The sequence below is a fragment of the Vibrio sp. 2CM40D genome, assembly GCF_023161825.1.
Classification (GTDB): Bacteria; Pseudomonadota; Gammaproteobacteria; order Enterobacterales; family Vibrionaceae; genus Vibrio; species Vibrio alginolyticus.
Map to the genome: position 1 here is coordinate 1 of NZ_JALNTL010000003.1, position 461,373 is coordinate 461,373.

397 protein-coding genes, 1 tRNA gene, 6 pseudogenes and 2 riboswitches (1 of these 406 only partly in view) are annotated in these 461,373 nt (G+C 44.5%); of the genes and pseudogenes, 212 read left to right on the forward strand and 192 right to left on the reverse strand.

Annotation, left to right across the window (positions count from 1 at the left end; all coding sequences use genetic code 11):
* The first annotated feature begins 348 nt into the window (after positions 1-348).
* Together MTF70_RS06580 and MTF70_RS06585 are read left to right on the forward strand one after the other, a co-directional pair.
* A complete protein-coding gene (locus tag MTF70_RS06580; protein WP_205461115.1) occupies positions 349-1,152 on the forward strand; it encodes a cytosolic protein in 804 nt (267 codons plus the stop codon).
* A 60-nt stretch (positions 1,153-1,212) separates the two neighbouring features.
* Entirely contained in the window at positions 1,213-2,244 is a 1,032-nt protein-coding gene (locus tag MTF70_RS06585; protein ID WP_205461114.1) for a cytosolic protein, read from the forward strand.
* Positions 2,245-2,407: 163 nt separating this feature from the next.
* On the opposite strand, the gene MTF70_RS06590 is transcribed toward MTF70_RS06585, so the two are convergent.
* Complete coding sequence (locus MTF70_RS06590; protein WP_005374274.1) at positions 2,408-2,764, reverse strand: YibL family ribosome-associated protein; 357 nt, start codon at positions 2,762-2,764, stop codon at positions 2,408-2,410.
* Positions 2,765-2,849: 85 nt separating this feature from the next.
* Positions 2,850-3,875, reverse strand: a complete 1,026-nt coding sequence (locus MTF70_RS06595) for a 2-hydroxyacid dehydrogenase (RefSeq protein ID WP_205461113.1) — start codon at positions 3,873-3,875, stop codon at positions 2,850-2,852.
* 242 nt (positions 3,876-4,117) lie between these two features.
* On the opposite strand from MTF70_RS06595, the gene MTF70_RS06600 reads away from it, so the two are divergent.
* Positions 4,118-4,600 (forward strand): L,D-transpeptidase family protein, encoded by a 483-nt coding sequence (locus tag MTF70_RS06600; RefSeq protein ID WP_005374271.1) that lies wholly within the window; start codon positions 4,118-4,120, stop codon positions 4,598-4,600.
* Positions 4,601-4,635: 35 nt separating this feature from the next.
* Here the strand turns inward: MTF70_RS06600 and MTF70_RS06605 are convergent, their stop codons facing one another.
* Complete coding sequence (locus MTF70_RS06605) at positions 4,636-5,346, reverse strand: glycerophosphodiester phosphodiesterase family protein (protein WP_017819703.1); 711 nt, start codon at positions 5,344-5,346, stop codon at positions 4,636-4,638.
* A gap of 229 nt (positions 5,347-5,575) precedes the next feature.
* Between MTF70_RS06605 and MTF70_RS06610 the strand changes: the two genes are divergently transcribed.
* From MTF70_RS06610 to MTF70_RS06650, 9 genes are all read left to right on the forward strand, one after another.
* Complete coding sequence (locus tag MTF70_RS06610) at positions 5,576-6,241, forward strand: response regulator transcription factor (protein ID WP_017635544.1); 666 nt, start codon at positions 5,576-5,578, stop codon at positions 6,239-6,241.
* On the forward strand, positions 6,241-7,614 hold the full coding sequence (locus MTF70_RS06615) for a sensor histidine kinase (protein WP_025768074.1): 1,374 nt from the start codon (positions 6,241-6,243) through the stop codon (positions 7,612-7,614). The genes MTF70_RS06610 and MTF70_RS06615 overlap by 1 nt, the downstream gene beginning before the upstream one ends.
* A 207-nt stretch (positions 7,615-7,821) precedes the next feature.
* Positions 7,822-9,915, forward strand: a complete 2,094-nt coding sequence (locus tag MTF70_RS06620; RefSeq protein ID WP_205461112.1) for a TonB-dependent siderophore receptor — start codon at positions 7,822-7,824, stop codon at positions 9,913-9,915.
* Between the two features lie 74 nt (positions 9,916-9,989).
* Positions 9,990-10,757 carry a DUF3450 domain-containing protein gene (locus MTF70_RS06625; protein WP_005374260.1) on the forward strand — a complete coding sequence of 256 codons (768 nt, stop codon included), beginning with the start codon at positions 9,990-9,992 and terminating at the stop codon, positions 10,755-10,757.
* Positions 10,758-12,125 (forward strand): MotA/TolQ/ExbB proton channel family protein, encoded by a 1,368-nt coding sequence (locus tag MTF70_RS06630; protein ID WP_025768072.1) that lies wholly within the window; start codon positions 10,758-10,760, stop codon positions 12,123-12,125.
* On the forward strand, positions 12,125-12,679 hold the full coding sequence (locus MTF70_RS06635) for a MotA/TolQ/ExbB proton channel family protein (RefSeq protein WP_017635540.1): 555 nt from the start codon (positions 12,125-12,127) through the stop codon (positions 12,677-12,679). The genes MTF70_RS06630 and MTF70_RS06635 overlap by 1 nt, the downstream gene beginning before the upstream one ends.
* On the forward strand, positions 12,676-13,080 hold the full coding sequence (locus MTF70_RS06640) for a biopolymer transporter ExbD (protein WP_005374257.1): 405 nt from the start codon (positions 12,676-12,678) through the stop codon (positions 13,078-13,080). Before MTF70_RS06635 ends, MTF70_RS06640 begins: the two co-directional genes overlap by 4 nt.
* Positions 13,080-13,700: an energy transducer TonB gene (locus MTF70_RS06645; protein ID WP_005374256.1), complete on the forward strand. Its 621-nt coding sequence runs from the start codon at positions 13,080-13,082 to the stop codon at positions 13,698-13,700. Before MTF70_RS06640 ends, MTF70_RS06645 begins: the two co-directional genes overlap by 1 nt.
* The gene (locus MTF70_RS06650) at positions 13,697-14,869 is read left to right on the forward strand and encodes a hypothetical protein (protein WP_017635539.1); all 1,173 of its coding nucleotides are present in this window, start codon (positions 13,697-13,699) and stop codon (positions 14,867-14,869) included. The genes MTF70_RS06645 and MTF70_RS06650 overlap by 4 nt, the downstream gene beginning before the upstream one ends.
* Positions 14,870-14,935: 66 nt before the next feature.
* On the opposite strand, the gene MTF70_RS06655 is transcribed toward MTF70_RS06650, so the two are convergent.
* Positions 14,936-15,424, reverse strand: a complete 489-nt coding sequence (locus MTF70_RS06655; RefSeq protein WP_042523421.1) for a hypothetical protein — start codon at positions 15,422-15,424, stop codon at positions 14,936-14,938.
* A gap of 379 nt (positions 15,425-15,803) precedes the next feature.
* On the opposite strand from MTF70_RS06655, the gene MTF70_RS06660 reads away from it, so the two are divergent.
* The 10 genes from MTF70_RS06660 (at position 15,804) to MTF70_RS06705 (ending at position 23,406) form a co-directional block, all read left to right on the forward strand.
* Positions 15,804-16,433 carry a PepSY-associated TM helix domain-containing protein gene (locus tag MTF70_RS06660; protein ID WP_021035904.1) on the forward strand — a complete coding sequence of 210 codons (630 nt, stop codon included), beginning with the start codon at positions 15,804-15,806 and terminating at the stop codon, positions 16,431-16,433.
* Between the two features lie 21 nt (positions 16,434-16,454).
* Positions 16,455-16,994, forward strand: coding sequence for a DUF2271 domain-containing protein (locus MTF70_RS06665; RefSeq protein WP_054576196.1), 540 nt, complete (start codon positions 16,455-16,457; stop codon positions 16,992-16,994).
* A 15-nt stretch (positions 16,995-17,009) separates the two neighbouring features.
* Positions 17,010-17,840 (forward strand): DUF4198 domain-containing protein, encoded by an 831-nt coding sequence (locus MTF70_RS06670; RefSeq protein ID WP_025768070.1) that lies wholly within the window; start codon positions 17,010-17,012, stop codon positions 17,838-17,840.
* A 42-nt stretch (positions 17,841-17,882) separates the two neighbouring features.
* The gene (locus MTF70_RS06675) at positions 17,883-18,203 is read left to right on the forward strand and encodes a hypothetical protein (RefSeq protein WP_005374251.1); all 321 of its coding nucleotides are present in this window, start codon (positions 17,883-17,885) and stop codon (positions 18,201-18,203) included.
* A complete protein-coding gene (locus MTF70_RS06680) occupies positions 18,200-18,751 on the forward strand; it encodes a hypothetical protein (RefSeq protein ID WP_248393886.1) in 552 nt (183 codons plus the stop codon). The genes MTF70_RS06675 and MTF70_RS06680 overlap by 4 nt, the downstream gene beginning before the upstream one ends.
* Before the next feature lie 22 nt (positions 18,752-18,773).
* Positions 18,774-19,700 carry a zinc ABC transporter substrate-binding protein gene (locus tag MTF70_RS06685; protein WP_130546497.1) on the forward strand — a complete coding sequence of 309 codons (927 nt, stop codon included), beginning with the start codon at positions 18,774-18,776 and terminating at the stop codon, positions 19,698-19,700.
* Positions 19,700-20,428, forward strand: a complete 729-nt coding sequence (locus MTF70_RS06690; RefSeq protein WP_017635536.1) for a metal ABC transporter ATP-binding protein — start codon at positions 19,700-19,702, stop codon at positions 20,426-20,428. Before MTF70_RS06685 ends, MTF70_RS06690 begins: the two co-directional genes overlap by 1 nt.
* Positions 20,428-21,303, forward strand: coding sequence for a metal ABC transporter permease (locus MTF70_RS06695; RefSeq protein WP_005393560.1), 876 nt, complete (start codon positions 20,428-20,430; stop codon positions 21,301-21,303). Before MTF70_RS06690 ends, MTF70_RS06695 begins: the two co-directional genes overlap by 1 nt.
* Positions 21,304-21,325: 22 nt before the next feature.
* Positions 21,326-22,195, forward strand: a complete 870-nt coding sequence (locus MTF70_RS06700) for a zinc ABC transporter substrate-binding protein (RefSeq protein WP_053307119.1) — start codon at positions 21,326-21,328, stop codon at positions 22,193-22,195.
* Positions 22,196-22,410: 215 nt separating this feature from the next.
* A complete protein-coding gene (locus MTF70_RS06705; protein WP_017635534.1) occupies positions 22,411-23,406 on the forward strand; it encodes a porin in 996 nt (331 codons plus the stop codon).
* Positions 23,407-23,624: 218 nt separating this feature from the next.
* On the opposite strand, the gene MTF70_RS06710 is transcribed toward MTF70_RS06705, so the two are convergent.
* The 4 genes from MTF70_RS06710 to speA form a co-directional block, all read right to left on the reverse strand.
* Complete coding sequence (locus tag MTF70_RS06710) at positions 23,625-25,790, reverse strand: S9 family peptidase (RefSeq protein ID WP_205461111.1); 2,166 nt, start codon at positions 25,788-25,790, stop codon at positions 23,625-23,627.
* 311 nt (positions 25,791-26,101) lie between these two features.
* Positions 26,102-27,307: a multidrug efflux MFS transporter EmrD gene (emrD, locus tag MTF70_RS06715; RefSeq protein ID WP_005374234.1), complete on the reverse strand. Its 1,206-nt coding sequence runs from the start codon at positions 27,305-27,307 to the stop codon at positions 26,102-26,104.
* Positions 27,308-27,716: 409 nt separating this feature from the next.
* Positions 27,717-28,637, reverse strand: a complete 921-nt coding sequence (gene speB / locus MTF70_RS06720) for an agmatinase (protein WP_053307121.1) — start codon at positions 28,635-28,637, stop codon at positions 27,717-27,719.
* 1 nt (position 28,638) lies between these two features.
* A complete protein-coding gene (gene speA / locus MTF70_RS06725; RefSeq protein WP_005374230.1) occupies positions 28,639-30,561 on the reverse strand; it encodes an arginine decarboxylase in 1,923 nt (640 codons plus the stop codon).
* Positions 30,562-30,872: 311 nt separating this feature from the next.
* Here speA and MTF70_RS06730 point away from each other — a divergent pair, with 311 nt between their 5' ends.
* Positions 30,873-31,598, forward strand: coding sequence for an MBL fold metallo-hydrolase (locus MTF70_RS06730; RefSeq protein ID WP_005384195.1), 726 nt, complete (start codon positions 30,873-30,875; stop codon positions 31,596-31,598).
* A gap of 66 nt (positions 31,599-31,664) precedes the next feature.
* Here the strand turns inward: MTF70_RS06730 and MTF70_RS06735 are convergent, their stop codons facing one another.
* The 3 genes from MTF70_RS06735 to MTF70_RS06745 all read right to left on the reverse strand — a co-directional run bounded on the left by MTF70_RS06735 (position 31,665) and on the right by MTF70_RS06745 (position 34,008).
* Positions 31,665-32,093, reverse strand: a complete 429-nt coding sequence (locus tag MTF70_RS06735; RefSeq protein WP_005384193.1) for a RimK/LysX family protein — start codon at positions 32,091-32,093, stop codon at positions 31,665-31,667.
* 65 nt (positions 32,094-32,158) lie between these two features.
* Positions 32,159-33,064, reverse strand: a complete 906-nt coding sequence (rimK, locus tag MTF70_RS06740; protein WP_005374224.1) for a 30S ribosomal protein S6--L-glutamate ligase — start codon at positions 33,062-33,064, stop codon at positions 32,159-32,161.
* A 329-nt stretch (positions 33,065-33,393) separates the two neighbouring features.
* The gene (locus MTF70_RS06745) at positions 33,394-34,008 is read right to left on the reverse strand and encodes a TetR/AcrR family transcriptional regulator (protein ID WP_025768062.1); all 615 of its coding nucleotides are present in this window, start codon (positions 34,006-34,008) and stop codon (positions 33,394-33,396) included.
* A 155-nt stretch (positions 34,009-34,163) separates the two neighbouring features.
* Between MTF70_RS06745 and MTF70_RS06750 the strand changes: the two genes are divergently transcribed.
* Both MTF70_RS06750 and MTF70_RS06755 read left to right on the forward strand, forming a co-directional pair.
* Entirely contained in the window at positions 34,164-35,177 is a 1,014-nt protein-coding gene (locus tag MTF70_RS06750; protein ID WP_031780877.1) for an MBL fold metallo-hydrolase, read from the forward strand.
* A gap of 95 nt (positions 35,178-35,272) precedes the next feature.
* Positions 35,273-35,617: a DUF5329 family protein gene (locus MTF70_RS06755; protein ID WP_085569254.1), complete on the forward strand. Its 345-nt coding sequence runs from the start codon at positions 35,273-35,275 to the stop codon at positions 35,615-35,617.
* On the opposite strand, the gene MTF70_RS06760 is transcribed toward MTF70_RS06755, so the two are convergent.
* Positions 35,585-36,484 (reverse strand): LysR family transcriptional regulator, encoded by a 900-nt coding sequence (locus MTF70_RS06760; RefSeq protein WP_248393888.1) that lies wholly within the window; start codon positions 36,482-36,484, stop codon positions 35,585-35,587. The genes MTF70_RS06755 and MTF70_RS06760 overlap by 33 nt on opposite strands.
* A 1,331-nt stretch (positions 36,485-37,815) precedes the next feature.
* A complete protein-coding gene (locus MTF70_RS06765) occupies positions 37,816-38,154 on the reverse strand; it encodes a 50S ribosome-binding protein YggL (protein ID WP_005374208.1) in 339 nt (112 codons plus the stop codon).
* Between the two features lie 266 nt (positions 38,155-38,420).
* On the opposite strand from MTF70_RS06765, the gene MTF70_RS06770 reads away from it, so the two are divergent.
* Positions 38,421-40,457, forward strand: coding sequence for a PhoX family phosphatase (locus MTF70_RS06770; RefSeq protein WP_248393890.1), 2,037 nt, complete (start codon positions 38,421-38,423; stop codon positions 40,455-40,457).
* A 118-nt stretch (positions 40,458-40,575) separates the two neighbouring features.
* Here MTF70_RS06770 and ascB read toward each other — a convergent pair.
* Together ascB and MTF70_RS06780 are read right to left on the reverse strand one after the other, a co-directional pair.
* A pseudogene (gene ascB / locus MTF70_RS06775) lies at positions 40,576-41,968 on the reverse strand (6-phospho-beta-glucosidase).
* A 146-nt stretch (positions 41,969-42,114) separates the two neighbouring features.
* Positions 42,115-44,175 carry an ATP-binding protein gene (locus MTF70_RS06780; RefSeq protein ID WP_248393892.1) on the reverse strand — a complete coding sequence of 687 codons (2,061 nt, stop codon included), beginning with the start codon at positions 44,173-44,175 and terminating at the stop codon, positions 42,115-42,117.
* 178 nt (positions 44,176-44,353) lie between these two features.
* Here MTF70_RS06780 and MTF70_RS06785 point away from each other — a divergent pair, with 178 nt between their 5' ends.
* Positions 44,354-45,703: a sigma-54 dependent transcriptional regulator gene (locus MTF70_RS06785; protein ID WP_248393895.1), complete on the forward strand. Its 1,350-nt coding sequence runs from the start codon at positions 44,354-44,356 to the stop codon at positions 45,701-45,703.
* 64 nt (positions 45,704-45,767) lie between these two features.
* Here MTF70_RS06785 and brnQ read toward each other — a convergent pair whose 3' ends face one another.
* Complete coding sequence (gene brnQ, locus MTF70_RS06790) at positions 45,768-47,078, reverse strand: branched-chain amino acid transport system II carrier protein (RefSeq protein ID WP_248393897.1); 1,311 nt, start codon at positions 47,076-47,078, stop codon at positions 45,768-45,770.
* A gap of 836 nt (positions 47,079-47,914) precedes the next feature.
* Here brnQ and MTF70_RS06795 point away from each other — a divergent pair.
* The 5 genes from MTF70_RS06795 to MTF70_RS06815 all read left to right on the forward strand — a co-directional run bounded on the left by MTF70_RS06795 (position 47,915) and on the right by MTF70_RS06815 (position 53,741).
* Complete coding sequence (locus tag MTF70_RS06795) at positions 47,915-48,925, forward strand: TAXI family TRAP transporter solute-binding subunit (protein ID WP_248393899.1); 1,011 nt, start codon at positions 47,915-47,917, stop codon at positions 48,923-48,925.
* Between the two features lie 88 nt (positions 48,926-49,013).
* Complete coding sequence (locus MTF70_RS06800; RefSeq protein ID WP_009705104.1) at positions 49,014-51,137, forward strand: TRAP transporter permease; 2,124 nt, start codon at positions 49,014-49,016, stop codon at positions 51,135-51,137.
* 8 nt (positions 51,138-51,145) lie between these two features.
* The gene (gene lhgO, locus MTF70_RS06805) at positions 51,146-52,378 is read left to right on the forward strand and encodes an L-2-hydroxyglutarate oxidase (protein WP_205461110.1); all 1,233 of its coding nucleotides are present in this window, start codon (positions 51,146-51,148) and stop codon (positions 52,376-52,378) included.
* 195 nt (positions 52,379-52,573) lie between these two features.
* Positions 52,574-53,269 carry a hypothetical protein gene (locus tag MTF70_RS06810; protein ID WP_053307132.1) on the forward strand — a complete coding sequence of 232 codons (696 nt, stop codon included), beginning with the start codon at positions 52,574-52,576 and terminating at the stop codon, positions 53,267-53,269.
* Positions 53,214-53,741 carry a hypothetical protein gene (locus MTF70_RS06815; RefSeq protein ID WP_231970768.1) on the forward strand — a complete coding sequence of 176 codons (528 nt, stop codon included), beginning with the start codon at positions 53,214-53,216 and terminating at the stop codon, positions 53,739-53,741. Before MTF70_RS06810 ends, MTF70_RS06815 begins: the two co-directional genes overlap by 56 nt.
* 42 nt (positions 53,742-53,783) lie before the next feature.
* Here MTF70_RS06815 and MTF70_RS06820 read toward each other — a convergent pair whose 3' ends face one another.
* The 3 genes from MTF70_RS06820 to MTF70_RS06830 all read right to left on the reverse strand — a co-directional run bounded on the left by MTF70_RS06820 (position 53,784) and on the right by MTF70_RS06830 (position 56,748).
* Complete coding sequence (locus MTF70_RS06820; RefSeq protein WP_054728604.1) at positions 53,784-54,176, reverse strand: hypothetical protein; 393 nt, start codon at positions 54,174-54,176, stop codon at positions 53,784-53,786.
* Between the two features lie 174 nt (positions 54,177-54,350).
* Positions 54,351-55,349 carry a cytochrome d ubiquinol oxidase subunit II gene (gene cydB / locus MTF70_RS06825; RefSeq protein ID WP_065275106.1) on the reverse strand — a complete coding sequence of 333 codons (999 nt, stop codon included), beginning with the start codon at positions 55,347-55,349 and terminating at the stop codon, positions 54,351-54,353.
* 10 nt (positions 55,350-55,359) lie between these two features.
* The gene (locus tag MTF70_RS06830) at positions 55,360-56,748 is read right to left on the reverse strand and encodes a cytochrome ubiquinol oxidase subunit I (RefSeq protein ID WP_017635517.1); all 1,389 of its coding nucleotides are present in this window, start codon (positions 56,746-56,748) and stop codon (positions 55,360-55,362) included.
* A 159-nt stretch (positions 56,749-56,907) separates the two neighbouring features.
* On the opposite strand from MTF70_RS06830, the gene MTF70_RS06835 reads away from it, so the two are divergent.
* Both MTF70_RS06835 and MTF70_RS06840 read left to right on the forward strand, forming a co-directional pair.
* A complete protein-coding gene (locus tag MTF70_RS06835; protein WP_205461109.1) occupies positions 56,908-58,152 on the forward strand; it encodes an NADH:ubiquinone reductase (Na(+)-transporting) subunit B in 1,245 nt (414 codons plus the stop codon).
* Positions 58,153-58,449: 297 nt separating this feature from the next.
* On the forward strand, positions 58,450-59,850 hold the full coding sequence (locus tag MTF70_RS06840) for a tryptophanase (RefSeq protein ID WP_205461108.1): 1,401 nt from the start codon (positions 58,450-58,452) through the stop codon (positions 59,848-59,850).
* Between the two features lie 78 nt (positions 59,851-59,928).
* Here the strand turns inward: MTF70_RS06840 and MTF70_RS06845 are convergent, their stop codons facing one another.
* The 3 genes from MTF70_RS06845 to MTF70_RS06855 all read right to left on the reverse strand — a co-directional run bounded on the left by MTF70_RS06845 (position 59,929) and on the right by MTF70_RS06855 (position 60,803).
* Positions 59,929-60,540, reverse strand: a complete 612-nt coding sequence (locus tag MTF70_RS06845; RefSeq protein ID WP_005384170.1) for a DUF2913 family protein — start codon at positions 60,538-60,540, stop codon at positions 59,929-59,931.
* 32 nt (positions 60,541-60,572) lie between these two features.
* Positions 60,573-60,656 (reverse strand) — tRNA-Leu (locus MTF70_RS06850).
* Positions 60,621-60,803: a hypothetical protein gene (locus MTF70_RS06855; protein WP_021035910.1), complete on the reverse strand. Its 183-nt coding sequence runs from the start codon at positions 60,801-60,803 to the stop codon at positions 60,621-60,623. Before MTF70_RS06855 ends, MTF70_RS06850 begins: the two co-directional genes overlap by 36 nt.
* A gap of 412 nt (positions 60,804-61,215) precedes the next feature.
* On the opposite strand from MTF70_RS06855, the gene MTF70_RS06860 reads away from it, so the two are divergent.
* Positions 61,216-62,424, forward strand: coding sequence for a NupC/NupG family nucleoside CNT transporter (locus MTF70_RS06860; protein WP_017635515.1), 1,209 nt, complete (start codon positions 61,216-61,218; stop codon positions 62,422-62,424).
* Between the two features lie 54 nt (positions 62,425-62,478).
* On the opposite strand, the gene MTF70_RS06865 is transcribed toward MTF70_RS06860, so the two are convergent.
* Both MTF70_RS06865 and MTF70_RS06870 read right to left on the reverse strand, forming a co-directional pair.
* Positions 62,479-63,567: a DUF3541 domain-containing protein gene (locus MTF70_RS06865; protein WP_017635514.1), complete on the reverse strand. Its 1,089-nt coding sequence runs from the start codon at positions 63,565-63,567 to the stop codon at positions 62,479-62,481.
* A 69-nt stretch (positions 63,568-63,636) separates the two neighbouring features.
* Positions 63,637-64,242 (reverse strand): alpha-ketoglutarate-dependent dioxygenase AlkB, encoded by a 606-nt coding sequence (locus tag MTF70_RS06870; protein ID WP_025768047.1) that lies wholly within the window; start codon positions 64,240-64,242, stop codon positions 63,637-63,639.
* Between the two features lie 132 nt (positions 64,243-64,374).
* Between MTF70_RS06870 and MTF70_RS06875 the strand changes: the two genes are divergently transcribed.
* Positions 64,375-65,730 carry a diguanylate cyclase gene (locus MTF70_RS06875; RefSeq protein ID WP_005374160.1) on the forward strand — a complete coding sequence of 452 codons (1,356 nt, stop codon included), beginning with the start codon at positions 64,375-64,377 and terminating at the stop codon, positions 65,728-65,730.
* A gap of 387 nt (positions 65,731-66,117) precedes the next feature.
* Here MTF70_RS06875 and MTF70_RS06880 read toward each other — a convergent pair whose 3' ends face one another.
* Positions 66,118-67,674 carry a DUF3612 domain-containing protein gene (locus MTF70_RS06880; RefSeq protein WP_005384164.1) on the reverse strand — a complete coding sequence of 519 codons (1,557 nt, stop codon included), beginning with the start codon at positions 67,672-67,674 and terminating at the stop codon, positions 66,118-66,120.
* Between the two features lie 174 nt (positions 67,675-67,848).
* On the opposite strand from MTF70_RS06880, the gene MTF70_RS06885 reads away from it, so the two are divergent.
* The gene (locus MTF70_RS06885; RefSeq protein ID WP_005374156.1) at positions 67,849-68,427 is read left to right on the forward strand and encodes a malate synthase; all 579 of its coding nucleotides are present in this window, start codon (positions 67,849-67,851) and stop codon (positions 68,425-68,427) included.
* A 90-nt stretch (positions 68,428-68,517) separates the two neighbouring features.
* On the opposite strand, the gene MTF70_RS06890 is transcribed toward MTF70_RS06885, so the two are convergent.
* Positions 68,518-69,531 carry a GGDEF domain-containing protein gene (locus MTF70_RS06890; protein ID WP_005374150.1) on the reverse strand — a complete coding sequence of 338 codons (1,014 nt, stop codon included), beginning with the start codon at positions 69,529-69,531 and terminating at the stop codon, positions 68,518-68,520.
* Between the two features lie 349 nt (positions 69,532-69,880).
* Between MTF70_RS06890 and MTF70_RS06895 the strand changes: the two genes are divergently transcribed.
* Genes MTF70_RS06895 through MTF70_RS06905 form a run of 3 tightly spaced genes read left to right on the forward strand, consistent with a single transcriptional unit; the run spans position 69,881 to position 73,484 of the window.
* Entirely contained in the window at positions 69,881-71,233 is a 1,353-nt protein-coding gene (locus MTF70_RS06895; RefSeq protein WP_025768046.1) for a DASH family cryptochrome, read from the forward strand.
* On the forward strand, positions 71,233-72,777 hold the full coding sequence (locus MTF70_RS06900) for a cryptochrome/photolyase family protein (RefSeq protein WP_005374147.1): 1,545 nt from the start codon (positions 71,233-71,235) through the stop codon (positions 72,775-72,777). Before MTF70_RS06895 ends, MTF70_RS06900 begins: the two co-directional genes overlap by 1 nt.
* Entirely contained in the window at positions 72,777-73,484 is a 708-nt protein-coding gene (locus MTF70_RS06905; protein ID WP_017819732.1) for an SDR family oxidoreductase, read from the forward strand. Before MTF70_RS06900 ends, MTF70_RS06905 begins: the two co-directional genes overlap by 1 nt.
* Before the next feature lie 61 nt (positions 73,485-73,545).
* Here the strand turns inward: MTF70_RS06905 and MTF70_RS06910 are convergent, their stop codons facing one another.
* Entirely contained in the window at positions 73,546-73,692 is a 147-nt protein-coding gene (locus MTF70_RS06910) for a DUF2256 domain-containing protein (RefSeq protein WP_005374142.1), read from the reverse strand.
* 33 nt (positions 73,693-73,725) lie between these two features.
* Complete coding sequence (gene msrB / locus MTF70_RS06915; protein ID WP_005374134.1) at positions 73,726-74,868, reverse strand: peptide-methionine (R)-S-oxide reductase MsrB; 1,143 nt, start codon at positions 74,866-74,868, stop codon at positions 73,726-73,728.
* Between the two features lie 202 nt (positions 74,869-75,070).
* Here msrB and MTF70_RS06920 point away from each other — a divergent pair.
* Positions 75,071-75,187 (forward strand): annotated as a pseudogene (locus MTF70_RS06920) (osmotically inducible protein OsmC); the annotation flags it as partial.
* A 778-nt stretch (positions 75,188-75,965) separates the two neighbouring features.
* Positions 75,966-78,878 (forward strand): NACHT domain-containing protein, encoded by a 2,913-nt coding sequence (locus MTF70_RS06925; protein ID WP_248393908.1) that lies wholly within the window; start codon positions 75,966-75,968, stop codon positions 78,876-78,878.
* Positions 78,879-79,044: 166 nt separating this feature from the next.
* On the opposite strand, the gene MTF70_RS06930 is transcribed toward MTF70_RS06925, so the two are convergent.
* From MTF70_RS06930 to MTF70_RS06950, 5 genes are all read right to left on the reverse strand, one after another.
* Entirely contained in the window at positions 79,045-80,202 is a 1,158-nt protein-coding gene (locus MTF70_RS06930; protein WP_248393910.1) for a DUF6035 family protein, read from the reverse strand.
* Between the two features lie 648 nt (positions 80,203-80,850).
* The gene (locus tag MTF70_RS06935; RefSeq protein ID WP_248393919.1) at positions 80,851-82,740 is read right to left on the reverse strand and encodes an ATP-binding protein; all 1,890 of its coding nucleotides are present in this window, start codon (positions 82,738-82,740) and stop codon (positions 80,851-80,853) included.
* Complete coding sequence (locus MTF70_RS06940) at positions 82,737-83,252, reverse strand: ABC-three component system middle component 5 (protein WP_069540689.1); 516 nt, start codon at positions 83,250-83,252, stop codon at positions 82,737-82,739. Before MTF70_RS06940 ends, MTF70_RS06935 begins: the two co-directional genes overlap by 4 nt.
* The gene (locus tag MTF70_RS06945; RefSeq protein WP_248393921.1) at positions 83,246-83,791 is read right to left on the reverse strand and encodes an ABC-three component system protein; all 546 of its coding nucleotides are present in this window, start codon (positions 83,789-83,791) and stop codon (positions 83,246-83,248) included. Before MTF70_RS06945 ends, MTF70_RS06940 begins: the two co-directional genes overlap by 7 nt.
* Positions 83,792-83,793: 2 nt before the next feature.
* Positions 83,794-84,093 carry a hypothetical protein gene (locus tag MTF70_RS06950; protein WP_038151902.1) on the reverse strand — a complete coding sequence of 100 codons (300 nt, stop codon included), beginning with the start codon at positions 84,091-84,093 and terminating at the stop codon, positions 83,794-83,796.
* Between the two features lie 307 nt (positions 84,094-84,400).
* Between MTF70_RS06950 and MTF70_RS06955 the strand changes: the two genes are divergently transcribed.
* From MTF70_RS06955 to MTF70_RS06975, 5 genes are all read left to right on the forward strand, one after another.
* Positions 84,401-84,796: an OsmC family protein gene (locus MTF70_RS06955; protein ID WP_137282854.1), complete on the forward strand. Its 396-nt coding sequence runs from the start codon at positions 84,401-84,403 to the stop codon at positions 84,794-84,796.
* 129 nt (positions 84,797-84,925) lie between these two features.
* Positions 84,926-85,480 (forward strand): sugar O-acetyltransferase, encoded by a 555-nt coding sequence (locus MTF70_RS06960; RefSeq protein ID WP_042523386.1) that lies wholly within the window; start codon positions 84,926-84,928, stop codon positions 85,478-85,480.
* A gap of 87 nt (positions 85,481-85,567) precedes the next feature.
* Positions 85,568-85,801 (forward strand): hypothetical protein, encoded by a 234-nt coding sequence (locus MTF70_RS06965; protein WP_005497910.1) that lies wholly within the window; start codon positions 85,568-85,570, stop codon positions 85,799-85,801.
* 1,030 nt (positions 85,802-86,831) lie between these two features.
* Complete coding sequence (locus MTF70_RS06970) at positions 86,832-87,701, forward strand: hypothetical protein (RefSeq protein ID WP_025768043.1); 870 nt, start codon at positions 86,832-86,834, stop codon at positions 87,699-87,701.
* A gap of 31 nt (positions 87,702-87,732) precedes the next feature.
* Complete coding sequence (locus MTF70_RS06975) at positions 87,733-91,851, forward strand: M66 family metalloprotease (RefSeq protein ID WP_025768042.1); 4,119 nt, start codon at positions 87,733-87,735, stop codon at positions 91,849-91,851.
* Between the two features lie 70 nt (positions 91,852-91,921).
* On the opposite strand, the gene MTF70_RS06980 is transcribed toward MTF70_RS06975, so the two are convergent.
* The 4 genes from MTF70_RS06980 to MTF70_RS06995 form a co-directional block, all read right to left on the reverse strand.
* Positions 91,922-92,104, reverse strand: a complete 183-nt coding sequence (locus MTF70_RS06980) for a hypothetical protein (protein WP_005393690.1) — start codon at positions 92,102-92,104, stop codon at positions 91,922-91,924.
* Between the two features lie 164 nt (positions 92,105-92,268).
* Positions 92,269-92,955, reverse strand: a complete 687-nt coding sequence (locus MTF70_RS06985; protein WP_005374113.1) for a YafY family protein — start codon at positions 92,953-92,955, stop codon at positions 92,269-92,271.
* A 47-nt stretch (positions 92,956-93,002) separates the two neighbouring features.
* Positions 93,003-93,317, reverse strand: coding sequence for a hypothetical protein (locus tag MTF70_RS06990; protein ID WP_005497913.1), 315 nt, complete (start codon positions 93,315-93,317; stop codon positions 93,003-93,005).
* A 114-nt stretch (positions 93,318-93,431) separates the two neighbouring features.
* Positions 93,432-94,355, reverse strand: coding sequence for a LysR family transcriptional regulator (locus MTF70_RS06995; RefSeq protein WP_005384329.1), 924 nt, complete (start codon positions 94,353-94,355; stop codon positions 93,432-93,434).
* 138 nt (positions 94,356-94,493) lie between these two features.
* Here MTF70_RS06995 and yjjG point away from each other — a divergent pair, with 138 nt between their 5' ends.
* Together yjjG and MTF70_RS07005 are read left to right on the forward strand one after the other, a co-directional pair.
* Positions 94,494-95,168: a pyrimidine 5'-nucleotidase gene (gene yjjG / locus MTF70_RS07000; protein ID WP_005374109.1), complete on the forward strand. Its 675-nt coding sequence runs from the start codon at positions 94,494-94,496 to the stop codon at positions 95,166-95,168.
* A gap of 51 nt (positions 95,169-95,219) precedes the next feature.
* Entirely contained in the window at positions 95,220-95,759 is a 540-nt protein-coding gene (locus MTF70_RS07005; RefSeq protein WP_020834877.1) for an NUDIX hydrolase, read from the forward strand.
* A gap of 80 nt (positions 95,760-95,839) precedes the next feature.
* Here the strand turns inward: MTF70_RS07005 and MTF70_RS07010 are convergent, their stop codons facing one another.
* The 4 genes from MTF70_RS07010 to MTF70_RS07025 form a co-directional block, all read right to left on the reverse strand.
* Positions 95,840-96,274: a hypothetical protein gene (locus MTF70_RS07010; protein WP_005374106.1), complete on the reverse strand. Its 435-nt coding sequence runs from the start codon at positions 96,272-96,274 to the stop codon at positions 95,840-95,842.
* A 20-nt stretch (positions 96,275-96,294) separates the two neighbouring features.
* Positions 96,295-96,846, reverse strand: coding sequence for a YtfJ family protein (locus MTF70_RS07015; RefSeq protein WP_025768041.1), 552 nt, complete (start codon positions 96,844-96,846; stop codon positions 96,295-96,297).
* Between the two features lie 79 nt (positions 96,847-96,925).
* Positions 96,926-97,645: a carbonic anhydrase family protein gene (locus MTF70_RS07020; protein ID WP_025768040.1), complete on the reverse strand. Its 720-nt coding sequence runs from the start codon at positions 97,643-97,645 to the stop codon at positions 96,926-96,928.
* Positions 97,646-97,723: 78 nt separating this feature from the next.
* On the reverse strand, positions 97,724-99,067 hold the full coding sequence (locus MTF70_RS07025) for a porin (protein WP_025768039.1): 1,344 nt from the start codon (positions 99,065-99,067) through the stop codon (positions 97,724-97,726).
* Positions 99,068-99,838: 771 nt separating this feature from the next.
* On the opposite strand from MTF70_RS07025, the gene MTF70_RS07030 reads away from it, so the two are divergent.
* Genes MTF70_RS07030 through MTF70_RS07040 form a run of 3 tightly spaced genes read left to right on the forward strand, consistent with a single transcriptional unit; the run spans position 99,839 to position 104,371 of the window.
* Positions 99,839-101,014 (forward strand): efflux RND transporter periplasmic adaptor subunit, encoded by a 1,176-nt coding sequence (locus MTF70_RS07030; protein ID WP_005384341.1) that lies wholly within the window; start codon positions 99,839-99,841, stop codon positions 101,012-101,014.
* A gap of 1 nt (position 101,015) precedes the next feature.
* A complete protein-coding gene (locus MTF70_RS07035) occupies positions 101,016-102,980 on the forward strand; it encodes a MacB family efflux pump subunit (protein WP_025768038.1) in 1,965 nt (654 codons plus the stop codon).
* 14 nt (positions 102,981-102,994) lie between these two features.
* On the forward strand, positions 102,995-104,371 hold the full coding sequence (locus MTF70_RS07040) for an efflux transporter outer membrane subunit (RefSeq protein ID WP_205461107.1): 1,377 nt from the start codon (positions 102,995-102,997) through the stop codon (positions 104,369-104,371).
* 96 nt (positions 104,372-104,467) lie between these two features.
* Here the strand turns inward: MTF70_RS07040 and MTF70_RS07045 are convergent, their stop codons facing one another.
* Complete coding sequence (locus MTF70_RS07045; RefSeq protein ID WP_005374097.1) at positions 104,468-105,010, reverse strand: carboxymuconolactone decarboxylase family protein; 543 nt, start codon at positions 105,008-105,010, stop codon at positions 104,468-104,470.
* Positions 105,011-105,121: 111 nt separating this feature from the next.
* On the opposite strand from MTF70_RS07045, the gene MTF70_RS07050 reads away from it, so the two are divergent.
* On the forward strand, positions 105,122-105,724 hold the full coding sequence (locus tag MTF70_RS07050; protein WP_005384344.1) for a TetR/AcrR family transcriptional regulator: 603 nt from the start codon (positions 105,122-105,124) through the stop codon (positions 105,722-105,724).
* 151 nt (positions 105,725-105,875) lie between these two features.
* Here MTF70_RS07050 and MTF70_RS07055 read toward each other — a convergent pair whose 3' ends face one another.
* Positions 105,876-107,132, reverse strand: coding sequence for a type 2 secretion system lipase (locus MTF70_RS07055; protein ID WP_104980377.1), 1,257 nt, complete (start codon positions 107,130-107,132; stop codon positions 105,876-105,878).
* A 466-nt stretch (positions 107,133-107,598) separates the two neighbouring features.
* Here MTF70_RS07055 and MTF70_RS07060 point away from each other — a divergent pair, with 466 nt between their 5' ends.
* A complete protein-coding gene (locus MTF70_RS07060; protein WP_025768035.1) occupies positions 107,599-109,629 on the forward strand; it encodes a S8 family serine peptidase in 2,031 nt (676 codons plus the stop codon).
* 9 nt (positions 109,630-109,638) lie between these two features.
* On the forward strand, positions 109,639-110,001 hold the full coding sequence (locus MTF70_RS07065) for a hypothetical protein (protein ID WP_017635087.1): 363 nt from the start codon (positions 109,639-109,641) through the stop codon (positions 109,999-110,001).
* 205 nt (positions 110,002-110,206) lie between these two features.
* On the opposite strand, the gene MTF70_RS07070 is transcribed toward MTF70_RS07065, so the two are convergent.
* From MTF70_RS07070 to MTF70_RS07080, 3 genes are read right to left on the reverse strand one after another with little or no spacing between them, the layout of a single operon-like run.
* On the reverse strand, positions 110,207-111,463 hold the full coding sequence (locus MTF70_RS07070) for a PTS ascorbate transporter subunit IIC (protein WP_005384349.1): 1,257 nt from the start codon (positions 111,461-111,463) through the stop codon (positions 110,207-110,209).
* A gap of 9 nt (positions 111,464-111,472) precedes the next feature.
* Positions 111,473-111,760 carry a PTS sugar transporter subunit IIB gene (locus tag MTF70_RS07075; RefSeq protein WP_005374080.1) on the reverse strand — a complete coding sequence of 96 codons (288 nt, stop codon included), beginning with the start codon at positions 111,758-111,760 and terminating at the stop codon, positions 111,473-111,475.
* Between the two features lie 58 nt (positions 111,761-111,818).
* Entirely contained in the window at positions 111,819-112,262 is a 444-nt protein-coding gene (locus MTF70_RS07080; RefSeq protein ID WP_025768034.1) for a PTS sugar transporter subunit IIA, read from the reverse strand.
* A 248-nt stretch (positions 112,263-112,510) separates the two neighbouring features.
* Here MTF70_RS07080 and MTF70_RS07085 point away from each other — a divergent pair, with 248 nt between their 5' ends.
* Positions 112,511-113,539 (forward strand): LacI family DNA-binding transcriptional regulator, encoded by a 1,029-nt coding sequence (locus MTF70_RS07085; protein WP_025768033.1) that lies wholly within the window; start codon positions 112,511-112,513, stop codon positions 113,537-113,539.
* Between the two features lie 84 nt (positions 113,540-113,623).
* On the opposite strand, the gene phnX is transcribed toward MTF70_RS07085, so the two are convergent.
* The 3 genes from phnX to phnW form a co-directional block, all read right to left on the reverse strand.
* Positions 113,624-114,439: a phosphonoacetaldehyde hydrolase gene (gene phnX / locus MTF70_RS07090; protein WP_025768032.1), complete on the reverse strand. Its 816-nt coding sequence runs from the start codon at positions 114,437-114,439 to the stop codon at positions 113,624-113,626.
* Positions 114,440-114,528: 89 nt separating this feature from the next.
* On the reverse strand, positions 114,529-115,908 hold the full coding sequence (locus tag MTF70_RS07095) for an aspartate aminotransferase family protein (RefSeq protein ID WP_025768031.1): 1,380 nt from the start codon (positions 115,906-115,908) through the stop codon (positions 114,529-114,531).
* A gap of 26 nt (positions 115,909-115,934) precedes the next feature.
* On the reverse strand, positions 115,935-117,038 hold the full coding sequence (gene phnW / locus MTF70_RS07100) for a 2-aminoethylphosphonate--pyruvate transaminase (RefSeq protein ID WP_025768030.1): 1,104 nt from the start codon (positions 117,036-117,038) through the stop codon (positions 115,935-115,937).
* Positions 117,039-117,304: 266 nt separating this feature from the next.
* Between phnW and MTF70_RS07105 the strand changes: the two genes are divergently transcribed.
* The 6 genes from MTF70_RS07105 to tnpA all read left to right on the forward strand — a co-directional run bounded on the left by MTF70_RS07105 (position 117,305) and on the right by tnpA (position 123,703).
* Entirely contained in the window at positions 117,305-118,315 is a 1,011-nt protein-coding gene (locus MTF70_RS07105) for a putative 2-aminoethylphosphonate ABC transporter substrate-binding protein (protein ID WP_005384363.1), read from the forward strand.
* A gap of 260 nt (positions 118,316-118,575) precedes the next feature.
* On the forward strand, positions 118,576-119,682 hold the full coding sequence (locus tag MTF70_RS07110) for a putative 2-aminoethylphosphonate ABC transporter ATP-binding protein (protein ID WP_025768029.1): 1,107 nt from the start codon (positions 118,576-118,578) through the stop codon (positions 119,680-119,682).
* 8 nt (positions 119,683-119,690) lie between these two features.
* On the forward strand, positions 119,691-121,415 hold the full coding sequence (locus MTF70_RS07115) for a putative 2-aminoethylphosphonate ABC transporter permease subunit (protein WP_205461106.1): 1,725 nt from the start codon (positions 119,691-119,693) through the stop codon (positions 121,413-121,415).
* Positions 121,416-121,424: 9 nt separating this feature from the next.
* Entirely contained in the window at positions 121,425-122,129 is a 705-nt protein-coding gene (gene phnR, locus MTF70_RS07120) for a phosphonate utilization transcriptional regulator PhnR (protein ID WP_005442366.1), read from the forward strand.
* A gap of 66 nt (positions 122,130-122,195) precedes the next feature.
* On the forward strand, positions 122,196-123,101 hold the full coding sequence (locus MTF70_RS07125) for an EamA family transporter (protein ID WP_193838042.1): 906 nt from the start codon (positions 122,196-122,198) through the stop codon (positions 123,099-123,101).
* A 167-nt stretch (positions 123,102-123,268) separates the two neighbouring features.
* Complete coding sequence (gene tnpA / locus MTF70_RS07130) at positions 123,269-123,703, forward strand: IS200/IS605 family transposase (RefSeq protein WP_205461105.1); 435 nt, start codon at positions 123,269-123,271, stop codon at positions 123,701-123,703.
* Between the two features lie 80 nt (positions 123,704-123,783).
* Here the strand turns inward: tnpA and MTF70_RS07135 are convergent, their stop codons facing one another.
* Both MTF70_RS07135 and MTF70_RS07140 read right to left on the reverse strand, forming a co-directional pair.
* Positions 123,784-124,335, reverse strand: coding sequence for an outer membrane beta-barrel protein (locus MTF70_RS07135; RefSeq protein WP_005374044.1), 552 nt, complete (start codon positions 124,333-124,335; stop codon positions 123,784-123,786).
* A 12-nt stretch (positions 124,336-124,347) separates the two neighbouring features.
* A complete protein-coding gene (locus MTF70_RS07140) occupies positions 124,348-125,274 on the reverse strand; it encodes a VirK/YbjX family protein (protein WP_005374042.1) in 927 nt (308 codons plus the stop codon).
* A gap of 412 nt (positions 125,275-125,686) precedes the next feature.
* Between MTF70_RS07140 and MTF70_RS07145 the strand changes: the two genes are divergently transcribed.
* The 5 genes from MTF70_RS07145 to MTF70_RS07165 all read left to right on the forward strand — a co-directional run bounded on the left by MTF70_RS07145 (position 125,687) and on the right by MTF70_RS07165 (position 131,409).
* A complete protein-coding gene (locus tag MTF70_RS07145) occupies positions 125,687-126,046 on the forward strand; it encodes a DUF3316 domain-containing protein (RefSeq protein WP_064369428.1) in 360 nt (119 codons plus the stop codon).
* Between the two features lie 218 nt (positions 126,047-126,264).
* Positions 126,265-127,665: an FAD-dependent oxidoreductase gene (locus tag MTF70_RS07150; protein ID WP_115386471.1), complete on the forward strand. Its 1,401-nt coding sequence runs from the start codon at positions 126,265-126,267 to the stop codon at positions 127,663-127,665.
* 113 nt (positions 127,666-127,778) lie between these two features.
* Positions 127,779-128,903, forward strand: coding sequence for a M14-type cytosolic carboxypeptidase (locus MTF70_RS07155; protein WP_017819760.1), 1,125 nt, complete (start codon positions 127,779-127,781; stop codon positions 128,901-128,903).
* Between the two features lie 455 nt (positions 128,904-129,358).
* Positions 129,359-130,339, forward strand: a complete 981-nt coding sequence (locus tag MTF70_RS07160) for an outer membrane beta-barrel protein (RefSeq protein ID WP_054579230.1) — start codon at positions 129,359-129,361, stop codon at positions 130,337-130,339.
* 200 nt (positions 130,340-130,539) lie between these two features.
* Positions 130,540-131,409, forward strand: coding sequence for a LysR substrate-binding domain-containing protein (locus MTF70_RS07165; RefSeq protein ID WP_205461104.1), 870 nt, complete (start codon positions 130,540-130,542; stop codon positions 131,407-131,409).
* Between the two features lie 68 nt (positions 131,410-131,477).
* Here MTF70_RS07165 and MTF70_RS07170 read toward each other — a convergent pair whose 3' ends face one another.
* Positions 131,478-132,353 (reverse strand): LysR family transcriptional regulator, encoded by an 876-nt coding sequence (locus tag MTF70_RS07170; RefSeq protein ID WP_205461103.1) that lies wholly within the window; start codon positions 132,351-132,353, stop codon positions 131,478-131,480.
* A 248-nt stretch (positions 132,354-132,601) separates the two neighbouring features.
* Between MTF70_RS07170 and MTF70_RS07175 the strand changes: the two genes are divergently transcribed.
* Positions 132,602-132,838, forward strand: coding sequence for a hypothetical protein (locus MTF70_RS07175; RefSeq protein WP_005374030.1), 237 nt, complete (start codon positions 132,602-132,604; stop codon positions 132,836-132,838).
* A 121-nt stretch (positions 132,839-132,959) separates the two neighbouring features.
* Here the strand turns inward: MTF70_RS07175 and MTF70_RS07180 are convergent, their stop codons facing one another.
* Positions 132,960-134,330, reverse strand: a complete 1,371-nt coding sequence (locus tag MTF70_RS07180) for an L-serine ammonia-lyase (RefSeq protein WP_065275129.1) — start codon at positions 134,328-134,330, stop codon at positions 132,960-132,962.
* Positions 134,331-134,461: 131 nt separating this feature from the next.
* On the opposite strand from MTF70_RS07180, the gene MTF70_RS07185 reads away from it, so the two are divergent.
* Positions 134,462-135,304 carry a YdcF family protein gene (locus MTF70_RS07185; RefSeq protein ID WP_065275130.1) on the forward strand — a complete coding sequence of 281 codons (843 nt, stop codon included), beginning with the start codon at positions 134,462-134,464 and terminating at the stop codon, positions 135,302-135,304.
* On the opposite strand, the gene MTF70_RS07190 is transcribed toward MTF70_RS07185, so the two are convergent.
* Positions 135,294-135,950: a hypothetical protein gene (locus MTF70_RS07190; RefSeq protein ID WP_005374025.1), complete on the reverse strand. Its 657-nt coding sequence runs from the start codon at positions 135,948-135,950 to the stop codon at positions 135,294-135,296. The genes MTF70_RS07185 and MTF70_RS07190 overlap by 11 nt on opposite strands.
* Positions 135,951-136,199: 249 nt before the next feature.
* On the reverse strand, positions 136,200-136,466 hold the full coding sequence (locus MTF70_RS07195) for a DUF333 domain-containing protein (RefSeq protein ID WP_065275131.1): 267 nt from the start codon (positions 136,464-136,466) through the stop codon (positions 136,200-136,202).
* 277 nt (positions 136,467-136,743) lie between these two features.
* Here MTF70_RS07195 and MTF70_RS07200 point away from each other — a divergent pair, with 277 nt between their 5' ends.
* A complete protein-coding gene (locus MTF70_RS07200; protein WP_005374021.1) occupies positions 136,744-137,262 on the forward strand; it encodes an NUDIX hydrolase in 519 nt (172 codons plus the stop codon).
* 434 nt (positions 137,263-137,696) lie between these two features.
* On the opposite strand, the gene MTF70_RS07205 is transcribed toward MTF70_RS07200, so the two are convergent.
* From MTF70_RS07205 to flgA, 4 genes are all read right to left on the reverse strand, one after another.
* Positions 137,697-138,443 carry a lytic transglycosylase domain-containing protein gene (locus MTF70_RS07205; RefSeq protein WP_025768021.1) on the reverse strand — a complete coding sequence of 249 codons (747 nt, stop codon included), beginning with the start codon at positions 138,441-138,443 and terminating at the stop codon, positions 137,697-137,699.
* Entirely contained in the window at positions 138,424-138,861 is a 438-nt protein-coding gene (flgN, locus tag MTF70_RS07210) for a flagellar export chaperone FlgN (protein WP_005374018.1), read from the reverse strand. The genes MTF70_RS07205 and flgN overlap by 20 nt, the downstream gene beginning before the upstream one ends.
* Before the next feature lie 20 nt (positions 138,862-138,881).
* Positions 138,882-139,163, reverse strand: coding sequence for a flagellar biosynthesis anti-sigma factor FlgM (gene flgM / locus MTF70_RS07215; protein ID WP_054865453.1), 282 nt, complete (start codon positions 139,161-139,163; stop codon positions 138,882-138,884).
* A 136-nt stretch (positions 139,164-139,299) separates the two neighbouring features.
* Positions 139,300-140,097, reverse strand: a complete 798-nt coding sequence (flgA, locus tag MTF70_RS07220; RefSeq protein WP_031777223.1) for a flagellar basal body P-ring formation chaperone FlgA — start codon at positions 140,095-140,097, stop codon at positions 139,300-139,302.
* Between the two features lie 77 nt (positions 140,098-140,174).
* Here flgA and flgB point away from each other — a divergent pair, with 77 nt between their 5' ends.
* The 12 genes from flgB to MTF70_RS07280 are packed head-to-tail and all read left to right on the forward strand — an operon-like array spanning position 140,175 to position 150,165.
* The gene (gene flgB / locus MTF70_RS07225; protein ID WP_005374013.1) at positions 140,175-140,537 is read left to right on the forward strand and encodes a flagellar basal body rod protein FlgB; all 363 of its coding nucleotides are present in this window, start codon (positions 140,175-140,177) and stop codon (positions 140,535-140,537) included.
* A 2-nt stretch (positions 140,538-140,539) separates the two neighbouring features.
* Complete coding sequence (gene flgC, locus MTF70_RS07230; RefSeq protein ID WP_005374012.1) at positions 140,540-140,974, forward strand: flagellar basal body rod protein FlgC; 435 nt, start codon at positions 140,540-140,542, stop codon at positions 140,972-140,974.
* Positions 140,974-141,657 carry a flagellar hook assembly protein FlgD gene (flgD, locus tag MTF70_RS07235; protein WP_054865454.1) on the forward strand — a complete coding sequence of 228 codons (684 nt, stop codon included), beginning with the start codon at positions 140,974-140,976 and terminating at the stop codon, positions 141,655-141,657. The genes flgC and flgD overlap by 1 nt, the downstream gene beginning before the upstream one ends.
* Positions 141,658-141,684: 27 nt before the next feature.
* Positions 141,685-142,881, forward strand: coding sequence for a flagellar hook protein FlgE (gene flgE, locus MTF70_RS07240; RefSeq protein WP_005374010.1), 1,197 nt, complete (start codon positions 141,685-141,687; stop codon positions 142,879-142,881).
* Positions 142,882-142,893: 12 nt separating this feature from the next.
* On the forward strand, positions 142,894-143,625 hold the full coding sequence (gene flgF, locus MTF70_RS07245; RefSeq protein WP_005374009.1) for a flagellar basal-body rod protein FlgF: 732 nt from the start codon (positions 142,894-142,896) through the stop codon (positions 143,623-143,625).
* Positions 143,626-143,649: 24 nt separating this feature from the next.
* Complete coding sequence (gene flgG / locus MTF70_RS07250) at positions 143,650-144,435, forward strand: flagellar basal-body rod protein FlgG (protein WP_005374008.1); 786 nt, start codon at positions 143,650-143,652, stop codon at positions 144,433-144,435.
* Between the two features lie 32 nt (positions 144,436-144,467).
* A complete protein-coding gene (gene flgH / locus MTF70_RS07255) occupies positions 144,468-145,139 on the forward strand; it encodes a flagellar basal body L-ring protein FlgH (protein ID WP_017635111.1) in 672 nt (223 codons plus the stop codon).
* On the forward strand, positions 145,139-146,260 hold the full coding sequence (locus MTF70_RS07260) for a flagellar basal body P-ring protein FlgI (RefSeq protein WP_017819770.1): 1,122 nt from the start codon (positions 145,139-145,141) through the stop codon (positions 146,258-146,260). The genes flgH and MTF70_RS07260 overlap by 1 nt, the downstream gene beginning before the upstream one ends.
* A 10-nt stretch (positions 146,261-146,270) precedes the next feature.
* Complete coding sequence (locus MTF70_RS07265) at positions 146,271-146,819, forward strand: rod-binding protein (RefSeq protein WP_005374002.1); 549 nt, start codon at positions 146,271-146,273, stop codon at positions 146,817-146,819.
* A complete protein-coding gene (gene flgK / locus MTF70_RS07270) occupies positions 146,820-148,193 on the forward strand; it encodes a flagellar hook-associated protein FlgK (RefSeq protein ID WP_005374000.1) in 1,374 nt (457 codons plus the stop codon). It abuts the gene before it with no gap.
* A gap of 13 nt (positions 148,194-148,206) precedes the next feature.
* Positions 148,207-149,106 (forward strand): flagellar hook-associated protein FlgL, encoded by a 900-nt coding sequence (gene flgL / locus MTF70_RS07275; protein ID WP_005373998.1) that lies wholly within the window; start codon positions 148,207-148,209, stop codon positions 149,104-149,106.
* 18 nt (positions 149,107-149,124) lie between these two features.
* Positions 149,125-150,165 carry a flagellin gene (locus tag MTF70_RS07280; protein ID WP_136976308.1) on the forward strand — a complete coding sequence of 347 codons (1,041 nt, stop codon included), beginning with the start codon at positions 149,125-149,127 and terminating at the stop codon, positions 150,163-150,165.
* 94 nt (positions 150,166-150,259) lie between these two features.
* On the opposite strand, the pseudogene MTF70_RS07285 reads toward MTF70_RS07280, so the two are convergent.
* Positions 150,260-152,906: pseudogene (locus tag MTF70_RS07285) on the reverse strand (DUF2339 domain-containing protein).
* 440 nt (positions 152,907-153,346) lie between these two features.
* Here MTF70_RS07285 and MTF70_RS07290 point away from each other — a divergent pair.
* The 4 genes from MTF70_RS07290 (at position 153,347) to MTF70_RS07305 (ending at position 157,512) form a co-directional block, all read left to right on the forward strand.
* A complete protein-coding gene (locus MTF70_RS07290; protein ID WP_005373994.1) occupies positions 153,347-155,146 on the forward strand; it encodes a sodium:proton antiporter in 1,800 nt (599 codons plus the stop codon).
* Positions 155,147-155,384: 238 nt separating this feature from the next.
* On the forward strand, positions 155,385-156,404 hold the full coding sequence (fni, locus tag MTF70_RS07295) for a type 2 isopentenyl-diphosphate Delta-isomerase (RefSeq protein WP_054576170.1): 1,020 nt from the start codon (positions 155,385-155,387) through the stop codon (positions 156,402-156,404).
* Between the two features lie 194 nt (positions 156,405-156,598).
* Positions 156,599-156,862 carry a DUF3012 domain-containing protein gene (locus tag MTF70_RS07300; RefSeq protein WP_005373992.1) on the forward strand — a complete coding sequence of 88 codons (264 nt, stop codon included), beginning with the start codon at positions 156,599-156,601 and terminating at the stop codon, positions 156,860-156,862.
* Between the two features lie 251 nt (positions 156,863-157,113).
* Positions 157,114-157,512, forward strand: a complete 399-nt coding sequence (locus tag MTF70_RS07305; RefSeq protein WP_005388696.1) for a GFA family protein — start codon at positions 157,114-157,116, stop codon at positions 157,510-157,512.
* Between the two features lie 93 nt (positions 157,513-157,605).
* On the opposite strand, the gene MTF70_RS07310 is transcribed toward MTF70_RS07305, so the two are convergent.
* The gene (locus tag MTF70_RS07310; RefSeq protein WP_054865459.1) at positions 157,606-157,956 is read right to left on the reverse strand and encodes a rhodanese-like domain-containing protein; all 351 of its coding nucleotides are present in this window, start codon (positions 157,954-157,956) and stop codon (positions 157,606-157,608) included.
* A 267-nt stretch (positions 157,957-158,223) separates the two neighbouring features.
* Here MTF70_RS07310 and MTF70_RS07315 point away from each other — a divergent pair, with 267 nt between their 5' ends.
* The 3 genes from MTF70_RS07315 (at position 158,224) to MTF70_RS07325 (ending at position 160,461) form a co-directional block, all read left to right on the forward strand.
* Complete coding sequence (locus MTF70_RS07315) at positions 158,224-158,514, forward strand: co-chaperone GroES (RefSeq protein ID WP_005373989.1); 291 nt, start codon at positions 158,224-158,226, stop codon at positions 158,512-158,514.
* A 33-nt stretch (positions 158,515-158,547) separates the two neighbouring features.
* Positions 158,548-160,146, forward strand: a complete 1,599-nt coding sequence (groL, locus tag MTF70_RS07320) for a chaperonin GroEL (RefSeq protein WP_053304624.1) — start codon at positions 158,548-158,550, stop codon at positions 160,144-160,146.
* A 105-nt stretch (positions 160,147-160,251) separates the two neighbouring features.
* Positions 160,252-160,461 carry a hypothetical protein gene (locus MTF70_RS07325; protein ID WP_082240179.1) on the forward strand — a complete coding sequence of 70 codons (210 nt, stop codon included), beginning with the start codon at positions 160,252-160,254 and terminating at the stop codon, positions 160,459-160,461.
* 131 nt (positions 160,462-160,592) lie between these two features.
* Here the strand turns inward: MTF70_RS07325 and MTF70_RS07330 are convergent, their stop codons facing one another.
* Positions 160,593-161,204 (reverse strand): LysE family translocator, encoded by a 612-nt coding sequence (locus MTF70_RS07330; protein WP_033906294.1) that lies wholly within the window; start codon positions 161,202-161,204, stop codon positions 160,593-160,595.
* A gap of 109 nt (positions 161,205-161,313) precedes the next feature.
* On the opposite strand from MTF70_RS07330, the gene MTF70_RS07335 reads away from it, so the two are divergent.
* Both MTF70_RS07335 and MTF70_RS07340 read left to right on the forward strand, forming a co-directional pair.
* Positions 161,314-162,204 (forward strand): LysR family transcriptional regulator, encoded by an 891-nt coding sequence (locus tag MTF70_RS07335; RefSeq protein WP_205461102.1) that lies wholly within the window; start codon positions 161,314-161,316, stop codon positions 162,202-162,204.
* A gap of 59 nt (positions 162,205-162,263) precedes the next feature.
* Complete coding sequence (locus tag MTF70_RS07340) at positions 162,264-162,635, forward strand: VOC family protein (RefSeq protein ID WP_005373979.1); 372 nt, start codon at positions 162,264-162,266, stop codon at positions 162,633-162,635.
* Positions 162,636-162,733: 98 nt separating this feature from the next.
* Here MTF70_RS07340 and MTF70_RS07345 read toward each other — a convergent pair whose 3' ends face one another.
* Positions 162,734-162,955 (reverse strand): hypothetical protein, encoded by a 222-nt coding sequence (locus MTF70_RS07345; protein WP_017635120.1) that lies wholly within the window; start codon positions 162,953-162,955, stop codon positions 162,734-162,736.
* A 122-nt stretch (positions 162,956-163,077) separates the two neighbouring features.
* Between MTF70_RS07345 and MTF70_RS07350 the strand changes: the two genes are divergently transcribed.
* A complete protein-coding gene (locus MTF70_RS07350) occupies positions 163,078-163,605 on the forward strand; it encodes a TetR/AcrR family transcriptional regulator (protein WP_005373975.1) in 528 nt (175 codons plus the stop codon).
* 44 nt (positions 163,606-163,649) lie between these two features.
* On the opposite strand, the gene MTF70_RS07355 is transcribed toward MTF70_RS07350, so the two are convergent.
* Positions 163,650-164,600: a helix-turn-helix domain-containing protein gene (locus MTF70_RS07355; protein WP_064354512.1), complete on the reverse strand. Its 951-nt coding sequence runs from the start codon at positions 164,598-164,600 to the stop codon at positions 163,650-163,652.
* Positions 164,601-164,784: 184 nt separating this feature from the next.
* On the opposite strand from MTF70_RS07355, the gene MTF70_RS07360 reads away from it, so the two are divergent.
* From MTF70_RS07360 to MTF70_RS07375, 4 genes are all read left to right on the forward strand, one after another.
* Positions 164,785-166,197 carry an ethanolamine ammonia-lyase subunit EutB gene (locus tag MTF70_RS07360; protein WP_205461101.1) on the forward strand — a complete coding sequence of 471 codons (1,413 nt, stop codon included), beginning with the start codon at positions 164,785-164,787 and terminating at the stop codon, positions 166,195-166,197.
* Entirely contained in the window at positions 166,190-167,074 is an 885-nt protein-coding gene (gene eutC, locus MTF70_RS07365) for an ethanolamine ammonia-lyase subunit EutC (protein WP_205461100.1), read from the forward strand. The genes MTF70_RS07360 and eutC overlap by 8 nt, the downstream gene beginning before the upstream one ends.
* 11 nt (positions 167,075-167,085) lie before the next feature.
* Complete coding sequence (gene eat / locus MTF70_RS07370; RefSeq protein ID WP_005373969.1) at positions 167,086-168,489, forward strand: ethanolamine permease; 1,404 nt, start codon at positions 167,086-167,088, stop codon at positions 168,487-168,489.
* A 187-nt stretch (positions 168,490-168,676) separates the two neighbouring features.
* Entirely contained in the window at positions 168,677-169,732 is a 1,056-nt protein-coding gene (locus MTF70_RS07375) for a nitronate monooxygenase (RefSeq protein ID WP_033906298.1), read from the forward strand.
* Positions 169,733-169,770: 38 nt separating this feature from the next.
* Here the strand turns inward: MTF70_RS07375 and MTF70_RS07380 are convergent, their stop codons facing one another.
* On the reverse strand, positions 169,771-170,250 hold the full coding sequence (locus tag MTF70_RS07380; RefSeq protein ID WP_005388723.1) for a peptide-methionine (S)-S-oxide reductase: 480 nt from the start codon (positions 170,248-170,250) through the stop codon (positions 169,771-169,773).
* A gap of 217 nt (positions 170,251-170,467) precedes the next feature.
* On the opposite strand from MTF70_RS07380, the gene MTF70_RS07385 reads away from it, so the two are divergent.
* Entirely contained in the window at positions 170,468-171,208 is a 741-nt protein-coding gene (locus MTF70_RS07385; RefSeq protein WP_054576166.1) for a DNA-binding transcriptional regulator YciT, read from the forward strand.
* Here the strand turns inward: MTF70_RS07385 and MTF70_RS07390 are convergent, their stop codons facing one another.
* The 4 genes from MTF70_RS07390 to MTF70_RS07405 form a co-directional block, all read right to left on the reverse strand.
* Positions 171,209-172,102: a DMT family transporter gene (locus tag MTF70_RS07390; protein WP_005373960.1), complete on the reverse strand. Its 894-nt coding sequence runs from the start codon at positions 172,100-172,102 to the stop codon at positions 171,209-171,211.
* A 154-nt stretch (positions 172,103-172,256) separates the two neighbouring features.
* On the reverse strand, positions 172,257-172,613 hold the full coding sequence (locus MTF70_RS07395) for a VOC family protein (protein ID WP_033906300.1): 357 nt from the start codon (positions 172,611-172,613) through the stop codon (positions 172,257-172,259).
* Positions 172,614-172,642: 29 nt separating this feature from the next.
* Positions 172,643-173,296, reverse strand: coding sequence for an isochorismatase family protein (locus tag MTF70_RS07400; RefSeq protein ID WP_033906301.1), 654 nt, complete (start codon positions 173,294-173,296; stop codon positions 172,643-172,645).
* Positions 173,297-173,328: 32 nt separating this feature from the next.
* Positions 173,329-174,054 carry an NUDIX domain-containing protein gene (locus tag MTF70_RS07405; RefSeq protein WP_005373953.1) on the reverse strand — a complete coding sequence of 242 codons (726 nt, stop codon included), beginning with the start codon at positions 174,052-174,054 and terminating at the stop codon, positions 173,329-173,331.
* Positions 174,055-174,352: 298 nt separating this feature from the next.
* Here MTF70_RS07405 and pncB point away from each other — a divergent pair, with 298 nt between their 5' ends.
* The 4 genes from pncB to MTF70_RS07425 all read left to right on the forward strand — a co-directional run bounded on the left by pncB (position 174,353) and on the right by MTF70_RS07425 (position 178,026).
* Positions 174,353-175,663, forward strand: coding sequence for a nicotinate phosphoribosyltransferase (pncB, locus tag MTF70_RS07410; RefSeq protein WP_205461099.1), 1,311 nt, complete (start codon positions 174,353-174,355; stop codon positions 175,661-175,663).
* Positions 175,664-175,983: 320 nt separating this feature from the next.
* A complete protein-coding gene (locus MTF70_RS07415; protein ID WP_033906302.1) occupies positions 175,984-176,343 on the forward strand; it encodes a hypothetical protein in 360 nt (119 codons plus the stop codon).
* Between the two features lie 214 nt (positions 176,344-176,557).
* Positions 176,558-177,076: a glycine zipper 2TM domain-containing protein gene (locus MTF70_RS07420; RefSeq protein ID WP_005373945.1), complete on the forward strand. Its 519-nt coding sequence runs from the start codon at positions 176,558-176,560 to the stop codon at positions 177,074-177,076.
* Positions 177,077-177,246: 170 nt separating this feature from the next.
* The gene (locus MTF70_RS07425) at positions 177,247-178,026 is read left to right on the forward strand and encodes a methyltransferase domain-containing protein (protein WP_033906303.1); all 780 of its coding nucleotides are present in this window, start codon (positions 177,247-177,249) and stop codon (positions 178,024-178,026) included.
* Between the two features lie 63 nt (positions 178,027-178,089).
* Here MTF70_RS07425 and MTF70_RS07430 read toward each other — a convergent pair whose 3' ends face one another.
* Positions 178,090-178,971, reverse strand: coding sequence for a DMT family transporter (locus MTF70_RS07430; protein WP_005373940.1), 882 nt, complete (start codon positions 178,969-178,971; stop codon positions 178,090-178,092).
* A gap of 93 nt (positions 178,972-179,064) precedes the next feature.
* On the opposite strand from MTF70_RS07430, the gene MTF70_RS07435 reads away from it, so the two are divergent.
* The 3 genes from MTF70_RS07435 to MTF70_RS07445 all read left to right on the forward strand — a co-directional run bounded on the left by MTF70_RS07435 (position 179,065) and on the right by MTF70_RS07445 (position 182,572).
* Positions 179,065-179,949, forward strand: a complete 885-nt coding sequence (locus MTF70_RS07435) for a LysR family transcriptional regulator (RefSeq protein WP_005387224.1) — start codon at positions 179,065-179,067, stop codon at positions 179,947-179,949.
* A 180-nt stretch (positions 179,950-180,129) separates the two neighbouring features.
* A complete protein-coding gene (locus MTF70_RS07440; protein WP_005373936.1) occupies positions 180,130-180,744 on the forward strand; it encodes an outer membrane beta-barrel protein in 615 nt (204 codons plus the stop codon).
* Positions 180,745-180,904: 160 nt separating this feature from the next.
* Positions 180,905-182,572 carry an ABC transporter substrate-binding protein gene (locus tag MTF70_RS07445; RefSeq protein ID WP_017635133.1) on the forward strand — a complete coding sequence of 556 codons (1,668 nt, stop codon included), beginning with the start codon at positions 180,905-180,907 and terminating at the stop codon, positions 182,570-182,572.
* A 75-nt stretch (positions 182,573-182,647) separates the two neighbouring features.
* Here the strand turns inward: MTF70_RS07445 and ompV are convergent, their stop codons facing one another.
* The 4 genes from ompV to MTF70_RS07465 form a co-directional block, all read right to left on the reverse strand.
* On the reverse strand, positions 182,648-183,424 hold the full coding sequence (ompV, locus tag MTF70_RS07450) for an outer membrane protein OmpV (protein WP_017635134.1): 777 nt from the start codon (positions 183,422-183,424) through the stop codon (positions 182,648-182,650).
* A 221-nt stretch (positions 183,425-183,645) separates the two neighbouring features.
* Positions 183,646-184,179, reverse strand: coding sequence for a copper resistance protein NlpE (locus MTF70_RS07455; protein WP_005373930.1), 534 nt, complete (start codon positions 184,177-184,179; stop codon positions 183,646-183,648).
* A 261-nt stretch (positions 184,180-184,440) separates the two neighbouring features.
* Entirely contained in the window at positions 184,441-185,670 is a 1,230-nt protein-coding gene (locus MTF70_RS07460; RefSeq protein WP_191115942.1) for a glycine betaine/L-proline ABC transporter ATP-binding protein, read from the reverse strand.
* Positions 185,663-186,562: a proline/glycine betaine ABC transporter permease gene (locus MTF70_RS07465; RefSeq protein ID WP_053304614.1), complete on the reverse strand. Its 900-nt coding sequence runs from the start codon at positions 186,560-186,562 to the stop codon at positions 185,663-185,665. Before MTF70_RS07465 ends, MTF70_RS07460 begins: the two co-directional genes overlap by 8 nt.
* Before the next feature lie 500 nt (positions 186,563-187,062).
* Between MTF70_RS07465 and MTF70_RS07470 the strand changes: the two genes are divergently transcribed.
* Genes MTF70_RS07470 through nqrM form a run of 3 tightly spaced genes read left to right on the forward strand, consistent with a single transcriptional unit; the run spans position 187,063 to position 188,067 of the window.
* Complete coding sequence (locus MTF70_RS07470; RefSeq protein ID WP_205461123.1) at positions 187,063-187,353, forward strand: DUF134 domain-containing protein; 291 nt, start codon at positions 187,063-187,065, stop codon at positions 187,351-187,353.
* Positions 187,350-187,856, forward strand: coding sequence for a NifB/NifX family molybdenum-iron cluster-binding protein (locus MTF70_RS07475; RefSeq protein ID WP_005373923.1), 507 nt, complete (start codon positions 187,350-187,352; stop codon positions 187,854-187,856). Before MTF70_RS07470 ends, MTF70_RS07475 begins: the two co-directional genes overlap by 4 nt.
* 1 nt (position 187,857) lies before the next feature.
* Positions 187,858-188,067 (forward strand): (Na+)-NQR maturation NqrM, encoded by a 210-nt coding sequence (gene nqrM, locus MTF70_RS07480; protein WP_005373922.1) that lies wholly within the window; start codon positions 187,858-187,860, stop codon positions 188,065-188,067.
* Here the strand turns inward: nqrM and MTF70_RS07485 are convergent.
* On the reverse strand, positions 188,045-188,857 hold the full coding sequence (locus MTF70_RS07485; RefSeq protein WP_205461098.1) for an aminoglycoside phosphotransferase family protein: 813 nt from the start codon (positions 188,855-188,857) through the stop codon (positions 188,045-188,047). The two genes, nqrM and MTF70_RS07485, sit on opposite strands and share 23 nt — an antisense overlap.
* A 187-nt stretch (positions 188,858-189,044) precedes the next feature.
* Here MTF70_RS07485 and MTF70_RS07490 point away from each other — a divergent pair, with 187 nt between their 5' ends.
* Positions 189,045-189,239: a hypothetical protein gene (locus MTF70_RS07490; RefSeq protein ID WP_005373920.1), complete on the forward strand. Its 195-nt coding sequence runs from the start codon at positions 189,045-189,047 to the stop codon at positions 189,237-189,239.
* 75 nt (positions 189,240-189,314) lie between these two features.
* Here MTF70_RS07490 and fusA read toward each other — a convergent pair whose 3' ends face one another.
* From fusA to MTF70_RS07515, 5 genes are all read right to left on the reverse strand, one after another.
* Positions 189,315-191,339 (reverse strand): elongation factor G, encoded by a 2,025-nt coding sequence (gene fusA / locus MTF70_RS07495; RefSeq protein WP_205461097.1) that lies wholly within the window; start codon positions 191,337-191,339, stop codon positions 189,315-189,317.
* Between the two features lie 293 nt (positions 191,340-191,632).
* Positions 191,633-192,625 (reverse strand): N-acetyl-D-Glu racemase DgcA, encoded by a 993-nt coding sequence (gene dgcA / locus MTF70_RS07500; protein ID WP_169628773.1) that lies wholly within the window; start codon positions 192,623-192,625, stop codon positions 191,633-191,635.
* 50 nt (positions 192,626-192,675) lie between these two features.
* On the reverse strand, positions 192,676-193,680 hold the full coding sequence (dgcN, locus tag MTF70_RS07505; RefSeq protein ID WP_191115971.1) for an N-acetyltransferase DgcN: 1,005 nt from the start codon (positions 193,678-193,680) through the stop codon (positions 192,676-192,678).
* A 101-nt stretch (positions 193,681-193,781) separates the two neighbouring features.
* Positions 193,782-194,663: a LysR family transcriptional regulator gene (locus MTF70_RS07510; RefSeq protein WP_042523297.1), complete on the reverse strand. Its 882-nt coding sequence runs from the start codon at positions 194,661-194,663 to the stop codon at positions 193,782-193,784.
* A 154-nt stretch (positions 194,664-194,817) separates the two neighbouring features.
* Positions 194,818-196,026, reverse strand: a complete 1,209-nt coding sequence (locus tag MTF70_RS07515) for an MFS transporter (protein WP_042523295.1) — start codon at positions 196,024-196,026, stop codon at positions 194,818-194,820.
* A gap of 201 nt (positions 196,027-196,227) precedes the next feature.
* On the opposite strand from MTF70_RS07515, the gene soxR reads away from it, so the two are divergent.
* Positions 196,228-196,662 (forward strand): redox-sensitive transcriptional activator SoxR, encoded by a 435-nt coding sequence (gene soxR / locus MTF70_RS07520; protein WP_042523293.1) that lies wholly within the window; start codon positions 196,228-196,230, stop codon positions 196,660-196,662.
* 9 nt (positions 196,663-196,671) lie between these two features.
* On the opposite strand, the gene MTF70_RS07525 is transcribed toward soxR, so the two are convergent.
* Positions 196,672-197,067, reverse strand: coding sequence for a DUF2391 family protein (locus tag MTF70_RS07525; RefSeq protein WP_005373896.1), 396 nt, complete (start codon positions 197,065-197,067; stop codon positions 196,672-196,674).
* A gap of 13 nt (positions 197,068-197,080) precedes the next feature.
* A complete protein-coding gene (locus MTF70_RS07530; protein ID WP_005373890.1) occupies positions 197,081-197,926 on the reverse strand; it encodes a tetratricopeptide repeat protein in 846 nt (281 codons plus the stop codon).
* Positions 197,927-198,126: 200 nt separating this feature from the next.
* On the opposite strand from MTF70_RS07530, the gene MTF70_RS07535 reads away from it, so the two are divergent.
* Positions 198,127-198,597 carry an ASCH domain-containing protein gene (locus MTF70_RS07535; RefSeq protein WP_017635141.1) on the forward strand — a complete coding sequence of 157 codons (471 nt, stop codon included), beginning with the start codon at positions 198,127-198,129 and terminating at the stop codon, positions 198,595-198,597.
* A gap of 54 nt (positions 198,598-198,651) precedes the next feature.
* On the opposite strand, the gene MTF70_RS07540 is transcribed toward MTF70_RS07535, so the two are convergent.
* Both MTF70_RS07540 and MTF70_RS07545 read right to left on the reverse strand, forming a co-directional pair.
* Positions 198,652-199,239, reverse strand: a complete 588-nt coding sequence (locus tag MTF70_RS07540; RefSeq protein WP_005373885.1) for a class I SAM-dependent methyltransferase — start codon at positions 199,237-199,239, stop codon at positions 198,652-198,654.
* A 90-nt stretch (positions 199,240-199,329) separates the two neighbouring features.
* A complete protein-coding gene (locus MTF70_RS07545; RefSeq protein WP_169628774.1) occupies positions 199,330-200,847 on the reverse strand; it encodes a phospholipase D family protein in 1,518 nt (505 codons plus the stop codon).
* A 518-nt stretch (positions 200,848-201,365) separates the two neighbouring features.
* On the opposite strand from MTF70_RS07545, the gene MTF70_RS07550 reads away from it, so the two are divergent.
* The 5 genes from MTF70_RS07550 (at position 201,366) to MTF70_RS07570 (ending at position 208,563) form a co-directional block, all read left to right on the forward strand.
* Positions 201,366-202,523: an efflux RND transporter periplasmic adaptor subunit gene (locus MTF70_RS07550; RefSeq protein WP_025767993.1), complete on the forward strand. Its 1,158-nt coding sequence runs from the start codon at positions 201,366-201,368 to the stop codon at positions 202,521-202,523.
* A 13-nt stretch (positions 202,524-202,536) separates the two neighbouring features.
* Complete coding sequence (locus MTF70_RS07555) at positions 202,537-205,695, forward strand: efflux RND transporter permease subunit (protein ID WP_042523289.1); 3,159 nt, start codon at positions 202,537-202,539, stop codon at positions 205,693-205,695.
* Positions 205,696-206,019: 324 nt separating this feature from the next.
* Positions 206,020-206,286, forward strand: coding sequence for a hypothetical protein (locus tag MTF70_RS07560; protein ID WP_005373876.1), 267 nt, complete (start codon positions 206,020-206,022; stop codon positions 206,284-206,286).
* A gap of 395 nt (positions 206,287-206,681) precedes the next feature.
* The gene (locus MTF70_RS07565) at positions 206,682-207,530 is read left to right on the forward strand and encodes a DNAase (RefSeq protein ID WP_169628775.1); all 849 of its coding nucleotides are present in this window, start codon (positions 206,682-206,684) and stop codon (positions 207,528-207,530) included.
* A 169-nt stretch (positions 207,531-207,699) separates the two neighbouring features.
* Positions 207,700-208,563 (forward strand): hypothetical protein, encoded by an 864-nt coding sequence (locus tag MTF70_RS07570; RefSeq protein ID WP_042523285.1) that lies wholly within the window; start codon positions 207,700-207,702, stop codon positions 208,561-208,563.
* 482 nt (positions 208,564-209,045) lie between these two features.
* Here MTF70_RS07570 and MTF70_RS07575 read toward each other — a convergent pair whose 3' ends face one another.
* The 9 genes from MTF70_RS07575 to MTF70_RS07615 all read right to left on the reverse strand — a co-directional run bounded on the left by MTF70_RS07575 (position 209,046) and on the right by MTF70_RS07615 (position 219,568).
* The gene (locus MTF70_RS07575; RefSeq protein ID WP_149192153.1) at positions 209,046-212,147 is read right to left on the reverse strand and encodes an efflux RND transporter permease subunit; all 3,102 of its coding nucleotides are present in this window, start codon (positions 212,145-212,147) and stop codon (positions 209,046-209,048) included.
* A complete protein-coding gene (locus MTF70_RS07580) occupies positions 212,144-213,472 on the reverse strand; it encodes an acriflavin resistance protein (protein ID WP_042523281.1) in 1,329 nt (442 codons plus the stop codon). The genes MTF70_RS07575 and MTF70_RS07580 overlap by 4 nt, the downstream gene beginning before the upstream one ends.
* Complete coding sequence (locus MTF70_RS07585; RefSeq protein ID WP_021707693.1) at positions 213,459-214,115, reverse strand: TetR/AcrR family transcriptional regulator; 657 nt, start codon at positions 214,113-214,115, stop codon at positions 213,459-213,461. Before MTF70_RS07585 ends, MTF70_RS07580 begins: the two co-directional genes overlap by 14 nt.
* A gap of 192 nt (positions 214,116-214,307) precedes the next feature.
* Entirely contained in the window at positions 214,308-214,967 is a 660-nt protein-coding gene (locus tag MTF70_RS07590; RefSeq protein ID WP_005373864.1) for an HAD family hydrolase, read from the reverse strand.
* Between the two features lie 2 nt (positions 214,968-214,969).
* On the reverse strand, positions 214,970-215,989 hold the full coding sequence (locus MTF70_RS07595) for an ABC transporter ATP-binding protein (protein WP_085569185.1): 1,020 nt from the start codon (positions 215,987-215,989) through the stop codon (positions 214,970-214,972).
* Positions 215,986-216,774, reverse strand: coding sequence for an ABC transporter permease (locus MTF70_RS07600; RefSeq protein ID WP_086047537.1), 789 nt, complete (start codon positions 216,772-216,774; stop codon positions 215,986-215,988). Before MTF70_RS07600 ends, MTF70_RS07595 begins: the two co-directional genes overlap by 4 nt.
* A 2-nt stretch (positions 216,775-216,776) precedes the next feature.
* Positions 216,777-217,667 (reverse strand): ABC transporter permease subunit, encoded by an 891-nt coding sequence (locus MTF70_RS07605; protein ID WP_085569183.1) that lies wholly within the window; start codon positions 217,665-217,667, stop codon positions 216,777-216,779.
* Positions 217,664-218,488: an alkaline phosphatase family protein gene (locus tag MTF70_RS07610; protein WP_005373854.1), complete on the reverse strand. Its 825-nt coding sequence runs from the start codon at positions 218,486-218,488 to the stop codon at positions 217,664-217,666. Before MTF70_RS07610 ends, MTF70_RS07605 begins: the two co-directional genes overlap by 4 nt.
* A 12-nt stretch (positions 218,489-218,500) precedes the next feature.
* Complete coding sequence (locus tag MTF70_RS07615) at positions 218,501-219,568, reverse strand: ABC transporter substrate-binding protein (protein ID WP_005373851.1); 1,068 nt, start codon at positions 219,566-219,568, stop codon at positions 218,501-218,503.
* A 210-nt stretch (positions 219,569-219,778) separates the two neighbouring features.
* Between MTF70_RS07615 and MTF70_RS07620 the strand changes: the two genes are divergently transcribed.
* Positions 219,779-220,507, forward strand: a complete 729-nt coding sequence (locus tag MTF70_RS07620) for a UTRA domain-containing protein (protein ID WP_085569182.1) — start codon at positions 219,779-219,781, stop codon at positions 220,505-220,507.
* 62 nt (positions 220,508-220,569) lie between these two features.
* On the opposite strand, the gene MTF70_RS07625 is transcribed toward MTF70_RS07620, so the two are convergent.
* Positions 220,570-222,156: a BCCT family transporter gene (locus MTF70_RS07625; protein ID WP_005373846.1), complete on the reverse strand. Its 1,587-nt coding sequence runs from the start codon at positions 222,154-222,156 to the stop codon at positions 220,570-220,572.
* Positions 222,157-222,459: 303 nt separating this feature from the next.
* Between MTF70_RS07625 and MTF70_RS07630 the strand changes: the two genes are divergently transcribed.
* A complete protein-coding gene (locus MTF70_RS07630; protein ID WP_205461096.1) occupies positions 222,460-224,868 on the forward strand; it encodes a glycoside hydrolase family 2 protein in 2,409 nt (802 codons plus the stop codon).
* 101 nt (positions 224,869-224,969) lie between these two features.
* Here the strand turns inward: MTF70_RS07630 and MTF70_RS07635 are convergent, their stop codons facing one another.
* Positions 224,970-225,224 carry a hypothetical protein gene (locus MTF70_RS07635; protein ID WP_005387084.1) on the reverse strand — a complete coding sequence of 85 codons (255 nt, stop codon included), beginning with the start codon at positions 225,222-225,224 and terminating at the stop codon, positions 224,970-224,972.
* A 166-nt stretch (positions 225,225-225,390) separates the two neighbouring features.
* On the opposite strand from MTF70_RS07635, the gene MTF70_RS07640 reads away from it, so the two are divergent.
* Positions 225,391-225,750 (forward strand): DUF6559 family protein, encoded by a 360-nt coding sequence (locus tag MTF70_RS07640; RefSeq protein WP_054865478.1) that lies wholly within the window; start codon positions 225,391-225,393, stop codon positions 225,748-225,750.
* Between the two features lie 137 nt (positions 225,751-225,887).
* The gene (locus MTF70_RS07645; RefSeq protein WP_054730624.1) at positions 225,888-226,922 is read left to right on the forward strand and encodes a spermidine/putrescine ABC transporter substrate-binding protein; all 1,035 of its coding nucleotides are present in this window, start codon (positions 225,888-225,890) and stop codon (positions 226,920-226,922) included.
* Between the two features lie 107 nt (positions 226,923-227,029).
* Here the strand turns inward: MTF70_RS07645 and tyrS are convergent, their stop codons facing one another.
* The 4 genes from tyrS to ppsA all read right to left on the reverse strand — a co-directional run bounded on the left by tyrS (position 227,030) and on the right by ppsA (position 232,709).
* Complete coding sequence (gene tyrS, locus MTF70_RS07650; RefSeq protein ID WP_248393923.1) at positions 227,030-228,304, reverse strand: tyrosine--tRNA ligase; 1,275 nt, start codon at positions 228,302-228,304, stop codon at positions 227,030-227,032.
* A gap of 82 nt (positions 228,305-228,386) precedes the next feature.
* On the reverse strand, positions 228,387-229,193 hold the full coding sequence (locus MTF70_RS07655) for a helix-turn-helix transcriptional regulator (RefSeq protein ID WP_025767978.1): 807 nt from the start codon (positions 229,191-229,193) through the stop codon (positions 228,387-228,389).
* Positions 229,194-229,386: 193 nt separating this feature from the next.
* Entirely contained in the window at positions 229,387-230,166 is a 780-nt protein-coding gene (locus MTF70_RS07660; protein WP_005373824.1) for a hypothetical protein, read from the reverse strand.
* Between the two features lie 170 nt (positions 230,167-230,336).
* Complete coding sequence (ppsA, locus tag MTF70_RS07665; RefSeq protein ID WP_005373822.1) at positions 230,337-232,709, reverse strand: phosphoenolpyruvate synthase; 2,373 nt, start codon at positions 232,707-232,709, stop codon at positions 230,337-230,339.
* A gap of 251 nt (positions 232,710-232,960) precedes the next feature.
* Here ppsA and MTF70_RS07670 point away from each other — a divergent pair, with 251 nt between their 5' ends.
* Positions 232,961-233,797 carry a pyruvate, water dikinase regulatory protein gene (locus MTF70_RS07670; protein WP_005373820.1) on the forward strand — a complete coding sequence of 279 codons (837 nt, stop codon included), beginning with the start codon at positions 232,961-232,963 and terminating at the stop codon, positions 233,795-233,797.
* 76 nt (positions 233,798-233,873) lie between these two features.
* Here MTF70_RS07670 and ansB read toward each other — a convergent pair whose 3' ends face one another.
* The gene (gene ansB / locus MTF70_RS07675) at positions 233,874-234,938 is read right to left on the reverse strand and encodes an L-asparaginase 2 (RefSeq protein WP_017633573.1); all 1,065 of its coding nucleotides are present in this window, start codon (positions 234,936-234,938) and stop codon (positions 233,874-233,876) included.
* Between the two features lie 370 nt (positions 234,939-235,308).
* Positions 235,309-236,565, reverse strand: a complete 1,257-nt coding sequence (locus MTF70_RS07680) for an adenylosuccinate synthase (RefSeq protein WP_005373814.1) — start codon at positions 236,563-236,565, stop codon at positions 235,309-235,311.
* Positions 236,566-236,670: 105 nt separating this feature from the next.
* Here MTF70_RS07680 and MTF70_RS07685 point away from each other — a divergent pair, with 105 nt between their 5' ends.
* From MTF70_RS07685 to MTF70_RS07695, 3 genes are all read left to right on the forward strand, one after another.
* The gene (locus tag MTF70_RS07685) at positions 236,671-237,540 is read left to right on the forward strand and encodes a LysR family transcriptional regulator (protein ID WP_005373812.1); all 870 of its coding nucleotides are present in this window, start codon (positions 236,671-236,673) and stop codon (positions 237,538-237,540) included.
* Positions 237,541-237,559: 19 nt separating this feature from the next.
* The gene (locus MTF70_RS07690; RefSeq protein WP_017633574.1) at positions 237,560-237,952 is read left to right on the forward strand and encodes a ribosome recycling factor family protein; all 393 of its coding nucleotides are present in this window, start codon (positions 237,560-237,562) and stop codon (positions 237,950-237,952) included.
* Positions 237,953-238,029: 77 nt separating this feature from the next.
* A complete protein-coding gene (locus MTF70_RS07695; protein WP_017633575.1) occupies positions 238,030-238,644 on the forward strand; it encodes a LysE family translocator in 615 nt (204 codons plus the stop codon).
* A 92-nt stretch (positions 238,645-238,736) separates the two neighbouring features.
* On the opposite strand, the gene MTF70_RS07700 is transcribed toward MTF70_RS07695, so the two are convergent.
* The 6 genes from MTF70_RS07700 to doeA form a co-directional block, all read right to left on the reverse strand.
* Complete coding sequence (locus MTF70_RS07700) at positions 238,737-239,258, reverse strand: DUF2058 domain-containing protein (RefSeq protein WP_017633576.1); 522 nt, start codon at positions 239,256-239,258, stop codon at positions 238,737-238,739.
* A gap of 172 nt (positions 239,259-239,430) precedes the next feature.
* On the reverse strand, positions 239,431-240,834 hold the full coding sequence (locus MTF70_RS07705; protein ID WP_205461095.1) for an aspartate aminotransferase family protein: 1,404 nt from the start codon (positions 240,832-240,834) through the stop codon (positions 239,431-239,433).
* 41 nt (positions 240,835-240,875) lie between these two features.
* Complete coding sequence (locus MTF70_RS07710; protein WP_017633578.1) at positions 240,876-242,396, reverse strand: NAD-dependent succinate-semialdehyde dehydrogenase; 1,521 nt, start codon at positions 242,394-242,396, stop codon at positions 240,876-240,878.
* 155 nt (positions 242,397-242,551) lie between these two features.
* Positions 242,552-243,031 (reverse strand): Lrp/AsnC family transcriptional regulator, encoded by a 480-nt coding sequence (locus tag MTF70_RS07715; protein WP_017633579.1) that lies wholly within the window; start codon positions 243,029-243,031, stop codon positions 242,552-242,554.
* Between the two features lie 124 nt (positions 243,032-243,155).
* A complete protein-coding gene (gene doeB / locus MTF70_RS07720; protein ID WP_017633580.1) occupies positions 243,156-244,163 on the reverse strand; it encodes a N(2)-acetyl-L-2,4-diaminobutanoate deacetylase DoeB in 1,008 nt (335 codons plus the stop codon).
* 54 nt (positions 244,164-244,217) lie between these two features.
* Positions 244,218-245,405, reverse strand: a complete 1,188-nt coding sequence (gene doeA / locus MTF70_RS07725) for an ectoine hydrolase DoeA (protein ID WP_005373780.1) — start codon at positions 245,403-245,405, stop codon at positions 244,218-244,220.
* 271 nt (positions 245,406-245,676) lie between these two features.
* On the opposite strand from doeA, the gene MTF70_RS07730 reads away from it, so the two are divergent.
* A complete protein-coding gene (locus tag MTF70_RS07730; RefSeq protein WP_080996739.1) occupies positions 245,677-247,110 on the forward strand; it encodes a PLP-dependent aminotransferase family protein in 1,434 nt (477 codons plus the stop codon).
* Positions 247,111-247,130: 20 nt separating this feature from the next.
* Here the strand turns inward: MTF70_RS07730 and MTF70_RS07735 are convergent, their stop codons facing one another.
* Positions 247,131-248,153: an AraC family transcriptional regulator gene (locus tag MTF70_RS07735; protein ID WP_025767975.1), complete on the reverse strand. Its 1,023-nt coding sequence runs from the start codon at positions 248,151-248,153 to the stop codon at positions 247,131-247,133.
* 131 nt (positions 248,154-248,284) lie between these two features.
* On the opposite strand from MTF70_RS07735, the gene MTF70_RS07740 reads away from it, so the two are divergent.
* From MTF70_RS07740 to MTF70_RS07750, 3 genes are read left to right on the forward strand one after another with little or no spacing between them, the layout of a single operon-like run.
* Positions 248,285-249,046: an SDR family oxidoreductase gene (locus MTF70_RS07740; RefSeq protein ID WP_025767974.1), complete on the forward strand. Its 762-nt coding sequence runs from the start codon at positions 248,285-248,287 to the stop codon at positions 249,044-249,046.
* Between the two features lie 40 nt (positions 249,047-249,086).
* Positions 249,087-249,599, forward strand: a complete 513-nt coding sequence (locus MTF70_RS07745) for a 2,4'-dihydroxyacetophenone dioxygenase family protein (RefSeq protein ID WP_025767973.1) — start codon at positions 249,087-249,089, stop codon at positions 249,597-249,599.
* A 4-nt stretch (positions 249,600-249,603) separates the two neighbouring features.
* Positions 249,604-250,662 carry a zinc-binding dehydrogenase gene (locus MTF70_RS07750; protein ID WP_205461093.1) on the forward strand — a complete coding sequence of 353 codons (1,059 nt, stop codon included), beginning with the start codon at positions 249,604-249,606 and terminating at the stop codon, positions 250,660-250,662.
* A gap of 82 nt (positions 250,663-250,744) precedes the next feature.
* Here the strand turns inward: MTF70_RS07750 and MTF70_RS07755 are convergent, their stop codons facing one another.
* The gene (locus MTF70_RS07755) at positions 250,745-251,869 is read right to left on the reverse strand and encodes an alkene reductase (protein ID WP_171342634.1); all 1,125 of its coding nucleotides are present in this window, start codon (positions 251,867-251,869) and stop codon (positions 250,745-250,747) included.
* Between the two features lie 10 nt (positions 251,870-251,879).
* Complete coding sequence (gene grxB / locus MTF70_RS07760) at positions 251,880-252,509, reverse strand: glutaredoxin 2 (RefSeq protein WP_054729335.1); 630 nt, start codon at positions 252,507-252,509, stop codon at positions 251,880-251,882.
* Between the two features lie 199 nt (positions 252,510-252,708).
* Between grxB and MTF70_RS07765 the strand changes: the two genes are divergently transcribed.
* Positions 252,709-253,644 (forward strand): LysR family transcriptional regulator, encoded by a 936-nt coding sequence (locus MTF70_RS07765; RefSeq protein ID WP_053304585.1) that lies wholly within the window; start codon positions 252,709-252,711, stop codon positions 253,642-253,644.
* Here the strand turns inward: MTF70_RS07765 and MTF70_RS07770 are convergent.
* A complete protein-coding gene (locus MTF70_RS07770) occupies positions 253,597-254,508 on the reverse strand; it encodes a LysR family transcriptional regulator (protein WP_158173387.1) in 912 nt (303 codons plus the stop codon). The two genes, MTF70_RS07765 and MTF70_RS07770, sit on opposite strands and share 48 nt — an antisense overlap.
* A 220-nt stretch (positions 254,509-254,728) precedes the next feature.
* On the opposite strand from MTF70_RS07770, the gene MTF70_RS07775 reads away from it, so the two are divergent.
* Positions 254,729-257,608 carry an amylo-alpha-1,6-glucosidase gene (locus MTF70_RS07775; RefSeq protein ID WP_205461092.1) on the forward strand — a complete coding sequence of 960 codons (2,880 nt, stop codon included), beginning with the start codon at positions 254,729-254,731 and terminating at the stop codon, positions 257,606-257,608.
* 106 nt (positions 257,609-257,714) lie between these two features.
* Here MTF70_RS07775 and MTF70_RS07780 read toward each other — a convergent pair whose 3' ends face one another.
* Positions 257,715-259,283 carry a DEAD/DEAH box helicase gene (locus tag MTF70_RS07780; protein ID WP_065275163.1) on the reverse strand — a complete coding sequence of 523 codons (1,569 nt, stop codon included), beginning with the start codon at positions 259,281-259,283 and terminating at the stop codon, positions 257,715-257,717.
* 285 nt (positions 259,284-259,568) lie between these two features.
* Positions 259,569-260,279 carry a lipoate--protein ligase A gene (locus tag MTF70_RS07785; protein ID WP_005373753.1) on the reverse strand — a complete coding sequence of 237 codons (711 nt, stop codon included), beginning with the start codon at positions 260,277-260,279 and terminating at the stop codon, positions 259,569-259,571.
* A 275-nt stretch (positions 260,280-260,554) separates the two neighbouring features.
* Here MTF70_RS07785 and MTF70_RS07790 point away from each other — a divergent pair, with 275 nt between their 5' ends.
* Entirely contained in the window at positions 260,555-260,830 is a 276-nt protein-coding gene (locus MTF70_RS07790) for a DUF4156 domain-containing protein (protein ID WP_238970527.1), read from the forward strand.
* Positions 260,831-260,909: 79 nt separating this feature from the next.
* Here the strand turns inward: MTF70_RS07790 and MTF70_RS07795 are convergent, their stop codons facing one another.
* Together MTF70_RS07795 and MTF70_RS07800 are read right to left on the reverse strand one after the other, a co-directional pair.
* Positions 260,910-261,938 carry a hypothetical protein gene (locus MTF70_RS07795; RefSeq protein ID WP_054574562.1) on the reverse strand — a complete coding sequence of 343 codons (1,029 nt, stop codon included), beginning with the start codon at positions 261,936-261,938 and terminating at the stop codon, positions 260,910-260,912.
* 411 nt (positions 261,939-262,349) lie between these two features.
* Complete coding sequence (locus tag MTF70_RS07800; RefSeq protein ID WP_017819834.1) at positions 262,350-263,498, reverse strand: PLP-dependent aminotransferase family protein; 1,149 nt, start codon at positions 263,496-263,498, stop codon at positions 262,350-262,352.
* Positions 263,499-263,622: 124 nt separating this feature from the next.
* Here MTF70_RS07800 and MTF70_RS07805 point away from each other — a divergent pair, with 124 nt between their 5' ends.
* Positions 263,623-264,492 carry a helix-turn-helix domain-containing protein gene (locus MTF70_RS07805; RefSeq protein WP_005387011.1) on the forward strand — a complete coding sequence of 290 codons (870 nt, stop codon included), beginning with the start codon at positions 263,623-263,625 and terminating at the stop codon, positions 264,490-264,492.
* Between the two features lie 80 nt (positions 264,493-264,572).
* Complete coding sequence (locus tag MTF70_RS07810; RefSeq protein ID WP_017633593.1) at positions 264,573-265,475, forward strand: LysR family transcriptional regulator; 903 nt, start codon at positions 264,573-264,575, stop codon at positions 265,473-265,475.
* Positions 265,476-265,552: 77 nt separating this feature from the next.
* Here MTF70_RS07810 and MTF70_RS07815 read toward each other — a convergent pair whose 3' ends face one another.
* The gene (locus tag MTF70_RS07815) at positions 265,553-266,356 is read right to left on the reverse strand and encodes an SDR family NAD(P)-dependent oxidoreductase (RefSeq protein WP_025767963.1); all 804 of its coding nucleotides are present in this window, start codon (positions 266,354-266,356) and stop codon (positions 265,553-265,555) included.
* 228 nt (positions 266,357-266,584) lie between these two features.
* Here MTF70_RS07815 and MTF70_RS07820 point away from each other — a divergent pair, with 228 nt between their 5' ends.
* Positions 266,585-266,824, forward strand: a complete 240-nt coding sequence (locus MTF70_RS07820) for a YdcH family protein (protein WP_005373737.1) — start codon at positions 266,585-266,587, stop codon at positions 266,822-266,824.
* Between the two features lie 73 nt (positions 266,825-266,897).
* Here the strand turns inward: MTF70_RS07820 and MTF70_RS07825 are convergent.
* Positions 266,898-267,569: pseudogene (locus tag MTF70_RS07825) on the reverse strand (cupin domain-containing protein).
* 208 nt (positions 267,570-267,777) lie between these two features.
* Between MTF70_RS07825 and MTF70_RS07830 the strand changes: the two are divergent.
* The 4 genes from MTF70_RS07830 to fabG all read left to right on the forward strand — a co-directional run bounded on the left by MTF70_RS07830 (position 267,778) and on the right by fabG (position 271,653).
* Positions 267,778-268,920, forward strand: a complete 1,143-nt coding sequence (locus MTF70_RS07830) for a hypothetical protein (protein WP_205461091.1) — start codon at positions 267,778-267,780, stop codon at positions 268,918-268,920.
* Complete coding sequence (locus MTF70_RS07835; protein ID WP_205461090.1) at positions 268,910-269,836, forward strand: zinc ABC transporter substrate-binding protein; 927 nt, start codon at positions 268,910-268,912, stop codon at positions 269,834-269,836. The genes MTF70_RS07830 and MTF70_RS07835 overlap by 11 nt, the downstream gene beginning before the upstream one ends.
* A gap of 3 nt (positions 269,837-269,839) precedes the next feature.
* Positions 269,840-270,634, forward strand: a complete 795-nt coding sequence (locus MTF70_RS07840; protein ID WP_005373725.1) for a metal ABC transporter permease — start codon at positions 269,840-269,842, stop codon at positions 270,632-270,634.
* Positions 270,635-270,933: 299 nt separating this feature from the next.
* Positions 270,934-271,653 carry a 3-oxoacyl-ACP reductase FabG gene (gene fabG, locus MTF70_RS07845; RefSeq protein WP_017633598.1) on the forward strand — a complete coding sequence of 240 codons (720 nt, stop codon included), beginning with the start codon at positions 270,934-270,936 and terminating at the stop codon, positions 271,651-271,653.
* 260 nt (positions 271,654-271,913) lie between these two features.
* On the opposite strand, the gene MTF70_RS07850 is transcribed toward fabG, so the two are convergent.
* The gene (locus tag MTF70_RS07850; protein WP_205461089.1) at positions 271,914-273,518 is read right to left on the reverse strand and encodes a S8 family peptidase; all 1,605 of its coding nucleotides are present in this window, start codon (positions 273,516-273,518) and stop codon (positions 271,914-271,916) included.
* A gap of 395 nt (positions 273,519-273,913) precedes the next feature.
* Between MTF70_RS07850 and MTF70_RS07855 the strand changes: the two are divergent.
* The 5 genes and pseudogenes from MTF70_RS07855 to MTF70_RS07875 form a co-directional block, all read left to right on the forward strand.
* Positions 273,914-274,183 (forward strand): annotated as a pseudogene (locus tag MTF70_RS07855) (IS1-like element transposase); the annotation flags it as partial.
* Positions 274,184-274,436: 253 nt separating this feature from the next.
* Positions 274,437-275,390, forward strand: a complete 954-nt coding sequence (locus MTF70_RS07860; RefSeq protein ID WP_017819843.1) for a LysR family transcriptional regulator — start codon at positions 274,437-274,439, stop codon at positions 275,388-275,390.
* A 151-nt stretch (positions 275,391-275,541) separates the two neighbouring features.
* The gene (locus MTF70_RS07865; protein WP_205461088.1) at positions 275,542-277,485 is read left to right on the forward strand and encodes a TonB-dependent receptor; all 1,944 of its coding nucleotides are present in this window, start codon (positions 275,542-275,544) and stop codon (positions 277,483-277,485) included.
* A 32-nt stretch (positions 277,486-277,517) separates the two neighbouring features.
* Positions 277,518-278,396 carry an alpha/beta hydrolase gene (locus MTF70_RS07870; RefSeq protein ID WP_017819845.1) on the forward strand — a complete coding sequence of 293 codons (879 nt, stop codon included), beginning with the start codon at positions 277,518-277,520 and terminating at the stop codon, positions 278,394-278,396.
* 742 nt (positions 278,397-279,138) lie between these two features.
* The gene (locus MTF70_RS07875) at positions 279,139-280,512 is read left to right on the forward strand and encodes a carbohydrate porin (protein WP_248393950.1); all 1,374 of its coding nucleotides are present in this window, start codon (positions 279,139-279,141) and stop codon (positions 280,510-280,512) included.
* A 63-nt stretch (positions 280,513-280,575) separates the two neighbouring features.
* On the opposite strand, the gene MTF70_RS07880 is transcribed toward MTF70_RS07875, so the two are convergent.
* Positions 280,576-281,562 carry a LacI family DNA-binding transcriptional regulator gene (locus tag MTF70_RS07880; protein WP_005373712.1) on the reverse strand — a complete coding sequence of 329 codons (987 nt, stop codon included), beginning with the start codon at positions 281,560-281,562 and terminating at the stop codon, positions 280,576-280,578.
* A 235-nt stretch (positions 281,563-281,797) separates the two neighbouring features.
* Here MTF70_RS07880 and MTF70_RS07885 point away from each other — a divergent pair, with 235 nt between their 5' ends.
* The 3 genes from MTF70_RS07885 (at position 281,798) to MTF70_RS07895 (ending at position 285,812) form a co-directional block, all read left to right on the forward strand.
* Positions 281,798-283,237, forward strand: a complete 1,440-nt coding sequence (locus tag MTF70_RS07885; RefSeq protein ID WP_062731055.1) for a sucrose-specific PTS transporter subunit IIBC — start codon at positions 281,798-281,800, stop codon at positions 283,235-283,237.
* Between the two features lie 165 nt (positions 283,238-283,402).
* Complete coding sequence (locus MTF70_RS07890; protein WP_053349293.1) at positions 283,403-284,326, forward strand: aminoimidazole riboside kinase; 924 nt, start codon at positions 283,403-283,405, stop codon at positions 284,324-284,326.
* A gap of 31 nt (positions 284,327-284,357) precedes the next feature.
* Positions 284,358-285,812: a sucrose-6-phosphate hydrolase gene (locus MTF70_RS07895; protein WP_205461087.1), complete on the forward strand. Its 1,455-nt coding sequence runs from the start codon at positions 284,358-284,360 to the stop codon at positions 285,810-285,812.
* A 64-nt stretch (positions 285,813-285,876) separates the two neighbouring features.
* Here the strand turns inward: MTF70_RS07895 and MTF70_RS24425 are convergent.
* Positions 285,877-285,996, reverse strand: a pseudogene (locus MTF70_RS24425) (dihydrofolate reductase); the annotation flags it as partial.
* A 253-nt stretch (positions 285,997-286,249) separates the two neighbouring features.
* Here MTF70_RS24425 and yghU point away from each other — a divergent pair.
* The 3 genes from yghU (at position 286,250) to MTF70_RS07910 (ending at position 290,079) form a co-directional block, all read left to right on the forward strand.
* Entirely contained in the window at positions 286,250-287,107 is an 858-nt protein-coding gene (gene yghU, locus MTF70_RS07900) for a glutathione-dependent disulfide-bond oxidoreductase (RefSeq protein WP_005373705.1), read from the forward strand.
* 1,183 nt (positions 287,108-288,290) lie between these two features.
* Complete coding sequence (locus MTF70_RS07905) at positions 288,291-289,460, forward strand: D-alanyl-D-alanine carboxypeptidase family protein (protein ID WP_248393952.1); 1,170 nt, start codon at positions 288,291-288,293, stop codon at positions 289,458-289,460.
* A gap of 211 nt (positions 289,461-289,671) precedes the next feature.
* Positions 289,672-290,079, forward strand: a complete 408-nt coding sequence (locus MTF70_RS07910; RefSeq protein ID WP_005373701.1) for an SPOR domain-containing protein — start codon at positions 289,672-289,674, stop codon at positions 290,077-290,079.
* Between the two features lie 50 nt (positions 290,080-290,129).
* On the opposite strand, the gene MTF70_RS07915 is transcribed toward MTF70_RS07910, so the two are convergent.
* From MTF70_RS07915 to MTF70_RS07935, 5 genes are all read right to left on the reverse strand, one after another.
* On the reverse strand, positions 290,130-290,603 hold the full coding sequence (locus MTF70_RS07915) for a peroxiredoxin (RefSeq protein WP_005373699.1): 474 nt from the start codon (positions 290,601-290,603) through the stop codon (positions 290,130-290,132).
* 125 nt (positions 290,604-290,728) lie between these two features.
* A complete protein-coding gene (locus MTF70_RS07920; protein WP_205461086.1) occupies positions 290,729-291,745 on the reverse strand; it encodes an adenosine deaminase in 1,017 nt (338 codons plus the stop codon).
* 89 nt (positions 291,746-291,834) lie between these two features.
* Positions 291,835-291,934: riboswitch (purine riboswitch) on the reverse strand.
* Between the two features lie 237 nt (positions 291,935-292,171).
* Positions 292,172-292,312 carry a hypothetical protein gene (locus tag MTF70_RS07925; protein ID WP_017633782.1) on the reverse strand — a complete coding sequence of 47 codons (141 nt, stop codon included), beginning with the start codon at positions 292,310-292,312 and terminating at the stop codon, positions 292,172-292,174.
* Between the two features lie 50 nt (positions 292,313-292,362).
* Entirely contained in the window at positions 292,363-292,572 is a 210-nt protein-coding gene (locus tag MTF70_RS07930) for a hypothetical protein (RefSeq protein WP_005373692.1), read from the reverse strand.
* Between the two features lie 240 nt (positions 292,573-292,812).
* Positions 292,813-293,022 carry a cold-shock protein gene (locus tag MTF70_RS07935; RefSeq protein ID WP_005373691.1) on the reverse strand — a complete coding sequence of 70 codons (210 nt, stop codon included), beginning with the start codon at positions 293,020-293,022 and terminating at the stop codon, positions 292,813-292,815.
* 401 nt (positions 293,023-293,423) lie between these two features.
* Between MTF70_RS07935 and MTF70_RS07940 the strand changes: the two genes are divergently transcribed.
* Positions 293,424-294,272: a pirin family protein gene (locus MTF70_RS07940; RefSeq protein WP_213904411.1), complete on the forward strand. Its 849-nt coding sequence runs from the start codon at positions 293,424-293,426 to the stop codon at positions 294,270-294,272.
* 142 nt (positions 294,273-294,414) lie between these two features.
* Here the strand turns inward: MTF70_RS07940 and MTF70_RS07945 are convergent, their stop codons facing one another.
* The 10 genes from MTF70_RS07945 to MTF70_RS07990 all read right to left on the reverse strand — a co-directional run bounded on the left by MTF70_RS07945 (position 294,415) and on the right by MTF70_RS07990 (position 303,452).
* Positions 294,415-295,263 (reverse strand): patatin family protein, encoded by an 849-nt coding sequence (locus MTF70_RS07945; protein WP_042522690.1) that lies wholly within the window; start codon positions 295,261-295,263, stop codon positions 294,415-294,417.
* Between the two features lie 259 nt (positions 295,264-295,522).
* Positions 295,523-295,861 (reverse strand): hypothetical protein, encoded by a 339-nt coding sequence (locus MTF70_RS07950; RefSeq protein ID WP_017635147.1) that lies wholly within the window; start codon positions 295,859-295,861, stop codon positions 295,523-295,525.
* Positions 295,862-296,551: 690 nt separating this feature from the next.
* Positions 296,552-296,983 (reverse strand): YccF domain-containing protein, encoded by a 432-nt coding sequence (locus tag MTF70_RS07955; RefSeq protein ID WP_005373685.1) that lies wholly within the window; start codon positions 296,981-296,983, stop codon positions 296,552-296,554.
* Between the two features lie 218 nt (positions 296,984-297,201).
* The gene (locus tag MTF70_RS07960) at positions 297,202-298,134 is read right to left on the reverse strand and encodes a Gfo/Idh/MocA family oxidoreductase (protein WP_205461084.1); all 933 of its coding nucleotides are present in this window, start codon (positions 298,132-298,134) and stop codon (positions 297,202-297,204) included.
* Between the two features lie 123 nt (positions 298,135-298,257).
* Positions 298,258-299,913, reverse strand: coding sequence for a phosphoethanolamine--lipid A transferase (locus MTF70_RS07965; protein ID WP_205461083.1), 1,656 nt, complete (start codon positions 299,911-299,913; stop codon positions 298,258-298,260).
* A gap of 21 nt (positions 299,914-299,934) precedes the next feature.
* Complete coding sequence (locus tag MTF70_RS07970) at positions 299,935-300,291, reverse strand: diacylglycerol kinase (RefSeq protein WP_017635149.1); 357 nt, start codon at positions 300,289-300,291, stop codon at positions 299,935-299,937.
* 127 nt (positions 300,292-300,418) lie between these two features.
* Positions 300,419-300,811 carry a glycine zipper family protein gene (locus MTF70_RS07975; protein ID WP_005373677.1) on the reverse strand — a complete coding sequence of 131 codons (393 nt, stop codon included), beginning with the start codon at positions 300,809-300,811 and terminating at the stop codon, positions 300,419-300,421.
* Between the two features lie 119 nt (positions 300,812-300,930).
* Positions 300,931-302,229: an ATP-binding protein gene (locus MTF70_RS07980; protein WP_042522686.1), complete on the reverse strand. Its 1,299-nt coding sequence runs from the start codon at positions 302,227-302,229 to the stop codon at positions 300,931-300,933.
* Positions 302,229-302,942, reverse strand: a complete 714-nt coding sequence (locus MTF70_RS07985; RefSeq protein ID WP_005373673.1) for a response regulator — start codon at positions 302,940-302,942, stop codon at positions 302,229-302,231. The genes MTF70_RS07980 and MTF70_RS07985 overlap by 1 nt, the downstream gene beginning before the upstream one ends.
* A gap of 213 nt (positions 302,943-303,155) precedes the next feature.
* The gene (locus tag MTF70_RS07990) at positions 303,156-303,452 is read right to left on the reverse strand and encodes an isoamylase early set domain-containing protein (protein ID WP_205461082.1); all 297 of its coding nucleotides are present in this window, start codon (positions 303,450-303,452) and stop codon (positions 303,156-303,158) included.
* Positions 303,453-303,730: 278 nt separating this feature from the next.
* Between MTF70_RS07990 and MTF70_RS07995 the strand changes: the two genes are divergently transcribed.
* Both MTF70_RS07995 and MTF70_RS08000 read left to right on the forward strand, forming a co-directional pair.
* Positions 303,731-304,111, forward strand: coding sequence for a hypothetical protein (locus MTF70_RS07995; RefSeq protein ID WP_005373669.1), 381 nt, complete (start codon positions 303,731-303,733; stop codon positions 304,109-304,111).
* A gap of 82 nt (positions 304,112-304,193) precedes the next feature.
* Positions 304,194-304,793, forward strand: a complete 600-nt coding sequence (locus MTF70_RS08000) for a thiol:disulfide interchange protein DsbA/DsbL (protein WP_005373667.1) — start codon at positions 304,194-304,196, stop codon at positions 304,791-304,793.
* 70 nt (positions 304,794-304,863) lie between these two features.
* Here MTF70_RS08000 and MTF70_RS08005 read toward each other — a convergent pair whose 3' ends face one another.
* The 14 genes from MTF70_RS08005 to MTF70_RS08070 all read right to left on the reverse strand — a co-directional run bounded on the left by MTF70_RS08005 (position 304,864) and on the right by MTF70_RS08070 (position 319,525).
* A complete protein-coding gene (locus MTF70_RS08005; RefSeq protein ID WP_005373664.1) occupies positions 304,864-305,109 on the reverse strand; it encodes a hypothetical protein in 246 nt (81 codons plus the stop codon).
* 152 nt (positions 305,110-305,261) lie between these two features.
* Positions 305,262-305,705, reverse strand: a complete 444-nt coding sequence (locus MTF70_RS08010) for a DUF3429 domain-containing protein (RefSeq protein ID WP_005396352.1) — start codon at positions 305,703-305,705, stop codon at positions 305,262-305,264.
* Positions 305,706-305,715: 10 nt separating this feature from the next.
* On the reverse strand, positions 305,716-306,261 hold the full coding sequence (locus tag MTF70_RS08015) for a glutathione peroxidase (protein WP_054577749.1): 546 nt from the start codon (positions 306,259-306,261) through the stop codon (positions 305,716-305,718).
* Positions 306,262-306,365: 104 nt separating this feature from the next.
* Entirely contained in the window at positions 306,366-307,022 is a 657-nt protein-coding gene (gene ribB / locus MTF70_RS08020) for a 3,4-dihydroxy-2-butanone-4-phosphate synthase (protein WP_005385579.1), read from the reverse strand.
* Between the two features lie 113 nt (positions 307,023-307,135).
* Positions 307,136-307,276: riboswitch (FMN riboswitch) on the reverse strand.
* Between the two features lie 104 nt (positions 307,277-307,380).
* A complete protein-coding gene (locus MTF70_RS08025; RefSeq protein WP_064354868.1) occupies positions 307,381-307,998 on the reverse strand; it encodes a hypothetical protein in 618 nt (205 codons plus the stop codon).
* 117 nt (positions 307,999-308,115) lie between these two features.
* Complete coding sequence (locus MTF70_RS08030; RefSeq protein WP_171344211.1) at positions 308,116-309,969, reverse strand: MFS transporter; 1,854 nt, start codon at positions 309,967-309,969, stop codon at positions 308,116-308,118.
* Between the two features lie 146 nt (positions 309,970-310,115).
* The gene (locus MTF70_RS08035) at positions 310,116-310,874 is read right to left on the reverse strand and encodes a helix-turn-helix transcriptional regulator (RefSeq protein WP_171344210.1); all 759 of its coding nucleotides are present in this window, start codon (positions 310,872-310,874) and stop codon (positions 310,116-310,118) included.
* Positions 310,875-311,513, reverse strand: a complete 639-nt coding sequence (locus MTF70_RS08040) for an HD domain-containing protein (protein WP_017819864.1) — start codon at positions 311,511-311,513, stop codon at positions 310,875-310,877.
* Between the two features lie 248 nt (positions 311,514-311,761).
* Entirely contained in the window at positions 311,762-313,039 is a 1,278-nt protein-coding gene (locus MTF70_RS08045; RefSeq protein WP_205461081.1) for a cytosine deaminase, read from the reverse strand.
* A 9-nt stretch (positions 313,040-313,048) separates the two neighbouring features.
* The gene (codB, locus tag MTF70_RS08050; RefSeq protein WP_171344209.1) at positions 313,049-314,287 is read right to left on the reverse strand and encodes a cytosine permease; all 1,239 of its coding nucleotides are present in this window, start codon (positions 314,285-314,287) and stop codon (positions 313,049-313,051) included.
* Positions 314,288-315,092: 805 nt separating this feature from the next.
* On the reverse strand, positions 315,093-316,439 hold the full coding sequence (locus MTF70_RS08055; protein WP_158173403.1) for a magnesium transporter: 1,347 nt from the start codon (positions 316,437-316,439) through the stop codon (positions 315,093-315,095).
* A 112-nt stretch (positions 316,440-316,551) separates the two neighbouring features.
* The gene (locus MTF70_RS08060; RefSeq protein WP_205461080.1) at positions 316,552-317,874 is read right to left on the reverse strand and encodes an AarF/ABC1/UbiB kinase family protein; all 1,323 of its coding nucleotides are present in this window, start codon (positions 317,872-317,874) and stop codon (positions 316,552-316,554) included.
* Positions 317,875-317,975: 101 nt separating this feature from the next.
* Positions 317,976-319,199 (reverse strand): biotin/lipoyl-binding protein, encoded by a 1,224-nt coding sequence (locus MTF70_RS08065; protein ID WP_025767944.1) that lies wholly within the window; start codon positions 319,197-319,199, stop codon positions 317,976-317,978.
* Positions 319,199-319,525, reverse strand: a complete 327-nt coding sequence (locus MTF70_RS08070) for an MFS transporter (protein ID WP_025767943.1) — start codon at positions 319,523-319,525, stop codon at positions 319,199-319,201. Before MTF70_RS08070 ends, MTF70_RS08065 begins: the two co-directional genes overlap by 1 nt.
* Positions 319,526-319,632: 107 nt before the next feature.
* Between MTF70_RS08070 and MTF70_RS08075 the strand changes: the two genes are divergently transcribed.
* A complete protein-coding gene (locus MTF70_RS08075; RefSeq protein ID WP_053304538.1) occupies positions 319,633-320,634 on the forward strand; it encodes an AraC family transcriptional regulator in 1,002 nt (333 codons plus the stop codon).
* 86 nt (positions 320,635-320,720) lie between these two features.
* Here MTF70_RS08075 and MTF70_RS08080 read toward each other — a convergent pair whose 3' ends face one another.
* Positions 320,721-321,410 carry a hypothetical protein gene (locus MTF70_RS08080; protein ID WP_080276951.1) on the reverse strand — a complete coding sequence of 230 codons (690 nt, stop codon included), beginning with the start codon at positions 321,408-321,410 and terminating at the stop codon, positions 320,721-320,723.
* Between the two features lie 12 nt (positions 321,411-321,422).
* On the reverse strand, positions 321,423-322,964 hold the full coding sequence (locus MTF70_RS08085; protein ID WP_025767940.1) for a hypothetical protein: 1,542 nt from the start codon (positions 322,962-322,964) through the stop codon (positions 321,423-321,425).
* A 366-nt stretch (positions 322,965-323,330) separates the two neighbouring features.
* On the opposite strand from MTF70_RS08085, the gene MTF70_RS08090 reads away from it, so the two are divergent.
* Positions 323,331-324,023 (forward strand): response regulator transcription factor, encoded by a 693-nt coding sequence (locus MTF70_RS08090; RefSeq protein ID WP_005373624.1) that lies wholly within the window; start codon positions 323,331-323,333, stop codon positions 324,021-324,023.
* A gap of 3 nt (positions 324,024-324,026) precedes the next feature.
* Positions 324,027-325,349: an ATP-binding protein gene (locus MTF70_RS08095; RefSeq protein ID WP_025767939.1), complete on the forward strand. Its 1,323-nt coding sequence runs from the start codon at positions 324,027-324,029 to the stop codon at positions 325,347-325,349.
* Here MTF70_RS08095 and MTF70_RS08100 read toward each other — a convergent pair.
* Positions 325,330-326,001 (reverse strand): pyridoxamine 5'-phosphate oxidase family protein, encoded by a 672-nt coding sequence (locus tag MTF70_RS08100; protein ID WP_054866652.1) that lies wholly within the window; start codon positions 325,999-326,001, stop codon positions 325,330-325,332. The genes MTF70_RS08095 and MTF70_RS08100 overlap by 20 nt on opposite strands.
* A 100-nt stretch (positions 326,002-326,101) precedes the next feature.
* Here MTF70_RS08100 and MTF70_RS08105 point away from each other — a divergent pair, with 100 nt between their 5' ends.
* Positions 326,102-327,547, forward strand: a complete 1,446-nt coding sequence (locus MTF70_RS08105; protein ID WP_017635167.1) for a PLP-dependent aminotransferase family protein — start codon at positions 326,102-326,104, stop codon at positions 327,545-327,547.
* On the opposite strand, the gene yjeH is transcribed toward MTF70_RS08105, so the two are convergent.
* Positions 327,548-328,810 (reverse strand): L-methionine/branched-chain amino acid transporter, encoded by a 1,263-nt coding sequence (gene yjeH, locus MTF70_RS08110; RefSeq protein WP_017635168.1) that lies wholly within the window; start codon positions 328,808-328,810, stop codon positions 327,548-327,550.
* Between the two features lie 327 nt (positions 328,811-329,137).
* Between yjeH and MTF70_RS08115 the strand changes: the two genes are divergently transcribed.
* From MTF70_RS08115 to MTF70_RS08130, 4 genes are all read left to right on the forward strand, one after another.
* Complete coding sequence (locus tag MTF70_RS08115; protein ID WP_005373615.1) at positions 329,138-329,593, forward strand: Lrp/AsnC family transcriptional regulator; 456 nt, start codon at positions 329,138-329,140, stop codon at positions 329,591-329,593.
* Between the two features lie 40 nt (positions 329,594-329,633).
* Complete coding sequence (locus MTF70_RS08120; protein ID WP_017819875.1) at positions 329,634-330,548, forward strand: LysR family transcriptional regulator; 915 nt, start codon at positions 329,634-329,636, stop codon at positions 330,546-330,548.
* Between the two features lie 109 nt (positions 330,549-330,657).
* The gene (locus MTF70_RS08125) at positions 330,658-331,272 is read left to right on the forward strand and encodes a LysE family translocator (protein WP_005373611.1); all 615 of its coding nucleotides are present in this window, start codon (positions 330,658-330,660) and stop codon (positions 331,270-331,272) included.
* A gap of 329 nt (positions 331,273-331,601) precedes the next feature.
* Complete coding sequence (locus MTF70_RS08130) at positions 331,602-331,931, forward strand: hypothetical protein (RefSeq protein ID WP_005373609.1); 330 nt, start codon at positions 331,602-331,604, stop codon at positions 331,929-331,931.
* A 125-nt stretch (positions 331,932-332,056) separates the two neighbouring features.
* Here the strand turns inward: MTF70_RS08130 and MTF70_RS08135 are convergent, their stop codons facing one another.
* Positions 332,057-332,278, reverse strand: a complete 222-nt coding sequence (locus MTF70_RS08135) for a hypothetical protein (protein WP_005373607.1) — start codon at positions 332,276-332,278, stop codon at positions 332,057-332,059.
* Positions 332,279-332,518: 240 nt separating this feature from the next.
* Entirely contained in the window at positions 332,519-333,952 is a 1,434-nt protein-coding gene (locus tag MTF70_RS08140; RefSeq protein ID WP_025767937.1) for a glyceraldehyde-3-phosphate dehydrogenase, read from the reverse strand.
* A gap of 615 nt (positions 333,953-334,567) precedes the next feature.
* Between MTF70_RS08140 and MTF70_RS08145 the strand changes: the two genes are divergently transcribed.
* A complete protein-coding gene (locus tag MTF70_RS08145; RefSeq protein ID WP_025767936.1) occupies positions 334,568-337,204 on the forward strand; it encodes an ATP-binding protein in 2,637 nt (878 codons plus the stop codon).
* Positions 337,205-337,272: 68 nt separating this feature from the next.
* Here the strand turns inward: MTF70_RS08145 and MTF70_RS08150 are convergent, their stop codons facing one another.
* Both MTF70_RS08150 and MTF70_RS08155 read right to left on the reverse strand, forming a co-directional pair.
* Positions 337,273-338,616, reverse strand: coding sequence for an MATE family efflux transporter (locus MTF70_RS08150; protein WP_025767935.1), 1,344 nt, complete (start codon positions 338,614-338,616; stop codon positions 337,273-337,275).
* Between the two features lie 121 nt (positions 338,617-338,737).
* Entirely contained in the window at positions 338,738-339,052 is a 315-nt protein-coding gene (locus MTF70_RS08155; RefSeq protein WP_005373603.1) for a DUF496 family protein, read from the reverse strand.
* Between the two features lie 220 nt (positions 339,053-339,272).
* Here MTF70_RS08155 and MTF70_RS08160 point away from each other — a divergent pair, with 220 nt between their 5' ends.
* From MTF70_RS08160 to MTF70_RS08195, 8 genes are all read left to right on the forward strand, one after another.
* On the forward strand, positions 339,273-339,497 hold the full coding sequence (locus MTF70_RS08160) for a hypothetical protein (RefSeq protein WP_005385630.1): 225 nt from the start codon (positions 339,273-339,275) through the stop codon (positions 339,495-339,497).
* A 165-nt stretch (positions 339,498-339,662) separates the two neighbouring features.
* Positions 339,663-340,313 carry a YceH family protein gene (locus tag MTF70_RS08165; protein ID WP_005373594.1) on the forward strand — a complete coding sequence of 217 codons (651 nt, stop codon included), beginning with the start codon at positions 339,663-339,665 and terminating at the stop codon, positions 340,311-340,313.
* Positions 340,310-340,627 (forward strand): GIY-YIG nuclease family protein, encoded by a 318-nt coding sequence (locus MTF70_RS08170; protein ID WP_005373593.1) that lies wholly within the window; start codon positions 340,310-340,312, stop codon positions 340,625-340,627. The genes MTF70_RS08165 and MTF70_RS08170 overlap by 4 nt, the downstream gene beginning before the upstream one ends.
* Positions 340,628-340,957: 330 nt before the next feature.
* Positions 340,958-342,055 (forward strand): autoinducer 2-binding periplasmic protein LuxP, encoded by a 1,098-nt coding sequence (locus MTF70_RS08175; protein WP_025767933.1) that lies wholly within the window; start codon positions 340,958-340,960, stop codon positions 342,053-342,055.
* Complete coding sequence (luxQ, locus tag MTF70_RS08180; protein ID WP_017635176.1) at positions 342,055-344,631, forward strand: quorum-sensing autoinducer 2 sensor kinase/phosphatase LuxQ; 2,577 nt, start codon at positions 342,055-342,057, stop codon at positions 344,629-344,631. The genes MTF70_RS08175 and luxQ overlap by 1 nt, the downstream gene beginning before the upstream one ends.
* 295 nt (positions 344,632-344,926) lie before the next feature.
* A complete protein-coding gene (slyA, locus tag MTF70_RS08185; protein ID WP_017635177.1) occupies positions 344,927-345,382 on the forward strand; it encodes a transcriptional regulator SlyA in 456 nt (151 codons plus the stop codon).
* A gap of 35 nt (positions 345,383-345,417) precedes the next feature.
* Positions 345,418-346,476: an HlyD family secretion protein gene (locus tag MTF70_RS08190; protein ID WP_005373588.1), complete on the forward strand. Its 1,059-nt coding sequence runs from the start codon at positions 345,418-345,420 to the stop codon at positions 346,474-346,476.
* 12 nt (positions 346,477-346,488) lie between these two features.
* On the forward strand, positions 346,489-347,526 hold the full coding sequence (locus MTF70_RS08195; protein WP_017635179.1) for a DUF2955 domain-containing protein: 1,038 nt from the start codon (positions 346,489-346,491) through the stop codon (positions 347,524-347,526).
* Positions 347,527-347,528: 2 nt separating this feature from the next.
* Here MTF70_RS08195 and MTF70_RS08200 read toward each other — a convergent pair whose 3' ends face one another.
* Entirely contained in the window at positions 347,529-348,191 is a 663-nt protein-coding gene (locus MTF70_RS08200; RefSeq protein WP_005373585.1) for a flagellar brake protein, read from the reverse strand.
* A 95-nt stretch (positions 348,192-348,286) separates the two neighbouring features.
* Complete coding sequence (locus tag MTF70_RS08205; RefSeq protein ID WP_205461121.1) at positions 348,287-349,213, reverse strand: DMT family transporter; 927 nt, start codon at positions 349,211-349,213, stop codon at positions 348,287-348,289.
* A gap of 148 nt (positions 349,214-349,361) precedes the next feature.
* Between MTF70_RS08205 and MTF70_RS08210 the strand changes: the two genes are divergently transcribed.
* Both MTF70_RS08210 and MTF70_RS08215 read left to right on the forward strand, forming a co-directional pair.
* A complete protein-coding gene (locus MTF70_RS08210; RefSeq protein WP_005373581.1) occupies positions 349,362-349,817 on the forward strand; it encodes an Lrp/AsnC family transcriptional regulator in 456 nt (151 codons plus the stop codon).
* 5 nt (positions 349,818-349,822) lie between these two features.
* Entirely contained in the window at positions 349,823-350,446 is a 624-nt protein-coding gene (locus MTF70_RS08215) for a class I SAM-dependent methyltransferase (RefSeq protein WP_170893131.1), read from the forward strand.
* Positions 350,447-350,470: 24 nt separating this feature from the next.
* On the opposite strand, the gene MTF70_RS24430 is transcribed toward MTF70_RS08215, so the two are convergent.
* Both MTF70_RS24430 and MTF70_RS08220 read right to left on the reverse strand, forming a co-directional pair.
* The gene (locus MTF70_RS24430) at positions 350,471-350,701 is read right to left on the reverse strand and encodes a hypothetical protein (RefSeq protein WP_080276950.1); all 231 of its coding nucleotides are present in this window, start codon (positions 350,699-350,701) and stop codon (positions 350,471-350,473) included.
* Between the two features lie 271 nt (positions 350,702-350,972).
* The gene (locus MTF70_RS08220; RefSeq protein ID WP_017635183.1) at positions 350,973-351,521 is read right to left on the reverse strand and encodes a hypothetical protein; all 549 of its coding nucleotides are present in this window, start codon (positions 351,519-351,521) and stop codon (positions 350,973-350,975) included.
* Positions 351,522-351,617: 96 nt separating this feature from the next.
* Here MTF70_RS08220 and MTF70_RS08225 point away from each other — a divergent pair, with 96 nt between their 5' ends.
* The 4 genes from MTF70_RS08225 to secF all read left to right on the forward strand — a co-directional run bounded on the left by MTF70_RS08225 (position 351,618) and on the right by secF (position 355,842).
* Complete coding sequence (locus tag MTF70_RS08225; RefSeq protein WP_205461079.1) at positions 351,618-352,286, forward strand: SH3 domain-containing protein; 669 nt, start codon at positions 351,618-351,620, stop codon at positions 352,284-352,286.
* Between the two features lie 168 nt (positions 352,287-352,454).
* Positions 352,455-352,934 carry a hypothetical protein gene (locus MTF70_RS08230; protein ID WP_005373572.1) on the forward strand — a complete coding sequence of 160 codons (480 nt, stop codon included), beginning with the start codon at positions 352,455-352,457 and terminating at the stop codon, positions 352,932-352,934.
* A gap of 164 nt (positions 352,935-353,098) precedes the next feature.
* Positions 353,099-354,937 carry a protein translocase subunit SecD gene (secD, locus tag MTF70_RS08235; protein WP_005373570.1) on the forward strand — a complete coding sequence of 613 codons (1,839 nt, stop codon included), beginning with the start codon at positions 353,099-353,101 and terminating at the stop codon, positions 354,935-354,937.
* Between the two features lie 2 nt (positions 354,938-354,939).
* Positions 354,940-355,842, forward strand: coding sequence for a protein translocase subunit SecF (gene secF / locus MTF70_RS08240; RefSeq protein ID WP_005373567.1), 903 nt, complete (start codon positions 354,940-354,942; stop codon positions 355,840-355,842).
* A gap of 58 nt (positions 355,843-355,900) precedes the next feature.
* On the opposite strand, the gene MTF70_RS08245 is transcribed toward secF, so the two are convergent.
* On the reverse strand, positions 355,901-356,167 hold the full coding sequence (locus MTF70_RS08245; protein WP_005389279.1) for a hypothetical protein: 267 nt from the start codon (positions 356,165-356,167) through the stop codon (positions 355,901-355,903).
* A 15-nt stretch (positions 356,168-356,182) separates the two neighbouring features.
* Positions 356,183-356,803: a LysE family translocator gene (locus MTF70_RS08250; protein ID WP_021035942.1), complete on the reverse strand. Its 621-nt coding sequence runs from the start codon at positions 356,801-356,803 to the stop codon at positions 356,183-356,185.
* Positions 356,804-357,542: 739 nt separating this feature from the next.
* Here MTF70_RS08250 and MTF70_RS08255 point away from each other — a divergent pair.
* The 4 genes from MTF70_RS08255 (at position 357,543) to phaC (ending at position 361,738) form a co-directional block, all read left to right on the forward strand.
* Positions 357,543-358,283, forward strand: coding sequence for an SDR family oxidoreductase (locus tag MTF70_RS08255; RefSeq protein ID WP_005373555.1), 741 nt, complete (start codon positions 357,543-357,545; stop codon positions 358,281-358,283).
* 12 nt (positions 358,284-358,295) lie between these two features.
* A complete protein-coding gene (locus tag MTF70_RS08260; RefSeq protein WP_031777157.1) occupies positions 358,296-359,504 on the forward strand; it encodes an acetyl-CoA C-acetyltransferase in 1,209 nt (402 codons plus the stop codon).
* Positions 359,505-359,548: 44 nt separating this feature from the next.
* Complete coding sequence (locus MTF70_RS08265) at positions 359,549-359,896, forward strand: phasin family protein (RefSeq protein WP_005373550.1); 348 nt, start codon at positions 359,549-359,551, stop codon at positions 359,894-359,896.
* A gap of 66 nt (positions 359,897-359,962) precedes the next feature.
* A complete protein-coding gene (gene phaC, locus MTF70_RS08270; protein WP_205461078.1) occupies positions 359,963-361,738 on the forward strand; it encodes a class I poly(R)-hydroxyalkanoic acid synthase in 1,776 nt (591 codons plus the stop codon).
* A gap of 170 nt (positions 361,739-361,908) precedes the next feature.
* Here the strand turns inward: phaC and MTF70_RS08275 are convergent, their stop codons facing one another.
* The 6 genes from MTF70_RS08275 to napF all read right to left on the reverse strand — a co-directional run bounded on the left by MTF70_RS08275 (position 361,909) and on the right by napF (position 366,523).
* Positions 361,909-362,043, reverse strand: a complete 135-nt coding sequence (locus MTF70_RS08275) for a TIGR02808 family protein (RefSeq protein ID WP_005373546.1) — start codon at positions 362,041-362,043, stop codon at positions 361,909-361,911.
* A gap of 11 nt (positions 362,044-362,054) precedes the next feature.
* Positions 362,055-362,633: a NapC/NirT family cytochrome c gene (locus tag MTF70_RS08280; protein ID WP_005373542.1), complete on the reverse strand. Its 579-nt coding sequence runs from the start codon at positions 362,631-362,633 to the stop codon at positions 362,055-362,057.
* A 28-nt stretch (positions 362,634-362,661) separates the two neighbouring features.
* Complete coding sequence (locus tag MTF70_RS08285) at positions 362,662-363,117, reverse strand: nitrate reductase cytochrome c-type subunit (protein ID WP_005389061.1); 456 nt, start codon at positions 363,115-363,117, stop codon at positions 362,662-362,664.
* A 78-nt stretch (positions 363,118-363,195) separates the two neighbouring features.
* The gene (napA, locus tag MTF70_RS08290) at positions 363,196-365,685 is read right to left on the reverse strand and encodes a periplasmic nitrate reductase subunit alpha (RefSeq protein WP_205461077.1); all 2,490 of its coding nucleotides are present in this window, start codon (positions 365,683-365,685) and stop codon (positions 363,196-363,198) included.
* Entirely contained in the window at positions 365,682-365,990 is a 309-nt protein-coding gene (locus MTF70_RS08295) for a chaperone NapD (protein ID WP_005373535.1), read from the reverse strand. Before MTF70_RS08295 ends, napA begins: the two co-directional genes overlap by 4 nt.
* 47 nt (positions 365,991-366,037) lie before the next feature.
* Positions 366,038-366,523 carry a ferredoxin-type protein NapF gene (gene napF, locus MTF70_RS08300; RefSeq protein ID WP_005373529.1) on the reverse strand — a complete coding sequence of 162 codons (486 nt, stop codon included), beginning with the start codon at positions 366,521-366,523 and terminating at the stop codon, positions 366,038-366,040.
* A 247-nt stretch (positions 366,524-366,770) separates the two neighbouring features.
* On the opposite strand from napF, the gene narQ reads away from it, so the two are divergent.
* Positions 366,771-368,507: a nitrate/nitrite two-component system sensor histidine kinase NarQ gene (gene narQ / locus MTF70_RS08305; RefSeq protein WP_025767926.1), complete on the forward strand. Its 1,737-nt coding sequence runs from the start codon at positions 366,771-366,773 to the stop codon at positions 368,505-368,507.
* 4 nt (positions 368,508-368,511) lie between these two features.
* Positions 368,512-369,126, forward strand: coding sequence for a response regulator (locus MTF70_RS08310; protein ID WP_031777156.1), 615 nt, complete (start codon positions 368,512-368,514; stop codon positions 369,124-369,126).
* A gap of 90 nt (positions 369,127-369,216) precedes the next feature.
* Here the strand turns inward: MTF70_RS08310 and MTF70_RS08315 are convergent, their stop codons facing one another.
* The gene (locus tag MTF70_RS08315) at positions 369,217-369,390 is read right to left on the reverse strand and encodes a hypothetical protein (protein ID WP_005373524.1); all 174 of its coding nucleotides are present in this window, start codon (positions 369,388-369,390) and stop codon (positions 369,217-369,219) included.
* Between the two features lie 261 nt (positions 369,391-369,651).
* Here MTF70_RS08315 and MTF70_RS08320 point away from each other — a divergent pair, with 261 nt between their 5' ends.
* Both MTF70_RS08320 and pepT read left to right on the forward strand, forming a co-directional pair.
* Entirely contained in the window at positions 369,652-370,515 is an 864-nt protein-coding gene (locus MTF70_RS08320) for a DUF6279 family lipoprotein (protein WP_085569143.1), read from the forward strand.
* 170 nt (positions 370,516-370,685) lie between these two features.
* Positions 370,686-371,915, forward strand: a complete 1,230-nt coding sequence (pepT, locus tag MTF70_RS08325) for a peptidase T (RefSeq protein WP_031781280.1) — start codon at positions 370,686-370,688, stop codon at positions 371,913-371,915.
* Between the two features lie 82 nt (positions 371,916-371,997).
* Here pepT and MTF70_RS08330 read toward each other — a convergent pair whose 3' ends face one another.
* Positions 371,998-372,462: a cytidine/deoxycytidylate deaminase family protein gene (locus MTF70_RS08330; protein WP_005373515.1), complete on the reverse strand. Its 465-nt coding sequence runs from the start codon at positions 372,460-372,462 to the stop codon at positions 371,998-372,000.
* Positions 372,463-372,881: 419 nt separating this feature from the next.
* Between MTF70_RS08330 and vmeY the strand changes: the two genes are divergently transcribed.
* Both vmeY and vmeZ read left to right on the forward strand, forming a co-directional pair.
* On the forward strand, positions 372,882-374,009 hold the full coding sequence (gene vmeY / locus MTF70_RS08335; protein WP_017635193.1) for a multidrug efflux RND transporter periplasmic adaptor subunit VmeY: 1,128 nt from the start codon (positions 372,882-372,884) through the stop codon (positions 374,007-374,009).
* A gap of 8 nt (positions 374,010-374,017) precedes the next feature.
* Positions 374,018-377,170: an efflux RND transporter permease subunit gene (gene vmeZ / locus MTF70_RS08340; protein WP_248393925.1), complete on the forward strand. Its 3,153-nt coding sequence runs from the start codon at positions 374,018-374,020 to the stop codon at positions 377,168-377,170.
* An 89-nt stretch (positions 377,171-377,259) separates the two neighbouring features.
* Here vmeZ and MTF70_RS08345 read toward each other — a convergent pair whose 3' ends face one another.
* Together MTF70_RS08345 and arfB are read right to left on the reverse strand one after the other, a co-directional pair.
* Positions 377,260-379,029, reverse strand: a complete 1,770-nt coding sequence (locus MTF70_RS08345; RefSeq protein WP_025767924.1) for a methyl-accepting chemotaxis protein — start codon at positions 379,027-379,029, stop codon at positions 377,260-377,262.
* Between the two features lie 100 nt (positions 379,030-379,129).
* Positions 379,130-379,543, reverse strand: a complete 414-nt coding sequence (gene arfB / locus MTF70_RS08350) for an alternative ribosome rescue aminoacyl-tRNA hydrolase ArfB (protein ID WP_017635196.1) — start codon at positions 379,541-379,543, stop codon at positions 379,130-379,132.
* Between the two features lie 76 nt (positions 379,544-379,619).
* Between arfB and MTF70_RS08355 the strand changes: the two genes are divergently transcribed.
* Positions 379,620-380,222, forward strand: a complete 603-nt coding sequence (locus tag MTF70_RS08355) for a beta-phosphoglucomutase family hydrolase (RefSeq protein ID WP_205461075.1) — start codon at positions 379,620-379,622, stop codon at positions 380,220-380,222.
* 88 nt (positions 380,223-380,310) lie between these two features.
* Here MTF70_RS08355 and MTF70_RS08360 read toward each other — a convergent pair whose 3' ends face one another.
* Positions 380,311-381,303 carry an OmpA family protein gene (locus MTF70_RS08360; protein ID WP_017635198.1) on the reverse strand — a complete coding sequence of 331 codons (993 nt, stop codon included), beginning with the start codon at positions 381,301-381,303 and terminating at the stop codon, positions 380,311-380,313.
* 202 nt (positions 381,304-381,505) lie between these two features.
* Between MTF70_RS08360 and MTF70_RS08365 the strand changes: the two genes are divergently transcribed.
* From MTF70_RS08365 to MTF70_RS08380, 4 genes are all read left to right on the forward strand, one after another.
* Positions 381,506-381,757: a hypothetical protein gene (locus MTF70_RS08365; protein ID WP_017819898.1), complete on the forward strand. Its 252-nt coding sequence runs from the start codon at positions 381,506-381,508 to the stop codon at positions 381,755-381,757.
* Positions 381,758-381,762: 5 nt separating this feature from the next.
* A complete protein-coding gene (gene aroG, locus MTF70_RS08370) occupies positions 381,763-382,815 on the forward strand; it encodes a 3-deoxy-7-phosphoheptulonate synthase AroG (RefSeq protein ID WP_017635200.1) in 1,053 nt (350 codons plus the stop codon).
* A gap of 153 nt (positions 382,816-382,968) precedes the next feature.
* On the forward strand, positions 382,969-384,141 hold the full coding sequence (locus MTF70_RS08375; protein ID WP_021035943.1) for an MFS transporter: 1,173 nt from the start codon (positions 382,969-382,971) through the stop codon (positions 384,139-384,141).
* A gap of 209 nt (positions 384,142-384,350) precedes the next feature.
* Complete coding sequence (locus MTF70_RS08380; RefSeq protein WP_005389027.1) at positions 384,351-385,913, forward strand: PAS domain-containing methyl-accepting chemotaxis protein; 1,563 nt, start codon at positions 384,351-384,353, stop codon at positions 385,911-385,913.
* A 141-nt stretch (positions 385,914-386,054) separates the two neighbouring features.
* Here MTF70_RS08380 and tkt read toward each other — a convergent pair whose 3' ends face one another.
* The gene (gene tkt / locus MTF70_RS08385; RefSeq protein ID WP_042522667.1) at positions 386,055-388,046 is read right to left on the reverse strand and encodes a transketolase; all 1,992 of its coding nucleotides are present in this window, start codon (positions 388,044-388,046) and stop codon (positions 386,055-386,057) included.
* A 125-nt stretch (positions 388,047-388,171) separates the two neighbouring features.
* Positions 388,172-389,122, reverse strand: a complete 951-nt coding sequence (tal, locus tag MTF70_RS08390) for a transaldolase (RefSeq protein ID WP_005373488.1) — start codon at positions 389,120-389,122, stop codon at positions 388,172-388,174.
* Positions 389,123-389,588: 466 nt separating this feature from the next.
* Here tal and MTF70_RS08395 point away from each other — a divergent pair, with 466 nt between their 5' ends.
* Positions 389,589-390,590: a sugar-binding transcriptional regulator gene (locus tag MTF70_RS08395; RefSeq protein WP_005387670.1), complete on the forward strand. Its 1,002-nt coding sequence runs from the start codon at positions 389,589-389,591 to the stop codon at positions 390,588-390,590.
* Between the two features lie 165 nt (positions 390,591-390,755).
* On the opposite strand, the gene MTF70_RS08400 is transcribed toward MTF70_RS08395, so the two are convergent.
* The 5 genes from MTF70_RS08400 to moeA form a co-directional block, all read right to left on the reverse strand.
* A complete protein-coding gene (locus MTF70_RS08400; RefSeq protein WP_054701847.1) occupies positions 390,756-391,586 on the reverse strand; it encodes a sulfurtransferase in 831 nt (276 codons plus the stop codon).
* Positions 391,587-391,726: 140 nt separating this feature from the next.
* Positions 391,727-392,221 carry a hypothetical protein gene (locus MTF70_RS08405; RefSeq protein WP_205461074.1) on the reverse strand — a complete coding sequence of 165 codons (495 nt, stop codon included), beginning with the start codon at positions 392,219-392,221 and terminating at the stop codon, positions 391,727-391,729.
* 12 nt (positions 392,222-392,233) lie between these two features.
* Positions 392,234-394,339 carry an LruC domain-containing protein gene (locus MTF70_RS08410; RefSeq protein WP_205461073.1) on the reverse strand — a complete coding sequence of 702 codons (2,106 nt, stop codon included), beginning with the start codon at positions 394,337-394,339 and terminating at the stop codon, positions 392,234-392,236.
* A gap of 175 nt (positions 394,340-394,514) precedes the next feature.
* Positions 394,515-395,264, reverse strand: a complete 750-nt coding sequence (gene moeB / locus MTF70_RS08415) for a molybdopterin-synthase adenylyltransferase MoeB (RefSeq protein WP_053349250.1) — start codon at positions 395,262-395,264, stop codon at positions 394,515-394,517.
* 9 nt (positions 395,265-395,273) lie between these two features.
* Positions 395,274-396,509: a molybdopterin molybdotransferase MoeA gene (moeA, locus tag MTF70_RS08420; protein ID WP_017635208.1), complete on the reverse strand. Its 1,236-nt coding sequence runs from the start codon at positions 396,507-396,509 to the stop codon at positions 395,274-395,276.
* Positions 396,510-396,796: 287 nt separating this feature from the next.
* Here moeA and folE point away from each other — a divergent pair, with 287 nt between their 5' ends.
* A complete protein-coding gene (folE, locus tag MTF70_RS08425) occupies positions 396,797-397,450 on the forward strand; it encodes a GTP cyclohydrolase I FolE (RefSeq protein ID WP_005373478.1) in 654 nt (217 codons plus the stop codon).
* 45 nt (positions 397,451-397,495) lie between these two features.
* Here the strand turns inward: folE and MTF70_RS08430 are convergent, their stop codons facing one another.
* Positions 397,496-398,443 (reverse strand): TDT family transporter, encoded by a 948-nt coding sequence (locus tag MTF70_RS08430; protein ID WP_017819907.1) that lies wholly within the window; start codon positions 398,441-398,443, stop codon positions 397,496-397,498.
* 261 nt (positions 398,444-398,704) lie between these two features.
* A complete protein-coding gene (clcA, locus tag MTF70_RS08435; protein ID WP_005373473.1) occupies positions 398,705-400,108 on the reverse strand; it encodes a H(+)/Cl(-) exchange transporter ClcA in 1,404 nt (467 codons plus the stop codon).
* A gap of 472 nt (positions 400,109-400,580) precedes the next feature.
* Between clcA and MTF70_RS08440 the strand changes: the two genes are divergently transcribed.
* Entirely contained in the window at positions 400,581-401,195 is a 615-nt protein-coding gene (locus tag MTF70_RS08440; protein WP_240354697.1) for a hypothetical protein, read from the forward strand.
* Here the strand turns inward: MTF70_RS08440 and MTF70_RS08445 are convergent.
* The gene (locus MTF70_RS08445; protein ID WP_005373470.1) at positions 401,176-401,589 is read right to left on the reverse strand and encodes a helix-turn-helix transcriptional regulator; all 414 of its coding nucleotides are present in this window, start codon (positions 401,587-401,589) and stop codon (positions 401,176-401,178) included. The genes MTF70_RS08440 and MTF70_RS08445 overlap by 20 nt on opposite strands.
* 95 nt (positions 401,590-401,684) lie before the next feature.
* Here MTF70_RS08445 and MTF70_RS08450 point away from each other — a divergent pair, with 95 nt between their 5' ends.
* The 5 genes from MTF70_RS08450 to MTF70_RS08470 all read left to right on the forward strand — a co-directional run bounded on the left by MTF70_RS08450 (position 401,685) and on the right by MTF70_RS08470 (position 407,510).
* Complete coding sequence (locus MTF70_RS08450; RefSeq protein ID WP_005387688.1) at positions 401,685-402,593, forward strand: aldo/keto reductase family oxidoreductase; 909 nt, start codon at positions 401,685-401,687, stop codon at positions 402,591-402,593.
* A gap of 367 nt (positions 402,594-402,960) precedes the next feature.
* The gene (locus MTF70_RS08455; protein ID WP_005373466.1) at positions 402,961-403,965 is read left to right on the forward strand and encodes a response regulator; all 1,005 of its coding nucleotides are present in this window, start codon (positions 402,961-402,963) and stop codon (positions 403,963-403,965) included.
* On the forward strand, positions 403,965-404,402 hold the full coding sequence (locus MTF70_RS08460) for a PAS domain-containing protein (RefSeq protein WP_005373463.1): 438 nt from the start codon (positions 403,965-403,967) through the stop codon (positions 404,400-404,402). Before MTF70_RS08455 ends, MTF70_RS08460 begins: the two co-directional genes overlap by 1 nt.
* Positions 404,403-404,488: 86 nt before the next feature.
* Positions 404,489-406,030 (forward strand): bifunctional ADP-dependent NAD(P)H-hydrate dehydratase/NAD(P)H-hydrate epimerase, encoded by a 1,542-nt coding sequence (locus MTF70_RS08465; RefSeq protein ID WP_005387691.1) that lies wholly within the window; start codon positions 404,489-404,491, stop codon positions 406,028-406,030.
* Between the two features lie 436 nt (positions 406,031-406,466).
* Positions 406,467-407,510, forward strand: coding sequence for a GMP reductase (locus MTF70_RS08470; RefSeq protein WP_005373458.1), 1,044 nt, complete (start codon positions 406,467-406,469; stop codon positions 407,508-407,510).
* A gap of 146 nt (positions 407,511-407,656) precedes the next feature.
* On the opposite strand, the gene MTF70_RS08475 is transcribed toward MTF70_RS08470, so the two are convergent.
* The 3 genes from MTF70_RS08475 to MTF70_RS08485 form a co-directional block, all read right to left on the reverse strand.
* On the reverse strand, positions 407,657-408,946 hold the full coding sequence (locus MTF70_RS08475; protein WP_017635214.1) for a linear amide C-N hydrolase: 1,290 nt from the start codon (positions 408,944-408,946) through the stop codon (positions 407,657-407,659).
* Positions 408,947-409,417: 471 nt separating this feature from the next.
* On the reverse strand, positions 409,418-409,744 hold the full coding sequence (locus MTF70_RS08480; protein ID WP_005373454.1) for a hypothetical protein: 327 nt from the start codon (positions 409,742-409,744) through the stop codon (positions 409,418-409,420).
* 87 nt (positions 409,745-409,831) lie between these two features.
* On the reverse strand, positions 409,832-411,523 hold the full coding sequence (locus MTF70_RS08485; protein ID WP_005373452.1) for an FAD-dependent oxidoreductase: 1,692 nt from the start codon (positions 411,521-411,523) through the stop codon (positions 409,832-409,834).
* A 283-nt stretch (positions 411,524-411,806) separates the two neighbouring features.
* Here MTF70_RS08485 and MTF70_RS08490 point away from each other — a divergent pair, with 283 nt between their 5' ends.
* Positions 411,807-412,280 (forward strand): DUF1842 domain-containing protein, encoded by a 474-nt coding sequence (locus MTF70_RS08490; RefSeq protein ID WP_005373450.1) that lies wholly within the window; start codon positions 411,807-411,809, stop codon positions 412,278-412,280.
* A 134-nt stretch (positions 412,281-412,414) separates the two neighbouring features.
* On the opposite strand, the gene MTF70_RS08495 is transcribed toward MTF70_RS08490, so the two are convergent.
* Positions 412,415-415,588 carry an AAA family ATPase gene (locus MTF70_RS08495; RefSeq protein ID WP_017819913.1) on the reverse strand — a complete coding sequence of 1,058 codons (3,174 nt, stop codon included), beginning with the start codon at positions 415,586-415,588 and terminating at the stop codon, positions 412,415-412,417.
* A gap of 495 nt (positions 415,589-416,083) precedes the next feature.
* Between MTF70_RS08495 and MTF70_RS08500 the strand changes: the two genes are divergently transcribed.
* The 5 genes from MTF70_RS08500 (at position 416,084) to MTF70_RS08520 (ending at position 428,931) form a co-directional block, all read left to right on the forward strand.
* Positions 416,084-416,371 carry a hypothetical protein gene (locus tag MTF70_RS08500; protein ID WP_248393927.1) on the forward strand — a complete coding sequence of 96 codons (288 nt, stop codon included), beginning with the start codon at positions 416,084-416,086 and terminating at the stop codon, positions 416,369-416,371.
* Positions 416,372-416,457: 86 nt separating this feature from the next.
* A complete protein-coding gene (locus MTF70_RS08505; RefSeq protein WP_205461072.1) occupies positions 416,458-417,756 on the forward strand; it encodes a hypothetical protein in 1,299 nt (432 codons plus the stop codon).
* A 7-nt stretch (positions 417,757-417,763) separates the two neighbouring features.
* Positions 417,764-418,711, forward strand: a complete 948-nt coding sequence (locus tag MTF70_RS08510; protein WP_224721233.1) for a formyltransferase family protein — start codon at positions 417,764-417,766, stop codon at positions 418,709-418,711.
* A 146-nt stretch (positions 418,712-418,857) separates the two neighbouring features.
* Positions 418,858-419,472, forward strand: coding sequence for a tail fiber protein (locus MTF70_RS08515; protein WP_005373442.1), 615 nt, complete (start codon positions 418,858-418,860; stop codon positions 419,470-419,472).
* Positions 419,473-419,592: 120 nt separating this feature from the next.
* Positions 419,593-428,931, forward strand: coding sequence for an Ig-like domain-containing protein (locus MTF70_RS08520; RefSeq protein WP_205461071.1), 9,339 nt, complete (start codon positions 419,593-419,595; stop codon positions 428,929-428,931).
* 514 nt (positions 428,932-429,445) lie between these two features.
* On the opposite strand, the gene MTF70_RS08525 is transcribed toward MTF70_RS08520, so the two are convergent.
* Positions 429,446-430,849, reverse strand: a complete 1,404-nt coding sequence (locus MTF70_RS08525; protein ID WP_205461070.1) for a PLP-dependent aminotransferase family protein — start codon at positions 430,847-430,849, stop codon at positions 429,446-429,448.
* Positions 430,850-431,209: 360 nt separating this feature from the next.
* Here MTF70_RS08525 and ampC point away from each other — a divergent pair, with 360 nt between their 5' ends.
* Positions 431,210-432,361 carry a class C beta-lactamase gene (gene ampC / locus MTF70_RS08530; protein ID WP_205461069.1) on the forward strand — a complete coding sequence of 384 codons (1,152 nt, stop codon included), beginning with the start codon at positions 431,210-431,212 and terminating at the stop codon, positions 432,359-432,361.
* Between the two features lie 94 nt (positions 432,362-432,455).
* The gene (locus MTF70_RS08535; RefSeq protein WP_005373432.1) at positions 432,456-433,094 is read left to right on the forward strand and encodes a CatB-related O-acetyltransferase; all 639 of its coding nucleotides are present in this window, start codon (positions 432,456-432,458) and stop codon (positions 433,092-433,094) included.
* Between the two features lie 339 nt (positions 433,095-433,433).
* Here the strand turns inward: MTF70_RS08535 and MTF70_RS08540 are convergent, their stop codons facing one another.
* Positions 433,434-434,408: a peptidoglycan DD-metalloendopeptidase family protein gene (locus MTF70_RS08540; protein ID WP_054865523.1), complete on the reverse strand. Its 975-nt coding sequence runs from the start codon at positions 434,406-434,408 to the stop codon at positions 433,434-433,436.
* A gap of 253 nt (positions 434,409-434,661) precedes the next feature.
* On the opposite strand from MTF70_RS08540, the gene MTF70_RS08545 reads away from it, so the two are divergent.
* From MTF70_RS08545 to MTF70_RS08560, 4 genes are all read left to right on the forward strand, one after another.
* A complete protein-coding gene (locus MTF70_RS08545) occupies positions 434,662-445,149 on the forward strand; it encodes a tandem large repeat (RefSeq protein WP_248393929.1) in 10,488 nt (3,495 codons plus the stop codon).
* Positions 445,150-445,899: 750 nt separating this feature from the next.
* Positions 445,900-447,618: a hypothetical protein gene (locus tag MTF70_RS08550; RefSeq protein WP_248393930.1), complete on the forward strand. Its 1,719-nt coding sequence runs from the start codon at positions 445,900-445,902 to the stop codon at positions 447,616-447,618.
* Position 447,619: 1 nt separating this feature from the next.
* Positions 447,620-448,855, forward strand: a complete 1,236-nt coding sequence (locus MTF70_RS08555) for a hypothetical protein (RefSeq protein ID WP_042522645.1) — start codon at positions 447,620-447,622, stop codon at positions 448,853-448,855.
* On the forward strand, positions 448,848-453,539 hold the full coding sequence (locus MTF70_RS08560) for an OmpA family protein (protein ID WP_176311472.1): 4,692 nt from the start codon (positions 448,848-448,850) through the stop codon (positions 453,537-453,539). Before MTF70_RS08555 ends, MTF70_RS08560 begins: the two co-directional genes overlap by 8 nt.
* A gap of 118 nt (positions 453,540-453,657) precedes the next feature.
* Here the strand turns inward: MTF70_RS08560 and MTF70_RS08565 are convergent, their stop codons facing one another.
* Positions 453,658-455,289 (reverse strand): sigma-54-dependent Fis family transcriptional regulator, encoded by a 1,632-nt coding sequence (locus tag MTF70_RS08565; protein WP_054574684.1) that lies wholly within the window; start codon positions 455,287-455,289, stop codon positions 453,658-453,660.
* Positions 455,276-457,954: a type VI secretion system ATPase TssH gene (gene tssH / locus MTF70_RS08570; RefSeq protein WP_042523611.1), complete on the reverse strand. Its 2,679-nt coding sequence runs from the start codon at positions 457,952-457,954 to the stop codon at positions 455,276-455,278. The genes MTF70_RS08565 and tssH overlap by 14 nt, the downstream gene beginning before the upstream one ends.
* 456 nt (positions 457,955-458,410) lie before the next feature.
* Here tssH and MTF70_RS08575 point away from each other — a divergent pair, with 456 nt between their 5' ends.
* The 3 genes from MTF70_RS08575 to MTF70_RS08585 form a co-directional block, all read left to right on the forward strand.
* Positions 458,411-458,929: an Hcp family type VI secretion system effector gene (locus MTF70_RS08575; RefSeq protein ID WP_005373415.1), complete on the forward strand. Its 519-nt coding sequence runs from the start codon at positions 458,411-458,413 to the stop codon at positions 458,927-458,929.
* Between the two features lie 72 nt (positions 458,930-459,001).
* The gene (tssI, locus tag MTF70_RS08580; RefSeq protein ID WP_042523523.1) at positions 459,002-461,080 is read left to right on the forward strand and encodes a type VI secretion system tip protein VgrG; all 2,079 of its coding nucleotides are present in this window, start codon (positions 459,002-459,004) and stop codon (positions 461,078-461,080) included.
* Between the two features lie 2 nt (positions 461,081-461,082).
* A protein-coding gene (locus MTF70_RS08585) for a hypothetical protein (RefSeq protein WP_025767908.1) crosses the window boundary here: on the forward strand, positions 461,083-461,373 show its 5' portion. 192 nt of this gene lie beyond the right edge of the window; the window shows 291 of its 483 coding nt (coding positions 1-291); the start codon lies at positions 461,083-461,085; its stop codon lies beyond the right edge, outside the window.

The following is a 461,373-nucleotide window of genomic DNA, read 5'->3' on the forward strand; positions in this document are numbered from 1 at the left end:
GAAAGCACCGGTCTTGAAAACCGGCATACGTTAATAGCGTATCTAGGGTTCAAATCCCTATCTCTCCGCCACTTTTAAAAAAACCGCTGTTCTTACAGCGGTTTTTTTGTATCTGCTGTTTTTTAACCGCTGTTATCGAAACTTCTAATTGATTTTTCTCTAGCTCTTTCTCCAAGTTTTTGCGTACCTACTTTGGGTTTAGTTTACGCAGTAATACCTTCAATCGAAGACATTTCCATACGTCTCATTTGGGCTTCAAATAGAGCTTTCTTAAGTCTCAACGTGGGATGCTTAAACGCATTTTGATAGAGTTCCAGTCTAAATACTGCGGATGCACTTGGAGAAAAAATGAAGCTACTTTACTGGTTAGATGAATGGCAAGCTCTTACTCAACAAGAACAAGAGATGGCTTTACCTATCTCTGGCTACGATTTACTTGATGATGTGTTTGTGAAGTATGAACTCGTCGATCTTAACAAGCCATTGTTGTTTACATTTTCTCCTTCCGGTACTGATGTGCAGGTACAAGATTTAACTCCGGATTTTTCTCCTTGGGGCTACGAGCTCGGAATACAACAACAAGTAAACATTATTGCCTTTCAACATTTAGGACAAAGTAATTGGTTCCGTAGTCGGAATTTGATTTTCTTTCTGGAGCAGCTATCTGAGTTGCTTCACCCCTTCAAATGTCGTTTGGGTTATGGGCAAAGTCGAGGTGGCTTTGCAATTGGCGCGTTTGCTAACTTGCTGAAACTAGAACATCTTTTGTTGTTTTATCCTGTTAGCACAAAAAATAAAGCGTTGGTGCCTTGGGATGATCGGCTGAGTACTGAGCTTGCTCAGCAGTTTGCTTGGGAAAGCGGCTACCATGATCGAGATTTGGGCAATGCCAAAGGTTATATTATTTATGACCCATCCAATCGCATTGATTGTCTTCATGCTGAACGTTATCCAGAGCTTACCCATTTAAAAGTCGTCGGTATGGGACACGGCACTCAATCCACACAATTAGATAAATTAGAATTTTTTAATCTGGTGGCGCAGGAGTTTGTTCGCCATCAAACCTTAGATATTGACCAATTTAATAAGCAAATTCACGCTTTGTTTAAAAGAGGACTGATATCAGAGTCCCCTGTAACCAGGGGGAGATGATCACACACTAAAAACTAGATTTTTAACACAATTGCTAGGCGCAATTTAGATGGAGGATTAATGAAGTTACTGTACTGGTTGGATGAATGGCTGGTTCTTTCTCGTGAAGAACAGCAAACCAGGCTACCGATGTCCGGGGAGGACTTACTTGATGATGTATTTGTTAAGTATGAGTTTGTCGACCGCAATAAACCGTTGTTGTTTACCTTTTCCCCTGCTGGTACGAATCTACAAGTACAGGACTTACACTCAGACTTTGCGCCTTGGGGCTATCGCTTAGCCCAGAAACAAAAAGTAAATATTATTTCATTTCAGCACCTTGGGAAAAGTAACTGGTTTCGTAGCCGTAATTTAATTTTCTTTCTAGAGCAACTGTCGACTTTACTTGAGCCCTTTGAATGTCGTTTAGGCTATGGACTTAGCCGCGGTGGTTTTGCTATTGGTGCCTTTTCCAATCTATTAAAGTTGGATCAAGTATTGATGTTTCACCCGGTCAGCACAAAAAACAAAGTTTTGGTGCCATGGGATGATAGGCCAAGTACTGAACTAGCCCAACAATTTGATTGGAAAGGAAAGTATCACGACCTCGACCTTGGCGATGCAAAAGGCTATATCATTTATGATCCAACTAATGAAATCGACCGCCTTCACGCCAAACGCTACCCAGAGCTCACTCACTTGAGAGTCTTTGGGATGGGACATGGTACCCACGCGACGTATTTGAATAAATTCGGTTTTTATAAGCAAGTGGCCGTAGACTTTATACGTTATCAGAAGATAGATATAGCGCAGTTTCGTCATCAGACCAAAACGCTGCGCTTAAAAGAAGATTACTATCAGTGCCTTAACAAGGCGAATGCGAGTTCACAGCATCGTTTAAACTTACTGAGTACCGCTCATAATGTACTAATTGAAGAAAAGAAAGAACATGTGAAGGAGCATCAAGCGCAAATCGATATTCAGCCACTTGTTGATATTGCACTTAAGCATGAGTATGACAACCCGAAAGATGCAGTACAGCTTTTGGAAGTCGCTCAGCAGTTGGTTCCGAATGATCCTGTTGTGGAGCACAAGTTGCAGCAACTGTCGTAACGTTGAGATGTAATGCGTACGATATTGGTCGAAATAGGTCAGTGGCTTTTGTCGCTGGCCTTTTTAATAGCTTATGGATTGATATGTCGATGAAATCTAATGAAGCAGTACAAAATAAAAAGCCCAAGCAAATGCTTAGGCTCCATAAATGTTAATGCGAGTTTTAAAACTCTTTTGGCGCAAAGCCTGTCATCACATCAAGGCGAAGTTCTTTACCAACTTTTGTTAATGGGTGAACGATTACTAAGCCGCGTACGCGTTTTTTCAGTTTGCCGATGTCCGCTTGTTCTGCTTTGGTGATTTCACGAGAGAAAGGCATATCAAGTAAGCTTTTACGTTCTTTGTTCAGCTCATAGTTTTGCTTGTGCTTTAACTGGTTAAGCTTTTTGGTAAGCTGTTCTACTTCATCCGTGAACTTTGTAATCATTTCGTGATCACCACGAGAACGTGCCGCATCAAGTTTACGTTGGCATGTATCTAAACGGTTGTGCAGCTTTTGAATATCAGTTTTTATGCTCATGGTAATTTGGCTCAAATTTTAAATAGTCGAGAAGTATAGCATAGCTGAGATCACACGCTCTACTATACTTCTCGATTGTCTGGCTTTAGTTAATCAGTTCATTGCCCGATACGTTACCAGTAATCAGTTCATTGCCCGATACGTTACCAGAGAAAAAGGCTTCGACGTTATCAAGCGTCACAGAGGCAATATTATTAAGTGCTTCGTGAGTCAAGAATGCTTGGTGGCCAGTAAACAGCACGTTATGACAAGCCGATAAACGGCGGAAAACATCATCTACAATGACATCGTTAGATTTATCTTGGAAGAATAAGTCTTTTTCATTGTCATACACGTCTAGGCCAAGCGCACCAATCTTACCTTGTTTCAACGCTTCTATCGCTGCTAGTGAATCTAGCAACTCGCCTCGACTGGTGTTAATGATCATCACGCCATCTTTCATTTGCGCGAAGGCTTTTTCGTTCAGTAAGTGATAGTTTTCTTCACTCATTGGGCAATGGAGAGAGATAACATCCGCATTAGCGTAGATTTCTTCAAGCGAACAGTAACGGGCTCCCATTTCTAGCGCTAATGGGTTTTCGTAGGGGTCGTAGCAAAGCAGCTCCATGCCAAGCCCTTTGAAGATACGCATCGTCGCGATACCAATCTTACCCGTACCAATAACACCAACGGTTTTTCCGAAAAAGTTAAAGCCAACAAGACCTTCTAGCGAGAAGTTGGCGTCACGTGTCCGTTGGTAGGCCTTGTGAAGACGGCGGTTTAGGCACATCATTAAACCAACCGTGTGCTCTGCCACTGCTTCTGGTGAGTAAGCAGGAACTCGAACCACTTGTAAGCCTAGTTCTTTGGCTGCTTGTTGATCAACTTTATCATATCCCGCGCAGCGCATAGCAATAAGCTTGGTCCCGCCCAGAGAAAGCTGTTTAAGGACAGGAGCTGAAAGATCATCATTAACAAACGCACATACGACATCACTGCCGTGCGCCATCTTGGCTGTTTTTTCGGTTAGTCGGAAGTCGTGATAGTGAAATTCAAAATCGCGGTTATTTTTAATTTTATTAAAAGAGGCTTCGTCGTAGGATTTTGCACTAAAAAAAGCAATGTTAATCATGGTTCCCTCTCAAAAAGTGCGGACTTTATAAATAAATATGCTTATAAAGTAATGCAACTTAGCCGCAATGAATAGAGAAATCTTCTCTTTGACTTTTGTTGTATCAAACAACAACAAGAAGTACGCCTTTCAGCGAGTGCTATCTTACGGTTCCGCATTAGATACTGTTTGCTTTACGAGCATTAACTGACTAGCATTATCGCTCTTCTCTTGTTCACTTTATTAGCTTAGGCGTTACGACAATGTCAGTAAAATGGTTCTCTATGTTCTTGTGTTGTGTGTTTGCTTCGGGCACTCACGCAGCTGTTGACCTTGTTAAAGTCGACAAGTCTAAGCGTCGAATGTATTTGATGGAACAAGGAGCAGTGCTAAAAGAATACCGAATTGCTTTAGGAGCGAACCCGCAAGGACATAAACAAGAAGAGGGAGACAATCGCACGCCAGAGGGCGAATACACTCTAGATTATGTTATAGAGGACTCTGCTTTTTATCGTTCTGTGCATATCAGTTACCCTGATGCGATTGATACGTTGGAAGCGAAGCGCCGAGGTGTGTCCCCTGGAGGGAACATCAAAATTCATGGCTTAAAAAACGGTGAGAGTCAGTTGCCGATTTACATCCAAAGTTTTGATTGGACTAATGGGTGTATTGCGATTACCAACGAGGAGATGGACGAATTTATCCAGCTTGTCGAGATGGGGACACCAATTCAGATTGAGTGGTAATAAAAGGTCCCCTTTAATGTTCTGGCTCTTATAGGCTATGGCATAAAGCGCTGTGGATGATCACTAAAAATACCGTCTAATTGAGGTAGGTATTTCAGTTTATTTGGATTGTTCACCGTATAGCACATCACTTTGTAACCGGCTTGTTGGAGTTTGTTTATCTGGCGAGTACGAACCCAGTTAATATTTAGGTTGCAGCTATAGGCACTAACTTCTTCCAAAAGGCGTTTATCTTTTCTCGTAAAGAATTCACTTAACACACCCAATCGGTAGCCACTGCAGTATTTGTGCATCGCTCTAATGACGTCATGACTAAAGCTCGATAGGAGTACATTCTCTTGCGGCATTGGACTTTTTGTTAACGCATTGGCGAGAGTCTGCGCCACTTCTTCCGCTGGATGGTTGTCTACTTTAACTTCGATATTCAAGTTAAGCTTATTCTCAGTAGCTAAAGTGAGCAGTTCATCTAGTGTCACGATCTTCTCGCCTGAAAAGTCTGTGCTAAACCAACTACCGAAATCTAATGCTTTTAAGTCTTCCAGGGTGAGCTCATCAACACGCCCTTGTCCATTGCTGCATCGATTGACGGTATGATCATGGCAAACCACTAAAACATTATCTTTGGTAGGCTGTATATCCACTTCCACCCACTTCAACCCCAGGTCAATGGCTGCCTGAATGCTTATTTTTGTATTCTCAGGGTATGAACCTGCCACGCCACGGTGACCAATTAATAACGTTTCCATTCGCTTTATCTTTTGCTTTGCGGTTGCCAGATTGTACTCGTTTTTTCTATGAAGATATATCTAGGTGCATATTGTTAGGAACCTTTAGTAAAAGTGAACATTAAACTCTAATGGCACGTTGCTGCTTCTTGGACTGAGTCCTGTGGACTTAAAGCATTAGAGTGTTAGTTGTTTAATTGGTAAATGAGTAATAAAATGCGAACCATTTTTATTTGAATGGTGAGTGGTAATGTCACGAGTTTTGATAGTCGATGATGACGTTCCTTTGTGTGAGCTGTTAGAAGCGGTTTTGCAAGAGGAGGGCTACATCGTCTCTTCTGTACATTGCGGTGAAAGTGCGCTGCAATATATGGAAAAAACGCCTGTAGATCTTGTATTGCTTGATGTCATGTTACCAAACCTTAACGGTATGCAAGTTGCTCGTAGGATCTGTCAGCGCTTCGCGACACCTATCCTAATGCTTACCGCTCTCAACGATGAAAACTCGATGCTTGATGGTTACCAAGCGGGGGCCGATCAGTATATCGGAAAGCCCTTTAATGTCGCTGAGCTTCTAATGCGCATCAAAGCGATTCTTCGTCGTGTTGGCTTGGAACGTCAACGTCAGACGATGTGTAGTACCGTTCAAACGATCAGTGACCAGCTTAATAGCTTACCCCTCACAAGTACGGAAGCTGAACTATTGAGCTACTTGGTAAAAAACCAAGGAGTCGTGATTTCAAAAGCAGAGCTTCAAACTGAAGTGTTAAAGAAAGAGCTGAGTCCTTTTGATCGCAACCTTGATATGCACATCAGTAACATACGTCGCAAGTTAGTTGAAGCGGGGCTTTCCAAGCAACATATCAAAACCTTCCGTGGCAAAGGTTACAGTTATTTAGAGGCTGTAAACTGTTAATGAAGCTCCGGTGTCCACCTTTTATTGCAAAACGTAAAGACAGCTTAGCGTTCAAGTTATTTAGTTGCATGACCGCAATTGTCATTAGCATTTTGGTCGTGCAATCCTTAGCGGAACAAGCTCTGGTGAAAGCCATGTTGAAAGTGCCCGATAGTGTGCGAGAAGAAATGCTAGACCTTGCACATCAAGCTAACGTATTGATTGAGCACGGAGACATGGACGAACTTGCTGACTGGGCAAATGCGCAAAACTTTTATTTATTTGTGTTGAATGAACATCAGCAACCAGTTACGCACCGTCTGATGCATCCGCACTTCGAGTTCAAACTTCAATTTAAGAGAAGCATCGATGATCAACTTGAGGGGAAAGTGAATCGCCCCATCATCAATATTCCTTTAGTTCATGGCAATACTTTAGTGATTCAGTTGCCACATCGACTGCACCCTGCAAATGACTTCATTCTGTATTTCTCTATTCTCAAAGTCGTGATTGCAGTGGTTATTTTGGCGCTCTTTTCGCTGCTAATGGCACGTAACTTACAGCAACCATTGGATCGATTGAGAGAAGCAAGCAAAAAGCTATCTAATGGCGATTTTAATGTTAGTGTCGTGAAAGAGCTGAAGTCGAGCACGCGTGAGTTTAACGAGTTAGCGCAAGATTTCGATCACATGACGCAACAGATTCATTCTCTCGCTGAAAAGCAGCGACTGCTTATAAGAGATGTCTCTCACGAATTGAGAACGCCGTTAGCGAGGCAGAACTTGGTTCTGCATCTTTTGCGAAAGCGTGTTGGAGAAAGTGAGCAAAGCCTAGTGACAAGGCTAGAAGATGAAGCAAAAGAGCTGAACCATTTGATCAGCGATATATTGGAGTTCAGTCGCTTGGAAAATGCGCGCTTCGACAAAGCCACGAAACGCTGTGATTTAGAAGTTTTGCTCTCCCCGCAAGTAGAGCGTTGCAAAATAGATTTGAAGTCAGAACAGACGTTGTCTTTCCGCTCAGAAGCTGTATGTGCTAAAGCTTTTTGTGAAGAAACGCTCGTCATTCGTTGTTTGAACAATCTTATTGGTAATGCCATTAAATATTCAGGACAAGCAGCTCAGATAGAAGTTTCTCTGGAAAATTATGTCAAAGAAGGGCAGCAGTTCACCACCATGTCAGTATCTGATGATGGGCCTGGTATTCCAGAGAACAAGCTGGTCGATATTTTTGATCCGTTTACACGCTTAGATGCTTCTAGAGATAAAAAGCTTGGTGGCTACGGTTTAGGTCTTGCGATTGTCAAAGAATCCATGCGTATTATGGGTGGAGCAGTTACGGCGAAAAACCGTGAGCAAGGTGGTCTGAGGGTTACTTTAGTGTTCAAGCAATAAGTATGATTAAGTCGTAATTTTTGTGACTAAAGTCACATTATAATGGCGCATCATCAGAGAGTACTTTACAAAAGTTTGCAAATGCAAAGAATGTAAATTTAATGCAAATGGTAATACTTATCACTTATATTCACCCGCGAAATAATTAAGAGGGAATCGCATTCAACAAGTATGTGACCCGAAAAATAATAATCGGAGTGAAAGGATATGTTTACTAAGAGCCATTTGGCGTTAGTGATCGGTGCAGTGTTAGCAACACCTGCAGTGGCGGAAGTTCAAACAGACGAACATGTAGTTGTAGAAGGTCGAGAGTTCGGCTACAAGGCAGATACAAACAGTACAGCAATGCGCATGGAAATGACGCAGCTGGAAACGCCGGGACAAGTAGCGGTTATCGATGAAACGGTAATTGATGAGCAGCGTGCAAGTACACTTGGTGAAGTGCTACGTAACGATGCAAGTGTTAGCGCGGGTGGCACAAGCCGTAACCGCGAACGTTTCTCTCTACGTGGTTTTGAACTTAGCAGTTCAGACGGTTTTCTTCGTGATGGTCGTCAACACTGGTCACACTACCGTCAGCCAATTGAGCTTTTAGAGCGTGTTGAAGTGCTTAAAGGTCCATCAGGTCTGCTATACGGTAAATCTGAGCCGGGTGGTTTGGTAAACATGGTTTCGAAAAAACCAACAACTCAAACACAAGCAAGTTTGAGTCAAGATCTAGGTTCGAATGATCACTCACGCACTGTGCTTGATGTGAGTGGCGCGCTAAATGATGCAGAGACACTGCGAGCGCGCGCAATTTTTGCCAAAGAAAGCTACGGCTCTTGGCGCAGGTACGGTGATGGCACTGAGCCTAAAACAGATCGTACGGTAGCTGGCCTAGTGGTTGAGTACGATATCACCGACAACTTTATGGTATCGGCTCATTACGATCGCACGAAAGACGACGGTAGCGTGGACTCTGGCGCATACATTGTTGATGGCAAAGCGGTTCGCGGTGATAAGTACATTTGGGATGCGCAGTGGTCTGAAATTGATAACGAAGTAGAAAACTACGGTGTCGATATTAATGCGCAAGTCACGGATAACGTGAACGTAAAAGCAGGTTACAACCGCCAAGACTTTAAGCGTTTTGATGTAGAGTCTTACCCTAAGTTTGATCAGTATGAAGATTTAAATACGATTAAGCATCGAGGCAACGATCGCTCCGATAATTGGGTATTTGATACTGCATATATAGATGTGACGACGGACTTTACTTTGTTCGGTACGGAAAACACGTTGTTAGTGGGCGCTAACTACTTAGATTACAGTTATGATCGCTTTATGGCATTTCATAATGAGGCGAGTATTGCGCCAGGAGAAACGGTGCCTAAGCCTAGCTATAGTAGTTCGAGGAAATCACCAACAGCTGAGTACGATACTTGGGGTATCTACGCGCAAAATATGATGACGATTAATGATTACTGGCAAGTGCTTGCAGGTGTTCGTTATGACGAAAAGCGTGATGATGAACTGACCGAAAACCAAGTTTCTCCAAAGTTAGGTGTGATATTCCACCCATCGACGAATGGCTCGGTTTACGTTCAGTATTCTGAAAGCTTCATGCCTCAAGGTGAAGTCAGCAACGGTAGTCGTACCTACATCAATGAAGGTGAGAAACTCGACGCTGAGCGTGGTATTTCTTATGAAATCGGTACGAAGTGGGAACTGTTTGATCAGCGTTTATTTGTATCTGGTGCTGTGTTTGATATCACGTTAGAGAACATCTCGCTGGATGTTGAAAGCGGCAAAGACGCGGGCGGCAATCTCCTACACAAGAAAACGCAAGGTGGTGAGCAAGTTCACAAAGGCGCTGAGTTAATGGCTCAAGGTTTTGTGACCCCAGAGTTGTCGTTAACCGCTTCTGCAATGTATTTGGATGCAGAGCTTAAGAAGGCAGAAAGATATGAAGGTAACCGCCCTGTAGACGTGCCAGAGTTCTCGGCAAGTCTATGGTCTAGCTACAAGGTTCAAGACAACACTAACTTAAACCTTGGTTTGATTTATGAAGGTGATCGCTACGGTGATGCAAAGAACACCTTCAAGAAAGATGGCTACGCTCGCGTTGATATGGGCGTGTCATACAAACATAAGTACGATGAAAACTTGGATATTATTGCTCGATTCAATGTCGAGAATTTATTCGATACCGACTACTTCGCAGGTGGTGGTAGCACGAATGGCGAGCAAAAAGGTGCGAGTGGGGTTGTGGTTGGAGAAGGCCGCAACTACATGGCAACAATCCAGTTCAAGTACTGATAACAATTTGATTATTAAAGGGGAAGGGTAGTCTTCCCCTTTGGTCGTTTTTGGAACACAGAAATATAACTCGTATGAATCTAATGAAATCAAGTATCGCTCTGTTGATATCATCGGTTTTGATTCCCGCTCACGCGGCGAACTTAAACGATGCACAAGCTGTGCAGAGTAAAACAAACCAGTCGTCGGCGGTAAGCCAAAAACGTATTGATGCAAGCGCAGAAAAATCACTTACTCTAGAAGCTGAAATTGAGCAGCTGCAAGAGGAAGTCGGTAACTTGAAGATTTATCGCGATCATCTTGCAAGCCTTGTTGAAAGTCAAAATCAAGAAGTTGATAGCTTGAACGAGCAAATTGAGCAGATTGCTCAAACTCGTCAAGGTGTCGTGCCTTTGATGTATCACATGCTTGAGGGCTTAAAAGTGCTCGTCGCTAACGACAAGCCTATACGCAAAGCGCAACGTGAGGAGCGAATTGCAAAGCTGGATTCCATGATGACGCGTGCAGACGTTGCGGATGCAGAGAAGTTTCGTCGTATTTTAGAAGCGTACCAAATTGAAATGGATTACGGCACCAAGCTTGGCGTTTACCAAGGCAAGATTAACCTAGGTGACAATGAAGCTGTGGAGGCGGACATTCTCTATTTAGGGCGTTTGTCTTTGGTAGCGCGTAGCTTATCTGGTGACACATTTTGGAGCTGGTCACAGCAACAACAAGCATGGCAACAAGTGGGTTCTGAGCAAAAATCAGAGCTAGACAAAGCGTTCGCTATGGCGAATAAACAGATCGCGCCGAGCATGTTAACTCTACCAGTGTCGTTAACCGCTGCGGAGGGCAAATAAATGATGAAAAAATGGTTATCGGTTGCATTAATCTCGACAGCCGCATTAATGCCTTATACAACTTTTGCTAGTGATGCGTTGTTACAAAAGGCGCAGCAAGAAAATCGTCAACAGCAATCGCACAATGTCGCGCGTGAATCAGGTTTTAAGCAAACAGAGCAAGACCTACAGGCTATAAAGAATAAATTGGTGGCAGAGCGTGCTGCTCTTCAAGCAGAGGCGGACTCATTAAGTGTTACCTTCGGTGAAAATGAAGCAGAACTGGCACAGCTAGAAGAAAAGTTGCGTCTAGAAACCGGGAGCCTAGGTGAGTTATTTGGCGTCGTTCGCCAGAACGCAAAAGAGCTAGAGTCTGAGCTAAAAAGCTCAGTAACCGGTGTAGATGCAAACTCATATCAGAAAGATATCGATGCTATTGTTGCGGCTAAATCACTGCCAACGTTGACCCAACTTCAGGCGATGTGGCGCAGCATGGAAGAACAAATCAAAGCAAGCGGTGAAATGGCAAACGTCTCTTTCACACTGCTAAATGGCGAAGGTCGTGAACAAACGGTTAATGGTGTTCGTCTTGGTTCTATGGCGCTGCTGGATGAGACTGGCTACGTTAAGTGGAATGGTCAACGCGGAGACGCGGTAAACTATCTTCGTCAGCCTGAGAACGGTCCAACAGCGAATACTATTTCCTCTGGTGACATTGATGCACTTGTCATTGATCCGTCACGTGGCATTCTTCTTGAACAGCTTGCAAACTCACCGACTTTGGCTGATCGCCTAAATGCGGGTGGCGTTGTCGGCAAAATCATCCTTGGCTTATTGGCTATCGGCCTATTGATTGCGCTCGTACGTGGTGCATCACTGATGATTTCGCGCCAGAAAATCATGAAGCAACTGAAAACCCCAGCGCAGCCAGGAAACAACCCTTTGGGTCGCGTGCTTGCGGTATACCAGAAAGACAAGCATCGCAGCGTAGAAGCGTTAGAACTACGTCTTTTGGAAGCTGTTGTTGATGAGCAAACCCACCTAGAAAAAGGGTTGTCGATGCTTAAGCTTCTTGCTGCTCTAGCTCCTATGCTTGGCCTACTAGGCACGGTAACGGGTATGATCGAAACCTTCCAAGTCATCACTCAATTTGGTAATGGTGATCCGAAAGTAATGGCGGGTGGTATTTCAATGGCACTTGTGACTACCGTACTTGGCCTTGTTTCAGCCATGCCTTTGCTATTAGCGCACAACGTATTGAGCTCTCAAGCAGAAAATATTCGCAGTATCTTAGAAAAACAAGGCATCGGTTTAGTTGCAGAACAAGCTGAGCGTGATATGCCGAGTAACAAAAGTCACTCTAACACCTTAGCGGAGAACGCAGCGTAATGGAGCAGATCCTACTCAGCACATTGGGTTTGATCAGTGAGGATTGGGCCACAACCTTGATGAGCTTTATGCAGCAAGGTGGTCAAATCCTATGGTGGCTGGCCGCCGTCGTGGCGGTGTGCTGGCTGTTGGTTATGGAGCGAGTTATTTATCTCACAACGGTTTTCCCTGGGGTAAAAAAACAGCTTTGTGAGCAGTGGCAAGCAAGATCAGAGCACCACTCTTGGTACGCGCATCAAATCCGTGAAGGATGGATTGCAAAAGCGCAAATCGAACTGCGCCAAAACCTATCGACTATTAAGCTACTTGTGGCGGTTTGCCCAATGCTAGGGTTGTTAGGGACGGTGACAGGCATGATTACGGTGTTTGACGTAATGGCATCGCAAGGCAGCAGCAATCCGAAATTGATGGCTTCTGGTATCTCACTTGCTACGCTGCCAACCATGGCGGGTATGGTAGCAGCGCTTGCGGGCATGTTTATTCATGCTCGCCTTAGCAAAGTGTGTGAACGAAAAGCTATCCAGTTAGAACAATCTTTAAGGAGTCAAAAGTGAGACTCGGACGCAGACCTAACCAACAAGATGAAGCTCAAGTCGATTTAACCTCGATGCTTGATATCGTCTTCATCATGTTGATCTTCTTCATTGTGACCAGTTCGTTTGTACGTGAATCCGGTGTAGAAGTGAATCGCCCCCAGGCTTCTAATGTAGTAAGTCAAAAAGACGCGGGCATTTTTATCGCAGTAACGGCAGCGAATGATGTGTACATTGACAAACGAGTGGTTGATATTGAGCGTGTTGAGGCCTCTATTGAGCACCTGTTACTTGATCAACCTGATGCCTCGTTAGTTATCCAAGCTGACGAGCATGCTTACAATGGCACTGTCGTGAAAGTGATGGACGCTGCAAAGGCGGCGGGTGTGAAGAACATTGCATTGGCGGCGGAGAAACCTTAATGGGCAGGCTGTTACTTGCACTACCAGCATCACTGTTAATTTCTGTGAGCTTGTTTAGCTTTATGGCGTGGATGGTTGATAAAGGCAACCAGCGTGCACCAGAAGCTTCAGAAGCCGTTCGTTTTGATATGGTGATGGTAGAGAATGAAGCAGACGTGCAGCGTCGTCAACGTTCAGTGCCGGAGCAACCAGAACCACCTCAAGCGCCGGAGCCAATGGATCTGTCTCAAGCTGACACTCAAATGGAACCAATGAGTCAGATGACGCCAGTCAGTGCTTTAGGTTTAAACACAGCCCTTGAAGGCATCGCGATTAGCGCCCCAAACTTGAAGGGAACAATGGGCAACCAGCAAGCACTGCCGTTGTATCGTGTTGATCCTCGTTATCCAAGTAAGGCGCTGAAACGTAGAGTGGAAGGTTATGTCATTATGCGTTTCACGATCGATGCAACTGGACGACCAAAAGATATTGAAGTGATCGAGGCTGAGCCCGAGCGCATGTTTGAAAGGGAAGCAATCCGTGCGCTTAAAAAATGGAAGTATCAGCCAAAAGTTGAGGATGGTGTGTCAATTGAGCAGTTCGGACAAACCGCTAAAGTGGAGTTCAAGTTAGCCAAATGATGAAAAAATTCTTAATCGGTACGGTATTAAGCCTGAGTGCACTCTCAACCATTGCCAGTGAGTTAAGCCAATACACCGCAGCGAGAGTTCAACGAGCACACAACTTGGCTCAAGAGGAGAAACTAAAAGAAGCGATTTCATCTCTTGAAGCTATGGAGCTTTCTCGTGGATATGACCAAGCTTATGTCGCTCGAATGTTGGGTATTTTTTACTGGCAGAACGAGCAAACTCAAGCGGCGATTAAGCAACTTGAGTTGGCAGTCAATAGTGGTTTGCTACAAGATGAGCAAGCATGGCAAACCCGAAAAATGTTGGCTGATATACTGCTGAACGAGCAACGTTTTTCTAAGGCTTTACCTCATTACTATGCCTTGAGCAAAAACATTCCTAAAGGTCAAAAAGCGCATGAACTATGGCTGCGTATTTCCCAATCTCATTATCAACTGAGTCAGTGGCAAAAAGTGCTTTCAGCAATGGCTCGTTATGAGAAGTTTGGTCAGCCAGACAAGCTTGGCGCATTGTCGATAAAGCTTTCTGCTGAGCTAGAACTGAAAAAGTGGAAGCCGGCAATCTCGACCATCAAACGCTTAATCGTGATTGAACCTGAGCGAATTGAATGGTGGCGTCAGCTTGTTGCTCTATACCTACGGGTTGATGACAACAAACGTGCCCTAGACTCTTTGGCGTTGGCAAAACTGAAAGGGTTACAACTTAGCCAAGATGACTTAAAGCTGCTGGCACAATTGTACGCGAAACGAGGTATTCCTGAGAGAGCTGCGTTGGTGATGAACGAGCTAGAGGATGTAAACTCGAATAGTAAGCTAAAAGCTCAGCAAGCAACGTATTGGCAAATGGCAAAAGAGTGGGAAGAGTCTATTGATAGCTGGCGTATTGCAGCTCAGCTAGATAGGCAGTATTACTGGAACTATTCTCAACTGTTGGTGCAAGAAGGCCATTATAAAGATGCCATTGCCGCGCTCGATAAGGTCAGAGGTCGTAAAGCGGATGTTGCACTTATCAAAACTCGCGCTTACTACAAACTTAAGCGGTTTGACGATGCGCTCGCTAATGCCAAAAGAGCGAATGAGATTAAGCCATCGAATCAGGCAAAGAGTTGGGTTAAGTATCTATCACAGCTACGCAAAGTAGAATCGACGCAGAACTCATAGCGAACATTTTTATTAAATACCCGAGCTCAGTCTCGGGTATTTTTTGTCTAAAGTCATAAAGGCTATTTATTGTATGAGCTTTTCATAAAAAGCTAATGCATCAAATGGTCGGGAGAAAAAAGGGCTTTTCTCTATATATTCTTGATGTACCTTGCTCAGTGTTTCAAACTTTTCTCTCGATGTAGGTTCGATATGAAAAGTTAGGCTTTCAGTCGATTCTACAAGCTTTAATGTTGAGGTTCTTGAAGCGTTATTTTTTGCTATTAATAGATAATATGCTAGCTCTTGCTTCTCTTTTAATACACAAGCCTCAAAAGCTTTCTCGCTTAAAAACGGCAGAACAGGAGTTAATGCTTCTATATGCTTCTTTGAATACTCTAGGGTTTGTTTGTCAGGTGTATTCTGGTCTGCCATAGATTCGCACAGCTTTATCTTAGCACCATAATTATCGATAGATTGGCTTACGTTGTTAAACAAACTGGCTTCAAACTTTTCACTTGCGAAAGTGACACTTGAGAAAAGTGATAAGAGAATTATTCCAACATTCTTGTTCATATTTTTCCTTCTGAACTACACCATAACGTTTGGCTAGCATCAGAAAATCTTCTCTATCTAACCCTACACTAACTTCTTAGCTTACCTTTTTTATCTAGTTTATGGATAGCTTTTAAGCTTTTCATTAAATATACATAAAGGCGCATTTTGGTGGAGTCTATCCCACTTTTTAGTATTGGAAATATCATTAAATTTTGAGTCATTAAAATTGATAGGGTTATTATCTAGAGGGTAGGCAATCGGTAACTCGCATTGGGCCAAATAGCTAAAACATGTGCAAGCCAAGCTGAATTGAAAAAGTAAACAATGTAAATTAAATGCCAATACGAATGATTATCACCTAAATTATGCCCCACATTTATTGGTGATGATTGTTTCTATGTTGCTTAAAAGCAAAGGTGTTCAAACTTGGGCTCGCCGCCTACATATCTATATTTCGATGGCTCTTCTCTTAGTTACGCTGTTTTTTGCAGTAACTGGTATTACCCTCAATCGCCCCGAATTGTTTGAACGCAGTGAACCTATCATTCAACAACATACTCTGACGGTTCCGCACTCAGTTCTATTCTCACATTCAGATACCTTTCAACCTAATCGTGAAGAACTGGTAGCTTTCTTGACTAAAGAAACCGAGCTTCGCGGCACTCCCTCCGCACTAGATGTGTATACCGAAGTTGAGCAAGGTGAGTTGTTACTCGGAGAGCTTTCTATGGATTTTAAAGGCCCGGGTTATAACGCTACGGTCTTTATTGATATGACTACTGGTGCAGCAGACGTCGAAACGACGCACTACGGTATTGTTGCGCTGCTGAACGATCTACATAAAGGACGCAACAGTGGTGGGATTTGGAAGTGGTTTATCGACGTCACTGCGCTTTTGATGGTGTTTTTTGTTCTTACAGGCGTGTGCTTGTTACTGCCTAAGAAGAAGACGCTCAGAACGTCAATGCAATGGATGAGCTTTGGTACGTTACTGTCGCTCGTAATTTATTTTGTTGCTGTTCCATAACAGCTTTTTTAGAGAACACTTATGTTGAACACAGGAAGATTTTTCCGCCGTAATCACTTTTGTAAAGCCGCTTTGATCGCGGCTTTTACTCCTTTCTCTCTTTCCGCGGCGCCTCTACCAGATAACGCGAAGGTCGACTTCGAACTCGAACTTCCAAAGATAGATACCTCAATGTATGCACGCCCTTATGTGGCGGTTTGGGTTGAAAACGATCAGCGTAAACCGGTTAAAACCATTCAGTTATGGGTAGGGAAAGACGAATGGTTAAAAGATCTACGCAGCTGGTGGAGAAAAGCGGGTCGTTATGATCGTGAACTTGTTGATGCGGTGACTTCTGCAACACGTCCTGCTGGTCAATACCGCTTTGTCTGGGATGGAACCAATGACTCAGGGGAGCGTTTGGAACAAGGAAATTACACGTTGTACGTCGAAGTCGTTCGTGAACACGGTGGGCGAAACTACTTACGTCAAAAAATAACGCTAGCGGACAGTGACGTGCGCTATGAGCTTAAACCAACACAAGAGACGGGTGTCATCACCGTCAATTATCAAGTTAAGTGATTAAAGGACACAACAATGAAAACCAAAATGAAAGCAGTGGCATTGGCGAGTGTAATGGCAATGGGATTGGCTGTAACCACCACCGCACAAGCACATCCACGTTGGGTTCTGCCCTCTCACTTTACGGTTTCTAAAGAAGGCGGTGACTGGCTGACATTTGATGTTACTGCCTCTCACGGAACGTTTGTTTTTGATAAGCCTGCGGGTAGTGACCAGGCGTTTGTGGTGATGCCGGATGGCCGCTCTGAGCGTCCTAACTTTGTTGTTCGTGGCAAGCGTCGCTCTATGTTTGATTTCTTTTTTACAGAAGAAGGCACGCACAAAGTTGCGATTAATAATCAGCCGAGCTACTACACACAATACAAAGCGGGCCGTCGTGATACGGTGAAATGGGCGCGAGCAAGCAAAGCTGAGCGTGGTGATGTGCTTCCCGAGCAAGCGCGTGATGTGGTTACTCAACTAAGTTACACCCGAGCAGAAAGCTACATTACGGTTGGTATGCCAACGGACAAAGCGTTGGAGATTGAAGGCAAAATGCTAGAGATGAAACCGATCACGCATCCATCGGACATCATTGAAGGTGAGCCTGTGACTTTCCAGTTTTTCTTTAACGGAGAGCCACAAGAGGGCGTTACTGCTGAGATTACACGTGAAGGGACCATGTACCGAAACCATCAAGAACAAATCGATGTGGTGAGCGATAAAGATGGCAAAGTGATTTTCACGCCAGAAGTCGCCGGGCGCTACTTAATGAAAGCGAACTACAAAGGTGAATTGAAAGATAATCCATTGGCGGATAAAGCGAGTGCCAATGTTCACCTAACGTTTGAAACTCAACTTAACTAATCGAATTAGGCTCAGCAATTGCTGGGCCATTTTGGAATTATCATGAATAACACTTCTCTTCTAAAAGCGGTTTTGCTTTTTTCTGGATTTGCGTCCTTTCACGCTGCTGCACATTTTCCTCTGATGAGCTGTCACTTGGCGCAAGATAAAGTGATTTGTGAAGCGGGCTACTCGGATGGATCCACAGCGGTCGACTACGATGTCGAAATGTACGATTACGACGACAATCTGATCGCCAAAGAAAAAACAGATAAGCGTTCCATCGCAGAATTTACTCACCCTGAAACAGATTTCTATTTGGTATTTGATGCCGGACATGAAAGCCCGGTGGAAGTGGATATCGTTGAGCTGAAAGAGAAATGAGTGTACAGAAAGTTCGCCCTGATGATGGTAACCGAGAAGGAAAGTGGGTCGCACTGACAATCGCAGCAATTCTCAGTTCAGCAGCCATACTTATGCCCTACCATCAGGTCGCGACTGAAAAGCCAGACATGCAGTCTCATCAAGTGTTAATCACGGATTTACATCAAAATGAGTTGAGGTTGATCGCTGAACTTAAGCTCGCTCATGAAGAGATTCGTGATTTGCAGTTAGATACCGGAACTTGGCCTGAGATCTCTGATATGGAGGCGCTTTGGATTGCTCCTTTCGTGAAAGACCAAAATTGGAAGCGTAAAGGTTCTCATCAGTGGCAACGAATTGATGACGGTGTCTACATTGGCGTGAAGACCAGTGCCCAAGGCTCTGCTTCCATGCTGTTGGATAGCCGCAGTTCTCAAGCTGATATTTGGTTTAATGATTCTAGCCGTTCGTTAAATGTGGAGGGACTAAGCGAGCTAGCAAAACGCCACGATTTCGGTTGGAAACAAATCGTTGTGTCAGGCTCTTCCTCTCACTCTCACGCCCATTAAGACAACATAATTGATAAGTACTATGATCAAACGCTCTCTTTTACGTCGTATTCTTACAGCCACCGCGTTATTGACGGTGTCTTCTACTGGCTTTGCTGCCGAAAAACTCAGTATTGGTATTACGCTACAACCTTATTACAGCTATGTTAAAGCCGTTGTTGGTGAGAAGGCGGACATCATTCCTTTGGTTGATGCTGGTTTTAATCCTCACAACTATTTGCCACAACCTAATGATCTTAAGCGCTTAAATGAAATGGACGTAATAGTGATCAATGGTATTGGTCATGACGATTTTGCACTGAAAGTGATCAAGGCTTCTCAGCGTGATGATCTCGTGGTTATCGAAGCGAACAAAGAAGTGCCTTTATTGCCCGCTATGGGGCAGTCTGTTGGTCAAGGAGCAGTGAACCCTCACACCTTTGTCGGTCTATCAACAACCATTCAAAAGGTTTACACCATCGCGAGTGAGCTAAGCCAATTGGACCCAGACAATGCTACGTTCTATCGCCAAAATGCTCGTAAATACGCGAAAACATTTCGCCTGATGAAGCGTGATGCAATGTTGTCTCTTGGTGAGTTGGACACGGCTGGTATGAAGGTGGCGACAACCCACAATGCTTACGGATATATCCTTCAGGAGTTTGGTGTTGACGTTGCCGCTGTCATTGAGCCTGCTCATGGCGTTGAACCAAGTGCAAGTCAGCTACAGGAAACGATAGAGAAAATTCGTGAATCGGGCATTGATGTTCTGTTTTATGAGCTCAATATGCCGAATCGCTTTGTTGATACCATCGAAGAGGCGACTGGGGTGCAGCTTTATCGCTTTTCTCACATGACTCACGGTGAGTATGAGGCTGATAAAGTCGAGGTTGAGATGCGAGATAATGTGGAAACACTAATCGAAGCCATGAAATTTGTGGCGAGTAAGCGAGCAGGGGAAAAGGCGTAATGACTGGACCTTCCGTTTCCTTAAGTAACGTGGGCCTAAAATACGCCGACAATATCATTTTGCAGAACATCAGCGCCGAATTCGAGAACGCGAAATGTCACGTGATTATGGGACCGAACGGCGGTGGTAAAACCTCTTTGCTTCGTTCGGTACTTGGACTCACGCCATTTTCGGGAAACATAGCGCTCAATTGGCCAGAACCATCAGCTGCATCGGGGAAGATAGGGTATGTGCCACAAAAAGCGATGTTTGAAGCAAGCCTCCCGTTAACCGTGATGGATTTTGTACTGCTTAACCAAACTCGTATCCCTCTATTTTGGCGACGTAAAACGAAACAAACTCAACATGCCCTGGCCCAGCTGGATCGCGTGGGTATGGCAACGCGTAGCGACCGTCGTATGGGGCAACTCTCTGGCGGTGAGCAACAGCGTGTTTTGTTTGCGCAAGCTTTACTGGATGAGCCCAATTTATTGGTTTTAGACGAACCTACAACTGGCATGGATGAGCAAGGTGTTCGATATCTTGAAGGTTTGATTCATGAAGTCGTTGGAGAAGGCAAAACGGTGCTGGCAGTACATCATGACGTGACCGCAGTGCGCCGTTTAGATGCGCAGGTCCATGTCGTAAATCGTCAAATTGTGGCGTCAGGTCACCATTCAGATGTGCTAAGCCCTGATCGTATAGAAACATTATTTAAGCACTACACAGCAAAAGTGGAGGCTGCATAATGGATTGGTTGCGAGAGTTAGCGGTTAGCGGCGTTGAAGCTGGATGGTTAAGCGATAGCTTTTCTTATGCTTTCATGGTGAACGCAATTGTGGCAGCGCTGATATTAGGGCCATTACTTGGTGGTCTTGGTACATTAGTCATCGCCAAGCGACTGGCTTTTTTCTCTGAAGCGGTTGGGCATGCTGCGCTTACCGGAATCGCGATTGGTGTGTTGCTCGGTGAGCCGCCAGAGAATCCGATCATCGGATTGTTTAGCTTTTGTATGATTTTTGCGCTGTTGCTTCACTTTGTTCGTAATCGTACGAATGTACCTTACGACACACTGGTTGGGGTTTTTCTTGCACTAGCGTTAGCGGTTGGTGCTGCGCTGTTAATGTACGTTGCTCGCAAGATCAACATTCACATGTTGGAGAACGTGTTGTTTGGCTCGATCTTGACTGTGACGGACAACGATATCCTTATTTTAGCGATCAGTTGTTTGATCATATTACTGCTTCTTATTCCAACGTTTAACCGCATTTTGCTGACTTGTATTAGCCCGGATATTGCACGTGTACGCGGCTTTAATACCAGCTTTTATGATTACTTATTTGTCATGATGATCACCTTGGTCACCATCGCCGCGGTAAAGATTATTGGCGCTGTATTGGTTGGTGCATTGCTACTGATTCCTGGTGCAACGGCTCGGTTATTGACTAAACGCATGGGCAGTTTTGTTCTCCTTTCTTCTTTATTGGCAACCATTGCGTGTTTAGTAGGAACCATACTGCCGATGGAGCTTGAGCTACCAGTGCCATCAGGCGCATCCATCATCATTGTTTCTGCGGCATTTTTCCTAACAGCAACGGTTTACCGAATTATCCAAAAAGCGTAACCCTTTTTATAAAGTAATGAACATGAAGATAAAAAAATTAGCGATAACTTTTGGTTTGGTTATAGCGACGACACTTCCATCGTTGGCAAGCGCCAAAGACATTTTAACCAGCACTCCCGTCACGTACATGTTGTCTGAGCAACTCATGAAAGGTACAGGGATAGAGACTCAGTATCTGCCTCCAAAGCGTTACGGCGTTGAGCGTCTTGAGAACTGGTTCGCAAATAAAGGTACAGAGCAAGTTAAGCAAGCGGGTCAAGCCGCGACGGTTGCTGTTACTCTTGGTGCGATTTGGAAACAAGACCCGACTTATGTTTACGCTCGACAGGGCAACATTCACTTGATTGAAATCGATGCATCGCAGGCCATTTCTCCTAGAGCTCAAGGAGTTGCAGTACTGACATTGGAAAACGGGTCAACATCGAAGTACGCATGGCTGAACCCTACAAACTTAATCCGAATGGCGGGCATTGTTGGAGAGGATCTACAACGTGTATATCCTGAACACCAAAAGGCGATTCAAACGAATCAACAGGCTCTTATGCTCAATGTGCGTGAACTGATCAACCAACAACAGGCAGAGATCTTCGATAAAGGCATCGATTCAGTGGTACTGATGAGTGAGTCATTAGAGGACTTTGCCTCTGGCAACCAATTGTTTGTGGTTGGGCGCGAATTTAAGCCGGAACTCGAGTGGACAGAAGAAGACAAATTATCTTTAAAAGCTCAGTTTGAACAAGATAAAACGCTATGGTTAGTGACGGATAAACGACCGTCGAAAACCTTGACATCGCTTATTAAACCGAGCCGCATACTGCAAATTGATGTTATTGACCGCTGGGGCAGTAAGGGTATCAAAACTGAGAAGCCACTCGCACGTTGGGAGATGTGACACGTAAAAAGCCACAGATTTTATGATGGGGAATGAAAAGTTCCCTATTTTTTTGTGACTCAGTTCAAAATGTGAGCATTAATACCACTGGTTGCATAAGAAAGTGTTTGTTTCATTTCTATTTCATTACTACTTTGTTATGTGTTCGTTGCGATTGATTCGGATTTAATCTGTTTCTAAGCGAACCGGTACAAACAACTATACGGATGTTAACAATGAAAATGAAAACTCTAGCCGTTGCAGTGGCGGCACTAGCATGTGGTTCACAGGCCTTCGCAGCAGAAGTTTACAACAGCGATGGTACATCTTTATCGATCGGCGGTCACGTTTCAGTTGGCGTGGGTGAGTATTTCGAAGAAGATGTAAAAGTTCACCAAGTGTCTCCACGTATTAACGTTGCGGGTAAGAAAGACATTGGCAACGGTATTACTATCGACGCTAAAGGTGAATGGGCGCTTAACTACCTAAACGGTGGCGAGCAATCGTTCAAAACTCGTCTAGGTTACATCGGTGCTACTCATGAGCAGTTTGGCCGTTTAGTAGCAGGTACTCAATGGTCACCTTACTACGATGTCGCTGGCGTTGCGGATCTACCAATCGCGTTTGCGAACGACTTTTTGTACGACAACCACGGCAACCTAGGCTCAGCTCGTGCTGATAAAATGCTTAGCTACCGTAAAGGTTTTGAATTTGGTGAAGGTTTTGCTTTCAACCTAGGTCTAGGTTGGCAAGGTGAGCAAACTTCAGATGCAACAACATACGAGCAACGTGGTCAAGTTGCATTGAGCGGTTCTGTAGCTGGCTTTGGTCTAGGCTACGTATACAGCGGTGGTGATGTTAAAAACGCGACTCTAGGTACTAAGAACGCTGAATCACACCTATTCTCTGTAAACTACGGTCAGTACGGTTCAGGTCTATACGCAGCAGTAGTATACGGTATGAACGAGTACTTCTACCAAATGCGTAAAGACACTTCTCAACTTGAAGCTCTTTTGGCATACGGCGTAAACGATTGGACATTCAGCGTTAACTACGAAGGCGTAGAAGACGAAGAAGACAATAAGACAGTTTCAAGCGAAACTGCGCTACAAGCAGAGTACGCTGTAACTCCTGCTTTCGTAACGTTTGCAGCTTACCAGTTTGATCTAGGTAACGACTACAACAATGAAGAGAACGACTACTGGACTCTAGGTGCTCGTTACTACTTCTAGTAAATAGGCCAGTTTCTACTGCCTAAACACATTTATTGTGTTAACGCCTACTCGTTGTGAGTAGGCGTTTTTCTTTCTGCTATCCTTTGGCTATAAGAGACGCTAGTCATTCTGTGCTTAGGTAACCCCACTCTTTGTTTAGAGAGTGCGTCTATAAAAAATGCCCGCAACTTGCGGGCATTTTTGTTGTTAGAAGAGATGCAGTTCTATTAATACGCTTATTTTTTATCGAGTAAATCGAGGAAGAAGGCATACTCTAGCGCATCTTCTTTTAAGCGTTTAAATCGACCAGATGCGCCGCCGTGTCCGGCTTCCATATCGGTTTTGAACAACAAGACGTTATCGTCTGTCTTCATTTCACGAAGTTTGGCGACCCACTTCATTGGTTCAAAGTACTGTACTTGAGAGTCGTGCAAGCCAGTCGTTACCAACATGTTCGGGTAGTTTTGCGCCTTGATGTTGTCGTAAGGCGAGTAACTCAACATATAGTCATAGTATGTTTTGTTATTTGGGTTACCCCATTCATCATACTCGTTGGTGGTCAATGGAATTGATTCATCGAGCATAGTGGTTACCACGTCCACAAACGGAACATGAGCGCCGATACCGCGATACAGTTCTGGTGCTTGGTTGATGATAGCCCCCATTAAGAGGCCTCCTGCAGAGCCACCAACAGCGAAGACTTTATCTTTCGCGCCATAGCCTTGTTCAACCAAACCTTTAGTCACATCAATAAAGTCGTTGAATGTGTTTTGCTTGGTTAGTTTTTTACCGTCTTCATACCAAGGGCGGCCAAGCATTTCAGATCCACGAATATGAGCAATGGCGTAAACAAAGCCGCGATCCAATAGACTCAAACGTGTCGAGCGGAAAGTTGGCTCAATGGTTGCGCCATAAGATCCATAACCATATTGGTAGAGTGGATTCGTACCATCTTTCTTAAATAAGTCTTTACGATACACCAAAGAAACGGGTACTTCTTTACCGTCACGGGCTGTGACCATGATGCGTTCTGATTGGTAATTGTCAGGATTAAAATCACCAAGTACAGGTGTTTGCTTCATGATTTCTGACCCGCCCGTTTTTAGATCGAAATCGTAGTAGGTTCCTGGAGTGGTTAAACTGCTGTAATAAATACGAACTTTCTCGTTATCCAGCTCTAGGTTACCTGTCAAATAGGCAGCAAACGCATCGTCATTAAATGTGAGGGGGAATTCTTTTCCTGTTGAAAGCTGACGTACAGTGACGCTTGCTAGGCCGTTAGAGCGCTGCTCATAGACGATGTGATCATCGAATAACTCGAAGTCGACAAGTTGAGTATTGTCGTCTGCGGCAATCACATCTTGCCATTTAGAGCGGTCATGCATGTCATTTTGATGAACTTTCATCAAACGGAAGTTGACGGCTTGATAGTTAGTATAAATGTAGTACCAATCGCCTAGCTTAGAAATACTGTATTCAATGCCATCTTCGCGAGGATAGAACGGTTTCGCCTTTGCTTTAGGGTTGTTCGCATCAATGATAGAGACCCCACTGGTTTCTGTACTCGAATGCCAGATATAAATATCTTCGCCATCTTTGCTTTTGCTTAGTGAGGTGTAATAGGCGCTGTCGGTTTCCTCAAAAATCAGCTCATCGTTGCTTTGTGGTGTGCCCAATACATGACGATAAACTTGGTAGCCCAATAAGGTCTGAGGATCTTTTTTGATGTAGTAAAAGGCGTTGTTATCGTTCTGCCATGCGACAGCGCTTGAGGCCCCTTCGATTTCATCTTGTAGGTAATTGCCTGTTGTCAGGTCTTTGATCTTAAGGGTGTACACGCGGCGGCTTAATGTGTCTTCGCCATACGCCAATAAGTTTTCATTCGGACTAACGTATAGGCCGCCGATACTGAAAAATTCATGTTCTTTTGCTAGTTCATTGACATCTAAAATGATTTGTTTGTCTTTGCCTGCAAAGTCTTTAGCTCGCAAATGGACTTCGTACTCGTTATCTCCGGTCACTTCACTGGAGTAGAAGTAGTTGCCTTTACGAACCGGTACTGAGTTGTCGTCTTTTGCGACGCGCCCTTTAATTTCTTCAAATAGCGTATCTTGAAGTGTTTCAGTGTGCTTTAGAACGGTTTCTGCGTACTGATTTTCTTTCTCTAGGTGCTGTAAAATTTCAGGGTCTTTACGTTCGTCGTCACGCATCCAGTAGTAGTTATCAACGCGGGTATCGCCATGAATAGTCATCGCGTGAGGGACTTTTTTCGCAACCGGAGCTTGAGTTTGTTGAGCAACGATCTGTGTTTGGGAGTATTGAGTCATGCTGGGGATTCCTTGATTGCTGCATCCGGCGACAAGCGCGACCGAGACGGCCAACGTAGTTAAAGTGAAACGCATCTGATTTTATCCTTATTGTACACCCAAGTGGCCTCATCCTGAGGGCTGGGCTTTCATTTTGTTAGTGGTTTTCAGTTGTCCATTCTTTGTTATGGGGTATACCGAAAAAGTGAGAATCCTCAATATTTCCGAGTTGGATACTCAATTTGAAGGGAGCTGAAAACACATTGTGTAAGCAGCTGTTATTTTTAACAAATATCAATTCGAAAGTTAAATCATTCTCATCGGGAAATCGATATAGTGTGATATGAAAAAAGGGACACACTTGTTGAGTGTGTCCCTTTTGGATTTTGAAAGTAAGCTGATAATGATCAGATAACTTGCGGTACTTCGTTTGAGTGATTGTGTGCTCGATTCACCCACATTAACCCAAGCATTGCAATTACCGACATTGCCATCATCAAAATGCCCAAAGGCATCTGGTTATGCGCTGGAAATAGTGACGCGAGCAAAGTTGCGACACCTGCCCCCAAGTTTTGCATGCCACCCAATGTCGCGCCTGCTGTTCCTGCATGGTATGGGAATGGCGCAATCGCTCCAGTTGTTGCTGCTGGGAAGAGAATACCCGCACCCAAAAAGTACACGGTTGCGCCTCCAACCAGCGTTAACGCCGTGGTCAAACCAAACAAGCCTGGGATGAGCACAATAGCAGAGCCCACAAAAATAGAGACCAAGCCTACGTTTAAAGCACGACGCTCAGAGCGACGTCTTGCGATGTAGCTAGATAAGCCCGCACCCACCAAGTAACCTGGGATCGGCAATATAAACAGCAAACTTACCGTTGTTGCAGGTAATTCTAATACCCCACCTAACAACACCCCAGCCGCTGCTTCGAATACACCCACACCAGCGAATGTTGCAACCAGGCAAATCAAAAAGCCTTGAAAGCGACGGTCAGACAAAACGTGTTTGTAGCTTTTGGCTACTGGTTCGAATTTGCGTTTCTCTTTTGGTAGCGTCTCCATCATGCTTGTCATCATAGTGATCACAACCGCGATAGCAAATAGCGCTAAGAACAAGTAGCTCGACCGCCATCCGAAAGCTTCTGTTAGGTAGCCGCCTAATACTGGTGCCATTAATGGTGAGAAAATCACACACATGCTAATTAAGCTGTTTGCTCTGTGTAGATCAGAGCCTTCAAAGCAATCGCGAGTCAGAGTGCGTGACATCGCACCGCCGCAGCCAATACCTAAGCCTTGGATAAAGCTACCAATCAAGAACCATTCAAATTGATGTGCAAATAATGCTACCAGTGTACCCGCGATGTAGATAAGCAGCCCGACGATGATGATCGGTTTGCGTCCCAAGCGGTCCGATAGTGTGCCATACGCAAATTGCGACAAGCCATATGGGATTAGGTAACAAGCCATCACAGCTTGAAGTGATGACGCAGATACCAAAAACTCGCCCGCCATATGACCGATTGAAGGCACGTACATTGTCTGGGTCATTTGACCCACGGCAGTCAATATAGCGATTAAAAAGGTAAGTTTCGCTAATGGAAACGAAGCAGACATTTGCGTATCTCTCCAAAAAATTTAAGACGTAAAAACCCTTAGCGCTCTTTTACAGAGTGCCGACTGAATTCTTGTGTTGCGGGGGTATTTGCGCGAGATAATAGTGCTTGCTTGTATAATTAGCAATCGAAAAGTGTGAAGTTGAGCAAGATAAAAATCTATGATTTCAATTAGAAAAACTAATCCGATTTTGTTTTCAAAAAGCGGTGCATTTCTTTGTCTAATTACGTTAAATCTTTTACTTTTCGTGAATAGAATGAGTCTTATAGATAACTGGTTTTAATGGTTAAAGTGCAAAAATAAAGCGTCTGCTCGGTTGAGCTGAGCTCAAGATGAAACGAGTGAATAAAAGGTAGAGGAAAGCATCAGAAAGAAAAGGGAGCCGAAGCTCCCTTAGAAATGATTATGTCTATTCGCGCTCAGATGCGTATGCGTAAAGCATTTCTAGTGCGATGGTTGCTCCCGCTAGTGCGGTAACATCACTGTGGTCGTATGGAGGCGATACTTCGACAACATCCATACCCACGATATTCATGCCGGCTAAACCACGAATAATTTTCAGCGCTTTGTCTGAGTTCAAGCCACCACAAACTGGTGTACCAGTTCCCGGTGCGAAGGCCGGGTCTAAGCAGTCGATGTCAAAAGTGACATATATTGGCTTGTCTGCGACGGTGCGACGAATTTCTTCTAGGATCTCGTTCACCGACATGTCATTCGCTTGCATCGCATTAATCACATTGAAGCCGTGATCTTGCTGTTTGTACTCCGTACGAATGCCGATTTGTATTGAGTTCTTCGCTGAGATCAAACCTTCTTTCGGCGCATGGTAGAACATCGTACCGTGGTCGTATGAACTGCCATTTGCATAGGTGTCCGTATGAGCATCAAAGTGAATCAACGCCATTTGGCCATGATGCTTCGCATAGGCACGCAGGATAGGTAGCGTAATGAAGTGGTCACCGCCCAATCCCAACATGGTTTTACCACTTTTTAGAATTTCACTGGTTGCCGCTTCAAGGCGGTAAGTAAAATCTTCCGCATCACCGCAATCGAACACGAGATCACCTGCGTCGATCACTTTCAGTTTATCCAATACGTTGAAGCTCCAAGGGAACTTCTTACCTTCCCATGCCAAGTTGACTGAGGCACGGCGAATTGCATCTGGACCCATACGCGCACCTGGACGACCAGATGTTGCCATGTCCAGAGGGACTCCCAACACCACAACGTCTGCGTCTGCCGATACCGGGTTACGAATGTACGGCAGACGTAAAAACGACATAGAGTTGGAGTAAAGCGAATAATCAGTTTTAGTAAACAAATCATTCATATCAGAAGTCCTCTAAATAGGTGTATCCTGCTAGACCTTGTTCTAGTTCTGCTAGGATTTGTGCTTGTTCATTGGCTTCAACTCGCTGTGAAACCAATTGTTTATAATTGTCACGAATCGCATCCACGTCGATATGAACGTAGCGCATCATGTCTTCTACACTATCACCTTCGTTGATGTAACTGATCTCAAATTGACCGTGTTCATCAACATTGACTACAGCACTGTGGGTATCACCAAATAGGTTGTGCATGTCACCAAGGATTTCTTGGTATGCGCCTACTAGGAAAAAGCCCATTAAGTACGGTTTGTCTTTGCTCCAAGCTGGTACAGGTAGCGTGCTCTCGATGCCTTGACCATCAACGTAGTGATCGATCGCGCCATCAGAGTCACATGTGATGTCCAACATCACTGCACGACGCTCTTCCGCCTCGCCCAGACCAGAAAGTGGCAGAACAGGGAACACCTGATCAATACCCCAAGCATCTGGTAGAGATTGGAAGAGAGAGAAGTTCACGAAGAACTTATCCGCAAGACGTTCGCTCAACTCGTCCAGAATCGGACGGTGGAAGCGATTCTTAGTGCTCATCTTGCGGCTTAATTCGAAGTAAATGCGCAGTGACAATTGTTCTGCCCACGCACGTTGTTCCAAGTTAAGCACGCCTGTAGCAAATTGAGAGTGCACTTCTGCCAAATCACTTTGGGTATCATTGTAAATCTCAATTAACGCACGAGCGTCTGTACCATCTTGTAAGTTTTCCCAGTTTCGCCACATGTTTTGTAGCAACAGCGGAGCGTCCTCATCAAGCTCATGTACTTCTTCCGGTAGGTACGACTCGGTACCAATTACGTTAGAAATCAATACAGCGTGGTGCGCTGTTAGCGAGCGACCCGATTCCGAAATGATCACTGGCATTGGTTGTTCGTATTGCAGACACACATCGCCCACAGTGTTGACGATATTACGTGCGTATTCTGCAAGTCCGTAGTTCATCGAATTCGATGATTGGCTGCGTGTGCCGTCATAATCCACTGCCAAGCCGCCGCCCACATCGAAGTACTCGATGTTTGCACCGAGTGCGCGTAGTTCGCAGTAGAAACGTGCAGACTCGTTCACACCATTGCGTACATCACGGATGTTTGCCATCTGTGAACCAAGGTGGAAGTGAACCAGTTGCATCGCGTCTAGGTTGCCTTCGCGTTTAAGACGTTCAATAACGCTAAGCACTTGCGATGCTGATAAACCAAACTTCGATTTTTCACCGCCACTTGCTTGCCATTTCCCTGCGCCTTGAGAGGCGAGGCGAATGCGTAAACCAAGGCGCGGTTTTACGCCCAAACTTTTCGCTTCTTCTAGTACCAGATCCAGCTCAGAAAGCTTCTCTAATACGATGAATACCTTGTGACCCAGCTTTTCACCGATCAGTGCAAGACGCACATACTCACGGTCTTTGTAGCCATTACACACGATCACGGAGCTACCTTGTTGAGCCAATGCAAGTACCGCCAACAATTCTGGCTTGCTACCCGCTTCAAGACCAAGCTGCTTGGTTTCTAGTTGAGCTTGGCTCGCTAGAATTTCATCCACCACTTCACGTTGTTGGTTTACTTTAATTGGGTACACCAACAAGTATTTGTTTGGATATTGGTATTCTTCAATTGCTTGGTTGAATGCGTGGCAAATACCATGCACACGTTGGTGCACGATTTGCGGGAAGCGTACTAATACAGGCAGATTTAACTGCTTCGCTTCTAGCTCATTTACAATAGCGCTGAAAGGGATTTGATGTGCACGATCACTACGTGGTGATACATATACTTCGCCTTGGTCATCAATGCCGTAGAAACCTTGGCTCCAGTAGTGAACGTTGTAGTCCGCGCGGATGCGGTCTAATTTAGTTGCTTTTTCCAACTCGATTCTCACAAAAATGTACTTAACTCCTTAATTAATTAGAAGGAAAAGTACAAAAAAGCAAATCATGAGGTATTTACCTCATACCCTGACACGAACTCCGTGTGCGCGCATTAACGGATAAAAGGGCCCTTGAGTCTAATGATTAAAATCTATCATCTCGATTATGATTTGTTGTCGTCGCTACGTGTGAATATTTGTTTACCGAAGCGTCCATTCTGCTGTTATAGTTGGTCTGACCAGTAAGGATTCGGTCATGAAGCATCTCACTAAAATAAGGACATATTTTGCAGCTGCACAGAATTCAGGGGTACATTCAGACCATGTATCTCGCCGAATATCCCGATAAATTATTGTTGCTTGATGGTGCCAGTCGAGCAGACATTCCTCATCTTAAAGACTTTATTGAACATCAACTCCATCGTCCTTTTTCTGACCTAAAGTTGGTTGTTGTGACCCACATGCATCCAGACCATGCTGGTGGTGCGCACAAACTACGTGATTTAACAGGATGTAAGCTATTGGCCGCAAAGCGAGAGAGCCAGTGGTATAGCGGTGTAGACGGTTGGCTAATGCATTTGACCGATTTAATGTTAGCACGCTGGATGGCGAATCGGATGCGTAAACCAAAGCAAAACCTTTGGTATTCCCGCAAGTTAAATCCAGATATTGAACTTATTGATGGAGAGTTTATTCCTGGATTTGATGATTGGCAGGTGCTAGAAACGCTTGGGCATACCGACCGAGATCTGTCGGTTTATCATTCTGAACAAGATGTGCTGTATGTGGCGGATTTAATGGTGCAGGTGAAAAAGCATCTGATTGCGCCGTTTCCCATATTTCATCCGAATCAATATCGGCAATCATTAAAGCGTGTGTTTGAGATGAATCCGCAATGTTTGCTTCTGGCACATGGGGGAGAGGTGACTTTGGATGAAAAAGCGTATCAGCACATTTTGAATACAGCGCCGACTAAGCCAATGACGCACTGGCGAGTGACAAAAGTTAAAGCGAAGGGATTGTTGTTTGCGTTATTTCGTAGGAAGTAGGCTAAGATAAAGCCAGACGAGTGATGCTCAACAAAAACGTTCGATCACTCATCTGAAGCTACGGGGTTAAGATGCCAATAAGTGAGATTGGCTAGGATCAACGAGCACTTTGTCTGCCATACCCTGACGACCTAACAACATCATGTAAGTCATTTTTTCACGGTTAGTCAACGTAATGTCGATTGGCCATTGTTGGTCGCCCATACGCAGCATCGTTGTGATCACGCAGCGGTGCTCAAAAGTACCGTTAGAAGATTTAACCTTACGGTTTGCTTTTAGTTTCGCTGTGCAGCGAACCACTTGTTCTAAATGGTATACATCTGGGTGCAAATCGAATGCAACATAAGACTGACCATCTTTTTCAAAGCAATCAATATTGTCTACATGTAATGAAGAGGTTTGAGCGCCTGTATCAATACGCGCTTCAAGGTGAGTAATCCCTAACTCTGGCAAGCAAATAGCTTCGGCATTCCCAATGATCATTTTCTGATTCATAGTGTCATCCTAGCGACGAGTAACAAGAGAGCCGGTTTTTGGCTCTCTTGTGCGTTAAACAAAAATCAACCTTTACCGCGAGTACGGTTTGAATTTGGCTTAGCGTTTTTCTCGATAAAATCGAAGATCATACCTGCAATGTTTTTACCAGTTGCTAGTTCGATGCCTTCTAGACCAGGGGAAGAGTTCACTTCCATTACCACTGGGCCATTTTTAGATTGAAGGATATCCACACCACAAAGGTTCAAGCCCATCACTTTCGCTGCATTTACAGCGGTCGCACGCTCTTCTTTGCTCAAACGCACGAGTTGTGCAGAGCCACCACGGTGAAGGTTAGAACGGAACTCGCCTTCTTTTGCTTGGCGCTTCATTGCGGCAATCACCTTATTACCGACAACAAAACAACGGATGTCCGCGCCTTTTGCTTCTTCGATAAATTCTTGCACCATGATGTTAGCTTTCAAACCCATGAAAGCTTCAATCACGCTTTCTGCCGCTTTATTTGTTTCAGCAAGTACAACACCAATGCCTTGAGTGCCTTCTAGCAATTTAATCACTAGAGGTGCGCCACCAACGTTTTTGATCACGTCCTGAATGTTGTCAGGATGGTGAGCAAAGCCAGTGCGTGGCAAACCGATGCCTTTACGTGATAGCAGTTGTAATGAGCGCAACTTGTCACGAGAGCGGCTGATCGCGACAGATTCGTTGACACAAAATGTACCCATCATTTCAAACTGACGTACAACAGCAGTGCCGTAAAACGTAATAGATGCCCCAATACGTGGAATAACAGCATCGTATTGCGGTAATTCTTCACCCTTGTAGCGGATCTTAGGGTTGTTGCTCGTAATGTCCATATAACAGTGAAGCGTGTCGATCACATCGATTTGATGCCCACGTTCTTCACCCGCCTGTTTTAGGCGCATGGTTGAATATAAATTCTCATTACGAGAGAGAATAGCAATACGCATGGCAATTCCTTAGTAAGTCAGTACCAAATTAAAATATAAGTATAGAGCATAGAATGCAGTAGGCAGGTGATCATGTTATGACATAACCTACTTACTTCAACGATTTAGAATTGTGGTTGAACAACCACGTCGTCAGAGGTGCGCACCTTAGGGCGTTTTTTTGTGAGATGAAAACGAAAAAGCATCGTCGACACGACAAAAATATTTTATCGAACGCTCACGCCTTGCGGTATGAGACTGTCAAGGGTGAGATAAATAAAATTGAGCAAAAATTTCATCGCTTTGTCACGAATTATCGCTTAAAAAAGCGGCCAATTTGACCGCTGTTTTTAGCTGTTTTGATAGTGACTTAAAAAAAGTTCCGCCGTTTGGGTAGCTAACAGCCTAGATTCTTCATTCGACAAAGAGGGGCGAATTCCCATTAACTGCGGCCAGAATGCACTGCCTTTAAGTAAGTTGTGCAATTGAGTGCTTGCTATATGTACATCATCAATTTGCAAAGCGCCACTGTTCGATTTCTCAGTAAGCCAGCGGTACAGGGCGGTTTCCTGTTTCGACATTTGTTCTGCTTGTTCTTTGAGATCTTCCGGCTTAAATAAGAAGTGCCCAAATGCCACTTTTGCCAGCTCAATATAGTTTGGTTCCGTTACCACAATGATCTCGCTGTAGAGTAATTCAATCAATTGATCTTTGAGTGGCAGAGTGGCCAAGCGTTTAATATCGCTTTCCATCATTGACGAACGCCAAAGCTCAGTCAGCAACTCCGTCACGATCGCTTCCTTAGAAGGGAAGTGATTATATACCGTGCGCTTAGAGACTTGTGCGATTGCAGAGAGCTTATCCATGCTGGTGTTTTGCACCCCAAACTCTTGGAACGCTTGCCTTGCCGCGCACAAGATGGCTTCTCTTTTGGTTTCGCTACGACTTTTTCTTTTTACATTCATAAGCTTGCTAAGTTAAGAAGATCATTTCTTGATCTATTTTACACTAAGTAGTTTACTTTTGATAATTAGAATGTAAACTGCACCGTGTAGTTTACTTTTGTTCGGGTTAACTTTTTATGAAAAAAACTTTGCTAGCCACAGTAGGAGCGTTCGCGATGGGTACATCAATGATTTCTTGTTCTAATGTTGATACTGAAAAAGCGCCAACATACCCGGACAAATTTGCAAATACAGAGTTGGAATACAAAAGCGGTTTGGGCGACATGTTCGAAATCATGAAAGCGTATTTTACGACTGAGCGCCTTAACCCAACACCAACGATTGAAATTCCAGTGCATGCGATCACAGCGCGGCAACTGTTAGAAGAGCAAGATGACGTCATCTATCGTCTGGGTCACTCAAGCGTATTAATGAAGCTCGATGGAAAACTGGTGATGACCGACCCTGTATTCAGTGATCGCGCGTCTCCTGTACAATGGGCAGGGCCAAAACGCTTTCACCAAACCCCCATCACGATAGAAGATTTGCCAACTATCGATGTGGTGGTGATCAGTCATGACCATTACGATCACCTAGATAAAGCTTCTATTAAAGTGCTAGGCGACAAGGTGGGCACTTTCTTGGTGCCGTTAAAAGTTGGCCAATTACTGGTGAATTGGGGTGTGCCGAAGGAGAAAGTGATCGAGCTAGATTGGTGGGAGTCACATTCTGTCGACGGCATTGAATATACATTGACTCCGACTCAGCATTTCTCTGGTCGAGGTTTGACAGACCGCGATACGACGCTGTGGGGCAGTTGGGTTATTAATGCACAACAACACAAAGTGTTCTTCAGTGGTGACTCTGGTTACTTCAATGGCTTTAAAGAGATTGGCGAAAAGTACGGTCCGTTTGACTTCACCATGATTGAAACAGGTGCGTACAATGAACTCTGGTCAGACATTCACATGTTCCCAGAGCAAAGCGTTCAAGCACACATTGATGTGCAGGGCAAAGTGATGATGCCGATCCATAACAGCACGTTTGATTTATCAATGCACGATTGGAATGAGCCAATGCAACGCGCGTTAGACATCAGTGAAGAGCGCGGTGTAACGTTGGTGAGCCCTGAGATTGGTCAACGCTTGGCGATTGCGGAGCCTCAGCCTGCTAAGGCATGGTGGCAATAATTGCTGAGCTAAACAGCCAAACACCAGAATAGTTAAGTCACTTATCAGTAGTTACTATTAGTAGTTACGTGGTCAGGGATAAGGATAAAGGTGCGATGAAAGCAAAGTGGACGTTGTTACTTACATTAAGCATTCTGCCTACCTTTGCACTAGCAGGGGTAGAGCAAGATATCTCGACGTTGATAAAACGAGTTGAGCAATCCTCTTGCACCTTTATCCGCAACGGCAAGGCGTACACTAATCAAGAAGCGGCAGAACACATGCGCAATAAATGGGATTACGCCAAAGATGACGTTGATTCCGTGGATGTGTTTATAAAAGAAGTTGCGTCGAAAAGTTGGTTATCTGGCAAACCATATTGGGTGGATTGCCAAGAGGAACGCATTACCAGCGAAGAGTGGCTAACATCATTGATGCGCACCACCAATCACATCCAATAACACTTCTTTGATGGTCTGATAGCGCAGAGGTAGAGCACGACTGCGCTTACGAACTAGAAATAGCTCTTCACATACAGTGTTTTTCAATTGAGCAATGTGTAACGTGTCTTTTAGCGGAAAATTGTCGACCGCACTTTGAGGCAGCACGGTGAAGCCAAGTCCTTTGCTGACAGGTAGCAAAATTTGGCTCAATTGATTTACGTAGCCGGATAATGGTAAATCGCTCATCTTAATTTCTTGGAGCTGTGGTTCTTCACACTGGTCAAAAAACAGCGTCATGTAATGCTCGGCATCAGGGTGGCTAATGACACCACAGTCATGCAAGAGTTGTGGCGTTATCTGCTTATTTTGATAATGCTTTGGCAGAACCAAGCACAACCTCTCTTTACCAATTCGCTCACTGTGAAACAGACCTTTGTTGGGAACATCAGTCACGATACCAATATCGATGTGCCCTTGCGTTATGGCGTTGAGAATAGATTGATTTGGCGCGGCTTCTAAATGTAACGATAAGCTCGGGTGCTGTTTTTGCTTCTCCAAAATGGGCCCATACAACATTAACGCCATTGCACCAGAACAAGCCAGTTTACAGTGGCCTGAAAACGCATCATCAAAACTGAGCTCTTCGAGCAGCTTCTTCTCTCTATCTTCTAACTCGAGCGCATATGCGTAGACAACCCTGCCTTGTTCGGTTAATTCGAAGCTTTTGTTTTCGCGCTTGATCAAGGTATGCTGACAACTTTGCTCTAATTTTTTGATGTGTTGGCTGACGCCAGGCTGAGTCATAAAAAGTTTTTCTGCCGTTTGCGTAAAATGACCGACTTCAATCAATGTCTTAAATGTATGTAACCAAACAGGATTAAGCATAGTGTGTGATTTTCTGAGAGCTTTGTTGGGAGACGTAAAGAAAATGATAGCACGGTGTTTTATGAAAACAGAGAAGACTTAAACGATAAAGATGAATCGCTATCAATACATTACAGACAAAATAAAACCCCGCCTGGTTTCCCAGACGGGGCTTATTCTTTTTCGCAGCAATCCAGCTACTAATAGGTGCTCCCTGCATCTATCCTTGATTGTGGCTAAGTCCTTTAACCGAGTTCCTTGTTCATCGCCTTCCTAGCGGTGTCCATTCTTGCCTATCATCCTGACGGGCGAACTCTATCCTAGAGCTTAACTACATCCTTGCTGACAACTCATCCTAAGCTATCAAATCTTCATCCTGAAGATACCCAATCCTTTAGGCTTTTTTCCTGTTCCCGCCAACATCCTGTCGACAAATTGAGTATTGATGTTTTGCTGATTTGACTCAATTAACTTTTCTAAATTATTTTTACTTATTATTTTAAGTGAATTTAAATATTACTTTTAAATCATATATTTAATGTTTTTTCTGGCATTGCTCTTAGAGGTGATTAATCTATTTGCTTACAACTCTTGTAAGAGATCTCGCACAAGTTTGGTGGTGAATGTATTAATGTGCGCTTTTTGTTCCGAGTTCTGTGGATTGAACTGGATCACAATGCGTTAAAAGGGAGACGATAAAGATGAAAGTGAATTGATCTTGAGTAGAGATTTGTTTGAAAAGAAATAAAAATTCTTGCGGTTTTTATAAACAGTATGGTAAATCTGAAATACCCACCTTGTTAATCCTTATTAAGATTCAATGACAGTATAAGTAGGGAACTTGATTGCCATTTTTCTGTCATATCTGGTGAGTAAGTTAACTGTGTCAGATAGATAATATGCCGTTTGCCAGTAAAAACAGGCTGCAAGAAATCGGTAATTATCATTATGTTGTGAAATTGGTCACGGTTAAATGATTGATTCCCTTATAGATTGAAGGGGATACGACCTTAGACAATAAGCTCCATGAGGAGCGTTACTTATATAAGATGAGGGACTTTACTATGAAAAAGACTAGAAGAGCTCAGCTACATCGTGTGCGTATTCAATACTGGAAAGACACGAAAGACGCACCAGCTAAAAAATCATAGTTAATTATACCTAAAGGCACGAGCTGGCTGTGGAACGCAGTTTCCCGTTGATTGCCAGCTCAAAAACGCCACAATCACTCCGCGCAACTTCCCAAGCACCCTATTTTTAATATCGCATTCTTCCAAAAATAAAAAAGCCAGTCTTAAGACCAGCTTTCTCTACCATTTATCGAGCTCTGCGTATTACAGGTTGCCCTTTAGTTACAGGTAGTTGGCGTCAACTAGTTCGCCCGCTTGCGCGCTTTTCACTTCTGGGCGTGCTTCTAACCATTTGATAACTTGCGCTTTCTGTTCTTCAGTCGCACTGCCGTAACGGTCAGTAGAACATAGGAAGCCTTCAAACAGTTCTAGACCACCGCCACCGAAGCAAAGACCAAGCTCGTCAATGTAGTCGATAAAGTCATCAACGAATGCATCGTAACGGTCGAAGTCGTTAATGTCTGTTTCACAGCTGATCTCGAAACCTAGGATTGCGAACTCACCTAAGAACAGCTTTTTACGGATACGACGGCTCTTGTTATCGATCTTGTCTAATTTCATGATTATCTCTCGTAGATGATTTGATTTCGTACACCTTATACCTTCTATCACACTTTAGCCCAAGTAAAATCAGAATGAAGCGATACAGTTGGTGATTATGTAACCAGAATTTAATTGCTTCGTTAGCTGTGTTGGTTGGTTTGCAGTATTGTTGAAACACAAGTTTCATATGTTTTAAGCACTTTTGTCATTTTTCTTATCCAAACTTCTTGCCGTTCAACTAATCACTTATTTATTAATTAAACTATAAGATCGGGAAAGTAAAAATGAGCAAGGAAACCTTTGACGCGACGCGTTATAACCAAAGTGAAAACAAACCATTTGAAGAAGTATTAGAAGCGAGCCTATCTCGACGCAGCATTCTGAAAGGTGGTTTAGGTATCAGTGCGATGACAGCGTTTGGTGCTTTCGGATTGGCTGGTTGTAACTCGTCTGACTCAGGGAGTACAGTAAGCAGTGGTTCGGGCGCATCTAAAGCCGTTCTTAACTTTGAATCTATCCCTGGCTCACTCACTGACGCAGTTTCAATTCCACAAGGCTACACCGCACAAGTACTAGTACCTTGGGGAACACCACTTAATGCACAAGGCAGCGCATGGCAAAATGATGGTACCAACACCAGTACCGATCAGTTAAATGCGCTAGGCATGCACCATGACGGCATGCATTTTTTCCCATTGAACGATAGCACTACAGATGGCTTGCTATGTATTAACCACGAGTACATCGACACATCAGCACTGCATCCAAACGGTCCGACGGTTGAAAATGGCGTACGTACCATTGTAGATGAAGTGCGCAAAGAGATTAACGCGCACGGTGTATCAGTGGTTCGCATTCAACTGGAAGATAACATGTGGAAGTTGGTTGATACCGACCCACTAAACCGTCGTTATACTGGTGCGACAGTCATGGATTTGTCTGGCCCGGTAGCCCACACATCTTTAACTGTCACTCGTTTCTCACCAGATGGCAGCCAAGCGCGTGGTACGTTAAACAACTGTGGCAACGGCTACACGCCGTGGGGCACTTACTTAACGTGTGAAGAGAACTGGCCTGGTTACTTTGTTAACGCCGGGACTCGTACAGAAGAGCAAGATCGCATTGGTGTTGATGACCAAAGCACACGCTACTTGTGGGAGACATTAGCAGGTAATGCAGAAGAGCGTCTTGATGAGTTCTCTCGCTTTAATGTGGCTCCAACAGGAGCAAGTGCGATGGATGATTACCGTAATGAAGCCAATGGTCACGGTTACATTGTCGAGATTGACCCTTACACGCAAAACTCACGTGCGAAGAAACGTACTGCGCTAGGTCGTTTCCGTCACGAGGGCTGTACTTTCGGTAAGCTTGAAGAAGGCAAACCAGTGGTATTTTATTCTGGTCACGATTCTCGCTTTGAATACCTATACAAATTTGAATCTGCGGCAGCGTGGGATCCAGCAGATGCTAACCCTGATAACCGCTTGGCGATGGGTGACAAGTACATGGACGAAGGCACACTGTATGTGGCGCGCTTCAATGAAGACAGCACAGGTACTTGGTTACCATTAACGCTTGATAGCGTAACAACCGCTGGTGGTACGTTAGCGGATCACTTTAACTCACTGGCTGAAATTATCATCAATACTGCTGGCGCGGCGGATTTAGTTGGGGCAACACCAATGGATCGACCTGAGTGGTGTACGGTTGATCCATTCACGGGTTCAGTATATTTAACATTGACGAACAATACGCGCCGTACAGATGAAACCAATCCTGCGAATCCACGTTTGAATAATAAGTTTGGTCATGTTATTCGTTGGGATGAAGGTGCTTCAGCAACTGACTTTACTTGGGATATCTTCGTGTTTGGCTCTCCGGCAAACGGTGATGCGGACACTAACCGTTCGAGCTTGACCGAGCTTAACCAGTTTGCGAGCCCAGACGGCTTAGCGTTTGATCCTCGCGGCATTCTGTGGATTCAAACGGACAACGGCGCAGATGAAGTGACGTCTTACACCAATGACCAAATGCTTGCGGTTGTACCTTCTAAGCTGACGGATGAAAACGGCACACAAGAAGTGATCGGTGCAGAAAACCAAGCTGAGTTGAAACGTTTCTTTGTTGGCCCTAACGGCTGTGAAGTTACGGGCTTTACCATTAGCCCAGATTACAAGTCTCTGTTCGTGAACATTCAGCACCCAGGCAACTGGCCTTACAGCGACAATGCAGCAGAAGAAACACCTGCGGGGATGACACTGCGTCCACGTGCAGCAACGGTGGTTATTCGCCGTGAAGACGGTGGTGAAATTGGTGTTTAACCAATAGGTCATACGACTGAATATCGGGAATAAGAAAAGCCCTGCGTTTGCAGGGCTTTGTTTTTTCTATCTAAATACACATGCACTTTGTATCTAGGCTTGTATCTAGATAATAAGCTTAGTTTTTCAGCGAGCCGCCCGCAGTGCGAATCACATCTTGATACCAGAAGAAGCTCTTCTTACGTTTACGTTCTAACGTACCTTGACCATCGTTGTGGCGATCAACGTAGATGTAACCGTAACGTTTGCTCATTTCAGCAGTTGAGTTCGCGACCAAATCGATTGGCCCCCAACTGGTGAAGCCCATCAGCTCAACGCCATCCAAAATTGCTTCATGTGCTTGTACAAGATGGTCGTTCAAGTAAGCGATGCGGTAATCATCTTGAATCTCACCGTTTTCGTCGATTTCATCACGTGCACCTAAGCCGTTTTCTACGACGAACAGTGGTTTTTGGTAGCGATCGTGAAGGAAGTTCAGCAGAACGCGCAGGCCTTTTGGATCGATCAGCCAGCCCCATTGGCTCTTCTCAAGATATGGGTTTGGTACGCTATCGACAATGTTACCCACTTCTTTCTGTTTCGGATCCGCACTTGCACAGCCACTTGCGTAGTAGCTGAATGAGATGAAATCGACACTTGCCGATGCGATCTCTTCTAAGTCGCCTGCTTCCATCTGAATTTCAATGCCATTTTCACTGAAGTAACGCTTCATGTAGCCAGGGTACTGACCACGTGTTTGCACATCACCGAAGAACAACCACTTGTTGTTTTCGTGCATGGCAGCAAGCACGTCATCAGGGTTACAAGTGTACGGGTAGTTGATTGCGCCAAGCAGCATGTTACCAATCTTGCCGTTTGGTACGATTTGCTGACACAGTTTTACCGCTTTTGCGTTTGCGACTAGCTGGTGGTGAATCGCTTGGTAAATCTCTTGTTCACTGGCGTCTTCTTGCAAACCAACACCAGTAAATGGTGCGTGCAGTGACATGTTGATTTCGTTGAACGTTAACCACAGCTTCACTTTGTCTTTGTAGCGTTCCAGCACAGTGCGAGCATAACGCTCGAAGAATTCGATGACGCGACGATCGCCCCAGCCGCCATAGTTTTCAACCAGTGCGTAAGGCATTTCGTAGTGAGATAAGGTCACGAAAGGTTGGATGTTATGCTTGGCAAGTTCGTCAAAGATTTTATCGTAGAACGCCAAACCTTCTTCGTTAGGTTCTAGCTCGTCTCCGTTCGGGAAGATGCGGCTCCACGCTAAAGACAGGCGCAGACAGTTAAAGCCCATCTCTTTAAACAGCGCAATGTCTTCTGGGTAGCGATTGTAGAAGTCGATCGCCACGTCTTTTATACCCGGCGTACGTTCTTCACGGGTTTGATGCGGACTCAAAATACCGTTTGGCAGCATGTCTGATGTCGATAACCCTTTCCCCCCCCAGGTTGTACGACCCTTCTACTTGGTTTGCAGCAATGGCACCGCCCCAAAGAAAATGTTCAGGAAACTTAATCATGTTTCTCACTCTTTATCGTTCGGAAGTTATTCGTTTATTTGCTTGAGAATAGTGTAGGTCAAGGAGGGATTCTTGTATCGAGATCGTGTTTTTCTCAAACAGCGGGGATGCCTAGTTCTAATGATGATTTTGTAATCAATATAAACTTAAGCTGATTTGAACAATAAAGTGAAAGTCAGCCCATTTTGTTCATTCTTTTGCACGGTAATTTGTCCGTTCATATCACGCATATTGTTGGCCGTAATCGCTAAACCCAGCCCTAGCCCCTCACCAATTTTCTTTGAGGTTTGGAAGGGTTCAAACATCGATTCGAGCATCTCATCCGACACGCCGCAGCCATTGTCACTCACCGTTAGTTCTACCTGATTTGCCGTTGGGTTGACGATCAAGTTGAGCTGAGGGTTGGTGGTGTTGTTCATTGCGTCTAGCGCATTCGAGACAAGATTACCGAGCACCTGAAGCAATCGTTGTTCTTCGCCCATGATGTTAGGTAAGTCATGAGGAACTCGAACACGCACATCCACCTTGTCTAATTGGGATTGATAAACGCGTAAGGTCTCTTCGAGTGCGGAGGTAAGAGAAATCGCCTGTAGGCTTTCTGGTTTGTTGTAGGCGAACGTCTTTAACTGACTAGTCATGCTTGCCATGCGATCAATGAGCTTTTGCACCAAAACATTGTTGGCTTTCATCATCTCGGTTTCACCGCGTTCCGCTAGTAGCTCGTTCGTGGTGAGCAGGGTGCGCAAGCCCGTCAGTGGCTGATTGAGCTCATGAGTAATCGCGCTCGACATGCGACCCAAAGCGGCCATTTTGCTCGATTCAATTAATTGGCTTTGTGCTTCTTTTAGCGCTTGAGTACGCTCTTCTACCCGTTGCGCCAGTTCTTGGTTGACCTGTTGCAGTGATTGCTCGGCTTTTTTCCGCTTGCTGATGTCGATGATAGTCGCAAGGAAATACTGCTCGCCATGCCAAGAGAAACTGGTCAGTGAGAACAAGACAGGGAAGACGCTACCGTCACTGCGTCTGGCAATGGTTTCGACCGTACTGATCTCTGCGAGCTCTTTATGTTTAGGTAAATCCTTAAGCAACTTGAGTGTGGTGGAATTGGGATTGCCAGCGTCGAATAACTCCCAAGCAAAAGCGTGTCGATTGACGCTTTCTGGCAAACAGAACAAGCGCTTCGCCATTGGGTTGAGATCGAACAGTTGACCTTGTTCATCAATCAATAGCAAACCTACGTGGGTCTTATTGATCATCTGTTTCAAGCGGCGTTGGGACTCTTCCAACAGGGCTTGAATTCTTTGTTGGTTAATGTGTTTTTGGCGGCGTTGTAGACCAATGATGACGAGTAATACAACCAATAAGAGCAGCGCTGCTACGCTCCAACCAATCACATTGATGGTTTGTTGAATCGGCTTAGAAGGGGTGAGGTAGCTGACGTACCAATTCAAATCATCCAATTTAACGGTGTGCGCAAAATAGTGTTGCTGGTTGAGCGTCCACACACTGATATTGGTGTTGTCGTATAAGCGCTGCGTTTCTAACTGAACGGTGTTGCTCGGTTCGTTAAACCAGTCAGCGTTATAGAGCGAGCTGCTTGATAGGAAAAAGCGTTGCTGGCGATTTTGCAACGTAATGATGTCTTGGCTAGTAATGGTCTGTTCGGTTAATAGGCTAAGGTTGATTTGCACCACCACAATGCCTGCAATATCTAAACCGTCGTAGATAGGGGCTGCAAGATAATACAACGGGCTCGAACCTTTGGTTTTGTTTACTAAGGAAACACCGCCGCCTTGATTGTGAATTTGTTCCACAATCGCTTTTCGGTCAGACAGGCTAAAGCGCTCTTCGATTAAACTCGAGACCAATACTTCGCCGGAGTTAGATAGGATTAGCCAGCCTTCCGTATTGGCGGCTTTATCTAGTTGAGTTAGTTGGGTTTGCAACGGTTCGTAATAAGTCAGATTCCCTTTCACAAAAGCGATGGTTTCTGGGTTATTGGTGACGAGGTAAGGCAGATGGTAGAAGCGTTTAAGTGCACGGCGAACTTCACCAATATAGTCGAGCAGTTTTTGTTGAGCTTCGGTTTGAGTTTGTACACTCAACCACTGACGGGCAACTTCTCTACTGGCGCTATAACAAGACAACATCAGCACTGCCGCAATTGCGACCACAAGCCATGTTTTGCCATTCCTTTTGCGCTGCATACCGACTCCATTCAGCTAGTGTGTTCTCACCAACAGTCATTAAAGAGTGCGCCTAACTGGTTGGATGTTAAAGACTTGTAAGCAAGAAGTGAGATCTAGCTCCTTTTCTCCTCAGTGGTTTTTGCTACCGTTAATAAAGAGCGATTTCTTTCCCACCCCATAAAGCAGGCAGTAACTCATGGCTTTTGATGACACCCCTAAAATTGCACTTATCGAAGACGATGACATTGTTCGTCAGGCTACCAGCCAATGGCTGCAACTGGCGGGGTTTGATGTGACCGCATTCAGTTTAGGCGAAGAGGGCAAAGCGGCCATTCTTAGCCAAGAATTTGATGCGATTGTCAGTGATGTTCGCCTGCCAGACACCGATGGTTTGTCGATACTAGAAAGCCTGATTGCCAATCACATTCCAATGCCGGTTATCTTGATCACCGGACATGGTGACGTTGATATGGCGGTAGGCGCATTACAAAACGGTGCGTTCGATTTTATCGAGAAACCTTTCCAACCGGAGCGCTTATCCCAACGAGTGACCGAAGCGGTAGAAAGCTATCGCGCGCAAACGTCTACTCAAGATCGCCAAGAGTACCTATCTAGCGTTAGCGGCTTAGAAGAAGTGTTGATTGGGCGAAGCCGAGTGATGCAACAGCTTAGAGAACAAGTTGCCAAGTTAGCGCGCATTGATACCAATGTGATCATTTACGGTGAAACGGGTTGTGGTAAGGAGCTGGTGGCGACCAGTTTGCACAATGAAAGCCAACGTAGAACCCATCATTTTGTGCCAATCAACTGTGGCGCAATTCCTGAGAACCTGTTTGAAAGTGAGCTGTTTGGACACGAAGCTGGAGCATTTACTGGAGCGGGTAAAAAGCGCATTGGTAAATTGGAATACGCGGATAAAGGCACCTTATTCTTTGATGAAATCGAGAGTATGCCGCTGTCTATGCAGGTGAAAGTGTTGCGTTCATTACAGGAACATACAGTTGAGCGCGTTGGAGGCAATCAACAGATCTCAGTTGATTTGAGAGTGATCGCCGCCGCGAAAGAAGATCTCAATGATCATGATGAGTTTCGTCAGGATTTGTACTATCGCCTCAATGTCGCGCAGATCTATTTGCCACCACTACGTGAGCGAGAAGAAGACGCGTTGATCTTGTTCGAACACTTTGCCCTGAAAAGTAACCCTGAGAGTCGTCCGCTTAGTGAAGCCGATAGAAAAGCCATTCTTGCTTACGCTTGGCCCGGTAACGTGCGTGAGCTAAGGAATGTCGCGATGCGTTTTGCACTGGATGAAACCGTCTCCGTGATGGAAATTCTCTCCAGTCGACCATCTTCTACAACCGAAGAGACACAAGCAGGCGTTCCATTGGCGATTCAGCTACACAACTTTGAACGTAAAGTGCTGCATGACTCGCTAGTTCGACATCAAGGACGAATTACGGATGTGATGGTCGAGCTAGATTTACCGCGCCGAACCCTCAACCAAAAGATGCAGAAGTTTGGTTTAAATCGCTCTGACTATACATAGAAAAAACGGCTTCTGAGGAAGCCGTTTTTTGTTGAAGTACTTATTTGTTAAGGTACTTGCCAATCTAGGCTTGGTTTGCCAACTCGGTGTGTTGTTGGTTTGCCTTGCGGGTAAAGACGACCCCCACAATCACCATGACAATCGTCGGAACAATCCAGCTTGCAAAGTAGTGGTACAGCGGCATGTTGCTGTCTAACCATTGGTTTGCGGCTTCTGGCATGTAACCTAGGATGTGCAGCGCATCAACACAACCAAACGTTAGAGCAGTGAACGCCGTCGCGACGACCATGATTTGCGACATCTTGTTGCGCACTGGTGCCATGATCATCAATGCAATCGCTACTGGGTGAAGCGCCACAACCGCTGGCAATGTGATAGCCAATAGTTGCTCCAGACCTACGTTGGCGATCAAACCTGCCAATACCATGGTCGTGATCACGCAGCCTTTGTAGTTCACTTTGCTGAAAGTGTTGTCGTAAAACTCACTGCCTGCTGTGGTTACGCCGATAGCAGTAGTCAAACACGCCAATACCATCACGGCACCAAGTAATAGTGAACCAAATGCGCCGAAGTGGCTGAAGGTGAACGCCGTTAAAATGTCGCCACCATTGCTGAACTCAGAACCCAAGTATGAGCTTGTTGAGCCAATGTAAGCCAATGAGATGTAAACAAACGCCATGGCAACCGCGTACATCAAAGCTGCGATTAGCGTGTATTTTGCGGTGGCTTTCGGACAATCCACACCCATGCTACGAATCGCGCGGAAGATAATCCAACCAAAACCGATAGAACCTAGCGCATCCATCGTCATGTAGCCTTGGGTCAAGCCTTCAGCAAATGCGCCAGATACGTATGGTCCCGTTGCGGCAGTTAGCTCTCCTGCAGGAGAAACCAAAGCAGTCACAGACATGATGATTAAGATAGCCATTAATGCAGGCGTTAAGATCTTGCCTAGGTTGTCGACCAATTTACCCGGATATAGGGCAAATAGAATGGTGATAGCACAGAAGGCAATAGTGAAAGGCACCAAAGCGGCATCACCAAACATTGGTGCAAAGCTAAATTGGTAAGCGACGGTAATCGCACGTGGGATTACGAACGCAGGGCCAATCACGATAAATACCATTACCCAAAAACTGGTCGCCAAAGGTTTAGGTAGGGCAGCGGTTAATTTGTCTGAACCGTTTACGATAGCCACCATCACCAGTGCCATCGCAGGCAGACCTACGCCCGTTAAGAGGAAGCCAGACATCCCGCTCAGAAAATTTTCACCTGCTTGGTAACCCAAAAATGGAGGGAAGATCAGGTTACCCGCGCCTAAGTACATGGCGAAAGTCATGAAGCCCAAAGCGGCGATATTGCGTGCGCTTAACATTGTTATTCCTCTTATGTTTCGCTTGGAAGAAACTGAAAGGAATGGGAGGAGTATGTGGTGTTCCCGTCAGCTTCTTCTCAAGCTGACAGAAAGTTTAGATATAGCCTGTCAGCTCTGAATCAGTTTCAGAGAGAGCAGGAGGATCGCAGCAGCAACGCCAGATGGGCGTTTTAAAGCGAATTGTAATTGCGCAGTTGCTGACATGGGTGATCCTTAATGGCGAAAAAATACCAAGGAATACGTTTGCCTTGGCGTGTTGTTACCCTAACGAACATAGGGCTATCGGCACAACCCCGAAGTAGAAAATAAGTTGATACGGTCAATGTTTGTTTCTGAACTGGTGGATCGAACTGCTTTTTAAATTCAAAATTAGAATAAATGACTTTTCATTTCTGTAACATGGCTTGTTTTGCTGTATTTTTGTGCTATTTGTAGTCGTTTAGGCTATAAACCTCCGCTGATAAAGTGAGCAGTTTAGAATGATGCGCTTTTTCTTCTTATTGTTAAGACGCTCATTAGTTGCAGTTCAATCCAAAATTGCATCGGCAAAATATTGCTTATTAGTGAATCATGCATTTATTTTGTCTTGATCACATTTTATTAACCTTTTGCGATCTAGGCGTGCAACCTTCTTCTCTTCAATGAGCAAGATCTTGCTCATTACTTTGCTATCAAATCAGCATGATTTTGCTCATTTTTGATGTCTTTCAGCACTTAGTTCAATAAATACAAAGGGTTAAAAGTTGGCATTTCAATTGCTCTAGGGAATGTGTTGTTAATAAAGATTTAACATGATGTAAATCCCCAATCATGAAACGACTACACGGAGAGTAATAATGAAAATGAATAAGCTGGTAAAAGCTTTGGCTGTCGCTGTAACTTCTTTTGGTATTGCTGCTAACGCTGCGGCAGAGGACCGTAGCTATATTCTTGCAACGGCATCGACAGGTGGTACTTACTACCCTGTGGGCGTAGCGTTGGCGACGTTAAGCAAAGTGAAATTGGCACCAAAGCACCACTTCTCCCTTTCTGCAATCAGCTCTGCGGGCTCTGGTGAAAACGTCAAACTGCTGAACGAAAACGAAGCACAGTTCGCGATTCTACAAGGTCTTTACGGTGCATGGGCTTGGTCTGGCGAAGGTCCTTATGAGAAAAGCGGTCGCCAAGAACAACTGCGTTCAGTCTCTATGCTGTGGCAAAACGTTGAGCACTTTATTGTTCGTTCTGACTTAGCAAAAACGGGCACAGTGATTGACCTGAACAACCTAGATGGCAAGAAGTTTTCTATCGGTAAGAAGAACTCAGGTACAGAGAACTCTGGTCGCCAAATCATGAAAGGTCTGAAGGTAGACCCTGATAAATTCAATCTTGCTTACATGGGTTACGGCGGCAGTGCGAGCGCACTTCAAAACGGCACCATTGACGGCATGAACACGCCTGCGGGTGTACCTGTTGGTGCGGTCACTCAAGCTTTTGCTGCGCTGGGTAAAGACATTTCGATTCTTTCGTTTACTGACGAGCAAATCAAAGAGGCGAACGGCAACTACAACCTATGGACGAAGTACGAAATTCCTGCGAACACGTATCCAGGTCTAGATAAGCCGATCACTACCATTGCACAGCCAAACTTCTTGGCAGTTCGTGAAGATATCTCGGAAGAAGACGTTTACCAGCTAACCAAAGCAATTTACGAGAACCTGCCGTTCTTACAAGGTATCCACAAAGCAACAAAAGCAATGGCGATTGAGAAAGCGATTGCTGGCTTGCCAGTGCCTCTTCACCCAGGCGCGGCGCGTTACTACAAAGAAATGGGCATCGAAATCCCATCAGACCTAATGGCGAAATAACGCCTACTTGGCCCCGAGTTTTGGCTCGGGGCATTTTATCCCTACCGATTTCAAAGATGGAAAAAGCCGCCAGAGCTTGGAGTATGAGATGAGCGACTCAATAGAAAAGGAATTGCAGAAGTTTGAGCTGCCCACGCGCACTGATTTTCCGTGGGTAACCACCACAATTACAGTGTTTGGCGTGGTGTTGTCTGCTTTGCACATTTGGTTTAATACCTTATCGACGTTACCAGAGTTATGGATTTCCGCGACCCACTTTGCTGGCTTTGCGGTGATTTGTGCGCTTTGGTATCCGGCTCATATCTCTCTCAAGCAGAGTAAGATTGCACTCGGCATCGATGTGTTGATTGCCATGGGCGCGGTCGCGTGTTTGCTCTACATTCCCTATGCCGAAGATGCGCTCTACGAACGTGGTGTGAAGTTCGTGACCAGCGATTGGGTCTTCGCCATCATGGCAATCCTGATTGTGATTGAGCTTATCCGACGCACCATGGGTTGGTTTATTCCAGTGCTGATTGTGGTGTGTCTGAGCTACGTTGTGCTTTGGGGTAAGTGGGCGACAGGTATTTTCCACTTCCCGGGTTTGAGCATGGAAACCTTGCTCTACCGTAGCTTCTATTCTTCTGAGGGCATGTTTGGCTCTATCTCGCGCATCAGTTGGACTTTCGTATTCATGTTCATTCTGTTTGGTGCGTTTCTTGTGCGCTCTGGTGTCGGTGATTACATCATCAATGTGGCACGTGCTGCGGCTGGCAAAATCATTGGTGGTCCGGGTTTTATCGCAGTGATTGGCTCCGGTTTGATGGGTTCAGTATCGGGCTCTAGTGTGGCAAATACGGTTTCAACCGGTGTTATCAGTATTCCTTTAATGCAAAAAGCAGGTTTCCCTTCGCGCTTTGCGGCGGGTGTTGAAGCTGCAGCGTCAACAGGTGGTCAGTTGATGCCACCAGTGATGGGGGCGGGTGCTTTCATCATGGCGTCTTACACGCAAATTCCTTATGTTGATATCATTGCGGTTTCTTTCATTCCTGCTCTTATCTATTTCTTGTCTGTTGCGTTCTTTGTGCGTATCGAAGCCAAACGCAGCGGCGTTCAAAAAATCACGACCAGCGATGAATCTCTATTAAAAGTGTTGATCAGCGGTTGGCACAATCTTATCCCACTGGCGGTATTGGTTACTTTGTTGGTTCAAGGTTTTACACCGACTTACGCTGCGGGCTTGTCGATCATCTCAGTGGTGGTGGCGTCTTGGTTCTCGAAAGATCATAAGATGGGACCAAAAGCGATCATCGAAGCACTTTCGCAAGGCGCGAAAAACATGGCGACAACCGCGGTATTGCTGGTGGGTATTGGTTTGGTGATCAACGTGATCAGTACAACAGGCATCGGCAACACGTTCTCATTGATGATCGATGGTTGGGCGAATGGTGACTTGTTCATCATGATCGTTTTGATTGCACTCGCTTCTCTTGTTTTGGGTATGGGTTTACCTGTAACAGCGGCGTATATTGTATTGGGCACACTGTCTGCCCCTGCGCTTTACAAGTTGATTGCAGAAAACCAATTGCTTGAATTGATGGTATCGGGTCAATTGCCTGAACAAGCAAAAGCCATCTTTATGTTGGCGGCGCCAGAAAAGCTGGAACTGCTTAATGCACCAATGGCGTTGGAAACGGCGAAAGAAATGGTGGCGCTAGTGCCTGCGGACTTTATGGAAACCCTACTAGAACAAAGTTTGGGTATGGAAGCGGTAGGCTTGGCATTGCTGGCTGCTCATCTCATCATCTTCTGGTTATCGCAAGACAGTAACGTTACGCCCCCAGTGTGTTTGACCGCATTCGCTGCGGCAACCATCGCGAAAACACCGCCAATGCGCACTGGTTTGATGGCATGGAAAATCGCCAAAGGTTTGTATCTTGTACCGCTACTTATTGCCTATACAGGCTTGGTCAGTTGGGATGTGACGTCGGTAATTACCGTAGGCTTCTTTGCCATCATCGGTACCTATGCATTGATTGGTGCGATTGAAGGCTACTTGGAAGGTCCTCTAAACATTCTGACGCGTCTCTTGTTGGTAGTGGTGGGTACATTGCTAGTTTGGCACGATATCCCAATGTTGGTTCGTGTGGCAAGCTGCGCGGTATTTGTCGCGGTGTTCATTTACAGTGGTCGCAAGTTCAAATTGCAACAATCTCAACTATCGGTTTTATAAGAGGTCGTATGAAATCAGTCTATGACTACATCATTGTTGGTGGCGGTATCGTTGGTGTGTCGACAGCATGGCAACTACAGCAACGTCATCCAGACAAATCCATTTTATTGGTTGAGAAAGAGTCCGGTTTTGCCCAGCACCAAACCGGACACAATAGCGGCGTGATTCATGCCGGGGTGTACTACGCACCGGGCAGCTTAAAAGCGGATTTTTGTAAGCGTGGGGTAGAGCGAACCATTTCGTTCTGCGCCGAGCACGATATTCCGGTGGAGAACTGTGGCAAGTTACTGGTTGCGACCAATGAGCAAGAAGTCGAACGCATGAATGCCCTCTATGAGCGCTGCCATGTCAACGGCATCGACGTAAAGCTACTCGATGAAGTTCAACTTAAACTGGCTGAACCAAACATCACGGGATTGGGCGCGATTTATGTCAAAACCACCAGTATTGTGGACTATCGTTTGGTCACTGAGCAGATGGCGGAAGAGTTCAAAAAGCTCGGCGGTCAAATCAGCTTGAGAACCAAAATGGTGGCTGCCGAAGAGAAGGACGAAGAAGTTCAACTGACCTGTATTTCAGACGGTCAAACCATGCAGCTCAATGCTAAGTTCTTGGTTACTTGCAGCGGCTTGATGGCGGATCGCATGACGAAGATGATGTCTATTCCGACCGATTTCCAAATCATCCCTTATCGTGGTGAATACTACCGCTTAGATAGCAAACACGACCAAGTGGTGAATCATCTTATTTATCCAATTCCCGACCCTGACTTGCCATTCTTGGGCGTCCACCTGACTCGCATGATTGATGGCAGTGTGACCGTAGGTCCAAATGCGGTGCAAGGCTGGAAGCGAGAAGGGTACGACAAGGTTAACTTCAGCTTGCAAGATACCATGCAAATGCTGAGCTTCTCCGGTTTCTGGAAGGTGACACAAAAGCATCTAAAAACCGGATTGGATGAGTTTAAGAACTCGTGGTGGAAGCCGGGCTATCTCAAGCTGGTCAATAAATACTGCCCAAGCATCAAGGTAGACGATCTCAAACCATATCCTGCGGGTATTCGTGCGCAAGCGGTGTTATCCGACGGAACCTTGGTTCATGACTTCTTGTTTGCCGAAAGCGCCAGAAGCCTGCACGTTTGCAACGCCCCCTCTCCAGCAGCGACATCTGCAATGCCTATTGGAGAGTACATTTGCGATAAAGTAAATGAGAAGATAGAGGCGAAAACCGAGACGGTTTAACAGTAAAAAGCCATGTTAAAATATATGAGCGAAAAGAATGCTTTTCTAGAATATTGACTGGTATGTTATTTGCCGCACAATAATGTAATTAGTATGTAAGAAATGGTTTTAAAATGTCGTAATACAATGTCAACTTCAAATTTTATAGGTGATTTTTTGTTCTTTCAGTTTTAATCTTCATCAGATGGAGGGACTATGATTACAAAACAGCACCTTAGAAAAGTATGGAAGAATGAAACTAAAGTTTCAGAAGACTATTTAGTGATTATAAGCAAAGAACTTTCTATGAAGATCTCTGAATGTAAGTTAGACAGTGAACTGAGACTGTCACACTTTGTCGCTCAATTAGCAAAAGAGGTTGGTCCTGGAATGAGAATGGAGGAAAACCTGAATTATTCAGTTCAAGGATTGAAAAGCACTTTCAGAGTCTATCGGAATAGGCCGGCGTTAGCTGAAAAGCACGGGAGAAAAAATGCCATCAATCAAAAAGCAAACCAAGAAGCGATAGCAAATAATGCCTATGCCATGAAAATAGGCAATGGTGATGCAACTACCGGAGATGGATGGAAATATCGCGGTAGAGGAATGATACAGTTAACAGGGAAAGGAAACTATTTAGCGACAGAAAGCATACACGCAAATATTTGGAACGAAAATACGAGTTTCTCTTCTTCGCCTCAGTTAGTTGCTCAACCTAAATATGCCATCAGGACTGCTATGATTTTTTGGCTGAAGAATAAGCTATATTTAAAAGCCGATAAGGGAGCATCTAGAACGGTGACTGATAGTATTACTAGGGTTATTAATAAAAATACAGATTCATATGGACAACGACATGAGATATTTACCGAACTGTATAAAAAAGGCATTTTCAAAGAAATTTTTAAGTAGGGCTTTTGGAGCTTGTTTGATAGTACATTACCCTGCATTTTCCTTTCAGTTAACTAGTGTCGACGATGGTTATTTGCTGACTGATAATAAGTTTGAATCGGATTATATGGTATATACTCCGGGCGCGAAGGAAGCGGAAATTACTGATGCATATGACTTCACTTGTGTTGGTAGCAAAATCGAAGTGGTTAAAATTAGAAGTGAAATTAACAATGCCGTGACTCATGGAGAGCAGCTCCAATATTACTTTTTTCTTGTTACTGAGAATAAAGCTTACTGGCCACTTAGAATTGTTGAATCTTTCCAGACCGTGGACAAAGATTCCCAGGAATTAGTGTCAGAACATTTACCTTTCACAAAAAATGATGACCTTGGGTTAGCTTGTGATTTAGTTAGGCCTCAGGTTGAAAGCTATTACTTTTCCCAAGCTTTTGAAGCGATACCTAAACATACCAACAATAAAGGCGACTGAATCAGTCGACTTTATTGTGTCGTAAAGTTGTAGTGTCTATTGCTATTTAGGGCAGAGTTCCCCTTTCTTGGCGTGTCTTTCTATCATGTAATCGCCTCGGGCACTGTGCAATACAATTGCATTCCAGACCTGACCATCTTGCAACTCGAACTCAAACGCATAATGGGTGCCGCCGACCATTTTGGTTCTCACCTCATGAATTGCTTTCAATTTATCATCGGCATTCATTTGATAAAGCACCATGTTGAGTGAGCGTCTGGCGTCAGGAGTTGCCTCAGCAAGTTGCCAACGGCCCTGCTCGTTTGTTGCGGAGCAAATAGACCGCATTTTACTTTTCATGGCGGATGACATCTGCTTGTCTACGGCCAAAGCATTTGGTGAAAACAGTGGAACCGTCAAAGGAATCAAAGTTACCAGAAACCGCTTTAAGGTCATAAAAACACTCCGTTGTTTTACTCTTGCTTGAGTATAGACCTCAATGGCTTCAGATGTGGTGCAGTAGACTCTGGGCCTACAATATCGCAGTTCGTATCAACGAACTGATGATAAACAAGGCGACCACGCTTACCAGCCAAATGCCAATGAACCACAAAATGGGTTTTAGTTTCATCAGTGATATCCTTCTCCACGTTTAATCTTGCCGCGGAAAACCCAGTACGAATAAGCCGTGTAGGCTATGATCAGAGGAAGTAATACCACCGCACCGGCAAGTAAAAATGCCAAACTCTTATCTGGCGCGGCGACGTCTTGATAAGTGAGTGCGAATGGGACCAAGTAAGGGAATGTACTGACACCGAAACCCATCGCGGACAAAAGAAACAGGCCGATCGCAAGAACGTAGGCTCGGACGGCTTTGTGATCGAGTAAGGCTTTGAATAGCTGCCAAATAAGTGCCGCAGCAATAATTGGTAAAATGAAAAACAGTAGCGAGTTTGGTAATGAGAACCAACGTTCAAAGACGATATTTTGGCTCAATGGCAGCCACAAACTGGCGATGAATATACAGGCTACCATCGCTAGTCCCCATCGTCGCGCGACCACGTAATAGCGCCCCATCAGCTCTTCTGGAAGCTTGATTAATAACCAGCATGAACCGAGCAGAATATAAGCACAAACAAGCGCCAGGCCACAAAATACGCTAAATGGTGAAAGCCAATCAAACCATCCACCTGCGTATGCTCGTTCACTAACCTCTATACCTTGGAGCAGGGTTCCGAGCATAATGCCTTGCATCAATGCCGCGGTGAGTGAACCAATGAAAAAAGCGCTATCCCATAAAAACTTTCCGCGTTGTGTTCGGAAGCGATACTCAAAAGAAACCCCGCGCAGAATTAACCCGAGCAGCATTAAAATCAGGGGAGCATAGAGTGCTGGCATAATGACCGCGTAGGCGAGGGGGAACACGGCAAAAAGCCCACCTCCGCCAAGAACTAGCCAAGTTTCATTCCCATCCCAAACAGGAGCGATGCTGTTCATCATCATGTCGCGCTCTTCATCATCATTAGCGCTGAGGAATAGGATACCAATACCGAGATCAAAGCCATCTAACACGACATAAATCAGAACAGCGAGCCCAATCAAAGCGTACCAAATTAATGCGTAATCCATGAGTAAGCTCCTAGGTTAGATGGTTAGAATGTGTGATGGCATCGGTTTTCGTGCCATCAGGAAGTCGGCTATCTAGACCTTCTTCATATCGAGTTGGAGACTTGCGCATCAAACGTAGGAGATAGAAGAAGCCAGCTCCAAAAACCACAAAGTAAACCACGATGAACGCCGTCAGGGAGACGCTCACCGCGGCGGCATCAATAGGCGATGCCGAATTGGCTGTGGTTAAAAGACCGTATACGGTGTAAGGCTGTCGACCGACTTCGGTAGTTATCCAGCCTGCTAAAACTGCAATGAACCCCGCTGGGGCAAACAGCACACAAATACGTTGAAGTGCCCTCGAATCAAAAAGTTTGCGACGTTTTCTTAGCCAAAGGCTCCACAAACCAATAACAAGCATGCCAAAACCAAGCGCGACCATTACTCGGAAAGACCAGAAAACGATAGAGACAGGAGGGTGTTCCTCCTCTGGAAAAGCATCTAATCCCTTCACTTCACCGTTGAGGTCATGAGTTAAAATCAAACTACCGAGTTTGGGGATTTCCAGTGCGTATTCCATGCGTTTTTCTTCATCGTTAGGGATACCGAAGAGGATCAATGGCGCGCCTTGGTGAGACTCATAGTGCCCTTCCATCGCGGCAACTTTGGCGGGTTGATGTTCAAGGGTGTTTAATCCATGCATGTCTCCAGCAACGATTTGAATTGGTGTCACGATGGCAGCCATCCACATTGCCATCGAGAACATAATTCTGGCTAGAGGGTTATGGTTTGCTTTTAGCAAGTGATAAGCGGCAACGCCGGCTACAACAAAGGCAGTAGTAAGGTAAGCGGCGAGCAACATATGAACGAGCCGGTAAGGGAAGGAAGGGTTGAAGACAATCGCCCACCAGTCTTCTGGGATAAACTGTCCGGCTTCGTTGATACTATAGCCCGCTGGTGTTTGCATCCAACTATTAACCGAAAGTATCCAAAACGCAGACAAAAACGTCCCGAATGCAACAATACAAGTCGCGGCGAAGTGAAGCTTCTTACCTACCTTATCCATACCGAAAAGCATCACGCCTAAAAACCCAGCTTCGAGGAAAAACGCAGTAAAAACTTCATAACCCATTAGCGGGCCTAGGATTGGGCCTGTTTTGTCGGCAAACACGCTCCAGTTAGTACCGAATTGATAGCTCAACACGATGCCACTCACCACACCCATACCAAAACTGATGGCAAAGATTTTGAGCCAGTACTTATAGATTTGCATGTACTGTTTGTTGCCCGTTTTTAAGTACAAGCCCTCTAATACAGCGAGATAACTTGCCAAACCAATCGTAAACGCTGGAAAAATAATGTGGAAAGAGACAGTAAAGGCAAATTGGAATCTAGCTAGGTCAATGGCGAGTGTGTCCATGAGCGGTCCCTTTTTCGTTGGATAAACTGTTCGCCGGATTTAAAGAGGAGACAGAAGAGTGGCGAACAAGGTGAAATACGAAGAAGGAAGACGAAGAGATTAAAAAACGATCGCTTTTTACACATGTGCGTACCATCTTTTAGATAAAGGAGGAGTGTTATGAGCCTTAAAGATTACTTTGAAAAAGCGACACCTAAGTTTGGTCCAGGTGGGAAGTATCACAAGTTCTACCCACTTTTCGAAGCTGTCGAAACCATTTTTTACACGCCTGGTAAGGTAAACCAGGGCATGACTCACGTTCGAGATAGCATCGATTTAAAACGTATTATGATCATGGTGTGGTTGGCGGTCTTCCCTGCCATGTTCTGGGGTATGTACAACATAGGCCAGCAAGCGAGTGATGCCTTGTTGTATGGAATGGATCAAGCCTCAGCTCAGCAAGCGCTTGTTTCTTCATGGCAACTGAGTTGGGTATGGGGCTCGTTAGATGCGGTTTCACAAGCGGGGTGGGGAAGTAAAATGTGGCTTGGTGCTACTTACTTTCTCCCGGTTTATGCGACGGTGTTTATCGTTGGTGGTTTCTGGGAAGTTCTGTTTGCTATTGTGCGAAAGCATGAGGTAAATGAAGGTTTTTTTGTCAGCTCTATACTCTTTGCGCTGATCCTTCCCCCGACAATTCCACTATGGCAAGCGGCTTTAGGTATCACTTTCGGTATTGTTGTGGCGAAGGAGATTTTCGGTGGTACTGGACGAAACTTCCTAAATCCAGCTTTAGCAGGGCGAGCGTTCTTATACTTTGCCTATCCTGCCAACATGTCCGGTGGTGCTGTGTGGGTCGCGGCTGATGGTTACTCTGGCGCTACTCCACTTAGTCAATGGTATGAAGGCGGGCAAAGTGCTTTGATAAATAATATGACAGGACAAACAATTTCATGGGGAGATGCTTTTGTTGGTAATTTACCAGGCTCGATGGGTGAAGTCTCCACGTTGTTGATCGCACTAACAGGCTTGGTTCTCATCTTTATGAAGATTGCATCGTGGAGAATTGTTGCGGGCGTGTTGGTCGGTTTAATCGGAGCTTCATTACTATTGAATGCGATCGGTTCAGACTCTAACCCCATGTTCTCCATGCCGTTCTACTGGCACTTCGTGATTGGTGGGGTTGCGTTTGGTACCTTCTTTATGGCGACAGACCCTGTCTCGGCAGCTTTTACCAATAACGGGAAATGGGCATACGGACTATTAATCGGTGTGATGACGATTTTTATCCGAGTGCTGAACCCGGCTTATCCAGAAGGCATCATGTTAGCGATTCTATTTGCTAACTTATTCGCGCCACTTTTCGATTACTTAGTCAAAGAAAGTAATATCAAACGCAGAATGAAAAGGGCGAGACCTTCTTAAAATGAGGGTGACCTCACTGAAAATTGATTGAAAACTACACTATATTGAAAAGGTCAGAGACATGGGGTTTCTGACTTTTTATTTTTATCAGGAGGACGAAGACGATGAGAATAAAGGATATTCTCGATAGCCGTTTGGTGCTGTCGTTCTGGTATAACCTAGACTACTGCTTGTCTCTTCTTAGTAAAATCTCTTCTCGTTGATTTCCTCAATGCAATTGCATGAAAAGCATTCTATCTATTTGTTTTTTAGTCTTACGTGAAACTGCGTAGGGCAATGCGTATAAGGAAATTAACAATGAAACGTATTCCAGAACCTTTCCGTATCAAAATGGTTGAGCCAATCAAAATGACGACTTTGGCAGACCGTGAAGTCGCGTTAAAAGAAGCGGGCTATAATCCATTTCTTCTTCGTAGTGATGATGTTTATATCGATTTGCTGACTGACTCTGGCACTGGTGCCATGAGTGATAATCAGTGGGCTGGCATCATGATGGGGGATGAATCCTATGCGGGGAGTCGAAATTACTACAACCTGTGTGATGCAGTGGAGCACTTCTTCGGTTATAAGCTCACCGTGCCTGCACACCAAGGGCGTGGTGCCGAGCAAATTTTGTTCCCCGCTTTGATTGAGCGTATGCGTCAGGTGCGTGGTGGCGAAACGCCAGTATTTATCTCGAACTACCATTTTGATACCACAGCGGGTCACATTGAACTCAATGGCGGTAAAGCGATTAACGTGGTAACGGAAGAAGCATTCGACACCACTACGCCTTATGATTGGAAGGGCAATTTTGATATCGATAAGCTGGTGGCAACAATTGAAGCGCACGGTTCGCATAACATCTGTGCAATTATCACCACGATTACTTGTAATAGCTCCGGTGGTCAGCCTGTGTCGATGGAAAACATGCGCAGTGTGTACGAGATTGCAACCAAGTACGATATTCCAGTGGTGATTGACTCGGCTCGTTACTGTGAGAACGCCTACTTTATCAAGCAGCGTGAAGCGGGTTACGAGAATAAATCGATTCTGGAAATCATCCGTGAGATGTACCAGTACGGTGATATGCTCACCATGTCAGCTAAGAAAGACCCGATGGTAAACATTGGTGGCATGTGTTGTATTCGTGATCATAAGGAGTTGTTCCAGGCGGTGCAGACGCGCTGCGTACCCATGGAAGGATTTGTAACATACGGCGGCATGGCTGGGCGTGATATGGAAGCGCTCGCTCGCGGTTTGTATGAAGCCGCGGATGAGGATTTTCTTCACTATAGAATTAGCCAAGTTCAATACTTAGGTGAGCGCTTACGTGAATGCGGTATTCCGATTCAATACCCAACGGGTGGTCATGCGGTTTTTGTGGATGCCGCTAAGATTTTGCCACATATTCCAGCGGATCAGTTTCCTGCGCAGGTATTGTGTAATGCTTTGTACTTGGAAGCGGGTATTCGAGCAGTAGAGATAGGATCGTTGCTGCTTGGTCGAGATCCGGAAACGGGTAAACAAAAAGCGTCAGAGCTTGAGTTGATGCGTTTGACCATTCCACGTCGTGTCTACACAAACGATCATATGGATTACATTGCGGATGCGATTATCGAACTGAAAAATCGTGCACATGAGTTAAAAGGGCTCACTTTCGAGTACGAGCCACCAGTGCTGCGCCACTTTACTGCTCGATTTAAAGAGATCGATTAACTCAAGTTTAAATCTAGATAAGCAAAAGGCCGCGAGTTTCACGGCCTTTTTCGATTCGTTTATTTCTTAGCGTTACAGTTACGCTAACTCTAATGTGATGCGAACGAACTGGTCGTCTTGATACTGCACTTCATAATTGAAGGTACCACTGGCGTAAATGCTGCCAAGGAAAAGTGAGCGTTGACTCATTGGTCCGCGGAACAGCATCGAAATAGGAGCGATTAGGGCGTTATTATCATCGAAGTGCTGATTTAAGTTCTCAGAAAGCACACACAGCAAACAGCCGTGTTGGTCGTGAGATAAGTCGACGTCTTCCGGTCGCGATAATAACACGGTAGTCCCCAGTTTCTTCTCAATCTCGTTGATCAGCAGCAAGTAGCTATCTAGATCGGGTTGAGGATTTCTGGGTTTGTCTGCACCGACGCAGCGCTCGAGTAATTCTTCCAGATTTCCGTTCTCACCTTTTGCCTGCTGAGTCAAAGACTTTAACGGCTTTTTAATCAGCTTATAGCGATTACTCTTCAGTTTTGGTTTCAGCCATTTCTGAAGTAAGTCATTACGTTCTTTAAGGGAGAGGCCATGCGAGGACGCGTGAATTTTAAAGTGCAGGTGTAATAAAGCGTGAACCGCAAGCTCACTCAGAAGTTGGTTAGCATCTGTAGACTGTCTTGCCTGCTTAGAACTTTGCATTACACTCGAACAAAATTAGGGAAGAAGGATAATGGTGCCGAGAGAGGGACTCGAACCCTCACACCAAAGGCACTAGCACCTCATGCTAGCGTGTCTACCAATTTCACCATCTCGGCATCATGATGCTCTGAATACTCAGAGGCCTCGAAAGAAGCAACGCGAATTATAACCAAAATCCACCTGTTGGCGAGAGCAAAATGACGAATTTTGGCTCTTTCGAGTTTGATTGCGTATTTATTGGTCACTTTTATGTTTTTTACCATCAACGCCTATCCTTATGCCCTTGCTTTTATTAATGGTATGACGACAAAAGAGTACTTTTGCCTAAATTTTGAACGCTTGAACGTTTGCGTAAATAAATGTGATGAATATCTCTTTTTGTTGGCTATACTTGCGTCCCGTTTAAGCGGGAATTAGGGTTTAGTTGTTCAGGACCCTTACCCATACAAGCCGTCACATGGAGCAGGCCAAGCAACATGCTCGCCAGCAGTGAATGACCCCACGGACCGGACCAGCTACGTTCAATTGCTTGTATAAGGTAAAAATAAGATGTCGAACTATTCGTTCTGTCTACATTCTGGATCTAAAAGTGAGTTATCACTCGCTGCGTTGTCCCTTTCTTCTGCCAATTCCTTTGGCTCTTTTTTCTTTTTCAACGTTTAGTAGGTCCAGCTCATGAGTGTTCTATTTAGTCTATTTGGTATTGTTGCACTGCTAGGTTGTGCTTTCCTACTTTCTGAGGGTCGTTCTTCCATTAATTGGAAAACTGTATCTCGCGCCTTGATGCTACAAATGGGGTTTGCTGCTTTGGTGCTCTATTTCCCGTTGGGTCAAGCGGCGCTGGCGAGTTTAAGTAATGGTGTCGCGGGGCTACTCAGCTTTGCTGATGAAGGGATTAAATTCCTCTTTGGTGACCTCGCTTCTTCTGGCTTTATCTTCGCTATCCGTGTCCTTCCTATCATCATCTTCTTCAGTGCTCTTATCTCCGCCCTTTACTATTTGGGCATTATGCAAAAAGTGATTCAATTTATTGGCGGCGCTATCCAGAAGTTCTTGGGTACGAGTAAAGCAGAGTCTTTGGTTGCAACAGGGAACATTTTCTTATCTCAAGGCGAGTCACCACTTCTTATTCGTCCATTTCTTTCTAACATGACTCGCTCTGAACTGTTTGCCGTGATGGCTGGTGGTATGGCTTCAGTGGCGGGCAGTGTGCTTGGTGGTTATGCTGGTTTGGGTGTCGACCTCAAATACTTGATCGCGGCAAGCTTTATGGCAGCACCAGGTAGTTTGATGATGGCAAAAATCATCGTTCCTGAGCGTCAAACGCCAAGCGATTACAACAATATTGAGCTAGATAAATCAGAAGAAAGTAACGTTATTGATGCGCTAGCAAGCGGTGCCATGGGCGGTATGAAAGTTGCCGTTGCTGTTGGTACCATGCTTATCGCTTTCGTGAGTGTTATCGCGATGGTGAACACGGGGCTAGAAAACTTGGGCGAGATACTTGGTTTCTCTGGCGTAACGCTACAAGCGATTTTTGGTTATTTGTTTGCACCTCTCGCATGGTTGATTGGTGTGCCAAGCCACGAAATTCTAGCTGCGGGTTCATACATTGGTCAGAAAGTGGTGATGAATGAGTTTGTTGCGTTTATCGATTTTGTGCAGCACAAAGCGACACTGTCTGAGCATACTCAAATTATTATCACTTTTGCGTTGTGTGGTTTTGCGAACATTGGCTCAATTGCGATTCAGTTGGGTTCTATCGGCGTGATGGCACCTGAGCGCCGCAAAGATGTTGCAAGTCTAGGCCTAAAAGCGGTTGCTGCTGGTACACTCGCTAACCTGATGAGTGCGTGCTTAGCGGGCATTTTTATCTCTCTCTAATTTAGATTGAAGATACACACTAAAAACCCGCCTAAATGGCGGGTTTTGTTATTTCTAAGGCTTGGGCATTAAGCCGTAAGGTATCGATTTAAAAGCCTCTGGGTGCTCTTGATAAGTTGGCGCTTTATGTACCCCTTTCCAATCGAGCAGCATGATGGCTAGCACGTTACGGTGTTCGCCGTACTTGAGATCAAAGTTACCGTCGACCGACGGAATCATCCCTTTTTCTGCGTTGATTGCGTGACGAATGGCTTGGCGGGTTTTCTTTACGACCGGATCATGGTCCAAGCCTGCTAACAAAAACGAAATGCCGACTTCCGCAATCACGTCTTCTTTGGCGCGCAGTAGGATAGTGTCGATGTTGTTGCGAAAGTAATCATAAATCCATTGGTGTTTCTTCTCGCTTACTCGCTCCTGATAATACTTTGAATCGGCAAAGATGATGTGCGTCATACCATAGAGTTTGTTCCAATACTGCTGAGCTGAAAGCATCTTATCTTTATCGTCGGGGTAGGTGTTCCGGAAGGTTTGAGTGAATTCCTCGACCACATCTTGCTCTCCTAGCTGACGAAGCCAGTAGACTTGGTTTGCAAGCTGAGCTGCCCATGCCTCTATCATCTCTTTGTCCGTAACGTAACGCGAGAAATCGTAGCGCCTAATAATTTTTCTCAGCGTTTTGTCTTGTTTATGTTGTAGGCCATATTCGTTTGCTCTTGCCATTGCGCCAAGCAAATCCACACCAAGATAAAGGTACTCAGGATGGTGTTTAGTCACGGTATAGCGTCGCTGACCTCGTTCGGTTTCTTTCTCTTGATACGTGGTCAGCCTTTGAGATGAATAGAGAATGATGTCTTCTGGTTCAACGACTTCATTAGCAAATTGGTTTAACCGGCTGGCTACTTGTGCCATGTCGGTCCAAATGGCAGCGTGATATTTCTCATCTAATGTTTGGCGGTACATGCGTAAGCCAAAATGGCCCTCTTTAAACGCCGGGAAAGTGAACAGTTCCTGTTCGTAGGTACTACGAATCAACTGCGCTGATTGAGTATTATCGAGAAGCGGTACCTCTTCCTGTGATGCCTGAGCTGCAAAGGTAAGTGAGCAAGAGAGTAAGACCGCTAAGCTAAGAGGTTTAATACGCATAAATCCATTCCCTATGAAGTCCTGAACCTAAACCTACCATCAATATTAATTGAGAATGTAAAAGCTGAGTCAATAGTTAAAAATTTGCCTAAAAGTCAGGTTGATACGTTCATCTTTGGTTTTCGCGGTTTTTGGTACGCAGTGCTTCCAGTGATGCTGTAGCTCGCCAGCCATAATCAGTAAGGAGCCGTGAGAAAGCTCATATTCAATCTCAGTTTTACAATGTAAATTTCTAAGCAAAAATCGACGTGTTTCACCTAAGTTCAAAGATGCGATAACAGGGTTTCTACCTAACTCTGGTTCATTATCTTGGTGCCAGCCCATTGAGTCTTGACCGTGTCGATATAAGTTAGCGAGAACAGAATTAAAAGTGACATCAGCAACTGATTCACAACGCACTTTGAGCTGAGTTAACTCAGGAGTCCAAGGGTGAGGCTGCATGGTTAAGCCTGAGTAAGTATATGCTGCATCACCGTGCCACGCTTGTAAGCGAGGTTGAAGTACTGACTTGCCGAACATAGTAATGTGTTCTTGGTGCCATGGCAGTGTCTTTCGAAGTTGGTCAAAGTAATTATCCGCCTCAAGATGGTTAAGAAAATGAGGATCATAATAAAGTTTTCCTCTTTCTACTTCTTGCCATAGATCGCCGCCAAATAAATCGCCTTGTTGATGCATCATCTCACACCTAAAACATAAAAGTTGTCAATCACTGTTACCTTTCTGATTATGATTGGTTATTCTTGTGATAATAAGAATTTTAACAATAAATAAAAAATCTCGTAGTTGTATACGAGTTGTGGGGAGAAAATGCGTTATTTACCCAGAAAGCGATGCTATTTTGCATTGTTCTTCCTCACCTTTTTCGCTTTGTGTATTGGGGTTATTGAGCTGTTAAATCGAAACCAGCAAGAGCTTCACAAAGAGCGAGTTCAAGTTGAGGCCAAAGAACAACTTTCCATTCTCCGTTCCAATTTGGAAGCGGTACTTATGGCGGATATCTACAAAGCCAGTACTTTAGCGACACTCATTACGTTACTTCCTAAAAATCAAGAAGAAGAATTGAGTATCGCCGCTCACCGAATCCTAAATAAAAGTAAACATATTACAATCATCGGTATCGCGAAAAATGATGTAATTAGTCATGTATTTCCACGCCAAGGTAATGAGCGCCTAATCGGCCTTGATTACCGCGCAGTGCCACAGCAGTGGGTACAGGTGCAAAAAGCCAAGGATGTACAAGAAATTTTCATCGCAGGGCCAGTGACTTTGATTCAAGGTGGCCGAGGTTTGATCGTGCGTGTGCCTGTTTTTCTTGATCCTCCAATGAATCAGGACTACTGGGGAGTGATCAGTGCGGTGATTGATTTCGATGCTCTGATGAGAGAAACCGGCGTAATTGATTTCTCGTATCGTTACCCTTTAATGATCCGTGGTTACGATAGCGGTGGCTCATTTGGTGATGCTTTCTTTGGCGCGCAAAGTGTAAATAGCATGGTATATGCAAAAGAGATGGTTCATTTTCCTTATGGTGGGTGGAGTATGGTGGTTTTCTCTGGAGGTAAAGCTGATCGCCAAATCTCTTGGCATCAGTTGCATTTAGCTAGAGTAATCGGCTATCCCATTATATTCGCACTTAGCCTCGCGCTGTTCGCCATTTATCGACTGTATACCATTGCAGATGACAGAGCTTTACACGATGAACTCACGAATTTACCAAACCGTCGCTATTTTATGAAGTTTTACAAGCAGCAGTTTGAAATAGCGAAACGTTATAAAAAGCGTTATAGCTTCGCCTTAATTAATATTGACCTAGATAGGTTTAAACACATTAACGATACCTATGGTCACGACGCAGGTGACAAAGTTTTAATCGCTACGGCTGAAAGGGTAAAAAGCTCTCTGCGTAAATCAGACATCGTGGCCAGAATGGGCGGTGATGAGTTCTTAGTTGTAGTTCATCACCCAGGAACGGAAGAAAATGTTCAGTCTCTTCTACAAAAACTTCGATTAGCGCTATGCTCTACGCCCGTCATTTACGATGAAACGCTTATCTATTTGAAAGCCAGTATTGGGTACGCGATATTTGACCCGCAAATGTCATCTCCTGAGCAAATGATGAAAATAGCCGATGAGAGAATGTATCAACAAAAGCATGGCGGATGAGCCTGAACCCAGTTTCAATAAGGGGTTAGAAGAATGGTAAAGTTGGGAGTCCGAAATCTCATCATCATTGAGGTGCAAGAATATGTGACTTCATATGTTCACAGACACTTTGCTGAGAGAGTCGTTATTAGCAGTGCATTAAGTGGCATATTTGCATAACTTTGCATTTTGCAAATGCAGTTTGCGAAATTAATGGTTAATAAAGCAACGATATGCATCTGGATCTACTAAAAAACGGCTTTTTTAAAGTTGGCACGCATCGTGCTTTACTTAGAGTGACCCTTATTAAGCCGAGGGTCACCTAGCCAACTGACGTTGTTAGTGAATACAAATTGTTCACAAGTATATACCGCCAATCACGTTTATTGTGATTGGCGTTTTTTCTTTCTAAAGACCGATGATATTCACGTCGTTGCCCGTCTCATCAGCTTCTCCGCACTTGCTGTAACAACTAGGTTGTCTTGGACAAACCGCCCCTCTGGAGCAGATTAACCTTGCTTGGGTTTGAATCCCGCGCTCTATCCAGTTGATGTTTAATATCTTAGCGATAGTCGTTAAGTCTTTTTTGATGTGGGGAGGAATAACACTACTTCCGCCGGAAGCGACACAAAGGGACTTAAGTTCTTCCGCTATGGAAACGGCATCGCCACCTTGTGCAGAAATGGCAGGGTTAAGATCAATACCGGCACATAGCACGCGATTATTCCCCGCAGGATCAAATACGTTGACCGATTCGCAGCAGTAGATACGTGGCTCGTCACCAACATTTAAAATCGAAATTTGCGCTGAACTTGTATCCAAAGGCTGGGAAAGGCGTCGGAATACCGCCCAGTGCTGGCAAGGGTCGTTTACTTTGCGCATGTTGCCCCAAGGCAATGGAATACCATTTCCTCGATACACTGCTTTTAACTTGCCGGGGCCATAGGCATCAAAATAGTGCCAATGCGGGTAAGGCGAGACCACCGTCATGCGACGCATTGCAACGGAAGGAGAAACCCCCGCCTTTTTGTGAACATCAATCTCGTAACCAGAACGGTCAAGCAACTGACGAAAGGGTACTTTGGGGCAGAGTAGGGCACCGGCAAAGAAGCTGGACTCAAAATCACGCCAAGCTTGCAGGATATCTTGCGAATTGAGTTCAGAGTTCGACACAGGGCTGTCCATTTGCTCCCAATTGTTTTGATGCCCGATAGATAAAACGTTATTCATTGCATCGCTGCTATGGAGCACTCGATGACCAATATATACCGCCAAGTCATACTTCAATCGGGTTGGATAGTCACGCATTCGTTTATTGAGATAAATAGTCCCAGGTGGCTCCATGAAAGACGTAATCAACTGTTTGGCGCTGACGCCCAGTTCATCAATCACATCTTGTGGCGCTCGATCTACCCAGCGGATATCCAATCCCATACTCTTTGCAATGTCTACGAGATCTTCTACAGATAGATTCAGCCGCTTCAAGCCGACCTCTTCGGCGGCGCGCTCTAAATCAGGAAAATGGTTTTGATGGTTTTCTTGGTGTGCTCGAATCAAGAGATGAGCAAACTGACGCCCCGTGATACCTGTTTGGGAGAGCATTTCTGGTATCGCGATTTGAAGAATATCATTGGAGAACAGAAAGCTCGGCTCCAACGCCATGCCACTAATCCCGCCACGATTTCCTTTGTTGGGTGTGATGGCTTCTAATTCGGGTTCATCATCTAAAAACCAAGCAGGATCTTTTTGAAAAACTTCCGCGATCACTTCGAGCATATCGATACTCGGTACGCGTTTTCCGCGCTCAATCATTGAAAGGTAAGAAACCGACGGAGCGTACTCTGGATTAATTCTTACACAACGGGCAGACAAATCTTCCATCGTTAAATGGTTGTTTTTTCTTAGGTTACGAATTTTCGTACCAAGAAAATGAGACTGACGAATAAGGCTTTTTGACACAGACATTTTGTAAAATTCACATTGTAAAATTTTTGTTGTGAAATTGTAGTCAATATTTCGCTAGTCTACATAATGAGCAGGCAAGGAAATTAACCATCCACTTCACAGAATTGCCTGAAACTTAAATAAAGGATTTAAGTTTTTACTCTAGGACGAGTTTTTAAGTGCGAGGATATGACGATGAATATGCTGAACTTCGATAAAAAAGAGATGCAACAACAACAACGCCCATTTATCGCTGAAGCCGTATTTGCCGTCGAAGCGGTAAGTGCTGAGCAGCAGAGTGAGAAACAAGTAAAAGCGAAGCAACTACTAGACCGCATGTTTCCATTGGAGAATGGGTCGCACCAAGATGTATCAAGTTACGTGATTGATTACCGCCATGTTTTGGCTTATTTCAAAGACGGTACACACAGCGGCCTGAAAAGCCCAAAACACTTCGTGGCGTACACTGGTGAAAAGGAAGATCCAAAATCGATTTTGTTTAAAGATGATTCGGGTAATCATGTAGAAGTGCTGTTTGGCTGTCACAAAGGTACTGGTTGCGTGGAATTAGTGGACATTGACGATATTCAATTGGAAACTCGCACGACGTTTCATCCTGAACTAACTGGCAATGCACCAACCGCGATGCGCCATTGGATAAGTCTAATCAAAGGCGACAAAAAAGGTAAGCCGATGGCATGCAGTGAAGATAAAGAATATACCGCAAAAAATGGTGACGACTACATTCTAAGTTACTGTTACAGCGTCGATTAAGATACTCATGATTGGATACAAAAACCCCGCACTTTACGTCGCGGGGTTTTCTTTTTCATCGTAAAAGTCGTTTTCGCTTAGTCAGTTTATTTAAATTGGCATCACGCGGTTACGACCGAGTTGTTTTGCTTCATAAAGCTGTTTATCGGCTTTATTGATTAAGGCTTCAGGCGTATCACCCGGCTCAAATTCTGCTACCCCAAAAGAAGCGGTAATGCTGTGAACTTGTGTGCCTGAGCGCTTATCTCTGATACGCAGTTTTTCTATCATCCGGCGTAGTGTGTCTGCATATTGGCGAGCAATTCGCAGAGATTTGTTAGGTACAATTAACGCGAATTCTTCACCACCAAAACGGTACGCACATATCCCATCTCGACAGCTTTGTTGTAGCCGGCGGGCAATGGCTTTTAACACTGTATCGCCAAAAAGGTGCCCGTAATTGTCGTTAAATGATTTGAAATGATCGATATCAAGCATGATTAAGGTCATTGCCTGATTTGATGCGATAAGTGAAGAGAGATCTTTGTCAAATGCTCGGCGGTTGTATAGGTTTGACAAACCATCGAACAACGCATCTTGCTGTACTTCAGCCAGTTGGTTTTTGAGGCGAGAAATTTCTTCACTCGCGTTAGTCAATTGGCTATTCAAAAACTTTGTTGAGTGACGAATTTCGTGTGACTCTGCGACAAGTTGACGAATCACCACCATCACTTCTTCAATGCTTAGGCTATTGTCCTCAACTTTTTCCAGTTTATTAAAGCTTTTGTCTACCATCTCAGAAAAGGAGGAAGTATCTGAAATCGTATCGCTCATTGAACTGGATACTTCATGTAGCAGAACTTCTACATTGGTTCTAAGATCTTCAAGGCTGGTTTCTGCTTTGCTGGCCACATAGTTGTTGTAAAGCTGTTTATTGGTTGCTGGCGGGCAAATACCGTAGTTTTCTAACACCGTGTCTAACTCAAAGTTGAGTTCTGGAATGGTCTTGTCAACGTAGGTATACCAAAGCGCGTAGTTGGCTGGCGTGGCAGCAACATGGTTTTTGATCATCAGTGGGACCGCTTTTTTTAAATTAGCGGTTGATTTCTTAAACTCGTCGGTCATTTCTGCGATGGTACTAGCAAAATGGGATTGGGCTTAGATTAACGGATATTAACTAATGTCGCTTTAATTTTTATCACTTTTGCATGGTTTATATAGAAAATGAGTGATTAAGATCGTGATCAATACCGTTGGATTCAAATTTTATAAAATATCAGTATGAAACATGTACAGGAATTTGGTGGTATTGCGTGTTTTGAGATATCCAGCAAATGGATTCCGTGTGAACGTTAGTAACCTAATGATCGTCAAACTCTCGTTTTCGTATAAAAGCAAGTAAATCAAAAGGCTTAACGTCAGGGTCTCCGTGAAAAGAACTCGTAGACGAAGAATTAACATCTGAGGGTGCGAATTGAAAAAGAAAATAGGACTTTATTGGTTCACGAACGACTTGCGATTGCACGACAACCCACTGTTGAAAAGCGCCAGTGTAGAAATGGACGAGTTAATTTGCTTGTATTGCTACCCTTCAATGACGCCTTACTTGCATCACTTTGCGCAGGAAGCCTCTTTCGGGCGCGCGAAATTGCAGTTTCTCGACTCATCGCTTAGTGAACTCAATCAATCTTTGAATCACCTTGGTCAGCGATTATGGGCGGTTGAACTAACGCCCGATCAAGCAATCAAGTATGCTGTTAATCGCTTCGGCGTCACACATATATATGCTGACGCCTTTCCCGGTTCGGATGAGCAACAAGCGTTAGATCGCGCAGTTGAAGGCGCGTCTCATGTAAAAATAAAACAGCAAGCAATCCGGACCCTGTTAAGGGAAGAACAACTGCCATTTGACTTGAGCAATCTGCCTACCACTTTCACGCAGTTTAGAAAGCAAGTTGAAGGTTTAGACATCTCTCGGCCCCACGAGAGTGTCCGTTCGTTACCTCCAATTCCCTTAGGTGTGAATCTTCCTTCCGTTACTGCATATTACTTTGACACAAAAGCTGCGTTTCATGGTGGAGAAAGCCGCGGGCTTGAACATTGTCGCCAGTATTTTGCTTCCACACTAGCCAGTGAATACAAACAAACACGCAATGGTTTAGATGGCATGGATTACTCCACCAAGTTCTCTCCTTGGCTAGCTCATGGGTGCGTTTCTCCGAAAACTATTTATGCCATGTTGAAACGTTATGAAGCCGCGAATGGCGCAAATGATTCAACCTATTGGATTTACTTCGAACTGCTTTGGCGTGAATACTTTTATTGGTATGCCCGTCGATACAAGCGGCAGCTGTTCCGATTCGGTGGCATCCAAAATCAAGCACCACTCACCAGCTTTTATGCGCACCGTTTTCAACAATGGAAGAAAGGTGAAACGCCATTTCCTATCGTGAACGCGTGTATGCACCAGCTTAATGAAACCGGTTATATGTCGAATCGTGGCAGACAGTTAGTCGCCAGTTGTTTAGTGCATGAGCTTGGCCTCGATTGGCGTTATGGCGCGGCGTACTTTGAGTCACAACTGGTTGATTACGATGTGGCATCAAACTGGGGAAATTGGCAATACCTAGCGGGCGTTGGTGCTGATCCGCGTGGTTCACGACAATTCAACCTCGAAAAGCAAACCGAAATGTACGACCCGCACATGGAGTTCATCGATAGGTGGCAAGGTCGTTGTCCTGGCGCGCATTTGGATAGTGTAGACATGGTCGATTGGCCGATTGTGATGGGCAGCAGTGACAAAGCTTCGTCATCGGAGAAACCGTAATGCAATTTGAAACCGTACGATTGATCTTGGGCGATCAACTTAACAGTGAGCACTCTTGGTTTCAGCAACCGGATGAGCAAGTGCTTTACCTGATTGCGGAGCTCAAGCAAGAGAATACTTACGTCACGCATCATATTCAGAAAGTGTGTGCGTTCTTTTCCGCAATGGAACAGTTTGCGAAAGAGCGTCAGAGTGAAGGTCACCAAGTTCTGCACCTCACGTTGGATGACACACAATCCTTCGACGATCTTGAGCAAGTCTTGCAACACTACGCGAGTGAAGTTGGTGCAAGTAAGTTTGAATATCAACGCCCGGATGAATACCGTCTTCTGGAGCAGTTAGCCAAACTAAAGCTTGATGGGGTCGTGACGCGTTGTGTCGACTCGGAACATTTTTTGTTGCCGTTTGAGGAAATAGAATCGCAGTTTCCTCAAGGTAAACACATCATGATGGAGCACTTTTACCGCCGTATGCGCAAGCGCTTCGACATCTTGATGCAAGACGGAAAGCCCGTCGGCGGAAAATGGAATTACGATGCCAATAATCGTAACAAGCTCAAAGCCAAAGACATTGAACAACTGCCACAACCTTTGATGTTCAGTACTGACATCCACGGCATTATTGAGCGGCTGGCACGACATGACATCAAAACCATCGGAAATCTCGAAGGGGACTTGTTGTGGCCGATTAATCGCGCGCAAAGCCTCTCTTTACTCGCGCATTTCTGCCAAGTCTGTCTGCCGTTATTCGGACGTTTTCAAGATGCCATGACAGGCCAGCACGACGCTAAGTGGAGCTTGTATCACAGCCGAATTTCATTCTCGCTTAACAGCAAATTACTGCACCCGAGAGAAGTCATTGATGCTTCACTCAAGGCATTTCATTCCAACGCGGACATCGACATTTCTCAAGTTGAAGGGTTTATTCGCCAAATCTTAGGATGGCGAGAGTACATTCGAGGGGTCTATTGGGCGAACATGCCTCATTACCCGAAAAACAACGAATTGGGCGCAGAAAGAAAGCTGCCAGATTTCTTCTGGAATGGTGAAACTAAAATGGCTTGTATGCGCAATGCGATTGGGCAGTCCCTCGATTACGCCTACGCACACCACATCCAACGATTGATGGTCACTGGTAACTTTTGCTTGCTAACCGAGATCGACCCAGATCAAGTGGATGAGTGGTATCTCGGTATCTATGTTGATGCGATTGAATGGGTCGAAATGCCGAACACACGTGGCATGGCATTGTTTGCGGATGGCGGCATTGTTGGCACCAAACCTTACGCGGCGAGTGGTTCTTACATCAACAAAATGAGCGACTACTGTAAGGGTTGCCATTACGACAATAAGGCGAGGAGTGGGGAAGGATCGTGTCCGTTTAACAGCCTTTATTGGCGCTTTATGAACAAACACGACAAGCGCCTCGCAGCCAATCCACGAATCGGGATGATTTTCCGCTCTTGGGACAACATGGAAGAACAACAACGCCAAGCGATTCTTGATACCGCAGAGCACTACATAGAAAACGTGGAGAACTTGTGATGGAAATACTCATCGTCGGTGGCAATGGTGGAATTGGTTTGGCGATGGTGAGAGAAGCCGCAGCTCGGTTTCCTCAAGCTCGCGTGCATGCCACTTATCGTAAGCAGCAACCAGATTGGCAACACCCAAATGTCGTTTGGCATCAAGTGGATGTATCGCAAGACGAGCAGGTAAAAGCGTTCAGTGAGCAGATTGAACACGTCGATTGGTTGGTGAACTGTGTTGGTATGTTGCACACCCAAGAGAAAGGTCCTGAGAAGAATCTTAGCTCGCTCGACGCAGACTTCTTTCAGCAAACCATCACGGTTAATACTTTGCCAAGTTTGCTGTTGGCGAAATACTTCACGCCCAAGCTAAAGCGCAGTACTGCACCCAAGTTTGCGACCATTTCGGCCAAAGTTGGCAGCATTAGCGATAATCAGTTAGGTGGTTGGTACAGCTATCGAGCATCGAAAGCCGCATTAAACATGTTCCTAAAAACCATGTCGATCGAATGGCAAAGAGTGGTCAAACATGGCACGGTGCTTTCACTTCACCCTGGCACCACAGATACCGCTTTGTCGGCACCTTTTCAAACCAATGTCCCAGAGGGAAAGTTGTTCACGCCAGAGCGAGTTGCTAAGGATTTATTAGGCTTGATAGAAAAAGCAACCCCGCAAGATAGCGGGGCGTTTTGGGCTTATGATGGGACGTTATTACCTTGGTAAGAGAACGCGTACAAACGTTAATACAAATGAAATAACATACTCCAGAGAGGGTCGGAGTGACCTACGTTTTCGTTGATTTATTTCTTCGGCAACGCTCAGAACAATAAACGATTTCCTCCCAATTTCGCGCCCACTTCTTTCTCCAAGAAAATGGGCGCTGACAGACCGGACAGACTTTCATGGGAAGGTTGGATTTAAAACCTTTCATCGCGCTGAATGTTCACTCCTAATTTGGTTAAAACTACTTATCAAATAGGTACAGGTAATCGCCGTAGCCTAAACTCGCCATCTTGTTCACAGGTACAAATTTCATCGCAGCAGAGTTCATACAATAGCGTAATCCCGTCGGCTTCGGACCATCTTTAAACACATGACCTAGGTGTGAATCACCAAACTTACTGCGGATCTCCGTTCTAGGGTAGAGCAGTTTATAATCGGTTTTCTCCACGATGTAACCCGGGTTAATTGGTCGAGTAAAGCTTGGCCAACCTGTGCCAGATTTGTATTTATCAGTAGAAGAAAATAGCGGTTCACCGGTCACAATATCCACATAAATTCCCGCTTCTTTGTTGTCCCAGTATTCATTATCAAACGGACGCTCCGTGCCTTCTTCTTGCGTCACGTAATACTGTAGCTCTGTTAAGTTTGATTTGATTTCAGACTGAGCAGGTTTACTGTACGCTTTCACTTTCGAAAGCAGCTTTTTTTCTTCAATCAACTGTCGAAGTGTTTTAGGACTTTCTTTTCGATCTTCACCAAATACTTCGTCGAGATATTTATCGCGACCTGATGCGTAGCGGTAGTATTTGTACTTCAAGCTACTCTTCTTGTAGTAATCCTGATGGTACGACTCCGCAGGGTAAAACTTTTCAAACTCGATCAGCTCTGTTTTCAACGGTTTTGGATAGATCATCGCCTTGTCGATTTCCATCATAAACTGCTTAGCAATCTGCTTTTGCTCCGCATTATGGTAGAAGATCGCTGGACGGTATTGAGGACCACGGTCAACAAATGAACCTTTATCGTCGGTAGGGTCGATATGACGGAAGAAGTAGTCCAGCACTTGCTCGTAGTTCACGACAGCAGGATCGTACTTCACCTCAATCACTTCAATATGACCAGATTTACCAGAAGAGACTTGGCGGTAAGTCGGGTTTTCAATATGACCACCTGAATAACCTGATACAACATCGATTACGCCGGGCAGTTGCTCTAAATCCGATTCTGTACACCAGAAACAACCGCCAGCTAGCGTTGCGATTCTTGTATTCTCTGAAGCCTTCAGCTTATCCATCGTATCGGCGGTACCTGTTTTACTCAATAGTAGAAACAAGACTGGAAGTGCGAAGGAGAAACCGGCCAATAACTTAGACATATTCTTCATAGCTACCTCATCGTTATTTTTGTAGAAAGTGTTACTTAAATAAAAAGTGTTACGTATAGAGAAAGGTAACCGAGCGAAAAAATTACAGTAATGTTGAAAATTCCGTTGCCCTTTTATGCGATAGAGCTAAAGTATCGACAAGAAACACACCGCTAGTAAGGGCAACGATGCCTTGAATAAGCGATGCTAAATGAGGTAAATCATGCAAGCTGAAGTTAAATGGATAGAAGATTTTAAATTCCTTGGGCAATCTCAGTCGGGCCACTCCGTAGTGATGGATGGCAATGGTGGTGCAACCGCACCAAGCCCAATGGAAATTGGCGGGTAGAGCCAAGAATTAACATTTCGACAAGAAGTGAAAAGTAGGGCAAAGCAATATTCTCACTCATCACATTGATAATAAATGATTTTAAGCGTATTCATTGGTTTTTAATAACTTGAGATAAATGTCTACTATCGCGTAATCTGGCTCAGGAACTAACTTATTTTGAAACAACCTTTATAGCCAGATCTTCAGCTTCATCTAACAAGTTTTTGAATCTTTTGTGTCTTCCGTTTCATGAAGGATTTCAGACAACTCAGCAAGTCTTAAATAATCTTTATCTCGTGGGTCGTATAGTGGCAGTTCAAGATCTTTGAAAATATTGCCGACTTTTATACTGATAGTATGGCTTTCAATATAGCTTTTAACTATTGAACAGTTAAGTAACCCAAACATGAAATGTGCTTCATTTTAATTGTCAAAATCTACAAAATAGACTTTTTGATCAAGAACATAAGATCTATCTCCAACTAACGAAACATTCATTGTTGAACATACTGCTGCTTGAAAGTTTTTTCGTTGTTCAGGGGAGAGGGACAGTGACCGTTACCGGAAAATGTCTCAGATATAGAATCACGATGAGCAGACTGTAATTAGGGGTAGATACACCGCGCGATTTGAACAAAAAAGTTTATAAAGCTTCTACATACTTATTGTCAACTTCGCAATTTTCACTTAGTAAATATCTGATTTTCCATGAATCAGTAGCAGCTATAATGCAATCGATTGATTAATGATGTAAAGTGTAAATACTTCAACTTTTAAGGCCTTTGCAATGTTACTAAAGAAGCTTCTTACTCATGATGAGTCTCCATCTATAGAATTTAAATCTTATTGGTATTGGGGGAGTAACGATAGTAGAAAATTGCAAAAAGGTTGGGGGGAATTACAGAAGGACCTTGTAGCTTTGTTGAACACAAAAACTCAAGAGAACTTTAAGTATCTCATAGCTGGTTTCGATGAAAAAACTAAAAAGTACAATGATTTTCACGTTGATGCTGGCGGGAATGAGATCGATGAACTTCGAGATCCTGAAAGCTTTTTAGAAGATCTTATATCAAAATTAAGACGAAACTTTAGAGCCAAGTTTAAAGATACTTATAGAGATTTGAATCTGTTAGATCTTAAAAATTACATTGAGTTTGATATCCAGGAGATAGATGGATATAAGCTTCTTATTGTTAAAGTCTCGAAAACTCCATTTGTACTTGAATTGACGAAAGTTCTTCCTGCGAATGAAGCTTATAAAGCTGGCAATATCTTGATTAGAAAACTACGAAAAAATAGTAATGATCCTGAAAATGTCGTAGCTAATGCAGAAGATATGGAAGAGTTAATCGCACAGTGTAAGAACTCTAATGAGATATCAACCAGTGAGCGAAAGTATACAGTTTCGAAACTGGTTGAGTGTTTTAAATCTGTTCAGTCTCCTAAATCTATAGTTGTTGACTTAAATGAAGATAATGCAAATAAATATGAACATTACAGCCTAACGGGAGGCGTGTTAGATTATCCAATTCATATAGTATATTTTAATAAGTACACAGTTCAAACAAGAGCGGTTAGCTCTATTTCGCATTCTAACTCTATTGATAAAAAGTCTAAAGTTTATCTTGTTACTGACAACAAAAACCGAGCTGGTAATAATTTTAATGAGTCAAAAATTAAAAATGAATTCCTTGAAGTAGGTATCAAGGCGCAGGTCTATACCATTGAACAGTTCTCTTTAAAACATATTTATGACAATGCATTTAATAGTGACATTCTACATGATGGTGATTTCTCAATATCTGACTATATTACTCCCAAAACGACAGGTAGTGATAAAGATGCAGATGTTTTGATATCTGAATGGATCGATATAGAAGATTCACCATTAATGACGATTAAAGGCATTGGTGGAATAGGAAAGACTACAGTTGTAAAACACTACTTGGATCAAGTTTATAAAAGATATAAAGAAGTAAATATCATATTTATTAGTTCTCATGAAATAATCAATACTCTAAGTAAGAATGAAGAAATAAATGATATATATGATTTCTACAAAGCATTTATTTCAGAGGAAGACTCAGAGCTTGAATACTTGGATAAGCGTATATTTGAACTTACGATTGACCACGGGAATTTGATATTTGTTATCGATGGGATTGACGAGGTACTTGCAAAGTTAGGCAATAAATTTGATATCAATAGGTTAATATCTTCTATATTCAGTGAATATACAAGCACGTTAGCAAAAGCCAAGGTTATTCTTACATGTCGAGAGGAATTTTGGTCAGCTGGTGATTTCGAAGATAAAATTTACTCTTTAACATTGTCTCCTTTTACTAAAGAATTAGCTACTGAGTATTTTAATCGTAAATTCGATAATCACCAATCCAAAGTCAAAAAGGCTCTGAAACTTGCCGAACAGTTTGCATTAGACAAAGAAACTAATCAATATATACCTTATATCCTTGATATGGTGAAGGAAAATCTTCTGGAGGAGTCTTGTGAGGGTGTGCCAAACTCTTCTTTTATAGTTGAGAAACTTACAAATGACTATTTAATTGGGAAAGTTTGTGATCGAGAGGTATTCAAACTTGGTCACAATGATATTGATGAGCAAATTAAGTTTTTTATCAATCTTTCAGTTGTATATGAAGGAGAAGCTGTAATTGATGGATTTGTGAAAAATGAAACTATTTCACAAAAACAGGCGGATATATATAAAGCTCATCCTTTATTAAGCTATGACGGTGACCGTTTAATCTCTTTTCGATATGATTTCTTTTTGGAATATTTTAAAACTATATATGTATATAAACTGCTTCTGGATGATATTGAGTTTCATAACCTCAATGAGAGTGACAAGAGAATCTTAACACAAGTGTTATCTATTGGCTTACCAAGCGTAACTAATATCTTGGAAAGAGTCGATAATACTGAAAGTATGGCATCGAAATTAAAAGAGGCATTATTTCTATTTGTTGCAGATGAAGCTAATAGTTCTTATGTAGATAAGAAACTTTCTTCTGCAATTTTATATTTCATTTTTTGTATTTACCCTGATAAAGATAAGTCAGAAAAGATGAATGTCGTGAATGAGCTTTACGGCATGGATGGTGTTATTAAAAACCTTTCTTTGATTAATTTTTATTCATCAAAGCTCTTGAAAGTAGTATTTGATTTCTCCGGGTACGAATTACAGCGATCTTATATAGAAAACTACCCAGACTTCAGCAGGTGTACGTTCGATGACAATACTATTTTTAAATCTACAGTTCTGAAAAAGCCATTATGTAGTGAAAGTAAAGTGAACTTTCGAAGAAAACATTTCTCAAGTTGTTGCGATACAAATGATATTGAACATATCTTGGAAGAGTTAGAAGATTCCGAACTTGGAGAAGAGCAAGTATTAGAAAAAGGGATTAAAAAGTGTCTTACGCATTTTTGGTCAAATGGAAAGTTCAGAACTAAGACTGCAGATTTTATCAATAGGAAAATGAATAAATCTCATGACATTTTGACGAAGTTAGTGGCTGTCGGTGTTGTTGTTGAAACAAAAAAAACAACTTCTGACAAACGCATGGAAAAGTGTTTTGAGATAGCAAAAGAGTTCAGAAACGATCTGTCAAAAATAATGGAACAAAATTCGACAAACTCAGTTTTTAGAAGTGTCTTAAATGATATAAAATCATTATAATCTCTAATGTTAATATATCTTTTAAATAAGGCTGTACTTTAAAAGCACAGCCATTATTTTTTAATTTCTTATTTTGGGATAAAATACTAATAATCAAATCGACGGTTGGTTGATTTTTAGCGTATATTAATTTTTAATACTGATTGGGTAAAGTTTAAACGAGAATTTAAGAAATTTCATGACCACATCGCCCACAAACAGTAAGTCTACCAACTTTCTTCGGTTTTCCTATGTTCATGCATTTTCTGCATATCAAGGTTCCACCCAATGACTTGGCAGAAGAGGGGATTTGGGAAAGATGTTTACTTCTATGAGCCTTCTCTTTGTAATGATTTGGAGTCTGAAAGTGAGAGTATGATCGTGCAAGTTTATCCAGTCGTTTCTGTTCTTCTCGTTCTTGTCTCAGTGCTTCTTGTTTAGCTCTCTTTCTTGCTTCTTGTTCGAGGTGTTGCCTACGCTTTTCGTCGTTTATATTGTTGATGATTTCTGCTCTGAGAGCATCAGTATCGACAAAATATGTTTTCTTATTTAACTCATCAAAGTTGAGCATTGAGAAGTCAACGAGTTCATGAACCCACTTATGAGAAATGTTTAAGTCTTCGGTCATAAATGGTTGACGGTAATAGCATTTTAAAACAAGTTTGCCGTTCAAATCTGACTCATGTTTTGCTTCGTTATCCAATACAAAAACATTGGCTTTGTTGGCATAAGCAATATCAAGAGTCGTAAACTTCTCTGCGTCAAAGTCAAGGAACACCCACGTAATATAGGCATCATTTTCTTTGTAAAACTGCTCACGGCTAATAATGACATCGAGAAAGGTTGTTGATACTTGAAGCTCAAAAACTACCTCACGAGAGTCTTTGGATAACGTTGCTGAGATATCAGGTCTACGCCAGCGTTTGGCTATACCAGTTGGATGTTTTTCTCTGAACGTCTTTTCAACATGAATATCATTATGGAACAGACTATCCGCTCTAAGGTATTGAGCTATAGTTTCTTTTCCTTCCCTATGAAGCCGACCTTCCTTTTGACCGTTATACTTGATAGCGAGGATTTCCTCTGCTGTGAGATTGGTTGTGGTCTTTACGGGACAGTCTTCAGAATCTTTTACATGAGCAAAGTATTTGGTTCTTTGTGGTGTGCCTTTAAGTAGCACTGGTTGGAAGCAAGTACTGCAGAGAGCGATTGGAGAAGTCTTACGGTTCTTTGCAATTTTTGTTCTTAATTCAAAAAGTACTTTTTCATCTGAATTATCTAAGAACTCATTTGTATCAATAACTTCGTTTTCTTCTGTCATGAAAACATAAGTCATGTTTCTCATACTCAATACCCCCACAGACTGTGACTACAAATTCATTATGCAACAAAGGGATACTGTCTAAATGAACATGATTTGATTTTGTGATGCATCACCACATAGCAAAAGAATTTTCGCTGCCCAGTTATCTTCCAAGTTTGCTGAAAAGGTGCACAATGTATATGTCTTATTGGTTTATAACGAGAACAGTAAAGGAGTAGTTCAGTGCGTAAGGTGCAATACTACATCCCTATATTTTTTATAATCAATGGCAAGAAGATCTGTTATCTGATTGAATATCATAGGTGTGTAGAGCTTCGTTCATTATCGAAAAATAATAGAAATTAGCCACCTCTGGTTAATTTAAAGAAGTCATGAATTTGCTTCTAATGTTAAAATGATAACTATCATTATGTGTTGTAGGTTCAGGCAAGATGAAAGCAGAAGTAACGTGGATTGAAGATCTAAAATTCATTGGTAAAGTTGATAAAACAAGAAATTACCTTTGGCGCAGGCGATAGTACAATTGTTTCATCAATGGAGATCGTTACTCTTTAGTAATTTAACATAGGCTTGTTAATGTTGTATTTCAAAAAGTGATTGCAGTTACAGTAAGATCATCGTTTATCTAATCGTGCTACTCAGATTTTTCTAAGTAGCACTCTACCGTAATCAGAACTCAAGCGTATGAGAGCCTTTTTCATAAAAAGGACCTACACACATTGTTGTACCTTCTAATTCGCTGGCGATCATAGAAGTGGTATATATCAACTGGAAGTCATTTTTGATGGTATTACATACCTCGACCATTTGGCGTTGAAAGTTCTGACTTCGCTCAACAACCATTCCTTTATCCTCTATATTATCCATGAGGATTAGGTTAGGAAAGCGAGAGTAAGAATCATCGGCAGATTGAGAGAATATGGAGAATCTTATACTGTTCTTCAGCACTACCATTGAACTTGCAGAAAATTTGTTTCTTCCATTCACATACATTTTGTCTTTAGAAAAATCAAAAACGATGTCATCTGGATCATCAAAAGCACCTTCGTAGCCACCGTCAGCTTTTAGTAACTCTTTGGCCTTTGATTCAATACCCTCATAAACAGAGACATATCTTTGCTCTTGCCGAGCCGATATCGTATCTAATTTTTCTTGAAGCTCATTGATCTTATTCTGTGCTAATACTTTTTTACGTTGTAGGTTATCTACATTAGATACTTGTTCTCGCTTCTCTTCTAATGAAATGACTTGGCTTTGTTTAAAGCCTATTTCGGTTGATATTTTAAGGAGTTCTGCCTCTTTTTCATCAGTTGATGAGTTTATTTCTTTTAACTCTGATTTTAGTGCATTTAGTTCTTGTTTTATTAAAGGAGTTTGAGAGTCAATTGTTAATAAATCATCCTCAAAGCTTTTAATTAACTTTTTACTTTCACTGATTTGAAAGTTGAGTTCATTAAGTAGTTGTGAATATGCAAAGTCTTTTTCTGAATTATGTTTTGGTGATTTGCAAAGACCACAATTATCACTACCTGCACTTTCCAATGGTTCAAGGCAGGAAGGACAGTATTTAAAAGTGATAGTACCAAGGGAGTTATATGTTACCTGAGACTCGCCAAGAGCCGATTTACGTTGTTCCAATGAGCGAAGGAATAGCGTTGTTTCATTAAGCTCTACTTGTGTTTCCAATCTATTAGCTGAATATTTACTCAATTTATTCGATAGTTCTTCAATTTTAGATACAAGCTCTCTAATTCGTTTGGATGTGTCTATCGAAACCTCGGCTGATGGTGTGCTCTTTATTTCTAAGCGTTTATTTTCTAAATCGACAATGTTTTGTTTTACCGCTTCAATATCGCTATTTAGCGACGATAAGTTAACTAAGTTCTCTTTATGACCAAACATTCTATAAATGGAATTTAACTCGGCATTGAATTTTTCAAATTCTCTGTTTGCTTCAATTAATTCCTGTCTTAAGTTATATGCGTCAAGAGTATCAATGCCTAAAAGATATTCACCAATAGCTCTTCGAATCGTCAAATTGTCAAACTTAGTGTCTTCTTTTAAAAGCTTTTGTGGAGCAGAAAGTTGGTCAACGTAGATTAATCGAAGAATCTGATGCATGGTTAAATTTTTACTGTCATCAGTTTGATGGCGAGGCATATTTAACAATTCAAACATGTGCTGAGAGAAGCTATGTGTGTCGCCGCTTCTACGCATTCCGTATCTGGTCCAACGTTCATGGTCTTTAAGAGCAGATGCCATTTCTCCATCAAAGAACAGTACCTTTTCTTGACCTGTAGGGGTTATATCTCTTTTTAAGGTCACAATATGACCATTAACAGTTACTTCCAGTGCAACCCAATCACATTGTATTTGATGTTCAGTCCATTCTGTAATTTCAGCGCCAAGTCCATAATTGAGCAAATCCATAATCGTAGATTTACCTGTGCCATTTTTCCCTCTAATAATATTGACGCCAAGGTGAAACTTTTGATCGTAGACAATTTTCCCAGAACCATGTACCACTAATCTATTTATAAATAGCTTTGATAAACTCATGATTTCTCCAAATCATATCTAAATTCCATAAGTCCTGAACGAGCTTTCAATCCTTTTTTTCCATTGAATGAAATATCAGGAAGGTGATTTATTATGGCCTTGAACCAACATTCATCGGATAACTTTGAATTGTTAATTGAATCTTTTAAGGATTTTGGTATGTTTGCGCTATTAATCTTTAACTGACCATCTGTGAAAGATTTTTTATCCAGTAACCCTTTTGCGATCAGGTTTTGAATACAAATTGACTGGAAGTTTTCCAACTCAAACATTACTCTCTTTGTGTTTTTTATCGCTTCAAAAGGTTCTTTGATTTTATTGAAAGCTTCTCGATATGAACGTAATTCATTGGGTAATGGTTTTATCATCTTTAATAGGTGAGGGAAAAGTGTATAAAAATCCATGACACGATATGTTTCGATGTTGATTGAGTCTTTCTCGGATAATTCCAATATTAATATTAATCGATATAAACAGTGGTTTATATCTTGAGCTGGATGATACATTAACATTGCTTGCTCCACTGAATATGACACTTTCCAGTCAGGAAGTAGAGCATACCACTAACTAAATCGGTTGTTATTAGCGTATCATATCTCACAATTGCTTTGTGTATTGGTTCTACCAATTCATCAAATATAGTCTGATCTATTTGGTTTGTAGCAGCGTTGTTCTCTATTAATGGAGCTATTTTTGAGTGCCAAATAGTGCTAATAGCAGAAAGAATTTGTATGTAAACGTGTTGTTCGGATAAAGACATCTGATTTTTAGCAACTCTCCGTTCGAAGCGACTTTTGAGTAGAACAGCGCGGTCTTTCAATTCTTTTCGTCCGCCATTATCAAGTTTCTTCTCAAGACCGATAACTTCACGAGAAGGAAAATCCGTGATGTAATCAGCTAAATCCTCAATAATTGCAACAGATTCAGTACAATCGCCTAAGTTAGTTTTGATTTGCTCAATAGCTTGCTCCAACGATGTAAGTTGAACAAAAATATTATTGCCATTGTGTTGAGCTTCATTTTCATAAGTGACACTAATCGATTGAGCCATAATTAGAACTTATTGTCTCCGTTGTGATTAGCATTGTCTCTGTATGTGACAATTACCTCTTTCTTGGTCGGACTCGTAGTGTTGTTTGGTTCATTTACTGAACTTGAACGATTCAATAGAGCAATTATCATTAAAATAAAGAATATAGCTACAAGTGCTATGATTATGAAGAAAACTCTGTCCGAACCGAGTAAAGATATAATTTGCTCACTAAAGAAGTGTCGCATTAACAGGGCGAATAACAACCCTACTAAACCAACAGCTCCAGTGACTTTGATTATTCCTTCCCATTCTTTGATCATAGATGCGACACCCTGATTTTTTCAGCAATGATGCACTAAGTTGCATTTATTTTCCAGAATCTTGCTCAAGTTTGCCAAAGTTCATACAAGCTTTCCTGCTCGATTTGTTGCTCAATGCCAGACGCGGTTTAGTAGCAATCTGCTACCGATTTGTTCAATAGGCTTTCCTTTCTAAGTTTCAATAGTAGTTACACGTCTTCTTACTACCAAACATGAAAAGCTATTCCTCGGTATGGCTTTTTCTTATCTGTCATATACGGATATAATCAGATTGTTAAAAAATGCATTTTATCGAGATTATTGAGTTATGAAAGCAGAAGTTAAGTGGATTGAAGATTTAAAATTTGTTGGTAAAACAGATAAAAATCAAGAGATTATAATGGCAAGTGGTGACAGTACTTATTTCTCACCAATGGAAATGGTACTAATGGCTGCTGGTGGCTGTAGCTCTGTCGATGTTGTTGATGGTTTGAAAACAGCAGGCCAAAAGGTTTCGTCAGTTAATGCCAAGCTAACCACAGAGCGTCGTGAAACCGCGCCGCGTATCTTTACGCAAGTGAATATCCACTTTGAAGTGTCAGGTGACGAGCTTGACCCAGAAGTCGTAGCAAAAGTGGCGGCTGACTCGCTAGAAAAATACTGCTCGGTTTGCTTAATGCTAGGTGAAGGTGTTGAGATGACCCACAGCTGGGAAATTGTGTAAGCCGACAGACTCCACAAAATATAAAAACAGGAAAGAGAAAAGTCCGGGCTTTTCTCTTTTTTTATTTCGCAGTTCACGTACGTTGTGAAGAATCTGAAAGCAGTAATTGCAGGTTGTAGGAGTCTTCCAGTGACAGAACTAGAAAAAATGATGTCTGGCCAGGTCTTTGATGGCATGGACAAAGAAATTGACGCCATTAGAAGCCATGCTCTTCAAGCACTTAGAGCGCTCAATAATAACACCGACGAAAGTCAGCGCGACGAATTGCAAAAGCAGCTATTTGGCAAGGTAGGCCGTTGTATTGTCCAGGCCCCTTTTCATTGTGAATTTGGTAAGACCATCGAAATAGGTGAAGAAACCTTTATCAACATGAACGTGGTCATGCTCGATGGTGCCAAAATTACCATCGGGAACCACGTGCTCATTGGACCGAGCGTGCAATTTTATACCGCTTCTCATTCTGTTGATTACCGCAGTCGCCGACGTTGGGAAACGTTTTGTAAACCCATCACGATTGAAGATGATGTGTGGATTGGCGGTAACTCCGTTATTAACCAAGGTGTAACAGTTGGCGCTCGCTCGGTGATTGCAGCGAACTCGGTAGTCAACCATGATGTGCCGCCAGATTGTCTATACGGAGGCACGCCAGCTAAGTTGATTCGTCGTCTCAACGAAGAAGAGTAAGAATCGATAGTGATGGCATGATGACTCGCTTTACGGGCGTAAGAGAATCATGCCATCAGAAAGGGATAATTCGTCAAGGAGTCCAAGATGTCGAACAAGACAGAAGTCCTCATGTGCCCTACATGTGGGGTAGAAACGCATCATGTCGTGGTGTTAGTTAGAAAGAAAAGTGGCTATGAAGGCGATAAAAATCGCAACAAGAAAGAGTTCATCGCTGGCTTTCTCAAAAGTGTAGTGTTCGGCGCCTTCCTTGCTTCTATGGATGAATTTGAACGTCACTTGATCTGCGAAAACTGTGGTCATAAAACCATTCAACAGTAACTGATAGTCTTTCTTTCTCTGCATAAGTTCATAAGTGCGGTTTGAAGCACTGGTTATTCAAATCGCATTATCCTCTTTTAGTGCTTTTGCTCTTCTTATGTTCCTCTCTCAAAAGTGAGTCACATCAGTACGCATTTTAACCGCTTGGATGCAGGTAACTCACTGCTATGTATAATAAATTTTGGTGGGAAATACGTGTTTCAGCTCGATGTTTAACCTCTGTTCTATCGACACGTTTTGAGTCAGTAAACACTTAAATTTCGTTTACTTTATGTTGTACGCAGTTCAATTGTGTGAAACTGGTCACATTAATGTTTAATTTATGAAAAAATAATTAATGAATAGTAATTCACAAATATGCTGACCGTATGTGCTATTTAGTTTTGACTTATCTTTTGAATATTCACTTGGTGAATGTTTTGTTGTTTTTAGATTGACTGAAAGTTTGGTTTTCTATTCAAACTTGTGAAAGGTTGAATCGATATATTAGAAAACATGAATTTGATCTTGTTTCTATCTTTTGTTTTAAATGCGAAATTCATTATTAACAACGGATGGTTTTGATGATTTCTCTTATGTGTATCCCACCAATTTTAGAAATTGAAAATTAAACTTTCTCAATACAATAACGACTAAAATTAAACGGAATGATGTTCTTATATTTTTATTGTATTTTAACTTATACATTTTGACTCATTCATTTTAACTGTTTTTGTTGATTTTAAATTGTTGATAATAATTGTCTTTTAACTTTTTTTAATGGCGTTGCTTTGCTGCTTCTTTAATGTTGTGGTGAGTGGCTTTGTTTATAAAAAGTCATTTTAAAGTGCGTTTTTAAGCAAAGTAGAACGCGACAATACTCAGATAAATAGTATTAAAAAATTAAATAAGGATTTAACCATAAGAGTAATTTTATGGTTGATAGGTTTATTGGGGTTGATTATCTGAATTTTTATGGAATTTCATCCCAATAATCTGTTTGTCTTTAAGTTTATTCTAATAAACTTAATTCTCATGGAAGTTTCAAAACATGCAGCACACAACAAAGTGGATGATGACGCCGCTTGCAATGTTGTTGGGTACGCTGTTTTCAGCGCCATCATTCGCGTTGGAAACGAGTGTAATTGATAGCACCAGCACGCCTGAATCTACACAAAATGAAGGAGACACGTCCTGTATTGTTTGTAAGTTTAGTGGGGCCGTTTACCTATCTTACGATACAAACATTTACGATAAAGACGACTACCGTTCTGTCCGCAATTTCTCGTGGGGAGGCGATCTCGTTTATTCCTTTTCGAGCGACACAAAAGCCTATTTTTCTACGGGGGGCTATCGTGCCCTAGAAGATGAAGTCGGCACCTACGCGACAGATTCGGTGTTGGGCTTGCAATACACGAACCTATATCGCTTTGGAGATACAGGGAAAATCGGCGTTGCGGGTCAGCTCACCATTCCAACTTCAGAAACATCTCGTAAAGATGAACTGCACACCGCGGTTCGTTTAGATGTGCCGATCTCTTTTTCAGCTTGGAGCGTCGATTTTTCGGTTTCGCCAAGACTGAGAAAAAATTTCCACGAATACAAAACCATGGGTGGACGCTCGCTGACTGAGTGGACTTACTCGTTGTTTGCTGTTGCGGAAAAGTCGTGGGAATCGTTCGCAGTGGGGATTACGGCGTTAGGTGGTAACAGCATCAGTTATCAAGGTACGCGCAGAAGCAGTTGGCAGTATGAGGGGGCGTTGTACGGCACATACGAGTTTGATGAAAGCTGGTCATTGCTACTCGCGGCATCATCAACGGGTTTCTATCAAGATGCAGAGCGAGGCACCTTGGGCAACATCGATTTGTTGGATCAAGAGAAAGCGTCTTACATCGTGACAGTGACTTACTCCTTCTAGGAAAATAACAACAATTAAGGATATCCAAATAATGTTTAAAAAATTGACTCTGGTGTCAGCAATAACGGCCGCACTTGCAGGCTGTGGCGCAGATGATCAGGCGTATGACTATGTCGAAAGAGATGCAAAAGAAGTCGCAGTAAAAGATCTTAAAGACGGTCGTTGGTTTTACGTTCCGACGACTGGTGCCGCTCCACGCTTTGCTCTTAACCAATTCCCATTCTTGCAAGGTTCACCTCGTTACGTTGAGCTTTGTTTTACCAAAGAAGGTCTGGAAGTTCGCAGTTACGATAAAAACTACCCAGACGCACATCTAAGCAAAGATGCTAATAACTACTGCGGTGAAGAGAAATTTGTCGCAGACGACGACGGCGTTAACTTCGCGCAAGTGCTGACGATTCCGGGTGACTTTGCGGCGTATCGCTGTCAAGAAGACGCGCATGGTGATTGCACCAACAAAGAAGAAACCAACGAAGACGCAAGCCTAAACTACAAGAAGAAAACCCACTTCACTCCTCGTCCTGAAGATCTCGAAATTGCAGAATTCAATATGGAAGATCTGTATGGCATTACCGAAGGCATTGATGAAATTGGCGCACCACGATTGATCTCGTGGGACTTTGACCCTAAAAACGGTCTTCTCAATTTCGAGCTAGAGCGCACGTTCCGTATCGATTTAGATAATATTTCTGACTACATCAACTTTGCAACGAAAGCGAGCTTGGATGAAGCGCTTGTGGATGGCGCGTTTAAATCTCGGTTCTACTATTCGTTAGTGCACGAAAGTGAAGTGGCAACCGAAGGTTACCAACCGATCTTGTACCCAGTGGGTGATGAGAACGACATTGGTTTCTTCACCACGTCGACGAAAAAGCTTAACCCAGTCACGAATAAATACGACCGTGATGTGGTTTACCTCAATCGTTTCAACCCAGATCAAGGCTCTATCAAATATTACTTGAGCGACAATTTCTTTGAAGAGAAGAACAAGTTGTTCTTGGATGCAACGCTGCAATCGATCGACAAGATGAACCACGCGCTGAATGTATTTGGGGCGGATGCAGGCAAGCCTGAAATCGAGATTGTGAACAAAACCAAAGCGGCTGGTATTCACCCAGGTGATCTGCGTTACAACGTGATTAACCTGATTGACGAGCCTCTAGCGAACGGTCTGCTTGGCTATGGCCCGTCGGTTTCTAACCCGATGACGGGGGAAATCATCAAAGGCCACGTGAACCAATACGCAGGCGTTGCAAGAACGGGTGTGCCTTTCTATTGGGATAACCTGGCGCGTTTCTATAATCGTAATCAACTGGACTTAGATGGCTTAGATCCATTGCCAACCAGCAGCGAATCTGTGAAAACAGAAGTTGCGGATAGAATTGAAGCGCTTTCTACAATGGCGGCGATGGCGAGCCTGAAATCGGATGAAAACATTCATGCGCCGCTCGTTTCAAAAGAAGACATCGTTTCTGGAAAAGCAGCGACGAAGAGCCCAACTCAGCTAATGAAAAACTTCAATGATGACATGGAGTTTGAAAAGGTGGTTGAAGCTGAAGAGAACCGTTTGTCTTTCTGGGCAGAGAACAACGTTTATCCAATCGAAGCGTCGTGGGTTTCTTCAACCAACAAGGCCATGTTGGACAACTTGAAGTTGGATGACGAGCGTTACTTTGAGATCAAACTCGATGACGCAGGTAACGAAGTATCGCGTCAGCTTAAGCGTTGGAAATACCTACCAAAAGAGTTGCAAGTGAAAGCCGCAGATGCGATTACGGTTGCGACTTACAGCAATACGCTTGTTCACGAGCTTGGTCATAACATGGGTCTGCGCCATAACTTTAAAGGCTCAAATGACAAAGCGAACTACTACACGCTAGAGCAAGCGCATCAACTTGGTTTGAACAACATTCCTGCTTACAGTTCGACGATGGACTACGCACCAAGCATGTTGGATGAAACGCCAACTTGGGGTCTGTACGACATTGCGGCGTTTAAGTTCGGCTACGGCCGTAAAGTCGAGACGATTCAAGATTCTTCAGGTTCAGCTCCTGCACCTGTTGCGAAACCGGCAGACAGTGCGAGCGATGAAGACAAAGCGGCATATGCTCGTTACCTCGCTGATCAGCAAGCCTACCAACAAAGCTTTGCATACAAGTTTGGCAACAATCCAGACAACACATCGCTGATGGTGTGTTCTGAAGTGAAGGCGCTAACGGGGGACGAGAAAGGCAAATCACTCTACAACTGTGACTTTAGCCGATTCGATATCGCTGCGTTGTCTGATGATCCAGAACTGAATGCGAAAACTCGTTATGGCGCACTTTACTACCTAGATAAAGTGAATGAAATTGAGCGTAAGTCTTACGATTTCTGTACCGATGGGAACGTTTCTCTAAACAGCGACTGTAACCGTTTTGACGAAGGTACAAACCTAGAAGAAATTGTTTCTTACGAGTGGCAGAACTATCTCGATAGCTATGATCGACGCAACTTGGAGTTATATGGGACTACGGGATTATTCTCGTCCGATTATCCTGGTTACTTAGTGCGCCGTTACATGGAAATGAGCGCTATCCGTGACAAGATGGAAGATCTTGAGCGCATCGATAACCTGTACACCAATCTGGGTTACACTTCGTCAACGGATAAGCCGGGTGACTTCTTATTGCGCATTGCTTCAAACCCTCAATACTGTAGCGAAGGCAAAGCCGATAACTCATGGTTCTGTGATTATGCGAATGGGGCGAAAAAATCCGCGGCGTTCTTCCTTGATATCTTGCGCACACCAGAGCATCAATGTGTGATAGAAAATGCGGCAGGCAACCAAAAAGTGATTTCTTTTGGTCAACTGTTAGACAACAACTCACACCAAATTCCGGCTGATTACGATCTTTCAACAGCCAGCTGTTTTGATGATTTGGCAGCACGCTTTATCGAAGATTCAGATGAGGGCTATATAGCTGTTGCGGAAACTGCGAATGGACGCTTCCTAAACTCAATTGGTAGCTTTGACCCGGATTACCCTTGGTCAAATGCGGTGTCTGTGTTGGGTAACTGGCCAGACAAAGCGCTTGCGAGCCACTTCTTAGCACGTCGATTCTCGAACCGTTTTACCGATGAGGTGAGCTTTGCATCGCTGCTTGATATCCCTGGGGTGCAAGCTGAATACGAAGACATCATGGGCAACATCGTGGCAAATGATGCGTTAAATACGCCAGTTAAATTGGTGGGTAAAGACGGTAAGGAATACACCAATCTAAAAGGTGTTACCGTGAACCTACACATCACTGAGCAAATGGAGTCCCTACCACCAATGCCTCGTGGTATTGCAAGATTCCTTGATATTGGCGCAGAAGGTCGCGGACGTGTTGGCGATGTCATCTTGAGAATGGGTGTGCGCCAAATGAAGTCTTACGACTACACAGTGAAGACTCGTGGTCAATCTCAGTTTGATACGTTTACGAAGCAACAAGACCGCTACGGTATTATCGCGGGTGACAAGGTTGAGTTTGTTATCGACGGCGAGAAGTTTGTGGCAACAAAAGCAAACAAGCTGGCTTACGACTACGCAAATCAACTGGTGACGTCCAAAGGTTACGATCTAAAAACGTACCTAGATAGCTATGAGCATGCAACACTAAACAAGGTTGCAGAGAGCATCGATAGCGCTTGGGGGCCATTCCGAACAGCGATTGTCCCAGCGTTCCACGATCCTGTATTGCTGCTGGATGCGCCAATGGTCAACGCAATGAAGCGAACCATTGATGCGGATATCGCGGCAGGTGTGCTGTCGTTCAGCCAGTCTTTCATCAACTTTACGACAGCGAATGTGACTTCGGGTGATTTGGTCATCGATGCAACTTCGGGCACATTGAGCTACAAAGGTGGTAAAGCGCACGATGAGCTGAAAGCGTTCGAAGCTTACACTGATGCGATGCTTTTGATTTACAACGATCACGCCGAAGACATGATGTTCGCGGTCGACAATGTGTACGCAGGGTACATGGCGTCTTCAGATGCTGACAAAGAACTTTGGCTGAAAGATCTCAATATGATTCAAGCGTATTTGCGTGGTGATATTGGCGCTGTAGCTGGTGATTACTACAAGATGCTTGATCGCCTACCAACGGCAGTGAGTTTCCAGTAAATAACTCTTAATTCACTCATACAAAGGCCTGCAGCAATGCAGGCCTTTTTCGTCATAGGATTGATGGAATTTAGGAGTGAAAGATGATCTGTCCGTCTTCTGTCATCACAAGTGTCGCTTTGCTTTGTTCGATAAGTTGGGCAGCATAAGAAGGGGTAACGGCCTGCATATCACCTTTAGATCGAAGAGTTAAAGACTCCCACGCTTGATCTCGATATTTCCCTGCTTGGGTGTATTGAATCAGTACTTTCATAGCTTCACGCTCCGGTGTGGTTGACGTGCTACTTAAGTTAACGATCTTAGGTTGGTTGCGCATCTGTTAAAAATGAAACATTAGTTTAACTAAATGTGCCTTTCCAAATATCTCGCATTGAGCAGAGCAATGTAGAATCCTTGTGATGGAAGGATGAAGAACACTCAATCTTTCGATTCATACTGCGCAATATAATGTTTGAGAGATTTGGTTTCCGCACTCTGAAACTCTTCATCGTGCATACGCAGTGCTTGGATACGGTCGAGGCGGAACTGGCGATAGTCATCGCGCAATTCGCACCAGGCGACCAGCGTCCAGACTTTGCCCCAAAAGAACTGGCCTAACGGTTGGATTTTTCTCTCGGTCACCTGTCCGCTTTCATCTTGGTAATCCAAACTGACCTTAAACTGATGATCAATCGCGTGGCGCAGAAGCTGCCCTCGTTTGGCAGTCTCGGATTGGGTGTGATAATCGGGCACAATCAGCGGACAATCTTCCACTTGTTGTTTGAGCTTATCGGGCAATACCGAAAGTATTTTGGTGGACGCAGAGTGAGACGCTTCGGCGAGTTCAACATCCGACCAGGCTCGAACCATCCGCATACCCAGTTCAAGCGCCATCATCTCTTTTTCTGAGAACATCAAAGGCGGCAGATGAGAGCCAGCTTGCAACAGGTAGCCGACACCTGCTTCACCTTGAATCGGAACACCAGAACTGAGCAACGACTGAATATCGCGATAAATCGTACGTTCGCTAACTTCCATTCTTTCTGCGAGCTCTTTCGCTGTCACGGCGTAACGCTTTGCGCGCAAAAGCGTCAGTAGCTCAAACAGTCGTTCTGATTTGCTCATGATGTTCCTTATCTAGACCTACTGGTTGTTAGTGGTAGTGTGGCTGATTACTTCTCTAGCTCACTGCACATTTTTAAGTTGTGATGTTTAAGCTCGAAGCTTTCGCAGTCAATCATTGATAACAGAGGCTGAAATTCAACGGCTTGCTTAATCTGTTTTCCCGCCTGTTTTGCATCGTCCATTGAACGCCAGTAAATGATGTCTGTCCACACATCGTCCGTCGCTTCGTGACTGAGTGAGCGATACAAAAAGCCCGGCAGATTCTTCACAAACGTTTGTGACTGTTTGGCAGCAGCGATCACGTCTTGCTCTGTTGTGCCTGCGGTTAGACGAAATTGCACAGTTTCGATAACGGTTTCCATATTGTGATTCCTTATTGGTTTGGCGGATTGCCTGTTGAGTTCCAAATAAGGTTACGCGGATGGAATGTCAGAACATGTCAGTAGTGAAATCTCACTCACTTATCATCAATATGGTTATTTTTCTGGGCTGTTGTAACGATCCCAATAAGGTAAATCTGTGCCGAGTTTTTCGCTGATAAAATCGATAAAGGCTCTTACTTTCAACGGCATGTGCTTGCGCTCAGGAAAAACCGCATAAATGGCGTGTTCTGGTAGAGAATACTCTTCCATCACCGGTTTTAGATTTCCTGCGGCAAAGTCTCTCCCTGCAATAAATGTTGGCAGCTGCGCAATGCCCGAACCTCTTAACAGCAACTGGCGAATGGCTTCGCTGTTATTGACGATAAAGTTTCCTTTTGGAAGTACCTTGTATTCGCTGCCGTTGTTGATGAACATCCATTCGACGCCGCCACGGAAATAGGAGTAGCGCAGGCAGTTGTGACTGACTAAATCACTTGGTTTTTGTGGTGTGCCGAACTCCGCTAAGTAATCTGGCGAGGCACAAAGCACACTTTTACAAGGGGCGAGACGTTTTGCGATTAGATTGGAAGAGGTGAGTTCACCAATACGGATCCCCAAATCAAAACCGTCTTTAACCAAATCGACCATTTTGTCTTCGAGGTTTAAATCCACTTCAATTTTCGGGTAACGAGCGAGAAACTCGCTGATCAAAGGCGCGATATGCAGCACACCGAAAGACATCGGCACGGTAATTTTGAGCCGACCTTGTGGAGATCCTTGCAGCTCCGATACCGCGTCCACGCCTTGCTGGGCCAGATTGAGCGCTTGAGAAGCGTACTCAAAATAGCGTTCTCCTGCTTCGGTCAGGCTCAGCTTACGCGTAGTTCGATTAAGGAGACGAATGCCCAAATCGTCTTCTAGTTGGTTGATGCGTTTGCTGATCGCCGATTTCGTCAGATTCAGCTGTTTGGCCGCAAGGGAAAAGCTGCCGCATTCGACAACAGCAACAAAAACGGGCAGGGAGGCAATCGCGTTCACATCAATCTCCTATTATCGTGAAGCATTTATTGTTGAGCACAAGGATACAATTAATTTCCAATTATAGAGATTATCTTCAAGAAGAAAACAATCTAGACTATGCACCAGTATTACGACCTTGATTTTGGGAAGAAGAAAATGAAGTACGATTGGATCCTGTTTGACGCTGACGAAACCTTATTCCACTTTGATGCTTTCAAAGGTTTGCAGCTTATGTTTTCTCGCAAAGGCGTAGATTTTACTGAACAAGATTTTGCTCATTACCAAACCGTAAACAAACCGCTTTGGGTGGATTACCAAGACGGCAAAGTAACGGCAGATGAGCTAAAACATAAGCGTTTTACCGAGTGGGCTGAGAAGTTGAATACCACAACAGCAGATCTCAATAGCGCATTTTTAGAAGCAATGGCCGATATTTGCAGCTTGTTGCCAGGTGCAAAAGAGCTGATGGAAGCGCTGCAAGGCAAAGCTAAAATGGGCATCATCACCAACGGTTTTACAGAGTTGCAAGCGATTCGCCTTGAGCGTACAGGGATGACTGAGTACTTCGATAAAGTAGTGATCTCTGAACAAGTGGGCGTAGCAAAACCGGACTTAGGTATTTTTGAATACGCGATGCAGCAAATGGGCAACCCATGCAAAACGCGCGTACTGATGGTGGGTGACAACCTGCATTCCGATATTCTGGGTGGTAATAATTTTGGTATTGAAACTTGCTGGTTAAATACCACAGGCGCAAGCGTCGATGAGCGTATCGCACCAAATTACACCGTTGAGTCTTTGAGTGAACTAAAGAACATTTTGGTGGCGTAACCGAATCGGGTATTATTCCGCAGTAACCCTCAGAAAAATCAAGGAATAACCATGTCAGACATCAAACAGTTAGACAGCAAAGTCGTTTACCAGAATAAGTGGATGACGGTGCGTGAGGACAAAATTTTACGTCCGAGCGGCGCAGAGGGCATCTATGGTGTGGTCGACAAACCTGATTGTGCTGCGATTCTGGCTATCGATAACGGGATGATTCACTTGGTTCAGCAGTACCGTTACACCGTAGGTCAACGTTGTTGGGAGATCCCACAAGGGGCGTGGGAATCAAACCCAGATGCGGATCATCTTGAGCTTGCCAAAGGCGAGCTGCGTGAAGAAACGGGCATGCAGGCGAGCGCAATGGCGTATGTCGGCGCGCAGTTTATCGCATACGGCTTTTTGAATCAGACATGTCACGTCTACTTCGCCAGTGATTTAACGGACGTGGGCAATCAACTCGACAGTGAAGAAGAGGATTTGATCACTCGCGCTTTTTCTGTTGAGGAGTTCGAACAGATGATGATCGACGGTACGATCAAAGATTGTGTCACCATCGCTGCTTATGGTTTGGCGAAGCTGAAGAAATTCATTTAGTTATTCATGACGATTTTTTTAATGAAAACAGCGGCCTAGTGCCGCTGTTTTTAGTTTGGGTGAGTTCGTTGAGCCATCGCTTACTCGTCGATTTTCTTACCTAAGATTTCCACTTGCGCTTTTTTGGTCACCCCCGCGACTTGCAGCGCAGTGCTGCCAACCGATTCATAGTTCAACTCGATTTTGTCTAACTTCGCGTTATCTTTTGTTGGTAGGCTTAAGCTTCTTGATGACATGCCTTTAGTCAGAACCCCTAAACTGTCGAACGTCTTTTCCTGACCATCTTTCATGATTACTTTAACGCTTTTCAGATCGACCGTACCTTGCGTACATTTGATTTTTATGTGGCTGAAACGAGCGTTAGCAAATGGTGACAGTGGATTGACTGTGTCGGTTTCCGATTTAAAACTGACGGTTTTATCTGCAATCTTGTCCCAATCGTTGTCTCCAGCAATCGATTGGAAAGAGGCTACAGCCGCTAAAAGACAGAGCGCGATGGTGTTGAACAGTTTCATAACTTTTCCTTACCTTAGGTTTAGATATTCTGTTTAATCAGTTCGATGACGTGTGTGACTTCGTCTTGAGTTAAAGCCCCTTCTTTCACGAATAAAATTTCACCTTGTTTATTTTGTACGATAATCGCAGAACTTTCTTGCTGCAGATCCCAAGTTGTTGCTAATACGCCATTTTTGTCTAACACCATGGAAGACCAAGAGAATGTCTTTTTGCTGTCCTCTGCCGACGATTTAACAAATGTACCGGTTCCCCAAATGGTGTCTTCTTGGTTGATCACGGTTGTGGTCTGATACTGATCTTCAGGAAAGTGAGCGGCAGTGATTGCTGACATCAGCGGCGCGTTCATCTCTTTGGCTTTACTACGACCTGCAATGGCTTGTATCACATGGACTTTGCCTAACATCTGCTGAGTTTCCCAAGGTTGATAAGCCACATCGTCTCCTTGCAGCGTCATTTCGCCATAGGTATCAATGCTGACGGAAGGGGTGGTTTGACCGACAGAAAGGTTATGAGAGAAGGCGAATGTCGGGGCGAGTGCGAGTAAGAGTGACAGAACAGATGGAGTTTTCATTGGGGGGGCCTGTAACGAAGTGAGGTTAGAGCGAATCAAAATAAGGGGCAAATACGATGCCCCTTATCGGATGTGGCGATTAGTTAGAAAGTACAACGCGCGCATTTAGCGGTTGCAGCGGACGATTGTTTTGTCCCATGACTTCCATCAGTTTCGCGGCTTGATCTTTGGATAAGGTTTGAGTGTCTTTAAGCACAAACCAGCGCACACCTTCTGAACATGGCGGTGTGGTTAAAGAGCCGTTAAATCGATAGTGGTTTGCAGTTTTTGGCAGTAAGTCGTTAATCTCAAACGTATCTTTGAAGAACGTGGTTTGATTCTCTTGTGGGATTGCGTTGATCAGTTTAGACAGTGCTGCGTTTTGATCGCCAGCATCAAACATCACCGAAATTACCGCCAACTCGCCGTCTGCGTTGGCGTGCACAAAGTGCGCTTCAAGTGGATATTGGCGGCCTTTGATTTGGTTTTCTGAAGGTGTGTGGAAATGGAACTGTTGCAGCTCGAACGTCTCGCCATCGATGGTGAAGCTGTTACGTCCGTTCACTTGCGCTTGCAGCGTATGACCATTGTTGGTTAAACCAATGACCTGACCAGTGTACGAAAGGTTCAGTGCTTCCAGTTTTGCGTCGGCTGGGTTGTCGATGTTGATTGGGCTTTGGTTTTTCGTGGTTGCGCAGTCTTTGGCGATTTCTCCCCAGTGTTCTGGCCCGTGTTTGTCATTGCCATAGCCCCATTCCGAAGCCTGAGCCGCGCCTAGAGTGAGAAGTGAGAGTGAAAAAGCAAGTAGTGTTTTGTTCATAATAATGTCTCTGTTCGGTCGCCTTGATAAGCGTTGTTACAAGGCAATGACCTAGAGGTTTGATCACTGCCTGACAAATTAGAAACGGTGGCTGAGCTGGGCACCAATTAGGAACGCATTTGAATGGGTCACGCCCGTCACCATCGGTGCAGGAACACCTTCATACGCGTACTCTTCTACGTTGACATCTTCACCAATCAAGTACGTCATGCCGATGTCAACCGTGGTATCTGATGACCATTGGTAAGAGGCCCCCGCAGATAACCAGTGACGGTTCGAATCTGGAATAGAAAGCGAAGTCAGCTCATCGACAGGTGTTTTGTCGAACATGTAACCCGTGCGAAGTGTCCAACGTTCATTGGCGTACCAAGTCGCACCGATGGAGTAGTGCGCGGAGTCTTGCCACTGAAAATCTTTTAGCAACTGATCATCAGCTTTCAAGCTGTCAAATGCTGACCAACCAATCCACTGCACAGAATAGTGCAGGGCAAATTTAGGTAAGACGCGGTGATAACCGGAAAACTCCGCAATATCCGGTAGCGGCATAGCAAGCGAGTCGTACGATTCGCCCGCAAAGTGGATGTCGCCCTTGGCATCTATGTTAGGGCTGTGCTTGTAGCTTAAACCTAAGCGATGACGTTCGTTAAACTCGTACATCATGCCAATATTCGCACCAAGCCCAATGCCGCCTGCTTCCACATCAAGTGCGTTGCCTTTTACGGATCCACAGCGTTGTTCTAGTTCGTTTCCAAGTATGTTCCCACCAACGCAAACACCCACGTCCATATCGCGGTACAGCTCACCAGAGCCGTAAATCACATCAATACCACCACCGATACTAAAACGGTCGTTCACCTTGTATGCCAAGCTTGCGCCAAGGTTGACACTCGCTACGCTGGTGACACCGCCAAAAACAGGTGCGCCATAGTTTGGTTTAAACTCCATGTCGGTTCCGAAGTTGGAATATGCCGATAAGCCTAGATACCAGTCGTCGTTGATAGGGTGAATAAAGTAAAAATTGGGTACAACGGCTGGTTGACCAACGCCATCGACGTCATCAATGTCGGTCACGGTTTGAGAGAAGGACGGGGTAATGTCAACTTGAGGGGACGGAGGAAAACCACCCATACCAACATTGACATCCGCATTAATGTTAGCTCGATGATATTGCGCATTTTTAACGGTAACGTCAGGTTTGACGTAAGTGACACCGAACGATAAGGCATTTTGTTTAAACAGCGTCATCGCTGCGGCGTTGCGGCTGATTACAGACGCATTATCACCAATGACGGCATCACCAGCAAAAGCACGACCAAGACCCGTCGCAGAATGTTCGTTAATTTGAAAACCACCGGCATACGCCGTCGAGGAGGCTAACCCGATTAATAAATAAATCGGTGAAAGAGTTAATTGTCGCTGCATGTTTTTCTCATGAATTAATTAGAAGTTGTATTGCAACGAAAATCAGTAAAATAAACAAATCTGACCAGTGCATTTAAGAGTAAAACTAACAGTGTGCTGACAATAAGTAAATTTAACTTAATAAATATTTATTGTTTAATTTATTAATGCTTCATGGCGTGAATATAGTGGTTATTTTACGTGTAAATTAAATCCTGAACCTCTATTTTTATTTTTGCGGTATTACTTCTCTATTTTTATTGTACTGACTGTTCCCTAACAAATAGAGGGAAATCCAGCGATAAAGTGTCCGTGATGGAAACTCTGAGTCATTTGTATTTCCATTGCATCCCAACGTTGGTAGTTCGAATCAGCAAGAGAACTATCGTTTAAACCCACATGACACACTCCTCTCGGTCTTACCTGTGTTATGTGGGTATTTTTTATTTAACTTGCCACTTAACTCCTCTTGAAATTCAATAATTAAAAATGGCCATAATGAAATTTTGATGGATTGCATATTGAATAAGTTAAGATTTTTACTGGTTTGTTGGTATTTAAAAGTTTTGTTTATAATACTTATAACTTGAATTTCTATATTAAAAATGGTCTTTGCTATACGTATTGAATAATAAATTTTTGAAGTGACTATAATATCTCTGATTTTTCACGTTAGTGAAGTTATTCATTCAGTTTCTTGACGTTAATTTACCTATCTTTACGTCTCGTACCCTGTACGGCTAAGACAAATAGCAGTATAAAATCAAAACGATTATTTACTTCACTCCTGCTATGAAACTCAATAAAAAATGGCTCGTTTTGTGTGGCCTACTTGCTATTGGTGCTGGTGGTTATCATTATCTGCAACGTCCAGAACCCATTTCTCCTTACGCGACAGAAGTCGTTCGCAAAGGCAATATCGAAAAGGCGGTATTAGCTAACGGCATGTTGCAAGCGTCCAAATTGGTGAATGTAGGTGCGCAAGTATCTGGGCAAATTCAACGCCTCGCTGTGAACTTAGGGGATGAGATAAAACAGGGGGACTTGATTGCACAGATTGACAGCCTGACTCAGCAAAACAGCCTCAAAGAAGCCCAAGCGTCTCTTAATAGTCTCAACGCTCAGTACCAGGCTAAGCAAGCGCAGATTAAACAAGCAAACTATGAATACGTGCGCCAAAAAGGCATGTTGGCAGCGAAAGCGAGCTCACGAGCTGATTACGAGAATGCCGAAGCGACGCTCGCCATCTACAAAGCCGAGTTAGCGCAACTGGATGCCGAAATCGAGAAAGCCAAAATCAACGTCGACAATGCGCAGTTAGATCTCGGTTACACCACCATCAACGCACCGATGGATGGCACGGTGGTCTACACCGCGGTGGAAGAAGGACAAACCGTAAACGCCAATCAAACCACGCCAACGATTATCGAGTTAGCCAAGTTAGATACGATGACGGTGAAAGCCGAAATTTCGGAAGCCGATGTGATTTTTGTTCACCCAGGCCAAACGGCGCTGTTCACCATTTTAGGCAAACCGAATCAGCAGTTTAAAGGTACATTGCGCGCCATTGAGCCGGGGCCAACCATCATGGATGGCGATGACAGCGATTTGAGCATTTCAGATAGCGATGCCATTTACTACAACGCTGTATTTGACGTGAAGAACCCGCAAGGTATTTTGCGTATCGGCATGACTGCGCAAGTTTCGATTGTCCTTGAGCAATCGGAAAATACCTTGATTGTCCCTTCACAAGTGCTGCAAAAATCTGGCGGCAAAGGCAACTATACCGTACCAGTGCTTGAACAGGGCCAAGTGGTGCAAAAGCCCGTGACAGTGGGTATCAACAACAAAGTGAACGCAGAAATTCTCTCAGGTTTGAAGGAGGGCGACCAAGTTGTTCTTGGCAATGCTATGGATGGAGAATCATCAAGCCGAGGTGATCGTCGTCGACCTCCAATGAGGTTCTAATATGAGTGACGTGCTTTTAAAAGTTGAGGATTTAACTCGACGATTTGTCTCTGGCGACGAGTCGCTTACCGTGTTGAACCACATTAATTTAGAGATAAAACGCGGTGAAATGGTCGCGATCGTGGGGGCATCAGGCTCAGGTAAATCGACGCTGATGAATGTGCTCGGCTGCTTGGATAAACCGTCCAGCGGTCGATACTTCATTAATGGGCAAGATGTCTCGACGTTGGAATCTGATCAACTGGCGGAACTGCGCCGCGAGTATTTTGGCTTTATATTCCAGCGTTACCATCTGCTGGGGGATTTAACCGCGGTGGCAAACGTGGAAGTACCGGCGGTTTACGCGGGAGTTCCTCATCGTCAAAGAACGGATCGAGCGCAGTCGTTATTGGCTCGCTTAGGGCTGGAAGATCGTTTCACTCACAAGCCCAGCCAACTGAGTGGTGGCCAGCAACAGCGCGTGAGTGTTGCTCGTGCACTGATGAACGGCGGTGAGGTGATTCTCGCTGATGAGCCCACTGGCGCATTAGACAGTCACAGTGGGCAAGAGATGATGGCACTGCTTAAAGAGTTGCATCAACTTGGGCATACGGTCATCTTAGTGACTCATGATATGAACGTGGCGAACTTTGCGGATCGCATCATTGAAATCAAAGATGGTGAAATCATTGCAGATACGCCAAATGCACAAGTTGTAATCAATGAGCAAGCAGTACAGACACCGAGCACGTCTTTTCATCGCCCAGCGCAAGTCGCCAGTAAGTGGTGGAAGTGGGACAGTTTTATTGACGCGCTCAAAATGGCGCTGCTGGCGATGTCTAGCCACAGAATGCGCACGTTTTTGACCATGCTCGGCATCATTATTGGTATAGCCTCGGTGGTTTCCGTGGTGGCACTAGGTAATGGTTCACAACAGCAAATTTTGTCGAATATTTCATCCATGGGAACAAACACCATTGATGTCAGGCCGGGCAAAGGGTTTGGTGACCGCCGCTCCGGACGAGTGAAAACGCTAACCGCCGACGATGCTAAATCGTTGGAGAGTCTACCTTTTGTCGACAGTGTCACGCCGTCTTTATCCAACAGCTTAACCGTGCGTTACGCCAATCAGGATGCAACCGCGTCTGTGGAAGGGGTTGGGGAAGATTATTTCCGTGTGCGCGGTTATGAGATCGCCAAAGGTCAGTTTTGGGATGAAGAGAGCGTGAACTCACTCGCCCAAGAAGCAGTGATTGATGACAACACCAGAAAGGAAATGTTTGCGGATAGAAATCCGATTGGTGAAGTGATTTTTCTTGGTTCATTGCCAGTGCGTATTGTGGGTGTCACGCAGAAAAAAGAAGACGCGTTTGGCAACAGCGACGCGCTGAAAATTTGGGTGCCATACACCACCATGTCGGGACGAATGATGGGACAACGCTACCTCAACGGCATTACTGTACGGATTGATGAGAACGCCCCAAGCGCAGCGGTAGAACAGAGCATCATCAACTTGTTAAAAATGCGCCACGGTACAGAAGATTTCTTCACGATTAACACTGACACCATTCGTCAGAGCATCGAGAAAACCACCGCCACCATGACGTTACTGATCTCAGCGATTGCGGTGATCTCCCTAATTGTCGGCGGAATTGGCGTAATGAACATCATGTTGGTGTCGGTGACAGAGCGCACGAAAGAGATCGGTGTACGAATGGCTGTGGGTGCGCGGCAAGCGGATATTTTGCGTCAGTTTTTGATTGAAGCGGTACTAGTGTGTTTGTGTGGTGGCATTGCTGGTATTGGCTTGGCGTTTTTGATTGGTTTTGCATTCAGTACATCTGGCAGCAGCTTCCAAATGATTTACTCAATGAACTCGATCATCTGGGCGTTTATTTGCTCAACGTTGATTGGCATCGCTTTCGGCTTTTTACCCGCTCGCAATGCCGCCAAACTCGATCCGATAGAAGCGCTAGCGAGAGACTAAAAATGAGTAACACAATGAAATTCAAAACTCGATTGGTCGCGGCTGCCTTAAGTGCAGTGTGGTTGTCAGGTTGTGGGTCGCTTATGCGTAGCAACTATCAAGCTCCTGAGGTGCAAGTGCCTGCAAATTGGCAACAGATGCATGTTGCGGGTGATGTCAGCATGGATCCTTGGTGGTTGGCGTTTAACGACCCAACGCTTAATCAATACATTGCTCAGGTGTTGGCTCAAAACAACGATTTGACGCTGGCAACGCTAACGCTAAAGAAAGCGCGTTTACAGCTGGGTTTAACGCAAGATGACCTTTTCCCTACGTTGAGTTCTTCCACATCAGGACAAGTTCAAAAATCTCTTGATAGCGGGGAATCGGCAGATAGCTACAGCACTAACTTGTCCGTCAATTACGAGTTGGATTTGTGGGGAAAAATCTCGGCAGACGTTGACCAAGCCAAGTGGACGGCGATTGCAAGTCAACAAGATCGCGAGGCGACCGCACAAAGTTTGGTGGCAACGACGGCATCGTTATATTGGCAAATCGGCTATCTAAAACAGCGCTTAAACCTCAGTCAGCGTAATGTGGAAGACGCAGCTCAAACGCTACAATTGATTAAAAAACAGTACCAACTTGGCGCTGTGGATCAGTTAGATGTGCTTGAAGCCAAACGTACGTTGGCAAGCTTACAAGCGCAGCAAAGTGAGTTTGAACAGAGTTTACTTGAGGCAAACCACGCCTTTGCGATTTTGTTCAATCAACCGCCGAAGAGCATCAGTGCAAACATCCAAATGCTGCCTGAAGGCGATATGCCATCGTTGAGTGTTGGTGCTCCGTCTGATTTATTGATCCGCAGACCCGACATTAAAGCAGCGCTTTATGAAGTCAAAGCCGCGCTAGCAAATAAAGACGCAGCAGATTTAGACTACTTGCCCAAGCTGACGCTCACTGGGGCTTTGGGTGGATCGTCACAAGCGCTCAAAGACCTGCTTTCCAACCCGATCGGCAGTTTAGGTGCGGATATGACGTTGCCGTTTTTGCAGTGGAATGAGATGAAAAATAGCCAAGCCATTGCCGATTTAGACTATCAATCGGCTATTGTGAGTTATCGCCAAGTGTTGTACGCCGCATTCCAAGATGTCGAAAATGCCTTGTCAGCACGCGAGAAATTGAAGTATCAGGCGGCGCGTTTACAAGAGCAATATGATGCCGCAAGTGCCGCTGAGTCCATTTATGCTGCGCGGTATCAGTATGGCTCGACGTCGATCATGGACTATTTGAATGCACAAGAAGACACCAGAAACGCGCAAGCTTCTTTGTTGGAAAACCGCTACAACCAGTTTCTCACTCAGGTTACGCTTTACCAGTCTTTAGGAGGAACCGACGTTGCGCCGTTGTAATTAGGGATCAGCGCACACTAGCGAAGCGTCATGCAACAAAGCCTTTTTTGAAGGTATTACTGGTCCCATTGATGGGGCCAGTAATAAAAGCTTAAGTTACTTGGCGAACTTCTTGAAAGGTGCATCAACCGGAGTGTCAGCTAGGTGATTGGTGTAGTTACTCATCACTTTTTGCGCTAGACCAAGTACAATTTCAAGCAGTTGCTGCTGTCCGTAACCCGCCGCAAAGAACTTCTCTATCTGAGACTCTTCCACTACACCACGTTGGCGCACCATTTGAAGCGTTGTTTCTCGTAGTGTTTCAAGTTTTTCGTCTGCCAATGGTGTTTGGTTGACGAGAGCATCAACAATCTCCTGATCCACTTTCATTGACGCCGCGATCGCACTATGAGCAGGAACGCAATAGTGACAACCATGTTCAACGTTGATGGTTTGCCATACGACGGTCAATTCTTCTGCGTTAAATGATGTTTGTTGAAAGAGCTCATGCACAACTTGATAACCCTCAAGCAAGGTTGGCGCTTCAGCCATAACAGCATGAAGATTTGGTAGCATGCCAAACGCTTTGACTGAATTTTCAATCAGATGCTTTGATCCTTCGGGTGCGTTTTCTGCGGTATACAGTTTAAATTCTGCCATGTTTAAATCTCCTGTAATTGGATATGAGCGGATTAGGCAAGAACAGGATAGTTGATTTTGAGCGGTCGCTCAATATAAAATTGAGCATATGTTCAAAATTGATAATTGCTCATGGCGAATACAAAGAAATTCCAACGTGATGAAGTGGTGAAAGCTGCCTCGGATCTATTCTGGAAGAAAGGTTTTCATGCAACATCTACACGTGATTTACAAGATAGCGTTAATCTGCGTCCTGGAAGTATCTATGCGACGTTTGGGTCAAAAGAGGGGCTATATTGTGAAGCGCTAAAAATGTACGTTGCGAACTTACAAGCCCTGTTTGAGTTGCATTTAGCTCAGAACACAACGGTTCTAGATGCAATAGAAGCTTTCGCGATTGATGTGGTTATCAATCAGCGAGACTCCAATCCCAGTGAAGTGTGCATGTTAGTCAAATCAGCAAGTGAATTTGCTGAGGATTTTAATGCGCTGCGCAATCAAACAAACAGCTTAGCAAACCAATTTGAATCTTTTCTTGCAAAGCTGTTTGAGCGAGCAATCGAGAATGGCGAAATTGAAGCCCAGGATACATTGCTTCTTGCTCAGTTGTTCCAGGTTCAGTTTACGGGTATACGAGCCTACTCATACCGCAGTGATGATGAAACCTTAAAGACGTTGATCTCTATTATGGTGAACAGCTTCCGCGGTAACGTACCAAAACAGAACGCTGAATGAGACTGCTCAAAGTCAACGTCTCTAAATCAACGGCTTGAAGTAAGCGAGCTCAAATAAACCCGTTATCGGGGGTCGATGTCGATAAAAAATGACCACGAAGCATCGTGGTCATTTTTATGCAGATTAACTTGCAATGAACAACAACGGCTTATTAAAAGCGAAACTCTTCTAAGTTATTGCTGCTTTCTAACATTTTTTCAGCCACATAACGATGCGTTGCTGTGGTTGGGTGAGTCACATCCCAGAACACGAACTTATCTGCGCCAGATGCTGCACATTCAGAACGTAATGAGTGAGTGTACATGTAGTCAACAGAGGATGAACGGTTGATGTCTAAGCAAGGGTCGCTTGCATTTACGAAACCGTGTTCTTCTGGTGCCGAGGTTAACTTCTCAAACAGTGCGTGTGTATCAAACAATGCGATGTTGTAGCCTTGGGCTTTGTAGTACATCGCTTGTGCTTTGATGAACTCGTTCATCTTCAATACTTTCGCACGAATCGTTTCAATTTCTTCCTGTGTTGAGTATTTGAACTGTGGTGCTTTGGTTGCATCTGGCAGTGTCATCAACATGAAGTTCTTCGCGCCAGCGTCTGTTAAACGAATCAGAGCTTCAGCGTAATCCGCTTTTACTTCCGGCACGCTACGGTTGTAGTTCATGAAATCATTTAAACCAAACTCTAACGTAAACAATGTGTTAGCAGGGTTGTAGTTCTTCGCCAGCTTTGTGTAGGTTAAGTAAGAAGAAACTTGTTCGCCGACACCAGTTAGCGCGATGTATTGGTTTTCACCTGCTGCGCCACCAACTGCCCAGTTGTATAGCGGTAAGTTTTTGGCTTTAGCAACGTATTCCGTCCAAACAAAACCGTTTGAGAAGTGACCCAAGAACCAGCTATTCGGGTTAGGAAAGCGCCATTGGGACGCGTTAAAGATGTTGCCTGTATCAGACAAGCTATCGCCTAAAGCCACTACTTTGTTTATCTGATCTGGTTGCATTGCAGCATCATTGCTCCAGATCGTGTGGTTATAAGAATAACGATTGTCGGCAGCAAAAAATGTAATGTCTGCGTTCTCGTTCGCTAGATCTAGTGTTTCTTCACAACGCTGGCGAATTACGTTTTGTGAGGTATTGGTGTAGAACATGTTTTTAAATGAAACAGAGCTCCACCAATAACCATCGATAGTGAAGTCACTACCATCTTTGTTTTTTGCCCATTTCCAATCGGTAGCCGCATCGTCCTTAGAGTGGCTCGTACGATACCAGCATCGAACGTACGTATAAGTTTGATTTTCTTGCGCGCTAACCACTTCAGCCGCAGAAACCATTGCTGGTGATAAAGTTGGCTCCTCTGCAATGGCGGAGGCAAGCGGAAGTAATGCAGTTAATAGTGTGATTGTTTTTTTCATCATTCACTCTTCTTGTAATGGTTATTGTTCCGAATGCGTGAATACGCTCGGCTATAACAGTATTTAGATGAGAATTTTTCTCACTAAACCTTCTAATTCTGAGTAAATGCTCAAGACAGTCAACAACTAAATATTCAATATTTCAGTTTTGGCACCACGGTCAAAAAATCCATTCAGCATAGCAATCGATTAAATGGGTGATATTTAGAATAATTACTCACTAACATTAATTTAACATTCACTTTTTGTTAATTAAGTAATTGCTTTATAAGGTTTTGTCGATGATTTTTAATGTTAACTTAAAGTGTTTATTGAATGATCTTTTGTACAAATTTGTATATTCATGAAACAAATTGTTTGGCATTTTTGCTCTGTAAACTATAGCTGAAGCTCTCATGTAAACATCATGATGATGACTTTTCATGAGAATATAGTGAATAAAAATTAGCTCAAATAAGGAATAGGGCAAATGCACTACACAACAAGTAAAAAACAAGGCTTATTTTCGTTGTCTGCCGTAGCAATAGCACTGACCACTTCGATGTCAGCGTTTGCGGCTCCACCAATGGGATTTGATGAATCTAAGTTACCGACGAAGTACATCGTCAAATTCAAAGAAGATGCAGTCAGCCGTTCTTCAATGGGTGGTAACTCATTCTGGGGGCCACGAATCGCGCAGGAGTCTGTTCTAGAACAGGTGAAGGCACGTAAGGTGGAAAAACTAGGCAATCGCGCCATTTACAGCGTTGAATTGGATGGCGATGACTTAGAGCCGCTTCGCAATCGTAGTGATGTGGAATACGTGGAAGTCGATCCACCTCGCTATTTGCTCAGCGAAACGACCCCATGGGGATATGAAGCGGTTAATGCTCAACTGCTAGCTGACTTCAATGCGGGTAATCGCACTGTATGTATTATCGATTCAGGGTACGACATTTCGCACAACGACCTAAGCGGTAACCGCGTTGCTGGTACTAACGATAGTGGTACGGGATCATGGAGTGATCCGGGTAACAACAATGCCCACGGTACTCACGTCGCGGGTACGATTGCTGCGATTGCCAACACCGAAGGTGTAAAGGGTGTGATGCCAAACCAGAATGTGAATTTGCACATCGTGAAAGTATTTAACGAATCGGGTTGGGGTTACTCATCTGGGCTTGTTAAAGCAATCCAGACCTGTGCCGATAATGGTGCTAACGTTGTGAACATGAGCCTTGGTGGTAGTCAATCAAGCCGAACTGAGCAAAATGCACTGCAAAATATTTACGATCAAGGCGTTCTATTGATCGCCGCAGCGGGTAATGATGGCAATACAGCGCACAGCTATCCAGCTTCTTATGACTCAGTGATGTCTGTTGCGGCTGTTGATAATCAAAATGATCATGCAGCGTTCTCACAATCTACTAATCAAGTTGAGATCTCAGGCCCGGGTGTGGCGATCTTATCAACGGTTACGGTAGGTGAAGGTAAACTTTCTGATATTACCTTGAATGGTGTCAGTCAGTTTGATCGTGGGATTGTTCCTCACAATCGTTTGATCAATAACGGTTCTTCGTATGTTCCGGATCCAATCGCGGGTTCAGTAACGGCAACGCTAGATAGCTGTGATGTATCTGGCGGTAACTTTAACTGTGGTGATATGTCGGGCAAAATTTGTTTGACTGAGCGTATTGGCAACCAGTCTTCAGGAAACTACCCTGAAGTGGATGCGGTTCAGGCTTGTTACAATGCGGGTGCGCGAGCTGCAATCGTATACAGCAACTCTGAACTACCTGGTTTACAAAACCCATTCTTGGTAGACACAAACAACGCTTATCGTATGGTTTCGGTAACGGTTGATCGTGCATTTGGTCAAGAGCTGTTGGGGTATGTTGGTCAGGAAATTACTGTTGCAACAACCTCTGGTGAAGATTACGAATACTACAATGGTACATCAATGGCGACACCGCACGTAACGGGCGTAGCTGGCTTGGTGTGGAGTTACCACCCAACCTGTACAGCAGCGCAAGTGCGTAATGCCCTAGTGAAAACTGCAACAGATATTGATGTTGCTGGTCGAGACAACCGTACTGGCCACGGCCTAGTTAATGCTGAAGCGGCGAAGCTGTTCTTGGACGCTGGCTGTAATGGACCTGATGGTGGTAGCTCTTCGGATTCTAGCTTCTCAAATACCAGCCCTGTTGCGATTCCAGATAATAAATCTTCTGGCGCAATCAGTGCAGTAGAAGTCGATCGCTCTGGTGATTCAGGCACAGTAAGTATTGACGTTGATATTAGCCACACTTACATCGGTGATCTACGAGTGACTTTAACGTCACCGACTGGTGGAGAAGTTGTACTTCACAATAATACTGGCGGCAGCGCTAACGATATAAAAAACACGTTCCAAGCGGATTTTTCTGGTTTTGAATCGCAAGGTACATGGGAACTAAAAGCGGTAGACAGTGCCAGAAGAGACACAGGCACCATCAACAGTTGGACTCTGACCTTTCAATAAGGAGTGACTATGAAGAAGTTGACCTTACTTTCTTTGTCTGCGGTAGGCGCTACCGCACTATTGGCAATCGGACTGAGCTCAAGCAGCTTGGCAAACAATCAAGGATTTCCTCTCGTGGATGAACGCCAAGATCAAGCCGAGCAGCAACCTGAACGTTACTTTATTAAGTATCATGAAGGAAAAGAGAGCGAAGTGAGAGCGCTTCTTCGTCAGCACAACATTGAAGTAGTCGACGCTCTGGTGAAACAACATGTGTTGATTGTGGTGGGTGAACAGGCGGAAGTCGATAAGCTCGCCGCTCACGATGCGGTCGAATACACCGAGCAAGAGCCGACAAGGAAGCTGCTATCTAACGGAACTACGCTTCAATAAGCCAAACCTCCTTAAGATAGTGCCAAAAAGAAAAACGCCCCTCACGTAAGGGGCGTTTGTTTTCTTTCTATGATTGCTTTTTATGACTGGTTTCTTCTAAAGCCAGTCGTTTGCTATGACTAGAGATTCTTGAAGATTGATGCCGATGAGCCTATTCCCGCATTAATCACGCCAGTTCTCAGCTCGTCATATTCAGACTAACTACTTAGCGAACAATCAGACCCAGTAGGATACCTACAGCGCCGAAGTCTGCGTCACTAAAGGTTGTGTTAGCAAAGCCTAGGTCACCAAGCACTGGCATTAGGAATACTGGTAGGAAGGTAATCAGTAGACCTTGTGCAAAAGCACCCAAGATTGCACCGCGACGACCACCTGTAGCGTTACCAAATACACCTGCCGCTGCACCTACAAAGAAGTGTGGAACGACACCAGGGATAATCACAGTAAGCCCCATCACGTAAAGTAGGAACATACCCAAAAGACCCGCCGCAAAGCTCGATAGGAAGCCAACTAATACTGCGTTTGGTGCGTATGGGAATACAACCGGACAATCAAGCGCAGGTTTTGCGTTTGGTACTAGTTTGTCTGAGATGCCTTTAAACGCTGGAACGATTTCTGCGATAACCATACGTACACCTTGAAGGATAACGTACACACCACCGGCGAATGTGATGGATTGCATCAGTGCGAACATGAACCAGTGTTTACCACCGCTAACTTCGCGTACAAAGTCACCGCCAGCGAAGATACACGTCACCATAAAGATGATGCCCATGGTGAATGAGATTGCCACTGGCGTATCACGTAGGAACAACAAGCTCTTAGGTACGTTCATCTCTTCAGTAGAGTGTTCTTTATTACCGAACTTGCTGCCAATAAAGCCCGCTAGTACGTAAGAAAGGGTAGAGAAGTGACCAATCGCAACGTCGTCAGAACCTGTTACTTGCTTCATGTACTTGTGAGCAATCGCAGGGAAGAACACCATCACAGAGCCCACAACTAGAGAGCCAAGCGCGATCAGTGGAACACCTTTCATGCCGCTAGAAGCAAGGATCGCCGCTACCATCATTGACATAAATAACGTGTGGTGACCCGTTAGGAAGATGAATTTCCATGGCGTGAAGCGAGCGATCAAGATGTTCACTAACATACCGAAGAACATGATCATCGCCATCTCTTTACCAAACGCTTCTTGCGCGATAGAGACGATAGCTTCGTTGTTTGGAACCACGCCAGTGATGCCGAACGCGTGTTGGAAAATCGTCGCAAAGTCACCCAGAGAAGTTACAACCAGACCCGCACCCGCACCAAGCACGATGAAACCAAGAATGGTTTTTACCGTGCCTTTAATGCACTCGGTGACCGGTTTTTTCTGGGCAATTAAGCCGATTAGGGCGATAAGACCTACCAGAACCGCCGGCTCTGATAGGACATCGTTCATTAAGAAACTGAAAAATTCCATAACGCCACCTTATAGAGCGCCAAGCTCTTGAAGTGCCACAGATAGACGCTCTTTCATTGCCACTTTGTCGACCATGTTATCAAGCGCAACGATGCGTGGTTCAACGCCCAGTGCGTTCAACTGCTCAACGATGTCGTTAGTACCGATGAAGATGTCACAATCCGTACCTTTTGCAGAACCTAGATCGATATGATCCACTTCTGCGTTTACATTCAATTCTTTCACGATGCCTTTGATGCTCATTTCCATCATTAGGCTAGTACCAAGACCGTGACCGCAAACAACCATAATTTTCATAATTCAGACCTTTTCTTTTTATAGGGGTGTATGCCCATTTTGAAGGGCACATCAGGAGTTAGTATTTTTCGATGATCGCGAGAACATCTTGTGTGTTTTGAGCGGAGCAGATGGCTTCTACATGCTCTTCATTCATAAACAACTCAGCCAGTTTAGAAATCGCATCCACGTGCGAGTTACTGTCTGTCGCGGCTAGCGTAACCAGCATTTTCACTGGGTCGTTACCTTCAGAATCGAAGTTCACGCCGTTTTGAATCACCGTGATAGCAAGAGACAAACGGTTAACGCCATCTTCAGGGCGAGCGTGTGGCATTGCCATACCAGGACCTACCACGTAGTAAGGACCGAGCTCTTCGTGTGAGCGGTAAATAGCGTCCACGTAGCTTGGCTCAATCGCGCCATTTTCAATCAGTGCTTCACAGGATTTGCTCACCGCATCTTTCCAGTCAGTAGCATCAGAATGGATGCGAATCACATCAGAGGTAATCAGTTCACGTAGCATTGGATCTTTCCGGTTTGTTGTTTTGTTGATGGGTACTTTATCGATCAATTTGTCAGAAAAACCTGAGAATGATCACAAATGGTAGCGCTATCTGATAGCGCTATCATAAATTGTGATAGCGCTACCATTTTTATCAGTCATCCGAGTTTCATATGCTTGTGATCGACTTCTAATGCGCTAATATCAAAACCACTAAAACGCTGTGGTAAGATGTCGCGGCAGAAAATAGAGAACACTAAATAAGAACAATGAGCGAACCTCGCAAACGAAGAAGTACTGGCAATGTCACCTTGGCGGACGTCGCTAAAAAAGCCGGCGTAGGCACCATGACGGTGTCGAGAGCATTACGAACGCCCGAGCTAGTATCTGACAAGCTGAGAGAAAAGATTCAACAAGTGGTTGATGAGCTCGGCTATATCCCGAATAAAGCGGCAGGGGCTTTGGCGTCTGCTGAAAGTTACTCCATCGCTCTTATCATTCCTTCCCTGTTTGAAAAAGCGTGCGCGCTTTTCTTACCGAGCTTTCAACAAGCGTTGAACAAAGCGGGTTATCAGTTGCTGCTTGGTTACAGTGACTACTCGGTAGAGCAAGAAGAGAAACTGCTTTCGACATTTCTTGAGAGCCGTCCAGCCGGAGTGGTGCTGTTTGGTAATGAACACAGCCAACGTACTAATCAGCTTTTGGAAGCCTCGAACACACCCGTATTGGAAATTGCTGAGCTAAGTTCGAAAGCCAGTTATCTCAATATCGGTGTTGACCATTTTGAGGTGGGTAAAGCCTGTACCAAGCATGTGATTGAGCAAGGCTTCAAGAACGTGGGCTTCATTGGGGCACGTGGGGATCACTCCACTTTGCAACGTAAGCTACACGGCTGGCAAAGCGCGATGATTGAGAACTACCTTGCACCGGACCATTTTTTAACCACGCACGAAGCACCATCGTCACAATTAGGTGCGGAAGGGTTGGCAAAGTTATTGCTGCGCGATTCAAGTTTGAATGCTCTGGTATGTAGCCATGAAGAGATTGCGATTGGCGCGTTGTTTGAGTGTCACCGCCGAGTGCTGAAAGTCCCGACCGACATTGCGATTATCTGTTTGGAAGGCTCTTCCATGGGTGAGCACGCCTACCCAAGTTTGACCTGTGCGGAATTCGATTACGAACGTATGGGGACGAAAGCCGCAGACAAGTTACTGCAAGCCATTAAAGGTGAGCCTGTAGAGCACGTAACGGACATGGGCTTTAAGCTAAAACGCCGAGCAAGTACTGCGATCAACTAATTTGATTTGGTTAGCGACAAACGCGATACAAAAAACCTCTCGATGCTGAGAGGTTTTTTTATGCGTGAGAATAGTGATTGTCGACTAAGGACGCTCACCTGCCGCTAGGCGACGTTCGATATCTGCAACCACTTCAGGGAAGTCAGCAATGGTGTCGATAAGGTAGTGCGGCGAGCTCTTGAGCAATTTTGCACGCGCTTTTTCACGAGCAGCATTAAGCGTTGCTTCGTCCGCAGCTTGGTATTCTTCAAACGTTAGACCTGCTTCGTTACCAGAAAGCAGCAAACCAACGGTCCACATACCGGCGTTGTGACCTTCATCGATGCCCGGTGCGGCGTCATCCACTTTGATACACGCATTAACGTCCGTTACATTCAGCTCAATCACGTTTTTCAGTGCCATAAATGGTGCTGGGCGACCACCTTGCGGCAGGTCATCCGTTGCTACTACGTAATCCGGTTTGTAGCCGTAATCCGCAGCCACAGGAATCAGCACATCCATCACTTCGCGAGGGTAACCAGAACAAGAACCGATCTTGATGCCTTTGTCTTTCAGACCGTTCACAACTTCAATCGCATTAAGGATTGGCTCTGCGTGGTCAGCCACTTTTGCTTTTTGCAGAGGCATGAATGCTGCGTAGATAGCGTCGATGTCTTCGCTGGTCATTGAGCGACCAAACTTCTCATTCCAACGCTTATCAACTGCAGGGATGCGACCCACAGCTTGGATGTGATCCCACTTACCAAGCCCCATTGGTTCCCGCGCTTCTTCAAGATCGATATCAAAATCAAAGCCTTGTTTGAACGCTTCCACAAAGATGCTGGTTGGCGCAAAAGAGCCGAAATCGACGATAGTGCCAGCCCAGTCAAAGATCACTGCTTGAATTGGTGAGTTGCTCATGTTCAATCCTTTTTCTTGCTTGCCAGAGCGCTGCCTACACGTTGGAACCGCGCTCTGGATAAATTGGTTTTTGTTGAGGTCTATCGACCCTAAATGTAGTTAAAGTCTTTACACACTTTGGCGATGGCTTCTTCGAAGATCGCCAACGCTTCTGTCAGTTGTTCGCGAGTGATGATCAGCGGTGGGCTGAGTTGAATCACATTGCCTTGCGATACCTTGAAGCTCACGCCGTTATTGAGGCATTGGTACAGCACGGCTTCTGCTTCGTCATAGGCGCGCGCTTTGCTCTCTTGGTCAGTGACCAACTCAATACCCCACAACATGCCGATGCCACGCACATCGCCAATCACTGGGTACTTGGCTTTCATCTCTAGCAGCTTTTCACGCATGAACTGGCTGTCGGCTTTGGCTTTATCTAGCAAGCCGTCTTGCTCAATGGCTTCCATGGTTGCCAATGCTGCAGCACAACCGATAGGGCTTTTCTCATGAGTGTAATGACCCATGGAGATTTGCTCAGCAGTGTTGTATTTGTCTTTGGTCACCATGGCTGCGATAGGCACTAAGCCTCCGCCCAAACCTTTACCGATGCAGAGCATATCTGGCTCGATGTCATAGGCTTGGTAGGTAAACCATTCACCGCTGCGACCCATGCCGTTAGGGATGTCGTCGATGATCAACATGACATTGTGTTTGTCACAGATTTCACGGATGCGTTTCCAGTAGGCTTTGCTCGGCACTTGTACATCCGTGTTGCGAACCGCTTCTGCGATAAACGCGCCCACGCCACCTTCTTTCTCAATCACGTACTCAAGGTAGTCGGCGTAATGTACGTCGCTGCCGTCCGCGACTGGAAAAGCGCCTCGGTAAGACACTGCTGGTGGAATGCGTTCAACACCTGCCATTAATGGTCCCATTCCTTGACGAAAACACGCTTCGCCGCCCACTGAGATGGCATCCAATGATGCGCCGTGGAAGGAATCCCACAGAGACACCACCTTGTAGTTGCCCGTGATATGGCGCGCTAGTTTAAGTGCCATGCCCACTGCAGATGTGCCACCCGGCGCAAACAGCACGCGATTCAATTCGCCGCCACATATTTGGGTAAGTTTTTCGGCACACTCAATCGCGGTCTCGTTGGTAAAACGACGTGGTGAAAACGGCAGTTTGGCAATTTGCTCTTGCACACGTTTAATCACATGCGGATGACCGTAGCCCAACTGATGGACGTTATTGCCATGGAAGTCCATGTACTTTTTGCCGGTGGCGTTTTGGATGTAGATGCCTTCTGCTGCTTCCAAGGTATCTAAGCAAGGCGTTGACATGGCTTGATGAAGAAAGACCTCCGAATCACGCTTCAACAAAGCTTGCGTGCGTTCGTCGTCCATCGATGCATTCCAAGCTTGGCGCGCTGGTGTCGTGTTGACATCACCTTCGCTGCGGAAATGGGTCGGTTTGATATTCTGAGTCATAACGCTCTCTCAATCAGAAGGCTGCTTTAAGCAACTTGCCAGTACATTGCTTTTTCAATCGCACCGATTAAGCGCTCGATATCTGCTGGGTAAACTTCGCCAATGTTGCCGATGCGGAAGCAATCTGCGTTCGATACTTTACCCGGATAAATCACGAAGCCCTGCTCTTTCAAACGTGTGTAGAACGCTTTGAACTGGTAATCACTGTGCGTCGGAGAGTAGAAAGAAGTGATGATTGGCGAATGAAGGTCATCACTCAGTAGTGGTTCGAACCCCAGAGAACGCATTCCTGCAACCAGTGTTTTCTGGTTAGTTTGGTAACGGTGATGACGAGCCTCAATGCCGCCTTCTTGTTCCAGTTCTAGCAATGCTTGATAGAAAGCGCGAACTGTGTGCGTTGGAGAAGTAAAACGCCATTTACCGTGGTTCACTTCCATGCAGTGCCACTGGTCGTAAAGATCAAGGCTCAAAGAACGTGCCTGACCTTGGCACTTTTCTAGCTCAGTTTGTTTTGCAATCACAAAGCCAAAGCCCGGCACGCCTTGAATACATTTGTTTGCAGAGCTGATCATAAAATCGATGCCTAGCTCTGCGATATCGATAGGAATGCCACCAAAGCTCGACATGGCATCGAGAATCACTACTTTACCGTGAGCTTTTGCCGCAGAAGCAAATGCCTCAATTGGGTTAAGCATGCCAGTGGTTGTCTCGCAATGAACAATCGCCACGTGTGTGATCGCAGGATCCGATGCCAATGCAGTTTCCACCTCGTTCAAGTGTGGCTGTGATGTTTCGCCTGGGGAAACTACATGGCATGGAATATTTAGGTAATCAGCGATCTGAGCGATACGCGCACCGTAAGCGCCGTTGTCGACAACCAACAATTTTCCATTTTTGCCAATGGCGCTGCCAATCGTCGCTTCTACTGATGCGGTGCCGCTACCTTGCATTAGTACGCTGGTGTAGCCGTCTTGCTCCGTCGCCAGTTTTACAAGCTTAGTGCGGATCACTTCTACAATGTCTTTGTTGTATTCATCATCCCAAGTACACCAGTCTTTAAGCATGGCTTCACGTACCGTTTCAGAAGTAGATAGAGGACCTGGAGTCAGTAGTAGGTATTCGTTTTTCATCTCGATTTCCATCAGAATAGGCTAATTGGTCTACACCAAATTTCGAGTTCACTCTAGCGAGGAAGAAGAGGGCAGTAAATAGGCGAATCTCCAATTTCATAAAACTTTAATATCCAGAAAATGGTGGATCAATTGAACGATTATTCATCGAAAATTTTCGTAAAACTGCCATTTAATGGTCATGAATTCGTCACAAAGGCTCAGTAGGGTGTACATCGTCAACTGGTACAGACCAAATTAAAACTTAGCCAAATTAACTGGAGAAAATGATGAAAAACCGTTTGATGAAAGGATCGCTGGCTGCACTTGTCTCTCTGCTAGCTACGAATGCAATGGCAGCACAGGAAGTCACGGTTTACACCGCTTTCGAAACTGACATTCTTGCGAAATACAAGTCTGCGTTTGAGAAAGATAACCCAGATATCAAGATTAAGTGGGTTCGCGATTCCACCGGTATCATGACGGCGAAATTGCTGGCAGAAAAGAACAACCCTCAAGCGGAAGTGGTTTGGGGTCTTGCTGGCTCGTCAATGGCACTGCTTAAAGATGAAGGTCTCCTTAAGCCTTACACACCAAAAGGTTTGGAAGAGCTGCACGCGAACCTAAACGACCCTCAATCAAACCAAGCTTGGTTCGGTAACGATGCGTTCTTTAACGCAGTTTGTTTCAACGAAGCGGTAGCGAAACAACTTAACCTACCGAAACCAACATCTTGGGAAGACCTAACGAAGCCGGTTTACAAAGGTCACATTGCAATGCCGAACCCAGCGTCTTCAGGCACTGGCTATATGCAGGTTTCTGCCTGGCTACAAAACATGGGTGAAGATCAGGCATGGAACTACATGCGTGACTTAGACAAGAACATTGCACACTACACGCACTCGGGTTCTAAGCCATGTGTTCAAGCGGGCATGGGTGAAGTGGCTATTGGTATTTCTATGGCAAGCCGCGGCGCGAAGCTGAAAACACAAGGTGCACCACTAGCGGTTATCACACCAAAAGGCATCGGCTGGGAATCAGAAGCTGTTGGTCTAGTAAAAGAGTCTGATGCAGCGAAACGTGTTGTCGACTGGTCAATCTCTAAAGCAGCAAACGAGCTTTACGTAGAAATGTACCCAGTGGTTGCACATAAAGAAGTGAAAGCGACCGTGTCTAACTTCCCGAACGTTCAAGAGAACATGGCGAAGATGGACTTCGCGCAAATGGGCAGCAAGCGTGCAGAGATTCTAGCGGCATGGTCTGAGAAGTTCGACGCGAAATCAGAGCCAAAGTCTTAATCGAATTTGCTTTGAGTTGAATACTGAAATCCACCTCGGTTGAGGTGGATTTTTTGTTTTCTCTGTTATTTCAGAGTTTGCTGCAAGTAGATTCCTAGTCTCACCTAGGTTCGCTGGAACGACGGACTTAAGAAAGTCGGGAATCTCTAATTACCACTCTCATCTCCCTTCATCTATTTGTCATCTTCTGGCTATAAATTTGTCATTGGAACGTAACACTCCAAAACTAAAGTTGGTATATACCATTTGGAGCGTGTGTTATGTCAACTAACCAACATTACCTAAATATCGAAAATGTAGTGAAGCAATTCGGACAGTTCACAGCATTAAAGAAAATCTCGCTAGCGATTGAGAAGGGCGAGTTTGTTTGTTTTCTTGGTCCTTCTGGCTGCGGTAAAACCACTCTGCTACGTGCTATTGCAGGTTTAGACTTGCCAACGTCTGGTGCGATTTTTCAAAACGGTCAAGAGACCACATTCCTACCACCAGAGAAGCGCGATTTCGGCATTGTATTCCAATCTTACGCGCTGTTTCCGAACCTAACTGTGCAAGAGAATATTGCAGTGGGTTTGAAGAACCAAGGCATGTCGACCAAAGAAGCGTTAGAGAAGGTGGATTACTGGTTAGAAACCATTGGTCTTCCAACCTCTGGCGAGAAATTCCCTAACCAGCTTTCTGGTGGTCAGCAGCAGCGTGTTGCTTTGGCTCGTGCATTGGCGTTGTCTCCGGGTTTATTGTTATTGGATGAGCCGCTGTCAGCGCTGGATGCAAAAGTACGTGTTCACTTACGTGACGAGATTTGCAAGCTGCAACGTAAGCTTGGCATCACCACCATCATGGTTACGCACGATCAGGACGAAGCGCTGTCGATGGCGGATCGTATCGTGGTAATGAACCATGGCGTGATTGAGCAAGTCGGTACACCTCAAGAGATCTACCAACAACCAGCAACGCGCTTTGTCGCTGAGTTTGTCGGCAGCATGAACTTTATTGAAACCTCAGTAGCTACGGACTCCCAAGTGCGCATTGCAGAAACCCTAATGCCAGCGCCAAGCTTGACCAATCGTGAGATCCAACGTGGTGACCGCTTCGACCTTGCGGTGCGCCCTGAAAGCATCAAGTTCGTTGAAAACTACAACAACTCTTTACCTGTGCGAGTTACCGCAACCGAGTTTCTAGGGGCGTTTTTCCGCATTGATTGCGTATTGCAAAACGACAGCTCAACGAAAACCATCGTCGTGGATGTGCCTGTGGAAACGGTTCAAAAACTCAATATCAAGGCGGGCGATGTACGTTACATCCAGTTTGCTGAAGAAGGGCTGCATGGTTACGCCGTGCCCTCGGTTGATAAAGCGCTAGCGGCGTAGGTGTAAACATGGATGCGAAGACAATGACGATGAATAGCCTGACCACGCAAGACAAAGCAAAATCCCTACTCGGACGTGTTAGCCGCGACAACCTTGTGTTGTTTGGTTTGCTCGCTGGCTTGTCGACCATGATGGTGTTGTTCATCTTAATGCCGCTTTGGGCTATGTTGACCAAGAGTGTGCAAAATGCCAATGGCGAATTTGTCGGATTGGCAAACTTTGCGACGTACTTTTCCTCTTCAAGCTTGTGGGTGTCGGTGGGCAACACCTTCACTTTGGGCGTGATAGTGACCTCGTTAGTCGGTGTGCTTGCATTTGGCTATGCCTACGCGCTGACTCGTTCATGCATGCCGTTTAAAGGTTTGTTCCAAATCCTAGGTACTGCGCCAATTCTTGCGCCTTCGCTGTTACCAGCGATCAGTTTGATCTTCCTTTTCGGTAATCAAGGCATTGCCAAAGAGATGTTGTTAGGAAACTCGATTTACGGCGTGATTGGTATCTCGATGGGTTTGATTTTCTGGACCTTCCCTCATGCATTGATGATTTTGACTACTTCGCTGCGCACTTCAGATGCCCGTTTGTATGAAGCTGCCCGCGCACTTAAAACATCGCCCATCAAAACCTTCTTTATGGTGACGCTACCTGCGGCGAAATACGGTTTGATCAGTACGCTTATCGTCGTCTTTACACTGGTTATCACGGACTTTGGTGTGCCGAAAGTGATTGGTGGCAGCTACAACGTTCTGGCGACTGACATCTTCAAGCAAGTCGTGGGGCAACAAAACTTTGCCATGGGGGCGGTGACCAGCATTATGCTTTTATTCCCTGCGGTAATGGCATTTGGAGCAGACCGCTGGGTACAGAAAAAGCAAAAGAGCTTATTTGACACTCGCTCGGTGCCTTATCAGCCAGAACCTAACAAAGCGCGCGACAGCATTTGTTTGGTTTACTGCAGCATCATTTCTATTGCAGTGTTGGCAGTGCTTGGTATGGCGGTGTATGGCTCGTTAGTTACGTTCTGGCCTTGGAACAAAGCTCTAACGTTAAACAACTACAACTTTGCCGAAATGAGCACTTACGGTTGGAGCCCATTCTTCAACTCGCTAACGCTGGCAGGTTGGACAGCGGTTATTGGTACAGCCATCATCTTTGTCGGTGCTTACTGCATTGAGAAAGGGCGTGCGTTTGGTCCAATTCGTCAAGTGATGCAAATGCTCAGCGTGGTGCCAATGGCGGTTCCGGGTATGGTGCTTGGCTTGGGTTACATCTTTTACTTCAATGATGCGAACAATCCTCTGAACGTGCTTTATGGCACCATGGCATTCTTGGTGATTAACACGGTAGTGCATTACTACACAGTGGGTCACATGACCGCCCTGACAGCGCTAAAGCAGTTGCCATCGGAGATTGAAGCCACGGCGGCATCGGTGAAGCTTCCTCAATACAAGTTGTTCTTTAAAGTGACATTACCTGTGTGTTTACCTGCGATTTTGGACATTGCGACTTACTTGTTTGTTAATGCATTGACCACCACTTCTGCGGTAGTATTCCTTTACTCAACCGATACGATTCCGGCTTCGGTCTCAATTCTGAATATGGACGATGCAGGTCAAACTGGCGCTGCAGCAGCTATGGCTGTGATGATCATGATTGCTGCCGCAATTGCGAAGATTGTTCAGATGACTTTGGGTAAATTGTTAGAAAATCGCACACAAGCTTGGCGCAAAAGATAAGGACACTTCGTGCAATACGTAAAAATTAAAGATTCGATTGTTGAACAGATTGAAGCGGGCATGCTATCGCCGCGTCAAAAACTGCCAGCAGAGCGTAAGTTGGCGGAGTCGTTCGATACTACACGCGTTACTTTGCGTGAAGCTTTATCACTGCTAGAAGCAGAAGGTCGAATCTATCGCGAAGATCGCCGAGGTTGGTTTATCTCACCCGAGCCATTGCGTTACGACCCAACCCAAACGCTAAACTTCCCGAACATGGCGAAAGCGCAAAATCGTGTGCCAAAAACGGAGTTGGTTGCAGCAAAAGGGACGTTGGCAAACAAACAAGCGGCGCGTTTGCTGGACTTGCAGCCTTTCTCGGATGTGTATCGAGTCGACCGTGTGCGATACCTTGAAGATAGACCTGTGGTATTCGTAACAAACTACATTCGCCCAGAGCTGTTTCCGAACCTGTTGGACTACGATTTATCAAATTCGCTGACGGACATTTATCGCGATCATTATGGCGTTACATATCAAAAGATTCGCTACCGCATTTCAACCAGCACTTTGTTGGGTGAAATGGCTCAAGCATTGCGCGCGACAGCCGGTACGCCAGCGATGGTAGTGGAGCGCATCAACTACAATCAGCACGGTGAATTGATTGATTGCGATATCGAGTATTGGCGACACGATGCCATCAGCATTGAATCTCTGGCGGAACTCAATCGCTAAGTGGATTTTCTCATCATCTAAGGCTCCATATCGGGGCCTTTATTTTATTCAAACAGGAACATTGAAATGGATTTGTTGGCGATTGGTCTCGTCGTTTTTTCTGCTGTTCTCCATGCGGGTTGGAATATTCTTGGTAAAAGCAACTCAGGCTCTGGACTCGCGTTTACCATGGCCGCCAGCTTTTCTGCCTGTGCCATTCTTACCCCTTATTTGATTTGGTATTTGGCGACCATTGGCTGGACATCATTACCGAGTGAATTTTGGGGATTGCTGTTCATTAGCGGCATTTCACAAATGGTCTATCTGGTCGGCTTGATTGTCGCTTATAAGCACGCAGACGTGGGCGTGGTTTATCCGATTGCTCGGGCACTGCCTGTGATGATGGTTGGCGCAATCAGTGTGGCATTGGGGCATGAATTATCCAGTCAGCAGTGGCTTGGATTCTTGCTGATAACCCTTGGTTGTATGCTGGTACCACTGACGAACTTTCGTCAGATGACGCTGAGCTCTTATTTGAATGTCGGTGTGTTCTGGGCATTAATTGCCGCAATAGGCACAACGGGTTACTCCGTGGTTGATAAAGAAGCGCTGAGTTTACTCACAGGGCAAGCGCCAGAGATCTTGAATGATCAGTACAGTGCAATCTTCTATTTGGGCGTGCAGTTTTGGGCAATTGGTATTCCTGCCCTTGTGTGGTGCTTGGTTACAGGCAAGCCAGATGAGATTAAGACTGCGTGGCAGATCCGCAAAACAGCCAGCATGGCAGGGGTAATGATGGCATCCACCTACGGCTTGGTGCTGTTTGCGATGACCATGACAGACAACGTGAGTTTGGTGGTGGCACTAAGGCAAATCAGCATTGTGTTTGGATTGTTTATGGGGATTTGGTTTCTGTCTGAGAAATGGTATCTCACCCGAGGGCTTGGCGTTACTTCTATCGTGGCGGGGATCATTCTCGCGCTTGCGTATTGACCTATATTCACGAAAAAAGGCAGCGAATGAGCCTCTCGCTGCCTTTTGTTTTCAGCCCTAAACCACCTACTTCAGTAGGTGGTTATCATCCGTTTCGGCTTTGCCTGTAAAACTACTCATGTTAAATGCGTCTTTGATTTTTCCAGAAGTCAAAGAGGACAAATAACATGAGTAGATACAATCAAGCTTCCCACGTATTTTGGCGTTGTCAATACCATATAGTGTGGACGCCAAAGTATCGATTTAGGATCTTGAAGAACAATATAGGTAAAGAAGTTTATCGATGTATTTATGTTTACTGTAATCAACTTGGATGTGAAGTCGTAGAGCTAAACGTACAAGTTGACCACGTACATTTAGTTGTAAAGGTCCCACCAAAGCTTTCGATATCCAAGTTGATGGGGGTATTGAAAGGCAAAATAGCCTTAAAGCTATTTAGCAAGTTTCCTCACCTTAGGAAGAACAGGCTTTGGGGTAATCACTTTTGGCAAAGAGGCTATTTTGTCGATAGTGTTGGAATCAATGAAGAAATAAAACGCCGATATGTAAGACATCAAGAGAAGCAAGAGCGAGTAGAGCAGCAGCAATTGGCGCTGGACTAAACAAAGGCCCCCTTTTAGGGGGCTCACACAAAGCCACCTTCTTTAGAAGGTGGTAATTTACATTAACTTGTAAGCCTTGTTTAAAAACGCAGTTGCGCACCAAACATCACGCCGCTAGAGTCAAAATCGCTGTTTTTTGAGTACACATATTCTGCATTCAAACCAAAGTGTTTATAGCTCCAGCCGATACCGCCAGCCGCTTCACCTCCGACACTTGAGTGTTCGATGTTCTTGCTCTGACCGTTCACTTTATAAGTGTATTCGAGAGTGTAGAGAGTGACACCTGCCTTGCCGTACAGTTCGAAACCTGAACCCAGAGGATAGCTAGCATAGCCACTCAAGCGAGGTCCGGAGAAGCTCGTATCGGTGACTTCTGAAATCGGACTCACGAGTATCGAGCCGATACCGTCAAACGCGCCTTTATAACCTGCTTCGATACCAAAGTTATGTGTTGGCATGTAGCGGTAATATATTTCACCTAAGAACATGTCGCCTGATTCTTTGCTTGTCGGAGCATCGTAGTTCACATCGCCATAGCCAATGTTTGTACCTATGATGTGCTCACTGGTTTCTGCATTGGCTGACAAAGAAAAAGCCGACAACACTAAAGCAGTAATGAATGAATAACGCATGAACGCTTCTCCTTAGCTTTTAGCTTGCTCGCCTTTTAATATTTGTTCGAAAGTGACCTTGGTGTTGTCTAGCCATTCATAACGGCGACGATACATCGAACGCTTAGAGCGCGACATGCCTTCGATATCTCTACGGGGTGCATTTACATCAATTGAGTAAAAATGACGATTGTATTCGGTGCCGCCCAATTCTTGCCAGAGTGCATCGTAATCCGTTTTTATTCGCCCTTTGCTGTAACGTTTAGCTGCGTAAGTATGGGACTGCGTTTTCACCGCTAGAATCGTATTTACTTCCCAAATTTGTGCGAGCAAAGTGAGCAAGCTCACCATCAAGCTTTTTGGTCTCTGTCCGTAAAGCTTACGAGTTAGCTTTTTAATTTTCGCGTTGTTTTCTTCACTGCTTCGCGGTCCTTGTAAGCCTCCAATCATAATGCTGCGTCCAGATTCGATGTGACCTAGCGTAAAAGAGAGCGTGTAGAAGTTGCCATCTTCAGCGCTGTGCAGCACTAGGCTCATGTCGCCTTCTTTTTGATAACGTGCTTCGTATACTAATCTCACCGAGTACAGTATTTCGTCAATTTCAAAAGAGGCTAATGTTAGGCCTTTCGAGTCTGTGTAGATTTCTTCGATTGTTTGTTTAGAAAACAGTTCTGAAATAGTTTTATAGTGATCAACTACCAAGTTAGAACGATCGAACGCTGAGTTGTTTTTGATGATATACGGACGAAACGGTTTCTCTAAAAACCGATGCGTACGTGTACAAAGCAACTCTAACAATGACGATTCAATATTGTCTGAAAGGTGCTTAAATGCACGTTTGTAATAAAGCGCACGTAAGATGAACTTAGCTCTGTAGGTCCAAATTGGCTTGTAGACATCAGCATAATCATCTGAGTAAATCGATTTGCTATGGTAAAAAATAGATTTGTTCGCGGTCATTTTCACTCCAGATTAACTTGTGCTCAATAGCGACAATTAAGAACCGACGGACGAGCAGCGAAGAACCCGAAAAGGAGGAATGCAAAGCACGACTGAAAAGAGGTGGTTTTTGCTGTGTCCGACGTTTTTGTAAGGTTTTGAACACTGTTCTTTTGCTGGAATTCTAAGAGAAAATTGACCTTAGGTATTGTATGGTTTGGTAAGGAAATGTCAGGTTGAAACCCATTGTTCAAAAGGAAGAAAATGCGAATGTCGGCTGAATATGACGTTGAGTTGCTAAGTTAATGTGAAATAAGTTGAACGAAAATTGAACATTATTTGAAATTGTTTTGACGTGTTTTAGGTCTTTATACGTACCTTATAAGTATCGAGCCAATTTTGGCCCGATGTAAAGGTAAGTAAGGAGAGGTTTATGAAACGCTTAACAACTTTAGCAAGTACGATTGCTCTGATTGCTGCACCTTCTATGGCTCTTGCTGGTGGTTATCATTGGACAAACGATACCGAAACTATCCATGGCGACGTAATGGATAGCAAACAAGCGGCTTATGAAATGGGCCGAGACATGATCCAAAGCTACCAAAATAAATCATCTGGACAACTCCGTGATGAGTTTACGAGCCTTACAACGTATGTTGATCGCCAATCGTTTTCTATCACTGACTCAAAAGTCATGGTAAATGAGTTCTTGCAAAGTGACGGGCAAGTTGTTTACCAGCCTATTCTCAATGTTCAATACGAGTACCGCATGCGTGATACCGGTAAATATTAACCAGTAAGACGGACTCGAATTGTTTACCACTAATATTTTTGCTGTTTGTTTTGGGGAGCCACGAGCTCCCCATTTTGTTTTTGTTGGAAGCGAAAATTCGCACACTCTCAGTGCAACATTTTCTATCGCTCAGCGTTAGATTTTCTTGCTCGTTGATTGTCATCATCGTTTGTAAAGTGTTTGCGGAAATGGATGTAACGCACTAACGAGGATACCCGATGACACATCATTCATATTGGTTCAAGCAGGCAATTGAAGCTGAGCAACCAGAAACGCCACAACCGTTACAGCAGAACATTAATACTGACGTTGCGATTGTTGGTGGCGGATACACCGGACTTTGGACCGCGATTATGATTAAGCAGCAATCTCCGGAAAAAAAGGTAGTCGTGATTGAAAAAGGCCTTTGTGGCAGTGGTGCATCGGGCGCAAACGGCGGTTGTATGCTGACTTGGTCGACAAAGTTTCCGACATTGAAACGGTTATTCGGTGAAGAACATGCTGCTTGGTTGGTAAAAGAGTCGGAACAAGCAGTGCTAGAGATTGACGACTTTTGTCAGCAGCACAACATCGATGCGCAATTATCGTTGAAAGGGGTTTATTACACTGCAACCAATCAGGCTCAAACTGGGGGAATGCAGCCAGTTGTGGACGAGTTAAAGCGATTAGAAGTGAACAGTTGGCGTCGTTGCTCGGTGGAGGAACTGCGTGCCAATGCGGGATCGCCGCGCAATATAGAAGGCTTTCACTCTCCAGTTGCAGCCAGCGTTCAACCTGCTTTATTGGCGAGAGGATTAAGACGCGTCGCAATGGAGTTGGATGTTGAAATCTATGAGAATACGCCGATGACGCGTCTAGATTATGGAAAACCTGCCACTGTCTGTACACCTAAAGGAAATGTTCAAGCGCAGCAGGTGGTGTTGGCATTGAACGCATGGATGGTGGAGCAGTTTAAACAGTTTAAAAACAGTATCGTGGTGGTCTCTTCCGACATGGTGATCACCAAGCCGCTTGGTGACGCACTACCTCAATCTGGTTGGCAGGCAGGTTCTAGTGTGTTGGATTCTCGTATTTTTGTACACTATTACCGAGATACGCCAGATGGCCGTTTGATGTTGGGGAAAGGCGGCAATCAGTTTTCTTTCAATAACCAAGTTGACGCAATGTTTAACAAGCCAACACGCTACCAAGGTCTACTGCGTAAGTCGTTCGATAAGTTGTTTCCTCGTTTGAGAGGCGAGGAGTTTGCTTATTCATGGACGGGGGGCTCTGATCGTTCTGCTACTGGTTTCCCTTTTTTCGGCGATCTAGATAAACAGAGCAATATCTTTTACGGATTTGGTTATTCAGGCAATGGTGTAGCGCAGACTCGCATGGGCGGAAAGATCCTATCTTCATTGATATTGGGAATCGATAACGAGTGGACGAACAGTGGTTTAGCCAAAGGACCGTTGGGGTGTTTCCCACCAGAACCGCTTCGCTGGACCGGGGCTATGATAGTGCGCAACGCGGTACGTCGAAAAGAGGAAGCAGAAGATAACGAGAAAACGCCGTTTATCTGGGATAAGTGGCTAGCAAAACTTGCAGGACCAGCAGGCAAAGCGGATAAGCTTGACTAAACTGAAGACTTTAGCCACAAACGAGACAGTTTGCAGTGAAAGTCATTGGGGCGCGATGAAGCCTTGTGTTAGCCTCTGTCTTTCAAGCTCAGATTTAAAAGGTGAGTCATAAAATGAAAGTATTCAGCAACTTCGATAGCGGCAGCATTCACGTAGTGAAAGCGGACGACAAAAACGACATCCAACTCAAAATTCCTAACGACAATATGTCGGAATTCTACCAGTGGTTCCACTTCCGTCTTGAGACAGAAGCCGAGCAATCACACACCATCAAATTGCTTGATTTGGCTAAATCGGCTTATCCAGAAGGATGGCAAGGTTACGATGTGGTTGCGTCTTACGATCGTGAAGAATGGTTCCGAGTACCGGCAGAGTTCGATGGCGACACGCTGACTTTCACTGTAATCCCTGAGCGCAGCTCAATTTACTTCGCGTACTTTGCGCCATACACGTACGATCGCCATTTAGACTTGTTACACATGGCACAAAGCGCGCACCACTGCCAACTTGAAACACTAGGCCACACATTAGACGGCAATGATATGAGCCTGCTTACTTTCGGTGAGCCAGAAGAAGGTAAAAAGAAAATCTGGATGATTGCACGTCAGCACCCAGGTGAGACAATGGCGGAATGGTTCATGGAAGGTATGATCCAACGTCTGTTAGATGAAAACGACACGGTTGCGCGTGCATTGCTTGAAAAAGCGGTGCTTTACGTCGTACCAAATATGAACCCAGACGGTGGTATTCGCGGTCACTTGCGTACCAACGCAGTAGGCGTAAACCTAAATCGTGAATGGCAAACGCCATCAATGGAAAAGAGCCCAGAAGTCTACCTTGTGCGTCAGCGCATGCTGGAAACGGGTGTTGACATGTTTTTAGATATCCATGGCGATGAAGCGATTCCTTATAACTTCGTCGCTGGCTCAGAAGGTATTCCTTCTTACGATGAAAATCTTGCCGCTTTAGAGACATCATTTAAGCAAGCGTTATTGACTATTACGCCAGAGTTCCAAGATGAGATTGGTTACGATAAAGATGAGCCTGGTAAAGCGAATTTGACTGTGGGTTCAAATTGGGTTGCAGAGCAGTTCAAATGCTTGTCTTACACAATCGAAATGCCATTTAAAGATAACAACAATCACCCAGATCCACTTTACGGTTGGTCTCCTGAGCGTAGTGTCTTGTTTGGACAAGATGTATTAGCTGCAACGTTAACCGTAGCGGATAAAATTTAGCGCGACGAGTTAACGCTTTTTCATTATTTCGAAAACAGCTCATTTTAAATGAGCTGTTTTTTTGTGCTCTCCATATCCACGCTCCCCTGTAAAAATTTGTTGCCATTCACAAGCTTAAATGATGATTCTTAAATTTGAGAAAGTGGCTTTTTATGGTGATTTGCGTCACAGAAAGTTGGCTTCTTTGTGATATTCTCCGCAACGAATTGACTATGGCTAAACCAACGCAACGAACTTTATTTTTCGGTTGGGTATGCGGATGAAGCTCATGAATAGATGGTCTTGAGGTTACCTTTTTCCGTTTTACGTCATTGGCGTTTGAATATCATTTTTGATTCTTTCCTACGCTATTTAGCTATTTCTATTCGAAGAAAAGAGAAAGTTACGGCTTCATATTTTACGGCAGTATGCTGCCGCGATGTGTTGCTTTGTGTACAAGAAAAAGGAAAAGAATAATGAAAAAAATCGCTATAGCAGTGGCTACTGTACTTGCTGGTGGTGTGATCTCAAACGTTGCACTTGCTGACACTTACATGGGCGGTAAAATAGGTTACAACTCTCTAAACGATGCGTGTTACCTAAACGAACCTTGTGACGACGACAGTTTTGCAGCATCTATGCACTTAGGCTACAGCTTCAACAAGTACGTTGCAGCAGAGTATGGTGTTGATTACCTTGGTGACTTCACTGCAAACTTCAAAAAGCCAGGCCTAAACACCGTTGATGGTGATCTTTGGGCGTTGACGCTTGCTCCTAAATTTAACCTACCGCTAACGGATTCTTGGAATCTATTCGCGAAAGTTGGTGCTGCATACATGATGGCTGGTGACGAGAAAGATTTCGTACCAACTGGCTCTCTGGGTGCTGAATACCAAATCAACTACAACTGGAGCCTACGTGCTGAATACCAACGCTACCAAGATATGTCTGATGATGTAATTGAAGACATGGATTCAGATTTCTTCGGTATCGGTTTCAACTACAAGTTTGGTTCTGAGCCAGTCGTTCAAGAAAAAGCCGTTGAAGAGGTGGTAGAAGCACGTCCTGCAACACGCATTGTAGATCACGTTTACCCTGCTCAAACAACAGCGACAGTACAATTCGACTTAGAAAGTGCAGAAGTGAAAGACACGTCGAACCTTTCTGGTACCGTTGATTTGATGAATACTTACCCACAAGCTCAAGTTGAGATCACGGGTTACAGCGATACGACAGGTTCTGCTGCTTACAACAAACAACTCACAGAAAAACGTGCGAAAGCCGTTGCTGACGAGTTCCAAGCAAAAGGTATTGCGGCTGAGCGTATGACAGTGAAAGGCATGGGTGAAGCTAACCCAGTGGCAAGCAACGAGACACGTCAAGGTCGTCAAATGAACCGTCGTGTTGAAGTGGTTGTTCCTGCGTTTGAATACCAAACAACTGAAAAAGCAGAATAATTCCTGCTTAAGATAAAGTTCCAAAAGCCAGCGTGTATCACGCTGGCTTTTTTGATCCCGCTTAACTAACTAAGTAGTTGTGTAGAAACATAGTTATATCGGGACGCTTTGACATGTGCTCAACATACGTAAACTCAGCACCTTCATCAATTTGTCATCACCAGTTCATAGCATGACAGCCAAGTGTTTGGGAGAATGATATGCAAAGTTTACCGCCGCTCAATTTGCTCCGAGCTTTTGAAGCCACGGCTCGACTACAGAGTTTTACAAAAGCTGCAGAGGAGCTAAATGTGACTCGTGCGGCCGTCAGCCAACAGGTGAAATCGCTAGAGTCACAGCTTAATGCGACGTTATTCGAGCGCAAGGGCACTCACCTTACGCTGACCTGCTCCGCACAAGAATACTGGCCTGTGGTTAATCATGTGCTTCAAACATTATCGACCACGACGCAGCATTTATTTACTCGTCCCAAGAATACGCAAGTTAACTTACATGTCGCTCACAGCTTTTGCTCTCAGTGGTTAATGCCAAGATTGGCTGATTTTCAGCGACAATTCCCAGACATTTCCTTTAAAGTCTCGACAACTGCTAATACAGTTCCAAACGCCAGTGCGATTGCGGATATCGAAATTATTAACGGAGATGGAGATTGGCAAGAGCAAGAAGCCATACGATTAACCCAAGAAAACTGGATTGTTGTCGCAAGCCCCGGCTTTATGCATTTAAACCCGATAAATGACCTCTCGCAGTTAGCTAAAGCGCCTAAAATCTGTACTAGCGGTTATCATGAATCTTGGCAAGAGTGGCTTACGCACCAAGGTTATCAAGGGAAGGTGAGCAAAGTCGTCGCCGAGTTTGAACACTCATTGCTTGCTATTCATGCTGCGATTAATCAACTTGGCGTGTTGCTGGTAAGAGACTTTCTTGTTGAGGATGAGCTGCAACAGGGCGTATTAGTCCAGGCTGGAAATTGGCATATGCCAAGTTCTGGTGCACATTATATGATGGTTCGAGCATCCGAAAAATCACACGTAAACACCTTTGCTCAATGGTTAATACAGAGTCTCTAATGTTCGTTCAGCGAGTAAGTAGAGCGCATGTGTGGTTTGGCTATTATTAGCAGTAGCAAGTCATCAGTCTAGGACTGAGCGACATGCTTAATGACATCTAATAACCACTGATTTACCGGAGCTTGCTGTTGAGAGCGACGACAGCTCATCACGTAGCGAACATCAAGCTCTAGCCCAGCAGGAAGCGCGATACTCCGGCAACCCTTAGGAACATGTCCACTCATCGTTATGCCAAAATGATTCGTTTGCAGAAGCACTTTTTTAATCATCGCTGGATGCTCAATTTCCACTTTAGGCGTGGTTCTAAAACCCATATGTTTGAGCCTTTCTAACACTGGGTATCGGTAGTCGTTCCATCCCGGCGTTTTAAAAAGTATAAAAGGGTATTCTTCTAGTTCTTGGGAGTTTTGAGCGGGATGATCTTCTCGAACAAAAAATACCGCTTTTCCTCGCCCTAGTTCGGTCTGAACAATTGACTGTGGCAGATCTTCATCAAAGTAATGAATCGCAATGGCGTTTTCACCGTCAATTAATCGTTTTTTTGCTTCGCTACCCCAGCGCAAACATGAGAATTTTGCGTTTGGGGCGTGCTTTAGTAACTCCAAGTAAAACTTGTCACCAAAGTACTCCCAAAACAATGTGTTGGCATAAATAGTGATTGAACCGTCAAAATGAGCTGGTGAAAAATGCTGTGGTTTGATGGAATCAATACTGTTGATTATTTGCTCAAAATGCGCAATGTTCGCTTCCACAAAAGCTGTTGGTTCAAAGCCACTTTTGGTCTGAACGAATAGCGGATCATTGAGCTGAGTTTTCATCTTAGTCAGATTTTTGCTGATTGCTCCTGACGTTTTACCGAGTGATTCTGCGACTAACCGGACGTTACGTAGCTCATACATCCGTTTTAATACCAAAATGTTTTGAATATCCAGATTAACGCTCATACATTCTCTCGCTTGGCTTTTGTCGACAAATCATATCGCTGAATTTCTTAAGAAAAGACAACGCTCGGTCAATTTAAGTTGCTGCCTTATCCCTGATTTATTGAAGGTAACGATAAGTTATTCTTGGTTACATCAGTTTATTAGCATGGATTTCCATTTGGTAAATAATGGCTTTCCTCGTATGAGCGCGTTTCTGTTGTTACAGTTTTTCCACCGACAGAAAGTAAGAACGATAATAGAGGTGATGTATGAAAAAACTAATCGCACTTGTTTTGATGGTTTGCTCAACAAACGTAGCATTTGCTGGCGATGGGTCATACACGGGCACGATTGATATGACGATGGCAACGAAAAATCAGGTTGACGTAGAGCGTGCAGATTCTCAATTGACGCTGAAGGGTCGCAATGAAATGGCCTATGGCGGTGTAACAATCCATTCGGATGCTGCAACTCAAAAAATTGAACTTCGTGGTCGACGTGATTAATCGAATAGTTTCTTGTTAAGAAAATGCCGCGAAGAACGCGGCATTTCTATATGTAATATCATCAGATCATAATTACCAGATAAGCGTATGGTGAGAAGCTAAGCGCAATGACCACTTGCCATTATTCGCATGGCGGTGCCATATGAATGACAGCTAAGCCCCCCAAAGAGGTTTCACGGTATTTTTTATTCATATCTTTACCAGTCTGATACATGGTTTCGATAACTTTATCTAACGAAATTAAACATTTACTTGTGCGCTTTAATGCCATACGCGATGCATTAATCGCTTTCATTGCTCCCATGGCATTTCTTTCAATACAAGGTACTTGAACCAAGCCGCCAATCGGGTCACAAGTCATACCCAATGAATGCTCCATCGCAATTTCCGCAGCAATACAAATCTGCTCGTTACTGCCCCCTCTTAGCGCTGTTAAGCCAGCGGCAGCCATGGATGAAGAAACCCCAACTTCTCCCTGACACCCCACTTCTGCACCAGAAATTGACGCGTTAGTTTTATATAAGATGCCGATAGCGCCGGCGACTGCGAGAAAGTCTTTTAGCTGTTTAACATCGAGCTCTTTGATGAAGCGATGGTAGTACATCAATACCGCCGGAATCACCCCTGCTGCACCATTCGTTGGAGAAGTGACGACTTGCCCTCCTGCTGCATTTTCTTCACTAACCGCAAAGGCGAAGAGATTGATCCAATCCATGATCTCCATCGGATCGTTTTCAATTGCAGCGTTGGCTTCGAGCTTTTTCAAAAGGTTTGGTGCTCGACGAGTGACATTTAGACCACCTTCCAAAATCCCTTCCGTATCGAAGCCACGTTGCATGCAGAGCGACATCACTTTCCAAATTTGCTCTGCTCTTTGGTTAATTTCTTCGTCTGAGCGAAATGCGAGTTCGTTTTGGAGGATCATGCCTCCCAAGCTGAAACCGTTCGTCTCGGCTTTTTCCAGCATCTCATCTGCGGATGTAAACGGAAATGGTACTGCGACCTCATCTTGTTGCGTGCCGTTCTCTAGTTCGTCGGCGGTGGCGATGAATCCGCCCCCAATGGAGTAATAAATTTCAAACGCTACTTGATCTCCAGCAGCGTCTAATGCCGTAATCGTCATGCCATTTTCATGCAAGGGAAGGTTGTCGCTATGAAAGACGATGTCATGGTCGTAGCTAAACTCAATTTGGTGTGTACCGGCGAGCATGAGCGTATTATTGTCTATGGTATTTTGTAGCGCACTTTTGGCACTGCTCATTTTGATGGTATCAGGTTTATTTCCCATCAAACCAAGGACCGTGGCTCGGTCTGTATGGTGCCCTCGACCTGTCAGTGACAATGAGCCATAAAGGTCCACTTGCACCCGATGCACTTTCGCCATAGAGTCGCTAACTAGCTGAGTGAAATGGAATCCGGCAAGCATAGGACCATTAGTATGGGAGCTGGATGGCCCGACACCAATTTTAAATATATCGAAAATCGACAGCATAATTGACTTCCTTTAGCAGTGAACCTTTATAAAGGTCTCTAGAACAGTGTTGTTAACTAGATGTTAAAGCTTGTGGGTCGGGAGTGAAAGAAGATTTTTGTAACACTGCCAACTAAGCGCGAGATTTTAAAATGAAGTTAGACAACATCGTCATCGTTTTAGGTAAACGTCTCGTCAATAACAGGTTGACCTCTGAGGGCATAACAAGAGTCGAAGCTTTGTCTTGTAGGACTGCATCACTACCGACAGAGCGAACGGCGATTATTTTTTGTGGCGGAGTAACGCAAGGACAAAGTGTTTCTGAAGCAGAGGCGATGTACGCGTATTTTAGAACCCTAAACGCAGACTCTGTGAATCCGTTCCCTGAACGTCATATACTCTTAGAAACGGAGTCGTTGAACACGTTTCAAAACATGCGTTATGTTTCCCAAGTTTTGTGCAAAAGTGGGTTGTTCGAGTTATGGTCGGGGCATCCGGTTGAGGTTATCTTGCTGTCTAATGACTACCACCTCGAACGAATCATTGATATCCAGAATTTGATGGATGAGCAAGGCTTATTACGAGTACTTAAATCCGATTGCGAATCCATGGGGGTGACCCTCAATATTCCACTGGATATCAGCAAACATATTAGCGTGCCATACCCACATAAAGGGCTTATGGCGGAGACATTCTTGCTACTCGATGAACTCACAACCTACCGAGTTTATTTAGAAGGGATCAAGCATGGCGCATTTTTCCGAGATTTATCAATTGTCCGAAAAAAGCCACTTATGATCGCAAGAGATGCTATTCACAAATTGCTCTCTTTACCGCTCGATAAAGAGGCTTTGCAACATATTGAAGAAATGAAAAAGGCCGTCGAAATGACGGCCTTGGATGAATCTGTAGGTGCTGCGGAAAAGGCATTAAGTATCTTCCATCCGATACTGACGGCATTGAACCGTCTCTTTGACCCAGAGTCTATTCATTAAGCTCGCGTTTTGTGCGGACGGCGCTTAATGCGATCAAACAGTAGCAAAGCAGTTCTATACCTTCTTCTGAGATATTTTTAACATCACGGATGTAATTTTCGTCCATCACTTGTTGCCAAAAACTACCCATACCATACAAACGAGAGAAGACTAATAATAGCATTACAGCACCAACTAATAGCTTCATATGTGGTACCGTTAAAATGGTCGCCATTTCGTTCATGGTACCTTTACCACCTTGGTAAGCTTTGGCGCAAGCCAGTGCGGTGACAGCAAGTGCTGGGAAAACCCAAGAGCCATGATGAATCATGTCTGTCCAATAGTCCGTTTCGCGAATAATCAGTACTGCAAAAAATCCTGCAATCAAAATAGCCGCATGCTTTAGCTGAGGCTGTTGTTTCGATAAGCTGAAAAACGACCATGATGCAATAGCAAGCATCACAAGCTGGAGCGTTTCTGTAACGGAAAGCTCGCCAAGGCTTGATCCCAACACGACATAATCAAGACGAAGACTAAGGTTAACGAGAATACTTATAGCGACAATCATCAAGGCGTTTAAACTCGATTTATAAATAATGCGCTTTGATTTTTCAGTAACAACGTTGCTTGGGGCTGACTCGGCTTCTTTTACTATTTGTGTTTTCATCTTGCTCACCTGTCCCAGAAAATGTGGAAGAAATGTGAATTAGTGTGATCTGTGTTTGGAATTTTATTGTCCAAGTGGAAAGTTATGTCAGGAGAATGTCAAGAATAGAACACTGTTCGATATAGGGTCGGTGTGCGGTAAAGTCAGAGATATGTAAAAACAACGTAAGAACACTTTGATAAATCAAATAAAAAAGGAGCCCAAAGGCTCCTAAGTGATAGAGGGAAGGTGACGTATCGATAAAAATAATTAGTAGTTGTCACCCTCATTTTCTTTGTGATTCTCGCGATAGTATTCCCATTGCTCGACGCGTTCATTGTCCGACAGCACACAGTAAGTGACACGTTCGCCGTTTTCCGACACGGTATCCAGCTCACCACCTTTCTGAACACAGTATACGGCTGCGGGATTTGCAACGGAGGTATACTCAGTTGATCGGGTCGCTCCCTCGTAAGTTGAACAACCAGCCAGTACCAATGTTGCAGCCATAGCCATCATTAAATTTGTCTTTTTCATTCTTTATCTCCGCATGGGGTGGGCGAGTATTGTATTGATTATAGGCAACTTTAAGAGATTATTGTCTTATCGATGTTAAAAGTAAGAGGGACGTATAAGAATTTAGATATTCTCATTTATTGCTGATTAGCACGTCACACTTCTGTTCTAGGCGTATTGTTGTGAAGGTCATATCAATCACTTCCTGACAAGCGCTCGAACGTACCTGGTCTACAACAATGATTTAAAGTGTGAAATTCGGTAATATGCGCACAAAACATTGACCGTGGTATTTTCGATGAGACATTTAAAATCGACCGTTCATCCAGACATAGAGCATTTGGATGACAAAATTGTTTTTCAGCGCAATGCAGCGCGAGCCATTGTACTTGATGGTGAAGATGTGCTGTTGCTCTATACAGAACGTTACCATGACTACACGCTACCAGGCGGTGGTATTGATGATGGTGAAGATGTCATTGCTGGATTAGTCCGTGAATTAGAGGAAGAAACGGGCGCCCAAAATATACATGGTATTAAGCCTTTCGGAATCTTTGAGGAGTTTCGTCCGTGGTACAAGGATGACGCTGACGTGATGCACATGGTGTCGTATTGTTATACATGTAAAATCGAACGTGAGCTAGGCGAAACGGCGTATGAAGATTACGAAGTTAAAAATGGAATGCGCCCGGTATGGATGAACATACACGAAGCAATTGCACACAATGAAAAAACGATGGCAGAAAGCCCGAAAAAAGGCATGAGCATTGAGCGCGAAACGTTTTTGCTTCAGTTGATTTCTAAAGAATTACTATAAACAGCTAGCTTGCATCATTACGACTTAGCTTCTGTTGGCGCTATTGTTGGTAAAGATTTTAGAGCAATAAAAAAGTCCGGACTCCCCCCCGGAACCCGGACTTATTCCAGACGCGCAAGCGAAGCGTCATCTTGATATGTTAGATTTGTTTCGAACTATGAAAACAATAGCTGTTTTACATTTAGTGTGTAAATAATTATTAGGTCTGACCATTGGTTTTAATGTTTTTTGCAAACGCAATGTGACGCATATCTACCCAATTGCCAAGCGCAATTGGGGCGCTTTTTAGTAAACCACTACTCTTTCTTATCTTTGAGATACCTTACCTCAACTTTTTTGCACACGTTTGCATAGAGATCACGAGTTTTCAAATTCGCCGAACAGGATCTTGTAATTTTACGTTTCTCTGACATTGAGCTCTGTCGTAGCTTTTATCACAAATTAACTAGCGGAGGCAGTCGGCTAAAGTCGACCAGCGGTTGTGAAATCATAGGAGTGTCTGGAGCAAACAAGAGTAAAGGTTGAAATGATGAGGATTGTAACTGACCGATATCTATCAACTTTTCCAATGCATAGAAGCGGCTGACATATTGGCGAGTCTCGTTAGGCAGCGTGAGTTGTTGGAAATCTCGACTTCCTGCTCGCTGAATAGCACGTGCAACACGTCCTTCTCCGGCATTGTATGCAGCTAAAGTGAGAGCCATATTTTGATCGAATTTGTTGTATAAAAACGCCAGGTACTTGAGCGCGGCCGTTGTGCTAGCTTCTGTGTCAAAGCGATCGTCTTGTTTTGTATTTATCGTTAATCCGAAACGTTTCGCTGTGGCTGGTATCAGTTGCCAAAGTCCGGCGGCGTTAGCGTGAGAAACGGCTTTGGGGTTGTAAGAAGATTCTAACATTGGCACTAAGGCTAGGCTATTTGGTAATGAGTGGTTTTGAAGCTGTTTGAAAATGTGGTTAATTACCGGTTTGGATGAATCGAGACGCTTGGCAATTTGTGGTTTGTATGGGGCTAATACTTGATACTGCGTTTGAATATCGACAGCATTTGGTTTTGCCTGGCATGTGAATGGAAGGTAGGACAGAAAGGCAATAAAAATAAAAAGGCCTACAGTACTCAGCCGAGATGGCGACTGAATCTGTAGGCAAGACGAACATCGTTTAGAACGATTTATCTTCATAAGTGTGTTGCACAGGTTGTTTGAGTTGACTGACCAACTCATGGAACGCCGCAGAGCTGTGGCCATTGCTCTGATTGTATTGTTGGCACTGACTTACCAACGTTTCCAATAGCGCCCATTGTTTTCTAGCTTGCATACCTATTTGGGCAGGCAAAGCATTGAAAATTCGTTTTACGCTGGCGTCATTACACGCTAACCCCAGCGCTCGCATACACTGGCTTCTGTCATTGGCGGAGCGGCTGAGTTTATTGAGTATCGGCATTTGTTTCTGAACATTGTCGTTCAGTGCCTCTCCATCAAACTTTAAGTACAATACCTTTTGCTGCTGAAGCAAAGGAAGCAGTTGTTGATAAAGCTTAATATCCTCAGATATAGAGCGAACAAATTGTTGAATTCGCTGCGATACTGCGCTTGCCATGATGTCTTCCTAGCGTTTTATTACTCGTGACCTGTATGGAACTGCATGATTGCCTTGGATAGCACTTTTGTATCTAGGCTAAGTTCACCACGCGCTAATGCGTTGCGTACTTGTTCTACTTTTTCCATATCAACATCAGGTAGTGATGCCATTTCAGCTTGAGCGCGATCTATCGCTAAGGTATTCGCTTGAAATGCAGGCTCGTGTACTTTGCTCTGTTCGACGACGTCGACAGGCTGTTTGCTTGCTTGCTGTAATTTTGTTTGTGGGACATGACCGCCCGCGACTTTGTCGATTTTCATGCTGTGGTCCTCATCATCATGTTCTAAATTAAGTAGGCGGTTAGAATGTGATAAACATTAAATATTTTTTTTGTACTCGAAGTTCAGTGTTACTGACGAGAGCCAAAATTAAAAAATGTTACCCCGAGTCAAAAAATCAAAATTGAGTATGAACCTGGTTTAATCCAGTTACGACTGCTCTTATGACCTTGCCCGAACTTGGGTTTTCCACGTCAATTTGTTGCCCTTTCGCTCCATCTTCTAAGGCGACTCCTTTTGTGCTGGCACTAAATCCATTTTTGCTCGCAATGACTATGACTTCATTGCCTTTCTCGATTAGAGGTGGGGCCGACAAATTGGATGGATTAACCACTTGTCCAGCCCTCAAACGACGAGAGGTTTCTAAGCCTACTGCTTGCTCGGGGCGAGTATAAAAATCGTCTTGGCGAGAGATGGTTCGGGTTTCAAGCTTTATGTGTTTAGCCGTTACGACTTCATTTCGGCCAACCGTGGTTGTCGCGACTAAAACAGGCAGAGTCAGCGAAGACTTTATCGTAACGTTAATTCGCCATGGTGATGCGATATTGTCGCAGCTGACTGAGCGCTTGAGGTTACCGACTGGCAACGTGTTGTTGTCACGACCTGTGATAACTAAAGGCGATTGACATTCTGGCAAGTGATTGGCAGAACCGGGCACCCACATGTCGAAGTCCAGTTTGTACTCCCCCCACTGATTGGAGAGCGCTACGCGATCCACCTCTTGTTCGAAATCCGTTGCTACAACGGATTTTATCTCTTCAACGCTGAGGGTTTTGTCATTGGTGTTGGCGAATGCTTGTTCTGATGTCAAAGCGAGTAACGTCAGCATTATTGTTGAGGAAGTGGACACTTTCCTCTTGTTTTTAATGCTTTCCGAGAACCGGAAGTTTGGCTTCCATCCTTGTTTATAAGTCATTGATATATATAGCTATTTTTTATGGCACGTATCTTGTTTGTATGTTGGCGTATTCGAGCCAACTGTAAGGAAGATGCATGGCGATCACATTTGAAAATGCTTTAGGAGTACATCCAGAGGCACTTAATTTTCGCGTTCAGCGTACCAAAGTCCTCGCCAGTAACCTAGCAAATGTTGACACCCCTGGGTATTTGGCGAAAGACCTAAGTTTCACCACCGTAATGAACCAAGTAACGGCAGGTGGTGTGAACAAACCGGTGCCAAAGTTCCAGGTTCAGGCCCAATACTCGGTGCCTTACCAGAATAGCAAAAATGGCAACACCGTAGAGCTTGGTGTTGAACAAGCAAAATTCACGCAAAACAACATGGACTTTCAAACTAGCCTGACGTTTCTCAACATGAAATTTAATGGCTTAGCGAAAGCGATTGAGGGACGTTAATTATGTCATTCACTGATATTTACTCGATCACTGGTTCCGCGATGACAGCACAAACTGTGCGTCTGAATACGGTAGCCAGTAACTTAGCAAACGCAGATGCAGTATCTGCAAATCCAGAAGATGCTTATAAAGCGCTTAAGCCAGTATTTGCGACTGTGTACCAAAAAACGCAAATGACAACAGAAAATGGAGCTTATCCCAATGCAGAAGTTCGCATTGTTGACGTTGTTAAAAATGCTGGAGATGCAGAGAAGCGTTTTGAGCCGAACAACCCACTGGCTAATGATGAAGGCTATGTGTTTTACCCAGATATTGATGTAGTTGCTGAAATGGCAGACATGATGTCCGCAACACGCAGCTTCGAAACGAATGTTGAAGTATTAGCCAATGTAAAAAGTATGCAGCAAGGTCTGCTTAGATTAGGGCAGGGCAGCTAATGAGTATTGCACAATACACCCCTTTATCGTCTGACGCTCCAGTAAATACAAAAGCAAAAGACAGCAACGGTATCTCACCAAACCCTAAAGACATGAACAGCGCTTCTTCATTGGAGAATGAGTTTATTTCTTTGATGGTGGCTCAAATTCAAAACCAAGACCCACTTAATCCCCTTGATGGTACGGAATACGTTGGTCAATTGGCTCAGTTCTCGCAGGTACAAAGTACCGAGAATATGTCTAAGACAATGCAACAGAGCATGGTGTTACTGGACAACATGCAAGTGCTATCAACAGCGGGCCTTGTTGGGCAAACGGTTTACGTCAATGCGGATGAATTTCAGCTTGGTGACGACGTACAAAACGGAAAAATCGAACTCGCTCATAGCTCAAACCAAGTCACGTTAGTTGTTAAAGATGAATTTGGTCAATCAACTAAAGTGCCACTAGGTGCTCACGGCAAAGGTGACGTCGACTTTTCAATTAATCCTGAAGAACTTGGTCTTAAACCAGGCAAATACTCAGTGGCCGTAGAAGTGCAAGAAGGGCAAGCAAGTCCAAATGTGCTGATGGCAGGCACTGTTGAGCAAGTGCGCATTCCTAATACCGGTGGCGCAGCATTAGTCAATGTCCATGGCGTTGGCAACGTTCCTTTCTATCAAATCACTCAGTTTGGTGCTTAACCAAATACGGAAATCAGAGGTCTATTTATGAGTTTTAACATCGCACTAAGTGGTCTGGACGCGACCAACACAGAGCTAAACACAATCAGTCACAACATTGCCAACGCATCAACGTATGGTTTTAAAGGTGGCCGCACAGAATTCTCCGCTGTATATAACGGCATGCAACCTGGTGGTGTGGAAGTCGCGTCAATTTCACAGAACTTCGACAAAGACGGCAGTATCACAGGAACTGGCCGTGCGATGGACCTAGCTATTAATGGCGGTGGCTTTTTTGTTACTAAAGATAATATGGGTCAAATGTTGTACACACGTTCAGGTGTGTTCTCAACGGATAAGAACAACTTTGTTACGGCTAACAGCGGTGCAAAGCTTCAAGGTTACAGTGTCGATAGCAACAACAACCTAATGACAGGTTCTGTGGGTAATATTCAGGTATCGACTTCCTCACTGAATGCTAAAGCAACAGACAGCTTAGATTTTGTTGCGAACTTCGACGCAAGCGCGTCTGTTATTGATAAAGCCGTAACGCCATTCAATCCAAAAGATCCAAGCTCATTTAACTCGTCTTACACAACAAAAGTCTACGACTCACTGGGTAACTCGCACACGGTAACTCAGTACTTTACTAAGACTGCTTCTAACTCGTGGGAAGTGAACGTTCAAGTAGATGGCGGTACGACGCCAGTAGCAACTGTGCCTGTAACGTTTGGTAAAGACGGCTCGCTTTCAGCACCAACTGCGCCGTTTAATGTTTCATTCCCTGCTGCAGGCGCGAACGCGATGAGTGTAGACATTAACCTGAAAGGCAGCACGCAATTTGGTGCAGCTTTTGGCGTAAGTACTAATAGTCCTAACGGTTACACATCAGGTGAACTTGCAGGTGTACGCGTTGAAGGTAACGGCATGGTTTACGCGACTTACACTAACGGCCAATCACAGCTACAAGGTCAGGTTGTTCTTGCTGATTTTGCAAACACACAAGGCTTAGCGAAAGTGAGTGGAACATCATGGACTCAAAGCTTTAGCTCAGGTGCTCCAATTATGGGTGTTCCGGGTTCAGGTACGATGGGTGACCTAACTCCGGGTGCATTAGAAGGTTCTAACGTTGACTTAACCAGCGAGCTTGTTGCTCTAATGACTGCACAACGCAACTACCAAGCAAACGCAAAGACAATTTCTACCAGCGACAAGCTTACTCAAGCTTTGTTTAACGCGGTGTAATGGGAGTTTTGCATGGATAGTTTGTTATTTACGGCAACGTCGGGTGCCAGCCGAGTTCTTAAAGCGCAGCACGTTCGTTCAAACAACTTATCAAATGCTGATACTGCGGGTTTTCGAGCGGATATGGAGCGTGTGCGTAGTGTAGAGATGCAAGGCCCAGGTTTTGATGGTCGCACTATGGTTGTGACCAACTCTGCCTCAACACGTTTCGACGCTGGCGATATTGTGAAAACAGGACGTCCGTTGGACGTTGCGGTTATGGGGGAGGGATATCTCTCTGTAGAAACCCCAGCGGGTAACGAAGCTTACACCCGTGCAGGCAATATTCAGGTCGATACTTTTGGCGCTCTAACAATCAATGGGTTCCCTGTCCTCGGTGACAATGGTCCTTTGGTTGTGCCGGATTATCAAAAGATTGAAATCAGCGAGCGTGGTCAAGTCTCAGTGATCCCACCAGGTGGCGGCGCAGAAATTGTGGCAGGCACTTTGAAGTTGGTTAAACCGGAAATTAATCAACTGCAAAAAGAGAGCGATAGCTTGCTGCACAGCGTAGATGGCGTGCCATTCGCGGCAGATGAAACCGTGCAACTCTCTCCTGAGCACATTGAGGGCAGTAACGTATCTGCTATTGATGAATTGGTTAGTGTGATGTCGCTGACGCGCAACTTTGAAATGCAAGTTCGCATGATGAAAACGGCGGAAACTCTAGCAAAAGCTGGTAACAAATTAATGGCGGCGAGCTAAGTCTCGCCCCGCAAGGAGTAAAAAATGCATTCAGCATTATGGGTAAGTAAGACAGGCATGGCAGCGCAAGACACGAAGATGACTGCCATTTCTAACAACCTAGCAAACGTAAACACGGTTGGCTTTAAGCGTGACCGAGTCGTATTTGAAGATCTTTTCTACAGCATTCAGCGTCAACCAGGCGCACAAGTAGACCAAGTTAACGAACTACCAAGTGGTATTCAGCTAGGTAGCGGTGTTCGCGTTGTTGGCACACAAAAAGTGTTCACGCAAGGTAATACCCAAAACACAACGCAAGAGTTGGATCTTGCTGTAATGGGTCAGGGTTTCTTCCAAATAGAAAACTCGGACGGACAGATCATGTATACACGTAATGGTCAGTTCCATCGAAACTCAGAAGGCTTAATGGTGAACAGTCAGGGCCTGCCTTTAGAGCCTCAAATCCAGATCCCAGACAATGCGGTCTCTTTCTCTGTGGGTGTTGATGGCACAGTGACTACAACAACAGCAGACGATCCAACACCTCAGCAGCTTGGTCAAATTACACTTGCAAAATTCATCAATCCAGCCGGCTTAGAGGCCATGGGTGGCAACTTATTCCGTGAAACGGAAGCCAGCGGTCCAGCTGATGAGCTGATTGCAGGAGCTGATGGCGCCGGCATTATCAAGCAAGGTGCACTGGAAGGGTCAAACGTACAAGTAGTAGAAGAGATGGTCGACATGATCACCACTCAACGTGCGTATGAGATGAATGCGAAAGTGGTCTCTGCTGCAGATGACATGCTGAAGTTTGTTTCGCAATCAATGTAAGTATGAAATTGGTGATGATGAAGGAAAAAGCAATGAAATGGCTTTCTAAGAGTTGGGCAGTAGCCGCCGTGTTGCTGGTGGGATGTGCTGGCCGTCAGGAATTTATTCCGCCTGAGCCGAATGCTGAGGAATATGCACCACCAACGCTCGATTACACGCTGCCGGAAACCCAATCTGGTAGCCTTTATCGTCACCAATACACGATGACTCTGTTCCAGGATCGTCGTGCTTACCGAGTTGGCGATGTATTAACGGTTCAATTATCAGAAGAAACCTCATCGAGTAAAAATGCGGGTACTAAGTTCGGTAAAAGTTCAGCAATTAACTTTGTGGCGCCGACCATAGGCACGAAAACTATCGATGAGTTAGGGGTTAGCGTGGATGGCAAACGTAACTTCGATGGCAGTGCATCAAGTTCACAAGGCAACAAGCTTCAAGGTGCCATTACGGTAACGGTACACGAAGTATTACCTAATGGCGTATTGCGTATCAGCGGTGAAAAATGGCTTCGTCTGAATCAAGGCGACGAGTTTATTCGTCTAACCGGTATCGTCCGTGTGGATGATATTAACCGCAGTAACCAAGTTTCTTCTCAACGAATTGCTGATGCAAGAATTACCTACGCAGGTCGCGGAGCGCTAGCTGACAGCAACGCAGCCGGGTGGCTAACTCAGTTCTTCAACAGCCCATGGGTACCTTTCTAATGAAGACAATGCAATCTTTCTTTATGTCTCTCCTATTGGTGTTGACCTTGGGACTACCAGGCACTTCACGTGCTGAAGCGGAAATTCCGATCATGGACTTGGTCGATGTTCGCGGCATTCGAGAAAACCAACTGGTTGGTTATGGTTTGGTAGTTGGCTTAGCCGGCCAAGGTGACCGAAACCAAGTGAAATTTACCTCTCAATCTATTACCAACATGCTACGTCAGTTTGGGGTTCAAATTGATGACAGTATGAACCCTAAGCTACGAAATGTGGCTTCTGTGAGTGTGACAGCGTCCGTTGACCCAATGGCAGGCCCAGGACAAACGTTGGATGTGGTTGTGTCTTCAATCGGTGATGCAAAGAGCCTTCGCGGTGGTACGTTATTGCTAACGCCTTTACGTGGTATTGATGGCGAAGTGTACGCGATTGCGCAAGGTAACGTGGTTGTGGGCGGCTTATCTGCAGAGGGGCGAAGTGGCTCCAAAGTAGAAGTAAACACACCAACGGCGGGTCGCGTTCCGAATGGTGCGACTTTAGAGAGAGAAATCAAAACCGATTTCAACCAACGTGATGAAATCACCCTAAACCTGCGCAAGCCTAGCTTCACTACAGCAAAAAATATTGCGCGTGAAATTAACAACACTTTTGGACCTAACGTTGCAGTTGCGATCAATAAAGCGCGCATTGATATGCGTGCACCAAAAGATACACAGCAGCGTGTCGTCATGATGTCGATGCTTGAAGAAATGAGCGTCGTTGAAGGCCGTAAACCTGCTCGTATTGTCTTTAACTCTCGCACTGGCACCGTAGTGATCGGTAAGAGTGTCAAAGTGAGTGAAGCAGCAGTAAGTCACGGTAACTTGACCGTGCGAATTTCTGAATCACAACAAGTTAGTCAGCCTAATGCGTTTGCAAATGGCGATACGAAAGTCGTTAACCAAACGGACCTTGATGTGAATGAAGATCTCGCTCAGATGGTGATTTGGCCTCCAGGCACGGAACTTAACACCATAGTTAATGCGGTAAATAGTTTAGGTGCCACGCCTACAGACTTGATGTCTATCCTGCAAGCTTTGAGTGAAGCAGGTGCATTGAACGCTGAATTGGTCGTGATATAAGGAGTTAAGGATGAAGCTAGACAGTACCAATGAACAAACTCAGTTAAATTCGATGCTTTATCACGACAATAGTGCATTGGCTAACATCAAGCATAGTCGTGATCAAGAAGGCGCACTTGAAGTCGTCGCAGGTCAATTTGAGGCAATGTTCCTACAAATGGTGTTACGCCAAATGCGCAGCAGTAGTGATGCTCTTGCTGATAAAGACAGCCCGTTCGCCAGTCAGCAACAAGGGGTATTCCGTGATATGTATGACGGTCAGCTGGCGATGGAACTAGCAAAGAAACAGAGCTCAGGCATTGCCAATATGCTCATCCAGCAGCTGAGCCCGTCTATGCGTGAGGTTGCTTTCGATGCTGCGCGCAACATCTCATCCGCTAACGATGGTAAAGCTTCGAATTCTGAATCTATCTCACAAGTAGATTCTAAAGAGGTGGAGAAGAATTCAAGCCTATTTAATACCGCTTCTCAAGCCGTCGCCTCTGTTAAACAGGTATTCGGTGAGGCCGGTATGACTACCGCGTTTTCTCAGCCGTTGATCAGAAAAATGGAGCTGTAAATGAACCTAGTTAATATTGCCCTTTCAGGTTTAGGCGCGAACCGTGTGGCCCTAGACGTAACCGCGCAAAACGTGGCAAACGTGAATACCGTGGGTTACAGTCGTCAACAAGCGTTGATGGCGTCTGTCGATGATGGTAAAGCCAATCGCTTAAGTCCAGGTTTAGGGGTAGAAGTCACTAGCATTCGCCGCGTTACTGATCAATTTCTGATTAAGCAAACGTGGTCGACTAACAGTATGGCGGCATACGCATCTGGATACACCAGTAACATGAGTCAGCTGGAGAATACGCTTGGTGCCGATGGTTTCAGTATATCGGCTGGCTTGGACTCACTAAACGCCGCGCTTAACGATGCGACCGTTAAGCCAGAATCCATACCCTACCGCCAGCAGATCATTAACGAATCTGAAGCTTTGGCCCGCCGTTTTAATACGCTTACCGAGTCTTTATACAATCAACATAAAGACATGAGCGACCAACGTAATGCAGCGCTTAACCACGCGAATAGCCTTATGGAAAATATCGCGAAGGTGAACAAGCAACTGGTAGAGATGCAAGGTACAGGTGGTAACCCATCACAGTTAATGGATGAACGAGATAGGTTAATCGGTGAGTTATCTCAAACCATTGAAATCAAAACAACACAGCAGCATGACGGCAGTGTTCAGGTCACACTAACCTCTGGTCAACCGCTTGTGATGGGTACGGACCATGGCAAACTGGAAGCCATTCCTGACCCGAGTGATCCTTACTTGGCGGACTTACACGTCACGTTCTCGAATCAAAGCTTTGCGATTGGTGACTCGCTTGGTGGCAAATTAGGTGCGATTAATGACTATCAAACCGAAGTGTTGAAACCAAACCAACTGGCTCTGAATGACATGGCGAAAGCTCTCGCGGATGAATACAACGCCGTGCTTGCGACTGGCAAAGACTTAAATGGCAACCCAGGTAAACCTTTGTTCAGCTATGACCCAGCAAACCCTGCAGCCAGTTTGGATATTACCAAGCTAACTCCAGATGAGCTTGCGTTCTCAAGTGATGGAACACCTGGTAACGCAGATGCGTTGCAATCATTGATCGAGTTAAGCAACAAGCCAGTGGCGGTATCAGGTTACGGCTCAGTAAGCTTGAACGATGCCTTTAGTTCAATGGTGGGTCAAACCGCAATTAAAGCACGCCAAGCTAATGCTGATTATCAAGCGAAGTTAGCCATGAACAAGCAAGCGCACGCAGCTCGCGATAATGTTAGTTCCGTAAACAGCGATGAAGAAGCGGCTAACCTAATGATGTTTGCTAATGCGCACAATGCCAACATGAAAGTGATCAGCACAGCAAATCAACTGCTCGATTCTATTCTGCAGTTATTCTAAGAGGAAAGTTTAGATGCGAATTAGTGACAATCAATTTAGTCAAATGATGTTGCACAGCTTGCAGAGCAATAGCGCGGGATTAGGCGAAGCTCTGCAACAGATGTCTACTGGCAAGCGCTTAACCAAGCTGTCTGATGATCCAATGGCTTCGATCAAGTTGCTTAACTTAGACCGAGAAACCAGTGCGATTGCTCAGTACAAAAACAACATTGAAAACGTAAAAACGACGCTATCGAGTCAAGAAACCCATTTAGATTCGATCAAAGAAAGCTTAAAAAGCATGCGAGACATCGCGCTTTGGGGTGCGAACGGCTCTCTTACTGACGAAAGTCGTGGCGGTATGATTACAGAGCTTAAGAGTTACCGTGACTCTATTGAGTCGTCTTTTAACGCGCAGGATGAAGAAGGGCACTACCTTTTCTCTGGTACTAAAACGGATACTGCGGCTGTAAGTAAAGCGAGCGGCAGCTACGTAATTGAAGGTAATAGTGACAAGCGCGTAGTAACAATTGCTAAAGGTGTCACGATGGATTCCAATATGACTGCAAAAGAAATATTGGACCTTGGGGGAGGCCATAACGTGCTTAACCAAATTGATGCGCTGATCAAAGAGTTTGAGAGCCCTACCGCCAACTTCAGAGCTGAAGTTGAGGCGAGTATCAGCGCTATCGACGATACTTTTTCAAACGTACTAGGGACCATGACTGAGATTGGTGGTCGACACAACAACTTAGATCTTGTTGGTGGCGCGCACAGTGAAAACAAGCTGTTCGTTGACAAAGTATCTGGAGACCTCTCTGCTCTGGACTATGGTGAAGCGTCGGTACGATTGAGTAATTACATGGCCGCTTTGCAAGCAACGCAAGCAAGCTATGTGAAGATCGATGGTTTGTCGCTGTTTGACCGTTTATAAGGTTAGGAAGTTCTTTTTATGGTAATGAGTACAGTAGAGGTTAGACCCCATAGCATACGCTTAGGTGGACAAGAACAAGCCTCTATCATGCCGACCCGTTCTGCAGACTCAAGTACGGCAATTAAACCGCGCCCGGCGCAAATTCAGGCTGACACTGCGTCAGCCTACTCTGTATCTGGTATTCAGCTTACGCAGGGTCAGCAGCAAGCCACGGCGGTTCAGATCGCGTCCAAATCGCTGCAGGTGATTGGCAAAGAGCTCACGCAAATTAAACGTGGTTTGACGCAAGCTGTTAATCAAGGCGTACAAAATGTTCCTGGTTTGCAGGATACATTGGTTCGCTCTAAAGCCACCATCCAAAAAGTCGTTGAGCAAGCACGTTTCGATGGCCAGAAAGTCCTAAATAACGAACTGCACTTAAAACTGGATAAAGCGGATATTCGTCGCTTTTCTATTCCAGGTTTGAATGTTCATCGCTTAAGCGACAAGGCCGAGCAAATCCGTTTGGATTTTCCTCAAGGTCAAGCGGTGATGATTCAGTTTGATGGACAATCAGACGGTGAGCGAACGGTCAAAATGCTGGATCGCAGCTTGATTGCGTTAGGAATGCGAGCCTCATTAGCCGATGATGGCAGCATTTTATTTGAAGCCAGAGACAACGCTTATCAACAAATGCAGCAAAAGGTGATGGTAACGGGGGAAGGGCACCGATTCCCTGCGGGACAGCCTAACGTTTTGAACTTAAAGTCTGAGCCAGATGGTATTGCGGAGCTCGGGTTTGATCTAGGCTCACGCGATGGCATCAAGCAGACGATTGCCAAAGTAAATCAGCATCTGAAACAAGTTCAAACGAGCTTGCAGGAAGCGAAAGCTTTTCATGGTGAACTGAATACTCAAATGCGTTCTATCCAAACCAAAACCGCACAGCTTTCAGTCAATGAGGTGAATGCAAAACTGGATGGATTCATGCAAAAGTCTGGCGAGTTTACTTCGACTTTTCAGGCATTGAATGCGCAAGCAAACGTGCGTCGTCATACCGTGGTCGCTTTACTGAAGTAACGAACACTCCAATGATTCCCGGCTTTACACTGTTATCGTCCCCCAATAACGAAAACAGCGCACTGTCGGGAATCTCTCTTCGACTCGTCTAGGGCTAGAGTGCTTTTGCCACCGAACGATTCAATTTCTGGAATAGCCATCCAAGTGCTATCAAAGACGCACCTAAGCCTAAGAAGCTTATTGCTCGCCAGAACCCATCCAGAGAGCTCACATCCCATAAGAATACTTTCAGTGCGACACAGGCAAGGACCACTAGACCGACACGCTGCATCATCAGCCCCTGTTGGGTCACGCCGCGCCAAGTCAGTAATCCGCCTACGAGCAAGCCAGCCACTGAATAACTAAACAACTCTGCCATGCTGGTTGGCTGATACAGCATCATCGATGTGGTTTGCCAGAATTGACGGATAGACATCCCCAACCAAATGGCTGCAAGTAAAAAGCCTAGACTAGCAATCGCAAATCGATGAACTTGCAACGTATTCCAGCGTTTAAATGTTGCGATAAGCAGGATGCAAGCTGGTAACAGCCAGCCGATACTCAGCATGTTAAAGATGGGAAGTGCTTGTGCCGAGACGTTATCAGTCACCAACGGCGATTCTGCCGTATTAAGCAAAATAATCAATATAGCGAACGCGCACCAAAGCAAGTAACTATAGATTTCGTAGATACGACTTAAGCGTTGCGCAAATTGGCTGCGGTAGCTGTATACCAAACCCATAACTAATGCTTGATTGGCAAAGACTGCCGCACTTGTGAAGTCGATGTGCCCCAAGTAACCATATTGCCCCGTTAACCAGTAGTTAGTTTGGGTGAACAATGCCATTAAGAATACATGTAAAAATGCCCCTTCAAACCAGTTGGTCAGTTCTCGGTCCGCTTGCTTTAGTGTTGAACGAGCATAAGACAAGATGAAGAGAGAAGGCAGATAACTCACAAGAACCCAAGCCCAATGCCCAGCTTCTACTGGTTGCCATTCGGGGATGAAAGGTAGCAGCGTGAGTCGGATAACCAGTATTCCCATTGCCACTTTAATCGCCCAACTCGCAGGTCGAAATAACCCGACTTGAGACTGTAAGGCCATTATCGCAACTTGTATTGAGATTGCTGTTGTTAACCAAGTATCGCTCAACCAAACAAAAGCGATACCTACGATTAAAGCATGCATAACGGCAGAGCATTCTAATGCCAACGAACGTGCACGCTGACCAAGCACAACGTAGTAAGTGGCCATCAATGCGCAGAATGCAGTCCAATACCACAGGTAGCCTTGCATAAATTCGTCAATATAAAACAACGTAATTAAGCTCATCGCGGGAGCCAGTACCAGCAGAAGCAGCCCACTGAGTTGCGAACGGTCACTAAGTGATTGGCAATATGTTCGATAGCAGATCAGCGCAATACTCACCGCCAATGCGAATAGGATGCTAGCTTCTCGCTCTAACATATACAGCGCATCAAAAGCGATAGTAAGAACAATCAGCGCGGTTGCCGAGACGAGAATGGATGGCAAAAATACACGTAATGACCAGCCTGTACGAAGTGCTGGTAGCCAGATGATCGCAACAAGCAGCATATAACAGTACGCCATTTGTAGAGTGTTCAGCTCCGGCATTCTGGTGACGGCAGAAAAGGTCAATAAAGCAGTTGCGAGAGCGGTAGCGGTCGGCGAGTTTGTCCACTTGCTTTGATAGTGACGAAAGCGAGGATTGAGCATCCAACCCATTCTCGGAACCGCGAAAATGAGATACAAAGTGATGGAGAGATAAATCGCGAGCCACGAGAACAACAGTTCTGTTGGTACACTCTCAATTAACAGCAACATCCAAATGACATGTGGAATCGCGATACTTGGCGTAATCCATGCCCTACGCACTTTTTGCATCAATAAGGTCGCCGCGAACGAAATCGCGCAGATGTATCCGGCTAACAAAAAGTAGTTGGGTTCACTACCTCCAATCCACAGTGGTGCTGTGTAGCCACCAATTAAGCCAAGCACGGCCATTAACGGCCCTTGTCGCAATGATAATGCTAAACTGAAAAATGCGGCTGAAGCCAAAATGATCAACGAGATACTCGGCGTTAACATTTGATAAACCACAAAGGCAAAAATGACGGTGCAGTAAATGCCCGTTAATCCCGTACCGGTAACGGCAGCAGGAACATACGTAAAGCCTTGGGCTCGTGCTGCCCGTTGCGGATTCTGTTGTTCTTTACGGTGAAACCACTCGCCAACAAGCACCATAAGTAATGAGAGCACAAAGGCAAAGGATACTCGCATAAATGGCGAAAACTGGATGTGGCTACCAATCACCTGTACGAGATAACCTCCACCGATCAGCATGGCCAATGCGCCTACCCAAACCAACCAATTTTCTTGAATGTTGCTAAGCAGGCTCTGAACTTTACTCTGAAGGAATGACTCATTTTCTTGACTAAAAACATCCAGTTGCACTTCTCTTGTCTGGGCGTACCCTTGATTCGCAGCGCTCTGGTCCAAGTCTAGGTTGGCAGCTGGATCATGTTCCCCAGAGGATGAGACATTTTTCTGTTGTGATTCTATGTGAGGTGGCGTCGCTACAGATGGTGTGTCTTTTTCGATGCTGGATTGTTGGTGCACTTGTGGGTTTGAGCCCCCATGGACACTGGCTCGTAGTGATGTGACTTCCTGCTAGTTCTTTTTCTAAAAGTGCAGCTCGGTTGGCGGCTTTCACTCCGATGAGGATGGCGAGACACGCCATGAACAGTGCTAGTATTACGTACAATCCATTTCTCCTTGCGTACGTCGCGTGACCCACGATTCTTAACTTTGAGCACTTACGCTAAAGCTTAGTTCATGCTCTATGCCTTAGCCTCATATAGTGCTAGGTTCCGCGCTTTCTTTAGAAATCATTCTACATAATGAAACTCAATGCGTAATGATGAATTCGACAAAGTCGCACACTTGTGTGCCACTTTAATACCTGATGAACAAAAATGAGTCGTTAAGTCATTGGGGGTCAACTATATTCATAATTCTGATGCGATCGCCAAATGACTTCAAACATGTGCGTTTCGTAGCGATGTCATCGAAGGTCAGTCGTTTGATTTGCACGTTCGGTTGTTTCTATTTGACCGTAAGGCTGAATGTATTCGGGTATAGCGCATTTACGCGAAAAAAGACAAAAACAGGTAATTATTGATGCAAGTGGGTAATGAAGCGCTGGTGCTGTCAGCGGTTGGGGTTATTGGTTTAGGTTGCCAATGGTTAGCTTGGCGATTGCGTTTGCCAGCGATTTTATTTTTGTTGTTGGCAGGGCTGATCGTCGGGCCATTTATGCAGTGGTTAAATCCTGATGAGATATTAGGTAATTTGCTCTTTCCGTTGGTTTCTTTAGCGGTGGCAGTGATTTTATTTGAAGGCAGTTTGACCTTAAACTTTAAAGAAATTCGTGGCGTGAGTGGTTCGGTATGGAGCATTGTTTCCATCGGGGCGATCATTTCGTGGGCAGCGACCAGTATCGCAACACACTATTTCCTCGGCTTTACTTGGGAGCTTGCCATGTTGTTCGGCAGCTTAACCGTAGTAACAGGGCCGACGGTCATCGTGCCACTTCTACGAACCGTAAGACCTAACAGTACGCTTGCTAACATTTTGCGATGGGAAGGGATTTTGATTGACCCGCTCGGTGCGCTTTTTGTTGTGATGGTTTACGAGTTTATCGTATCTCACAGCGCGATAAATAGCGTCGAAGTGTTTGGGACGATCATTGCTGTCGGCGTCATGCTAGGTGCGGCCTCAGGCTATGCAGTTGCGACGATCATGCGTCGCTCTTGGCTACCGGAATATTTGCAGCCATTTGCGGTTTTGATGGTGGTTCTAGGTGTATTTTCGGTCTCTAACCACATTGAGTCTGAAGCTGGGTTACTAACCGTCACCGTAATGGGTATGTGGCTCGCAAACGCTAAAGACATCAATATTCAGCAAATTCTGCACTTTAAAGAGCATTTAACCATTTTACTGATCACCGGATTGTTCATCTTCCTTGCGGCTCGAATCAGTCTGGATGATTTTGCTGCGCTAGGTAGCGGTGCGTTATTGTTGTTTGTATTTATGCAGTTAGTGTCGCGTCCGTTATCGATTTTTCTTTCAACCTTCCGCAGCAACTTGCGTCTTAAAGATAAGCTGTTTTTGTCTTGGGTTGCACCGCGCGGTATTGTTGCTGCTTCGATTTCGTCTCTTTTCGCGATCAAATTGACCGAATACGGCATTGATGAAGCGATTTTACTGGTCCCTATGACCTTCATGGTGATTATAGGAACGGTCGTGTTACAAAGTGCGACGGCACGTCCTGTAGCGCTGACGTTGGGCGTTGCAGAGCCAGCACCACGCGGCTTCTTGTTGATTGGTGCTAACCGAGTAGCAAGAGAAATAGGGCAGGCGCTGGCGCGTTATGACCGCCGCGTATTAATGACTGACTCAAACTGGGAGTACATCAGTCAGGTTCGTATGTTGGGGTTGGATTACTATTACGGCAACCCTATTTCTAGTCACGCGGACGACAACTTGAACTTGATAGGAGTTGGACAAGTGGTTGCATTAACGCCCGATCAGCATTTCAACATTATGGCTTGCATGCAATTCGTCGACGAGTTTGGGGAAGATAAAGTTCACTGCTTACAAAAAGTGAAAACCAACGGCAATGGCAGCGAGAAGCACTCCGTGGCTCAGGAGTACCATGGTAAATTGCTGATGGGCGGCAATGTAAGCTATACCCAGCTAGCCAGTATGTTAAGTCGTGGTGCAGAGGTTAAACACACGAAATTGAGCGATAACTTCACGTATCAAGATTATTTAGCGCATCACAAAGGTAGTTCAGTTGTACCGCTGTTCCATGTAGAAGAAAAAGGAAAAATTCAATTCTGTGATGATCCCGAACAGTTTGAACCAACGACGACAAGCACTGTTGTGTCGCTAATTCTGTCGGACAGCGTAAAGTAAACTACAGAGCAATGTGATCCATTTTCATCATGGGTATCGTACGCTGATTATCTCAATTTGAAGAGAAACTTGCCGGCTTGTTTAAAACGGAAAGCGAGTTTCTTTTCTTATAATGTCAGGGGCAGTCGAGATTCATTACTCGTTTCGGAAAAGTAATCCGGCAAATTCACAAAATTCGCATTGACGTTACTGATAAGGATCGCAATACTGCGCGACTGTTTTACTTTAGGGTGACATTATGGCTCCGCAAACTAACCGAAAAGATTTACACCTAGATGCTGTTTTACATCATGATATGAGCATGAAGCATAAAACGGCGGGTTTTGAGTCTGTCGAGTTTGAACACTGTGCGCTGCCAGAATGTGACTTTCACGCGATCGATTTATCGACAGAGTTTCTTGGTCATCAATTAGCGCTACCGTTTTTGATTAGCTCGATGACTGGCGGAGCAAAAGACGCAGAAACGATCAATTGTCGTTTGGCTGAAGCCGCAAGTGAATTAGGTATTGCCATGGGTGTGGGCTCGCAACGGATTAGCTTAGAAGAAAGTCAGCATTCGGGCTTGGGTAAAACCATTCGTGAGTTGGCGAAAGAAGTACCGTTGTATTCCAATCTTGGAGCCGCTCAATTGCTCGATAAAGGTAAACTCGATAATGCGCAACGTGCGGTAGAGGCGATTCAAGCAGATGCCTTGTTTGTGCACGTTAATCCAATGCAGGAAGCGTTTCAGAAAAATGGCGACCACAATTGGGTTGGTGTTTTCCAGGCAATTGAGATGCTTAAATCTCGCGTGAAGGTTCCTATCATTATCAAAGAAGTCGGTTTTGGTATTAGCGGACACATTGCGCAGCGATTAATTGATGCTGGTGTGGATGCAATTGACGTTGCGGGCGCGGGTGGTACAAGCTGGAGTGCGGTTGAAGGGTATTGCCAAGACAATCCGAAAATGCAGCGTGCAGCCGAGCTTTTCCGCGATTGGGGTGTCCCTACAGCAACATGTTTGGCTCAAATCCGCGCACTGCATCCTACATTACCGTTGATCGCCTCGGGAGGTGTTCATAACGGACTTGAAGCGGCGAAAGCCATTCATTTGGGTGCTAATCTCATTGGGCAAGCTGGTGCGGTATTAAAAGCTGCGACGATCAGCACGCAGTCTGTCGTCGAACACTTTGAACAAATGGCATTAGAGCTGCGTTTAGCGTGCTTTGGTACTGGCTCTTCTAAGGTTGGTGAGCTAACGAAAGCGCGCTGCCTATAGCTTTTAGAATGGCGCGCTTTACACAGAGTCGCTCAATAATTTTTCGATGTCTTAACACGTAGACTGATAATTTCGTTATAGTTGATACAAAAGTCACTTCAGCTAGTGACGCCTTTATTCAGACACTTGAATGGGCACGTGTTGAAGAGATTGAGTTTAATTTTACTATTGTTTGCAACTGGAACCTTAAATTTATGAAAAAACTAGTCATGCTGATGTTGGCGGCTTCTGCTTTGACCGCTTGTAGTGATGAAGTGGGCACTGAAGGCTGGTGTAACGACATGCGCGATAAGCCAAAAACAGAATGGACAGCAGACAACGCGGTAGACTTTGCAAAGCATTGTGTTCTGCAAGATGGTGTCGGCAGCGAGCAATGGTGTGAAAACCTGAAAGATAAGCCGAAAGGTGACTGGACTGCAAACGAAGCGACCAGCTTTACTAAACACTGCATTTTTTAAGCACAGCGGAAAGCGCCTTTTCTGAGGCGACATTCTGTGAGGTAAACACCAAGCGTTATTGCTTGGTGTTTTTGTATCTAAAATAGCTCGATTTTTCACGTGTCAGCGCACCTCCCTCTGAATGGAATGTTTTACATTTTCGTTTCATTTTTGAAAACCTGTATTGCCTGTCTTTAATTTTTCGTATTGCAATGGCATGGTGTCGAGGTAGCCATCTAATTCAATTAGATTCATAACAAAAAGGAATTCAAATGGAAGTACTAAAAGGCTCATGTCTGTGCGGCAAGGTAAAGTTGGAAGTGGCAGATGAATTTAAGTACATGGGAAATTGCCATTGCTCTGAATGCCGCAAGTTCACAGGTTCTGACTATTCATCTGCCGGTGGTATTGCGTTGGATAAACTGCTTATTATCCAAGGGAAAGAAGATATTCAAACTTATCAGAAAAGCGAAAATACCATGCTATGCTTTTGTCGCCACTGCGGATCGAGCCTGTATTCGAAAAAGAACAATGGGATCGTCAATATTCGCCTTGGTATCTTGGATGACACACCTTCTCACAAGCCTGATTTCCATATTTTTGTCGCGTCGAAAGCGCCGTGGCTCGAGATATCGGATAACCTGACTCAATTTGATGCAGGGCCAAAATAGAGTTGTTGTAGATAAGTATTTAGAAACAGAGCGCGTTACAATACGCTTGCGACACGCTCTGTGCTTTTACTTTGTATATTAGAACGGAGACGACTATTTGGCGTCTTGTAGTTCTTCAAAGCCACCTGCATTGTGCAGATTCGTAAAGCCTTGCGATTTTAAGTATTGATACGCTTTGCCAGAGCGGTTACCACTGCGACAGTACAACACGATAGCTTGATCTTTATCGACGTCTTGAAAATGTTTATCAAGTTCAGATAAAGGGAAGTTGACGGCATTATCCAAATGCCCTTCAGAAAATTCTTGCGGCGTGCGCACATCGACAATCATCGCGCCCTTGTCAATCAATTGCCACCCTTGTTCAGCGCGTTCAGAAGCCGACACGTTGGGTGAGAGGAAGCCCACGCATAACGTTGCAAGAAATAGAGATACGGCCTTTTTCATTGTTTGATTATCCTTTTTAAGAGTACGTAACCACTCTAGATTTGATTGAGCACATTTTCCATCATAAAGAGATGCTAAGTGGTTGTGAATACGATAATTCGATAGAAAATTTTATTTAATTTAATAAAAATTTTTTATCAAATTCACCTCTTGAACTCTCATTTTTCGACCTTATTATTTTCATCGAAAGCGAGCTGTCGACTCGCAAATCCATCTTGATGTTTATTTTGTCTTTTATTTTTGGTTCCAAGTAGGAGGCACTTAAAAATGAAAATTCGTCCTTTAAATGACAAGCTAATTGTTGAAAGACAAGAGGTGGAAAATAAATCTGAAGGGGGAATCGTTTTAACTTCTCAGTCGGTGAAAAAATCAAACCGCGGGAAAGTCATTGCTGTTGGTTTAGGTAAACGTCTTGAAAATGGCGAACGCGCTGCGATGGAAGTCAAAGTGGGCGACCAAATCATTTTCAATGACGGTTACGGCGTGAAAACCGAGAAAATTGACGGCGCAGAATACTTAATTCTGTCCGAATCTGATGTGTTAGCAATCGTTGAGTAATTATTTTTGTAGTAGTTTTTTGAGGAGATAACCATGGCTGCAAAAGACGTATTATTTGCTAATGACGCACGTCAAAAAATGCTGAAAGGTGTGAACTTACTGGCGGACGCAGTAAAAGTGACACTAGGCCCGAAAGGCCGCAACGTTGTGCTTGATAAATCTTACGGCGCGCCAACCATCACCAAAGATGGCGTGTCTGTAGCGAAAGAAATCGAACTGAAAGATAAGTTCGAAAACATGGGCGCACAAATGGTGAAACAAGTGGCGTCCAAAGCGAATGATGAAGCGGGGGACGGTACAACGACCGCTACCGTACTGGCGCAATCTTTCATCAATGAAGGTCTTAAAGCGGTAGCCTCTGGCATGAACCCAATGGACCTAAAACGTGGTATCGACAAGGCCACTGAAGCGGCGGTTGAGAAACTACGTGAAATGTCTAAGCCATGCAGCGACAAAGAATCTATCACCCAAGTGGGTAGCATTTCTGCAAACAGCGATCGCGCGATCGGTGAAATCATTGCAGAAGCGATGGAGAAAGTGGGTCGCAATGGCGTGATTACGGTTGAAGAAGGCCAAGGTCTAAACAACGAATTGTCTGTGGTTGAAGGTATGCAATTTGACCGCGGTTACTTGTCGCCATACTTCATCACTAACCAAGAAAATGGCAGCGTCGAGCTAGACAACCCATACATCTTATTGGTGGACAAAAAAGTCAGCAGCATCCGCGAGCTATTGCCTGTACTAGAAGAAGTAGCGAAATCTTCTCGCTCGCTATTGATCATTGCTGAAGACATCGAAGGTGAAGCGTTAGCGACATTGGTTGTGAACAACATGCGCGGCATCGTGCGTGCGACCGCGGTGAAAGCGCCTGGCTTTGGTGACAACCGTAAAGCGATGATGGAAGACATTGCGGTACTAACTGCTGGTACGGTCATCTCTGAAGAAATCGGCCTAGAGCTCGAAAAAGCAACGTTAGAGCAACTAGGTAGTGCGAAGAAAGTGACCATTACCAAAGACACAACAACCATTGTGGGTGGCGCAGCAGAAGCAAGCGCGATTGCTGATCGTGTGGCTTCGATTGAAAAACAAATCGAAACAACCACTTCTCAATACGACAAAGATAAGCTTCAACAACGTGTTGCGAAGCTATCTGGCGGCGTAGCGGTGATCAAGATCGGCGCTGCAACCGAAGTTGAGATGAAAGAGAAGAAAGATCGCGTGGACGATGCGCTACACGCTACTCGCGCAGCGGTTGAAGAAGGTATTGTTGCTGGTGGTGGTGTAGCTCTAACTAAGATCGCGAAAGAATTGGCGGATCTAAAAGGCGACAATGATGACCAAAACGTGGGTATCCGAGTTGCGCTACGTGCAATGGAAGAGCCTCTTCGTCAAATCGCAACTAACGCAGGTGACGAAGCTTCTGTTGTGGCGAACGCTGTCAAAGCTGGTGATTCCGATTACGGTTACAACGCTGCAACAGGTGAATACGGCAACATGATCGAAATGGGCATCTTGGACCCTGCGAAGGTAACACGTTCAGCGCTTCAATTCGCAGCGTCTGTTGCTGGCTTGATGATCACCACTGAAGCGATGATCACCAACCACGTTGAAGACAAAGAACTTGATATCTAACGTCATCAACCGTTAGTGATTAAGTAAGCGTTAAAATAACAATAACATTGCAAAACCTAAGCGGGCTCGCTTGAGCCCGCTAATCAGTCATTTGAGGTAAGTGTTATGACCCGTTTACCTGCGTTTTCTTTCTCAATATCTGAGCCGGGCGGTAATGAAGCTTCGTCAACGTGGCCGACTGCTATTCACTTCCCCCTCGTTCCAGCTGGGCCAGAGTTTTCGATCGAAAATGCTCTGCCTAAACGTCCGATAGTGACGATATTCACTATCGATCTGTCTCAGTTATTTAAAGGGGACGCTCGGGTCATCCATTAACTGTATCGAAACAGCCAGCGCACGTTGGCTGTTTTTTTCTAATTTAAAGTATTGAAAATGTAGATTTTTAATTGATTACTGCCACTTGTTCAATGATCAATTTGAACTGGGGTAATCGGACCGCAAGCGCACTACACCTTTAAGCCCAGCATTGCGCCGAAAATGATTAATCCCGCCCCACATGCTTGATTGAGTCGATGCTTAATCTTCAACAAGAAAGCTTGTAGCTGGGATGACGTGAATAAAACAGCAACGATAGAAAACCAAATACCATGCAGCGCAATCATATAAATCCCGTAAAAAAAGGCGATGTGTTGCTGACTAGAGTCGGGAGAAATCACTTGGCTAAAAATACTCAGAAAAAACAGCATCGTCTTGGGATTGAGTAAATTACACAGAAATCCCTGCATGAAAAATCGCCACATTGAATACTCGCTCTGTTGAATGGTTTCTGAGTTTGATGCAGGTTGCGAGGAGAATATTCCTTTAATCCCAAGGTAGACAAGATAAGCGGCCCCAAGATAGCGCACGAGATTAAACAACCATTCATTTTGTGAAATTAAGTAACTGATCCCTAGCATGGAGTAAGCGATGTGGATGCTGATCGCCATGCTGATACCAATCGCACTGTATACGCCTGCTTTTCGTCCTTGATTTAAGCTATTTCTTAATACCAAAACAAAGTCTGCGCCAGGGCTAATGACAATAAGCACACCTAATAACGCAAGAGTTACAAATTCCATATCGGTTTCCTGTTTGAATGATGAAGTCTGGGATGTAGCGGAATTGTAGGCGTCTTTATTACTGACTATAATCGAAAAACATTCCCATATTGGTGAGAAAAACTCACAGATGCGTCACCTGAAATCTTTTTATGTCTTCCACGTTGCGGCGAGTTCTTCAAGCTACACTGAAGCGGCTGACAAACTGAACATTACCCACGGAGCCGTGAGTAAGCAGATCAAGCAACTTGAGCAATATCTGTCTCAACCTTTGTTCTTCAAAGAGGGCAGGAAAGTCGTGTTGACGGCAGAAGGCGAATTACTCAAGACATACACAGAAACGGCATTCCAAACGCTAGAAACAGGCGTGAATACGCTTATTCAAGAGAAGCATCAGCATCTTGAAGTGTCTTGTGAACCGACATTAACCATGCGCTGGTTGATGCCAAGGTTGGCCGCGTTTAATGATGAACACCGTGCTGATGTTCGTTTGTCGACGGCTGGTGGCCCGGTAACATTAGGATCAACTGGGCGTTCGATGGCGATTCGTCGAGACGATTTTGCGCAGCATCACGATTACGACAAAACCATTCTTGTGGAAGAGTGGGTGGGGCCGGTATTTTCTCCTGAGTATTGGCAATCCATTAAAGACAATTTGAAAGCAGCTCGATTGTTGAATAGCCAAACCAGATCGAATGCTTGGGCGGATTGGCAGCAATCAACACGTTGTGAAACTTTCAACGGCAACACTCAGCAATCATTCGCGCATTTTTATTTTTGCATACAAGCCGCAGTGGATGGCTTAGGCGTCGCAATGGGATCGTATCCTTTTGTCATGGACGATATTAAGCGTGGTAATTTGGTCGCACCATTTGGGTTTTCTCCATCAAGTTGTAATTACGTTTTATTGAGTCAAGATAAAAAGCGTACAGAACTCGAACATAAATTTATCACGTGGTTACAAACGCAAATGGCAGAGTGTGTGCCACTGTCATCACAGCAGATTACGCAAGGCGAATAGAAGGCATAGAGCGAGATTACGTCAGTCAGTTTTATGGAAAAAGGCTTAGGAAATTGGAAATGGAAAACCTCAATATTGTTGAAATCAAATCATTTGTTCCGGCGAAAGATTACGCGCTATCAAAACGCTTTTATGAGGCGATTGGCTTTGAAATGGCATCGGACTTCGGTGATGTAGCATACTTCTCTCAAGGTAGCTGCGCGTTTCTTTTACAGAATTTTTATGAGCCAGAACACGGCAATAACTTTATGATGCACTTGCTCGTAGAAGACGCAGAAAGCTGGCATCAGCACTTATCCAAAGTGGGTCATGAAGAATTTGGTTCGCGTTTGACTGAGCTGGTCGAGCAACCTTGGGGCATGCGCGAATGTTGTTTGTTTGACCCTAGCGGCGTTTTATGGCGAATTGGTCAGAACATGAATACTGACTAACGCCAGTCTTATTTTCACCACATCTACGCGCAGGTATTGAGATCTCGATATCTGCGCGTTTTCTTTTTTACTTAGCCTTGCCAACGTTTGTAGCGCACTCACGCCTTTTTCGAGGTGGTGTGCGATGGGCTAACGCCAAAAAACTCCTCAAGCAGCATGGCTTTGAGTTCCGCTCTGACTTCTGCGCCACCGATTAACGCCAAAAGTGCGAGTCCTCCTGGAATAAGGATGACCATTAATATCGGTCTTAAAATATACGAAAAGCAGAAGATGGTCGGGAAGAAAATCAATCCTTGGCCTAGTTTGTTTAATACGTACATGAGCGATTCCTTTTGTTTTTATATAAAATGAGCATGCTCAATTTTATAAATGAGCGCGCTCAATTTGTCAATCTCAACCACGCAAGGTATGATCCTTTCAGGCTCATTAAGCAGACACATCAATGACGAAGCGACAACAAACCAGAGATAAAATTCTAAAAGCCGCATGGGCATCTTTTGCTCAAAATGGCTATGACATGACGACCACAAGGCAGATAGCGAGAGAAGCAGGAGTAGCCGATGGCACAGTGTTTAGCCATTTCCCGACTAAACTGTCGATTTTGCGCGAAGGGATGCTGGCGCAACTGCAACAGATCAGCCAAGAAACGCTAGTCAGTGTGGAAGGTAAAACCGATATCGACATTGGTTTGGCGCTGACGGAGAAATACTATCGCTACTATTTTGCGAACGTTGAGCTGAGCCGAGCCTTGTTGAAAGAGGTGATTTGGGATTTGGATTATTATCAGTCGTTTAACCAAGCTTTGTTTCAATCTGTAAACGGAAGCTCCGTCCTTGAGGGAAAAATACCGCTGATTTTTGACTGCTATTTTATGACGTTAATCTCGCACTTGAGCCGTGCAGAACCGGATGTTGAAGCGGCACTTGAAGAGCTTCATGCTAAGTTTCAGCAAATCATTGCGACTGCATAACATGGCCCCAACGCAGGATCTGAAAGAATATACTGCCTGTCATTTTATTTGCTGGACTCCCATTTTCTCGTTTCAGTTGGCGTCTCACCAAATAGCCGCTTGTAGCTTTGACTGAACTGCCCGAGATGGAAAAAACCAAAGTCAAAAGCGATTTCTGCAATTGTTCGATTATCTTCAGGGCTTTGTAGCACTCTACGTACTTGATTCAAGCGCATTCGATGTATGAACTGCTTTGGGGAAGTATTACAGCAATGTTCAAAGGTGTACTGTAGTGTGCGACGACTGACGTGTACTGCGTCACACAGTTCACTGACGGTTATCGGTGTACGGTAGTCTAGATCCTGTAGCTGTTGTTTTATACGGTGCATCACGTGTTGACGATGAGAGATTGATATCGGATGGCTCGTGTGCAGTGAACTGAGTGAGAACAACTCCAGCACAATATCTTTTAAGATTGCTTGATGTGTGGTTTCAGACCATCTTGGCTCGGCGGAACCAAGTAACGTGCCTAAGTAGTATTTAAGTTGTTGAATGTGTTTTTCCGTCAAACCCGTTAAGTGTAATGTGTTGTTTTGGATACTCCCAAGCTCAAGTTGATTTTCTATGATGTGAACGAAGTTTTTGTCGAGCACTATTCCATAGATAGAAAACTGCTCCGGTGTCATTAACTCAAAATCAGCGCCACCTTGCCTAAGCAAAAGTTGGCTTGAATTAAACTGACTGTGATTTAGGTGTAGCGGCTTATTTTCCGTACTCAAACCCAACCAAATACCTCCCTGTTCAACCCTGCATTGCTGTCTTAGCGAGCGGTTACTGTCTTCACGAAATACATGGAAATTGGGAAATCGTCGTTCTCGAATTTGACCTAAAAATCGACCATCGCTGAGTTGGTCATATTCCTGTTGCCAGTTTATCAGACTCGCAGCTTGTTGGTTTGCATCCTTAGTGTGATGGATGCACAGCATTGGTGCAGTTTGGGGCATTTGGTTACTCATCCTTGTGATGCTCATTCCTTTTTTGTGAGTCATGTTGGAGCAGTATTTACATAACTCATTGTTTATTATTGGTTTATAAATGTTGCCAGTTTTTGATAACGCTACGGAACACATTTGGCAATACTTTCTTAAAGCTTATTGATAGTTCAGCAAAAAGCGAACCAAATAGTGAAGAGGAAGAGCAATGACGGCAACTTATCGTCGGCAACAAGGAAGTAAAGTCTATACCTTTAAGTCATTAGCTGACTTGATGGCGAAAGCGACACCGGAGCGCTCAGGCGATGCGTTAGCCGGGGTTTGTGCTCAGTCAGCGGCAGAACGTGTAGTCGCACAAATGGCGCTGTCTGAGTTACCACTTAAAACGTTTCTTAACGAGGCGGTTATTCCATACGAAAGCGACGATATCACTCGCCTAATTATCGATACGCATGACCTTGAAGCCTTTAAGCCGATTGAGCACTTGACGGTCGGAGATTTTCGAAATTGGCTGCTGAGTGAAGAAGCCGATGGTGAAACGTTGGCTAAAATTCGTCAAGGTTTAACACCAGAAATGGTGGCCGCAGTCAGTAAGATTATGCGCAACCAGGATTTGATTCTCGTTGCTAAAAAATGCCAAGTTGTCACGGCTTTTCGGAATACGATAGGTTTGCCGAGTCGCCTGTCTACTCGCTTACAGCCGAATCATCCCACTGATTCTCTCAACGGTATCGCAGCGACCATTTTTGATGGTCTGATGTACGGAAATGGCGATGCGGTTATCGGTATCAATCCGGCAACAGATAATGTACCTCAAGCTATTAAGTTAATGAACTTAATGGATGAGGTGATTCAACACTATCAAATACCGACTCAGTCTTGTGTGTTAACTCATGTCACGAACACGATCGAAGCCATTGAAATGGGTGCACCAGTCGATCTCGTTTTTCAGTCGATAGGCGGCACGCAAGGGACGAATGATACCTTCGGAATCGACTTGTCGATTTTGAAAGAGGCCCATGAAGCCGCGTTGTCTTTGAATCGAGGTAGTGTAGGAAACAATGTGATGTATTTTGAAACCGGACAAGGTACAGCGCTGTCTGCGAATGCATTTCATGGGGTCGATCAGCAGACTTGTGAAGCCCGCGCTTATGCTGTCGCGAAACAGTTCGATCCTTTGTTGGTTAATACTGTCGTTGGGTTTATTGGCCCTGAGTATCTGTTTGATGGCAAACAGATCATTCGTGCTGGGCTTGAAGATCATTTCTGTGGGAAGTTGCTTGGTTTACCTATGGGTTGCGATATCTGTTACACCAATCATGCCTATGCCGATCAGAATGACATGGATAACTTGCTGACACTATTAGGTGTGGCCGAGTGCTCGTTCATCATGGGTATTCCAGGGTCTGATGACATCATGCTCAACTATCAAACTACCTCATTTCACGATGCCCTTTACGCAAGAAAAGTACTCGGTTTGAAGCCAGCACCAGAGTTTGAAAAATGGTTAATGGAGATGCAGATTTTCGAGAGCGTGCAAGACGTTCGGTTAAGTGAGCAAATCTCTCGCTCGTTTTCGGGAGCAATTAACCAACTGAATAAGGGGTATGCTCATGGGTAAAGTAATCACCATTGCTCAGTCCCCACAAGATGAGTCTGGAGTTGTCACACACAACCCTTGGGGCAAGTTACGCGACTTCACCTCTGCTCGGATCGCTCTGGGTCGCAGCGGAAACAGTGTACCAACCAACGAGTTACTCTCATTTCAGCTGGATCATGCCCAAGCTATGGATGCAGTGCATTGCAGTTTGAATATTGAGTCTCTCGTTGCTGGTTTGTCGGACTCTTACTCGATTCTTGAAAATACCTTAGAGCCTCCAGTGGTAGTGAGCAGCCAAGTGAGTGATCGGCTTATGTACCTGCAAAGGCCCGATTTAGGAAGGCAACTCGATGAATCTTCTTGGCAAACGCTCAACTTGATAGCAAATGAGCATAACACTGACATTGATCTTGCGATTGTTATTGCTGATGGACTTTCTTCCGTCGCAATTCAAAACCATGCCGTGCCTGTTGTTACTCGATTGATTTCTCTTTTAAGCGCTGATGATGAACATCAATGGAAATTCGCACCTATCACAGTCGTAAAGCAAGGAAGAGTAGCGGTAGGGGATGATGTTGGTGAATGTTTTAACGCCAAGGCCGTGCTGGTTTTAATTGGAGAGAGACCCGGTCTAACTTCTCCGGATAGCATGGGTATGTATCTCACTTGGGGGGCTAAACGAGGCTCTAAAGATTCCCAAAGAAACTGCATTTCCAATGTGCGCCCTCAGGGGCTCAACTATGACGATGCCTGTGAACGCGCATTTTACTTGCTCAAGGAAGCTCGAAAATTACAACTGTCAGGAGTGAATCTGAAAGATCGCTCAGATATCAATGAGCCAAGTGGCGCAAGCGTTGAAGATAAACACAGCGACAACTTTTTAATTTCATCAAAGTAGAAGGATTTACTATGTCTAAACATCAGGAGTACTTGGCCAAAAGGCAGCTAAAAAGAGGCACCGCAGGTTGGATTTTACTTGCTGGCTTAGGTGTCTCGTATGTTATATCTGGTGACTTCGCCGGTTGGAACTTTGGCATCGCTCAAGCAGGATGGGGAGGCTTTCTTATTGCTGCTATCGCGATGGCAGTAATGTATTTCACGCTAGTATTGTCTTTAGCTGAAATGTCTGCGGCTATTCCTGCTGCGGGTGGTGGTTACAGCTTCGCAAGACAGGCGATGGGGCCGACAGGCGGCTTTTTCACTGGCTTATCAGTTTTGATTGAATATGCGCTCGCGCCTGCTGCGATAGTGATTTTTATTGGCTCAGCCGTGAATGAATTGGTTGGTATCGATGGCCCTGTTGTTTACGCACTTTTCTACGCCGTCTTTATCGCTATTCATATGGCAGGTGTTGGCGAAGCTCTCAAAGTGATGATGGTCATCAGCGGTTTGGCTGTGCTAGCTATTCTCATTACTGCTGCTGTGCTTATTGGTCACTTTGATGTTAATAACTTATTCGATATTGCTCCGGCGACGGCTCAGGCAACAGAAATCTTGCCGTTTGGGTGGTATGGCGTATGGGCTGCGTTGCCATTTGCAATGTGGTTGTTTCTTGCGGTTGAAGGTGTGCCTTTAGCGGCAGAGGAGGCAAAAAATCCGGCAAAAGATGTTCCCAAAGGCATCATTGGTGCGATGCTGTTTTTATTGCTAACCGCAACTCTCGTAGTCGTCCTTTTGGCTGGTGCGGTTGGCTCAAAGGTCATAGGCGATAGCGCGGTGCCATTAGTTGACGCCCTAAAGCTTACGGGCAATTCAACGGTAGCAATGGCCGTGAACTTACTTGGATTGGCTGGCCTTATCGCTTCTTTCTTTTCAATCATTTATGGTTACAGTCGCTTGGTGTTTGCGCTTTCCCGCGCGGGTTATTTACCGCAAACTTTGTCATTAACCAGTGACAAAAAAGTGCCTTCTCGTGCGCTTTTGGTTCCGGGCGTTTTTGGGTTCTTGGTTTCACTTACGGGTGAGGGGGACTTAATCTTGGCGATGGCTGTTGTCGGTGCGACTGTATCGTACGCATTAATGTCCTTGAGCCATATTTTATTGCGAATTAAACAGCCGGAATTAACTCGTCCATATAAAACGCCTGGTGGGATAATTACTTCGAGTATTTCTCTGGTGCTTTCTTTGATCGCAATGACAGGTGTTTATGCTTTTGATCCCTCAGCCTTTTTCATGACAATGGGATTGTTTCTTATCGGTGGTGTTTATTATGGGTTATACAGCCGCAACAAACTGGTGGCAGCAACCGCCGAGGAAGAGTTTGCCATGCTGTCTGTAGCAGAGCTAGAGCTTGAATCAGATGTCGTACGATAGTCACTTTGATTCTTGTTATTCAGCATATTAAGGGAGCCATAGGCTCCCTTTGTCATTTCTATCAAAAGTGCATAGCGCACAAATGCATCACTTTAACTTTATAAGTGTTTAATCATGTGAAAGTCTAGTCTGGATAACGATGGCGCAGATCCATCACAGGTAAAGGTTAAGTTTTCAAGGAAAGATCATGATAAACAAGGTATTTAATACACTTTTGGGAACAGAGTTACCGATTATTCAAGCGCCAATGGCCGGTGTGCAAGACAGCCAAATGACCATCGCCGTCAGTAATGTTGGCGGGCTTGGCTCGTTACCTTGTGGAATGCTGAACAAAGACGCCATCGTAAAAGAACTTCAACTTATCAAGCAGGCAACTAACCGACCGTTTAACCTCAATTTCTTTTGCCATGAAATGCCGGAGTATGACGCCAACAAGCACGAAAAGTGGCAAAAAACGCTGCAACCGTATTTTTCCGAGGTTGATGCAACCGTTCAGGCTCAGCCAAACGCTCCGACAAGGATGCCTTTCAATCATGATATTGCTGACGCGATTGAACCATTTGCACCGCCAGTGATCAGTTTCCACTTTGGTTTGCCAGACGATGATCTGTTAGCTCGAATTAGAGGGTGGGGAGGGAAGATCCTTTCGTCAGCGACCACGGTGGACGAAGCACTTTGGCTAGAAGCAAAAGGCGTTGACGGTATTATCGCCCAAGGCTTGGAGGCTGGTGGACACCGAGGTATGTTTTTATCGGATGATTTAACTACTCAATTAAGTTTGATGGCGTTATTACCACAAATCGCCAAACGGGTGAATTTGCCCGTTATTGCTGCAGGCGGAATCGCTGATAGAAGTGGGGTGGAAGCCGCGTTGAGATTAGGAGCGAGTGCCGTTCAAGTTGGCAGCGTCTATTTGTTGTGTGATGAGGCGAAAACATCGTCTTTACATCGATATGCCATTGCCAGTGAACGCGCGCAACATACCGCAGTGACCAATGTTTTCTCGGGCCGACCAGCGAGAGGCATTGTGAATCGCGCGATGTCGGAGCTAGGCTACATCAGTGAGTTTGCGCCGAAATTCCCATACGCCTCCATTGAAATGGCTCAACTAAGAGCGCTTATGGAAAAGCAAAACCGAGATGAATTCACACCGTTGTGGTGCGGACAAAACTCGTCGGGTTGTAAGGAAATATCGGCGGCAGAAATGACATTGTCATTAGTGGAAGGCATCGATTTAAACTGATATGCATCTTGCCTTTTAAAGCGATGCTGACCGAATGGTTACGAGTTATCCCTGTATTTATGTAGTAAATCTAATGGGATGTGGCAGTAATCATTCGGAAAGTTTGTGAGTCTGTCTTGGTGCTCATCATCACTTGGCACATAATTTGTGAGTGGCAGTACTTCTACGGCGATCTTGTCGGCGTCCGGTCGTGCTGCGATAAACGCTTTCGCGATGGTGAGATGCTGTTCGTTTTGGCTATAAACACCAGTACGGTACTTCTCACCTACGTCTTCACCTTGCTTGTTAACGCTGTAAGGGTCGATTATCTCAAACAAATACCCCATTAAAGTTTCAACCGAAACTTGCTCAGCATCGAACTGGGTTTTCACGCACTCTGCGTAGCCATCGTATTCGGATTGAGTGTTATCCGTTGTGCCATTTGCTCGCCCGGCTTCTGTGTTGATTACGCCCGGAAGGTGGCGCATAAATTCTTGCACGCCCCAAAGGCAGCCGCCTGCGAAGTAAATTTCTTCCATTACTTTTATCCTAGTCTCTATCGTTGTTGGGATGTAGGGAGTTAACCCCTCTTCTTCCATCCCATTTTCGTTGCCCTATTATCTGTTGATGGGAGCGATATTCGCAAGGTACAGCTTGGCTAATCAGACCACGCGTTTTTTCCTTTTTACTTTCAAGTTCTTTTCTTATGAAACATCAGGTGAGTATACTGTAAGCTCATCAATAAGGAGCGAACCTGTGAACCCAAGACAAAATGAAATCCTGCAATTAGTGAACGACCGTAAACGCGTTCAAGTCACAGAGCTTTCTGACATCATTGGCGTGTCGGGTGTGACCATCAGACAGGATTTGAACTTTCTGGAGCAACAGGGCTACCTAAAGCGCGTTCACGGCGCAGCTACCGCGTTGCAAAGTGATGACATTGATGCCCGCCTAGAAGTACGTTTCGATATTAAACAATCGCTCGCAAACCAAGCTGCGGATTTGGTCGCACCGAATGAGACAGTGCTGATTGAAGGAGGCAGTGCCAATGCGTTGTTGGCTCGGACATTGGCTGAGCGCGGCGATGTGACCATCATTACGCCATCGGCGTATATCGCCCATCTCATCCGTAACACTTCTGCCAACATTATCTTGCTTGGTGGCGTGTATCAGCACCAAGGCGAGAGCTTGGTCGGACCGCTGACTAAGTTGTGTATTGAGAACATTCATTTCAGCACGGCCTTCTTGGGTATTGACGGCTTCCATCAAGACACTGGCTTTACTAGCCGCGACATGATGCGTGCTGAGATCGCAGAAACCATCATTGCGAAAAAAAGGCGCAATATTGTTCTAACGGATTCTAGTAAATTTGGGCAAATTTATCCCTCATCAATTGGTAATACTGACGAAATATCAGTGCTGCTGACTGACAAAGCCGCTCCGAAAAGCGACCTTGAACAAATCAAAAAGCGAGGTGTGGAAGTTATATTAGGCTGATTAAGCCACGCTTCGTTTTCGCTTCGCGAGCATTGCTGTTGGGGAGAAACCGGTGACTAGCATAGTGCCGCTAAGCACTAGAATTGTTCCTATGATGGTGTTAGAACCGACGGGCTCATCTAGCACCAAGTAGCCCCATAAGATACCAAAAACAGGAACAAGAAAAGTGACAGTCAGTGCTGACGCTGGGCCGATATCAGAAACTAAGCGGAAATAGAGCAAATAAGCGAACCCTGTGCATACAACGCCGAGCGTGACAACAGAGCTCCATTCGAAATGACTTGGTTCTGCACGCATTGGTAAGAATGGTAGCAGCGGCAGTACCCAAATAACCGCCGCCCACATGCTGCCGTGAGCATTGTCAAAAGCAGGTACTTGTGGCGCATTTTTAGTGTAGTTGGTAGCAATGCCATAGCTGAAAGAAGCCATCAAACTGGCGGCAATAGGGAGCATGGCTTCTTCACCTATGGTTGAAGTATCTAAGCCGACCAAGACTGCAACGCCTCCAATGCCTATTAGCATACCGAGAACAGATTTCGCTGTGAGTGGGCTGCGGTACCAAACAAAGCCAACTAGTGCTCCCCATATTGGGGCGGTTGAGTTCAATATTGCTAAAGTTGATGCATTCAGTGTCTGGGCTGCGTACGCAAAGAGTAAAAATGGAACTGCGCTATTGAATAAGCCAATAATAAAGAAGTGTTTAGTATGCGCAGTTAACGTGAGTTTCTTCTTCAAATATACGGCGATCAATAACAAAGCGACGGCGGCAAATGTAACTCGAAATTCGATTAAGTAAGCCGGCCCGAATGTGTTGGCGGCGACTCGCATAAACAGAAACGAGCCACCCCAAATAGCAGCGAGGCAGAGTAAGCGAAAAAAACTGACGGCAGTCATTTGACATCCTTGGTCGAGGGCTAGCGCCTCATCGATTAATTGTTGCGCTAACAGTGAATTAAACCAAGGATGAGGTCAACCAGAAATGTAATGCCAGTTCCGGATCTGGCTAGCTTGGGCTCACGTTGATGGTGTGTTGTTGATTTGTGATCACTTAATGGCTCTCTGACCATACTGCGAATTCATTTCCACTCGGTTCAGTGAAGTGGAATCGACAGCCGCCGGGGAATTCGAAAATAGGGCGGATAATTTTTCCACCATGCTGCTCTACTTTTGTCTGAGTGGCCTGAATGTCTGAGCTATAAAATACTAAAAGTGCGCCACCATTTGCGATTTGGTTTATAAACTCAGATTTGAAGAATCCGCCATCCAATCCTTGTCCTGAAAATGCAGAATATTCTGGACCATAATCGGTAAAGCTCCAGTCAAAAGCACGCTCAAAAAATTGTTTAGTCGCACTGACATTAGTGGAACCAAATTCAACGTAATTCAATTTTTCATGTTGATGCATGGTGAAATCCTTCTCGGTTACTATCGTTTCTAGGCGAACTTTTCTACGATGATGTCGTCCGCTTTTTCGACAAATAATGCGCCATTATCTCTGAGCTCTGTCAGCACATTCTCTACATTATCAGGCAGCACCGCACGAGTTGAAGCAAGATTAACTACCACATTGTAGCCAAGTTCCAGCGCTTGCATGACGGATTTTTTCACACAAAAGTCTAAGGCAAGGCCACCGATAACTAAGGTATCAATCCCGTTGAACTTTAGAAATTCATGCGCGCCTGTCGTTTTTGTGTCGGCAATATCATGGAAAAAAATACCGTAAGGGTGCGCGTCAGGATCCATACCTTTATTAACTTGAAAATCGTAGTCCAACACGGGTGGTAAGCCATCTAGCAGCTCAGAACCTGTTGTGCCAAGCACACAGTGACGGTTCCACTTTATATCCACATTCGGTAAACCAACGGGCTCAAGCATATTGGCTGGCGATTCTGCATCCCATTTTGCTTTCGGTGGGTGCAAGTCACGACTGACCAGTTTTAATCGGCCTTTGGCATGATTGTTCAAAAGCTCCGGTACGATTTCCAACGCACCTGCAACGGGCAGTTCATTTGGACATAACTCACTAAAGCCTTTCTCTGGATCAACGTCGATCACTGCTGTAGTTTGATAGTTTACTCGAACAGTCATGGCAGACTCCTTGTCTGTCTGATTGTCTGCGTTTATCCACGCAAACAGTTTTGAAAAAAGGTTACTTCGTCGCTAGTCAGCGTATATACCATTGCGGGTTTTCCACCTTTGCCTTTGTTGGTTGAAGCGACTTTATTAGTGGGTTTTAGTACGCCTGAATCTATCAAGCGGCGCTTAATCGTCATTCGGCTGATATCAATACCAAACTCTTGATAAGCAGAAATGATGTCCGCAACCAAAAACTCTTTGTCTAATGCAAACAAAAGAACCGATGTGTATTCAATGGATGCACGAAGCTTTTGCCACGCTTTTTCAATGGTTTTTTGATGATCAAATGCGAGGGTTTCTTCTCCATTGAGAATAGCCTGTAGCGAAAACCATTTAAGTTGGCATTCCGGTACACCTGCATTATTTATTTGCTCTACATTGTTACGATCAACTAAGGCGTAGTGCGTAATGTTTAAGCTCCAGTCTTCTGGATCGCGCTTTGGATCACCGTCGATAAATGCTTCGCTAAAATGGCGAGGGTAGGTATGGATTTTCTCACGGCAAATTCGGCGACGCGCCGCTTCAAAGTTTTCATCGGCCGGGCGTCCGCCTTCACTGGTTAAGTCTTTATCAAAGACAAATCCGCCCGGTAGTGCCCAGACTCCATGGTATGGCCGATTTGGATTTGAACGTTTAATCAACAACACTTCCAATCCCTTATCGGCACAGCCAGATAGCCTGAATGGAATAATGTCGACAGATACGATCATGGTTGGGTCCTAATATTGATTTGTAAGTAATCTAGCGCATAACAAGTGGTCAATCAATGGGTAAGTAACGAGTTGTTAGAAACGTTTTCGGTAGTGTTCTTAATACGGTTTGAGCATAAATTTACGGATGACTCTGACTTATTCACAATGCTTGCTCGAATTCTAGACAAAAAAACCTTATAAAAATGAGTGGTTAGTAACAAAAGTTGACAAACTATAGATGGGTGTTTATTGTTTACGCAAATTAGTTAGTAACAAAAAGTTATATACCCAGGAAGGGCATGTAGAAGGGCACCTAATGACCACCAAACTATTTTCTTCCCGCATCATTCAAAGCGCTTTGGATTTCGATGTCTACAAAGTCAATATGATGAGCGCTGTAACAGCGCTTTACCCTGATGCGATGGTGTCATATAAGTTTATCGTGCGCAGTGAGGAAGACCTCTCTGAGCTTTTGCCCGAGGTAAAAGCCGAAGTCCTTAAACTGCAAGATATTCAATTTACGCAAGAAGAAATTGAATATATTAAGCGTGTCGCGCCTTACCTGAATCCTGACTTTGTTGATGCACTGCGCCATTTCCGTTTCAACCCACAAAGTGATGTCTCTTTCCATAATAAAGCCATGGCTGATGGCTCAAGCCAGTTAAGAATTACCATTAACGGTTTGTGGCGAGATACCATCTTGTACGAAACGATCATCATGAGCATCGTGTCTGAAGTTCGTAGCCGTCAGCGTTGGTCAGATATCCCTGTTGCGCAATTTACCACTGTTTTAGAAGAGAAAGTTCGACACCTAAAGTCGGAACTAAAACGTCGTAACATTACTAACTTTAAATTTTCTGACATGTCGACGCGTCGACGTTTTTCCTTCCAAGCTCAGCGCACTATGCTGGAATATTTGTGCCAGGAAGTGACGGAATGTTTGACAGGAACAAGCAACTATCACTTAGCAAAAGAGCTAAACTTGACGCCTATCGGCACCGTTGCTCATGAATGGTTTATGGGACACCAAGCTCTGGTGAATGTGCGAGATTCGCAAAAAGTGGCGTTGCAACGTTGGCAAAAAATGTTTAATGGTGCACTAGGTATTGCACTGACCGACACGATTGGTATCGATGCTTTCCTTAAAGACTTTGATGAAGAACTAAGTAACGCGTACTTCGGCGTACGTCACGATAGTGGTTGCCCTTATCGCTGGGGTGAAAAAATGATTGCACACTACCAGTCGCTGAATATAGACCCATTAACAAAAACACTGGTGTTTACCGACGGACTTAACTTCGAACAAGCGTTAGATATTTGCGAGTATTTCCAAGGACGTATTCAGGTGAGTTTTGGTATCGGTACTTTTCTTGCCAATGATATGGGTGATTATGTCAATAAAGATGGTGAAGCCTACCAGCCACTTTCTATCGTGATAAAAATGGTCACGTGCAATGGTTCACCGGTCGCCAAAATCAGTGACGAACCTGAGAAAGCCATGTGTGAAGATATCTTCTTTTTGATGAATCTCAAGCGCCGCTTTGAACAACCTCTTGATTTAAATGAGTGTCGTAAAATGATTGATCGTTTAGAAACTGAAGGTCAAAATTATCTCATCGACGCGTAGGCGTTATCCTCTCTCCATGATAAGCACCCTCTATCGTTACGACAAATTTATATAGGTAAACGTGGAGGGTGATTTCGTTATAGTAATATACAGAAGTAACCAGATACAGCGCAGGAAAGCACTCAAAAGTTGATGTGTTATCTGCCTTTGATTGGTGTAAATCGATACGTTACAGCATCGTGGACGGTGTATCTCATCCGACACTAAACTCAGTCTAATCACGTAGTTTATTCCCACGTACCATGAGCTCACTCGGGTATAGACGTCTATCTGCTTTTATGACTTTGGGCTTCACGTAGTTGCTTGAATCAGGAGTCAAAATGAACCTAGTAGTACATTTGCAAAAGAAAGCGATCCGAAAATATGGCTATGAGATGGCCACTCGCCAAGCATGGAAGTGTGGTATCAAGGCAAATCTTGTAAAGCGCGTGATTGGCCTTTTTAAAGGACAAATTGTTTGTGTGGTTGAAGGTTGCCGAGCAGAGTTTTCTTCTCCTCTTAATAACCCCCTTCACGAAGATGGCAAGCAGGGGCGATATGTGTTTGTTGGCGGTGTATGCTGGGAACCAAATAACATTATAGCGCCTGGTTTCCCTGATTTTATGTTTATGCACGTGCGTAATCTAAGCCACCGTCATAAGTATTTAACGGATGACGAACTATTTTTGAGCTTGGCTTAAAAATAAATCTCATAGACTAGTCCAGTCCAATCATAATCAGTAGTGATACAGTTTTAGCTCTGTTGACATTCTGCTGAGTGTTTCTTGACGTATCTCTTATAAAACAGTGTTTCTTTACTTGTTAATAACAGAGGGTTTGTTTTCGTCTGATGTGATTTCCCTTTTGCGATTTACCATAACGCTCATCAAAGCAAACCATACTGGGATGTAAATCATGAATATGAAATCTATCGCAATTGCAACGGCAGTTGTTGCTGTACTAGCAGGCTGTAAAGACAAAACGCCACCAGCTCCAACTCAAGCAAACATTACTTTGGTTGAAGCGGTGACTGAAACGGTGAAAAAGCCGCACCAAGTATGTAAAGATGTGGTAGTAACCGAGCAAGTTGCCCCTGCGGATGACAATAAAATTATTGGTACGGTTGGTGGCGCAGCAGCTGGAGCTGCGCTGGGCAACCAAATCGGTGGTGGCTCAGGTAAAGTGATTGCAACTGCAGCTGGTACGATTGCTGGTGCACTGACAGGTCGTAAGATCCAGGAAAATGTGCAAAAAGGTGATGTAGTAACAACGACGAAAAAACAGTGTCATACAGAATATACGACATCTGATAAAGTAGTGGGTTACGACGTCACTTACGAAGTTTCAGGTGCACCAACGACGGTTCGTTTGGCGAGCAAGCCAGCGACAAAAACGTTCCCAATTCAAGATGGTAACGTTGTTCTACCACAATAGTTAGCGACTTAACCGAAGCGATTAACAAGCCCTTTTATCTTTGAGATGAAAGGGCTTTTTCACATAAGCGGCGTTTTCATCTGTTTTCCCATTGGAATGTGCGGCCAGAAATACCCGTTAATTTCCGCGTTCGATACAATCACTTTTCTTAAAGTACGAACGGAAAAAACATGGAAGATTTTTACCTGACCGAGCACGGTTTGGCTGGTTATTTCGAGGCGCAATGGTTCGACAAGTTCATTGAGGAGCAACAGATTGAGATGATAACCAGTCGCTCAAAACAAGTCCCACTTTCTTTTTTGTCATCACCTCACTGCTCCCAAGTTGCTGATTTTATTGCGCAGGCGGTAATCGAAAGCAGCGTTCAGCCGTATTCCCTACTTGAGGTTGGGGCGGCGCTGGGAAGAAATTATTATGAGTTAGTGCAACGCTTACCTAACCTTAAAGAAGCGACGCTTGTGGAGCCTTCAAATAGGTTAATGGATGGCTTGAAGCAACTATTAATAGAAGAACAACGCGTCGAGCTTACTTACCTTCACGATGTGAACACCTTAAACACTTTAGAGGTAGAGAATAGAGATATCGTACAGAAATGTGCTCATGTTGATTTGACGCTAATTAACCAGCCTTTTGAGCTCGATACTCTCCAATCTCGCTTTGATTTAGTCGTATGTTTAAATGTGATTGATCAATGTGAGTCGCCACTTAGCGTGATCAATGCTCTAAAAAAAACCACCAAGGTGGGTGGGCTGATCGTTGTCTCTTGCACTTATCAGTGGAACGCGAAACACATCAAAAATAAAGAAGAGGCGGTTGATGATATCAAAGAATACTTTGCTGAAGGCTGGCGTCTAGTGTCGGAAGCCGAGCATGAATATCGCATCCGGTTTAATGATCGCTTTGCAAGGCAGTTTTTATCTCACGTAGTCGCTTACGTAAAAACCGATTAGAGCCACATAAAAAAACCGAGCACTTACGGCTCGGTTTTTTAGTCTTTGGGTTAGAGCACAACTTTAAGTAACGTGCGCTTCTTGTTGCTCTTGCAACTTTTTCTTACGACGTTCTCGTTTAGAAAGCCAAACCAGAGGCACAACAATCATAATGGTTCCTATTGCCATAAATATATCTGGCACTTCTCCAAACCAAATCAATCCCACAAACACGGCACCAATTAAGCCACTGTATTCAGCGCTGGCAATTTTGTTGCTATCGATCGAGCGGTAAGCGATGACACATGTTGCTGCATAAATCATGATGAACAGACTTGAGCCAGCAGCAACAGGGAAAGCACTCCAGTCCCAAGGTTCTGCTTCGATCAGAACAAGCAAGAAGGCTACTGGAATACCTGCCAAGTTTGTCATCAATAATGTTTGCATCACAGACTGATTTTTTGGCAGTTTTCGAATGAGCAAGTTATTGATTGCTAAAGTAATTGCAACAACTAAAGCTGAAATCGCTGCCCAATCGATTTGGTCTGGACGAATGATGACCAATACACCGGCAAAGCCCATTATCGCTGCGGCGACCGATTGTTTAGATAGCTGTTCGCCAAAAAAGATTGCTGCAAGCGGCAACATGATCAATGGCGCGGCGTAAAAGATCGCGTTCGCAGTTGCGAGCGGTAAAGATGAGATCGCCAAAACCATGAATATTGCACCAAGTAACCATACGTGAGCGCGAACAGCATGCCACTTAAACCCTTCAAGAAAAGGCGCATTTTTTGTTAGCAAGTAGACTGGCAGCAGGAAAAGCACCGCTGAAATTTGTCGGAAAAAGACAAATTGAAAAATAGGCACTTCATTTCCGACACTTTTAATTAAAGAGTCCGAAAGCACCGCAATGAGATTTCCAACAATTAATAGCAGCATCGCTGCTCCGACCGATGTAACTTTCACTTTTTCCTCTCCTCTTTCTTTGCCAAAGAGTAGGTGATGTCATAGGATGAAGTGAAGTGATATTTATTAGTTTAAGTATGAGATTTTTAGATAATGAAATTGCCACCACTCAGAGCGGTTCACTGTTTTGAATCTGTTGCCAGAAACTCTAGCTTTTCGCTTGCTGCTGAAGAACTCAATGTGACGCAAAGTGCCGTTAGTCACCAGATACGACTATTAGAAGATTATTTGGGTGAATCATTATTTATCCGTCAAGGCAGAAAGCTCTCTTTGTCCGATACGGGCACCCGCTATTTAGAGGATATTAGCCCAGCAATTAGCTCAATTGCGATGGCCAGCCAAAAGGTGCGAGAAGGGGACAAAGGCAGCATACGGTTGGCGATTTATAGCTCGCTTGCCGTAAAGTGGCTTATTCCTCGTTTGTCTGATTTTAAGCGCTTACATCCAGAAATCGATCTGACACTCAATATGGTCGTTGGTGATCCTGAACAGACAGACAGCGTTGGCGATTGTTTTATCACGGTAGAAAAGCCAAAGCGAAACTACATGTCGGTAAAGTTATACGCGGAGACGCTGTATCCGGTCTGCAGCCATAAAATTTGGAAAGAGTTGCAAGATCAACCGATTCCAGAAGCGCTTTGGCGATACCCTATTTTGTCGACAGACTCAATTTATCGTGAGAGAGGAAAAGACTGGGCTGAGTGGTGCAGAGCGGGCGGTTACACCTTGCCGAAAGATGTCGATGTTCAACATTTTAGTCATATGTTGTTGGCAATAGAGGCGGCGCGTTATGACCAAGGCATCGCATTTGCGAATGATTTTATGCTTAATGAAAGAGATAAAGCGCACGATTTGGTGTATATCCCTTCGCATGGATTGGAAACCGGCGACAGCTTTTATTTTATTCATAAAAAGAGTCGAGCCAAGCAAGCGGAAATCATCAAGCTCACTAACTGGTTGAAGCAGCAATGCTTGTGAAATGACTAAATTGTCAAAATTAAGAAAGAAAGTGGCAAAGTTGTGTCTAAATATTTCATGTTTTATTGAGTTTTTATTCATTAACATCCACTTGGTTTTGAAACCAAGTGAAATGGATAGCATGGCATGCTTAAGGATGGGCAAAACACAACCTCAATAATTAACAGGCAGTGAAATACAATGTTTAAAAAAACATGGCTAATGACAGCCCTTCTAGCAACATGTTCTGTTGCAAACGCAGCTCCTTACGTTGGTGCATCTGTAGGTCAAGCATCGTTTGGTGATGTTAATGGCTCTATCAATGGTGGTGGTACTAACGCTAGCACTAAACTTAAACTTGAAGATGACTCAAGCCTTTCAGGCAAAGTATTCGGTGGTTACAAATTCAACGAATACATTTCTCTAGAAGCAGCCATTGGTGGCTACGATGCTTTAGACGGCAAAGTTGTTACTGTTGGTGATATGAAGTATCTATCGATTCAGCCAAAAGCGACTCTACCGATTGGCGATCGTTTCAACCTTTTTGCTAAAGCTGGTCTTTCTTACTTCAATGCTGAATTCAAAATTAGCAACTCTGTGATTGACGGTAGCGCAGGCCATACCACCATTTCTGACAGCACTGTAACAGGCATGTACGGTTTAGGCGCAGAGTTCGCTATTACTGAAAACTTTGCTCTACAAGTTGAATGGGAATACATGATGCCTGAGCTAGACATTGCGAAATTTGGCAATGAAAAAGTAACGGTTGATGCAGACATCAATGTATTCTCTGTAGGTATGAGCTACCGTTTCTAAGAATACTTATTCAAGTTACCTCTTGGCTTAGTAAACGTTTTTGACTTCTGTTGGTCGAGCTGAGTCCAAGCTTTGAATTTGTTTAGATATAGCACAGGAAGTTTAGTTGCTAAGCGTCCTGTGCTATTTTTTTGCTTTGGAATAACTCTTAGGAATCTTTGTGAACGATGTCAATCTTAGGTATCTGGATCTACTGTTAAAGCACTTTGAACCTCACCAGTATCACCTTGTTACGCTTTCTGAGCTAGAAGCGGTGATTTGCACGTCGAGGCGCAATGTTTCTATTGTGATGAAAAAGCTTGCCACTTACGATTGGGTCGATTGGCAACCTGCGATTGGCCGAAGTAACGCTAGCCGTCTCAGTATTAATATTTCCCTCCAACAAGCGATGACCGAGTTTTTGGTTGAGGAGCTTGGCAGAGGAAGAATGAACTCAATAACGAAACTTATTGATTGGTTCGGTCAAACCGCGGTTAGAGCACTAACTATCGCTTCTGAAAAAGTGAATCGATTGAATGAATCAAATAACGCTATTTTGATTTCTTCTTACCCTTGGGTATCCAAAATCGACCCTGCGAATACTTACCGTCACACTGAATTACACGTCGCGAAAAGCGTTTATGACGTATTGCTGACCCAAAATTCCAATGGTGGTATCGAGCCATCGTTAGCACACGAATGGAAAATGGAAGGCAAGGTAATGACGTTATGGTTGCGGCCAGGCATATATCGCCATGATGGCGAGCCCCTTAACATACAGGATGTGGTTTGGAGTATAGAAAGACTTAGGGAGATAAAAGGACCAGTTCACGAGCTCTGGCAGTGTATTGATAGCGTGGTTGCAGAAACATCTAACTGCTTAAAAATTATATTGAAGTATCCGAACAAGTTGTTTCCATACATGCTAGCAACTCCTCATGCGTCTATTCTATGTCGAGATGTCGTCTCTTTCGGTTCTAGTTATTCCTACCACATCGGGACTGGGCCATTTAAAATTAGCGGCTGGAACCAGGAGAGTATGACTCTTGAAGCACACAAAGAGTATTTTTCAGCACGCGCATTGTTAGATCAAATAACGCTGTCTCATGGTGATGTTAAAACCTTAAATATGTTGAGCTTTAACCAAAGCTCCGATCACGTTGAAGTGGAAAAAATTAGCGCATTTTCATATCTGACCTACCGCGAACGCGTGGAATCCCAACTCACAAAAGAGACTTGGTATCAACTTGCTGATTACATCCATGTGCAAAAGCGAATTTATGATGCGCCAAGTGCCGTTGACAGCATTCAGTTAGAGACTCATGAGCAAGATTTATCAATAACAGATGGTGGTGTGATACCTAAACTGAAAGGTAAAGTGGTATTAGCTGAACCTGTCTGGACGATTCCGAGTTTAATTCGTCATTCCGAATGGTTGCACAGTGTGATTCGTGCAACGGGATTGGAGTTGGAGCTCATTGTTATTGATGACATTAGTTTTCCTGAGGTAGTGTCTCACCAAGCAGACTTGCTCTTCATTGAGGAAGTCATGGAAGCACCATTTGAATATGGCATCTTCGAATGGCTGTCGATAGCAACTGGACTGCGTTTTAGTTTTGATCAAAGCCAGATGCTAAGCCATAGAGAAAAGGTTCGCAGGGCGATGGCAGATGATCACTCGCTACAGTCTTTATTAAACCTAGAGAAAGCGCTGCGCGATCAGTACCTATATTTGCCTTTGTTTGTTGGCTACGAAGAAGTGACAAAAACACAGCAAGTGCGAGGTGTGCAGGTGAAAAATACAGGCTATAGCGATTTACATAGGTTATGGATTGCTCATTCACACTAGAGTCTGTGTTCAAGATGATGCAAATGTCCAACGCATAAAGCCATCGAAATGATGGCTTTATAAGGGCGTATCGGATTAGAAGTTGTACGACACACTTGCGCCAACAACCCATTGGTTTGCACTATCAACGATAGAAGAGTCGCTGATACCGCTGCCTAGGCGCGTGTATTGTGTCATTTGGCTTACTTGCCAGTTGTCGTTGATTGGCATAACAAGTTTGTAGCCAACACCATAGCTTACCGTTGAATCACCTTTGTATGCTTTGCGGTTTGCGTTTGCTTCGCGTTGTTTTACACCAAAGTAGTAATCTACGTAGTCTTCACTTTGATAAGTTAGGTTAGCAAAAGGAACAAAATCAACACTACCGAATTTCATGATGTGGAAGTAAGTCGCGCCCGCTAAGTAACCTTTGTAAGCACCACTGATATCGTGCTGAAGGTATGTAGAAATGACGTTGTTTTGATCCAGTGTAAAGTCTGCGTTTAAACCTAGATCGACGGCGAAACGGCGTTTATCTGTGCCTTTCAGGCTTTTCGCTGTATCACCGTCGCGCATTACACCACTACCTACAAGGTAGGCACTCATGTTGATTAACTCATTGGTGTTACCGAAGAAGCGGTAGTTAATGCCACTTAGGTCGGCATTAAAGTCGTCACCATGGTAACCACCGTTGAGAATTGGTGCTGTATTATGCTTTTGATCTTTGAAAAGATCGCTGCCTTGAGCCACACCAGCTTCTACGTTCCAACCGCCTTCGTTGTTGTAGATGTTACCGTTACGAATGTAAGTATCGCCAGCGAAAGCTGAGCCAGCAGCTGTCAGAGTAAGTAGTGCAATTAATGTTTTTTTCATCATTTTTCCGAGTTGTTCTGTTTTGTTTTGAACACTGTACAAAATGACGTTGTAAGCATCTATCGGCAAAGCGTATGGAAATGTAATGAACAATCAGGGTAAGAAGCAGAATGTTGCTTCAGAATAGAAAGGTTGCTGGAATAGCTTTCGTTAAAATAACGAAAAATCCGAGCTGGGGTGGCTCGGATTTGGGGTATTTATCAGGTATTGATACTAACTTCTTACTGTTTCGTTAAGTTGTATAGTGGTGCTAGGTCACCCGTTACTTTTTCGCCATTCATGTCTAGCTTCATAAGTACGTTTTCACCAACAAAGTATTGGTTTGGTGCATCTTCATTTGTCAACGTTACGATGCTGCCATTTGCGTCCCAAGTGAATTGACCTTCAGATTTTGATTGACCGTCTTCTTTGTCTTGGTAGCTTTCTTCAAGTACGTAAGTGCCATCTTGATTTAGTGTGATGGTCATATCGATACCAGCACAATCCGCGCAAGGTAGTGTTCCTTTGTAGGTGCCGTTCCAGTCCAGAGCACTTTGTGCGTTGTGTTCAGAGTCTACAAATGTCTCTTCAGTAATTACCTGTTCTTCTTCTACTGGTAACGTGTCAATTGTCTCAGTCGTAACGTCTGCACTGGTGGTGACTTCAGTTTCCGTTGCCTGAGGTACTTCAACTGCGCTTGTTTCGGCAGGTTTCTCATCTTGACAGCCTGCAAGAATGATTACCGCGCCTGTTAGTGCCAACATTGTCTTTTTCATTTTATCCCTCTTTAAATCAAGATTTTGTATGAGAGTAATAGTAGACATTTATCGAGGATTTGCGTCATCAAAAAGCAATAGAATGATCTAACTATGTCAATAAAACCGGATATGAGCATGAAATTGTCAGGAAAATCAGAACAATGTAAATGTTGATTTGGGTATCAAGCTTGAGCCCACAGATAAATATCTAAAAAGGGGAGTGGGAGCGAGTTAATTGATAACAGCCCACATTATTGTGAGGTGTATTATCAACATCATCTAAGAAACGTTATTGAAGCTTGAGCGTGAAGTGCCTCGTTTTGTGCTTCGTTGATCAGAAAACAGCTCCGCAATAACCTGACGATTTAATTCGCCTTTCAAATGGCCGTGCTCATCGATGACGGGCAGTGAATGTTCACACGACATGACTTCAGTCAGCACTTGCTCAATGGCTAAATGTGGAGAGATGATAGGCACCTCTTCATAGATATCATCACGCCAATCTGATAGGTGAGTTAACTTCGCTGCGTTTAGCAATCCTTGCTGTGTTATCACGCCTTGATAGCCTGCATTGGTCTCATGGTAGGCATAATCACGTTTAACACGTTTCATTTCACTCAGCGCATCTTCAATGGTTTCAGCGCGAACACAGTACGAAGGTGGCTGCATCAGCGTTTCGACCGTCAGTGCTCGCGCTCTATTGACGTCTTTTACAAAGGCTTCAACGTACTCATCGGCAGGATGCAGTAAAATTTCGTCTGGTGAACCTTGTTGGACAAGTTCACCGTCTTTAAGAATCGCGATGCGATCGCCAAGTCGAAGCGCTTCATCTAAATCATGAGTAATGAAAATAATGGTTTTGTGCAGCTTCTGTTGCAGCTCTACCAGCTGATCTTGCATTTCGCTCCGAATCAGAGGGTCCAATGCTGAAAAAGCCTCGTCCATCAACAGTATTTCGGCGTCGGTAGCCAGTGCCCGTGCAAGGCCCACACGCTGTTGCTGTCCACCCGATAGTTGAGCAGGATACTGGTGCTCATAACCCGTCAGTCCAACGGTTTCTAACCATTCATTTGCTTTTTCTAAGCGCGCCTCTTTATTCATTCCCTGAACTTCCAAACCATATGCGATGTTGTCGATAACAGTGCGATGAGGCAGCAAGCCAAAGCGCTGGAACACCATAGACATCTTGTGACGGCGAAACTGTTCAAGCTCTTTGTTCGAAAGTTGCATGACATCCACCCCTTCTACCAAAATCTGCCCCATGGTTGGATCGATTAATCGGTTGAAGTGGCGAATCATGGTGGATTTTCCAGAACCGGATAATCCCATAATGACAAAAATTTCACCCTTTTGAATTTGCAGGTTGATGTCTTTTAGTCCGACCGTGTGGCCCGTTTCCGCTAAAACCTGCTCTTTACTATGTCCCAACTTAACGCGCTCAATCACGCTATTGGGTCTGGTACCGAAGATTTTATAAAGACCGCTGATTTCGATAAGTGGACTAGTCATTTTTTGAATCTCCTAAATGAGCTTGAGTGCGTTTCGCATACGCTTGTGAAGCACGGTCAAAAAGGATTGCTAGGGCGACAATTGCTAAACCATTGAGAAGACCAAGAGTGAAATATTGATTGGTAATAGACTTTAGAACAGGCTGACCTAAACCTTTTACCCCAATCATTGATGCGATGACCACCATTGACAGTGCCATCATGATCGTTTGGTTAATTCCCGCCATGATGGTTGGCATTGCAAGCGGAAGCTGAACCCCAAAAAGCCGTTGCCGAGTGCTGGCACCAAATGCGGTTGCGGCTTCCAATACTTCTTTATCAACTAGACGAATGCCCAAATTGGTTAAACGAATAACCGGTGGAATCGCGTAGATCACTACTGCGATAAGGCCAGGAATTTTCCCGATGCCCAATAACATCACAACTGGAATGAGATACACAAATGCCGGCATGGTTTGCATGACGTCGAGTAATGGTGTTACCACCGACTGAATGCGATTAGAGCGCGCCATAGCGATGCCGATAGGGATACCAAGTGCGATGGCAAGCATAGTACATACAGTGATGATACTGAGCGTGCGCATAGTATCTTCCCACATTCCAAAATAGCCAATCAGAATCAGCGAACCAAAACATGCAGCGGCCAGTTTCCAAGAGCGGCTAGCGGCATAAACGAGAGTGGTGCAGACACCTAAAATAATGAACCAAGGTGTAGAAATCAGAAGTTTTTCAAACCAGACAAGAAACGCCAGGAGCGGATCAAACAGAGACTCAATGAGTTCACCATACTCGCGAGAGAAATCTCTGTAGGCGCCGTCGAGTGTTTTGCGAATCGCCCTGAGATCAGAGGCATCCATTTCCGGGAATTCGCTGAGCCAATTTGAGTCAGACATATGTACTTCCTTTTTCTGATATACCTAAGCGCTTTCAAGAAACTTAATTTGGCAAGAAGAGTAGGGCACCTAGGCCAAGTAATGGTCGTTCGACAGGTTCTTTATCGAACGTATTACTCTTTAAGCTCAGGCGAATATCGTCAAACTTCTCTTTTTCGTTCCTTAGGTATACATCCTTTAAAATAAAACAATCATTAGTGTTCAAACTAATGATTTGCTTGGATTATAGTTTTTCTTCTTCAATAAAATGAACACATTAGCGTGTATTTGTATGAAAAATCTGCGCAAACTAACGTTTTTATTATCCGGTTAATTAGAATTGATCTTTTTGCTCGTTTGTCATCGAAATTTCTAAATTATTAGATGTCTAATTAATGCTGATGTATTACGTATTTGTCGTGTTGATTTTTGCAAACTTAGTTTATTGGCATATGCTAAAAATGTTATTGGCATATGCCAGTTTAAGGCGTAATTTGACTCTGTGTTTTTGAGGGACAATGATGGCAAGACAAAAGATAGAAAGACGAATATGCGGACGTGCGGCTCACCACTGCTTTAAGCCCAATGGCATTCCATTTAATCAGTTGGAGCAAGTCGCCATATTACCAGAAGAGTTAGAAGCGCTACGTTTAGCCGACTTAGAGGGGCTTAGCCAGCAGCAAGCTGCGGAGCAGATGGGCGTTTCTAGACAAACTTTTGGTAACACAGTAAAAAGTGCAAGATTGAAAGTCGCAAAAAGTTTAGTTGAAGGTCATGCATTAGTTTTTCCGAATGAGGAGTCAAACTTATGATTTATGCTATTCCTAATGATGGTGAGCGGGTGGCAAACCACTTTGTAAAAGCACCATACATCGCTATTTATTCTGATACTGACGGTATGCTAAAAAACTTAGCGAACATTGCTTCTATGCCACAAGCGGGTTGTAATGCGAAGTCTCAGTTGATTCAGTCTCTACAAGGGTACAATGTGGATGCTGTTCTTGTGCGAAATATTGGTGAACGTGTATTGGCAAAGCTACTTAGCAGTGGCACGCCAGTATTTAGGCTGTCTACTCGTAGTTCATTGGAAGATGTGCTTGCGGTTCCAAGAGAGCCTTTGATTGAGCCCTCTCAAGGACGCCCATCAAACAATCATAAGAAAAGTGTTCACAAACAAAAAGGCGGCTGCGGCTCCTGTGGTTGTGGTGGCCAAAAATCAAAAACCTCCTTGTTGGCAAGACCTAAAGCGCTACTCAAAGCAACATCTAGCCCTGCTATACTTAAGCTAGAGTCGATGGCTAATAAGGCAGGTTAATATGGTTTGGTTATTTACCTTTCTTGGTTTTCTCGCAATCATTTTGTTGATGTCACTTGGCGTCATTTTTCATAACAAGCGTATTCAAGGAAGTTGCGGCGGTTTAAACAACGTCGGTGTTGATAAAGTATGCAACTGCGAAACCTCATGCGCAGAACCTGAAAGGCGTTTATATCAAATCTCAGAGCCTAACTCATCACCTGAGCACTAAGGCTTTTGGCCCATTGCGGCAAGGTTTGCCGAAACCAGTCCAAATATTTGCTGGTCTGCGGATTCTCTCTGGAGACCAGTATGTTGACTACCTCGACAACGATCCACGCTTTTGCTAGTCCGATATCGCGCGCCAATTCTGTTGTTTCACCTTTCTCGGCGCACTTTACATACTTGCCTGCCACCTTCAAGTAATCATCAAATGTGCCCATGCCCTCGATGAGCGGCGCTAAATCTATCGCGACATGCCCTGTAGAAAAGCGTTCCCAGTCGAACAGCACTAGCTCGCCATTTTCGCGCTGTCCCCAGTTTCCAGCATTCGAGTCTCCGGAGATCAAGTTCTGTCCATCGAAAAGATGCGCCGATCGTTGTTGGAGGTTGTGGAAGAACTGCTCTGTCTCTGAGCCCAGTTCAAGTGTAGCGAGTGCTTGTTGAGTCGCTTGTGGTGTCCACTGGTGGCGGTGATAAACACCATCTGATGTTGGTGGAAGTTGGTGCAGTTTGACGAGTTGTTCAATGACTCGATCATCTTCAAGTAAGAATGCTTGCTCGACTGCGTGGGGAACGTATTCAATGTGCAGAACGTTTTTCTGGTCGTCGAATTGAATCAAGCGCGGTACGTGTATTCCAAGCGCGTTAAACTGTTCGGCATAGCGTTGATAAAACGCGACTTCTATTTGAGTAGGGTTACGTTTTTCTATTACTTGGACGCCATCTTTTTCGATGAGAAAAACTTTGGCACTGCCCATTTGGTTGAGTTCTTGCTGCGACACCGGACTTCCTGTCTTCATGTAGAGAGAGCTCACCTTAATCGCTGCACTCACGTTTGCCAATAGCCACGACAAAGTGCCTCAAAAATATTAAATGCAACTGTTTAAATATGATTTTGTCGTTGGTGTCTAAATTTTACACAGTTACGCCTGTACTCCGATAAATTCGTTCTACGCTTACTATTCGTCTTAATAAAGGAGAACCAAAATGGCTGTAATGAAGCAGGATATTCCAAATCGTGTAACGGTTTACCATGACAATATCGATCAAGAACAAGAGCTGAAAAATGCGATGCTGCCAGAGAAACCGCGCTACTTTAACGGTGCTCCGACTTACAAAGCGAACAGCATCGAAGAGTTTGAAAGCAAAATCAGTCAGATAGGTTTGTCTCTCGATAAATAATTTTTCTTTTACCTAAAAGCGCCCTCAAAATGAGGGCGCTTTTTTGTTTATGTGATTGATTTGAATCTTAGGGAATTAACCTTGTTGTGTACTGCCTTGGCAGACCTGTTTTTGCACTGCTGGTGGCGCAGGCTCGTAATGGCTTAAGGTCATACTAAAGCTGCCTTCACCACCAGTGATAGAGCGTAATCGACGAGCGTAATCTTGCAGCTCGTTTACAGGTGACTTGGCTCTGAGTAAGGTGAAGCTGCTGTCGATTGGCTCGGTGCCTTCGATTAAGCCTCGGTTTCCAGATAAATCTCCAGAAACATCGCCAACGTTCGCGGTTGGGATGTGCAGTTCCATCTGGACAATGGGTTCTAGCACAATAGGATCTGCGTTGTTAATCGCATCTAAAAAGGCTTTCTTACCTGCGATGACAAACGCAATTTCTTTCGAATCGACGGAGTGATATTTACCGTCATAAACGGTGACTTCCACATCCTTAATTGGGTTGCCAGAAATCGCGCCTTCCTCTAACGCTTGCAAAATACCTTTTTCAACAGCAGGAATGAGCGCGGTTGGAATGGCGCCACCCACTACTTTGTTGATGAACTTAAATCCGGCACCACGTTCGAGTGGACGAACCTTCAATTGCACTTCACCAAACTGGCCTGCACCGCCACTTTGTTTTTTGTGTCGATAATGCCCTTCGGCAGGTTTGGTGATGGTTTCAAAGTATTCGACGCTTGGTTGGCAGGTTTCGACGTCCAGTTTGTACACGTTCGCCATCTTTTCTAATGCGACTTTGAGGTGAAACTCCCCTTGGCCGCTGATGATGGTTTCGTTGGTGCGAGCGCGATGTTCGATGCGCAGAGAAGGGTCTTCACTGGCAATTTTATTCAGCACATCTCCTAATTTTTGCTCATCTCCACGCTTAAGAGGCTTCAAGCACAAAGAATACATGGAGTCAGGAAGGTCCAACGTTTTGAGTTGAACTCCATCTTCTTCGTGAGAGTCATGAACGATTGAATCGAATTCGAGATCATCCACTTTGGCTAAAACGCAGAAGTCGCCTGCAAGCGCGCGAGGGATCTCGGTTCTATCTTTGCCCTGCAGTTGATATAAGTGCCCAACTTTAAATGCCTTGTTGCTTTCGCCAATATAAAGCAGGCTGCCCGCATTGATTTCACCCTGATACACACGTAAGTAGGCAAGTTTTCCCATATATGGGTCGACGCTGACTTTGTACACGTGTGCGACGGTGTGCTCTAAGGTTTCGCAATTTACTTTGATTTTTTTGCCGTTCTTTTCCAGTAGAGGAGGGTTACCCTCGTTTGGCATGGGCATGATCTCCGCCAAGGTGCGCAGCAGCAACTCGACGCCCGCGCCGGTTTGTGCTGAGACAAAACAGACCGGAATCACATGTCCAGTTCTCAGTGCTTCTTCAAACGGATCATGCAGTTGCTCTGCGGTGAGTTCAGAGCCTTGTTCCAGATACAGTTCCATTAGTTCTTCATCGACTTCGATAACTTGGTCAATCAAGGTCTCATGAGCTTCATCTACCGTCGTAAGTAAGGTTTCTCGTCCCAATTCTGGTTCGAAATAGCAGTCAACTACAGATTCCCCGTCAGTCGAAGGTAAGTTGATCGGCAAGCAGTGGTCACCAAAATGCTCAACGATGTTCTCCATCAATCTTTCTAACTGATTACCGTGGTTATCGAGCTTATTGATGATGATCATCTGACATTTTTGCTGCTCTTTAGCAAAGGTGAATAAGCGATCGGAAGTTTGGTTAAGTGGGGTTTGAGGGTCGATGACAAGGGCAGATGTTTCAACGGCAGGAAAAACGCTGATAGTACGGCCAAGTAACTCGTTTTGTCCCGGAGTGTCGATGATATTGAGCCGGTGTTTATTCCAGCGCAGTGCGACTGGCGTTGCTTCAATACTGTGTTGATATTGGATGGATTGAGGGTCGAAGTCGGTAACAGTATCGCCTTTTTCTACGCTGCCTAAATGGTGGGTGGCATCGCAGGTGAAGAGCAGTTTTTCTATCAGTGTGGTTTTACCGGTCCCGGTTTGACCGATAAAAGCGATATTGCGTATTTTATTGATAGGCATAGAGCCTCCTTGCAAGATGGCGTGAAAAACCTACGAATTGCTAGGAAGTGGGTTGTTATAGAAACCCACGCACTGCATTGGAGTAGGGCGGGATTACCGCCTATTCGTTTTCCACGTCATTTTCCGGATGACTCGATGCATAAGACCACCTTCTTGGACTACTGGAATCTTAGCATGCCTCAATAACCATATAATTTATGTGACTTATTTCATGATGGAGCTGATTGTTTTTTAATCGAGATCATAAACTCAGAGGTTCTGACTTTTGGAGCAAAACCTCTGGATTGTTTAGGCTATTTGGAAAGAACGATTTCGCCGTCGCGATAAACTAAGCTCGGCGTTACATCTTGTCCGAGCAACACCGGGCCATCAAGATCGACAACGCTTGCCTGAGCAGCAATGGGTAAGGCAGCACGCATCGCAAGCGACGTCCCCAACATACAACCGGACATGAGGCTAAAACCGAGTTTTTGGGCGTCGTCGGCTAATAATAGTGCTTCAGTGAGCCCGCCAGTTTTATCTAGCTTAATATTCACCATTTCATATTTTCCAACCAGCTGATGTAATTGCTCTCTGGTGTGACAACTTTCATCGGCGCAAAGTGGAATGGGGTGCGGAATGCTGGCGAGTACGTCATCGCAGTCTTGTGGCAACGGTTGTTCGATCATGGTGATGTCTAGCGGTTCGAGTTGAGCAAATACCGTCGCGAGGTCGAGGCTTTGCCATGCTTCATTCGCATCTAAAACAATTTGCGCGTGCGGCGCGGCATCGCGTACTGCTGCAACGCGCTCAATCACGTTTTCACCATCCAGTTTTACCTTAAGCAGTTTTGCGCCTTGGCTAAGGTAAGCTTGCGCCTGTTTTGCCATCGCTTGCGGCGTGTCGATAGAAACCGTCATCGCCGTCACAATCGCCTCGGGTAACGTAAAGAGGTCGTGAACCTGTTGCTTGTGGCTCAAAAGCGCGTGAAGATGCCAAAGGGCGCAATCCAATGCATTTCTTGCCGCCCCCGCGGGCAATAACGATTGAAGCTGGCTTTTGAGAACCATGACATCAGCTTCGCCTTTGGCATACAAACTTTGCAGTTCATGTGCGGCGTGAGAAATCGCCTTAATCACCGATTCAACCGATTCACCATAACGAGGGTATGGCGTGCATTCACCTTGGGCTGTCATGCCTCGATGTTCAATTGTCACTCGGACTAAGTGGCACTCTGTCCGACTGCCGCGAGAGATGCGAAATGGTGTCGCCATGGCAAGCGTGACAGGTTCTACATGAATTTTCATCTCACTAGTTTTCCCTAAACCGCAGTTATTTTCTAAACCGTAAATGTTTCTTAAATCGTAAGGAGCCTATCTGCAACCGCATCAACGCCAAAACGTACAGGGTCGGTGACGGGCACTTGGTATTTGTCGCTCCAATCCTGGCATAACTGGGCTGCATCTTCTTCGCTGACCGCCGAAGTGTTCAAGCAAATACCCACTAATTGAGCGTTTGGATTTGTTAGGCGAGCAGCGGCCAGATTCGCTTCTATCGTTTGTTCAATGGTTGGCAAGCTCGCATGTGGTAAGTTGCGGATGTGCGGGCGACCAATCTCATGGCACAGTATCAGAGCGTCAGCTTGTGCGCCGTGAAGTAAGCCCAAACTTACGCCAGCAAACGAAGGGTTAAACAATGAACCTTGCCCTTCGATGATGTCCCAATCGTGATCGGTGAACTTAGGGCTGATCGCTTCTACTGCGCCGGAGATAAAATCGGCAACTACGGCATCAATCGAAATGCCACTGCCTGCGATGAGAATTCCGGTTTGACCCGTTGCTTTGAACTCTGCACGACAGTTTTTACGCTTCAATGCATGCTCAATGGCAAGGGCAGAGTACATTTTGCCAACGGAGCAATCTGTCCCTACAGTAAGTACTCGCTTGCCTGCGCGAGCTTTGCCATTGCCGACCTTGAGCGGGGCATCATAATGACGAACATCATATAGTTTGGTTAATCCGCGTTGTTCTAGATCGGCAAGAGGAGCAAATTCCGCCAAACGTTGGTGCATGCCCGATGCAATTTCAAATCCCATCTCTGCCGCTTCAAGTAAGGTTGCTTGCCAAGCTTCGGGAATGACGCCTCCTGGATTTGCCGTGCCGAGCACCAGCGTTTTTGCTCCTTGCTGCTGCGCTTGTTGTATTGTCATGTCGGTTAAACCAAGCGATACGGTTTCTGGCGTCAGGCGGATTTGGCCAAGACAAATCTCAGGTCGCCATTGATATATGCCACGTGCGGTTTTTGCTGCGAGTGGATCGGTTACATCGCCAAGAAAAAGTAGGTAAGGTTGAGCAATTTGCATGATGGTTCCCTTCGTCATCGTTATTGCTCATTAATGTAGCCAGACTGATTTAGGAAACCGAATGCTTATTTGTTAGGCAGGTATAACTTCAGGTTATACCTTTAAACCATCTGTTGTTTTAGGGCGGTGATAAATTGCTTTGTCGCAATGGATTGAGGTGTGTGCTCTGCGAATAAAATAGAGACAGAGAAGGACATATTTGGCTCCAAAGCATGCACGGAAACGGCATTATCTTGGCGATATTGTTTTGCAGTCCAAGGGTCTACAATCGCGAATCCTGCTTCGTTTTTCACCAGTTCAGCCGCCGCGGAGTAGCTGCGGACGGTAATGGCATGTTGATAATGCTCGTCACGCGCTGACAAGGTTTGATGTAACAGCAAGCCCAGAGGGTCTCGGCTATCTAAACCGATAATGGGTAAATCGTGACTGATGAGTTCTTCTAAAGTGACGGTTTTTTCTGTGGGTATCGCTGCGCTTTTAGGGGCAATTAGCGCCAAGTTTTCTTTTAATAACATGTGTCCCATGATCGCTGGTGGCGTTTCTTCACCGAACGCAATGGCGACATCCAATTCATGTTTCAGTAAACCTGAGCACAGCTCATCGCGATTGGCCGTTAAGAGCTCAAAGGAGATGCTGTGCTCTTTCGACAACAACGCGACAGTCGGCGTTAACAAGTGTGCGGCCAAAACAGGCGGAGCACCAACTCGTAAATGTTGAGTTCCCTGTTTGACTTTGTTGGTCAGAGAGCGAAATTGTCCGAGTTGTTGATAGACTTTTTCAGCCTCTGGCAATAAGGCTTTGGCTTCTTGAGTTGGAACGAGACGGCCCTTTACACGCTCAAATAAAGCGAAGCTCAGTTGTTGTTCTGTATGGGCGAGAACTCGAGTGACATTAGGTTGGGAAACGTGCAGTAAGCGAGCCGCGCCTGACACCGTTCCTGCTTGCATAATGGCGTAAAAGACTTCTAATTGCCTTAAGTTCACTGCGATTTCTCTCTGCTCATGTTGGTCACCTCAGAATACCCAACCTTGCTGATAAGCGATAGAGGCAAAAGTGCTGGCGTAAAAAATAGGAAGACGATGTTGGTTGCCTTCCTATCTCGCTTTTTCAATTTCTCAACTTCTCAATTTCTATGCTTCACTTTGCTGCTGCATGAAGGGGCAGGTCGTTAAACGGCTCGACGTCTCGGCTGAGTAATCCCATCAAAATCACTGCTAATACCATGACAGCAGCTGCGATTGCAAAACCGTATTGTGTTAGTTCGTAATGACTCAATATTGCAATCAGGACGTAACTGAGAGATTGAATGGTGGTGGCAAACATGCTGATGCCGCCATCGACGCGACCTCGTTGATGAACCGCTACGGTGTGATGCATCCAGTTGACTCTCGCAATGCGATTTAGCGCGTTAAATACGCCAAACAGCGCCGTAAACAATAAGATGGTCAGCGGGCTCATCGCAAAACTCATCCCGATAAGCGCAAAAGAGACCATAACCATCGAAGCGAACATAATGTGGCTATGGGAGGAACGGCTTAGCACTTTGGTGACAATAAAGCCGGTTAGCAACGAGCCGAGGCCAAAACTGATGTTGAACCCTGCAAACCAATCGCCAGAGATGCCTTGTTCAGAAAACCAAATCGGCACCAGTTTGCTCAAATACGTCAATGCAGGATAAGAGAGGCAAGAGAGCAGAATAAAGCCATAAAATCGGGGTTCGAGGCGGAATATTTGTTTGCTCTCTTTGAGTTGCGCGATGAAAGCAACGGATTTTGATGCCCTTAATTGTTGGGTATAAGGCGTCAGAATATAGAACATCGCTGCTAACGCAGAGGCGCTGGCCGCAAACAAAGCAAACTCTTTCATACCCCACATTTCAAGCAAAACAATACCCAACGCGCCAGCTCCGAGGGTTGTGGATTGCATTACAATTTCTTGCTGACCCGAAATTTTCGCATACTCATGGTGCTGATAATTTTCTTGGGTGAAAGCGTTGTTGGTCGTCCATGCAAAATTACTCGAAACCCAATACACCAATTGTGCAAAAGCCAGCAACCAGTGTGACTCGAACCCTAACCAATAAGCAATGAACACCACCAAAGCCATACCCGATTGAATCCATTGATTGAGCACGAGTAGTACTTTGCGTGAATGTCGGTCAATTAAAGTGGAAAAGAAAGGCGTTGCTAGAAAAGAAATCGCGGTGCAGCTCAGAGAAACTAAAGCGACGAATGTACCCATGTTAGGTTCGGAAAGCATGACCCATGGCAGCGCCATCATGAATAAGCCAGAGGAAATGCTGTCGAAGAAGCGGCCAGCTAAGTACGGCTGAGTTTTATTTTTCATTATGTTTGCCTCTAACTCCCGATGGATTTCAAAAGGTTGATGTCCAACTGTCTTGTGTTTAACAACCAAGTCGTTCGCGCTGAACACATTATCTTGAGCTCGCCGGGGTTTAGCGTTAATTAAGATGGTGCAACTTTAAAACCTCAAGTAAACTTGAGGTAAAGCGTTTTTTTAACAAAATTGATATACAGGGAGTCAAGGATGGAAATCAGCGTAGGAGAAGTGGCAAAACGTTCTGGAGTGAAAGTATCTGCCCTACATTTTTACGAGCAAAAAGGACTGATTTCGAGCTGGAGAAATCAAGGTAATCAGCGTCGCTACTATCGCAGTGTGTTGCGCCGTGTTGCGGTGATCAAAGCAGCGCAGCAAGTTGGGTTGTCGTTAGAAGAAATTAAACATGCGTTAGATGAACTGCCGAAACACCAAGCCCCTAACAAAGCGCAATGGGAAGAAATGGCAAGCCATTGGCATGAACAGTTAGAACAAAAGATTCAAAAACTTAAAGCGTTGCAAAACGATTTAGGAGGATGCATTGGCTGCGGGTGCTTGTCGTTAGAAACCTGCGCACTGCGAAACCCAGAAGATGTATTAGGGAAAGACCACTCGGGGTCGAACTTAACGTTAGAAGAAGAGTAGCGATTATCTCTATTCTTTGTCGAAACTGTCGACTACGATCGCGCCCATCGAAGCAGGCATTGTGATGACGATAACGCGCTTTATCGCAACCAAAGGCTCATTCATGAGTGGCAGCTTATCAAGACAGAAAAGAACTAACGCTACCACAACGGCCGCAATGAGGTACGCGATAACCACACGAAAAATAAAGATGGATACGCGATTCTTGATGTGGCTTTGAAACACGCTTTGATACGCGAAAAAACTGAGGAAAATGACAGAAAGACTCAACAGCATGAGCAAGTTTGCCATTGGTAGGCTCTCACCCAATCGCCACGCTTCCTCCGAAAATGAGATCGGGACTGCTAGGGCAAAAGCGCCAACCAATACTTGGCTAGCGTCTTCTAGATTAAAGTGGCTGCTCATGCTGTTTATTCCATTATTCGCTTGCTAGATGTAAGAGCTTTTCAAAACGCTCATTACCGTGCAGCAATTCGAGGTCTCGTTCTTCGGCAAGTAAATCACGAATGGATGGGCTGTATTCAATTGCGCGTTCCAAGTCTTCAATAGCTTGCTCTTCGATACCAAGGCGAGAGTATGCACACGCGCGTTGATACAGTGCAGGGCCGTTGGTGTAATCGACTTCAAGTACGCGGTTACAAATGCTAAGTGCCCAATGGTATTCGTTGATTTCCATCGCTGCGTCGGCTTTGTACGTCAACGCTTCTAAATCACCTGGACGAATTAACAAGATTTCATCATAGATTTCGATACGTTGCTCTGGAGTTTGAGAGCTTTGTGCACGTAGCCATAAGTTATGGATCTCGTTGATTTTCTCAATTTCTTTGTTGTTTTCACTGATAATGCGAGTTTTGCGTTTTAAATCTCGCTCAAGGGCGACAAACTTTTTCTCGTATTCTTGGGCGATCTTCTCCAATCGTTTATCAGCCATCTCTTTGGTGTTGTGTTTAAACTCACGCAGAGATTGCCATCCGACAAAGGCAATCAGCGATGCGACACCAGCAATGATGTAGAAGAAGTATGTAACGGTCACGTTGGCATAGTTCAACGATTTATCTGCGACCGTTAGCTCGCGATCGGTGATCTCTGTGATCATTCGCTTTTCTAGGCTTTGATAGTCCTGACGCAGCGCTTTTAGTTCATCTAAAATATAGCGTTCCATTAATGGTCTATCTAACAGATCCGATTCTGAATACTTTTCCTCCGATGCCATTGTTGGCAAGGCAAGTATCAGCGAGAAAAAAATACCAATAAATAAGCGCATATAACGTCCTTTCACGAGAAGAGTACAGATAGACCATGCAACAATAGCAAATAGCACAAACGTTTAGCAAAGTTATTACAAAAGAAATAACAGTCGTCTACGTAGAAGTCATATTCTTGTTGTTTTTCAGCTTGTTCCTGGTGGTTATTTGTTGTGATATCTTTTATCCTCCTTGCGAATTTATGATTAATGGAGTGAGCATGGACGCGCGAGCTAAGGATTACTTAGAACAATTCCTAGAACTATTATCACCAGAACAAAGGGAAGCTGTACCATCAGTCAGTGCTGACTATTATTGTGCCGATGAATACAACGCGAATGTATGCGCAGATTTGGTTCGTATTGGACAGAAAACTGCATCGTGCAGTTTGGAGCTTTGGTATCGAGAGCATGGTGAAATCATGCCCCAAGTCGGTCATTTACAAGTAGTGACGAATTGGGATGGGGACCCGGTTTGCGTGATACGAATTACTGACGTAAGTACATGCAAATATGAGGATGTAACCGCAGAGTTTGCCTTCGCAGAAGGCGAAGGTGATAGAACCTTAAACTGGTGGCGTGATGCTCATACTGCATTTTTTAAAGCTGAATGCGATGAGTTGAACATCGATTGGCATGAGAAACGTACGCTGGTTTTAGAGCGTTTTGAAGTGGTGTATCCCGTCAATTAATCTCTGATAGCAGCACTGATTTGAAGTGCTGCTTTCTTTATCGAGAGACCATTTTTAGCGCTTTCGAGCGGTCACACTAAACATGTGCCAATGTTTTTGGCTTCCGACTACAGTGGTCCCGTCTTCATCTCTTTCATGCAATGAAATGAGGTCGTAACCTTCGAATAAGCTTTCCACTTCCTTTTTCGTTAATGCGGTAATGTTTGGATGCATTTCGGAGGTCACCCAGGAGTCTTTCACTCCCAAGAAATCGCCGCAGAAGATACCGCTCGGTTGTAATGCGCTGTCTATTTTTGTCCAGACTTGTTTGAAGCCTTTGTCAGGGCAAAAGAACAAACTGGCATTTGCGATAACCAAGCTGCACTGAGGATAATTAAACTCAGTAAAACAGCACTGCGAAACCGAAAATCGTTTGTTACCTTCAAAGCGTGTTAAACAAGTTTTTACTGCATCTTCGTTGCTATCACATGCGTGAACCTTAAATCCCTTTTCGAGGAGAAAGTGGCTGTCTCGACCTATTCCGCAGCCAATATCAAGAGCGACTTTGCCTTCTATCTTAAGTCGATTTACGGCATTTTCCACGCTTGGGCGGTGAGGTTGGCTTAAAATTTTCTGATAGTATTCATTCCATTGCGCTGGCATTGAACTTCCTTATGTTGGTTGTGTCCCCTGCCCAAAACTAGCGTCCATTTTGTTTTGCTTGACTGGGGAGATTTGCAGTATTGGCAGCTGTTATAGCTGATCTTCAATCGGTAATATTCCGGAGAACCAAGCGCCCATTTTTCGCCATACTCCTGCTTCTGGTTCGGAGTCGTATTCTTCGCCTGTTTTTACGTCGGTCCAGACAATGTCCCCGTCGCGCAGAGTTAAGGCATAGGCGTTACTCGACAGTTGACTCGGCAGTTGTTCTAGAAACATTTGCACATATTCTGGCTGTTCGATAACAACGGCCATTTCGGTATTCAAAGCGGCCGAACGTGGGTCCCAGTTCATCGAACCAACGAAAAGTGTTTTGTTATCAATCGTCATTGCTTTAGCGTGTAAACTTGCTCTGCTACTCCCCGTGAGGCTCCACTTACTTTTGAGTTTCGCGCTCGCTTTTACTTCCCAAAGCTTGATTCCAGCTTCGAGTAGATCTTTTCGATATTTTGCGTACCAACCATGCACGGCAAACACATCGTTAGACGCGAGGCTGTTGGTCACAATCGTGATATCAACGCCTCGCTTGGCCGCGTTACTTAATGCTTGAGTACCTGCTTCAGTTGGAACGAAATAAGGAGAAATGAGCACAAATGAATCCTCAACACTTTTAACCAATTCCGACAAATTATCAATAAGTTGACTCTCTCGGGTCGCGACTTTATCGGGCAGATCAAACCATACTTTCGCTTCTCCCCAGTAGAGCTTGAGTTTGCCTTGTTTTAGATCTTGGTACATATCCAGTTGGGTGAAGTCATAGCGGCCGGTTGAAAACTTTTCCTCTAACCGGAGTTTATTGACCTGCTTTTGAATCGCTTGGTCGGTAATTTGCTGTGAATTCGGTGTAATCCATTCCATTGGTATCGAATAGGCGCTATTCCAGTAGAGGTCGAACTGATCGGCAGTTTGTTGTACCGCCTCACCATAGAGCAGAAGATCAAAATCACCAAACTCAACTTGCGATTCAAAAGAGAAGTATTCATTGCCGATATTTCTACCTCCGACAATGGCGGAAACACTGTCTGCAATCAGAGACTTATTGTGCATACGACGATTAAGGCGTTCAAAATCGCTAGCAAGAGCGAACCAACGGGAGTCGCGATACTGATGCGGGTTAAATAAGCGGATTTCTATATTAGGATGTGCATTGAGGGCAGCCATCACATCGTCGTTTCGCTTTTGCATATCGTCAAGCAACAGCCTTACTCGAACACCACGCTTTGCCGCTTCATACAAGCGCCACGTTATTAGCTGACTCGTTTCGTCACCACGGTAAATATAGTATTGAAGATCAAGGCTTTTCTGGGCGGACTCGATCAAAGAGGTTCGAGCAAGAAGGGCATCGTGTCCCTGATTTAACGGTGCAAAGCCAGTTATGGACTTAGGGTCTCTCCCGTAAGCTTCAAAGTACTGCGCAAGAACAGAATCCTTTTGATAACCGAGCTGAAAGCTGGTGGACTTTTCACTGGCGTCATTCAACGATACGGATGAGCATGCCGATAAAATAGTGAGCAGCGAGGGGAAGAGCAACTTGGCGAGCGTTTGTAACAAAGCACATTTCCTTGTCTTACAGAGTGTTACCTACTCCAAATTATAGACTTAAGCTGACGCCACATGCACCCAGAACCGTTTGATAACGAGCGATTAATCAATGAATTGCCATAGAGCCTGCACTAAGTTCAACTTTTAGAGCGCAGATAATCATTTATTTTAATTATCATTATGGCCGTATTGGTCATAATCACTAATATCTGGTGATTATGACCAATAGCACACTGGACAAAATAATGATTTTTATATAACCATATGATTTTTAATAAATAAATGCTTGGCATGTCATTTGCTGTTTAGAATAAAAGTTAAGTCAGAGCAACTTGCGCAGTTGGTTAATTTTTTGTTAATTTTATTAACTTTGAATTGGCAATAACTATCTAGTTTGCTGCTTAAAAGACTAGGCAAGCGCCGCTTTGATGTTTATTCAAATTCAATTCTCTCACCACCATGCTTACCGGGAGCAATGGACTGAATAAAAGTGTGGTGTTGAAAACAACAATAAAAAAGGATTTTCGATGTTAGCAAAACCCATATTACGTTGGCTTTTACCCTTCGTCGTCGTTGGAGGCTCTTATGCAGGATATGCTGCAATTGCCGCAACTGCGCCGGAAAAAGAGTCAACCAAAGATGCAATTACAGAACCTACTGTTCAGGCTTCTTCTCTTTTTCCTACTGATCACAAAGTGGTGATTACCAGTCACGGTGAATTAGTCCCTTTTGAAAAAACACACCTTTCCGCGCAAGTCAGTGGTGAAGTGATAAGTTGGCACCCGAATTTTGTAACGGGTGGCATCGTGAAACGAGGAGAGGTTCTTTTCACAATTGAAAGTGACAACTATGAAGCGTCGGTTTTACAAGCTGAAGCCGATTTAGCTAGTGCACGCGCAAACTTGATTGAGGAACAAGCGAAAGCCGAAGTGGCAAAACGTCAGGCAAAGAGACTGAGCGATAAGCAAGTGACGGATTTGTATTTACGCAAACCTCACGTTTTGAGCGCACAAGCCCAAGTGAAGTCGGCTCAAGCGGCACTCAAACGAGCAAAAAGAGAGTTAGAAAATTGCAAAGTCGTTGCACCTTACGATGCGCTGGTTGTTGAGCGTGATATTGGTGTTGGTCAATTTGTTACATCTGGTTCTCGAGTTGCCACGTTAAACAACATCGAAGTGGCAGAGGTGCACGTACCCATTGCCGGTTTTGATAGTGCATTTTTACCCGAATCCATTGGTGAACTCACTGCGACAGTGACGCAGCAAGGTGTGTTTTCTACCACTAGAGAAGGTCGAGTAGTTCGTGATCTAGGCATGATTGATAGCGCTACCCGAATGATTAACATGGTCATTCAAATCGCGGACCCATACGGTGTCGATAACCAGCAGCCTCCAATTAAATTCGGCTCCTACGTTGAAGTGAGCTTCACTGGTAAGGAACTTAAGCATATCTATCGCTTACCACAGGAATTAGTTAAAAACCGTACCGTGTGGGTGGTGAATGGCGATAATCAACTTCAACCCAGAACTGTCACGGTTTTGAGAGCAGAAGGTGAGTTTTTGCTGGTGGGCGAAGGTTTAGAGCAAAGTGATAAGTTGGTACTGACCTTGCCCGAGTACCCTCAAAAAGGCATGGCGGTACAAATCGCAAAAAAGAGTGACGACTCCGAAACCGTCGTACAGTAAGTAGGAGTATGTCATGGAAGATACTAAACAAAAGGGCTTAATTGCCTATTTTGCGAATAACCCCGTCGCTGCCAACCTTTTGATGGTGTTCATCATTATCATGGGTGTGGTGAGCTTTCTCTTTATTCAAAGGCAGATGTTTCCGAATATTGAGGTGAACTACATTGATGTTCGTGCGACTTATCCTGGCGCTTCTCCTCAAGAGATAGAAGAGAGTATTCTCGTTAAGGTCGAGGAATCGATTAAAGACGTCACCGGGATTAAAAAAGCAGTCTCAACGGCCTCTAGAGGTAGCGCGTATGTTTCCATCGAGGTAGACGTTAATGCCGATATCAAGCGTGTCTTAGATGATGTAAACCAACGTATTGATACCTTGTCTAATTTACCAGCGGGTATGGAACCAATCAATGTTTACCAAGTTGAATGGCGCCAAGATGTAATTGAAATGGGGTTAGTTGGGGACCGACCGCTCGAGGAGCTTAAACCGCTTGCTAAGCAAATCGAAGATGAATTACTTCAGTTAGAAAACGTCGTGCTGGTGTACCTGAGTGCGCCAGAAGAAGAAATAGCGATTGAAGTTGACCCACTTGTTCTTCGTAAATACGACCTGACGTTGAGCGATATCAGCAGCGCGATCAGCCGTTACTCAGCCAACTTTTCTGCGGGCGAAGTAAAAACAAACTCAGGGATGATTGCAGTAAGGATTGAAAACCAATACTACCGTGGTGATGAGTTTAGAAATATTCCTGTAAAGCTTGGCGCAAATGGTGCAAAGGTTCTGTTGCAAGATATTGCCACAATAAAAGATGGCTTTACGGAAGAAGAGCGCTACTTTGAATACTCAGGTCAAAATGCGATCTACATGTCTGTTGAAGCAACTCGTGACCAGAACATTATCCCTGTTGCACAGTCCGTTCGTAATTATATTGAAGCAAAAAACAAGACATTACCGCAGGATGTTAAGCTCAAAGTCTTAGTTGATACGACTTATTATTTAAATGGGCGTCTCGACATGATGTTGAAAAACTTGCTGCAAGGCGCTGCATTAGTCGCGATTATGCTGACCATTTTCCTACGTTTCCGCTTGGCTATGTGGGTAATGATTGGGCTACCTGTCTGTTTTCTCGGTGCCGTAATGATGATGCCTGCATTAGGGATAACGGTAAACATCGTGTCTCTTTTTGCCTTCATTATGGTGCTCGGTATTGTAGTTGATGACGCCATCGTGATGGGAGAGAGCGCTTACAGCGAAATTGAAGAAAGAGGCGGTGGCGTCGAAAACGTGGTTCGTGGTGTAAAACGTGTTGCCACACCAGCTACTTTCGGTGTGTTAACCACAATTGCTGTGTTTGCTCCTTTCTTGTTGTCTAGTGGTATTGATAGTGCCTTCTTTTATGGTATCGCGGGGGTCGTGATTCTTTGTTTGATCTTCAGTTTGATTGAATCGAAGCTGATCCTTCCTGCACACCTTGCGCATACCCATTTTAAACCAGTCAAACCTGGTGGATGGCGAGATCGTTTCAACCAACGTTTCTTCGGCTTTGTAAACGGTCCGTATCGTAACTTTGTAACAACATGCACCCATTGGCGCTGGACAGTGTTTGCGGTGTTCTGTGGTTTACTGCTGATCAGCGCGGCTTTGATCAACGCGAATTATGTTCGGATGATCCCTAACCCTAAAGTGCCGACCGACTATCCTGCGATCACTATTGAAATGAATGATACCGTTTCAAGTGAGCAGACAATCAGTGCACTCAAGACTATTGAACGTGTCATGCAAAAGATCGAATCTGAGACCATTGCAGAACATGGTCAAGGAATGATTCGTGATGTGCTGTCGTACAACAGAAGCCGCACCGAAGGTCGTGTATTAGTACCTTTGGTTGATGAAGAGTTACGCCCGTTCAATACATTTGAACTGGCTCGACGTTGGCGTGAAGCTATGCCTGTTATTCCAGGTATGAAGAGCATCAAAATCCGTGAGCAGAGTGCGGGTGGTGGTGACAGAGATGAGTTTGGCTACTTGTTGTTTGGCTCTAACATCAATGAGCTCAACGAGGCTGGGCGTTACTTGATAGAGCGTTTACAGCAGGAAGAAGGGTTATATGATATTTCATCTTCTATTGATTCTGGAAGTAAAGAAGTACTCTTGTCTCTTGCGCCTGTAGCGTACGATCTCGGTCTGGATCTCACCATGATCGCAGAGCAAGTTGGTGGCAGCTTTTATGGTGGCGAAGCACAGCGCATTATTCGTGATGGTGAAGAAATTAAAGTTATGGTGCGTTACCCGCAACTGACGCGTGAAGCATTCTCATCATTGCGTTACGCCGTGATTACAACACCAGCAGGTAAGAAGGTCATGTTGGGTGATGTGGTGAAGATCAATGAGCAGCCGGGCGTGAGTAGCATTCGACGTGAAGGCGGGTATCAAACCGTTTATGTCTATGGTTCGATAGACGAAGAATTGGTTGAACCTCAAGAAATCGTGAAGGTCATTGACGACAATATCTTACCGGACATGAAGCAAGCCTTCCCAACTGTGAAAACAGAATTGGGCGGTGATATTGAAGAGCAGGCTGCGCAGCGTAATGAACAGATTTTGTTCTTTATTGCAGGCATGATCATCGTCTACATCTTGTTAGCTGTACCGTTAAAAAGTTATACCCAACCTTTGATTGTAATGTCCGTCATTCCGTTTAGTCTGACGGGGGCGATTTGGGGCCATTTCTGGCTAGGTTTAGACATCAGTATGATGTCGACATTTGGTTTGATCGCCGCTGCTGGCGTGGTTATCAACGACTCTCTGGTTATGACAGATTACGTAAATCAAGTGAGAGAAAAGGGTATGAACATCAAACAAGCGGTTGTTGAGGCGGGTTGTGCTCGTTTTCGAGCTATCACGCTCACCTCAATAACGACGTTTGCGGGTGTATTGCCGATAATGTTTGAAACGAGTTTGCAGGCGCGTTTCGTCATACCGATGGCTGTCGCTTTGGGCTTTGCAGTGTTGTACGCAACGGTTCTGACTTTAGTGTTGGTGCCTTGTTTGTATTTAATGCTTGAAGATATTAAAAATATTTTCAGATCGATTAAGAGGTTTATCCATCGTTTGATTAATCGTTTCAGAAAGTCGCCAGTGACGTCGAGCGTTGAAGCAAGCGTATCGAGTTAACAAGCTTGATGTTAACGATTAGGAGCAGCCTTCGGGCTGCTTTTTTGTTTCCGCATTTTGATTCAAAGCGATTTTTTAGTGGGCAGTTACGTAATTATCTGATGAGAAAACTGCCTGACAAAGCATTTATAATATGTATGTTTTTAATGTATTGAATTCGCATGGTTAATTTGACACTTGGTTAGCGAAATTTACCAGACGAAGATAACGCTGAATATGGCTCATGATTTAAGTTATTGAAAAATAACAAAATAAAAGTTGGCATCGTATGTGCAATATATAAATTGTAATTAAAATTAACTGCTAATCCTCAAGGAGCTTATTATGAAAAGCGTATTTCTATCTACTCTAAGTCTTATTGCTGTAATGTCATCACCAATCGCTGCTGCTAACACTTTAGACAAAGAGGAGTGGAGCTCAGATTTACGTCAGGACTTTTCTGAGATGAAACATGAAGCTATAGCAGATATTCAGCAAATGAACATGGATGCCATTCACGCACGTGATGAGCGTATCGTGAAAAACATTAAAGATGAGCAAGAACAGTTAGTAAAGGTAACGTGCCACAAAGAGAAAGCAAGCAAGTCATAAACGCCGCTAAAAGAGACTAACAGACGAAAATGAATCCAATACGAGTTCGGTGTTAGTTAGCAGTAAGCACTGACCTTGTTGCTCTACTTGCCAGCCTTTTAAGGCTGGCTTTTTTGTTTCTCATTTCATGGGTGGAGATCAGATCCTCAAGCTTATTATCAATAGTTGGCGTGTTTGATGAGCTATTGCTGGATGGAGCGGATGTAACTTTCAAAAGTGTAGATTTCAGTAAAGTGGAGGTGATGTTAGATATTTAAAATTTAGAAAAGATCCGATCTCCTTTTTGACCTTCATAATACCTTAGTATGTGGCTTACCTTTACTTGAATTAGAACTCATATTGCAGGCTCTCGTTTAAAGGTATTGATGCATATTTGAAGAATAAGAGATAGACATATGAGTTTTATTAAAATGTGTAAAGATGGTTTTAGAGGAAAGCCGGATTTCTCTAATTTATTACATAATGCGTTCCAGATAGATGACTTAGTGCTGTCATTTGAGTGTCCGAACAACATATATGAAGGACATGTATACCAGGATCTTGTTAATTTAGAACGGTTCGATGTTGAATCAAAAGTAGAGAGGCATGAAAGGTTTGTAAAGTTAGCTACGGTATATTTTTTGTTTCAGAAGAAAATATTAAACCCTTTGCTTCCTATTAACAAACAAGGTGGATTATATATTAGGTTACGGGTTAAATCTGCTGGAGAAGATATTAATAATATTAGTCAATTGTCTTCATTTTTAGAGAGAGAGTATTATGATTTTTATCATGCCCCGGAGCAAAGTGAAGGCTCTATGAGGGGGTATCATACAGACTTGATGAAAGAATTGACTAAGCGTGCGAATAAACAATGGGGAGAAATTCCAGAAAGTGAAGACCGAAAAAGAGAAAAAGAAGAATATTTAATTAGAGGTTTCTTAAGTGGTTATCCACCAATAAAGTGTGAGCTAGTTGAAGTTGGAAAAAACAAATACTCAAAATACTCAGAAGGTAATCTTAATTATAAGATTGAATTAAGAAGAGTATACAATGTACCCATAAAAAATGAATTCTACCTGAGCATCGAGTTTTGGTATAAGTACGAATCGATGTTTGCCAAGCAAAAGTTTTTAGATTGGGTGAGAAGTGCTGATGAAACTTTTGAAAAAAAAGTATTGGAATTACTGGACTTGTCTCCGCTCATCGACTCGTATACAGCCAAAGCAGTAAAGGGATTGAACGAAGAAACTAAGGCAGAGTAACACAGCGTCAGTGTCAAGAAAAGCTAGCAAAGTATGTAGCCATGAGAGAAAAATGAATCTAATTGGATGTCTATTTACCCTTGTGCTCATGGTGCATATAAAGCCAATGGATTTAGTATAGAGCTTACCACAAATATCAATAAATATTTAAATAACAAGAGATAGAAATATGGATTTTATCAAGATCTTTAAAGATGGTTTTAGAGGGAAACCAGATTTTGCACACTTGTTACATAATGTATTCCAGATAGATGACTTAGTACTATCATTTGAATGCCCGAACAATATATATGAAGGTCATGTATACCAAGATTTTATTGAATTACAACGGTTCAATATTGATTCAAAAGTAGAGCGACATGAAAAGTGTATAAAATTGGCCACGATTTATTTTTCTTTTCAAAAGAAAATAATCAATCCACTATTACCAATCAATAAACAAGGTGGTTTATATATTAGGTTAAGGATTAAGTCTGCAGATAAATGTATTACTAGTGCTAATCAACTATCTTCACTTATAGAGAAAGAGTACGTGGATTTTTATCATGCTGTAGAGTCACCTGACGGCTCTCGAAAAGGTGATCATACAGAGTTGATGAATGATGCCATTGCGTACGCAAATCATCGTTGGGGAACAGACCCGATAAACGAAGAAAAAAAGAGAGCGAAAGAAGAGTTCCTTGTAGGAGAGTTTCTTCGTGGTTATCCTCCAATCAAATGCCAAGATATCAAGATTGGTGAAAATACATTTTCAAAATATGTAGAAGGAAATTTGGAGTATAAAAAAGACTATCGAAGAGTGTACAATTTGCCTATCAAAAATGAGTTTTACTTTAGTATTGAATTTTTATATGAAATCGAACCTATGTTTGCTCAAAAAAAGTTTTTAGATTGGGTAAGACACGCGGATGAAATTTTTGAAAAAAACGTTTTAGAGTTGCTAGCACTGTCTCCGCTTATTGATTCGCATACTACCTCCAAATCCGAAAGGTTGGCAAAAAAAGTTGATCCAGAGCGTTCATACTTAACTTAAAGAAAAAAGCCCGCGAAGAATACCTTCACGGGCGAAAAAAGGGCACCAAATTGGGTGTCTATTCATTTTGGAGGTGGTCGAACGTCCATATAAAACTGACAATAGGCTTGGTGAGAGGCTTACCACCAGCGCGACCAACGAGGCTAAAGTTAACATTGTTGTAATGATTGTTAAAATGTTAATTCTTCAATCAATGTTTTCATTATCGTGAGTTTAAATTGTGAATGTGTTGCCTGCGTGTATTTTTACTCTGTGAAATGCCGTTTTTGACAATAAAACATATTATAAATCTTGTGTTGGTTATTTGATTTGGTTATATAAAACTCAACATACTTAATCCTTAACTGTTCATATTTACACTTAATGAGACACAATAACCCTCTGCTTGTTAAGTGATTGTGTGTTTTTTAACGCATTGGTATTGAACAAAAAGCGACCTAAGCCGCTCTTGTTCATTTTGATAAGTTTACTTATCAGTTGTTTTAGATTTCTTCGTGCTTATGGACTAGGCCGAAGTCAGCTAAAATGGCATACGCAGCAGGGATCATAAACAACACCAGCAGAGTGGATGCGAAAATACCAAACACGATGGAGATAACCAGTGGTTGGATAACCTGTGCTTGCAAACTGGTTTCAGTCAGTAACGGAAGCAAACCTGCTGCAGTGGTCATTGATGTCAGGAATACTGCTCTAAAGCGTTCCCGACTGGCTTTGACTACTGAGTCGTGCACATTATCCCCTTCATCGACATGATGGCGTATGTACTGAACTAACAGAATCGAGTCATTCACCACAATCCCCGCTAGTGAGACAAAGCCCATCATACTCGGCATACTTAATGAGTGACCGAGTAGGATGTGTCCCCATACCACGCCAATAAAGGCGAGTGGAATCGCAAGCATGACCACGAATGGTTCCAAATAACTGCGGAATTGGTAACTCAGAATCGCAAACACGCCAAACAAACCAAGCAAGAAGCCTTTACCCATTGATGCGCCAGTTTCAGCGGTATCTTTGGCTTCGCCTTCAAAATCAAAGCGAAGACCAGGATACTTTTGCATAAGCTTTGGCGCTTCATCTTGTTGGAACTGACGAATAATGGCGGTTGAGTTGGCTTTCGTATTGTCGATATCGCCGAATACACTCACTGTGCGCAAGCCATCAATGCGCTGGATTCTTACGTAATTACGTTGGAAATCCAAAGTCGCAATGGTCGCGAGTGGGATTTGACTGCCATCGGACAAGATAATTGGGAAGTTTGCCAATTGCTGTAAGTCACCAGCTTGTGCTTTATCGAGGCGAACTTCGATGGAAATGTTTTCTACCCCAACTTGGATTTCGTCTGCGGTTTGGCCAAAGAAAGCCGCACGTAACTGATTGGCGATGAGTTGGCCGTTAACCCCATAAGCTTCTGCCCCCGGACGCAGTTTAACCAAAACTTCTTCTTTACCCATACGCATGTCATCCAACACGCCATGGACACCGTCAAACTCATTCAAGTATTGCTGAATGTCGATAGAGGCCGCTTTGAGCGCATCCAGATCATCATGCTTCGCTCGAATTTCAATCGCTCGTCCACCCGGCCCCATGGTCGGTTGTTTAAATACCAGCGAGATAGGATCGGCAAGTTCACCGATGTCTTCGCGCCATGCATCGATAAATTCATCGATGAGTGTGTTACGACTCTCTGCACCCAGCAAATCCAGACGCACCGTGGCAATATGAGGGCCAGATTCATTCGCATCGGCGTTAGCGTTGAATTGACTGGTGATGTGTAGAACCAATGGATTGCCGTCTTCCACTTTCTCTGTCCATTCTTTATCTAGCTTTTGAGCGGAAGCGACGATCTTATCGACGACGGCTTCCGTTTGAGACAGAGAAGAACCCGGAGGAAGAATAATGCGCGCTTCTGCAATGTCGCCATCCAGTTCAGGGAAGGGTTGAAACTTGAGTAAACCACCTACTAACGTGGCTGCGGAGATAAGAAGCAAGGCAACCACACCACCCATAAAGGCATAGCGATACTCGACCACTTTATCCACTGCGTTGACCAAGGTGGTGTTGCGAAAGTTTTCAAAAGAAGCGAGCAGCTTTTGTTTGAACTTCGGTGTTTTTCGCTCTTGCTTTTGTTTGTGTAGTGAGTGAGAAAGGTGGTTAGGTAGAATCAAGAAGGCTTCCACCAAACTTAAACTCAGTACGAGGATCAGAACTTGAGGAACCGCTTTAAGTACCGCACCCATTTCACCTTGCAAAAATAACAAGCTACCGAAAATACACACCGTAGTTAAAAAGGAAGAGATCACCCCCGGCAGTACCTTTTTCACTCCTTTAGTTACGGCATCATCGATCTCTTCTCCTCGGTCTAGGTGAGCGGCAATCGATTCGGCAATAACGATGGCGTCATCCATCATGATACCGATGGCCATGAGTAACCCGACCAAAGACATGATGTTGATGGACAGGCCAAGTTGCGCCATCAAAAATAACCCACCTAAGAAGGCAACAGGTAAACCAGCTGCGACCCAAAAAGAGTAGCGAAAACTAAAGAACAACCACATGGTGGCGAAGACCAGAATGATACCTTGCCAACCGTTTTTGACCATCATGGTCAGGCGATCCCAAAGCACGGATGAAAGGTCATTGGTCATTTGTAGCATCACACCGTCTGGCGCGATGGCTTGTTGTTCTTCGACAAATTGAGCAACACGTTCTTTAATGCGCAGTGCATCGTCTTCTTTGTTTTTGCTGACTTTTAGTAGGGCAGAAGGGTGACCATCAAAGAGGACTTTCTGTTCGTCCAATTCAAATCGGTCGGTAATCGTCGCAATGTCTCTTAGACGGATGATTGACCCATTTGGACCAGAGCCCACGACGATAGTCTCAAGCTCTTCTGGCGTCACGCGTCGTTCGTCAAAGCGGATCAGAAAGTTCTTATCTGGCGTTTCGACATTACCACTTGGCAACTTGACGTTCTGACGACCAATCTGCTCAGCAATATCGCCAACACTTAAGCCAAGCTGTCGAATGGCTTGAGTGTCTAACTCTACTCGGTATTGGTGGTCAGAGAAGCCTGCAACTTCAACCAAAGACACATCATAATCGAGCTTTAATGTGCGTTTAAGTTGTTCTGCATAGGCTTTTAGCTCTGGCCATGTGGTGTCTGCAGTGATCGCGATATCCACAACTGGCTCATTCCAATCTAGCTCTTGGACCACAGGAGACTCAATTTCTTGTGGGAAGTCATTAATCGAGTTGATCTGGGTTTGAACATCAACCAGCATGCGGCCGATGTCGGCTTCTTCATTCAGTTTTAAGATAAGACGCGCAGAGCCTTCAATCGCTTCACATTGCGTTTCTTCAATGTTAGCAAGGCCATCAACAGCATCTTCCATTCGGACACAGATACTCTCTTCGACTTCTTGCGGGGAAGCTCCTGGGTAGACTACACCAGCTAGGATGTAGGGCGGATCAAACTCAGGAAAGGTTTCCCGCTTAATCGTGGAAAGTGAAGAGATACCCAATATAAGCAGCGTTAGCATCAGCAAGTTAGCTGCCGTTGGGTGCTTGGCGAAGAATCGGATCATGAATCAGACTCCTCAATAGCCGTTTCTGACTGTTCAGGTGACTCTTTCAATAGCATGCCGTTAATTGCGGGCAGCAAATCGTTGATGATCAGCTTCTGACCTTGCTCTAGTTCACCATCGATCACCACTTGGTTATTGCGGCGATATAACACTTCAACCGTCACGACTTGCAGACGATTGTCATCGCCCATCAGGTAAATCTTATCGCCATGAAGCGCACGCTCTGGGATGACCCAACTCGGGTTCTCTTGTCCCTCAATCAAGGCACGCACAAACATGCCGTTCACCAATGGAGGCGCAGACGTTGGGTTTAATGCACGGTAGTCTTGTTCAATTTCCAGAATCACACCGGCAGTCGCTTGGCTTGGATCAACCGTTTCACTGATGCGTGCAACTTTCGCAGGCCAGCTTGCAGAGAGGTTACCGCTGCTGAGTTCAATGTTGGCATGAATCGCATTCATATCAGGTTGTGGAATACCAGATTCATCACGAACAAACTCACCGATGCTCGCCGCCAAAGTTTGCATGTCATGAATGGACAGTTGAGCTTCCACTTCCATGACATCAATACCATGTCCTGTCACCATGGTTTGTTGGAGGTTAACCACTTGCTTTTTCTCAATTTCTACGTCAGCAATACGCAAATCGTAAGGAAGCGTGATGATGGTTTTATCAAGCGAGCGTTCGGCCTCATCCACTTTTGATGCATTAACTTTAACTAGGGCTTCCGCGACTCGTTTCTCATCCGGCATCAAACCAATTTGATTTTCAATATCCAGTACTAACTTACGTTGAGAGAGCGCGCTTTGCTCTTGCTGATCTACATCCGATTGCGAGGTTAAGCCTTTCTTACGTAGGTTTTGTTTACGGTCTAACTCTTTGTTGGCGATAACCAGACGGTTGGCTTCTATCTTGAGTGTGCTTTTGAGATTCGCTTCTTCTTGGTTCAGCTTAGCCAGAGAGGTTTGAGCAGATTTGAGATCGGCTTGAGCTTGAACCAGTTTCAGTTCGTAATCGAGTGGGTCGATTCGCAAGATTTCTGTCCCTGCTTGCAACACTTGTCCTTTTTCCAGCTGCGGATGGCGGTAGACCACTTTCCCCGTCACTTCGGCTATCGCTTTCCATTCCACTTTTGGGGCGATCTTGCCAAACCCTATGGCTACTGGAGCAATGGCTTTGAGCTCAAGTGGAATCGTCTCGACCAACCGTGCACGATCTCCAGCGGGTTTTACGGGCAAATCTGGTTTGAGGCTAATCGCCAAAAACAGAATGACGACCCCCACCGCAAGAGCAGGAAAGAACAGCAGCTTTTTATTTATCTTCATATTGGTCGCCCGAGTCTAAAAATCCATGTTTCATCAGTTGTATGTTGTGTTCGAATAATCGGTTCAAGAAGGCTTCAGAAAGTTCAATGCCATGAATGGCGAGCAGTGCTGGTGGTGCCATAAAAGGAAACACCATCAAGCTGATGTAAGAGACGCGACAAAGTTGAGGGTCGGCGTCTTTTCGTAAAACGCCACTGTCGATCAACTTATCAAAGATCACGCCTTGCATTGGCTTGCTGATATCTGCGAAGACTTTTTCGAGCAGTTTGCGTTGGGTTTCCGATGGGGGCATATTCATAACTTGGGCAACTAAGCGTGGGAACTGTGGTACCTTGATCATTTCGCGGTAGTAGGTGCGCATTAGATCGAGAAAGTTTTGCTCGTTACTGTTGGATACCAACGTCTGCATCTGCTTTTGCATCGGTGACAGTGTTTCGCGCAACATGGTCTCGAACAAGCCTTCTTTGTTGCCAAAGTAGTAACGAATCATCGCCACGTTCACGCCTGCTTTCTGCGCGACTAGGCGAGTAGAGACCTTGTCATAAGCCATAATGGTGAAGAGTTCGCGCGCGTGGAAAATCAGTTTTTCCCGTGCGTCGATATTATCTGTGGGTCTTCCCGCCCTTCGATGCGCTTCCGTCACAATCTTCTCTCAAAATATTAAACATTTGATTAATTATAAGACGCTGATTTCTCATGCGACATGTGAAAAATTAATCAGTATTTAATCAAGTGATTAATTTGTGATGAAGAGAAGTAAAAAAGAGCAGAAAGAACTGCTCTTTGAACAAATAGAAAAGTATTTACTTAGGAAGAACGGCCTTTTGAGGCTAGATCACCCCCAACTTAACACACTCCAATTCGGTCTGTTGGCGTGTTCTTTTAGTTGTGGGCATGGATTTACCAGATAAGCGTAGTTCGCGTATTCACAAAGCGGTAAATCGTTGATTGAATCGGTATAGAAATGGATTTCGGAATAAGGCTCAGGCTGATTTTCTAGCCACTGTTTTAATCGCGTGACTTTGCCTTCACGATAACTCGGAATACCGTCGATTTCAGCAGTATAACGGTTGTTTTTCTCGATTAAATCAATTCCGAGTGCGGTTGGAATATTAAGACGGCGACCAACGGCTTCCACCAAAAAAGTGACGCTGGCAGAGATGATAACCATATCTATACCATCACGAGACAGTTGCTCAATCAGGGTTTTGGCTTGAGGAAACTGTTTAGCCAGAATATGGCTTTCAACACATTCTTCAACCAAGGCGTTTACTTCTTCAATCGGCATGTTTTCTAGTGGCTTCATGGAGAACGCTAGGTAATCTTCCATGTCCATTTTGCCTTCAGAGTACAAGGCCATTAGACGCTGATCTTCCATAATAAATAAAGGATCAGTCGCGATGCCTCTATCAACCATAAACTCGTTCCAAATCATTGCGCAGTCAGCGTTTATTAGGGTTTCATCCATATCAAAAACATACAAAGGTTTGGACATGTTTAGGCTCTCACTGGTTGAATTTCGTTTAGGTTAAAGAGTAGCTCTAGTTGGCTGCCATTCGCTAGTAAGCGTTCTGAAGAGCGGTTAAGCAAGTCAACAGTGAGCTCACACTCTTCAACGTTCACTTGATAGCGAATAACATTACCTAGAAGCTGGTGGTTGGTGATCGTACCTACTTGTGGCGCTGAGATGTGGCTATCATATTGACGACCTTGCTCTTTTACATATATAGACTCTGGGCGAATCGCTACTTTCCATTCGGTATCAATGTTGAAGAGTTGCTTGGCTTTATTGGCCTCTACAAGGTTGTAGTGCCCCATGAAACCGGCCACAAACTCGTTAGCAGGATGAGTATAAATTTCTTCAGGTGTTCCTGCTTGAACAATTTCCCCTTTACTCATTAGGAAGATACGATCAGACATAATCATCGCCTCTTCTTGGTCATGAGTTACGAAGATAGTGGTGAGATTCATCTCTTTCTGAATGTCTCGGATTTGCTGACGAAGGTGTTTGCGTATTTTGGCATCAAGCGCAGAAAGTGGCTCATCAAGCAATAATATGCGAGGTTTCACCACCAACGCTCGAGCGAGTGCGACACGCTGGCGCTGACCGCCAGAAAGTTGATGCGGATAGTGTTTTTCTTTACCTGCCAGATCCACCAGCTTGATGACTTTAGCCACTTCACGTCGAATATCATCATTCGCAAGCTTTTTCATTTTTAAGCCAAATGCAATGTTGCCTTCGACGGTCATATTGGGAAACAGCGCATACGATTGAAAGACCATCCCAATACCACGCTCTTGCGGGACTTGATGCGTGATATCTTCTCCGTTTACCCAAATCTCGCCTCCATCGACAGGGTTAAGCCCAGCAAGGCTGCGAAGTAGTGTCGATTTACCACAACCGCTAGGGCCCAAAAGCGTAATGAATTCACCTTGCTCGATGTTAAAGTGAATGTCCTCAAATACGGTGTTATCACCAAAACATTTAGTCAGATTTTTCGCTGTTACGTAGCTCATTGTTTGACTCCTCGGCTGAAACGACTTGCCAACCAAGTCAGTAAAAAAATAAATAGGAAGTAGGTCATCACTAAGGCAGACGTAAAGTGGCCGCTCGTCTGACGCATGTTATACAAGTAGATTTGCAGGGTTTCATAACGTGTGCCGACTAAAATATTGGCGAACACAAACTCTCCCAATAGAAATGAAAATGAAAGGAAAAGCGATGCCATCAGTCCTTTTTTGAGGTTAGGTAAAATGACCATCAAAAACGCTTTGGTTGTGCTTGCTCCTAGCAAGTGTGCAGCGTCCATTAAATCGTTAAGGTTAATTGCTTCGAAGCTATTAGAAATCGCACGATACATGAACGGTAACGCGATGGTGAAGTAAGTACCTACTAGAATCCAAGGAGTACCGATAAGGGAGATTTCACTGTCAGCATAAAGTTGAAGCAAGCCGACGGAGGACACCACTGGTGGTACAGCGAATGGTAGCAAAACCAATACGTTCATGAGCTTATCGAGCTTCGGAAAGTAGTAAAACACCACGAATATCGCTGGCAGAACTAGAATCACACTGAGGGTTAGCGAAGCAATACAAATAAACAGCGAACGCCCAAATGCTTGCAAAAAGCGTGGGTCGGTCAGCAATTTAACGTACCAATCAAAAGTGAAACCATCTGGAAGCACCGTGGCGCCCCAGCGTGATGAAAGCGAATAGACAAAGGTCGCTAAAATCGGGATGAGCATGATCCCAACAATGGAATAAACCACCGTTTTATGGAATCGAGTATTAACGTTGTTCATGACTACTTCCTACCTGCATAGCTTTTCGAAATGAGCCATTGGTTAATCACTGTGATAAAGGCAAGTAACGCCATTAGAATCACCGAAATTGCAGCGGCGAGATTAGGTTCAAGGAACAGGTCTCCCGATACCAGACTCGCAATTCGAATTGTGATGACGTTATAGTTACCGGAGGTCAGCGCATAAACACTCGCATAAGCGCCAATTGCGTTGGCTATTAAGATAATAAAGGTACCGAATAAGGCTGGTGAGAGCACTGGCAGAGCGATTTTCGCCCAATACTGTGATGTTTTGGCTCCCAGTAGCGCAGCAGCTGCTTGCCAATCATCACTCAACGCGTCGAACGCAGGGTAGAGCAACAACACCGCCAGCGGGATTTGGAAGTAGATGTAAATGGCCAGCAGGCCCCATTTACCATAAAGGTCGAAATCACCGAGTAAGCCATACTGCTTGAGCAAAAGGGTAATCGCCCCATTGGTGCCCAAAATAATAATAAAAGCGAATGACAGAGGTACGCCTGCAAAGTTGCTGCTCATGTTCGTAAACGCAATCACACCGTCGCGGACTTTAGAATCGACTCTGCGTAGAGAAGAGACCAACAGAGTCGCAATGGCTAAGCCAAAAATGCTCGACCACACAGCTATCCACAAGCTGTTGCCAAACGCCTGCATCATAAAGGTGGAGTCGAGCACTTCAATGTAGTTATCGAAGGCAAACTCGCCATCGTAGATAAAGCTGTTTAACAGTACCCAAATCATCGGTGCGAGTTGAAATAGATAGAAAAACAGTGCGAAAGGCACCAACCAAATGGCTGGCTTAAAGCGCTTTAACCAAGTACTTGCCAAATTTGAGCGTGATTCGCTGGAGCTTGGGGAGAGGACTGAACTGCTCATAGTGCTAACAATTCCTGAGTGTATGGCTTCGTGTGGTCAAGGTTTAGCAATTGACAAACGGTGCCACAAATATCAGTTTGCTTAATATGACAATCTTGATGGGTAAACTTATCACCAATCACAAACAGGGGAACTTCTCGCTCTTCAGGTAAAATCCCACCGTGAGAAAGATCGTTGTTCATGCCATGATCGCTAGTCACAATGATTTGATACCCATCAGCAAGCCATTGATCGATGTAGTTGGAAAGAATAATGTCTGCACCTCGCGCACAATTGCGGTATTGGCGAGAGTCTAGGCCAAACTTATGTCCTGTATCGTCGATATTCATCGGATGGATCAGTAAGAAATCAGGTTGATAGTTGCGGCGTAAATACTCTGCGTCCAGGAACAAGGCTTCATCAGGATAATGATCCCAATGGTAAAAGCAGCCGTGCTGGATATTCAGGGTTTCATCATGCGTGAAACGATCGCGAACAGGTTCAAATGGCGCGCGATTATAAAGCTCACTTACCCAGTGGTAGGCAGCCGCAGCGGTCACTTTTCCTTGGGCTTTTGCCAAACTGAAAATGGAATCGTGTTTGGATAGACGAACGATATTGTTGTTTACGATGCCGCTTTCTACAGGGCGAACGCCCGTTAAAATGCACTCATAAAGTGGGCGAGACATAGAGGGCAGCTCACACTGCACAGGATAAAGCGTTGCGCGAGTTTCTTGTTGGGAACGACTTTGTTCTAGAAGACCATTGAGGTAGCCCATGCAATCACGGGCTACCTGATAGTTCAGTCCATCTAGAACAACAAGGATGACCTTATTGCTCATAACGACTTACTCTTATTGCTGGTGGATTAAGACACTTTCTTGCCATTGACGTGGCAGCTTACGTGCGGACTTTTCCCAAGCTGAGAAGTCAGTCACTGGGTGAACATTGCTGTATTGGTCATTAGCAATTAGCTTGTCTTGCACTGCTTGAGGCAGTGTGATGTTGGTGCGGATTGGACGCGCATAACCTTCTGCTAAGTTGATTTGCCCTTGATCGCTGAAGATGTATTCACGAGCAAGCTTTGCTGCATTAGGGTTCTTCGCGTATTTATTGATTATGGTTGTATAACCAGAAATCACAGAGCCATCTTGAGGAATGCTCACTGTAAAGCGGTCGCGGTCAATTTTGTCGCGGTAGTTCAATGCATTGAAGTCCCACATGATCGCCACTTCAACTTCGCCTTTTTCTAGGTTGGCGATGTTCGGATCGGTAAATGAAAGACGACCTTGCTTCGCGAGTTCAGAAAAGAATTTGAGCGCAGGCTTGAGGTTGGATTCGTCCCCACCGTTGGCGAACGCTGCGGCGAGAACCGCGTTGTTTGCCTGTGCTGCTACGCCTACGTCACCTACGGTCACTTTGTAGTCGCCTTTTAATAGGTCATCCCACGTTTTTGGCGCGTCTTTTACGAGGTTATTGTTGGAGATAAAAGAAATAGTGCCAGTGTAGGCAAGTGCCCAATGACCATCTTCGTCTTTTGCCCAATCTGGGATGTCATTCCAAGTTGTTGGTTTATATGGCTGAGTGACGCCTTTTTTTACCGCTACACGTGCAAAGGCAAAGCCTACGTCACCAATGTCTGCGGTCGCGTTTTTCTTCTCAGCTTCGAATTTTGCGATTTCTTGAGCCGAGCTCATATCCGTGTCTTGGTGCTTAAGGTTGTAATTTGACTTTAAATCAGCCCAAGTGTCTTTCCAGTTTGCCCAACTGTCAGGCATACCCACACTGTAAACCGCCCCTTCTTTTTGTGCTGCTGCTACCAAAGATTCAATATCGGCTTCTTTCGCTACTGTTGGCGTAGCGAGCGTTACCGCAATGATTGCCGCTGGTGCGGTAATTGAACGACTTAGCAAAGTTTTCATTGTCTCCATCCTTCTGGACTAGGTCAGTAAGTTCGCTTTGTATGCTATGGATGGAATGTGACGATTTAGCGCAAGTAATTTGACAGTTTTGCTGATTTTATATGGCACTTATATTTCATACGTTCAGTATGTGTTCTGTTGATTAATGTCATATTTTTGTTACGTAAACGCCTTATGTTATTCGTCAAATTATCGTTGGACTAGATCAGAATGAGAGCGACAGGCACCGGACAATTTGGTACCCAATTAGGAAAAATTAGAAGCAGCTTAAAACAGCAGATTCTTTCCGGCATCATGTCGGAAGGACAAAAACTGCCGTCAGAGAGAGAGCTCAGTGAGCTGTTTTCTACGACTCGAATCACTATCAAAGATGCGTTGGTGTCTTTAGAAACTGAAGGTCTTATTTATCGAGAAGAGCGCCGGGGTTGGTATGTATCTCCTGAGCGTATCTGTTACAACCCGTTGTCTCGTTCTCACTTCCATCAGATGATTCGAGAGCAGCATCGTATTGCAGAAACTAAGCTACTCAACGTGCGAAGTGAAATGGCCGCAGGTGAGTATGCCAAATCGTTAGAGGTTGAGCGAATTACCCCAATTTATGTGATTGAACGGTTACGTTTTATTGATGGGCGAGCGGTATTGTTTGTTGAGAACGTGCTCAAAGCGGCACTGTTTGAGGGTATATTGTCTGAGAACCTCACTATGTCCCTGACGGGCATTTATCGTGAGAAGTATGGTTACGAGACAAAGCGCTCTCGTTTTGATGTGATTCCAACGTCAGCTCCTGCTCATGTCGCTAAGGCGTTGAACCTAGCTGAAGGACAACCCGTTCTGAAAATTCGGCGGGTAAACTACAAACAAGATGGCAAATTAATGGACTGCGAATTCGAGTATTGGCGTCCAGACGCAGTGATGATTCGCATTGATAGCGTAGGATAAAGCGCAGAATTAAAAAGAGCCCAATGAAGGGCTCTTTTTCGCATATTGGTTAGAGAGGCGGTTTAAACGAGGCCTTGCTCTTTCGCCATTCTGCTTGCAATGCCGGGTGCTTTCCAAATGCTTGGCAGCAAAATGAAAGACACAGGTACGGCAGTAATTACAATGAAAGACTGCAATGCAGAAATACCACCAGAGCCCATTGAGATAAGCGCAATAGCGACAATACCCATAATCAGCCCCCAGAACGAGCGAATCACTGCGTTTGGTTCTGTTGAGCCCGTCATCACTACACTGATTGTGTAAGTCATCGAGTCACCCGTCGTCACGATAAATGTTGTCGTTAAGATCAGGAACAGAACCGAAATGATCATTGGGTAAGGTAATTCACCAGTAATCGCTAGCAGTGCTGCAGGCAAGTTAAAGCCTTCAAACGCAGATGAAATCAAACCAGGGTTATCAAGTTCAAACGCAAGGCCACTGCCACCAACGATACTAAACCAGAAGCAAGTAATCAGCGGTGCCGCGATGCTAATAGACATGATTAATTGGCGAATTGTACGACCACGAGAGATACGAGCAATAAAGATCGCCATCATTGGGCCATAACCGATAAACCAACCCCAGAAGAATACTGTCCACCAACTTAGCCAGCCTGTATCACCACGGTAAAGTGCCATAGGGAAGAAGTTATCCACCATACGACCAACGCCTTGCACGTAGCCATCAACGATAAAGCTTGTCGGCCCGAAGAACAGGATGTAACCAATTAATAGTACAGACAAAATGATGTTGTAACGACTGACGATTTGAATACCCTTGCTCAAACCGCTCAGTGCGGAAAGGGTATACATCAGGATCGCCGCCATAATAACCATACTTTGCGTTACGAACGTATCTGGCAGGCCAAACAATGAGTTTAGCGCGTAGCTAATTTGTAAACCTAAGAAGCCGATAGGACCGATGGTTCCTGCTGCTACTGCAATGATGCTACATGCGTCAGCAACATCACCAATCCAGCCTTTAATGGCTTTATCACCAAACACAGGGTAAAGCAGAGTACGCGGCTTAAGAGGCAGGCCTTTATCGTAATGCAAGTGCATTAAGACAATGGAAGATAGACCACCAAGGATCGCCCAAGCTAAGAAGCCCCAGTGCATAAAAGACTGAGATAGGGCATTGATTGCGGCAGTTTTCGGTGAGGCTTCCCCGTATAGAGGCGGAGCAGTCACAAAGTGCGCGATAGGCTCAGCTGCGGCCCAGAACACACCACCACCTGCAAGTAGAGTACAGAGTACGATTGACAACCACTTAAAGTTATCAATATCAGGTTTCGCTAGACCACCTAGGCGCACATAACCAGTGCGACCAAACGCAAGAGCCAAACCAATTAGGAAATTCAGAAGAAGCAGTACTTGCCAGTAAGCTCCGAAATATTTAGTAGCAAAGCCGAAGCCGGTGTTAACCATTGCGGTTAGAGAGTCGGTATTCGTTAGAGCAAGTAAAACGAATAGAGTGAGGAAGCTACCACTTAACCAAAAGACAGGATTGGTGAGTTCGAGGCGCTTGAGTAAAGATGGGGGATGAATAGCAGAATAGTCAGCATCCTGAATAGGCGCTGTGTGGGAGGCGGCATTCGTCATATTTGACATAATTACTTCGCTTTTTAGGGCTATGAAGCCGTGCATTTCCCCTCACATCGTTTCAACGAAAAGTGTGAGGATGTTCAAAAAGCCGATGATGTTAACATGTCGAAGTTGCAAATATAACCTTAGATTTCGATTAATTTTTAACAGGTTAGCCAAGTTGCTGATTTTTGGGTAGAGATCAAAAGAAAGAGTTTTTACGTGAAATGCACCGCATTTCGTATGTAATTAACATTTCCCTTGTTTTCGCATGGGTTTATCAGGATTACATTGAGAAAACATGTTTTTCCCAAGCTAAGGTTTAACTCGATGGCTCACTTCGAACTTAACGGGCAGTGGATGCTTACCTCGCCACAGCGCCCCAATCTTGAAATTCCAATGTTTATTCCGAGCGATAATGTGTCGGCGCTTTTACAAGCAGAGCAGATTCCAGATCCTTATTTTGCCGATAATGAAAACAAAGTTCGATGGATTGAAGAGTGTGAGTGGCATATCTCACGTGAGTTTGACGTCGACGCGTTTACGTTGTCTGCCAAGCAAATTTGGATGACGCTAACTCGTGTCGATACATTGGCAACCTTCTATGTTAATGGTGAGCTAGCACTAACTTGCAGCAACATGTTTACCCAGCAACGTGTGGATATTAAACCGCATTTAAAGCAAGGTACTAACACGATTCGGGTTGAGTTTGCTCGGGCGGATTTAGAAGGTATCGCAAGAGCAAAAAAACTGCCATTTCCTATTCCATCGGCAATGGGCAACAACCAAATTCCACACATGAACTTGATCCGCAAAACACAATGCCATTCCGGATGGGACTGGGGCATTTGCTTGATGGTATCGGGTATTTACGACCCCATTCAAATCGACATTGTGAATGAGCTTTGGCTCAAAGGCTTCTCGACAGAGCAGCAATGGCAAGCCGATGGGAGTGTGTTTCTTGATGTAGTAGTTGAAGTGGAAACGGACAGTCAACGCCATGAAATGATGGTTGAATTTAATGGTGAGCGTCAATGTATTCAAACAAAAGGAAGTGGTCACTATCATTGCCAGTTCCACATTTTGGAGCCTCAACGCTGGTGGCCATCGGGTTATGGCGAAGCGTATCTCTATCCCATTACCATTTCTTGCAGAGAGCAAAAGTTAACGCACAACATTGGTTTGCGTCAGTTAACCCTAAATAACCAAGCTGATGAGCACGGCTCTGCAATGGAATTTATCGTCAATGGCGTACCGATTAATGCTAAAGGTGCCAACTGGATCCCTATTGACGCAATGCCGGGGCGAGAGTACGAAACACGTTATCGCAACCTTTTGCAAAGTGCGGTTGACGCCAACATGAACATGATTCGCGTATGGGGCGGTGGTCAGTACGAGAGTGAAACCTTTTATAACCTTTGTGATGAACTTGGCTTGTTGGTGTGGCAAGACATGATGTTCGCCTGCTCGTTGTACCCATCAAACGACGAGTTTTTAAAAGACGTAGAAGAAGAACTTAGATTCCAAATCCCGAGGCTTAAGAAGCACCCATCAATCGCACTTTGGTGTGGTGACAATGAAGTGATTGGAGCTATTGGTTGGTATGACGAATCTAAGCGCAGCAAAGTCAAATACACGGTTAACTACGATCGCCTCAACCGCATGATTGAGAAGGAGATTACCGAGCAAGATAGCACTCGCCGTTTCTGGCCAAGTTCCCCATGTAATGGTGAACTGGATTTCGGTGATGCGTGGCATGATGATAGTAAAGGCGATATGCACTTTTGGGACGTTTGGCATTCAGGAAAATCATTCAGTGCCTACCTTGACGTGAATCCTCGTTTTTGCTCTGAGTTTGGTTTTCAATCTTGGCCATCTTTTGCTGAAGTTAAGCGGTTTGTCCCTGAGCAAGACTGGAATATTACATCCCCAACTTTCGAACAACATCAGAAGAACCCTCGAGGTAATAGTATTATCACAGAGATGTTCACGCGCTATTTTCGTTTTCCCTCTGGATTTGAGAGTATGCTGTATTTAAGTCAAGTTCAGCAGGCAATCGCGATCAAAACTGCATGCGATCATTGGCGTGCCATTTCTCCAGTTTGTCGCGGCATGCTGTACTGGCAACTCAACGACAATTGGCCTGTCAGTTCTTGGTCTAGTTTGGAATACAGTGGTAGATGGAAGCAGTTGCACTACCATGCAAAACGCTTTTTTGCGCCACAGTATTTGGTATTTTCCGAGCATACAGGCGAGTTGAGCCTACATTTGCTCAATGATGCAAAAGAGCCCGCAAGCGTCAACGCACTGCTTAAGTGGGTAGATTGGCAAGGGGAAGAAAAGCAATGTCGGAGCTTAGAACAAACAGTCATAGCAGACAGCAATACGATTTTGTGGCAGTTGGATGAATTGATCGAGAAGGATGAACTTACGTCAGGCTTCTTCTATGTTGAAGCGCAAATCGGTGAAGACAGAATAAGCAACACATGGTTTAGTACTCACGAGCTAAAAACCTTGCCGATAGCGAAAGCCAATATAGATGTCTCTATTGAAGGGAGGCGAATTACATTGATTGCGGATAAGCCTGCGTTTTTTGTTCATTTGGAGAGTGATGCTGATGGAAGATTCAGTGACTCCAGTTTTACGCTGTTGGTCAACGTTCCAATGACGGTTGAGTATTTAGGTGATGATGTTTCAGGTATGCAGCAGTCGTTGAGGGTATGCCACCTTAATGATTAAAGCGGGCATAGAACACCTACATGCTGATAACTAAAAAGGGAGCGTTTGCTCCCTTTTTAGTTACCAAGTATCCGTTATTAAGCTCAGGTTGAGACAGAAGACTATTTAAGTTTCTGATGGACCCGATAGCTAACGACAAAGCCAATGTAGAATAGTGCAGCAAGAGTAATCACTGCCGTCGCGTACGCCAGCAGGCTGTTTAACCCTAAACCAAAAGCCAAAGTGAAGGCGATACCATGAATGGCTTCCGCAGGGATTCGGTACCAAGCAGCGTGGACGGAAGATCCGAAGAGGATAAAGGTACTAAGTAAGACAATCGTGCCGCCTATAAAGCCGACCCATCTGCTGTTGTTCATGTTGCAGTCTCAGGGGTTACCGAGGTAACGTAACAAAATATTTCAGAATCGTATTATACAACCGATCATCGCGAAAAGCGCTAGAGAAATTTCGCGGATAAAACAGAGTGTTTTAATTCGAACAAAAGAATACGACATAGCCAACTTAATACAGGAATAACAAAACATGTTGAGATTTATACAACGTCGCCGCATTAAGAAAGTGATTAAACTAATGAGTACCAGATTGGTGGTGGGATACGGCAGTCGTGACTACTTTTCGGTTGGTCAGGTAAAGACGAGCACCAGCGAGTTAAGCGCGTGCCAACAAAAAATTGCGTTGGCATTATATGCGGATCCGCAAGATCTTGATTTGGAAAACCAACCAGAGTTGCAAGCAATACGCTCAGACGTGGCGCATGACTTCTTCGCTGGTGTCGATTATACCGCTCAAGATGTGCTTAATTTACTCGGTTCTGGTGGCTGGAAAGGTGGCCGAATGGAAGATGGAATGTCTCATCATTTTGGTATGCACAGTCGCTATTAAAAACATGCGTTAATTTTATAAATTCGATAAATATTTTTGCTGTTAAAGATTAATTAAATTTTCTTTCAATTGGGTAACAATTACCTAATTATGCACCCGAATCCCAGCGCGTCGCTGGACTGGTTGGATTGCATACCATGAAATTAATCATCAAAGGATTGGGGCTGAGTGCTCTTGTGCTCAGCATGTTTGCTCATGCAGATAGCAAAACGTTGAACGTTTATGCATGGGGTGGCTATTTGCCGGAAGCATCGTTAAAAGCGTTTGAAAAACAAGAAGGCATTACGATTAATTATTCGACTTTTGAGAATAATGAATCAATGTACACCAAGCTAAAATTGCTAAAAGGTTCTGGCTACGATGTGGTTTTTGCTTCTGCGTACTTCATTGAAAAAATGGGGCGAGAAGGGCTGCTTTCGAAAATAGATCACGCTCAAGTGCCAAACATGCAAGACACAATGGACGGTTTACTTGGCCAAGCGCACGATCCTAAAAATGATTACTCGCTGCCTTATATTTGGGGCATTACCGGGATCAGCTACAACGAATCCATGGTTGAGCAACCAGTGACCAAATGGGCAGACTTATGGGAGTCTCAATACGAACAACAAGTCATGCTGATTGATGACGTTCGCGATGTGTTCGGTATGGCGCTGAAGAAAAATGGCCATAGCGTGAACACAAAAGACGAAGCAGAAATCGAGCAGGCTTTTGATTCTCTAGTCGCGCTGAAAAACAACGTATTACTGTACAACTCAGATGCGCCGCAAGTCCCTTACGTGTCCGGTGAAACATCGGTCGGCATGCAATGGAACGGCAACGCATTCCAAGGACAGGTTGAAATGCCTGAGCTGAAGTTCGTGATGCCGGAAGAGGGCGCGGTATTGTGGATGGACAACTTCACTATTCCGTCTGGCAGTAAAAACAAAGCATTGGCGCATAAATTTATTAACTTCATGTACCAATCAGAGAACCAAGCGGAAATCGTGACCAGTTTGGGTTATGCGTCGGCAACGAACGCTGGGCGTGACAAATTGCCAGAAGAGTTGAAAAACAACCGTACTATTTTCCCTTCATCAGAAGACTTGAAAAAAGGCGAGTTTATTAATGATGTTGGCGCAGAAACGTTAGCGATTTACGAAAAGTACTGGCAACGTTTAAGAACGCAATAAGCAACGTCTTTGCCTATTGTTAGGCTTAAAATCGTTCAAATTTGGATTCCCCTCATCACGAAAGTGGTGAGGGGAATTTTTTTATAGGTTTTGTACTGCGAGTGTTGCTACGCGGCACGCTTTACGAGGCAGAAGTGCTTTTTACCGCGTTGCAGTAACCAATATTGATCAAACAGTGGGAAGCTTAAACTCGGGTTATCAGCCGCCACTTTTTCACCGTTTACACTGATGGCGTTGTTGCTGATGTGTTCGCGTGCAACACGCTTCGAACTTGCTAAGCCCGACTCAATCAACAGCTCAACCAAATCTTGTTGTGTGCTCTCAATGCTTGGTAAACCATCCAACTCCAACTGTTTTAATTCACCCAAACTCAGTTGTTGCACATTACCGCTGAATAAAGCTTGAGTGATACGCTCGGCACTGGCTAGGCCTTCTTCGCCATGAACAAATCGCGTCATTTCTTCAGCGAGAATACGTTGTGCTTGTGGCTTACCTTGGCTTGCTTGGTCTTGCGCTTCAATGCTGGCAATTTCTTCGCAGCTCAAGAATGTGTAGTAACGCAAGAAGTGGTAAACGTCGGCGTCTTCTGCGCCAAGCCAGAACTGGTAGAACGCGTAAGGAGAGGTTTTGCTAGGATCTAGCCATACTGCACCGCCTTCGGTTTTGCCAAATTTGGTGCCATCGGATTTGGTGCCATCGGATTTGGTGATCAGCGGCAGAGTTAAGCCAAATACTTGCTCACCATTTTGACGGCGAGTTAAATCGATCCCGCTGACGATGTTTCCCCATTGGTCATTGCCACCGATTTGCAAACGGCAACCGTATCGACGGTTTAGCTCGGCAAAATCGTACGATTGCAGTAGGGCGTAGCTAAATTCGGTGAAGGAGATACCTTGGTCAGGTCGTTGCAGGCGTTGTTTTACCGATTCTCGGTTGACCATAGTATTGATTGAGAAGTGCTTACCCACATCGCGGAAGAAGTCGATCACATTGATCGCTTTCATCCAGTCAGCGTTGTTTACCATGATCATCGGCTTGGCCAGTTGGTGATTCATCAACTGCTGAATTTGATTAGAAAGATCGTTAACCCAGCCTGAGACGATTTCCTCTGAGTTCAGACTGCGCTCAGTCGCTTTAAAGCTTGGGTCGCCAATCATGCCCGTTGCACCGCCAATCAAGGCAACAGCTTGGTGTCCGGCATCTTGAAAGCGCTTAAGCATAATCAAAGGCACGAGGTGGCCGATATGTAAGCTGCCAGCTGTAGGATCGAAGCCGCAGTAAACGGTTTGTGGCTGTGAGAGAAGTGTCTGAATTTCTTCCAAATCGCTGGCTTGTGCAATCAAGCCGCGATCTTGTAAATCTTGCAGTAATGGTGTCGTCATTCTTTTTGTCTGTTTTAGTGGTTGTTACATTCAGACTAAAACGCGACACCTTTTCTCGATATATCCCTTAAGGGACAGTTTTTTATCTTGAATGGAGAATGAGGTGATTGAGGAAAAGCTGGAATAACTCACTCAATGAAGACACATTTAATTGCGAGTAAATTCGCTTTCGATGATTTTTGACCGTGCCTTGAACTAAGTGTAACCGCGCGGCAATTTCTTTGGTGTCAAACCCTTGAGCGAGAAGCGAAGCCACCTCTTGTTCGCGACGGGTGAGTGATTCTACGCCAAACGTTGCTAAAGCTTGCTCAATGGCTAATCGCATACTGCCAGAATAAGCACTCTGTGCAAAAACAGGCTCAGAAAAGGTAAATTCCGTTTGTTTCCAATGCTGCTGACAAAGCGACTGAATTATCGGGAAATAGGGCTTTAGCTTATTGATTTGTTGCTGAGAAAAGTATTTTCCATCATTCATATACCCGAAGTACAGCATGACCCAACGGCCAGATTCAACTTCGACTAGCATGCTCAGTTCGTCTTTCCACCCGGTCTGATGGTAGAACTGTTCGCAGTAGGAAGTAAAATCAACGCCTTTACGCGCCACGTCTTTGAGCGTAAATACGCCTTGTTGCTTTGTCTCGTTTAGTTTGAGAAAAAAAGGGTCATTTTGAAATGAGTCAGTAAGGTAGCGTTGAAAAAGTAACTCTCGCTCGTTCTCAATTGAGTCGTAGAGATAAATAGGATGTTTACCTTCTCGGTAACCTAAAATAACTGCGCAATCAAAATGAAAAAGAGTGCGAATGACACGCATAAGTTTAGGAGTAAAGTTAGGCGTGTTAAGAGCAGAAATTGCTTCTGCTAGCAGATTATTAAAGTTATTGTCAGGCATGGGATACCGAATTGCAGGTGGTTTTGCGCAAGCATAACCAAAAGCAATCCAACGAGAAAGGGAAGTCGCCATCTTCTGGTGACTTCCATAGAGAAAGTTGCGTAAGTGCTCAGTTTTGAGGAATCATATCCCCGTTAACTTATTGATAAGGGTGCATAACAACGGTTTTATTTAAGCGATTAGTTGCTATGCATTACTGCGAGTTAGTGAGCTCTTCGTTAACCCAATATTTAGAACCAGACACGTTAGCATCGATGAGCAAACCTTTAGCGTTCAACTGATAGACGGCGACGCCGCTGTTAAATTGTTTTGAAAGTTGCTCTGAATCTTCGCCCGCAACAGCAGAGGCTTCACTTGTGGCCTCCCATCCTTCGTTGACGAACGTATCAAAGTCTTCTTTGCTCTCAAACAGAACCACTTGTTGGTAAAATTTGCCGCCAGCCCCAAGTGCAACGCCCAAACCAAACATATTCATATAAGTGCGTTCTTCTGTTTCCTTATTCACTGCGACTCCTGACCCTGAGTTGGTGTGAAACAGCAAAGATAATTTACGAGAATCAAAGACCGCGTAGCCGTACGCGTTGTCGTAAATAGCTTTTGCCTCCGGCTTTTCATTAAATAACTTGAGCAAAGCGCTATCTGCCATTAAGTCCACGGCTTGGCGAGCTTCTTCTGGCGTATCGCCTTCCATCAGCTCATCAATTTTTTTGTCGGCAGCATCTATCCATTCTTTGCTCTTCTCGATGCTGGCTTCTGTCCATTCGCCTGCGGTATTGATCGCTTCCTCGGACCAGTTCGTGAAATCTTGCCACGCTTGTTTTGAAAACGCTTTGGTATCGTCCCAAGCATCTTGTGCAGTATCAGAAACTGCGTCGCCAAGCTCAGACATTTTATTGGAAATTTCATCCCAATCGGCATAAGCAGGGGATGCCAGGAGCATCAATGTTGTAAGGAGTGCGATAGGCTTTTTCATCAAATTCTCTCTGGAGTTATCGATATACCATTCATTTTAGGTCATCAGACTTTGATAATGAAATTGACTAAATGACGAACTTGAGAGAGGAATCACGAACTGATTGTGAAATGACGTGTGAATAACAAAGCCCTCACAAGGGGAGTGTGAGGGCTAGAGTTTATCGTGTGTTACTTGCTGCTAACTTTACCGAGTTTTAACCAAGTATCGATAACCGTATCTGGGTTTAGTGATACAGAGCTAATACCTTGATCCATTAGCCATTCCGCTAAGTCGTCGTGGTCTGATGGGCCTTGACCACAAATACCAACGTATTTGCCTGCTTTTGTTGCTGCATCAATCGCCATCTGAAGCATCACCTTAACCGCTGGGTTACGCTCATCAAATAGATGTGCAACATCGCCAGAGTCACGATCAAGTCCAAGCGTTAGCTGAGTCATGTCGTTTGAGCCAATCGAGAAGCCATCAAAGTACTTTAAGAACTCATCGGCAAGGACCGCGTTGGATGGCAGTTCGCACATCATGATGACTTTAAGACCCTGATCGCCACGGCGCAGATCAAACTTCGCTAGCAAATCAATCACTGATGCTGCTTCGCTTGGTGTACGAACAAATGGGATCATGATTTCAACGTTTTTCAGACCCATTTCGTTACGAACGCGTTTGATTGCTTGAGTTTCTAGCTCGAAGCAGTCTTCAAACACTGGAGAAATGTAACGAGACGCGCCACGGAAGCCAAGCATTGGGTTTTCTTCATGCGGTTCGTATGCTTTACCGCCAACCAAGTTGCTGTATTCGTTAGACTTAAAGTCAGACATACGAACAATAACGCGTTTCGGCCAAAATGCCGCAGCAATGGTTGCGATACCTTCTGTCAGTTTGCTTACGTAGAAATCGATAGGATCTTTGTAACCACGAATACGCTGAGTGATTTCTGCTTTTAGCTCATCGCTTTGTGCATCAAAGTTAAGTAATGCTTTCGGGTGGATACCAATCATCTTATTGATGATGAATTCAAGACGAGCAAGACCAACACCTTCATTTGGAATTTGTGCGAAGTCAAACGCACGATCAGGGTTACCCACGTTCATCATCACTTTTGTTGGTAGCAGTGGCAGTTCATCAACAGAAGAGCGTTTTACATCAAATTCAAGTTCACCTTGGTAAACGTAGCCCGTTTCACCTTCAGAACAAGATACGGTCACGGTTGCACCATCGGTTAACTTGCTTGTCGCATCGCCACAGCCAACGATTGCAGGAATACCAAGCTCACGAGCGATGATGGCTGCGTGGCAAGTACGGCCACCACGGTTGGTTACGATTGCAGATGCTTTTTTCATCACTGGTTCCCAATCTGGGTCAGTCATGTCTGTAACTAGCACGTCACCTTCTTGGACTAAAGACATTTGGTCCAGAGAGTCAACCAAGCGAACCACGCCTTTACCGATGCGCTGACCGATTGCACGACCTTCAACTAAAACATCCGCTTTGTTTTGTAGCTCGTAGCGCTCAATCACGTTTTGTTCCGTTTGTGAACATACGGTTTCAGGACGCGCTTGAACAATGTACAGCTTGCCATCAATGCCATCTTTTGCCCATTCAATGTCCATTGGACGCTGATAGTGCTTTTCGATGATCATTGCTTGTTTTGCGAGCTCTTTGATCTCGTCGTCGTTCAATGAGAACGTGTTGCGCTCTTCATCAGAAGTATCAACGATATCAACTTGTTTGCCGATTTCTTGGTTATCTGAGTAGATCATTTTGATCAACTTAGAACCAAATGTTTTCTTAACGATTGGGTGTTCGCCTGCTTCAAGCATTGGCTTGTGAACGTAGAACTCGTCAGGGTTTACTGCACCTTGAACGACCATCTCGCCTAGACCCCATGAAGAGGTGATGAAGACAACTTGGTCGAAACCCGATTCAGTGTCTAGTGTAAACATAACACCCGACGAGGCTTTATCTGAACGCACCATACGTTGGATACCCGCAGATAGCGAGATGCCACGGTGGTCGAACCCTTGGTGAACGCGGTAAGAAATCGCACGGTCGTTAAATAGAGAAGCGTAAACGTGCTTAGTTGCTTCTAGTACTGCGTCGATGCCTTTCACGTTCAAAAACGTTTCTTGCTGACCAGCAAAAGAAGCATCAGGTAGGTCTTCTGCCGTAGCAGATGAACGAACTGCGACTGAAAGCTCAGGATTGCCTTCGATCAGTTCTTGGTAATTTTCACGAATTTCTTGTTCAAGGTCCGCAGGGAAAGGGGCCTCTAATACCCATTGACGAATGTTTGCACCTGTCTTACGCAGAGCTTCTACATCTTCAACGTCTAGTTCATCGAGTAATTGGTGAATACGCTCATCCAAACCTTCGTGGTCAAGGAATTGGTTAAACGCGTATGAGGTTGTCGCAAAACCATTTGGTACAGAAACGCCTGCGTTTGCTAGGTTAGATACCATTTCGCCAAGTGAAGCATTCTTACCGCCGACTTTGTCGACATCATCCATGGATAGGCCATTGAACCAGAGGGTGTTCTTTTGCATGTCTTTCTCCAGAAACATTGCAGCTTAGTAGGGGGACTTAAATCGATCTAAACAATCGCATGTTGGCTGTTATTACACGTTGACCATACATTGCTTCATTCAGATTGATATCAAAGGCAAACGATTACGTTCTGGCTGAAAAAAATTCAAAAGAATTTTTAAAGCTGTGGTGAACCTAACTGAAAGCCAAACTGATTTATTAATATTATGTGTACCATCCTACTCAAAAGATTTTGAAAAATTAAACAGAAATGCAAATAAATAACCAAAGTCGTGATGTGTTCTATGTTTCTGACGGTACGGCGATAACATGTGAGACATTAGGGCATGTTGTTCTCGGTCAATTTCCGTTCATTCCTAACGAAAAAACCTTTCCGTTTGTAGAAAGCCAGGACAAAGCTACTGACGTAGTCAAAGAAATTGAAACTTCCTACCAGCGCAATGGCGTCAAACCTCTGGTCTTTTTCTCAATTGTTGTTCCAGAAGTACGTGAAATGCTGCTTGAAGCGCCGGCATACAGTTACGATGTGTTGGAGAGTATTGTGCAGAAAGTGCAAGACGACATTCAGATGGCACCAAAGCCTAAGTTGCAGCGTTCTCGCAGTGTGGGGAAAGATTCCGACACCTATTTTGACCGTATTGCGGCTATTGAATACACATTGGCGCATGATGATGGCATCACGCTAAAAGGGTTGGAACAAGCCGATATTATCCTGCTGGGAGTATCGCGCAGCGGAAAAACGCCGACTAGCTTGTACATGGCGATGCAATTTGGTTTACGTGTTGTGAACTATCCGTTCATTGCGGAAGATGTGAAGATGATGCGTTTGTTGCCTGAGTTTGAGATCCATCGTCATAAGTTGTTTGGGCTGACTATCGATCCCGAGCGCTTGACTGAAATCCGTGAAAATCGTTTGTCTGGAAGTGATTACGCTAGCACAGAGCAGTGCAAGCTGGAGCTAGACACTGTTGAGGCGTTGTTTAGAAGAGAGGCGATCCCATATATCAATACGTCCTCTCTGTCTGTTGAGGAAATTACTACGCGTATTCTGGAAAAAGCAGGAATGAAGCGTCGCTTGTTTGGCTAACAAGAGATGCTCATGTCGCTATGTGTAAGAGGAGGTAAGGTGTGTACCTCCTCTATCGAATGAACCTTAGACAGAATTAATAGTATTGGAACATCTTTTGGATGTCTTGATAGTTTTTGGTCTGAGTCAGTGACAGCATCAGTAAGATACGTGCTTTTTGTGGGTTCAATGTACCAGCGGCAACAAAGCCGTATTTTTCGTCATCAATTTCAGCATCCAAAGTGGTTGAGCCGCTAGGCGTTCGGGAGCTTCTTACAACAATAACGCCATCTTTACTCGCTTTCTCTAGCTCATCAAACACAGTGTGGTACAAGTTACCATTACCGACACCAGCACTTACGATGCCGTCAAACTTCGCATCCACAAAGGCTTTCACTGGCAAATTGGAGGCATTTGCATAGTTATAAACAATACCGACCTTAGGCAACTTAGTAAGCTTTGATACATCGAATGGGGTTTCTGTCGTATGTTTACGCTCTGGGCTTCGTTGATATTTAGCATCGCTATTATGAATGTAGCCGATAGCACCAAAGTTGGGTGACTGGAAAGTGCTGACGGAGGTTGTATTGGTTTTTGTCACATCTCGCGCATCGAAAATCGTGTCATTCATTGCGACTAGCACGCCACGTCCTTCTGAATCTTCATCGGTGGCTGTTACGACTGCATTGTATAAGTTGACTGGTCCATCAGCACTCATTGCGGTGGAAGGACGCATTGCACCGACGATCACGACAGGCTTTTTGCTCTTGACGGTCAGATCAAGGAAGTAAGCGGTTTCCTCTAACGTATCCGTACCATGAGTAATGACGATGCCGTCAACATCATCTTGAGCGAGTAGCTCATTAACTCTTTTCGATAATTTTAGCCACACTTCATCATTCATATCTTGTGAACCGATACTGACCACTTGCTCTCCAGAAATATCGGCAATGTTGGTCATACTCGGCACCGCAGAAATCAATGATTCAACGCCGACTTTACCTGCTGTGTAGTTTGACTCTGTTGCAGATTGACCTGCGCCTGCTATGGTGCCGCCAGTGGCAAGAATTTTAATGTTCGGAAGATCGGATTGCGCGAAAGACAAAGAACTAAGGCACAAACCAAGGGTTATCGTACTGAGGCGGAAAAGATTTTTCGTCATGGGAATCACCTGCTGTTAGGTTGGATGTTGGGGAACTCATCTATCCTAAAAACAGCGGGTTAGATTTTTTGAGTACTAGTTCAACAAATTGCAGATGAAGATCGTGATCAACTAATCACTTAAAGAATATCAAATCAACCAGTTAACCTAATTGACGTGCTTCTTTAACAAGTGAGATGTGCTAGTAACGTGCACAACGTGTTAAGCCCTATAATTTATTGATTTATAAATAAAGGAGGTAGGAGTCTCGTGATGAGGTTACTAAACATGAATTTAGCCGTGCAATTTTTCAAAGTTTACAGTGTAAAAAAAAGCGGCTTTACCCCGGAACAGATAAAAGCCGCTTGCCAATGATGTGTTAATTCACATCTTATCGCATAATCATTTGTTCACGACCAGGACCCACAGACACCATTTTTACTGGTACGCCCATGAGTTCCTCAATGCGTAGAACGTATTTCTGTGCTGCTACTGGAAGCTCTTCAAACTTACGACAACCTGTGATGTCCTCGCTCCAGCTTTCCATCTTCTCGTAGATTGGCGCAAGAGAGGCAGTTTGAGGCCAGATTGGGTTTTCGCTGTGGTCGCCTTCGTAGCCAACACAGATTTTCAGATCGTTAAGGCCAGTCAAACAGTCTACTTTCGTTAGTGCAATTTCAGTTGCTGCTTGCAGTTCAACGCCATTTTTCGTAGCGACTGCGTCGAAGTAGCCCATGTCGCGTGGACGACCCGTAGTTGCACCGAACTCGCCAGCAAGTTCGCGGAAAGCGTCTTGCTCTTCCATTGCAGTGATCAACGTACCAGTACCCACTGATGAGCTGAAGGCTTTTGCAACCGCAATAACGCGTTCAGGACGAAGTGCCGGAAGGCCACTACCGATACCCGCGTACATTGATACAACGTTAGAAGATGTTGTCCAAGGGTACTCACCGTAAACAAGGTCACGACCCGCGCCAAGCTGCGCTTCGAACAATAGAGTTTTGTCTTTCGCTTGTAGTTCTTTTAGAGGAAGCGTTACGTTGCAAATTGAATCGCGCCAAGGTGCAGAGACTTCTAGCAGCCAGTTCGCCAGTTCTTCAGCGGTTTGTTCAAACTCGAACGTCGGGTAAAGTGCACGCAGTTGCGGCAGTTTCCAATCCATCATGAATTGAAGGCGTTCAACCAATACTTCTGGTTGCTTCAACCAACCAACTAGGATGCCTTTCTTCATTACGCGGTCACCGTAAGCAGGTGCAATACCTTGACGAGTTGAACCGTATGCTTTGTCGCCTAAACGTTGTTCTTCTAGCGTATCTTCTAGTGCGTGTAGCGGTAGACACAGTGTTGCGCGATCTGAGATGCACATATTCACTTTTACGCCTGCTTCTTCAACTTCCGCAATCTCCTGAGACAGCAACGCAGGGCTGATAACCATACCCGGACCTAACACTGCCAAACAGTCTGGGTTGAATACGCCACTTGGTAGCTGGTGCAGCTTAAACGTACCTAGATCGTTAACCACGGTGTGACCCGCGTTGTTACCACCTTGGAAACGAATGCTCGCAGAAGCTTGCTCTGCCAAAAAGTCAACGATGCGGCCTTTGCCTTCATCACCCCAGTTTGCACCCACAACAACGATAGACGACATAATTTAATCTCCAAAAACAGATGCAAAAATCTTAAGGTGTTCGCCATAATAAGAGAAATTAATTATACTCATTAACTTGATAAGAATCTCATATCGGAATTGGCAATGTTAGATTTGAACTGGCTGCGAACCTTCGTAACTCTTGCAGAGGTAAAACACTTTGGTAAAACAGCGACGGAACTCCACATGACACAGCCGAACGTAAGTTTGCATATCAAGCAGTTGGAGCAAGCCACGCGCACGAAATTGATTGAGCGAAATCCTGTGCAGTTGACGCAAGCGGGGAAGCGTTTGTTAGCTACGGCGCAGCGGATGCTCAATGAGCTGCAAATTTGTCAGTCGGATCTCAATGCCATCAACGATCTTACGCAGGGGACGCTTTCTATTGCGGCGAGCGATATTGTTTCACGTTTACTGCTTATCAAACCATTTCAGCAATTCAAAAGTGAATATCCGGGGATCGACTTGGCATTGTTCAATACCACATCTTCTCAAGCGGTGGATTTGGTGAAAAGTGCGCGTGCCGATATCGGCTTTGTTATCGCACAAAAAGAGAGTCAACCGCTGCATTTTACGCCTCTCACGCAGATTCACTGGTGTGCGTTTGGCGATAACATTTTTGAGTGGCAAGACAATCGAAAAGAGAGCCAGACGCTGATCCTGCTAGGGCACGATACTCGAACCCGAGAGCTGATTGATGCGTCTTTACCTGAACTAAATCTGCCTAAGCATCGCGTGATGGAAGTGGGCAGTGTGGAAGCACAAATCGACTGGGCGGAAGCGGGGTTTGGGACTGCTATTGTGCCGGATTTCTCGCTCGATCCGAGATTAAAGCTTTCTCGTGAAGTTACGCCTTTGCCAAGTTTTCCAAACACTGATTTCGGCTACATCGTGCGTCAAAATCAGGTGTTATCCAAAGCGGCAAAACAGTTGCTGGCATGGGTTGGCGAGAATGTGTCGGTGGTTGAGGGCTAAGACGATGAAAGAAAAGGCCATGAAAGAGACGAAGATTACGATTTCGCTCCCATCCTTGATTCACCGTATTGGGGGCGACCATGCCAAGCGAGCGAAAACACTCGCAGCAGAAAAACAGTGCGATCTTAAGCGAATTAGACGATCTCGTCACTGGCAAATCTCGGGCGAGGCTTTGGATGTAAAAGCGTTTTTAGAGCATCTCAAAAACGAAGAAGCAGAGACGATGCGATTTGCGATCAACAAGATCGAACAAGCTCTACTTGCTCACCAAGACAAATTGGAACCTTTGGACGTGAAGTTGATACGTTTGGTGAGACAAAACCCAAACATCACCCTAGCGGAGCTGATGGCTGAAACGAACTGCACGTTAGTTCAAGCTCGCACGGTACGATTTGGTGCTGAGTTGCTTTAAGATCGGTTTGTGGTTTACTCACTTTATTAACAGATGTTAGGGTACCGATCAAAATCACTCACTAAGACCATTTTATTATGGATATTTGGCAGCTTCTCCTTTTTATTCCTGCTTGCTTCGCTCTAAATATGGCTCCAGGCCCAAACAATTTATTGGCAATGAATAATGCGCGTTGTTACGGCTTTAGGGCCGCGTTTACGGCCAGTTTAGGCAGAATTGCTGCTTTTTCAGCGATGATTGCGTTGTCTGCATCAGGTCTGGCTGTGATTTTGTATACGTCAGAAATGCTATTTTTGGCAATAAAGTTGGTAGGAGCGCTGTATCTACTGTGGATTGCGTTTAACCTTTGGCGTTCAGAGTCCAGCCCGATCTCTGACTTGGACAATTCGCGCAATTACGCAGGACTTGCGAAGCAAGAATTTACGCTTGCTGCTGGCAACCCGAAAGCGATACTTATTTTTACTGCATTCTTGCCGCAATTTGTTGATGCCAATGCCAACGTTCAAGAGCAGTTTTTTGCCCTTGGCTCGACGTTTTTGATATTAGAAATGGTCGCCATTTCAATCTATGCCATCTTTGGTTTGTACTTGAGGCACTGGTTTTCAAATCCAAAAATGGCGAAACGTTTCAATCGCGGATGTTCGTTGTTTTTAGCCGCATCAGGTGCGAATTTGCTACTAAGTAAGCAATAACAACACATCATCTCCGTAGATTATTTTTCTATAAAAAGAGCCGCTGATGTTACATCAGCGGCTCTTTTAGTTGATGCATCGATTATTTATTGTTACCACATCAAATCGTCAGGCACGACGAAATCTGCGTATGGATCGTCTTCTGCTGGAATGTCCGATTCAGGTTCTTTTTGTTCGATGATGACGGACTCATCACGTTGAGCAATTTTATTCGCTACTCCACGTGGAATGACAACATAGCTTTCACCAACAATTGCGATTGCCAAAATACCTTTGATCAACTGCTCGCGGATAAGTGAATCTACATAAAGTGATTTCACTAGCGTACCGTGAGTGAAGTTGTATTTGATGTCGCCATCTTTTAAGTCGATCTTGTTCATCTCAATCAATTGATTGATCTGCGCTTTGATCTCTTTGTTTAATCGCTCAGCATTTTGCTGCTCGCTCAATTGTTTATCACGCTCTAACTGTTGGCGTTTATTCTCTTCAACCGCCGCTTTTACTTCGCGTGCTTGAACGCGTGATTTTTTTGAGCCTTTCTTCGCTTTCTTTAGTTTCTTTTCATTAACTAAGCCAGCTTTCAGCATTTGTTCTTGAAGGGTAAGTTTTGCCATGTTTCATCCAGTTAGTGCGCAATTTTGGGCATTTTACCCACTATTGCCACTTGTAGTAAATAATAGTGCTTTCTATGGGTCTAAAATGTTTGGTTGGCTTGTTGTCTCTTTAATGGAAAGTGCAAAGCGGGCCTTCTCCAAAGCCCGCGAGCATTACTGAAATCTAGGTGGGTTAAGGCTGCCACTGTTTAGATGTGACGAGGTTATCCATCACTTTGTTTACCGCTTGATGCGCTTTGTCGACAATGGTGTCTATATCGTTACGATTCGCGATAAGCGGTGGAGCAAAACCGAGGATGTCACCATGTGGCATAGCGCGAGCGATTAAGCCTTGCTCTAAACAGGCCGCCGCGATTTGCGGGCCTACTTTCAAGTTTGGATCAAAGTGTGCACGGCGGAGCTTGTCTGAAGAAAACTCCAACGCATGCAACAAGCCAACGCCACGAGTATCACCGACCAATGGATGATCGCTAAACGTCTCCGCCATGCGTTGCTGCAAGTAAGCGCCGACTTCGGCCGCGTTTTTTACCAAGCCTTCACGTTCAATGATATCGAGGTTGCAGTTCGCGGCTGCCGCTCCCATTGGGTGACCAGAGTAGGTATAACCGTGTCCGATAGCGCCCCATTGGTCGGTGCCGTTTTCTAGCACACTCCAAACTCGTTCACCGACGATCACGCCAGACAGCGGTTGATACGCTGAGGTTAACCCTTTCGCTACCGTGATGAGATCTGGTTTCATGTCGTAGTGCAGTGAGCCAAAATCGGAGCCGAGGCGACCAAAGCCACACACCACTTCATCCGCAATCAAGAGTACATCGTATTTGTCGAGCACTTTGCGAATCGCCTGCCAGTACCCTGCTGGTGGTGGCACAATACCGCCAGTACCGAGCACTGGTTCTGCAATCATTGCTGCTACCTTTTCTGGGCCTTCTTCCAAGATCATCGCTTCGAGTTGATCTGCGCAATATTGAGAGAATTCGAGCTCAGACATACTCTCGTCTTCACGGCGATAATAATATGGCGCGATGGTGTGTTTGATACGCTCAAGTGGTAAATCAAAATGGGCGTGGAACAGCGGCAAACCTGTCATTGAACCGGACGCGATACTCGAACCATGGTAGCCGCGGTCACGCGAAATGATTTTTTTCTTCTCTGGTAGACCACGAGCATTGTTGTAATACCATACCAACTTAAGTTGAGTTTCGTTCGCGTCGCTGCCTGACATGCCGTAGTAAACTTTGCTCATGCCTTCAGGCGCCATTTTGATGATGCGATCTGACAGTGTCACGAGCGCTTCGTTCGTATGACCGACGTACGTGTGGTAGTACGCCAGTTCTTTGGCTTGCTCATAAATCGCATCGGCCATTTCGGTCCTGCCATAGCCAATGTTTACACAATACAACCCGGCAAAGCCGTCTATCAGCTCGATGCCTTCTGAATCGGTGATGCGTATTCCGCTTCCGCTCGAGATAATTCTTCCCGGAAGCTCCCCGGCCGCATACTGCTTCAGGTGGGTTGAGGCATGAAATACTCTCTGACGATCGATCTCTAAAAGTTGTTGGGTTTTGTTACTCATGATCCTTCTCCTCGAATAATTGGATATCCATATTTCGTGTCTCAACTGCCACTGACGGTTGGTAAAGCGCCTAAGCAGCAGTATTTGATTTCGCTGTATTCTTCAAATCCGTGACGGCTTCCTTCTCGTCCAAGACCAGACTGTTTCACGCCGCCGAATGGGATAGGGTGCCCTGTCATTTTGACGGAGTTCACGCTCACCATGCCAAACTCCAAACCGCGCATGCAGTGCCAAATTTGGTGAATATCGTGACCATAAACATAGGCAGCTAAGCCGTACTCAGTGTCGTTGCTCATTTCAATCACGGTATCTAAGTCTTGGTAAGGCAATACGCCTGCCACAGGACAAAAATTCTCTTCGCGATACACCGCCATTTCAGGGGTTACATCGGCTAGCAATGTCGGCGCGAAGAAGTTTTCGCCTGGTACGGGCTGGTGGTATCCCGCTACCAATCGCGCGCCTTTGTCGAGCGCATCACGCACCAAATCATGCGCTTTATCCACCGCAGTGCGATTAATAAGCGGTCCCATGGTGGTTTTTTCGTCTAAGCCATTGCCTAAAACGATGTGGCTCATTTCCTTGGCAAACGCTTCCAAAAACGCTTCGTACTTATCGTCAGGGACGAAAATACGGTTTGCGGCCAAGCAGTCTTGTCCTGCGGTTTGAAACTTCGCATCCACGGCGGCTTTGGCTGCTTGCTCGACATCCATATCTGGCAGCACGATGAAAGGGGCGTTACCACCTAGCTCCATACTGCACTTCTTCACGGTTTGTGCCGCGTCGCGTAGCAATAGTTTGCCTACTCGAGTTGAGCCTGTGAACGAGAGCGCTTTGACTTTATCGGAGTGACACAAGGTTTGTGACACCATCACCGCATCGCCAGTGATCACGTTAAATACACCAGGTGGAAAGCCAGCTCGGTCTGCTAACTCTGCCAACGCTAACGCAGAAAAAGGCGTTTCACTGGCGGGCTTAATGAGCACCGGACAGCCTATTGCTAGTGCGGCTGCGGCTTTGCGTGTGATCATGGCATTAGGAAAGTTCCATGGCGTAATCAGTGCTGCGACACCAATTGGCTCGCGCACCGTTGATAGCTGCGCATTCGGAATATGACTTGGGATGGTTTCGCCATAACAGCGGCGTGATTCTTCGGCAAACCAACGAACAAAGGATGCGCCGTAGTCAATCTCACCTACAGCATCACCTAGTATTTTTCCTTGCTCCATCACCATCAAATGAGCAAGATCTTGCTTTGATTCTAGAATCAGGTCGTGCCAACGCATGAGAATTTCAGCGCGCTCTTCTGCTTGCATTTTTCGCCATTGACGAAAGGCTTGGTCGGCTTCATCAATCGCTTGATAGAGTTGTTGCTGAGAAAGCTTAGTGATGTAACCGATGACCGTGCCATCTGCTGGATTATCCACCGGATGAAATTGATCACCACTTACCCATTTGCCATTTACGTACGCTAAACCTCTCACCAAACGTACGTCTTTCATTATCGCCATCATGTCGTGCGAGGCTTTTAATTCCTCTGCATGTAAGCTGTGCAGTGCTGTCATGAGTCCTTCTCCCAGCATCGTTGTCCATAATGAAACTGTAATGGAGCAGTGACCGAAATAATTTCTGATACCGAGGTTTAAAACGTCAGAACTTTCTTTTTAGTGCCGTTAAATATGGTGTTTTTTCTGTTCACGTCTGATGCGCATTTTCCCTTTTATAACAAAGCGTTTTGGTTTACTTCGAATGTGCCCGCATCACGTTTGATTGTTTTTGTCACAATGTAAGTAAAGTAGCGCTCAATGCCCACATCTGAGTCTAACCAGCTGTCGATAAGCCGCTGATATTGGTCGATATCTTCTGACTGAATTTTAAGGATGTAATCGACACCACCGCCCGTGGCATAGCAATCAGTGACTTCTGGTGAATGTTGAACCAGTTGCTCGAAGCGTTTGAACGCTTGGGCGTTGTGTTCTTTGAGCGTAACTTCAACCATAACCGACGTTCGTTTGAACAAAATATCGGTATTTACTCTTGCTCCGTAGCCTTCAATGATGCCTGCTTCTTCCAGTTTTTTGACGCGCTCCCAGCAAGGGCTCACGGATAGGTTGATGGCCTCGGCAAGGTGAGATTTGGTGATACGACCATTATCATGAAGTATTTGTAGAATTTTTACGTCGTAGCGATCGAGGCGCATAATGAGTCTCCCTGTAGAATACTAATCATTTCATGAAAGGCTGATGACTGGTCGCTGTTATAAGGTGCTTTCCAGTTTGCTTCTGGTATGCCATTTGTTTTGATTTCTTTAGTTGGCTTTTCAATCAGCCTATCTCGCCGCAGTCTTCGGCTATAACTGCGATAGTGTCACCGATATTCACCATAGCAGGAAAACGACGCGCCGCGAAAATACCATTGCGCTGTGACTTGTACTCAACGGGGGCGGTACCTGTGCGCTCGGTCGAGAAGATTCTCACTAATACATCGCCCTTTTTGACGGTATCGCCAAGATCAAATAAGTATTCTGTGATGCCGTGGTGCTGGCTTTGCACATAACAACTTGCATCAGGCATATCTAATAACTTAGTTGGTTGGGTTGGTTGTTCGTAGTCACCGGGCAAGTTGCCTGAGAAGCGTAAGAAGTTGCGAATGCCACGGTCGGAATAAGCGATGGTTTCTGGAGTGCTGGTTCCGCCTCCTCTTAGTTCGGTGGTAACAAAGATTTTTCCCTGAGACTCCACGGCAGTGTCATACAGGCTGGTGGCGTCCATTTCGAGCAAGATCATGGTGTAAGGTGCGCCAAACAGTTTTGCACCTAATATGCAGGCTTCTTCTTGATCGAGATTGTCGAGACGATGGGCAGCGGCGAACGGAACGATATCTAACGTTTTACCACCTGAGTGAATGTCTAACGCAAAATCGCACTTAGGAACTAGGTAACGAGTAAAATAATCCGCAATTTTCTCGGTCACTGTGCCTGTGGGGTTGCCGGGAAAGCTGCGATTTAAATTCCCTTTATCGATAAACGACGTACGTGAGGCATTTTGTACCGCAGGTAAGTTCATCATGGGTACAATAATGACACGACCTTGGATTTGATCTGCCTGAAGCGAGTTCGTCAATTTTAGCAGGCTGGTGATGCCTTCGTATTCGTCTCCGTGATTACCGCCAGTAAGCAGTGCGGTTGGTCCGTGACCATTTTTGATCACGGTGATAGGTATCATAATACTTCCCCAAGCAGAGTCGTCATGTGAATAGGGCAGCGTTAAAAAGCCGTGCTGTACACCTTCTCGGTCAAAGTCTATGGTGGCTGTGATCGAGCTTTTTTGCATATCAAGTCCTTTTAGTTCTCAGACCTAGCTCAACAGAGCCTGAGGTTTGAAAAATTAGTGTTTAACAAATAAGTGGCGTGGAAAGTCACACAGCGTTTTTGCTCCATCATGGGTAATGACGATACTTTCCGTTGTTTCTAACCCCCAATCTTTGAACCACAGCCCCGGCATAAAATGGAATGTCATGCCTTCTCTCAAGATGGTTTTATCGGTGTCTCGCAAACTCATGGTTCGTTCCCCCCAATCTGGCGGGTAGCTCAAACCTATTGGATAGCCACAACGGGCGCCTTCGCGTGAGAATCCCGCTTTATCGAGAACCTGGTTTAGTGCATTGGCGATGTCGGCGCAGGTATTTCCGGGCTTTGCCACTTTTAGGCCTGCTTCAAGTCCTAAAGTTAGGGCTTCGTCGGCTCGTTTGAACTTGTCGTCAGGCTCGCCAAGAAAAATAGTGCGTGAGAGTGGGCAATGGTAACGTCGGTGCGCCCCTGCGATTTCAAAAAACGTCCCTTCGCCTTTCTTGAAGGGTCTGTCATCCCAAGTCAGGTGAGGTGCGGAAGCATCAGAACCTGATGGCAAAAGCGGCACAATCGCGGTGTAATCGCCAAAGTGGTCTTCATGCCCGAGCACGGCTTGGCGGTTAATCTCGGCAACAAGGTGGTGTTTCGGTAATCCTGGTTCAATCATGTCGAACGCGACGCGGTGCATATTTTCAACAATGCGAGCGGCACGGTACATGTACGCCAGTTCTTGATCGGATTTAACGGCGCGGCACCAGTTGACTAGTCCGGTTGCATCGAGAAGTTGAGCATTCGGTAGGTGCGTAGTGAGTGATTCGTAAGCGGTGGCGCTAAAGTAATAGTTATCTTTTTCTACGCCGATACGACCACGATCCCAAAGGCGCGGAGCCAGTACGGCTTCGACTAGGAAATCCATCGGGTGTAACGGCGGGTTCATTACATAATGGTCTGGATAGTAGGTAATGTTTTCTGCCGACATATACGCAGTCCTGTATGCTCCGTTGGCATCTTGGCAGCGTCCAAACCAAACAGGTTCATCAGATGGACCAACAACGACACATTGTGGCACGTAAAAAGACCACCCATCATAGCCTGTCAGCCACGCCATGTTAGAAGGGTCATGAATGATAAGGACATCCAATTCTCTTTCTTCCATCGATTGCCGAACTTTCGTTAACCGATCCTGGAACTCATCCAGTGTAAAATGCAAAGCAACGCCTCTCATATTTTCTCCTTGTTAGAAATCCGACGCCTTATGGGCCTTCGGAGACGCTGAGGTATTTCTACCTTCTACCAGCTAGCCAGATCTGCGTTAAAAATGATTGCAATTTACCTCTGGGGTTGTATTTGGATTGAACGATGCTGTTTAACATGTTTGTTTAACCCATACATTTCATGTCAATCATTACAATTGTGGTTTATTTTTGTGCATTTCACCTCGTTTTGTGAGTTAAAGTTCGCCATTTGTTAAACGGAAGTTACAATGAGCGTTAAAAATGAATCAATTAAAATATTGTGTCATGACAATTTCTTTGAACCCGATCATTCGGCCAGGCACCGCTAAATACATCTCCATTGGTAACTATCTTGTCGAATGTGTCCGCAGTGGTTATCTAAAACCGGGGACTCGATTACCCACACATCGTGAGTTTGCAGAGCAAATTGGCGTCAGCGTACAAACGGTGAGCCATGCATATGGTTATGCAGAGAAAAAAGGGGCGATCGAGTCTTGGGTTGGGAATGGTACTTTTGTCAAATCAGGTTTTGTGGATGAAAGTACGGACACGGAGTTCATGCTGACACAAGAGATGAAAGAAACGCCGGATGAAATTGATATGTCGATTGCACATCCAGTGGTGACCGATCGCCACATTACGCTTTTTAATCAGGCGTTAATGGAGATTGCTGGGCAAACAAACAATCGTGGTTTGATCAGTAAAGCAAAGCCGGTAACAGGTCAGCCTCATCATATTGAGTCAGGAGCACGATTTCTAAGTAGCCAAGGATTGGATGTGGGTGCCGATCAAATATTACTCACAAATGGCGCATGCCATGGTTTAACGTTGGCTTTAAGCACAGTTGTTGAACACGGCGATTTAGTTGCTTGTGGTCACTTGGTTGATCATGGCTTGATCTCTCGCTCGAGAATGCTTGGATTTAAGTTGCAACCACTTGAAATGGATGAGTTTGGTATAACGCCGGATGCATTTGAATGGGCATGTAAACACAAACCAATCAAGGTATTGTGTTGCACACCGAGCATGGCTAACCCGACTAGTGCGCATATGGATGTTGAACGCCGAGAGGCGATAGCGAATATTGCGCAGCAATACGACATCTATGTAATTGAAGATGACGTGTATGGAGCACTAGAACCTAACCGTGTCCCACCCCTTGCCACATTGTTACCCGAACAAGCTTTCTATGTCACCAGTTTAACCAAAGTTGTAGCGCCAGGCATGCGCACTGGCTATCTGACGGTCCCACGTCATTTTTTGCAGCACGCGATTGGTCGTTTAGCGGCAACGAGTTGGTCTGCGACTCCATTACCATTTGAAGTTGCTCATTTGTGGATCGAAAACGGTACGTTAAATCGACTTATTCGCTTTCAAGTCAATGAGTTTGCCAAGCGACAGCGAATAGCAAAAGCCGCTTTAGAAGGGCATGTTTATAGCTCGCACCCGAATGGACAGCACATTTGGTTGAGACTACCCGAGCAGTGGAATAGCGATGATCTGGTTGCTTCGGCTAAGCGTTCAGGGGTGCAGATCACTGGATATAAACCGTTTGTTCTCGATACTAATCAGCCAATGCCTTACGTGCGAATCAGCTTGGGAGCAGAAACAAACCGAGGCTACATCAAACACGGGTTATCTGTGATTGCTGAAATTCTCGATACCAACCCTCCCACCTCACACTTTTTGGTTTGAACGATAGGTTATTTATGCTTTTAACTGATGGGCTTAAACGTTTGTAACTGAGTTTTTTCTTGTCGCCATTGCCTTGGCGATTTTCCCGTCCAGCGACGAAAGTGGCGGCTGAATACCGCAGTTTCTGCATAGCCCAGTTGCAACGCGATATCGGTAATACTCTGAATATTCTCACTTAAACGCTGCTCGGCGAAATCCTGACGCACTTGCTGCAGTAGCTGTCGATAACTCGTGCCCTGCTGCTTTAGCTTGCTTTGCAGCATTCTCGGGTGTAAATCCAATGCTCTGGCGACACGCTCCACGCTGCATTCTCCGGTCGATAGCAAACGGCCAATCATGTTTGCTGCTTGGTCACTGAGATTGTTGGGGTAACGGGTTTGCAGCTCTTTGAGGTGCTGTTGAAAATGGCGCTCTAGTGCGTCTTCATCTTGGTGGTTCTTAGCGTTAAGCAGAGTCGCTTTAAGTAGGATACCGTCAAACTTATCACCGAAACGCAGTTTGTTCTGCTGGGCAAACTTGCTTTTTTCTACTTCCAATGTTGCGTGTTGAGTCAAATGTAGCGCGAAGTGACTTGCTTCAATATCAAGCAGACTGGCAATAAACATCGCCAGATGCGACACACTGAGCTGCATCAACTGCGCGATACCTCGTTCGCTGTGCACATCAATATTGAGCGACAACCGTACCCAATCATCTTGTGGCGTCATGTTGAGAGTGACCCCTGACGAATGCAGATAGAGAAAATCATTCACCCGCGCCAAGGCTTCACCGACCGTTTGCGCCCGGGAAACCAGCATTGGTAAGTCTCCCAAGCTCTGTAGGTTTTGACGCTCGGCGAGCAACACGCCAAACAGCGGTTGCTGACAACGAGCAGCCGCTTCCTCCAGCAATTCAGCCAGCCTAGGGTAGGCGAGATACGTATCGGGATTGCGAAACTGCGCCGCAGACAGCCCGACGGCAGCCATAATCTCAACCGGATTCTGCCCCAGTTCGGAAACCAAGTTATCAAATTTATCGGCAGCGCCACTTCGTACGATATACATGTCTCGATTTTTAAATGTTAACAGGTTGTAAGTCGCAATGTATCAAATTTACTTCGCAAAAGGTCAAGTGAGTGTCAGTGAGTTGATCTAGGTTACATTTTGATAACAACAAAGCATGGATGAGAAGGTGTATGGAACTTATCAATAAAACGGCCATTGTGACTGGGGCAGCTGGTGGAATTGGCCAAGCCATCATTGCAAAGCTGAGAGAGCAAGGAGCCAAAGTGCTTGCTGTCGATATTTCAGAACAATCACTGCAAATGTACACAAGTTTTGACCCAAAGCAGTTGGGAACCTTTGTCGCGGACGTCACCGATTACCAACAAGTTGAAGCTATGGTGAAGTGCGCGGTTGAACAGTTTGGCTCGCTTGACATCATGGTCAACAACGCGGGCATCGGTGCACCGAAACCTCTGCTTGACCACGACCCAATTGTCGATTTTGAGCCGATCTCTAAGGTCAACCAAAATGGCGTTTACTACGGCATTCTTGCCTCTGGAAGACAATTCCAAGCGCAAGGCACGCCGGGCGTGATCCTCAATACTTCTTCTGTTTACGCACGAATGGCGTCTGAGATGACCTTTACCTACAACGTCAGTAAAGCCGCAGTCGATATGATGACCAAATGCGCCGCATTAGAACTCGCACCATTGGGTATTCGTGTTTGCGCTGTCGCTCCGGGACGCGTTGATACTCCGATGTTAAGGCAATACGAAGAGATTGGCCTGTGGGACCACATCCGCAAAGAACAGATGCGTCAAAACTTCACACAACCAGAAGAGATTGCTGATGTGGTGGCGTTTCTGGTCAGCGAGAAAGCCAACTGTATCAACGGTTGTACCATCAGCGCATCTGACGGTTTCGAGAATTTTAAGTACCCACTTATGGGATAGGCGAGTACGCCACATTACAGCAATAGCGAGGATGTAAGTTATGTCATTACCAGAAGTTATTCAGCACCAAGATTTCTTATTAACTCTTAATATCAATGAAGAGTCGATCATCAAAGACGCGCTACCGGGTGTGGATGTTTACCCATTGTTTCTTGACCCAGAAAACGGGACTTGGGTGATTCGCGCCAAGTTCAAATCAGGTATCACTCTGCCTAAGCACTTCCACACTGGTGTGGTGCATTTCTATACGCTGAGTGGCGCTTGGCACTACATTGAGTACCCAGATCAAGTCCAAACCTCTGGTAGCTACTTATATGAGCCGGGCGGTTCGATTCATACCTTTCACTGTCCAGAAGAGTCGGGTGGTGCAGATGGCTTTATGGTGATCCAAGGTGCGAACATTAACTTTGACGAAGAGGGTAACTTCATCAACATCATGGATGCAGGTTGGATTGAGCAAGTGGTGGTTGCCGCTGCCAAAGTGCAAGGCTTCACTGCGCGCTATATCAAACCGGGTGCGATTGCTGCCCTGAGTGATGAGCTTGCGGAGTAACCCCATGCAACAGATGAACAGTATCGTAATGCAGGATGGTAGTGTCCGCCTGAAGCAAGTCGAAATCCCTCAACCCGCAGCGGGACAAGTGTTGGTTCGCAGCCTTGCCTGTGGCATTTGTGGCTCCGACCTTCACATTACTCGACACGCGGATGAGGTATTTGATGTATTCCACCAGCTCGGGTTGATACCTGATGAATCCGGTGAGCACGCTCAAGTGATGTTAGGGCACGAGTTCTGTGCGGAAATTATCGAATACGGTGCCGATACGCAGCAAACGTTGGCTGTTGGTAGCCGAGTCACCTCAGTGCCGATGTTACTCAGTCAAAATGGCGTGGGCGTTGGTGTTACTCCGGGTACTTATGGCGCTTACTCTGAGTACTTCCTGCTTGATGAAGCGTTATTGCTACCTGTCCCAGACGGAATGCCGTCTGAGGCGGCGGCATTAACCGAACCACTAGCGGTCGGTTTGCACGCGGTCAACCGCAGTGAAATCGAAACGGAAGAAACAGCGCTGGTTGTCGGTTGCGGCCCTATAGGGCTGGCGGTGATTGCTGCACTGAAACAACGTGGCGTCAGCAATATTCTTGCGGTCGATCTTCAGGAAGAAAAGCTGCAACTTGCCAGCGAGTTTGGCGCAAATCGATTGATCAACCCGACCAAGGAAGACGAGATCGCCGTTGGTGAGCAGTACGCGATGAATTCACGCCTGGTCATTTATGAGTGTGTTGGCAAGCATACCTTGATTGACGATTTTCTGCGCCGCGCTCCTGCCCGAGCGCGAATCGTCATCTCGGGTATCCATACGACACCCGCAATCATTAACTACGCGTACGCGACGGTAAAAGAGCTCGATTTGAGATTCTCTTACTACTACCAACCGCACGAGTTTGAGCAATGCCTACAAGCGATTGCCGAACATAAGTTGCCTTGGCAGAAAATGCTCACCGCCAAAGTGGGAATCGATGGTGTCGAAGACGCATTTACAAAGTTAATGACGCCAAATGATCACATCAAAGTCGTTATCGAACCTTGGCGCAGCGGCGCGTTAGAAGTGATTTAACTCTTAGCCAGATTAAGCTAGCTAAAACCAATTTTAGTTTGGTGACAGCCCCAACCGTAGCAGCTAGGTTGGGGCTTTTTTGTTAGGCCTGTTCTGCGCATTCCTGTTGCAGAGCAGGGTAATCGGTGTAGCCTCGTTCGTTTCCGCCAAACAACGTTGAGCCATCGAGTTCTGCCAACGGATGGTGATGTTGCAAGCGAGAGACTAAGTCTGGGTTTGCTACGAATGGCCGTCCGAATGCGACAAGATCCGCGTAGCCTTTCTCTAACACTTCGTTTGCTCGTTGAGGATTGTAGCGACCTGCGACAATGATAGCGTTGCGAAAGCGCTTTCTAAGTTCGATTCGGAACGTCTCTGGAATCGTTGGTGCATCGGCCCAATCGGCCTCGGACAAGTGCAAGTAGGCAATGTCGCGCTCCTGTAGCTGTTTTGATGCCTCTAAGATCGTTGGCACGATATCTGGGCAGTCCATATCTTTAAAGGTAATGAATGGTGCCAATCTCACTCCAACTCGATGCGCACCAACAGCGGCGATAACTGCCTCCACTACTTCGATAAGAAAACGGATACGATTTTCTCGTGAACCGCCGTAGTTGTCTGTTCGATGGTTTGAGTTGGTTCTTAAGAACTGATCGATCAGATACCCATTCCCGCCGTGGATTTCTACACCATCAAAACCCGATTCAATGGCGCGTTTGGCTGCGTTCGCGAAATCACCGACAACTCGGTTGATATCTGCTTGTGTCATGGCGCGAGGCTCAACACAATCGACCATATTGCCGTTGCCTTGTTCATCTGCAATCCAAACTTGCGTCTCTACCGGAGCGAGCGCAGATGGCGCGATAGGCTGTTCACCATTTTGGAATGTTGGGTGAGACACTCTGCCCACATGCCATAGCTGACAAAACATCGCTGCGCCTTGTGATTTGACCGCTTGGGTCACACCTTGCCAGCCCGCCACTTGCGCATCGGTGTAAACGCCAGGGGTGAACGAATAGCCTTGAGAATCGTCCGAAATTTGCGTGGCTTCGGAAATGATCAGCCCGGCAGAAGCGCGCTGTTGATAATACGTTGCCATCATCTCATTCGGGATGTTGCCCGGCTGAGTGGTGCGTGCGCGAGTCATTGGTGCCATGACAATACGGTTTTGTAGTGACAACGATTTCAGTTGAGCTGGCTCAAACAGCTTATTTGTTCTTTGTTGCATGTTGCGCTCCTTAGATAAGTACAGGCACGTTGGTCGCTTTACGAGCGATTGCCATCCAGTGAAGTACGGCTGGATCCCATTGCACTTCGGGCGCACTGAAAAAGCCGCGTAGAATGGAAAACATAATGGCTTGATCAACCAGTGACGTTTGCTTTTCTGAACTTAGGTTGAGCAAGGGTTTGGTTTGTTCTATCAAAGCGGCGACTTCTTTCGCAATCGCAGGTGTATCGTTAATCAAAGCTTCAAAATTTAACGCTTCGGTTTCTTTTTTTGCACGCCATGCTTGTTTAGCGGTTTCTGTTGCAAATTCCGGTAACGTCATGTTTGACCAACGCGGATACCCGACTTTTTGTAGCGGTAAAAACGCTTGTTTTTGCCAGTCTAAAACCGGTTTGGAGGGTTGGCTGTTTTCGCTGGAAGATGCCAATTCAAGGAAGTAGTTGATGATGTCTAAGCTTTCCGCCATGGCTTCACCATCGTCTTTGATCAAAAGAGGAACTTGTTTTGCGCCGATGAGGTTTGTGGTGGTGCTCTCGTCGTTATAAGCAATGTTGATGACATCCAGCTTAATATTCAGCATGCCTGCAACAAAACGGACGCGGGCGCTAAAGGGGCAATGTTCATAAATGTACAGTTTCATTTTTTGTTTCCTATCTCTTGGCTGGGCAGGGCGTGTTGTTGTGCGTTGTACAGCGTTACGGCGTTTAACTTTTCCCTGTCACATAACGTTCTGGGTCTAAACAATGTCGATAGGGTCAGTATATGGATTCGACTTAATTTGATAATTGGGTAATATCTAAATTGATTATTCAGTTTTTCCAAATAATAAGAGCACGAAGATGGATAAGTTTTCGGATATGACGTTGTTTGTCAGCATCGTTAAACATCAAGGTCTGGCGGCGGCGGGAAGGGAGTTAGGTTTGTCTCCGGCGACGGTAACGGCAAGGCTGCAAGCGATAGAAGAACGCTATGGCGTAAAGCTGCTCAACCGAAGCACACGCCACGTATCACTCACGGACGCAGGGGCAATGTACCATCAAGCTTGTCTTAACATCATTGATAGCGTGAAAGAGACGGAAAACTTGCTGCAAACGGGTATTTCGCAAGTGCGCGGAACGTTGAAAATTTCAGCTCCACGAGATATTGGCAAACAAATTATTTCGCCGATGGTGTCGGCTTTTTCTGAGCAATATCCGGATGTGACGCCTTATCTTTATCTTAATGACAATTTATCGAACTTGGCTGAATCGGGGCTCGATTTGGTGATTCGTTATGGCGAGTTAGCGGACAGCAATCTCATTTCGCGCAGGCTGGCGTCGAGTCAACGCGTGCTGTGCGCATCACCTGACTATTTGTCGAAGCAAGGTGTCCCAAACTGTCCACAAGATCTCGCGGACCATCGCTGCTTAGCCATGGTGCGCAGCAATGAAGAATTAAAAACGTGGCACTTTAAAGATGAAGAGTCTCACCAATCGATCACGGTCACGCCAAAGCGATTTTCTGATGATGGTGAAGTGATTCGACAATGGGCGTTGGACGGTGCGGGGATTGCGTTGAAATCGATTTTAGATATTCAGCAAGACCTCAAAAAACAACGTTTAGTAACGGTTTTGGATGGGTATATGAAAAACTTCAGCGCCTTTTCGCAAGGCGCTGAAGCGGATCTACATGTCATTTATCAAAGCCGCCAATATCAACCGAAAAGAGTTCGCCTGTTTTTGGACTTTCTAGTTGAGCAATTTAGCGCGCTGAGTGATGCCAGCAATCAGATCTAGATGCGATTCAGAGGTTTCTCGGCGGTGGCGATAAATCCCGACGGTGCCAGGGTTTGGTTCGTTTTCCATGGTTAAGCATCGTAAGCCAAAGGATTCCAAATACGGTTTGAGGTGCCCGGTATAAGACATCACCGCGACGCTTTCTTTCAGTACATCAATACTGGCGAGCAGAGAATCCACTTCGTAAGTCGGTCTGTCATCCAGTTGCTGCCTTTCGCGTTCATTTTGCTTCGGGATTGGGTTATCGATGACGTGAGCGAATTTCTTAGCATCATAAGTGACCGAAAGAGCTGGGTATTCGTGCAGCATATCTTCGGTGACGGTTTTCCCTAGAAGTGGGTGGTTTGGGGAAACAAAATAGGCATCAACCGTTTGAAATAGCGGAATAAACGTAACATCACATTTAGACGACAAGCCGACAATCTCGTGGCCGATGAAGAATTCAATCTGTTCGTTGATTAATGAATCCATCAAGCCTAAGTGGTTGCCAAATTCGACGTGCGTAGATGCCGATGGCTGCTTGGTCAGATGTTGATTGAGTGCTTGTTTGACGAACAGCGGCCACCACGCATCGCCAGTGCCCATTTTAATTTTTCCGACTTGGTACTGTTTCCGTTCATCAATGCTTTGCATCATTTGGTTGTATTCATGCTGCATCGCGTTGCTATGGCGATAGAGGATGCGTCCGTATTCGGTCAACACCATGCCATTAGGATGACGTTCAAACAGCGTCACGCCGAGATTCTCTTCCAGCTTCTTTAAATTGCTTGTTACCGTTGGCTGGCTTAACCCTGCCATTCTTGCCGCAGCGCTGATGCTTTGGCAGCGTGCAACCAGTAAAAATTGCTGCAGAGATTTGTCCATTTTCTTTCCCCTCTAAGAACGAGGGGTATTTTGCACAATTTCATTTATAAATCACAAATCTGTAATCTCATTTGATTGAAATTATGCGCATTTCATAGATCTACATCACTGTTGGGGTTTGACGTATAGATGTTATCTATAGCTCGCTCCTGACTTCCTATTTTCCCCTCAAAAAGGTGTTCTTTAGACTGTCGCCAAAACAACAATCTAAGGGATGAACATGAAACCGAGTTTTATTGCGCTTGCTGTCGCGTCTTGTATTGGTCTTGCTGGATGTGGGTCAGATTCTTCTGATGCGCCAGTGCCGGTCGACAAACCAATTATTTCAGCCGACTTATATTTACGTGGTTTAAATGGGGATTGGGGCACGGCAGAGCATGCCAAGCTAAACTATTTGGGTAATAACGAGTACGAAACCGTACTGCGCGTCGCTCGAGGTAGTAATCAGTTCAAGATTGCTGATCCGGGTTGGCAGATCCAATACACCTACTTTGAGGAGCCCGCGGCGTTCGATAAAGCTCAGGAGTACCTGCCAAAACCAGACACGAATGAAGCGTGTATGAACGATGATTGCAACTCTGAGATCACGTTTGAAGACAAAGGGTATTACAAGTTTTCTGTGAGCTTTGCCGATGAAAGTCGCGCGTCAATGACTGTGACGAAAGCAACACAAGAAGAAGCGGAAAAATACTACTCTGATGCGATTCTCGACCCTGCAATGGTGCATGAAGGGCATCAGAGCAAAGAAGTGAAACTGTTCGCCAATTACGATGACTCGAGTGATACCGTGATTTTCTCGGTGAAAGATCCTAAAGCGGAGCTGCGTGAATTTGGTATTTCAACGACGACAGAATTGCGTGATGCGCTCGACCAAGGCTTAGTGATTAATGAGCAAACAGGGCCGCGAGTGGTGTCGGGTGATGTCGCGTTTGACGCGTTGTTTGCATTGACGATGAAAGAGCTAGACCAGCTTGCCGTTTCTGAAATCAAAGACGGCAATTACAACTACAACAACCCAATCAAAGCGGAAGTTTTTGAGACGGGCGCGAAGTGGCATTACGTATGGACGCGTGATTTGGCGTACGCAGCAGACCTTTCGCTTGCATTGATGAATCCAACTCGCGTGCAAAATGGTTTGAATTTCAAATTGTCTGCTTTCCGCGACACGACCGATCAGCAATACGATGGCGAGCAGATTGTGCAAGACACGGGCACGGGCGGCAGTTGGCCAATCAGTACCGACCGTACGACTTGGGCGCTTGGTGCAGAACGCTTACTTTCGGCATTGGATGGGGAAGAGTACAACCAGTTTGCAGAGCGCGCATATAAAGCGATCAGTAATACACTTGAAGCCGATCGCCTGGCGGCTTTTGATGCGAAATCCGGTTTATACACTGGTGAGCAATCATTCCTCGATTGGCGTGAGCAAACTTACTCAACGTGGACGCCAAACGATGTCAATGCGATTGGTAGCAGCAAAGCGTTATCGACAAACGTGGTTCACTACCGCGCGATTCAGCTCGCGGCTAAGTTGGCAGAGAAGTACGACTCAACCAACGCGGTCAAATACACCGAGTGGGCTGAGCAGTTAAAAACCGCTATCAACGATCAGTTTTGGAATGCCGAACGCGGTATGTACGTAAGCTATTTGTTTGACAATGGCAAAGACATTGCGGTCGACAAATACGATATGTTGGGCGAAGCGTTGGCAATCATCAGTGGCGTGGCAAGTGATGCGCAGGCGAAACAAATCATGGCCAATTACCCACACAGTGAGTTTGGCGTGCCGGTTTACTTCCCTCAACAACCGGACGTGCCTGTGTACCATAATCGCGCAATTTGGCCATTTGTTACCGCGTACAGCTTGCGCGCCGCGCATCAAACACAAAATGTGGCAGCAGCGAACAATGCCATTCAATCGTTGGTTCGTGGTACGGCAACTAATTTATCCAACATGGAAAACTTAGAGTGGCTTTCTGGTAAGTCATTCATCATCCATAGTGATCATGGTGAAGATCCAAGCATGGATGGCCCAGTTATTAACTCTCAGCGTCAGCTTTGGTCTGTGGGTGGCTACTTGAACATGGTGGTAGAGACCCTATTCGGCATCCATACCGAAACGGGCAAGTTGGAAGTGAAGCCGTTTATCACAAGTTGGGTGCGCAATAACTTGTTGGCTCAGTCTGAACAAATCACGTTGGAAAACTTTGCCTTCAAAGGAAAGAACTACTCGGTAACGATTGACTTGCCTGAAGTAAGCAAAGATGACACAGGTTACTACCCAGTTGAAAATGTCACGATGGACGATGAGGGGCATTTCCACGTGACATTGGGCGCGCTTGTGAATGTAGATAGCAGCATTACTTTAGTTTCTGGTGTGAAACCGTACGCAAGTGAAGATAGTCGCGTTTATTCTCCGCAAGAGCCAACATTGGTGGTAAAAAGCGTTGATAATTCGGTTTCGATTGACGTGACGAGTAAGTACAACGTGAACTTGTATCGCAATGGCGAGCTGATTCAAAAGAACGTGATTGCTCAATCTTATTCCGATACGCCAACAGGTTTTGCTTGTTATTTGGCTGAAAGCATTAACGATAAAGGCTTCCGTTCTAACCCAAGCCAACCTGTTTGTGTCGGTGAAGAGATCCGCATCAAACTTGATGGCGAATATCAGCCACTCAAAGACAATGTCTCAGTGGTTACGGTGAGTAAAGACAGTGGCATCGTAAAAGGTGCAGAGTCGTTTACAGCCCCTGTAACGGGCACTTACCAGTTCGATGCTTGGTACAACAATAACCTAGGGCAACTTAATACTGGCATCACGAACACCGTGAAATTGTTAGAGGTATTGGATGATGCAGGTAAAGTGGTTGGTCAAGGTTACTTGCAGATGGGCCATATTGGTGAAAACCAAGGTATGCGTTACTCAACGCCAATTGAGGTGACGTTGGAGCAGGGAAAAACCTATCAGGTCGCGCTGAAGGACCACTTCAATATGAGTTACCTCAAATCGAATGAAACCTACATCTACGCAGGTGGTATTGAGGGTGAAAAGAACGAAGCGCAAATCGCAGATATTCGAATCACACCTTTAATGTAGGCTGTTTTAACAAAGCAGTGTTCTAGAAAACTGTGTTCTAAGAAAGACAAAGCCGCTGAGATTATCAGCGGCTTTGTTGTATTTGCTATCGGGGGCCGTTTACAGGTTAGTTTGCAGCTTGCGGACGAGGCTTACGGCGCTGACCTGACGGTTTGTTTCCTGCAGGCTTAGCATTGTTTGGCTTGCGGTTACCAGACGGTTTACCAGCGTTGCCACTCTTATTACCGTTTGGTTTATTTCCATTCGGTTTATTACCATTTGGCTTGTTGCCGTTAGGTTTGCGGTCATCTGGTTTACTGTTTGCACGACTTTGGCCTTCACGGTTGCCTTTAGGCTTGCCTGCACCGCCTTGGTTGGTGCTGTTTTTGTTGCCGTTGCTACCACCGTTGAAGCGACGTTTAGGTTTGTTTGCACCATTGCCTGCTTTCTTTTCGGCTGCTGGGGCATTTTCACTTGCAGCATTTGGCGCTTTTGGTTTTTTCGGCTTCTTAGGTTTTTTCGGTTTGATTGGGCGCGTATCCAGTTTAGATTCTGGCACCACATTGGTTGGCGCAAAACCTTCCAACTCTTTACGTGGTAGTACTTCTTGAATCAAACGTTCAATCGCAAACAACTCAGATGCTTCTAGCGCACACACCAGTGAAATCGCTTTACCTACTTCGCCCGCGCGGCCAGTACGACCAATACGGTGAACGTAGTCTTCTGCCACTTTCGGTAGCTCAAAGTTCACCACTTGCGGTAATTGCGGAATATCGATACCGCGCGCAGCAATGTCCGTCGCGACCAACACACGAATTTCACCCGATTTAAAATCCGCCAGTGCTTTGGTACGCGCGCCTTGGCTCTTGTTGCCGTGGATGGCAGCAGCCGGTAGATTTTGTTCGATCAGGAACTTCGCCAGACGGTTTGCGCCGTGTTTCGTTTTCGTAAACACCAGCACTTGCTTCCAATCGCCGTCTTTGATCAATTTAACCAACATCGGTGCTTTCTTCTTCACGTCTGCTGGGTAGATGCTTTGCTCAACCGTTCTCGCCGTCGAGTTTGCCGGGTTAACGGAAATCTCAACCGGGTTGTTCACCAAGCCTTTCGCAAGGTCGCGGATTTCATCCGAGAAAGTTGCAGAGAAAAGTAGGTTCTGACGCTGTTTTGGTAGCAGAGCTAGGATCTTACGAATGTCACGGATAAAGCCCATATCTAGCATGCGGTCTGCTTCGTCCAGTACTAGTACTTCCAGTTGGTCGAACTTCACTGCATTTTGGTTGTACAAATCCATCAGGCGGCCTGGTGTCGCGACTAACACATCCGCACCTTTGCGAAGACGCTGCATTTGCGGGTTGATCTTCACACCACCAAAAACAACCGCACTGCTTAGTGGAAGATGACGGCCGTACATAAACACGTTTTCTTGCACCTGAGCTGCAAGCTCACGTGTTGGCGTTAGGATCAGTGCTCGAACTTGGTTAGCACGAACGCGAGGGCCGTTCGATAAACGCTCAAGAATCGGTAGCGTAAAGCCTGCAGTTTTACCTGTACCAGTCTGCGCTGCTGCCATTACGTCTTTCCCTTCCAAAATAGCAGGAATTGCTTTTGCCTGAATTGGCGAAGGGGTGTCGTAGCCTTTCTCTTGAATAGCTTTAAGGATTGGAGCAGATAGACCTAACGAGGTAAAACCCATATGTATGATTCTCAATTGTAGAGTTAGATAACAACGCGCCGAAAACAAATCGGTGCGAAAAGTGCGACATTCTGAGGCTTTTACGCGCAGGCTTCAACTAATTCCGTCATGGATAAATATTTGAACTGGATCTCATTTCTTTTTGGCAGGCAAAACTGATAACTGGTTTGGTCGATCGATTGAATGGTTTTACGTTGGCGATGCCCATTCTTACATCGCTATCACGGTATGCAGTTTTAGTTTATCAAATGCTGTTCGGAGTGTGGGGGAGGCTTGCTCCTTTCATTACTCCGCTTTTGCATGCGTTAAAAACGCACTCGTCAATTGCTGAAAGAGCGAATCTACCGATGGGCGGTCGGATACATGATGGAAGAGCGGTGTGTGGACATCACCACGAATATCATCGCTGTGACCGCAAAGCTGATTACACATTCGTACTGGTTCGACAATCTTCTCGACGTCGGCATCAATCAGAATGCATGCTTGTGACAATACCACTTGTCCGCCGCCTTTTTTAAGTAAAACACGCTGCGCGGTTCCCACGACTTTTTGCCCGCCAATGTTGAGGTTGTACTCGCCATCGCAGTAGGAATAAGGCGTAGCATGAACATCCACTTTCACGCCGAGCTGTTTAAAGAAAACCGTTAATATTGCACATAAATCGAGATACGCTTTTTTGATGTTGTAAGGCTCGCCTTCTGGCCAGTGGTAAATGTGGGATAGATTGATAATACCTGGCACCTGAGGGACTGGGGCACCACCGGTTTTACGAGAAAAGAGCTTCCAGCCAGACGTATTTAACGCATGTTCTAACTCATTAGACACTGGCCATTTCTTACCCGCGGGAAGCACGAGCGTTGGACTTTTTACTTGCCAAAGCAATAGCACTTGCGAGAGTTGGTTGGACTGAACTTGTTTAATGAGCTCATCTTCTTTGTCAAATGCATCAGCGACTTCCGTAGCTGTGTAGCGAATTAGCTTATTTTTAGCAACCAAACTCTATCCCTCGCGGCTATTTAATCGTTACTGTTGTATCTCAGATACAGCTTTATTGCTAGGTCTGAGTGATTAGGCTTTTGCTCGCTAGCTGCATGATCACCTTTTGGATCTTTTCCGTTGTCCATTAATTCTACTTGAACACGCGATAAAAAGTTTTTGCTAGTCATCACATCAGCCATTCATAAAATCTGCCATCTATGAAAAATTTTGGCGATATAAGTATGAAAAAGCGAGTGATGACTCTCGCGTTAGCGGCATCATTAACGGGATGAGTGACGTTCCCAACTCAAGAATCTGAGCAAGTACAGGTGCTTTGGGGCAATGTGAATGCGATTGAAAACTGTGAACTAATGGGTACCGTGATCGGCTCAGAAGGACACTTTTACGACTACTGGCTTCATGCAGATAAAGACATGGTTTGGGGGACGCTAAACCAAATGCGCATCAAGGCGGCGGATTTAGGCGCAGATACCTTGTACTTGTATCAACCGTTGAGCTTTTCTACGTCAGTGACGATGTTTGCAAATGCTTACAAGTGCAAACAGTAGCTATTGGCTTGATCATAATTGAAAGACAGGCGCTGCTCGCCTGTCTTTGATGCGTTCTACAAATACTGGCTACTTTGCGTTAATTAACGTTTGCTGTCGCCACCGCTGATGTATCAGAAAACGACAATGTAAAGTCTCGCTCAGTATTAAGCACTTTGGCTGGAAACTCTAAGCTCAACTGCGTATGTGGCGCGACTTCTGAAGCAATGCTAGTAACGAATTTTCGGGTTTCTCCAGGAGAGATCGATATGTCACTTCCACCTTGTGATGAGAGCTCAGCGATACCCATTGTTTCAAGTGTGTTACCTGCAGTATCCGCCAGGTGTAATAAAGATTCTGACTTGTAGATTAATTCTCCACTTTCTGTACGATATGCATTAAACGAGTTGAAATTTGGTTGCAATGATCCTTGTGAACCAATGTTAGTAACGGAAAATGTCACATTAGCGCCATCAAAGTTCTCGACTCTTACAAGTACGTTACTGTCTTGGTAACGAGCGGCTGCTGCCGCAGTTGCTTGCTGTTTCTGCCTCTGTTTCTCTTTTTCAATGTCGCTTAACTGTTTCTGCTCATTAGCGATTCGATTCTTTGCCATGTAGTACGACTGATCGACCATTGCTATTAAAGCGGGGATTGAATACAAAGTGAGGCCTTCCAAATGGTCAAAGTCGATTTTGGCATGTTGAGTACGTTTATGATTAGAAAATTGGCAGTAACCATCAATCAAACTGATGAAAGCCACTTCAAAAGTGCCTTGTAATCGGCTTACTTCCTGTGCTGCTTTCTCTAGATTTGAGCGGACTTTCCGAATCTCTTCCAAACTCTTTTGTGAAAGACGACCGTTTGGCGATACGTCGTTAGAAACCGAAACCAGTTCTTCGGTCACAAATGGATTGTTTTCGGCTGGAATCACCGTAGTTATACGGTTGGATTTGGTGATGTCTTCGCCCAATAAAACCATCATTTTTTGCGATGCGGCGGTTGTGTTGCCCGCTAATACGTCACTACAGTTTGGCGACGTATTGGCATACACGGCGAATGCGGTAAAAAGTGAAAGTGTAACGGACCAGCCGATGGTGACGAGTCCTGTCGTGGTTCGAGTATTCATCCTGATAACCCCTCTGTCATTTGGTGCGATTCACTGACGTAATTGCCAATCAAAAGATTGGCTCGCGACATTCAGAATGGTTCTGGTCAACCCTTCGTAGTGGGTATGCCCACAGATGCTTTTTTAGTCGTTTATCAACCGCTAAGCCACGATTGATAAAGTGTCTGAAATTGAGAGCATTAACGCTGCGAAGTTGATGTCTTTGACTGAAAGATAGACGTAACTTTTCTAACCATCAAATACGTGATTGAGTTCTCATTTTTATATGAGTGAGAGGTTCAAGAGAAAACAGGCACTTACTGTAGAGAGTTGATTTGAAGGAAAAATATAAATTTTTTTGGGGAACTTTTTTGATGCTGCCTTTGAGACTTTTTTTGAATCTCAAAGGCAGGTTCTTACACTCGCGTTCAATTACAACGTGTTGAGGACATCCGCGAGTCGAGAGACAGCTGTCGTCAGTTCTTCTGGTGTAGCATTGGTAAAGTTAAGACGCAGAGCGGCTTTTACCTTTGAACCTTCTGGATAAAAGACCGGGCTCGGCACTACGGCAACCCAGTTTGCGAGAAGGTTTTTCGCCAGTTCGAAGGTGTCGCATTCTGGAATCTCGACCCAAACGAACATCCCACCATCGACGGGTTTGAGTACGCAACTTTCTGGCAGCTGTTTTTGCAGCTCAGCAAACATGACATCGTAACGTGATTTGTAAAGCGCACAGATGGTTGAAATGTGCGTTTCGAAGTTGTCATGTTGCAGCAGACCATGCAGCAAAGCTTGCATAGGAATACTAGAGTGCAGATCGGCACCTTGTTTAATTTTGATGAGTGGCTCAAGGTAGCTGCTTTTGCCCGTAACTACACCAATACGCAAGCCTGGTGAAGCTATTTTGGAGAAAGAGCGCAATACGATGGAGTGCTGTGGGCAGAAGTCCGAAACCAGTGGAAGCGCTTCACCAGAAAAACGCAGCTCGCGGTATGGCGCGTCTTCGATGAATGCCACGTCGTATTGTATACAAAGCTCGGCAACTTTTTGGCGAGTCTCTAGCGCCCAGCATACGCCCGTTGGGTTGTGAAAATCGGGTACGGCGTAGAACATTTTTGGTTGCTGCGTGGCAAAGCATTGTTCGAGTTCTTCTAGGTTTGGGCCACACTCGGTTTGTGAAACGGTCACGATGTTGGCTTGCACTAGACCGAATACTTGCATAGCACCAAGGTAGCTCGGTGCTTCCATCACCACTTTATCGCCCGGATTTACGTACGCACGCGCAATCAAATCTAGCCCTTGCTGAGAGCCCGTTGTGATCATAGCCAAATGAGATTCCGGCAGCTGGTAATAATCGGTCAAAAAGTTAAGTAGCGGGGCGTAGCCTGCTGTTGCGCCATATTGAAACACCTCTGGCATATTCGCGAGGTTTTCGAGCGTCGGTTTCATTAAGTCGATCGGGAAGGTTTTTTCGTCCGGCAAGCCACCTGCAAGAGAAATGACGTTCTTATCGCTCGCTGCTGCGAGGATCTCTCGGATGTAGGATGACTTAGTTTGTTGTAATGACTGTGCGATTTCCATGTGCTGTGCTTCTCGTAATTGTCTTTTTTATGTCAGAAATAGTATAGGTAAATTGCCAAGCTTGGTGTGTCCATTTATGCTGTTAAACATGTCCATTTATGCTATTTAAGCGAAAGTTTACTCCGTGAGCCATCAACAAGTTTCCAGAATCAATGACGTGCTGTTTTACATTCACCAGGACATTAGCAGAGATTTATCGGCTAAAGAGCTAGCAGATGTAGCAGCCTATTCTGAACAGCACTTCCATCGTATTTTTAAAGATGTGGTAGGGGAGTCTGTCCATCAATATATCCGTCGAACAAGAATGGAATACGCCGCCAATCAACTGATGTTTGATACCAGCTCATCGGTGTTAGACATTGCTAACAAGTGCGGCTTTAGCTCGGTATCTTCTTTTAGCCGAGCGTTTAAAGCAACGTTCGCTATGTCTCCTGGCGCGTGGCGAAAGCATGATTTACAAGTCGCAGAAAAGCCGTATCTAAAAGATCCAGAAGTGGCTGCGGGTTATCATCGGGTTGCTAAACGCGAGTTGCCAGAACCTAAAATTATGGAGGTTCCACAACGCTTTGCGGCTTATGTGCGGCATGAGGGTTATAGCCGTTCCATTCGTAATGCGTGGCTGATTTTGAAGGCGTGGGCAAGCTCTGAGAATCGGGACTTTTCGGTTCAATACGGTTTGCATCACTCCAACCCCGCTTGGGTTGAGCTCGATAAGTGTCGCTATGTGGCTTGTATGGCGATTGATAAGCCGCTTAAAGTACGCGGTGTCGTGAATCAAATGACGATTCCGGGTGGTTTGCATGCTGTTTTTCGCTTAACAGGGGTATATGGAGAGCTTCTTCCTCAATTGAGTATGGTGTTAGAAAAGTGGTTGCCGAATTCAGGCTTTAAGCAGCGTTCTACTCCCGCTTATGTTCACTATCATAAAAACCATTTCCTTAGCCATGATGAGGCGTTTGAGCTGGACTTCTATCTGCCCATCAGTTTTTTCTAACTGGAGTATTTATTTACTATCCGTAAGGAAGAAAATGCTAAGCTCTATATGGTGATTTTTTACAAATAATTGAAAATTAAATGAACATCGATCATGTAAAGCTATTTGTCCGTTTGGCTTCGACACACAACATCAGCATGGCTGGTCAGGAGCTTGGACTTTCTCCTGCTGTCGCTAGTGCGCACATCAACAAACTTGAGGACAGCTTAGGAGTTCGTTTAGTTCATCGCACCACACGCAAAGTTTCCTTAACTGAAGAAGGGCAGGCTTTTTTACCTCACGCGGAGGAGGTCCTTGCAACAGTGGAGGCAGCAAGGGGAGCTGTTGGCTCAGGGCAGAGTGCGCCAACGGGAGTATTACGTATAACCGCCTCTGCAACTTTTGGTCGCTTGCATATTGTGCCCGCATTAAAAGGTTTTATGGCGCGTTACCCAGGGTTAACCGTGGACTGCCGATTTTCTGATTCCATTATTGATCTGGTTGAGGGAGGTTTCGATGTCGCCATTCGTGTCGCTGAGTTGAAAGATTCTTCATTGGTCGCAAGAAAGCTTGCGCCAGATCGTCGTATTATCGTTGCATCACCAGATTATATTGAACAATTTGGGAGACCTAACAAGCCCCAAGACTTGACGAATCATCAATGTATTAACTTAGTTGGAATGAATAATTGGTCATTCAATACAAAAGATGGAATGGTCAATGTAAGAACTTCTGGTCGTTTTAAAACTGATAATGGTGATGCGATGAGAGACGCGACGGTAAACGGGTTAGGTATTTCTATCAACTCGGTTTGGAGTGTTTATCAAGAATTACAAAGTGGTCAGCTAGTGGAAGTACTCGAAGATCACCCTTTAGCGATGGATGCTGGGATTTGGGCTGTGTACCCAAGCTCTCGTTTAATTGCGCCTAAGGTGCGTGCCTTTATTGATTACTTTGCTGAATACTATGGCACGCCACCTTATTGGGAGTTTGCGGAAAAGTGATAACAAGTTTCACTTATCGAATACATTGTTTTTAAGGTCCGAATAAAAACGAACCTCAAGATAATTCTTAATTGTTATTAATAGAGTTTGCTTAAGATTAATTCAATAGTATCAATTATCTGCTGTGTTTTGCTTTGATCTAATGCATCAGGGTGTGGGGGCGCGAATGCTTCAATGTCATTATCGAAGTACATACCATGCGCTTGAGCAAACTCTTCTGATAGCGCAGCGCGAGTTAGAATATCTGCTCCTAAGCGGATATCACCACCAGCAACCCCATAAGCATCTTTAACCATCTTACTACCTAGGAATGATTTTGGGTTTACTGATACCAACATAGGGCCAGTGTTCTTAAGCTTTAGTCCGATTGCTCGTGACCACATCGTTAATGCCAATTTGCTTTGGGCATATGCTTCGCCATCTGACAATGGTTTGTTACCGAGTAAAGCGCTAGTGTTTACTGTTGTTTGTGCAGCTGAAGACAAATTAACCACACGACCCGTATCTCCGAGCAACGGCAATAGCTCTCTAGTGAGTAAGTAGGGAGCAATGGTGTTGACTGCGAAGCGTACATCAAGACCCTCTTTAGTTCTTGGATTTGGTGTTGCGTACACACCAGCATTGTTAATGATGACGTCTAAATGATTGAACCGTTCTGTTATCTCCATCACTATCTGTTTTACCGCATTGGGAGAGGATAAATCAGCAACAAGGCTTTCAACTTTACCACTTTTCATCTCCCTCAAACTTTGCTCAACTTGTTGAACTTTCTCTATATTCCGGCCATGGATTATTACGTGTTGTTCACGGTTAATTAACATTTTCGCGGTTTCTAAACCAATACCGTCAGTAGATCCAGTAACTAGAATTGTCTTTCGCATGATCGCTCTCATTGTTGAAGGTTAATATAGAACGATCATAGTGGCATCTTTTGCATTCGACTATTGAGACTAAAAAGAAAACACTTTCTAGGAAAAATTGAAAATAACTTTGTTGTTCTTTTTGTGGACGGTGCGACGAATTAACGTCTCATTAGATGCTACGGTTATACATGTGGTGCTCAAAAATTAGGCACTATTTTGTACTCAAATAATAGCCAAGAGGTCTCTATGTTAGGTGAAAATCACTCATTAACTCATGAATTCCCAGAACATTTGGATACCATTACTCAGCTTACCGAAAACGATGCATCATTTGCTGAAACCGTTAAAAACTACAATGCTTTAGATAAGGAAATCCGCGTACTAGAACTTCAAGGAAGCCCGATTGATGATCACGAAATGAACGTGTTAAAACATAACCGGGCTGAGCTCAAAGACTGGCTCCACTCGCGAATAATGGGTTCTTAGTGACGAAATGATCATCGGCTCGTAAATTGCGGGCCGATTTTAGTTCCAATGGACGATGCCAAGTGTGCAAACACTAGGAGTGCTGAGCAGGAGCTTGGAGCGGCAGGTGACCAGTTTTTACCCAAATGATCGTTTCTTGCTCTACAAAAGGAAAATGCTCACTCATATGTGGGCTTCGAATCTAAGAGAGAGCGGGATAGGTACCTAGCTCGTCTCTAAACTCTCCTGACAATACGAAAATTTCTTCACCACCAAAGTGACGGTGTGGTTGAAACTTCTTACCTTTTGGCCATTTAACCAATGCGACATGTTCGTGCTCAAAATTATGCAGCGGCATGACTTGCAACCCACCGACACCACTCTGCCAGCTCGCTTGGTTTGTATTAATGCGAACTATTTCAAGATCCTCAGATTCGAACTGATTTAGTTTAACTAAAATCACACAGCCTTCTTTGCTAAATGGTGCGTGTTGACTTCCTGGAGGGTTACGAAGGTAAGTGCCGGCAGGATAGTCACCGTATTCGTCAGAGAATACCCCCTCGAGCACCAATATTTCTTCTCCTTGAGGGTGAGGATGAGTCGAAAACTGCGAATTTGGCTCGTACTTAACGACGCTGGTGGTATGCCCTGATTCTTTGGCTTCTCGTTCCAAAGGTTTGCGCCACACACCTTTGGAAGGGCTGGCGATCCATTCCTGTTGAGCAGTATCTATCACGATTCTTTTTGAAAAATCCATATTCAACATATTGAAATTCCGTTACTTATTTAAATACTAATTCTCATTAGTATACGTATAAAAAACATCAATTGATTCATTTGTTGATAGCCCAATTCATGGATTGAGTACGAACATGAAATCGGAGCCTAATTTAAATTTCTGCTTGTGTAATGAGAATTGTTATATTATAACATCGCAAAATTAAATGTTATAACATAACAAAAAGGAAAAAGTAGTGAATAAGAAATTGGTGTCTCTCGTGATCGGTAGCATTTTTGCATCCCCTGTTTTTGCCGACACACTATCGAACCCACAGATTGGTGTTGTTGTTGATGGCTACTACCAAGATGGCCAGCGTCATAATTCTGAGCGCGAAGAAGGCTTTGGTCTAGGCCATACGGAATTAAACTTCTCATCAAATATCGACGACAAGTTTTACGGCGCATTGACCGCGGTTCTTGAAAGTCATGGTGATGATACAGAATTAGAGCTTGAAGAGGCATTCATCGAAACTTTGGCATTGCCATATGGTGTAAATGTGCGCGCTGGCCGATTCCTATCTGACTTTGGTTATCTGAATAACCAACACATGCACACCGATAGCTTTGTTGAGCGTCCAATTGCTTATCGTACTTTCCTTGGCTCGCACTACTACGATGATGGTGTACGTGCAAACATCGTGTTTCCAACCGACCTTTACGTAAAATTTGGTGTAGAAGCGCTTAGTGGTAGCAAAATGTCTTCTGTCGAAGATGGTTCTGAAGTTGGCGTGTACACCACGACGCTGAAGCTTGGGAATGACTTCTCCGAATCTTCAAGTTGGCAGTTTGGTTTAAGTTACCTGCGCAACGAAAACGGCAAGGTTAAAGAGTTCGAAGATCACGACCACGGTCATGAAGAAGAGCATGATCACGATCACCATCATGGCGCAGCAGTGACAGGTGCGAACCTTTACGGGGCTGATTTTGTTTGGAAATGGGCACCAGACGGTAATTACAAATACAGCAACTTCACGCTATCGGCTGAATACATGCTGTTAGACGGTGTGGTAGACAGCAAATATAAAAACGATGCAGAGTCACCAGACAACTTAAGCGCTTACTATGTTTCGGGTGTTTATCGCTTCAACCCAAGCTGGTCAGCAGGTCTACGTTACGGCGAAGCAGAAAGCTACGATGGTCATGCACATGGCGACCACATGCATTTTACTGAGCTGAATGATAAAGAAATGGATGCGATGATCGCATGGGATTCTTCTCACTTCGGTACTATCCGTGCGCAATACACTCGCATTGATAACCAAGGCAGTGAGACAGACAACGTGTTCACTCTGCAATACGTGATGACATTTGGAGCGCACGGTGCTCATGCGTTCTAAGCTGACATTAAATAAATGCAGTTTGGTGATGATGGCGGCAGGAGCTGCCATCATTGCTTCGCCTGCTTCGGCTCTAAACATTTTCGTTTGTGAGCCAGAATGGAAAGCCTTTCTTGAAAGCCACGCGCCAGATGCCAGTATTTATTCAGCGACAACGGCTAAGCAAGACCCACATTACGTACAAGCTCGTCCTTCTTTGATTGCGAAGATGCGCCAAGCGGACATGGCAATGTGCTCGGGTGCAGAACTAGAAGTGGGATGGTTACCTATGCTGCAAGTTCGTAGCAGCAATGCGGCGGTGCAAAATGGTGCGCCGAGCATGATCTACGCGACGGACTTCGTGCGTATGTTAGATACTCACGCTCACGTTGACCGTAGCATGGGAGATATACACGCTCACGGTAACCCACATGTTCAATTTGCGGCAAATGACATGATTCCATTATCTCGTAAAGTCACGGAGCGCCTAAAAGCGATTGATCCCGACAACGCACAAAGTTACCAAGTGAATGGTATGAAGTTTCGTGCCCATTGGCGTAAAAAGCTTAAAGAATGGAATGAGAAAGGGGCTGCTTTAAAGGGTAAGCAAGTTGTCGGTTATCACGCGACGTATCGTTATTTGTACGATTGGCTCGGAATGAAGCAGATTGCCGATCTCGAACCTAAACCGGGCATTTCACCGACCACATCTCACCTGCAATCACTTACCAAGTTAGATGCTGACAGTTTTGATGCGATTGTTTACTCCTCTCATCAGGATCAGCGTCCAGCGAACTGGTTGCAAGATCATACTGACAAACCTGTGATTCAACTGCCATTGACCGTTTCTGAGGGTGAAAACTTGGATGAGATGTACGATCAGGTCATTGATGATTTACTGGATGTGTTAGTGTCGCCCGTTCCTGTGAAGATCTAAGCCATGGCTGATTATGCATGGCTTTTACCTGCGGTTTTGTGTGGTTTAATTGCGTTAGTTGGCAACATCGTTCTGGGGCAACAAGTTCTTAATCGTCAGATCATCTTTATAGATTTGGCGGTGGCGCAAGTCGCGGCATTGGGGGCAGCACTTAGCCACTACTGGTTGAGCCAATACGCGCTGTTCTCAGGCTCATTCTTTGGCGAAATGATTGGCCCTTGGGTGATGTCTTTGATGCTTTGCGGTTTGATCGCCCTTATGGAGAAACGATACCAGCAGCATTTAGAGCCCATGATTGGCAGCTTGTTTGTCGTGTCTGCATCGCTGGCAATCCTGCTGGTGAGCAAAGACCCACACGGCGGAGACTTTATTCAAGGCATTCTTAATGGGCAACTGTTATGGGCGACTTGGGCAGACGTCTGGCCTTTGGCACTCATTACCGCTGCGATGTTGCTATTGGTTTGGTTAAAACCTGCGTTTATGCGCGGTAGTGGTTTTTATCTGATCTTTGCTATTCTGATGCCCATTACGGTCAAGTTAACCGGCATTTATTTAGAATTTGCTTTGTTGGTGATTCCAGCTTTATGTGCGGCAGCATTGAAGGGAACTCGATTCTTTGTCGCCAGTATCAGCATTGGTATTGTTGGGATCTTATCGGGTATTGCCGCATCGGCTCGCTATGACTTACCGAGTGGTGCGAGTATTGTGATCACCCTGTTTATTGCTGGCATGTTGTTTAATCTCTTGCTTCAGCCTTTTCTGGTGAAAATAACAAAACCAGCTTTTGTAAGAGATTAAGAGACAAGTAATATTGGTCTGATGAAGTAGTATTTGATTAATCAGACCAATACTTTTCTATCCAAGCCCTCCAATCGTGTAACTTTGCGCCTTCCAACACACTTTCTTACGTTGATCTTGCCATAGTCATCAAGTTGCCTTGATTAGTTCACATCCGACTCCCAGACTGTTTCTATAGTTTTTATAAGATATAAAAGACCCTGCGTATGAGAAGCGCAGCTGTAACGCGACTAGGCATAAAAACAAAAACGCTAGGGATACAAGCGAATTTGTAATCTCAACATTTAAGGAAGACCAAGATGAAACCGGAAAAAGTAGCAGTAGTCACTGGTGCGGCTCGTGGTATTGGCCAAGCGATTTGTGAACAATTACTGGAGGATGGATTCCACGTAATCGGGCTAGACATATCGCCCGTGGAATGGAGTCAGTCGGCGCAGCTAAGCAGTTATCAAGTCAACTTGTGTGATGCCGAAGCCGTAAGTGAAGTAGTAGAAAGTGTTGTAGAGCAGCACGGAAGAATCGATGCTCTGGTTAACAACGCGGGCATCACTCGAGATGCATTGTTGCCAGATATGTTAGAGCAAGACTGGGACAGCGTGATCGACGTGAACCTAAAAGCGGTGTTCTTACTCACCCAACGTGTTGCTCCTGTCATGCTAGAGCAGGGCACAGGCAGTATTGTTAGCATTTCTTCTATAGTGGGAACGGATGGTAATATCGGCCAGAGCAACTACGGCGCAAGTAAAGGCGGCGTCATCTCAATGAGCAAAGGCTGGGCGAAAGAACTTTCAAGAAAGGGTGCACAGATACGCGTCAACTGTGTCGCGCCAGGCTTTATCGCCACCGACATGACCAAGAACCTGCCAGAGAAAGTCATTCAAATGATGGAAGGCAAAACCCCATTAGGGCGCATGGGCTCAGTTCAAGATATTGCCAATGGCGTCTCTTTCCTAACCTCAGACAAGAGCGCCTACATCACAGGCCAAGTGCTCAAGATTGACGGTGGGTTGGTATTATAGCTCGTTAATCAAAACCCAAAATAAAAACGCCTTTTACTTATATGAAGGGCGTTTTTGTTTGAGGAACCCGACTTATGTGAGTACTACTAATAGAAAGCTTCGATTTCGCTTCGAGTTGAGTTTTTGAAGCAAAAGGCCAATACGTTTGAATAGCGTCGGGCGTCTCCTCTTAAACACTGCATTCCCTAAAGCACAGTATTCCCAAAAGAAAAGCCCACCGAAAAGCGGGCTTTGCTCTCTTTTAGTAACGAGAAGAATAACTAGTAGCTCGCTTGAATGCTGACACCGCTATAGTTTGAGTAACCTTGAATCATGACGTGATAACGTCCACTTTGTGTCGCACTGACCGTACATGTTTCATTGTTACCGTATTTGAAAGGTCGGCAGTCCCATGCATTCAGTGCTGGTTTTGCTCCAAAACGGAGATACAAATCCGCATCACCACTTCCACCATACATTTGTACGGTTAAACGCTGCCCAGCTTCTACATCAACATAGTAATACGCTACTTGACCAGTTGAACCACTTAAACCACTTACTGGCACGCCCGAGGTTAATTTGCCTTCTGGGTCCGGTGTTGGGTCTGGGCCACCGCAGTCTTGGCCACAATCTGCATCCGTTAAGCTATAAAGTAGCTTGTTCACGCTGCCTCTTGTGTCCGTCACTTTTCCGCTAGTTGCGCGGCTAACGATCAAGGCCTCTACTTGGCTTGGAGACAGTGAACGGTTTTCTTGAAGATACAATGCTGCTACACCCGCCACATGTGGCGTCGCCATCGAAGTGCCACTAATGGTTTTGTAGCCACCGTCATACCATGCAGATTTGATTTGTGAACCTGGCGCAAATACATCCACACAACTGCCCCAGTTTGAAAAACTCGAACGTGCGTCCGTGCTGGTGGTCGAGCCGACAGTTACTCCGGAAGCAACGCGTGCTGGAGAATAGTTACACGCATCGGCGTTGGAGTTACCTGCTGCTAGCATAAAGCTGACACCTGACTGAACCGCACTTTGCACCGCACTATCCAGAGCGACGGATTGACCGCCGCCTAAACTCATGTTGGCGACTGAAGGTCCGGAAGCGTTCGCAGCCACCCAGTCCACACCGGCAATAACACCAGAAGTAGAACCCGATCCGGTACAGCTCAATACTCTCACGCCGACAAGGTTGACGTTTTTCGCAACACCATACAAGCTGCCGCCAATGGTGCCAGCTACGTGTGTGCCGTGTCCATTACAGTCACTTGCATCTGCATCGTTATCGACAAAGTCATACCCTGAAACTGAGCGACCACCGAACTCAACATGCGCGTTATTCACACCAGTATCGATGATATAAGCCGTTACCCCAGTCCCATCAAAGTTGGCACTGTAGTTGTTATCGAGTGGCAAGTTTCGTTGGTCGATTCGGTCTAGTCCCCAAATGGCATTGGTTTGATTTGCGTCTGCCGAGACTATTGGGTCAAGCGATAGGATTCTGTCTTGCTCAATGTAGTCCACACGAGGATCAGAACGCAGATCTTTTAGTTGCTCAGGACTCAAGTTAGCGACAAATCCACTTATCGAGTGGTCAAAAACCGACTCCACTTTTACCGAATACAAACCAGACATGCGGTCTACGGATTGTTGCGTGAATTGCTCGAATTCCGTTGAGTTGCTCGCCATCATTTGCGGTTGTTGAAATACCACTATGTAGCGATCTGCAATGGCGATCTCGTCCGGTGCGAGCATTAATGTGGCTGGTAATATGTCCGGAGCTTGTTGTAACTCTGTACTGTCCACAATCTCATTGGATTGCGAAAAAGCGAGAGAAGAATGAAAACAGAGCGCGGAGGTGATACAACAACTTAGTAGTTTCTTTAACATAAAATGTTCCTTGAAATCATAGTCTTGTTGATTTTTACCTAGTACCAAACTGTCAACACGAAAACACAGACAATCAGCGTAGTACGTGCTGAAGTGACGTTACACAAGTCAAACTAGACAATGAGCAATTATATGCATAACTGATAATAATTCGCATACTCAGAAACATGATCAATAACCAAGCTTTATTGAAATTGAAATGCAAAGATTCATTTAGACTTAGAGCAAAATCCCTAAAATAGAATAATTCTACACACCTGGCATATTGCCTGTTATATGACCTCATCTTACCGATAATTTACGCAATAAAAACCTAACTATCCTTTCATTGGTCACAACTCAAATCGGTTGATAGATGTTAATATAGCCACCTGATTTCTGATGTTTTTTAACTCATGGTTACTATCCAAGTTCAATGTCGTTTCTGTAATAAAACCAGAGCCCGTTCGTGAACATGGAAAAGGGCATTCTGGCTTTCCTCGCTCCAGATGTATCGAGTGTCGAAAGAGCTTTAACTTGATTAAGTTTACGAAGCCCGCAAGCCAGATGTAAAAGAAAAAATTGTTGATATGTCAATGAATAGCTCTGGCGTTAGGGAAACAGTACAAGTGTTGAATGTCGCATACAACACGGTATTGAGCACTTTAAAAAATCTCGCGCCAAGGTAAGTAACCTCAATGCCTTTCGATAAAGCAAATATAAGACTAATTTGTAAACTTGAAAGGCTAGCTGTATTGGTTGAGGAATATGAGGAAAACACTTCCCCATTTAAGAACTGAAACACACTTTTGCCCCTTTTCGTGTTAGCACGGAAACTGTCCTGCTACCAGACTTGTGTTTCAATAGTGCCTTGTAGTATCGAAAACACTTACCACAAACTCTAGAGATTTATGTACTATACCACCTACTGGAAGCTTGATGGGTGGTATTGACGTGAACTTATCTCAAATTGATCTGAATTTGCTCTTTGTTTTAAAGCACTTGCTCGAAGAGAAGCATGTATCTAACACCGCTATGGCTTTAAATATGAGCCAGTCTGCGGTAAGTCGAGCACTGCAAAAAATGAGAGTTTTCTTTAATGACGAATTACTGGTGCGCAAGAAATACGGCTATGAACTGACTCCAAAAGCAGAGTCAGTAAGGCAAGACATCAATAATGTGATTACCAGTTTAGAAAAACTTGCCCATAGAGACTCGTTTGATCCGAGCACTGTATCAAGCACCGTTAAGGTTTACGGCCTTCTTCCTCAGATTAATACCTTAATGCCTAAGGTTATCGCTAAGATTCGGCAAGAGGCTCCAAACCTTAAGGTCAGTTTGGACTCAGCACCAAAACGTCATTTTGATGCGTTGGTGGCTGGAGATGTTCATTTCGCACTTTCCTCTCATCAACCGCCAAGCTCTGAGCAAAATATCTATCGAATGGTTGTTGCTAAGCGTACTTTCCGTTTGCTTATGAGCCGCTATCATCCACTGGCCGATTTAGAGCTAACTCCAGAGCGTTTGGCCGAATTTGACTTTGGACAAGTCTCTTTGCAGGGTGAGAAGCGATTGTCGTTTGAGCATAAATACCAAGAGCTAGGGTTAGCGAACAAAAAAAAGCGTTTATCAGCGCCAGTGCAACTGAATAACTTTAGTTCTGCTCCAAGTATCGCTGCGGAGACTGAGATTATATTTCATCTACCGACACCTTTTGCAGAGGCAGCTTGTCAAGACCCTCGCTTGATCGTTCGAGAAGTACCTGCCGAGCTACAGTTGGACTTTCAAGAAGTCTTCCTATATTGGCACAAACGCTTTAACGATGATCCTATGTGTGAATGGGTACGAGAGATCTTTAAACAGCTCTATGTTGGAACCGATACTTTAGCTTAAATGCTTATATCGGGTAATTCGTGGTTAACTATTCGTATATTGGATAGTGATATTCTCTTTTCTCGATAGTGATTAACTTGTCAGTGATTATGATAATCAGGTTTAATTGATAATAATTATTAAATGCAATTACATTTTAAGCCTATTCAATATGAAGCCTCTTTTCACATACTCTCTATTTTCTACATCAGTTGTTTCTGCTTGTATTACTGTACCTATGGTCGTTGTTGCAAATGACCAGTTACCTGAGACTGGTATCAATACAACAGCAATGGAAACCGTAGTGGTTACAGCCTCTGGTTACGAACAGAATGTCACAGAAGCGCCAGCAACAATAAGTGTTCTCACCCGAGAGCAACTTGAAAATCGCTCATATAAAGATTTGACTGATGCTTTAAGTGATATACCTGGGGTAACCGTTACAGGAGGTGGTGATGGCCAAGATATCTCAATTCGAGGTATGCCTGCTCAATATACGGCCATTCTTGTTGATGGCAGGAAGCAGTCTGGTCGAGAAACTCAAACTAATGGTAGTACGTTTACTGAACAAGACTGGCTTCCCCCGTTGAGTGCAATTGAACGTATTGAAGTTGTACGTGGCCCTATGTCAACCCTTTATGGGTCTGATGCTTTGGGGGGTGTGATTAATATTATTACGCGTAAAAATTATCAAGAGTGGCACGGAAGCTTGCGTGCAGAAACGACGCTTCAAGAAAATTCAAAATCTGGAAATAGCTATCAAGGGCAGCTTTACCTTGCTGGCCCTGTCATTGATGGTCTGTTGAGTACTTCTTTGACTGGACTGTATCAGGAAAGAAAAGAAGATGAAATTGAAGGTGGTTATGCAGGTAAGACACTCGACAACTATCGAGCTTCTTTGTACCTCACACCTACCTCGGATGACACTTTTACTCTGGAGTTCACCAATCATAACCAAGAGCGAGAGACCACTCTAGGTAAATCAGTGGAGCGAGAGTCTCAAGTTGCAGTACGAGAATATGAACGCCAATCTATTGGTTTTAGCCACGACGGAAACTACTCTTGGGGTACAAGTTCTTCATTTATCAGTAATGAAACAGTAAAAAATATCGGTGCAGATAAAGAAGTCGAGAATAGTCAAATTAATACGCAATGGGGTCTGCCTCTTAATGCTCACTACTTAACACTGGGCGCATCTTTCGAGCAAAAGGATCTGACTGATAATAAACTGTCATTGACCTCTAAAAACAAGCAATGGGCAGTATTTGCTGAGGACGAGTGGTATCTCACGGATACATTCGCTCTCACCCTTGGTTTACGTTACGACGACAATGAGATCTTTGACGGGCAATTTAGCCCAAGAGCTTACGGGGTCTGGTCTATTGACCCTAGTTGGACGCTAAAAGGTGGTGTGTCTACGGGTTATCGAGCACCTAGTTTGACACAAATGGACGAAGAGTGGGTTCAAGAGAGCTGTAGAGGGCGTTGTTCTATTTACGGTAATCCAGACTTAACAGCAGAAACCTCCATCAATACAGAGATGGGACTGTATTACGTTAATGAGCGAGACCTTTCTGCAAACATTACTTTGTTTTACAGCGACTTCAAAGACAAGATCGAAAGTGAGTTTGTCGATTCGACGTGTACTGATAGCAGAAGTTGCGACCGCACTTACGTCAACATTGATGATGCGAACAGCTATGGTGCAGAAAGTTCCGTATCTAAGGGTATTACAGAGTCAATTACACTAAGTGCAACCTACTCGTATACTCGTAGTGAAAAGAACACTAATGACGATGATGATGGCTTGCCTCTTGTACAAGCACCTGAACATATCTTCTCACTTAATGGTGATTGGGCAGTGCGTGATGATGTTGCTTCATGGGCCCGCATGAACTATCAAGGCAAAGAGAAAAACAACATCACTAGTGATAGCACAAGAACGTTGGCACCTTCTATTACTTACGTGGATCTCGGTGTGAACTGGCGTGTAACTAAGAATGTGAAGTTAATGGCAGCGGTTTATAACTTGTTCGATGAGCAAATCACAGAGGAAGAGTTTGGCTACATTGAAGATGGCCGACGCTACTGGTTAGCTGCTGAAGCGACTTTCTAATCTACTTACTTTTTTAAGCGAATAACAAAACAATGAATACGAAAATTAAGTCTGCGATGACCTCTCTGCTACTTATGCCCTTTGTCTGTTTGGCTGGGGAGTTCAATGTAGAGAAGGATATCTTGTTCAAAACTGTAGGTGAAAGAGAGATTAAACTCGATCTTTATACTCCTTCGGTTGAATCAAATACTCAGTACCCGTTATTAGTCTGGGTACATGGTGGTGCATGGAAACGTGGGAGCAAAGACGCCATCCCAGAAAAGAACCCATTATTACTTCAGTCTGTGTTGAATGAAGGTTATGCGCTAGCTTCAGTTGATTATCGTTTAAGTGGAGAAGCGATCTTTCCTCAACCAGTACAAGACATTAATGATGCACTGAACTATTTGTACGACAATGCTGAAAAGCTCGGTATTAAAGCGGACAATGTTGTGATAATGGGACGCTCTGCTGGCGGGCACCTCGCTGGCTTTATTGGTGCGACTAACTCGGCATACAACCAAGTAGATTTCTATGAGCCACCAAAGTACAAGGTCTCAGCCGTAGTAAGCTTTTTTGGCCCTACCGATTTACTTGAGTTAAGTAATAAAGGTGGCAAGAAAACCAGCAAAAAATCGTCTGTATCTCGTTTCTTAGGAGATATTCCAAACAATATTCCAAAGCTTGCCAAGAAAGCATCAACGACGAGTTATGTGAATGAAAATACTCCACCATATATACAGTTACACGGCACCTTGGATAAGCGAGTGCCTCTATCTCAAAGTGAGATACTTAAGGCTAAGCTTGATGAGCATGGAGTTACTAACCAACTTTTCATTGAAGAAGGTGTAGGACACAGTGCACCTGTCTTTGATACCGAGAAGTACGTTACTCATGTTTTGGACTTCTTAAATAAACACTTTCCGAACTAACGCTCTAGTCAATATAAGGCTTAAAAGTTCAAGGGGAAATACTGAGCCAACTGTGATTACAGTTGGCTTTTTCATGTATCTCTATTGGGCATTTTATCATTCTGATTAATGGGAGCGGCTGGCTCATTTTCAGGCAGTGGTTGAATAAATCTATGACTACTTTAGGGTATGTATTCTAACGTACTTCTGTCCAAAAAAGTGTTTCGTTAGCTTGAATTAGAACAACAAAGCGCTCTTCACAGAAAATGAAGGTCGTTTATCTCGTCTTAACAGCCTTTCAAGTTGTTTGAAATGAGGTATCGAGATCCGCTTCGCTCTTAGTTACGTTCAACCTTAGCTGCTACTTTTCATCAACAAATAGAGATGAGTTACCATCAAGTAGCATAGGGAAGCGCGTGAGCACTATTCTCTCAAATGAACACTAAACTCCTTCTTTGTAGCCTGTCACCTTCAAACTACTTCCTTTAGGGCTAACAATTAACTCAAATGTGCGCTGGTTAATGATTTTTCTGTAAGTAACACAATTGAACGTGATAGAAGTAACAAAATGGCCTCTTAACGGTAACGTTCCCGAAAGATTTATATATTATCGCCCTCATTGATACAAGTAGTAGAGACGCTGTGAGCCTGAGCGCTCTGAAATTCAGGCTTTAGATGGACATTTAAAGTCACCATAAGTTTGCGATTTTTCTTGGGAACGTTTGCAATATGCCTAAGTATAAATTTACGTGAGACTATGGAAATGAAACTACACACTTTGACGATGGCAGTAGCGCTTGGACTGGTTACTGTACCTGTATTCGCAGCAACAGATGTTGACGGTCTTGAAAAGCGAATTAATGAATTAGAACAGAGACTTGAGCAGACGGAAAAAGCATCCACAGAAGCAAATGAGAAAGCCTCAAGCTTTGAGTTTCATGGCTACGCTCGTTCCGGGCTACTGATTAATGACGATCTGAATGGTGCAGTGGGCACTGGTCCTTACATGACGGCAGCTGGTGCTATTGGCGCTCCAGTTGGGCGATTAGGGGTAGAGGATGATCATTATGTGGAAGCAAACCTTATTCACAAACGCTTTGCAGATGATGGTTCCAGCGCATTGTTCCGAATCATGTTGGCAGATAGTACGGAAACCAATAACGAATGGACAGCGAGTGAGAGTCAATTAAACGTTCGTCAGATATATGCTGAGCTAAACAAGTTGAGCATGTTCTCTGAATCAAGTGCGTTTGCTGACGCAACGTTTTGGGCAGGTAAACGATTTGACCGTGATAACTTTGACATTCACTTCTTTGACTCGGATATTGTTTTCTTATCTGGTACTGGTGCTGGTGTGTATGACGTCCAAATGAGCGATTCGTGGAAAGCAAACTTCTCGATCTATGGTCGTGATTTTGGTGAGATTGATAGCTCGTCAACGGATGTTGAAAACTATATCGCGACAATGAACAACCGCTTCGGCAGTTGGCAATTGATGCTGAGCGGCATGACGTCAGCTGATAACAATGATCGCGTAGAAGGTTCAGCGGACAAAGGTTTACATGCGATGTTTGCTTACCATGGCGATAACTTCTTTGGCATGAGTGAAGGCTTCTCTAAAACCGGTATTTTGATGGGTGATGGACTGGGTGCGGAACTTAAAGGCATCGGTTCAAACGGAGATTTGTTAGAAGACGCAAAAGCCGTACGCTTGTTCAGCTATGGTGTAACACGCATCGGCGACAACTGGCGTGTAGCACCTGCGTTGCTAGCAGAACACAGCCAAGATCGCTTTGCTGAAAATGATGAATTTACGTGGGCATCGTTCAACATCCGCTTAGCGCAAGAGTTTACGCAGAACTTTGAGATGGTTTATGAAGGCTCATACCAATACATGGACCTAGACAATGCGATTGATAAAGCAAGTGGCAGTTTTTACAAAGCGACAATCGCACCAACGCTTAAGATGTCTACCGCTGCAGGTTTCTTTGACCGTCCGGAGCTACGTTTTGCAGTTAGCTACGTTGATTGGAGCGAAGACTTGAATGGCTACTCGATTAGCCAGGATGCGGGTGCTGCAACGATGGGTGATGGTGGTGAAGTTTTGTTTGCACTGCAAATGGAAACTTGGTTCTAAAGGGATCTAACCGACAAAGAGTAATAAGAAAAGCGCCAACTGATTTCAGTTGGCGCTTTTTCATTAACAGGACTGACGCTCAATTGTTTTGAAGGTTAGTACCATCTTACTCATTTCAAAACTTCTGTTGGCAATTCTATCTAGTAGCAGTTTCGCACCATTTTCACCTGCTTTATCAAATGCATAGTTAAATGTTGATAAGGTTGGGGTGCACACTGATGCGAGCTCATCATCACCAACTCCTAGCACTAAAACGTCTTTACCCGGTGTTAACCCGAGCTCTTGAATCGCTCTCATCGCACCGATAGCAATACGGTCTGTCGCACAGAACAAGCCATCTAGCTTAGGGTTCTTTGTTAAGTGTTGTTTTGCCAATGAATAGCCAGAATCGATTGTAAAGTCACCACGAGCATGGAAGGCGATCTCAAAACCATGATGTTGCAGCGCTTGAACAAATCCTTCAGAGCGTTGCTTATCTACCGCGATATCGTCACCTTGCACACCAATAAAACCCATGGTTTGGCAACCTTTTGCAACCAGTCTATTTCCTGCTTCAAACCCTACTCGTGCGTCATCATGAATGATGCTTGGAATATTAAACATGGAACCATCTTGACCGACGAGCACAACTGGGACGGCTGAGTTTTGAATTGCTTTTACCAGCTTGGAATCGAGGTGGGTGGCGTAAAGAATGATCCCTTCAACCCGTTTTTGGTTAAAGATCTGAATGTATTCCAGTTCTTTTTCGTGGGCTTGGTGAGTGCTAGCAAGTAAGACATGTTTCCCTGCTTTTTCAAGGACATCTGTTAATCCATCGACACCTTGGGATGTGGCATGAGAGGAAACCCGAGGAACAATGACACCAACCAGATTGGTCTTTTGAGATTTTAGATCTTTAGCGACTTGGTTTGGCACATAGCCACACTCCGCTACTGCTTGGCGGACCTTCAGTTTTGTCGCTTCTTTTACGCCATATTCATCGTTTATAACCCGTGACACTGTTGATTTTGATACGCCAGCCAGACGGGCGACATCATGCAGACTCGCCATTGTTCCTATCCATTCTGTTTTTCGTTTTTGGGATTGTTTGCAAAGAGAAGATGAAAAGCTCTTTGATAAGTAGCGATTCTAACCTCCTATACTGCTCTTAGGGAGAGAATTTGACGATCATTCTCACATTCTCTCTGCTTTATCTTTGATCATTTGGTTTTATTGAGCAAAAATCTGTTTTGCAAACGTTCCCGAAAATTTCACAAGCTCAGATAATAATCCAATGGGGTATGAAATGAATTATCCGGCAGTAGCAAAAGAGTTGTTAACTCTATTAGGTGGTAAAAGCAACATCACCGCACTTGCGCATTGTGCGACACGCTTACGCCTTGCCGTTGCAGATGAGCAAAAAATAGATGAACAAGCGATTGATAGCCTTGAAGGAGTAAAAGGGCAGTTCAAAGTTGCGGGTCAGTACCAAATCATTTTTGGATCTGGCATCGTAAACCAAGTTTATGCAGAAATGGCGAAGTTGACGGGGATGAGTGAAATGTCCACCAACGACGTTGCGTCTGCTGGCGCAGAGAAACAAAACATTGTTCAGCGCGCGGTGAAAGGGCTGTCTGATATTTTCGTTCCAATCATTCCAGCAATCGTCGCTGGTGGTTTGTTGATGGGTATCTATAACCTATTGACTGCTCAAGGCTTGTTCATTGATGGCAAATCTTTGATTGATGCCAACCCAGGACTGACAGACTTGGCGAACATGATCAACACGTTTGCGAACGCGCCGTTTGTTTACCTGCCTATTCTGCTGGCATTTTCAGCCAGTAAGAAGTTTGGCGGTAACCCATATTTAGGGGCGGCGCTAGGTATGTTGATGGTTCACCCTGACTTGCTGAATGGTTGGGGATTCGGCGGCGCATCTGTGTCTGGCAACATTCCGGTTTGGAATATTCTTGGCTTTGAAATCCAAAAAGTGGGTTACCAAGGTTCGGTGTTACCGGTTTTGGTATCGGCATTCATTCTTGCGAAGGTTGAGCTAGGCTTACGTAAAGTCATCCCTTCTGTTTTAGACAACCTTTTAACGCCATTACTGGCGATTTTCATAGCGGGTTTGCTGACGTTTACTGTCGTCGGTCCGTTCACGCGTGATATCGGTTTCCTATTGGGTGATGGTCTGAACTGGCTATACAACACAGCTGGCTTTGTTGGTGGTGCGGTATTTGGTCTTATTTATGCTCCGTTTGTTATTACTGGTATGCATCACAGCTTCATTGCGATTGAAACTCAACTTCTTGCGGATATTGCGACGACGGGCGGCACCTTTATCTTTCCTATTGCGGCGATGTCTAACGTTTCTCAAGGAGCGGCAGCGTTGGCGGTGGGCGTGATGAGCAAAGATAAGAAGATGAAAGGTATTGCGATTCCATCGGGTGTTACGGGTTTGCTGGGTATTACAGAACCGGCTATGTTTGGTGTTAACTTAAAACTACGTTACCCATTTATTGCGGCAGTTTGCGCTGCGGCGTTATCAAGTGCGTTCATCACAATGTTTAATGTGAAAGCTCAGGCATTGGGCGCAGCTGGTCTTCCAGGCATCATTTCCATTACGCCAGAGAAGATTGGGTACTACATCGCGGGTATGGTGATCGCGTTCTTGACCGCATTTGTTCTCACCATTGTTCTTGGTATGCGTGACCGCGCTAAAGTCGGTAAAAAAGCAGCGGCTTAATCTGAACTCCTTAAGGGTGGAGTCCCCCAAAATCCACTTCTTTTCCTAAATGTTTGGGGTGCTAGCCAAGCACTAATGGCTTGGCTAGCCTTTTTCAATTTTTACTTGGTAGTGAAGGTGTTCAACACGTTGGACTATCAGGGCTTTAATTTTAAGGTAAGCAAGATGAATCAAGTATGGGTAACTGGTGATGCAGTTGTCGATCTAATACCGGAATCTGAGACTTCTTTACTCAAATGTCCCGGTGGTGCACCAGCGAATGTCGCCGTAGCAATTGCTCGTCTATCTGGTAAGAGTGCGTTTTTTGGACGTGTAGGTGATGACCCATTTGGTCGCTTCATGCAATCAACGCTCGATCAAGAGGGCGTGAGCACGGAGTTTCTCGTTAAAGACCCTGAGCAAAGAACATCAACAGTGGTGGTAGATTTAGACGATCAAGGGGAACGCAGCTTTACATTTATGGTAAAACCGAGCGCTGATCAGTTTATGTCTGTTGAAGACATCCCAAACTTTAAGCAAGGTGACTGGCTACACGTTTGCTCAATTTCACTGGCAAATGAGCCAAGTAGAAGCAGCACATTTGAGGCGATCAAAAGAGCAAAAGCCGCTGGTGGTTTCATTAGCTTTGACCCTAACTTGCGTGATGAAGTGTGGCAAGATCAATCAGAAATCCAAGCTGTCGTGATGAAGGCTGTAGCGATGGCCGATGTGGTTAAGTTCTCTGAAGAAGAGCTTTTGTTCTTAACTGACTCAACGTCGATGGCGCAAGGTTTACAACAAATAGCCTCTTTGAATATTGCTTTGGTCTTGGTGACACAAGGTGCGAAAGGTGTTTGGCGCGTCTTTGAAAGTCAGAGTGAACTGATCACAGGTCAAGTCGTTAGTCCGATTGACACCACAGGTGCGGGTGATGCTTTTGTCGGAGGGCTACTGGCATGCCTGTCTCGGCATGACGATTGGAAAAATCATCCTGTTGTTAGCTCTGCGATTCAATGGGCAAATGGCTGTGGTGCATTAGCGACGACGCAAAAAGGCGCAATGACCGCGCTTCCGACCCAGACAGAGTTGCTGCAATTTATTGGGCAATGATCTTCAGATCCAATTTCAGTTGAGAAAAATTATGAGCTTAAACAACCGTTGGACTGTAGAGCAAAGATATCGCCGACTTGAGCAAATCCCTCAGTGTGATATCGAAGAAATGACACTTTCACGTCAGCAAGATAAAGACTTTCCTAGTTTTCATATCGCCCCTAGATTTGGGCTGTTAAATGACCCAAATGGGTTGTGCTATTTCAATGGTGAGCACCACATCTTTTACCAGTGGACGCCTGTGGGACCAGTCCATGGAATGAAGTATTGGTATCACCTTTCTACTAAAGACTTCATCCATTTTACTGATCATGGTGTGGGTCTTCATCCCGACCAAGACTACGATTCACATGGTGTCTATTCGGGCGGCGCTTTGGTGGAAAACAACAAGGCTTTGCTGTTTTTTACTGGCAACAAGCGTGACCAAAACTGGAATCGAATCCCAACACAGTGTTTTGCCACCATGGATTCAGACGGCAGCATTGAAAAGCACGGTGTAGTCATTGAGAACGAACATTACACGGAGCACTTTCGTGACCCAAAAGTTTGGAAGAAAGGCGACGACTATTTGATGGTGGTGGGTGCTCAAACCAAAACCGAGCATGGTTCTATGGCGCTCTATCAAAGCAAAGATTTGAAAACGTGGCAGCATAAAGGTCCTATCAAGACCAAGTTCTCTGACCTTGGGTACATGTGGGAGTGTCCTGATTTATTTGAGATTAATGGTCAATCGGTGATGCTGTTTTCTCCACAGGGCGTGAGCAGTAGTAATCCTTATGATTTCAAAAACATCTATTCTGTCGCGTATATCGTGGGTGATCAGTTGAACCTAGAGTCGATGACTTTAGAAAACCACCAAGATATTTTACAGCCAGATTATGGGTTTGATTTCTACGCCCCACAAACCTATTTAGATGAGAATGGGCGTCGCATTCTTATTGCATGGATAGGGTTGCCAGAAATCGACACGCCATCGGTCACACACCAGTGGGCAGGAATGTTGTCTCTTCCTAGAGAACTAACGTTGAAAGATGGTTTTCTTGTTCAAACTCCACTCCCTGAATTGGAGAGTTTAAGAAAAGAAGAGGTAGTCTTTGCACAGTCCCATACACTGGAAAGCACAAGTTGTTTGATCCAATTAGACCTTGAGGGCGATGGCTTTGAACTTGAGCTGAGTAACCTCAAAGGTGACAACATCGTCTTTAGTGCGACAAAGCACGAGTTTATGCTGGACCGTCGTCACATGTCTCATTTGTACGCAGAAGAATTTGGTAGCATTCGAAAAGCACCAAGATTGGACGCTAAGCAGACGATTGATATATATATCGACAATTCTGTCATCGAGATTTTCATTAATGGTGGCAAACACACGATGACCAGTCGTTTCTTTATTGATGATCTTAGTAAAGTAACGTTGATAGGGTTGGAGCAAGCAAGGCTTTTCCCTTTGAAAGGTATTTCTGGTTTGTTTGAATCAGCTAAGTAACGGTTTCGAATACATTAAAACGCCCTTCATTGATTTAGTGAAGGGCGTTTTTCTTTCTAACTATCTAACTTAACTGCCTATCATGCACGTAAGTTGTTTGAACTAAGGTATCCAGAACAACTTCATTCTTGGTGACTTTGAAGTTTAGCGGTTGTTCTAAATCCCCAAATAGAGGTGCGCCGCCGAGTGTAGCTTACTCATCGTTGGCATCTCGAACCTAGTTCACATTATCGCGACGTTTTTACTTATAGCGTGAAAGAAAATCCCATAACCAAAGGTTCTAACTAAAAGAGATTGCAGGACTTTTATTTAGCGAATTCGACCTAATATCTTGAGTATGCCTAATCGCAGTTGGCGAAGAGGTGATGTTAATAATGCTTGCTGGCGCGTAAGACCCGTCAGTTTGAAGATGCATTCAAACACAATAAGGGAAAACAATGGCTAACGAATACATTCCACCAAAAGTTTGGACAAACGATAATGAAAACGGCGGTCAGTGGGCGAGCATCAACCGTCCGGATTCTGGCGCACGTCATGAGCAAGAGCTTCCAGTTGGTGAGCACCCATTCCAACTTTACTCAATGGGTACCCCAAATGGTCAGAAAGTGACGATCATGTTTGAAGAGCTTTTGGCGGCTGGCGTAACGGCAGCAGAATACGATGCATACCTGATTAAGATTGGCGATGGCGACCAGTTTGGCTCTGGCTTTGTGGCTGTTAACCCAAACTCAAAAATTCCGGCATTGGTTGACCGTTCGGGTTCTGAGCCAGTGAACGTGTTTGAATCTGGCAACATCTTGTTTTATCTAGCAGAGAAGTTTGATCATTTCTTACCAAAAGAAGGCGCTAAGCGTGCTGAGGTAATGAACTGGTTATTCTGGCTGCAAGGTTCTGCGCCATATCTAGGCGGTGGTTTTGGTCACTTCTATGCGTACGCACCAGAGAAGTTCGAGTACCCAATCAACCGCTTTACAATGGAAGCAAAACGTCAGTTAGATGTATTAGACAAGCGTCTTGCGAACAATGAATTCCTAGGTGGCGATGAGTACAGCATCGCTGATATCGCAACATGGCCATGGTACGGCAACCTTGTGTTGGGTCGTGCTTACGATGCGGCTGAATTCTTAGACGTAGAAAGCTACAAAAACGTTGTGCGTTGGGCAAAAGTAATTGATGAGCGTGAAGCGGTAAAACGTGGTCGAATTGTGAACCGTTCATGGGGTGAAGAATGGGAGCAGTTACCTGAGCGCCACAGCGCAGAAGATATTGATAAAGTATTGAAACTTAAACCATAAGCAATCTTGGCCTAGCTACGTCAAATGAGTTTAGTTTTATCTATGCTTATACAGTGACCTTAATCAAATCTATAGCGCACCATATACGGTGCGCTATTTTTATTCTCATTTAGTCTCGAAATTCTAATTTATATCACCTATTGAAGAGCATTTAGTTTGTAGATGAATCTTTAATATATTTATATATTATGATGCGAAACAAGACTCACACCTTCATATTAAATATGGGCTGGTTATTTTGATTTCTAATAATTAAATTATTAGAAATTTATAAACTGAATTTATATTCATTATAAATAAAATTAATGATAACTAATATTTGACATAACCACTAAATTTGTGTGGAATATGCGGGTTGATTTGTTTTGATGAAATAAAATTAATTTCTAATACTTTTATTTATGACAAGCTTAGCTTTTAGCGATGCTTAATTATTAATACTTATATCATGAAAGAGGATATGTATGATGTCGTCGTTTGAGTCGTACTGGGTTGGGATACGTCAAAGAATAGCCACACAAACCGAAGGTAGCCGCAGTTTAAAGTCTCTAGTCATTAAAAAGCAGCGTGTGAACTTAAATAACAGTGGGTTATCCTTTCGCGCTAAGTCCGGATGCCTTATCCCTCACTGTTATACCAAGTTCTCTGATGAGATAAACCTAAAAACATCGAGAAAATCGTCTCTTAGTTTTAAGAAAGGAAAGCTGTACTTTTCTCCGATTTAATAATAAATGAAATTTACATAAATTATAATCTGAGGTTTTTAAATTTATCGATAATTAATTGCGATTTTATGATGCGTTTTTAATATGTTTTCTTGGTAAGTAATTAGCTGGGCTTATTGTTGATTGTTTTTGTTGTTTCCTATTTAGATATGGATAAAAGCTCAACTACTTTTCCTATACCAACTTACTCCCTGAATTGACTTGCGCGCTTTTTCTCTCCTCTCAAAAAACATAGCGTTACGGAATTATTTTCGCTCCTGTTTCATTCTTCAAGACGAAAGCTCTACCTACCTCTCATTATTTTCGACAAACATTGAGTAAAAGTAACCAATCGTAACAAGGTGGCTGTAACTGAGCGCCGTTTCAATATACTCGTTTTTTAACTAGGTAATCCCGCGCTTTGAATTCATTCGGGTACCGTTTGTAAGCCTTAAATGCGACTAAGATAAGATGTCATGATGAGAAAAAGTACTATATTACACACAGTGTTAATTACAGGGTTCGCTGCTGTATCCTCGTTGGCTTATGCTGCGCCTTCAGTTGTGCCAAATGCGCCGGAACTCAGTTCTCGTGGTTATGTTTTGATGGACTTCCATACGGGGAAAGTACTGGTTGAACGTGATGCCCACAAACGTTTAAACCCCGCGAGTTTAACGAAGTTGATGACTGCTTATGTAGCTGGTCAAGAAATTAATACAGGCAATATTACGTTGAATGATGAGGTTGTCATCAGCCGAAATGCTTGGGCAAAAAACTTCCCAGATTCTTCAAAAATGTTTATTGAAGTCAATACTTCCGTTTCTTTGTCTGACTTATACCGTGGTCTGATTGTTCAATCTGGTAACGATGCCAGTGTTGCTATTGCTGAGCATGTTGCGGGAAGTGAATCAGGGTTTGTGAGTTTGATGAATAGTTGGGCCGCCAAGCTTGAATTGTCTAACACGGCATTCACCAACCCTCACGGCCTAGACAGTGACGGTTTATATTCGACACCTTATGATATTGCCAAGTTGGGCCAAGCGATTATTCGTGACTTACCTGATATCTATCCGCTGTATAGCGAAACCTCGTTTACTTACAATGGCATCACTCAATACAACCGTAATGGCTTGCTTCGTGATCGTAGTATGAATGTCGATGGCATGAAAACTGGTTATACAACCGGCGCGGGTTATAGTCTAGCGACTTCTGCAACACAAGGTGATATGCGTTTGATTGCCGTAGTGATGGGAGCGAAGAGTGAGAATGTTCGTGAATCAGAAAGCAAGCAGCTGTTGAGTTATGGCTTCCGCTTTTACGATACGGTAATGCCGACTGAGGCGGGTGCGGAACTTGCGAAAGCTCGAGTTTGGATGGGCGAAAAAGACGAGCTTACTGTCGGCGTAGCTAACGATGTGTATCTCACTTTGTCAAAAGGAGATGTAAAAAATCTGCAAGCGGATGTTGAATACAACGGTGATTTAGTTGCGCCAATTTCTGAGCAACAAGTGGTTGGTAAAGTGCTTTACAAAGTCGACGGTAAGGTCGTAAATGAAGCCGAGCTCGTTGCATTGGAGTCCGTGGAGGAAGGCAGTTTATTCAAGCGAATTTTAGACTGGTTTAAGCAATTGGTCGCTAGCTGGTTCTAAACAGTAGCGAACTTCTGTCTATATCACTCTATCTTGTTAATTTTCTATTAAATCAGTTTACTAAGGCGACCAACGTGGTCGCCTTACGTTTTTGGAATACTCGTTGCGTTAAAACGCAGGCCTTCTTGTAAGGGTGTGTTTTACCTGACCAAGAGCGTTTTGTGTTTTTGGGTGCGAGAGAAAAGAAACTAGAACAAGAATGGAGTGACACGTGCACAAGATTTTATCTTTGACATTGATTTTATCGCTCATGGGCTGCGCTATGCCTTACCAGCAGGAGGTCGATAGCGGCCAATGTGTTGGAGTCATGACCTCTCAGGATGCATATGGTTATTTAAACCCAAACCATTACACGATGCAGGTACTCGCGCTAAAGCAAGAAAAAGATGTGAAAGATTATATTCGCTATATCGATCCTAAGCATCCGGTTTGGGTTAACTGGAAAAACAGCCGAGGCACGCGTTGGTATACGGTAACTGTTGGTGATTTTAAAACGAAACAGGATGCCTACAATGCGCTTTCTTCATTACCAAGCCGTGTAAAGCAGTCATCCCCGTTTGTGCTGACTTTTGCGGAAATGCAGCGTAAGCAACAAACGAGTGTTGTGAGAATGCGTTAGCCAACAAAAAACGGAAGCGATGGCTTCCGTTTTTGTATTTAGGAGTAAGCTTAAAGCGCCGCTAAAATCGTTTCTGCTTTGCTTGCTTCAAACTCTTTTGGCTCTTCAACGTTAAGCTTAGTCACTGTGCCGTTTTCAATGATCATCGCGTAACGTTGTGAGCGAATACCACCAAAGCCGCCTGTATCCATTTCAAGACCTAATGCTTTAGTAAAGCTAGCGTCGCCATCACCCAACATCAGAATCTCAGAAGCGTTTTGAGCTTCGCCCCACGCTTGCATCACAAATGCATCGTTTACAGAAACGCAAGCAATTAAATCAACACCTTTTGCCTTTAGCTCATCAGCTAATACCACATAGCCTGGTAGATGAGCTTCTGAACAGGTAGGGGTGAATGCGCCAGGTACAGCAAAGAGTACGACTTTCTTGTTCGCAAACAGTTCTGTAACGTCGTGGTTAACCATACCATCGGCAGTCAACTCACTAAGAGTTGCAACTGGTAGAGCTTGGCCTTGTTGAATCATGATTCTATTCCTTTTTGTGTGCTAGTTTAGCTTTCTCAGTCTAGCGTTTATAAATGCGGTTAACCACAGAGTCTTTGTAGGGTTTTAATACCTACGCGTTTGACCTAAGGCGTGGCACTATGCCTTTATTGCAACGCTTCGTGCTGGTTTACGTATTGGCTAACAAGGTGACGATATTTCGCCTTTAACTCGTTATCGATAAAGCTGGCATCAATCGCGTTCATTGTAAATTGGGCAAGTTCACTCTTACTCATTGGATGTGCGTTGTTGACGGCCAAAAAGTTGTCCGTCATGTAGCCACCAAAGTACACAGGATCGTCTGAGTTAATCGTTACGGCGACACCTTTTCGTAGCAAATCCACAATATTGTGATCTTTCATATCGTCGAATACACATAGCTTAAGATTCGATAACGGACACACTGTCAGTGGCATTTGGCTTTCGATTAAGGATTCAACTAATGCTTCATCATCAACACAGCGAACACCGTGATCCACGCGGCTCACGTAAAGCATTTCAATGGCATCGCTAATATTTTGTGCGGGGCCTTCTTCTCCTGCGTGAGCAACGGTAAGTAAGCCTTCTTCTACTGCTTGTTTAAATACGCGCTTGAATTTAGCTGGCGGATGACCTTGTTCTGAAGAATCTAGTCCAACACCAATGATCTTATCACGGTGTTTCAGAATAGTCTGTAGGGTCTCTATGGCGCTCTCTTCTGAAAGGTGACGGAGAAAACACGCAATAATTTGCGAGGTAATGCCAAGTTTTTCGTGACCATCTTTTAGCGCACGAGCGATTCCATTGATAACAGTGTCAAAGTCTATGCCGCGTTCTGTGTGTGTTTGAGGGTCAAAAAAGATTTCGGTATGAATAACGTTGTCTTCTTTACAGTGCAGTAAGTATTCCCAAGTGAGATCGTAAAAATCTTGCTCAGTACGCAGAACTCCCGCTCCTTGGTAATAGAGGTCGAGAAATGATTGTAAGTCTGTGAACTGATATGCGCTGCGTAGTTCACTCGGAGAAGAGTAAGGGATCTCGATGCCGTTTCGTTTTGCTAATTTGAATAAGAGTTCCGGCTCAAGTGAACCTTCGATATGTAAGTGCAGCTCTACTTTTGGAAGACCTTGAATAAATGCGTTCATATTCCACCTTATGTGTATTGTGGATGCAGTTACTCTAAGAATAGGTATAGATAGAAATAAATCGAACGCTATCACAAAGAGTAAGACCCACGATGATCTCAACTCTTCGTAATCAGCACTTTGCGGGAACTGGTAGAGACCCCCAAACCATATCATTGGGGTTATACGAAGCAAACGAGAGGGATTATACGCAAAAATATCGCTTTGGCTATACGCAAATAACCTAACTGTCATTAGTCACGGGTTTTCCTGTGAGCGAAACGACTATTTGCAAGTCACTTGAGTATAGAGGAGCCAGTTGTTTTTGCGTGTGTGAGAGGCACGTGTAATTAGAAGAGTAGTCTAAAAGAGTGGAGATTCGTTTGAGCAAAGGTAGGTGGCGGTACCTTGCACAACGATAAAGGCAGAGAAAGCACTAGAGAGCATTTATAGATCGAATAACTTATCAAATTCTCTTTGTTCCATAATGTCTTCTATGCGGCGTCGAGTTTTCTGCTTTACCGCCGCCGCGTTTTGTTCAGACTCTTTTTTGTCTTTTTCTGACTGCTTCTTACTTTTTCTAGCCATTGGATACCTTCCAAATTAGTTGCATTATCCATTAATGCATGAAAACTGAATCAGTTAACAGTAAAACTTCCTAACTTTGAACCTGAATCACAGAGAATAGTTCCAGATTGCGTTTTCTCACAATATTCAAAATCGATCATGAAGCTATGAGAAAGAAGTTTCGGTAATACGTGTCTTCGTAAAATATCACCATTTAATTGATGTATTTTAGCGTTCCAAGAGGTTTGAGGTTGTTCTAAATTAAATTCAATTTCTAACATTTATTCTCCTGTTTTTTAGTGATTTTCTCTTTGTTAAGTAATTGATACCAATGCCTTTGACGGCCAGTTCTTTTTGAGGACATGATTTTTCCTATAAATAATAAATTAAGCAGTACTATTCAGTTTATTTTAGATAGCACAAAGCAATGCCTAAAATTAGGCTGAGTGATTGATGAAAGAATATTTTTGAAGGAGAGAGGTTTGGTGCAGCATGGGCATGCTACACCAAGAAAAGCAGTCTTATAGAGGAGTTACTTCAGTCGCTTGAGGACCTTTTTTACCTTGCTCTACATTGAAGCTTACTTTCTGACCTTCAGTCAGTGTTTTGAAACCGTCAGAAACGATAGCGTTAAAGTGTACGAATACATCTTGGCCGCCGTTGTCTTGAGATAGAAAACCGAAGCCTTTAGTTTCGTTAAACCATTTTACTGAACCAGTTACTTTAGACATAAAAATACCTTTGAATTAAACATTAAAATTATGATTTGTTTTGTGGATCTTTTCTAAGCTATTGAATGTTCAATCAAGAGGAAGTTGTACGCAGGTGTCTGAATTGGGGATTCAAGATTTTACTGAGAGGAAACTTAAACTAAATGTTGCATTAACAGCTCTCTTCTAAGAGCCAAGGCACACTATACACCTTGTTTAGAAAATAGCTACATTTATTTTAGATAAATTAAATGTGCTCATTATTAACTCGATAAATTGTATTGTTCGAAAAAGTTGAATAAGTAGAACGAATAGTATGGCTCATAATTTTAGCTCATCAACCTAAAATAGAACCTTATCGATAGCCATAGATTGAACATGCGATTTGCAAGCGGTCACATAGATAAACTAGGAGAACTAGTATGAGTACATTCAGAGACATTCGTCAGCTTATTCCTGCGCAAGCTACTGCTGATGGTGATGGAGTGAAAATTCGCCGAGTAGCGGGTTTCAATAATGCTAGCTTTTCTCCATTTTTGATGATGGATGAACTCAAATCAGAAGACCGCGCTGATTATATCGGCGGTTTCCCTCCGCATCCGCACCGCGGTATCGAGACGCTTACTTATATGTTGAAAGGTCATTTCCAGCATCGTGATCATATGGATAATGTTGGTGAGCTTCGTTCCGGTGGTGCACAGTGGATGGCGGCAGGAAGAGGCGTCATCCATAGCGAAATGCCTATTATGAAGGAAGGCGAACTGCATGGTTTCCAAATTTGGATTAACCAGCCTGCGAAAAATAAGATGCAGCCAGCTCAATATCATGACTTTCAACCTGAAACGATCACTGAGTTTGATACTCCGAATACGGGGGTTGTACGTTTGATTGCGGGTCATATGACTATAAACAACGAACGAATTCAGGGGCCGCTAACAGAGACAGGTGTTGCTGCCACGGTAGCCGATTGGAGAGCGATGGGTGGTCAAGCTTTGAATTTGAACACGGATCAAGACAACAACATGATGCTCTATGTCTATAAAGGTCGTATTCAATTAAAAGGTCGTGAGATCAATCAAGGCGAAATGGCCATTTTATCGAAAGGTGAATGGGTTGAATTGCAGGCCGAAAAAGAGAGTGGTGCACTGATCTTTATAGGTGAGCCAATTAATGAACCCGTGGTGCATTATGGCCCTTTTGTCATGAATAGCATGGAAGAGATAGAACAAGCCATCCAAGACTACAACTCTGGGTTGTTTGAAACTTACTAGTTTTGACAGCCTACTCGCCTTCTCAGTTAGCGAGCAAATTAAAACAGTTTTGAGCCTGAATATTGGGCTCGACCAGAAGCAAATACGATAATCCACTGCCATCGAATTTGCGTTAGCCACGTTTAATCCACGTGGCTTTTTTCTACTTCTGACTCCAGCGTATGATGGCTTCCTTTCCTGCTTCAATTCCTAACTCATAAGCATGACGCAGTGGTGCTGGCGATCGACTCAGCCGTTTCAACTTGAATGTTTCAGGAGGACACACTTGAATGATTTCGATACCAGGTGGTGGGTTGTTGATCAGCGCTAAGGTCTGATTGTAGCGAACTTCACGTGTCAACATAGGTTCAATTAATCCGGGCGTTTCTTTCAACATCCTCCTAGTTAGGGCGCTGAATTTTCCTCTTGGCTTTTGATAGCTTGCGGGCTGACTGCGTAAAACCATAATCTTTTTGGCTCCTCGCTTTATTGCTTCTGCAACAGGAAGTGCGTCTGAGACGCCACCATCAACGTATTGAATTCCGTTCAGTGATACGCCATTTCGGTAAAGTACAGGCAGTGCGCTGCTGGCTTTCATTGTTTCTGCCAAGTCGTCGACATCAGGAAGGTGGTACTCCGCTTGCCCATTGTCTTGACGCGTCACGCCTAAAAAGAAAGGTCGTGAATCAGCTTTGAGCGCAGATTTATCGATTCCAAGTTCTTCGAGGGTGACATTCCACATCCAGTCTAAGTTCATCATATCACCACCACGTAGAAGTTGAGATGGAGAGATAAATTCTTTTCTTAAGCTGTAATCGAGGTAGATTTTTAAGTTACGTCCGGGCATTTTAGCTAAGTAGGCAGCCAAGTTGCTAGCACCCGCAGACACTCCCCAAAAGCTATCAAATGGAGAGAACTCGCTAGCAAGAAAATGATCGAGTATGCCGCATGAAAATACGCCTCGCATGGCTCCACCTTCGACAATCAATGCTCGAGAGCCTACTTTTTCCATCACTTCGCTCCACTCTTTATCAATCGGATAATAGCGTGCAGCTTAACGCATAATGGTTTTATACCCAAGTGGGCCAAAGGTCTATTGGTTGCGTTCCTTTGAATAAAAAGGGCATCAACGGATGCCCTTGTCACTTTTAGCTTATGGAATTGCGGGTAATTGAGTCGCTAATTTAGTGAAGGAGACCGAGCGAATTAGCCCCCTTACATAGAGCCATACCTGTAGTCCCATACTGATCGTTGTTGGAATAGTTTGATGATCACTTGTTAAATAGGCATACAAACACTATCCAGAGCGTTGTAAGCAAAAGTAATGGGGTGAATACTTTCTGGATAGAAGCGCCATCAGTTAAATTGTAAATTTTGATGGATTCATTATAGAACGCTCGTTTGAATTCTTTGAAGCTAATGTCGCTCTTCGCATGCGACTGTTCATAGTGCTGGTGCGCAGCGTCCGATAGCTGGTATTCCAAGTCTTGGAGCTCGTACTCCTTGTTAAAAAACGCATCCCAAGCCGAAAGGCGGGCTATCGTTTTAGGAGATGGATCCCCATTTAGTTTCTCTAGACGCTTAGCATAAGCTGCTTGATATTTATCCACGGTATATTCCTGTCTGAATAGACGTTGAGTTAGAACATATGTAAAAAGAAAAATAAGTAATAAAAGGTTTTTTACGTTCTATACCTGTGATAAATGCTAAAAAGTTCAATGCTCTAGCACTCCGATGTCGCAAATGATATTGATGGAATTGCTCTGCGACAAATAAAATAATTACTCTAGATAACAACGAATTTTTGTTGTTTTTTAAAAAAACTGATCATGAGATTGAGTGGGGAGTTTTACCGAGAAGAATTTCGCTACTGTAACTGTCTATATTTACTCAAAAAGAGAAAATCTTAGAAGCTTTCTTTGATTGATGTGAGATATTTTAGGTCGAAAAGCATTAATTTTGGCTATGATTATAGTTCGTCTTTTTGTTGTTGAACTCTACTTCGAGGGGGAAAGAATCCATATTTCGAGCATAGGATAGCTCGCTTTTTCGTTACGTCGTTCTTGGAGTTTGAGTCAGTGACGACGCTATGAGTCTAGCATCTTGAACTCGATTGGGCGTATTAATTAATTATAAAAGTAAAGCAGTGCTGAGCTAGGATAAACTTCAACGTAAAGGTGACGGTATGAATATACAATCAGCCATTATTGAATATGCGATAGCGATTATAGGCTTACTTTTGACGGGCGTTACCCTCTGAGCATGACTGCCCAGAGGATAGAAAGCGCATTAGCTTTTTGCTAACGATTGATGTTGTATCGAGCCATTGCAGCTTCTTCTGACGATACAACCGTTTTACCAATTGGTGCGAGTGAAATAACCGCTAGCTTGAGGTGTTGGAGCGCAAACGGAATGCCGATTATGGTGACAAAGCATGCTGCGGCAGAAAGTACGTGACCGATAGCTAACCAAAGGCCTGCAAATACAAACCAAAGGACGTTACCAATAACGCCGAGCGGACTCGTGCCAATGTCCATTTCATTGGTCAATTCATCGCGTGAGATGGCCTCTTTACCGAATGGGAAAAAGGAAAAATTACCCATAACGATACACGCACGCCCCCAAGGTATTCCGATGATGCTAATAAAGGCCAAAATACCAAAAAACCACCATAGCAACCCCATAAATACGCCACCAAATACAAACCAAATGATGTTACCAAGTGTTCTCATTCTATTTCCTTTATTCTTGAATGTGATGATTCAGATACCTGAGAGCAGTGTAAAACAAATCTAAACCGTCTGTTTTGTCGATGTGTGCTTCCGTGCCCTCATTCACCTGATTGATAGAATAATCGCCGTAGTCTTAACAGAGAATGAATGCCTTCCCTAAGGCAAGTCTTTTTAGTATAGAGCGTAATACTCAATCAAGCATATAGCCAAGAATCGCATTATCTAGAGACAACTTTCTCGAGATATTGACAAATTTGCTCTGCCAATCGATGGCTGGCAATGTTGCGTGTTACTACTTCATCAGCAATATTTCCAGACTCAACGACGCCAAACCAATCGAGCAACATCGAATGGAAACCTTTACTCGTCAGCATTGGCGTCCAGTCTTTCAAATTGATTTTTTGCTCTTGGTTAGATTGCCATAGTTTGCCTTCAACGAAGGAGTCGAACTCCACTGCTTTGTTTGCATAACAAGCTTGAACGCGCTCTGTAGTGATACCGAAGTGGCGATTCATCGAGGCGTGGAGCAAAGTATCTCCATGTTGCCACTGAATATCTAAACGCGCCAACTGACCACCTTCAAGTTGATGAGTTACATAAGCATCTTTTAGATCGGCTTTGGCTGTGACGTTAACGCTGTCTAATGGGTGAATAAAATCATCAAATATAAAGGTACGAACATCCCCCGGTAGTTGGTGACGGTTCTTTTCCCAGCGTAACGACTTTAAGTCAGATATGTTGCCTTGCTGCACTTGTGGCATATGTTGGTTGTAAAGTGGAATGTGACGACGGTTCAAGCCCACATAGAGTGGCTGTCTCTCTTTTTCGGCAATGTCGTACAGCTTTTCCACGTCATCAGCACTATTCGCTAATGGTTTGTCGACAAAGGTTGGAATTCCATGCTGCAGAAAAAATGCCGCTATTTGAGGGTGTACGCTTGTTGCCGCATGAATCATGACGGCATCGACGCCAAAGTGCAGAAGTTGCTGGTAGTCTTGGCAGATCTCTGAGATTCGATACTGCTTAGCCAGGCTCTCAAGTGTGTTTGGGTTGCGGGTACAAAATACAAGTTCGATATTTGGAAGCTGAGTGATAACAGGAAGGTATGCTTTCTGAGCGATATCCCCTAGACCAATAATACCAATTTTCATCCTAGTCCTTATCTCGATGTATGGATCGCGGACTGTCAGTATAACGCTTGGCGCGGCGATGAGTTTAAATACCTTGTTAGAAAAAGCCTGATTCACACTTTGAGCCAGGCTTTATTGAATGATTTAGGAAACGGCTCGGCAGGCTTTGAATATATCTAACTTGCTATCGTAGGCTTGAGTTTGTACATCCATAATGCCTAATAAAGAGTGGAACACGTTATCATGTGAGTATTGGCCTGCATTCTGTGCTTGTTTATACAAACAGTCGGTATTGATCTGCTTCGCTTGTTTAAAGCCCGAAGACAGCCACATAATCAAAGGAACACGTTTTTGGAAATCTGGTGCAAGGCCATAAGGCATACCATGTAAGAACAATCCGTTTTCGCCTAGTGACTCACCGTGATCCGATATGTAAATTAGCGCGGTATTATACTCAGACTCTAACGCTTTAAGTTTTTTGATGGTTTCTGCCAATACAAGATCGGTGTAGCGTATTGTATTGTCATATGTGTTCACTATTTGTTCGATGCTACAGTTTTCGATATCTGCACGTGGACAGTCTGGTTTAAAGAAGGCGTTGTCTCTTGGGTAACGCTGAAAGTAGGTCGGACCGTGGCTTCCTATAAGGTGCATGGCGACCACTCGGTTACCGTGCATATCCGCGACTTCCTGATCAAAATGATCTAATAGCGCCATGTCGTAACAAGTTTGGCCATTACACATAGGGTTTACTTGCTTTCGATCCACTTCAATTTTCTTGATCTTGTGGGCTACTTCTTTATCCCCACCGTCATTTTCTTTCCAAATGAGGTCAACCCCAGCGCGCAGCATTATATCGAGAGCATTGTCCTGGTTATCCGCTTTGGTGCGTTCAAACTCGTTTCGCGTGAGCTGTGAAAACATACAAGGCACAGATACAGCAGTCGCGGTGCCACAAGACGCGACGTCTTGAAATGAGATAACATCCAGTTTACTAGTATAAGGGTTTGTCTCTCGTGTATAGCCATTGAGTTGGTAGTTCTGCGTTCGAGCGGTTTCTCCTACGACAAAAACCAGCAGTGTTGGTTTGCGCTGTGCTAGCTGTACGGCGCTATCTGACTGCTTTGCATCTGTGCCGATTTCTCGATATGGCTCTGGCGTGGTGAAATATTTCTCCTTCACATACCCGGTCGCGCTGTAAACGAACTGGGTGGGTATGATGATTTTTTTTAGGTGGCTATTGTTGCGCCCTACAGATGCGTAGTCTTGATAGTACACGCTGGCAATGACGGCGATGACAGCTAGCGACGACAGCATCGATACTAATTTGGTAACAGAGAAGTACAGTAATTGGTGACGTTGAGATTGCAGCTTGACCTTAAAGATAATTATCGCTGGGATAACTCCCATAATCAGCGTCCAAATTACAGAGTGAGCACTCAGGTAAGAACTCGCCTCGCTCGAATCGGTTTCAACAATATTGGCAATCATTCCAGAATCGAAAAGTGTGCCATAGTTATAGCTTGCGTAGCTCACCATACTTGAAACAATGATTAAAATTATAAAGAACGGCTTGCCGATCCAAGGCCAACTAAATAAATTAAAAAGGAAATTGAGCGCGGCAAGAAAGAAAATTGGTATTGTGATAATAAATCCAATCTTGACATTATCTAAGTGTGTAAAGATGCCGATCAGTTCTTTATAAATAGGGATGTTTACGACGAGAGCGAAATACAGCGCCAACAGGAAAGTAAAGGTAACGTAAGAGATACCTCTCTGTTGTAAATCATGTGTCTTCATAATGAGTGTCTTGAATAAAAATTAGAGCAAGAACGAAGCCCAAATAAAAAGGGCAAGAGTTAACGCAACAAATACTGCTGCTGAACCAATATCTTTGGCTCTACCACTGAGCTCGTGCCAGTCATCGCTAACACGGTCGACAACCGCTTCTACGGCGGAATTAATGAGTTCGACGATCAATACCAAGAACAGGCTACTGATCATCAGCACTCTTTCGTATGTGGTGACAGGAAGGAAAAAAGCACAGACGGAAAGCACCAAGGCGAGAATCAATTCTTGTCTAAAAGCGGCTTCGTGTGTCCATGCGGCTTTCAATCCTTGAAATGAATAGCCGGTCGCATCCATGACACGGCGTATACCTGTTTTACCTGGCTTCAAAATATGACCTTACTATTTAAGCATTGGGATGGAACACATATCCCAGAGAGGTAACGAGATTAATCGTTACAGCGTGAAACATTTGTGAATAGAATCCATCGCGCGATAATTTAAGAAAAGTGCTTATTTAATCAAGATCGTAGACGGTATAGCCTTTGTTCTGGAGACATTTACGCAATACGAGAGATTGGGTTTTGGTTGAATCATTTGTTCCACTCAAAGCACCAGCTCCAGCTCCTACAGCACCGCCGGCAGCAGCACCGACAGCCGCTCCACCTAATCCGTCTTCTAGCGCACCAGCAGCTGCGCCGATCAATGCGCCTGTAACTGCCCCATTAGTGGCTTCAGATTTCGCTGCCTCTGATTTGTCGACATTTTCTGCATAGCCTTGGCAGTAAAGAAAGTCTTGTTCATATGTACTAGGGTCAACATTGGTCATGTCGACGACAGGTTTTTGGTTGTAGGCGCAAGCTGTAAGCGTAGAAGTAAGCGCCATAATCAGGATAAAAGATTTATACATGAGTACTATCCATTTAGTGTGTGAATCTTATGGATTAAATGTACACTGTTTTATTGTTGGGCTCTGTCGCTTGAGTGTATTGAAGTGTCGTCTTCTGTAAACGGGGTAGGAAGGTTAAGTTAACTGTCTGATTTTTTGAGGCTAAGTGTGAAGCAAGCTCCTCCAAGTGGGCTATGGCAAATCGAAACTTCTCCACGTTGAAGCTCCATTATCTGTCTGACAATCGCCAAACCGAGCCCAAACCCGCTCGTCTTTTTGTTGCGAGATTCATCCGCGCTGTAAAATGGTTCGAATAGATGAGGCCAATGCTTTTCTTCAATACCTATGCCATCATCATGAACATTGATGAAGCAGCGGTGCTGATCGTGTTTTATCTCCACTAAAATCTGCTTATCTGCGTACCGCATTGCATTGCGCAGCAAGTTATCTAAGGCTCGCTTTAACAATTTTGGGTCAGCAAACGCGAGAACGTTTTCTGAGTTTACTTCTTGAAGCGAGATAGCGAGCGTAGTCTCTTTTTGCCATCTCTGTCGTAATTCTTTGACTAAGTTGAATAGGACGACTTCTTCTTGAGTTTGTAATGCTGTGTCAGGACGCTCCATCTTTGCGTAGTAAAGCAATTCTTCAACCATTTCTTCCATCTCGTCAATGTCTTCGACGATACTGTAAACATACTTTTTCTGTTGTTCAGTTAAGGTTGAATCCGATAACAAATCTGCTTGCCATTGTAAGCGGAAGATTGGGGTACGCAATTCATGTGCAACGGCGTTAGTTAGCATTTTATTGCTAGTGATCAAGCGAGATACTTTATCGGCCATCGTGTTAAAGCTTTTGTTTAACGTCCCAACAGACTTAGCGCTTGAGGTACTAGCTCGAGCCTTGAAGTTACCTGAGGCAAACTCAACGGTCACTCTCTCTAGCTCTCGAATCCGACGGCTTAAGAACCAGATCAACAATATGCAATACAGAGCAAATCCAGCTAAAAAGAACAACCAAACGATATTGTCATCAAAGTTGGCAGCTTTAACCACAGGGCTATTCGGATTATCGCTCATTTTAAAGATAGGCGTGCTCGCATCTAGGCGGAACCAGATATCCCTTTCTTCATCGTAAGCGACGTTAACGGAGGTATCATTTTCAAACGCCTTTTTGATGTCTGTTGGAAGCTCTTCAAGCGTATGAGGCACCAACAAACGATGGCTTGATGTGGCAAATTGTTCCAACTGTTGTTGAGTATATTCTAATCCGTGTTCTTTATAGATAGGGTAGATCAGATCGTGAAAAGCTTGACCCTCATGCTCTTGTAACAGGTAGTCATAATCTGTGTTGATCTCATAAACTAAGAACTCGTATCCCCACAAGCTAGCCATAAACAGAATGATAAGGCCAACAAAGCTTTCCAGATAAATCCGTCTCATTATTCATTCCATGCATCAGGCATAAATAGGTAGCCTTTGCCGCGAACAGTAATGATTTTTTGTGGTGAGCAAGAAGCATCGCCTAGCTTCTTTCTCAGTGTCACTATGCGATTATCAATGGTGCGGTCTGTTCCATCGTATTCAATACCACGCAGTGTTTTGGTCAGCCACTCGCGTGATAGTGTTTTTTCAGCATGCGTTGCAAGAACCCACAACAAATCGAACTCGCCGTCTGTCAGCGCAATTTCTTCTTGGTTCATTACGCACGATTTACGCAATCGGTTTAAACACAGAACACCAATTTGTAGGCCGTTTTCGGACTCGGTAGGCGCCGCCTCTTTTCTTCTTAATAGCATGCGAATACGAGCCAGCAATACGCGAGGTTTGATGGGTTTAGTAACAAAGTCATCTGCGCCTATTTCTAATGCGGCGACATGATCGAAGTCATCATCACTTGCTGTTAGCATCAACACTTTGCCTTTGTAGCATTCTCGGATTTGACGACATACACTCAGACCATCTTGTCCGGGTAGCATCAAATCTAACAGCACCACGTCTGGTTGTGTGTCAATAATCGCATTAGGTGCGTCCGTCCCATTGTCGATACATTTGACCTGAAAACCTTGTTCAACAAAATACTCTCCCAACATAGTTTGTAATTTGGGATCGTCTTCCACAATGATTAGAGATGGTTTGATTTGTTGTGCGTTCATTTAAGTGATGTATACAATATTTAATATCAATGGAACTTAAACAAATTTACGAATTATTTCAAATAAAGCTTTCTCAGAATAAGGTTATCGGATGAGTTAATTGGATAAAATTGCCAATTAATAATTTAAATCTAATCACCTATCACATTTAGAGAGATGCAAAAAGGCGCAACGTTTGCGCCTAGGTATGGAATCTTAAAGCGAAATTACCGCTTATTCGGTGGTACACACGACGCTGTTGTCGCTGCCAAATGTATTTGGAACGTAAGCATCAGCTTGTGGGTCATTTTCCCACTTCGCGTCATCGAGCAAGTAACGGAACTGAACATTCTGCGCTTTAGGTAAGCGGGTTTTAAATTTAAACTGACGACTTTTCTTCACTAATTTCATCGGTTCTGGCTGCCAGTTGTTGAAGTCTCCAGCAATTTGGACAGAGTCCCACTGATCTTTATCTAGCTCGAACGTGACTTCGACTTCATCTTTTGTCTTAAAGAATCTTTTTTTAAGCATTGATCTTTCCTTGTTCGTACAAAAACCGTTCTAACTATTACTCGTGTTTCATAATGATTTCAAGTTTTATCGAATTGTTGCTGGTATCTGATGAGGGGAGTATCCGAACGGTGAATAGCTCGTTGTGCTGGTTTCGTGTACTGAGGGAGTGTTAGAGAGAAAATTCACTAGCCTAAAATGGTCAAAGAACAGAGTTTGTTAGCGAGCCGAGAGTCCGTATCTTGAAGTCAAATCGTTATCATGTATTATCTTAAATCACCATTTTCCTTGATGTAGCTATGTTGAAGTTTAACCGTACATTGTTGACTGCGATAGTTTGCTTAGTTGCTATGCTTTTGAGTAGTGTCGCTCCTGTGGCGCAGGCTTCCGCTCCGATGAAAACAATTGAAGTACGCGATCTTATTGTTCAACAGGCTGCTCTGCACAAACAACTTGGCGTCAATGACGACTGCGTAGAATCACATCACGATGAGTCAGCCATCAATAAGGCACAACAATCTCACACGAGTTGTAGCTCTTCCTGCATGGTCAAAATTCCCGCCAACTTATCTCAAAACGACTTACTGCTTCTTCCTTATAGCCTTGCCTTGATTGATAGGCCTCTAGTCGAAAAAGTAGTGACAGTGATCACCAAACTTTATCGTCCTCCGATTGTTTAATTCCTCATCTCAAATTACTTGGGGTTTCCCCCTTTTACCAAATGAAATGATTTGGCATTTGAATGCCATAAGGAAATAAACAATGAAAAAACTACTTGCCTTATGTAGTGCACTTTTACTGACTTTTACCGCTCATGCAGCGCAATTTGAAGAAGGGAAGCACTACAAAGTTCTGGATGTTAAGAAAGCATCGAAACCTGTTGTGACGGAATTCTTTTCTTTTTATTGCCCACATTGCTACAAGTTTGAGTCGCTTATTGAGCGTTTAAAACCTGCTCTGCCAAAAGAGGCAAAGTTTGAAAAGGTACATGTGGGGTTCATGGGCGGAGATATGGCGATTCCGATGGCCAAGTCCTACGCGACGATGGTGTCGCTAGGAGTTGAAGATACAATGATTCCTGCTATGTTTGCCCAAATTCATCAAAAGCGACAAGCGCCAAAAGACGAAGCTGAGCTGAAACAGCTGTTCGTTGATAATGGCGTCGAAGGTAAGAAGTTTGATGCGGCGTACAATAGTTTCGCCGTAAACTCAATGCAGAAAGGTTTTGATAAGCAATTCTCTGCCAGCACGTTGAGAGGGGTTCCGGGTGTGGTTGTGAACAATAAATACATTGTTTTGGCCAACGAAATTCGTACTTACGACGAGTACAATCAATTAGTTAACTACTTATTGACGCTGTAACTGTAAATAGCATTGAAGCTTAAAAATGGCGACGGTAGAGTCGCCATTTTTTATGCTTATCACTTTCGTATTATCTAAGAACGCTTGTACATGCTTGAGTCGGAACACTAGTCATAAATATGGCATGCGGATAAAACAAGCTAGCAGCAGTGATTGCAACATTACATGGCTGAGCAATCGTAGTTTTAATCACATTGGTAAGCACAGCGCCTGTATTATTTACTGTTTGAGCGGCGGCTTGTTGTGCCTGGTAAGACACGCAACCTGTCGTTGCATTGATCATCGCAGTGCTAAACAAAAGTTTGCGAAAAAACATATTCATATCCTTTGTGAATGCTTTGAATTACTTATATGTGGATTGATTCATAAATGAAACAAAACAGTGTTCAAAATATGTGTGCATTCACGAAATGAACATTGTTTTATAAAAAGACGTTTTTTTGTGATCTTAGTACTGGACAGACCAGGTTATGAAACTAAAGCCAATCCGTGCATTACGATTACGCCGAAGGTCAGTTTGCTCCTCATTCCTTGATATCCCTTGGGCTCGGCGTCTTGTTCGACTTTCCTCACGAGCTTTTCTGCATACCAAACAGCAAGGTACCCAATTGCTAAGAGTAGGGTTGCGACTGCGTAATGTTTGTGGCCCTGCAGTAGTGCGCCCCAAGCTAGTAAGACAAAAAGGTTGCTGAGAATTAATATATTTCGGCTAAGGCGGTGGTAGTAATGCTCAATGCCATTACCCCAAAGGATGCCGGATAAAAAACTTAATATAACGGCGCTATATGCGATGAAAAATTGCTGACCACTTAAATTGAAGAGTGAGATGTCAGTGAAAATCAGCCCTAAACTAAACACAAATGGAACCAGGCCTAAGTAACCGAGTTGTAGCATGGTTGAGCGTGTTGTCATGGTCGTCACCTTACAATTGTTGCTCTATCATATTGGTAAGCGTAGTACTTGTCGGTGATGTGGAGCTTGGAAAAGTAGCAATAACTTTACCTTCAGAGCTAATTAGAAACTTGTAGAAGTTCCATTTTGGTTTTATGCCTGCTTGGTTAGTAATCTGGTTGAAGACTGGGTTCGCATCTACACCTAATACTGAAGAGCGAGCCATCATTGGAAAGGTGACCCCGTAATCGAGATAACAGACTTTCGCTGTGTTTGTTTCGCTTCCTCTATCTTGTCGAAAGTCATTGCTCGGGAAACCGATAACGGTGAAGTTTTGGTCTTTGTAAGTTTGATAGAGGGTTTCTAACTGTTCGAACTGAGGAGTGAAGCCGCACTGGCTTGCTGTATTGACGATTAGTAGTGTCTTTCCCTTAAAGCTTTCGCATAGATCGACTTCTTCCGTTGAGTTTAACAACCTTTGCTTACCTTGAAGAATATCAGGGCACTCAGATGCAAGAGCAAGCGAATTCATGGAGAGAAAGCTAACGAGAGCGGCGAGTTTCAGTAATCCTTTCATGGTGTTGTTCCCCTTGTTTTCAATAAGTATAACTACTTAAGTGCAAAGAGGATCGATCAAAAAAGCCGCACAAATGCGCGGCTTTTTCAAGAGCTGAGATCTGACTATGCCAGTTTCAACTCGAACTGGTTCAGGTACATTACCATATCTTCAATCGTCAGTACCGGCATGTTGTGCAGGCGACCGAATGCTACGATCTCCGGTGCCTTTGCCATCGTGCCATCTGGATTGGTCACTTCACACAGTACGCCAGCGGGTTGAAGCCCTGCCATTTGCATCAGATCAATCGTACCTTCTGTGTGACCACGGCGAGTCATTACACCACCTGGACGTGCGCGCAGAGGGAATACGTGACCCGGGCGAGCAAGATCTTCCGGTTTTGCGTGCGGGTTTGCCGCCGTTTTAATGGTCGTTACGCGGTCTGCTGCTGAAACACCCGTTGTTACACCAACTTTCGCTTCAATAGAAACCGTAAATGCGGTTTGGTTTGCGCTGTTGTTGTTTACCACCATTGGAGGCAGTTCCAGTTTGTCTGCTTGAACATCTGTTAAGCACAAACAAACGATGCCGCTACATTCGCGGATCATCAATGCCATTTGCTCGTTAGTGAGGTGCTCGACTGAATAAATGATATCGCCTTCGTTTTCGCGATCTTCATCATCAAGAAGCAGTACGCCACGGCCTTCTTTTAAAGCGATAAGTGCGTTTTCAACGCGAGTAATTGGGTCGCCGAATTCGGCAAGTAGTGATGACTGATTCATGGTTAACTCCTAAATTTCACCAGAATCAGGGCGGTATGAGAGATCGCCGTAAAATACGATCAAAAAGAAGTGCACCAGCATTCTTAGCGATCTGACTCGCTATGCTGGTGTATTCTTATTCTCTTTCATCCGGACTATAACCGTCGGCTCTGGCATCTCACCAGATCTGCTGACCTCGACGAATCGAGCGCTCGCGGGCTCACTTGAAAAAGTATACCGCCGGTGGGGAATTTCGCCCCGCCCTGAGAACAATTAAAAATGTACCACTTCATCCAAGTTGTGAAGAAGTGGAGCTAGGATAGTACTGCGAACTGAATAGCTTGGAAAGTCGATTCCATCTGTATGATGGAAAAGTGTGCTATCGACGGAAATAATCTGTGTGAATAAAGTGATCAATCTGCTGCGGCACGAAGGTGTTGTAAATCAGGCTCGTATGCGTTTGCTTCACTTCGATATGATCTTGCATACCGTCCAGTCTTGTCTCTTCTACGGTAACCGTACCGTCCGACATGGTGTTGTCATTACGGATCAACAATGGGCGAGCGCCAATCGGCATCGTTCCTGCGATACTGCCGAGTTTTTGAGGGAAATCCCAAGCGTCATCATGTTTGTTTAATCCGTGGTGTGGCGAATTGCCTAAAATTGCACCCAATCCGAGATCTTGAATTCGACCTACAATGGACGCGCCTTTAAGAGGCGAACCGATAGCGACAACATGAGAGATTAAGTTAGTGCTCGGTTTTCTGTTGGCGAGATAGCGCTTAATCATCAAGCCTCCCAAGCTGTGTCCCACGAGCACGTTTGTGGTCAGTGGATTAAGCGAATGATCAATAGAATCAAACAGTGAAGACTCATCGATAGCAACAGTGTTATAGCTGAGTACTTGCGTTTCGTATCCGAGTTTTCTCAGCTTTTGGCTAAGAGGCTGCATGACCAGCCCATGCATATAAAGACCATGTAAGATGATGATTTTCATAATACCTCCTAGATTTATGACGTCGTAGGTATCCTACTCTAATTGACAAGAAACTACTTGTGCTTTGTGGTGCATATTTACGTTTTGCTGCAAAGTTTGACTGCTGTAGCAAGCGACTCAGCCCAGTAAATCCTGTACTTGTTGTTGCAATTGATGACGATTTAAAGACGCAGGACTTAACACTTCACCGATAACAACATCCACTTTTGACCAAAAACGAGTCGGTCGTTTTGTGAGAGCATGTCCGCCTTTGTGGCTGAAAAAAGAACCCCAAAGCCCTTTTAACGCCATAGGGATGACAGGAACAGGGTTACGTTCAAGGATTTTCTCTACACCAGGGCGAAACTCACCCAATTGACCGTTAGACGTTAAACGACCCTCAGGGAAGATACAGACAACCTCACCGTCGTAAAGTGCTTGTTCAATCTCCTCAAATGCTCGTCGGTAAGTGTCGGCACACTTACGTGGAGAACAGATCGGGATAACACCGGCATGACGGAATACATATTTAAGAACAGGTAGCTCGCTGATGGACTTGTCCATCACAAAACGAACCGGGCGAGTAGAGGTTCCCATCAAAATCAACGCATCGACATAGCTAACATGGTTAGCCACGATTAACACAGCACCTTGTTCAGGAATATGTTGACGCCCCTTTACAGACACACGATACATACAATGGCTGAGTAAATAACTGATAAAGCGTTGTGTGAATTCCGGTACTTGACGATAGACATAGACTGCCACGAAGAAGTTACCTATTGCCATCATGGCAAACAGTTCCACAATAGAAAGCTCTAGTACGCTGAGTACAACGATCGAAACCAAAGCAGACACCACCATAAACAATGCATTCATGATGTTGTTAGCAGCAATGGCACGTGCACATTCCCCTTTGTTTGAACGCGATTGGATGAACGCATAAAGAGGAACAATAAAGACACCGCCGCTTACACCAACAAGGAACAGGTCAATCATGACGCGCAGATGTTTGGATTCAGCAACGAAGCTTTGCACATCATAAAAGTGCACCGGAAGCGATGGATAACTCGGGACTGCCCATAGCAAGTCGACGCCAAACACTGTCAGTCCAAGGATACCGAATGGCAAAATACCAAGCTCAACGTGGTTGAAAGAGAGCTTTTCACACAACCAAGAGCCTGTCGCGATACCAATGGAAAACAATGCCAACAGTAAAGAAACGACAGTACTGTCTGCAAACAAATGTTCGCGTGCGAAGTTAGGGAATTGAGTTAGGTAAGTCGCACCCATGAACCAGAACCAACTGATGGCAAGAATAGACATCCAGATGCCTCTCTGCTTTTTTGCCACTTTTAACGTGTTCTTTAAACCAGAAATCGGCTCAAATTTCGCTTTGTCATTCGATTGGCTAGGCATCGCTGGAATATTCACGCTGCTCATGAACCCAAGCAAAGACAAGGCAATCACTACACAAGAAGCAATCAAGGTACCATTAGGAATGGATAGCAGCAGGCCTGCACTAAGCGTACCTATAAGAATCGAAAGGAACGTGCCCATTTCAACCCAAGCATTTCCTTTAACAAGCTCATTTGGTTTGAGCGCTTGTGGTAGTAAGGCGTATTTCACGGGGCCAAAATAGGCCGATTGAGTGCCTGTCATAAACAGCAGAACCAGCATCAGCATGGCACTTTGGGTGGCAATAGCGGTTGCTGCGCAAGACATGATAGCCAGCTCGATGAGCTTTAGACGTCGGATTAATTTGGCTTTGTCCATGCTGTCAGCGACGGCACCAGCATGCGCTGAGAATAGAAAGAAAGGTAGGATGAATAAGCCTGCCGCCAAATTAACGAATAGATTGACGGATATTGGTAGGTTATCAATTTGGCTGTATGTGACCATCAATAACAGAACGTTTTTGTAGATGTTGTCATTGAGTGCGCCAAGGCATTGCGTCACAAAGTAAGGAAAAAAGCGTTTTGAGAAAAACATACGGGCCCCGATTAAACAAAGTCGAATGAGATGGGAGCACTTTATGCTCAATGAACGATTAAACCAGCTTTCTCTTTCAAGTGACGTTGTATGCCACCAAAAGTAACGAAATTCGTTACTTTTATTTCCATTTTTTTATTGAGTTACTAATTGCGAGACTTATTGGTGAGTTTTCTTTCCCATGGTTCAAACAAAGGGAACGTCCAGCGACGCATCGCAATAATCAGAGAGGTGCCGTGTTTTTCGTCCATATCGAGAGAGCTATCACTTTGGCAAGCCTGATAAAACTCATCGATGACCTTTTGCAGTTTCTGTTGTAGCTTCTTGTTGCTTGGTACACTCATCAGTCCTGTTGCCATGGAGAACTTTTCATCTTCACCAGAAAAGTAGCTTTGGAAAAAGGCGTCTTGAACTTGCTGTTGGAAGAACCGTTGAATAGGGCCGCCCATCTGCCACTTAAATGTCGGAGATATACGCAAACGAATTTTGTTATTTGGCTGCAAGTCGATGATGTTCAGCCGATCCAAATGAGCAAGCTTTTGCACCAGTTCCAACTCATTGAAGGTATATTGCTGAACGATTTGTTCAAACTGATAGCCATTTACAACACAGATCGCCACGAGCAGCAGGGCTTTATCGTCAACCAGCTGCTTTTCTTGCTCTAACGTTAGCGACTCTAGACCTTTATTGTGCGCAGCCGCGAGCTTAAATAGTTCCGCCATTTCTAAACCAATCAATTGGCAAATTCGTTCTAAGCGCTCAAGGCTAATGTGCTGACCTTCAGCGAGTAAACGTTTGACGCTTCCTTCACTTAAATCAAGGTGTTGTGCAACATCGGCATAATGCAGCCCAGCTAACTTTAGTTGGCGTTTAAGCTCTTTAATTAACGTATAGCTTTCTGACATTTACGCTGTTACCTCGTCGTGTAACTGCTCTAGGTACGTTTGCATAAAGGTTTTGCGTTTTTGCGCTTCGCGTCTTGCTGACTCTGTGTTCATGGTTTCAGCGATTTTGAATAACTTGGTCTGAAAGTGATCCAGAGTGAATTGTTTATCGTTAAGTTCACGTTCTTCGGCAAATATATCGCTGTCGTTGTAAAGTTGCGCGTTAAATTGAGTGCTGACTTGAATGCATCGCGTCACGCCAATTGCGCCTAAAGCGTCCAGACGGTCGGCATCTTGGACGATTTTGGCTTCCAACGTATTTGGCCTGATGTTTGCGCTAAAGCTGTGTGCCTCTATCGCATGAGCAATGGCATCATGATATTGCTGCGGATAATCGATACTCTCTAAAAATGCGACCGCTTTTTTGGCTGCGATGATTGAGCTCTCTTTGCGATTTGGGTGATCTTTCGGATAAGTAAAGCAATCATGCAAATAGGCAGCCGGTAATACAATCGCGATGTCTGCATTTTCTTCTTTGCAGAGCTGTTTCGCTGTTTTGACCACGCGTTTTACGTGTTTAAGATCATGAGCTGCATCCACTTGCATCTCTTGCTGCATAAATTCCAAAAATTGCGGTTCTATCTGGCTTAATGACGTCATGGTTCATATCTACAACTAAAATGAAGTCAGAAGTATGCCCAACGCTTAGAATAATTTCCAAGTGCGATGGTGTAATTGAGATTCAGCCACCAGAACCTTGTGCAACGTTTGGTACTGAGCCGTTTTATATGGCCTTTCAATGTGTTCAGCGGTTTATGAGACAAGAATAGACAGAGCGAGCAGTGATGTTTACCAGTAGAAAAAAGGCCTGACGATGTCGTCAGGCCTTTTTCTTTTCGCCGATCTTTTTAGCGTTTGAACGTTACTTGCTCTGCTTGTTCAAGATGAATATGAGTTGTCGCAGGCTGTGTTTCTGCAATCACTTTACCGTGACGGACAGAGTAACGAACCGGCACTTGGCGACGTACTGCGTCAAAACCATTTTCTGCGGGAAGAATCAGTAAACTACCAGGTTTGCCTTCTTCAATGCCGTGCTTATCTTGAATGTTCAGTGTACGTGCTGAATTGGTGCTGATCAGATCCAGTGAGTTGTTGATTTGGTCGTAACCCATCACCTGGCACACGTGCAGACCCATATGCAGCACTTGCAGCATGTTTGCAGTGCCTAGTGGGTACCAAGGGTCAAATACATCATCGTGTCCAAAGCAGACGTTGATGTTGGCATTCAGCATCTCTTTCACTCGTGTTACGCCGCGACGTTTTGGGTAATCATCAAAACGGCCTTGTAAGTGAATGTTCACCAATGGATTTGCCACGAAGTTGATACCGGACATGCGTAATAAACGGAACAGGCGAGATGCGTATGCACCGTTGTAGGAACCCATCGCTGTGGTGTGACTGGCCGTGACTTTATTCCCCATATCAAACTTGTGCGCTAATGCTGCCAGTGTTTCAACGAAGCGAGATTGTTCGTCATCGATTTCATCACAATGCACGTCGATCAGGCGGTCGTATTTTTGCGCTAACTCGAATACGTAGTGCAGCGATTCAATGCCATATTCGCGTGTGAATTCAAAGTGTGGAATCGCGCCAATCACGTCCGCACCTAATTTGACGGCTTCTTCTAGCAGCTCTTTGCCATTTGGGTAAGAGAGAATTCCTTCCTGCGGGAAGGCGACGATTTGGATATCTACCCATTCTTTCATCTCTTCACGCACTTCTACCATCGCTTTTAGGGCAATTAGGGTAGGGTCTGAAACATCGACGTGGGTACGAACGTGTTGTACGCCGTTTGCTATCTGCCATTTTAAGGTTTGTTTTGCGCGCGCTTTCACGTCTTCAATCGACAGCATTTCTTTGCGCTCAGCCCAACGTTCAATACCCTCAAACAATGTGCCAGAGATGTTCCAGCTTGGCTCACCTGCGGTTTGAGTTGTATCTAAGTGAATGTGTGGCTCGCAGAAAGGCGCAACCACCACACCGCCTTCTGCATCGATGATGTCACCGTTATGACTAAGCTCCACATCGTTGCTTTCAATGCGCTTGAATTGACCATCTTCAATCAAAATTTGCTGCAGACCTTCTTGTCCTTTTAGCGTTACGTTTTTGATCAGTAGTGTTGTCATGATGGTTCCTTACGCTGGCTGTGTTGCCAGTGCTTTTTTGTTGAGAATAGGATTAAGAATCAGGAAGCTAATTGCACCGCCAAGTACAGCGTTAATCGGCACTACGCCAGGAAGGAAGTGTCCTGCACCAACGCCAATCGCTACAGCGATAATGCCAGCCCAGTTTACGCTTTGGAACTGGGTGGCTTCAAAGTTTGCGTAGCGTTTACGGTTCGTGAAGAAGTCAGCGATGATCACACCGCCAATCGGTGGAATTGCCAAAGATAAGAAGGTCAGCCAGCCAACAAAGTTATTGTAGAGCCAGAGAGCGCAAAGTGTGCCAACAAGACCGTTCGCCATTGAGATGTATTTACTTGGTAAGCCTGTGATGTTGGAAAATCCAAGACCCGATGCGTAGAGCGCGTTGTCGTTGGTCGTCCAGATGTTCAAGCCAAGAACGATGATAGCTGGAATAAGAAGACCTTGCGCGATCATCACTTCAGAGATGTCTGATTGACCCGTCACCGACGCACCTGCCGCGCCAAAGATAAACATTAACGAGTTACCGATGAAAAATGCCACCATGGTGATCATCACGGCGCTGCGCGGCTTTTTGCCAAAGCGTACGAAATCCGCCGTTAACGTACCTGCACTAACAAAAGAGCCGACAACCATCGCGAGTGCTATTGAAAAATCGAGTGGCTCGCTTGGTTGAACTTGTTGTAGTTCGCCAATACCGCCAACGCTCTTTACTGCCTCGATGACAGAGTAACCGCCAAGTAGTGCAATCGCGGGAACGGCGATTGCTGACAGCACCACCAGTGCTGAGATTCCAAAGTAAACGGTCGCGGTCATGAGCAAACCGGATACAAGGATCAATGTGTTGGTATCGATGTCCGTTGCTTTGTGCACCGGAATCGCAAACATCGCGACACCAACTCCAAACCACCCGACTTGAGTACCGCCAAGAAGAGCGGAAGGAAGCCAAGAGCCTTTAGAACCAAAAGAGAAACGAGCAAGAAGGTGAGTAGAGAGACCAGTAGAAGCGCCGATGTAACCGAGGAAAGAAGTGTAAGTACCGAGGATTAGGTTGCCGATGAGAACAGCGAGGAAAAAATCATTAAAGGAGAGCCCAGTACCGAGAGAACCCCCAGTCCACATACTTGCGGAGAAAAAAGTGAGTCCTAACATCACCATTGTAAGTGACGCCACGCCTTTTCTGGCCGTGTTAGGAACTGGTCCAAGACTGTAGTTATTGTCTCCAGCCATTATTACCTCCGCACATTGAAATATTAAATTATAGCACCTGATTTTCAGGCAAACGGCGCGTATTATCGTGATGTAAATTTAATAGTCAATGATAAAATTGCAATTTAAACGTTTGCTTTGTTTTTGATGTGTGTTTTTTCTTTTAATAACAATGGTTTGATTTTTAAATTCTAAAGGTGGAAATTTTGATTTTACGTATTTTCTATGATTTATAGACAGGTTTTCTATGTGAAATGAATGTTTTGAATTGCTATTTGTTTTTATGGATTAAATTTATCTATAACTCTGGATTGTTCAGTCGATTTCTATGAAAAGAAAACGATTTCATGATGAGGTTTTTGGTTTGGACGTTATTTGTTCTTTTCTTGGGTGTGTTTTCTTGGTTTTATTTTATGTAGGTGATTTATTTTTGTTGAAGCTGGCATTTCTAATGGTTTAGTGGGCGAATATTTGAATTTTATAAACAGTAAACAATCTGTTGTGGGTAAGAAAAGTACAACCGAGCTCGGTCAGAGGATAAGAGGGCAATAGCCACATAAAAAAATAGCCAACCGCAAAGAGTGCGATTGGCTTATATACATGTGAACAAAATCAAGTTCACTAACAACGTCAGTTGGCTAGGTGACCCTCGGCTTAAGAAGGGTCGATTTATATAATGCAGTTACTGTGCCAACTTTAATATGCCCTAAAATACGTAGTTTCTGTGACATGCGTTGCTTAAAGTTTGAGTATGTTTGCAATTTGCAACTGCGTTATGCAATTTGACTCTATTATGCTAATGATTGATTAATAAACAATGAACCTTTTAAAGCATGACTAAACTCGCCGTTCCTAAAAAGGCGAAAAAACCAACTACATCTGTCACTGTTGTTAGAATCACCGAGCCAGCCAAAGCGGGGTCCAATTTAAACTTATCCAGAATAATGGGAATCAGCACACCAAATAAAGCTGCGGTAATAATATTGACGATAATGGCCAGCGCGATGGTTCCCCCAAGAACCGGAGATTGAAACCACAATCCGGCGAGCCCGCCGATGATTAACGCCCAAGCAATGCCGTTCAGAGAGCCAATACCCAACTCATTTTTCAAAAGCTTGAAGCGGTTACCTGGGGTGATCTGATTAAGCGCCATCGCACGAATCATTAGAGTGAGCGTTTGGCTGCCAGCAATGCCCCCCATGGATGCAACAATTGGCATGAGCACCGCCAAAGCCACCACCTGCGCAATTACATCTTCAAATAGTCCGATAGTGACAGACGCCAAAATCGCAGTAAGCAAATTGATGCCTAACCAAACACCGCGCTTTTGCGAGCTTTTTAATACTGGCGCAAACAAGTCATCGCCTTCATCCATACCTGTACCGGCCATCAAACGTGCTTCGTAGATTTCACGCTGTGTACTCAATGCAAACTGCCAATCGACTTCACCGATCAGTGTTTGGTCTGCATCAGTTACAGGGAGAGCGGGCAGTGCGCTGTGTTCTAATGCCTCTACCGCTTCAGGAAGCATCATTTTACTGTCTAGAACCGTCACAGCCTCAATAACGAGTGTTTTTAAGCGAGTATCGGGGTCACCACGTAAGATATCGAAGTAATTGACCGTTCCACGATACTGTTTATTACGATTAATCAGATACACCTGTTGAGGCGTGTCGTAGCTATAGCGCTCCATTAACTGCTTAGCTGTCCCAATCGTAATGTTGAAGGGCAGGGTGATGATCTTACGTTCAGCCCAGTGGCCGAGTTCTTCATCAGCATACTCGTTTGCTTGATCGTAAAGTTCCAACTCATCTTTTTCTATCAACGAGAGCGCTTCGTTGATGATCGACTCTGGCAACGAATCGGCCCATTCGATGAGCGACAAGTTGTCGAGTTTAGCGAGAGTGAGCTTTAGCTCGACTTCAGATAACGCATTGATGATAGAGAAACGTACGTCCGCACGCATTTCCGTTAACACGTCGATATGTAGCTCTAGTGGTAAAGCTCGCCATAAGCGAACACGATCGTCGATTGGAAAGGCTTCTAGAATCAGGGCAACCGCGCCGGGCTCGAGGCCCGCTTCAATAGATTCATTGAGCGTTGCGACTTGATCCGCTTCTTCGGCTTGGCCAATTTGCTGGATTAGAGTGGAGAGATCTTGAAACTTGCTCACCGAGTACCCCGATAGTTAATTCGTTTTATGGAAGTATGGCATGTTATTGAGATGCACAACTATGCATCTTAACCTTGCTCAAGGTACTTGAAAGTAACAGAAAAACAATAGGCTATTCGCTGTTGATGGTGAGATATGGCTGTACCAATTGGCGAATGTTCACTTTTGCGCCAATACGGGCTGCCAGCAAGTACATTCCGCCGATTTTTCTGTGTAAAAATAGGGCATCTGCTGGTGGAGTATGCCAGTATTCTTGCTCCATGCTTAGAATGGTGCCAGCCTCGCGAAGCTTTTGTGCTAAGCCGCTGGCTTTGAAATCATAGGGCTCATCGACCAACATAGGTTCACATGCCATTTTCACTAGATCGAGAATCGCTTGGCGTTGGTCTAGAAGGATGGTTTGGCTGAAGAAGCCTATTTGTTCAAGCGCATCATTCAAGCCTTGTTCGTCATTGTTAACGACAGATGCGAAAGCTTGGCGATAACCAGTGCTGAACCGCTCGCTGTACTCGCGAGTGGCCCCGAAATCTAGCAAGCCGATTTGACGAGTGTTTTCGATATATAAGTAGTTGGCGAAATTTGGGTCGGTTTGTACCATCTTAAATTCGAACAGCTCTCGAAACAGTAATTCGAGTAGGCTGTGCATGACAAAATCTCGCGTACTCTGATCATAATGTTCGATTTGCTCAATCGGACTGCCATCAATGAATTCCATCGCGAGAACGGAGTCTGAGCAACTTTCAGTATGAATCTTGGGCACCACAAAATGAGGGTGCTCCTTCAAAGCGTCATGATAACGAATGGCAAATTGTGCCTCTCGTGCGTAATCGGCCTCGTCATGTAGCTGCTTTTTCGCTTCTTCGAGTAATCCTTTGTAGTCGACAGACTCGGGAATCAACCCAACGACCTTGAGCATTGTACCGACATTATCGACGTCGCTATCGATACTTTTCCGTATGCCCGGATATTGCACTTTGACGGCTAGGTTATCGCCCGCATCGCTGTAGGCTTGGTGCACTTGTCCTATTGATGCACTGGCGATTGGTTTGAAGTTAAATGACAGAAACTCAGCTTTCCAATTCGTTCCTAGCGAACTTTCCATTACTGCGTTGAGTTGTTTTGCAGGCATTGGGTCTGCGTTGGAACGAAGACGGGAAAGAATATCGGCAAGTTCAGGTTCTAAAACATCACCAGCATCCATTGATAGCATTTGACCAAGCTTCATTGCAGCGCCACGCAGGTGAGCAAGTTGGTCAGTTAAGCGCGCGATGTTCTGTGGCGTCAGCAAGAGGTCTTTCGCTTTTGGTTTGTTGCCTTTGGCTATCTGTTTCGTGCCTTCTGCAATCACATTGCCTGCGACACGGGTAGCAAGTGAAGCGAACTTGCTGAATCTTGAGATGCGATGGGTAGGTAGGCTTCTTTCCTTTGCCGACATGAATCTTCTCCGCTATTTACTAACTAATTGTTATACGGGAAAAGGATATGTTTGGATACAAATGAAAAGAAAACCGCCAGCGTAACTGGCGGTTTGCTAGTTTAGATAGAGTAGAAGAAGTACAGTTGAGACTTCATTCGGATGATGATCCCGCGAATCACATCTAAGAAGGCCATAAAGCCTATCGGTTTTTCACCGCTGACCCATGCGAGGCCAACAGAGCCAACAGGGATGTCGTAGCCTTCTGGCTCATCAATCTTAAGACGAACAAAGTGGTGTTTGTTCTGTAAGTTCTTTCCAGTGGTGACACGTACGGAATCATCGAAACCCAGTAGATTACCTTGTGACTCACCTGTTGCTTCAACAATGCCTTCGACGGTCGCTGAGAAGATCTTACCTGGGTAAACGGACGAAGAGAATTCCGCTGGCTGACCCGGTTTGATGTTACGAATCGCCTGGTGGTTGACTCGCATCAGCACGTACTTCTCGTTAGTGTACATGTTGATACGCGGCATCATCGATACACGCTGACCTTCACGCAGGATAAAGTTGGTGACAAAGCCATCTGTTGGGGCATGAACTTTTGTGCTATTCAAATCCCATTGCGCTTTTGCAATTTGCTCTTCAGCTTGGCGCAGTTCGGCTTGTTTAGTTTCAACTGCAAGTTCCGCTTTATGAATCGCCAGTTTTGCACGGGAAATATCGACTTGTTTCTTCTTGATTTGAGACTCAAGGGTCAACACGTTGTGACGTGCCATATCAACCGCACTCGATTGTTTGTCGATATCGCTTTCCGTGATGGTGTTGTGCACCACTCGGTTTTGCTCAACATAACGATCTAGCATTTTTTTCTGCAATTTGTAGTCAACTTTCGCCGCTTCCAACTGGCTCTTTGATGTTTCTAGATCTTGCACTAGCGCTTCGTGGTTAGCTTCTTCAATCTCGATGTCGCCTATTGCTGTAGCTAATGCAACGCGAGCAGAATCAGCGGATACGTTCGCTTGATTTAATGCGATGTTGTATTGCGTTGGGTCAAGTTCATAAATGAGCTGACCTTCTTTAACTTGCTGATTCGGCTCAATGTAAATGTGGTCAACTTTACCTTTTACATTGGTTGAATCTGGACGCAATTGGATGTGTGGCGACTGCACGACAGAACCGCCGGATAAATCCATCGGGGTGAAGTTAATCAAACCTACCCAGACGAACATTAGCCAACCCAAGCCGCCAAGATAAGCGAACGATTTGGTTGCTTTGTTCCAAGGCATGCCAACCAAACGCAACAGATAGATGAAGAGTGCCCATACCGCTAAACCTTCTAACATTATGCTTCCTCTTTTGGCTGTGTTTCTGTTTGCGGTTTACTTTTCCATGTATCACGCAGATTGATGATGGCTTTTTCCATATCAACGAATGCAAAGATCACGGCTAGCACCCAAACCCAGTGCCAGACAAACCCTATCCAGGTCAGCGTAGTGATGAGCCCTATCTGATGATGGTCTTTGCTGTGTGCTTTATTGATAGGTAATTCATGGATTTTCCAAAAGCCGTAACACGCGCCCGCGACACTCGCGATTAAAACGACAGCAGCGACAACATGTAACGCCGTATCTGCGCCTGTACCGACAAATGGGACACTCAGTAAACTCATTAAACACTCCTCTATCAAACTGTTGGCGTATTGTGATCTGAATTTGATTTGCGGCTTTCTTTGTGACAGATTCAATCACTATAGGATTAAATTTGATGTGATTGGTTATGAAAACGGTTCGGTTTATTCGTGCGATGGGCATTCTAAACATGCATAACCTCGCGTTATCTAAATACAATTTGGACTCGGATGAGTTAGGGATCCCAGCATCGGTGTTTCGCAACCCAATGACACTGATCCCGCTAAAAGCCGTTGCGGAATGGTACCGTTGTGTTGAACAAGCCAGTGGTGACCCGGATGTGGTGTTGAGTCTCAGCCGAGGTATTGAACTGCAAAAGCTAGGGCCAGTGGGACGCTGGTTATTCTCCGGCAATGATTTAGCCAGTACCATTCGGCGAGTGAATTATGGTGTGAGCAACCTACAATCAGGGGCGTTTTTTGCTGGCGAACAGTCGGGTAAAATCATCAAATGGACTTACCACAACCCGTTTATAGAAACGTCAGTAAAGGTGCACGATAGTATCCGCTGTGCGGTATTTATGATTAAGGTGTTACGCGAATTTCTTGGCAAAGATTACCAGCCTTTACGTGTCAAGGTTTCAGGCTCGAGAAAAAATACTGAGCGATACCGGGAATATTTCGGCTGCGAGGTGGAATGGAGTCAGCCAAAAACAGAGATATGGATCCCGGGAGATGACCGACTAGCTTCTCGCCAAGTGAGCCATCGAGAAGACAGCCGTCTAGCGATGAGTTTTTCCGATTTGGATGATTTGCTTAATATGCCCGACCCAGAAGATGAGTTGAAAGTGATTTATGAAGTGGTGAATTACAGCAGCCATTATGGATTGCCAACGTTAGAGCGCGTTTCTTCTCTGCTTGATTTATCTGAACAGCAGTTTCAACGTCGTTTGCATAAATTAGGACTCAATTTTTCGACGGTTTCTGGCTATGTATTGAGTAATATTGCAGCTGGTTTGTTGAGTAAGCGCGTGAGTATTGATGACATTGCCACGCGCCTTGGTTACACCAATGTGGCGAGCTTCAATCGTATGTTTAAGAAACATCGTGGATTAACGCCCAAGCAGTATACGGGAAGATTAGAGAAGTAGTGCTCCACTTATCTCTATGAGTACAAGCAATAAAAGCCCTCAAAAAAGTAGAGGGCTTTGTTTTTTTGTGTCGTTTTCTGTGGTGGCTATTTCTTAGGACGCCAACTTAGTGCACTTGCAACAGCGCCGATGGCAATTACATCCTTTTTTTGTTCGCTAAGTTCAGGGAGCATCTGTACCGCAATGGTACCGTTCGTCTGCACTGCGGCAATTTCTTGTGTGCCCTCCTTAAAGCTATAACCCAATGGAATGTCTACCGCCATCATGGCGTCAGGACTAGTATGTACAGTTTCTACATTAAAGTGGGTGCTACCAATACGCACTACGCCTGTCTCTTTTTTCTCAAAGCTGATGTCGATGAGAGCCGATTTTGGCTCCATCGCAAACTCACCGACTTTTTTACCATCTTGAGTAATGTCACAGGTGTAAGGATCATTCCCACCAAAATCGACGCCCATGTAGTTAACCGACATACCGCCTCCAGTGCAGTTCAAAAGCCAAGTTTCCCCGCTGTCGATACGAGTCACTTCTGCGCCCATTGAACCTTCTTTGAAAGAGATACGGTTAAACCAACTTGAGTTAGAAGCACTGCGTGAATACTTGCCTTTGTACTTACCAGCAAAATCAAAATGGCCATCTGCACCGAATCCCCAAAAATCACCGTCGGTTTTGATCAGCATTTCTGGTTGTGCTTTTACGGCATCAGTACGATCCATGACGGCTAGGCCACCACAACCAACAAGGAGCAAGGGAGCGAATAGAATAAGTTTCTTCATGTTTTTCATTGTTTATAGCTTGGTTACATCTAGGGTTTGGTCGGTGAATTGGATGTTCTGAATGTCGTACAACTCGTCAGTGCCTGTATTTGGGCACTCAACAGAAACACTCTTTGCTTTGATAACAGTACATTCCGCCAGTTTGTGTGGCACGATATAGGTGTTGATACCGCCTTCACCATAAATGCTGTTGTCTTTGCTGTTGCCTTCAAAAGTATTGTTTTGATCATTACCGATCACATTCATCGCGTCGTCGCCAATGATCTTCACTTTTGTTAGCCACTGAGATTTGTAGGTGTACGCTTCTATCGAACCGTCTTTGTTGGGAGCCATACGGAAGGTAGGTACTGTGCCTGGATTTGTCTTTTCTGTGTAGAGCTTGACGCCCGCAGAGTCGATATTCGCGGTATATTGCAAGTATCCGTGGAATAAGCCACTGATCCAATCAACGGCTTGTGGATCTTGGGTTTGCATTTCTTCACGCGTTAACGCTTGGTAGCCATCTAAACCATGTCCGTTTGCTTTTGCTACACCCATGTAAGCTTCAAAAGCGGCAGCAAAATATTCGTGAGAATATGAAGGGCCCGTTTTTTTAACACTTTCAGGATCGAAGTCGTCCGATTTCCAATCGTCCCAGTCATACTGAGTAGGGCGCCACACCGTCGGTTTGCCCGATTGAATATCGTTATAGATGCTTAACGCATGAGCTTGAATGTCATTTTGCAGTGCCGCAGTCGCCGTGTTAGGTGCAATACCTTGCGCTTGGACCAAGTGTAAAATTTCTTCAAAAGCGGCGTCTCGTTCGGCTTTTTTGCCAAGATTGGCGCAGTAATCGGCAAAATTACTCATGTAATGGCAATCGCCTTCAACTGTCAGTTCTCGATACATTAAAGATTGGCTATTCCTTAGCCAGTTTGGTGTTTCTTTACTAGTTACTAATGTTGACGCGATAGATGTGACAAGTGTATCCATATCATCTTCGTTAAGTACCATCATGCTTACAACAAACTTTTCTAGAGAACTCGTATCAAAAGAGTGTGCTAAGCCCGAGTTTGTAACTGCGTCGTTCAGTTTGTCTTGGCGAATCAGTTCGTTGATAAAGATTTTGGTTAACATCTCATCATTCTGTTCGTCGTTTTCGGTCAGCATTAGTGTGGCATCACGCTCGGCTAATGTCTTAGCGATACGAGACTTGTCAGCACCGTACTTAGAGTCTGGTTGGTTTGTGAGAAGGTGTTGGATGATTTTGGCTGCACGAAAGATTTTTTCATTATTCGCACCGTCATCAACAGCCACAATGTGAAATGTATCGTTGTTGTTTGCTTCGGAAAGGGAGATTTTCACATAGTGGGTGAAGCCCGAATCAGCAGCCACTTTTAACTTGGCTGGAAACTTTGTAGAAACGACAGTTGGGATTGTGACAGTGCTCAATGTTGGCATTGGTGGTGTTGGAGGTGTCGTTGTCGATGGTTTCGAATTAGATTCACTGCCGCCACAAGCAGTTAGACTTATCGCGCAAAATATGGCTAAAGGTGTTAATTTGGAATATCTCATTTCATGTTACTCGTAGACTTTATTAGAGCAGGAAACTTAGAAGCAACATAAAGTCCTGTCTATATAAGCAAACTAAGTCATATATGTTGATATTATTTTTTGGTAAGACCTATTATTCGATATATTTAAAAATATAGTGGATTTTTATTCCGAATTTTATTTTCTATGTGAAGCTATATTCTGATAATGAATAAAACCTCAGGTTATTGCATGGCTTTAGGGGTATAGAATGATTAGGATTATCGTATATGTATGGTTTGTAAGCGTATGTAAGCCTGCGTTTTATTAAAATTATCATTTAAGTAGGTTGCGCAGTATAGGACGAGCGATATACTCCCTCCATCATATTGGTGGAGTAAATGATTCATGGTGGGTAATACAATCTTACTGGTAGAAGACGACTCAGAGATTGCTCGATTAACCAAAATGTACCTCGAAGCCGAAGGATATACGGTAACTGTCATCGATAACGGTCAAAATGCATTAGAAACGATTAAGGGGCTCAAGCCGGACCTAGTGCTGTTAGATTTGATGTTACCAGGAAAAAATGGCGCAGAAATATGTCAAGAGGCGCGTAAGTTTTATCATGGTATTATCATTGTTTTGACTGCGACCGATGATGAAATGAGCGAGGTGAGCTTATTTAAGTTTGGTGCTGATGATTACCTTACCAAACCGATAAAAGGCAATATCCTTCTCGCCCGTATTGAAGCAGCGTTGCGTCGCTATTGTCGTCAAGTTGACATCGTTGAAGAAGAAAAGCTGAGCCGATATGGCATTAGTCTTTGTCTTCGTCGCTCCCAAGCATTTTATTTGCAAAAAGATATTGGTTTAACGAGTTCTGAGTTTGAAATTTTAGAGCTCCTGATGCTGAATGTCGATAAGCCAGTATCTCGTGAATCATGTTGCCGTCTTGCCCGAGGCATTGAATACTGTATTACTGATCGTTCGATTGATATGCGTATATCCTCACTAAGGAAGAAATTCTCTAAGGCTCATATCCATACGGCTACCATTAAAACCATACGTCACCACGGCTACATGCTGACAGGTAAATGACGCATGTTTTCCCTGTTTACTCGTCTATATGTGGGGTTAGTAACTGGCCTTGCGCTGACTGTTGCTTTGTTTCTCTTTATGGGGGAAGAGTACATGCGCAAAACAGAAGTCGGTGTTTTTTTGAGTGACGGTGCTTATTTTGTCGATCAATACATTGAGCAACGAGGCACTCCGGATTCTCTCTACAAGAAGTTAACCGAAAACGGCAAGCAAGATTTCTTTATCTTTGATTTAACATTGGTTGAAAACTGGGACGGATCACCGCCTTGTCGAGATTGTAATCTGCTGTACCGTATGCAAGGGATACCTGTTTATCTTATTGACGGCAGTACCTATGCTGCGGTGTTCCCTTTGCCTAACACTTCGAAGAGTTTAGTTTTCAAAGAAAAAACGGACTTCTTTAGCCCACACGTTGATTGGAATGAAGATTCTGAGATTGTATTTATACTTACTCTGCTTTTGGTTGTTGTATGCAGTTTAGGCATTATGGTTTACATACCTGTACGACGTCTTGACCGCCAAATTCGGCAACTAACGGCTGCGCAACAACAATTTGGTTCTGGTGAGTTGAATACGCGAGTCGATCTAAAGCAATTTTCGCAACCCGTGAAAGAGCTCGCCCAAGGCTTCAACTGCATGTCTGAAGAGATTGAGAGACGAGTACGTCAAACACACATCTTTACTCAAGCTATTCCTCATGAAGTGCGCACACCGCTGAGTCGTATTCAGCTAGCGACGGATTTAGCTAGGCGCACGAGTGGTGAAATGCAGGCAGAGTTACATGACGATATTGAACGATACGTTGATGTCGTGACGGATTTAACGTCCGACATTGTCATGCTGTCTCGCTTGAGTGTGAAAAACCATTCTTTGAGCGATTCTGTTGAAACCATGGAACTGCCTCTTTGGTGTAAAAGCCGCATGAATTACCTAGGCTTAGAGTCCGCCATGTTGAGAGCAGAAAATGAACTCGCGAACCAATTGATTCACTTTCAGCCTACTTTGGGTAACCTCGTCCTCGATAATTTATTGCAAAACGCCAAGCGTTACGGTGAATCCTGCGTTGAGGTGACGATTCGAATGGTAGCGGATTGCTGGAGCATCGATATTGAGGACGATGGTCCGGGCATACCTGAAGCGATGCGAGAAGAAGTATTTATGCCATTTTCACGTTTAGATAAAAGCCGCAACGCCGACGTGAAAGGCTTTGGTTTAGGGCTTGCTATCGCTACCAGTGCAGCGCGGCAACTGGGTTGGGAGCTTTCCGTCGGCGAGAGTCACTTAGGCGGCGCACGTTTTACGGTGCTTATTCCTGCCAACGATTAGAGTAGGCACTGCGGTAGTCTGGTTCAGCGATACCTTCATACAAATCTCCACAAGCTTGCAGCGGACCTACGACGGTTCGGTAGGGTAGGACACCTGCCCAAACAGGAATGTCCATGTCTTCTGCGTCGTCGTTGACGCCAAAATTGCTGATTTTCACTGATGCCTCCGTGAGCGGGATACGCAGTAGCATGGTGGCTTTGAGTTCTTTTTCATTACTCAAACGGACTTGTTCTGTTCTCCCCGGAGCGATCTGTTCAATAAAGTGATTCAGCAACCTGTCTTTCTCTTGGTTATCTTCCACCACCTCAAACTGGCCAAAGACCACAGCACTGCGATAATGCGCACTGTGGTGAAACGCACTGTGGTGAAACGCACTTCGAGCCAATACCCAACCATCAAACAAAGTAAAGGTTAAGCACGTTTGCACTCCTTGTTTGAGTGAGCGTAACAGTCGACTGTTGTTGGCACCATGGATATACACGTAATCATCGACACGCCATGCCAGCATAGGGATGACCACAGGGCCTGACTCGTTGGTTATCGCAATATGAGCGATTAGGCTGTCATCTATGATGGCGTGCAGTTTGCTAACATCAGAGACGGCTTTATGTGCGCCTTTCTTAATTTCCGTTCTATTGGTGTTGGATAGCATTTTCTCTCCTTGTTTGCTCACGATTACGAGCGATTGATCCTCATTCTTTGATTGCAATGTAGCGTTTAACTGGTAGCTTAAAGAGAGCCAGTTTTAACTAATGGATGGATCCAGTTTGTCTTTGATTGATATCGGTGACCTACATTTAAAAGACAGTGAAGGAACGCGTCAGCAAGCGTTGTTTTTGGCTATTCGCAAGAAAATTGTTCAAGGACTGTGGGTGAAGAATGGGAAGCTGCCTTCTACGCGGAAGCTTTCACAAGAGCTTAATCTAAGTAGGAATACCGTGATTTCTGCCTACGAACAGTTAGTGGCGGAAGGGTACTTGAACAGCCAAAAAGGTTCTGGCTTTTATGTTGCCGTAGAACTGCCAGAGCAGTACTTGCCTGAACCTAGTTCAGTTCAGAGAGACTCATCACCGAAAGCTCACTTTGATATCAACCGCGCATTTGCACCGGGTGTGCCGGATTTGGACGCATTTCCGATGGCGCAATGGCAAAAGTTACTCACTCGCCATATGTCTCGTACTTGCTTGTTGGGGAATCAAGATATTCAGGGTAGTTGGGCATTGCGCTGTGCTTTAGCTGACTACCTCGCATCAAGCCGTTCAGTGAATTGTTCTCCAGAGCGCATTATTATTACCTCTGGGGCGCAGCAAGCGTTGTCGATTGCGACGATGGTAGTGCTCAAACAAGGTGATAAGGTTCTGATGGAGCAACCAGGTTACGCGCAAATGCGGAAGTTGATTCAGTTCCAAAACTATCAATTTGAGCCTTTGTTCGTAACAGAGAAATTAGGTTTTGATGTGGAAGCGGTGACCTCAAGCGATGCCGATGCGCTGTATATTACACCAAGTAATCAATATCCGATGGGTACCACACTCAATACCGAGCAAAGAGGAAAGATCATCAACTGGGCGGTCGAACAATCAAGTTGGATCATCGAGGATGATTATGACAGCGAATTTCAGTTTGCTCATCGTCCCTATACCAGCTTACAGGGGCTAGCAGCTCAAATGGGTCGAGATGATCGCGTGTTGTATGTGGGTTCCTTCAGTAAAGTGATGTTTAACGGATTGCGGCTTGGCTACCTTGTAGTTCCTGAACGTTTAGTAGAGCAATGCTTAGTGGTTAAGGATGCGTTAAGTGGTGATTCGCCGACGCATACACAAGAAGCATTGGCAGACTTTATTACTGAAGGTGGGTTATTACGTCATATTCGAAAAATGCGTCGACTGTACAAAACTAAGCATGAACAGATGCATGTATCCATTCAACAGCATTTTGGCGACCGTGTTTGCGTCGTTAGCCAAGCGGCGGGGCTTCATGTTACGTTGAAATGGCAAGACGGTATGGATGAGCAGCGTTTTATAAAACTAGCAGAGCATGAAGGGATCATCTTGCGACCTTTGAGCTATTATGAACACCCAGATTTTCAAGCACGTCACTGGCATGGTGCCGTGCTTGGTTACGGCAATATCGCGTTAGAGAACATAGACGCTGGTATCCAACGTTTAGCTCACATATTTCGAAATGGGAAGCGATGACTATTCAACTACACGTGTTTGTCGCTTATGTCGCCACTGTTTCCAAGGCAGTAAAAGTAGAGTAAAAATGCCAAGTGCATAAAACATTGACCAGCCTAAACATATAAAAACACCGGTACAAAGCAGTAGGGACAGTCCCGCAAGTGTTTTACCAAATCCTCGAAGCAATTTAAAAGCGGCTAACATCGCCAACATGTAAACCAGAACGAATACACTGTTTGCGAGTTTTAGGAAAAACTCCAGATCGAGCTGTGATAGGGTTCCTATCACACAAGATATCAATAATATACCGCCAACTAATATGGTGGCTGAGAAAGGGACACCACGACGCGAAATCTTGGCTAGTGGACTAGAAGGACGATGTTCACGAGCTTGAGCCCAGACCATTCGCGCTAGGCTCTGTGTGTATAAGTTAACGCTCGCGAAACAAGCGGAGAAACCTATCAAGCTGATTATCCATTTGGCTCCATCGCCTAGTAGTTGGGCACTAAGCCAGGGGATGGATGCGTTATCAAATTGAGCGTTACCATACGCGCCAAATTTTAAAATAACGACAGAGCATGCCCAATAGGTAGCCCCTGCTACAAAACAACCGACCACAATGGCAATAGGGAAATCTCTTTGAGGGTTTTTGAACTCTTCCCCCATATGGGCAAAAGCCTCTATGCCAACAAAACACCAGAACATCACGCCTAACGCTGCGGTAATAGGCCAAATTGACTCTTGTGTGATGGCGGGCATCACAAGATCGGCGCTGTTAACGTCGCCTTTCCATAAAAATGCGCCAACAAGTGCGAAGACACTCAAAGCAATAAGAGTTTGTAAATGACCTGATGATTTTGTGCCCATCAAGTTGACGAACACAAGAAGTACTACCGTGAGAACTTGTGCAAACAGATTGTTGCTAATAGGCTCTGGCAATATTTGTTGTAGAAAGCCTGCGGCGAGTGCAATCGCGGCCGGAACCCCTACCGGAATGACACTAACAAATAGCCAAGCGACACTACTTTCCAGCTTGGCGTTAAAGGCTTTGCGTACAAAAAAGGCTGTTCCGCCCGCGTTGGGGTATCGTTTACCCAGTTGAGCAAAAGTCAGCGCAATAGGACAAATCGCGATGAACAATAAAATCCAAGCCCATAGTGAAAAATGGCCAGCTATACCTGCTGCGATAGCCGGGATCATAAACAGCCCCGTTCCCATTAATGTGGTGGATAACTGTGCGATACCTGATGTGAGTGAAATGTCTTTTTTGAGCTCTTCCATGCGAATTGATTCATCCAATGTTATGAGGGTTATTGCGAAAAAGCTTGTGGCTTCTGGTTATTTCGTTTTATGTGTTTAAGCGATGCTATTTATGTGCTGAGTACTTAAGGTGGGAATTTGATTTCAATGTGTTATCTATTTTCTGTTGAAATGGATAACAGCACTCATCTCATGCCCGCCAAATAGCATATCCAAAATGTTAATAACAAAATGATTTACTAAACCGTCAATATGACGGTTGTTTTAAATAATTCCAACAAAATGTTGGTTTCTTATGCAGTTAGAATCGGTATAGAATGAGAAAAATAAGGAAAGCTTGGTAACGGTATGGACAAGTTTGATCATAAGATTGTGGATCTGCTCAGGCACAACGCTCGGCTGTCGGTGACTGAAATTGCGGATAAAGTAAACCTTTCTCGTTCTGCGGTAACGGCCCGTATTCGTAAGCTAGAGCATGACAAAGTGATTCTAGGGTATCACGCTGAAATTGCGCCTTCGGGTGGGGATTCGATTTGCGCCTATTTTGCCTTAAAGTTCGATAAATCAACCTCTACGTATTATTGCGAATCATACGCGGACGAGTTATACAAAATTGATGGCGTAAAATGGTGTCATGCGATCAGCGGTGAGACGGACATGATGGTTTTTGTCGAAGTGCCTACGATGGCTCGCTTGAACGAAATCAGAGATCAAATTCAACGATATCCAGAGCTTCGAAACCTGATGACTCATACCGTCTTAGCTGAATTCTTTAACACGACTGGGAACCTGTTTGTGAAGTGACCATGAATGGATGCTATGTTGAAAACCCTTCTGAGCGAATATGTTAAACAACATTAATTTGAATCTACTTAGATCCTTGCATGTACTTTTAGAGGAGTGTCATGTCAGCCGGACCGCAGACCGTTTGCACATTACGCAGTCTGCCGTCAGTCGACAGCTTGCACAATTGCGCGATCTGTGTGGTGACCCACTGCTTATTCGTCAAGGTAATCAACTGATACCAACGCCACGAGCAATAGCGTTAAAATCAAAGCTTGATGCATTACTGGCTGAGTTTGACCATTTACTCGATGACCAACCTTTTGAGCCGCGGCAGTGGCAAGGTGAGCTTGTTATTGCTTCTAGTGACTACGTGGCGCAATACGTATTGCCCGATATTGCCTCTCACTTGGGTGAACAAGCGCCACAGCTAGATATGGCGTACCGACTGTGGCAACCCAACTTTCTTGATAAACTTCATGAGACGGGCATCCATATCGCGTCTTCTATGTATCCAGAAAAACCACAGAGTGTGTCGAGCGTTAAAATTGGTGAGGATTCATCAGTTTGTTTGATGAAATCTTCTCATCCGTTAGCAAAGCAGGACCAGATCAGTATTGAAGACTTGATTTCATATTCACACATCAAAGTGACTGGCGGCGGAGACAAAGATTCCTACACTGATTTAGCATTGAAAGAGCTAGGGCACACCCGCCACGTTACCTTTAAGGTTCCATTCTTCTCTGCTGCGATCAATCGCTTAGTTGCAAGCGAGCACCTGATGGTGGCTCCTGAACATATTGCCGTTAACCTCGCTAAGCATTGGGACTTAACCCATAAAGCATTACCACTCGAAACACCTATTCATCAATATTGGTTAATGTGGCATCCCAAATACGACACGGATCCTGCGCATAAATGGGTGCGAGAAGAGATTCGCTCAGTAATGCAAATCTCTGAATATTCCATTCGCTAATACGTACATCGTTTAGCTATGACTTGAAGTCATGATTAGTATGAATAACTTTGATTTCTAATTATACCTCTTCCGTTGATAGAGTGAGCTTCAAAGAGGGGAAATTCTTATGACACTAACAGTTTGGTTATCACTTTTTACCGTGTGTTTATTAGGGGCTATGTCACCAGGTCCCAGCTTAGCTATTGTCGCTAAGCACTCGTTGGCTGGTGGACGTATCAATGGATTAGCTACGGCTTGGGCTCATGCGTTTGGCATTGGTATATATGCGTTTATTACCTTGATTGGTCTCGCTGTTGTTTTGCAGCAAAGCCCGATGCTGTTCAAGACGATTAGCCTTGTGGGTGCGGCATATCTTGCGTATTTAGGGTTTAATGCTTTGCGTTCAAAAGGTGGTGTGGCTGCGAAGTTGGAGTCAGGTGAGGAGACAACGGTAATCCAGTCTGCGCGAGAAGGCTTTTTTATCTCGATTTTAAGTCCCAAAATTGCTTTGTTTTTTATCGCATTATTCAGTCAGTTTGTCGCGCTCGGTAATGATTTGAGTAATCAGATGATCATTGTTGCCACGCCGTTTGTTGTGGATGGGCTTTGGTACACCTTTATTACCCTAGTGCTATCGAGCTCTAAAGTCGTTGACAGAATTCGCTCTAAGGCAGTGTTGATTGATCGTTTGTCAGGGGTAGTACTCATGCTGCTGGCTCTTAGAGTGGTCGTAACGGTATAGACAAGCTCGCAAGACAGAAATACTAAAAGCAGCCCGTGTGGCTGCTTTTTTGTCTACTCTCAGTAACCCTTACACAATTTACGTAATTCTGACGCTAAACGTTGCTAAAATTAATATTATCAATAGTGTTACTTTGGTTCATATTCTCATTTGCTGTGAAAGCTACTTTCCAACGCATTGTTATAATGAGAACGATAGCCACTTAACGTTAATACTAACAGTGTCGCATATTAAGTCGAGAGTGCTTTATTGGATAAAAACGGACTTTCCTCTTACTTACCCTATGAAAGGGGTAGAGACTTCATGACCGTTTAGAAGGTGAGAGCAATATGCAAAGAATAGTAGATTTAGCTCCAGTAGTAATTTTGACCAGTGTTTGCAGCGTTGCTTGGATATTCTTTTCAACAAAGAGCATTTGGGTGTTTTTTGAACTGTTTGTATTTACGATGCTTGGCTTTGGCCTTTTGTACGGGTTACTACAAAAGGCTGATCCTAAACACTTTGACTTTGTTTTAAATCACATCGATGAAATTAAGAAGGAAGGCAAAGATGCTTGCCTAAGCGGCGCTCCGAAAGAATCCAACCCATACTCTGGTGTCGATGGTGATTTATGGGAGGCTGGTTACACAGCCTCCTACAACAAAAAGATAAAGCAATAAACCGCTAGGTGCTTATTCAACATTGTGCATTTCAAAAAAGCACCCTGCCATTTTAAGGACAGGGTGAAAGCAAGAAGTTTCTCAGGAGCGGTCGGGGGAGAGAAACTCATCTAAATCTTATTTACTTACCGGCGAACCTCTTCAAATTCACCTTCAATCGCATCTGCTTTACCTGTATTAAACTCATACTCTTCGTGCATTTCTCTCTGCATTTTCTTGACGCGCTTTTCAATACGCTTGCCGGTAATTAATGCTGCGATGGTCAACGGAATCGCAATGATCAAGCTAAATACTAACGTAAAAAAGCCGGTAATCAGTGCTAGTGCAGTTACAATAATCCGATTCATAATCATGACCTCTCTGTAATTTATGTGCTCAGATTAATGCTGTGAACATGAACAAAACATGAATGCTGACGTTCACTTTGTCCGGAGAGTGTCAAATGAATGAAACGAAAAAACGCCTGAGGGTGATCAGGCGTATAAACGGGGAAAAATATTAGTAATGCGCATGGCGCTTATTATTTAGAACAAATATGAGATATTGTCCGCTACGCTATGTGGTTAACGTTGTGGAGCAAAGTTCACCTATCGAGGGAATGTTTGGTAACGAACACCCATCATTTGTTCCATACAGTGCACAACTTGGCAGCTGTAACCGAATTCGTTGTCGTACCAGATGTAAAGTACACAACGCTTGTCTTGTGCGATAGTCGCTTGACCATCTACGACGCCTGCATGGCGAGAGCCAACTAAGTCAGTTGATACAATTTCTGTTGAATCGGTGTAGTCAATCTGTGCCGAAAGCTCAGAGTTCAACGCCATTTCACGCAAGTAATCGTTCAGTGAATCACGGTCTACGTCTTCACCTAAGTTTAGATTAGCGACTGCCATAGAAACGTTTGGTGTCGGTACGCGTATCGCGTTGCCTGTTAGCTTGCCTGCAAGCTCTGGCAATGCTTTAGCAACTGCTTTTGCCGCACCTGTTGAAGTCAGAACCATGTTTAGTGAAGCACTACGTCCGCGACGGTCACCAGAGTGGAAGTTGTCGATCAAATTTTGGTCGTTTGTGTATGAGTGCACGGTTTCAATATGGCCAGAAAGAACACCATATTTATCGTTCAGAGCCTTAAGGACTGGCGTGATTGCATTTGTTGTACAGCTTGCCGCAGAGATGATGGTGTCATCTTCTTTAATTACCGACTCATTTACACCGAAGACAACGTTTTTGATGTCACCTTTACCTGGTGCTGTTAGCAGTACTTTCTCTGCGCCTTTACACGCTAAGTGTTGGCTCAGGCCTTCAGAATCACGCCAAACACCTGTGTTATCAACAACTAGCGCGTTATTGATACCGAAAGCTGAGTAATCCACTTCGCTTGGGTTATTTGCGTAGATGATTTGGATGTAGTTGCCGTTAACGATCAGTGCTTTACGCTCTTCATCGATAACAATGCTACCGTTGAACTGACCGTGAACTGAGTCACGACGCAGCAAGCTAGCACGCTTCTCCAAATCGCCTTTTTTACCGCCACGAACCACAATCGCACGTAGTCTTAGTGGGTAACCTGGACCACTTTTCTCAATGAGAAGGCGAGTAAGTAGTCGACCAATGCGACCGAACCCGTAAAGAACCACATCACGCGCTTTCAATGAAGAATCTGCGTCGCGAGCGCCATCAAGTGCAGTGATAAGGAAATCGTTTAGAGAGCTTGTATCGTCATGTTCATTCCAGTACATAGTTGCCAATTGGCCAACATCGACACGGCATGAAGAAATGCTCATTTCACAAAGCGCTTGAATAATAGGCATCGTGTGCTCAAGCGAAAGTGGGTTACCGGTATAACGTCTTGCAACGCGATGAGTTTTGAGAATGTCTATAGTAGTAGCATTAATAAGCGTTTTACCAAACAGAACCACTTCGATTCCTTTTTGACGATATAGCTTACCAATTAGAGGGGAAATAGATTCAGCAATCGTTTGGCTTGTTTGCCAGTCTTGGAGATATTTCTCTGGACTCATTGTTGTATTAGACCTTTCACGTTTTGGGGGCTAACCATACTCTCTGCTGTTGCCTCTTCGGCAGCGTGCAAGAGTGTGGTGGGTTATGTAATCGGGTTGTAATAGTTATGTGTGCGGATTCTAAGGTCGGAGTCCTTATTCTGCTAGGAAAATTAAATCCAGTGTAAAACACTACTTAAGGGGACGTTAGTGGTGGATTAATGTGACTAAAGCAGTGGTTTTCACGTATTGACATTTAGAAAGTAACTTACTTTTTTTGCGATGATAACGTTTGCTTTCAAATTAGTTTTGTTGACAAAAATGGATATTTTGCATTTTTGTGTGATTTGACTCGATAAGGCAACTCAATAGGTAAACATACAATAGATGATTTCCTGAAAAGTGAGGCGACTCTTAGTTGTGAGTGAAACTTTATTGTTTGCATCCAACTTTAAGATCAAAAAATATGACTTGAATCACAATTGCCACTTCATTAGCCGATGATAAAACACTCACAATAACCATAATCTAGGTAGGTGAATGTTGTTTGAAAGTAACAATGTCGTATATGCCTTTCAATGCAGGAAACTAGTCTAATATTAAATAAACGGATGAAATCAACCATTAGGCTGATGGATGTTGAGATTATCAATAAAAACACGCTTAGCACTCCTCGCACTATTACCCGCTGTGGTAATAGTGGTGTTTGCAGTTCAGCAGTTTTCTGATAATGCGTTGCGCGTGAGCCGTCTCAATCAAACGGTTAGCAATATTCAAGGTTTCCAATTGATATCCAAGGCCTCCCACTTTATTTACTCCATAGAGAAAGTACGCCGACAGCCTGATCTTCAAGTCTCTGCAGCCATTAATATTGAAGAACAAGGTGAAGTTATTTCTTCTTTGCATCAAAAGTTTGTGAGTAACCCTAATACTGCTGAGTATGCTGATGACCTGAAAGAAGCCATGCTGGGGGTATTGTCAGGTAGATTGAGTGAGATGGACGACCTGGGTGATTGGGCATTTCAACAGCTCCAAAATATGTCGCGCTCTTTGTTGCAAAATCATCAATGGTATGGCAGTGACGATGGCATTCGCATGCAAAATTTTATTGCCTACCTTGCTCAGCTCTCTTTTTGGACACAGAAAGAAGCTTGGCTGACGAACCGTTTAGTCCAAGACCCTGAGAGTCGGCTAAGTCAAAGTATGTTTTATCAGGCGATTGACCGACAGCAGCAAAATTTGGATGCGTTTTTAAACTTAGGTGGGTCATACGAGCAAGTGGATAAATTGCTTGGCTTGTTTACTTCGCCGAGATATCAGAGAAACTTAGCGTCTCGCGGACAATTAATGTCAGGAGACATGTCACAAAGTGACTACGCCGCGTATTTAAAAGAACTCGATTTTCGTGTGCAGCGCTTACAAGTGCTCATTGATGGGTTCACCAAACAAACTGAGCAGTCGCTTCTCACGCAGGTTCATGAACAAAAGGCCAATATAGCGATGATCAGTTTTGGCGTCGCCTTAGTGGTTATCCTGCTTTGTTGGCTCGGATTTAGTACTTGGTTCCGAGTTAACAGCAAACTCGATGCGATCATTCATACTTTAAACGCGTTGATCAACTCCGAAGAGAAGCAAACAAAAGTCAAAGTTGATGGAAGTGATGAACTGACCATTTTTGCTCAGCAAGTGAATCGAGTGGTTGAAGAAATGCAGAGACAAACTGAAGAAATACTGCATGCAAAAGAGTCAGCAGTATCGGCTAATCGTGCAAAATCTGTGTTTCTTGCCAACATGTCACATGAAATACGCACGCCCCTTAACGGGATCATGGGCATGACAGAAATACTCTCTCAAAGTGAGTTGTCTTCGCATCAACAAGAAGTTGTTGATGACATTGACTCCTCATCTCAAACACTGCTTACTTTACTTAACGATATATTGGATCTCTCTAAAATCGAGTCTGGACGATTGGAGCTGTCACTAGTAGAAGCGGATATCCGAGAAGTCGTGTATCAGTCGGTGATTTTATTCCAATCCAAAGCAACATCTAAACAGCTAAAGTTAGGTATTAATTTAGCTGAAAATATCCCCATTCGCGTGATGGTCGATGATCATCGTGTCAAACAGGTAGTTACGAATCTGGTATCGAATGCGGTTAAGTTTACCGAAAGTGGGCATGTATGCGTTGATGTTAGTTATGAGGAATTACTTGAGAAAGAACGTGGAGTGCTGACGTTTAAAGTAGAAGATACCGGAATAGGCATTGATCAAGATAAGTTAACCACGATTTTTGAACCCTTTACTCAGGAAGATGAAGGAGTGTCGAGGCAATTTGGCGGTACAGGGTTGGGTTTGGCAATTTGTTGTCAGCTTGTGTCGATGATGGGGGGCAAGCTCGTAGCAACATCTACAAAAGGAGTGGGCACATGCTTTGAATTCTCGATTGAGGTTGAAGCAATTCCGGTGTTTGGCTGGCGTTCGGAGGTGATTAATAAAGGGCTTTTGATCTGCTCAAATTACGACTACGCCGACCAAGTATTAAAAGAGTGTCGCTTAGCGAAAATCAATCTCTTTGGTGTTAATAATGTGAATGAAGTGCAAGCGATAAATGATGACTTTGATGTCATATTTCTGTGCCACAGTAACGACGCTAATACCGATGAAATCTTGGATAATCTATCATTTAATTACGATCTTCGCCGTGTGATTATTTGCCAGCATCATTTATCCACTCCCTACGAAAATGCAGAAAAAGTACATGCCGTACTCACATTACCTTTCCTTGGCAATCGATTTAAGCATGTCATTGATGATTTAGCTAAGGTTGAAAAGACTATATCAAGTGACAATGTCACCAATAATGTTGTCAGCTCTGAATATCGAGCGTCGCGCTCTCATCGGAGGATCTTAATTGCGGAGGATAACTTGATGAACCAGAAAATAGCGAGTTTCTTTCTGGATAAAGCAGGTTATGACTATTTGATAACAAGCAACGGTCAAGAAGCGTTAGAAGCCATCACAAAGGGAGAAGAATTCGATGCAATTTTAATGGACTGCATGATGCCCGTGATGGATGGACTGACCGCGACGAAAGAAATTCGTCGTTGGGAAAAGAAAGCAGGACGTGAAAAAACGATGATTATCGCACTCACTGCGAGTGTTTTGGAAGAAGACATCCACAACTGTTTTGCGGCAGGCATGGATGCTTATTTACCTAAGCCGTATAAATCGAACCAGTTATTTGAGCTCTTTAGTGAATTAAAACTCGCCTAGCTAACATTTCAACTTAGACAAGGCGTCAAAACGATAAAGCCCCACTTCAGGGGCTTAGTTCTGATTATTCATTGTTGTGCGTTGGCTTGCGCGCCTGCGAGTTTGCGTATGGTTTGGCGATAGGTTAGGTATGCGGAAACACCAGCTAACAGGTTGCCGATACAAGCGCCTAAGAGTAAACCTCGGATTCCATCCATTTGAGCGCCAACCCACAAGCACGGTAGGAAAAAGACAAACAAGCGCAGCGCTGAAATGGTGAGCGCGGTGTAAGATTTGCCTAATGCATTACAAAGAGAAACCATTAGCATACAAACCCCTAATGAACCCAAACTGATCGGCACTATCAGTAAATGCATTTCCAAGACTTGCTCCACTTGCACATCACTTGTCATCAATAATGCGAGTGGGTTTGCGACGGCAAATGTAATGGCAGCAATCAAAAGTTGGAAACCTAGAATGAATTTTACGGCAATACTGACGAGCCTTTGGATATCTTCATAGTTCTTTGCTCCAAGTAAGCGTCCAACCATTGGAGGCATAGACATTGTCAGCGCCAAGACCGAAACGATAGCAAAGAACTCATAGCGTGAACCAAGCGCCCAAGCGGCGACTGCTGCGGTTCCAAAGCTTGCCAATAATTTTGTTGCTAGCATGGAAGACAACGGTGGCAGCAGTTGGCTAATCATCGCAGGGCCCATAATGTTACCGATAGATGCAACACTTTTGGCTACGTTAAGATCTTGCCATTGTGTCGTTGCCCAGTGATTCTTTTTCACGCGAGGAGCGACGACTAAAATACCAAACCCAAAAGCGACGATGGTTGCTATTGCCGCTCCGTTAATACCCAAGTCAAACGTGAAAATAAATAGCGGATCGAGTACAAGGTTCACGCCGCTGGTTATCATCATCATTGTGCCAGGTAACATTGTATTGCCATTAGCTCGGCAGATACTGTAATAAAAATACAAAACCGCACCAGTCCATGAGCTTAATAACCACCAAGGCCAGTAACTGTCGATTATCGGCATAACTGATTCTGGAGCGCTTAATAGAGCTAAAATGGGGTAGCGCAAAAGCCAAATTAGCCCGCCAAAAATAGCGACACCAATTGAGCCGATCATCAATACCAATCCGCCAAGTTGTTTGGCATACCGACTTTCATTCGCCCCAAGAGCTTTAGAAATGACCGCTGTCGTTGCGATCCCTAGACCGACTTGAATACCGATAATGACCATTTGCAAAGGCAGAGTGAAACCTTGAGCGGCTAACGGTAAAACGCCGAGCTGACCGATAAACGCACTATCCACGAGCTGAAAGCTCATTAAAGACAGAACGCCAAATAGCATTGGCCAGGTCATCGTAAATAATTGTTTTGCAAGCGTTGGTTGTGTACTTGTCGTAGTTGAAGACATAGAAAGCTGAATGCGTTAGGAATAAGAGTTAGATTGATTGTACACGGCGGTTAGTTTAGAGACAAAAATAAACCCCGAGGAAGATATTCTTGCTCGGGGTTCGAAAATCTAGCTTACGCGTTTATTTTTTGCCGCTAGTTTGCTTGTCTTCTTCAGTCAGCTCACGAATGCGACGGCTGATGTCACGACGTGCTTTAGAGATCTCAGCGCTTTTAATGATGTGGTCATCAACACGATCTTCATAGTCTGCTTTCATATTTTTGATGATTGCGACGATTTCATCGTGAGTCATTTCTGGTTTGATGTAGTCTAGAAGGTTTTCTAGAAGATCAACACGTTTACGGTTATCACGAACTTTCTTCTCGTTATCAAGAAGCTCACGTTTTAGTTTGTTTTTACGACGAGCTTGGTTAACGATTTCAAATACGCTACTCATAGTTCTCTTTCCTAATTTTATGAATATCTTCCTCGATTAAAGCACAACATCCAGTGGCATAACAGTCTTTAGATCAATAGCAATGCAGAGTTGAACATTTCTCAACCAATTGCGCTGTGTCCATATAATCGTGCTGCTTTCTTCGAGTTTTGGCCAACATCGTAGAATCCATCGATTCATTGTCATAACGTGGCCTTCACTATATTATCAACACCATTGAATGCAAAATGATGAACTTGATATGGACTCTGGTAACACTGCGGAGCAAGTAAATAGTCAAGATAATGAGCAAGTCACTCGCTCTGTGGCTGAAAAGTTAAAAACGGCGTATATCAACGCCCGTGAGCAACTCGAAATCATCGAAGTTGAGCTTAATCGTTCAAAAATAATGATGGTCGACCAAGATGGCAATTTGACGAGAGTGCCGATTCTCTCGGAGCATTGATACCTGACCCTATTCGTAAGGGGTGTCAGGTCTTACGCTATGCTTTAGCCTGACACCAACACCTGAACCGCTAACGCTTCTTGCACTGCTGTGTGAATTTATGGCGTATGATTTCGAAGCGATTTAGGTACAAAGTCAAATGCAAAAATAATAAGGAAATGCATTATGAAAGTTGAGCTAACGGCAATTGAAGCACGAGTTATTGGTTGCTTGATCGAAAAAGAAGTCACTACCCCAGATCTTTACCCCCTCAGCCTAAACGCATTAACCAACGCGTGTAATCAAAAAAGCAACCGTGATCCCGTGATGTCACTCTCTGAGTCAGACGTTCTCGATGCCGTTGATGCTCTTATTGAGCGCAGGCTCGTCAGTGACGAAAGTGCGTTCAACAGCCGCGTCAGCAAGTATCAACACCGTTTCTGTAATACGGAATTTGGTGATTTAAAGCTGACAGAGCAGGAGAAGGGCATTGTATGCTGTATGCTTTTGCGCGGTGCTCAAACACCTGGGGAAATTCGTACTCGTACTAATCGTCTCGCGACATTTCATGATGTAAAAGAAGTGGAAACGGTCCTTGAGCATTTAGCAAGTGAAGAGAAAGGACCATTAGTGGTCAAATTACCACGTGAGGCTGGTAAGCGGGAGTCGCGTTATATGCATTTGTTCTGTGGTGATGTTGATGCGTCCGAACTTGCAGCGCCTGTGTCTGCTGCAAGCTCGAGCTCCGATCGAGTAAGTCAGCTAGAGCTCGAAGTCGCTCAGCTGAAAGAAGAGCTGGATGAATTAAAAGCTAAGGTTGAGTCACTGCTTTCATGATGGAAAATACAACGCAGCGTTGGAGTGTCTATCTGATACGAAATAACCGCAACGCGTTGTATTGTGGTGTTACCAATGATGTTGAACGAAGATTCAATCAGCACCAAACCGGAAAAGGAGCGAAAGCTTTGAAGGGAAAAGGCCCTTTGGTATTGGAATGGTCATCGGATTTTGACTCAAAGACGCTTGCCATGCGAGCAGAGTACTATATTAAGCAACTAACTAAAGCGAAAAAAGAGCTGCTCGTTATGTCAAAAGCAAATATTGTCGTCGACGAACATCAACAAATGATGTTAGAGATAGTGGCACTCTGATAAGCCCTTGCTACGCAAAGATACACGGAAACCGCCTATGTCACATTGGCGGTTTCTTTTTGTTTTTGGAGTACCATGTAGGAATAAACTGACGCATAATGGGCTGGTGTTCTGTTTAAAGGTCCTGAATATGAAAAGCGCGAAATGTCTCTACGTCATCGAGACAAAGGAAGCGACTCAATGTACTTTATTTGCATCCACTCAGACCAAGAACCAATTTACTATTGAAACAGACACTAAGAGGAAGGTAGATTACAAGAGTATAGGATGACTCGGCTAGGTAATGAATAGAGCTGAATTAGGCTCATAAAAAAGCTAAAAGAGCAGTAGATGAAAAAAGCGTTAGTATTCTCCCTGATTTCAATGGCCGCTTTTGCGCCGAATGTGCAGGCCACCCAAGTTCTTAATGGGTATTGGGCATATCAAGAGTTTTTAGACCAGTTTCCACAACAGAAGCAGCTAACTAGTGCGTTGGCTGAAGTGGTAAGAGAAACCCCTGTACCCGTAGCAAAAGACAAGAAGCGTCCACTGAAAATTTCTGTTGTTTATCCAGGGCAGCAGATCTCTGATTATTGGATTCGAAACATCGACGCGTTTGAAAAACGCCTAGATAAGCTTGATATCGACTATCAACTAAATCAAGTGTTTACTCGTCCTAATGCAGATATAAAGCAGCAGAGTTTGTCTTTAATGGAGGCGCTGAAAAGCAACTCCGATTACTTGATCTTTACTCTAGATACCACAAGACATCGTAAGTTTGTTGAGCATGTCTTAGATTCAAAGAAAACCAAGTTAATTTTACAAAATATCACCACACCTGTTAGGGATTGGGAACATCATCAGCCGTTTCTTTATGTTGGTTTCGACCACGCAGAAGGAAGTCGTGAATTGGCCGTTGAGTTTGGCAAGCGTTTCCCTAAACATAGCCACTATAGTGTTCTCTATTTCTCGGAGGGCTACATTAGTGACATCAGAGGCAACACTTTTATCAACCAAGTGAACCGCGATAACCAGTTTGAACTACAATCTGCTTACTACACCAAAGCAACAAAGCAATCTGGGTATGAAGCTGCAAAAGCCAGTTTGGAGAAGTATCCGGACGTTGATTTCATTTACGCGTGTTCTACCGATGTAGCATTAGGTGCTGTTGACGCTCTTAAAGAGTTAGGTCGTGACGATGTCATGCTCAATGGTTGGGGCGGCGGTTCAGCAGAGTTAGAGGCGCTTTCTAAAGGGGAGTTAGACGTTACCGTTATGCGTATGAACGATGATACAGGTATTGCAATGGCTGAGGCCATTAAGTGGGATTTAGAAGGAAAGCCAGTTCCCACCGTTTACTCTGGTGATTTTGAAGTCGTTACCAAATCGGACTCTCCAGAAAGAATTGAAGCATTAAGAAAACGTGCATTTAGATACTCAGATAATTGATGACAACTACATCAAAAACAAGAAAGCGTCGCTCACTGTCGACGCTTATTACCAAAATAATTATTCTCGTACTTGCTCCGATCATTCTAGGCATCTTTGTTCAGAGTTATTACTTCTCGAAGCAGATTATTTGGCAGGAAGTCGACCGAACCAAGCAGCAGACCTCTGCCCTGATCCTGAACATTTTTGATAGCCATTTTGCTGCGATTCAGATTCATCACAACAGCAATTCGAAAAGTGATGTTGTATTGGATTTTTATACAGAACGTGATGAAGAGGCACTCAATTACTTTTTCATGAGTATTGACCAGAGTGATCCTTCCCATACACCGGAGTTTCGTTTCCTAACCGATCATCAAGGTATTATTTGGGACGATGGCAACGCGCATTTCTATGGCATCAACAACCTGATACTTAGCCGACTTGCCAGTCAAGTGACCTTTAGCAACAACTGGTATTATCTACCCTCACAGACCCCGATGGGAACTCGCCATCTGTTACTTCGTCGCGTACCCGTTTTACAACCTAAAACCGGTGAAGTGATGGGGTACTCTTACAATGTTGTTGTTTTAGATAATAACTTTGGGTTGATGGAAAGGCTAAAAAATGAAGGCAACGTCGACAATGTTGTGTTGGTCGCTAACAACACACCATTGGCAAGCTCATTAGTAGGAGATGAGGCTTATCAAATATTTGACGTACTCAAACGACGAGAGTCCCAGCACAAGCTTGACCAATTATTGATCATCAAAACCCCTATTGAGGTAAATGCCGCCGAGACTGACTTGTGCTTGCTTACTGTGCAAGACAATCAGAGCGTGGTGACATTGCAAATCCAACACCTGCTAGCAATGCTAGCCTCAGTTATCGGTATGGTCATGATTGCGCTAATGACTAAAGAATGGATCGAGAATCGAGTAGTTGAAGAGTTAGGATCCCTGATGGCATATACCCGCTCGGCTCGTGAAGAAAAAGGATTTGAGCGTTTTGAGGGGTCAGATATTGAGGAATTCGATCATATTGGTTCGACACTAGAAAACACTTTTGAAGAGCTTGAAGCACAAAAGCGGTCTTTCCGCGACCTGTTTAACTTTGCGTTATCACCTATTATGGTGTGGTCTGAATCGGGTGTGCTTGTCCAAATCAATCCGGCAGCACGCAAAGAGTTAGTCATGGAAAACGATGTTGAAACCATGCACCCAGTGTTCAAAGGTTTCAAAGAAAAGTTGATGCCACACCTTCGCATGGCGGCTCAGGGAGCTACGTTGACAGGCGTTAATGTGCCAATTGGAGACAAAGTATATCGCTGGAACTTATCGCCGATTCGAGTTGATGGAGATATTAGCGGTATTATTGTTCAAGGTCAGGATATAACCACGCTTATTGAGGCGGAAAAACAGAGTAACTTGGCGCGCAAAGAAGCAGAAAAATCTGCTCAAGCCCGTGCCGACTTTCTGGCTAAAATGAGCCATGAGATCCGAACGCCAATCAATGGAATTTTAGGGGTTGCTCAATTGCTAAAAGACTCTGTGGAAACAGAAGAGCAGAATAACCAAATTGACGTACTTCGACATAGTGGTGAGCACTTACTTGCTGTTTTGAATGATATTTTGGACTTTTCGAAGATTGAGCAGGGTAAGTTTAATATCCAAAAGCACCCGTTTTCTTTCACTGATACAATTCGAACGTTAGAAAACATTTATCGTCCTATTTGTGAAAGTAAAGGCGTCAACCTTGTCATTGAAAACAAAATAGATCCCAATGTTGAAATCTTTACTGACCAAGTTCGTCTGAACCAAATTTTATTCAACCTAGTCAGTAATTCTGTGAAGTTTACGCCCTCGGGTAGCGTGCGCTTGCATGCGGAACTGGAGCAGTTCTATGGCGCTGACAATAGCGTGCTGGTCGTGGAAATTACGGATACAGGTATCGGCATCGAGTCTGACAAACTCGACCAAATGTTCGAACCTTTTGTTCAAGAAGAAGCAACAACGACTCGAGAATACGGTGGTAGTGGCTTAGGGCTGACCATTGTGAAGAGCCTTGTCGACATGCTGGAAGGTGATGTTCAAGTCCGCAGTCAGAAAGGTTTAGGAACGACTTTTGTCATTACAATGCCAGTGAAAGATCGTGAGCGAGTACTCACCCCTCTTGATTCGAGTTTGCGAGTTAAGCCAGGTGAACTATTTGCAGAGAGTCTCAAAGTGTTGTTGGTAGAGGATAACCATACTAACGCATTCATTCTAAAAGCGTTTTGTAACAAGTACAAAATGCAGGTTGATTGGGCGAAAGATGGGTTAGAAGCAATGGAATTCTTAAAAGATCATACTTACGATTTGATACTGATGGACAACCAACTTCCGCATCTTGGTGGAATTGAAACGACCAAAGAGATCCGACAAAAGCTGAAACTAGGCACGCCAATTTATGCGTGTACTGCTGACACCGCGAAAGAAACCAGTGACGCCTTTATGGAATCGGGTGCGAACTACGTGCTTCTCAAGCCGATTAAAGAAAATGCGCTCCATGAAGCATTTGTGGATTTTAAACAGCGGTTCTTAGTTGAGCGAACATAAGGAATTGGCTCACTACGGGATAATCCAATTATTCATTATCTGAAAAGCACAACACCATGACTGTGGGTTGTGCTTTTTTGTATCTGACCCTTTTACTCTTATACAAATCAGACTTTATTGGTCTCGACGTTTGTTGTGTACATCGCTGCATTTCAAATTCAAACATCGTGTTGTGTTACTTAGATTTCTGCCCCTTCACTGACGCACCCAACGTGATTTCAATCACAAAAAGATATTTACTTAGCGTGCTAACTATTTTATATTACTTAGCACGCTAAGTAATTGAGTAGATCTTATGATTCAAGACATCAACAGTTTGCGAGACCTTTCTCTGGCTGAGAAATTATCTCGTGTTGCTCGTTTGTGGAAAATGGTTGCAGATCGCGAGTTAGAGCCTTTAAACCTAACGTATCCGCGTTGGACTGCGTTATGGAAGCTTTATCGAATGGGTGACAACATCAGTCAGAAGCATTTGGCTGAAGCGCTTGAGATCGAGTTAGCGTCGTTGATGCGAACATTAAAATTATTAGAAGAGCAATCTCTGATCGTTCGCCATTGCTGTGAACACGATAAGCGAGCACGTATTGTTAGCCTCACAGAAGAGGGGAAAACCCTACTAAAGCAAATGGAGGCTCGGATTCTTCAAGTTCGAAGCAAGCTCCTAACGGACATCAACGACCAGGAACTTCAGCAGCTTTCATTGATTCTTGATCAGATTGCTCACAATGCGCTTGATTCACTTAGCGAATAAGTCAGAAAACCGAATAAAAAGAGAAGTAAACGCCTATGACTCCAGATCAAAAATTCGCACGTTGGATCAAATATTCTTGCGTCGCGTTTGTCCTTGTCTTTGCCTATTTTCTAGTTGCAGATCTCGCCATGCCGTTGACGCCTCAGGCAATGGCAACGCGTGTGGTAACTAAAGTGGCCCCCCGTGTGAGTGGGCAGATTACGCATCTTTATGTTGCCAACAACCAAGAAATAAGCCAAGGCGATCTACTATTTCAGATTGATCCCCAGCCTTATCAGCTCGCCGTAGAAAAGGCTCAACTTAACCTTGAGCGTGTGATTCAAAACAACGAACAACTTGATGCTTCTATTGCTGCGGCAAAAGCAGACGTTGAAGCGAGCAAAATCGTGGCGGAACAAAAAGTTCGCGAAGCAAAACGTCTTAATACTCTGTTTCACCGTAATGGTACTTCGCAACAGCAGCGCGATGACGCACAGAGCAGTGCAACGGCAGCTAAAGCGAACTTACTGGCCGCACGTGCTCGTTTAAAAGAGTTGGAAGTAAACCGCGGTGATTTAGGCGCGACGAATGTGAATATCCGCGTAGCGCAAAACCAGCTAAAACAAGCGGAACTTAATCTGTCTTACACTCAAGTCTCGGCGGAACATGATGGCGTTGTCGCTAACTTGCAGCTGGAGACGGGGGCCTATGCGGCAGCTGGTACACCTCTTGTCGCTTTAGTCTCCGATGACGTGGATATCATTGCCGACTTTCGTGAAAAGAGTTTACGACACTTTAATCAGAACAGCCGTGCGTTAGTGGCTTTTGATAGCTTGCCTGGTGATGTATTTGAAGCTCGTATTACGAGTGTGGATGCCGGGGTCAGCTCGGGTCAATTCGATGCGGATGGTCGCTTAGCAACACCAACTGACTCAAACCGTTGGGTGAGAGACGCGCAGCGCTTACGTTTACATTTAGCTATCGATGAGCCTCAGCAGCGTGCATTTCCAGCAGGGGCTCGAGCAACCGTGCAGTTGCTGCCAGAAAACGCATTATCTGGCTGGTTAGCGAGATGCCAGATCCAATTCTTGAGTCTTCTTCATTATATTTATTAACGAGGAGGCGATATGAAGTTATGGGACCACCCCATGTCGGAAAACGACTTCCGTCAGTGTTTGCGCATTGCAACTGGTGCGACCATTGGTTTCACTTTATGTAAAGTATTTGGTTGGAACTATGGCGTATTCTTTACTGTAACCCCGATGCTGTTACTTGGAATGGTGCCAGTCATGAGTCTACATGCCGCACGACAACTGATTTTTTCAGCGGTTGTGTGTGGATTAGAAGTTGGTGTGCTTGGTGGGTTATTTGGTGGGCACCCAGGCATGATGACAATCATTGCATTCGGGTTGTTCCTGTATAAATTCGCCTGTATGTCAAAAGGGAGCTTATTCTTATTTGGAGCGAACAGCGTACTGAGCTTAAGCATCATGCTGCACTTTGCGAGTTATCCAACCACGGACTTAAATGACCTAATCTTTAGCAATCTGCAAGCGAATGTTATTTCAGTGATCGTTGCTTATGTGGTGACATTTTTGATTCCCGATGCGGAACCTCGTCAGCCACCAGCGAAACCGTCGCAGCCTAAACAGAGTCATCGCATGCGTCATGAAGCCCTTATGGGGGCGAGTATCGCTACAATGTCTTTCCTTGTATTCCAGCTATTTGACCTCAGTGACTCTATGTCTGCTCAGGCGACAACCTTACTTTTATTGTTTCCTATGCATTGGAACGGTGCTTTAGGGTATGCGCGAAAAAGAGCAATGGGGACCTTGATGGGGGTGACCTTTGGTATTGTAGGACAACTTGTATTATACGATTGGTCGGATACCTTATTGTTTATCGTTCCATTGCTTTGGATTGGGGCTATGATGTTCAGTTATATGCACGTGAAAGAGTCTAGCGGTTCGGGAGCCGGATTTGGCGGCTTAACCACGTTAGGTATTCTTTTCGGCCAATACCTTACTCCGGATGGTGACTTAATGTTCAGTGCGCTGTATCGCGTGAGCAGTATTTTGTTTGCTATTGTTGCGACGCTGCTTGTGACCTATACGGTTCACAGAATACTCAACAGCTTTGAGGCGACGCGCTTTAGCGAGCAGTAAGTTCAGACGTTACTGGTTAGAAAGGATTGCTCCAGTAACTCTGTTTTTAGTTCGTGAGTCATCTCAATGGAACTAGCAAACTTAATTCCAACTACCCATCCCTTCACCAATTTCTTAATGTTGGCAATGACACATCGATTTTCTTCTCCGATATAGTGGCTTAACGGGCATTCGATGGTAACACTCTCACCCACGTTGAATTCGGGCTCAATCAAGGTTGATATACCAACACCTGCTAGAGAGAAATCGATAAGGCTACCGTCGTAGACATTCCCTGCATGAATAACGTTACAGTCCATTTGCAACTTGTAACGCTCATGTTCCCGAACTGGTTTGGTTGCAAATGTTCCTGGAATGCGGATAAACAAAAGGGGGGATGGTCGAACGGTCGTCGTCAGCACGCTGGACTTAAACGCAATGACATGGCCTAACTCCGTATCTGATACACCACGCACGATGACATCGGCGTTGGGGAGTTTTCTCATCACTTGCTCTTCAAGCAAACGCATTGGTATATCAAGAATCAAATAAGCATTTTCTTTCATCCCCAGATAGGTGGTGGAATACGTATATTGATCCTTAGGCCCAAATTCGAAATTAGTAGAAAGCTTCATTCCCGGTTTGAGAAACCTATGCAGTTCATCTTTAGTATGAGTGGCTGGCATCACATTGGCGTTTTAATTTTTTAGTTAAGCTGAGGCTATCAAAACGCCATTTTGTTATTCAAGATAGTAAGGCATAAGTTTTTGTAAAATCATCGCTATCTGTGAAGTGGTGGGCGATAAGTTTGGTTCATTCCATCTTTCATAAAGATTTGGCTTGCCACAATACTGCCGCATGTGACCAACATCAGCGCTAACCAAGTGAGAGAATCTGGTTGTTCACCAAAAATTGGAACGGCAAGAAGTGTCGCGACGACTGGAGTTAATGAACCAAAAGCAGCGCTGGCTTCGGCACCGATGATCCTAATTGCATAAATGAAAGTGAAAGAAGCGATTAAACCTGCGCCAACACCTTGTAGCATCGCGTGGCCAAATAACTCCTCCCATGGCCACTGGCTGAACGGTGTTACCACCAAATAACTGTCTACCCACCCGAAACCAACGGCGATGATGAGCAGAGCCAAAGACGCGATTGCAACGAATCCTGCACAGATGTGTGCATTAAGATTGGCGACACGAGCGCTGATGGTGAAAGCAGCCCACATGATGCTGCCAGTTAGAAACAGGATATGCCCTTGTAATTGAGACCAGTTGTACTCTGCGCCGCTATTAGAAAGAAGGAATACGAAAATCCCTAACAGCACCGTAGAAAGCCCGATTAAGCGGTGAGCACTCAGCGACTGTTGATAACAAAGTACCGCGATAGCAGAAACAAACAATGGCAAAGTGCCAGGTACTAATGCACTGCCGTGCGCCACGGGAGCGAAATGCATAGCCGTTCCGACGACCAGAAGATAGGGAAGGCCGCTTCCAACCACAACACCAACCAGGTAGCGTTTAGGCACTACGCGCAGCGACTGTTTATGCTTAATCACAAATGGTAATAAAATTATACTTGGGATTAGAAAGCGAACTAACGCGATATCGGCTGGCTGCAAGGCAGAAATTGCGCCCCCTTTTAAAGAAATAAAGAAACCAGACCAAAGCAGTAAGGTCGTTAATATAGCTGCGTATCCCAAGATCATTATCGACATGTCCATTTGTAAATGATGTGTTAATTGTTGAATAAAACTCTTGCCAAAGGGAGGCAAAGTTTGACGTAATTAGGCTTGATGTTGGTGATAAATTGCGTATAAGTGTTAATTGTTGGTGATTAAAGGCACGGAAGAATAAATGGATAAAATTGACAGGCAACTTATCAACCTAATGCAGAAGGATGCCACTCTGACAACGGCAGAACTTGCTGACCAAGTAGGGCTATCGGCATCACCTTGTGCAAGACGCATTAAGCGTTTGGAGCAGGAAGGTGTAATAAGTGGTTATCGAGCTATTGTGTCCAGAGACACTGTAGGCATCGCGATGACTGTATTTGTTGAAGTGAGTTTAAATAACCACCAAGCTTCTTCGATTGATGAGTTTGAACATGCCGTTGTTGAGATGGATGAAGTGATCTCATGCCATGTCGTATCAGGGGCCTATGATTACCTGTTAGAGGTGGTCAGTAAAGATCTCGCTGGTTATGAAACATTTACTAGAAAGTTACAGCGATTAGAAAATGTGAAAGATATTCATACCCACCTGGCGATTAGACAAGTGAAAGGAAATGGCAGTTTACCGATTTATGCATAAGAAAGATGAAATTTTTCGATAGACTTAAGATTGCCCACTATCATCGAAAGCGATATAGACAGTTTGGTAAAGACAGAGCCCGAACTCTGGGATGGGCAGATAAGTATAGTCAGATCAGCCGTTTTGAGGCGTTGTGCCGAGGGTTAACGTTAGACGGTTCAAGTATTTTAGATATTGGGTGCGGCTACGGAGACTTGTTAGCGTTTATCGAACTTACGGGGGGGCTTCCTCAAAGCTATATTGGCATTGATCAGCAAAAACAGTTTATCTCTGAAGCCAGAAAACGAGATTTTCGTACGCAAAGTAAGTTTATATGTGGCGACTTTTCAACGTTGGTATTGCCTCGTTGCGACTTTGTTTTTGCTTCCGGATCATTGAACTATCAATCCACCAACCCAAATCATACCATTGAAATGATTGATAAAATGTACCGAGCGACAGAGAAAGGTTGTGTGTTTAACTTGTTGGATGAATCCAAACTACCCAGCATGAAAATGTTAGCGTCGCACAATAAAGAAGGTGTCTTTCGCTATTGTCGGTTGCTGTGTCCGAATACACGATTGATTGAGGGGTACTCCGAGCACGACTTTACGATTGCCATGATCAAAAAAGAGGAGTCCGTTTCCTGACTCCGCCTTATAAATTCTTAAGCCTTATTGGTTTTTGTATTGTGAGATTTCACAGTTACCTGTGTATCTATCAACCTTGAATGAGAAAGCGGCTGAATGGTATTCCCTCCCATCACTCCATATTGTTTCTCCGAAGATTTTACAAAGATCCAAATCACTGATTGAACCGAACTCTTTTACGTGCCTAACTACTGACAAAAACTTGGCTTTGGTAGCATTAGGACATTCCCTGTTACTTAATCGATTGATAACCATGTTTGTAGCATCATCTCCAGCCAAATGTGACTTTTTATTAAATTTTATTAATGGCTAAACTAACCAAAAAATGTCCATAAGTAAAGCATTAATGTGACGTATGTCTCTATAAATTGATTGTCTTGGTCATGGTTTAGTCAAGTTTGTCAAAGGGAACAATCCCATTATTTACATTTGATATTATTCACGACTAAGGAAAGATAAAAAGCACGAATAACGTCCAATATTGGAGTGAAAAACCAACATCGTCTATTCAAAACTGGCTCTGTTTTTACTTCGAAACATCTTGAGCGTATTGGAGTGCTCGAGCTTCTTTATCATAGACTTGTGACAGAGTTTGATATTGTGAAGAGAGGCGCTTGTAATCTTCAGCAAGTTCCAAAGCGTTGGTGTTATACCATTCCGCAGTTATTTGATTGGCTGTTTTGTTTGACTCGCGGCACTTTTGGGCCAGGATCTCCCACCCATTAGCTGACCATTGGGATTGTGTGCTCAATTTAAGCAGCTGATTCGCTTTAGTTGTGAGCTCTTCTTTGTATTGAATCGATGCTTTTAATTGCGCTTTGAACACATTTTGGTTCGACTTGGCACGCCAAAGTAGCACGAGCTCATGCAGTGAAAAGGTTTCGGACAATAACTGACGCTGTTTATGTTCGGTTAAAAGTGTATTGAATACCTCAACATGCTGATTGTAATTGGACTCTAAGCGATTGAATTGGGTAAGATTGTCATTCCACGACGATGGGTTACATTGAATATTGGCGTGCCCCGTTATCGGGAACAGAAGAAATAGTAGTATCCAATTGAGTCTGTTGATCATTATTGCTCGCGTTAGTTGACCTGCTCTTTTGAGTATATACCCAAATTTCTACGACATGCGTGCTGCTGGTGGGATAAGAATGAAAAGGAAAAGGGCATGAAGAAAATTCTCGTCGCATTGATTGTCATGCTGTTGCTCGGCGGAGCGGGGGCTGGATACTATTTCTTCTTTATGCAGAAAGATGAACCTGAAGCACCAAAGGCTACGCAAGTCGAGCAATCTTCACTGCAAAAAGAAACATCCAAACCGATTCTGGATTTAGAAGCCGCTCCCCCGGAAGTTACCGAGTACTACGTTATTGAGCGTCGTGTCAATGTTTACAACAAGCCTAACTTTAATGCTTTAGTTGTCGATACGCTCTATAAGGGAGAAAAAGTATCGGTGTTAGAAAAAGTAGATGGGTGGTACCGAATCTCCGGCTATCTTGTCTATGAAGAGGGTGGTGAAGAAAAAGCCGAATGGTTGAATGCTGAGGGGTTATCGGAAGCAGAGCCAGTTATTAAAGAGCAAGAGCGCTTAGAGATATTGGATGAATACCTACAGAAGTCGGATGATTTAAAAGTTCACTTGGATATTTTCCGTAAGAAAACACAGCAATTGTTAGACGATGAAACTTGTGACCCGAGTGATTTTGAGGAGCTCGGAGGCTGGGTTCGTTCTGTGACGTTCAAAAAGCGCAACGTTTACTTCATCTATTGTGGCGGTTTGGAGCAAGAGAACAAGATCTACTTAGATGTTGATAAGGGCGATATTTTTTATCGATAACTCACCACCAATTACACTCGTTCTCTAAAGACGTTTTGATAAATGCAATAACGATGCAAACCTGAAATCAGAGATTTATAACTTTTTAGTTGTGAACCATAATCAATAGGAATACTATCAACGAGTCAAGTGACCTAACTTGGCTCTTTGTGTTTTTAGAGAGTTCCTATGCCTTGGATTTACCTTAGAAAGTTGATTTTGCTGCTATTTGCAATGGTATTGCTACCAGTGCATGTATCTGCTGCGCAAATCGACCACAAGGCTCACGTACCGCACTTTTCTAAGCTACAACCTTTTGTAGCCGTAAGTGTATCGCCAAACTCTTCCGTCGATTTTTCTGAAGTTTCAGAAGAAAGCTCTCAATCTCCAGTATCTGAAGGCCATGCAAGTCTCGATTCCGTTGCTTTGTTTAACTCTCAGCGCTGGACGTCTTACTTACGGGAAGGGCTTGATGACGAACACGTAGATTTTGTCGGCGATCTCACTACTCCGTTTTACGCTGATGCGGGTTACGCATACAGCTTGATGGACATTAACTGGCGTCACAACCAGTCCACATTTTATCATTTCACAAGCGATCATCGCATTTCTGGTTGGAAAGAGACCAATGCCATGTACGTCGCACTCAATAGTCAGTTCTCTGCCTAAACACCATCTATTTGCACCATTGTGCACTCTTAACACGACGATTGTATTCGACAGGACGTGAGCGTTCTGAGCATTTCATACCCTGAATTTATTCTGGGAGCATCTGTCGTGTGTTAAGCCTTGTTATTAAAAGCTTCACTTCATCGTGAAGGGATGATGTTTACATGAAAAAAACACCAAAGCAGCAAAAGAACAGAAAGCTGATGAATCACTACTCAGCTTGGAAATATGTCGTATTAATCACGACGGTCATTATCTTAACTTTAAGTGCGATCCCAACTTGGTTTGGCGAACAGCCTTCTATTCAGTTGACGTTTGCGGATCAAAACAACAGTGAAATGTCGGTTGTTCATCTGAATCAACTGCTAAAAACCAACCATATTTCAGCCGACAAAATCATCGAAAAAGACGGCAAAACAACCATTGTATTCGATGGTGAAGATGCGCAAAGTAAAGCTCGTGCGTTGTTAAACAAAGAGCTAAATAAAGACGACAGCATCACTTTCTCATACGTATCGGTTGCGCCAGAATGGTTGAATGAGATGGGCTTTAGCCCAATTAAACTCGGTCTTGACCTTCGTGGTGGCGTTCAGTTCTTGTTGAATGTTGATGTGAATAAAGCGTTTGAAGAGCAACGTGATGCGTTGATTGATGAAATCAAAGCGAATTTACGTGATCAACGTGTCCGTGGTGTGCAAGTTCGAGCAGAAAGCGGCAACCGAATTACGGTAAACAGTGACAGCGAGCAAGCATTGTCGGAAGTGAACAAGTTCTTGCGTCAAAATTACCCTGGCTGGATTTCAAAAAGTTCATCTCGTGGCTTTGTGCTTGAACCGAGTGAACAAAATATCCAAGAATTTCAATCGTCGACTCTTCAACAAAACCTGAAGATCATGCGTGGTCGTATTGAAGAACTTGGTATCACAGAAGCACTAGTGCAACGCCAAGGTAAAGAGAGCATTCGAATTGAACTCCCTGGTGTACAAGATCCTGCTCAAGCGAAAAACGTTATTGGTGCAACAGCAAGCTTGGCGTTTTATGAAGTGAAAGATGCGAGCCAAGCACACAGCAGCCAAGATCTTGTTCTTCAAGACAATGACGGTCGTACGGTGATTTTGGCAAAACGACCAGTCCTAACGGGTGAGCACATCGTAAACGCTCGTGCTGGTGTCGACAAAATGGGTATGTCAGAAGTAAATATTTCTCTTGACCACGCTGGTGGTAAGAAAATGAGCGACTTCTCAGCAACTCACATCGGCAAGCCAATGGCGACCGTTTACCGAGAGTACAAAACAAACGATCGCGGTGTAACCGAGCGTAGTGAGCGCGTTATCAGCGTCGCGACTATTCAATCTCAACTTGGTAGCCAGTTCCGTATTACCGGAGCAGGTAGCATGGACGATGCGCAGCAGTTAGCGCTATTGCTTCGCGCGGGCTCACTAACTGCGCCGGTTACTATTGTGGAAGAGCGAACAATCGGTGCTTCTCTGGGTGCAGAAAACATTGAAAACGGTTTTGCAGCACTGGCTTTAGGTATGGGTTTAACACTGACCTTTATGGCACTTTGGTACCGCCGCTTAGGTTGGGTAGCGAACGTGGCGCTTTGTGCCAACATGCTTTGTTTGCTTGGCCTAATTGCTTTGTTACCAGGCGCTGTGTTAACGCTTCCTGGCATTGCAGGCTTAGTGTTAACCGTCGGTATGGCAGTGGACACCAACGTTATTATTTTCGAACGTATTAAGGACAAAATGCGTGAAGGCCGCAGCTTCGCTCAAGCAATTGATCTAGGCTTTGACAGCGCATTCTCGACCATCCTTGATGCCAACATTACTACCATGATCACCGCCGTGATTTTGTACGCCATCGGTAATGGCCCAATCCAAGGCTTTGCCTTAACACTCGGATTAGGTTTGTTAACCAGTATGTTTACAGGCGTATTTGCCTCTCGAGCAATGATCAATTTAATTTGGGGCCGCGATGCCCGTCGTGATGTGAGGGTTTAATCATGGTCGAAATGCTAAAACAAAATATTCGTAAAATTCGCTACTTTACTACGCTAGTTTCCATCATTTTAACGGTGATCGCGATCGTCGCTCTAGGCTTTAAAGGGTTGAACCTAGGTTTGGACTTCACTGGCGGTATGGTGACAGAAGTAAAGGTAGATAAGCAGCTAACTAACCATGATCTGCTTGACGTTCTGCAACCAAAGCTTGGTGAATCTGCGTCAGTGACACGCTCTGGTGAAGATGGCCGTTGGGTGATTCGTTACTCTGCGCCGGAAGATGGACAAACGTTGCCAAGTGTAGAAGAGGTGTTGAAGCCAATCTCTCACCAAGTTGATGTTGTCAGCAACAGTATAGTTGGCGCTCAAGTTGGCCAAGACTTGTTTGAACAAGGTGGCTTAGCATTGTTGATTTGTGTGTTGAGTATTCTCGGTTACTTGTGTTTCCGTTTTGAGTGGCGTTTGGCAAGCGGTTCACTGTTTGCTTTGGCTCATGATGTGATCTTAGTGCTTGGTTTCTTTGCAATTACTCAAATGGAGTTCAACTTAACCGTTTTTGCTGCTGTGCTGGCGATTTTAGGTTACTCATTGAATGACTCGATCATCATTGCAGACCGAATCCGTGAGCTGTTGATTGCGAAACAGAGTTGGAAAACAGAAGACATCAATGATCAAGCTGTTATCGCGACGTTTTCACGCACTATGGTGACATCTGGTACGACATTGATCACTGTTGGTGCATTATGGATTATGGGAGGAGCGCCTTTGGCTGGTTTCTCAACCGCCATGTTTATTGGCGTTCTGTCGGGTACATGGTCTTCGATTTCTATTGGTACTGTGCTGCCTGAGTGGTTGAAACTGGAGCCGAAACATTATCTTCCAGTTGAGATCGACGCTGCGCCGTAGCATTATTTTTAAGGTAAAAGTGCTTGCGCCACTCATCTTGAGTGGCGCTTTTTTGTGCTTATTTCACACGCATCAAGCGATGTTTCACAAGTCCCAAATCGAACTCTAAGACTTGTGAGCGCTTCATTGCTTCGACTTTATTCAACATTGACTCTTGGTAGCCTTTCTTCTTCATCCACTGAAGAGGTACAGAGAAAGCATCTTCATTAACGACATAAGACTCGCCTTTATGCTCACCGGTATAGACGTTCACAACCCAAACTCGGGCTTGAAAGTCCAATACTTCACCCATGACTTTAGCTATTTTATTCAGAATATTTTTCATTGTTTCCAGTTTGCCTTAGCTTAGTAGCAACCAGACACCAACTCCCATCATTAAAGTGCCTGCGATACGGTTCATTAGACGTACATTCTTAGACTGACCTAATACGTGTTTCAACCCTTTACCACCAGTAGCGTACAGAGACATGCAAATGAACTCAAACAGTAAAATAATGGAGACAAGTATGATCAGTTGCGGTGCAAGCGCTGCGTTTTGGTCTATAAAAGGCGGTAAAAGAGAAATCATAAATGCCCAGCCTTTTGGGTTTGCGATTGCGGTAACGAAGCCTTGCATGATCAGTGCGATATTGTCACTCTTTGGTGTTTCTAAGTTGTCGACATTAATCGCAAGTTTCCCTCGCGATCGCCACATTTCAACTCCAAGATAGAGTAAATAACCGCCACCAATGAACTTTAACGCGATAAACATCCAAGGATAATTGAGCATAATCGCAGCGATACCTAACACCGCAGAGACTGACACCAGCGCAACACCGAGAAGCTCTCCTATCATCATCCATAACGTGCGACGATAACCGATACTCATACCTAACGTTAGGGCGAGAGTCATGCACATACCAGGCGTGATTGAGACAAAAAAGAAAGTAGGGATGAACATACTGAGCAATGCAAGATTCATATCTGTTGATGATTTAGTAATTAAAGAGAAGCCACAAAGATAGTGCAAAGTGGAAAAGGATGCTACTACAAAGCGAACGATTACTTTCACTAGTAGCTAGTTGATGTTCTTCGAATATATAAATTTAAAATGAAATTATATTTTAATCTATGCGTCATAATAGTGCGTATTGCACCAGCATGAGGCAAGCTCTTATATCATTTTTAGATTAAATATATTTAACTTATTATATTTTATCGGTATTAATCATCACTGTATTAAAATAATCGAATTGATAACTAAATTATCATTAAATGCAGTAATTAAATGATATGTTTGATAATTATTTTTACTGATAATTGAATTATTATTCTAATCTCAAGTTTGTTGTAATCATATAGGCTTAAAATTCAGATCTTAAATCATGACATAATGTAACGTCTACCATTCTGTATGTAAGTGCATGATATTTAATAATTATGTTTCTATTTCTGTTGGTGTGGCTTTTGTGGAAGTGTGATTTAAAACAATGGCTTATGTAAAATTAACCATTTTATAACATTTCACGGGTAATGAGATCTAAATCAATCTTATGCAATTGGGTGAGTTTTTTATTTGAAATGTAATATTTCTAGGTTAACTTAAAATAAAGGCAGCACGGGATTGGTTGTCAAAAGAATAAATAAACACGTCAGTTGGTGAACTATTTCATCAGTGTATTAAGTTTGCTTTTTAAATGCCGTTAAGAATGGAGTCTTCAATGAAGAAAGTCGCTTTGATCACTGGATCAAAAGGCGGAATTGGTTCTGCTATTTCCTCTCAATTAGTCAATGACGGTTACCGTGTAATCGCTACTTATTTCACAGGTAACTACGAATGTGCGCTGGAGTGGTTCAACAGCAAAGGGTTTACCAAAGATCAGGTTCGCCTTTTTGAGTTGGATGTAACAAACACGACAGAGTGTGCAGAGAAATTGGCGCAATTGCTTGGGGAGGAAGGAACCATTGATGTTGTTGTCAACAACGCAGGAATTACACGTGATGGCGTGTTTAAAAAGATGACTGCGCAAGCTTGGAATGATGTCATCAATACCAACCTCAATAGTTTATTCAACGTTACGCAACCCCTGTTTGCTGCAATGTGCGAAAAAGGCGGTGGTCGTGTCATCAATATCTCTTCAGTCAATGGTCTTAAAGGGCAGTTTGGTCAAGCAAACTACTCGGCGGCGAAAGCTGGGATGATCGGTTTCTCTAAAGCCTTAGCATACGAAGGTGCTCGCTCGGGTGTAACAGTTAATGTTATCGCGCCGGGTTACACGGGAACGCCAATGGTTGAGCAAATGAAGCCAGAAGTGCTGGAATCTATCACGAACCAAATTCCAATGAAACGTCTTGCGACACCAGAAGAAATTGCAGCATCAGTGAGCTTCTTGGTCAGCGATGCGGGCGCCTATATCACCGGAGAGACTTTGTCGGTGAACGGCGGCCTATACATGCACTAAGGAGATAAGATGATGGAAAAAGTATTTATCGTAGCGGCGAAGCGTACCCCAATCGGCGCTTTTGGTGGCAGCCTGAAAAATACTTCTGCTGGCGATCTGGCAGCAGTAGCGATTAAAGGCGCGTTGGAGGCGGCAAAGTTGCCTGGCGACAAGGTTGACGAAGTGATTGTTGGCAACGTTGTTGGTGCAGGTCAAGGAATGGGTGTTGGCCGCCAAGCGGCACTGTTTGCGGGGATTCCTGAATCTGTTCCTGCATATGGCGTAAACATGGTTTGCGGTAGTGGCATGAAAACGGTCATGGATGCCGTGTCCCATATCCGTAGTGGCGATGCTGAGATCGTTGTTGCAGCGGGTGTTGAAGTCATGTCTCAGATTCCGTTTGCCGCACCAAGCAGCATTCGTGATGGCAACAAAATGGGCAATCTGGAGCTAAAAGATCTGCTCGTAGCGGACGGTTTAACCGATGTTTACAACCAATATCACATGGGTGTGACGGCAGAAAACGTAGCAAAACAAATCGGCTTAACTCGCCAGCAGCAAGACGAATACGCGCTGTCTAGCCAACAGAAAGCGGTAGCCGCTATCGAAGCTGGCAAATTTCAAGACGAAATTGTGCCAGTGGAAGTAAAGCAACGCCGTGAAACCGTGATGTTTGATACGGATGAATACCCAAAAGCGAACGCGACAATGGAAGCCTTAAGCAAGCTACGTCCTGCTTTTGACCGCGAAGGCACTGTGACTGCGGGTAATGCATCAGGCATTAACGATGGCGCGAGTGCGATTATCGTTGCGTCTGAAAGCGCAGTTAAAGCGCATGGATTAACGCCGCTTGCTGAGATCGTAAGCTATGCGCAATCGGGTCTTGATCCGAAGATCATGGGCCTAGGTCCTGTTGAGTCGGTCAATAAAGCACTCGAAAAAGCGGAACTCACAGTAAATGACATCGACGTTTACGAGTTAAACGAAGCATTTGCAGCGCAAGCACTTGGCGTGATTCATCAGTTGGCGGAAACAAACCAAGTTCCAGTTAACGCGATTCAAGATAAAGCGAACTTTAACGGTGGTGCTATCGCGCTAGGACACCCGCTTGGTGCATCTGGAAACCGAATCTTAGTCACGCTGGTTCACGAGCTTCATAAACAAAATGGTCAATATGGCGTTGCTTCACTTTGTGTGGGCGGCGGCATGGGCACGGCTGTGGTTGTAAAGACAGTTAAGTAATTATTTAAACGGACATTTTTAATTCTTTCTCTAGGAGACAAACCATGTACACAGATTTCTTCAAAACATTTAGCGATCAAACTGAAAAAAATCTAGAACCTTACTTGAAGTTCAACAAGCTAGTGACAAAAAACGTAGAAGTGTTGACCGAGCTTCAATTGAACGCCATTCGCACATACAGTGAAGTGGGTCTAAACCAGATGAAAGCAGCGACAGAAATCAAAGACGTAACGTCATTGACTGCTTTCAACAGTCAGCAACTAAGCGTACTTACTAAACTTTCTCAACAAATGATGGATGACAGCAACAAGCTTCAAGCGATTGCAAAAGAGTTCAAAGAAGACGTTGAGAAAATGACTTCGGAAAATCTAAAGACTGTTACTCCAGCGTAATTTGTCCGATTCTCGCCGCCCCTAGATTTGGGCGGCGTTGTTTTTTCCGAATATAGGAGTAAGACTATGTTTCAACACTTCTTTTCGGACTATCTTGTGAAGCTTCAGGAAACCAATCATCAGTGGTGGCATGATTTCGAAGTGAACAAGGCAGTCGTGAACTCTCCTTTAAACAAGGCCATGCAAGAAGTGAACTTTGAGGATACTGCCAAACTGTTCGAACAAGCTGCGAATCAGCCTGCTGCGATTTTAAAGCTGCAAGCACAGTGGTGGGAACAGCAGCTGCAAATTTGGCAGAATGTTTCATTGGCAGGGAACCAAGCACAAATCGTCGAAGCTGAAAAAGGGGATAAGCGTTTCTCAAACGCAGCGTGGCAAAATGAAGCCATGTATAGCTTCATCAAACAATCCTACCTTTTATTTAGTAAGACCTATCTGGACACCATCGAGTCTTTGGAAGGCTTAGATGAAAAGACGAAAGAACGTATTATTTTTTTCTCTCGCCAAGCCATTAACGCCCTTTCTCCTTCCAACTTCATCGCCACTAACCCAGAGCTTTTGAAGCTGACACTTGAGCAAAACGGTCAAAACTTACTGGCAGGCTTAGAGCAGTTGAAAGAAGACGTTGAGTCGAGCGCAGACATTTTAAAAATTCGTATGACGAATAACAATGCATTCCGCGTGGGCGATGACGTTGCGACGACACAGGGCAATGTGGTTTTTCAAAACGAATTGTTTGAGTTGATTCAATATCGACCTCTAACAGAGAAAGTGAATGCGACGCCGCTGCTCATCGTCCCACCTTTCATCAATAAATACTACATCCTTGATTTAACAGCAAAGAACTCAATGGTTCGATGGTTGTTAGAGCAGGGGCATAGTGTATTTATGATGTCTTGGCGCAATCCAGGCAAGGCACAAGCGCACATAGAGTTTGGTGACTACGTGACAGAAGGCGTAGTGAAAGCCGTCGCTGTAATTGAAGATATAACAGGACAAGAGCAAATCAATGCTGCTGGTTATTGTATCGGTGGTACTGTTTTAGCAAGCACGGTTGCCTACTACGCTGCAAAACGTATGAAGAAGCGCATTAAGTCTGCCACTTTCTTCACCACGTTGCTCGACTTCTCTCAACCAGGTGAAGTCGGCGCGTATATCAATGACACCATTGTTAGTGCAATTGAAGCGCAAAATAACGCAAAAGGGTATATGGACGGCCGTTCCTTAAGCGTGACGTTTAGTTTACTGCGTGAAAACAGCTTGTACTGGAACTACTACGTCGACAATTACTTGAAGGGTAACAGTCCGGTTGATTTCGACTTGTTGTACTGGAATAGCGATAGCACCAACGTCAGCGCTGCATCTCACAATTTCTTGCTTCGCGAGCTCTATTTAGAGAACAAGCTAGTGCAAGATAAAGGCGTCAAAATTGGTGGAGTATGGATTGATCTAAATAAGATCAAAATTCCTAGCTATTTTGTGTCAACGAAAGAAGACCACATTGCGTTATGGCAGGGAACTTACCGTGGTGCGCTGAACACGGGTGGTAACAAAACGTTTGTCCTCGGTGAGTCTGGTCATATTGCGGGCATCGTGAACCCTCCAGCTAAAAATAAGTATGGTTATTGGTTGAACGATAATTTGGATGACTCTGCTGATGAGTGGTTGAATAACGCGGAACACAAAGAGGGATCGTGGTGGACACACTGGAACGAGTGGTTACTCCAATTCAACCCTAAAGAGCAAGTTGAGCCTTTCCCTATTGGCTCAGAAAACCATCCGGTTATTGATGAGGCGCCAGGACAATACGTCAAACAGGTTCTGCCAGTAAAAGAATCTTAAACGACTCCCTATAGCAGTAAATCTTAGCGGCCTTTATGGTCGCTTTTTTTATGTATGATTGCTTGTTTATTGTTGGCAAGTACCATTGATTAATAAATAAAAAGCGCCGAGCATTTGCTCGGCGCTCAGTGTCAACAAATAGGCTAGTTGACGAGTAGAGATGCGTTACGTTACACCTCTTTATCCTTACCAAATGACAGCAGCCAGAGAGAGATTGCTGCTACCGCCACAAAGCCGGAAAGAATAATCACTGGCATAGCACTGTAGCCAAGGATATGCCAAATTACAGATTCTAATGTACTCATGGTAAGTCTCCTTAGTGCCAGCCTTCAACGCCGCTCATGTCTGGTAGTTTGTGCGCAATACCTTTGTGACAGTCTACACATGTTTTCTCGCCTGAAGCTAGAGCGGTGGAGTGTTGTTCTGCCGCACGTGATCCTTGCTGAGAGTAATCCATGAAATCAAACTCATGACAGTTACGACATTCAAGAGAGTCATTCTTTTTCATACGTGCCCACTCTCGTTCTGCGAGGTGTCCACGACGCTCTTGGAACTTCTCTGGCGTATCGATCGTCTTCGTTACGAAGTGTGCAAATAGCTCTTTAGATGCCTGTACTTTACGAACGATCTTATCCGTCCATTCATGAGGAACGTGACAGTCTGAACAAATCGCACGAACACCAGAACGGTTGGAGTAGTGAATTGTTTCTTGAATTTCAGCAACGATCGGCGCGTGACAGCCAGAACAGAATTCTTCTGTGTTGGTTGCTTCCATACCTGTGTTGAATGCGCCCCAAAATAGAAGGCCACCAGCGAAGCCTAGAAATAAAACCACACCAGCGGCAGCTTTACTCGGGCTCGACAGTCTCTTCCAAAACGCTTTAAGTATTTTCATAAGTAACCTCTTAGTACTCGCGTTTCAATTACTGAAGCGAATCGACTGCCTTAAACTCGTTTTCCACTAGTGGTTTTGCATCCGTTTGTGGAACGTGACATTGCAAACAGAAGTAACGACGAGGAGACATATCTGCCAGTACCGCATCTTCTCTGTTTACATAGTGCGTTACGCTAATTTTAGTCGCACCTGACTCTTTTGCATTTTTCCAGCTATGACATGCAAGACACTTGTTAGCATTTAACGAAATTTCGTAGTGACGAATGCTGTGTGGGATCAACGGTGGTTGATAAACATAGCTGTCTTCAACGATTTGATCTTTAGGGAAGTCTTTGAACTCGTCTGCTGGACGCGTATCTTCCAATTGAGACATTCCACGTAAAGATTCTAGACCACCAATACCACCAGGATTATCCAACTCAGCTTGCGCAATGCCTGTCACTAACGCACCTACAGATAAAACTGCGACAAGTAATTTTTTCATCATTTCATCTCCGCCTTTATGGCTTAAATTCTTTATTAGGCCGCCATAATGACGGCCGTAGCATTCAGTATCTGAAGGTTAAGCAATCTTAGTGATTTTGACTGGGCACTTCTTAAAGTCTGTCTGTTTAGACAGTGGATCAGTCGCATCTAGGATAAGCTTGTTAATCAAAATACGTGCATCAAAGAACGGTACGAATACCAAACCTTTTGGCGGACGGTTACGACCGCGAGTTTCAACACGAACGCGTACTTCACCGCGTTTGTTTGCCATGAGTACTTCTTCACCACGACGAACATTGCGTGCTTTTGCGTCTTCTGGGTGCATGTAACACACTGCGTCTGGTACTGCTTTGTATAATTCAGGTACACGACGAGTCATGGTGCCTGTGTGCCAATGCTCAAGAACACGACCAGTACATAACCACATATCAAATTCATCGTTCGGTACTTCTGGTGGCGCTTCGTATGGCGCGGAAATGATCTTCGCTTTGCCATCAGCATTGCCGTAGAAGTCCCAACCAGAGCCTTCTTTCGCGTATGGGTCTGAACCTTCTTTAAAGCGCCACTGTGTTTCCTTACCATCAACAACAGGCCAACGTAGACCACGTACTTGATGGTAGCGGTCGTATGGAGCCAAATCATGACCGTGACCACGGCCAAATGTTGCGTATTCCTCAAACAGACCTTTTTGAACATAGAAACCGAAGTGGTGAGCATCGTCATTCAGTTCACGAGCTTCTTCGATAGGGAATTTGTCGACGTTACCATTGCGGTAAAGTACGTCGTACATTGTTTTACCACGGTATTGAGGCGCTTTCGCTAGAAGCTCTTCAGGCCACACTTCTTCCATTTTGAAGCGTTTCGAGAACTCCATTAGCTGCCAAAGGTCGGATTTTGCTTGACCGACTGTGCCCACTTGTTGGTACCAAGCTTGGGTACGACGCTCTGCGTTACCGTAAGCACCTTCTTTTTCAATCCACATTGCGGTAGGAAGAATAAGGTCTGCTGCTTGTGCTGTTGCTGTCGGGTATGGGTCAGACACAACGATGAAGTTTTCTGGGTTTCGGTAACCTGGAAGACGTTCTGTGTTGATGTTTGGACCGGCTTGCATGTTGTTGTTACATTGAACCCAGTAACAGTTCAGAACGCCGTCATTCAGCATACGGTCTTGCAATACGGCGTGGAAGCCAGGTTTTGGTGGAATCGTACCTTCTGGCAGTTTCCAGATGTCTTCTGCAATCTTACGGTGTTTAGGGTTAGCAACCACCATGTCCGCTGGTAGGCGGTGAGCAAACGTACCAACCTCACGAGCGGTACCACATGCTGATGGTTGGCCCGTTAGTGAGAATGGGCTGTTCCCCGGAGTCGAGATCTTACCGGTTAGTAGGTGGATGTTGTAAACCAAGTTATTCATCCAAACACCACGAGTATGCTGGTTCATGCCCATCGTCCATAGAGACATCACTTTCGTGTTTGGATCCGCGTATTGCTTCGCAAGCTCGATAAGCTTCTCTTTCTCAACACCAGAGATTTCAGATGCTTTCTCTACTGTGTATGGCGCTATTGATTTCTTGTACTCTTCGAATGAGATAGAAGTGAGTTTGCCAGAGTTCGGGTTCTTCGCTGCTTTTTGTAGCGGATCATCGTCACGTAGACCGTAGCCGATGTCAGTGTCTGCTTGAGTGAAGTTCGTGTGTTTGTTCACGAAGTCCCAGTTTACTGCATCGTTTTCGATGATGTAGTTTGCGATGAAGTTAGCAATTGCAAGGTCAGACTGAGGATTGAAAATGTAGCCGTGGTCTGCCAACTCAAATGAACGATGGTAGTAAGTAGAAAGCACGTTCACTTTAACGTGAGGGTGGCTTAGGCGGCGGTCAGTAATGCGAGTCCATAGAACCGGGTGCATCTCTGCCATGTTTGAGCCCCAAAGAACGAAAGCGTCTGCGTTCTCGAAGTCATCGTAACAACCCATTGGCTCATCGATACCGAATGCGCGCATGAAACCTACAACGGCAGAAGCCATACAGTGACGAGCGTTTGGATCAATGTTGTTTGATCGGAAGCCTGCTTTCATTAACTTTGATGCAGCGTAGCCTTCCATTACTGTCCATTGGCCTGAGCCAAACATACCTACGCTTGTTGGGCCTTTTTTCTCGAGGGAAGCTTTCCATTTCTCAGCCATGATGTCGAAAGCGTCATCCCAAGATATAGGTGTAAATTCACCATCTTTGTGGAATTTGCCATCTTTCATTCGTAGCATCGGTTGAGTTAGACGGTCTTGACCGTACATGATCTTAGAAAGGAAGTAACCTTTGATGCAGTTCAGACCTTTGTTTACTGGTGCTTCTGGGTCACCCTGTGTTGCTACCACTTTGCCGTTTTGAGTGCCAACAAGAACAGAACAGCCTGTACCACAGAAACGACAAGGTGCTTTGTCCCATGTGATTTTGGTTTGATCAGAGCTTGCAATCAGGTTGGCTGCAGATGCTGGTAGTGTCACACCTGCGACAGCAGCAGCTGATGCAGCCGCGTTTGCTTTCACAAACGCACGTCTTGTCATTTTCATACTTCACCCTCGATTTGGGAATGTTGTGTTCCAGTGTCTTCTTCATCCGTTTCTTCAAGCCCAGTTTCGATTTGGTGATAAACCAATACCGTGCTCAAGACGTTCGGTAAATTATTAATGGCATCGATAGTGTCTGTGATGAAACCTTGGTTCTCAGTTTCAAGTACGACGATAATCTTGCCTTCAGGACTGTCACCATAGATTTCCGCATTTTCGTGTGCTTCTATCTTTTGTTTGATTTCGTCCAAATGTTCCGGCAGCACATGTACTACCAAACTTGAAATATGCACTTCATTTAGTGACATATAGCTCTCTCATTTATTTTTATTGCCTTTGGCCGACGACATTCGGCTTAGGCTGTTGTATTGCTCACATTGATGGATGAAGTCGGGCACACTGAAACACAGGCGCCGCAGCCGTTACACTCATCAAGGTCTAAATTGGGTTGTGCTACTTTCCCCAGTTCTAATTTGAACTGAATTGCCATCGGGTCGCACATATCCCCACAGCTTCGGCATTCGACATTTTGTTTTGCTAAGCAGTTATCGTTGATACTTGCTTTTGCTTGCCAAGGTTGTTCTGTTTCTGGCAAGAAAAGGGGCTCAGGACAGGCGTTTGCACATTGATAGCAAAATGTGCATTCATCGATGGAAAAATCGACCGAGGGGAATCCGCCATCACTTTTGGTTATAATCTTTGTTTCACAGGCCTCAATGCATTTACCGCAGCGAGTGCAATCGTCCGTAAACTGTTGCGGTTTAGTTAACCAAGGCAAACGTACGGCGTTGTCGGGGTGCGCTTTTCTTGCAAAGAGTCTTCTTCTGGAAAGGTCTACCACTTAGTCACCTCGAAACTTGGAACCCAAACTAAGCATAGTCCACAATTTTCATTAATAAACTGTCATTTAAACTAACGAAATTGTAGTTTTTGACATATTTGTATAAATACCTCTTAGGGGGTAAATGGTATGCAATATTGTTTTGGATCAATAAATTCCGTCGCAGGTGATCACATATTGATAAAGTTGAAAGGTAATGGGTTCATTGCACGTACAAATAGGATTGTTAATGGGCGAGGAACTCAGATTGTTTAAAAATGTGAAAAAGTCAGTGACGCGCACGATTGCGTCCGCGATGCTTCTTATTTTGCTGCTCTCAGTCGCTACGACTGGTTTTGCTATTTTTACGTTAGCGTCCAGTTTGAACGATGCTGAAGCCGTCAATGTTGCTGGCTCGATGCGAATGCAAAGCTACCGTCTGGCGAATGATATTCAGGTTAAATCTGTTGACTATTCTTCACATATTGACGCATTTGAACATTCGATATATTCACCTTCAATGAAAGCGCTTCAGCATTGGTCTGTGCCAGAAGACATCACTCACGATTACTACCGTCTTATTATCAGATGGCATGAACTCAAGGCGGTGCTGAGAGGAGACAACCCGGCAGAATATCAACTCCTAGTGGCCGGTTTTGTTGAACAAATCGATGAGTTTGTATTTAAGCTGCAGAGCTTTTCGGAGCAAAAACTGATTAACTTAGCCTGGATTGGTGGGTTAGGGTTGGGTGGCATTCTTTGTGTCAGTATGTTTGTCGTTCATTTTGTGCGCCTCGAAGTTGTTCGGCCTCTGCGTGCTTTAGTTTTTGCTAGCGAGCAAATTAAAAATCGCTCATTTAATATATCGCTCAATGTATCCAGCGATAATGAAATGGGAATACTGACTCGAACCTTTAATCGGATGGCGACAGACCTTGGTAAGTTGTACCGAGGATTAGAACAAGCGGTTGATGAGAAAACACGTAAATTGCAGCATGCCAACCAGTCTTTAGAGGTGCTGTATGACTCGTCAAAAGAACTCACGGCGTCGCGTATTAATCAAGACAATTTCCAGGCGATTTTGCAGCATATCGTCAGTCTTGAGGGCATTAAAGCGGTCAAACTTGAAATCGAGCAGCTGGGAGAACCGAGCTGGATATTGATGGAAGGAGAAGAATGCTGCCAAGATTGTGATGAAGATTGCCACGGTAAAGCCCTGATGCTAGATGGTGAGCACTTGGGTTATTTATATTGGAAAGCAGGGTTACCTTGTCCGAACGAGGCTCTTATTGACAACTTCGTGCAGATTTTATCACGCGCCGTGTATTACAATCGGGCGCAGCGCCAAGCAGAACAAATTCTGCTGATGGAAGAGCGAGCCACTATTGCTCGGGAGTTGCATGATTCATTGGCTCAAGCACTCTCTTACTTAAAAATTCAGGTCGCTTTGTTAAAGAGAAGCGTAAAGAACTTGCCTGACGAAAAGGCGATCGCGCAGGCTAATCAAGTTATTGCTGAGCTAGATACGGGCTTATCTGCGGCTTATACGCAGTTACGCGAGTTACTGACGACGTTTCGTCTTACGATTAAAGAGGGCAGTTTTGGCCAAGCATTGCAAGACATGGTTGAAACGCTCAGTGAACAAACTGCTGCGGACATTACGCTAAAAAATAGACTTTCATCAACTGAACTGGATGCACATCAGCAGGTTCATTTACTACAGTTGATAAGAGAAGCGGCAATTAATGCTATCAAACATGCGCAAGCAGATAATATTCACATTCAATGTCTCGATAATGATGGAAAAGTCACAGTAACCGTTAGCGACGATGGAATAGGCTTTGAACATCAAGACGAAAAATTAAATCATTACGGTATGAGTATCATGCAAGAGCGGGCCGCTAGACTGCATGCCGATCTTCACATCGAAGCATCGATAAACAAAGGTTGTACCGTAAAATTAGAATTCCAACATAGTAAGGAAGTAAACAGTGACAGTGTGTAAAGTAATGCTGGTGGATGATCATCCACTCATGCGAAGAGGTATCCACCAGCTTTTAAGCTTTGAGCCTGAGTTTGAGGTCATTGCAGAAGCAAGTAATGGCGCGGATGCAGTAGCGAAAGCGCATGAGCTGGAACTGGATCTTGTACTTCTTGATCTTAATATGAAAGGCATGTCTGGCCTTGATACTTTGCAAGCACTGCGTGCAGATGGCTGTGAAGCCAGAATTGTCATTCTAACCGTTTCGGATAGTCCAGCAGATATAGAAGCAATAGTTCGAAGTGGTGCCGATGGCTATTTATTGAAAGACACTGAGCCTGATGAGTTGGTTGAGTTGCTAAAACAAGCACATCAAGGGGACAAGGCATACAGCCAAGAAGTTTCTAAGTATTTGAGTGAACGTTCAGAGCAAGAGGACGTGTTTGATACACTGACCGATCGTGAATCGCAGATCTTAAGAGAGGTGGCAAGAGGTTTCCGCAACAAGCAAATTGCCGATCGTCTTTTTATCTCTGAGTCTACGGTTAAAGTACATATGAAGAGTTTACTTAAAAAGCTACAAGTTCCTTCTCGTACTGCAGCAACCGTCCTTTATCTTGAGCGCTTTGGCGACATCAAATAACATTGTTGGATTTGAATCTGTAATAATAAATAAAATCAACCAGTTATATTGATTCTGACGAATAAAAAAACCGCCTGTTAGGCGGTTTTTTTACTTGTCTGGGCGAATAGAGTACAAGTCACTGTTGTGCTTACCACACTCCAAATAGTACTGATAAGCCACTTTTTTGCTTTCAGCAATGACTCTCATGCAGTGCATTTTCCCCTGTTCAAAATATCGAATCTCATATTCTACACTGGTATCAAGTTGCTCAGCGGCTGCCATACTTCGCCTCCATAAACCATCCAAAAAACATCCATGCAAATTATATGCCGTTATAGGGAGCGTCGTTCGGTACGTTTTTTAGCCGATAATTGCGCTCTAACTCACTTTTTTGCGGATAGCTGTGATCAAAAAGTTAATTTCAAACTCTATATATTATTAAGGTGGCAATCAATATTTGTCACACTGGTGTAAGTTTGCCGCAATACTAAGTGATACAGGTTGAGTATAGAACTTAATCAACAGAAAAGGGAATACGAATAAGTGACTAAATTAAAGGATGTATCTAATAAGGCGCTTCGTTATGGCCTTCTATTTTGTTTCGTATTTCTGCTTGCCGGTTGTGCGAAAAAGTTTTTATACAGCAATATCGATTGGTTCGTGCTCGATTACTTAGAGGACTATGTCTCGTTGCAAGGAGAACAAGAAGTCCTGGTGGAAGAGCGCTTGTTATTGTTGGCAGACTGGCACAAGAAAGAGGAGTTACCAATATATATCGAACATTTAAAAGACCTTGAGAGATTAAAAGCGAGCGATATCACCTTAAATTACTTACAACAAAATCGAGATAGAATGCGAGCGCATTACGATAGAGTGGTCAGCAAAGCAGCACCAGATCTTTTTGCGTTAAGTTTGCAATTAACGAAAGAGCAAGAACGCGAGTTTTTGAGTAATGTACAAGAACATTATCAAGAGCGAAACGCAAAATATGCCGATAAGACAGAAGACGAAGTGCGTGAAATTATTCTGGATAACACTGAAGAGTGGATGGAAGAATGGCTAGGGAATCTATCAGGAAATCAGCGTCAATTAGCTCAAAGATTTTCTCAGCAAGTTATTTTAAACAGCCCTTTATGGAGAGATTATCGAGCCACGGTATATCAAGAGCTCGAATACTTGTTCGACAACAAATCTAATGTTGTGACTTATCAAGATATATTTATGCGACTCTTGTTCGAGCCAGAGAGTTATTATAGTGAGCAGCTTTCTCTGAATATTGATTCTAACTTTGCATTGGTTGATCAACTGACATTAGATGTTTCTCGTTCGATGACCGATAAGCAATGGCGTCATTTTCGTGAAAAGGTTAAAGAGTGGCGAGTACTGGCTGAGGAACTTTTAGATTAAATTCATACTTCAATGAGCGAAAGCAAAGCGCAAAAGCCTTTCTTATCAAAAAATGATTCAAAGCAAATTCTTATTGAGCTAAGAGCGTAACATAGCGTGAGGTTTGATGAGGCAACGTCAGCTTATCAATGCGTGATAAGGCCTCATCGTACAAAACAATGAGAATAAATATGAAACATTTAGTTGAAAGATTTCTTCGATACGTCACGTTTGATACCCAATCCAATCCACATGTGACGCTTTGCCCAAGTTCACCTGGTCAGCTTGTGTTTGCTGAGTTACTTAAAAAAGAGATGATCGAGCTTGGTTTAAGTGACGTGACTTTGGATAAAAATGGCTACTTGATGGCTAAACTGCCAGCCAATGTTGATTATGAGGTTCCTCCTATCGGCTTCATTGCCCATATGGATACCGCGCCGGATGCATCTGGCAAAAACGTAAAGCCGCAATTCATCGAAGATTACCAGGGTGGCGATATTGCATTAGGGTTGGGGGATGAAGTGTTATCTCCCGTGCAATACCCAGATTTACATCACCTACATGGCCACAATCTTATTACTACCGATGGCACTACATTACTTGGCGCGGATAACAAAGCCGGTATCGCAGAGATTCTTTCCGCGGTAGCTCTGCTACTGGAAAACCCAGACATTCCACACGGCGACATTTGTATCGGCTTTACTCCGGATGAAGAAATCGGTCGTGGTGCAGATTTGTTTGATGTTAAAAAATTTGGCGCGAAATGGGCATACACTATAGATGGTGGCCCGCAAGGTGAATTGGAATACGAAAACTTTAATGCAGCAAACGCTGATGTAATTTTTCATGGTGTTAGCGTTCATCCAGGTACTGCAAAAGGCAAAATGGTCAATGCGATGAACTTGGCTGCGAAATTTCAAGTTCAAATGCCCCAAGATCAAACTCCGGAAACAACCGAAGGTTACGAAGGGTTCTTCCATCTAAAATCGGCAGAAATGGGCGTTGCACGAAGCGAGCTAGGTTACATTATTAGAGACTTTGACCGTCAAAGACTTGAGGATCGAAAAGCTTTTATGCAGAAACTCGTCGATGAAATGAACACGGGTTTACGCCATGGTTCTGTAGAGCTAAAAATAAAAGACAGCTATTACAATATGAGAGAAATGGTTGAGCCTTACCCTCATATCATTGAGCTGGCAAAGCAAGCGATGGAAGCGTGTGATGTGGAACCGATTATAAAACCTATTCGTGGTGGTACAGATGGTGCTCGTTTATCTTTTATGGGTTTGCCGTGCCCGAATATCTTCACCGGTGGTTTTAACTTCCACGGAATTCATGAGTTTATTTCTGTTGAAATGATGGAAAAATCAGTACTCGTTATTGTCAAAATTGCTGAGCTCACTGCGAAAAAACACAGTTAAAAGACTACGTCGAGACCTCTTGCAGATTTAATAACAAAATAGCCCAGATCTCTCTGGGCTATTTAAATATTAAGATGGAATACTAGCGCACGTCTTTGTCTTCAATTTCAATGTCCTCTAGCGGTAACCAGTCGACTTTCACACCCGCTTGGTCGAACATATCTTGACTGACTTGGATTTTATCTCCCCAGCGAGATAAAAAGTCTTCAGACTGCTCAGGGCAGTGTACGTGTGAGATCCCTGTTTGAATGATCTTTGCCGCGCAGTTAGGGCAAGGAAAATGCGTTACCCAAATATCACATCCGTCTAAGTCACGTTTTGAGAACAAAATTGCGTTCTCTTCCGCGTGCAGTGTTTTAAGGTATTTCAACTCGCGCTCATCGGTGTCGACACTGTCAGAAACACCATGCGGATAGCCATTAAATCCAACAGATACAATGCGATTCTGTTTAGTAATAACGGCACCGACTTGTGTTGATGGGTCCTTACTCCAAGACGCCACTAGTTCTGCCATCTGGTAAAAGCGTTTCGCCCATTTAGAAATCATAGTCATCCTCTCTGTCGAAGGCGTTGAATTAATTGAATGATAACCCATTTATATTAAAAAAATAGTCAAAATCGGGGTCTTGAGTATGAAGGCGTCACTTTTTACCTTTTTAGCCACAAAACGTTCTTATCTTGAGCACTGAATCTCACTTTACGCCCGAATACAATACTCCCGTTAGTGTTTCCAAGCACACGCTAAAATTCGCGATCTCCTAAGGCGTATATTAAATAGTTATGATTGAGTTGTATGTATATTGCTCATTGAATACCACTGTTAACTAAATTACTTTATTTTCCTTTTGTTTCTCATGTTTACATTTAGAAACACCTTGGGCGCTTTTCAGTGAAGTTTTCAGTGGCAGCAAGGAGTAAGGTTGATAGGAATTCAACAATATCCTGTTCTATAAAGACGGTAAATACATGCAAAAGAAACCACTTGTCGCACTAATGGCGGCTACAGCAATCCTCGCTGGATGCGGGGAAGCTAATAATGCCCAAACGAAAGGTCAAGCGCCTCTCGTAGTGACTCAGGATGTCACGGTTATCGACTACCAACCGAGCAAGTCTTATATCGGTCGCATTGAAGCAGTAGAAGATACCAATATTACCGCGCAGATTTCTGGCTACTTAAAAGCTCGTCACTTTGAAGAGGGGCAAATGGTAGAAAAAGGGCAGCTCCTTTACTCTATCGAGCCATCTTCTTTTGAAGCCCAAGTCGCGAGTGCTAAAGCCGCACTTGCACAAGCTAAAGCGGCGCTAAAAAAAGCCGAATTAGATCATACTCGAGGTAAAAACTTGTTGCCTCGCGGTAGTATCTCTCAATCTGAGTTTGATGCTTTAACTGCGGCACTTCTTGGTGCGAGAGCAGAGCTAGAAGCGGCAAATGCTCAACTTAAACTTGCTGAAGTTAACCTTTCCTATACTCAAATCCGAGCACCTTTTAGCGGACGTATTAGTGATACCAAAGTTAGTACGGGTGATCTGGTTTCTCCATCATCTGGCGTGCTGACAACTCTGGTGAGTTTAGATCCAGTTCATACCTCATTTAGTGTGAGTGAGCGTGAGCGTTTAGCTATGGGTATGGATCAAGTAAAAGGTGATGGCTCGGCTGAATCAAACCGCGTTGAAGTTCAGCTTGAACTGGAAAATGGACAGTTTTTTGAGCATCTAGGTAAGCTTGATTTCTTAGGTAATCGTATTGACACCAAAACGGGTACGATTGCTATGCGCGCGCTAGTGCCAAACCCAGAGCAGAAGTTACTTCCGGGTCAACACATCAAAGTGAACTTGAGAGATAAGAACACGAAAGACGTTATTGTTATCCCACGACGTGCCGTACAGACTGACTTAGAAGGTGACTTTGTGATGGTGATGGCTGAGGGAAGTGTGGCAGAGCGTCGTAACGTCGAGCTTGGCCCTCAGGTTGAACAAGGCATTATCATTCGAGAAGGGCTCGATCAGGAAGATACGGTTATTACACAAGGCCTACAACGTGTGCGTAATGGTGTAGAAGTGCGCCTTCAAGCACCTGCTGAAGATAAGCAGTAGGGGGCACTATGTTAAGTCGTTTCTTTATTCAGAGACCTAAATTCGCGCTGGTTATTTCGATCATATTAACGCTAGCCGGCGCGATCTCACTGGCGATTTTGCCAGTGGCTGAGTACCCACAGATAAGCCCGCCATCAGTAAGCGTTTCGGCTTACTACACTGGCGCGAGTGCGGAAGTTGTCGAGCAGGCCATTGCGGACCCCATAGAGACCTCAGTCAACGGCGTTGAGGATATGATATACATGTCTTCAAAGAGCGCGAACGATGGCTCTTACAGCCTAAACGTCACGTTCGATGTTGGCACCGATCCAGATATGGCGCAAGTTAACGTGCAAAACCGCGTGTCACAGATTGAGTCAAAACTGCCTCAAGAAGTTCGCATGGTTGGTGTGACGGTGAAAAAGCGTTCACCTGACTTGCTGATGGTACTTAACTTCTATTCACCTGATGGCAAATACGATGATCAGTTCTTGATTAACTACATTAACTTGAATGTAAAAGATCAGTTGGCTCGTGCGAAAGGTATCAGTGAAGTTAACGTGATTGGTGGTGGCGAATACGCAATGCGTGTTTGGTTAGATCCTGAAAAAATGGCCAACCTTAAGCTAACCACGTCAGACGTATACGCCGCTTTGGCTGAACAGAACGTTCAAGTTGCGGCAGGGCGTGTAGGTGCAGCACCATACAACAATCCGCAAGAAGTTCAGTTTAACCTTGTGACCAAAGGTCGCTTGGAAAGCGTGAGTGAGTTTGAGAACGTAGTCCTTCGAGCTAATCCCAATGGCTCTACGGTTTATCTGAAAGATGTTGCTCGCGTTGAACTAGGCAAAAAGTTCTACGATGGTAACGGTAAGTTCCGTGGCCAGGACGCGTCAATCGTTGCGTTGTCTCTTCAATCGGATGCGAATGCGTTAGAAAGTGGTCAGGCCGTCATGGAGCTCCTTGAGGGCTTGAGCAAAAACTTCCCAGAGGGAATGGAATACGAGACCAGCTACGATACAACCGTGTTCGTATCTGAATCGATCAAAGGGGTAGTAAAAACACTGATTGAAGCGATTCTATTGGTGATCGCTGTAACTTACTTGTTCTTGGGTAGTGCGCGTGCAACGTTGATTCCTGTTGTCGCGATCCCCGTTTCTCTGATTGGTACGTTTGCCATCATGCAGGCAACGGGCTTCACCATTAATACGGTTACTTTGTTTGGCCTGATCCTTGCGATTGGTATCGTGGTGGACGATGCGATTCTGGTTATCGAAAACGTCGATACTACCATGGCGAAAGACCCAACCATTTCACCGCGTAAAGCGACGTTGCTAGCGATGAAAGAAGTAACGGGACCAATCATCACGTCGACCTTGGTTCTACTTGCGGTATTCATACCCGTCGCCATGCTGCCAGGTATCACCGGTATCATGTATCGCCAGTTCGCTTTGACCATCTGTATTTCGGTTGTGATTTCATCCATCAATGCATTGACGCTGTCTCCAGCACTTTGTTCTCTGGTATTGAAGCAGGGTGGGGGCAATACCGCTAACTGGTTCCAGGCTTTCAACCGAGGCTTAGAGCGCATCACTACGCGTTATGGCCAGATCGCTGGTTTCTTGGTGAAGAAGTCTTTACTGCTCGTGACGTTCTTTATAGTTGCTATCGCAGCGGTCACTTTCTTTGCGAAAACCACCTCTACAGCGTTTGTTCCTCAAGAAGATAAAGGCATTTTGCTGGTTAACGTACAGCTACCAGATTCAGCCTCTTTATCACGCACTGAAGAAGTCACCAATGATTTAATGAAAATGATCGGTGAAGAACCTGGTGTGGATGGTGTGACGGTTGCGAACGGTTACTCGTTTATGACAGGCGCAGCAGCATCAAACGGTGCTTCTGTATTTATCAAATTGCATGATTGGGATACTCGTAACTCGCTGCAAGGAGAGCACTCTGCTAATGCTATCGCGGCACGTATTAACGGGCGAGCGGCGACAGAGTTACCTCAAGCGGTTGTTTTTGCGATGGGACCACCGGCGGTTCCAGGTATGGGCGCTGCGTCTGGTTTTGAGTTTGTGCTTGAAGACACGCTAGGGCGAAGTCGTACCGACTTGTCGATGGTCATGGGAGAAATGATCCAAGCGGCTAACCAAGCGCCTGAAATTGCCTACACGTTTAGCACGTTCCGCGCGAATGTTCCGCACTACTACGTTGATATCGATCGTGAGAAAGCGCAGCAATTAGGTATTTCGCTGTCGTCTATTTTCCAAACCTTGCAAGGCAACTTAGGTTCGCTTTATGTGAATGACTTCACCATGTTTGGTAAGAACTTCCGCGTAACCATGCAAGCTGATAGCCAGCACCGTAGCAGCATGGAAGATCTAGAGCGTTTCCATGTTCGTTCTTCGAACGGTGATATGGTTCCGTTAAGTACGCTAGTGAGCTACGAGCAAGTGTTTGAGCCTGATGTGGCGTGGCGTTACAACATGTACCGCAGTGCTATCATTCAAGGCCAACCAGCACCGGGTTACTCTAGTGGTGATGCGATTGCCGAAATGGAACGCGTTGCTGCTGAAGTTCTTCCACAAGGGTACACGTATGAATGGACAGGTATGGCTTATCAGGAAGTGCTCGCGGGTAACCAAGCCATTTATGCGTTTGCGCTGGCTTTGATCTTCATTTACTTGTTTATGGTGGCTCAGTATGAGAGTTGGAGTATTCCACTGGCTATTATTTTGGTGGTCCCAGTAGCAACGTTAGGTTCCTTCCTTGCGTTGAATCTAACTGGCACGCCGCTTAACTTGTATGCCCAAATTGGTCTTGTCTTGCTCATAGCCTTGGCGGCGAAAAACGCAATTTTGATTGTGGAGTTCGCCAAGCAAGAGCGAGAAGAAAAAGATGCTGATATCGATAGTGCAGCGGTTAAAGGAGGCACGTTACGTTTCCGCGCTGTGAATATGACATCCTGGTCATTTATCCTGGGTATCTTCCCGCTTATCTTTGCCGCTGGTGCGGGGCACGTCAGTCAAAACTCACTCGGCGTGTCGCTGATTGGTGGTCTATTGTGTGTGCTTCTAGCAGGTACATTCTTGATCCCAGGCTTCTACGCCCTGGTGCAAAGACAGCGTGAGAAAGTTCATGGCGGCAACACCAAGCTGGTTCCTCTTGATGATGAATAATCACATCCGAAGTGCGCAGTAAGCACGAAGTGACAATTGAAAAAAAGCCCGAAGCAATGATTGCCTCGGGCTTTCTATTTTGAAAAGGGTTATTTTAGCGCAGTTTTGAATTGTGCAACAGCTTCATCCATATCATGAGCTTGAGCAGAGACAGAGTTGACTTCATGCAAGCATTCCTGAGCGGATTGCATGTTATTCTCAGATATTGCGTTTAGCTCGGTGATTGAACCGCTAACTTGGTTCATCACGATACCTTGTTCTTCAATTGCTGAAGCTATGCGCTCCGAATTACCTTGAATTGAATGCATGTCAGTGATGATCTGTTGCAGGCTAGAATCCAGTTTTTCAGAAGCATTAAGTGTTTGTTGCCCTTGATCGTTACATTGATCAATATCAGCAACAACTGTAGACATTTGAGTTTGAATATCTGCAACTACCCGCGTGATTTCCTCTGTGGATTGATGAGTTCGGCTAGCTAGGGCGCGTACTTCATCGGCAACAACTGCAAACCCGCGGCCTTGTTCGCCTGCTCGCGCGGCTTCAATTGCTGCGTTGAGAGCTAGTAGGTTGGTTTGCTCTGCAATCTCTTGGATGATGTTCACGGCACCACCAATTTTATCTACATGCTGATTCAGCGAGCCAATCGACTGCTGGCTGTTTGATAAAATCGTGGTTAGTTGACCGATGTTGGTTACCGTCGCCTCAACAACTCCTCGACCTTGTTCGGCATTATTCGCTGCCTGATGTACGCCTTCTACCGCAACTGATGTGCTTTCTGAGATTTCACCTATTGTGGCAACCATTTGCTGAACTGCCGTCGCCATTGATGCAGTGTGGTCAGTTTGAGTGTGGAATTGCTCCATAACGCCTTCTAACTCACGATGCATATTATCGGTACTTGCAGTGAGTTGCGCCGATTTTTCTTGGGTACTACTAATTAGATGCTCAAGCTTATCCAATAGGTCATTGAGGTGATGACTGATATCAAATAGCTCGTCTTGACCTTTCAAATCAGATCGAAGTCCCATGTTGTTCGTTTCGCTGATACTTCGAATGGTGCCAAGTAAGCTATTCACTCGCGTATTGATTGAACGTGAAATTTGCCAAATCAATGCGAAAATAACGACTAAGATCAGAGCTGTAATGACCTGCTTGATGGTCGACATTTGTTCATCACGTTGTGCGGCAGCAGAGCTAAGGGCTGTGGAAAAGGTTTCAAATTGCTCTTCTACGGCATGGGATAATGCGCGAGTTTCACCGAGTAGGCCTTTGTCATAAGCAACCCCAACAACTTGCTTTTGGGCCGCCAATTGCTTACCTGTTTTGATAAGCTCCGGAGCATATTGCCCCTCAAGCAAGTCACTATTGAATAGTCCTGCTTTTACCGCAGAGTCAAAACGGACTAATGCCAATAACTGCTGGTGGTCTGAACGTTGTTTTGCTTCTAATAGTGCTTGTTCGTAACCAGCGAGAAGCCCACTCTTTGAATCAAGCCCGTATCGTTGGTAAGCGCTGACCAGATTCTGAAAGCCCCTTTGGTATGCGAGCAAGTCTTGCTTAAATTGTTGACTGGAAGGTAATTCATTACTCTTGAGTATGTTCGCAAGCTCTTTTTCTGTGTCTATAAACTTGTCAACATTGGCGTCAAACTTATTTAGATATTTGTCATTACTACGTAGTAGGAAATCTTTTTCATTTCTGCGTAAGTTGAGTAAGCGTATTTCTAGATCACCAACGAGTTTGATGGCGTGATTAAGATCATTGCTCTTATTTTCAAAATGGGATGACGTACCCAAAAGGGCCACGATGCCTAAAATGGCGATAACTCCGAGGAAGTAGAGTTTTTGCCTAATAGTCATATTGTTGTTTCCTGAATAAGTAACTAAAAAGAGAAATCCAATGAGATTTCCAAGGGCTAGCAAACGTTGTTCAACTAACATGTCGAGAAAACGACATGCACTAATACAGCACTTTCTTACGTTGCTGTTTTTTCGCTCCGTGCTTGTTTTTTGTATCAAGTCGTCGGCGTTGAGAAGCGCGGGTTGGTTTCGTTTTAATACGCTTCTTCTCCTGTAAAGCGGCAGCTTTTATCAATGCTTGAAGCCGATTTAGGGCGTCTTCCTTATTTTGTTCTTGTGTCCGAAATTGTTGCGCTTTGATGATGATCACGCCATCTTTACTTATACGACTATCAGAAAGTGCAAGTAATCGCTCTTTGTAAAAGTCAGGTAAGCTTGAATGCCGGATATCAAAGCGCAGGTGTATAGCGGACGCTACCTTGTTAACGTTCTGGCCACCATTTCCTTGAGCTCTAATTGGGGATAATTGAATTTCCCACTCTTGAATTGTGACGGAGTTCGAAATTTTGAGCATGATAAGTAAATGCCGGTAAGGACGATTGAAAGAGCTGATAAATTAACATTACAGATGCACAAATAGAAGAAAAGACATGAGCACGATTGATTTTAGACCCTATGAGGGATTCATATTTGATATGGATGGTACTCTAATCGATACCATGCCAGCCCATTTGGCAGCTTGGCAAGCAACTGCTGAGCGTTTTGATTTTCCGTTTTGCCAGGAATGGTTTCACAGTTTGGGAGGGATGCCGAGCTTTAAAATTGTTGAGGAACTAAATCGTGTGCATGAGCTTTCATTAGATCCTAAAACTGTCGCGACATTTAAAATGGAAACATTCGCTGCTATGGAGCTTCATGGTGACGTTATTCCTTGCACGAACATCGTGTTAGAGGAATATTTAGGCCATAAGAAAATTGCAGTCGGTACTGGCAGCCAACGAGAAAGTGCCATGCGCTTATTAAGTCATGCAGGTTTATTAGACAAGTTGGATGTTGTAGTAACCGCAAGTGATGTAGAGAACCATAAACCCTTTCCAGATACCTTTTTGATGGCCGCGGAACAACTCGACTTGGAGGCGTCACAGTGTCTTGTGTTCGAGGATACTGAGTTGGGGAAGCGAGCGGCGCATGCAGCTGGTATGGATTGCGTTATGGTGCAAGATAATGAGTTGATCTTTTTCCCAAAACCATAGTGGCAATATCCCTTAATATGAGATCAAAATGGGGTGCAAATGCACCCCATTAATTTTTACCACATCATCGATCATGAATCATAGATGCTTATTCTGGTTGAACTAGCTCTTGGTATTCAAATGAAGGTACCACAACTTCTACGCGACGGTTTTTCTCACGACCTTCGCGAGTGCTGTTGTCAGCAACTGGGTTTTCTTCACCCATACCTTTAACTGTCAAACGATCTGAACCAATGCCAGCTGCGGTTAGGTAATCAGCAACAGATTGAGCACGACGCTCAGACAGTTTTTGGTTGTATGCCGCAGGGCCTGAGCTATCCGTGTAACCAGTAATCTCTACTTGAGCTTGAGGATATTCGTTCAAGAATGAAACAAAGTTGTCCAGACGTTCAGAAACGGAATCTGTTAACTTAGCACTATCGAATTCAAACGTACCTGTACCGTACTCTTCTTTGTGCACCTTGCTCATCATCACTGGTTCTGGATCTGGCTCGATCACTTCTTCCGTTACAACTGCTGCAACAACTGGAGCTGCTGCAAATTTGTAGTTAACACCGATACCAAAGAAGTTAGCATCCATGTCGTCCCACACGTCGTCAGACATGTCTTGGTAGCGTTGGTATTCAGCGCGAACACTCCAGTTTCTATCGATCGAGTATTCAGCCCCCAAAGAACCTGTTGGGACAAAGTCTGTTTCGTCATCAGACATCATGTAAGCACCACCGATCTTAGCAAACAGATTCCAAGAGTCGTTTAAGTGCCAGTTGAATTTAGGTGCAAGTGTTAAAGCCGTTAGATTGCCGTCAATCGTATTAACCGTGTTAGCCCCTGACATCGAGTTAGCTTTGTAGTCGCCTAAGAAGTCTACGCCGTACTCTAGCCCAATGATATCGGTAAAGTCATAACCGATATGTAGTCCTGCACCGAACGCTTCATCATCACAAGGGCTATTTAGATAGCAAGCGTCGTCAAGTGTAGTCATGCCCACTTTGCCCCCGATGTACATTTCAGCTTGAGCAGAGTTTAAAAGCGCGCTACTACCAGCTACCACTGCTGCTACTGCAATTGCTACTTTGTTCATAATGTTTCCTTGTATTGATTGCATATTAACTTCTACTTCGTTTTATCAAAAAATTAGAAAAAACCAGCGTTTATAAGAAATTAGTTTAATATTCTAATCATTTCATATCAAGCAACAATATATTTGAACTTGATCAACATTTACTACCCAAAAATACCTCACAAACTTCTGATATTTCTTACATTGTAGTAAAGATTTTTTGGTGCATAAGAAAATTGATGATTATTTTGAACTTTTTTTCGTAAACTTTACTTTACATTGTGCGTGGTGGTTAACGGGTGGTTTTTATTTGCATTTATTTGCAAAAACTGATTGCAAGTCTACGCCTAAGCCGATAAGTTACTTAAACGCTAGACAGAAAATGACCACAGCCCTTGATGCTGCTCGCTTTGTGAACAATGTTGCAATGAGTTCAGTTGGTAAAAATGGGGTCGGAAATAAAACCAGGAAGTAGAAGTAATGTTTCAAACTGATGATGTAAGAATAAATAGAGTAAAAGAGTTATTGCCACCTGTTGCAGTATTAGAGAAGTTCCCAGCGACTGAAACCGCTTCTTCGACCACTTTTGATTGCCGTAACGCCATTCACAATATTCTTGAAGGAAAAGACGATCGATTACTCGTGATCGTTGGCCCGTGTTCTATTCACGATCCGGCTGCCGCGGTTGAGTACGGCAAAAAGCTAAAAGTACTACGTGATGAACTGGGCGAGCAGCTTGAGGTTGTTATGCGAGTTTATTTTGAAAAGCCGCGTACGACCGTTGGTTGGAAAGGCCTTATCAATGACCCTTACTTAAATGACACCTATAAGCTAAATGATGGTCTACGTATCGGACGTAAACTCCTTCTTGATCTAACCGATATGGGCTTGCCAACGGCAAGTGAATTCTTAGATATGATCACACCTCAGTACGTGGCGGATTTGATCAGTTGGGGCGCTATCGGTGCTCGTACGACAGAATCTCAGGTTCACCGCGAGCTAGCTTCTGGTCTTTCTTGTCCTGTAGGTTTCAAAAACGGTACAGACGGGAATATTAAAATAGCGAGCGACGCGATTCGTTCTGCAAGCGCTTCCCATCACTTCCTTTCAGTAACAAAATACGGTCATTCCGCGATCGTAGAAACCGCTGGTAATCCAGACTGCCATATTATTCTACGTGGCGGTAAAGAACCAAACTACAGTGCAGCACATGTAGCTCAAATTAAAGATGAGCTGGACACCGCAGGTCTGCCGAAAAAAGTGATGATTGATTTTAGCCATGCTAACAGCTCGAAGCAGTTCAAGCGTCAAATGCTGGTGTCTGATGATGTATCCGAGCAAATCTCTGCTGGCGAAGAAGCCATTTTTGGTGTGATGATCGAGTCTCATTTAGTTGAAGGTCGCCAAGACTTAGTGGATGGCAAAGCAGCCACTTATGGTCAGTCGATCACTGATGCATGTATTGGTTGGGAAGACACGGAAACGGTACTTCGTCAGCTTTCTGATGCAGTAAAAGCGCGCCGCAACAAGTAAGCTCAACAGAAAAACTTTTTTAAAAGCGAATAGTGAAGAGCCAGAGGTACTATGCCTCTGGCTCTTTTTGTTGAGAATTACTCTCATATCTTTCTATTGTTTCTGCTTTCCTATATGTTATCTGTATACGTCGTAACCAAAAGGAATTTGGAATTGAATCGTAATGTATGGCTTCTATCCCTCTGCCAAGCCTTATTAATGACAGGGAATATTTTACTCATATCTGTTATTGCCCTTATTGGCAAAACACTTGCGCCGTCATCAAGTTTTATCACATTACCAGTTGCACTGCAGTTTTTGGGACTGATGGCCGCGACAATTCCTGCGTCGCTAATTATGGGCAAGTTAGGGCGTCGCCTTGGTTTTAGCCTTGGTAATGTCATTGGCATTTTGGGTGCTAGTCTAGCGACGTATGCATTAAGTCAACAAAACTTCTATCTGTTCTGCATGTCTACGTTTTTGCTTGGTGTTGGTATAGGTTTCGGTACTCTATACAGGTTTGCTGCCATTGAAGTGTGTGAAGAGTCGGCAAGGCATAGGGCGATTTCGATATCTATGGCGGGTGGGGTGTTAGCGGCGATCCTTGGGCCTAATCTGGCCGTGTACTCGCAGCAGTGGTCAGATGATGGCTTATACATTAGTGCATTTGCTGTGCTTGTCGTGCTTTATATAACCGCGTTGGTTGTGCTACAAACCATTCGTTTTCCACCTGCACACACGCAGGCGCTACACGCTAAGGCGGATAAGCTGAGACTGATTATTCGTCGACCTAATTTCATGCTGGCAGTTATCGCGGCAATGGTTGCGTACGCGGTGATGAACATTTTAATGACAGCAACTCCTTTAGCGATGATTGGTTGTGGCTTTGATTTTGATAAAGCGGCGGGAGTGATCGAATGGCACGTGTTGGGTATGTTTGCACCTGCGTTTGTCACGGGCCGTCTGATAGAACGGTTTGGCGCTAAGAATATGATTTTGGCGGGTGGATTGCTATTTGTTGCTTGTATTGGAATTAATATACATGGAGTGTCTATCTGGCATTTTAGTCTTGCTTTAATCCTGTTAGGAATAGGGTGGAACTTTATGTTTATCGCAGCAACCGGGCTGTTTAGTCAAAGCTATGAAGCGAAAAACAGAAGCAAGGCTCAAGCGTTTAATGAATTCTTCGTGTTCAGTTGTGTCACCATCACCGCATTACTATCTGGTTGGCTTGAGTCTACCGTAGGTTGGCAGAATCTTAATTTGTATGTTCTTCCATTTGTGTTACTCGTTATCGCGATGTTTGCGTTAAAAACGAATAAAAAGCCAGAATCACAAACCGCTTAATTAAGGCTTAATATATAACCCGGCCGATCGTGTCGGGTTTGTTTATTAGCTCAAATCAACAATCTCTTCTTTATGTTTTTATCGATAATGTGAATTCCCACAATAAAAATGTCGATTTGATAAGACTTTTTATCTAACTTTTTGTAATAAAAATAAAAATCCTGTATATATCTTGCCGAAAATCAATAAAAACTAAAGAAGTTTCGTCTATGTCAGCCAATATTTCTCATAAAGCTCAAGAAACTCTCGTGAGGGAGTCTGAGGAACTCGTCTCAACAACGAACTTACAAGGTGTTATTACATATTGTAATGAAGCCTTTTGCCGCGTTGCTGAATACACTCACGAAGAACTTGTCGGTCAGAACCACAATATAGTTCGTCATAATGATATGCCTAAAGCCGCTTTCGGTGACATGTGGGCACGCCTTAAACAAGGTAAAGCCTGGCGTGGAATGGTTAAGAATGCCACTAAGTCTGGCGGTTACTATTGGGTTGATGCTTATGTCACCCCTATCTACGAAGACAACCATGTTGTTGGGTATCAATCAGTGCGCGTGAAACCAAAGCGAGAGTGGGTTGATATTGCGACAAAAGCCTACAAAAGCATGCGTGCTGCAGAGAAGTCTGGTCGAACTTGGTCGTTGAAAATCAATGAAACCATTCGCTATGCGATTCTACTTGGTGCACTAACCGCACCTGCAACCGCATATGCGTTGTCTGTTGAAGGGCCGTTGGCTTGGCTTGCAAGTGCGTTACCTGCAAGTGTTCTGGCTCTGTTATTCCGCCAAGAGTTAATTGATACACCTCAGCAACTTAAAAAGTTACAAAAGCAATATGACAGCGTAAGTCGCTTGATCTATTCCGGTAACACGGCATTTTCGATTGCCGATTTCCATATCAAAATGCTATCCGCAAGAATTCGAACCGTGTTAGGAAGAATGACTGACTCCGCATTGCCTTTGCAGCATTGCGCCGAAGAGCTCAGTCAAACAACGGCAGAAGTCTCGGCTGCATTAAATCAGCAAAATACCGATATTCATCGTGTGCGAGATGCTACCCAAGAGGTGGAGTCGTCGGCAAATTCGGTTTCTTCGAGTACCAATGATGCCCATATGTTGATTGATGATACATTGAAGTCATGCTTGATGGCGAAGGAGACCATTGATCAAACGCACACCAATCTAGCGCAATTAAGCCTTCAAGCTGAAAAAGCGACGGAAACGACGTATCAACTGAGTGATCAGGCGCAGAAGGTGAACCATTTGATGGAAGAGATTGGTGGGATCGCAGAGCAAACCAATTTACTGGCACTTAACGCGGCGATTGAAGCGGCAAGAGCAGGGGAGCAAGGTCGTGGTTTTGCTGTTGTAGCTGATGAGGTCCGCGCGCTTTCTGGGCGTACATCCAATGCAACTGAACAAATCCAAGCTTCTATCTCCACTATGTTGGCAACGATTCAAAGTTGGCAGAAAGATATTCTGGCAAACAAAGAGCAAACCGATGCCTGTTCTCAAGTAGCAGAACAAAGCGCGTTGCGTTTGTCTGAAGTTGAACAGATGATGCAAACCATGAGTGGGCTGATGGTTGATGTAGCAGAAGCGGCGAATAACCAGTTAAAGCTATCTAGTGATGTAAACCAGCACATTCATTCTATCGCTTCGACCGCAGAACAAAACTTGGCAGCAACACATTCAGTTGAACAAAACAGCCGACAGTTGAAAGACCAAGTACAAGATTTCTATCAGCTCGCACTTCGATTTGAAGACAAATAGTCGTAACGAAAGTTGTGATGTTTATGTCCTGGCTGCGTTTATGCGAATAGGAGCCAGATAAAAGAAAGCCCCGCCATTGCTGGTGGGGCTTTTCAGTTTTCACATTCGCAATAGAGAAAACTGACTATCTTTTTACTGCAATTACGCGAGTAGCTCTTTTGCTGTGTTCACTACGTTTTCAGTCGTGAAACCAAACATTTTGAATAGTTCGCCAGCTGGTGCAGATTCACCGAATGAAGTCATACCGATGATGCGACCGTCGAAGCCTACGTACTTGTACCAGAAGTCAGCAATACCTGCTTCAATTGCGATACGTGCTGTTACGTCTGATGGCAGTACAGCTTCACGGTAAGCGGCGTCTTGTTTGTCGAATGCGTCTGTTGATGGCATTGAAACAACGCGTACTTTCTTACCTTCAGCAGTTAGCTGTGCTGCTGCTTCTACTGCTAGTTCAACTTCAGAACCTGTTGCGATAAGGATTAGCTCTGGCTTGCCTTCGCAATCTTTCAGAATGTAAGCACCTTTCGCGATGTCTGCTACTTGTTCTGCTGTGCGCTCTTGTTGCGCAAGGTTTTGACGAGAGAAGATAAGTGCTGTCGGTGCATCTTTACGTTCAATCGCTAGTTTCCAAGCTACAGCGGACTCAACTTGGTCACATGGACGCCATGTGCTCATGTTTGGTGTTAGGCGTAGCGATGCCATTTGCTCAACTGGTTGGTGAGTTGGACCATCTTCGCCAAGACCGATAGAGTCATGCGTGTACACTTGGATGTTCTGAATTTTCATCAGCGCAGCCATACGCATTGCGTTACGTGCGTACTCCATGAACATTAGGAATGTTGCGCCGTAAGGAACGAAACCACCGTGTAGCGCGATACCGTTCATGATCGCTGTCATACCGAATTCACGTACGCCGTAGTGGATGTAGTTACCAGAGAAGTCGCTTGCTTCTAGAGACTTAGAACCAGACCACATTGTTAGGTTAGAAGGTGCTAGGTCAGCAGAGCCACCCATGAACTCTGGTAGTAGAGCACCAAATGCTTCTAGAGCATTTTGAGACGCTTTACGTGATGCAATGTTTGCTGGGTTAGCTTGAAGATCAGCAATGATTTGGCTTGCTTTCTCTTCCCACTGTGCAGGAAGCTCACCGTTTACGCGGCGTTTAAATTCAGCTGCCAGCTCAGGGTACGCTGCTTCATAAGCTGCAAATTTCTCGTTCCACGCTGCTTCCTTAGCTGCGCCTGTTTCTTTCGCTGACCATTCTGCGTAGACTTCTTGCGGAATTTCAAAAGGACCGTGCTCCCAACCTAGTTCTTTGCGTGTTGCTGCAATTTCTTCAGCGCCTAGTGGCGCACCGTGACAATCGTGTGAACCAGATTTGTTTGGTGAACCAAAACCGATGATAGTCTTAGTACAGATAAGTGTAGGACGTGGATCCGCTTTCGCCGCTTCAATTGCTGCGTTGATTGCGTCAGCATCGTGACCATCGACTGCAGGGATTACGTGCCAACCGTAAGCTTCGAAACGCTTAGGTGTGTCGTCAGAGAACCAACCTTCAACGTGACCGTCGATAGAGATGCCGTTGTCATCCCAGAATGCAATCAGCTTGCCTAGACCTAGAGTACCTGCAAGAGAACATGCCTCGTGCGAAATACCTTCCATCAGACAGCCGTCGCCCATGAACACGTAAGTGAAGTGGTCAACGATGTCGTGGCCTTCTTTGTTGAATTGCGCTGCTAGCGCTTTTTCAGCTAGAGCCATACCAACCGCGTTAGTGATGCCTTGACCTAGCGGACCCGTTGTGGTCTCGATACCTGGCGCGTAACCGTACTCTGGGTGACCAGGAGTTTTAGAGTGAAGCTGACGGAAGTTTTTCAGATCGTCGATAGACAACTCGTAACCTGCAAGGTGCAGTAGAGAGTAAATCAGCATTGAGCCGTGGCCGTTAGACAGTACGAAACGGTCGCGGTCTGCCCACTCAGGGTTTGATGGGTTGTGGTTTAGATGAGAGCGCCAAAGAACTTCAGCGATGTCAGCCATACCCATAGGTGCACCTGGGTGACCAGAGTTAGCTTGTTGAACACCATCCATGCTTAGCGCACGGATTGCATTTGCTAGATGTTTACGATCCATAGTGATTACTTCTCGATATTTGATTTAAATAGAGGGAACTCGCCGAAACAAGTTCAAATAGAATTTTTTGAAAATAGTGCTGATGGTAAAAGCGAGTAGACGGGCTACTCGCTTTTGGTAAGCAATTAAAGCTTAGCTTCGATCATCGCTTCTAGTTTGCCTTGGTCAACGGCGAAGTTGCGGATACCTTCAGCCAGCTTCTCAACAGCCATTGGGTCTTGGTTATGTTCCCATAGGAATTCAGCGTGAGTCATTGGTGCTGGACGCTCAGCTGCGCCTTTAGAATCAACTAGTTTCTCAACTACTTCACCTTCAGCTGCTTCTAGTTCTGCAAGTAGAGCAGGAGCGATAGTTAGACGGTCACAACCAGCTAGTTCTAAGATCTCACCGATATTACGGAAGCTTGCGCCCATAACTACAGTTTTGTAGCCGTATTCTTTGTAGTAGTTGTAGATCTTAGTTACAGATAGTACGCCTGGATCTTCTTGAGCTTCGAAGTCACGGCCTTCTTTCGCTTTGTACCAGTCCATGATACGACCAACGAATGGCGAGATTAGGAATACACCCGCTTCTGCACAAGCACGTGCTTGAGCGAACGAGAATAGAAGCGTTAGGTTACAGTTGATGCCTTCTTTTTCTAGGATCTCAGCTGCGCGAATGCCTTCCCAAGTTGAAGCCAGTTTGATAAGGATACGGTCGTTAGTGATGCCAGCATCGTTGTACATTTTCACTAGTTGACGAGCTTTCGCTACGCTGCCTTCCATATCGTAAGATAGACGAGCGTCTACTTCTGTAGAGATACGACCTGGGATAGTTTTTAGGATTTCTTTACCGATGTTTACTGCAAGCATGTCACAAGTATCTTGAACTTGTTGAGCTTTGTCGTTGCTCTGTGCTTTAGCGTATTCGATTGAAGCATCGATTAGAGGTGCGTACTCTGCGATTTGAGCGGCTTTAAGGATAAGAGAAGGGTTAGTTGTTGCGTCTTCTGGCTGATACTTTTTAATTGCATCAATCTCGCCAGTGTCTGCTACTACAGTCGTTAGTTTACGAAGTTGCTCTAACTTGTTGCTCATAATCGATCATCCTATTTAAATGGGCTTAAGCGTGATTTTTGTTATCACAGCTTGTGCATTTGCAAGCGAGTTAGCTAACCGTCTCATCGCATTTAATGAGACATCTGCTCAGCCAACTACGGAAAATTTCGTTACCGAACAAATGCTATGAACATTTGATCGATAGCTGAGTAAATGATGTGTCCATATTTATCCTATCTATGCTGAAAGTCAATCGCTGAAATGGACTTATAGTGAACTTCATCAACGTTTTTTTACTGTGTGTTTAGTGGTTAACCCAAATAAACGTTTGCCCTTATTGTTCAAAGCTTGAGCGTTGTCCAAGAGGGTAAAAAATTGTAGTGAGAAAATGTTATTGCGATGAGCAAATGTAGCGTTTAAATTGATAAAGAACATATGCTAAGTCAATGAGCATATGTTCACTTATTGCATACAATATCGATCCTCTTAAAGGGCGAGAGAAACCATGAGCAGTTCTAATCAAGATATTTCCATTGAAAACACGGATTTGTTGACAGAGATTTCCGTCGCGTATTATCAAGACGGTGCGACTCAGGAAGAGATATCGAGAAAATTTGCCATATCACGCGCAAAGGTCGGGCGAATGCTCAAGCAGGCGCGTGATGAAGGCATTGTTGAAATTACCGTTAAATACCATCCGGTGTTCAGCGCCAAGATTGAACAACGTTTGATCGAGCGATTCGGCGTTAAGCGCGCGCTTGTTGCTCTTGATCAACCGAATGAAGAAGCGCAACGACTACAGGTATCGGGATTGGTGTCCAATTATCTCACTAGCACGCTCAAAAACGGCATGGTGGTGACGGTCGGACAAGGGCGCAACGTGTCGTCTGTCGCTCACCATATTGGTGTTATTACGCCGCGTGACTGTAAATTTGTGTGTGGTATTGGTGGTATTCACCCGCGTGGCGGTATGTATAACGCCGACCATATTTGTCGTCAGTTGGCGAAGAAATATGGGGGGACCTCTGAAACCCTTTATGCGCCGGCATACGCAGAAAATAGAGAACAGAAGTTGGCCTTCATGCAAAATGCAACCGTGAAACAAACGCTCGACCTAGCACGTAAAGCCGATGTTGCTTTGGTTGGTATTGGTGACATGAGCGAAAACAGTTACATGGTCGACTTAGGTTGGTTTACGCCTGATGAAGTGGTTCAGTCGAGACTTCAACAAGGTGTGGTAGGGGATTTTGCAGGTTATGACTTCTTTGATATTCACGGTAATGTAGCGAACACGGTAATGAGTGACCGAGTAATTGGACTTGGTATTGAAGAGTTTCGGCCGATCTCGGAAGTTATTGCGATCGCAGCTGAGAACAGCAAGCCACTCGCTCTACTCGGAGCATTAAGAACTGGAGCGATAGACGTGATCGCCACGAGCGTTAGCAACGCATTAACCGTGCTCAACTTAGATGAGCAAATGCACGGTAACGCGACATCTGAACGCTAACGGAAATAGTCGGCTTTTGATGTAGTCAGGCTATGAGGAGGGACAAATCACTCATAGCCAGTTTCTATTTCGAAATGACAAGTTTGGTTTAGAAGCTGCGTTTAGTTTATTGGAACACATCATCTTTAGATAAACGTAAGATACTTTGTTAAACAGACACTTGTCTTAACACTCGATAGGTAGAGAGTGGTCTGCACCCCATTCGGTCCAAGAACCGTCGTACACCGACAGGTTGTCCAGACCAATTTGATACGCCGCGAGTAATAAAATGCATGCGGTTACACCGGAACCGCAACTAAAAATAATCGAATTGTCACTATCTATCGTTAGTGCGCTAAATATCTGTTGCAACTCTGAATTTGGTTTAATGTGACCGTTGGTCAAGAGTTCTTGAAACGGTAAGCAAACCGAATTTGGAATGTGCCCACTACGTAGACCTTCTCGTGGCTCAGGCACTTCACCAAGGAAGCGAGCTTTGGCTCTGGCATCGATGATATTGGCACTTTTATTGGTTGAATGAGCAAGAACATCTTGTGCACTCAAAAAGGCATTTTGGTTGAGCTTGCCCGCAAAGTTGCCTTCTTCGCTTGGTTGCGATAGGGCACTTTCGACAGGAAATCCGGCTTCAATCCAAGCAGGAAGACCGCCGTTTAAGACTCGAACATTATCATGTCCCATAGCTTTGAACATCCACCAAGCTCTTGGCGCGGCTAAAGTGCCAGAGTTGTCGTAAACCACAATCAAATCTTCGTTGTTCAAACCGAGTTGTTTCGCATTTTGGTTGAAGCCTTCTTCTGTTGGCATCATATGCGGCAGAGAAGAACCGGGTAAGCAAAAGTCATTGTCGTAATCAAAGCGTAAAGTATTTGGAATCCACTTATCTTGAATCTTTTTGCCTTCAGAAGGGATTTGAAACGCAATACTAGCGTCGAGGAGCTTGACGTTAGGTTGGCCGAGAAGGCTATTGAGTTCATCAGTACTAATCAGTGCTTGCATTGTCTTTAGTTTGCTAGGTGGATAATCTTACTGTTTTACAACAAAAAAATCGCATGTTCAAAAGAACGATGCGATTTTTAAGCTTGAGATTGAAGATTTATGATGAAAGGTCGCTTTCGCTATGCCTTCAATCTATCTAGTTACATGGTCCAAGTGTTGTCTCCAGAAGTAATCACTTTCTGAACTGGGTCACTGCCGTCATAGAACCAAATTTCAACAAGTAGGCTACCTTGGCTATCAGAAACATTAAAGTCGACGTTTGCTGTACCGTTGTTGAGTGGAACCGATGCGACTTTGCTTGGATATTTTGCATCGTAGTTACCTGAACTGTTCTCGACAAACTCTTTGTACACGCTTAGGTGTGCACGTTGTGAAGAGAAACCACTGATGTCTACATTGAGCGTACCCTCCGTCACTGGGTTGTAGCTAAAGCCATCCGGTACTACTAGGTCCTGCATGGTTGCATTTTCTACAGTTACGGTAGTCTCTTCTACGGTTGTTTCTTCCTGTTGGGTTGTGTCTTCCTCTGCAACGGTGGTTTGGGTTGGTGAAGGTGGTGTACTGTTACCACCTCCGCCGCCACCGCCACAAGCCGTTAGTGCTAATCCCATGATGATTGTGATAAGTGCTTTCATAATGTTATCTCCCTATGGAATGTAGCATTTGTTAGGTGTTGGAGCGGTGTGCCAATCTGTGCTTCGTTCGCCACCAGACTCAGCCCAAGTTTGGAATTGAGGGTATGCATCGACCATGTCTACACGCTCTAGCGGCCAATCCCAATCTTCTACTATCAACAGTGCCCAAGGTAAGTTGTTTGCTGTTTTGAAGTACACACCTTGCGCAGGGTCACTTGCATCGACGCCGACACCGAAGAGGTTTTGGTCATCAAACTGTTCTGTTGGTGCTTGGTCTGCTAAGTGAACTTCCCATTTACGGCCTGGTTGGAAGGTAATCCCATCGCCATGGTAAGTGCCCGGTGTTGCAAAGATGAACGGGTCGTATGGCATGGCTTGAATGGCTGAACGGTCAGATCCTTCAGTGAAGTACACATTCAAGGTAAAGGTGAGTGAAACGTTATCATCACAGCCAGACTCGGTACGGAAGTAGCTACAGCTGCTCGCCGCGTGTGTGCTTAAGTCTTCACTGATGATGAAAATGGCTTCATCAGAAATACTTTCCAAGCCATTAGATGCTTGTTCTACACCATTGAAGGAGAGCGTTGTTAGTCCGTTTTCAATCGAGCTTCTTAAAACACCCGGTAGTCGGATTGCGAAGCCATTTTTGTAACTTGCGCCGTAAGCCGCTAGGTCACCAGTAATTTGAATATTCTCAACATGACCAGCAAGACTGGTTTCAGTGATGCGGAATTTCACGACCACATCGTTCATATCGTAGTCTGCGGTGTATGGCCAGTTATCTTCGTAAGCGACGGTGGCGTAATCTTCTGCACTCGGGAAATATTCCACTGAGTAACCATTACCAGTGATGGTAATTGGGTAATCTTCCACCTCACCAGATGTCGAACCACCATCGTAGTTTAATCCGGTTTGTTGGCTAAAGCGGAATCGGCTCCAGCTAGACCCTTCCGTTGCAGCGGTTGAAACTACAAACGGTAGGGGATTATTACCCGCAGACAGTAATTGGTCGGTAAAGACTTGTTCGCCTTCATCATTAAAGTCACCATCGCGGTTCCAGTCAAACCATGCTGATAGGTAACCAGAAGTAGAAGCAGTCACATTCACAATTGAGCTTAAGCCTGGGTCAAGTGCGGATACAAAACCAACACCATCTTCATCGGCTGTGCCCACAGAGTTGTCGTTTGCTTGACCGTCGGCATCACCATCAGGAGCGACTGAACCAAGCCAAGTTACACCGTCGACTTCGTGGCGAGGACCGTTTGACGCAAGTGTTGTGTGGTAGCTGTCTGGAGCATCACCGAAATCAATTGGCTCGTCTTCGTTAATCACCGGAGCATTTGCACAACGTGCGCCATCATTTTGGCTTGAGCTTGGACCGTTGGATACAAACTCAACCGCAGGAACGATACCTGCTGCGATATTGGCTGCGTTACCTTCCGAAAGGTCAACGCGATAGATTTTGCCATCTTGGTTACGTGACACGTAGTAGTTGCCGTTTACATCGAAGTAGCCAGCACCAAATGTGCCTTTCTCACCTGTGTCACCTATCGCAGTTGCGCTACCATTTGATGGGTTGAACTGATATAGCACACCAGAGTTGTTGTCGATGCCGTAAAGGGAGCCATCACCTGGATGAAATGCAAAGTCGGTTAGGTTCACAGTCGCTGTTGAGCTGATTTTCACGATGCTCAATGTCGCATTTGGATCAGAATCGAGCGGAGAAAGGTCAATGGAGAAAAGTCCTTTGCCTTTGCGGTACAAGTAGTAGACGTGGTTGTAAACGTCACCTACGTAAAACGTGTGGTCGGTAGGAAGACCCGAAACATCAAGTGTCTCTGCTTGGAAGTCTTGACCAAGACGAACAATCTTTTTGTTTGTGGTGTCGTAGCCGTAGATATAACGGTCAGTGAAGTTAAAGCCTACACCGTTGATGCCCGAAGCCAAACCTGTGTCGTCCTCTAAAAGAGTCGTAGAGCCTGTAACCAAATTGACGCCATAGATTTGAACCGGGGTTGATTGGAACAGGTATGCTTGGCTTGGGCACGTATCAAATGCCGCCGCTTGTGCGTAAGCGCTCGCTACTAGAGACCCAAGTAGTAGTGATGTCCTTTTCATAATTCGCCCTCTCATTGGTTCGTGATATATGCAATGAAAGGAATGTGCCAACTTTTAAGTTGTTGAATTTTATAGAGCTAAGATTTGTAAGAAGAAGGGTTGTAAATCTGATTGTCAAAATGAGAAAAAGCCCAACATCGAGTTGGGCTTTTTGGGAATGATTAGAGGTATAGAGCTAACTACAAACCGGGCATGTGGGCATTTTCATCAGATTCATTTCTCGCCAAGACATGCTGAGCGCATCCAAAATCAGAATTTTGCCTTTCTTTGGTTGGCCGTAATCAGCAATCACTTTGATCGTCTCCATCGCTTGTACTGCGCCAACAATACCCACAACAGGAGCCATGACTCCGGCTTCGACACAACTTAACGCACCGCTGCCGAAGAGGGCACTTAAGCACTGGTAACATGGTTGAGTTGGGTCGTCGTAAGTAAACACACTCACTTGGCCTTCCATACGAATAGCCGCGCCTGAAATTAGCGGTGTTTTAGTCGCAAAACATAGGCGGTTAAGTTGATTGCGCGTATCGACGTTATCTGATGCATCGACAACAATAGTGTGTTGCTTAATCAGGCTCTCTAACGCGGTATCATCAAGACGTTTTGCGATGGTATCTACGACAATGTGCGGATTAAGTTCACGTAGTGCATTGGCCGCCGAGTCTACCTTCTTACGACCAATATCCGCATCGTGGTGCAGCACTTGGCGCTGAAGGTTAGACAACTCGACGATATCATCATCAATCAGCGTGATTTTACCGACACCAGCAGTCGCCAAATATTGGCTTGATGCGCAGCCTAAACCGCCAGCACCAAGCATCAATACCGATGCTTGTTTGAGTGCTTCTTGTCCTTCAAAGTCAAACTGACGAAGAATGATTTGGCGGTTGTAACGCAACATTTCCTGATCGGAAAGAATATCCACAACGTCTTCCTAGTAAAGGGTTGAGTTGAATAGTTGAATCTGAACCGTTTCGCCCACTTCAACTCGGCCGCGTTCACGTTCCAATACAACAAAACAGTTCGCTAGGCTCATTGAGCGGAATGCACCAGAGCTTTGGTTACCGGTTGTTTCAACGACAAACTTGCCATCTTCCAATGTATAGATACCACGTTGGTAATCGGTACGACCTGGCGCTTTCTTAAAGGCGGTTTTGGTTGTTGCTGGAATAGATTCGGGTGCTTTCCATTCTGTATGGCCTGCAAGTTTTGCCAGCATTGGTTGAACAAGCACGTACATAGTAAGAACTGCAGAAACAGGGTTACCCGGCAGCCCACAGAACCAAGCTGTACTTAGCTTACCAAATGCGAAAGGTTTACCCGGCTTGATTGCTAACTTCCAGAAACCGATTTCACCAAGCTCTTCAAGAATGTCTTTGGTGTAATCCGCTTCGCCCACACTAACACCGCCTGAGGTCACAACCACATCTGCCAATGTTTGCGCTTGTTCAAAGGTTGCTTTCAGAGTCTCTGGGCAATCTGGAATGATACCAAGATCAACGGCTTCACAACCGAAGTTCTCGATAAGTGGTTTAATACCGTAACGGTTGCTGTCGTAGATCTGACCTTCGTCTAGCGGTTCGCCCAGTGGTTTAAGTTCATCACCAGTAGAGAAGAAAGCAACTTTTGGCTTACGTACTACTGTCACATGGCTAACACCAAGCGACGCAATCATCGGAATATCGCGAGGTGTCAAACGTGCACCTTTTGCCAGTACGATGTCGCCTTGTTTGATGTCGTCACCTGTTGGGCGGATGTTGTTTTGTGGCTTCACGTCGGTTTGGTTGAACTGAATGCCAGCATCTGTTACTTCAGTGTTTTCTTGCATGATAACGGCATCACAACCCTGTGGGATTTTTGCGCCAGTCATGATGCGAACACAGGTACCTTGAGGCCATTCACCTTCAAAAGGTTGTCCTGCAAATGATTTACCTGCCAGAGGCAATACAGAAGATGACTCAAGATCTTGAATGCGAATAGCGTAGCCATCCATTGCTGAGTTATCGAATGGCGGTACGTGAATAGGAGACAGGATGTCTTCTGCCAGTACAAAACCGAGTGCTTCAGCAAGTGGAAGAGAAAGCGTTGTTTGGATAGGTTTGATTCGCGATAACATTTTGTCCATCGCTTCTTCAATTGGCATCAAGCCAGGTGCGTCGCAGCAGCCCATTGAGAAAATCCTGTGTTCTTTTGTTTTGTGGCAACTTTACCATAAAAGGGGACTGAGTAAGAATGTCCACCTATAAAATATGGGTGTAATTATTCAAAAATCCGAGTATCCTTGTCAGCCATCCAAAAGGGGTAAAAAACCTGCGGAGCTCAAGAAAATCAGCTCAGTACCTTCATCTGATGTGACTTGGTGTAAAGACACGAACTGAGCAACTCAAAGCGAAAAGTATGAATGCAATTTTGATTGGGTTTGTACGAAGGCTGAAGTAAAACAAAAGAGGAAGTGGAATGTCAGGTCTGAGCGAGTCAGCGAAGTTAGTAAAAGAAGCGCTAGAGCAACGCGGTTTGGAAACGCCAATGCGTCCAAACAACGTAAGTCGTGAAGAGAAGAAAGAGAAGATCGAACACCACATGCGTGAGATCTTAGGTCTACTTCAACTTGACCTTACCGACGATAGCCTAGAAGAAACCCCTCACCGCATTGCTAAGATGTACGTTGACGAAATCTTCTCTGGTCTGGATTACTCCAACTTTCCTAAAATCACAGTGATTGAGAACAAGATGAACGTGAGCGAGATGGTTCGCGTGAAGGACATCACCGTAACCAGTACTTGTGAACACCACCTTGTGACCATTGATGGCAAGGCCGCTGTGGCTTACATTCCACGTGGAAAGATCATTGGCCTGTCAAAGATCAACCGTATCGTTCGCTTCTTTGCTCAGCGTCCACAAGTACAAGAGCGTATGACTCAGCAGATTCTTGTTGCACTTCAAACGCTGCTTGAGTCCGATGATGTGGCAGTGACGATTGACGCAACACACTACTGCGTGAAATCTCGCGGTGTGATGGATGCAACTAGCGAAACGACAACAACTGCATTGGGTGGCATCTTCAAGAGCAACCCAGCAACGCGTGCCGAATTTCTGCACGGTTTACGCTAGGTAACTAAGCAAGTTTCTAAGAGGATGGCAAACGCCATCCTTTTTTTATACTTGTTTAGAAAATGACTTCATGATTTCTGGCCAATACATTTTGACGTAACCTGCCGATACCCAAACAACCAATACAGTCGCGATACTGAGCTCTAGAAAACCAAAGTCGTGTAGCCAGTGCCAGTGAGGGTGCGATTCGGCAAAAAAAGAGGTTAAGCGATGCATTGCGATAGCGCTGATCACGGAAGGAAAGGTTACTGCCGCGATAGAAGGTTGAAACTTCAAGCGAAGTAAGCGGAAGTAACATAAGTAGATCAATAAAGTCATAGTGATGGCGATCCCGGCCAATGCGCCTGTCAGTATCGGATCAGGTAAGGGAAAGTTCACCAAGTATGCTGCTAATGACAAGTTTACCGGCGCGGCCATAATCGCGAGGGTCGGTCTTGCTCGCCTTGGTAGAGAGCCGAAAAACACCAAACGATACAACACGAGTGGCAGCATGAAGAAATAAATGCCGATGCACATCATCGCTAACGTTTCGGAGAATAAGTTGTGACCTAGTTGAGAACCGGCTAGTGAACTACTGATTAGCCCCACCGGATAAAGAAACCAACTCGGTACGATATTGGACATTTTGAAGTTCATTAGCTGAAAGCTAAAAAACAGCACCATCATAGTAAAATGCAGCAAAAGCGCCATAAACCAAAGTGGATAAGCGATGATAGGCGCTACAGCGGCAAGATAATCTGCAAGGATCAGTAACGCCATACTCATTGGTGCCATTAAACTACCACTCAGCGGGTGACGAATGTCGACCATGAATAATCGTGGATTAGCGGCATATTTTATGAGTACAGGGGCGAGTAAAAGTGCGCCGAGTGACGCCAAAAATGGGCGTATCGGTTCACCAATCTCAGGAACATAGAGTGCCCAAGCTTGCCCTAAACCTATCATACCTAGTGCCAACGCGGCTTGAGACGGCGGGACACTATAAAACTGCACAAGTCTTCTCCAGTTCAAATCTACTCCATTTGATTTTTGCCTGAATGAAACGAAACATGACGATTTGGATGAAATGCTCTATTTAAGTAGCAAATACTAACAAGTATGGAGAGGGGTTTCTCATGAAAGGTGGTGAGCAAATATCAGAGAATGATAATTTTGTGAGTTTGGTATCGAATATTTGGGAAAAGATGTAAAAATGCAGAGTTTATCGCTCCAAACCCTTCGATAGTCTGGAGCGAAGTGATAACAAAGAGAATGTTATGTTGATTGATTCTCCGGTAGATCCTGTTGGCGTAACTTTTCGTTTTTGATTGTGCGATGCAGCAGCTGGCTGTAAATAGGTTGTCCACCCAACAATTGAGCAATAATCACAGCGCCCAAACAAGTAATGATCAATGGCAGGATTAAGTAGTAGTTATTCGTCATTTCAATCACTAACAGAATACCTGTAATCGGTGCACGTACCGTTGCTGCAAACAGGGCACCCATGCCCGCAATCGCAAATACACCAGGCTCGATATCAAGCGCAGGGAGCAAGACATCAGCACTTGCTCCGAACGCATAACCAAATAAGGTTCCCAGAGCAAGCATAGGTGCAAAGATGCCTCCCGGCGCACCAGAACCAAAACAGAGCAGGGTTGTAATTACACGACCAAAGAAAAGCAAAACTAAAATAGATACCGAGTAGTTACCGTTAGTAATGTCAGGAATAAGGCCGATACCACCACCAGTTAGTTGGGGTACGTACAAAAGAAGCAAACCAAACACGCCTCCCAGTAGCGAACCCACAATCAAGTAGCGCTTACGATCGTTTTTGTGAATTGCGACAAAACTGTCTTGTGCCACGGTAATCAGTTTATTGAAGATCACGCCAAACACGCCAAACAATGCGCCAAGCAATAAAAACAGCCATAGGGTTTGAAGCTCTGGCGACTGGTATTGCGGCATAGTGATAACGGCGTCTTGCCCGTTGATGGCGCGAAACACTATGTTCGCCATAATGGCAGAAATGATCACTGCGCGAATTGAGATCAAAGAGTAGCGAAACTGAGGTCGCATTTCCTCCACAACGAACATAATGCCTGCGAGTGGGGCATTAAAAGCCGCAGCCAAACCGCCAGCAGCACCAGAAGCGAGCAGGGAGTGGCGGGTATCGTCATCCTTTACGCGGAATATATCGGTCACCATTCGACCAACAGCGCCCCCCATTTGAACGGTTGGGCCTTCACGACCCAGCACCATACCTGAGCCAAGTGCGCCCATGCCGCCGAAGAATTTTACTGGTAGAACTCGCCACCAGCGCACTGGACGAATATTATCCATTGCCCCTTCGATTTCAGGAATACCAGAACCTGCCGCTTCTGGCGCAAAGCGGTGCACAAGAAAATAGCCAATAAAAGCTAAAAGTGCGCTAATGAGAACCGCTGCCAGCCACAACGGTAGAACATTACCAATTTCGCTTCTTAACCATTCTGTTCGTGTTTCAGAAACGAAATGAACGGCAAGCTCGAAATACGTACCGACAAAACCAGCCAACGTACCCACAATGGCGGCCATAATGAGAACAGAAAATGGTGTTGACCCTCGAGAGACAAACTGGTTAATCGCATCTTTCGGTACGTGCGCCAACACAGATTTCACAATTCTCTCGCGTTTGGTCATTAACAAGCTCTCCTGTTGCTGGGGGGGAAGGGACGAAAGAAAGTATACGCTTCGCAGAGTCTAGACCTAATCAATAAAGATGCAATTTAGCTTTTCACTATTGAGTGTTTGAAGTGTCGCGATATTATTCATTCACTCAGATTGTGCTATTGCTCTCATAATTTAGGATAAAAAACTTGTTTTTTGAGAAAAATGAACCATGCTTTAAATGTAAAGCAACATGACTGCTTCAGAAGGAGGGATGTGAGGTTTTACACACAATTTGGATGGATTCAAACCCTACGGTAAGTCCTCGTTTTATGTTCGGGATGCATCAATAGACATCGCCGATTCGCACACTCACGATTGAGTAACGAGGTAGAGGCGCACGCACATGTGCGCCTTCTTAATTTCTGCGTTATAACTTTCATCACCATAACTTTCATCGCCACCTGCCACTATTTTTCTCTTGAACATTTTCTTGCAGTCAGTAATGTCTTGGTTCGATGTCAACCAACTAGAGCAGTGCATGCGCTTTTATCTTCGACTCTTACTTTCTTTATGTTGTTGTTCGGTAACGTTTCCGGCACTTTCAACGCCGAGCTGGTGGCAAGACACGTTGTCAGCAATGCCATATTCCAATCTAAAAGAACGTATAGAAAAAAGTGGAAGCTGGTATGGTTGCGAAGTGCAGCTGCGAGACAACTCAACGTTTATCAGCGCATTTTGTTTGGATGATTTTTCGTACTACCAGCAGCACTTGTATGGTGAAGTGATTTTGAGAAGAGAAAGTGCTCAGTTCTCGTTTCTTACTGAATACGAGTGGCAGCGTCTGAATGACTTACTTCTCAACTTAAGAAAGGATGGGTTAGTTTTACGCAGAGTTACTATCGGACAAGAACACTATGATGTCGTTGAAGCTCTGGAAAAGAAATCTTCCGAGCTTGTCGATAAAGAAGTTATTTTGTTGATGAACCGCTATCCACAAGAAGCGATTCGAAGTTTGCTTTGGGTAAAACCGGACGAGTTTCTGACGCCATCACCGTCCTTAAATGTGCAATTGCGCAGTGATGGCGAAATTATCGAGGTCAAAGTGACTCGTTTTTAGATTCTTTATGGAGAGATAGGAAGGTCGCCATTGCAGACTCATCCAAAAAACCATCCGATTTTTTGTGAGCGCGCAGGTATTGATAGCCTGCGATTAGCTTGCGGTGTATCTCTTCTGCATCGTCTGACAACGGCTGATTCATAACGTGTTGAAAGGCAAGTTTGTACGCATCCATATCCACGACTTCAGCACGGCGATATAAATAACCACATCCCGTTGCTAACCATTCGAGAGAGCAATTGGCGCGCATTGCAATTTGATTTGCTTTAGTTAGGCTAGGTTCACTGCCTTTAAGGTATTTGCGTATTAAAGCTTCAGACACATCGACGCGTCGAGCGAACCCGCTGATGCTTTCTTCTCCGATCAGGGTGGCTAGGCGTTGGGCAAAAGACATATTTCGTACTCCAGTTCGAATTGCGAAAGTTTACCCGTTGAGCCGGTACGAAAACAAGACTACGATGAATGCAGATCAATTGAAGGAGAAAACCCATGGTTGCAAAAGTAGTAACTGCACCAAAAGGCCCAGAGTTCTCAGAGCTGGTTCAAGGATATTGGCGTGCAGTTGAGTGGGGAATGACGGCTCAAGAGCGTTTGTCATTCCTCAAGCAACACATTGAGTTAGGCATTACGACAGTCGATCACGCCGACATCTACGGTAATTACGAGTGTGAGGCGTTGTTTGGTGAAGCGCTAGCTTTAGACAAGAGTGTTCGTGAGCAAATTCAGATCGTGACGAAATGCGACATCAATTTGTGTGGCGATAAAACGCCAGAGCGTAAGATCAATCACTACGACACGAGCTCAGCACATATCTACCAATCGGTGAATAACTCGCTAGAACGTTTGAATGTGGATGAAATCGACGTACTTTTAATTCATCGTCCTGACGTGTTAATGGATGCAGACGAGGTTGCAGAAGCATTTTCTGAGCTTCATAAAGTCGGCAAAGTGAAGCACTTTGGCGTGTCTAACTTCACTCCACGCCAGTTTGAACTGCTGCAATCTCGCTTAGGTAAGCCGTTGGTTACTAACCAAGTGGAAATCAACCCACTTAACTTTGAGGTTGCACACGATGGAACGCTTGATCAAATGCAAATGTTGCGCACGCGACCAATGGCTTGGTCTTGCCTCGGTGGTGGTTCAATTTTTAGTGGTGACAGTGAGCAAGCTGTTCGTGTCCGTAACGAATTAGAAGCAATTCGTGAAGAAGTGGGCGCAGCGAGTATTGATCAAGTAATTTATGCCTGGGTACGTCGTTTGCCATCTAACCCTATTCCAATCATTGGCTCTGGTAAAATCGAGCGTGTGCAAACTGCAGTTAATGCATTGAACATCGAACTTACTCGAGAGCAATGGTATCGCGTATGGGTGGCTTCTAAAGGCCATGGTGTGCCATAGAATTGATATCTTATCGATGAAATTATTATTAAAGGCATCCTCTAGCAGGGTGCCTTTTTAGTTTTAGCGCGTTACTGTTTACCCATTATGGAAATGGAAAGAATGAAATTCGAGCAAAAATGGGCTTTGGATGTTAGCTGCAACTTTTTGCTTACTTTTGGCGGAGGAGTTTTACCCATGTTTGTTTTATGTCACTAAACAGCGAATGTGATGCTTGCTTTTTAGTCATTTTGTTCACTCATTCATTCATATTGCGTATGCTTATTGAATAATAAAGAAATAAAAAACTCGTCAGTTTTCTCGTATTACATGCTGTAACAATCTGTTAGACTCCGGCGCAGATTGTGGAATATAAAAAGGTGATTGAATGTCTTTTCCCGTACTCATCTGTGATGATTCAGCGTTAGCACGCAAACAGATGGCGAGATCACTACCAGCCACATTGAATGCCGATATTACGTTTGCTATCCACGGAAAAAACGCGCTAGAAGAACTCGAAAAAAACGAGTTTAAATTGATGTTTCTTGATTTGACCATGCCAGAAATGGATGGCTTTGAAACACTAGAGCACATGCAACGGTTAGGGGATAAAACTCCGGTGGTTGTGGTGTCGGGGGATATCCAACCTAAAGCGAAAGAGCGCGTGTTCGCACTGGGTGCAAAAGCGTTTATTCAAAAACCGATCGCCAAAGATGAACTCAAGAAGGCGCTTAAAGAGTTGGTCGAGCCAGAACCTCGTCCTCAAATTATCACGCCTGTCTCAATTGAGTTACCGATTTTACGTCGTCGCGATATTTACATGGAAGTGGCTAACGTTTCAATTGGTCGAGCAGCCGATGCGTTGGCGCGTCACTTTGATGTGTTTGTGCAACTACCTCTGCCGAACGTCAATATCTTTGAAGTGAGCGAACTTCACATGGCCCTACGCGACTTGGCGTCGCATGACAACGTATCGGGTGTTTGTCAGGGATTTTGTGGCGAAGGTATTGCTGGCGAAGCGCTAGTGATCTTGAGTGACTCAAGCGTATCTGATCTCAAAAAGTTGATGAAAGTACCAGCAGACAGCGAAGAGCTAGAAGAGCTTGAGCTGCTAATGGATATTTCTAATATTTTAGTGGGGTCGTTCTTAAATGGTTTAGGCGAGCAGTCTGAAGTCCGATTCTTCCAAAGTCCACCAGTACTCCTTGGTCAGCATATCTCAATTGACTCGATCATTGAATCTACAACTGGAGCATTCAGCCGCACGATGACATTCGAAGTGAGCTACAACATTGAAGGGACGTCGATTCGTTGTGACTTGTTGTTTATGTTTGTGGATGAATCCTTGCCGCTGCTTGATAACAAACTGTCTTATCTAATGGAGGAGTTCTAATGTTGAATATGCCAGCAGAGTTTGAACAATTCCATTGGATGGTGGATATGGTACAAAACGTCGACATGGGCTTAGTGGTCATTGATCGAGATTACAATGTACAGGTCTGGAATGGTTTTATGACTCATCACAGTGGTTTGCAGTCTCATGATGCGATAGGTCGTTCTATATTTGATATCTTCCCTGAAATCCCACAGGAGTGGTTTAAATTAAAAACAAAACCAGTGTATGACCTAGGCTGCCGCAGCTTCATCACATGGCGACAACGACCTTACTTATTTTGCTGTCGCAATGTTCGACCAGTCACGCAGCAAGCGGAGTTTATGTACCAGAATGTTACGTTGAACCCAATGCGCACACCGACTGGAAAAATCAACTCGTTGTTTTTGTCTATACAAGACGCGACGGCTGAAGCTCTGATGTCTCAGAATCAATAGCGATAAAAAACTTTCTCAAAAGCCAAGGTCCGCCTTGGCTTTTTTGTATACTTATAATTGTGTTTCCCAATGCGTAGAACGTGAATATGGACTTTAATCTCGCCCTAAAACTCTACACCGCAGAGCAAGTAAAAAACGGTGAAACGCTGGCTGCGCAAATGGCTGGTGTTTCTATGTATAGCTTAATGCAACGCGCTGGTATGGCCGTGTATGAGCGCTTTTTACATCTGTATCCTAAATCAAAAAATATCTTAGTGATTTGCGGTAAAGGGAATAACGGTGGCGATGGTTACGTATTTGCATCTCTTGCGAAACAAGCTCAACTCAATGTACATGTTTTCCAAATTGGTGATGTATCTGTGCTAAAAGGTGATGCTTTGCGCGCATACCAAGACTGGCAGTCAATCGACGGTGTTAACAATGATTGGGATGAATGGAATACCGCATTGCTAGAAGCAGATGTGATCATCGATGCCATGTTAGGCACTGGTTTAAGCGGTGAGGTTCGTTCGGAGTATCGTCGCTATATTGACCAAATTAATCAAATTCATACCCCTGTGATTGCAGTCGACGTTCCTTCTGGTCTGTGTGCTAATACAGGTGCAGTTTTAGGTGATGCTATTCGTGCCGAGCATACTGTAACCTTCATTGGGGTTAAGCAAGGCTTATGCACTGGACAAGCGAGAGATCGAGTTGGCGAGCTCTACTTTTGTGGTTTAGGCGTCAATACTAAGTTTGATACTATCGAAGTAGAAAGTGCATTAGGTATTGATCATCAGGTTGTTTCAAGATTAATGCCCAAGCCAAATCCAACGGTCCATAAAGGTGACAACGGGAAGTTGCTTTGTGTTGGTGGCAATCAAGGGATGTCTGGAGCGATTCGTTTATGTTCCTCCGCTGCGATTAGAGCCGGAGCGGGTTTAACTGCCGCAATTACTCACACGAGTAGCCTTATTCCACTGCAGGTTGGTTGCCCAGAAGTAATGAGCCAGAGCATCACCGCTGACTTACTCAGGGATACTGAGAACGACTTAACTAAACGCATTCGCTGGGCTGACGTATTAGTGTTTGGTCCTGGCTTTGGAGATGATGAGTGGGCTTATCAAGCCTATCAATATCTGGCTCAAGAGCAGAAACCTAAAGTTGTTGATGCTGATGGCCTCAATATTCTAGCGATGCTGAGCCAGCGGTGCGATGGCACTCTGGTTTGCGACAACCATCGAGTGATCACGCCGCATCCTGGAGAGGCAGCTCGACTACTAAATGTAACCATTCAACAAATAGAAAGTGACCGATACTCTGCTGCAAGACAACTGCAAGAGCGTTATGGCGGTGTAGTGGTTTTAAAAGGCGCGGGGACGCTTATTTACGATGGAACGAGAATGTACGTCTGTCTAGCGGGTAACGCCGGAATGGCGACGGGGGGAATGGGAGATGTGTTATCTGGAGTCATTGGTGCATTACTAGCCAAAGGTTTACCAATTTCTGTTGCCGCACGTTTAGGTGTGGTACTTCACAGTCATGCTGCTGATATAAACGTGAGTCAGAATGGTCAAATTGGTCTTTTGGCAAGTGATGTCGTTAGCACTCTTCGTACCGCTATCACCCAAGAGCTCTATCGAAATTAATTAGATTTCATGCATTGCTGAGAAAATTGGTCGATTTTTTTGAGTACTTTTTTACGAATTAGCAGGGCATCTTAGTATTAGGTGATTGAGTTTTAGGCAGGTTTGAGAGGTAATGCGTTTTAATTTTTAAGATATGACGCAAAGGTTTGCGCAATAGGTTAACTCAAGTGCTTTCTCAAGTTGTTGATAGTTATAAATAATAAGAGGTTTTGGTGACTTGGGGAGCGTTTTTGATATGCGATTTTCAAGATGGTATCACAAAAAAAATTCAAATATCAGACTTGTAGGAAATAAATCACAGCCTATAATGCTGAAAACCGGAGCGTCTGCCAACGCTCCGGTTTTTTTGTGTCCGAAGAACAGTGAACTCGTCTGCCAACGAAATCACTACGCACTCTGGAATGACACATATACATATGAATCAAGGAATTACACAATGCGTATCGAACAAGAACTTAAGTTAGGTTTTAAAGATGTACTGTTTCGCCCGAAACGTTCTACCCTTAAGAGCCGTTCTCAAGTAAATTTAACCCGCGATTTTACATTCAAGCATAGTGGTCGTCAATGGTCTGGTGTGCCAGTAATCGCAGCAAACATGGATTCGGTTGGTAGCTTTGCAATGGCTAAAGCGCTGGCTGAGCATGGTGTAATGACCGCTGTTCACAAACATTACACGGTAGAAGATTGGGCTGAGTTTGCTAAATCAGCAGATAAAGTAACCATGAATAACGTTATGGTGTCTACGGGAACATCTGACGCAGACTTCCAAAAAACCAAAGACATCATGGCGCTTTCAGATGAATTTATTTTCATTTGTATCGACATTGCTAATGGTTACTCAGAGCATTTGGTCGAGTATGTTGAACGCGTGCGAGCTGAGTTCCCAGACAAGGTCATTTCTGCAGGCAACGTGGTTACTGGTGATATGTGTGAAGAGCTAATCCTAGCTGGTGCAGACATCGTTAAAGTGGGTATCGGCCCAGGCTCTGTATGTACAACTCGTGTAAAAACGGGTGTTGGTTACCCGCAGCTTTCTGCAATCATCGAGTGTGGTGATGCAGCGCACGGCCTTGGTGGCATGATCGTCGGTGACGGTGGTTGTTCTTGTGCGGGTGACGTAGCGAAAGCATTCGGTGGTGGCGCGGACTTCGTAATGCTAGGTGGGATGCTAGCGGGTCACGAAGAGTCAGGCGGCGAAGTGATCGAGAAAGACGGCGAGAAGTTCATGAAATTCTATGGCATGTCGTCGAAGAGCGCGATGGATAAGCACTCAGGTGGTGTCGCTGGCTACCGTGCGGCTGAAGGTAAAACCGTATTATTGCCATACCGTGGTAGCGTTCACGGCACTATTCAAGACATCCTTGGAGGCGTTCGCTCAACATGTACATACGTAGGTGCAGCAAAGCTTAAAGAGCTAACCAAGCGTACTACATTCATCCGCGTTCAAGAACAAGAGAACAACGTGTTCGGTAAAGAGTAAATCGACTGAATGTAACAAGTGTAAAAGCAACCATACGTTATATCTATAGCAGATAAAACTATACTATATGCAGCTATGAGCCAGAGTGAGATTGATTTCTTACTCTGGCTTTTTGCTTCTCATTTGTTTGCGCTTCAAAATTAACTCTAAGCGATTTTAATAGTTGGTCGAGATTCGACTTGTTCAAACGGTAATGATGTTGTAACTGGCATGAGCTGTAAAACGCTTGAAATCTGACAGTCTCTATTTAACCCAATATAGTCTTTGACATTAGCGACTCGCCAAGTCATGTCTCCGTAAGTACGCAGATAGAACGCGGGTGATTGATGACTGTTATGTCTAATAACGCTCCATTGGGTAATATCACTAAAAAAGACTTCAGGGTTATCGGATGTCTCAAACTCATTCGCCATGATGCCCAAAGGTATATCAACGCGATTAAGTAGCTTTTGTCCGAGTGAGAAGGCTTCGTCGAAGTTAGTTGGTTGTTCGCTTAACTGCTTAATTGCATAGGTTTGTACAAATCGAGACGGCGGTGTTGGGTCGGCGGGTAGACCCATCAAGCCAGCGCCATTGATTGATTGAAGTGGGCCAGGCACTTGGACATGACGTTGCATGGTTGCTTCATTGTTCGGTTCTGGGTTGTAGTTGCGCAAATTGGAAAAATAAGAGAGGTGATTGACATGCCAATGGTAATTTGGGCAGTTAGTCATTACTCCAACGTAGGAGTGGTCCACAACCACTTTATAATCATCAAAGTCGTATTCGGTACATTGATAGCGTGCTTGCTGATTTTCCTCTTTGCTGAACATATCGCTTTCTTTGAATGCTCGATAGATATGCATATTACCGTTAAGAAACTCAATGACGGCACTGTCATTATTTGCATCGTGAATCACGAAATGCTGGTCCAAAGCCATGTTGTCACTCTCTGTTTCACCAGTTGAAATAGTCGAGTTAAACACGTAAACGGGGTGGGTGGTGAAGTAGGTCACCATCTCGTCCACAGTATTAAACGTAGACAAGATAAAAGTACCAAACAGGCCGCTGCCTAATGCAAAGGCATCATCAGGGATGTGAGAGGTCGATACATTTTGATTGAGAATGGGCAAGTACAGTGACCCAACAGAAAGGCCAGATTCATTAATGCCATCAGCTGTTAAAAGAGGGTTATTATACCGGGTAATGGCATTGCAGTGTATGAAGCTCAACTCTCCCTGCCAATTTGCTCGAAACTCACATTCTTTACTGTGACGTTTTGGCGGCTGACCATTGAAAACACGGTCGGCTTTTCCGTCGGAAGTAAAGGTCGTAATTTGGTAAGTTTGTTGGGCTCTAAACCAAATCTCGGTCTGAAGGTTAACTGCAAACTCCATGGTTCTAGCGGATAAGGTTTGGTTGTTGCAACCATAATTGATATTAACATCTGTACACATAGCCATGCTTTCCGTTGTTTATCTTGAATGATGAATATCCAAGAAACCCTCTGAATCAAATGCTTAGAGATTACGTGGATATAGATGAATTGCGCTTTAATAATGGTTTTAGCCATTGAGATAAGCGCATGCTATTAAGTTAAGCATTCAATCAAAAAACGTCAGTAGCAGTTTAGTATCAGTTGATAGAGTTAAAATAAAAAGTGATGTATTAAGTAAAACTCTTTGATCTTAGAAATTAATAATATATTTATTTTTTCAATCTTGGTTACTCTAGATTTAAAGTTTATTTTAAAAGTGATTTGTATTTATTCGATTATCTTGCAGTGGTGATATAAAGTGAGAACATAAAGTTAACAATTTCAGATTGTGATTGAAAATGGGGAGAGTCTTCAATCCAAATACCGAGAAATGAAACTGCCCGAGAAGTTGTGCAACTGTCTCGGGCGAAGTGATGAATCAGGTGAGCAGCTATAAAGTTTTCTCACAAGAACCGCTAAGTGGTGGAGATATTTTTAAATTATCATTAAAGATTTCTACAACGACGGGGCCTTTATTTTCATCTTTTGCATAGTATGCACAGGACTTGTCCCCAGTATAGGTTTTACCTGCCTTTTTGAAACTGTAATACCAGGAGTCATGGGTAGCGGCACCGGATTCAAAACTAGCAGATTCAGATTGTTCGCCAATATTCAAGTCGAAATGAACCTCCATTTCCGGAGAGTCTTTAAATCTCACATATCCGGTGATTTTATCGTTGGAGTTATTTTTAACGTAAAATGAACCCTTAGTTGTCATAATTTTTCCTCTTTTTTAATTTCTATACGTGATAGAACGGCCAAATGACGTTCTGTTAATATATGCTTTTTAAGATGCATATTGATGTTAAATGATGGTCTTATTAGTTCTAAGGTGATTAAACTTATCCTTAGCGTATTTTTCTTTTATACCGATTAAGTCGCGGTAGCTTCGATCAAAATAAACGCTTGTCGGAATTGCCGGATCTTTAAAGCTGATGAAGGCACCATAGGTTCCCGGTATATCAGCTTCTCTGGCTTTATCAATCCAGTCCATGGCTCTGTTTACATCAACAAGTACTGGGTTATTTTGTAGTTCTAGTTTTTGCTTTATCTCTTCATTCCACCAGGTTTGGTATTGGACTGTATATTGACACTGGCGGTAGGGGAAAGATATGTCTTCAAGGTCGTCTGAGTGATGATAAAAACCGCCAGTGATCGCCCCTAAGGTTACGTAACTAAATAGCCCTTGATCGCGGTTTTCTGGCTTTATCAAAGGTGAAGTTAAGCTTTGCAAAAGTGCAGTATAGCCTTCTGGTTTAAGACCTCGCTCTGACACCAATCGCGAAGTGATTTTGTGAGGTGCTGGGGCGTCATAATCGGGAGGGAAAGGAGAACCGTTTTGACACAAAGAATCGCGCCCCCATGTGCTCATCAGGGAGTGATCGTATTTCTTCCCGTCAAAGTCAGTGCCATGTGCTTCATAGACTTGAACTAAATCAGGGAAGCAAGCGCCAAATTGAACGGCTATAAATTGGTGAAGATCTTGTTCTGTTCCTTCCCAGTAGCCATACATGGTGCAGTGATGGCTGATGGTTTCAATATCACAGTGGTTAGATGATTCAGGCAGAGCATCAATTTGCAAGTTGGTGCCAAGAAGTTTAGGCGTATCGAGGCTTTTTATAGCCTGCTCCCAATTTTTTAGCACATCTATGGTAGGGTGCGTTGGTATTGGCTGAAGCATACCGTTGATTTTTGGATAGAGGTTCCACTGAAGCTCGAAGCGGTGGATCTCTTTGGGTAAAGGGAATGTTTTTACGCGTAGCTCGGTAACAATGCCATAGCTCATGCCTCCGCCGCCTCTTAGTGCCCAAAATAGGTGAGGGTTGGACTCTGCTGAGACTTCTGTGATCGTACCATCACCCAATACCACGGTTGCACTCACTAGGTGCTCACAACACATGCCGTATTTTCGCGTCCAAGGGCCCCATCCTCCGCCTTGAATATAGCCAGTCAACCCAACTGTGGCACAGGTTCCATGTGCAATCATTCGATCATGCTCTGCAAGTTTTGGTGTCAGTTGATAGAAGCGATAGCCAGCACCAATGGTGGCAATATTGTCACACAATTGGAAGGTCTTAATTCTGCTCACGTCAATCAAAATGACGTTGTCACCACTGCATTCACCTGCGTGATCATGCCCTCCTGAGCGAACACGAATCGGGAGATTGAATTGAGTTGCTGTTAGATAGGCTTGCTGAACTTCTTGCGTACTTTCGCACATGACAATGACAAAGGGTTGGTGTTGATAGCGAGTATTGAAGATGAGTGACTCGACTTGATATTGGTTCAAACCGGGAACCGGTGAAACCGTGTTTTCAAGAGGTGTCAGTAATCGTTCTTTAGGAAAACCGCACTTATCCATTTTCTGAATAAACAGTTTGGCATTATTGACTGAGATTGAGTACGCGCTAAGTACAGCGAGGCGTTGTATTTGAGGGTTAGGGTGCTGTTCTACCACTTGGTTTTCTTTAGTTCCCTGCATCCATTCATGTTCCATTATTTTTTCCATTTGGCTTATGTATTGAATAGTTGTTCAAATATTAAACCAAATGCATACATTCACCATATCAGTTTGGTATCAGTTGTTCTGTACAAATCGCCAAAAGCATCAGCGAGAGAGCAACAATATCTGGTTGATGAAAAGAACGATCGGCATCTGCGTGACCGTGGATAATTTATGTAGCCAAGTAGATCTGAGCCTAAATTGATACTGAACCAGAATGACGTGTTATCTACATTGAATGGGTCACTAACGACAATAAATTCAGTTGGAGAACACAATGAAAATGGACTCAAAAGAATCACAAGCAATTTTTACTGCTCATTATCAAATTGGTAACGGCTTACCTGGAGGAGTGAGCTTCGATGTTAATCTACTCGTGGCCAGCGAAGACAAATCAATAGTGGGTAAAGGACATATCTTTCAGGCCGTTAACCCACCGTTAAATGTGGTGTCTGATCTCAATGGTAGTTTCAACTATCAATGCACGATGCGTGATTGTCATATCATGGTGACGTTGCAGGGCTACCAGCCTTATCTAGGCATTGCTCCTTTAGGAGCTGATCTTCATAACGTAACGCTCAACCTCCTACTTAATGATGATTGGAAATCAGGCGTGGCATTCTATCGATATAAAAATAGTTCAGGTAAATGGATTGAAGCAGCAAATCAACGCGTTACTCTACTTTTGCCTGAGCATGTTCCTAGCATCGAGAACTTTAAGGTGGAGCAAAATGATCTTGCGCCAGCATAAATCTCATCAGCGATGACACTGTGCCAAAACACAGATATTCGATGGTTTCGAATATCTGTGTTTGACGAGGTAAATCGAGTAAACACGATGACTTGACGGTGCAATTAATCGACTTTCTTCGTTTATTGAATATTTCATGGTTGAGTAGATGTGGAGAGCCAATGGTCGAGCTCATCAACACTTATTTGAGCCTGATTCAGTTGATGCTTACGCGCGGCCTGATTGAAGTTTAACAACTCAGAGACGGAGCTGGACTGGTCGAGTAAGGCAAGCATCAGATTCGCTTGTTCAATATAAAAATCACCCCATGGATGCGGATCTTCTTGGGTGAAGTTAGACAGCTTATCGCGATATTTTCGAAGTAGCGTAGGCTGCTTATACTGCCACGCTACTTGGATTCCTTGTTGGTAAAAGCGTAAATAGTTATGACCAACACAGGTAGATTCTAGCCAAGCCTCACCAGTGCGCAAAGCGGAGAGGGCCGTTGATTCATCGCCACAAATAAGTGCCTTGGTAGATACGAGCCAAGGACCAATAAAATTGTGTAGCTTATTGATATGAACAAGATCTAGAGCCGTGTCGATGTCCGAAAGGGCTTTCTCCTCTTTTCCCTGATACCAGTGCAATCTTGCACTGGACTCCAAAAGAAAAGCGACAAATCGATGAGCATTAAGCTGTTTTGAAAGTTGTAGAGCGGTCGAGATTTCGTTTTCAGCTTGCACCAAGACATTACGGTCGAGAAAGATCCATGCAGCCGTAAGCCTAGAAACAATTTCTGCTCGGCGGTTTGCCGTGAGATAGGCAAGATTCGAGGCATGCTGAGCCTGTTTTAGTGCTTCGTCAGATTGCAGTTGATAGATCATCACTGTTGCCAGCATGTAGCGATTGGCAGTTTCAATCGAAAGCAACTGATGCTCTTCACACAGTTGCAAACACTCGGTTAAGTGCTCGTATGAGCGAGCCATTTTTCCTTGTGCGTAGGCACAATCACCGAGGCCGCCAAGCGATTTTGCTTTCGCGCGAAAACAGTTTGCTCGTTGACTGTAATCTAATGCAAGTAAATGTTCTTTCTCACATTCGTCTAGCTGCCCAGTGGGGAACAGCATATTACCTCTCATCGAGTGAATTTCACACAAAGATTTATTTAACGTCAGCTTTTCGCACAGGGCTTGGGCTTGGTCTAAAATCGACATCGCTTGTACAAAGTTGTCGGTTAAACGGTAGGGGTTAATGAGGTCTAAATAGTATTGAACACGTTCAGAATCATTTTCTGTGTGATGAATCGCTTGCTCAAGAACCTCAATACTCTCTTTGATGCGTCCCATCGAATACAGGCAGTTTCCTTTCATATTTAGTGCATACGCCATCTGTGCTTTAGGTGACTCTTTAATAGCGTATTCAATAAGAGTCAGTGCTTTTTCAAATTGATAATTGCTCAGGTAATGTTTGGCGGTCTGGTCCAGAACAGTAAATACACCTTCGCCCTTGGCATGATTGATATGGACTGCATATAAGAACCGATCTCGGTTCTCATACCATTTTGCGCAGGCCATGTGTATTTTTGAACACTGTGACTTGTCTATTTGACGGAAAACAGCATTACAAATCAAATCATGATGGAAAAGGTATTGATCGCCATTGAGTTTTACTAAGCCAGCGTCGACTAACTTATCTGGTACGTAGCCGGGAATTCGAGTGATTTCACGCAGTTGCTCCAGTTGAAAGTACTGCCCCAACACAGATGCAGTACAGAGTGCTTGGCGATCTTGGGCTGGAAGTTGAGCTAATTGTATCGAAACTAAATGTTCCAATGACTCCGGAACGTCTTTATCAAACTGAGAACAAAGTAGTGTTTGGCGTAAGTATAGAGGATGGCCTTTCGCAAGCTTTATACAGTCATTGATATGTTTATTCTGTTGGCATGTGATTGAGCAAGCTAACTCGTAAGACTCTTCAGATGATAACTCCCTAAGTTCGATTAGATTCACGTTGGCAAACCAAGATTGTTTGGAACTAAGTCGTTTTTGCTGCCTAAACGTCAGAAAGAGTAAAATATTGGTGTTTGTAATATAAGGTAGCAGTGTCTCAAGAAATGCCAACATTACCTCGTCGGCCCAATGGACATCTTCAACAATAATCAAATGCGGTTTGCTGGTCTGCCGTTGTTGAATTAAGAAAGGGATAGATTGCTCTATCGTTTGTTTCAGCGTTTGGAACTCCATTAAGTTCAGCAGCTGTTTTTCTGATTCGTTGAGTGTTACCCCCATTAACCAATAAAGGCAGAGATGGAAAGAAGAGGGAATTGATGACTCGACAGTCTGCTGACGAATAGAATCATCGGTATCTTCACGAGTAAATGAACAAATTGCCCGAGTGAATATATTTTGAGGGGACAAGAGATCAGCACTGCCATGATTCAGGATTTGAATCTCTGTGGTTAAACACGAAGAACGACTCAAAGACGAAATGACCTGGTTGAGTAGGCTGGTCTTTCCTATCCCTGCGGTACCAGTAATACAATACGTTTGGCCTGCTTCTTGTTTTTGCCATCGCTTGATTCCGCTATTCAATGTTTCTAGTTCAAGTTTACGCCCTACGAAACAGTCAGTATGGTTTTGGTGTAAGGATACAAAATGCCAGTTGTTGAAGTCTGGCTCTCCTGTTAGAAAAGGTTTTATTGGTCTGGCACAATTGGACGAGATAAAGCAAGGACAAGCAGCTATTTCTCCCCAAGGGATTTTAACTAGGATTTCATTGATTGGGGTTATCGCATTCGGATGTTCCGATAGCTCAGTGATTCGATGCATGTATTTCACATTGATAAAAGACCGAATCGAAGCCGAAAGAGCAACCTTTAATTGAAGGGCTAGTTGTCGAATTCGCTCAAAAATATATTCGTCCGATTCCTGTAAAGACCAAGTAAGAACAAACGTTCGGTTTTGTATTATGGGTGTAGTGTTTTGGCTGAGAAGTAAGGTTTGCAGAGCCTTTGCGGTCAAATCACACTTTGCTTCGATTGCAAAAATAAAAAAATATGGTGGTGATGAAGATACATTTGTAAATAATGGTTCTGAGGCCCGATCTATTAAAAGGTCCTCTACGGGGACAGAAAAGTATTCCGCGAGATTGGATGCGGTACGATACAGCACATTCGCCCCAGACTCTGCTCGCTTTATAGAAGCAATAGATACGACAAAACCCTGTTGAAAGCATTCTTCCGCCAGTTTTTCTTGGCTCAGTCCTAATTTCTTTCTCAGTTCTTTGAGTCGTAATACGTTGAGTGGAATTCTTCCATCCCTATTTGCCATATTTCACTCCGTTGTAACGTATAGCTTTTCCCAGTAAACCTGAATCGATTGGATATGTTGAGTGAATAAATTTATCTTATTTCACCACATATATAATACTAGTAGTTAAAATGTTATATACGAAAATGAAATGGGCATTTTAATCTTCAAATCACCTTAATTCATTGTTATATTAGTGGTGTTTTTTTATTAATAATTTTGATATTTATTTTTGTGAGTTCATGTTTTTCTTAATAAGTTTTTTGAAATATCTTTAAACTTATATCTTTTAAAAGATTGCACACCTTAAACTTATATTGGACTTCATTAAACTTTAAAAATTAAATTCTTTAATTTTAGAGATATAAATTGACAATCTTATTTTTAGTGTTTTTTTTTGATCTCTATTCTGGCTAACTGATTTTTTCTAGTCTATAAATCAAATATCGGCAATTTCAAAATGACTGCCGAAAAAATTATTTTAATTTCAATATTATAAATAGTTGGCTTTATACTATGGATATTGGCTTTTTCTGCCTGTTAAAAGGCTTTCATATTACACCACACTTGAGTGCCGCGCTTACCTCTATTAAGGAGGCTGCGTGGCTGCTATATGTCAAACGATCTTGCCATCGAGGGGATTGGCAAGCGCTTGCTTTAGAAGAATCACATCGAAAGGCCTATTACCCTAACTATTTACTACTCTCTGAATTTACAGGATTAGAACTGTTTTTATCTCAATTTTTCTGCCCAATTTTGTCAGTACGGTTTATGAAGTTAGAGCCGGGAGCTGAGATATTGTAACGCGGACCTCTGGCATATGTTTTTCTCAAGTACAGGTGTGTTACATCATTAACTACTGCTACAGCGGCAAGTGAGGTTCATGAATTATGCAAAAAGGCTCATCTATAGAATTCTACCAGCAACGTCCTCAATCTCGTGAGACGGTCGGTGTTGAAGAAGTGCAGCAACAAACTCAACAGTTTGGTTTTGCTGAACCCGAAATGGATGAGCTGCTTAAGTACTCATTACGGACTCAACTTGAGGCTATGCTCCAAAACCAACTCAGCACGGCTGAACGCCAACGGCAACTGAAAGAGAGTTTCGCTGCGGCAGTTGAGCTCGTATTGAAGGAGACGAAAGTTGAGCACCGAACACTGGTGCAAGCCTTTCAGAGCATGTATGGCAACGCTTGCCAATCTCTTTCTCTGGCTAAACTCACTCAAGAGGAACTGACCCGACAGTACATTTCCACGTCTGGGCTGGTGATGTCCCCACTTAACTGTAAACACACCATCAAAGATGTGTACCGAATTAAAGGCTTTGCGTGTGGTATAAACAAAGCTATCCAACATATGCTTGCCAACAAGTCACAGGTTAAAGTGCTTTATCCAGCTTGCGGCCCCTTTGCACCATTGCTGCTGCCTTTACTTGCTCACTACAAACAAAGTGATCGAATTAGCGCAGAGCAGCTTCAGGTGACACTAGTAGATATTCACCCCGGAGCCATTAAAGCACTCAATCAATTGATCGCGGATCTCGATATCGCAGACTATATTGAAGCCTTAGTGGAAGAAGATGCTACCCAATTTTCGCCAACTCAAACGTTTGATCTCCTGATACTTGAAGCGATGCAGCATGGCTTTAGTCGGGAAGGGTTCCTCAGCATCGCGAAACATTTGGTTCAATATTTACATATTCAAGGCGAAATGATCCCCAATCAGGTATCTGTGCGCGCCATGGTGGTCATCGGGGAGACGGAATTTAATCAACAATGGGAAAAAGCAGAGTATGCACATTCCAACCATTGCCAGCCGGAAGCGATCGATGATCGAATTGATCTGGGAGAAATTCTTAACGTCAATAAAGCCATGTTGCTCAGAAGCGAGATTTTTGAGCTAGATGGTGGAATAAAAATGCTGCAAGGCAACACCATTGAGCTGCCGAAAGATGTGCCAGATATGGCAAAACGTATCCTCGCCATTTACAGCCATATCGATACTTACGGAGATGCGATGGTCGGACAATACGACTCTGGTATTACCCATCCTAAACCCGACATGACTTTTTATGTGAATGCCAAGCCCAAAGCTGTTGAACACCATTACTTTGAAGCGAAGGGAGGGGATAAGGTCAGTTTCTATTATCAGTTAACCGGATTGCCAGGTTTTGTCGCCACCCATGGATGATTTCGATATGCAGCAAAAATACGTCGTTTTTACAGGAAGTTGTTACGCCTTGCCCATCATTCAGTTGTTGGCACAACAGCATAAATTGGCGGGCGTGGTAGTACCGGAAGGAGAACTAAATCCTGACTTACAGCAGCTACAGAGCTATCTGAGCGCTCAATCGATTCATATTGCTCAGTATACCGCCAATGACAGCAGTGCTTTGATAGCGCAACTCGATGTTTGGCGAGTCACGGATGGCGTTATCTATTTGTTCAGGCACATAGTTCATTCCTCGCTGTGTCAGTTTTTCAACGGAAACTTGTACAACATTCATCCGGGAAAGCTGCCCGAGTATCGAGGCCCGATGCCTCTCTATTGGCAATTAAGAGAGGGTTTAGACACCTTTAGCCTCACCCTGCATCGTCTTGAGGCATCGGCTGATTCCGGCGCTATAGGAATGGAGTTAGAGGTACCATTTCACCCGTTTGAGACCTTAACCAGTGCTCAGCAAAAAGCGTCACAAATGACGGCTAAGCTGATGTATGACTTCCTCATCGCGCAACAAAAGCAAGGGCTGGTTTGGCGTGAACAAGTATCAAACCCCAACGAAGTGGCACGAGCAGTAAACCAACATGATCTGCACCTTCGTTGGAACGTGCAAACGAGTCGCGAAATCGTCAACTTAGTGCGAGCAGGCAATCATGACTTCGGTGGTGCGATGTTGAGCTTGCCAAGTGGTGTCGCCAATGTTTTGCAAGCAAGCGCAATGGAGACTTCTTTAGTCGGTGTAGAGGCGGGGAGAATTCTCGAGATCAGCCCACAACATGGGTTACAAGTGAAAACGTTAGATAGCGCCATATCAATAGATGTTATTGCTACACCGCAAGGCGTGTTTTCGGGTTATCGCTATGCGCAAATGGCTGGGCTAGATGCTGGGATGTCATTGCTCCAGCACGCTTCTGCTTGTGAGTAAATAAATATCTCAATACGGCTCTTTGCGGCAGTGATGAAGCCCGTAACGGTATTTAGTAATGCGAGATTGGAAAGTTTTAACCAACCACACCAATTTCGTTATGGGCTGGTTTTAACTTAAGTGTATACGTTGAAAGGAAGAACAGTATGGCTACAGAACCGTATCTTGGGACACTAACCGCATTTGGTGGCAATTTTGCAATTAGAAATTGGGCAATGTGCTCGGGGCAAATGCAGGCAATTGAAGATAATCCAGCGCTCTTCTCTCTAGTTAGCACTCTATACGGAGGTGACGCCCGAACTACCTTTGGTTTACCTGATTTGCGTGGCCGCAGTCCAGTTGGTGTAGGCACACGACCTGGGGGGATGGATTATCATCAGGGAGAAAGATTGGGTACTGAACTGGTAACTATTGATATAACTCAAATGCCAGCACACTTACATACGGCAATTTTTACCCCTCTTGGCACTTCTGCACCTGTAACAGGCAGGATGCAGGTTGCTACCAATGCTGCAAATACACAGGTACCCGATAGTAATTCGTATATAGCGCAAAACTCTACCCCCGGGTTCTATAAACCGACGTTTCAGCAACCAGATTTGACCGAGATCGAAGGCTTAAGTGTGTCTGGTAGTGGCTCGGGCGGAGGTACTGTAACTGTGACTGAAACAGGCGGTTCAATGCCACTTAATATTCTGAGCCCGGTATTGCCGATTAATTGGTTAATTGCCACTGCGGGAGTATACCCACCGCACAGCTAATCAACCAAGAAAGAATTGGCTGAATCTTTAGCTAATCCTTTCCTATAAAAAAATTAAATATTTAAGTTGATTATGATAACCCGGCCATGTTGATAAGGCCGTCATCTTCAGGAGAGGAAAATGAGATTACATCGTCAGGTTGCGATCGCAATTACAACAGCATGGGTGTTCTCAGCGTTTTTTTCCGGTGGAGCCTGGGCTGCACAGCAAACGATTAACTACTCTAATGGTTCAGGTTCCAATTTTAGTGAGGTGGAGACCGGCGTCACAGGGGGTATGCCCTCAGTCACTCTTACCAATGCAGGTACTGTATCTATGGTATTAGATGCGGGCACTAGCTCGGATGGCACTCCGTTTACTGGCCTAAATGACCTCGGATTTGTAGCTGGTGTTCTTTACTCAAATACCATGATTAATGAGTTCAACAATCGTGGCTTCCGCTTTTTTGAGAAATCAAGTACTAACTTCAGTTTCGACGAAATTACCTATATGCAGGGGTCGGCCCGAGACTCAGATAAAACGTATCAACTTGTGTTAACTGGCTTCTCTAATGATATTCAAACAGTGACCGAAACTGTCACCTTGCCAAAAGGTGGTGAAGCAAACTCAGGGTTACAGGACTTGTTTACCCTGACCCGTGGTACAGATTTTAATGATTCGGCATGGCAGGACGTTGATACAGTGACTATGGCGTTTACCCGAAGTCCGGGTGCTGACTCTCGTTATCTTATCAGAAGTATCAAGATTGATGACGCTGCGGTTTCAGACTCTACCGCGCCTACTTTTGTCAGTGCGAGCTCAACTCCCACTGATGATGCAACCAATGTTTCTGTTAGCAACAACATCGAGATTGCCTTCGATGAAAATATTGAGCTGAAGAGCGGCAATATTACCATTCGTAATGTTACCGACAGTCGCGACTTTGAAGTATTTAATGTTGCCACCGAAAGCGATGGCACAACAACATCACCAGGCGCTGGTCGCATCAGTGTTACCAACAATAAAGTTTACTTAAACCCAACCAGTGATCTGGCAGGGAACCGGACCTACGCCATTCATATTGAATCCAGTGCCGTGGCTGACAGCGCAAATAATAGCTTCGCTGGGATCAGCGATGATGCCACATTTAACTTTACGACAGTCGATACCACGCCAAATGCGCCATCTACACCCGATTTAGATGCTAGTTCGGATACCGGGCCATTAAATACTGATAATATTACCAGTGACACTACACCAACGTTTAGTGGGACTTCTGAGAGTGGATCGATCGTTACTTTATACAGTGATCAAGTCGGTGGAGGTGCAACGGTTATTGGCACAGGCACTGCTACTGGAGGAAACTGGCAGATAACAACCAATGAGTTGGCGTCTGGTATTACACATGCAATAAGTGCTAAAGCGTCTGATAGCGATGATAATGTTAGCTCGGCATCCAACGCGTTAAGTGTCACCATTGATACAATAGCACCATCCGTAGTGAGCATTACCACGCCGATTGAGGCTGACAGTATCGTCAACGCTGCAGAAGACAACGATGTGTTGATCGCTGGCTCCGGCGCGGAAGCAGGCAACAGCGTGACCGTGACTATCACAGACAATAACAGCTCTGTCAGTCGTACGGTGACGGCCGACAACTCAGGCAACTGGACGCTGAGCGGCAGCGAGCTGGATGTCAGTGGCCTGAACAATGGCACCCTGACGGTGTCTGCAACCCAAGCAGATATAGCAGGTAATATCTCCACCGCAGCTAGCCAGAGTGTTACCCTAGACAATGCAGCCCCATCAGCAGTGACCATCACCACGCCGATTGAAACCGATGGTATTGTCAATGCGGCAGAAGACAACGACGTACTGATTGCTGGCTCCGGCGCGGAAGTAGGCAACAGCGTGACCGTGACTATCACGGACAATAACAGTTCTGTCAGTCGTACGGTGACGGCCGATAACTCAGGCAACTGGACGTTGAGCGGCAGTGAGCTTGATGTAAGTGCGTTTAACAACGGCACCCTGACTGTGTCTGCAACCCAAGCAGATATAGCAGGTAATACTTCTACCGCAGCCACCCAGAGTATTACTCTGGACAATGCAGACCCATCTGCTGTAATCATCAATACGCCGATTGAAACTGATGGGGTCGTCAATGCGGCAGAAGACAACGACGTACTGATCGCTGGCTTCAGTGCGGAAGCAGGCAATAGCGTGACCGTGACTATCACGGACAATAACAGCTCTGTCAGCCGTACGGTGACGGCCGACAATTCAGGCAGCTGGACGTTGAGCGGCAGTGAGCTTGATGTCAGTGGCCTGAACAACGGCACACTCATAGTTGCTGTGACGCAATCGGATACGGCGGGTAATACCTCCAGAGTGACCACCCAGAGCATTACCTTAGATAACGCCGCACCATCAGCTGTGACCATCACTACACCGATTGAAACCGATGGTATTGTTAATGCAGTGGAAGATAACGATGTGTTGATTGCTGGCTCCGGCGCGGAAGCAGGCAACAGCGTGACCGTGACTATCACGGATAACAACAGCTCTGTCAGTCGTACGGTGACGACCGACAACTCAGGCAACTGGACGTTGAGCGGCAGCGAGCTGGATATCAGTGGCTTGAGCAATGGCACCCTGACTGTGTCTGCAACCCAAGCTGATATAGCAGGTAATATCTCCACCGTAGCCACCCAGAGCGTAACCCTAGATAACGCAGCGCCATCCGCTGTTACCATTTCCACGCCGATTGCAATCGACGGTATCGTCAATGCGGCAGAAGACAATGATGTGCTGATTGCTGGCTCCGGCGCGGAGGCTGGCAATAGTGTGACCGTGACCATCACGGACAATAACAACTCAGTCAGTCGTACGGTGACGGCCGACAATACCGGGGCTTGGACGACTATTGGCAGTGAGTTTGATGTAAGTGCGTTTAACAACGGCACCCTGACGGTCGCGGCGAGCCAGAGCGATGCGGCGGGCAACACCTCCAGTATAGATAGCACAACAATTACGTTAGATAACGTGAGGCCAACTGTTTCTTTGAGCAGCTCAGACCTTGATTTGATCTCTGGCGAAACGGCGACCATTACCTTTACCTTAAGTGAAGCGTCGAGCGATTTTACCGAGGCGGATATCACGGTTAGTGGCGGTACTTTGTCTGGTTTTGCTGGCAGTGGTAGCAGCTACACTGCGACCTTTACACCAACGGAAGAGAGTGCGACGAGCGGTACTATTGAAGTTGCCACAGGCACATTTACCGATGCCTCTGGTAACACCAATAGTGCAGCTACACCACTTTCCATCAGCGTCGATACTGTGCTTCCAACCGTTAGTATCACTAGCTCCAGCGCTGCGTTGAAAGCGGGTGAAACGGCAACACTCACGTTTACCTTGAGTGAAGCCGCAACTGATTTTTCCGAAGCCGATGTGACCGTGGCTGGAGGAACTCTTTCTAACTTTGCGGGCAGTAGCGCCAGTTACACGGCTACCTTTACACCTGCAGAAGAAAGCACTGAGGATGCAACTATTGATGTTGCAGCCGAGAAATTTAGCGACGCAGCTGGCAACCTCAATACAGCAGCGACTCAGTTGTTGATCTCAGTGGATACGGGGATCCCGACTGGACATAGCATCAGCATTGATCAGGAGAGCATTAACAAAACCAACGAACAGGCGATGAGCTTTACCTTCGCAGCAGCTGAAGTGAACGCGATGTTCACTTATAGCGTGACCGACGGTACCACGACCATTGACGGCGCTAGTCAAACAATTTCTTCGGAGACCATGCAAGTAACGGGCATTGACGTCACTATTTTGCAAGAGGGGACGTTGACAGTAAGCGTGGTGGTAACCGATGCCGCAGGCAACGCATCTGATGCAGTGACGGATACTGTGACCAAACGCTACGATGTCGCGCCAACGGTAGTTGATGATAGCTTCTCGACTGAGGAAGATACGGCGAAACAATTTAATCTGTTAGCCAACGATTCCGATGTTAATGATGACATGGTCGCTTCTTCTACAACGATTAAAACGCAACCAATTAAAGGTCAGGTGTCGATCAGCAACGGCGTTGTTACCTATACGCCAAATAATAATGAGACAGGCACAGATAGCTTTACCTATACCGTGAAAGATGCCCTGCTGCAGGAGTCGCAAGAGGCGACAGTGACCGTCACTATCATGGCTATAAATGATGCGCCAGTCGCTAAAGCGCTGACCATCAACACCGACGAAGATACCGCAAGCGCAGCAGTCAGCGCGCGTAGTCAAGCGGAGGATGTTGAAGATGGCATCCCAACGGGTGATTTATCGTTAGTTAGTTTGCCTCAAAAAGGACAAGTAGCCATTGATCAAACTGTAGGCACTTTTGTATATACGCCGAATCCGAATGAAAATGGTAGCGATAGCTTTACTTACACGATCGCAGACAGTGAAGGCGGCGTTTCTCTTGCGGCCACGGTCAGCGTCAATATCGGTTCCGTCAATGACTCACCAGTAGCGGAGGAAGACAGTTTTACTTTTGATGAAGATATCACATCGACACTCGATATTTTAAGTAACGACAGTGATATTGAAGATGGGTCATTCACCCCGAGTAGTATTACCCTGCAAGATCTTGGTCAAGGAGAGGGGGTATACAGTTTTGCCACGGTCAGTGTCAATGTCGATGGGACCTTAAAGATTGTGCCAACAGCGAACGTTAATGGTCAACATAGCTTTACCTACATGCTAACCGATAGTGGTCAAGCAGTCTCAGTGCCTGCAACCGTCACGCTCAATATTACGCCAGTGAATGATGCCCCCGTTGCTGTTGATAACAGTGCACAACTACTAGAGGGAGGCTCCTTCGAGGTCAATGTATTAGGCAATGATAGTGATGCCGATGTTGGAGACAGTTTTGAACTCACTAGTGTCACAGTCGTCGATACGCCAGCACATGGCAGTGTGAACGTGACGGCGTCAGGAGCGATTGTTTACAACCCCAATGAGAACTACTTCGGTGAAGATAGCTTCACCTATACGGTGGCAGACTTAGCAGGTGCTGTATCTAACGCCGCAACAGTGACCATGACAGTAACACCAGTCAACGACGCACCAATGGCGCAAGCACAGTCACAAACGCTTGATGAAGACAATAGTTTGGTGATCACGCTGGTTGGTTCAGATATTGATAACGATGATGACACTCTGCAGTATCTTATCACTGAGCAAGTCAGTCATGGCGTGCTAGAGCAGTTGACCAATAATAGTTGGCGCTATACACCAGAAGCGGACTTCAATGGCTCCGACTTCTTCTTGTTCAAGGTCAACGACGGTGATCTCGACTCGACAGAGGTTCGTGTCGATTTGACGGTTAATGCAGTCAACGATACACCAACCGCGACCGATATCAGTGCTACGGGAGAGGAAGAAATACCGCTGACCATTACTTTAAATGGTAACGATGCAGAAGGCTCATCTTTGAGCTATCAAATTGTAAAATCGCCAGTCAACGGTAATGTTACCGTCACAGGCAATCACGCGGTTTATACGGGTAACAGTAACTTCTTTGGTCAGGACAGTTTCACTTACAGCGTAAGTGACGGAGAACTTACCTCTGGAGTGGCGTTAGTGACCATCACGGTGAATAACGTTAATGACGCGCCAGTGATTACGGGTACCCCATCGGCGCAAGTTGATGAAGATAGTGTGTATCAGTTTGTGCCCGCGGCATTGGACAATGACCCAGCGGATACTCTGACCTACTTGATAGCTAACAAGCCACCTTGGGCTACATTTGACAAGACAACAGGAGCGCTTTCTGGCACGCCAAGTAACCGTTATGTGGGGACTTATCCAGGTATCGTGATTAGCGTATCCGATGGCTCTATTTCTTCCTCATTGTCAGCTTTTTCGATTACTGTGAATAACGTTAACGATGCACCCGTTATCTCTGGTTCACCAGCAACACAAGTGAATGAAGACAGCACCTATCTGTTCACGCCACAAGTGTCAGATGTTGACAGCCAAGCCTTCACCTTCAGTATCGTGAACAAGCCATCTTGGGCTAGCTTTGATGCATCAACAGGCACGCTTAGTGGTACACCAGATAATGGTGATGTTGGCAAATATCAGGGCATTGTTATCTCGGTTTCTGATGGTCTCACGACCACAATGCTCAATAGATTCAGTATTGTGGTTAACAATGTCAATGACGCGCCAGTGATCAGTGGCACTCCTGCTCTTACCGTCAACGAAGGCAGTACGTACCGCTTTGCGCTGCAGGCATCGGATGTTGATAGTAGTAGCTTGAGCTTTTCAATCCGCAATAAACCATCATGGGCAACCTTTGATAGAGCAACTGGGTTGCTAAGTGGTACGCCGGAAAATGAGCATGTTGGCAGCACCAATAATATTGTTATTAGTGTCTCAGACGGTGAGCTAAGCACATCTTTAGCAGCGTTTAGCATCACGGTAATCAACGTTAATGATGAGCCAGTGGCGGTTAATGATACCTATGTCTTTACCGAGAGTAACGATGGTAGCTACTTATTGGATGTACTCAGCAACGACAGCGATGTTGATCTAGATACATTACAACTGGAATGGGTTAAACCTACATCTGGAACGGCAACGATTGTGGGCAGTCAAATCCAATTGGTAACGACCTCAATTGGTACAGTGGCAGTGCAATACAGTGTGAAAGATGGTAACGGTGGAAAGGCCACCGCGAAAGTAATCGTGACAATTAAAAGTGCGAAATTGGACGCACCAACAATAGCCGCACCTTCAGATATCGAAGTGAACGCAACTTCGCTCTTTACTAAAGTTGCATTAGGCTCTGCTGTGGCACGAGATAGTACAGGCAAGCTATTACCTGTTTCATTGGTCGACAGCACGACCTTTTTCCGACCTGGAACTAATACGGTCTATTGGCGCACTCAAGACTCTGATGGAAACGTCGCTGAAGCTAGTCAAACGGTAACAGTGTATCCACTGATAAGTATCTCCAAAGATGCGCAAACCACGGAAGGCACCAATCATAGCGTATCGATACACCTTAACGGTCCTTCGCCGAGCTACCCAGTAATCATACCTTATACGGTTTCAGGAAGCACGGACAGTGATGACCACACGCTCACCTCTGGTGAAGTGGTGATACCTAGTGGTACCGAAGGCAAACTTTCGTTCGAACTACTTAATGATGGACAAAATGAGGGCGTTGAAACCTTAGTGATTGATCTGGACAGCACCCTTAATCTAGGTAGTAAGCGTCGTTACACCTTGACAATCTTTGAAGAGAATGTGGCTCCGAAGGTCACGGTAAGTGTATCTCAGGCGGGGGAGCAGCGGAGCCAAATTGAAAATGGTGTTGAACCGGTCACAATCACGAGCAGTGTTAGTGATGCCAATATGTCCGATATACACAGTTTCAGATGGAGTAGTGATAGCGATGTACTTAACCAAGCGATTGCGGGGCAGATGTACAGCGAAACATTGACTTTCTCTCCGCAATTACTGAGTTCAGCGATTTACAATTTGCAATTGACAGTTACTGACAATGGCACTCCACCATTATCAGTGACACGGAATGTCTATTTAGAAGTGGTACAAACATTGGCGGAGCTCGGGAGTGAAGACAGTGATGGCGACTTAATCCCGGATGATCAAGAAGGTCATAATGATAGTGATGGTGATGGTATCCCTGATTATCTTGATGCAATTTCTGACTGTAACGTAATTCAACAGGTTGTGTCAGAAAAAGATCGCTTCCTCATTGAGGGGCAGCCAGGTGTCTGTTTACGCAAAGGAATAACCATTCTGACTAACGCAACAGGAGGAGCTTTATTGCTGGATGAGGAGCTTCCTAAAGATATCAACATGAAGAGCATAGGGGGAATCTTTGATTTTGTAGTAACTAATTTGCCGCTGCCCGGCCAAAGCTATCAATTAGTTTTGCCTCAGCGTTTACCTGTTCCAGCAAATGCAGTGTACCGAAAGTATAACGCTGAACAGGGGTGGATAGACTTTATTGAGGATGCTCAAAACACGGTTTCTTCTAGTGCTGGCGAGGCTGGTTATTGTCCGCCACCAGGGCACAGTTCATGGTCACAGGGTCTGACTGAAGGTGACTGGTGTGTACAACTTACCATTGAAGACGGTGGTCCGAACGATGATGACGGATTGGCTAATGGCAGTGTCGTTGACCCTGGCGTCGTTGCCGCTCGTGTAAGCAATAATACACTCCCTCAAGCGATTGACGACAATGCGTTTGTTAGTCTCAATGGTACGGTGACGATCGATGTATTGAGCAATGATGCTGATGCTGATGGTGATGGGCTGAAGGTAAGTCGCGCTTCTGTAGATATTGGTAGTGTTAGTGTGGTTGATAACAAACTAAGTTATGTCACTCAACCACAGTACTACGGGGAGGCTTTGATCACTTATAGCGTAACGGATGGTAATGGTGGAACGGGATCGGCGAAGGTGACGGTAAATGTGGTAAACAGTCAGAATCCGAATGCGGTGGACGATAATATTACCACCGATGATCGTACCCCTGTCACGGTTTATGTCCTTGCTAACGATACCGATCCGGATAACGACACATTGAAGTTGGTTTCAGTCCAAGCGCAGTATGGGCAGGCGGTCATGAATGCAGATCAGAGCGTGACCTATACCCCTACCTCAGGGTTTGAAGGCAATGATGTGTTGACATATATCATTCAGGATAGCCAAGGCCTGCAAGACGCGGGGAAAGTTATAGTGACCGTTAAGTTGGTAAGAGATGTAAAGGTTGAAAATACTTCAGCAGGATCATTGGGTGGCATGGTGTTGATGCTTTTGATTTTGTTAGGAGCCATGCAACGTTATGGAAGAAACAGTGCTCTAGCACTAATTGCTGTGTTTAGTTTTAGTAGTCAAGCGGGCTGGTATGTTGATGTTCAAATGGGGTCAAGCCATGCAGATGAGCGTGATGCTGTTAAAGGTGATAACGTAATCTCTACTGACAACACCGGGTTCTATCGCTCTGTCGGGTTGGGATATACTTTTTCTGATCAATGGTCTGGAACTATTCGTTATATTGATATGGGTGAAGGTAGTGCTACATTGCGTAGTGCTACTACTTCACCAGAAGACTATCACGCCAATGTCGCATCTATAGCCCCACTCCTTGTTAAGGGCATGGGCTTCGACATCGGTTATAAGTTCTGGCAATACAATTCATGGTCCGCAAAACTGAGTTTGGGGGGCTTGTTCTGGGATACCGATATTGAAAGTACGTATCAAGGCAGCAAGATAACGACGGAAGTGGATGGTTTTGATGGATATATTGGTGCAGAAGTTGGCTACAACCTCTCAGATAATTGGGAGATCGGTGTCCAAGGCGCTCGTTATTTTTTACATGAAAATGATGTTGATATAATTGCGCTACAACTTCGTTATTTTTTTGAGCCGTTAGCAGCGTATTAACTTATGGTTTGGTATTTTTCGATAATTTATATCCCAATTGCTCATGAAGCGGTATGGTAAATCACTGGAGATTAATGTCGTGATTGTGCTCTTTATTATGTAGGTCAATAGTCTATAACAAATCCTTAATTACCTTGAAGTCTTTTCTTCTTTAACATCTAGCGAAAGATAGTGTTTTGATAGAGTGTTAAACAGAACTTACGGTTCGATATTAGAAAAATAAGGTTCATTGAATGCTCGATGTGAACTTAACTTAAAAGAAGATGATTTACGCAATAGGGTTGTTGGTAGTGCTGCAAATGTCAGCGTGATACGTCGCTTTACTTTGAACCTAGTACGTTTACAGTCGAAGAAATATAGTGTTGGGGCTGAAGCCAAACCAAGCGTGTCAGAGCGACACAGTTCGTATTGAACCCTTATTGGGTTGAAAAGCGTTCCACGCTGGCTGTCGCCCTGATGCTGATAACTGCGACGATAAATTGATACCGAGCAAAACGATAATTTTATATCTGTTTTAATCCAATATTGATTGAATAATATCAAATGCTTTTTCTATTTTTTGGGTAGGAATAATGCCAAATCCAAATAAGAGGGCATTAGAATGATTGTTGATAGAAAAATGCGATGATGGGTAAACCGCTACATTTGATGAAGCAAATTTATTCATCATTTGTGTCGCGCATCCCGATACTTCAGCTGCTATATGCAATCCACCTTGGCTTGGAATACGTTGTAAGCAATCTATGTTGTCAATTAATTGAGTTAGCTTATTATACCTTTCGCTGTAGATTTTATTCATATTGAGTAAATGGTAAGAGAAATGACCGTCACGCATGAATTCGTCAAGTAGGATTTGAGACACTACAGATGTACTTCTTCCCAAGTGCCATAACATATTTGAAATTGGCTCTATTAAAGACTTTGGCGGAATCATATAGCCAATGCGTATGCCGGGAAATAGTATTTTAGAGAAACTGCCTATCATAACGACGCAGTCATTTTTGTCTTGTGACTTGAGAGCTTTCTTACTGGTATTGAGATAGTGATATTCCGAATCATAATCATCTTCGATAATGATTGCGTTATTAACTTCTGCCCATCTCAGCAGTTCTAACTTCCTGTCAGCTGAGTAGCTAAAGCCTAAAGGGAACTGATGACTAGGCGTTGTATAAATAATTTTGGCATTAGAAGCGATTGATTCAACGACAACACCTTGGTCGTCCATCGGCACGGAGCCTATTTGCGCGCCAAGTAATCGAGCTTGATTTCGAAAAACAGGATATCCTGGATCTTCCGTCGACACGAGATCCCCGGGAGAGAGTAATGTAAGGAGAGTCGTCATTATTGCCTGCTGGCACCCTTGAGTAATGATGATGTCTTCAGGGTCACAGATTACGCCTCTCGAGTGTCTCACATACTCGCAGATAGACTCTCGTAAACAAGCTAACCCTTGTAAATCACCGCCATGTGCAAACTCTGGAGTTAATGCATTGAGCCTACTCAGTCTTGAGTGTCGCCAAATATGCTTTGCTATTCTCTGATGATCAGGAACGCCTAAAGTGAAGTCATAGTCTAGATTCTTTGGTGCGATGATCTCTGGCTTCTTCGATGCGTTAGTGCCAAACACCCCTAGTTGGTAGTGTTTTATTGGTCTCTTATCTTGATTCACCGTTTGTTCTAGAGCATTACTTACGTACGTGCCAGATCCTGCCTTTTTTACTATCCACCCCTCGAACTGAAGTCGCTCATACACCGAAATGACAGTGTTTCTTGCTATGCCTAACTTTTTCGACAGCATGCGGGTTGACGGTAATCTCTCATTTGATCGTAATCTGCCTTCTAATATCCCTTGGTATATCTCGGAGTAAAGTTGTTGGCTGGTGACTTTTCCAGTTTCGAAGTGTAGTGAAAATGGCATCGTTTTCTCTGTAGACGTTGAAAAGTGGTTCTAAAGCGTTGTGAGGATGTGGATCTGTATATACCAAGTATATCTACCTAGTATACCGTTATCGTGATATGGAGAAAGCGTAATTGAGTACACTATTTCCCCATTTTGGAAACGGATGTTACTTACATTCGTATCTAACCGGCCTACCTATCAACGGTGATCAGGTTTAGACCTGTTTATATCGCACTAAAAATTTGAAGACACAGTGTTATTCATCGAGGGTTAACGATTGGAGTTCTTCAAGTCAGGATTACTTTTATATAAAAAGTTAAAAGCCTTGGAATAAACTAGAAATTAATTATAAGTTAAAATTAAAAAATTGAGGGTTCAATGAAGTTAAACAATGCCTTGCTGGCCATTTTATCGCTCACTTCTTTCGTCACGTTTGCGAAAACGGAGTTAACGGTTAGCAGTCAATTAAAGAGCGTAGTTGATGAATGCGCTAAAGGATTAATCAACGAATACGACATTCCGGGGTTGGCTGTTGCAGTAACGATTGATGGTAAACGTTATTTTTATAATTACGGTTTGGCTGACGTAAGTAAGGGGAGTTTAGTCACCAACGACACAATTTTTGAACTCGGCTCTATCAGTAAAACTTTTACTGCTACTTTGACTGGGTACGCCCAAGAAAAAGGTAAGCTAGACATGGATGACAAGGTCAAAGATTATATTCCAGAATTAGAGAATAGTGCTCTGGGTAATACCAAGCTAGTTAATGTCGCCACCTACACTGCAGGTGGTCTACCATTGCAATTCCCTAGCGAAGTAACGAACGACGCTGAAATGATGCAGTACTACAAAACGTGGAAACCGGAGTACGAAGCCGGTACTAAGAGGAAGTACTCAAACCCTAGTATTGGTCTATTTGGCTACATCGGTGCCTTGAGTATGAAGTCAGACTATACGGAAATGATGGAAACCGTCATCCTGCCTGAGCTCGGTATGACCAATACCTTTGTCGATGTACCAAAGGATAAGCTTAACAACTATGCTTTTGGTTATAGTTCTGAGGGAAAACCCGTTAGAGTTAATCCAGGTATTCTTGATGCACAAGCCTATGGTATTAAATCAACAAGCTTAGATATGCTTCAATATATCGAAGCAAATATGGGTCAAGCGCAACTTAATACTGATATAGAAAATGCGCTAGAGAGAACTCATACTAAGTATTTTGATACCGACACGTTTACACAAGCCGTAGGATGGGAGGGTTATGATTACCCCGTTTCACTTTCGCAATTATTGAAGGGTAACTCCAGCGATGTAATTCTCAAAGCTAAACCGGTTCAAGCAAGTGTATCTGGTACTCTCGGTCGTGACGTTTGGTATAACAAAACGGGCTCAACAGGTGGCTTTGGGGCATATGTCGCGTATGTACCCTCTGAAAAAATAGGCATAGTGATTCTGGCGAATAAAAACTACCCTAATGCAGAAAGAGTAGAGGCTGCTTACCATATTATTAGCTCAGTGGTGAAGTAAATTTTAGTGGTAATAGGCACTACGTAATTATTAGAGCTTATTTAGATACATACTATCTACAGTGTTTTATTAGATAGTATTTATAGGAGTATTCATGAAAACTAAGCATTGGTCTAAGGTGACTTTGCTACATGAAGTTGTTACGAACCCAAATATAACGATTAAAGGTAAACATAGTTATTACAGTGATTGTTGGGACGCCGGTTTTGAAGAGTCTGTTGTAAGATATCTACAAGGCGATGAGTTCAGCCGAGATTGGGAACCAAAATGGAAGATTGATAAGTTACATATAGGTGACTTTGTCTGTATTGCAGCGGAAGTTGTCATTGTTATGGGGGGAAACAGTACACATAGAGCTGATTGGTTCTCCTTGTACCCATTTATGGACTTTATTGAAGAAGCGTACGTCGGGAAAGGAGATACTCATATTGGCGATGGCGCCTGGCTCGGTATGCGATCCATGATAATGCCGGGTGTGACTATCGGAGAAGGAGCAATCGTTGCGGCAAACAGTGTGGTGACGAAAGATGTTGAGCCTTACAGCATGGTTGCGGGGTCACCAGCTAAGCATGTCAAATATCGCTTTTCTCGAGAGACGATAGACGAACTGCTTGCTCTTAGGATATATGATTGGCCTGATAAGAAAATCGACAGCCTGAAGAGATTTTTATGTTCAGACGATTTAGAAGGGCTGAGAAAGGCAAGCGCTGAATATGATAGAAACCACTCATAATCGTGACAGCGTCACTGTTTAGAAAGTAAGAAAGAGGTATTGTTGGGCCTCTTTGTATTAGATATCTAGCCAATACAATGAGTAATCATTTTATTCTTTTATTGATCTTTTACGTGAACATGATAGGGCGCGTACCATTTGCGTTCAAGAACAAGAGGACAACGTGTTTGGTTAAGGGGAAACCGATGGAATATCGGGAAATTATAATCATTAAGAGCCGCATGTAGCGGCTCTTTTTGATCCTGAAATTGGTTAGTGGCGACAGACTACGAAGCGCTCAGAGGGTTACGAGGACTCGCTTCAGATAAATGAAGAAAGAGCGAATCGAAGTGGCTGTTGTTACCTATTTGACTGCTCATACCGTTGCCATTCCGCTGTTAACTCTGCTTTTTCTTTTCTCGCTGCAATCAGCATTTCTATATTTACGTCAGTGTTTGGGTGCCTTTGAATGTATCGTTCGTAATCAACCGGAACACCATTGATGTGCAGTTCAAGATGTAAATGCGGCCCTGTTGTTCTTCCTGTGTTACCCGTTTTCCCTATCACTTGTCCTCGGCTGATCTTCTCACCAACATGGACGTTGCGCTGAGATAAGTGTAGGTAGCGTGATACAGAGCCATTTGTGTGGCGGATATTAATGTAGTTGCCGGCAAAACGGTTGTAGCGGGACTTTAAAACGACGCCATCAGCAATACTACGAATCGGTGTACCTACAGGTGTGGCATAATCAGTGCCTAAGTGCGGAGTCGTTATATTGGTCACTGGATGTGTTCGCTTTAAGTCATAGTCAGAGCTCACTCTGTAGTTTTTATCAAAGGGTGAAGAAAACATGAACTGATTATTTATCGACACACCATGCTCATCAAATACGTTACCGTGACCATCATTGATAATAAATAAATCAGTTTTACTGCCTAAATAGTAAAAAGAACTAATGTAAGTTTCATTTTTACTATTTAATTTAGTTCTTAAGATAAAGTTATCACCTCTTTTAATAGAGTCAATAATATTAAACTTGCTTTTGATAAGTGCTAATAGCAAGTTGATCTCTTTTTGACTCACTCCTGATTTTAATAATGAAGCGACAAAAGAGTATTCAACAACACCGATAGTGATTTTTTGCCTACGAGTATTCTTATTAATTGGTGGCTGCACATTCTTACTTTCGAATTCTAAAGGCTTGATGGTAGGTAGCCTATCCACAGGAGTGAGGAAGTAGTGAGAAAGCGATACGCTAATCAATATGATTAACGCAGTAGTGATAAAGGCTACGGTAGGAGCTTGCACACTCCTTTTTATTATTAAAATAGTCATTAGTTTTGTTGATTTATCAATACTGACAGTTGTGCGTAGAGTATAATATTTTAAATAAAAACTAGCATTAAAGCATGAGTAATTCCTCTGTTTTAACTAAGTTAATAATTATAGGATGTAAGAATAATTTTAATAATTCAGTCAAAGTGACGGTTGGCTTGGTGTTTATGCCTATTTTGTTGGTGTTAATGTCACGTTGAGAAAATATTTTTCAATAATATAATCTCGGGAAAATATATTTTGCCAAATTACTATGTTCGCTAAAAATACGCTGAAATTAACATTAGGTCTTACGCTTACATCTCTTTTATTGAGTGCATGTGGTGGTGGTGATGGAGGAGACAACACACCGCCAGCTAGAAGCAAAGGAAGCATTTCCGGTATGGTGTTTGACGCCCCAGTCAATGGCGCCAAGATTGAGGTTTTCGAGTTCAAAAATGGAAACTTAGGTCGGAAGTTGGCTAACACAACGTCTGATGCCTTCGGAAACTATCTGCTAGAGTTTGAATCTTCGTCAATGCCTCTTTTTGTTGTTGCAAAAGAGGGGAGTTATACCGATCCGTTTACAAATGAAACGGTATCTGTGAGTAATGCGAAGACACTTAAATTTGAAGGTGTTGTGAACTTTAAAGAGGGGAGTGAGCAAAAGTTAATGCTTACTCCGCTGTCGAACTTGGCAGCAGGCTTGGCAAAGTACAAAATTTCTCAGGGGGCCACAGATGAAAGTGCCTTTTCAACTGCTTTGGATAGTATCAATAGCATGTATGGCTTTGACGTAAATGAGACCAAACCTATTGATATTACCAAAGGTGGGCAAAGCAGCTTTGCTAGTGTAGGGCATCAATACGGCGCTTTATTAACAGCATACTCGTCTTACTCTTACGATCTTATTAAAAAATACGGCAACAGCGATAACGTCTACACTTCGATGCACTTCGCTGACATCCAATATCGGGATGTTATTGCAGATGGTGTTCTTGATGGTCTTGAAGTGAGCCAGACTTCCGGAGCAGTGACTCCCCTCAGCTTTGGACAGAAAAAGATAAACAGCGACGTTTATACACGTGACTTATCTCAACATGTTTTGATCGTGGTAAACGACCCAAGTATCAATATTTCTGGTACTGATGCTGCCGACTATGTCGACTTTAGTAAGAAGCTTAATGACTTAGGTACATATGGCAGTACAGATGGCGTCATTCCACCGCGAGATGGGACGGAGATCGATACCACAGCGCCTATCGTGACACGCATTGACCGTGATGTACTTGCTGGCACCGATAAAGTTGATCTAAAAATTGTTGATGATATCGGTGTAGAAGACGTATCCGCCTTTATTCAGTATCAGATTAATGGCTCTTGGTCTGGTGAATTTCAATGTAACGACATACAAGATTTTGGAAGCACATTCTGTTCGGTTGAATTTGATGATTTTGAAGTTGGCCTTCGAGAGACCAACGTTAAAGTTAACATTAATACCAAAGAGATCGATAGTGTAGATATGAACCCTGCCACAGGGCTCTCAAACGTAACAGCAGCACGGTTAGTCTTATATACAGCGGATGTACTGGGTAATGAGTTAATTCCAGGCAGCCATTCGGGTCTTCATATCAACTTTGAATGGGATAACGATGCGCCTGTTATCGATATTACATCGGCGAGTGCAATTAATAACCAACTTAAAGAATACGTTCTGAAAGGGGTTGTAAAAGAAAGCTCGCAAGAGATTAGTTCGGTCAGTATTTCATTTAAAGATGGCTTACATGAGGGCGTCACATGTTCTCCTGTCACTGTAGAGTCTGGAAATGCTTGTGAGTTTAGTAAGGCTTACCCAACTGATGAATTCCTATCTACGACGGTCTTTGAGGTTCGAGCGAGGGATAGCAAAGGCAATACGGGCTCTGCGCAGCATGCAGTAAGTCGTGACGATCAAGCGCCAGCACAGACGATAACCTATCCTGAAGGTACGTCAATGACGTACGTAAATGTGGGTTTAGATGGTGAACGAACCACTTACGATGGTATCTACTCTCAAGATACGTACACCCCAGACAATGTTCAAGCAAGCCGCGATTTCCTGAAGATTGATTATGCGTACGCAAGTTTAGGGATTAAGAACTCATTAAAAGGGATAGATTTTAGTAACTTCAACGCTAATTTATTGAAAGAGAATAAAATCCCTTATGTTCGTGTGAAAGTTTCAGACGTAAACACCGATACGGTTTTAGGCTCCAACGCTAATAAGCTTAAGCTCGTCGTCAAGTACTACGTAAGCCAAAACAACGATAACAACTACTCACTTCAGCAAGTTATTGATACAACGGCATCAGATGACGATTACATCGCAAAAATTCCGCACGAAACGCTGTTAGATAGCAATGGGCGAGTAGAGGATGTCATCTATTACATTCCTTTTGTAAGAGATATTTTGGGTGACAGCTTTAAATCGGTATCAGAAAACAGTAGTCAAAAGTTAGTCATTCAAACCATCGATGAGTCTGATAACGAAAGTACTCCAAGAGAAGTATATTTTAGAAGTAGCTTTGACCTACCAACCATAAAAGTGGTGACACCATTTATTGGTGCGCGAGCTCAACTTGAAGGGTTGAGCCCAAGTGGTGAATTCACTTCACTTGCAAGTTGTACCACTATCCAGCAACTGGAAAGTGACCAGTCTATGGCTCTTGACGTAGCGAGCTGTGAAACCACAACTGACGTAGTGAATTATGATTTCATGCGTGTTCGTTTAATTGGTATCGAAGGTAGTGAGCCATACTATTACCAATGGAAAAGAGATCCAGGGACCAAGAAAGTAACGGTTGACTTAAACAAGGCCAATATTGGTGTGTATTTTAAGCTCAAAGGTTCTCAAACTTACTATATTACTGAACTATCGACATATCAGACTGGTTTGTTTGATTTCCAGTGGGATCAAGTGACAGCGGGAGAGAAAACTTCAGAACGTGCGATTCAAATTCTTGATGAGGTGCGCTACGCGTTATCAGGTACGAATAACAACTCATTCTTTGGGTTTGATCCAACGGTTGTGTCTTATGCAACCAATGAAATGCTTACGACTAAAGCGATTCCAGACAAGCCATCAAATGACTATCTACACCGATTCCTTGTTGAAGCAATTGATAGTATTGCCGAGAGAATGCCAAGAAATAACTCATTAGATTTTGCATCTGCTATTTACGATGATTTTAGCTACGATGGAAAAGCAAATGGTATAGGGGCCGGAGGAAGTCAAGTTACGCTCGATTCTTACACGCTTGGCGCTGAAACTTACCGAAAAGATCTGGCGCAATCCTATTATGAAATCATGGCGAGCAAATACGGTATTGAGACCAATATCGCGCAGCTCTATGCTGATGATATTTCGATGGCTAATCCTGACTTAAATGGTAAGAACATTTTTGATACAGAGGGTAGCAGTATCGATACCTTGCCGCCGCAGCCAAAATTAACCATTGAAAGCGGTAGAGAGACGATGGTTGGTAATAGGCTTTATATCGCTGGCGAGGTTGTTTCTAAAATTGTCCTAGACGATCCTTCTGGTATTGTAGGAACCGACGCTCACGGCCCGAAGTTTAGCACGATGTGGTATCAAGCCAATGAGCCAAACATTGAAATACCACTGGACATCAACGTCGTAGAAAACTCAGACAGCAGCAATGCTTATCGAAAAGAGTACTTCTTCACCCTTAACTCCCAGTCTAGTGAACTAAAAGATATTATAGAGTTTGCCGTGGAGACCAGTGCTATGGACCCACATGGCAATGCGTATGGTTACAATGGTAAATCTCCGTTTATAGAATCGGTGTTTATTGATAACGACTTCCCTAAGGCCACTTACCTTCCACCGAATGATGTCGATGGTAAACCTGTAGAAAACGGTATTTATTTAAATGCGAACAATACTCATGAATTAACCTTCAAGGTTGAGGATATTGTTGGTGATAAGCTTGCCTCGAGGGGCCTTGTTTTCTACCAGCAAACCGGTGAAAAAGTAACATACACACCAGAAAACTTTGCAAGTAACTCGAAAGACGCGTTTAAAGTCAAACTATGTACGGGCGAGATTTGTTCAAATCAAGGCTCTACGATTTATCCTGGTGATGGAGATTGGTTAGTTGTTGCAGCAGCAGAGGACAACTTAGGTAACTCCGTTTCAGAGTTAACTAGCACCGCTCCGAGATTCAATATTCGTATCGACTCTGAAGCCCCTATTGTAAAAAGTGAGCAGGTTCAAAGCCGTTTAGGTGGTAATAACCAATGGGCACCTGTCATTGATTGGGGGACGTTAAGCTCTGGCAATAACGTAAAAATAGATTTGCGCCGCGGATCTGGTCAGGCTCTGACATTAGAAAGCTGTGACCCTCTAACAGAGGCGTGTGACGTACCATACCTAGTTGGTGAACAGCCTGACGTCAAAGTCCAACTGGTTTCAAAAGCATTTGATTACGATGAATGGAATGAATTTTACGTCACTGCGACGGACAACGCTTACCCTGCCAATGTTAGTACAACAGGGAAATTTACCTTCCAAGTCGATAACAAAGGCCCTGAAATCATCCTAAATACGCCTTGGGTTGAAGACACATTGTCTAAAGAGAACTATGTCATAGGGCGTGAGTTCAATGTGCGATTTAAATCCGTAATAGACGATTCAGACCTTGAGCAAGTCTCGCTGTATCAAAGTGGTAAAGATTCGCCAATTAAGACAATTGTGCCAACGGATTCATCTAAAGAATTTGTCATGTCTCTTATCAAGAGTGACACAGATAAAATAGACATTTCTGAAGATGAAAAAACAACGTCATTGTATGTAAAAGCAACCGATATTTATGGTTTTGAGTCTAGTTCTAACACGCACAAGGTTATTCTTGATCGTGATGGGCCAACATTAGGCTTAAGTGGTTTCAATGCGAATGACTACTACTTAGGTAACTATGTCTTTGACCTAACGGCGCTAGACCTAAATGCAAACGGTGATGTTTCAATTAATGGCGTAAATCGAGAAAGCCTAGAGTATTGGACGTTTAGCGATCTGGAACCATTACCTGGCTCTTCTGGTACAAAAATCAATGAGGATCTCAAAGTGAGCCTTGGTGATTTAGGTACGGGTACACACAAGATTCGTTTAAAAGGGTCTGATGTTCGTGGCAACACAACCTTAACCAGTGATGAGCAAGATTTTACCGTCAAAGTGTACAACTCAATCCCGCAGGTGACGCTGGCGATGAGTTACACGGATGGAACGCCAATTACAAACAACACCATCTATCAAGATGGGAATATCGTACTTACGCTTGATATTGTTGATGATAGTGGCGTTGATCGAATTGACTCAACGTATAGATTCTCTGGAGAGCAAAACGGGACTAACTTTACGTTCTCAGAAACCGCAGATGGCACTTGGACTGCAACGTTGCTTTCTACACAAATTGCCAAAGATGGTAATTATGAACTTGATATCAAGGTTTATAACAAAGTTCGTTACCTTGATGAAAAAGACCGAAAGGTTGGAAAAGTAAACCAAACCTTTAGCGTACAGCGTGAAGGCGTGGTTCTAACAGTTGAAAGCCCGCTGGACTTCCAAAATTACTTATCTGATGGTGTTCTTGATGTCACCTTTACTACATTGAGTGCGGTCAAGGCCAAAACGTTAGAGTGTTGGGTTCGTGAAGAATACAACTCTCTAGATGCGCCACCAACTAATGAGCAACCAACTTCTGGTGTTATCAACGTATCGCAAGAACCTTACAGTTGTAGTGTCAATGTTGGGCAAAACATGACCAAAGCACCTGTTACTTTGATCACTAAAACCTTGGGTACAAATGGGCGTGAAACGATCAACAAGTTCAATTTCTCGATGGTGGATATTGATGCACCGACAGTCGTGGATGGTAACTCATACAGTTTTAAAGGAAGTGATGTTTGGTTTGATGAAGCTTTGAAGAAGAAGATGCTCACATTTGAGCTCTCTTTTAATGATGCTTTATCAGGCGTGAATACCGAAAGTTCAGATGAATATCCAAAATTGGTTCGTAATCTTGGCAACAAAGCTTATACACCAACGACTTGTGCCAAAGGTGTTGGAAATATCAAGTGTACGTATTCTGAATCCTATGCCGATATTATTGATGGCCTGAGTACAACTCAAGAATACAAAATCAAGAACTTATCTGATTTAGCAGGAAACTTGACGCCAGAGCACGATCTAATGCTTGAATTACCTAAAGGTTCGGTAGTCGTTGAAATTACTGATCCGGTCGGAAACACAACCATTAATGGTCAGCAGCTTGTCGCCAAATTCAGAATTAAGCTGTATGAAAACTCTAGACTAGACAATGTGATGGCCAGGTTTGGAACGGAATCCTACAACTATAAAGATAATCCGGAGAAGTTTGCACAATTAGAGGTGTGTGCAGATGACCCAACCTACAAGTGTTCAACATTTACAAGTGAACTTCCTAGCGATGCGGATGGAAAAACGATCAGGACAACGATTACTGCAACGGATGTGTGGTCGAGAGTCGGTGAAGCGAACGTTGATATTAAAGTTGACAACACACCTCCAAGTGTTGGCGATGAGATAATCGTAACCGAATCGCCAACAAATCCAGATAATGTTCGTTTTCGTTTTGACATAACGGACACTGGTAGCAGCCTCACAAAAGTAAACTACTCGGTTTTAAACCCGAGTTATCAAGAAGAAAGAGTAGAGGATGGGAATGGTTCATCTACGTACTTTGAACTACCGAAATCTCAGTTAGAGGGGCGTGGTTCAATCACGGTTGATATCAAAGCGACAGATAGTGTTGGGCTATATTCAGACATCAGAAAAGTCATTGATATTAGTGTTCCTAAAGTCACGATTGATTTCGATGGGATTACGAGTTTGCAGGGTGGGAAACTGTTTTTTACCAAGGCGAGCCAGCCGTTTACGGTATCTACTGTGGAAGGAGAAAGAGTGAAAGCTTCACAATATTCTGTGGAGCTTATTTCAAGCCTCGGTGATTCCTTGCGTTACTCAGGTGATGTTATCTCATCTAGTGGTAATGGAATGATGAACTTTGCCGTCGATAACCAAGGGTCATACACCCTTAAGGTGACGGTGACGGACTCAGTTGGAAGAGAGAATACAAGCTTTGAATTACTAGGCAAAAGTTATGATGGAAAGGTTATCGAATCTATTGTTGATTATGACGCTCCAAGTATTTCGGGCTTAAGTGCTAATCAAACCTCTAAGGTGCCGACAAACGATAAGTATCAACTAGAAATTAGTGCATACATTACAGATAAAAATTTAAATCTCGTCACGTCAAAAGCGGTGAGTGGTGGTAGCACAGTGGCTCCTCAAGCGATTACTGAGCCGACAACCGAAGCGGGGCCTTATGTCATAAGCTATTTGTTACCGAAAGGCGATCATACGATCACGGTGGCAGCAACAGACAAGGTGGATAACAAGAGTGAAAGTTCTATTGACGCGCATGTGGAAGCGGCAACCGTTCCCGGGCTAAGTATCTCTACCGCCTCAAGCGCCCCTCTTTTTGGAGGCGAAGAGATTACGCTTGCGTTTAACTTTACAGAAGAAGTTACGAACTTTGATATCTCAGATGTCCATCTTGTCGCTAGTGATAGCGGTGTAACAGGAACGTTAAAACAAGATACTTGGTCGACTTCAGACAATATTACGTGGACGGTTAACTATGTCAGCCCAGAAAAACAAGATAAAAATATCACTATTCAGGTAGAAGACAATAGCTATCAAAGTACCAACACCATTCCTGGAAAAGGAAGCAGCTTAAGTATCGCGGTTGAAGGAACCTTACCAAAACTGACCAATGTGACATTTAACCCCGAGCATCAGAGCGTGGGGCAAAGCGTGAGTGTCTCGCTTGAGTTTGATAAAGAGCTCCAAGAGGCGACCGCTACGCTTGGCGGCAATCGCATTAGTTCTCTGTCAGCAACGGCAGATAAAAAGGTCTGGGTTGGTGATGTACAAGTTCCGAGCACCGCGCTGTTAAGTGTCGACTTGGTTGTTAGTCAGTTTAAAGATTTGACTGGCAACATAGGTGAGGATAACACCGCTCACGAATTGCCAATCACGCCAACCTTAGCTATTAAGCCAGTGGGCAATGTGGATGAAACGCATGCCGCCACACTACAATTCGAAGGCACGTCGACACGTTTTGACGGTCAGTCCCTGCGTCTTGAAGTGAAAGCCCAAGGCAGCGCGACGGTACTAAAAAGCGGCAGCGCGACAGTACAAGCCGGTGGCACTTGGACCAGTGACGCGATGGATATGAGTCATCAAACCAATGGCACTTACATCGTGATGGTGACGGGGACGAACTCAGCGGGCATTGAAGTGAGTGAAAGTCAGAGCTTTACACTGGCGCAGTCTCTGCCAACACTGACTAACGTGACGTTTACGCCTGAGCACCAAGCCATTGGCCAAAGCGTGACGGTGACGCTGGAATTCGATAAAGATCTGCAATCCGCCTCAGCAGAGTTAGGTGGCACGACGATCACCTCATTAATGGCAACCGCGGACCCAAGTGTTTGGACTGGTGATGTAGTGGTACCAAGCACGTCAGAGCTGAATGTGGGGTTGCTTGTTCGTGACTACCAAGACTTATCAGGGAATACCGGTAGTCAGAACACGGCTTACTCCATGCCGATCACGCCAACCTTAGCTATTACGCCAGTGGGCAATGTGGATGAAACGCATGCCACCACGCTACAATTCGAAGGTACGTCGACACGTTTTGATGGCCAGTCCCTGCGTCTTGAAGTGAAAGCCCAAGGCAGCGCGACGGTACTAAAAAGCAGCAGCGCGACAGTACAAGCCGGTGGCACTTGGACCAGTGACGCGATTGATATGAGTCATCAAACCAATGGCACTTATACCGTGATGGTGACGGGGACGAACTCAGCGGGTATTGAAGTGAGTGAAAGCCAGAGCTTTACACTGGCGCAATCTCTGCCAACACTGACTAACGTGACGTTTACGCCTGAGCACCAAGCCATCGGCCAAAGCGTGACGGTGACGCTGGAATTCGATAAAGATCTGCAATCCGCCGCAGCGGAGTTAGGTGGCACGACGATCACTTCATTAGTGGCAACCGCGGACCCAAGTGTTTGGACTGGTGATGTGGTGGTACCAAGCACGTCAGAGCTGAATGTAGCGTTGCTTGTTCGTGACTACCAAGACTTCTCAGGGAATACCGGTAGCCAGAACACGGCTTACTCCATGCCGATCACACCAACCTTAGCTATTACGCCAGTGGGTAATGTGGATGAAGCGCATGCCGCCACGCTACAATTTGAAGGTACGTCGACACGTTTTGATGGTCAGTCCCTGCGTCTTGAAGTGAAAGCCCAAGGCGGCGCGACGGTATTGAAAAGCAGCAGCGCAACGGTACAAGCCGGTGGCACTTGGACCAGTGACGCAATGGACATGAGTCACCAAACCAACGGCACTTATACCGTGATGGTGACAGGGACGAACTCAGCGGGCATTGAAGTAAGTGAAAGTCAGAGCTTTACTCTCGCGCAGTCTCTGCCAACGCTGACTAACGTGACGTTTACGCCTGAGCACCAAGCCATCGGCCAAAGCGTGACGGTAACGCTGGAATTCGATAAAGATCTGCAATCCGCCGCAGCGGAGTTAGGTGGCACGACGATCACCTCGTTAGTGGCAACCGCGAACCCAAGTGTTTGGACTGGTGATGTGGTGGTACCAAGCACGTCAGAGCTCAATGTGGCGTTGCGGGTTAGTGACTACCAAGACTTATCAGGAAACACCGGTAGCCAGAACACGGCTTACTCCATGCCGATCACGCCGACCTTAGCTATTACGCCAGTGGGCAATGTGGATGAAACGCATGCCGCCACACTACAATTCGAAGGCACGTCGACACGTTTTGACGGTCAGTCCCTGCGTCTTGAAGTGAAAGCCCAAGGCAGCGCGACGGTACTAAAAAGCGGCAGCGCGACAGTACAAGCCGGTGGCACTTGGATCAGTGACGCAATGGACATGAGTCACCAAACCAATGGTACTTATACTGTGATGGTGACGGGGACGAACTCTGCGGGCATTGAAGTGAGTGAAAGCCAGAGCTTTACACTGGCGCAGTCTCTGCCAACGCTGACTAACGCGACGTTTACGCCTGAGCACCAAGCCATCGGCCAAAGCGTGACGGTGACGCTGGAATTCGATAAAGATCTGCAATCCGCCGCAGCAGAGTTAGGTGGTACGACGATCACTTCATTAGTGGCAACCGCGGACCCAAGTGTTTGGACTGGTGATGTGGTGGTACCAAGCACGTCAGAGCTCAATGTGGCGTTGCTTGTTCGTGACTACCAAGACTTATCAGGAAATACCGGTGGCCAGAACACGGCTTACTCCATGCCAATTACACCGACAATACACCTAGACGTTATCAACGATGTTACTGGAGTGGAAAGCGTGACAGTAAGTGGTAGCAGTGAACGGTTTGAAGATGGTGAGTTCATAGATATTAAAGCAGTCGACGCTGATGGTACAGAAGCCACAGGCATGGCTACCGTGCTTTCAGACTCATGGACAACTGATTTAGATCTTTCAGGACTGAAGGAGGGGGTAGTGACGATTTATGTAAATGGTACCAACAAGCTTTCCGCCTCTGCCGAAGAGGCTCAAGCAACATTTAACTATGATCGTTTCGCAAGTACAGCGAGCGTTTAGCTCGCTTTATTTCTTTGGGATTTTTTGTGATATTTATCAAAATAATTGCCTTTATTGATAAGTTACTCGAATTAATGAATCGTCTTAATACAAGGCTGAATAACTATAATAACTAGGCCAATGTTGCTTTTAGGTGTGTATGAAGTGATTGTGATGGTCGCTCGGCAGGTGCTGTGGTGAATGTGTCGCGTTGAAAATCTTTTTAAATATTATATATTTACGCTCGTTTCTATACTCTGAGTATAGTGTTCTGCATGAGGTCGATGGGTAATACCTCGCCTCTTTAACTCGCGATGAAGCAAATTTAATCCTAGCAAGCTTCAGAGCAGTTACTTTTGTGAGTGCGTAATGCGCTCACCTTTTTATTTAAACTTCCTCAGTAACAGTCAATTTGTTGTTTGTTGCTGAGGAGGGCACCTCATAAACTTCTGAATTTCCTCGTGCTTACCTGAAGCGCACGTGACTACAATTTTTGTTAACTTCAGTCCATAAATTAAATTTTTTTAGATAGTAAGATTTTACCATTTTGACAGAGTGGGTGATGTTACTGGCTTTTATTGTGGTTAAATCGCATGTTTTAATAGTAAAAGTCGCCATTTTTTTGGTGTTTTTGATTTCGGGCGATTTTTCTATCTCGTTGAAAATAAATGGCTAAGTAAGTAGGATACGCAGACCAAATCGTACTTGTAAGCCTTATCAGCTTAATTGTCACCGCAGCCATATTTACGATGTTGGTTGTGGAGAATTCAAATGCATTTAGTTTGCAAATTTATACCTAGCTCGAAGCTATCCTCCAACGAGCTATCTTATGTTCTTACACCGGACGAGTGTATAGGACAGCTTTCGCGTTTGCGAAATTCAGATGACATCCTTAGAAACCTCCCTAAAGAATTGGCGCAAAAGATTTCCATCTCTGCCAAAAACACGACCAGCGCATTGCTAGCTGCGATAAGAATCGAATTGGGGAAAGGCAATTGGGTGTCATTATCTACCGTTGCTCGTCGTTCGCCATTGACGGACTCTCAGCTGCAAAGCTTCCCTAGACTTAAATCACTCGTTGACTCTGTATCTGCTTCGAATGAAAGCAAAGCTTTTAAAGCAGGATACAAGCAGGTTACCGACGATGTTGCTTTAGTTCGTAGTTACACGCATGTCCCCTCTGAGCCAAGCCCAGATCAAAAAATCGTTGTCGAGTTTGCAGGGCAGTGGTCTAGCAACGCGGCATGTTTGATGTTGGGAAAAACCGAAGCTCAAAAAGAAAAAGTGACTGTAGGCAAGGCTGATACAGAAAACAAACACCGCAGCCTCGCGATATTTAAAGATCTCGAAGCTGAGGGCAAAACGCTCTATATCAAAATCCCTTGCACTGACCAGCCTCAGCCAATTTTGCTTAAACTCGCCGAAGACCTGCAACCCGTTGATAAAGAAACTCAAATGGATGAGTGGGATAACGTGTTGGTGCCGGTAGTTCCAGTTCATAAGAGTGATTCAGGGTATGTATCTATTGATCGCGGTTATATTTATGTCGTTTGGCAATCAGAAGTTTGGCGAGAAATCCAAGTTCAAAACGACGGACGCTTTTCTGATGTCGATCTATCGCTCTACCAAAGCACTAAGTCCTCGCCTCAAAGATCGGTCGATATCAGCTTATATGATGAAGACTCCGAAGCATTTCTGTCAGGGGAAGCGTTTCAACTGTACCAAGACGGTAAAAAAGTCTATGAGGGCGTGTTGGACGAATACGCTTGCGCCCGTGTTTTTGGTCTTACGGGAGAAGAAGTTGAGGTAGTGGTTGCTGATTGGCCTAATGAAGGCGAAACATACAGAGAATTATTTCAAACCGAGTTGAGTCCATTTAAGGCTGGAAGTAAAACTAAGAGAGAGCCGCTTGGTGTTCCTTTGCCTCATATTTGGCTTCCATACAAAATCAACGGCAGCGTACAGAGTGATGTTGCTCTTTATTATTCTCGGGCTCAACTCAATACTCAGCAACTCAACGAGTTAAAGAGCGGGAATAACGAGAAAGCGGTTAAAGTAGACCTCAGTGATTATTCTTCTGCTCATAACTTTGATGCGAGCTCCGAACCTGTGATTTCGCTGCCGAATCTAGATACTCAAGTGTTAAGCAAATCAGATTACAATGTCGTCAGTCAAAAAGAGCAGGGTGTTGCTGCCGCTGTTGTTAACTCCCCAAGTGAAGGCATCGTAATTACTTATAAGAGTAACCCCCAATGCGATCAACCAGATGATTATTTCCAACTGGCGTGTGTTGATGAAACATGGAGCCAAAAGATTTTTTTGCGCGAGGCTGAGTTTGTGGATCAGTATTGTAAAGAAGTCGTGTTTAGTGGTTGGTTACCAGAAGTTAAAAGGGTCAATCTAACCCGTCATTGCCGATCTCATAACTCAGATAAAACGGTCTTAATGTCAGTAATTTTTCAAGACATTGAACTCACGGAACTATTATAAAATGAAACGAACAACGTTAAGTATCATGCTTCTGTCGACAGCTATGTTATTAACAGGCTGTGGTGACGAAAGTAATCAAACTTCGAATACTGCAACAACACAATCCGTAGAAAAAGAACCCACTCAAAAGGCTTGTTACAATGTTGGTGAAACAACGTCATTAGAACGCAAAGATGTGACAGGACCACGCTGCCAATGGCAAAGTGAGCACAACTTTATTGTTTACTCTGAAGATCTGTCCAAGCCTGAATACCCAGGTACACTTCCCGTAAAACCAGGCTATGCTGTTCGCAGAGCAAAAGAGTGGCCTCGTGAAGATTTATCTGATGCAAGTTCCTATGACAAACCTCGAATTCAGTTTTGGTGGAATAATGTTGGCTCTCGAGACCCTCTCGTAAACGATTACGAAAATGGCTATAAAATCTGGAGCATGAAAATTGATGGGACAGATTTACGCTTAGTCACGGATGATATGCCAAGCACCGCGTCACCACAGAATTTTACGATGAGTCGTTCACCTAACAATCGTTATGTGGCTTATGCATACAGTTATGGAGAGCCTCTGATAAAAGCCATTTTTGACTTAAAAACGCAACAGACCATTAAGCTAGGGAGCGCGCGGACTAAGCCATATTTGGTCTGGGCGGACGACTCTAGTTACATCTACTTCTCAGATGGTTTTAAGCGTTTTAAATACACACTCGCGACAGGAACCAAAGAAGAGGTAGATGTACCGTTGTCTGAAGATACGGTCATTGTAGATGGCAAGTTAATCAATGCCGCGGGCTTGGGGGTGGGAGTTTATGACGCCAAGACTCTCGAACGGTTATACACGATTTTACCTGAAAAAGAGTTTGAAGACTCCATCGATATTGAGAAGCGCATCTACCGCCAAACTGCCATCAGCCCTAATGGTAAGTACGTATGGGCGGTGAACTCATACCGTAAAGTTTTGATCAATGTTGAGGAAAAAACGTGGCTTGCGTTCTCTGACGAAGGAGAGGAAAAGAAAGTTTACGATAAGGTGGTTAACATTAGTAATGATGGCCGAGAAACCCAGACTGGAGCAGCAGTAATAACCATAAAACGCTATGGATCTGATTATCGCTATGAGTTGACCGGAAAAGGTCGACAGTCATGGAAGGTGATTCATTCTGGAAGAGTAGCTAAAACCCCAGTTCTTTATAATGCCGATGCTAACGGTGGGCGTTTTCTGGAGGTAGAAAACGATGAGTAATGACCTTAAGTATTTACCAACAGATGTCTATTTGTTTGGTGTCGATTTTCCTAATGTTGGGGATGCACAGAACCCTCAATATAAAGAACTCAATATCGAAAAAGACCTGACCTCATTGGAAGAGTTGAAAAAAATTCGCCCTATGTCACGGCTTCCCATTGCCAAAAACTTAGGAGAGGAAAGCGCAGCCCTTTGGGCGACAGACGACTTAGGTCGTTTACATGTACTGGGCGATTCTATTCAGAAAAACCAAAAAACCAGCATCAATCAGGTTTTGGCACTGCGCTCGCCAGTACATGAACTAACACAGAAGACGTACAAGCTGTCTTTTCCTGAATGGTCAATGCTTACAGAGTTGGCGATTGGTGCACAGAGTGATGCTCGGCCAATGAAAAAGACGTGTGCAGACCTTGTCTCTATCTTAGAAAAGCTAAAGGGGTATGACGGTGATCAAGCACTGAACTCGCTAGAAAAAAAAGTGGAATACGCTGTTACAGAAGTAAAGCGCTCACAACTCGCGCCTAAATATGAAGCAGGCACTCAAGCACTAACGGATGAGCAAGCTACATATAACAAATGGTATGACTCTGTTCCTGAAGATAAGCCCATTCGTGGCTTTATTGTACCCACGTTCTCATTTCTCGCCGTAGCATTTTCTACACAAGAGTATGCTGATGCAATTGTTAAAGTTACTCGTTTTGATGAGGAGACCGGACAGCACCTAAACCTGCAGGGCAAAAATACCATAACGCAAGCACAACTTGAGCAAAACAGCGGTTCGCATCGCCCAATTGCGTTGTTTCCGTTGGCGTCGGACGTTTTTATTGATGGTATGTACACCATTGAGGTGACTTTTGACATTGAACTCATTGATGAGATCCCTGAGTTTGCATTAAATGCCACTAATGTAACTAAAGAATATGATGAGGTTGGACTTATCTCCAAAGTTAGCTACGAGCTACGAGAATACATCACGCTTAGCCAAACGACACCTTTTGGTAAGATCGCGGTTGTTGCGGGCGACATGATCTCACTTGAAGAGTCTTTGATATACCAATTTCCTACGCAGTTTAAAGCTCTACAAGCCTTCCGAATGGGAGAGCTTGAAAACCTAGAGAATAGCGGAACGACTGCCAGTATGAGTGCTGCGCTGTGGGAGATTGGTACAAAAGTTACGCCAAGTTTGGTTAATGCTGGCATTAATATTCATCAAAATCCCTCCAGTAAACACGACGTGGTTGGAAGTTTAGCAAACACGTTTTGGGGGCAAGTAGATAAGGGCGCATTACCTCCAGCCATGATTTCGGCATTGGAGTTTTCATTTGGGGTATCGGCTACCGCAGCAGCTTACCAAACTCTTCAAGATTTACGCCAAGCGGCATCGGAATCCGAGCGTGCAGCACAAGTGGGCTTAAAAGTGCTCCTCAAAGAGAAGGGGTTTGACAAAAGTAAGTTCTTTACCAAGGTGATTGAACCTGCGAGAAATGGTAATGCCCACGTTGTGGCGGGGAGTGCTGCTAGAACGTGGTTGACAGGTAACGGCAGTATCAAAAGCTTTTTGTCGCCCTTTGCTGGTGCAGGGCTCAATGCAATCAACACCTTCTATGAGATAAAAGCGATCACTGACAAAAGCGAGCAATTACGCTTAGCAGAAGAGAAAGCTAAACTCAGGAAAAGTTATTTTGAGCAGGTATCACGCGATTATCTGAACTGGGTACCTGTCTGGAAAGAAAGTCTGAAGAGCGGGGAATTACTACTTAAGCAAATCATAGATAAGTTAGGCGACAATGTAACGTTTACTGACAGCATTCCTAATGACGTTGCTGAAGACAGTGCAATGTTTGTTAAAGACCATAAAGGTGCCGGTTTACGTTTGGTTTTTCCTTTTGATAACAACCAGGTTCAAGCCCCTCACTTGTCATATTTGGCTGCTGTCGATAAAGAATTATCTAAGATTCCAAATGCCGTTGTTGAAATCGAAGGGCATGCCTGTCAAAACGGTGATTCAGAATATAACCAAAACCTTTCGCAGCAGCGAGCGCAGCATGTTGCTGAGTTCTTTTCTTCAGTTAGTGACATTCGATTTTTTGGCGAACGTCGACCGATAGTCGAGGTACCAAACAACGAAATCAAACGCGAAAACGCGCAACTTAATATTAACCGACGTGTTGAGGTTCGAATCTACCTACAAGAGTTTGCGGCGAGAATTCCACCGAGTCGACTCGGCTTTAAGGCTATGGAGCAAGCGCGTTTAGCTCAGTTAAATGCGAACTTGGGAGAAGAAGCAATTGCAAAAGAGCTCAAGCTAGCTATCTTCGAGATGATCGTTGGTATGGCTTGCTATGCTCCGATAATAGGGCAGGCAGCAAGAGGCTTTTTCGTTGTCAAAGAAGGCGGAAAAATGCTGATGAGTGGTGCCCAGTTGCTTGACTCTGCACTCTTTGATTATTACTTGTCTTCTTACAACGAGGTTAGAAAAAGCGTATCTGCAATTGAACAACTTAGCCATGAAACCACAGAGATTATTGATTCATTGGCTGAGATTAATACGCAATTGACTGAGGTGTATTTTACGTCATCAGATGCGTTAGTTGAGCACTTAGGAAAAGCTACGGGTGCAAAGGAGCTGATTAAGCGCTATCAACGCCGTGCACTTGCTATTAATGGTTTGGTGCTTTTGATTCAAAGAGCTTGTGCTGAGGGCGAACAAGAGTTCACAGAACAGTGGCGAATATTAGCTATCGATGAATACATTCAGCGATATATTGAAACCGATGGTTGGATATTAAACACAGAGTTAAAAGAAAACTTGTGCAACTTGTGGATCCAAGAACTCATGCGTCGTGAGGGACGCAAGCAATTAGTTGAAAGTTACGGTGAAGAAATAGCTGAACAAATCATTACTCGTAACAAAGCCAACTATATTGCTCCAAAAAGGAAAGACGTTTCTGGGGCGTTTAATGTCGCGTTTCCAGTGCAAGACAAGCTCTATAATCGCGATCAACAACGAGGCTTAGTGGAGTTTGCGACACAGTTTAATGTTGAGTCTAAAAAATTATCAGAAGAGGACCTAGGGTTCGTTAGGTTATTAGTCTCTGAGCCTCATGACAACTCTAAATGGGTCACCTTTGATGAGTGGGAGAAGGTACGATTAAAAGCAAATAAAAAGGTGCGATTATCGCCTTTCCACCGTTTGAAGTGGCAAATGGTGTTAGGCAAACAAAGTCTGAAACAGATGACGTCAAATGTGTTTCAGTGTGAGATGTCTTATCAGCGCACTGACGGTTTACTTAATACCAGTGGACCTAAGTTTAATTTGATGTTCAAGCCGATGAAACACGAGGAATTTAGTGTAGATCCCAAAGGTGAGTTGGCCGAATTTTTTGAGGCGGAAAAAGCAGACGGCAAAGTCCTTATTGGTTGTGAGTTTGAACCGTATTTTTACTTTGGCGATGATGTCTTCTCTGGAGTGAAGCCTTTGATCGCTAAGCACGATTTAGTCGATTATAGCGGATACTTATCTCAAGTTGCTCTCGGTCCGATTTTTGGGCAGGTGATAAAAATTGACTCCCAACAAGATGTACTCAAAGAATATGTAAACAGCGGTGGCTTCAAAAATATGACCTATGAGTTCACTCTATCTGGAAGCAACTATAAGCTACCAGTACGAGTGGACAAGACAGTCGGACGATTTATTACGTCACCTAGACAGATTCCTGTAGGAGTCGATACAAACCATAACTATACACTCTCTGCTAAATCGGGCTTTATTGCGAACGGAAATAGTGTGTCAGAGAAAGATTTGTTAACGCTAGATTTTGTCTTACATAGTAAAGTTCATAAAGGCCCGACAAAGCCTGTTATCGATGACATTAAGCACAGTGCGATTGCGGTCAACTACGGAAATAAACGACAGTTTATGAACGAAGACAGTATGTTCACTACTGCTGATGAGCTCAAAGGTTTTGATTGGACTTCGAATAAGTCATTCGCTATGGAAGTTATGCTTATTGGTGGCAAGCACAGAAAAGAGTCGTATGAGGGACAAAACCTCGAATGGCAAAGTGTTCCAGTTTCACTAAAGCTATCTACTACTTTTGATAATGAAGCCGTATTCGGATCTGAAACTACCGCTGGTCCTGAGTATCTAAGTAACCTTACTTATATTGGGATACTAAAGAAAGACGGTTCTAAATGGACGCTAGATGACAGCGATGTGATTAACAAAAATATAGACGCAGATTTTGTCTCTGAGGCTCTATCCAACATAGACATGGATGAAGATTTCGATGGTAAGGTGGTCTACGCGTCTCGTTTCGAGTTCGCATTTAAAGCGCTGAACGGGCAAGAAATCAAGGGGCTTCGACCATTTGGACCCGTTGTCTCGACATCTGGTCGATTCCAAGAAGCAGTTCTAAAGGTGTCCTCTCTAGTACAACGTAATACAGCGGAAAAAACGCCGTTTAAACTTGAAAGCTTTGAGATGTCGTTGGGCAGGCAGTACAAAAATGTAGATGAGTTATCTTATTTTTCTGATTGTGAAGACCCAAGCTATAAAGTTGATAAAGATATGTACATCAACTGGGCAAAACTGAAACCTGAAGAGCGTACAGAACGTTTGGTAACTTGGATTAGAGACCCATACTTAGCAACTATCATTGAAGCGTCGATTCTCAATAAATAAAAAAACCGCCTTCGGGCGGTTTTTCTTTTCTTATCAATGGAAACTGAAGTAAGATTTCTCGCTTCTCGCTTCTCGCTTCTCGCTTCTCGCTTCTCGCTTCTCGCTTCTCGCTTCTCGCTTAACCCGCTGCAGAAATATCGTATTTCTTCATCTTATGGTTGAGAGTGCTCATTGGAAGCGCCAATTGCTCAGCGGCCTTCTTGGTGTGCCAATTGCAAGCATTTAAGCAATCGATGATTACTGTACGCTCGTATTGGCTGACAACGTCCTTAAGGCTCTTTGAAACGTCTTCTAAATCCGCTTGTGCTTGCTGCTCGTAAGTAGGTTGCTCTGGGGTAGATGAAGCTGCTTTCATGTCGATACTTGGCACACTTTCTGGGATTTGTTCGCCAAACTCGATGTGAGTAATAGTTTCAAAATCGGACAGTAGCACCGAGCGCTCAATGATGTTCTTAAGCTCACGCACGTTCCCTGGGTATTGGTAGGCAAGGAGCTGTTTACGTACGTTGGCACTTAACCCTGGTGCTTGCGGCAAACCTAGCGTGTTGGTGGTGTGTTGCACGAAATGTTCGGCAAGGGGAATAATGTCTGACTTGCGAGCTCTCAATGGTGGTAATGTAATAGGGAACACATTCAAACGATAGAACAAATCGGCACGGAATCCGCCATCTTTGATTTGCTGCATAAGATTACAGTGGGTTGCGGCGATAACGCGAACGTCCACTTCAATCTCTTTGCTAGTGCCGATTGGGCGAACTTTACGTTCCTGTAGCACACGCAGCAATTTTGCTTGCAGTAGCATTGGCATATCGCCAATTTCATCTAGGAAAAGCGTGCCGCCGTTGGCTGCTTCAAACAAACCGACTTTGTCTTTGTCCGCGCCCGTGAATGAACCTTTCTTATGCCCAAACAGTTCAGACTCTAACAACTGTTCGGGAATTGCCGCACAGTTTTGTACGATCAAAGGCTGTTCTGAACGGTTAGAGTTTTCGTGAATGTATTTCGCGATCACCTCTTTACCTGCGCCCGTTTCACCACGCAACAGAACGTCGACAGGAAGAGATAGCACCTTATCAAGACGATTCAAGACATTGAGCATTTCTTCGCTCTCTGCAATAGGACCTTGATAGGCTTTCTGAGTACGTTTTTTGAGCTGAGTGTTCTCGCGCACTAGGGCTTGATTGTCGGCATTGAGATTTTTAATCACTTGCCCATATTGCTCTAACCAAACGGCTTGACGAATGTTACTCGCTGCCATTCGACAAAACTCAGTCAAGGCTGCCTCGTTGTCAATGACATTCAAATCGAGTAAGACTAACAGCCCAATGGTTTTGCTTTCGCTATCAATCAAAGGCCAAGCCAGTAAGTTCTCGCTTTTTAGTCCCAATGTCTGCTCTGTTTGATAAATGCTTTCACAGTCGTAGCCGTTGTATTTGTATAACTCGTTAATCAACACCACTTCACCATTACGAATCGCAAAGTTAAATGGGTCGTTCTCACTGGCTGAGTCTAGCTGTAATGCTTCCCAAGGGTGGGAAACGACGGTTTTATCGTTGTGGTGAGCGGTACTTGGAATCAACGCCTGTCCTGTCTGGTCCAAAACATAAATGATGCCGTGCTTTGCTAAGGTCATTTGTCTCGCAGCGGTCAACACGGCATCCAATGTTTGGGTAAGCTGGCTGCGATCAGCCAAAGATTGGCTGATCGCAAGTAGGGCGTTGCTAAGTTCGCTATGGTTAGCTGAACGCATAGGTCAGTGTTCCTTGCTCATCGACAGAAACTGTGATTTGCGTGTGTGAATCATCCTTATCATGCACCAATAGCTGTGTCGATAGCTGAGGCAGTAACTGACGGTTGATGACCGCGTCGATGTTACGCGCGCCCGTTTCAGCAAGGCGACAGTTACCTAGTACGAACTCAACCAAGCTGTCTTCGTAGCTTAGCGACAACTTGTGATGGCTCTGTAGACGCTGAGAAACTTTATTCAGCTTGTGGTGAATAATTTCTGTCATTGCTTCATCAGACAGCGGAACAAATGGTAGTACTGACATACGTGCCAACAGCGCTGGCTTGAAGTGTTGGTTCAAAGTAGGGCGAATAGCTTCTGCGATGATGTTCGCATCGATGTCTTTTGATTGATGAACCAAAGATTCAATCTCGTGTGTTGCAAGGTTACTGGTCATGATGATCAGCGTGTTCTTGAAGTCGATGGTTCGGCCTTCGCCGTCGTTCAGCGTGCCTTTGTCGAACACTTGGTAGAACAGGTTCAACACTTCAGGGTCGGCTTTTTCCACTTCATCAAGAAGAACAACAGAATATGGACGTTGACGAACCGCTTCTGTCAGCATGCCGCCTTCGCCGTAACCTACGTAACCCGGAGGTGAACCAATTAGGCGAGATACCGTGTGCTTCTCTTGGAACTCAGACATGTTAATGGTCGTCATAAAGCGCTCACCACCAAACATTTGATCAGCAATTGCACGAGCAGTTTCGGTTTTACCCACGCCACTTGGGCCAACCAGCAGGAATACGCCTGTTGGTGCGTCTGGGTTGCCTAAGCCTGCTTTTGCGGTTTGAATGCCTTCAGACAGTGCATCGATAGCGTATTCTTGGCCTTTGATGCTTTGTGTTAGGCTTTCTTTCAGTTTTAGCGTGGTTTCTGCTTCGTCTTGAAGCATCTTACCCATTGGAATACCAGTCCAGTCCGAGATCACATGGCTGACTTCATCTGGGCCCACTTCAAAGTGAACCAGTGGGTTGCCATTGCGGATTACATCTAGCTGTTCTTGGCAGGCCGAAATTGCAATGCGAACGGCTTCTTCATCCATTTCTGCATATGGAGAAACGTCTTGCTCTTGTTCTGAATCTTCGTCTGCAACAAGCTCTTCTTCATTTGTTTCGCCAAAGACCAGTTCATGTAAGCGAGAGCGTAGAGCAATCATCTCTTGGATCTGCTCTTTTTCTTTGTGCCATTGCGCTTCTTGTTCTGCTAGCTCTTCTTTCGTTGTTTCCATTGCCAGTTTTAGGTCTGGAATGTTAGCAAGGCTGTGCTTGTCGCCAGTTTGCTGCAGAGCATCACGCTCAAGAGCTTCTAGCTCGCGCTGTTGAGCTGCAAGTTCTTGCTGCAGAGTTTCAACAGAAGCAGGAATGGCATTAAGGCTGATGTTCACTCGCGCGCATGCTGTATCTAGAACATCAATGGCTTTATCTGGCAGTTGACGACCAGAGATGTAACGAGCAGAAAGTGCTGCCGCAGCAGTGATAGCATCGTCACGCACGTAAACGTTATGTGATTTTTCATAAGCAGGGCGCAGACCACGAATGATCAATGCTGCTTGTTCAGGAGATGGTTCGTCGAGTTTCACCAATTGGAAACGACGTGCAAGGGCAGGATCTTTCTCGAAGTACTTCTTGTATTCCGACCATGTTGTTGCGGCGATGGTTTTCACTTCACCACGTGCTAGGGCTGGTTTTAGCAAGTTTGCCGCGTCGCTGCCGCCCGCTTGGTTACCGCCGCCAACAAGGGTGTGTGCTTCATCGATGAAAAGAATGAGAGGGGTTGGCGAGTTTTTCACTTCATCCAATACTGCGTTTAGGCGTTTTTCGAATTCGCCTTTTACGCTTGCACCAGCTTGCAGAAGACCCATGTCCAGGCCGTAAAGCTCAACACCTTTGAGGTTGTCTGGTACGTCACCTTGTACAATCTTAAGTGCCAAACCTTCTACTACTGCGGTTTTACCAACGCCCGGTTCACCAACAGCAATAGGGTTGTTTTTACGGCGACGAGCAAGGATGTCCACGATTTGGCGGATTTCTTGGTCACGGCAGAAAACAGGATCGATTTCGCCTTTGCGTGCTTTACCAGTGAAGTCTGTCGTGAACTTGCTCAGTGCTGAGCCATCCTCACGAGCTTGTGTTTTCTCTGAAGTAGCAACTTGCGCCTCAATAGAGTGGCTTGTTAGCTCTGCAAAGTTACGCTTAAGGCTGTCAGGGTTTACCGCTTCAAGGATAGAGGCGTAACCATGTTGGCCGTAACGGAGAGGGTTGCTAACAAGAGTAAGGAGTAAGGCACCAGAGCGGATTTGTGTTTCGGATAGATCTAAAGAAGAAACCAGCCAGCTTTCTTGCAACCATTCGATTAATAAAGCAGAAAAAACAGGTTTGCTGCCATTTCCTTTGGCGTTGGTGTCGAGTGTGGATCGAACCGATTGTCTTAATAAGTTCTCAGAACAATCAAAATGACTTAATAAGACGTCAAAATCACTATTTGGCCTTTCTAATAGACTCAGTAAATAATGCTCAATTTGAACTTCGTTTGCTTTTTCAGAGACTGCAAGTGCAGCGGCGTCTTCTAATGCTACTTTTGCAATCGGGTGTAGACGCTGAATTAATGAAGAAAGGTTTATATTTATCATAGCCATTTTATTCTTTAGAGGAAAAGAGGTAGCGGCTATTATACTAAAAGTGATTGCGTTCTTTTTTTATCAAGATATTTTGACTATCGTTTGTTGGTTATTTTTAATGATTATTGTGACATTAATGTTTGTGGTTATTTTAATGGCGTTGTTATTCTAAATTAATTGATAGTAAAAGTGTCGGATTTATTAGTTTTAATGACTTTATTTACACAGTTTTATATGGTTATTTTCACTTTTTAAAGTTAGAACAATTTATTATTATCTTAATCCAACTTTTTGGTTTTTTATCCAATAAATTGTACTCAAGATATTAGTGAATAATGCCTTAATTTGTATAAGTTGTTGTTTTTATTTTGTTTTTAAAGTTGGCACGGACTTTGATTATACCAAGTAGTCGCGGTGATAAGCGATTTGGTGATTTAAACAAAACAGATTTTAGAAAAGGAAATAGCGATGCCAACTCCAGCATATATGTCTATCCAAGGTGAGACTCAAGGCCATATTACTAAAGATACTTACTCTGCAGATTCAGTAGGTAACACATGGCAAGAAGCTCATGTTGATGAGTTCCTAGTACAAGAACTTGATCACGTGCTAACTGTTCCACGTGATCCACAAAGTGGTCAGCCAACTGGTCAACGTGTACACCGTCCACTTGTTGTAACTAAAGTTCAAGATCGCTCATCTCCACTACTATTCAACGCACTAGTATCTGGCGAAAAACTTCCTGAGTGTGTGATCCGCTTCTACCGCACTTCAGTTCAAGGTAAACAAGAGCACTACTACTCAATCAAATTGATTGATGCGCTACTTGTCGATATCCAAACTCGTATGAACCACTGTCAAGACGCAGCAACAGCTGACCGCGTGACAGAAGAAGTGCTTAAGTTCACTTACCGTGCGATCGAAGTAACTCACGAAAACTGTGGTACTGCGGGTAACGACGACTGGCGTGCTCCACGCGAAGCTTAATTGCTCGTCGCGTAAAGATTCAGGGCCAACGATTGTTGGCCCTAATTCGATTATTTGTATCAGGTAAAAGATATGGTGAATGACGTAGAATTTAAATTTGAAGTGCCTGGATGTGGGCATGAATTTCGGGTCGAGAGCTTTCATGTTCATGAAGAGTTATCTAAGCCTTTCCACATCAATCTCTCATTACTTTCACTTGATCCAGATATCTCGTTCGATGAGTTAATACGTAAAGCAGGAACATTGACACTTTACGGACAAGGTGTTGGGGCTGCGCGTGTGTTCAACGGCGTGGTGAATGAAGTGCGTTACTTAGGAACTGGACGTCGTTTTTCTCGTTATCAATTAGTCTTGGTTCCTCAAGCTTGGTTCTTATCTCAGCGCCAAGATTGTCGTATTTTCCAGCAAAAGTCAGCGCAAGACATCATCACAGAAGTACTCGATGATGGGGCAGTCACCGATTACCGATTTGAAGTGTCGGGTACTTATCCTCCAAAAGAATACGTTCTGCAATACCGTGAGTCTGACTTGCACTTCGTGCAGCGTATGATGGCTGAACACGGTATGTGGTATTACTTTGACCATAGCGATTCAAATCATACGATGGTCATTGTCGACAGTAATGACGCGATTGCACCTTTGATAAGCTCGCCACTAAATGCTTCTTACATTGGGCCGATTGTTTATCATGCCGATGGTGGCGGTGTTGCCGATCGCGAACATATCTCTGATCTCGAGTTAGTTAACCGCGTTAGAACAGGACAGGTTACGTACACAGATTACAACTACGAACACCCTAAAATTCCACAAGAGATGACACAGGCTGGCGAGCTAGACCAAGATCTCAAGCAGTTTGATTATCCTGGACGATACGTTGACCCGCTGATGGGTCAGGTGAGAACCACGGAGTGGATGTCGGAACACATAGTCGATAATCAACAAGTGGAAGCAACGAGTGACGTAATGCGCTTAGCATCTGGTTACAGCTTTAACGTCAGTGACCACCCGCGTTCTGAGATTAACCGCGATTACCTTATGTTGTCTGTAATGCACACAGGTCAAGATCCGCAAGTGCATGAAGATGAAGCGAGTGGTATGCCAACCACTTACTACAACCAGTTCTCGTGTATTCCACGTGATGTGGTGTTTAAAGCGCCTAAACTAGCAGCACCAGTGGTTGATGGCCCTCAAACGGCGGTTGTTGTAGGACCAGAAGGTGAAGAGATTTACACCGACAAGCTTGGTCGAGTGAAAGTACAGTTCCATTGGGATCGCTACGGTGATAACAACGAACATTCAAGCTGTTGGATTCGTGTAAGCCAATCCATGGCGGCGCCAACATGGGGCGCAGTTTATTTGCCGCGTATTGGCCATGAAGTCGTAGTGACTTTCCTTGAGGGGGATCCAGATCGTCCGTTAGTTACGGGCGCAGTTTACAACGGTTTGCATTTCCCACCGTACTCTTTGCCAGAAAACAAAACTCGTACCACGTTCCGCACGCAAACGCACAAAGGAACAGGTTACAACGAGTTGAGTTTTGAAGACGAAGCGAACCAAGAAGAAGTCTATATTCACGCTCAAAAAGACATGTCGACCAAGGTGCTCAACAACCGTTACCGTGATATCGGTCAAGATGAATTCTTGAAGGTTGCACGTCACCAAACGAATGAAGTTCATGGTGACCATAAAGAAACCATTCATGGACATAAAACGACACAAGTAAACAGTACGTTTACCGAGACAGTCGAGCAAGACGTTACCGTCACATACAACGCGAACGAAGCCCAGTATGTGAAAAACAATTCTGACTTAGAAATTGGTGATAACCGTACGACTAAGATCGGTAAAAATGATGACTTAGATATTGGCGAAAACAGTAACCTTACTATCGGTGCGTCTAAGAGTTCAGATATTGGTGCGGATGATAACCAGACGATTGGTGGCAACTTAACGGTATCAGTGAAAGGGAACACCGCTTATAAAGCCGATGGTGCAACGCAAATTATCAGTGGCGACAAGATTGTATTGAAAACGGGTGGTTCCTCTTTAGTGATGAACAGTGATGGTTCAATAAAGTTATCAGGCTCGGCTATTACGATCGAAGGCAGTGACAAAGTCGTCGTGAAAGGTGGCAACGTAGTGGTTAACTAACAATGGAAAAACAACCTCTTACAACAGAAGTAATATCAGAGCAGCAAGCCGAATCAACGGCTTGCTTTTCGCGTTTTGGAAGAATAGTGGCTATCAATGAGTCTACGGGCAGTGTGCGAGTTGATTTTGATGGTAACCCATTTAAGCAGCCACTCACTGCGAGACTAGGACGTGGCTTTCGTCGTTCTGAGCTGCAAATGGCTATCGATAATCGATTAAGTTGTCGAGTTGAATTTTTGAACGACGACTTAAGCTTGCCTCTTGTGACGGACATTTTCTTCTCCATTCTGGAT

Excerpts from the sequence above, each read along its gene's own strand:
- MTF70_RS06910 (WP_005374142.1), bottom strand. The coding sequence starts at position 73,692 with ATGAAAGGTTTTAAATCCAACCTTCCCATGAAAGTCTGTCCGGTCTGT.
- flgH (WP_017635111.1), top strand. The coding sequence starts at position 144,468 with ATGAAATGGCTTTCTAAGAGTTGGGCAGTAGCCGCCGTGTTGCTGGTG.
- MTF70_RS06820 (WP_054728604.1), bottom strand. The coding sequence starts at position 54,176 with ATGACCTTAAAGCGGTTTCTGGTAACTTTGATTCCTTTGACGGTTCCA.
- MTF70_RS06955 (WP_137282854.1), top strand. The coding sequence starts at position 84,401 with ATGAAAGCAGAAGTTAAGTGGATTGAAGATTTAAAATTTGTTGGTAAA.
- clcA (WP_005373473.1), bottom strand. The coding sequence starts at position 400,108 with ATGACCAAACGCGAGAGAATTGTGAAATCTGTGTTGGCGCACGTACCG.
- MTF70_RS07875 (WP_248393950.1), top strand. The coding sequence starts at position 279,139 with ATGAAACTACACACTTTGACGATGGCAGTAGCGCTTGGACTGGTTACT.
- MTF70_RS06580 (WP_205461115.1), top strand. The coding sequence starts at position 349 with ATGAAGCTACTTTACTGGTTAGATGAATGGCAAGCTCTTACTCAACAA.
- MTF70_RS07350 (WP_005373975.1), top strand. The coding sequence starts at position 163,078 with ATGACGAAGCGACAACAAACCAGAGATAAAATTCTAAAAGCCGCATGG.
- MTF70_RS07980 (WP_042522686.1), bottom strand. The coding sequence starts at position 302,229 with ATGAGACGGATTTATCTGGAAAGCTTTGTTGGCCTTATCATTCTGTTT.
- MTF70_RS07015 (WP_025768041.1), bottom strand. The coding sequence starts at position 96,846 with ATGAAAACTCCATCTGTTCTGTCACTCTTACTCGCACTCGCCCCGACA.
- MTF70_RS07850 (WP_205461089.1), bottom strand. The coding sequence starts at position 273,518 with ATGTTAAAGAAACTACTAAGTTGTTGTATCACCTCCGCGCTCTGTTTT.
- MTF70_RS06655 (WP_042523421.1), bottom strand. The coding sequence starts at position 15,424 with ATGAACAAGAATGTTGGAATAATTCTCTTATCACTTTTCTCAAGTGTC.
- MTF70_RS07710 (WP_017633578.1), bottom strand. The coding sequence starts at position 242,396 with ATGACAGCACTGCACAGCTTACATGCAGAGGAATTAAAAGCCTCGCAC.
- MTF70_RS08535 (WP_005373432.1), top strand. The coding sequence starts at position 432,456 with ATGAAAACTAAGCATTGGTCTAAGGTGACTTTGCTACATGAAGTTGTT.
- MTF70_RS07390 (WP_005373960.1), bottom strand. The coding sequence starts at position 172,102 with ATGACTGCCGTCAGTTTTTTTCGCTTACTCTGCCTCGCTGCTATTTGG.
- MTF70_RS07315 (WP_005373989.1), top strand. The coding sequence starts at position 158,224 with ATGAAAATTCGTCCTTTAAATGACAAGCTAATTGTTGAAAGACAAGAG.
- MTF70_RS08460 (WP_005373463.1), top strand. The coding sequence starts at position 403,965 with ATGTTGAATATGCCAGCAGAGTTTGAACAATTCCATTGGATGGTGGAT.
- MTF70_RS06700 (WP_053307119.1), top strand. The coding sequence starts at position 21,326 with ATGAAGATAAAAAAATTAGCGATAACTTTTGGTTTGGTTATAGCGACG.
- MTF70_RS06885 (WP_005374156.1), top strand. The coding sequence starts at position 67,849 with ATGAATATGCTGAACTTCGATAAAAAAGAGATGCAACAACAACAACGC.
- MTF70_RS07465 (WP_053304614.1), bottom strand. The coding sequence starts at position 186,562 with ATGTCTGACTCAAATTGGCTCAGCGAATTCCCGGAAATGGATGCCTCT.
- MTF70_RS06985 (WP_005374113.1), bottom strand. The coding sequence starts at position 92,955 with ATGAGCAAATCAGAACGACTGTTTGAGCTACTGACGCTTTTGCGCGCA.
- MTF70_RS07200 (WP_005374021.1), top strand. The coding sequence starts at position 136,744 with ATGAGACATTTAAAATCGACCGTTCATCCAGACATAGAGCATTTGGAT.
- MTF70_RS08275 (WP_005373546.1), bottom strand. The coding sequence starts at position 362,043 with ATGAGTACATTAGAATCTGTAATTTGGCATATCCTTGGCTACAGTGCT.
- MTF70_RS08120 (WP_017819875.1), top strand. The coding sequence starts at position 329,634 with ATGTTAAACAACATTAATTTGAATCTACTTAGATCCTTGCATGTACTT.
- MTF70_RS06610 (WP_017635544.1), top strand. The coding sequence starts at position 5,576 with ATGTCACGAGTTTTGATAGTCGATGATGACGTTCCTTTGTGTGAGCTG.
- MTF70_RS07540 (WP_005373885.1), bottom strand. The coding sequence starts at position 199,239 with ATGCCAGCGCAATGGAATGAATACTATCAGAAAATTTTAAGCCAACCT.
- MTF70_RS06905 (WP_017819732.1), top strand. The coding sequence starts at position 72,777 with ATGGAAATACTCATCGTCGGTGGCAATGGTGGAATTGGTTTGGCGATG.
- MTF70_RS07265 (WP_005374002.1), top strand. The coding sequence starts at position 146,271 with ATGAAGCTAGACAGTACCAATGAACAAACTCAGTTAAATTCGATGCTT.
- MTF70_RS07535 (WP_017635141.1), top strand. The coding sequence starts at position 198,127 with ATGGACGCGCGAGCTAAGGATTACTTAGAACAATTCCTAGAACTATTA.
- MTF70_RS06815 (WP_231970768.1), top strand. The coding sequence starts at position 53,214 with ATGAGATATTTACCGAACTGTATAAAAAAGGCATTTTCAAAGAAATTT.
- MTF70_RS07420 (WP_005373945.1), top strand. The coding sequence starts at position 176,558 with ATGAATATGAAATCTATCGCAATTGCAACGGCAGTTGTTGCTGTACTA.
- MTF70_RS08215 (WP_170893131.1), top strand. The coding sequence starts at position 349,823 with ATGAAATTTTTCGATAGACTTAAGATTGCCCACTATCATCGAAAGCGA.
- MTF70_RS07605 (WP_085569183.1), bottom strand. The coding sequence starts at position 217,667 with ATGAGCAGTTCAGTCCTCTCCCCAAGCTCCAGCGAATCACGCTCAAAT.
- MTF70_RS08160 (WP_005385630.1), top strand. The coding sequence starts at position 339,273 with ATGCAAAATGATGAACTTGATATGGACTCTGGTAACACTGCGGAGCAA.
- MTF70_RS06760 (WP_248393888.1), bottom strand. The coding sequence starts at position 36,484 with ATGCTTAATCCTGTTTGGTTACATACATTTAAGACATTGATTGAAGTC.
- MTF70_RS08540 (WP_054865523.1), bottom strand. The coding sequence starts at position 434,408 with ATGACTATTTTAATAATAAAAAGGAGTGTGCAAGCTCCTACCGTAGCC.
- grxB (WP_054729335.1), bottom strand. The coding sequence starts at position 252,509 with ATGAAACTGTACATTTATGAACATTGCCCCTTTAGCGCCCGCGTCCGT.
- MTF70_RS07620 (WP_085569182.1), top strand. The coding sequence starts at position 219,779 with ATGAGAGCGACAGGCACCGGACAATTTGGTACCCAATTAGGAAAAATT.
- vmeZ (WP_248393925.1), top strand. The coding sequence starts at position 374,018 with ATGTTAAGTCGTTTCTTTATTCAGAGACCTAAATTCGCGCTGGTTATT.
- MTF70_RS07960 (WP_205461084.1), bottom strand. The coding sequence starts at position 298,134 with ATGAAAATTGGTATTATTGGTCTAGGGGATATCGCTCAGAAAGCATAC.
- MTF70_RS07690 (WP_017633574.1), top strand. The coding sequence starts at position 237,560 with ATGAAAGAGACGAAGATTACGATTTCGCTCCCATCCTTGATTCACCGT.
- MTF70_RS07335 (WP_205461102.1), top strand. The coding sequence starts at position 161,314 with ATGCGTCACCTGAAATCTTTTTATGTCTTCCACGTTGCGGCGAGTTCT.
- MTF70_RS07615 (WP_005373851.1), bottom strand. The coding sequence starts at position 219,568 with ATGAAAACTTTGCTAAGTCGTTCAATTACCGCACCAGCGGCAATCATT.
- MTF70_RS07280 (WP_136976308.1), top strand. The coding sequence starts at position 149,125 with ATGGTAATGAGTACAGTAGAGGTTAGACCCCATAGCATACGCTTAGGT.
- MTF70_RS07290 (WP_005373994.1), top strand. The coding sequence starts at position 153,347 with ATGCAAGTGGGTAATGAAGCGCTGGTGCTGTCAGCGGTTGGGGTTATT.
- MTF70_RS08085 (WP_025767940.1), bottom strand. The coding sequence starts at position 322,964 with ATGAGATATTCCAAATTAACACCTTTAGCCATATTTTGCGCGATAAGT.
- MTF70_RS08010 (WP_005396352.1), bottom strand. The coding sequence starts at position 305,705 with ATGACAACACGCTCAACCATGCTACAACTCGGTTACTTAGGCCTGGTT.
- MTF70_RS06750 (WP_031780877.1), top strand. The coding sequence starts at position 34,164 with ATGGGTACATCAATGATTTCTTGTTCTAATGTTGATACTGAAAAAGCG.
- MTF70_RS07055 (WP_104980377.1), bottom strand. The coding sequence starts at position 107,132 with ATGATGAAAAAAACAATCACACTATTAACTGCATTACTTCCGCTTGCC.
- MTF70_RS06665 (WP_054576196.1), top strand. The coding sequence starts at position 16,455 with ATGTTGAACACAGGAAGATTTTTCCGCCGTAATCACTTTTGTAAAGCC.
- MTF70_RS06875 (WP_005374160.1), top strand. The coding sequence starts at position 64,375 with ATGCGTTATTTACCCAGAAAGCGATGCTATTTTGCATTGTTCTTCCTC.
- flgD (WP_054865454.1), top strand. The coding sequence starts at position 140,974 with ATGAGTATTGCACAATACACCCCTTTATCGTCTGACGCTCCAGTAAAT.
- tnpA (WP_205461105.1), top strand. The coding sequence starts at position 123,269 with ATGAGTAGATACAATCAAGCTTCCCACGTATTTTGGCGTTGTCAATAC.
- ribB (WP_005385579.1), bottom strand. The coding sequence starts at position 307,022 with ATGAATCAGTCATCACTACTTGCCGAATTCGGCGACCCAATTACTCGC.
- MTF70_RS07780 (WP_065275163.1), bottom strand. The coding sequence starts at position 259,283 with ATGGGTTTTACCTCGTTAGGTCTATCTGCTCCAATCCTTAAAGCTATT.
- MTF70_RS08500 (WP_248393927.1), top strand. The coding sequence starts at position 416,084 with ATGGATATTGGCTTTTTCTGCCTGTTAAAAGGCTTTCATATTACACCA.
- MTF70_RS07740 (WP_025767974.1), top strand. The coding sequence starts at position 248,285 with ATGGAACTTATCAATAAAACGGCCATTGTGACTGGGGCAGCTGGTGGA.
- MTF70_RS08225 (WP_205461079.1), top strand. The coding sequence starts at position 351,618 with ATGAAGAAAATTCTCGTCGCATTGATTGTCATGCTGTTGCTCGGCGGA.
- MTF70_RS07490 (WP_005373920.1), top strand. The coding sequence starts at position 189,045 with ATGGCTGTAATGAAGCAGGATATTCCAAATCGTGTAACGGTTTACCAT.
- MTF70_RS06745 (WP_025768062.1), bottom strand. The coding sequence starts at position 34,008 with ATGAATGTAAAAAGAAAAAGTCGTAGCGAAACCAAAAGAGAAGCCATC.
- MTF70_RS08490 (WP_005373450.1), top strand. The coding sequence starts at position 411,807 with ATGAAAATGGACTCAAAAGAATCACAAGCAATTTTTACTGCTCATTAT.
- MTF70_RS08080 (WP_080276951.1), bottom strand. The coding sequence starts at position 321,410 with ATGAAGAAACTTATTCTATTCGCTCCCTTGCTCCTTGTTGGTTGTGGT.
- MTF70_RS08330 (WP_005373515.1), bottom strand. The coding sequence starts at position 372,462 with ATGATTTCTAAATGGGCGAAACGCTTTTACCAGATGGCAGAACTAGTG.
- flgA (WP_031777223.1), bottom strand. The coding sequence starts at position 140,097 with ATGACTTATAAACAAGGATGGAAGCCAAACTTCCGGTTCTCGGAAAGC.
- MTF70_RS06685 (WP_130546497.1), top strand. The coding sequence starts at position 18,774 with ATGATCAAACGCTCTCTTTTACGTCGTATTCTTACAGCCACCGCGTTA.
- MTF70_RS07115 (WP_205461106.1), top strand. The coding sequence starts at position 119,691 with ATGGATGCGAAGACAATGACGATGAATAGCCTGACCACGCAAGACAAA.
- MTF70_RS07345 (WP_017635120.1), bottom strand. The coding sequence starts at position 162,955 with ATGTACGTATTAAACAAACTAGGCCAAGGATTGATTTTCTTCCCGACC.
- MTF70_RS07755 (WP_171342634.1), bottom strand. The coding sequence starts at position 251,869 with ATGCAACAAAGAACAAATAAGCTGTTTGAGCCAGCTCAACTGAAATCG.
- MTF70_RS08040 (WP_017819864.1), bottom strand. The coding sequence starts at position 311,513 with ATGACGTCATTAAGCCAGATAGAACCGCAATTTTTGGAATTTATGCAG.
- MTF70_RS07005 (WP_020834877.1), top strand. The coding sequence starts at position 95,220 with ATGTCAGACATCAAACAGTTAGACAGCAAAGTCGTTTACCAGAATAAG.
- MTF70_RS07670 (WP_005373820.1), top strand. The coding sequence starts at position 232,961 with ATGCAAATAAATAACCAAAGTCGTGATGTGTTCTATGTTTCTGACGGT.
- MTF70_RS07475 (WP_005373923.1), top strand. The coding sequence starts at position 187,350 with ATGATTTATGCTATTCCTAATGATGGTGAGCGGGTGGCAAACCACTTT.
- MTF70_RS08315 (WP_005373524.1), bottom strand. The coding sequence starts at position 369,390 with ATGGCAGCCGCTGAGCAACTTGATACCAGTGTAGAATATGAGATTCGA.
- MTF70_RS07330 (WP_033906294.1), bottom strand. The coding sequence starts at position 161,204 with ATGGAATTTGTAACTCTTGCGTTATTAGGTGTGCTTATTGTCATTAGC.
- MTF70_RS06660 (WP_021035904.1), top strand. The coding sequence starts at position 15,804 with ATGTTGCTTAAAAGCAAAGGTGTTCAAACTTGGGCTCGCCGCCTACAT.
- soxR (WP_042523293.1), top strand. The coding sequence starts at position 196,228 with ATGGAAATCAGCGTAGGAGAAGTGGCAAAACGTTCTGGAGTGAAAGTA.
- MTF70_RS08125 (WP_005373611.1), top strand. The coding sequence starts at position 330,658 with ATGACACTAACAGTTTGGTTATCACTTTTTACCGTGTGTTTATTAGGG.
- MTF70_RS07600 (WP_086047537.1), bottom strand. The coding sequence starts at position 216,774 with ATGAACAACGTTAATACTCGATTCCATAAAACGGTGGTTTATTCCATT.
- tkt (WP_042522667.1), bottom strand. The coding sequence starts at position 388,046 with ATGGATCGTAAACATCTAGCAAATGCAATCCGTGCGCTAAGCATGGAT.
- rimK (WP_005374224.1), bottom strand. The coding sequence starts at position 33,064 with ATGCGTATTGCTATTCTCTCTCGTAATGAGAATTTATATTCAACCATG.
- MTF70_RS08060 (WP_205461080.1), bottom strand. The coding sequence starts at position 317,874 with ATGTCGGCAAAGGAAAGAAGCCTACCTACCCATCGCATCTCAAGATTC.
- MTF70_RS08165 (WP_005373594.1), top strand. The coding sequence starts at position 339,663 with ATGAAAGTTGAGCTAACGGCAATTGAAGCACGAGTTATTGGTTGCTTG.
- MTF70_RS08295 (WP_005373535.1), bottom strand. The coding sequence starts at position 365,990 with ATGTCACTAAATGAAGTGCATATTTCAAGTTTGGTAGTACATGTGCTG.
- MTF70_RS08095 (WP_025767939.1), top strand. The coding sequence starts at position 324,027 with ATGTTTTCCCTGTTTACTCGTCTATATGTGGGGTTAGTAACTGGCCTT.
- MTF70_RS06770 (WP_248393890.1), top strand. The coding sequence starts at position 38,421 with ATGAGCAAGGAAACCTTTGACGCGACGCGTTATAACCAAAGTGAAAAC.
- MTF70_RS08230 (WP_005373572.1), top strand. The coding sequence starts at position 352,455 with ATGCCTTGGATTTACCTTAGAAAGTTGATTTTGCTGCTATTTGCAATG.
- MTF70_RS07170 (WP_205461103.1), bottom strand. The coding sequence starts at position 132,353 with ATGAGCGTTAATCTGGATATTCAAAACATTTTGGTATTAAAACGGATG.
- MTF70_RS07865 (WP_205461088.1), top strand. The coding sequence starts at position 275,542 with ATGAAGCCTCTTTTCACATACTCTCTATTTTCTACATCAGTTGTTTCT.
- MTF70_RS07065 (WP_017635087.1), top strand. The coding sequence starts at position 109,639 with ATGAAGAAGTTGACCTTACTTTCTTTGTCTGCGGTAGGCGCTACCGCA.
- MTF70_RS08000 (WP_005373667.1), top strand. The coding sequence starts at position 304,194 with ATGAAAAAACTACTTGCCTTATGTAGTGCACTTTTACTGACTTTTACC.
- MTF70_RS07020 (WP_025768040.1), bottom strand. The coding sequence starts at position 97,645 with ATGAACAAAACACTACTTGCTTTTTCACTCTCACTTCTCACTCTAGGC.
- MTF70_RS07915 (WP_005373699.1), bottom strand. The coding sequence starts at position 290,603 with ATGATTCAACAAGGCCAAGCTCTACCAGTTGCAACTCTTAGTGAGTTG.
- MTF70_RS08520 (WP_205461071.1), top strand. The coding sequence starts at position 419,593 with ATGAGATTACATCGTCAGGTTGCGATCGCAATTACAACAGCATGGGTG.
- MTF70_RS07145 (WP_064369428.1), top strand. The coding sequence starts at position 125,687 with ATGAAACGCTTAACAACTTTAGCAAGTACGATTGCTCTGATTGCTGCA.
- MTF70_RS06835 (WP_205461109.1), top strand. The coding sequence starts at position 56,908 with ATGAGCCTTAAAGATTACTTTGAAAAAGCGACACCTAAGTTTGGTCCA.
- MTF70_RS06605 (WP_017819703.1), bottom strand. The coding sequence starts at position 5,346 with ATGGAAACGTTATTAATTGGTCACCGTGGCGTGGCAGGTTCATACCCT.
- MTF70_RS08130 (WP_005373609.1), top strand. The coding sequence starts at position 331,602 with ATGCAAAGAATAGTAGATTTAGCTCCAGTAGTAATTTTGACCAGTGTT.
- MTF70_RS07530 (WP_005373890.1), bottom strand. The coding sequence starts at position 197,926 with ATGCGCTTATTTATTGGTATTTTTTTCTCGCTGATACTTGCCTTGCCA.
- MTF70_RS07035 (WP_025768038.1), top strand. The coding sequence starts at position 101,016 with ATGAGTGACGTGCTTTTAAAAGTTGAGGATTTAACTCGACGATTTGTC.
- MTF70_RS06635 (WP_017635540.1), top strand. The coding sequence starts at position 12,125 with ATGGAGCAGATCCTACTCAGCACATTGGGTTTGATCAGTGAGGATTGG.
- MTF70_RS06890 (WP_005374150.1), bottom strand. The coding sequence starts at position 69,531 with ATGACCGACGAGTTTAAGAAATCAACCGCTAATTTAAAAAAAGCGGTC.
- MTF70_RS06615 (WP_025768074.1), top strand. The coding sequence starts at position 6,241 with ATGAAGCTCCGGTGTCCACCTTTTATTGCAAAACGTAAAGACAGCTTA.
- MTF70_RS07455 (WP_005373930.1), bottom strand. The coding sequence starts at position 184,179 with ATGAAAAAGACAATGTTGGCACTAACAGGCGCGGTAATCATTCTTGCA.
- MTF70_RS08210 (WP_005373581.1), top strand. The coding sequence starts at position 349,362 with ATGGATAAAATTGACAGGCAACTTATCAACCTAATGCAGAAGGATGCC.
- MTF70_RS07325 (WP_082240179.1), top strand. The coding sequence starts at position 160,252 with ATGACCCGTTTACCTGCGTTTTCTTTCTCAATATCTGAGCCGGGCGGT.
- MTF70_RS08250 (WP_021035942.1), bottom strand. The coding sequence starts at position 356,803 with ATGAATCTTGCATTGCTCAGTATGTTCATCCCTACTTTCTTTTTTGTC.
- MTF70_RS08045 (WP_205461081.1), bottom strand. The coding sequence starts at position 313,039 with ATGACAACACTACTGATCAAAAACGTAACGCTAAAAGGACAAGAAGGT.
- MTF70_RS07795 (WP_054574562.1), bottom strand. The coding sequence starts at position 261,938 with ATGAATACTCGAACCACGACAGGACTCGTCACCATCGGCTGGTCCGTT.
- MTF70_RS07060 (WP_025768035.1), top strand. The coding sequence starts at position 107,599 with ATGCACTACACAACAAGTAAAAAACAAGGCTTATTTTCGTTGTCTGCC.
- ppsA (WP_005373822.1), bottom strand. The coding sequence starts at position 232,709 with ATGCAAAAGAACACCCTCTGGTTCAATGGCCTATCCATGGATGATGTC.
- MTF70_RS07770 (WP_158173387.1), bottom strand. The coding sequence starts at position 254,508 with ATGGACAAATCTCTGCAGCAATTTTTACTGGTTGCACGCTGCCAAAGC.
- dgcA (WP_169628773.1), bottom strand. The coding sequence starts at position 192,625 with ATGAAAATTCATGTAGAACCTGTCACGCTTGCCATGGCGACACCATTT.
- MTF70_RS08510 (WP_224721233.1), top strand. The coding sequence starts at position 417,764 with ATGCAGCAAAAATACGTCGTTTTTACAGGAAGTTGTTACGCCTTGCCC.
- MTF70_RS07045 (WP_005374097.1), bottom strand. The coding sequence starts at position 105,010 with ATGGCAGAATTTAAACTGTATACCGCAGAAAACGCACCCGAAGGATCA.
- MTF70_RS07800 (WP_017819834.1), bottom strand. The coding sequence starts at position 263,498 with ATGGAAATCGCACAGTCATTACAACAAACTAAGTCATCCTACATCCGA.
- MTF70_RS08505 (WP_205461072.1), top strand. The coding sequence starts at position 416,458 with ATGCAAAAAGGCTCATCTATAGAATTCTACCAGCAACGTCCTCAATCT.
- MTF70_RS06735 (WP_005384193.1), bottom strand. The coding sequence starts at position 32,093 with ATGAATCAGAAAATGATCATTGGGAATGCCGAAGCTATTTGCTTGCCA.
- MTF70_RS07745 (WP_025767973.1), top strand. The coding sequence starts at position 249,087 with ATGTCATTACCAGAAGTTATTCAGCACCAAGATTTCTTATTAACTCTT.
- MTF70_RS08555 (WP_042522645.1), top strand. The coding sequence starts at position 447,620 with ATGAAACGAACAACGTTAAGTATCATGCTTCTGTCGACAGCTATGTTA.
- tssH (WP_042523611.1), bottom strand. The coding sequence starts at position 457,954 with ATGATAAATATAAACCTTTCTTCATTAATTCAGCGTCTACACCCGATT.
- MTF70_RS08175 (WP_025767933.1), top strand. The coding sequence starts at position 340,958 with ATGAAAAAAGCGTTAGTATTCTCCCTGATTTCAATGGCCGCTTTTGCG.
- ompV (WP_017635134.1), bottom strand. The coding sequence starts at position 183,424 with ATGAAAAAAACATTAATTGCACTACTTACTCTGACAGCTGCTGGCTCA.
- MTF70_RS07765 (WP_053304585.1), top strand. The coding sequence starts at position 252,709 with ATGGATAAGTTTTCGGATATGACGTTGTTTGTCAGCATCGTTAAACAT.
- flgK (WP_005374000.1), top strand. The coding sequence starts at position 146,820 with ATGAACCTAGTTAATATTGCCCTTTCAGGTTTAGGCGCGAACCGTGTG.
- MTF70_RS06940 (WP_069540689.1), bottom strand. The coding sequence starts at position 83,252 with ATGTTAATGTATCATCCAGCTCAAGATATAAACCACTGTTTATATCGA.
- MTF70_RS08025 (WP_064354868.1), bottom strand. The coding sequence starts at position 307,998 with ATGAAAATCATCATCTTACATGGTCTTTATATGCATGGGCTGGTCATG.
- MTF70_RS08545 (WP_248393929.1), top strand. The coding sequence starts at position 434,662 with ATGTTCGCTAAAAATACGCTGAAATTAACATTAGGTCTTACGCTTACA.
- MTF70_RS08035 (WP_171344210.1), bottom strand. The coding sequence starts at position 310,874 with ATGTCAGAAAGCTATACGTTAATTAAAGAGCTTAAACGCCAACTAAAG.
- MTF70_RS07185 (WP_065275130.1), top strand. The coding sequence starts at position 134,462 with ATGAAGTTAGACAACATCGTCATCGTTTTAGGTAAACGTCTCGTCAAT.
- MTF70_RS08245 (WP_005389279.1), bottom strand. The coding sequence starts at position 356,167 with ATGAAAAATATTCTGAATAAAATAGCTAAAGTCATGGGTGAAGTATTG.
- MTF70_RS06970 (WP_025768043.1), top strand. The coding sequence starts at position 86,832 with ATGCAGCACACAACAAAGTGGATGATGACGCCGCTTGCAATGTTGTTG.
- MTF70_RS07775 (WP_205461092.1), top strand. The coding sequence starts at position 254,729 with ATGAAACCGAGTTTTATTGCGCTTGCTGTCGCGTCTTGTATTGGTCTT.
- MTF70_RS08255 (WP_005373555.1), top strand. The coding sequence starts at position 357,543 with ATGAAGAAAGTCGCTTTGATCACTGGATCAAAAGGCGGAATTGGTTCT.
- MTF70_RS06600 (WP_005374271.1), top strand. The coding sequence starts at position 4,118 with ATGTCAGTAAAATGGTTCTCTATGTTCTTGTGTTGTGTGTTTGCTTCG.
- MTF70_RS06845 (WP_005384170.1), bottom strand. The coding sequence starts at position 60,540 with ATGCAAAGTTCTAAGCAGGCAAGACAGTCTACAGATGCTAACCAACTT.
- MTF70_RS08495 (WP_017819913.1), bottom strand. The coding sequence starts at position 415,588 with ATGGCAAATAGGGATGGAAGAATTCCACTCAACGTATTACGACTCAAA.
- MTF70_RS06830 (WP_017635517.1), bottom strand. The coding sequence starts at position 56,748 with ATGGACACACTCGCCATTGACCTAGCTAGATTCCAATTTGCCTTTACT.
- MTF70_RS07595 (WP_085569185.1), bottom strand. The coding sequence starts at position 215,989 with ATGAGCTACGTAACAGCGAAAAATCTGACTAAATGTTTTGGTGATAAC.
- MTF70_RS08565 (WP_054574684.1), bottom strand. The coding sequence starts at position 455,289 with ATGCGTTCAGCTAACCATAGCGAACTTAGCAACGCCCTACTTGCGATC.
- MTF70_RS07075 (WP_005374080.1), bottom strand. The coding sequence starts at position 111,760 with ATGAAAATTATGGTTGTTTGCGGTCACGGTCTTGGTACTAGCCTAATG.
- MTF70_RS07625 (WP_005373846.1), bottom strand. The coding sequence starts at position 222,156 with ATGTCAAATATGACGAATGCCGCCTCCCACACAGCGCCTATTCAGGAT.
- MTF70_RS07890 (WP_053349293.1), top strand. The coding sequence starts at position 283,403 with ATGAATCAAGTATGGGTAACTGGTGATGCAGTTGTCGATCTAATACCG.
- emrD (WP_005374234.1), bottom strand. The coding sequence starts at position 27,307 with ATGTCTGCTTCGTTTCCATTAGCGAAACTTACCTTTTTAATCGCTATA.
- MTF70_RS06930 (WP_248393910.1), bottom strand. The coding sequence starts at position 80,202 with ATGAGAAACATGACTTATGTTTTCATGACAGAAGAAAACGAAGTTATT.
- fabG (WP_017633598.1), top strand. The coding sequence starts at position 270,934 with ATGAAACCGGAAAAAGTAGCAGTAGTCACTGGTGCGGCTCGTGGTATT.
- MTF70_RS08195 (WP_017635179.1), top strand. The coding sequence starts at position 346,489 with ATGAAGTTATGGGACCACCCCATGTCGGAAAACGACTTCCGTCAGTGT.
- MTF70_RS07190 (WP_005374025.1), bottom strand. The coding sequence starts at position 135,950 with ATGAAAACACAAATAGTAAAAGAAGCCGAGTCAGCCCCAAGCAACGTT.
- MTF70_RS07555 (WP_042523289.1), top strand. The coding sequence starts at position 202,537 with ATGGAAGATACTAAACAAAAGGGCTTAATTGCCTATTTTGCGAATAAC.
- MTF70_RS07550 (WP_025767993.1), top strand. The coding sequence starts at position 201,366 with ATGTTAGCAAAACCCATATTACGTTGGCTTTTACCCTTCGTCGTCGTT.
- MTF70_RS07030 (WP_005384341.1), top strand. The coding sequence starts at position 99,839 with ATGAAACTCAATAAAAAATGGCTCGTTTTGTGTGGCCTACTTGCTATT.
- secF (WP_005373567.1), top strand. The coding sequence starts at position 354,940 with ATGGTCGAAATGCTAAAACAAAATATTCGTAAAATTCGCTACTTTACT.
- MTF70_RS06585 (WP_205461114.1), top strand. The coding sequence starts at position 1,213 with ATGAAGTTACTGTACTGGTTGGATGAATGGCTGGTTCTTTCTCGTGAA.
- MTF70_RS06965 (WP_005497910.1), top strand. The coding sequence starts at position 85,568 with ATGTCGAACAAGACAGAAGTCCTCATGTGCCCTACATGTGGGGTAGAA.
- MTF70_RS06695 (WP_005393560.1), top strand. The coding sequence starts at position 20,428 with ATGGATTGGTTGCGAGAGTTAGCGGTTAGCGGCGTTGAAGCTGGATGG.
- MTF70_RS07355 (WP_064354512.1), bottom strand. The coding sequence starts at position 164,600 with ATGAGTAACCAAATGCCCCAAACTGCACCAATGCTGTGCATCCATCAC.
- luxQ (WP_017635176.1), top strand. The coding sequence starts at position 342,055 with ATGACAACTACATCAAAAACAAGAAAGCGTCGCTCACTGTCGACGCTT.
- MTF70_RS08285 (WP_005389061.1), bottom strand. The coding sequence starts at position 363,117 with ATGAAAAAATTACTTGTCGCAGTTTTATCTGTAGGTGCGTTAGTGACA.
- MTF70_RS07180 (WP_065275129.1), bottom strand. The coding sequence starts at position 134,330 with ATGCTGTCGATTTTCGATATATTTAAAATTGGTGTCGGGCCATCCAGC.
- MTF70_RS07580 (WP_042523281.1), bottom strand. The coding sequence starts at position 213,472 with ATGAAGATAAATAAAAAGCTGCTGTTCTTTCCTGCTCTTGCGGTGGGG.
- MTF70_RS07840 (WP_005373725.1), top strand. The coding sequence starts at position 269,840 with ATGGCTGATTATGCATGGCTTTTACCTGCGGTTTTGTGTGGTTTAATT.
- MTF70_RS07405 (WP_005373953.1), bottom strand. The coding sequence starts at position 174,054 with ATGATCGTATCTGTCGACATTATTCCATTCAGGCTATCTGGCTGTGCC.
- MTF70_RS08380 (WP_005389027.1), top strand. The coding sequence starts at position 384,351 with ATGTCAGCCAATATTTCTCATAAAGCTCAAGAAACTCTCGTGAGGGAG.
- secD (WP_005373570.1), top strand. The coding sequence starts at position 353,099 with ATGAAAAAAACACCAAAGCAGCAAAAGAACAGAAAGCTGATGAATCAC.
- MTF70_RS07425 (WP_033906303.1), top strand. The coding sequence starts at position 177,247 with ATGGAAGATTTTTACCTGACCGAGCACGGTTTGGCTGGTTATTTCGAG.
- MTF70_RS06765 (WP_005374208.1), bottom strand. The coding sequence starts at position 38,154 with ATGAAATTAGACAAGATCGATAACAAGAGCCGTCGTATCCGTAAAAAG.
- MTF70_RS08405 (WP_205461074.1), bottom strand. The coding sequence starts at position 392,221 with ATGAAAGCACTTATCACAATCATCATGGGATTAGCACTAACGGCTTGT.
- MTF70_RS07635 (WP_005387084.1), bottom strand. The coding sequence starts at position 225,224 with ATGAACAACAGCAGATGGGTCGGCTTTATAGGCGGCACGATTGTCTTA.
- flgL (WP_005373998.1), top strand. The coding sequence starts at position 148,207 with ATGCGAATTAGTGACAATCAATTTAGTCAAATGATGTTGCACAGCTTG.
- MTF70_RS06705 (WP_017635534.1), top strand. The coding sequence starts at position 22,411 with ATGAAAATGAAAACTCTAGCCGTTGCAGTGGCGGCACTAGCATGTGGT.
- MTF70_RS07715 (WP_017633579.1), bottom strand. The coding sequence starts at position 243,031 with ATGCGCCTCGATCGCTACGACGTAAAAATTCTACAAATACTTCATGAT.
- arfB (WP_017635196.1), bottom strand. The coding sequence starts at position 379,543 with ATGCTCAAAATTTCGAACTCCGTCACAATTCAAGAGTGGGAAATTCAA.
- vmeY (WP_017635193.1), top strand. The coding sequence starts at position 372,882 with ATGCAAAAGAAACCACTTGTCGCACTAATGGCGGCTACAGCAATCCTC.
- MTF70_RS06900 (WP_005374147.1), top strand. The coding sequence starts at position 71,233 with ATGCAATTTGAAACCGTACGATTGATCTTGGGCGATCAACTTAACAGT.
- MTF70_RS07610 (WP_005373854.1), bottom strand. The coding sequence starts at position 218,488 with ATGAGCAATAAGGTCATCCTTGTTGTTCTAGATGGACTGAACTATCAG.
- MTF70_RS07085 (WP_025768033.1), top strand. The coding sequence starts at position 112,511 with ATGAGCGAACCTCGCAAACGAAGAAGTACTGGCAATGTCACCTTGGCG.
- MTF70_RS07995 (WP_005373669.1), top strand. The coding sequence starts at position 303,731 with ATGTTGAAGTTTAACCGTACATTGTTGACTGCGATAGTTTGCTTAGTT.
- MTF70_RS07680 (WP_005373814.1), bottom strand. The coding sequence starts at position 236,565 with ATGTCGTCTATCGTTGTTGTGGGTGCAAACTGGGGTGATGAAGGCAAA.
- MTF70_RS08005 (WP_005373664.1), bottom strand. The coding sequence starts at position 305,109 with ATGTTTTTTCGCAAACTTTTGTTTAGCACTGCGATGATCAATGCAACG.
- flgN (WP_005374018.1), bottom strand. The coding sequence starts at position 138,861 with ATGGCAAGCGCAGTATCGCAGCGAATTCAACAATTTGTTCGCTCTATA.
- MTF70_RS08065 (WP_025767944.1), bottom strand. The coding sequence starts at position 319,199 with ATGTTAGAAGGTTTAGCGGTATGGGCACTCTTCATCTATCTGTTGCGT.
- folE (WP_005373478.1), top strand. The coding sequence starts at position 396,797 with ATGTCAGGTCTGAGCGAGTCAGCGAAGTTAGTAAAAGAAGCGCTAGAG.
- MTF70_RS08265 (WP_005373550.1), top strand. The coding sequence starts at position 359,549 with ATGTACACAGATTTCTTCAAAACATTTAGCGATCAAACTGAAAAAAAT.
- MTF70_RS07095 (WP_025768031.1), bottom strand. The coding sequence starts at position 115,908 with ATGACTCAGAATATCAAACCGACCCATTTCCGCAGCGAAGGTGATGTC.
- MTF70_RS06800 (WP_009705104.1), top strand. The coding sequence starts at position 49,014 with ATGAGCGACTCAATAGAAAAGGAATTGCAGAAGTTTGAGCTGCCCACG.
- MTF70_RS06865 (WP_017635514.1), bottom strand. The coding sequence starts at position 63,567 with ATGCGTATTAAACCTCTTAGCTTAGCGGTCTTACTCTCTTGCTCACTT.
- MTF70_RS07515 (WP_042523295.1), bottom strand. The coding sequence starts at position 196,026 with ATGAAAAATAAAACTCAGCCGTACTTAGCTGGCCGCTTCTTCGACAGC.
- MTF70_RS07630 (WP_205461096.1), top strand. The coding sequence starts at position 222,460 with ATGGCTCACTTCGAACTTAACGGGCAGTGGATGCTTACCTCGCCACAG.
- MTF70_RS07685 (WP_005373812.1), top strand. The coding sequence starts at position 236,671 with ATGTTAGATTTGAACTGGCTGCGAACCTTCGTAACTCTTGCAGAGGTA.
- MTF70_RS07660 (WP_005373824.1), bottom strand. The coding sequence starts at position 230,166 with ATGAAAAAGCCTATCGCACTCCTTACAACATTGATGCTCCTGGCATCC.
- MTF70_RS07655 (WP_025767978.1), bottom strand. The coding sequence starts at position 229,193 with ATGCCTGACAATAACTTTAATAATCTGCTAGCAGAAGCAATTTCTGCT.
- MTF70_RS08465 (WP_005387691.1), top strand. The coding sequence starts at position 404,489 with ATGGACTTTAATCTCGCCCTAAAACTCTACACCGCAGAGCAAGTAAAA.
- flgM (WP_054865453.1), bottom strand. The coding sequence starts at position 139,163 with ATGAAAATCGACAAAGTCGCGGGCGGTCATGTCCCACAAACAAAATTA.
- MTF70_RS08480 (WP_005373454.1), bottom strand. The coding sequence starts at position 409,744 with ATGACAACTAAGGGTTCATTTTACGTTAAAAATAACTCCAACGATAAA.
- MTF70_RS07945 (WP_042522690.1), bottom strand. The coding sequence starts at position 295,263 with ATGGAAAAAGTAGGCTCTCGAGCATTGATTGTCGAAGGTGGAGCCATG.
- MTF70_RS07905 (WP_248393952.1), top strand. The coding sequence starts at position 288,291 with ATGAGAAAAAGTACTATATTACACACAGTGTTAATTACAGGGTTCGCT.
- MTF70_RS07985 (WP_005373673.1), bottom strand. The coding sequence starts at position 302,942 with ATGAACGCACAACAAATCAAACCATCTCTAATCATTGTGGAAGACGAT.
- MTF70_RS08355 (WP_205461075.1), top strand. The coding sequence starts at position 379,620 with ATGAGCACGATTGATTTTAGACCCTATGAGGGATTCATATTTGATATG.
- MTF70_RS06620 (WP_205461112.1), top strand. The coding sequence starts at position 7,822 with ATGTTTACTAAGAGCCATTTGGCGTTAGTGATCGGTGCAGTGTTAGCA.
- MTF70_RS08360 (WP_017635198.1), bottom strand. The coding sequence starts at position 381,303 with ATGAACAAAGTAGCAATTGCAGTAGCAGCAGTGGTAGCTGGTAGTAGC.
- pncB (WP_205461099.1), top strand. The coding sequence starts at position 174,353 with ATGACCACCAAACTATTTTCTTCCCGCATCATTCAAAGCGCTTTGGAT.
- tssI (WP_042523523.1), top strand. The coding sequence starts at position 459,002 with ATGGTGAATGACGTAGAATTTAAATTTGAAGTGCCTGGATGTGGGCAT.
- ampC (WP_205461069.1), top strand. The coding sequence starts at position 431,210 with ATGAAGTTAAACAATGCCTTGCTGGCCATTTTATCGCTCACTTCTTTC.
- MTF70_RS08015 (WP_054577749.1), bottom strand. The coding sequence starts at position 306,261 with ATGAAAGGATTACTGAAACTCGCCGCTCTCGTTAGCTTTCTCTCCATG.
- MTF70_RS08455 (WP_005373466.1), top strand. The coding sequence starts at position 402,961 with ATGTCTTTTCCCGTACTCATCTGTGATGATTCAGCGTTAGCACGCAAA.
- MTF70_RS07340 (WP_005373979.1), top strand. The coding sequence starts at position 162,264 with ATGGAAAACCTCAATATTGTTGAAATCAAATCATTTGTTCCGGCGAAA.
- MTF70_RS08450 (WP_005387688.1), top strand. The coding sequence starts at position 401,685 with ATGGTTGCAAAAGTAGTAACTGCACCAAAAGGCCCAGAGTTCTCAGAG.
- MTF70_RS08115 (WP_005373615.1), top strand. The coding sequence starts at position 329,138 with ATGGACAAGTTTGATCATAAGATTGTGGATCTGCTCAGGCACAACGCT.
- MTF70_RS08440 (WP_240354697.1), top strand. The coding sequence starts at position 400,581 with ATGTCTTGGTTCGATGTCAACCAACTAGAGCAGTGCATGCGCTTTTAT.
- MTF70_RS07645 (WP_054730624.1), top strand. The coding sequence starts at position 225,888 with ATGAAATTAATCATCAAAGGATTGGGGCTGAGTGCTCTTGTGCTCAGC.
- MTF70_RS07640 (WP_054865478.1), top strand. The coding sequence starts at position 225,391 with ATGTTGAGATTTATACAACGTCGCCGCATTAAGAAAGTGATTAAACTA.
- MTF70_RS06650 (WP_017635539.1), top strand. The coding sequence starts at position 13,697 with ATGATGAAAAAATTCTTAATCGGTACGGTATTAAGCCTGAGTGCACTC.
- MTF70_RS07750 (WP_205461093.1), top strand. The coding sequence starts at position 249,604 with ATGCAACAGATGAACAGTATCGTAATGCAGGATGGTAGTGTCCGCCTG.
- eutC (WP_205461100.1), top strand. The coding sequence starts at position 166,190 with ATGGGTAAAGTAATCACCATTGCTCAGTCCCCACAAGATGAGTCTGGA.
- MTF70_RS07920 (WP_205461086.1), bottom strand. The coding sequence starts at position 291,745 with ATGAACGCATTTATTCAAGGTCTTCCAAAAGTAGAGCTGCACTTACAT.
- MTF70_RS07310 (WP_054865459.1), bottom strand. The coding sequence starts at position 157,956 with ATGAAAAAGGCCGTATCTCTATTTCTTGCAACGTTATGCGTGGGCTTC.
- MTF70_RS08410 (WP_205461073.1), bottom strand. The coding sequence starts at position 394,339 with ATGAAAAGGACATCACTACTACTTGGGTCTCTAGTAGCGAGCGCTTAC.
- MTF70_RS07165 (WP_205461104.1), top strand. The coding sequence starts at position 130,540 with ATGCAAAGTTTACCGCCGCTCAATTTGCTCCGAGCTTTTGAAGCCACG.
- phnW (WP_025768030.1), bottom strand. The coding sequence starts at position 117,038 with ATGAAAAACGAATACCTACTACTGACTCCAGGTCCTCTATCTACTTCT.
- tyrS (WP_248393923.1), bottom strand. The coding sequence starts at position 228,304 with ATGACGACACCATTACTGCAAGATTTACAAGATCGCGGCTTGATTGCA.
- MTF70_RS06795 (WP_248393899.1), top strand. The coding sequence starts at position 47,915 with ATGAAAATGAATAAGCTGGTAAAAGCTTTGGCTGTCGCTGTAACTTCT.
- MTF70_RS07705 (WP_205461095.1), bottom strand. The coding sequence starts at position 240,834 with ATGAGTAACAAAACCCAACAACTTTTAGAGATCGATCGTCAGAGAGTA.
- speB (WP_053307121.1), bottom strand. The coding sequence starts at position 28,637 with ATGAATGATTTGTTTACTAAAACTGATTATTCGCTTTACTCCAACTCT.
- flgF (WP_005374009.1), top strand. The coding sequence starts at position 142,894 with ATGGATAGTTTGTTATTTACGGCAACGTCGGGTGCCAGCCGAGTTCTT.
- MTF70_RS08470 (WP_005373458.1), top strand. The coding sequence starts at position 406,467 with ATGCGTATCGAACAAGAACTTAAGTTAGGTTTTAAAGATGTACTGTTT.
- MTF70_RS06880 (WP_005384164.1), bottom strand. The coding sequence starts at position 67,674 with ATGTCTGTGTCAAAAAGCCTTATTCGTCAGTCTCATTTTCTTGGTACG.
- MTF70_RS07565 (WP_169628775.1), top strand. The coding sequence starts at position 206,682 with ATGAGTTTTATTAAAATGTGTAAAGATGGTTTTAGAGGAAAGCCGGAT.
- MTF70_RS08575 (WP_005373415.1), top strand. The coding sequence starts at position 458,411 with ATGCCAACTCCAGCATATATGTCTATCCAAGGTGAGACTCAAGGCCAT.
- MTF70_RS07835 (WP_205461090.1), top strand. The coding sequence starts at position 268,910 with ATGCGTTCTAAGCTGACATTAAATAAATGCAGTTTGGTGATGATGGCG.
- MTF70_RS07930 (WP_005373692.1), bottom strand. The coding sequence starts at position 292,572 with ATGTTAGAAATTGAATTTAATTTAGAACAACCTCAAACCTCTTGGAAC.
- MTF70_RS06840 (WP_205461108.1), top strand. The coding sequence starts at position 58,450 with ATGAAACGTATTCCAGAACCTTTCCGTATCAAAATGGTTGAGCCAATC.
- MTF70_RS07990 (WP_205461082.1), bottom strand. The coding sequence starts at position 303,452 with ATGCTTAAAAAAAGATTCTTTAAGACAAAAGATGAAGTCGAAGTCACG.
- MTF70_RS06945 (WP_248393921.1), bottom strand. The coding sequence starts at position 83,791 with ATGGCTCAATCGATTAGTGTCACTTATGAAAATGAAGCTCAACACAAT.
- MTF70_RS08190 (WP_005373588.1), top strand. The coding sequence starts at position 345,418 with ATGACTCCAGATCAAAAATTCGCACGTTGGATCAAATATTCTTGCGTC.
- MTF70_RS08200 (WP_005373585.1), bottom strand. The coding sequence starts at position 348,191 with ATGCCAGCCACTCATACTAAAGATGAACTGCATAGGTTTCTCAAACCG.
- MTF70_RS06630 (WP_025768072.1), top strand. The coding sequence starts at position 10,758 with ATGATGAAAAAATGGTTATCGGTTGCATTAATCTCGACAGCCGCATTA.
- MTF70_RS06870 (WP_025768047.1), bottom strand. The coding sequence starts at position 64,242 with ATGCATCAACAAGGCGATTTATTTGGCGGCGATCTATGGCAAGAAGTA.
- MTF70_RS07160 (WP_054579230.1), top strand. The coding sequence starts at position 129,359 with ATGAAAAAAATCGCTATAGCAGTGGCTACTGTACTTGCTGGTGGTGTG.
- MTF70_RS07205 (WP_025768021.1), bottom strand. The coding sequence starts at position 138,443 with ATGAAGATAAATCGTTCTAAACGATGTTCGTCTTGCCTACAGATTCAG.
- MTF70_RS06710 (WP_205461111.1), bottom strand. The coding sequence starts at position 25,790 with ATGCGTTTCACTTTAACTACGTTGGCCGTCTCGGTCGCGCTTGTCGCC.
- MTF70_RS08090 (WP_005373624.1), top strand. The coding sequence starts at position 323,331 with ATGGTGGGTAATACAATCTTACTGGTAGAAGACGACTCAGAGATTGCT.
- MTF70_RS08100 (WP_054866652.1), bottom strand. The coding sequence starts at position 326,001 with ATGCTATCCAACACCAATAGAACGGAAATTAAGAAAGGCGCACATAAA.
- MTF70_RS08135 (WP_005373607.1), bottom strand. The coding sequence starts at position 332,278 with ATGAATCGGATTATTGTAACTGCACTAGCACTGATTACCGGCTTTTTT.
- flgB (WP_005374013.1), top strand. The coding sequence starts at position 140,175 with ATGGCGATCACATTTGAAAATGCTTTAGGAGTACATCCAGAGGCACTT.
- MTF70_RS24430 (WP_080276950.1), bottom strand. The coding sequence starts at position 350,701 with ATGGTTATCAATCGATTAAGTAACAGGGAATGTCCTAATGCTACCAAA.
- MTF70_RS08400 (WP_054701847.1), bottom strand. The coding sequence starts at position 391,586 with ATGCAAGCACTGATTAGTACTGATGAACTCAATAGCCTTCTCGGCCAA.
- MTF70_RS07155 (WP_017819760.1), top strand. The coding sequence starts at position 127,779 with ATGAAAGTATTCAGCAACTTCGATAGCGGCAGCATTCACGTAGTGAAA.
- MTF70_RS07375 (WP_033906298.1), top strand. The coding sequence starts at position 168,677 with ATGATAAACAAGGTATTTAATACACTTTTGGGAACAGAGTTACCGATT.
- MTF70_RS08525 (WP_205461070.1), bottom strand. The coding sequence starts at position 430,849 with ATGCCATTTTCACTACACTTCGAAACTGGAAAAGTCACCAGCCAACAA.
- fni (WP_054576170.1), top strand. The coding sequence starts at position 155,385 with ATGGCTCCGCAAACTAACCGAAAAGATTTACACCTAGATGCTGTTTTA.
- flgC (WP_005374012.1), top strand. The coding sequence starts at position 140,540 with ATGTCATTCACTGATATTTACTCGATCACTGGTTCCGCGATGACAGCA.
- MTF70_RS06980 (WP_005393690.1), bottom strand. The coding sequence starts at position 92,104 with ATGAAAGTACTGATTCAATACACCCAAGCAGGGAAATATCGAGATCAA.
- MTF70_RS07360 (WP_205461101.1), top strand. The coding sequence starts at position 164,785 with ATGACGGCAACTTATCGTCGGCAACAAGGAAGTAAAGTCTATACCTTT.
- MTF70_RS06755 (WP_085569254.1), top strand. The coding sequence starts at position 35,273 with ATGAAAGCAAAGTGGACGTTGTTACTTACATTAAGCATTCTGCCTACC.
- MTF70_RS07305 (WP_005388696.1), top strand. The coding sequence starts at position 157,114 with ATGGAAGTACTAAAAGGCTCATGTCTGTGCGGCAAGGTAAAGTTGGAA.
- pepT (WP_031781280.1), top strand. The coding sequence starts at position 370,686 with ATGAAACATTTAGTTGAAAGATTTCTTCGATACGTCACGTTTGATACC.
- MTF70_RS08145 (WP_025767936.1), top strand. The coding sequence starts at position 334,568 with ATGTTGAGATTATCAATAAAAACACGCTTAGCACTCCTCGCACTATTA.
- MTF70_RS07195 (WP_065275131.1), bottom strand. The coding sequence starts at position 136,466 with ATGAAAAAGACAAATTTAATGATGGCTATGGCTGCAACATTGGTACTG.
- aroG (WP_017635200.1), top strand. The coding sequence starts at position 381,763 with ATGTTTCAAACTGATGATGTAAGAATAAATAGAGTAAAAGAGTTATTG.
- fusA (WP_205461097.1), bottom strand. The coding sequence starts at position 191,339 with ATGCCTATCAATAAAATACGCAATATCGCTTTTATCGGTCAAACCGGG.
- yghU (WP_005373705.1), top strand. The coding sequence starts at position 286,250 with ATGGCTAACGAATACATTCCACCAAAAGTTTGGACAAACGATAATGAA.
- MTF70_RS06670 (WP_025768070.1), top strand. The coding sequence starts at position 17,010 with ATGAAAACCAAAATGAAAGCAGTGGCATTGGCGAGTGTAATGGCAATG.
- napA (WP_205461077.1), bottom strand. The coding sequence starts at position 365,685 with ATGAAAATGACAAGACGTGCGTTTGTGAAAGCAAACGCGGCTGCATCA.
- MTF70_RS07570 (WP_042523285.1), top strand. The coding sequence starts at position 207,700 with ATGGATTTTATCAAGATCTTTAAAGATGGTTTTAGAGGGAAACCAGAT.
- MTF70_RS07880 (WP_005373712.1), bottom strand. The coding sequence starts at position 281,562 with ATGGCGAGTCTGCATGATGTCGCCCGTCTGGCTGGCGTATCAAAATCA.
- phaC (WP_205461078.1), top strand. The coding sequence starts at position 359,963 with ATGTTTCAACACTTCTTTTCGGACTATCTTGTGAAGCTTCAGGAAACC.
- MTF70_RS07140 (WP_005374042.1), bottom strand. The coding sequence starts at position 125,274 with ATGACCGCGAACAAATCTATTTTTTACCATAGCAAATCGATTTACTCA.
- MTF70_RS08140 (WP_025767937.1), bottom strand. The coding sequence starts at position 333,952 with ATGAGTCCAGAGAAATATCTCCAAGACTGGCAAACAAGCCAAACGATT.
- flgG (WP_005374008.1), top strand. The coding sequence starts at position 143,650 with ATGCATTCAGCATTATGGGTAAGTAAGACAGGCATGGCAGCGCAAGAC.
- tal (WP_005373488.1), bottom strand. The coding sequence starts at position 389,122 with ATGAGCAACAAGTTAGAGCAACTTCGTAAACTAACGACTGTAGTAGCA.
- MTF70_RS07820 (WP_005373737.1), top strand. The coding sequence starts at position 266,585 with ATGTTAGGTGAAAATCACTCATTAACTCATGAATTCCCAGAACATTTG.
- MTF70_RS06860 (WP_017635515.1), top strand. The coding sequence starts at position 61,216 with ATGAGTGTTCTATTTAGTCTATTTGGTATTGTTGCACTGCTAGGTTGT.
- MTF70_RS06785 (WP_248393895.1), top strand. The coding sequence starts at position 44,354 with ATGGCTTTTGATGACACCCCTAAAATTGCACTTATCGAAGACGATGAC.
- MTF70_RS06810 (WP_053307132.1), top strand. The coding sequence starts at position 52,574 with ATGATTACAAAACAGCACCTTAGAAAAGTATGGAAGAATGAAACTAAA.
- MTF70_RS07050 (WP_005384344.1), top strand. The coding sequence starts at position 105,122 with ATGGCGAATACAAAGAAATTCCAACGTGATGAAGTGGTGAAAGCTGCC.
- MTF70_RS07025 (WP_025768039.1), bottom strand. The coding sequence starts at position 99,067 with ATGCAGCGACAATTAACTCTTTCACCGATTTATTTATTAATCGGGTTA.
- MTF70_RS07870 (WP_017819845.1), top strand. The coding sequence starts at position 277,518 with ATGAATACGAAAATTAAGTCTGCGATGACCTCTCTGCTACTTATGCCC.
- MTF70_RS08515 (WP_005373442.1), top strand. The coding sequence starts at position 418,858 with ATGGCTACAGAACCGTATCTTGGGACACTAACCGCATTTGGTGGCAAT.
- MTF70_RS08260 (WP_031777157.1), top strand. The coding sequence starts at position 358,296 with ATGGAAAAAGTATTTATCGTAGCGGCGAAGCGTACCCCAATCGGCGCT.
- MTF70_RS07080 (WP_025768034.1), bottom strand. The coding sequence starts at position 112,262 with ATGCTACGTGAACTGATTACCTCTGATGTGATTCGCATCCATTCTGAT.
- MTF70_RS07400 (WP_033906301.1), bottom strand. The coding sequence starts at position 173,296 with ATGACTGTTCGAGTAAACTATCAAACTACAGCAGTGATCGACGTTGAT.
- MTF70_RS07435 (WP_005387224.1), top strand. The coding sequence starts at position 179,065 with ATGAAATTGCCACCACTCAGAGCGGTTCACTGTTTTGAATCTGTTGCC.
- MTF70_RS07560 (WP_005373876.1), top strand. The coding sequence starts at position 206,020 with ATGAAAAGCGTATTTCTATCTACTCTAAGTCTTATTGCTGTAATGTCA.
- yjeH (WP_017635168.1), bottom strand. The coding sequence starts at position 328,810 with ATGGAAGAGCTCAAAAAAGACATTTCACTCACATCAGGTATCGCACAG.
- phnX (WP_025768032.1), bottom strand. The coding sequence starts at position 114,439 with ATGAGCAACTCACCAATTCAAGCAGTGATCTTTGACTGGGCTGGCACT.
- MTF70_RS07955 (WP_005373685.1), bottom strand. The coding sequence starts at position 296,983 with ATGAGAACACTTGGTAACATCATTTGGTTTGTATTTGGTGGCGTATTT.
- MTF70_RS07070 (WP_005384349.1), bottom strand. The coding sequence starts at position 111,463 with ATGGAATTTTTCAGTTTCTTAATGAACGATGTCCTATCAGAGCCGGCG.
- MTF70_RS07925 (WP_017633782.1), bottom strand. The coding sequence starts at position 292,312 with ATGGCTAGAAAAAGTAAGAAGCAGTCAGAAAAAGACAAAAAAGAGTCT.
- MTF70_RS07125 (WP_193838042.1), top strand. The coding sequence starts at position 122,196 with ATGGATTTGTTGGCGATTGGTCTCGTCGTTTTTTCTGCTGTTCTCCAT.
- doeA (WP_005373780.1), bottom strand. The coding sequence starts at position 245,405 with ATGAGAGGCGTTGCTTTGCATTTTACACTGGATGAGTTCCAGGATCGG.
- MTF70_RS06975 (WP_025768042.1), top strand. The coding sequence starts at position 87,733 with ATGTTTAAAAAATTGACTCTGGTGTCAGCAATAACGGCCGCACTTGCA.
- MTF70_RS07460 (WP_191115942.1), bottom strand. The coding sequence starts at position 185,670 with ATGACTAGTCCACTTATCGAAATCAGCGGTCTTTATAAAATCTTCGGT.
- slyA (WP_017635177.1), top strand. The coding sequence starts at position 344,927 with ATGATTCAAGACATCAACAGTTTGCGAGACCTTTCTCTGGCTGAGAAA.
- groL (WP_053304624.1), top strand. The coding sequence starts at position 158,548 with ATGGCTGCAAAAGACGTATTATTTGCTAATGACGCACGTCAAAAAATG.
- flgE (WP_005374010.1), top strand. The coding sequence starts at position 141,685 with ATGAGTTTTAACATCGCACTAAGTGGTCTGGACGCGACCAACACAGAG.
- MTF70_RS07150 (WP_115386471.1), top strand. The coding sequence starts at position 126,265 with ATGACACATCATTCATATTGGTTCAAGCAGGCAATTGAAGCTGAGCAA.
- MTF70_RS06935 (WP_248393919.1), bottom strand. The coding sequence starts at position 82,740 with ATGAGTTTATCAAAGCTATTTATAAATAGATTAGTGGTACATGGTTCT.
- lhgO (WP_205461110.1), top strand. The coding sequence starts at position 51,146 with ATGAAATCAGTCTATGACTACATCATTGTTGGTGGCGGTATCGTTGGT.
- MTF70_RS08310 (WP_031777156.1), top strand. The coding sequence starts at position 368,512 with ATGCTGGTGGATGATCATCCACTCATGCGAAGAGGTATCCACCAGCTT.
- yjjG (WP_005374109.1), top strand. The coding sequence starts at position 94,494 with ATGAAGTACGATTGGATCCTGTTTGACGCTGACGAAACCTTATTCCAC.
- MTF70_RS08105 (WP_017635167.1), top strand. The coding sequence starts at position 326,102 with ATGGATGGATCCAGTTTGTCTTTGATTGATATCGGTGACCTACATTTA.
- MTF70_RS07730 (WP_080996739.1), top strand. The coding sequence starts at position 245,677 with ATGAATCAATTAAAATATTGTGTCATGACAATTTCTTTGAACCCGATC.
- MTF70_RS06675 (WP_005374251.1), top strand. The coding sequence starts at position 17,883 with ATGAATAACACTTCTCTTCTAAAAGCGGTTTTGCTTTTTTCTGGATTT.
- MTF70_RS06645 (WP_005374256.1), top strand. The coding sequence starts at position 13,080 with ATGGGCAGGCTGTTACTTGCACTACCAGCATCACTGTTAATTTCTGTG.
- MTF70_RS06855 (WP_021035910.1), bottom strand. The coding sequence starts at position 60,803 with ATGGTAAAAAACATAAAAGTGACCAATAAATACGCAATCAAACTCGAA.
- MTF70_RS07575 (WP_149192153.1), bottom strand. The coding sequence starts at position 212,147 with ATGATCCGATTCTTCGCCAAGCACCCAACGGCAGCTAACTTGCTGATG.
- MTF70_RS07810 (WP_017633593.1), top strand. The coding sequence starts at position 264,573 with ATGAACATCGATCATGTAAAGCTATTTGTCCGTTTGGCTTCGACACAC.
- MTF70_RS08280 (WP_005373542.1), bottom strand. The coding sequence starts at position 362,633 with ATGAAAATACTTAAAGCGTTTTGGAAGAGACTGTCGAGCCCGAGTAAA.
- MTF70_RS07895 (WP_205461087.1), top strand. The coding sequence starts at position 284,358 with ATGAGCTTAAACAACCGTTGGACTGTAGAGCAAAGATATCGCCGACTT.
- dgcN (WP_191115971.1), bottom strand. The coding sequence starts at position 193,680 with ATGCAAATTGCTCAACCTTACCTACTTTTTCTTGGCGATGTAACCGAT.
- MTF70_RS07040 (WP_205461107.1), top strand. The coding sequence starts at position 102,995 with ATGAAATTCAAAACTCGATTGGTCGCGGCTGCCTTAAGTGCAGTGTGG.
- MTF70_RS07415 (WP_033906302.1), top strand. The coding sequence starts at position 175,984 with ATGAACCTAGTAGTACATTTGCAAAAGAAAGCGATCCGAAAATATGGC.
- MTF70_RS07105 (WP_005384363.1), top strand. The coding sequence starts at position 117,305 with ATGATGAAAAACCGTTTGATGAAAGGATCGCTGGCTGCACTTGTCTCT.
- moeA (WP_017635208.1), bottom strand. The coding sequence starts at position 396,509 with ATGGGCTGCTGCGACGCACCTGGCTTGATGCCAATTGAAGAAGCGATG.
- MTF70_RS06625 (WP_005374260.1), top strand. The coding sequence starts at position 9,990 with ATGAATCTAATGAAATCAAGTATCGCTCTGTTGATATCATCGGTTTTG.
- MTF70_RS08170 (WP_005373593.1), top strand. The coding sequence starts at position 340,310 with ATGATGGAAAATACAACGCAGCGTTGGAGTGTCTATCTGATACGAAAT.
- MTF70_RS08550 (WP_248393930.1), top strand. The coding sequence starts at position 445,900 with ATGCATTTAGTTTGCAAATTTATACCTAGCTCGAAGCTATCCTCCAAC.
- MTF70_RS06925 (WP_248393908.1), top strand. The coding sequence starts at position 75,966 with ATGTTACTAAAGAAGCTTCTTACTCATGATGAGTCTCCATCTATAGAA.
- MTF70_RS07300 (WP_005373992.1), top strand. The coding sequence starts at position 156,599 with ATGAAAAAACTAGTCATGCTGATGTTGGCGGCTTCTGCTTTGACCGCT.
- MTF70_RS07975 (WP_005373677.1), bottom strand. The coding sequence starts at position 300,811 with ATGTATAAATCTTTTATCCTGATTATGGCGCTTACTTCTACGCTTACA.
- MTF70_RS08075 (WP_053304538.1), top strand. The coding sequence starts at position 319,633 with ATGAAAACGGTTCGGTTTATTCGTGCGATGGGCATTCTAAACATGCAT.
- MTF70_RS06730 (WP_005384195.1), top strand. The coding sequence starts at position 30,873 with ATGTATCTCGCCGAATATCCCGATAAATTATTGTTGCTTGATGGTGCC.
- MTF70_RS08030 (WP_171344211.1), bottom strand. The coding sequence starts at position 309,969 with ATGTTTTTCTCAAAACGCTTTTTTCCTTACTTTGTGACGCAATGCCTT.
- MTF70_RS07940 (WP_213904411.1), top strand. The coding sequence starts at position 293,424 with ATGAGTACATTCAGAGACATTCGTCAGCTTATTCCTGCGCAAGCTACT.
- MTF70_RS07260 (WP_017819770.1), top strand. The coding sequence starts at position 145,139 with ATGAAGACAATGCAATCTTTCTTTATGTCTCTCCTATTGGTGTTGACC.
- MTF70_RS08150 (WP_025767935.1), bottom strand. The coding sequence starts at position 338,616 with ATGTCTTCAACTACGACAAGTACACAACCAACGCTTGCAAAACAATTA.
- MTF70_RS07885 (WP_062731055.1), top strand. The coding sequence starts at position 281,798 with ATGAATTATCCGGCAGTAGCAAAAGAGTTGTTAACTCTATTAGGTGGT.
- MTF70_RS07860 (WP_017819843.1), top strand. The coding sequence starts at position 274,437 with ATGGGTGGTATTGACGTGAACTTATCTCAAATTGATCTGAATTTGCTC.
- MTF70_RS07175 (WP_005374030.1), top strand. The coding sequence starts at position 132,602 with ATGAAAAAACTAATCGCACTTGTTTTGATGGTTTGCTCAACAAACGTA.
- doeB (WP_017633580.1), bottom strand. The coding sequence starts at position 244,163 with ATGCAAAAAAGCTCGATCACAGCCACCATAGACTTTGACCGAGAAGGT.
- MTF70_RS07485 (WP_205461098.1), bottom strand. The coding sequence starts at position 188,857 with ATGAAGACAGGAAGTCCGGTGTCGCAGCAAGAACTCAACCAAATGGGC.
- MTF70_RS06590 (WP_005374274.1), bottom strand. The coding sequence starts at position 2,764 with ATGAGCATAAAAACTGATATTCAAAAGCTGCACAACCGTTTAGATACA.
- MTF70_RS06780 (WP_248393892.1), bottom strand. The coding sequence starts at position 44,175 with ATGCAGCGCAAAAGGAATGGCAAAACATGGCTTGTGGTCGCAATTGCG.
- MTF70_RS07700 (WP_017633576.1), bottom strand. The coding sequence starts at position 239,258 with ATGGCAAAACTTACCCTTCAAGAACAAATGCTGAAAGCTGGCTTAGTT.
- MTF70_RS08155 (WP_005373603.1), bottom strand. The coding sequence starts at position 339,052 with ATGAGTAGCGTATTTGAAATCGTTAACCAAGCTCGTCGTAAAAACAAA.
- MTF70_RS06690 (WP_017635536.1), top strand. The coding sequence starts at position 19,700 with ATGACTGGACCTTCCGTTTCCTTAAGTAACGTGGGCCTAAAATACGCC.
- MTF70_RS08560 (WP_176311472.1), top strand. The coding sequence starts at position 448,848 with ATGAGTAATGACCTTAAGTATTTACCAACAGATGTCTATTTGTTTGGT.
- eat (WP_005373969.1), top strand. The coding sequence starts at position 167,086 with ATGTCTAAACATCAGGAGTACTTGGCCAAAAGGCAGCTAAAAAGAGGC.
- MTF70_RS08395 (WP_005387670.1), top strand. The coding sequence starts at position 389,589 with ATGAGCAGTTCTAATCAAGATATTTCCATTGAAAACACGGATTTGTTG.
- MTF70_RS08205 (WP_205461121.1), bottom strand. The coding sequence starts at position 349,213 with ATGATCTTGGGATACGCAGCTATATTAACGACCTTACTGCTTTGGTCT.
- MTF70_RS06680 (WP_248393886.1), top strand. The coding sequence starts at position 18,200 with ATGAGTGTACAGAAAGTTCGCCCTGATGATGGTAACCGAGAAGGAAAG.
- MTF70_RS08220 (WP_017635183.1), bottom strand. The coding sequence starts at position 351,521 with ATGATCAACAGACTCAATTGGATACTACTATTTCTTCTGTTCCCGATA.
- MTF70_RS07965 (WP_205461083.1), bottom strand. The coding sequence starts at position 299,913 with ATGAAGACACATGATTTACAACAGAGAGGTATCTCTTACGTTACCTTT.
- codB (WP_171344209.1), bottom strand. The coding sequence starts at position 314,287 with ATGGCTGGAGACAATAACTACAGTCTTGGACCAGTTCCTAACACGGCC.
- MTF70_RS07135 (WP_005374044.1), bottom strand. The coding sequence starts at position 124,335 with ATGCGTTATTCATTCATTACTGCTTTAGTGTTGTCGGCTTTTTCTTTG.
- MTF70_RS07440 (WP_005373936.1), top strand. The coding sequence starts at position 180,130 with ATGTTTAAAAAAACATGGCTAATGACAGCCCTTCTAGCAACATGTTCT.
- MTF70_RS06595 (WP_205461113.1), bottom strand. The coding sequence starts at position 3,875 with ATGATTAACATTGCTTTTTTTAGTGCAAAATCCTACGACGAAGCCTCT.
- MTF70_RS07735 (WP_025767975.1), bottom strand. The coding sequence starts at position 248,153 with ATGTATATCGTACGAAGTGGCGCTGCCGATAAATTTGATAACTTGGTT.
- MTF70_RS08485 (WP_005373452.1), bottom strand. The coding sequence starts at position 411,523 with ATGGAACATGAATGGATGCAGGGAACTAAAGAAAACCAAGTGGTAGAA.
- MTF70_RS07935 (WP_005373691.1), bottom strand. The coding sequence starts at position 293,022 with ATGTCTAAAGTAACTGGTTCAGTAAAATGGTTTAACGAAACTAAAGGC.
- MTF70_RS07110 (WP_025768029.1), top strand. The coding sequence starts at position 118,576 with ATGTCAACTAACCAACATTACCTAAATATCGAAAATGTAGTGAAGCAA.
- MTF70_RS07470 (WP_205461123.1), top strand. The coding sequence starts at position 187,063 with ATGGCAAGACAAAAGATAGAAAGACGAATATGCGGACGTGCGGCTCAC.
- MTF70_RS07815 (WP_025767963.1), bottom strand. The coding sequence starts at position 266,356 with ATGCGAAAGACAATTCTAGTTACTGGATCTACTGACGGTATTGGTTTA.
- ansB (WP_017633573.1), bottom strand. The coding sequence starts at position 234,938 with ATGACGAAAAATCTTTTCCGCCTCAGTACGATAACCCTTGGTTTGTGC.
- MTF70_RS06950 (WP_038151902.1), bottom strand. The coding sequence starts at position 84,093 with ATGATCAAAGAATGGGAAGGAATAATCAAAGTCACTGGAGCTGTTGGT.
- MTF70_RS07395 (WP_033906300.1), bottom strand. The coding sequence starts at position 172,613 with ATGCATCAACATGAAAAATTGAATTACGTTGAATTTGGTTCCACTAAT.
- cydB (WP_065275106.1), bottom strand. The coding sequence starts at position 55,349 with ATGGATTACGCATTAATTTGGTACGCTTTGATTGGGCTCGCTGTTCTG.
- brnQ (WP_248393897.1), bottom strand. The coding sequence starts at position 47,078 with ATGTTAAGCGCACGCAATATCGCCGCTTTGGGCTTCATGACTTTCGCC.
- MTF70_RS08445 (WP_005373470.1), bottom strand. The coding sequence starts at position 401,589 with ATGTCTTTTGCCCAACGCCTAGCCACCCTGATCGGAGAAGAAAGCATC.
- nqrM (WP_005373922.1), top strand. The coding sequence starts at position 187,858 with ATGGTTTGGTTATTTACCTTTCTTGGTTTTCTCGCAATCATTTTGTTG.
- MTF70_RS08345 (WP_025767924.1), bottom strand. The coding sequence starts at position 379,029 with ATGACTATTAGGCAAAAACTCTACTTCCTCGGAGTTATCGCCATTTTA.
- MTF70_RS06990 (WP_005497913.1), bottom strand. The coding sequence starts at position 93,317 with ATGGAAACCGTTATCGAAACTGTGCAATTTCGTCTAACCGCAGGCACA.
- MTF70_RS08070 (WP_025767943.1), bottom strand. The coding sequence starts at position 319,525 with ATGAGTTTACTGAGTGTCCCATTTGTCGGTACAGGCGCAGATACGGCG.
- MTF70_RS07525 (WP_005373896.1), bottom strand. The coding sequence starts at position 197,067 with ATGAGCAGCCACTTTAATCTAGAAGACGCTAGCCAAGTATTGGTTGGC.
- msrB (WP_005374134.1), bottom strand. The coding sequence starts at position 74,868 with ATGAAGAATATGTCTAAGTTATTGGCCGGTTTCTCCTTCGCACTTCCA.
- MTF70_RS07590 (WP_005373864.1), bottom strand. The coding sequence starts at position 214,967 with ATGTCCAAACCTTTGTATGTTTTTGATATGGATGAAACCCTAATAAAC.
- MTF70_RS08475 (WP_017635214.1), bottom strand. The coding sequence starts at position 408,946 with ATGTGTACAGATGTTAATATCAATTATGGTTGCAACAACCAAACCTTA.
- MTF70_RS07695 (WP_017633575.1), top strand. The coding sequence starts at position 238,030 with ATGGATATTTGGCAGCTTCTCCTTTTTATTCCTGCTTGCTTCGCTCTA.
- MTF70_RS07380 (WP_005388723.1), bottom strand. The coding sequence starts at position 170,250 with ATGGAAGAAATTTACTTCGCAGGCGGCTGCCTTTGGGGCGTGCAAGAA.
- MTF70_RS07010 (WP_005374106.1), bottom strand. The coding sequence starts at position 96,274 with ATGAAACTGTTCAACACCATCGCGCTCTGTCTTTTAGCGGCTGTAGCC.